This window comes from Pseudomonas sp. PDM25, assembly GCF_019219045.1.
Lineage (GTDB): Bacteria > Pseudomonadota > Gammaproteobacteria > Pseudomonadales > Pseudomonadaceae > Aquipseudomonas.
The window spans coordinates 285190-630066 of the sequence record NZ_JAHUWL010000002.1 but is presented as its reverse complement, the minus strand read 5'-3'; the positions used below and the strand labels follow the sequence as shown (position 1 = coordinate 630066).

The 344877-nt window shown below is 58.9% G+C and carries 340 protein-coding genes and 3 pseudogenes (1 of these 343 only partly in view); 178 read left to right on the top strand and 165 right to left on the bottom strand.

Annotated elements, in window-relative coordinates:
• The 3 genes from gcvP to lipA all read left to right on the top strand — a co-directional run.
• On the top strand, positions 1–1909 hold a 1909-nt coding region (gene gcvP / locus KW848_RS05515), incomplete at its 5' end, for an aminomethyl-transferring glycine dehydrogenase (protein ID WP_218536256.1).
• A gap of 141 nt (positions 1910–2050) precedes the next feature.
• Positions 2051–3307 carry a serine hydroxymethyltransferase gene (gene glyA / locus KW848_RS05510; protein WP_192410748.1) on the top strand — a complete coding sequence of 419 codons (1257 nt, stop codon included), beginning with the start codon at positions 2051–2053 and terminating at the stop codon, positions 3305–3307.
• Positions 3308–3459: 152 nt separating this feature from the next.
• On the top strand, positions 3460–4443 hold the full coding sequence (gene lipA, locus KW848_RS05505; protein ID WP_192410747.1) for a lipoyl synthase: 984 nt from the start codon (positions 3460–3462) through the stop codon (positions 4441–4443).
• Here the strand turns inward: lipA and KW848_RS05500 are convergent.
• Positions 4431–5312, bottom strand: coding sequence for a LysR family transcriptional regulator (locus KW848_RS05500; RefSeq protein WP_192410763.1), 882 nt, complete (start codon positions 5310–5312; stop codon positions 4431–4433). The genes lipA and KW848_RS05500 overlap by 13 nt on opposite strands.
• Before the next feature lie 102 nt (positions 5313–5414).
• Between KW848_RS05500 and KW848_RS05495 the strand changes: the two genes are divergently transcribed.
• The 3 genes from KW848_RS05495 (at position 5415) to KW848_RS05485 (ending at position 7981) form a co-directional block, all read left to right on the top strand.
• A complete protein-coding gene (locus KW848_RS05495; protein ID WP_218536255.1) occupies positions 5415–6485 on the top strand; it encodes an alkene reductase in 1071 nt (356 codons plus the stop codon).
• A 10-nt stretch (positions 6486–6495) separates the two neighbouring features.
• Complete coding sequence (locus KW848_RS05490; protein WP_218536254.1) at positions 6496–7332, top strand: pirin family protein; 837 nt, start codon at positions 6496–6498, stop codon at positions 7330–7332.
• A 64-nt stretch (positions 7333–7396) separates the two neighbouring features.
• Positions 7397–7981, top strand: coding sequence for an isochorismatase family protein (locus tag KW848_RS05485; RefSeq protein ID WP_218536253.1), 585 nt, complete (start codon positions 7397–7399; stop codon positions 7979–7981).
• A gap of 116 nt (positions 7982–8097) precedes the next feature.
• Here KW848_RS05485 and KW848_RS05480 read toward each other — a convergent pair whose 3' ends face one another.
• Positions 8098–8607 (bottom strand): helix-turn-helix domain-containing protein, encoded by a 510-nt coding sequence (locus KW848_RS05480; protein ID WP_218536252.1) that lies wholly within the window; start codon positions 8605–8607, stop codon positions 8098–8100.
• Positions 8608–8707: 100 nt separating this feature from the next.
• Between KW848_RS05480 and KW848_RS05475 the strand changes: the two genes are divergently transcribed.
• Positions 8708–9337, top strand: a complete 630-nt coding sequence (locus KW848_RS05475; protein WP_218536251.1) for an isochorismatase family cysteine hydrolase — start codon at positions 8708–8710, stop codon at positions 9335–9337.
• Positions 9338–9342: 5 nt separating this feature from the next.
• The gene (locus KW848_RS05470; RefSeq protein WP_218536250.1) at positions 9343–10908 is read left to right on the top strand and encodes an aldehyde dehydrogenase (NADP(+)); all 1566 of its coding nucleotides are present in this window, start codon (positions 9343–9345) and stop codon (positions 10906–10908) included.
• Between the two features lie 81 nt (positions 10909–10989).
• On the opposite strand, the gene KW848_RS05465 is transcribed toward KW848_RS05470, so the two are convergent.
• From KW848_RS05465 to KW848_RS05455, 3 genes are all read right to left on the bottom strand, one after another.
• Positions 10990–11370: a RidA family protein gene (locus KW848_RS05465; protein WP_192410740.1), complete on the bottom strand. Its 381-nt coding sequence runs from the start codon at positions 11368–11370 to the stop codon at positions 10990–10992.
• A 141-nt stretch (positions 11371–11511) separates the two neighbouring features.
• Entirely contained in the window at positions 11512–11970 is a 459-nt protein-coding gene (locus KW848_RS05460) for a metallophosphoesterase family protein (protein WP_218536249.1), read from the bottom strand.
• 33 nt (positions 11971–12003) lie between these two features.
• Positions 12004–12396 (bottom strand): GFA family protein, encoded by a 393-nt coding sequence (locus KW848_RS05455; RefSeq protein ID WP_218536248.1) that lies wholly within the window; start codon positions 12394–12396, stop codon positions 12004–12006.
• A gap of 124 nt (positions 12397–12520) precedes the next feature.
• Between KW848_RS05455 and KW848_RS05450 the strand changes: the two genes are divergently transcribed.
• The 5 genes from KW848_RS05450 (at position 12521) to KW848_RS05430 (ending at position 17400) form a co-directional block, all read left to right on the top strand.
• Entirely contained in the window at positions 12521–12922 is a 402-nt protein-coding gene (locus KW848_RS05450) for a hypothetical protein (protein WP_033053149.1), read from the top strand.
• 231 nt (positions 12923–13153) lie between these two features.
• Positions 13154–13435, top strand: coding sequence for a DUF3303 domain-containing protein (locus tag KW848_RS05445; RefSeq protein WP_111448738.1), 282 nt, complete (start codon positions 13154–13156; stop codon positions 13433–13435).
• Positions 13436–13725: 290 nt separating this feature from the next.
• The gene (locus KW848_RS05440; RefSeq protein WP_218536247.1) at positions 13726–15339 is read left to right on the top strand and encodes an arylsulfatase; all 1614 of its coding nucleotides are present in this window, start codon (positions 13726–13728) and stop codon (positions 15337–15339) included.
• A 69-nt stretch (positions 15340–15408) separates the two neighbouring features.
• The gene (locus KW848_RS05435) at positions 15409–16677 is read left to right on the top strand and encodes an OmpP1/FadL family transporter (protein ID WP_218536246.1); all 1269 of its coding nucleotides are present in this window, start codon (positions 15409–15411) and stop codon (positions 16675–16677) included.
• Positions 16678–16725: 48 nt separating this feature from the next.
• The gene (locus KW848_RS05430) at positions 16726–17400 is read left to right on the top strand and encodes a DUF3313 domain-containing protein (protein ID WP_218536245.1); all 675 of its coding nucleotides are present in this window, start codon (positions 16726–16728) and stop codon (positions 17398–17400) included.
• 86 nt (positions 17401–17486) lie between these two features.
• Here KW848_RS05430 and ligD read toward each other — a convergent pair whose 3' ends face one another.
• Positions 17487–20078, bottom strand: a complete 2592-nt coding sequence (ligD, locus tag KW848_RS05425) for a DNA ligase D (RefSeq protein ID WP_218536244.1) — start codon at positions 20076–20078, stop codon at positions 17487–17489.
• Positions 20075–21070, bottom strand: coding sequence for a class I SAM-dependent methyltransferase (locus tag KW848_RS05420; RefSeq protein ID WP_192410735.1), 996 nt, complete (start codon positions 21068–21070; stop codon positions 20075–20077). Before KW848_RS05420 ends, ligD begins: the two co-directional genes overlap by 4 nt.
• A 316-nt stretch (positions 21071–21386) precedes the next feature.
• On the opposite strand from KW848_RS05420, the gene KW848_RS05415 reads away from it, so the two are divergent.
• Complete coding sequence (locus KW848_RS05415) at positions 21387–21839, top strand: cupin domain-containing protein (protein WP_218536243.1); 453 nt, start codon at positions 21387–21389, stop codon at positions 21837–21839.
• 110 nt (positions 21840–21949) lie between these two features.
• On the opposite strand, the gene KW848_RS05410 is transcribed toward KW848_RS05415, so the two are convergent.
• A complete protein-coding gene (locus tag KW848_RS05410) occupies positions 21950–22675 on the bottom strand; it encodes a tellurite resistance TerB family protein (protein ID WP_218536242.1) in 726 nt (241 codons plus the stop codon).
• Positions 22676–22823: 148 nt separating this feature from the next.
• Between KW848_RS05410 and KW848_RS05405 the strand changes: the two genes are divergently transcribed.
• The 4 genes from KW848_RS05405 (at position 22824) to KW848_RS05390 (ending at position 25638) form a co-directional block, all read left to right on the top strand.
• Positions 22824–23249 carry an N-acetyltransferase gene (locus tag KW848_RS05405; RefSeq protein ID WP_111448743.1) on the top strand — a complete coding sequence of 142 codons (426 nt, stop codon included), beginning with the start codon at positions 22824–22826 and terminating at the stop codon, positions 23247–23249.
• A gap of 247 nt (positions 23250–23496) precedes the next feature.
• On the top strand, positions 23497–24213 hold the full coding sequence (gene pcsA / locus KW848_RS05400) for a phosphatidylcholine synthase (RefSeq protein ID WP_111448744.1): 717 nt from the start codon (positions 23497–23499) through the stop codon (positions 24211–24213).
• Positions 24214–24229: 16 nt separating this feature from the next.
• Positions 24230–24616 carry a DUF488 domain-containing protein gene (locus tag KW848_RS05395; protein ID WP_218536241.1) on the top strand — a complete coding sequence of 129 codons (387 nt, stop codon included), beginning with the start codon at positions 24230–24232 and terminating at the stop codon, positions 24614–24616.
• A 254-nt stretch (positions 24617–24870) separates the two neighbouring features.
• On the top strand, positions 24871–25638 hold the full coding sequence (locus tag KW848_RS05390; RefSeq protein WP_218536240.1) for a metallophosphoesterase: 768 nt from the start codon (positions 24871–24873) through the stop codon (positions 25636–25638).
• Here the strand turns inward: KW848_RS05390 and KW848_RS05385 are convergent.
• The 4 genes from KW848_RS05385 to KW848_RS05370 all read right to left on the bottom strand — a co-directional run bounded on the left by KW848_RS05385 (position 25612) and on the right by KW848_RS05370 (position 29107).
• Positions 25612–26487 carry an alpha/beta fold hydrolase gene (locus tag KW848_RS05385; protein ID WP_218536239.1) on the bottom strand — a complete coding sequence of 292 codons (876 nt, stop codon included), beginning with the start codon at positions 26485–26487 and terminating at the stop codon, positions 25612–25614. The two genes, KW848_RS05390 and KW848_RS05385, sit on opposite strands and share 27 nt — an antisense overlap.
• Positions 26488–26936: 449 nt before the next feature.
• The gene (locus tag KW848_RS05380) at positions 26937–27950 is read right to left on the bottom strand and encodes a GlxA family transcriptional regulator (protein ID WP_218536238.1); all 1014 of its coding nucleotides are present in this window, start codon (positions 27948–27950) and stop codon (positions 26937–26939) included.
• 102 nt (positions 27951–28052) lie between these two features.
• Complete coding sequence (gene map / locus KW848_RS05375; RefSeq protein ID WP_218536237.1) at positions 28053–28844, bottom strand: type I methionyl aminopeptidase; 792 nt, start codon at positions 28842–28844, stop codon at positions 28053–28055.
• Positions 28841–29107 carry a ParD-like family protein gene (locus tag KW848_RS05370; RefSeq protein WP_218536236.1) on the bottom strand — a complete coding sequence of 89 codons (267 nt, stop codon included), beginning with the start codon at positions 29105–29107 and terminating at the stop codon, positions 28841–28843. The genes map and KW848_RS05370 overlap by 4 nt, the downstream gene beginning before the upstream one ends.
• 299 nt (positions 29108–29406) lie before the next feature.
• Here KW848_RS05370 and KW848_RS05365 point away from each other — a divergent pair, with 299 nt between their 5' ends.
• Both KW848_RS05365 and KW848_RS05360 read left to right on the top strand, forming a co-directional pair.
• Positions 29407–31086, top strand: a complete 1680-nt coding sequence (locus KW848_RS05365) for a thiamine pyrophosphate-binding protein (RefSeq protein ID WP_218536235.1) — start codon at positions 29407–29409, stop codon at positions 31084–31086.
• Between the two features lie 121 nt (positions 31087–31207).
• Positions 31208–32425 (top strand): DUF3422 domain-containing protein, encoded by a 1218-nt coding sequence (locus tag KW848_RS05360; protein ID WP_218536272.1) that lies wholly within the window; start codon positions 31208–31210, stop codon positions 32423–32425.
• Between the two features lie 47 nt (positions 32426–32472).
• On the opposite strand, the gene KW848_RS05355 is transcribed toward KW848_RS05360, so the two are convergent.
• Complete coding sequence (locus KW848_RS05355) at positions 32473–32703, bottom strand: hypothetical protein (protein ID WP_192410725.1); 231 nt, start codon at positions 32701–32703, stop codon at positions 32473–32475.
• A gap of 196 nt (positions 32704–32899) precedes the next feature.
• Between KW848_RS05355 and KW848_RS05350 the strand changes: the two genes are divergently transcribed.
• The 3 genes from KW848_RS05350 (at position 32900) to KW848_RS05340 (ending at position 34843) form a co-directional block, all read left to right on the top strand.
• Positions 32900–33094 (top strand): hypothetical protein, encoded by a 195-nt coding sequence (locus tag KW848_RS05350; RefSeq protein ID WP_111448755.1) that lies wholly within the window; start codon positions 32900–32902, stop codon positions 33092–33094.
• A gap of 180 nt (positions 33095–33274) precedes the next feature.
• On the top strand, positions 33275–33715 hold the full coding sequence (locus KW848_RS05345; protein WP_218536234.1) for a hypothetical protein: 441 nt from the start codon (positions 33275–33277) through the stop codon (positions 33713–33715).
• A 201-nt stretch (positions 33716–33916) separates the two neighbouring features.
• On the top strand, positions 33917–34843 hold the full coding sequence (locus KW848_RS05340) for a universal stress protein (protein WP_192410723.1): 927 nt from the start codon (positions 33917–33919) through the stop codon (positions 34841–34843).
• A gap of 135 nt (positions 34844–34978) precedes the next feature.
• Here the strand turns inward: KW848_RS05340 and KW848_RS05335 are convergent, their stop codons facing one another.
• Both KW848_RS05335 and KW848_RS05330 read right to left on the bottom strand, forming a co-directional pair.
• Positions 34979–35791, bottom strand: coding sequence for a class I SAM-dependent methyltransferase (locus tag KW848_RS05335; protein ID WP_111448758.1), 813 nt, complete (start codon positions 35789–35791; stop codon positions 34979–34981).
• A gap of 50 nt (positions 35792–35841) precedes the next feature.
• Complete coding sequence (locus KW848_RS05330) at positions 35842–36111, bottom strand: DUF4242 domain-containing protein (protein ID WP_008156937.1); 270 nt, start codon at positions 36109–36111, stop codon at positions 35842–35844.
• A 193-nt stretch (positions 36112–36304) separates the two neighbouring features.
• Between KW848_RS05330 and KW848_RS05325 the strand changes: the two genes are divergently transcribed.
• Positions 36305–37297: an AraC family transcriptional regulator gene (locus tag KW848_RS05325; RefSeq protein WP_192410721.1), complete on the top strand. Its 993-nt coding sequence runs from the start codon at positions 36305–36307 to the stop codon at positions 37295–37297.
• Between the two features lie 9 nt (positions 37298–37306).
• Here the strand turns inward: KW848_RS05325 and KW848_RS05320 are convergent, their stop codons facing one another.
• The 3 genes from KW848_RS05320 to KW848_RS05310 all read right to left on the bottom strand — a co-directional run bounded on the left by KW848_RS05320 (position 37307) and on the right by KW848_RS05310 (position 39214).
• Entirely contained in the window at positions 37307–38518 is a 1212-nt protein-coding gene (locus KW848_RS05320) for a cytochrome c biogenesis protein DipZ (RefSeq protein ID WP_218536233.1), read from the bottom strand.
• 171 nt (positions 38519–38689) lie between these two features.
• A complete protein-coding gene (locus KW848_RS05315) occupies positions 38690–38902 on the bottom strand; it encodes a hypothetical protein (RefSeq protein WP_218536232.1) in 213 nt (70 codons plus the stop codon).
• A 48-nt stretch (positions 38903–38950) separates the two neighbouring features.
• Positions 38951–39214, bottom strand: a complete 264-nt coding sequence (locus KW848_RS05310) for a DUF2790 domain-containing protein (protein ID WP_111448762.1) — start codon at positions 39212–39214, stop codon at positions 38951–38953.
• 305 nt (positions 39215–39519) lie between these two features.
• On the opposite strand from KW848_RS05310, the gene KW848_RS05305 reads away from it, so the two are divergent.
• Positions 39520–40260 (top strand): response regulator, encoded by a 741-nt coding sequence (locus tag KW848_RS05305; RefSeq protein ID WP_218536231.1) that lies wholly within the window; start codon positions 39520–39522, stop codon positions 40258–40260.
• On the top strand, positions 40257–41564 hold the full coding sequence (locus KW848_RS05300) for a HAMP domain-containing sensor histidine kinase (protein WP_192410718.1): 1308 nt from the start codon (positions 40257–40259) through the stop codon (positions 41562–41564). The genes KW848_RS05305 and KW848_RS05300 overlap by 4 nt, the downstream gene beginning before the upstream one ends.
• A 124-nt stretch (positions 41565–41688) precedes the next feature.
• On the opposite strand, the gene KW848_RS05295 is transcribed toward KW848_RS05300, so the two are convergent.
• The 3 genes from KW848_RS05295 to KW848_RS05285 are packed head-to-tail and all read right to left on the bottom strand — an operon-like array spanning position 41689 to position 43943.
• On the bottom strand, positions 41689–42099 hold the full coding sequence (locus KW848_RS05295; RefSeq protein WP_218536229.1) for an SRPBCC family protein: 411 nt from the start codon (positions 42097–42099) through the stop codon (positions 41689–41691).
• 27 nt (positions 42100–42126) lie between these two features.
• A complete protein-coding gene (locus tag KW848_RS05290; RefSeq protein ID WP_218536227.1) occupies positions 42127–42924 on the bottom strand; it encodes an SDR family NAD(P)-dependent oxidoreductase in 798 nt (265 codons plus the stop codon).
• A 2-nt stretch (positions 42925–42926) separates the two neighbouring features.
• Complete coding sequence (locus tag KW848_RS05285; RefSeq protein WP_218536225.1) at positions 42927–43943, bottom strand: aldo/keto reductase; 1017 nt, start codon at positions 43941–43943, stop codon at positions 42927–42929.
• Positions 43944–44061: 118 nt separating this feature from the next.
• On the opposite strand from KW848_RS05285, the gene KW848_RS05280 reads away from it, so the two are divergent.
• Positions 44062–44958 carry a LysR substrate-binding domain-containing protein gene (locus KW848_RS05280; RefSeq protein WP_218536222.1) on the top strand — a complete coding sequence of 299 codons (897 nt, stop codon included), beginning with the start codon at positions 44062–44064 and terminating at the stop codon, positions 44956–44958.
• A 132-nt stretch (positions 44959–45090) separates the two neighbouring features.
• Here the strand turns inward: KW848_RS05280 and KW848_RS05275 are convergent, their stop codons facing one another.
• Positions 45091–45291 carry a hypothetical protein gene (locus KW848_RS05275; RefSeq protein WP_218536219.1) on the bottom strand — a complete coding sequence of 67 codons (201 nt, stop codon included), beginning with the start codon at positions 45289–45291 and terminating at the stop codon, positions 45091–45093.
• 382 nt (positions 45292–45673) lie between these two features.
• Here KW848_RS05275 and KW848_RS05270 point away from each other — a divergent pair, with 382 nt between their 5' ends.
• Complete coding sequence (locus KW848_RS05270; RefSeq protein ID WP_218536218.1) at positions 45674–46594, top strand: LysR substrate-binding domain-containing protein; 921 nt, start codon at positions 45674–45676, stop codon at positions 46592–46594.
• Here KW848_RS05270 and KW848_RS05265 read toward each other — a convergent pair.
• The 4 genes from KW848_RS05265 to KW848_RS05250 all read right to left on the bottom strand — a co-directional run bounded on the left by KW848_RS05265 (position 46515) and on the right by KW848_RS05250 (position 50771).
• A complete protein-coding gene (locus KW848_RS05265; RefSeq protein WP_134098780.1) occupies positions 46515–47111 on the bottom strand; it encodes a DinB family protein in 597 nt (198 codons plus the stop codon). The genes KW848_RS05270 and KW848_RS05265 overlap by 80 nt on opposite strands.
• A gap of 78 nt (positions 47112–47189) precedes the next feature.
• On the bottom strand, positions 47190–48314 hold the full coding sequence (locus tag KW848_RS05260; RefSeq protein ID WP_218536215.1) for an NAD(P)/FAD-dependent oxidoreductase: 1125 nt from the start codon (positions 48312–48314) through the stop codon (positions 47190–47192).
• A 16-nt stretch (positions 48315–48330) separates the two neighbouring features.
• Positions 48331–49644, bottom strand: coding sequence for an MFS transporter (locus KW848_RS05255; protein WP_218536212.1), 1314 nt, complete (start codon positions 49642–49644; stop codon positions 48331–48333).
• Between the two features lie 338 nt (positions 49645–49982).
• Complete coding sequence (locus tag KW848_RS05250; RefSeq protein ID WP_192410706.1) at positions 49983–50771, bottom strand: SDR family oxidoreductase; 789 nt, start codon at positions 50769–50771, stop codon at positions 49983–49985.
• 398 nt (positions 50772–51169) lie between these two features.
• Here KW848_RS05250 and KW848_RS05245 point away from each other — a divergent pair, with 398 nt between their 5' ends.
• The 3 genes from KW848_RS05245 to KW848_RS05235 all read left to right on the top strand — a co-directional run bounded on the left by KW848_RS05245 (position 51170) and on the right by KW848_RS05235 (position 53796).
• Positions 51170–52336, top strand: a complete 1167-nt coding sequence (locus tag KW848_RS05245; RefSeq protein WP_192410705.1) for an iron-containing alcohol dehydrogenase — start codon at positions 51170–51172, stop codon at positions 52334–52336.
• A gap of 13 nt (positions 52337–52349) precedes the next feature.
• Positions 52350–52664 (top strand): NIPSNAP family protein, encoded by a 315-nt coding sequence (locus KW848_RS05240; protein WP_046055817.1) that lies wholly within the window; start codon positions 52350–52352, stop codon positions 52662–52664.
• Between the two features lie 148 nt (positions 52665–52812).
• On the top strand, positions 52813–53796 hold the full coding sequence (locus KW848_RS05235) for a cyclase family protein (RefSeq protein ID WP_218536210.1): 984 nt from the start codon (positions 52813–52815) through the stop codon (positions 53794–53796).
• Here KW848_RS05235 and KW848_RS05230 read toward each other — a convergent pair.
• Positions 53789–54718 (bottom strand): LysR family transcriptional regulator, encoded by a 930-nt coding sequence (locus KW848_RS05230; RefSeq protein ID WP_192410703.1) that lies wholly within the window; start codon positions 54716–54718, stop codon positions 53789–53791. The genes KW848_RS05235 and KW848_RS05230 overlap by 8 nt on opposite strands.
• Between KW848_RS05230 and KW848_RS05225 the strand changes: the two genes are divergently transcribed.
• A complete protein-coding gene (locus tag KW848_RS05225) occupies positions 54717–55082 on the top strand; it encodes a hypothetical protein (protein ID WP_218536208.1) in 366 nt (121 codons plus the stop codon). The two genes, KW848_RS05230 and KW848_RS05225, sit on opposite strands and share 2 nt — an antisense overlap.
• A gap of 15 nt (positions 55083–55097) precedes the next feature.
• On the opposite strand, the gene KW848_RS05220 is transcribed toward KW848_RS05225, so the two are convergent.
• Together KW848_RS05220 and KW848_RS05215 are read right to left on the bottom strand one after the other, a co-directional pair.
• On the bottom strand, positions 55098–56438 hold the full coding sequence (locus KW848_RS05220) for a sorbosone dehydrogenase family protein (protein ID WP_218536205.1): 1341 nt from the start codon (positions 56436–56438) through the stop codon (positions 55098–55100).
• A 184-nt stretch (positions 56439–56622) separates the two neighbouring features.
• Positions 56623–57546, bottom strand: coding sequence for a LysR family transcriptional regulator (locus KW848_RS05215; RefSeq protein WP_111448777.1), 924 nt, complete (start codon positions 57544–57546; stop codon positions 56623–56625).
• A gap of 175 nt (positions 57547–57721) precedes the next feature.
• Between KW848_RS05215 and KW848_RS05210 the strand changes: the two genes are divergently transcribed.
• The 13 genes from KW848_RS05210 (at position 57722) to KW848_RS05150 (ending at position 71445) form a co-directional block, all read left to right on the top strand.
• Complete coding sequence (locus KW848_RS05210) at positions 57722–58861, top strand: iron-containing alcohol dehydrogenase (RefSeq protein ID WP_218536203.1); 1140 nt, start codon at positions 57722–57724, stop codon at positions 58859–58861.
• A gap of 75 nt (positions 58862–58936) precedes the next feature.
• On the top strand, positions 58937–59716 hold the full coding sequence (locus KW848_RS05205) for an enoyl-CoA hydratase-related protein (RefSeq protein ID WP_218536201.1): 780 nt from the start codon (positions 58937–58939) through the stop codon (positions 59714–59716).
• 1 nt (position 59717) lies between these two features.
• The gene (locus tag KW848_RS05200) at positions 59718–60923 is read left to right on the top strand and encodes a CaiB/BaiF CoA-transferase family protein (protein ID WP_218536198.1); all 1206 of its coding nucleotides are present in this window, start codon (positions 59718–59720) and stop codon (positions 60921–60923) included.
• A 175-nt stretch (positions 60924–61098) separates the two neighbouring features.
• The gene (locus KW848_RS05195; RefSeq protein WP_111448781.1) at positions 61099–62142 is read left to right on the top strand and encodes a TRAP transporter substrate-binding protein; all 1044 of its coding nucleotides are present in this window, start codon (positions 61099–61101) and stop codon (positions 62140–62142) included.
• 15 nt (positions 62143–62157) lie between these two features.
• Entirely contained in the window at positions 62158–64056 is a 1899-nt protein-coding gene (locus KW848_RS05190; RefSeq protein WP_218536196.1) for a TRAP transporter large permease subunit, read from the top strand.
• A 22-nt stretch (positions 64057–64078) separates the two neighbouring features.
• A complete protein-coding gene (locus tag KW848_RS05185) occupies positions 64079–64537 on the top strand; it encodes a thioesterase family protein (RefSeq protein WP_218536193.1) in 459 nt (152 codons plus the stop codon).
• Between the two features lie 15 nt (positions 64538–64552).
• Positions 64553–65512, top strand: coding sequence for an amidohydrolase (locus KW848_RS05180; RefSeq protein ID WP_218536191.1), 960 nt, complete (start codon positions 64553–64555; stop codon positions 65510–65512).
• Positions 65505–66464, top strand: coding sequence for an amidohydrolase (locus KW848_RS05175; protein WP_218536189.1), 960 nt, complete (start codon positions 65505–65507; stop codon positions 66462–66464). Before KW848_RS05180 ends, KW848_RS05175 begins: the two co-directional genes overlap by 8 nt.
• Positions 66465–66495: 31 nt before the next feature.
• Positions 66496–68073, top strand: coding sequence for an aldehyde dehydrogenase (NADP(+)) (locus KW848_RS05170; protein ID WP_218536187.1), 1578 nt, complete (start codon positions 66496–66498; stop codon positions 68071–68073).
• Positions 68074–68191: 118 nt separating this feature from the next.
• Positions 68192–68764, top strand: a complete 573-nt coding sequence (locus KW848_RS05165) for a PPC domain-containing DNA-binding protein (RefSeq protein ID WP_192410695.1) — start codon at positions 68192–68194, stop codon at positions 68762–68764.
• 103 nt (positions 68765–68867) lie between these two features.
• Complete coding sequence (locus KW848_RS05160) at positions 68868–70175, top strand: OprD family porin (RefSeq protein ID WP_218536184.1); 1308 nt, start codon at positions 68868–68870, stop codon at positions 70173–70175.
• 526 nt (positions 70176–70701) lie between these two features.
• Positions 70702–71007 (top strand): hypothetical protein, encoded by a 306-nt coding sequence (locus KW848_RS31715; protein WP_309140066.1) that lies wholly within the window; start codon positions 70702–70704, stop codon positions 71005–71007.
• A 120-nt stretch (positions 71008–71127) separates the two neighbouring features.
• Positions 71128–71445 (top strand): DUF2388 domain-containing protein, encoded by a 318-nt coding sequence (locus tag KW848_RS05150; protein ID WP_111449117.1) that lies wholly within the window; start codon positions 71128–71130, stop codon positions 71443–71445.
• Positions 71446–71497: 52 nt separating this feature from the next.
• Here KW848_RS05150 and KW848_RS05145 read toward each other — a convergent pair whose 3' ends face one another.
• Positions 71498–72430: a pyridoxal-phosphate dependent enzyme gene (locus KW848_RS05145; RefSeq protein ID WP_218536182.1), complete on the bottom strand. Its 933-nt coding sequence runs from the start codon at positions 72428–72430 to the stop codon at positions 71498–71500.
• Between the two features lie 67 nt (positions 72431–72497).
• Positions 72498–73289 carry an SDR family oxidoreductase gene (locus KW848_RS05140; protein WP_218536180.1) on the bottom strand — a complete coding sequence of 264 codons (792 nt, stop codon included), beginning with the start codon at positions 73287–73289 and terminating at the stop codon, positions 72498–72500.
• Positions 73290–73412: 123 nt separating this feature from the next.
• Here KW848_RS05140 and KW848_RS05135 point away from each other — a divergent pair, with 123 nt between their 5' ends.
• Positions 73413–74360, top strand: a complete 948-nt coding sequence (locus tag KW848_RS05135; protein ID WP_218536178.1) for a GlxA family transcriptional regulator — start codon at positions 73413–73415, stop codon at positions 74358–74360.
• 45 nt (positions 74361–74405) lie between these two features.
• The gene (locus tag KW848_RS05130) at positions 74406–75065 is read left to right on the top strand and encodes an isoprenylcysteine carboxylmethyltransferase family protein (RefSeq protein WP_218536175.1); all 660 of its coding nucleotides are present in this window, start codon (positions 74406–74408) and stop codon (positions 75063–75065) included.
• A 105-nt stretch (positions 75066–75170) separates the two neighbouring features.
• Here KW848_RS05130 and KW848_RS05125 read toward each other — a convergent pair whose 3' ends face one another.
• From KW848_RS05125 to KW848_RS05100, 6 genes are all read right to left on the bottom strand, one after another.
• Entirely contained in the window at positions 75171–75839 is a 669-nt protein-coding gene (locus tag KW848_RS05125; RefSeq protein ID WP_218536173.1) for an HAD-IA family hydrolase, read from the bottom strand.
• Positions 75840–75951: 112 nt separating this feature from the next.
• Complete coding sequence (locus KW848_RS05120) at positions 75952–76164, bottom strand: DUF1059 domain-containing protein (protein ID WP_192410688.1); 213 nt, start codon at positions 76162–76164, stop codon at positions 75952–75954.
• Between the two features lie 164 nt (positions 76165–76328).
• Entirely contained in the window at positions 76329–76736 is a 408-nt protein-coding gene (locus KW848_RS05115; protein ID WP_218536171.1) for a response regulator, read from the bottom strand.
• Positions 76737–76918: 182 nt separating this feature from the next.
• Entirely contained in the window at positions 76919–77215 is a 297-nt protein-coding gene (locus KW848_RS05110; RefSeq protein ID WP_111448802.1) for a pentapeptide MXKDX repeat protein, read from the bottom strand.
• Between the two features lie 71 nt (positions 77216–77286).
• The gene (locus tag KW848_RS05105; protein WP_218536169.1) at positions 77287–78072 is read right to left on the bottom strand and encodes a molybdopterin-dependent oxidoreductase; all 786 of its coding nucleotides are present in this window, start codon (positions 78070–78072) and stop codon (positions 77287–77289) included.
• A complete protein-coding gene (locus tag KW848_RS05100) occupies positions 78069–78689 on the bottom strand; it encodes a cytochrome b/b6 domain-containing protein (RefSeq protein ID WP_218536167.1) in 621 nt (206 codons plus the stop codon). The genes KW848_RS05105 and KW848_RS05100 overlap by 4 nt, the downstream gene beginning before the upstream one ends.
• A 296-nt stretch (positions 78690–78985) precedes the next feature.
• On the opposite strand from KW848_RS05100, the gene KW848_RS05095 reads away from it, so the two are divergent.
• Positions 78986–79921: a class I SAM-dependent methyltransferase gene (locus KW848_RS05095; protein ID WP_218536164.1), complete on the top strand. Its 936-nt coding sequence runs from the start codon at positions 78986–78988 to the stop codon at positions 79919–79921.
• Between the two features lie 131 nt (positions 79922–80052).
• On the opposite strand, the gene KW848_RS05090 is transcribed toward KW848_RS05095, so the two are convergent.
• On the bottom strand, positions 80053–80826 hold the full coding sequence (locus KW848_RS05090; RefSeq protein ID WP_218536162.1) for a helix-turn-helix transcriptional regulator: 774 nt from the start codon (positions 80824–80826) through the stop codon (positions 80053–80055).
• Between the two features lie 111 nt (positions 80827–80937).
• Here KW848_RS05090 and KW848_RS05085 point away from each other — a divergent pair, with 111 nt between their 5' ends.
• The gene (locus KW848_RS05085) at positions 80938–82041 is read left to right on the top strand and encodes an extracellular solute-binding protein (RefSeq protein ID WP_134098844.1); all 1104 of its coding nucleotides are present in this window, start codon (positions 80938–80940) and stop codon (positions 82039–82041) included.
• Positions 82042–82213: 172 nt separating this feature from the next.
• Positions 82214–83344, top strand: coding sequence for a P1 family peptidase (locus KW848_RS05080; RefSeq protein ID WP_192410682.1), 1131 nt, complete (start codon positions 82214–82216; stop codon positions 83342–83344).
• 392 nt (positions 83345–83736) lie between these two features.
• Here the strand turns inward: KW848_RS05080 and KW848_RS05075 are convergent, their stop codons facing one another.
• Both KW848_RS05075 and KW848_RS05070 read right to left on the bottom strand, forming a co-directional pair.
• Positions 83737–84426, bottom strand: a complete 690-nt coding sequence (locus KW848_RS05075) for a GNAT family N-acetyltransferase (RefSeq protein ID WP_218536159.1) — start codon at positions 84424–84426, stop codon at positions 83737–83739.
• An 84-nt stretch (positions 84427–84510) separates the two neighbouring features.
• Positions 84511–85080: a YceI family protein gene (locus KW848_RS05070; RefSeq protein WP_218536155.1), complete on the bottom strand. Its 570-nt coding sequence runs from the start codon at positions 85078–85080 to the stop codon at positions 84511–84513.
• Between the two features lie 206 nt (positions 85081–85286).
• Between KW848_RS05070 and KW848_RS05065 the strand changes: the two genes are divergently transcribed.
• Entirely contained in the window at positions 85287–86042 is a 756-nt protein-coding gene (locus KW848_RS05065) for an SDR family oxidoreductase (protein ID WP_218536152.1), read from the top strand.
• Position 86043: 1 nt separating this feature from the next.
• Here KW848_RS05065 and KW848_RS05060 read toward each other — a convergent pair whose 3' ends face one another.
• The 3 genes from KW848_RS05060 to KW848_RS05050 all read right to left on the bottom strand — a co-directional run bounded on the left by KW848_RS05060 (position 86044) and on the right by KW848_RS05050 (position 88850).
• The gene (locus KW848_RS05060; protein WP_218536149.1) at positions 86044–86727 is read right to left on the bottom strand and encodes a phosphoribosyltransferase; all 684 of its coding nucleotides are present in this window, start codon (positions 86725–86727) and stop codon (positions 86044–86046) included.
• Between the two features lie 123 nt (positions 86728–86850).
• On the bottom strand, positions 86851–88194 hold the full coding sequence (locus tag KW848_RS05055) for a HAMP domain-containing sensor histidine kinase (protein WP_218536146.1): 1344 nt from the start codon (positions 88192–88194) through the stop codon (positions 86851–86853).
• Positions 88191–88850, bottom strand: coding sequence for a response regulator transcription factor (locus KW848_RS05050; RefSeq protein WP_218536144.1), 660 nt, complete (start codon positions 88848–88850; stop codon positions 88191–88193). The genes KW848_RS05055 and KW848_RS05050 overlap by 4 nt, the downstream gene beginning before the upstream one ends.
• Positions 88851–88982: 132 nt before the next feature.
• On the opposite strand from KW848_RS05050, the gene KW848_RS05045 reads away from it, so the two are divergent.
• The 5 genes from KW848_RS05045 to KW848_RS05025 all read left to right on the top strand — a co-directional run bounded on the left by KW848_RS05045 (position 88983) and on the right by KW848_RS05025 (position 93801).
• Complete coding sequence (locus KW848_RS05045) at positions 88983–89306, top strand: PepSY domain-containing protein (protein ID WP_218536142.1); 324 nt, start codon at positions 88983–88985, stop codon at positions 89304–89306.
• A gap of 92 nt (positions 89307–89398) precedes the next feature.
• The gene (locus KW848_RS05040) at positions 89399–89869 is read left to right on the top strand and encodes a DUF2271 domain-containing protein (RefSeq protein ID WP_218536140.1); all 471 of its coding nucleotides are present in this window, start codon (positions 89399–89401) and stop codon (positions 89867–89869) included.
• 25 nt (positions 89870–89894) lie between these two features.
• Positions 89895–92075, top strand: a complete 2181-nt coding sequence (locus KW848_RS05035; protein ID WP_218536138.1) for a PepSY domain-containing protein — start codon at positions 89895–89897, stop codon at positions 92073–92075.
• A complete protein-coding gene (locus KW848_RS05030; RefSeq protein WP_309140065.1) occupies positions 92059–93030 on the top strand; it encodes an FAD:protein FMN transferase in 972 nt (323 codons plus the stop codon). Before KW848_RS05035 ends, KW848_RS05030 begins: the two co-directional genes overlap by 17 nt.
• A 69-nt stretch (positions 93031–93099) precedes the next feature.
• Entirely contained in the window at positions 93100–93801 is a 702-nt protein-coding gene (locus KW848_RS05025; protein WP_218536136.1) for a VIT family protein, read from the top strand.
• 37 nt (positions 93802–93838) lie between these two features.
• On the opposite strand, the gene KW848_RS05020 is transcribed toward KW848_RS05025, so the two are convergent.
• Together KW848_RS05020 and KW848_RS05015 are read right to left on the bottom strand one after the other, a co-directional pair.
• Positions 93839–95197 (bottom strand): MATE family efflux transporter, encoded by a 1359-nt coding sequence (locus KW848_RS05020; RefSeq protein ID WP_111448820.1) that lies wholly within the window; start codon positions 95195–95197, stop codon positions 93839–93841.
• Between the two features lie 187 nt (positions 95198–95384).
• Positions 95385–95705 carry a hypothetical protein gene (locus KW848_RS05015; protein ID WP_218536133.1) on the bottom strand — a complete coding sequence of 107 codons (321 nt, stop codon included), beginning with the start codon at positions 95703–95705 and terminating at the stop codon, positions 95385–95387.
• Between the two features lie 321 nt (positions 95706–96026).
• Here KW848_RS05015 and KW848_RS05010 point away from each other — a divergent pair, with 321 nt between their 5' ends.
• The 4 genes from KW848_RS05010 to KW848_RS04995 all read left to right on the top strand — a co-directional run bounded on the left by KW848_RS05010 (position 96027) and on the right by KW848_RS04995 (position 98795).
• Positions 96027–96293, top strand: a complete 267-nt coding sequence (locus tag KW848_RS05010) for a hypothetical protein (protein ID WP_218536131.1) — start codon at positions 96027–96029, stop codon at positions 96291–96293.
• A 187-nt stretch (positions 96294–96480) separates the two neighbouring features.
• Positions 96481–96969, top strand: coding sequence for a hypothetical protein (locus KW848_RS05005; RefSeq protein ID WP_218536129.1), 489 nt, complete (start codon positions 96481–96483; stop codon positions 96967–96969).
• Between the two features lie 457 nt (positions 96970–97426).
• Positions 97427–97699, top strand: a complete 273-nt coding sequence (locus KW848_RS05000; protein WP_134098894.1) for a hypothetical protein — start codon at positions 97427–97429, stop codon at positions 97697–97699.
• 664 nt (positions 97700–98363) lie between these two features.
• Positions 98364–98795: a hypothetical protein gene (locus KW848_RS04995; RefSeq protein WP_309140064.1), complete on the top strand. Its 432-nt coding sequence runs from the start codon at positions 98364–98366 to the stop codon at positions 98793–98795.
• A 45-nt stretch (positions 98796–98840) separates the two neighbouring features.
• On the opposite strand, the gene KW848_RS04990 is transcribed toward KW848_RS04995, so the two are convergent.
• Together KW848_RS04990 and KW848_RS04985 are read right to left on the bottom strand one after the other, a co-directional pair.
• Entirely contained in the window at positions 98841–99539 is a 699-nt protein-coding gene (locus tag KW848_RS04990; RefSeq protein WP_218536127.1) for an ion channel, read from the bottom strand.
• Between the two features lie 144 nt (positions 99540–99683).
• Complete coding sequence (locus KW848_RS04985) at positions 99684–100538, bottom strand: LysR substrate-binding domain-containing protein (RefSeq protein ID WP_218536125.1); 855 nt, start codon at positions 100536–100538, stop codon at positions 99684–99686.
• Positions 100539–100640: 102 nt separating this feature from the next.
• Here KW848_RS04985 and KW848_RS04980 point away from each other — a divergent pair, with 102 nt between their 5' ends.
• On the top strand, positions 100641–101321 hold the full coding sequence (locus KW848_RS04980; RefSeq protein WP_218536123.1) for an FMN-dependent NADH-azoreductase: 681 nt from the start codon (positions 100641–100643) through the stop codon (positions 101319–101321).
• An 83-nt stretch (positions 101322–101404) separates the two neighbouring features.
• Here KW848_RS04980 and KW848_RS04975 read toward each other — a convergent pair whose 3' ends face one another.
• From KW848_RS04975 to KW848_RS04960, 4 genes are all read right to left on the bottom strand, one after another.
• A complete protein-coding gene (locus KW848_RS04975; RefSeq protein ID WP_111448831.1) occupies positions 101405–101749 on the bottom strand; it encodes a cupin domain-containing protein in 345 nt (114 codons plus the stop codon).
• 180 nt (positions 101750–101929) lie between these two features.
• The gene (locus KW848_RS04970; RefSeq protein WP_218536121.1) at positions 101930–102703 is read right to left on the bottom strand and encodes a nuclease-related domain-containing protein; all 774 of its coding nucleotides are present in this window, start codon (positions 102701–102703) and stop codon (positions 101930–101932) included.
• A gap of 103 nt (positions 102704–102806) precedes the next feature.
• Positions 102807–103385, bottom strand: coding sequence for a hypothetical protein (locus tag KW848_RS04965; RefSeq protein ID WP_218536119.1), 579 nt, complete (start codon positions 103383–103385; stop codon positions 102807–102809).
• A 203-nt stretch (positions 103386–103588) separates the two neighbouring features.
• Positions 103589–104158, bottom strand: a complete 570-nt coding sequence (locus KW848_RS04960) for a DJ-1/PfpI family protein (protein ID WP_218536116.1) — start codon at positions 104156–104158, stop codon at positions 103589–103591.
• Positions 104159–104173: 15 nt separating this feature from the next.
• Between KW848_RS04960 and sseB the strand changes: the two genes are divergently transcribed.
• From sseB to KW848_RS04945, 3 genes are all read left to right on the top strand, one after another.
• Positions 104174–105262, top strand: a complete 1089-nt coding sequence (sseB, locus tag KW848_RS04955; RefSeq protein WP_256365027.1) for an enhanced serine sensitivity protein SseB — start codon at positions 104174–104176, stop codon at positions 105260–105262.
• Complete coding sequence (locus KW848_RS04950; RefSeq protein WP_218536114.1) at positions 105259–105867, top strand: hypothetical protein; 609 nt, start codon at positions 105259–105261, stop codon at positions 105865–105867. The genes sseB and KW848_RS04950 overlap by 4 nt, the downstream gene beginning before the upstream one ends.
• Before the next feature lie 64 nt (positions 105868–105931).
• The gene (locus KW848_RS04945; RefSeq protein WP_218536112.1) at positions 105932–106231 is read left to right on the top strand and encodes a hypothetical protein; all 300 of its coding nucleotides are present in this window, start codon (positions 105932–105934) and stop codon (positions 106229–106231) included.
• Positions 106232–106297: 66 nt separating this feature from the next.
• On the opposite strand, the gene KW848_RS04940 is transcribed toward KW848_RS04945, so the two are convergent.
• Positions 106298–107218 carry a LysR family transcriptional regulator gene (locus tag KW848_RS04940; protein ID WP_185019909.1) on the bottom strand — a complete coding sequence of 307 codons (921 nt, stop codon included), beginning with the start codon at positions 107216–107218 and terminating at the stop codon, positions 106298–106300.
• A gap of 505 nt (positions 107219–107723) precedes the next feature.
• Here KW848_RS04940 and KW848_RS04935 point away from each other — a divergent pair.
• From KW848_RS04935 to KW848_RS04910, 6 genes are all read left to right on the top strand, one after another.
• Entirely contained in the window at positions 107724–108119 is a 396-nt protein-coding gene (locus tag KW848_RS04935) for a nuclear transport factor 2 family protein (RefSeq protein ID WP_218536110.1), read from the top strand.
• Positions 108120–108170: 51 nt separating this feature from the next.
• A complete protein-coding gene (locus tag KW848_RS04930) occupies positions 108171–108638 on the top strand; it encodes a nuclear transport factor 2 family protein (protein ID WP_218536108.1) in 468 nt (155 codons plus the stop codon).
• 436 nt (positions 108639–109074) lie between these two features.
• Positions 109075–109350, top strand: a complete 276-nt coding sequence (locus tag KW848_RS04925) for a metal/formaldehyde-sensitive transcriptional repressor (RefSeq protein WP_069900955.1) — start codon at positions 109075–109077, stop codon at positions 109348–109350.
• Positions 109351–109373: 23 nt separating this feature from the next.
• Positions 109374–110291, top strand: a complete 918-nt coding sequence (gene dmeF, locus KW848_RS04920) for a CDF family Co(II)/Ni(II) efflux transporter DmeF (protein WP_218536106.1) — start codon at positions 109374–109376, stop codon at positions 110289–110291.
• A gap of 53 nt (positions 110292–110344) precedes the next feature.
• Positions 110345–110527 (top strand): DUF1289 domain-containing protein, encoded by a 183-nt coding sequence (locus KW848_RS04915; RefSeq protein WP_081757405.1) that lies wholly within the window; start codon positions 110345–110347, stop codon positions 110525–110527.
• A 137-nt stretch (positions 110528–110664) separates the two neighbouring features.
• Positions 110665–112524 (top strand): ABC transporter ATP-binding protein, encoded by a 1860-nt coding sequence (locus tag KW848_RS04910; RefSeq protein ID WP_218536103.1) that lies wholly within the window; start codon positions 110665–110667, stop codon positions 112522–112524.
• Positions 112525–112597: 73 nt separating this feature from the next.
• On the opposite strand, the gene KW848_RS04905 is transcribed toward KW848_RS04910, so the two are convergent.
• The 6 genes from KW848_RS04905 to KW848_RS04880 form a co-directional block, all read right to left on the bottom strand.
• Positions 112598–113929: an LLM class flavin-dependent oxidoreductase gene (locus KW848_RS04905; protein WP_218536101.1), complete on the bottom strand. Its 1332-nt coding sequence runs from the start codon at positions 113927–113929 to the stop codon at positions 112598–112600.
• Positions 113930–113993: 64 nt separating this feature from the next.
• Positions 113994–114758: an ABC transporter ATP-binding protein gene (locus KW848_RS04900; protein ID WP_192410648.1), complete on the bottom strand. Its 765-nt coding sequence runs from the start codon at positions 114756–114758 to the stop codon at positions 113994–113996.
• Between the two features lie 25 nt (positions 114759–114783).
• The gene (locus tag KW848_RS04895; RefSeq protein WP_218536098.1) at positions 114784–115569 is read right to left on the bottom strand and encodes an ABC transporter permease; all 786 of its coding nucleotides are present in this window, start codon (positions 115567–115569) and stop codon (positions 114784–114786) included.
• A complete protein-coding gene (locus KW848_RS04890) occupies positions 115566–116471 on the bottom strand; it encodes an ABC transporter permease (RefSeq protein ID WP_218536096.1) in 906 nt (301 codons plus the stop codon). The genes KW848_RS04895 and KW848_RS04890 overlap by 4 nt, the downstream gene beginning before the upstream one ends.
• 4 nt (positions 116472–116475) lie before the next feature.
• Complete coding sequence (locus tag KW848_RS04885) at positions 116476–117582, bottom strand: ABC transporter substrate-binding protein (RefSeq protein WP_218536093.1); 1107 nt, start codon at positions 117580–117582, stop codon at positions 116476–116478.
• 35 nt (positions 117583–117617) lie between these two features.
• Positions 117618–118529: a TauD/TfdA family dioxygenase gene (locus KW848_RS04880; RefSeq protein ID WP_218536090.1), complete on the bottom strand. Its 912-nt coding sequence runs from the start codon at positions 118527–118529 to the stop codon at positions 117618–117620.
• 239 nt (positions 118530–118768) lie between these two features.
• On the opposite strand from KW848_RS04880, the gene KW848_RS04875 reads away from it, so the two are divergent.
• On the top strand, positions 118769–119662 hold the full coding sequence (locus KW848_RS04875; protein WP_218536087.1) for a LysR family transcriptional regulator: 894 nt from the start codon (positions 118769–118771) through the stop codon (positions 119660–119662).
• On the opposite strand, the gene KW848_RS04870 is transcribed toward KW848_RS04875, so the two are convergent.
• The 3 genes from KW848_RS04870 to KW848_RS04860 form a co-directional block, all read right to left on the bottom strand.
• Positions 119650–120825, bottom strand: coding sequence for a carboxymuconolactone decarboxylase family protein (locus KW848_RS04870; protein ID WP_192410642.1), 1176 nt, complete (start codon positions 120823–120825; stop codon positions 119650–119652). The genes KW848_RS04875 and KW848_RS04870 overlap by 13 nt on opposite strands.
• 19 nt (positions 120826–120844) lie before the next feature.
• Entirely contained in the window at positions 120845–121900 is a 1056-nt protein-coding gene (locus KW848_RS04865; RefSeq protein WP_218536085.1) for an alpha/beta hydrolase, read from the bottom strand.
• Between the two features lie 61 nt (positions 121901–121961).
• Entirely contained in the window at positions 121962–123056 is a 1095-nt protein-coding gene (locus KW848_RS04860; RefSeq protein ID WP_192410640.1) for an alpha/beta fold hydrolase, read from the bottom strand.
• 433 nt (positions 123057–123489) lie between these two features.
• Here KW848_RS04860 and KW848_RS04855 point away from each other — a divergent pair, with 433 nt between their 5' ends.
• Positions 123490–124503, top strand: coding sequence for an acyltransferase (locus KW848_RS04855; RefSeq protein WP_218536082.1), 1014 nt, complete (start codon positions 123490–123492; stop codon positions 124501–124503).
• A 38-nt stretch (positions 124504–124541) separates the two neighbouring features.
• Here the strand turns inward: KW848_RS04855 and KW848_RS04850 are convergent, their stop codons facing one another.
• Entirely contained in the window at positions 124542–125831 is a 1290-nt protein-coding gene (locus KW848_RS04850; protein ID WP_218536080.1) for an FAD-binding oxidoreductase, read from the bottom strand.
• 189 nt (positions 125832–126020) lie between these two features.
• Here KW848_RS04850 and KW848_RS04845 point away from each other — a divergent pair, with 189 nt between their 5' ends.
• Complete coding sequence (locus KW848_RS04845) at positions 126021–126965, top strand: chromate resistance protein ChrB domain-containing protein (protein WP_218536077.1); 945 nt, start codon at positions 126021–126023, stop codon at positions 126963–126965.
• Positions 126958–128316: a chromate efflux transporter gene (chrA, locus tag KW848_RS04840; protein WP_218536074.1), complete on the top strand. Its 1359-nt coding sequence runs from the start codon at positions 126958–126960 to the stop codon at positions 128314–128316. The genes KW848_RS04845 and chrA overlap by 8 nt, the downstream gene beginning before the upstream one ends.
• 417 nt (positions 128317–128733) lie before the next feature.
• Here the strand turns inward: chrA and KW848_RS04835 are convergent, their stop codons facing one another.
• Entirely contained in the window at positions 128734–129273 is a 540-nt protein-coding gene (locus tag KW848_RS04835; RefSeq protein WP_218536268.1) for a hypothetical protein, read from the bottom strand.
• A gap of 84 nt (positions 129274–129357) precedes the next feature.
• Positions 129358–129550 (bottom strand): annotated as a pseudogene (locus KW848_RS31710) (transcriptional regulator); the annotation flags it as partial.
• A 5-nt stretch (positions 129551–129555) separates the two neighbouring features.
• Between KW848_RS31710 and KW848_RS04830 the strand changes: the two are divergent.
• The gene (locus KW848_RS04830) at positions 129556–129723 is read left to right on the top strand and encodes a nitrilase-related carbon-nitrogen hydrolase (protein WP_223527716.1); all 168 of its coding nucleotides are present in this window, start codon (positions 129556–129558) and stop codon (positions 129721–129723) included.
• A 165-nt stretch (positions 129724–129888) separates the two neighbouring features.
• On the opposite strand, the gene KW848_RS04825 is transcribed toward KW848_RS04830, so the two are convergent.
• Positions 129889–130350 carry an anti-virulence regulator CigR family protein gene (locus tag KW848_RS04825; protein WP_192410636.1) on the bottom strand — a complete coding sequence of 154 codons (462 nt, stop codon included), beginning with the start codon at positions 130348–130350 and terminating at the stop codon, positions 129889–129891.
• A 614-nt stretch (positions 130351–130964) separates the two neighbouring features.
• Between KW848_RS04825 and KW848_RS04820 the strand changes: the two genes are divergently transcribed.
• The 3 genes from KW848_RS04820 (at position 130965) to KW848_RS04810 (ending at position 133186) form a co-directional block, all read left to right on the top strand.
• Complete coding sequence (locus KW848_RS04820) at positions 130965–131774, top strand: glycosyltransferase (RefSeq protein WP_218536072.1); 810 nt, start codon at positions 130965–130967, stop codon at positions 131772–131774.
• A gap of 83 nt (positions 131775–131857) precedes the next feature.
• Complete coding sequence (locus KW848_RS04815; RefSeq protein ID WP_218536267.1) at positions 131858–132661, top strand: 2OG-Fe(II) oxygenase; 804 nt, start codon at positions 131858–131860, stop codon at positions 132659–132661.
• A gap of 39 nt (positions 132662–132700) precedes the next feature.
• The gene (locus KW848_RS04810; RefSeq protein ID WP_218536070.1) at positions 132701–133186 is read left to right on the top strand and encodes a GNAT family N-acetyltransferase; all 486 of its coding nucleotides are present in this window, start codon (positions 132701–132703) and stop codon (positions 133184–133186) included.
• Between the two features lie 22 nt (positions 133187–133208).
• Here KW848_RS04810 and KW848_RS04805 read toward each other — a convergent pair whose 3' ends face one another.
• Entirely contained in the window at positions 133209–133517 is a 309-nt protein-coding gene (locus KW848_RS04805; protein ID WP_192410756.1) for a panthothenate synthetase, read from the bottom strand.
• Between the two features lie 291 nt (positions 133518–133808).
• Here KW848_RS04805 and KW848_RS04800 point away from each other — a divergent pair, with 291 nt between their 5' ends.
• Genes KW848_RS04800 through phnE form a run of 4 tightly spaced genes read left to right on the top strand, consistent with a single transcriptional unit; the run spans position 133809 to position 137039 of the window.
• Positions 133809–134660 carry a putative selenate ABC transporter substrate-binding protein gene (locus tag KW848_RS04800; protein ID WP_111448854.1) on the top strand — a complete coding sequence of 284 codons (852 nt, stop codon included), beginning with the start codon at positions 133809–133811 and terminating at the stop codon, positions 134658–134660.
• On the top strand, positions 134657–135454 hold the full coding sequence (locus tag KW848_RS04795; protein WP_111448855.1) for a phosphonate ABC transporter ATP-binding protein: 798 nt from the start codon (positions 134657–134659) through the stop codon (positions 135452–135454). The genes KW848_RS04800 and KW848_RS04795 overlap by 4 nt, the downstream gene beginning before the upstream one ends.
• A complete protein-coding gene (locus KW848_RS04790) occupies positions 135448–136275 on the top strand; it encodes an ABC transporter permease (protein ID WP_218536066.1) in 828 nt (275 codons plus the stop codon). The genes KW848_RS04795 and KW848_RS04790 overlap by 7 nt, the downstream gene beginning before the upstream one ends.
• Positions 136272–137039 (top strand): phosphonate ABC transporter, permease protein PhnE, encoded by a 768-nt coding sequence (phnE, locus tag KW848_RS04785; RefSeq protein ID WP_218536064.1) that lies wholly within the window; start codon positions 136272–136274, stop codon positions 137037–137039. The genes KW848_RS04790 and phnE overlap by 4 nt, the downstream gene beginning before the upstream one ends.
• Positions 137040–137042: 3 nt before the next feature.
• Here phnE and KW848_RS04780 read toward each other — a convergent pair whose 3' ends face one another.
• From KW848_RS04780 to KW848_RS04765, 4 genes are read right to left on the bottom strand one after another with little or no spacing between them, the layout of a single operon-like run.
• Positions 137043–138167, bottom strand: coding sequence for an agmatine/peptidylarginine deiminase (locus tag KW848_RS04780; protein ID WP_218536062.1), 1125 nt, complete (start codon positions 138165–138167; stop codon positions 137043–137045).
• Between the two features lie 29 nt (positions 138168–138196).
• The gene (locus KW848_RS04775) at positions 138197–139300 is read right to left on the bottom strand and encodes an extracellular solute-binding protein (RefSeq protein ID WP_218536061.1); all 1104 of its coding nucleotides are present in this window, start codon (positions 139298–139300) and stop codon (positions 138197–138199) included.
• Position 139301: 1 nt separating this feature from the next.
• The gene (gene aguB / locus KW848_RS04770; RefSeq protein ID WP_218536058.1) at positions 139302–140210 is read right to left on the bottom strand and encodes an N-carbamoylputrescine amidase; all 909 of its coding nucleotides are present in this window, start codon (positions 140208–140210) and stop codon (positions 139302–139304) included.
• Between the two features lie 19 nt (positions 140211–140229).
• The gene (locus KW848_RS04765; protein WP_218536056.1) at positions 140230–141267 is read right to left on the bottom strand and encodes an agmatine/peptidylarginine deiminase; all 1038 of its coding nucleotides are present in this window, start codon (positions 141265–141267) and stop codon (positions 140230–140232) included.
• Between the two features lie 147 nt (positions 141268–141414).
• Between KW848_RS04765 and KW848_RS04760 the strand changes: the two genes are divergently transcribed.
• Entirely contained in the window at positions 141415–142269 is an 855-nt protein-coding gene (locus tag KW848_RS04760; RefSeq protein ID WP_218536052.1) for a LysR substrate-binding domain-containing protein, read from the top strand.
• Between the two features lie 8 nt (positions 142270–142277).
• Here KW848_RS04760 and KW848_RS04755 read toward each other — a convergent pair whose 3' ends face one another.
• From KW848_RS04755 to KW848_RS04740, 4 genes are all read right to left on the bottom strand, one after another.
• Positions 142278–143873 carry an MFS transporter gene (locus tag KW848_RS04755; protein WP_218536050.1) on the bottom strand — a complete coding sequence of 532 codons (1596 nt, stop codon included), beginning with the start codon at positions 143871–143873 and terminating at the stop codon, positions 142278–142280.
• Positions 143870–144967, bottom strand: coding sequence for an HlyD family secretion protein (locus tag KW848_RS04750; RefSeq protein ID WP_218536047.1), 1098 nt, complete (start codon positions 144965–144967; stop codon positions 143870–143872). Before KW848_RS04750 ends, KW848_RS04755 begins: the two co-directional genes overlap by 4 nt.
• A 95-nt stretch (positions 144968–145062) precedes the next feature.
• Positions 145063–145476: a cupin domain-containing protein gene (locus tag KW848_RS04745; protein WP_218536045.1), complete on the bottom strand. Its 414-nt coding sequence runs from the start codon at positions 145474–145476 to the stop codon at positions 145063–145065.
• A 45-nt stretch (positions 145477–145521) separates the two neighbouring features.
• Entirely contained in the window at positions 145522–146274 is a 753-nt protein-coding gene (locus tag KW848_RS04740; RefSeq protein ID WP_218536043.1) for an SDR family oxidoreductase, read from the bottom strand.
• Positions 146275–146532: 258 nt separating this feature from the next.
• On the opposite strand from KW848_RS04740, the gene KW848_RS04735 reads away from it, so the two are divergent.
• On the top strand, positions 146533–148131 hold the full coding sequence (locus tag KW848_RS04735) for a winged helix-turn-helix domain-containing protein (protein ID WP_218536041.1): 1599 nt from the start codon (positions 146533–146535) through the stop codon (positions 148129–148131).
• Between the two features lie 63 nt (positions 148132–148194).
• Positions 148195–148689, top strand: coding sequence for a PaaI family thioesterase (locus tag KW848_RS04730; protein ID WP_218536039.1), 495 nt, complete (start codon positions 148195–148197; stop codon positions 148687–148689).
• Positions 148690–148781: 92 nt separating this feature from the next.
• Here KW848_RS04730 and KW848_RS04725 read toward each other — a convergent pair whose 3' ends face one another.
• From KW848_RS04725 to KW848_RS04715, 3 genes are all read right to left on the bottom strand, one after another.
• Complete coding sequence (locus KW848_RS04725; protein WP_218536038.1) at positions 148782–149402, bottom strand: NADPH-dependent F420 reductase; 621 nt, start codon at positions 149400–149402, stop codon at positions 148782–148784.
• 190 nt (positions 149403–149592) lie between these two features.
• Positions 149593–150531: an SDR family oxidoreductase gene (locus KW848_RS04720; protein WP_218536035.1), complete on the bottom strand. Its 939-nt coding sequence runs from the start codon at positions 150529–150531 to the stop codon at positions 149593–149595.
• 52 nt (positions 150532–150583) lie between these two features.
• Positions 150584–150739 carry a hypothetical protein gene (locus KW848_RS04715; RefSeq protein ID WP_223527741.1) on the bottom strand — a complete coding sequence of 52 codons (156 nt, stop codon included), beginning with the start codon at positions 150737–150739 and terminating at the stop codon, positions 150584–150586.
• Between the two features lie 94 nt (positions 150740–150833).
• Here KW848_RS04715 and KW848_RS04710 point away from each other — a divergent pair, with 94 nt between their 5' ends.
• The gene (locus KW848_RS04710) at positions 150834–151286 is read left to right on the top strand and encodes a helix-turn-helix domain-containing protein (RefSeq protein ID WP_218536033.1); all 453 of its coding nucleotides are present in this window, start codon (positions 150834–150836) and stop codon (positions 151284–151286) included.
• A 224-nt stretch (positions 151287–151510) separates the two neighbouring features.
• On the opposite strand, the gene KW848_RS04705 is transcribed toward KW848_RS04710, so the two are convergent.
• Together KW848_RS04705 and KW848_RS04700 are read right to left on the bottom strand one after the other, a co-directional pair.
• A complete protein-coding gene (locus KW848_RS04705) occupies positions 151511–152110 on the bottom strand; it encodes an NADPH-dependent F420 reductase (protein WP_218536031.1) in 600 nt (199 codons plus the stop codon).
• A 70-nt stretch (positions 152111–152180) separates the two neighbouring features.
• Complete coding sequence (locus KW848_RS04700) at positions 152181–152915, bottom strand: SDR family NAD(P)-dependent oxidoreductase (protein WP_218536029.1); 735 nt, start codon at positions 152913–152915, stop codon at positions 152181–152183.
• A 112-nt stretch (positions 152916–153027) separates the two neighbouring features.
• Between KW848_RS04700 and KW848_RS04695 the strand changes: the two genes are divergently transcribed.
• Both KW848_RS04695 and KW848_RS04690 read left to right on the top strand, forming a co-directional pair.
• Entirely contained in the window at positions 153028–153390 is a 363-nt protein-coding gene (locus KW848_RS04695; protein WP_218536027.1) for a helix-turn-helix domain-containing protein, read from the top strand.
• Positions 153391–154035: 645 nt separating this feature from the next.
• Positions 154036–154515 carry a GNAT family N-acetyltransferase gene (locus tag KW848_RS04690; RefSeq protein WP_051018071.1) on the top strand — a complete coding sequence of 160 codons (480 nt, stop codon included), beginning with the start codon at positions 154036–154038 and terminating at the stop codon, positions 154513–154515.
• Positions 154516–154825: 310 nt separating this feature from the next.
• Here KW848_RS04690 and KW848_RS04685 read toward each other — a convergent pair whose 3' ends face one another.
• Both KW848_RS04685 and KW848_RS04680 read right to left on the bottom strand, forming a co-directional pair.
• Complete coding sequence (locus KW848_RS04685) at positions 154826–155512, bottom strand: glutathione S-transferase family protein (RefSeq protein ID WP_309140063.1); 687 nt, start codon at positions 155510–155512, stop codon at positions 154826–154828.
• Between the two features lie 69 nt (positions 155513–155581).
• The gene (locus KW848_RS04680; protein WP_111448873.1) at positions 155582–156328 is read right to left on the bottom strand and encodes an SDR family oxidoreductase; all 747 of its coding nucleotides are present in this window, start codon (positions 156326–156328) and stop codon (positions 155582–155584) included.
• 134 nt (positions 156329–156462) lie between these two features.
• On the opposite strand from KW848_RS04680, the gene KW848_RS04675 reads away from it, so the two are divergent.
• Complete coding sequence (locus KW848_RS04675) at positions 156463–157350, top strand: LysR family transcriptional regulator (protein ID WP_165933967.1); 888 nt, start codon at positions 156463–156465, stop codon at positions 157348–157350.
• A 188-nt stretch (positions 157351–157538) separates the two neighbouring features.
• On the opposite strand, the gene KW848_RS04670 is transcribed toward KW848_RS04675, so the two are convergent.
• From KW848_RS04670 to KW848_RS04660, 3 genes are read right to left on the bottom strand one after another with little or no spacing between them, the layout of a single operon-like run.
• Positions 157539–158081: a histidine phosphatase family protein gene (locus KW848_RS04670; RefSeq protein ID WP_218536025.1), complete on the bottom strand. Its 543-nt coding sequence runs from the start codon at positions 158079–158081 to the stop codon at positions 157539–157541.
• A gap of 17 nt (positions 158082–158098) precedes the next feature.
• Positions 158099–159187, bottom strand: coding sequence for an SDR family oxidoreductase (locus KW848_RS04665; RefSeq protein ID WP_218536022.1), 1089 nt, complete (start codon positions 159185–159187; stop codon positions 158099–158101).
• A 3-nt stretch (positions 159188–159190) separates the two neighbouring features.
• Positions 159191–159610: an ester cyclase gene (locus KW848_RS04660; protein WP_218536020.1), complete on the bottom strand. Its 420-nt coding sequence runs from the start codon at positions 159608–159610 to the stop codon at positions 159191–159193.
• A 117-nt stretch (positions 159611–159727) separates the two neighbouring features.
• On the opposite strand from KW848_RS04660, the gene KW848_RS04655 reads away from it, so the two are divergent.
• The 5 genes and pseudogenes from KW848_RS04655 to KW848_RS04635 all read left to right on the top strand — a co-directional run bounded on the left by KW848_RS04655 (position 159728) and on the right by KW848_RS04635 (position 164722).
• Positions 159728–160651, top strand: coding sequence for a LysR family transcriptional regulator (locus KW848_RS04655; RefSeq protein WP_218536018.1), 924 nt, complete (start codon positions 159728–159730; stop codon positions 160649–160651).
• Positions 160652–161291: 640 nt separating this feature from the next.
• A pseudogene (locus tag KW848_RS04650) lies at positions 161292–161534 on the top strand (hypothetical protein); the annotation flags it as partial.
• Positions 161535–161690: 156 nt separating this feature from the next.
• Positions 161691–162263 carry a chorismate mutase gene (locus KW848_RS04645; protein WP_218536016.1) on the top strand — a complete coding sequence of 191 codons (573 nt, stop codon included), beginning with the start codon at positions 161691–161693 and terminating at the stop codon, positions 162261–162263.
• Positions 162264–162414: 151 nt separating this feature from the next.
• Complete coding sequence (locus tag KW848_RS04640) at positions 162415–162843, top strand: nuclear transport factor 2 family protein (protein ID WP_218536014.1); 429 nt, start codon at positions 162415–162417, stop codon at positions 162841–162843.
• A 163-nt stretch (positions 162844–163006) separates the two neighbouring features.
• A complete protein-coding gene (locus KW848_RS04635) occupies positions 163007–164722 on the top strand; it encodes an amidase (protein WP_218536013.1) in 1716 nt (571 codons plus the stop codon).
• Between the two features lie 66 nt (positions 164723–164788).
• Here the strand turns inward: KW848_RS04635 and KW848_RS04630 are convergent, their stop codons facing one another.
• Positions 164789–165178, bottom strand: a complete 390-nt coding sequence (locus KW848_RS04630; protein ID WP_218536011.1) for a cytochrome c family protein — start codon at positions 165176–165178, stop codon at positions 164789–164791.
• A gap of 38 nt (positions 165179–165216) precedes the next feature.
• Positions 165217–166182 (bottom strand): GlxA family transcriptional regulator, encoded by a 966-nt coding sequence (locus KW848_RS04625; protein WP_218536009.1) that lies wholly within the window; start codon positions 166180–166182, stop codon positions 165217–165219.
• Between the two features lie 105 nt (positions 166183–166287).
• Between KW848_RS04625 and KW848_RS04620 the strand changes: the two genes are divergently transcribed.
• On the top strand, positions 166288–166857 hold the full coding sequence (locus tag KW848_RS04620; protein WP_111448884.1) for an acyl-CoA thioesterase: 570 nt from the start codon (positions 166288–166290) through the stop codon (positions 166855–166857).
• A 209-nt stretch (positions 166858–167066) separates the two neighbouring features.
• Positions 167067–167204, top strand: coding sequence for a hypothetical protein (locus KW848_RS04615; RefSeq protein ID WP_192410764.1), 138 nt, complete (start codon positions 167067–167069; stop codon positions 167202–167204).
• Here the strand turns inward: KW848_RS04615 and KW848_RS04610 are convergent.
• Positions 167188–168462, bottom strand: a complete 1275-nt coding sequence (locus KW848_RS04610; RefSeq protein ID WP_218536006.1) for a glucarate dehydratase family protein — start codon at positions 168460–168462, stop codon at positions 167188–167190. The genes KW848_RS04615 and KW848_RS04610 overlap by 17 nt on opposite strands.
• Entirely contained in the window at positions 168459–169823 is a 1365-nt protein-coding gene (locus tag KW848_RS04605) for an MFS transporter (protein ID WP_218536004.1), read from the bottom strand. The genes KW848_RS04610 and KW848_RS04605 overlap by 4 nt, the downstream gene beginning before the upstream one ends.
• A gap of 106 nt (positions 169824–169929) precedes the next feature.
• Between KW848_RS04605 and KW848_RS04600 the strand changes: the two genes are divergently transcribed.
• Positions 169930–170832, top strand: coding sequence for a LysR substrate-binding domain-containing protein (locus tag KW848_RS04600; protein WP_111448887.1), 903 nt, complete (start codon positions 169930–169932; stop codon positions 170830–170832).
• A 445-nt stretch (positions 170833–171277) separates the two neighbouring features.
• On the opposite strand, the gene KW848_RS04595 is transcribed toward KW848_RS04600, so the two are convergent.
• Entirely contained in the window at positions 171278–171613 is a 336-nt protein-coding gene (locus KW848_RS04595) for a hypothetical protein (RefSeq protein ID WP_074878077.1), read from the bottom strand.
• 328 nt (positions 171614–171941) lie between these two features.
• Here KW848_RS04595 and KW848_RS04590 point away from each other — a divergent pair, with 328 nt between their 5' ends.
• On the top strand, positions 171942–172502 hold the full coding sequence (locus KW848_RS04590; RefSeq protein ID WP_111448888.1) for a YSC84-related protein: 561 nt from the start codon (positions 171942–171944) through the stop codon (positions 172500–172502).
• 378 nt (positions 172503–172880) lie between these two features.
• On the opposite strand, the gene KW848_RS04585 is transcribed toward KW848_RS04590, so the two are convergent.
• The 3 genes from KW848_RS04585 to KW848_RS04575 form a co-directional block, all read right to left on the bottom strand.
• Positions 172881–173378 carry an RES family NAD+ phosphorylase gene (locus KW848_RS04585; protein WP_218536002.1) on the bottom strand — a complete coding sequence of 166 codons (498 nt, stop codon included), beginning with the start codon at positions 173376–173378 and terminating at the stop codon, positions 172881–172883.
• Positions 173378–173953: an antitoxin Xre/MbcA/ParS toxin-binding domain-containing protein gene (locus KW848_RS04580; RefSeq protein WP_218535999.1), complete on the bottom strand. Its 576-nt coding sequence runs from the start codon at positions 173951–173953 to the stop codon at positions 173378–173380. The genes KW848_RS04585 and KW848_RS04580 overlap by 1 nt, the downstream gene beginning before the upstream one ends.
• Positions 173954–174247: 294 nt before the next feature.
• Positions 174248–174607, bottom strand: a complete 360-nt coding sequence (locus KW848_RS04575) for a DUF6124 family protein (RefSeq protein ID WP_150656226.1) — start codon at positions 174605–174607, stop codon at positions 174248–174250.
• A 515-nt stretch (positions 174608–175122) separates the two neighbouring features.
• Between KW848_RS04575 and KW848_RS04570 the strand changes: the two genes are divergently transcribed.
• Complete coding sequence (locus tag KW848_RS04570) at positions 175123–175983, top strand: phosphotransferase (protein ID WP_218535996.1); 861 nt, start codon at positions 175123–175125, stop codon at positions 175981–175983.
• A gap of 15 nt (positions 175984–175998) precedes the next feature.
• Here the strand turns inward: KW848_RS04570 and KW848_RS04565 are convergent, their stop codons facing one another.
• The 6 genes and pseudogenes from KW848_RS04565 to KW848_RS04545 form a co-directional block, all read right to left on the bottom strand.
• Positions 175999–176457 (bottom strand): N-acetyltransferase, encoded by a 459-nt coding sequence (locus KW848_RS04565; protein ID WP_218535994.1) that lies wholly within the window; start codon positions 176455–176457, stop codon positions 175999–176001.
• 89 nt (positions 176458–176546) lie between these two features.
• Positions 176547–176636: pseudogene (locus KW848_RS31705) on the bottom strand (hypothetical protein); the annotation flags it as partial.
• 23 nt (positions 176637–176659) lie between these two features.
• Positions 176660–177400 (bottom strand): TorF family putative porin, encoded by a 741-nt coding sequence (locus tag KW848_RS04560; RefSeq protein ID WP_218535992.1) that lies wholly within the window; start codon positions 177398–177400, stop codon positions 176660–176662.
• A 110-nt stretch (positions 177401–177510) separates the two neighbouring features.
• Positions 177511–179253 carry an amidohydrolase gene (locus tag KW848_RS04555; RefSeq protein ID WP_218535990.1) on the bottom strand — a complete coding sequence of 581 codons (1743 nt, stop codon included), beginning with the start codon at positions 179251–179253 and terminating at the stop codon, positions 177511–177513.
• A 17-nt stretch (positions 179254–179270) separates the two neighbouring features.
• Positions 179271–181139, bottom strand: a complete 1869-nt coding sequence (locus KW848_RS04550; RefSeq protein ID WP_218535987.1) for an amidohydrolase — start codon at positions 181137–181139, stop codon at positions 179271–179273.
• Between the two features lie 342 nt (positions 181140–181481).
• Positions 181482–182501 carry a helix-turn-helix transcriptional regulator gene (locus KW848_RS04545; RefSeq protein WP_192410601.1) on the bottom strand — a complete coding sequence of 340 codons (1020 nt, stop codon included), beginning with the start codon at positions 182499–182501 and terminating at the stop codon, positions 181482–181484.
• Between the two features lie 238 nt (positions 182502–182739).
• Here KW848_RS04545 and KW848_RS04540 point away from each other — a divergent pair, with 238 nt between their 5' ends.
• From KW848_RS04540 to KW848_RS04520, 5 genes are all read left to right on the top strand, one after another.
• Complete coding sequence (locus KW848_RS04540) at positions 182740–183039, top strand: hypothetical protein (RefSeq protein ID WP_218535985.1); 300 nt, start codon at positions 182740–182742, stop codon at positions 183037–183039.
• Positions 183040–183252: 213 nt separating this feature from the next.
• Positions 183253–183600 (top strand): metalloregulator ArsR/SmtB family transcription factor, encoded by a 348-nt coding sequence (locus KW848_RS04535; protein ID WP_111448898.1) that lies wholly within the window; start codon positions 183253–183255, stop codon positions 183598–183600.
• 56 nt (positions 183601–183656) lie between these two features.
• Positions 183657–184127: an arsenate reductase ArsC gene (locus KW848_RS04530; RefSeq protein WP_095129038.1), complete on the top strand. Its 471-nt coding sequence runs from the start codon at positions 183657–183659 to the stop codon at positions 184125–184127.
• 11 nt (positions 184128–184138) lie between these two features.
• The gene (gene arsH / locus KW848_RS04525) at positions 184139–184831 is read left to right on the top strand and encodes an arsenical resistance protein ArsH (RefSeq protein ID WP_218535982.1); all 693 of its coding nucleotides are present in this window, start codon (positions 184139–184141) and stop codon (positions 184829–184831) included.
• Positions 184832–184978: 147 nt separating this feature from the next.
• Complete coding sequence (locus KW848_RS04520; protein WP_218535980.1) at positions 184979–185650, top strand: bifunctional 2-polyprenyl-6-hydroxyphenol methylase/3-demethylubiquinol 3-O-methyltransferase UbiG; 672 nt, start codon at positions 184979–184981, stop codon at positions 185648–185650.
• 15 nt (positions 185651–185665) lie between these two features.
• Here the strand turns inward: KW848_RS04520 and KW848_RS04515 are convergent, their stop codons facing one another.
• Both KW848_RS04515 and KW848_RS04510 read right to left on the bottom strand, forming a co-directional pair.
• A complete protein-coding gene (locus KW848_RS04515) occupies positions 185666–186244 on the bottom strand; it encodes a DUF4157 domain-containing protein (protein WP_218535978.1) in 579 nt (192 codons plus the stop codon).
• Between the two features lie 261 nt (positions 186245–186505).
• On the bottom strand, positions 186506–188788 hold the full coding sequence (locus KW848_RS04510; RefSeq protein WP_218535976.1) for a heavy metal translocating P-type ATPase: 2283 nt from the start codon (positions 188786–188788) through the stop codon (positions 186506–186508).
• Positions 188789–189069: 281 nt separating this feature from the next.
• On the opposite strand from KW848_RS04510, the gene arcD reads away from it, so the two are divergent.
• Positions 189070–190560, top strand: a complete 1491-nt coding sequence (arcD, locus tag KW848_RS04505; RefSeq protein ID WP_218535974.1) for an arginine-ornithine antiporter — start codon at positions 189070–189072, stop codon at positions 190558–190560.
• Positions 190561–190648: 88 nt separating this feature from the next.
• Positions 190649–191191, top strand: coding sequence for an Hsp20/alpha crystallin family protein (locus KW848_RS04500; protein WP_192410593.1), 543 nt, complete (start codon positions 190649–190651; stop codon positions 191189–191191).
• A 122-nt stretch (positions 191192–191313) separates the two neighbouring features.
• On the opposite strand, the gene KW848_RS04495 is transcribed toward KW848_RS04500, so the two are convergent.
• Positions 191314–191973, bottom strand: a complete 660-nt coding sequence (locus KW848_RS04495; RefSeq protein ID WP_192410592.1) for a c-type cytochrome — start codon at positions 191971–191973, stop codon at positions 191314–191316.
• A 410-nt stretch (positions 191974–192383) separates the two neighbouring features.
• On the opposite strand from KW848_RS04495, the gene KW848_RS04490 reads away from it, so the two are divergent.
• Positions 192384–193751 carry an erythromycin esterase family protein gene (locus tag KW848_RS04490; RefSeq protein ID WP_218535972.1) on the top strand — a complete coding sequence of 456 codons (1368 nt, stop codon included), beginning with the start codon at positions 192384–192386 and terminating at the stop codon, positions 193749–193751.
• A 16-nt stretch (positions 193752–193767) separates the two neighbouring features.
• Here the strand turns inward: KW848_RS04490 and KW848_RS04485 are convergent, their stop codons facing one another.
• From KW848_RS04485 to groL, 4 genes are all read right to left on the bottom strand, one after another.
• Positions 193768–194424, bottom strand: a complete 657-nt coding sequence (locus KW848_RS04485; protein WP_218535970.1) for a dienelactone hydrolase family protein — start codon at positions 194422–194424, stop codon at positions 193768–193770.
• Positions 194417–195124 (bottom strand): phosphoribosyltransferase, encoded by a 708-nt coding sequence (locus KW848_RS04480; RefSeq protein WP_218535968.1) that lies wholly within the window; start codon positions 195122–195124, stop codon positions 194417–194419. Before KW848_RS04480 ends, KW848_RS04485 begins: the two co-directional genes overlap by 8 nt.
• Before the next feature lie 58 nt (positions 195125–195182).
• Positions 195183–196064: a universal stress protein gene (locus KW848_RS04475; RefSeq protein WP_218535966.1), complete on the bottom strand. Its 882-nt coding sequence runs from the start codon at positions 196062–196064 to the stop codon at positions 195183–195185.
• A 353-nt stretch (positions 196065–196417) separates the two neighbouring features.
• Positions 196418–198034: a chaperonin GroEL gene (gene groL / locus KW848_RS04470; protein ID WP_218535963.1), complete on the bottom strand. Its 1617-nt coding sequence runs from the start codon at positions 198032–198034 to the stop codon at positions 196418–196420.
• A gap of 580 nt (positions 198035–198614) precedes the next feature.
• On the opposite strand from groL, the gene KW848_RS04465 reads away from it, so the two are divergent.
• Positions 198615–198848, top strand: coding sequence for a hypothetical protein (locus tag KW848_RS04465; protein WP_111448910.1), 234 nt, complete (start codon positions 198615–198617; stop codon positions 198846–198848).
• 290 nt (positions 198849–199138) lie between these two features.
• On the opposite strand, the gene KW848_RS04460 is transcribed toward KW848_RS04465, so the two are convergent.
• The 3 genes from KW848_RS04460 to KW848_RS04450 form a co-directional block, all read right to left on the bottom strand.
• Positions 199139–200500, bottom strand: coding sequence for an MBL fold metallo-hydrolase RNA specificity domain-containing protein (locus KW848_RS04460; RefSeq protein WP_256365025.1), 1362 nt, complete (start codon positions 200498–200500; stop codon positions 199139–199141).
• Positions 200501–200599: 99 nt separating this feature from the next.
• On the bottom strand, positions 200600–201520 hold the full coding sequence (locus KW848_RS04455; protein ID WP_218536265.1) for a universal stress protein: 921 nt from the start codon (positions 201518–201520) through the stop codon (positions 200600–200602).
• 78 nt (positions 201521–201598) lie between these two features.
• Entirely contained in the window at positions 201599–201853 is a 255-nt protein-coding gene (locus KW848_RS04450; protein WP_192410586.1) for an Lpp/OprI family alanine-zipper lipoprotein, read from the bottom strand.
• A 234-nt stretch (positions 201854–202087) separates the two neighbouring features.
• Here KW848_RS04450 and KW848_RS04445 point away from each other — a divergent pair, with 234 nt between their 5' ends.
• The 3 genes from KW848_RS04445 to KW848_RS04435 all read left to right on the top strand — a co-directional run bounded on the left by KW848_RS04445 (position 202088) and on the right by KW848_RS04435 (position 205132).
• Entirely contained in the window at positions 202088–202735 is a 648-nt protein-coding gene (locus KW848_RS04445; RefSeq protein WP_111448912.1) for a BON domain-containing protein, read from the top strand.
• Positions 202736–202798: 63 nt separating this feature from the next.
• On the top strand, positions 202799–204640 hold the full coding sequence (ftsH, locus tag KW848_RS04440) for an ATP-dependent zinc metalloprotease FtsH (RefSeq protein ID WP_218535959.1): 1842 nt from the start codon (positions 202799–202801) through the stop codon (positions 204638–204640).
• 66 nt (positions 204641–204706) lie between these two features.
• On the top strand, positions 204707–205132 hold the full coding sequence (locus KW848_RS04435) for a potassium channel family protein (RefSeq protein WP_111448914.1): 426 nt from the start codon (positions 204707–204709) through the stop codon (positions 205130–205132).
• Between the two features lie 74 nt (positions 205133–205206).
• Here KW848_RS04435 and KW848_RS04430 read toward each other — a convergent pair whose 3' ends face one another.
• Together KW848_RS04430 and KW848_RS04425 are read right to left on the bottom strand one after the other, a co-directional pair.
• Positions 205207–206091, bottom strand: a complete 885-nt coding sequence (locus KW848_RS04430; RefSeq protein WP_218535957.1) for a universal stress protein — start codon at positions 206089–206091, stop codon at positions 205207–205209.
• 51 nt (positions 206092–206142) lie between these two features.
• Positions 206143–208518 (bottom strand): phosphoketolase, encoded by a 2376-nt coding sequence (locus KW848_RS04425; RefSeq protein ID WP_218535954.1) that lies wholly within the window; start codon positions 208516–208518, stop codon positions 206143–206145.
• Between the two features lie 251 nt (positions 208519–208769).
• Between KW848_RS04425 and fnr the strand changes: the two genes are divergently transcribed.
• Both fnr and KW848_RS04415 read left to right on the top strand, forming a co-directional pair.
• Positions 208770–209513, top strand: a complete 744-nt coding sequence (fnr, locus tag KW848_RS04420; RefSeq protein WP_192410581.1) for a fumarate/nitrate reduction transcriptional regulator Fnr — start codon at positions 208770–208772, stop codon at positions 209511–209513.
• Between the two features lie 24 nt (positions 209514–209537).
• Positions 209538–210521: a zinc-dependent alcohol dehydrogenase family protein gene (locus KW848_RS04415; RefSeq protein WP_192410580.1), complete on the top strand. Its 984-nt coding sequence runs from the start codon at positions 209538–209540 to the stop codon at positions 210519–210521.
• Here KW848_RS04415 and KW848_RS04410 read toward each other — a convergent pair.
• Positions 210511–211422 (bottom strand): universal stress protein, encoded by a 912-nt coding sequence (locus tag KW848_RS04410; protein WP_218535952.1) that lies wholly within the window; start codon positions 211420–211422, stop codon positions 210511–210513. The genes KW848_RS04415 and KW848_RS04410 overlap by 11 nt on opposite strands.
• Before the next feature lie 222 nt (positions 211423–211644).
• Between KW848_RS04410 and KW848_RS04405 the strand changes: the two genes are divergently transcribed.
• The gene (locus KW848_RS04405) at positions 211645–212208 is read left to right on the top strand and encodes a GNAT family N-acetyltransferase (RefSeq protein WP_218535950.1); all 564 of its coding nucleotides are present in this window, start codon (positions 211645–211647) and stop codon (positions 212206–212208) included.
• Positions 212209–212263: 55 nt separating this feature from the next.
• Here the strand turns inward: KW848_RS04405 and KW848_RS04400 are convergent, their stop codons facing one another.
• A complete protein-coding gene (locus KW848_RS04400; RefSeq protein WP_218535948.1) occupies positions 212264–213187 on the bottom strand; it encodes a universal stress protein in 924 nt (307 codons plus the stop codon).
• A 249-nt stretch (positions 213188–213436) separates the two neighbouring features.
• Here KW848_RS04400 and KW848_RS04395 point away from each other — a divergent pair, with 249 nt between their 5' ends.
• Positions 213437–214363, top strand: a complete 927-nt coding sequence (locus KW848_RS04395) for a universal stress protein (RefSeq protein ID WP_111448922.1) — start codon at positions 213437–213439, stop codon at positions 214361–214363.
• A gap of 383 nt (positions 214364–214746) precedes the next feature.
• Here KW848_RS04395 and yiaY read toward each other — a convergent pair whose 3' ends face one another.
• Positions 214747–215895 (bottom strand): L-threonine dehydrogenase, encoded by a 1149-nt coding sequence (gene yiaY / locus KW848_RS04390; protein WP_046046748.1) that lies wholly within the window; start codon positions 215893–215895, stop codon positions 214747–214749.
• A 614-nt stretch (positions 215896–216509) separates the two neighbouring features.
• Between yiaY and KW848_RS04385 the strand changes: the two genes are divergently transcribed.
• From KW848_RS04385 to KW848_RS04365, 5 genes are all read left to right on the top strand, one after another.
• Positions 216510–218546: a bifunctional DedA family/phosphatase PAP2 family protein gene (locus tag KW848_RS04385; RefSeq protein WP_256365024.1), complete on the top strand. Its 2037-nt coding sequence runs from the start codon at positions 216510–216512 to the stop codon at positions 218544–218546.
• A 357-nt stretch (positions 218547–218903) separates the two neighbouring features.
• Complete coding sequence (locus KW848_RS04380; RefSeq protein WP_218535946.1) at positions 218904–219239, top strand: cytochrome c; 336 nt, start codon at positions 218904–218906, stop codon at positions 219237–219239.
• A 677-nt stretch (positions 219240–219916) separates the two neighbouring features.
• A complete protein-coding gene (locus KW848_RS04375; protein WP_218535944.1) occupies positions 219917–220810 on the top strand; it encodes a transporter substrate-binding domain-containing protein in 894 nt (297 codons plus the stop codon).
• A 609-nt stretch (positions 220811–221419) separates the two neighbouring features.
• Positions 221420–222346, top strand: a complete 927-nt coding sequence (locus KW848_RS04370) for a transporter (RefSeq protein WP_256365023.1) — start codon at positions 221420–221422, stop codon at positions 222344–222346.
• A gap of 462 nt (positions 222347–222808) precedes the next feature.
• On the top strand, positions 222809–223942 hold the full coding sequence (locus KW848_RS04365) for an aminotransferase class V-fold PLP-dependent enzyme (RefSeq protein ID WP_218535938.1): 1134 nt from the start codon (positions 222809–222811) through the stop codon (positions 223940–223942).
• 229 nt (positions 223943–224171) lie between these two features.
• On the opposite strand, the gene KW848_RS04360 is transcribed toward KW848_RS04365, so the two are convergent.
• Together KW848_RS04360 and KW848_RS04355 are read right to left on the bottom strand one after the other, a co-directional pair.
• Positions 224172–224921, bottom strand: coding sequence for a tetratricopeptide repeat protein (locus tag KW848_RS04360; RefSeq protein ID WP_218536264.1), 750 nt, complete (start codon positions 224919–224921; stop codon positions 224172–224174).
• Between the two features lie 145 nt (positions 224922–225066).
• The gene (locus KW848_RS04355) at positions 225067–226023 is read right to left on the bottom strand and encodes an AraC family transcriptional regulator (RefSeq protein WP_218535937.1); all 957 of its coding nucleotides are present in this window, start codon (positions 226021–226023) and stop codon (positions 225067–225069) included.
• Between the two features lie 198 nt (positions 226024–226221).
• Here KW848_RS04355 and KW848_RS04350 point away from each other — a divergent pair, with 198 nt between their 5' ends.
• Positions 226222–227175, top strand: coding sequence for a hypothetical protein (locus tag KW848_RS04350; protein ID WP_218535935.1), 954 nt, complete (start codon positions 226222–226224; stop codon positions 227173–227175).
• Positions 227176–227253: 78 nt separating this feature from the next.
• Positions 227254–227676, top strand: coding sequence for an MAPEG family protein (locus tag KW848_RS04345; RefSeq protein ID WP_111448931.1), 423 nt, complete (start codon positions 227254–227256; stop codon positions 227674–227676).
• Positions 227677–227809: 133 nt separating this feature from the next.
• Here the strand turns inward: KW848_RS04345 and KW848_RS04340 are convergent, their stop codons facing one another.
• Positions 227810–228268, bottom strand: coding sequence for a helix-turn-helix domain-containing protein (locus KW848_RS04340; protein ID WP_111448932.1), 459 nt, complete (start codon positions 228266–228268; stop codon positions 227810–227812).
• 134 nt (positions 228269–228402) lie between these two features.
• On the opposite strand from KW848_RS04340, the gene KW848_RS04335 reads away from it, so the two are divergent.
• The 4 genes from KW848_RS04335 (at position 228403) to KW848_RS04325 (ending at position 232008) form a co-directional block, all read left to right on the top strand.
• The gene (locus KW848_RS04335) at positions 228403–229686 is read left to right on the top strand and encodes an MFS transporter (RefSeq protein ID WP_192410565.1); all 1284 of its coding nucleotides are present in this window, start codon (positions 228403–228405) and stop codon (positions 229684–229686) included.
• Positions 229683–230579, top strand: a complete 897-nt coding sequence (locus KW848_RS04330) for an EamA family transporter (RefSeq protein ID WP_218535933.1) — start codon at positions 229683–229685, stop codon at positions 230577–230579. Before KW848_RS04335 ends, KW848_RS04330 begins: the two co-directional genes overlap by 4 nt.
• Positions 230580–230814: 235 nt before the next feature.
• The gene (locus tag KW848_RS31695) at positions 230815–231210 is read left to right on the top strand and encodes a hypothetical protein (RefSeq protein ID WP_225607569.1); all 396 of its coding nucleotides are present in this window, start codon (positions 230815–230817) and stop codon (positions 231208–231210) included.
• Between the two features lie 57 nt (positions 231211–231267).
• On the top strand, positions 231268–232008 hold the full coding sequence (locus tag KW848_RS04325) for a Mut7-C RNAse domain-containing protein (RefSeq protein ID WP_192410563.1): 741 nt from the start codon (positions 231268–231270) through the stop codon (positions 232006–232008).
• 59 nt (positions 232009–232067) lie between these two features.
• Here KW848_RS04325 and KW848_RS04320 read toward each other — a convergent pair whose 3' ends face one another.
• Both KW848_RS04320 and KW848_RS04315 read right to left on the bottom strand, forming a co-directional pair.
• On the bottom strand, positions 232068–232763 hold the full coding sequence (locus KW848_RS04320) for a tRNA (adenine(22)-N(1))-methyltransferase TrmK (RefSeq protein WP_305729590.1): 696 nt from the start codon (positions 232761–232763) through the stop codon (positions 232068–232070).
• Between the two features lie 216 nt (positions 232764–232979).
• Positions 232980–233321 carry a hypothetical protein gene (locus KW848_RS04315; protein WP_218535929.1) on the bottom strand — a complete coding sequence of 114 codons (342 nt, stop codon included), beginning with the start codon at positions 233319–233321 and terminating at the stop codon, positions 232980–232982.
• 167 nt (positions 233322–233488) lie between these two features.
• On the opposite strand from KW848_RS04315, the gene KW848_RS04310 reads away from it, so the two are divergent.
• Positions 233489–233725 carry a hypothetical protein gene (locus tag KW848_RS04310; protein ID WP_008154805.1) on the top strand — a complete coding sequence of 79 codons (237 nt, stop codon included), beginning with the start codon at positions 233489–233491 and terminating at the stop codon, positions 233723–233725.
• Here the strand turns inward: KW848_RS04310 and KW848_RS04305 are convergent.
• The 3 genes from KW848_RS04305 to ggt form a co-directional block, all read right to left on the bottom strand.
• Positions 233722–236619 carry an EAL domain-containing protein gene (locus tag KW848_RS04305; protein ID WP_218535927.1) on the bottom strand — a complete coding sequence of 966 codons (2898 nt, stop codon included), beginning with the start codon at positions 236617–236619 and terminating at the stop codon, positions 233722–233724. The genes KW848_RS04310 and KW848_RS04305 overlap by 4 nt on opposite strands.
• Positions 236620–236800: 181 nt before the next feature.
• Positions 236801–237334, bottom strand: coding sequence for a cysteine hydrolase family protein (locus KW848_RS04300; protein WP_218535924.1), 534 nt, complete (start codon positions 237332–237334; stop codon positions 236801–236803).
• Positions 237335–237448: 114 nt separating this feature from the next.
• Positions 237449–239176 (bottom strand): gamma-glutamyltransferase, encoded by a 1728-nt coding sequence (gene ggt / locus KW848_RS04295; protein WP_218535922.1) that lies wholly within the window; start codon positions 239174–239176, stop codon positions 237449–237451.
• 150 nt (positions 239177–239326) lie between these two features.
• Between ggt and KW848_RS04290 the strand changes: the two genes are divergently transcribed.
• Entirely contained in the window at positions 239327–239842 is a 516-nt protein-coding gene (locus KW848_RS04290) for a methylated-DNA--[protein]-cysteine S-methyltransferase (protein WP_218535921.1), read from the top strand.
• A 33-nt stretch (positions 239843–239875) separates the two neighbouring features.
• On the opposite strand, the gene KW848_RS04285 is transcribed toward KW848_RS04290, so the two are convergent.
• Positions 239876–240466, bottom strand: coding sequence for an NUDIX domain-containing protein (locus KW848_RS04285; protein ID WP_111448943.1), 591 nt, complete (start codon positions 240464–240466; stop codon positions 239876–239878).
• A 62-nt stretch (positions 240467–240528) separates the two neighbouring features.
• Complete coding sequence (locus KW848_RS04280) at positions 240529–240966, bottom strand: hemerythrin domain-containing protein (RefSeq protein ID WP_111448944.1); 438 nt, start codon at positions 240964–240966, stop codon at positions 240529–240531.
• Between the two features lie 150 nt (positions 240967–241116).
• Here KW848_RS04280 and KW848_RS04275 point away from each other — a divergent pair, with 150 nt between their 5' ends.
• On the top strand, positions 241117–241548 hold the full coding sequence (locus tag KW848_RS04275; RefSeq protein WP_218535918.1) for a GNAT family N-acetyltransferase: 432 nt from the start codon (positions 241117–241119) through the stop codon (positions 241546–241548).
• Positions 241549–241705: 157 nt separating this feature from the next.
• On the opposite strand, the gene KW848_RS04270 is transcribed toward KW848_RS04275, so the two are convergent.
• Complete coding sequence (locus tag KW848_RS04270) at positions 241706–242056, bottom strand: hypothetical protein (RefSeq protein ID WP_008154821.1); 351 nt, start codon at positions 242054–242056, stop codon at positions 241706–241708.
• Between the two features lie 161 nt (positions 242057–242217).
• On the opposite strand from KW848_RS04270, the gene KW848_RS04265 reads away from it, so the two are divergent.
• The 9 genes from KW848_RS04265 to KW848_RS04225 all read left to right on the top strand — a co-directional run bounded on the left by KW848_RS04265 (position 242218) and on the right by KW848_RS04225 (position 247229).
• Entirely contained in the window at positions 242218–242466 is a 249-nt protein-coding gene (locus tag KW848_RS04265; RefSeq protein WP_008154823.1) for a hypothetical protein, read from the top strand.
• 20 nt (positions 242467–242486) lie between these two features.
• Positions 242487–242816, top strand: a complete 330-nt coding sequence (locus KW848_RS04260; protein ID WP_218535915.1) for a DUF6388 family protein — start codon at positions 242487–242489, stop codon at positions 242814–242816.
• A gap of 35 nt (positions 242817–242851) precedes the next feature.
• Positions 242852–243556, top strand: a complete 705-nt coding sequence (locus KW848_RS04255) for a YoaK family protein (protein ID WP_192410555.1) — start codon at positions 242852–242854, stop codon at positions 243554–243556.
• Positions 243557–243751: 195 nt separating this feature from the next.
• A complete protein-coding gene (gene tusD, locus KW848_RS04250; RefSeq protein ID WP_218536263.1) occupies positions 243752–244144 on the top strand; it encodes a sulfurtransferase complex subunit TusD in 393 nt (130 codons plus the stop codon).
• A 1-nt stretch (position 244145) separates the two neighbouring features.
• Positions 244146–244508, top strand: a complete 363-nt coding sequence (gene tusC / locus KW848_RS04245; RefSeq protein ID WP_111448948.1) for a sulfurtransferase complex subunit TusC — start codon at positions 244146–244148, stop codon at positions 244506–244508.
• On the top strand, positions 244508–244801 hold the full coding sequence (gene tusB, locus KW848_RS04240) for a sulfurtransferase complex subunit TusB (protein ID WP_056743895.1): 294 nt from the start codon (positions 244508–244510) through the stop codon (positions 244799–244801). Before tusC ends, tusB begins: the two co-directional genes overlap by 1 nt.
• Entirely contained in the window at positions 244798–245133 is a 336-nt protein-coding gene (locus KW848_RS04235) for a TusE/DsrC/DsvC family sulfur relay protein (RefSeq protein WP_111448950.1), read from the top strand. Before tusB ends, KW848_RS04235 begins: the two co-directional genes overlap by 4 nt.
• Positions 245130–246131 carry a glycosyl transferase family protein gene (locus tag KW848_RS04230; RefSeq protein WP_218535912.1) on the top strand — a complete coding sequence of 334 codons (1002 nt, stop codon included), beginning with the start codon at positions 245130–245132 and terminating at the stop codon, positions 246129–246131. The genes KW848_RS04235 and KW848_RS04230 overlap by 4 nt, the downstream gene beginning before the upstream one ends.
• Positions 246132–246221: 90 nt before the next feature.
• Entirely contained in the window at positions 246222–247229 is a 1008-nt protein-coding gene (locus KW848_RS04225; protein ID WP_218535910.1) for a glutathione S-transferase family protein, read from the top strand.
• 121 nt (positions 247230–247350) lie between these two features.
• Here the strand turns inward: KW848_RS04225 and cysG are convergent, their stop codons facing one another.
• From cysG to KW848_RS04190, 7 genes are all read right to left on the bottom strand, one after another.
• Positions 247351–248745, bottom strand: a complete 1395-nt coding sequence (cysG, locus tag KW848_RS04220; RefSeq protein ID WP_192410550.1) for a siroheme synthase CysG — start codon at positions 248743–248745, stop codon at positions 247351–247353.
• On the bottom strand, positions 248746–250026 hold the full coding sequence (gene serS / locus KW848_RS04215; RefSeq protein WP_008154844.1) for a serine--tRNA ligase: 1281 nt from the start codon (positions 250024–250026) through the stop codon (positions 248746–248748).
• Between the two features lie 15 nt (positions 250027–250041).
• Positions 250042–250416, bottom strand: coding sequence for a fluoride efflux transporter CrcB (gene crcB / locus KW848_RS04210; RefSeq protein WP_192410549.1), 375 nt, complete (start codon positions 250414–250416; stop codon positions 250042–250044).
• Positions 250416–251738, bottom strand: a complete 1323-nt coding sequence (locus tag KW848_RS04205; RefSeq protein WP_111448954.1) for a replication-associated recombination protein A — start codon at positions 251736–251738, stop codon at positions 250416–250418. Before KW848_RS04205 ends, crcB begins: the two co-directional genes overlap by 1 nt.
• Positions 251739–251902: 164 nt before the next feature.
• Entirely contained in the window at positions 251903–252526 is a 624-nt protein-coding gene (gene lolA / locus KW848_RS04200) for an outer membrane lipoprotein chaperone LolA (RefSeq protein ID WP_008154853.1), read from the bottom strand.
• 65 nt (positions 252527–252591) lie between these two features.
• Complete coding sequence (locus KW848_RS04195; protein WP_111448955.1) at positions 252592–254994, bottom strand: DNA translocase FtsK; 2403 nt, start codon at positions 254992–254994, stop codon at positions 252592–252594.
• Positions 254991–255263, bottom strand: coding sequence for a hypothetical protein (locus KW848_RS04190; protein ID WP_132834031.1), 273 nt, complete (start codon positions 255261–255263; stop codon positions 254991–254993). The genes KW848_RS04195 and KW848_RS04190 overlap by 4 nt, the downstream gene beginning before the upstream one ends.
• 38 nt (positions 255264–255301) lie before the next feature.
• Between KW848_RS04190 and trxB the strand changes: the two genes are divergently transcribed.
• From trxB to infA, 4 genes are all read left to right on the top strand, one after another.
• Positions 255302–256261 carry a thioredoxin-disulfide reductase gene (gene trxB, locus KW848_RS04185; protein WP_218535907.1) on the top strand — a complete coding sequence of 320 codons (960 nt, stop codon included), beginning with the start codon at positions 255302–255304 and terminating at the stop codon, positions 256259–256261.
• A gap of 64 nt (positions 256262–256325) precedes the next feature.
• Complete coding sequence (gene aat, locus KW848_RS04180; protein WP_076027908.1) at positions 256326–257006, top strand: leucyl/phenylalanyl-tRNA--protein transferase; 681 nt, start codon at positions 256326–256328, stop codon at positions 257004–257006.
• Positions 257007–257062: 56 nt separating this feature from the next.
• The gene (locus KW848_RS04175) at positions 257063–257770 is read left to right on the top strand and encodes an arginyltransferase (protein WP_111448957.1); all 708 of its coding nucleotides are present in this window, start codon (positions 257063–257065) and stop codon (positions 257768–257770) included.
• Positions 257771–257881: 111 nt separating this feature from the next.
• Positions 257882–258100, top strand: coding sequence for a translation initiation factor IF-1 (gene infA / locus KW848_RS04170; RefSeq protein ID WP_002553999.1), 219 nt, complete (start codon positions 257882–257884; stop codon positions 258098–258100).
• A 145-nt stretch (positions 258101–258245) separates the two neighbouring features.
• Here the strand turns inward: infA and clpA are convergent, their stop codons facing one another.
• On the bottom strand, positions 258246–260516 hold the full coding sequence (clpA, locus tag KW848_RS04165; protein WP_008146900.1) for an ATP-dependent Clp protease ATP-binding subunit ClpA: 2271 nt from the start codon (positions 260514–260516) through the stop codon (positions 258246–258248).
• A gap of 30 nt (positions 260517–260546) precedes the next feature.
• Positions 260547–260909 (bottom strand): ATP-dependent Clp protease adapter ClpS, encoded by a 363-nt coding sequence (gene clpS / locus KW848_RS04160; RefSeq protein ID WP_027925124.1) that lies wholly within the window; start codon positions 260907–260909, stop codon positions 260547–260549.
• Positions 260910–261134: 225 nt separating this feature from the next.
• Here clpS and KW848_RS04155 point away from each other — a divergent pair, with 225 nt between their 5' ends.
• Positions 261135–261416 (top strand): cold shock domain-containing protein, encoded by a 282-nt coding sequence (locus tag KW848_RS04155; RefSeq protein WP_111449128.1) that lies wholly within the window; start codon positions 261135–261137, stop codon positions 261414–261416.
• A gap of 61 nt (positions 261417–261477) precedes the next feature.
• Here KW848_RS04155 and icd read toward each other — a convergent pair whose 3' ends face one another.
• Positions 261478–262734 (bottom strand): NADP-dependent isocitrate dehydrogenase, encoded by a 1257-nt coding sequence (icd, locus tag KW848_RS04150; RefSeq protein WP_218535904.1) that lies wholly within the window; start codon positions 262732–262734, stop codon positions 261478–261480.
• 496 nt (positions 262735–263230) lie between these two features.
• Here icd and KW848_RS04145 point away from each other — a divergent pair, with 496 nt between their 5' ends.
• The 9 genes from KW848_RS04145 (at position 263231) to aceA (ending at position 273942) form a co-directional block, all read left to right on the top strand.
• Positions 263231–265456, top strand: coding sequence for an NADP-dependent isocitrate dehydrogenase (locus KW848_RS04145; RefSeq protein ID WP_218535902.1), 2226 nt, complete (start codon positions 263231–263233; stop codon positions 265454–265456).
• 197 nt (positions 265457–265653) lie between these two features.
• A complete protein-coding gene (locus tag KW848_RS04140) occupies positions 265654–266100 on the top strand; it encodes an NUDIX hydrolase (RefSeq protein ID WP_218535899.1) in 447 nt (148 codons plus the stop codon).
• A 59-nt stretch (positions 266101–266159) separates the two neighbouring features.
• Positions 266160–267305: a tRNA 2-thiouridine(34) synthase MnmA gene (gene mnmA, locus KW848_RS04135; RefSeq protein ID WP_218535897.1), complete on the top strand. Its 1146-nt coding sequence runs from the start codon at positions 266160–266162 to the stop codon at positions 267303–267305.
• Positions 267302–267925 (top strand): high frequency lysogenization protein HflD, encoded by a 624-nt coding sequence (hflD, locus tag KW848_RS04130; protein WP_008146025.1) that lies wholly within the window; start codon positions 267302–267304, stop codon positions 267923–267925. The genes mnmA and hflD overlap by 4 nt, the downstream gene beginning before the upstream one ends.
• Before the next feature lie 126 nt (positions 267926–268051).
• Positions 268052–269422 (top strand): adenylosuccinate lyase, encoded by a 1371-nt coding sequence (gene purB / locus KW848_RS04125; RefSeq protein ID WP_074878189.1) that lies wholly within the window; start codon positions 268052–268054, stop codon positions 269420–269422.
• 86 nt (positions 269423–269508) lie between these two features.
• Positions 269509–270678: a cupin domain-containing protein gene (locus KW848_RS04120; RefSeq protein ID WP_218535894.1), complete on the top strand. Its 1170-nt coding sequence runs from the start codon at positions 269509–269511 to the stop codon at positions 270676–270678.
• Positions 270671–271096 carry a GNAT family N-acetyltransferase gene (locus KW848_RS04115; protein ID WP_111448963.1) on the top strand — a complete coding sequence of 142 codons (426 nt, stop codon included), beginning with the start codon at positions 270671–270673 and terminating at the stop codon, positions 271094–271096. Before KW848_RS04120 ends, KW848_RS04115 begins: the two co-directional genes overlap by 8 nt.
• 261 nt (positions 271097–271357) lie before the next feature.
• Complete coding sequence (locus tag KW848_RS04110) at positions 271358–272119, top strand: secretin N-terminal domain-containing protein (RefSeq protein ID WP_218535891.1); 762 nt, start codon at positions 271358–271360, stop codon at positions 272117–272119.
• Positions 272120–272616: 497 nt separating this feature from the next.
• The gene (gene aceA / locus KW848_RS04105) at positions 272617–273942 is read left to right on the top strand and encodes an isocitrate lyase (protein ID WP_053121621.1); all 1326 of its coding nucleotides are present in this window, start codon (positions 272617–272619) and stop codon (positions 273940–273942) included.
• Between the two features lie 237 nt (positions 273943–274179).
• On the opposite strand, the gene leuS is transcribed toward aceA, so the two are convergent.
• From leuS to KW848_RS04060, 9 genes are all read right to left on the bottom strand, one after another.
• On the bottom strand, positions 274180–276768 hold the full coding sequence (gene leuS / locus KW848_RS04100; protein WP_218535889.1) for a leucine--tRNA ligase: 2589 nt from the start codon (positions 276766–276768) through the stop codon (positions 274180–274182).
• Positions 276769–276829: 61 nt separating this feature from the next.
• On the bottom strand, positions 276830–278038 hold the full coding sequence (locus KW848_RS04095; RefSeq protein ID WP_309140062.1) for an MFS transporter: 1209 nt from the start codon (positions 278036–278038) through the stop codon (positions 276830–276832).
• Positions 278038–279141 carry a histidinol-phosphate transaminase gene (locus tag KW848_RS04090; RefSeq protein ID WP_218535887.1) on the bottom strand — a complete coding sequence of 368 codons (1104 nt, stop codon included), beginning with the start codon at positions 279139–279141 and terminating at the stop codon, positions 278038–278040. The genes KW848_RS04095 and KW848_RS04090 overlap by 1 nt, the downstream gene beginning before the upstream one ends.
• Complete coding sequence (locus KW848_RS04085; RefSeq protein ID WP_218535885.1) at positions 279138–279881, bottom strand: class II aldolase/adducin family protein; 744 nt, start codon at positions 279879–279881, stop codon at positions 279138–279140. Before KW848_RS04085 ends, KW848_RS04090 begins: the two co-directional genes overlap by 4 nt.
• The gene (locus KW848_RS04080; protein WP_218535883.1) at positions 279874–280851 is read right to left on the bottom strand and encodes a C-terminal binding protein; all 978 of its coding nucleotides are present in this window, start codon (positions 280849–280851) and stop codon (positions 279874–279876) included. The genes KW848_RS04085 and KW848_RS04080 overlap by 8 nt, the downstream gene beginning before the upstream one ends.
• Before the next feature lie 63 nt (positions 280852–280914).
• The gene (locus KW848_RS04075) at positions 280915–281904 is read right to left on the bottom strand and encodes an ornithine cyclodeaminase family protein (protein ID WP_218535881.1); all 990 of its coding nucleotides are present in this window, start codon (positions 281902–281904) and stop codon (positions 280915–280917) included.
• A gap of 81 nt (positions 281905–281985) precedes the next feature.
• Positions 281986–282510, bottom strand: coding sequence for a MaoC family dehydratase (locus KW848_RS04070; protein ID WP_218535878.1), 525 nt, complete (start codon positions 282508–282510; stop codon positions 281986–281988).
• 10 nt (positions 282511–282520) lie between these two features.
• Entirely contained in the window at positions 282521–283351 is an 831-nt protein-coding gene (locus tag KW848_RS04065; protein ID WP_223527894.1) for a CoA ester lyase, read from the bottom strand.
• 6 nt (positions 283352–283357) lie between these two features.
• A complete protein-coding gene (locus KW848_RS04060; RefSeq protein ID WP_218535875.1) occupies positions 283358–284596 on the bottom strand; it encodes an aminotransferase class I/II-fold pyridoxal phosphate-dependent enzyme in 1239 nt (412 codons plus the stop codon).
• 287 nt (positions 284597–284883) lie between these two features.
• On the opposite strand from KW848_RS04060, the gene KW848_RS04055 reads away from it, so the two are divergent.
• The 15 genes from KW848_RS04055 to KW848_RS03985 all read left to right on the top strand — a co-directional run bounded on the left by KW848_RS04055 (position 284884) and on the right by KW848_RS03985 (position 302832).
• Positions 284884–285645 (top strand): SDR family NAD(P)-dependent oxidoreductase, encoded by a 762-nt coding sequence (locus KW848_RS04055; protein WP_218535872.1) that lies wholly within the window; start codon positions 284884–284886, stop codon positions 285643–285645.
• A 513-nt stretch (positions 285646–286158) separates the two neighbouring features.
• Positions 286159–286572, top strand: a complete 414-nt coding sequence (locus KW848_RS04050; RefSeq protein WP_008146033.1) for an NADH-quinone oxidoreductase subunit A — start codon at positions 286159–286161, stop codon at positions 286570–286572.
• A 10-nt stretch (positions 286573–286582) separates the two neighbouring features.
• Positions 286583–287257, top strand: a complete 675-nt coding sequence (locus KW848_RS04045) for an NADH-quinone oxidoreductase subunit B family protein (protein ID WP_008146035.1) — start codon at positions 286583–286585, stop codon at positions 287255–287257.
• Positions 287258–287329: 72 nt separating this feature from the next.
• The gene (gene nuoC, locus KW848_RS04040) at positions 287330–289114 is read left to right on the top strand and encodes an NADH-quinone oxidoreductase subunit C/D (RefSeq protein WP_008146037.1); all 1785 of its coding nucleotides are present in this window, start codon (positions 287330–287332) and stop codon (positions 289112–289114) included.
• 2 nt (positions 289115–289116) lie between these two features.
• A complete protein-coding gene (gene nuoE, locus KW848_RS04035) occupies positions 289117–289614 on the top strand; it encodes an NADH-quinone oxidoreductase subunit NuoE (RefSeq protein ID WP_007970445.1) in 498 nt (165 codons plus the stop codon).
• Entirely contained in the window at positions 289611–290966 is a 1356-nt protein-coding gene (gene nuoF, locus KW848_RS04030) for an NADH-quinone oxidoreductase subunit NuoF (protein ID WP_008146041.1), read from the top strand. The genes nuoE and nuoF overlap by 4 nt, the downstream gene beginning before the upstream one ends.
• A 137-nt stretch (positions 290967–291103) precedes the next feature.
• The gene (gene nuoG, locus KW848_RS04025) at positions 291104–293818 is read left to right on the top strand and encodes an NADH-quinone oxidoreductase subunit NuoG (RefSeq protein WP_218535870.1); all 2715 of its coding nucleotides are present in this window, start codon (positions 291104–291106) and stop codon (positions 293816–293818) included.
• A complete protein-coding gene (nuoH, locus tag KW848_RS04020) occupies positions 293815–294822 on the top strand; it encodes an NADH-quinone oxidoreductase subunit NuoH (protein WP_008146046.1) in 1008 nt (335 codons plus the stop codon). Before nuoG ends, nuoH begins: the two co-directional genes overlap by 4 nt.
• Before the next feature lie 12 nt (positions 294823–294834).
• Complete coding sequence (nuoI, locus tag KW848_RS04015) at positions 294835–295380, top strand: NADH-quinone oxidoreductase subunit NuoI (protein ID WP_007905075.1); 546 nt, start codon at positions 294835–294837, stop codon at positions 295378–295380.
• A 9-nt stretch (positions 295381–295389) separates the two neighbouring features.
• Complete coding sequence (gene nuoJ / locus KW848_RS04010) at positions 295390–295893, top strand: NADH-quinone oxidoreductase subunit J (RefSeq protein WP_008146049.1); 504 nt, start codon at positions 295390–295392, stop codon at positions 295891–295893.
• A 2-nt stretch (positions 295894–295895) separates the two neighbouring features.
• Positions 295896–296204 (top strand): NADH-quinone oxidoreductase subunit NuoK, encoded by a 309-nt coding sequence (nuoK, locus tag KW848_RS04005; RefSeq protein WP_007946416.1) that lies wholly within the window; start codon positions 295896–295898, stop codon positions 296202–296204.
• Positions 296201–298054, top strand: a complete 1854-nt coding sequence (gene nuoL, locus KW848_RS04000; protein WP_218535867.1) for an NADH-quinone oxidoreductase subunit L — start codon at positions 296201–296203, stop codon at positions 298052–298054. The genes nuoK and nuoL overlap by 4 nt, the downstream gene beginning before the upstream one ends.
• Before the next feature lie 40 nt (positions 298055–298094).
• Entirely contained in the window at positions 298095–299627 is a 1533-nt protein-coding gene (gene nuoM / locus KW848_RS03995; protein ID WP_111448969.1) for an NADH-quinone oxidoreductase subunit M, read from the top strand.
• Positions 299628–299634: 7 nt separating this feature from the next.
• The gene (nuoN, locus tag KW848_RS03990; RefSeq protein WP_033057078.1) at positions 299635–301098 is read left to right on the top strand and encodes an NADH-quinone oxidoreductase subunit NuoN; all 1464 of its coding nucleotides are present in this window, start codon (positions 299635–299637) and stop codon (positions 301096–301098) included.
• A 408-nt stretch (positions 301099–301506) separates the two neighbouring features.
• Entirely contained in the window at positions 301507–302832 is a 1326-nt protein-coding gene (locus KW848_RS03985; RefSeq protein WP_218535864.1) for an OprD family porin, read from the top strand.
• A gap of 173 nt (positions 302833–303005) precedes the next feature.
• On the opposite strand, the gene KW848_RS03980 is transcribed toward KW848_RS03985, so the two are convergent.
• From KW848_RS03980 to KW848_RS03960, 5 genes are all read right to left on the bottom strand, one after another.
• Positions 303006–303338 (bottom strand): DUF2790 domain-containing protein, encoded by a 333-nt coding sequence (locus tag KW848_RS03980; RefSeq protein WP_218535862.1) that lies wholly within the window; start codon positions 303336–303338, stop codon positions 303006–303008.
• A 79-nt stretch (positions 303339–303417) separates the two neighbouring features.
• Positions 303418–303618, bottom strand: coding sequence for a co-regulatory protein PtrA N-terminal domain-containing protein (locus tag KW848_RS03975; RefSeq protein ID WP_218535860.1), 201 nt, complete (start codon positions 303616–303618; stop codon positions 303418–303420).
• A gap of 201 nt (positions 303619–303819) precedes the next feature.
• Positions 303820–306972 carry a CusA/CzcA family heavy metal efflux RND transporter gene (locus KW848_RS03970; protein ID WP_218535858.1) on the bottom strand — a complete coding sequence of 1051 codons (3153 nt, stop codon included), beginning with the start codon at positions 306970–306972 and terminating at the stop codon, positions 303820–303822.
• A 65-nt stretch (positions 306973–307037) separates the two neighbouring features.
• Complete coding sequence (locus KW848_RS03965; RefSeq protein WP_218535855.1) at positions 307038–308237, bottom strand: efflux RND transporter periplasmic adaptor subunit; 1200 nt, start codon at positions 308235–308237, stop codon at positions 307038–307040.
• A gap of 49 nt (positions 308238–308286) precedes the next feature.
• Complete coding sequence (locus KW848_RS03960) at positions 308287–309558, bottom strand: TolC family protein (protein ID WP_218535853.1); 1272 nt, start codon at positions 309556–309558, stop codon at positions 308287–308289.
• A 462-nt stretch (positions 309559–310020) separates the two neighbouring features.
• Between KW848_RS03960 and KW848_RS03955 the strand changes: the two genes are divergently transcribed.
• From KW848_RS03955 to KW848_RS03935, 6 genes are all read left to right on the top strand, one after another.
• Positions 310021–310695 (top strand): heavy metal response regulator transcription factor, encoded by a 675-nt coding sequence (locus KW848_RS03955; protein ID WP_074880806.1) that lies wholly within the window; start codon positions 310021–310023, stop codon positions 310693–310695.
• Entirely contained in the window at positions 310692–312101 is a 1410-nt protein-coding gene (locus KW848_RS03950; protein WP_218535850.1) for a heavy metal sensor histidine kinase, read from the top strand. The genes KW848_RS03955 and KW848_RS03950 overlap by 4 nt, the downstream gene beginning before the upstream one ends.
• Positions 312102–312729: 628 nt before the next feature.
• On the top strand, positions 312730–312858 hold the full coding sequence (locus KW848_RS31690; protein ID WP_256365022.1) for a hypothetical protein: 129 nt from the start codon (positions 312730–312732) through the stop codon (positions 312856–312858).
• A 43-nt stretch (positions 312859–312901) separates the two neighbouring features.
• On the top strand, positions 312902–314137 hold the full coding sequence (locus KW848_RS03945; protein WP_218535849.1) for a YcaO-like family protein: 1236 nt from the start codon (positions 312902–312904) through the stop codon (positions 314135–314137).
• Entirely contained in the window at positions 314134–315093 is a 960-nt protein-coding gene (locus KW848_RS03940) for a trans-aconitate 2-methyltransferase (RefSeq protein WP_218535846.1), read from the top strand. Before KW848_RS03945 ends, KW848_RS03940 begins: the two co-directional genes overlap by 4 nt.
• Positions 315093–315968, top strand: coding sequence for an alpha/beta fold hydrolase (locus tag KW848_RS03935; protein WP_218535844.1), 876 nt, complete (start codon positions 315093–315095; stop codon positions 315966–315968). Before KW848_RS03940 ends, KW848_RS03935 begins: the two co-directional genes overlap by 1 nt.
• A 45-nt stretch (positions 315969–316013) precedes the next feature.
• Here KW848_RS03935 and KW848_RS03930 read toward each other — a convergent pair whose 3' ends face one another.
• From KW848_RS03930 to KW848_RS03905, 6 genes are read right to left on the bottom strand one after another with little or no spacing between them, the layout of a single operon-like run.
• The gene (locus KW848_RS03930) at positions 316014–317756 is read right to left on the bottom strand and encodes an ABC transporter substrate-binding protein (protein WP_218535842.1); all 1743 of its coding nucleotides are present in this window, start codon (positions 317754–317756) and stop codon (positions 316014–316016) included.
• 47 nt (positions 317757–317803) lie between these two features.
• Positions 317804–318076: a DUF2160 domain-containing protein gene (locus KW848_RS03925; protein WP_218535840.1), complete on the bottom strand. Its 273-nt coding sequence runs from the start codon at positions 318074–318076 to the stop codon at positions 317804–317806.
• A 10-nt stretch (positions 318077–318086) separates the two neighbouring features.
• Entirely contained in the window at positions 318087–318887 is an 801-nt protein-coding gene (locus KW848_RS03920) for a carbohydrate ABC transporter permease (RefSeq protein ID WP_111448972.1), read from the bottom strand.
• Positions 318888–318895: 8 nt separating this feature from the next.
• Positions 318896–319762 carry a carbohydrate ABC transporter permease gene (locus KW848_RS03915; protein ID WP_111448973.1) on the bottom strand — a complete coding sequence of 289 codons (867 nt, stop codon included), beginning with the start codon at positions 319760–319762 and terminating at the stop codon, positions 318896–318898.
• A gap of 2 nt (positions 319763–319764) precedes the next feature.
• Positions 319765–320856, bottom strand: coding sequence for an ABC transporter ATP-binding protein (locus KW848_RS03910; protein ID WP_218535838.1), 1092 nt, complete (start codon positions 320854–320856; stop codon positions 319765–319767).
• Entirely contained in the window at positions 320856–321950 is a 1095-nt protein-coding gene (locus KW848_RS03905) for an ABC transporter ATP-binding protein (RefSeq protein ID WP_192410536.1), read from the bottom strand. Before KW848_RS03905 ends, KW848_RS03910 begins: the two co-directional genes overlap by 1 nt.
• Positions 321951–322287: 337 nt before the next feature.
• On the opposite strand from KW848_RS03905, the gene KW848_RS03900 reads away from it, so the two are divergent.
• A complete protein-coding gene (locus tag KW848_RS03900; protein ID WP_218535835.1) occupies positions 322288–324135 on the top strand; it encodes a sigma-54-dependent Fis family transcriptional regulator in 1848 nt (615 codons plus the stop codon).
• 217 nt (positions 324136–324352) lie between these two features.
• Here the strand turns inward: KW848_RS03900 and cysS are convergent, their stop codons facing one another.
• Positions 324353–325735, bottom strand: a complete 1383-nt coding sequence (gene cysS / locus KW848_RS03895; protein WP_218535832.1) for a cysteine--tRNA ligase — start codon at positions 325733–325735, stop codon at positions 324353–324355.
• 39 nt (positions 325736–325774) lie between these two features.
• Positions 325775–327472 carry a glutamine--tRNA ligase/YqeY domain fusion protein gene (locus KW848_RS03890; RefSeq protein ID WP_134099155.1) on the bottom strand — a complete coding sequence of 566 codons (1698 nt, stop codon included), beginning with the start codon at positions 327470–327472 and terminating at the stop codon, positions 325775–325777.
• A gap of 260 nt (positions 327473–327732) precedes the next feature.
• Here KW848_RS03890 and KW848_RS03885 point away from each other — a divergent pair, with 260 nt between their 5' ends.
• The gene (locus KW848_RS03885; RefSeq protein ID WP_218535829.1) at positions 327733–328236 is read left to right on the top strand and encodes a peptidylprolyl isomerase; all 504 of its coding nucleotides are present in this window, start codon (positions 327733–327735) and stop codon (positions 328234–328236) included.
• Positions 328233–328985 (top strand): UDP-2,3-diacylglucosamine diphosphatase, encoded by a 753-nt coding sequence (gene lpxH, locus KW848_RS03880; protein ID WP_218535827.1) that lies wholly within the window; start codon positions 328233–328235, stop codon positions 328983–328985. The genes KW848_RS03885 and lpxH overlap by 4 nt, the downstream gene beginning before the upstream one ends.
• Positions 328986–329112: 127 nt before the next feature.
• Here lpxH and KW848_RS03875 read toward each other — a convergent pair whose 3' ends face one another.
• From KW848_RS03875 to KW848_RS03845, 7 genes are all read right to left on the bottom strand, one after another.
• Complete coding sequence (locus tag KW848_RS03875; protein ID WP_218535824.1) at positions 329113–330642, bottom strand: DHA2 family efflux MFS transporter permease subunit; 1530 nt, start codon at positions 330640–330642, stop codon at positions 329113–329115.
• Between the two features lie 318 nt (positions 330643–330960).
• On the bottom strand, positions 330961–332163 hold the full coding sequence (locus KW848_RS03870) for an efflux RND transporter periplasmic adaptor subunit (RefSeq protein ID WP_134099159.1): 1203 nt from the start codon (positions 332161–332163) through the stop codon (positions 330961–330963).
• 15 nt (positions 332164–332178) lie between these two features.
• Entirely contained in the window at positions 332179–333648 is a 1470-nt protein-coding gene (locus KW848_RS03865) for an efflux transporter outer membrane subunit (protein WP_218535822.1), read from the bottom strand.
• On the bottom strand, positions 333645–334118 hold the full coding sequence (locus KW848_RS03860; protein WP_033057114.1) for a MarR family winged helix-turn-helix transcriptional regulator: 474 nt from the start codon (positions 334116–334118) through the stop codon (positions 333645–333647). The genes KW848_RS03865 and KW848_RS03860 overlap by 4 nt, the downstream gene beginning before the upstream one ends.
• 256 nt (positions 334119–334374) lie before the next feature.
• The gene (locus KW848_RS03855) at positions 334375–338049 is read right to left on the bottom strand and encodes a translocation/assembly module TamB domain-containing protein (protein ID WP_218535820.1); all 3675 of its coding nucleotides are present in this window, start codon (positions 338047–338049) and stop codon (positions 334375–334377) included.
• The gene (locus KW848_RS03850) at positions 338046–339773 is read right to left on the bottom strand and encodes an autotransporter assembly complex family protein (RefSeq protein WP_218535818.1); all 1728 of its coding nucleotides are present in this window, start codon (positions 339771–339773) and stop codon (positions 338046–338048) included. The genes KW848_RS03855 and KW848_RS03850 overlap by 4 nt, the downstream gene beginning before the upstream one ends.
• Positions 339774–339838: 65 nt before the next feature.
• Positions 339839–340489, bottom strand: coding sequence for an N-acetyltransferase (locus KW848_RS03845; RefSeq protein ID WP_218535816.1), 651 nt, complete (start codon positions 340487–340489; stop codon positions 339839–339841).
• Positions 340490–340821: 332 nt separating this feature from the next.
• Here KW848_RS03845 and xthA point away from each other — a divergent pair, with 332 nt between their 5' ends.
• Together xthA and KW848_RS03835 are read left to right on the top strand one after the other, a co-directional pair.
• Positions 340822–341634, top strand: coding sequence for an exodeoxyribonuclease III (gene xthA, locus KW848_RS03840; protein ID WP_218535812.1), 813 nt, complete (start codon positions 340822–340824; stop codon positions 341632–341634).
• Positions 341635–341824: 190 nt separating this feature from the next.
• Positions 341825–343165, top strand: a complete 1341-nt coding sequence (locus tag KW848_RS03835; RefSeq protein WP_218535810.1) for a substrate-binding domain-containing protein — start codon at positions 341825–341827, stop codon at positions 343163–343165.
• A 258-nt stretch (positions 343166–343423) separates the two neighbouring features.
• Here KW848_RS03835 and KW848_RS03830 read toward each other — a convergent pair whose 3' ends face one another.
• Positions 343424–343942 carry an ankyrin repeat domain-containing protein gene (locus tag KW848_RS03830; RefSeq protein WP_056740408.1) on the bottom strand — a complete coding sequence of 173 codons (519 nt, stop codon included), beginning with the start codon at positions 343940–343942 and terminating at the stop codon, positions 343424–343426.
• Between the two features lie 111 nt (positions 343943–344053).
• On the bottom strand, positions 344054–344877 hold the 3' end of the coding sequence (locus KW848_RS03825) for a long-chain-acyl-CoA synthetase (protein WP_218535807.1). It continues 1015 nt past the right edge of the window; the window shows 824 of its 1839 coding nt (coding positions 1016–1839); its start codon lies beyond the right edge, outside the window — the gene reads right to left on this strand; its stop codon occupies positions 344054–344056.

Below are 344877 nucleotides of genomic sequence, written 5' to 3'. Positions count from 1 at the left end.
GACCCGCGAGCAACACATCCGCCGCGAGAAGGCCACCAGCAACATCTGCACCGCACAAGTGCTGCTGGCCAACATCGCCAGCATGTACGCCGTGTACCACGGTCCGAAAGGCCTGACGCAGATCGCCCTGCGTATTCATCACCTGACCGCGATCCTTGCCAAAGGCTTGAGCGCATTGGGCCTGACCGTCGAGCAAGCCAACTTCTTCGACACCCTGACGCTCAAGACCGGCGCGCAAACTGCTGCTTTGCATGACAAGGCTCGCGCCCAACAGATCAACCTGCGGGTCATCGATGGCGAGCGTCTGGGCCTGTCGCTGGACGAAACCACTTCGCCAGCCGACGTGGAAACCCTGTGGAGCGTGCTGGCCGACGGCAAGGCGCTGCCAGACTTCGCCGCCCTCGCCGCCTCGGTACAAAGCACCCTCCCGGCCGCGCTGGTTCGCCAATCGCCGATCCTCAACCACCCGGTGTTCAACCGTTATCACTCGGAAACCGAGCTGATGCGCTACCTGCGCAAGCTCGCCGACAAGGACCTGGCGCTGGACCGCACCATGATCCCGCTGGGCTCCTGCACCATGAAACTCAACGCTGCCAGCGAAATGATCCCGGTGACCTGGGCCGAGTTCGGCGCCCTGCACCCGTTCGCTCCGGCCGAACAAAGCGCTGGCTATCAGCAGCTGACCGACGAGCTGGAAGCGATGCTCTGCGCCGCCACCGGTTACGACGCGATCTCGCTGCAACCGAACGCCGGTTCCCAAGGTGAATACGCCGGCCTGCTGGCGATCCGCGCCTATCACCAGAGCCGTGGCGAAGACCGTCGCGACATCTGCCTGATCCCCTCGTCTGCCCACGGCACCAACCCGGCCACCGCCAACATGGCTGGCATGCGTGTGGTGGTCACCGCCTGCGATGCCCGCGGCAACGTCGACATCGAAGACCTGCGGGCCAAGGCCATCGAGCACCGCGAACACCTCGCCGCGCTGATGATCACCTACCCGTCGACCCACGGCGTGTTCGAAGAAGGCATCCGCGAAATCTGCGGCATCATTCACGACCACGGCGGCCAGGTGTACATCGACGGCGCCAACATGAATGCAATGGTCGGCCTCTGCGCGCCGGGCAAGTTCGGCGGCGACGTGTCGCACCTGAACCTGCACAAAACCTTCTGCATCCCGCACGGCGGTGGCGGCCCGGGCGTTGGTCCGATTGGCGTCAAGTCGCACCTGACGCCGTTCCTGCCGGGTCACGGCACCATGGAGCGTAAAGAGGGCGCGGTCTGCGCCGCACCGTTCGGCAGCGCGAGCATTTTGCCGATCACCTGGATGTACATTCGGATGATGGGCGGCGCCGGTCTCAAGCGCGCCTCGCAACTGGCGATCCTCAATGCCAACTACATTTCCCGTCGCCTCGAAGAGCACTACCCGGTGCTCTACACCGGCAGCAACGGCCTGGTGGCGCACGAATGCATCCTCGACCTGCGTCCGCTGAAAGACAGCAGCGGCATCAGCGTCGATGACGTCGCCAAGCGTCTGATCGACTTCGGCTTCCACGCCCCGACCATGTCGTTCCCGGTGGCCGGCACGCTGATGATCGAGCCGACCGAAAGCGAATCCAAAGAAGAACTGGACCGCTTCTGCGACGCCATGATCCGCATCCGCGAAGAAATCCGCGCAGTGGAAAACGGCACCCTGGACAAGGACGACAACCCGCTGAAAAACGCCCCGCACACCGCGGCGGAAATCGTCGGCGAGTGGACGCATCCGTATAGCCGTGAGCAGGCGGTTTACCCACTCGAAACCTTGATCGACGCCAAATATTGGCCGCCCGTAGGTCGGGTCGACAACGTGTTCGGCGATCGCAACCTGATCTGCGCCTGCCCGTCGATCGCCGACTACCAGGACGCCTAAAAACAACACCCCCCTGTAGGAGCAAAGCTTGCTCGCGATAGCCGTTACACGGTCTATCTGATGAACCGCGTCATCGTTCATCGCGAGCAAGCTTTGCTCCTACAGGTCAGCCAATCCAGAGAACAAAAAGAGGACTCCACCATGTTCAGCAAGCACGACCAGATCAAAGGCTACGACGACGAACTGCTGGCAGCGATGAACGCTGAAGACGCACGCCAAGAACACCACATCGAGCTGATCGCTTCGGAAAACTACACCAGCCAACGGGTGATGGAAGCGCAAGGCAGCGGCCTGACCAACAAGTACGCCGAAGGCTATCCGGGCAAGCGCTATTACGGCGGCTGCGAACACGTCGATGTGGTCGAACAATTGGCCATCGACCGCGCCAAACAGCTGTTCGGCGCCGATTACGCCAACGTCCAGCCGCACTCCGGCAGCCAAGCCAACGCAGCGGTCTATCTGGCGTTGCTGCAAGCTGGCGATACCGTGTTGGGCATGAGCCTGGCCCACGGCGGTCACTTGACCCACGGCGCCAAAGTCAGTTTCTCCGGCAAGTTGTATAACGCCGTTCAGTACGGCATCGACACCGCGACCGGGCTGATCGATTACGACGAAGTCGAACGCCTGGCCGTCGAGCACCAGCCGAAAATGATCATCGCCGGCTTCTCTGCTTACTCGAAAACCCTGGACTTCCCACGTTTCCGGGCGATTGCCGACAAGGTCGGCGCTTATCTGTTTGTCGATATGGCCCACGTTGCCGGGCTGGTAGCGACCGGTCTGTACCCGAACCCGATTCCCTTTGCCGATGTCGTCACTACCACGACCCACAAGACCCTGCGCGGTCCGCGTGGCGGCCTGATCCTGGCCAAGGCCAATCCGGAACTGGAGAAAAAACTCAACGCTGCGGTGTTCCCCGGCGGTCAGGGTGGCCCGTTGATGCACGTGATCGCGGCCAAGGCTGTGTGCTTCAAAGAAGCGCTGGAGCCAGCCTTCAAGACCTATCAGGCGCAAGTGATCCGCAACGCTCAGGCGATGGCAAAAGTCTTTATTGATCGAGGCTACGACGTGGTGTCGGGCGGTACCGACAACCATCTGTTCCTGGTCAGCCTGATTCGTCAGGGCCTGACCGGCAAAGACGCCGACGCCGCCCTCGGTCGTGCCGGTATCACCGTGAACAAGAACGCCGTACCGAACGATCCGCAATCGCCGTTCGTGACCTCGGGCCTGCGCATCGGCACGCCGGCGATCACCAGCCGTGGTTTCAAGGAAACCCAGAGCATCGAGCTGGCGGGCTGGATCTGCGACATCCTCGATCACCTCGGCGATGCCGATGTCGAGGCCCACGTCGCCAGCCAGGCTGCCGCGATGTGCAGTGATTTCCCGGTCTACCGCGACTGATTGCTCGACACTATCCCTGTGGGAGTGAGCCTGCTCGCGATTGGGGAGTGACAGTCGACATCAATGTTGAATGTTTAACCGCTATCGCGAGCAATCTCCCACAGGTTCCGATGCGATCTCGCCTCCCCCACTCGAACAGAAGAACACTACACATGAGCGTACTTGTGGAATCGACCGGCAAAGTGCCGGTAAAAATGGAAGTCGGGGTCAAACTGCGCGGTGCGGAAAAGGTCGCGCGGATTCCGGTGAAGATCATCCCGACCGATGAGTTCCCACGCAAACCCGACTGGATTCGCGTGCGCATACCGATCTCCCCCGAGGTCGACCGGATCAAACAGCTGCTGCGCAAACACAAGCTGCACAGCGTCTGTGAAGAAGCTTCCTGCCCGAACCTCGGCGAGTGTTTTTCCGGAGGCACGGCGACTTTCATGATCATGGGTGACATCTGCACCCGCCGTTGCCCGTTCTGCGATGTCGGCCACGGCCGGCCGAAACCGCTGGATGCCGACGAGCCGATGAACCTCGCCGTGGCCATCGCCGACCTGCGCCTCAAGTACGTGGTGATCACCTCGGTGGACCGCGACGACTTGCGCGACGGCGGCGCCCAGCATTTCGTCGATTGCCTGCGCGAAATCCGCACGCTGTCGCCGGGCGTGCAACTGGAAACCCTGGTGCCGGATTACCGTGGCCGCATGGACCTCGCCCTGGCGATCACCGCCACTGAACCACCCGATGTGTTCAACCATAATCTGGAGACCGTCCCGCGCCTGTACAAAGCCGCGCGGCCGGGTTCGGATTTCGAGTGGTCACTGGATTTGCTGCAGAAATTCAAGCTAATGGTCCCGCATGTACCGACCAAATCCGGCCTGATGCTGGGCCTTGGCGAGACCGACGAGGAAGTCATCGAAGTCATGCAGCGCATGCGTGAGCACGATGTCGACATGCTCACCCTCGGCCAATACCTGCAACCGTCGCGCAGCCACTTGCCGGTCCAGCGTTTCGTGCACCCGGACGTGTTCGCCTGGTTCGCCGAGGAAGGTACGCGGATGGGCTTCAAGAACGTTGCCTCCGGTCCGCTGGTGCGCTCGTCCTACCATGCTGACCAACAAGTTCAGGGGCAACGTCAGGCATTTTGAAGTTGCTCACGCAGGAACTCGATGAAGCGCTGGGTTTTCGCCGGCAGCAACCGCGTCTCGGTGAGGGCATACACCGAGATCGGCGAAGCGTGCCACTGCGGCAAGACCTGGCGTAGTGTGCCATTGGCAACGTCTTGTGCAGCGATGCCTTCCCCCAGTAATGCGATACCCAGATCCAGCGTCGCCAGGCGTCGAATCATGCCCACGCTGTTGAGTTCGAATCGCCCGCCCACCTCAACCTCTACGTCCTCATCACCGCTGGAGAGTATCCAGCGGTCAGCCCGCGTTCCACGCAGTCGCAGGCATTCGTGGTTCGTCAGATCCGTGGGATGAACAGGGTCACCGGCCAGTTCGAGATAACGGGGTGAGGCGTAAAGACCGCGGCGCAAACTGGCGAGCTTGCGGGCGATCAGGTTCGAATTGGCCGGCTCGCCCATGCGAATGACCACATCGACCGGCTCACTCACCAGATCGACCTGACGCGGGGTCAGATCAAAGTCGAAGCTGATGCCGGGATAAAGCCGCGCAAACTGCGCAATCAGCGGCGCCAGGTAAATATTGGCGAAATCCACCGGTAGCGAAGCCCGCAATACACCGGTGGGCCGAGCAAGCATTTCGCCCAACTGCTCGTGCGCGAGCCGGGCCTCCTCGACGATCCGTTTGCAGCGATCAAAGTAAATCTGCCCCGCCTCGGTCAGCTCGATCTTGCGGGTTGTGCGATGCAGAAGCCTTAGGCCGATTTCTTTCTCGAGGCCACTGATCCGGCGCGACAGTGTTGAGTTCGGCATGCCCAAGGCTTCGGCCGCCCGGCGGAAACTGCGCGCCTTCACAACCTCGACGAACAGCGCCATGTCGTTGAGAAACTCCAAGGTCATTGCTCCATCAGTGGAATAGTCATTTCAATTTTACCCGGTTTATCCCGGATTCGGATTGATCAATGATAGCCACATCGATTACTGAGGAGCACCGCAATGAATTCTCTTTTTTCCCAAGTCCAGATCAGTCGCTACACCCTGTCCAACCGCATGGTCATGGCCCCGATGACACGTTCGCGTTCCGATGAGGCCGGCGTGCCCAGCGAACTGGTTGCGACTTACTACGCACAGCGTGCCAGCGCCGGCCTGATCATCAGTGAAGGTGTGTTCCCCGTTGCGATGGGCAAGGGCTATGTCCGCACCCCAGGCATTGAAACCGCCGAGCAGGTCGCCGCCTGGAAGCACGTCACCGAGGCGGTGCATGCTCGCGGCGGACGGATCTTCATGCAGTTGATGCACTGCGGACGCATTTCCCATCCTTCGCTGCTGCCCAATGGCGCCCAGCCACAGGCGCCCTCCGCGATCAAACCCGCCGGCCAAACCTGGACCGCCACGGGCCTTCAGGACTTTGTCACGCCACAGGCGCTGAGCGTGGTTGAAATTGCCGCGGTTATCGAGGGCTACCGCCAAGCGGCGCGTCTGGCCATCGAAGCCGGTTTCGACGGTGTCGAGGTGCACGCCGCATCGGGGTATCTGCCTGAACAGTTTCTCTCTACGGGCAGCAATCAGCGCACCGATGAGTACGGTGGATCGGTTGAAAACCGTGTTCGTTTTGTACTGGACGTGCTGTCCGCCATCTCGACGGAAATCGGTGGTGATCGAGTGGGTCTCAAGCTCTCGCCTGAGATGAACTTCAACGACATTCTCGATGCCAACCCACAAGAAACCTACACCTGGCTGGTCGAACAGCTGCACGGGCTGAATCTCGCCTATCTGCACGTGGCCCTGTTCGGCGCCAGCGTCGACTACCACGCGTTGCTGCGCCCACTGTTCGATGGCCGCTACCTGATCGGTGGCGGACTCGATCAGCGCTCCGCCGAAACCCTGATAGCCGAGGGCCGGGCCGATGCTGCCGTGTTTGGCAGCGCCTTCCTCGCCAACCCCGACCTGCCTGAACGCTTTCGTACAGGCGCCGAGCTTAATGCTCCGGACAAGGACACGTTCTACGCTCCGGGCGCGCAAGGGTATATCGATTATCCGGCCATGAGCCCGGCACAGAGCGCCTGAGGAGATTGCCATGACGACCGTCGCACGTTTGCAGCGCATGAATCACGGCAGTCAGTTCCGGGCCTTCAGTCTGCGTGGAAATCAGTTCGCCAAGCCTATCGACCCCTTCCTCGCGGTCGATCATGCCTGGATCAGCGGGCCGACGTTTCCACCGCACCCGCATGCCGGTTTCTCGGCCGTGTCCTATCTGTTTCTTGATTCCGAAACCGGGATTGATAACCGCGACGCGCTGGGCAACCGCAACCTGATTCAACCCGGTGGGCTGCATTGGACGGCGGCGGGTAAAGGGGTGGTGCACGAGGAGGTGCCGGCCGAGCCGGGCAAGACCGTGCACATGCTGCAAATCTTCATCAACTTGCCGCAGGAGCGCCAAGCGGACGCTCCGTTTGCACTCAGCCTCGAAGCCCAGGATGTGCCCGTGGTGCGGTTGCCAGGGGTCAAGGTGCGCGTACCACTGGGCCGTTTCGCCCAGATGTCGTCGCCCTTGTCGGTACCCACCGAAGTGACCGTGCTGGACATCTCGCTCGAGGACGGCGCTGAAGTCAGCGTCCCGATCCCCGAAGGTCACGTGGCGTTCGTGATGCCGATTGACGGCGAAGTGTGGGTCGACGGCCTCCCCTTCAACCTCATCGAACTCACGCTGCCGGTGAATCTCCCACTGCGTGACGATCGCGCAGTCAGGTTGAGCGCCCCCCAGGGCAACGCCAAAGCCGTACTGTTTTCTGGCGTCCCGTTGAATCAACCCGTGTATTGGCAAGGACCGCTGGCGCTTGCCTCTCAGCCCGCGCTGGCCGAAGCCATTGATGGCTACCAGCGCGGGGCGTTCGGAACGCTGCAACCTCGTTGAATGATCGAAACAGTCCCATACTCTGGGGCGTCAGTGCCCCGACTTTACTGCCAGGAGAATCATCATGACGTACGAAAAATTCAGTGCCGACAATGCCGCCCTGCTGTTGATTGATCACCAGGTGGGGACGATGGGGTGGGTGAAATCCATTCCGTTCGAAGAGCTCAAACGCAACGCGTTGATGCTGGCCAAGGCGGCGAGCATTCTGAAACTTCCGGTGGTCCTGACCTCCAGCATGGAGGAGCACGCTCAGGGGCCTCTGCTGAGCGAACTGGAACAGATCCTGCCCGCCGAGTTCGCTTCCCGCATCCAACGTCTGGGGATCGTCAACGCCATGGACGATGAACACTTCGCCGCGGCCGTCAAAGCGACGGGCCGGAAAAAGCTCATCATTGCCGGTGTCACCAACGACGTCTGCACGGTCTACCCGGCGCTGAGTCTGGTGCGTGACGGGTATGACGTTCAGGTGGTGGCCGATGGAGGTGGCTCACCGACCGTCATGGCCGATGACATCGCCCTGCGCCGGATGGATAAGGGCGGCGTGACGCTGACCACCACCAACCAGCTGATTGCAGAACTCGCCGGCAGCTGGGCGACGCCGCAAGGGAGTCAGTTGGTGCAAGTGCTGATGACGGCGCTTCAAGGCTAGTAACTGTGTGTGCGATTGGCAGAATGGCGCTGGGCTGTTCTGCCGCTCTTCGATTGGCGCAACACCGCTCGCAGTCAACCTGATCAAGGCGTTGAGCGTTGGTGAACCGCGCGTCCTTACGACTGGATTCGATTCCCCTTGAAAGCCTCACGCCGTGCGTTTCGTTCTTCGATGTAGGCGGCGCTCGGCTCGCTGATCAGCTCTTCACGGCGCAAGAGTTCGCCACAATGTTCGCAAAGCGGCCCTAGCCCGGCGGGTTGGCCACAGGTTTTGTGGGTATAAACGACCGCCAACTCCTCCTCCGGCAACTTGCACCAGGTTTCACCCCAGGCTCGTAGCGCAAGGACGACCGAATAGAAGGCCTGCCCTTTCGGGGTGAGGTGATATTCGTAGCGTGGCGGCCGCTCGTTGTAAGGACGGCGTGCGACGAGTCCGTCAGCCTCCATACTCTTCAGGCGTGCGGCGATCATTTGCGGAGTTCCTCCGGTCTGCGCCTGGATCTCGTCGAATCGATGGCTCCCCATGAACAACTCACGCAGGACCAGTACGGTCCAGCGGTCACCCACGACCGCCTCAGCCCGCGCAATCGGGCACAGGGTTTGCGCAGCACTTGTGTTTACCGACATAAGGACTTGCCTCTTTTGCAGTTGCTATGATTATCATATCTAAAGCGTGCCTGGGCAAGCCCTCGGCGCGAGTCATCCAAAATCCCTGGAGAAAACCGCCATGTCCAAAGCCATTTATCCCCTTAACAGAACCGCGTACCTGCTGGTCGATCCTTACAATGATTTCCTGTCGGAAGGCGGAAAGGTCTACCCCTTGATCGAGCCGATTGCCGAGCAAGTCGGCCTGCTCGACAATCTGCGTGCCCTCGACCGCGCCGTGCGTGCACTCGATATTCCGGTGGTCATCGTACCGCACCGCCGTTGGGAGCAAGGCGACTACGAAGGCTGGGATCATCCAAGCCCTACCCAGTGCAAGGTCATGCACATGCATCACTTCGCACGCGGAGAATGGGGCGGCGAATGGCACCCCGATTTCGCGCCAAAGGATGGCGACATCGTCGTTCAGGAACATTGGGGCTCGAGCGGCTTTGCCAATACCGACCTTGATTTTCGCCTCAAACAGAAAGGCATCACGCACGTGATCATCGTTGGCCTGCTGGCGAATACCTGCATCGAGGCAACCGCGCGCTACGCCGTGGAACTCGGTTACCACGTCACACTGGTGCGTGATGCGACCGCTGCCTTCAAGCCGGAAATGATGCATGCCGCGCATGAACTCAACGGTCCCACGTTTGCCCACGCCATTGTGGCGACGAACGAGCTGATCGCGTCCCTGGCGCAGCAGGGGTGACACACATGAAATTGACTGGACACCTCATTATCGGCGCAAACGAAGTCCCGGCCACTGAAGGGACGATGAAGGCGCTCAACCCCGCAACCAACCAGTTGATCGAGCCGGATTTCGCAATCGGTGGCGTGGCGGAAGTCGACCAGGCGGCGACGCTCGCCGACGAAGCATTCGACCATTACAGCCATACCTCGCTTACCCGGCGCGCGGCGTTCCTGGAAAGCATTGCCGACAATCTCGACGCTGTCCGTCATGAGCTTGCCGCACGGGCCGCGCTCGAAACCGGCCTGCCTGAGGCTCAGCTTGAGGGCGAAGCGGCAAAAGCCGCCACCCAGTTTCGCCAATTCGCGGAGGTCGTACGCAAAGGACGCTTCCTCCAGTTGGCCATCGATCCGGCGCAGCCTCATCGTCAACCCCGCCCACGCATGGATCATCGACTTCAGAAAATGGCGATCGGCCCGGTGGCTATTTTCGGTGCGAGCAATTTTCCCATTTCGTATTCGGTCGCAGGAGGCGACACCGCTTCGGCGCTGGCAGCCGGTGCGACCGTCATCGTGAAGGCGCATAACGCCCATCCAGGCGCATCAGAAATTCAGGCGCGTGCCATCCGCAAGGCGGTGCAAGAGAATGGACTGCCAGAGGGGGTTTTCTCGATGGTACGTGGCAGCGGCAACACGATTGGCGAAGCCTTGGTCGATCATCCGTTGATCAAGGCCGTGACGTTCACCGGCTCGGAGCATGGCGGCATGGCGCTGTACCGGCGTGCGCAGCAACGCCCTGATCCCATTCCCGTGTTCACCGAGATGACCAGCGTCAACCCCACGTTCATCCTGCCCCATGCACTGGCCGCACGTGGAGCGCAAATCGGTGATGGCTTTATCGAACGCATGCTGGTCAATGTGGGGCAAGCCTGCCTCAGGCCTGCCCTCCTCTTCGCCATTAAAGGGGCTGGCTATGAAGCGCTGCGCGACGCCATGGTCAAGCGCGTCACCGAAGCATCGGCGCGCACCATGCTGACGCCGGGGATTCATGCGTCCTACTCGAGCGGCCTCGCGGCAATGGAGAGCGTTGGTGCAAATCGTGTCGCCGAAGGCTCGCCAGCCAACGCTGATTTTGATGGCCAGTCGGTGTTGCATGAGGTCGACGGCCAACGTTTCCTGACCAAAACGGTACTTTCGCAAGAAGTATTCGGTCCTTCAGCACTGCTGGTGAACGTCGAGGATGAGGATGAACTGCTCGCCGTCGCTCGCTCGCTCAAGGGCCAGCTCAGCGCCGCCATGCATCTCGATGAGCGCGACATGCCACTGGCTCATCGCATGCTGCCGGTCCTGGAGCGGCGCACCGGGCGAATCGTGGTCAACGCCTTCGCGCATCCTCAGGAGGTGTCTTTCGCCACCATCCACGGTGGACCGTTTCCGGCCACGTCGGACAGCCGCTTCACCTCGGTGGGTATGACGTCGATTGAACGCTTTTTGCGCCCGGTGTCCTACCAGGGTTTTCCTGATGCGCTATTGCCTGAGTCATTGCGCGAGTTTGATCCCTTGGGGCTGCCTCGCCTCGTCGACGGTCAATAAAAGCCATCCTTGAAGCAGTCTTCGCCAACCCGCCCGGTGGCGCCCGCTCGTTGAGCGGGACCGCCGGATAAGTTCGCGGACTCAGCCCTTGGCCGCCATCGCGGTGACTTCCACGCGCATGCCCTCAACCGCCAGGGAGGCCACGCCAACGGCAGCCCGAACCGGCCAGGGCTTGGCGAAGAAGCGCTGGTAGACCTCGTTGAAGGCGGCGCGGTCGGCCATGTCGGTAAGGTAGATGGTCAGGTGCAGAACCCGGTCCATGGAACTGCCGGCGTGCTCCAGCGCAACCTTGAGCGCCTGCAGGGTGCATTCGCTTTGCAGGGCGATGTCACCCAATTCCAGACTGCCATCGGCGCGGGTGGGGATCTGAGTGGAGACCAGCAAGCCGCCGAAACCGGCGACATCGGAGGAGATGGATTGCGGATCGGGGTCGGGGAGAAAGGTGATGTCGTGGTTTGCCATGGGTGTCTCTTGTTAGAGGGGGTAAAGGGGCTGTCGAGTATATAGCGGCTGGAAAACCCAGTGTGGAGCGCCCCGTTTGATAGCGATGTCTTCAGGCTTGAGACACCAATGCTTGTGTAGCCAAAACACGCCAGGGAAAGCTCATTCCAGTAACGAGACCAGGCGCGGCTTAATTGAGGTCGCAAACACCTCAAGCAGAGCCAGCGTCACCGGCAACTTGAAGCGCCGGCGTCCCGCGCTGCCGGGATTGAGGTGTAGCCGTTCGCCGCGCCATTCTATGCGGGGCTTGTGCGAATGGCCGGTGATCACCAGCTTGATGCCGGCATCAAGTACGGCTGGGAGATCGGCTATGTCATGTACCAGCAAGGTCTGCCATCCGTTCAGGTCGAAACATAGGCTGTCGGCGAGATTTTCCGCCCAGGGGGCGTCCAGGTCATTGTTGCCGCGGACCACGTGCAGCGGGGCTATTGACGCCAGTTGATCGAGAATTTCGGGATTGCCGATGTCGCCCGCATGAATAATCCGTTCACAACCCTGCAGTGCAGCAAGGGCTTCGGCGCGGAGCAAGCCATGGGTATCGGAAATCACGCCCACTTTCATGCAACGCTCCAGACCCGGTTCATGCATCGGCACCTATTCCTCAAAGCGACCCGTGGCATCACGATCGCGCTCGTATCGATTTGTCAGCGGAAACGGCGGCAACCAGGACTCGCGACGCACGATCCAGCTTTCGTAGGTTGGCATCAGTTGGTCTGGGGCATCCAGGGATCCCAGGTTCACTTCGATTTCGTCGTCGGTGCGGGCAAAAACGGACGAGCCGCAGCGGGGACAGAAAAACCGTCCGGCGTAGTCGCGTGTTTCACCTTCGATCGTCACCGCACTTTGAGGGAATATCGCGGATGCATGAAAAAGCGCCCCATGATGCTTGCGGCAGTCGAGACAGTGACAAAGGCCGACCCGATACGGGAGTCCCGACGCCTCAATCCGGACGTTGCCGCACAGGCAACCCCCCGTAAATCGCTGCATGCTGCGTCTCCTCTGAAATCAAGCAGTCGGAACGTGATGAAGCCTATACCCAGCGTGCCCCGTTCGCCAGAAGGGCAAAAACCCTATGGGCAAACCGGATTGGAGCACTCTATGATTGAACCCCATGACCACCACGCCTGCGATCCGCCAACCCTGCCCGCCCGGCGCCTGCGACTGCGGGCGTGACCCGCTGCTGGAAACACCGGGGGCGGACGTGCGCATCCTGTTTCTGACCCGTTCGGAGGAAAAGCGCCTGATCGAACGCTTGGAAAACCTCCAGAGCCTGAGTGATCTGGAACGTCTGCAACAGCGGATGTATGAGCAGTTGGGCATCCGCGTCGACATCGCCCCCGGTTTCAACGAAGTACGCACCATGCGCGGTATCGGTATCAACCTTGGCGAACAACCGGGGCTGTGCCGCAAAACCCGTCAGTCGATCCCGGCCGCGATTCGTCGCGCACTGGAGAAGCGCCCGGAGATTGCTTACGCGCTGCTCAACGCCAACGACCTGTTGCGCGATGCCTGAAATCTGCCCCATGACCATCGTCCTCCAGGCGCCTGCGATATTCATTGCCATGCAACGAAACAGGATCAGCGGTCATACGCGGAGTCTTGGCCGCTGCTATGCCTTCTCATGGGAGCAGTGGTTTCAAGCCAGTCAGGGATGAAGCTGGACACTCAAGCGTGACCGTGGTCCCGGCACCCGCCAGGTGTGCGCGAAGAGCAACAGGTGCCAATCCGTAGCAGGAGGTGGCCGATGTTATTCATAGTCAGTTGGTCTATCAGTTCGGCAAATCGTAACAGCGCGATCGAGCGTTTCCTCAAGACCGGGGGGGCTCCACCCGCTGGTGTCAAAATGCTGGGACGCTGGCACGCCATCGGTGGTGCGTCCGGTTTTGGCGTGGCAGAGGCCGGTGATCCGGCAGCCATTCAGAAGTGGGTGCTGGAATGGAGCGACCTCATGACCATGGAAGTCCAGGCGGCACTGACCGATGAACAGATAGCGCCGCTGCTGGCGGCCGCTGTCGGCAAGCAATAGTCGTTGGGGCGGCGAGCCCGGCTCGCCGCCTCATGCCCTCCCGCGATTCGAACAACACATTCCCTATGATCGATCCAGGCACGGATTGAGGACTTCGCCTGGTTGAAATGTCAGCGATCATCTGAATCCACGACCCCGCTGTATAGCCCATGAAACAGAGGCCTGCGGCCGAAAAACCAATTACTGGAAATATCACAATTCTTACCTACGCTCTTCGCGGGGGATCCAACATTTCCTGGGCGGTCGGGGGCTCGTCTCAGAGTACCAACGCTAGTGCGAAGGAGCTCGATATGAACCGGACAAAGCTATCCTCAATATTCGCCGTCCCCTTGTTTCTGTCTGCAATGGTTCTCCCCGGCATCACTCAAGCTGCCGACAAAAGCCCCAACATTGTCGTCATCATGGGCGACGATATTGGCTGGTCCAACATCGGTGTCTACAACCAGGGCATGATGGCCGGTCGAACCCCCAACCTCGACCAGCTCGCGGCTGAAGGCATGCGTTTCACCGACTACTACGCCGAGGCCAGTTGTACCGCCGGGCGCGCCAACTTCATTACCGGCGAACTGCCGATCCGTACCGGGATGACGACTGTCGGGCAGGCCGGTTCTCCCATTGGTATTCCCGCCGAAGCCGTCACCATCGCCACCGCACTCAAGTCCATGGGCTACGCCACCGGCCAGTTCGGCAAGAACCACTTGGGCGACTTGAACGAATTCCTGCCGACCGTGCATGGTTTCGACGAGTTCTTCGGCTATCTCTATCACCTCGACGCCATGGAAGACCCGGCGCACCCCAACTATCCGCAAGATCTTCTGCCCACCGTCGGCCCACGGAACATGGTTCACAGCTGGGCCACCACAACTGACGATACGACCGTGATGCCGCGCTGGGGCAAGGTCGGCAAACAAAAAATCGAAGACGCCGGCACCCTCTATCCGGAGCGGATGAAAACCGTCGATGACGAGATTCGCGACAAGGCCCTCGCCTTCATCGACAAGGCCAGGCAGGACAACAAACCGTTCTTTCTCTGGCTCAACCCGACCCGCATGCACATCGTCACTCACCTTTCCGACAAGTACGAAGCCATGCGCAATGCGCAAAATGGCTGGTCGGAACAGGAAGCCGGCATGGCGCAGATCGACGACATCGTCGGCGACGTGATGGCCAAGCTGAAAAAAGACGGCATGGATGACAACACCATCGTGATTTTCACCACGGACAACGGCGCTGAAAACTTTACCTGGCCGGATGGCGGCACCACGCCGTTTGCCATGGGTAAAGGCACGGTGATGGAAGGTGGTTTCCGGGCCCCGGCGATCATTCGCTGGCCGGGCAAGGTACCTGCCAACCAGGTGGCCAACGGCATCATGTCAGGCATGGACTGGTTCCCGACCCTGGTCGCGGCGGCGGGCAACCCGAACATCAGCGCAGAATTGCTCAAGGGCAAACAACTGGGCGATACCACTTACAAAGTGCACCTCGACGGCTACGACCAGACACCGATGATTACCGGCAAAGGTCCGTCCAATCGCCATGAAATTTTCTATTTTGGCGAAAGCACGCTAGGCGCGATCCGTATCGATGACTTCAAGTACCGCTTCATTGACCAGCCCGGTGGCTGGCTGGGGGCAAAAACCACGCTGGACATGCCAATCCTGACCAACCTGCGCCTCGACCCATTCGAACGCGCCGGGTGGCCGGAAAACATGGCGGCCAATGGCTCGCTGGAGTATTTCGAATGGTTCAAATTCCAGTTCTGGCGCTTCGTGTTTGTGCAGCAACAGGTGGTCAAACTGGCTGAAACAGCGGTTGAGTTCCCGCCCATGCAAAAAGGCGCGAGCTTCAACCTCGAAGCAGTCAAAGCCAAGATCGAAGCGGCCCGGGCGGCCATGGGCAAGTAAGCAGTTGAATTCGCGGGTGGCCAGCGCTCGGCACCCGCGTTCATGACGGACATGTGCTGAGGTGACCCCATGCAGATAAAAACATCCGCCCTGCCCGCCATCACCCTGTGTGCCCTGTGCAGTCAGCACGCTTACGCTGGCGGCATCATGCTCTATGAAATCGGCACCGATAACGCCGGTCTGGCCAACGCCGGCGCCGCGGCCCGTGCTCAAGGTCCCTCGACCATCGCCAGTAACCCGGCGGGCATGAGTTATCTGCCCGGCACACAGATCACCGGTGGTTTGCAGATTCTCTACGGAGACCTGAGCTTCGATCGCGACTCAAACACCAATGGCACCGGCACTGGCAGTGGTAACGCCCTCGACCCGATTCCCAGTGGCAGCTTCTTCGTCAGCCACCAATTCGACGACCACTGGAGCATTGGCTTCGGCCAGTACGCTGACTTTGGCCTGGCGGTCAATTACGACAACGACTGGTCCGGGCGCTACTTCGCACAAAACGCCAGCCTCGCCGGTTTGTCTTTCGTGCCCAGCGTGGCTTATCGCTTTAACGAGCAATGGTCGGTGGGCGTTGGCGTGAAAGCCATGTACGGCATGTTGCAAGCGCAAACCGCGATCGACCGTTCGCCTTTCGGCTTCACCGACCGCAGCGACGGCCAATTCAAATACAAGGACCAGGATTGGGGTTTCGGCGCGAATGTGGGGGTCATCTATGCCCCGCAACCCGGCACCCGCATCGGCCTGGCCTACACCAGCAAGGTCGATCTGGAGTTCGAGAATGGGCTGGACGTCAAAGGCGACGGGCCCGCTCTGAATCGTCTGGACGGCCTGAACACCCAACTCGACATGACCGTGCCCCAAACTGCAACGCTGAGCCTGTTCCAGCAACTCGACCCGCAATGGGCCCTGCTGGCCTCGGTCAACTGGCAAGACTGGTCAGAGTTTGGCGACATCGCGGTGCAAGTCGACACCACCGCGTTTGGCGCTCAATCGACGACGATCGACGCCCATTTCAAAGACACCTGGCAACTGGCGCTCGGCGCGCAGTATCAGGCCACGCCGCAACTGTTGTGGAACGTCGGTGTGGCGTATGACAGCAGCGCCGTTTCGGATGCAAACCGAACTTTTACCGTGCCAATGGGAGAATCCTGGCGCATTGCGGCCGGAGCCACCTATGCTCTGAACAAGGTCACCGACATCAATGTCAGCTGGGCCATGGTTTGGTTGGGCGATATGCCGGTGGACCAGACCAAGTCCACGTCGGGTATTCGAACTTCCGGTCAGTTCGACAATGCCTGGATTCAAGCCGTGACCGGCAATATGACCTGGCGTTTCTGATGCCCTGCTACCGAAAAAAATGACTTAACCCATGGAGCAAACACCACTATGAACCTGTCCCGAAAACTGTTTATTGGCGCTGCGCTGACCACTCTGCTGCTCGGCGGTTGCACCTCGAAAGTCACCGAGCGTGAGCAGTATTCCGGCTTCCTGTCCAACTACAACAACTTGCAGGAGGTCACCACCACCAGCGGCGAAACCGCCATGCGCTGGGTGAGCCCGTCCTGGAATCCAAATGCCTATAACACCGTGGCGTTCAATAAGCTGGAGCTTTACCCGGCGCCCAAGCCCACTGAGCGGGTTAACAAGCAAACCCTGGACGAGTTGCAGAGCTACATGACCAGTAAGGCCAAAGGTGTGCTGGGGCAGAAATATCGGGTGGTATCGAGCGCAAAATCAGCGCCAGCCGGTTCAAAAACCTTGATCATGCGCGCGGCGATCACCGGGGTGACTGCCGAAAACGAAGGCATGAAGTGGTATGAAGTGGTGCCGGTTGCCGCCGTCGTGGGGGGTGTTTCCGCTGCCAGTGGTCACCGCGATCAGGACACTACCCTGTTCATCGAGGCCGAGTTCATCGACGCCAGCACCAACCAGACCGTGGCCAAAGTCGTGCGCAAAGTCTTTGGTACCACACTGGAAAACGCCAGCCAGAAGATCACCACCAAGGATTTCAAAGTGGCGATCGACAAGCTGACCAGTGACCTGCAGGCATTTATCAAATAGCTCGTTGCAGGAGCACGGCTTGCCGGCGATGGCGCCCTTGAGAACGCCATCGCCGGCAAGCCGTGCTCCTGCAAGGGCGTACATGGCTATTTTTTCATCCCGACCCGCCGCCGCATCTCGGCGGTGATCGACTGCCGGGTTTTCTTCAAATCCTTCCACGGCTCGTCGCCGACTTCGGCCAAGCGCTCATGCAGGGTGTGGATGTTCCACTGATTGCCGCCCTTGAGCTCGGCCACCTCCTCGCGAAAGATCGGTACCGACACCGGCAGCCCTTCACGGGTGCGCACGGCGTAGGCGCAGATGGTCGTGGCACCGAGGCCGTTGCGCAGGTAATCGATGAAGATCCGCCCGACCCGGTTCTTCGGTCCCGACACGGCGGAAAAACGCTCCGGCAGCAATTTGGCCATGTGGCTGACAATCGCGTGGCTGAAGTCTTTCACCTCATCCCAACCCAGCTTGCGAGTCAGTGGCACCACCAGGTGAATCCCCTTGCCGCCGCTGGTCTTGAGAAACGCCTTGAGCCCCAGTTCGTCGAGTACCGAGAGGGTCAGCTGGGTGGCTTCGACCATGCTTTTCCAGGGCAGCGCCGGGTCGGGGTCGAGGTCAAGGACGAAGCGATCGGGTTTGTCGAGGTTGTCCGAGGTGGCGTTCCAGGTGTGCAACTCGACGGTACTCATCTGCACGGCGCCGATCAGGGCCTCGGCGTTGTTGATGATCATCACCGGTTGGCCGGTGAGTGCCTTGTCCAGGGTGGTAATCCCCGGAATGGCCAGGCGCTCGGCGTTCTTCTGGAAAAACAGTTCGCCGGCGATGCCGTCCGGGGCACGCACCAGCGCCACGGGCCGGTCCTTGAGCTCGGGCAAAATCCATTCGGCGACGCTGGCGTAATACTCCGCCAGTTGCACTTTGGTGGTGCCGCTGCTGGCGTCGATCACCCGGTCCGGGTGAGTGATGCGCACCTTGCCCTCGCCCAGGCCGATTTGTGAGGGCGCGGGCGCGGCTTTCTTTTTGGCAGAAGTGGAAGGTTTTTCGGCAGTGGTTTTTCTCGCGGCTGAAGTCTTCACGGCTTTCGGACGCTCCTCGGTAATGTCTTCGGCAGGCTTGTCGTCACGCAGGCCATGGAACACCGCATGACGGACTGAACCTTCTTTGGTCATTTCGGCAAAAGCGACCTCCGCCAGCAGCGTGGGCTTGAGCCAGTGCACACCCTTGGCGTCAAAACCGCTCGGCGGGTTGACCACTGAACTCTTTTTGCTCTGCAACGGTTTCAGTTGCTCGTAAATGCGCTTGAGCGTCGTCTCGTTGAACCCGGTGCCGACCTTGCCCGCGTAACGCAACTCGCCGCTGTCGCGGTCATGCAGTCCCAGCAGCAGCGCACCGAAGGCATTGCGCGAGCCTTTCGGGTCGGTGAAACCGACGACCACAAATTCCTGCCGATGCTTGCACTTGAGCTTGATCCAGTCGCTGCTGCGCCGCGACACGTAAGGCGTGCCCAGACGCTTGCCGATCAGCCCTTCCATCTGCATTTGGCAGGCGCTGTTGAGCAGCGCTTCCGGTTCTTCGCTAAAGGCATCGGAGAAGCGCAGCAGCGGATCTTTGTTGGGGTTGAGCACAGTCGACAGCGCGACCCTTCGCTCCTCGACCGGCACCTCGCGCAGGTCCACACCGTTGAGGTAAGGCATGTCGAACAGGTAGTAGACGATGTTGCCGCTGCGCCCCGAGTCGAAGGCGTTTTGCAAGGCTTGAAAGTCCGGCACGCCCTGCTCGTCGGCGACCACCATTTCCCCGTCGAGCCAGGCGGATTCGAGACCCAGCGCCGCCAACGCCTCGGCTTGTCTGGGCAGTTTGTGGGTCCAGTCGTGGCCGTTGCGGGTGAACAGTTTGACCTCGTCGTGGTCGATGCGGGCCATGATCCGATAGCCATCGAACTTGATCTCATAGCTCCACTCGCCGCCCGGGGCCTTTTCGACCAGCGTCGCCAGTTCCGGTTTGAGCAGCTCCGGCAGTTTGGCTTTGCGGGCGCCCGTCAATGGCGCCGATTTTTCCTCGCGCGCCGGGGCGGCGGGTTTTTTGACGGCTTTGGGTTTGGCAGCGGTCTTCGGCTTTTTGGCAACGATGGTCCGGTCACTGAGCACGCTGTCGGGCTCGGCGGCGACCACGTCGTAATCGCTTTCGGGTTTGGCCGCGCCGTCCTGATGCTTGATCAGAAACCATTGCTCCTGCTTGCCTGGCAGGTGCGTGCGCACCAGGTTCCACAGGCCGCCAAGCTTCTCGCCCTTTAGCTCGAATTTGAGCTTGCCCTTGGCGTACGCCTCGGCCGGATCGTCCTGAGGAATCCACACCCCACGGTCCCAGACGATCACGTCGCCGGCACCATAATGCCCCTCGGGAATGCGGCCCTCGAAGGTGGCGTAATCCATCGGATGGTCCTCGACATGGACCGCCAGGCGCTTGACCTTGGGGTCCAGTGACGGGCCTTTGGGCACCGCCCAGCTTTTCAGCGCGCCATCGAGTTCCAGGCGAAAGTCGTAATGCAGGCGCGAGGCGTCGTGCTTCTGGATGCAGAACTGCAAGGCATGGTCTTTCGCGGTTTTTTTGCCCGAACGTTTACCGGCAGCCGGTTCAGCGGTCGCCGAGAAATCGCGCATGCGATTGTAATCGTCCAGGCTTCTGGTCATGGCGCACCTGCTGACGAGCTCACGGTGCCCCCGATGCCGGGGCCGATACGCGTGACAATCAGGGCAACGACGGCAATGCGTTCCACCCGCTGATAGCCAGGGGTCAACAGTTCTTCACCGAACACATCGGGGTCGATTTCGTGGTAGGTCCAGCCAAACATCGGCGATTCCAGACGCGGCGTCACCGCATCCAGAAACGGGTCGAGACCATCGATCATCGCCACACCGGTGTACAGCACCAGCGAACCACCGGGGGCCAACCGATACAGGGCCTGCTCGACAATGCGCAACGACAATTGCGCGCCGAGCGCCCCGCCGCCATGTCGGTAAGCACGCTCGGCCGGGTCGGCCATGTAGGGCGGATTGGCGACGATCAGGTCGAATTGGCCGTCGACGTCTTGCAGCACGTCGCTGGCTTCGATGCTGACGTTAGCCACCTCGGCGAGGGCGACGTTAACCGCCGTCATGCGTAACGCCAACGGGTTGATGTCCACCGCCAGGACTTCCGCTTCCCGGCGTGCGCGGGCAATCACAATCGCCCCGACGCCCGCGCCGCAACCGATGTCCACGGCGCGCCTGATCGGCGCGAAGCTCTGTTGCAGATGGGCGTGAATCAACTGAGCAAAACGGTAGGTGTCGGGGCCGAAAAACACCGCGTCAGCGGCATCAGTGGGGTAACCCGAATGCACGAACAACAGGTCATCGAGGCTTGACCAGCGCACATGACTTTTCAGTCGACCATTGCATTCATCGAGGACGCCTGCCTGTTGCAACTGCCGCTGCTCATCCACCGACAACAGACCGGGCTCAAACGGCCGCGACCAGCCGAAGACTTCACGCAGGGTCCGGGCGCTTTGCCCGAAGGAGCGATCATTGACCCGCTGATGGGTCAGCGGCGTTGGCGTGATGAAACGGTAACCGTCGGCCTGCAAGCGGCGCCCCAGCTGCAACAAGGCCAGATCGGCGGCGCCAAGGTGTTCTTCCTGATTCATGGAGGGCTCCCTATCGAAAACGGATTTGAGTTCGATGAACCGTCGCGTGGCCATCAGGCCAGCGGGGTGGGCGTGCCGATGGGCGGACAACCACGGAATCAAGACCTGCATTTGCTCGTCGGCAGCAAGCCCTTTAAGTGTAGCGTGCAGGCTTATCCGCTGAATCAGCACGTCTCTACATCAGCAGAGCGACACCCCCGGAAGAAAATTCCATCGGCGTTGAAATCGCCCGGACAGACGGGCTTGTGGCGCGGCCCCGGCGCCAGATCAAGTGAATATACTCAGCGGGTATGGACTCATCCTTCGGAGAGCAATCATGCGAACGATTCATGTCATCGAGACCGGAAAAAAACCCGACCCGGTCAATGTCGTGGGTGAGACCATCACCATTCTTGCAGGTGGAGATCTGAGCAAACCTTTTGAAATGCATATCCAGGAAGGCGTGCAAGGCGGCGGGCCACCCGCGCATTTTCATCCTTGGGACGAAGCGTTCTACGTCATTGACGGGCAGGTGGAAGTGACGATTGCGGGCAAGGCCACCACTGTTCTCCCCGGGGGTTATGTGCATATTCCCGGTGGGACTATTCATGCTTACAAGAACATCAGTGCGACGGCGAAGATGATCGGCGTGGTGTCTGATCCCCGCGGTGGTCAGTTCTTTGCCGCGCTGGATCAGCTCAAAGTGCCGCAGGATTTACCGCAGATACTGGCAATCGCCGAGAGCTTCGGCGTTACGTTTCTGCTGCCGAAAGCCCCTGCCCCCCTGTAAGGGCCAGCACTCTCGTTGATCGTTCCCACGCTCTGCGTGGGAATGCCTCTCGGGACGCTCCGCGTTCCTTTCACAATGCCTGCGTCACACCCGGCCTATCAGGGCTGCATTCAGGCCACGCCACCTTTGGCCTGTTGCTCCAGATGCACTTGCAGGTCCGGATCGATATTCAGCGCCGCCGCCAGTTCATCCAGATAGCTACGTTCGGCGTCCTGCTGATCGTCCACCAGCATCACACTGGCCAGGTACATCTCCGCCGCCATGCCGGAATCCGTGGCCGACTGCGCCACATCGGCGGCGTCCAGCGGCCGCGCGACTTCGTCATCCAGCCATTGCTGGAGCTCTGGGTCATCCGTATGGCGGCCGATTTCGCTGCTGATCATCTGCTTCTCGGCGTCATCAATCCGGCCATCGGCCTTCGCCGCCGCAATCAATGCACGGAGGATCGCATGGCTGTGGTCCTCGACTTCCGGGCCGGACAACAAGTCGACAGTGCGCGGTGCCTGTTGCGGCGCCGAGGCCTGGCTGCGTTGCCAGGCTTGATAGGCCTGGAATGCCATCATTCCGAGCGAAGCCAGCGCCGCGTAGTTCGTGCCGCCACCCGAGCGGGTCTGGGTCGAACCGCCCATGGTTGCGCCACCGCCCAGCAGACCACCGAGCAAACCACCCAGGCCACCGCCCCCGACGCTTGAACCGGCGCCACCGCCCAACAGGCCGCCGAGCAATCCACCGAGACCGCCGAGACCACCTTGGGCCGACGCGTCACCGCCCCGCTGTTGCGACATTGAGCCTTGGCCGACCCTGAGTAATTGTTCGAGCAGATCGCTGGTGTTCATGACGATGTCCTCATCGGTTGGAGTGATCCAGTCAGGCAACGATAGTCCTCGCCGGCAAATGCGCCATCACCGTTTGGCTGACCCTGATGACCATCGGCTGCGAGTGTTCTACCCTCGCTAACCCGAAGCCCACAGGATCACCGAACACATGGACCGCCATCTGATTGTCGTCAGCGACGTCATCGAACCTGAAGTCGAGCACGTACTCAGCGCCGGGCTGAGTGCCTTCAATGATCAGATGACCGGCATCAACGACCGCCAGTCGCTGGCAGTCACGGTCCGCAATCCGGATACCCATCAGGTGCTGGGCGGTATTACCGGCCGTACGTCGCTCGGTCTGCTGTTTCTCGACTTGTTCTATTTGCCCGAGTCACTGCGCGGCTCAGGGCTCGGTTCTCGACTGCTCAACGCGTACGAGGAAGAAGGCCGGCGTCGCGGATGCCGCTCGGCGGTGCTCTATACCCTCAGTTTCCAGGCCCCGCAGTTCTATGAAAAACACGGCTGGCAGCGCTTCGGCGAAGTGCCCTGCGACCCGCCAGGCACGAGTCGGGTATTCATGAGCAAGGCGCTGTGAATGAGCCTGTCTGCAGCCGATCAATCCGCTGATCACTGCACTTGAGTAAAACGTATCGCCCTGCGCCGATGTTTCATTTAATACCCCCGGATTTATCCGGGTCATTTTTTTGCGGCCCAGCTAAGATTTACAGAGGGTGAACCTTATCCCCGGATTCCCGGTCGATACATGCAACCTGACTTGGTTTGCCGACACCCCCATTGAAGGGGTGATAACAGGCTTGCTTCACTTTCTGGAGAACGCCCCCGTGATATCGACCCTACACATCGCCAGGCTAAAAGCATGGGGCGCCCATGGTTTTACCGCCACCGGCGTGGTCACTGCCTTCCTCGCGACCCTTGCACTGCTGGAAAACCAGGCCACAAACTGCCTGCTGTGGCTGGGCGTCGCCCTGATCGTCGATGGGCTGGATGGCGCGTTGGCACGCAAGGTCAATGTCCAGTCGGTACTGCCAAGTTTCGATGGCTCGATCCTCGATCTGGTCATCGACTACCTGACGTACGTGTTTATCCCCGCGCTGTTCATTTATCGTTACATCCCCTTGCCGGACTACACGCTGCTGCTGTCCGTGTCGCTGATTCTGGTCTCGTCGCTGTTTTGCTTCTGCAACGTCAACATGAAGAGCAAAGACAACTACTTCCAGGGCTTCCCCGCCGCGTGGAACGTGGTAGCCCTGTGCCTGTACATCATCGCCCCGTCGCCGTGGATCACTTTGCTCACCATCATCGGCCTGGCGCTGTTGACCGTGACCCGGATGAAGTTCCTCCACCCGTTTCGCGTGCGCAAGTTCATGCCGATCAACATCGCCGTGACGGCCATCTGGCTGCTGTGCAGCTTGTCGCTGGTGGTCAACCATCCGGTGATCAACCCGATGGTGATGGGGCTTTGGCTGCTGATGTCGGCTTACTTCCTGGGGATCTGCATCTGGCGCACGGCGCTGGAGTGGTTCGAAAACTCGCGGTAATAAAGGAAGGCAGAGCATGCCCATCCATATCGTGCGCCTCGGCTCTCCGCGCGCTGCCAATGAAGGCCTGCGCCTGGGCACGGTGCGTCGCCCGCCGCGGGGCGTGCCGAAAGCCGAGTTTGCCCGTCGGGATTTTTATGACGTGTGGCAGCCGCTGCTGTCTCCCAGCGCCGAGCTGGTCGCAGAAGCCAAAGCGGCAGAAGACGACAAGGCGTGGGAAGCCTTCAAGCGCAAGTTCAAAACCGAAATGAACCACCCGGCGCCCAGCCAATTGCTCGATTTGTTGGCGGCGTTGTCCCACCAGACGTCACTGGCCATTGGCTGTTATTGCGAAGAGGAAGCGCATTGCCATCGGTCGGTATTGCGGGAGTTGTTAAAGGCGCGAGGTGCGCAGATCAAATAGAAGCTGCCGTCGTTGAGCTGCTCTCCCCTCCAGATCTACTCTTCAATCAACCTGCAACCCCACCTTGACGTTGCTCATGGATACCAGCGTCTCGAACCGCCAGCACCAGCACAAAGTCCCACTCCCCGGCCACGTAGTAACACTTCGGTTCTGCAACGCCAGCACCTCTGGCTGCAACGAAAAGAAGGTGTGGCAGGAGGTTATCAACTTGTCAGTAGAATGGGCTGACATTCAAAGCAGGTAGGAGTCGATCCATGCGCATCGCCTTGCTGTCAGACATCCACTTGTCCGTCAACGCGTTACCTTTTCCCGATGTGGATGCCGACATTGTCGTTCTCGCCGGAGACATCGCTCGTCCGGTTGCGGCCATTGAGTGGGCCAAATCGTGCCCTCTTCCGGTGGTGTACGTGGCAGGGAATCACGAGTTTTATGGCAGTGACCTGATTTCTACCTACGAACACTTGAACAGGTTGTCGCAAGGGACACAGATCCACGTATTGGAACGCTCGGAGTATCTCCACAACGGCGTGCGGTTTTTGGGTTGCACCCTGTGGTCTGACTATCGTCTTTTCGATTCTGCAGAGGATCGGGCACAGGGCGTCGATCTGGCGACGAAGCTCATGCGGGACTTCACCCACATAAAAATCTCGCCCGATTTTCCAGACCTGTTCAGCCCGGCAGTTTCCCAACTGGTTTTTTTGCAGACAGTCGCCTGGCTGGAAGACTGCTTCACCCGCGACAGAACGACGCCCACGGTGGTGGTTTCGCATTTCGCACCGACACGGTTGAGCATAAGCCCGCTGTTTGAGAATTCGCCGATTAACGCGAGTTTTGTTTCAGACCTCGAAGACCGGATCAACGTCTGGCAACCGGCGCTTTGGCTACATGGCCATACCCATGGGAGCTTTGACTACGCGGTGGGCAAAACCCGGGTCATTTGCAATGCCCGGGGTTATGCAAAAAACGGCGTTAATGAAAACCCGGAATTCAATGGCTCATACGTAATTGACCTGGATATCTGAGGCAACACGGCCCTGCTTCCTGCAAGCCGGATCCAGAAAACCGAGCAAGGCCTGGCGGGTGTCATGCAAGGCCGCCGGGTGTTCCATATCGAGGAAATGCCCGGTGTTCTTGATGGTATGGAAACAGGACTGAGGGGCATGATCGGCAAAAATCCGGGCGTCTTCTACCGAGGTGTACTCATCCCATTCGCCGTTGACAAACAGCAGCGGGATTTCGATCGCATTGGCACAGGCGACATAGCAATGGGTGTCTTGGGTCAGCACCTCATTGACGTGAAAATGCATCTGCCGGTACTCGTGCTCGGCCAGGCTGCTGACATGACGGTCATTAAAGCGTTTGAACAGCGATGGCAGGTGCTTGCCGATCGTGCTGTTGATCAAGCGACTGACATTGAGACGGTCACACGCCTGGAGATGGTTCAGGCCGCGCTCCAGGTAATCGCGCATCGGCGCATTGACCCGTGCGGCGAATGAACTGATCACCGCTTTCTCGATTCGTCGCGGCTGCTGGGCCAGCGCCAACAAGGTAGCCGCACCGCCCCAGGAAAAGGACAGTACATGGTGTACACAAAAGTGTTCGATCAATTCCAGCAGAATCGCTGCCTCGTCTTCCTTTCGGATCGGTTGGCCGTGGAGGTTGTGTTGCTTCGACTGACCGGCGTAGGGCTGGTCGTAGAGGACCACATTGAATCGTGGTTGCAGGTAACGCACCGTTTGAGCAAAGGATGCTGTTGTTGCCAATGAGCCGTTGACCAGAATGATGGTCTTGTTAGCGGCGCTGTTGAGATAGTGCTCGGTATAAACCTTGTACTTCCCGCAGATCTCGACGATGGCAGTTTTCGGCATCATGTTACTTTTCCTTGTACCAATTTGAACTAAGCGCACAGCATGACGGTGCCCGGATGGCCTCCGTGACCACCTAGTCACGGTTTGACCATTGGTTCAGAGTTAAGCAGGGATTTCCCCGTCTGCAAGAACCCGGACGAGTTAGTTCGGATGCCGTCGCGCCGGGACGGCACAAAAAAAAACCGATGCCCCTAAAGGCCTCGGCTGTTTTTTCGGTCTGTTTTCGAAAGGCAGTTGATCACCTCCGGCCGCCATCAATCGCTGGACGGTCGATTGCACAACGTCAGGTGGTATTGCCGTTTGAGTTGACGTTGCGCAATAGCACGGCAGTGGTCAACGAGCGCCGAAAGATTCAGCCCATCGGTTGCCGGTGAGAGGTTTGAGGGCTACTTGCGCTGTCGTTCTTCATACCACTGCATGAGCGCTTCGGCGCTTACCGGTCGGCAGCATTGCTACTTGACCAGTCGCTTTTCCTTGGAAGGCCTGTAGCCGAAGTACGAGCTGTAACACTTGCTGAAATGGCTGGGCGATACAAAGCCACAAGCCACCAATACGTCCACCTGGGACAGTTCGGTGTGCTGGAGCAGCCGACGCGCTTCGGTGATCCGCAATTCCATGTAATAGCGTTGCGGCGTTGTGCCCAGTTGCTCCTTGAACAAGCGCTCGAGTTGTCGACGCGAACGGCCGGCGTAAACCGCCAACTGCTCCAGTTCCAGAGGCTCTTCGAGGTTGGCATCCATCAGCTTCACCACTTCGCGTAATGGCGCGCTCACACAGATATTTTCAGTCGGTTTTATCCGCCGATAACGCGACTCCTCGAAAGCCAGGATGTCTTCAATCCCCTCGACGAGGGCTTTGTCGTGCAAGCTTTTGATCCAATCCAGCGCCATGTGGAACGCCCCCGAGGGACTCGAGGCCGTGAGCCGGTCTCGATCGATGACGTAGGGCTCACTGGTGACATGCGTCGCCTTGGAGATTTCCGCGAGCGCGGGGCGATGTTCGGGGTGAATCGCACAACGATATCCGTCCAGCAAGCCTGCCCTTCCCAGGAACCATGCGCCATTCCACAACCCGGCCAGAATGACGCCCTGGTCCGATGCAGCCCTCAACAGGGAGATGAGTTCATCCGTCGCTTTGAGTTCTGTCCTGTAGCCGCCGCAAATGACCAGAAGGTCCAGGTCCTGGATCGTTGAGCCAACGAAACGGCTATCCGGGCGAATGACCAGGCCCAGGTCACTGATGACTTCCTCATCGGTCAAGCCGAACGTTCGGGAAGAGAACAACCCGGGTCGCAGAAGATTCGCGGTGACTATCGTATCCAGTGCTTGCGTGAATGCGGGCAGCGAGAAATGCTCAAGCAGCAGAAACCCTGCCCTGACCACCTGAGTCTTCTCGTTGGGGTTCTCATTCAGATAGCGGAGATTTTTCCCCTTCATGCCTCCGCTGAATTGACGTCGCTCGATCAATGTTCGGCCTGCTCGGTTACGTTACCCAACAGGTCGTCGGGTGCGTTGATAAACCTCAATGCTAACTGTAGAGGTTTCAAAACCACTAGCGCCATTTTGCGCCTAAACGATGGCGGGATACCCATCGACACTATCGGGCCAACGGGTCAGCACCTCGAAGCCGTCGTCAGTGACCGCGACCATATGTTCCCACTGAGCCGAGAGTGAGTGATCCTTGGTGACCACGGTCCAGCCATCGGCCAGGGTTTTCACATGGCGTTTGCCAGCATTCAACATGGGTTCAATGGTGAAGATCATGCCGGCTTTCAGTTTCAGGCCCTGGCCTGGGAAGCCGTAGTGAAGGACCTGCGGCTCATCGTGATAAATCTTGCCGATACCGTGACCGCAGTATTCGCGCACGACGCTGAACCCGTCTCTTTCGGCCACCTTCTGAATGGCATGGCCAATGTCACCCAGCGTCGCGCCTGGGCGGACGACGCGAATACCGGCGCACATCGCTTCATAGGTCGTCTCTGCCAGACGTCGGGCCTCCGGGCCGGGCTCACCCACGAAGTACATGCGGCTGGTGTCGCCGTACCAACCGTCCTTGATCACGGCAATGTCGATATTGACGATGTCGCCATCCTTGAGCGGTGTGGCCGAAGGAATGCCATGGCAGACCACTTGGTTGACCGAGGCACACACGGTTTTCGGGAAGCCGTGATAGCCGACATTGCCCGGAATGGCTTTCTGCACATTGACGATGTAGTCGTGACAGAGCCGGTCAAGTTCGTCGGTGGTGACCCCCGCTTTGACATGCGGAGCAATCATGGCCAGGACCTCGGCGGCCAGCGCGCCCGCAGCGCGAGACATGGCTATTTCTGCCGGGGCATTGAGCTTTACATTGGCCTTCATGGCTTGGCTCCTGATGCGGCATCAACCTGGGCGCTTTGCGAACAATCGGCGAGTGCACACAGCTGTTTTACATCGAGGCCGCCCGCCTGTTCGGCACGAATCAGCACGCGACAGAGGTCGCTGTGGTCCAGGTTTGGATGCAACTCCGCAAGCATCCCGATGCGCATCCAGTGCTCGGCTTGTGCGTTGATCGAGCGACTCAACGCATCGCTGGCGACGCGCAGATTCTCGTGCATGGCTTCTGAAATTTTTACGATACCCACTGCTCAATCCAATATGAAATGTATATGGACCGTATATTAATCGGTAGTTATGTGAAATTGCAATTTCACGATTTACAGCCATGACTGAAGCATAAAAAGTCACTGGGTGACTTGAAGCCCGACTTCAATAGCTGAGGGAATGAAGTGCTGAGCAATCATCGTTTGTACCCCTTCTCGATGATGCTCAGAATTCGTGGCGCAGACGTTGGCCGTTGTTCTTCCGATTGATCGAGTCAGTACCTGTCAGAAAGAGCGCGATTCACCCTTTCACACCGCACCATTCGACTCAGGAGATAACAATGAATAAAACCATTTCTCGTCGTAGCGGAGGTCAGATTTTGGTGGATGCCTTACGCATCCATGGCGTCAAAAAAGCTTTTTGTGTTCCGGGAGAAAGCTACCTCGCGGTGCTCGATGCATTGCATGACGTGCAAGAAGAAATCGATCTGGTGGTGTGCCGCCAGGAAGGTGGGGCGGCCTATATGGCCGAAGCCTACGGCAAGCTCACTGGAGAGCCAGGCATTTGCTTCGTGACCCGAGGCCCGGGTGCAACGAACGCTTCGGTTGGCGTTCACACGGCGTTCCAGGATTCATCGCCGATGATTCTGTTCATTGGCCAGGTCGCTCGCGATCAGCAGTATCGCGAAGCCTTTCAGGAAGTTGATTTTCGCCAGATGTTTGGCCCCTTGGCGAAATGGGTCGTGCAAATAGACGACACCCGCAGACTCCCCGAACTGATCAGCCAGGCGTTCCACCGAGCGGTCAATGGCAGGCCTGGGCCTGTAGTGGTCGCATTGCCGGAAGATATGCTGACCGAAATGGCGGAAGTCAGTGACGCCGGGCCTTTCAAACGCGTATTGATGACCCCCGCTGCCGAGCAAATGGCCGCCATGCAGCAACTGCTTGAGCAATCAGAGCGACCATTGATGGTGCTGGGTGGCAGTGGCTGGGACACCGAGTCAGTGCACGACATCCGGCTTTTTGCTGAACAGCAAAACATCCCGGTTGCGGCCTCCTTTCGCTGCCAGGACCTGTTCGACAACCGACACCCGAACTATGTCGGCGATCTTGGTTTCGCCGCGTCAGCGCAACTGTCCTCAGCGGTAAAAAACGCCGACCTGCTGCTGGTCGTGGGCTCCAGAATGGGTGAGGTTTCAACGGGCGGCTATGCGGCCCTGGACATCCCGGTACCGAAGCAAACCTTGATCCATGTTCATCAAGGCATCGAGGAGCTGGGGCGGGTTTACCAACCTGCGTTAGCAATCAACAGCAGCATGTCGACCTTTGCCCAGTCAGCCGCAAAGCTTCCAGCGGTGACCAGCCCGGTAAAGAGTGAATGGACGCGCACCCTCAACAAAAGCTACCGCGAAAATCTGCAACACTCGCCCTCCCCTGGCGATGTGCAAATGGCCGAAATCATTGAGTGGTTGAATTGCAGACTTCCAGACGATGCGATCCTGACCAATGGCGCCGGAAACTATGCCGTCTGGCTTCAACGCTTCTATCAGTTCCGCCAATACCGCACTCAGTTAGGCCCTACCAATGGTTCCATGGGCTACGGCGTTCCTGCGGCGGTAGCCGCCAAACTGACGTGCCCGGATCGAGTGGTGGTGTCGTTTTCCGGGGATGGCTGCTTCTTGATGAACGGTCAGGAGATAGCGACCGCAGCGCAATATGGCGCCCATGTGATTTTCGTTGTGATCAACAACGGAATGTACGGAACCATCAGAATGCACCAGGAACGCAACTACCCTGGACGCGTGTCAGGCACTGAATTGCACAACCCGGATTTCGCCGCACTGGCCCAAGCCTATGGACTGCATGGCGAGGTGGTCAGCGCCACGTCGGAATTTGCCCCGGCGTTTGAACGCTGCCTGGGTATGTCCCGGCCATCCTTGATTGAGGTCAGGGTCGACCCTGAAGCATTAACCCCACGGCTTAGCCTGACTCAGATCAGAGAGCAATCAAGCAAGAAGTAACCCGTTTCTTCCATTTTGGGCGCCTGACTCACGATTACAAGGCGCCTTTTTTGAGCTTGTGACTCATCAGTTCATCGACCTGTCCCACCTACAACAGCAGTCGATCAATGGCCTGAACAGCATGCATCCGCAACGACAAACCCTGCACAATGAACTGCACGCGCGTCCGTCGCTGTATTTCGACGAACCGGCCCATGTGTTTCATCTGGCCTTCCTTGGCGGGGCGCCGGAGTGCAATGCGCTGCTGGAGCGCTGCTGCCCTGCTCCGATCGATCCTCATGCCGCCCAGGGCATCACCCAACTCGATGGCCATGCCCTGAAATGGGAACGCCACGCCGAGTTTTTCACCCTGACCCTGGTGGTCACTTCATCCTGCGATGACCTGTCCTGGACATCGCTGCCCGAGGTGCTGGCGCAAAAGGTCGAAGCGCATTTGCCGCAGCTGATCAACTCGGTGCAGATCGTCGTGCGTGGCGAAGCCGGCCTGGACCTCGCCGGCTACGGTTTCAAGGACCCGTGCGGTTCCTGCGTGGGCGGTGGCGATGCGGTGGTCTGGAGCGATTTCCGTCTCAGCGAGGAGGGCAACAACCACATCCTGTTCATCAACCGGCGCCTCAACGCTTACCGCCAAGGGCGGATGATCCGTCGTCTGCTGGAAATCGAGACCTACCGCATGATGGCCTCGCTGTCGTTGACCATGGCCAAGACCTTGAGCGCGCAACTCGATATCTTTGACAAGACCTTGGTCACCCTCTCCGAGCGTAACGCCGACGCCGACAGCGGCAACGCGAAAGCCCTGCTGGCGGACATCTCCAACCTGTCAGCCCAAGTGGTCAGCAGTACCGCGAAAACCCGCCACCGCTTCAGTGCCACCCAGGCCTATGCCCAACTCGTGTACGAGCGCCTGGGCGAATTGCGGGAAAGTCACGTCGGCGATTGCCAGCGGCTCGGGGTGTTCATCGAACGCCGTTTCAAACCCACCGTCAGGTACTGCACCGCCACCGAACAACGCCTGGAGCACCTGGCGAAAAGCGTGGCCAATCTGGGCGACCTGTTGCAAGCCCGGGTTCAGGTGGAAATGGAAGAACAGAACTCGGAAATTCTCAAAAGCCTGAACGCCCGCGCCGACGCTCAGATCAAGATCCAGCGCGCCGTGGAAGGTCTGTCGATTATCGCCATTACTTACTACCTGCTGAACCTGCTCAAGCTTGGCTACTCAGGGTTGCACCTGCTCGGCGCCGAGGTGGCCCCGCGAGAGGCGATGCTGGCGATGACGCCCCTCGCGATCGCGATCCTTGCGCTGATTATTTTCCGCATCAAGAAAGTCAAAGAGCACTGATACGGTGAATCGCCGGGGGGAGTTGTCGTGTTTTCGTCCAGCCGTCCTTAGTCGGCGCCCGAAGTAATTAACGGAGTGACGACGTCAGTGCTTGAAGGAGAGACATTAAGAAAGGCATTCCAGATCTCGTAAGCATCGTGATGCCGTTTGGTCGCCTCTTCCCATTCTGGTCCTGAAACACATTTGGAAGAGACCAGCGTCATCATGCCCATCGTTGCGGCGTCCAGTTCGATCAGGAAAGCGTGAGACTGGATTCTGAAATCTTCGACCGATGGCATTACGTGTTCCCCCGGCGGATTACACCGCCATTAAGTAGCGACTGCTCCTCGGACGGTGGAGTACCAACCGGCGGGAAAATTCAGGCAGTCTGACCGCCGGTAGGTTTCATGGCTCAAGCTGATCGACACCGACAAAAAATCTCGAACTCAAGCCACAGCGTTGAATCCAATGTTCAGGTCAATGGAGGTCAGCGACATGAACAACGATGACAGTGTTAACGACGTCGAACCAGAAGCAACGTCAAACGCCCCGCCCACCGATACGTCTGGCAAGCCCGTCAACGTCGATCAGACCAATACGCCCTCTCCAACTCGAACCAAAGAGCTGGAAGCTGAGGAACTCCGTCGGAAAATAGCGGAGATAGAACGCAAAGTGGCAGACGGCAACTAGCGGGACGCCGAGGGCTGTGAGGCTACAATCTTGAAGACACGCCGCTCCTTCACTACTGTAATTTGCATTGACATTGGACCGGGCTTGGCCGGGTTCCGGTGCTACGCTTTCAATTCCTCGAATAGAGAACGAAGCGATGTCCACCGCCCCCTCAATCCCCAGACTTTCACGACTGTAGCCATGAAACGGATCCTGATCGGTGGTATGACCGTAGCGATTATCGGCACGATGACCTATGGTTTTTTCCAATGGAAAATCGTCGAAAGCCAAAAACACGATTTGCTGTGCGGGCAGGCCAAGCAGACGCTCAAAGGCGTGGAAATCCGGGCGCGGGCGTTGGCTGCCGGACTGTCCGTAGAAGCCTATGGCAAGGCTGAAGAAGACGAAGTGGCAACCCTCATTGGTGCACTCGACGCCGCCAAGAGCGACGCGGAGGTCGATTCGGTCATAGAGGCTCACGCTGCCACCATAGAAGCACAGGATGCGGCTATTGACGCTCAGGTGGATACCCGAGGCGATCAGACATTCCTCGAGCAACGACTGGTGAAACAGCGGATACCGGTCGACGTTAAACAAGAACTGCAACGCGCCGCAAAGGCCGTTAGTGTCATGTGCAGTTAGTGTTCATTCAATAGTGCCCTCCCCCACGGCCCCAAGTAATCGTTCTGGATATCCTCGCGCCCGGTCAACGCATCCGGCACCAGCACGAACCTCAGCCAGCACCCGGTTTACGGACGGAAGGTTGATCATGGTCAATACTTAGAGCCTGGATGTACGTCGCACGAGCCGCACGTCGGGCGGCTAATCCACGGGAGGTTCGTCATGTCTGGTCAATCCCGCTTCATGCTGGTTGCATCACCGCTGATGGAGCACAGCCCCGCTTTCGACAGGGCCGCTGCACTGGCCAAGGCCGAAGACGCGGCGCTGCACATCGTCGCCTTCGATTACCTTGAAGGCCTGGCGACCGCCAGTCTGGTCAACGAAAAAGCCCTGGAACAGATGCGCGTGGGCTACGTCGAGCGCCACCGCCAATGGCTTGAGGAACAGGCCCGCCCCTTGCGCAAGATCGGGGTCCATGTCACCACCGAAGTGGCCTGGGTCGAACGCCCGTTGGAGGAAATCCTGATTCACCTCAAAGAGCAGCCGATGGATGTGCTGATCAAGGCGCTGGAGCACGAATCACTGCTGTCGCGGCTGATGTTTACCCCGCTCGATGTGCACTTGTTGCGCGAATGCCCGGTGCCGCTGCATTTCGTCAGCCACGCCGTGCACGCCTTGCCGAAAAAGATCGTCGCGGCGGTCGACCCCTTTCATCGCGATGACCATTACAAAACCTTCAACGACCGGATCCTCCACGAGGCGGCGAAACTGGCGAGCGCCTGTAATGCCGAGCTCGATCTGGTCTACGCCTATGACCTTTCATCCATCAGCGCCGACGAGTTCGGCTTCGACAACGGTTCGGCGTTCTTCTCGTCGGGCAAGGCCAGGACCGTATTCGATTACCAGGAAGATGCCTTCAACGACCTGGCCGAGCGCAATGGCATCGCGCCGGAGCAGCGACACATGATCATGGGCAACCCGGCCAAGGTCCTCACCCGCTATGTCGATGCCTATGACATTGACGTGATTGTCATGGGCCGGATCGGTCATCGCGGCATGGGCCGGCTGATCGGCAGTACGGTGGAGCATCTGCTGTACAAAATGCCGTGCAGCGTTTGGGTGGTGTACACCGAGCGGCTGGATGAATAACTGCCCTACTGGACACCACATAACCCTGTGGGAGCGGGCTTGCTCGCGAAGGCGGAGTGTCAGGCAACATCATTGTCGACTGACACTCCGCCTTCGCGAGCAAGCCCGCTCCCACATTAGATTTGTGTTGCCAGGTCAACGCCGGGTGATCACCACCTCCAGGTATTCACTCGGCACCACCAGCGATTTTTCTCCTGCTCTGTTCATGCGGTTGATCAGTTCGGTCAGGTCGTTTTCCAGCGCTTGGGCGCCTTCAGGAGGCAGCGCTGCGAAGGCTTTGTGGACCGGGCCGTACCAGGTGCGGAACGTGTCGATAAAATGCTCGGCCGAGCGGTAACGGAAGTTGAAGGTCTTGCGCGCCACCTGGAGGAGAAAGTCACGTTCGTCGAACTGCGTGTTCAGCCAGGCTTCGGTGCCCCACTGCGAAGGCGGTTGAGCGCCCGGCGGTGGCGGCAGGTGGCGGCCGAGGGTCTTGAACATCTGGCCGACAAACCCTTCGGGCGTCCAGTTGGCGAGGCCAATCCGCCCTCCTGGGCGACAAACCCGCGCCAGTTCCGCCGCCGCCTTGGGCTGATCCGGGGTAAACATCACACCGAAGGTCGAAAGCACGGCATCGAAGCTGGCATCCTCGAACGGCAAGGCTTCAGCGTCAGCCACTTGAAACATCACGTCCAGGCGTTCTGCCCTGGCCCGGTCTTCGCCGCGTTCCAGCAGCGCGGCCACATAGTCGGTCGACGTGACATGGCAACCACGGCGCGCGGCAGCGAGCGTCGCGTTACCGTTGCCGGCGGCCACGTCGAGCACGCGTTCATCGCAAAGCAGGTCGCAGGCCTCGGCCAGTTGCTCGCCGACGATCTGCAAGGTGGTGCCGATCACCGCATAGTCGCCGCTGGCCCAAGAGGCCATCTGACGGTTTTTCAAGGCAGTAAGATCAATGGGTGTACTCATGGATTCTTTCTCTGGCGGAGTTGGATCACTGAGCAGGAACCGGCGGACGCTTACTCCGCCGTCGTGGGATCGATAATGCTCATGACCTGGGACACGCTGTTGGCAGGGAAACCACCCTGCCTGGCGTGTTCCCGGATGAGCTCCGCGTTCGGCGCGATGTACACGCAGTAGAGCTTGTCACCGGTGACGTAACTCTGAAGCCACTGCACCTCTGGCAGATCGCGCAACACCTTGCACGATTTTTGCGAGACGGCTTTCAAATCCCTTTCTGACAGTGTTCCAGCACCTGGAATCTCGCGTTCTATAACGAACTTAGGCATGGCAACCTCTCATTCTTGTTATTGATGACAGGGTCGGCTGACCCTGTGTGCCAACTATCGCGCCGAGCAACGCTGGCGTCCTGTCCGATCGTCGGCTAACCCTGCCCGATCGTCCGGAGATTTCACGCTGTGCGGCGACAGGCTCACAATCAAGCTCACCACCCAAAGCAGCCGCCCACACGGGAAAGCCACCATGGACGCCCTGTCTCAGACGCTGCGCGTCGTCCGTCTGGTCGGCGCGATTTTCATCAATGCCAGGTTCACTGCCCCCTGGTGCTACCAATCGCCGAGCGCCGACACGGCGGCGCCGTTTCTGGAACCCGGCGCCGAACGCGTGGTGATCTTCCACTTGATCACCGAAGGCGAGTGTTATGTCGAACTGGGTGATGATCCGCCGCTCCTGCTGACGGCCGGCGATGTGGTGGTTTTCCCGCAGGGAGATGCCCATCGCATGAGCTCACAACCTGGGCTCGCGCCGGCCACCGGTGCACGGCTGGACGTGGTGCTGGCACGCCGTCCACGGCAATTGAGCTATGGCGGTGGCGGCGCGGTAACGCGGTTGGTGTGCGGCTATCTGGCCTGCGATACCCGTCTGGCCGGCATGTTGCTGACCGGGTTACCCGCGGTGGTCCGGGTCAATGTGCGCGGCTCGAATGCCGGTATCTGGCTGGAATCGTCGGTCCGTTATGCGCTGGCCGAAGCGCGCTCGCCCCGCCCCGGCGGCGAAGGTGTGCTGGCGAAACTGGCCGAGGTGTTGTTCATCGAGGTGCTGCGCCTGTACATGCACGAACAGGGCGAAGGTCGTACCGGTTGGCTGGCGGGTGTGGGCGACCGGATCGTTGGCGCCGCCCTCAACGCGTTGCACAAAAAACCGTGTCACGCCTGGACGCTGGATGAACTGGCGCGTACTGCCGGCACGTCAAGATCGGTGTTGGCGGAGCGCTTCCAGCAACTGGTGGGGAGTTCGCCGATGCAGTACCTGACGCAATGGCGGATGTTGCTGGCGGCCAACCTGTTACGCAGCAGTAACAGCTCGTTGATGCGGATTGCCGAAGAGGTGGGCTACCAGACCGACACGGCGTTCAGTCGGGCCTTTCGCCGAGAGTATGGAGCGCCACCGGCGGCGTGGCGGCGCAGTCAGGAGAAAAAACCAATGGCCCACGGCGCGCAGCCTGTGAGCCATTGATTTGAAGGTTTATGCGGCGGGAGCTTTAGCCTCTTCCAGCAACTGCTGAATCACTTTCTCCTGAGTCTCGTAGCGGCCTTCACCAAAGTGGGTGTAACGCACCTGCCCCTTGGCGTCGATCAGGTAGTGAGCCGGCCAGTACTGGTTGTCGAAATTGCGCCAGATCGCGTAGTTGTTGTCGATGGCCACCGGGTAGGTGATGCCGAGCTTTTTCACCTGATCCTTGACGTTGTCGATGATGCGCTCGAAACCGTATTCAGGGGTGTGGACGCCGATCACCACCAGGCCATCCTTCTCGTATTTCTTCGCCCAGTCCTTCACGTAGGGCAAGGTGTGCTGGCAGTTGATGCAGTCGTAGGTCCAGAAATCCACCAGCACCACTTTGCCTTTCAGGGACTCGTTGGTCAGGGCTGGCGAGTTAAGCCATTGCACTGCGCCGGCAATTGACGGCATGGCGCCTTGGGCATTGTCCATGGACGAGTCTGCGCTGACCTTGCTGACCAAGTAATCGACGACTTTCGGTACGGTTTCCAATAGCCCTTTCTCGATGCTGCTGACGCCTTCGGATGAAGTGCCGGCCAGCAGTGTTTTGTCGGCCCCGGTGGAAATCACCGCCGCAGCCGCCAGCACCGCAACACCCGTACCACGACGCAGCCAACCGGTGACCGGAATCGATGCTTTCAGGCGATTGACCAGGCCGCGACCGGCGAAGATCAAAGTGCCCAGGGACAATGCGCTGCCCAGGCCGTACGCCACCAGTAACAGGCTGGTTTGAGCGTTTGCGCCTTGCAGCATGGCGCCCGTAAGGATGACCCCGAGGATCGGTCCGGCGCACGGTGCCCAGAGCAGGCCGGTGGCAACGCCGATCATGATCGAACTCAACGGGCCGGACATTTTGCGGGTGTCCGGATCGAGACGGTTGCCCAGCGCCACGAAGGGACGGGCCAGCCAGTCACCGACACGGGCGGAAATCAGCGACAGGGCGAACAGCACCATCACGATCAGTGCGACGTGACGGCCGGTGTTGTTGGCGTGTATTACCCACTCGCTGCTGACCACGGCCAGGCTGGAAATCAGGGCGAAGGTCAGGACCATGCCGCCGAGGGTGAGCGGGATCGAGGATCGTGTGCGTTTAACACCGGCGAACAGGAACGGCACGACCGGGAGGATGCAAGGGCTGAGGACGGTCAATATGCCGCCCAGGAAAGCGATGAGAAACATGGATGTCACCTTGAAAATGTAGAGGACGACTCACCACACATCCCCTGTGGGAGCGGGCTTGCTCGCGAAGAGGTCAGCACATTCAACATTCATGTCGACTGACACTCCGCTTTCGCGAGCAAGCCCGCTCCCACACTGGATCGGTGGTGTTCACAGATCAGTGTTCTGGCCTCAGGCCGTCTGGTTTTCCAGCTGTTGGCCCTGCGGCGTGCGGCTCGAACCATCCTCTGCCAGAAAAACGCTCCCGCCCTTCTGCGCCACCGGCGTCAGCTGAAAGCAAGTAGCGCTGCCACAGATTTTCTGTTCAACAGCAGCGTTGGCATGGGCAGCGGCGCCAGCCGCGGAGAAGGCAATGGCAGTCAAATAGCGGGTAACGTTGTTCATGATGGGCTTCCTGTTTCAAATGGAATGGGCCATGGGTCAGCGCAGGACTCAGTTGTCCGAGTTGCAGGCATCAGCCAATTTGCGATAGTCCAGAACCTGGGTTTTGTTATGGGAATCCAGGTAAGTCAGCTGGGCATCCACCACCCCACAGGAAGGCGAGGCGTCCTGTTTCAGCGACACCACTTTCTTGATGTCCAGGTGCGTGCCGTAGGTGTAGGTTTTAGCGGAAACATCGGCTTCGGCGCGGGCCGACAAGGTGCAGATGTTCAGGGCGGCAAACAGGCAAGCGGCGTAGACGGCTTTGGTGTTCATGGTGGTTTCCTCAAGGCTTCGATAGGTCAATCGTTTAGTGGGCCGAGGCGGTTTGATTTGCCTCGATGGAACCTATTAGAAGCCCGCGAGGTATCCCGACTGTGTCGGGAACAGGCGCGGGTAAATCGGTACGTATCAGAACCGGGCCGGGATACAGAGCGATACAAATGCCCTGAAAATGGGTGTTTTTGCGTCCACGTGTATCCACCGGCAGGCCAGATACACTGCAATACAAAGGACTGCGGGCGAGCGGGCCAAGGCTCGATAGACTGCGCGACATCCCCCATCTACAGAGGCCTGGCCAAATGGAACACGTCGATCACATTCTCATCGTGGACGATGACCGCGAGATCCGGGAACTGGTAGGCAACTACCTCAAGAAAAACGGCCTGCGCACCACCGTCGTCGCGGATGGACGGCAAATGCGCACCTTCCTGGAATCCACGCCGGTGGACCTGATCGTGCTCGACATCATGATGCCGGGCGACGATGGCCTGACGCTGTGCCGTGAGTTGCGCGCCGGCAAACACAAGGCCACGCCGGTGCTGATGCTCACCGCGCGCAACGATGAAACCGACCGCATCATCGGCCTGGAAATGGGCGCCGACGATTACCTGGTCAAGCCATTCGCCGCCCGTGAACTGCTCGCCCGAATCAACGCCGTATTGCGCCGCACGCGAATGCTGCCGCCCAACCTGGTGGTCACCGAAAGCGGTCGCTTGCTGGCCTTCGGCCGCTGGCGCCTGGACACCTCGGCCCGGCACCTGCTCGATGAGGACGGCACGATGATCGCGCTCAGTGGCGCGGAATATCGGTTGCTGCGGGTGTTCCTCGATCACCCTCAGCGGGTACTCAATCGCGATCAATTGCTGAACCTGACCCAAGGCCGTGATGCCGACCTGTTCGACCGCTCCATCGACTTGCTGGTCAGCCGCTTGCGCCAGCGCTTGCTGGACGATGCCCGCGAACCGGCCTACATCAAAACCGTGCGCAGCGAAGGCTATGTGTTTTCGCTGCCGGTGGAAGTCCTCGGGGCGCCCTCATGAACCTCTCGATGCACTGGCCTCGCACGCTCGCCTCGCGGCTGTCGCTGATCTTCCTGATCGGCTTGATTCTCGCGCAGGTGCTGTCTTTCGGCGCGCAGTACTACGAGCGCTACCAAAGCACGAAGAACACCATGCTGGGCAATCTGGAAACCGACGTCTCGACCTCCATCGCCATCCTCGACCGCTTGCCGGCCGAAGAACGCATGAGCTGGCTGCAACAACTGGATCGACGCAACTACCGCTATTTGTTGAACGAAGGCTCGCCGGGCGTGCCCATGAGCGATTCACCGATGGCGATGACGTCGATCAAAGAGGCCATCGGCAAGGATTACCCGATGACGATGACCGACATCCCCGGGCCGGAAAAACATTATCAGGTCCACCTGAAACTGGCGGACGGCAGCCCGGTGACCATCGACATTCGGCCCTCGATGGTGCCGTTGTCGCCGTGGCTGCCCATCGTGTTGCTGGGGCAACTGGCACTGATGCTCATCTGCACCTGGCTGGCCGTGAGAATCGCCATCCGCCCTCTCACCCGCCTGGCTCAGGCGGTGGAGACCCTGGACCCCAACACCCACGCGGTGCACCTGGACGAAAAAGGCCCGACCGAAGTCGCGCATGCCGCCAAAGCGTTCAATTCGATGCAGGCGCGCATCGCCGCTTACCTCAAGGAACGCATGCAACTGCTGGCGGCGATTTCCCACGATCTGCAAACCCCGATCACCCGCATGAAACTGCGCGCCGAATTCATGGACGACTCCGCCGAGAAAGACAAACTCTGGAATGACCTTGGCGAGATAGAACACCTGGTGCGAGAAGGCGTGGCCTATGCCCGCAGCGTTCATGGCGCCACCGAAGAAAGTCGCCGCACCAATCTGGATTCGTTCCTCGACAGCCTGGTGTTCGACTATCAGGACATGGGCAAAGACGTGCAGCTGGGCGGTAAAAGCGACGCGGTGATCAACACCCGGCCGCACGCCTTGCGGCGGGTGCTGGTGAACCTGACGGACAACGCGCTGAAGTTCGCCGGCGCCGCCGAGTTATGGGTGGAAGCGAAGGCTGACGGCAGTTTGTCGGTGAAGGTGATGGACCGCGGGCCAGGGATTGCCGAGGAGGAATTGGCCCAGGTGATGGAACCGTTTTATCGCGTGGAGAATTCGCGTAACCGCAGTACCGGCGGGACCGGTTTGGGGTTGGCGATTGCGCAGCAGCTGGCGCTGGCGATCGGGGGATCGTTGACGTTGAGTAATCGTGAAGGGGGGGGGTTGTGCGCGGAGCTTAAATTGCCGGCTCAGGCTCAGTAGCTGATCGTTCCCACGCTCTGCGTGGGAATGCAGCCCGGGACGCTCCGCGTCCCTTTCGAGAGCTGGAACGCGGAGCGTCCCTAGAGGCATTCCCACGCAGAGCGTGGGAACGATCAGTTCAGGGTCAGGCTGGGTAGTTGGCGCGCAGGGCTTCGAGGCCGCCCTGGTAAATCCCGGCAAACAAATCCTCAACCTCTTTATTGCTCACACCGACAGGCGTAAACCGCCCGGACCACGTCACCCGCGCGCCCTGCCCCTGCGCTTCAACACTGATAGTCGCCAGATAGTCAGTCGCCGGAAACGGTGCCTGCAAAATCGAATAGCTGTAAGTCTTCCCGGCGTTATCAAACGCCTCCAACCGTTCAACCACCACTGCCCCGTCCGCCGTTTGCAGGCTACGCACCCGGCCGCCTTCACTCAGCTCGCTTTTGGGAATAAACGGCAGCCAGTCCGGCAACGAATTAAAGCCGCCAATCAATTGCCAAACCTGGTCGGTGGTCGCCGGGATGTCGATGAATGCTGATGCTGTAGCCATGAAATAGTCTCTCTCAATCAATAAGGTTCAGATCGCCATGCTGTCGACGACGCCGCCGTCGACCCGTAAAGCTGCGCCAGTAGTGGCCGAAGACAGCGGCGAGGCGATATAAACCACCAGATTCGCGACCTCCTCGACATCCGCCACGCGCTGGATGATCGAGGTCGGCCGAGCCTTGCGCACGAAGGCGTCGGCTTCTTCCCGAACGCTGCGCCCCGATTTGTCAGTGGCGTCCTTGAGCATCTGCTCCAGGCCATCGGTCAACGTCGGGCCAGGCAGGATGGCATTAACCGTCACCCCAGTGCCCGCCAGCCGTTTGGCCAAACCATGGGACACCGCCAGGTTGGCGCTTTTGGTCACGCCGTAGTTGAGCATGTCGGCCGGTGTTGCGACCCCGGATTCCGAGGACAGGAAGATCACCCGACCCCAGCCCTGCTTGACCATGTCCGGCACGTAATGGCGGGACAGGCGCACGCCAGAGATTACGTTGACCTCATAAAAACGCGTCCACTCGCTGTCCGGCGTGTCGAAGAAATCCACGTCGTTGAAGATCCCGAGGTTGTTCACCAGGATGTCCGCCCGTGGTTCGGCGGCGAACAACAACTCGGCACCTTCGGCCGTGCCGAGGTCTGCGGTCAGGCCACGCAACTGCGCGTCCGGCACGCTCTGGCGAATGCTTGCCAGCGCCTGTTCGACCTTGGCCGTCTCGCGGCCGATCACCACCACCGTGGCGCCGGATTCGGCCAGCGCCTTGCTGATGCCCAGGCCAATGCCGGCGGTGCTGCCGCTGACAATGGCGAGTTTTCCACTCAGATCGATTTTCATGCTCAACCTCCAATGATCGGCAATGGCGCACGTTCGGACACCAGTTTCGCCTCGCGCATCGCCTGCCAGAAAGCAGCGGGAATGACGGCCGACATCGCGGCAACGTCTTCAGCAATCCGGTCGGGACGGCTGGAGCCTGGAATCACTGCCGCCACGGCCGGGTTAGCCAGGGAGAATTGCAACGCAGCGGCCTTGATGTCGACACCATGGGCGGCAGCAATTCGCTTGATCTGCTCGACTTTATTGATGATCGCCGGGCTGGCTTTCTGGTATTCGAAGTGTGTACCACCGGCCAGAATGCCCGAGCTGTAAGGACCACCGACCACGATCTCGACGTTCTGCGCCAGCGCGGCGTCCATCAAGCGTTGCAATGCACGGTCGTGGTCGAGCAGCGTGTAGCGACCGGCCAGCAGAAAGCCGTCCGGCTGGGCTTCGGTCAGATCCAGGGTCAGCTCGCACGGCTCAACCTTGTTCACGCCCAGGCCCCAGCCCTTGATCACGCCTTCTTCGCGCAAGCGGGTCAGCACCTTGAAGGCGCCGGTGCGGGCCTGGTTGAAGTATTCCAGCCATTGATCGCCGTAGAAGTCCTGGGCGATGTCATGCACCCAGACGATGTCCAGACGATCGGTTTGCAGGCGCTTGAGGCTGTCTTCGATGGAACGCATCGTGGCGTCGGCGCTGTAGTCGTTGACGATCTTGTTCGGGCGGCCGTGTTCGAATACTCCGCTTTTTTCGCCCAAGTCACGGGCCGCGGCGTCTTCGACTTCATCGAGAATCACTCGGCCGACTTTGCTGCTCAGCACATAGTCGTCGCGGTTGTACTGGGCCAACGCGGCGCCCAGACGAATTTCCGACAGGCCCGAACCGTAAAACGGCGCGGTGTCGAAGTAACGCACGCCGGCATCCCAGGCAGCGTGGACGGTGGCCATCGCCTCTTCTTCAGGAATGGCGCGGAACATGTTGCCCAATGGGGCGGTGCCGAAACCGAGGGCGCCGGGCAGTTTGTCTTTCAAGCTCATGGGTTTTTCCTCTTGAGTGTCAGGGGTCAGCAGAGGTGACCGTTGAGCAGATCCTAGATTGCGATGATCGGACCGTCCAAGACATAATGTGCAGCACTTGAGTCCCTATAGGTCTGACATGATCGACATCCGCCAATTGCGCTACTTCGTCGCCGTCGCCGAAGAAGAACACGTCGGTCGCGCCGCCGAACGCCTGCACATTTCCCAATCGCCTTTGAGCCGGCAGATCGCCCAGCTTGAAGAGCGCCTGGGGCTGACCCTGTTCGAACGCAGCCAGCAACGCATTCGCCTGACCCGTGATGGCCAGACGTTCCTGGCCGAAACCCGCGCCCTGCTGACCCACGCCAATCGCCTGGAATCCCTGGGCAAGCGCCTCGGTCGCGGCGAAGAAGGCGGCTTGTGCATCGGCTACATCGAAAACGCTATGCACGCCGGCGTCTTGCCCAATGCCTTGCGGGTGCTGCGGGTTGACCGGCCGAACGTGCACGTCGCGCTGTATAACCTCAATTCCGCCGAACAACTCGAAGGCCTGCGTCAGCGTAGTCTGGATATCGCCCTGGTCAGCGAACCGCCCGTCGCCGACGATCCAGATCTGCTGGGTTTTCAGGTGCTGGACGATCCGATGCTACTGGCCCTGCCCGAACATCATCCGTTGGCTAACCACACCACACTGACCCCGGCAGACCTGGCCGATCAGGAATGGATCGGCGTGCAACCGCGCCAGGACGCCGCCAGCCGCGACGACTTCGTCAGCGCCTGCATCCGCGCCGGTTTCACCCCGGACATTCGCATGGAAGCCACTGAACCTTTCACCGCGTTGGGATTGGTGGCGTCGGGGCTGGGCATCGCCATGATCCAGAAAGGCCTGAGCCGCAACGCACCACCCGGCGTGGTGCTGCGGGAAGTGCCATGGATTTCCTTCACCACGCCGCTGTGGGCCGCGTGGCACCGGATCAACTTGCGGCCGCTGGTGGAAACGTTCAGGAAAGTGCTGACCGAATCCGGCCCGGCATGATCGTTCCCACGCGCAGCAAAGGAATGCAACCGGGACGCTCCGCGTCCCTTTTGCGAGCTGGAACGCGGAGCGTCCCTTGATGCATTCCCACGCGGGAGCGTGGAAATGATCGAGCATGGGGCGGGGCTGATTTCACTTTTTCTTTACACAATCGGCATGGTCCTTATCGGCCCCGTAGCAATCCAGCGCAAGTGGTTTGCCTAGACTTTCAATATTCTGCTGGCCAATAAACTCCAATCCTTTTTTTGCATAGTTTTCGCCTGCAATTGCCGCTCCGCTTAACGAGGTGACGGCCAATACACTTGCAAAGCACCATATTTTCAGTGTGTTCATCAAAGTATTCCTTTTGTTGTCGTAAGGATGAAGCGAGTGCTCGCGGCACCGCCGAGCTCATCACACACGAACGGGAAGCAGGTTCGATACTGTCAGATGTAACAGTGGCGATGAACGGTCCTCAACAAGGGAACGAATAAGGGCGTGCACTTTTTCGCAGGCCGCGTGGGGAGCACACAAAACCCTGTGGCGAGGGGGCTTGCCCCCGTTGGGTCGCGCAGCGGCCCCAAAACCTGCAACCGCGTTCATTCAGGTAAACCGAGTGCACAGGATTCACGACTGCTCCGCAGCCGAACGGGGCGGTGCGACGTTTTGCTAACCCCCCTCGCCACAGGTTTGGTGCTTTACTGAAAAAACCCCGAAATCCTGCGAGTAAACCCGCATGAACCGCAACGACCTGCGTCGCGTCGACATGAACCTGTTGGTGATTTTCGAAACCCTGATGTTCGAAAAGAACCTGACCCGGGCCGGGGAGAAGCTGTTTCTCGGTCAGCCCGCCGTCAGTGCCTCACTGGCCAAGTTGCGCGATCTGTTCGACGACCCGCTGCTGGTGCGTAACGGTCGGGTGCTGGAGCCGACCCAGCGCGCATTGGCGATCCTCAAGGAATTGCAGCCGGCGATGGACACCATCTCCGGCGCGGTCAGCCGGGCCAAGGATTTCGACCCGTCCACCAGCCGCGATGTGTTTCGCATCGGCCTGTCCGACGACGCCGAGTTCGGCCTGTTTCCTCCGTTGCTCAAGCAAATACGCGAAGAGGCGCAGAACGTTGTGGTGGTGGTGCGGCGGGTGAATTTTCTGCTGATGTCGTCGATGCTCTCCAGCGGGGAGATTTCCGTCGGGATCAGCTACACCACGGAGCTGCCAGCCAACGCCAAGCGCAAGAAGTTGCGCGACCTGAGCGTGAAGATCCTGCGCGGCGACAATCGCCCCGGCACCCTGACCCTGGATGAATACTGCGAACGTCCGCATGCGCTGGTGTCGTTTTCCGGGGATTTGACCGGTGCCATCGACAACGACCTCGCACGTATCGGCCGCTCACGCCGGGTGGTGCTGGCGGTGCCGCAGTTCGCCGGCCTGCGCGCCTTGCTGGCCGGCACCGATATGCTGGCCACGGTGCCGGACTACGCGGCGTGCGCGCTGATTGAAGGCAGCAGTCAGCTGCGGGCCGACGACCCGCCGTTTGACATCGTCCTCTCCGAACTGTCCATGGTCTGGAACGGGGTCAACGATAACGATCCGGCAGAACGTTGGTTGCGCTCGCGAATAGCCCAACACATGTCGGCGCCGCTGCCGGGGCATTAATCGATTGGAAAGCAGCGGGGTCGGTCTCGCGCAGGTATACCGGCAGGTCAGTGACCGGTGGCATGACCGGGATCTCGAAATACATCTGGATCACCCAGCCGCGGTGATAACTGGCGTGGTTGACCACATGCATCAGTATCGCGCCGGCGCTCATGATGCCGCTTTCCCCCGAGACAAAGCTGAACTCGACGGGTTTATCCAGTGAGGCATCGGTCTGCCGTTCGCTCCAGTCGCAATACCAGTGATCGATGTCCTTTTGCGCCAGGCGCAGCTCGGCGAGTTCGGGGTGCAGCAGATCGTGTGAAGTTTTAAAGCCGTGCCCTCGGCCTTCGAGGTGGGCTCGCCAGATGCAGTCCACCACGTAGATGTGGTTCAGGGTGCCGATCATGTTCTTGAACACCGACACGCGCTCTTTATTGACCTCACCCGGTGGCAGTGCGGCCAGGCTGTCAAAGAGGCGTTGATTGGCCCAGCGTTTGTAATCGGCAAGCATGCGGGCAGTGCGTACGTTAATCATCGCAGGTCTCCCATTGTGATGGGCGCACTGCCAAGCATAGCCCCCACGGCGAGCGGCATTGCAAACGCTGATTACCGGTCACTTCGCGACCTGCGAATGCGGGGGCAGATGGTCCACCACCCGATCGGCCAACGCCAGGCAACTGGTCAACCCCGGTGACTCGATTCCGAACAGGTTCACCAGCCCCGGCACACCATGCCCGGCCGGGCCACTGATGACAAAGTCGGCCGTCGGCTCGGCCGGCCCGGTGATTTTCGGGCGGATTCCGCTGTAAGCCGGTTGCAGGCTGTTATCGGGCAATCCCGGCCAGTAGCGCCGGATCGCCTCGTAGAAGCCATCGGCTCGGCGTGGATCCACACGATAATCGACCTGATCGACCCATTCGACGTCCGGCCCGAAGCGCGCCTGGCCGCCCAGATCCAGCGTCATGTGCACACCCAGCCCCGCACTTTCCGGGGCCGGATACACCAGATGCCGGAACGGCGCCCGACCGCTGAAACTGAAATAGCTGCCCTTGCATAGCCGGGCAGTTGGAACGTGCTGCGACGGCAAGCCTTCAATCCGGCTCGCCACCTCAGGCGCAAACAATCCGGCGCAATTGATCAACTCACGGCAGCTCAAGGTCATCGGTTGGGCACCGCCCATCTGCAGTTCGAAACCTTGCTCGGTGCAACGGGCCGACGCCAGCGGCGTATGAAAAACCAGCGACGTGCCGCTGGCCTCGGCATCTGCCTGAAGCGCCAGCATCAGGGCATGGGAATCGACGATCCCGGTGGACGGCGACCAGAGCGCAGCGACGCAGGACACTGCCGGTTCAAGTTCCCGCGCCTGGTCGGCGTCCAGCCATTGCAAGTCATCGACGCCGTTGCTGTGGCCCTGCGCCAACAACTTCCGCAAGGCCGCGCACTGACCGTCATCGGTGGCGACGATCAGCTTGCCCAGGCGCCGATAATCGACGCCGCGCTCATCGCAAAAGGCGTAAAGGCGTTGCTTGCCCTCCACGCACACTTGCGCCTTGAGGCTGCCGCTCGGGTAGTAAATGCCGGCGTGGATCACTTCCGAATTGCGCGAGCTGATGCCCACGCCAATGCCCTCGCCCGCCTCGACCAGGATCACGTCCCGCCCGCTGCGGGCCAGGGCTCTGGCGACCGCCAGCCCGACCACTCCGGCCCCGACCACCACGCATTCGATATCGACGCTCACCTACCCTCCGCTCCTTTCACGCCAGCCCTCGTTCCCGATAATCGATCAGGCTGGAGAATATCGCCAGCAGCATGGCCATGACCACGAAGAAGATCAGCACCAGGAAGTACGACCCGGTGAACTGCACGATCAGCCCGATCAGGATCGGCACGATCACCCCGGCCATGTTCCCGCAGAAGTTCATGGTGCCGGCCAATACGCCGGTTTTCGAGGTGCCGCCGAGGATCGACGGAATGCACCAGTACATGCCGCACCAGCGAATGAAAAACATCGCCACGCAGAGCAAGCCGATCGCTTTGCTGGCCTCGCTCGCATACGCCACCGCCAGCATGCACAGGGCCGCCACCAGCGCCGAACCGCTGAACATGCTGCGCATCACCAGATTGGGCGAAGCGCCGCTGGACTTCCATTTATCCCCCAGATAACCGCCAACCAGCTCGCCGACAAAACCGCACATGAAGATCAGGAACGTCGCCCCGCCCATGCTTGAAATGTTCAGGCCGTGGGTCTGATGCAGGTAGCTCGGCATCCAGGTCAACAAACCGTAGAACACACTGAGGATGCAGCAATAACCGGCGAACATCGCCAGCACCGAACGATCCTTGAGCAGCTCCTTGAAAGGAACACTGGTGACCGCGCCGGGTTGGCTGACTTTGATATTGCCCTCGGTGATGTGCGCCAGTTCCGCAGCATTCACCCCGGGGTGTTCGCGGGGATGGTTGCGAATGTATTTCCAGGCCAGCACGCCGGCGAGCATGGTGCCGATGCCGGCGATCACGAAGGCGATACGCCAGGAGTCGAACCAGCCGATCAGGCCGGCAATGATGATCGCGCCGAAGGCACTGCCCAGCGGTGCACCGCCATCGACCAGCACCGCGCCGCGTCCGCGTTCGTTAGGGGTCAGCCAGGCGCCGTTGAGCTTGGCCCCGGCGGGCATGATCGGCGACTCGGCAATGCCCAGGCCCATGCGGGTGATCAGCAGCATGATCCAGTTGTGCGCGCCAGCGGCCAGGGCCTGAAAGGCGCCCCAGGCGACGGTCGCAATGACGATCACACGGCGGGTCTGGAAACGATCCAGCAGCATGCCGCCAGGAATCTGCATCAACGCGTAGGACCAGAAAAACGCGCTGAGCATCAAGCCTTCCAGCGCCGGCGGAATCTGGAACTCACTGGAAATCAGCGGCAAGGCCACCGACAACGAAGCACGGTCGATGTAGTTGATCGCGGTCAGCAGCAACATGATGAGGAAGATCCGCCAGCGCACGCTGGTCGGGCGCTCGGTGGCAGACGCAGCGGTCAGCCGCAGGGTTTCGGCACTCGGAATGTTCATGAGGGGCGCTCTTATTGTTGTGGATGCAAGCGACCCAATACCTGTCAGCCAAGGTTCTGAACACCGCAATCCCTGTGGGAGCGAACTGTGGTGAGGGGATTTATCCCCGTTGGGTCGCGAAGCGGCCCCCGCGTCCGTTCAGACAGACCGGTTTGTCCGGATTGACGACTGCTTCGCAGCCGAACGGGGATAAATCCCCTCACCACAGTTCGCTCCCACAGGTTCTGCGTCTTGGCTGACTGACATTGGGCAAGCCACCTCACTCTAATCACGCACCCGACAGCTGAATAATGAGGGGATCTGATTGGGGGATCACCGAATGTCATCCCCCCAAAAAATCAGAACGTACCGGGGTAACTACCACCGTCCAGCAACAGGTTTTGCCCGGTGAGGAAACCGGCGTGGGCGCTGCAGATGAACGCGCAGTAGGCGCCGAACTCGTCAGGCTGCCCAAAACGCTGGGCCGGCACGTGCTGGCGGCGCTGCTCGCTGATGCTCTCGACCGTGGTGCTGTTGGCTTCGGCGGCGGCACTGAGGGTTTTGTGCAGGCGCTCAGTCTCGAACGGGCCTGGCAGCAGATTGTTAATGGTCACGTTGTGCCCGGCCAGACGCGACTGACGCGCGAGCCCGGCGATGAAACCGGTCAGCCCGCTGCGGGCGCCGTTGGACAGGCCCAGCACATCGATCGGCGCCTTCACCGCACCAGAGGTGATGTTGACGATGCGCCCGAACCCGCGCTCGGCCATGCCATCGACGCAGGCCTTGATCAGCTCGATGGGCGTGAGCATGTTGGCGTCCAGCGCTTTCAACCAGTCTTCGCGCTGCCAGTCCCGGAAGTCACCGGGCGGCGGACCGCCAGCGTTATTGACCAGGATGTCCACCTGCGGACACGCCGCCAACACCTGCTCACGCACCGCAGGCGTGCTGATATCCCCAGCCACCGTGCGCACTTCGATGCTCGGTGCCAGGTTGCGCAATTCTTCGGCCGCGGCCTGCAAGGTTTCATTGCCACGAGCGTTGATCACCAGATTGACGCCCTCCTTCGCCAAGGCTCGCGCACAGGCCAGGCCCAGCCCTTTGCTTGCGGCGCAGACGATGGCCCAGCGACCCGAAATAGCCAAATCCATGATGGTGCTCCTGTTGGTTGTGAGTTGAGGAAGACTGCGTGCGTTTAGGGTGAGGACGTGGTGTTTCTGGACGTCGCACCAGGCTTCGGAACCAGCCCTCACCCTAGCCCTCTCCCGGGGGGAGAGAGGACTGATCGCGGTGTTTGTCCGGAATATTGCGACCTGAGATATCAAGTCGAACTCGCGGTTTGAAAAGCATGGAGATCGGCTCCCTTTCCCCCTCTCCCCCGTGGGGAGAGGGATGGGCGGGCGGCGTTCCGATGAGGGGTGGATCTTGAAGCCGGCACACCCCTTCCGACAAGTGATGACAAACAGTGATCCCCAGATCAGACCTTTTCATTATCAGCCGCCACCCGCGCTTATTACTGTCTCCAGACCAATAAGAACCGGAGACACACATGAACCCGTTCCAGTTTTACTTCCCCACGACCCTGAAAAGCGGCAACGGCCTGGTGCGTCAGGCCGGTGCGCTGCTCAAGCCGCATGTTCGAAAAAAACTGCTGGTGGTCACCGACGAAGGGCTGATGGCGTCGGGCGTGATGGAAGGTTTTTTCGCCTCGTTGGCCGACAGTGACATTCACTACGAAGTGTTCTCCGGCGTAGAACCCAACCCCACCACCGACGTGCTGGAACGCGCCGTGGCGTTCCTGAAAAACCACGACTGCGATTCGGTAATCGGCGTCGGGGGCGGCAGCAGCATCGACACCGCCAAAGGTGTGGCGGCCATGGCCACCAACCCCGGCAACATCCTCGACTACGAAGGCTACGACAAACTGCTGCACCCGCCTCTGCCGGTCTTTGCCATTCCAACCACCTCCGGCACCGGCAGCGAATGCACGGCCTCCACCGTCTTCACCAACACCAAAACCCTGTTCAAGACCGTGATCATCAGCCCGGCGCTGTTTCCGAAACTGGCAATTCTCGACGCCGAACTGACGCTCAAACTGCCGCCATCGATCACCGCGGCCACGGGCATGGACGCGTTGACCCACGCCATCGAGTCCTACGTGTCGAAGCAGGCCAACCCGGTCAGCCAGGCCCTGGCGCTGCAAGCGATCAAGATGATCTGCACCCACCTGCCGAAAGCGTTTTTCTGCGGCTCCGACCTGCACGCACGGGAACAGATGCTGCTCGGTTCGTTCCTCGCCGGCGTCGCGTTCGCTCAATCGAAACTGGGCAACGTACACGCGATCTCCCACACCTTCGGCGGCGTGTTCAACATTCCCCATGGCATCGCCAACGCGACGCTGCTGCCCTACGTCATCGAATACAACCTGGCGGCCTGCCCAGAGCTGTTTCGTGAAATCGCCATGGCCATGGGCGAGAACGTCGATGGCCTGAGCGTTGCCCGCGCCGGGTACAAAGTGGTGGAACACGTGGTGGCGTTGAACAAGGCCATCGGCATTCCCGACAACATCAAGGACCTGGGCGTGAACCTCGACTACATGCCGCAAATGGTCAGCGACTCGATGCGCAGCGGCAACGTGCTGGTCAATCCACGCCTGACCACCGCCGCCGACATCGAACGAATCATCAGCAACGCCTGGCACGGCATTCACTCCTGAAGAGACGACACCCATGTTTTACGAAATGCGCACCTACACGATTCAAATCGGAAAAATGCAGACCTACCTCAAGCACTTCGAGGAAACCGGCCTGCCGGTGATCTCCCGCTACACCACGTTGGTGGGCTGGTGGTACACCGAAATCGGCGAGCTGAATCAGGTCATCCACATCTGGGCCTACGAGAGTCTCGATGACCGGATCAAGAAGCGCGCGGCGCTGTATCAAGACCCGGACTGGCTTGAAGGCTTCGTGCCGAAGGCGTTCCCGATGCTGGAAAAGATGGAATCGAAACTGCTGATCGCAGCCGACTTCTCCCCGATCAAATAATCCCCAGCCGACACCGTCCTCTGTAGGAGCAAGGCTTGCCCACGATGGCGGAGTGTCAGTCGACATCATCGTTGCTGACTCACCGCCATCGCGGGCAAGCCTTGCTCCCACAGGGGTGGTTGCGGCTGCCAAACCCAAGGACAACCTCATGTGCGACCACAATCCCAATAACACCGCCGCTGACCGTTCCCCCGATATCAAAGCCTTGCTCGAAGGCCTGCCGACCAACTGGGGCAAATGGGGGCCGGACGATGAGGTCGGCGCCCTGAATTACCTTCAAAGTGCAGAAATCCTTCGGGGTATCGCCTCGGTCCGCCAGGGCAAGACCTTCACCCTGCAAGTGCAGATCGGCCACCCCAAAGGCGAACCATTGTGGCCCGGCCGACGTCCGTCGATGCGGGTCAACGTGCTGGACAAGGGCCATTTCCTGGCCGGCAAGAGCCACTTCGACGGCCATGTGGAATACGCCGACGACGTGATCTTCATGCACCTGCAAGGCTCGACCCAATACGACGCCCTCGGCCACGTCTGGCACGACAACAAACTGTGGAATGGCTACGACGCCATGAGCACCATCGGCAGCATGGACAAGGCCAGCATCCTGCCGATTGCCGAGCGCGGGATTGTCGGGCGTGCGGTACTGATCGACATGGCCCGCTATCGCGGCAAGTCAGTGCTGGACAAGGGCGAAACCTTCAATCACCTGGACCTGCTGGCCGCAGCCAAAGCCCAGGGCATCGAGATCCAGAAGCGCGACATCCTGATCATCCGCACGGGTTGGATCGGCTCGTTCTATGAGCGCGAGCCGGAGGAGTTCTACAAGGACTTCGCCGAGCCGGGCCTGACCTTCAGCCGCGAGCTGGTGGAGTGGTTTCACCAGATGGAAATCCCCAACCTGGTGACCGACACCATGGCCAACGAAGTAGCTGTCGACCCCGTCTCAGGCGTGCTGATTCCGCTGCACAATGCCTTGATGCGCAACCTCGGCGTGACCTTCACCGAAGTGGCGATGCTTGATGCTCTGGCAAGTGATTGCGCTGAAGACGGCCAGTGGCAGTTTCTCTATACCGCGGCGCCGTTGAAGGTCGTTGGCGGCACGGGTGCACCGGTCAATCCGATCGTGATCAAGTAATCAGGTCCTGCTGCAACTCGTTGATCAGCAAGGTCGCCGCCGGGGAAAGATCGGCGCCGGCCCGGCTGATCACGCCGTAAGGCTCGATCAATGCACGCATCGACACGGGCAGTTTCACCAGCAAATCGTGTTGTTCGCAGAACCTGGCCACTTCCACCGGGATCACCGCTAACAAGGTCGGATCCTGTTGCACCAATAAAATGGTGGCAAAAATCGACGAGGTTTCCAGCGGATACCGGGGAGTTCCCAGCCCTGCCTCATTCAACTCACGTTCCAGGGTCTGACGCATCGGCATGTCCTTGGGATAAACCACCCAGCGGTACTCGCTCAACTGCGACAGCTGCAAAGACTCGGCGCTGGCCAGTGGATGGTCCTTGCTGGCGACCACCGCCAAGGGTTCTTCACTCAGTTCGATGAAGTCATAGGCATCCGAACGCTGGCCGACGCTGGTGCGACAAATCGCCAAGTCCAGCCGCCCCTGATCCAGCAACCCGAGCAACGTGGCGCTGGTGTTTTCCACCAGTTCCACCGACAGCTCCGGCTGCTTGAGGCGCAACTCGGTCAGGGCACGGGTCAGCAACGGCACCGCCCCCATGATCACCCCCACCGAGAGCCGCCCGCCCTGGCCTTGCATGATGCTGAGCATTTCTTCGCGAAGGTGCTCGACATCGCTGTAGATCAGCCGCGCATAACGAATCATGCAACGGCCCATTTCGTTGGCCACCAGGCCTTTGGGCTGGCGTTCGAACAGCGGCATGCCGAGCAACGATTCAACTTCACCCAACGCCTTGGTGGCGCCGGACTGGGAAATCGAAATCTTCTCGGCAGCCTTGTGCAACGAGCCGCGCTCATCCAGTGCGATCAGCAAACGCAGTTGTTTGAGGCGCAAGCGTGCAGCGATGCTGCAAAGGGAAGGAACCATGTCCGTGTGTTCTCGATTCAAGGAACGTTGTTTTTCAGCGAATGGCGACCGGGTTGATGTTGACCTGGGTCGAGCCCTTGTACAGCGGCTGGCCCAGCACGAACATGAATTATTTTTCAGTGTCTGCGGCCTGGGCGGCGCTGAAGGTGAAGAGCAAGGTGTTGTAGCCGCTTATGACGTAACACCGAGTGTCTTTAAACAGTCGTCGGTAAACATGTTTTTGCACTGCGCCAGATCCGACGCCATCGCGAGCAGGCTCACTCCCACAGGGACCGGTGTCGGCCACAAATCTTGTGAACAACATAAAACCAATGTGGGAGTGAGCCTGCTCGCGATGACGGTCGCTCATCCAGCATCCATCTAACTGGCCTACCCATCTCTAGGGCTTGGCGATTGCGATACGCCAGACCTTGTTCCCGACATCATCGGCCACCAACAACGCGCCGCTCTGGTCAAGCGTGACGCCCACCGGGCGCCCTTGGGCTTCGCCATCGGCATTGAGGAAATCAGTCAGGAAGTCCACCGGCAGCCCCGAGGGTTTGCCATCGCTGAAGGGAATGAACACCACTTTGTAACCGGCCTGGGGGTTACGGTTCCAAGAGCCGTGTTCACCGACAAAAACCCCATTGGCGAAATTGGCGGGCATGCCTCGGGCATCAGAAAACGTCAGGCCTAACGGTGCAACGTGCGTGCCCAACGCATAATCCGGCGCGATGGCCTTGGCCACCCGGTCCGGACGCGGCGGCTCGACACGGGTGTCGACATGGGCGCCGTAATAGCTCCACGGCCAACCGTAGAACGCACCGTCCTGCACCGACGTCAGGTAATCCGGCACCAGGTCGCTGCCGATTTCGTCGCGCTCGTTGACCACCGTCCACAATTGGCTCGAACCGGGCTTCCAGGCCAGTCCGTTGGGGTTGCGCAGGCCGCTGGCAAACAGACGTTTGCTGCCGCTTTTAACGTCTACCTCCCAAATCGCCGCGCGCCCTTCTTCCGCGTCGAGGCCGTTCTCGCCGACGTTACTGTTGGAACCCACCGTGACGTACAGCTTGGTCCCTTCAGGGTTGGCGATGACATTCTTGGTCCAGTGGTGATTAATGCCTGCGGGCAGATCGGTCACTTTCACCGGCGTCGCATTCACCTCGGTCTGACCCGCGTTGTACGGCACCTTGACCAGTGCATCGGCATTGGCAATAAACAATTCATTGCCCACCAACGCCATGCCAAATGGCGAGGCGAGGCCAGTCATGAAGACCTTCCGCACCTCCGCGTGGCCATCACCGTCGGCATCGCGCAACAAGGTAATGCGATTGGCGCTGGGTGCATCAGCGCCGATACGGCCCATCACAACACCCATGACGGTGCGTTTTGCCCAGGCGATCGGCCCGGTGCCACCGTCAGTCGCGCCTTCCGGCATCGGCGGGTGGTTGCTCTCGGCAACCAGGACATCGCCGTTGGGCAGCGTGTACACCCAGCGCGGGTGATCGAGGTTTTCGGCCAGCGCGGTCACTTTGAAACCGGCAGGCGCCTTGGGCATGTCATTACCGGCCCAGCCGATCGCTTTGGACACTTTTAACGTGGGGATCAACGAGGTGGTGGGTTCAGGCAATTGCGGGGACGGACCGACGCTGGCCTGAGGCGGCAATTTGGACGACTCGCCACACGCGGTGAGCAGCACAGCAGTGGTCATCAAGAGCGCAAGTCGGTTGGACACATTCATTGTTCTAACCTCGCAACGGCCATCCGTGGGCCAATTATTGGGCAGGCAAAATCCCGCGAAGTATCCCGGCGCGGGCCCGTTTCAAACACCGCGCCTGTCGCAAATCAAATTTGCCTGAAACGCACGAATGCGCGCCTCCAAAGCCGGGCACTATCGCAAGCGCCTGTTTCAACCGGCCCCGAGCTCAAACGGGGTTCAACAACGCCTCTCGCAGCAGCCTGGCCGCCGGCGAGTCCGGCACGCCTTTGCGCGAAACCAGTTCATACGGTTCGCTGCGCGAGGTGATGGGCAGCGGCAGCGTGGTGGTGAAACCGTAGCCGGAGCAGAACTTCGCCACGTCGGTCGACACCAACGCGACGAGGGTCGGGTTTTCCTGAAGCAGCGACAAGGTGGCAAACGCCGATGTGGTTTCCAGCAGGTGCACCGGGAAACGCAGGTCAGCCTCGTGAAACTCGCGCTCCAGCAGCAAACGCATCGGCATGTTGGCGCGATAGACCACCCAGCGGTAATCCACCAGGTCTTTCAGCGACAGCTGCCGGGCATAGGCGAACGGATGCTGGGTGCTGGCGATCACCGCCAGGGTTTCTTCGACGAAGGTGGCGCTCTCATACAAGTAGGGCGTGGTGCTGATGGTCGTGCGACAGATCGCGAGATCCAGGCGCCCGGCGTCCAGTTGGCTGAGCAGTGCGGCGCTGGTGTCCTCGACGATCTCGATGGACAGCTTCGGGTGGTCGGCAATCACCCGGCTGATCGCGGTGGTCAGCAGCGGGACGGCGCCCATGATGGTGCCGACGGACACACGTCCGCCCTCGCCGCTCATGATGCCGATGATCTCCTCGCGCAGATGGGCGAGGTCGGTCTGGATCAAGCGTGCGTAACGAATGACCGAGCGTCCGGCATCGTTCGGTTCAAGCCCGCGGTTAGTACGGGTGAACAGCGAAGTGCCGAAGGTGGTTTCAATTTCTTGCAGGGCTTTACTGGCGCCGGGCTGGGTCAGCGCGACCTGTTTGGCCGCGCCCAGCAAGGAGCCGTGTTCATCAAGGGCTATCAACAAGCGCAGCTGCTTGATGTGCAGGCGGGACATGATCGAATTGAGTGAGGGCGTCATCAGGGTTAACTAAAAGTTATAGAGGTATCGAAAGTTGTCAGTATCGAGGCTCGCCACGACGGCCCTATAGTCCACCCCACAACCAGGCAATGCAATGGGTTTGACCAGATAGCGAAAGCCTTCCTGCCGCAGACCGATTGCAACAATAACAATCCTGTATAACTTGTGGTGAATCATGTCCCTCATCAATTACGTCACCAAGATCCAGTTCGGCTACGACAGCCTGCAGCATCTGGCCGCCGAAGCCGAGCGCGCGGGCATTACCCGGCCACTGATTGTCACCGACATCGGCGTGCGCAATGCCGGCATCGTCGACAAGGTCATCGCGGCCCTCGGCGCCAGCCTTCCTCCTTCAATTTTCGACGCCACCCCGTCCAACCCCAACGAACACGCGGTACGTGAAGCCGTGGCGCAATACCACCTCGACGAGTGCAACGGCATCATCGCGGTCGGCGGTGGTTCTTCTATCGATCTGGCCAAAGGCGTCGCTGTCTGCGCCACGCACGACGGCCCCCTGCACAGCTTTGCGGTGATCGAAGGCGGGCTGGATCGCATCACCTCTGCCACCGCGCCGCTGATCGCCGTTCCCACCACGGCGGGCACTGGCAGCGAAGTCGGCCGAGGCGCCATCCTGATCCTCGACGATGGTCGCAAGGTGGGCGTAATCTCACCTTATGTGGTGCCTCGCGTGGCCATCTGCGACCCGGAACTGACCCTGGGCCTGCCACCGATGCTGACCGCCGCCACCGGCATGGACGCGATCGCTCATTGCATCGAGACGTTCATGGCGCCGGCCTTCAACCCCGCGGCAGATGGCATCGCCCTCGACGGCCTGTGGCGTGCCTGGGAACACATCGAGCGCGCCACCGCCGAACCCGATGATCGCGAAGCGCGAATGAACATGATGAGCGCGTCGATGCAAGGCGCACTCGCCTTTCAGAAGGGATTGGGCTGCGTGCACAGCCTGTCCCACGCCTTGGGCGGCATCAATCCGAAGCTGCACCACGGCACCTTGAACGCCATCTTTCTGCCAGCGGTCGTGGACTTCAACGCCAACGCCCCGACCGTTCGCGACGAACGCAAGCTCGAACGCCTGCGCCATGCCATGGGCCTTGAGGCCGGCGCCAATATCGGCACAGCCATCGAGGACATGACCCGCCGCCTGGGCCTGCCGACCCGCCTGAGCGAAATCGGCGTCGATGAAAGCCTGTTCGCCGGCATCGTCGAAGGCGCCTTGCACGATCACAGCCACAAGACCAACCCCCGCGAAGCATCGTCCGCGGACTACCTGTCGATGCTTGCGCAGTCTTTGTAAACCACCGCTATCCAACAACAATAAATCAGGAGGCAGCCGCAGCGTCGAACGTGATTCGACGCCAGCGGAACAATCATGAAGCCCACCGTCCTTATCGACCGGCAAGACAGCCTTGCCACCGTCACCCTCAGCCACCCTGGGAAAATGAACGCCCTGACCTTATCCATGTGGCAGGACCTGGGTGATGTCATGACCGAATTGTCCGCCGACGCCAGCGTGCGCTGCGTCGTGTTGCGCGGTGCCGGCGAACAAGCCTTTGCCGCTGGCGCCGATGTCAGCGAGTTTCCGACCGTACGCGCCAACGCCGCACAGGCCCGGGTCTATGCCGAGATCACCTCGGCGGCCATGCGTGCCGTCGTGGACTGCCCGCACCCGGTGATCGCGATGATCCATGGCGTGTGTGTCGGCGGCGGCCTGGAAATCGCCGCACTCTGCGACCTGCGTATCTGCGGCACCTCCAGTCGTTTCGGCGCACCGGTCGGCAAGCTGGGGCTGGTCATGTCCTATGACGAAATGGCCGGTCTGGTGGCGCTGGCCGGACGCTCGACCACCCTGGAGATTCTTCTTGAAGGCCGCATTCTCGACGCCCATGACGCCTACGTAAAAAACCTCGTGACCCGCGTCGTACCCGATGCCGAGGTCGAGTCCGAAACCCTCGCCACCGCCAGGCGCATCGTCAACGGAGCGCCCCTCGTCGCCCGCTGGCATCGCCAGGCCGCACGCCAGCTTGAGGCCGGCGTTGCCCCCAGCGTCGAGCAGATTGACGCGAGTTACTTCTGCTACGACACCGAAGATTTTCAGATCGGTCTGAACGCTTTCATCGAGAAAGCCAAACCACAATTCAAGGGGAAATAACATGGGACCGCTGACAGGAATGCGCGTGGTAGAACTGGCTCACATCATGTCCGGCCCGGTGTGCGGAATGATGCTGGCCGACATGGGCGCCGACGTGGTGAAGGTCGAGAAAGTCCCGGGCGGTGATGATTCGCGCCGCTTCTCGCCGATCATGGCCAGCGGTGAATCGGCTTCGTTCATGGTGGTGAACCGCAACAAGCGCGGCATTGGCCTGAACCTGAAAACCGAGGGCGGGCGCGACGTGTTGCGCCGCCTGTTGATGAACGCCGATGTGGTCACGGAAAACTTCCGTGCCGGCACCATGGAGAAATTCGGCCTGGGCTATGAAACGCTGAAAACCCTCAATCCAGGGCTGATCTACTGCGCGATCTCCGGCTACGGCCGCAGCGGGCCGTTCGGCGAGAAAGGCGGTTTCGACCTGATTGCCCAGGGCATGAGCGGCATGATGAGCATGACCGGTGAAGCCGGGCGCGAGCCGGTCAAGGCCGGTTCGCCAGTGGCTGACATCAACTCCGGCATCCTCGCCGCCCTCGGCATCTGCGCCGCTTACGCTGCCAAACAGAAAACCGGCCTCGGCCAGATGGTCGATACCTCGCTGTTCGAAGCCGGTCTGCAACAGATGTACTGGCCGGCGGCGGCGTATTTCGCCGATGGCACCATCCTGCCGAAGATGGGTTCGGCCAACTCCACCAGCGCGCCGTATCAGGTGTTCCGCACCGCAGACGGCTGGATCAACATTGGCGCCGCCAACCAGGCCAACTACGAACGGCTGGTCGAGGCGCTCGCCGTGCCACAACTCAAAGCCGACCCACGATTCGCCAGCAATGCGTTGCGCATGGAGCACCGCCTGGCCCTGGTGGAAATCCTCAACGAAGTCCTGGTCGCGCGCACCACGGATGAATGGATGGTGCTGTTCGACAGCCTCGGCCTGCCTGCCGGGCCGGTACTCGATATCGCCGCGGCACTGGCTCATCCGCAAACCGAAGCACGCGGCATGATCGTCGAGACTCAACACCCGACCGAAGGCCGGGTTCGCGGCATGGGCCTGCCGATTCACTTCTCCGACATGGACAACGCCGCACCGCCGGCCAGCCGGCATGCCCCGCTGCTCGGTGAACACACCCGCGAAGTGCTGAAAGAAAGCGGCTACGCGGAAGATGAAATCGACGAACTGATTCGAACCCAGGCCGTGGTGGCACTGGCATAACGCAAAAAAACTGTGGGAGCGGGCTTGCTCGCGAAGGCGGTGGCACAGACAAAAACTATGTTGCCTGACACACCGCTTTCGCGAGCAAGTCGAATCGTCGCACCGCCGCTCCCACAGGGAACAGTGTCAATTCGCTGTTTTTTAGAACAACTACAAAAACAATAAGGTGAACATCATGAGCCGTATCTTGACCGAAGCTGTCAGCCGTCGATCATTCCTGGTATCTGCCGGCGTCACCGTCGGCGGTGCATTCGCCGCCAACCTGCTGCCCTCCAGCGTCTTCGCCGCGACCAAACCCATCGTGTTGCGCTACACCAGCAGCCTGCCCGACACCCATCCCCTGAACATCCAGATGAAGGCGGCTTCACTGGCCATCAAGGCCGAAACCAACGGCGCCGTGGACCTGCAGGTGTACGCCAACGGCGCCATGGGCGGCGATACCGACATGCTGTCCCAGGTGCGTGCCGGGGCCATCGATTTCATTCCATTGCCAGGCGCGATTCTCTCCACACTGGTGCCGGCCATGTCGATCGAAAGCATGCCGTTCGCGTTCAAGGACTACGACAGTGTCTGGGCCGCGCTGGACGGCAAGCTGGGCGAATACGTACGCGCCAAGACCGAGAAGGTCGGCCTGATCCCGATGGAGAAAGTCTGGAACAACGGCTTCCGCCAGATCACCAGTTCGACGCGGCCGATCTACACGCCGCAAGACCTGGCCGGTTTCAAACTGCGGGTGCTGGTCAGCCCGTTGTGGACCTCCATGTTCAGCGCCCTGGGCGCCTCCCCTACCGGCATCAGCATCAACGAGACCTACTCGGCATTGCAGACCAAAGTGGTCGACGGCCAGGAAAACCCGCTGGTGGTGGTCGAAGCCGCGCGCTTCTATGAAGTGCAGAAATACTGCTCCATGACCGACCACATCTGGGGCGGCTTCTGGATCGTCGCCTCGGGCAAGACCTTCCCCAAACTGCCGGCGGACGTGCAGGAAATCGTTTCCCGGCAAATCAACGCCGCCGCGCTGGTTCAGCGTCAACAGGTGATCGATCTCAACTCCAGCCTGGAACCGTCCCTGACCGCCCATGGCATCACCTTCAACAAAGTCGACCGTTCATTGTTCCGCACTGAGTTGCAGTCCAAAGGCTTCTACACCCAATGGAAAGAAAAGTACGGCAATGAAGCCTGGAGCTTATTGGAGCAGTACGCGGGTCAACTGTCCTAAGCCGGAGACAAGGTCATGAAAAACCAAATACCAATGACGGATGTTTCTCCCGCTGAAGGACTCAGCACGCGCCCCACCACGTTTCGTCTCGGTCACGCCTTGGACACCGGGCTGCGCTGGCTGACCGAGGGCAGCGCGGCGTTGCTGGTGGTGGTCGAAGTCACGCTGCTGTTTTGCAATGTGTTCTCGCGCTACGTGCTCAACCAACCCATCGTCTGGGGCGACGAACTGGCCTCGCTGCTGTTTCTCTGGCTGGCGATGCTCGGTTCCGTGGTGGCGATGCGTCGAGGCGAGCACATGCGGCTGACCTCGTTCATCGGGCGGCTGCCGCTGGAAAAACGCGCCTTTGTCGACACCTTGGGTGCGGTGATTGTCATCGCGTTCATTGGGTTGCTGTTCACCCCGGCCTGGGAATACGTCAGCGACGAGTGGATCATCACCACCGCCGCCCTTGAAATCCCCAACGCCTTTCGCGTGTCTGCCATCGCGGTCGGTCTGAGCCTGATGCTGATGACCTGTGTCGCGCGTCTGCTGACCAGCGCCCGGTTGATCGACTTCTCCGTGTCGGTGGCGATGCTGGCTTCCCTGGCCGCACTGTTGTGGGTGGCTGAAGGCTGGATGTTGCTGATGGGTAACTGGAACCTGATCATTTTCTTCATGATCGGTGTGATGGCGATGATCGTGATCGGCGTGCCGATCATGGTGGCGTTCGGCCTGGCCACGGTGGCTTATCTGTCGACCATGACCGGCACGCCCTTGACCCTGGTGGTGGGCCGGATGGACGAAGGCATGGCGAGCCTGATCTTGCTGGCCATTCCGTTGTTTGTGTTTTTGGGGGCGCTGATCGAGGCCATGGGCATGGCCCGCGCGATGATCCGCTTCCTCTGCTCGTTGATCGGCCATGTCCGTGGCGGCCTGTCATATGTGTTGATCGGGGCCATCTACCTGATCTCCGGCATTTCCGGCTCCAAGGCTGCCGACATGGCGGCCATCGCGCCGGCGCTGTTTCCGGAAATGAAGAAACGCGGTGAGGATGAAAACGAACTGGTGGCGATGCTCAACGCGTCCGGGGCGATGTCGGAAACCATTCCGCCGAGCCTGGTATTGATCACCATCGGTTCGGTGACCGGCGTGTCGATTTCCGCCCTGTTCACCGGTGGTTTCATGCCGGCGGTGGTGGGTGCCATCGCCATGGCGGCGATGATCTGGTGGAAAAACCGCAAAGGCGAAGCCTCCACCGGTAAACGCGCCTCAGGCAAGGAAATCGGCCACTCGCTGCTGGTGGCATTACCGGCACTGGCCCTGCCCTTCGTGATCCGCACCGCGGTGGTTGAAGGGGTCGCGACCGCCACCGAAGTCGCCGCCATAGGCGTGGCCTACACCTTTGTCGTCGGGTTGCTGTGCTACCGCTGCTTTGACTGGCGCCGGCTGTATCCGATCCTGGTCAGCACCGCGTCATTGTCCGGCGCGATCCTGATCATCATCGGCAGCGCCACCGCCATGGCCTGGGCGTTGACCCAGTCGGGCTTCTCGCACCAGTTGGCGCAGGTGATGTCGACGGTGCCGGGTGGCGCGATGGGCTTCCTGATCATCTCCGCCGTGGCGTTCATCCTCCTGGGCAGTTTTCTGGAAGGCATCCCGGCCATCGTGCTGTTCGGACCGCTGCTGTTTCCGATTGCCAAGACCATGGGCATCAACGACGTGCATTACGCCATGGTCGCGATCTTCGCCATGGGCCTGGGTTTGTTCGCACCACCGTTTGGCGTGGGTTTCTACGCCGCCTGCGCCATCGCCAAGGTCGACCCCAGCGGCGCCATGCGTCGGGTCTGGCCGTATCTCGGCGCACTCGTTGTCGCCCTGGGCGTGCTGATCGCCGTGCCCTGGATTTCCATCGGTTTCCTGCCCAACGCCTGAATCACTTTTTACGAGGTTTCTCATGAATTTCTCCACACTCGAAGCCGGCACCGCCACCGAACGCCGACTGGTCATCGACAAGCAACGCACCATCTCGTTTCTGGGCGAGGACTTGCGCATCTACGCCACGCCCCGGTTGGTGGATGACATCGAACAGACCTGCCTTGATTACCTGCTCACCTTCCTCGATGAGGGCGAAAACACCGTCGGTGCGGCCGTCGACATCCGCCACGTCGGGGCCACGCTGCTCGGCATGTCGGTCAGCATCGTCGCCACGGTGACCCGGATCGAGGGTCGCAGCATCACCTTCAACGTCGAAGTGCGCGATGACGTCGAACTGGTGGCCACGGCGGCGCATACCCGGGTGGTGGTGAACATCGCCAAACTGCGCAGCCGCGTTCAGGCCAAGGCCGAAGCGGCCGCCGCAGGAGACGTCGAAGACGGCGTGCTCAGCCCTTCCCAATTCGCCGCGTCGCGCTGAACAATGGACGACGTCATGATCACGCTGCACGAACGCAATGGCTTGCCCAACCTTGCGGCCGAGGATGCGCTACCGATTGTCGATGCTCACCACCACTTGTGGGACCTGGGCAACGGTCGATATCCCTGGCTGCAGGACGACTATCACGAGGATTTTTTCCTCGGCGACTATCACAGCCTGTGCCGTGATTTCTTGCCGGAAAACTTTCTCGCCCTGACCGAAAGACAACGGTTGGTGGGAACGGTGCATGTCGAGGCCGAACGTGCTCGCGATGAGCAAGTCGCCGAGACACGCTGGCTGGAACAGGTGAATGCCCGTTACGGCTTCCCGAATGCCATCGTTGCCCACGCCTGGTTCGACCGTGAGGACAGCGCGGACATTCTCGCTGCTCAGGCCGCCAGGCCGCTGGTGAAAGGCATACGCTCCAAACCGGTGACCTCGGCATCGCCTGACGTGTCGATTGCCGGCGCCAAGGGCACCATGCAGGACCCGAAATGGCTGGAAGGCTTTTCGCGTCTGGCTGAGCACGGTCTGTCGTGGGACCTGCGCGTGCCGCCGTGGCACCTGGTCGAGGCCGCCGAAGTGGCGGCGATGTTTCCGCAGATCCAGATCGCCCTCAATCACACCGGTTTCGCCTGGGATCGCAGCCCGCAGGGCATGACCCGCTGGCGCAAGGGCCTGGAAGCGCTGGCCTTGCAGCCCAATGTGCACATCAAGCTGTCGGAGTTCGGGCTGAAAGACTCGCCGTGGAACTACGACGACAACCGGATCGTGGTGCTGACCGCATTGGAGATCTTCGGTCCCGAGCGCTGCATGTTCGCCAGCAATTTCCCGGTCGCCGGATTGCGCGCGTCCTACGACACGATTGCCGATGGCGTGGCCGCGATGCTCGCGCCACGGGGGCGTGCCGTGCAGGAAGCGGTGTTCGCCGGCAATGCACAACGCTTTTATCGTCTGGAGGAACAGCATGGATAACTCCTCCGTGATCGACTGGCGCGCAAGCTTTCTGGCCAGCGGCGAGGATGCAGACTTGCCCATCGTCGACGCTCATCAACATTATTTCGACATCGAAAAACATTACTACCCGTGGCTGAACGACCGCCCGTTGCGCCCCTTTCGTTATGGCGATTACTCATCGATCTGCCGCAACTTTCTGCCTGAGGACTATCGCCGGCTGACGAGCAACCATCGCATCGTGCAGACCGTCGTTATAGAGGGTGAATGGGACCCTGCGACGCCCGCCGACGAGGTGAGGTTTGTCGAATTACTGGCACAAAACGAACCGACCCTGGCGGCGATGGTGGCGCAGGTTTGGCTTGATCGTGAAGACGCATCGGACCTCTTGCGCCTGTACGGCGATCATCCGTTGGTACGCGGCGTGCGCCACAAACCGGCGGTCACCAGCCTTGAAGCCTGGCGCGAAGATTTCGTCGCGCCCGGCTCTATGCGTGACCCTCGTTGGCGCGAGGGCTATGCGCAACTGGCTGAAAACGGTCTGCATTTCGAGTTGCAGGCGCCCTGGTGGCATCTGGCGGAAGCGGCCGAGCTGGCCAGGGACTTTCCCGACGTGACCATCGTGGTCAATCACACGGCGCTGCCGGCGGATCGTTCGGAAGCAGGGTTGGCGGGCTGGCGTGAAAACCTCGCGTTGCTGGCACGGGAGCCGAACGTGGCCCTGAAGATTTCCGGCATTTGCATCCCCGGCAAGGCCTGGCCCGTCGAGTCGAACCGCGTGGTGGTGAACGACGCGATTTCGATTGTCGATGTCAGTCGCTGTGCGTTTGCCAGCAATTACCCGGTCGACGGCGTCGTGAACGGCATGAGCGAGATCTTCGACGGCTTCAAAACGATTGTCAGCGACCGCTCCCTGACGGATCGGCTCGCCCTGTTTCATGACAACGCCCGACGCATTTACCGGCTCACTTGACCCTCATTTGAACAGCCCTTCAGGAGTTCCCATGTTTGAAGTTTCAGGCCACAACTACATCGCTGGCGCTCGTTCGGCTAAAGGCTCGAGCACCTTGCAAAGCCACGACGCCAGTACCGGCGAAGCACTGCCGTATCGCTTCCATCAGGTGACCGTGGATGAAGTGAATGCGGCCGCAGAAGCGGCGGCCACGGCTTACCCGATCTTTCGCAATCTTTCATCCGCCCGACGCGCTCAGTTTTTGGAGGCGATTGCCACTGAGCTTGAGGCGCTGGACGACTCGTTCATTTCCCTGGTGTGCCGGGAAACTGCCCTGCCCGCCGGCCGTATTCAAGGTGAGCGGGCACGCACCAGCGGCCAGATGCGCCTGTTCGCCACGATGCTGCGGCGTGGCGATTTCTACGGCGCCCGCATCGATCGTGCGCTACCCGACCGTCAACCGTTGCCCCGCCCTGACCTGCGCCAGTACCGCACCGGGCTCGGTCCGGTCGCCGTGTTCGGTGCCAGCAACTTCCCACTGGCCTTCTCGACCGCTGGCGGCGACACCGCCTCTGCCCTCGCCGCGGGCTGCCCGGTGGTGTTCAAAGCCCACAGCGGTCACATGGCAACCGCCGATTACGTCGCCGATGCGATCACTCGCGCGGCCAGAAAAACCGGAATGCCTGATGGCGTGTTCAGCATGCTCTACGGCAGCGTCGGTGAAGCATTGGTCAAGCATCCGGCGATTCAGGCGGTGGGGTTCACCGGGTCATTGCGTGGCGGTCGGGCCTTGTGTGACATGGCGGCGGCCCGTCCTCAACCGATTCCGGTGTTCGCCGAGATGAGCAGCATCAACCCGGTCTTGTTGATGCCAGAAGCACTCAAGGCGCGCGGTGACAAGATCGCTGCCGAGCTGAGCGCTTCCGTGGTGTTGGGTGCGGGTCAGTTCTGCACCAATCCCGGTTTGGTTTTGGGCATTCGTTCGCCAGAGTTCACTGCCTTCCTCGAACGTTTTGCCGGTTTGATGGGGGAGCAATCGGCGCAAACGATGCTCAATGTCGGCGCGCTGAAAAGCTATTGCCACGGTCTGGACAATCTTCACGCACACCCCGGCATGACGCACCTGGCCGGCGCCGCACAACAGGGCAATCAGGCGCAGCCGCAAGTGTTCAAGGCCGATGTCAGCCTGCTGATTCATGGTGATGAGTTGCTTCAGGAAGAGGTCTTCGGCCCGACCACCATTGTGGTGGAGGTCGCCGATCACGCCGAATTGCTCCAGGCACTGCACGGTTTGCGCGGCCAGTTGACCGCCACGCTGATCGTCGAAGATTCGGATCTCAGCACCTTGAACGAAGTGCTGGCCCTGCTGGAACAGAAAGTCGGGCGCGTGCTGTTCAACGGTTATCCAACCGGCGTGGAAGTCTGCGATGCCATGGTTCATGGCGGACCGTACCCGGCCACTTCGGATGCTCGCGGAACATCGGTCGGAACGTTGGCGATTGATCGTTTCCTGCGTCCCGTTTGTTATCAGAACTGCCCCGACAGCTTGCTACCGGACGCCCTGAAGAACGCCAACCCGCTGGGCATTGCCCGACTGGTTGACGGTGTCAGCAGCCGTGATGCGCTGTAAGTCACCGAACTAACACCCACCGTTAATAACAACTCCGTCGCCTATCGAAAAATAGGCGCCGGACACGCTCGCCTCCAAAAACGCTGTAACCCACAACAACAAAAACAGAGGAAGTCTCATGCACGTTCAACTTCACCCGAAACATCGCTTTTGCAAATTGATGCTGGCCGTGACCGCCGCCGTGATGATCAACACCGCAGGCGCTCAACTGGCCGTTGCCGAAACCACTCCCGCCGCGACGACAGCCCCTATGCAATGTGTCACTGAAGCCACACCGCGCTACACCAAAACCCCCACCGGTTACCTCATGGTGCTGCGCATGGGCGACAACGCGTTCAAGGAACTGACCAAACTGGCCATCGCTGAAAAAATCCCCAGCGCCTCCATCAGCGGCATCGGCTTCGGTAACGTGAAGTTCGGCTTCTGGAACAAGGACAAAAAAGACTTCGACGCCAAGACCTTGAACAGTGTCGAGATGGCCAGCGTCACCGGCTCGGTGGCCTGGAAGAACGACCAGCCTTCGATTCATATGCACGGCGTCGCCGGTGACGCCACGTTTCAAGCGTACGGCGGCCACATCCTCGACTTCGAAGTCACCACCGGTTCGATGGAAATCACTGTGATCGTGCACCAGCGTCGTCTGGAACGCGGGATTGACCCGTGCATCGGCGCCAACGTGTTGGGTATTTAAGCCAGGCGAATAACGCTCCCGCAGGCATCGAACGTTGCCGGCACCCGCTACTGCGGGAGCCTCCCTCCCAAATTCAAACTACAAAAATAAAGGGGCGATTCAGATGAGCAAGAAGAAAACGGCGGTGACGTTTGCATTGAGTGCCATTGCACTCAGCACCCAGGCGCACGCCGACTTCCTGAGTGACAGCAAAGCGACACTGGGGATGAGAAATTTCTACTTCAATAACGACAACCGCGACGGCACCGCCGCGCCTTCGAAAACCGAAGAGTGGGCGCAGGGTTTCATGCTCGATTACAAGTCGGGCTACACCGATGGCACGGTTGGTTTTGGTGTCGATGCACTGGGCCTGATGGGGATTACGCTGGACAGCGGCAAGGGACGGCACGTCGGCAGCTCGATGATTCCTTCAGAGAGTGATAACCGCGCTGTCGATGAATGGAGCCGGTTGGGGTTGACCGGTAAAGTCAAAGTCTCGAAAACCGAACTGCGCCTGGGCACGCTGATGCCCAAACTTCCAATCCTCGTCTCCAACGATGGCCGTCTGCTGCCGCAGACCTTCGAAGGTGGCCAGATCACGTCAGGCGAGTTCAAGGACTTGACCCTCACGGGAGGCCGAATCGAACACGCAACAGGACGGGGCTCAAGCGATCAAACGGGGTTGGCCGCCACGGGCGGCACCCGCGAAAGCAACGCGTTCGACTTCGCCGGCGGCGACTGGAAAATCACCAAGGACCTGACCGCCCAGTATTACTACGCCAACCTCGACAACTACTACACCCAGCAGTTTTTCGGCCTGATCCACACACTGGCGATCGCGGAAGGTCAATCGCTGAAAACCGACTTGCGCTACTTCAAGACCGATTCATCCGGTAAAAACAGCTCAGGCACTTCAGGCTACAGAATCAGCGGCTACACCCAAGGCAATGATGGCGAGATCGACAATCGAACCTGGAGCGCCGCGTTGATTTACACGGCGGGTGGCCATGGCCTCACAGCGGGCTATCAAAGCGTTTCCAGCGGCAGCAACTTCACGCAGCTCAATCAGGGCGGCCTGGCCAACAAGGGGGCCGGCGGCTCCAGCGTTTACCTGTACACCGACCGTCTGATTCAAACCTTTACTCGTGCGGGGGAACGCACAGCCTTCGGTCAATACGCCTATGACTTTGCCGCCATGGGGGTGCCCGGACTGAAAGCGTCGGTCATGTACCTCAGCGGCGACGATATCAAGACCACCTCAGGCGATACCCAGAAGGAATGGGAGCGGGACATTGCGCTGGACTACGTGATTCAGTCCGGTTCGCTTAAAGGTGTCGGGGTCGGATGGCGTAACGGCAAGTCCAACAGCGAGGCGTCCCGTGACCAGGACCAGAATCGCTTGATCGTGAGCTACAGCATCCCGCTGCTATAGGAGCAAAGCTTGCTCCGGGCGGCGATCCGACGATGGCGTCGGCACACTCAACATCAAGGTGACTGACATACCGCCTTCGCGAGCAAGCCCGCTCCCACATTTGGACCTCCGGTGGCCGCAGAATGTGTGATCAACTCAATTCCCTGTGGGAGTGAGCCTGCTCGCGATGGCGTCGGCACACGCAATATCAAGGTGACTGACCCACCGCAATCGCGAGCAGGCTCACTCCCACATTGAATCTCGGGTGGCCGCAGGATTTGTGATCAATTTAATTCCCTGTGGGAGCGGGCTTGCTCGCGAAAGCGTCGGCACACGCAATATCAAGGTGACTGACATACCGCCTTCGCGAGCAAGCCCGCTCCCACATTTGGACCTCCGGTGGCCGCAGAATGTGTGATCAACTCAATTCCCTGTGGGAGCGGGCTTGCTCGCGAAAGCGTCGGCACATTCGACATCAAGGTGACTGACATACCGCTATCGCGAGCAGGCTCACTCCCACATTGGTCCTCTGGTGAACGTCGGATGTGTGATCAACTTAATTCCCTGTGGGAGCGAGCGCGGTTATCACATTGAATTCGACTTGCAAGACACCTTGCTCAACCGCCCCTGCTGCCCGGTGGAGCTCGGTTCGTTCAACGACCCGGCCAATCCAAAGCGTTTCGAGTATCTGGAACGTCACGTGCGCCGCGTCATGGGCCTGACAGACCCGGTCGCGCGCAAATGGCTCGGCTTCCGCCCTTCCCTGCTCGCTCCGGCCCGCGCTTGCGGCGAAGCCAAGCTCGCTGATCCGGCGTTATTGGTGGAGATCATCGTGTGTGCAGCGAGGGACTGAGTTTTTTTAGAGGCAGGCATTGGACTGATCACGCATCGATAGGGAACTCCTGACGACCGCCACGCATCCTAGACTATGAGGTACTTCCTTTTTTGCTTCATGCTTTCCGAGGACACCGTCATGCGCCGTCTGATTATCATCTCTTCCCTTTTGCTGTGTTTACCCTTCGGCTCCGCTATGGCCAAAGTGGATGCGGGCGATGTCGCCACGTCAGCCGGGGTTTCCGCATCGCTGTACTCGACCTTCAAGGACCACAAACTCATGATTCCGGCCCGGGATGACGCCTCCAGCTTCGTCGCCAGTGGCGGCGCGATTCGTGGTGTTTATCTGGAGTCGTACTTAAAGCAGATTCGTCAGGAACATCCCGGCCTCAACGCCAGCGACGAAGACCTGGCCAGAGCAATCCTCGTCCAGGAAGGCGTAGCTGCAGGTCAATAAAGGCTGAAAAAGTAGCGGTGGGGCTCGCAGCACCCGGATAGCGTTTGCAGCCCTACCTTGCTTCAGCACTCGTGGATAGTCGCGCCCAACCCGCCACCAGTTGCGCGCTGATGCTCACGCCGCCGCACACCACAATCACCACATCATGGGCCTCGGCAATCGCCGGATGGTCCAGGTAGCCAATCGCCAACGAAACGCCGCACGCCGGTTCGACCAACTGACGCAGGTCGTTGGCATAACGCACCACACCCATGATCGCCTCGTCGTCGCTGAGCACGACACATTCATGCGGGAAATCGAGGATGTGCTGCACCGGCCAAGCGGCTACCTGAGCAGCGCCAAGCGAAGTGGCAACGGTGTCGATCCGCGGCAGTCTGACCGGATGCCCGGCAGCGATCGCGGCGGCAAAAGATGCCGCCCCCTGGGTTTCGCAAGCAATGATCCGGCAGTCCATGCGGTCATGGCGAATCAACCCGGTAAGAATGCCCGCCAGCAAACCACCACCCCCTACCGACGTCACCACGGCATCGACCTGAGGACAATCTTCGAGGATTTCATCGACCATCGTGCTGTGCCCTTCCCACAGCACCGGGTGATCGAAGGCTGGCACGTATTCGGTGTCCGCGCCCTGCGCGAGTTCTTTGGCCCGTAGATTGGCTTCGTCCCAGACCTTGCCATGGATGATCACCTCGGCACCGGTTTTCCTGATCCGTGCGCGGGTGGTTTCCGGCGTGGTGTTCGGCACCACAATGCAGGCTTTCAACCCCAGGCTGGCGGCAGCCACGGCGGTGGCGAACCCGGCATTACCGCCGGAAGGACAGACGACTTTGCGTTTGCCCTGCGCCTTTGCCTGACTGCACAAAAGACCCATGCCGCGCAATTTGAACGAACCGCTGGGTTGCAGGTTTTCCAGCTTGAGCCAGATCCGCCGGGCCGGCGTCGACAGGCCCGGGTGCAGAATCAGCGGCGTTCTGATGTGAAGCATGGGGGTGCTCCTCAAGGGTGAACGGTCCTTATCCAAGCTTAGTTCACCCTGCCCGGAGGCTACCGATTCAGCGATAACGCGGTGCGGCCGTGGAGTTGCCGAACAGGCCTGAAAGCGTCTGGCGCCGGGCTTCGTAGGCGTCCCACTGGTCGCCTTGGTGCAGGCCCGGAATGGTCACCACTTCGCCTTGCGCCAGGCCCGTCAGCGCGGCATCGACCATGTCCTGGGCAGACATCACGATCTCTTGCGGCAGGTTTTCCACCGGGTTGCCGGCCTCGCTCCAGAAGTCGGTGGCGGTGGCGCCGGGCAAGACGGCCTGGATCCGAATGCCTTTGTCGGCCAGCTCGCGGTGCATCGATTGGCTCAGGCCGAGGACAAACGCCTTGGTCCCGCCATACACGCCATTGAGAATTTCCGGGGCGATGGCCACGATCGAGGAGATATTGATCACCGTCCCGGTGCCGCGAGCGACGAAGCCTGGCACCACAGCGTAAGCCAGGCGCATCAACGCGGTCACGTTGAGGGTGATCATGTCTTCCATGTCATCCACCAGGCTGCCGAGCAGCGGCATGACAGCGCCGACCCCGGCGTTGTTGACCAACAGGGTGATACTGGCGTCAGAGCGTAGAATTTCTTCGACCCGCCGCACGTCGGCCTTGTCTTTCAAATCGGCGGTGACCACTTCCACGGCGCGACCGGTTTCGTTACTCAGGTGGTTGGCCAGGGCGTTCAGTTTCGCCTGGCTGCGGGCGACCAGAATCAGGTCGTAACCTTGCCGGGCGAGACGGTCGGCATACACCGCGCCGATGCCCGAAGAAGCGCCAGTGATCAGAGCAGTACCTTTGGATGAGAGAGCCATGTCGATTTCCTTCGCAGTGAGGCGATAAGGTCGCCGGGTGTGAACCGTTATAAAGGGTCTAACGCTCGTCTCAAATGACGTTTAAAGTACGTTTTTCGGACATGACCTTTTGAGGACATCTCGATGACTTCCGTGGCGTTTGTAGTATTTGAAGGGTTCCAGTCCATGGCGCTGGCGGCCATGCCGGTGTTCGAGTACGCCAACTTCAGCGCTGGCGAAGCGCTTTATGACGTCAGCGTACTGTCCGAAGACGGCCGCACATTGCGCGCTTCCGGTGGGCTGAGCGTCGGCACCGAGGCCTTTGGTGAGCGGGTGTTCGACACGGTGATCGTGGTGGGTGGCGATGCCATCCTCGAGCAGGCACCCGAGGGCGTGCTGACTTACCTGCGCGACAGCGTTAAAACCGCACGGCGCACGGCGTCGATTTGCTCCGGGGCGTTCGTCCTGGCCCAGGCGGGATTGCTCGACGGACGGCGCGCCACCACCCATTGGGCTTATGCTCGGGAGCTGCAAGCGCGATTTCCGTCGATCAAAGTCGAAGAAGACCGCATCTACGTCGTCGACGGTTCGATCTGGACTTCTGCCGGGATGACCGCCGGCATCGACCTGGCGCTGGCCATGGTGGAAAAGGATTACGGCGCCGCACTGGCCCGTTCCGTGGCGCAGAAACTGGTGATGTACCACCGCCGCGCGGGCGGCCAGTCGCAGCACTCGGCGCTGCTGGAACTGGAAGCGAAATCCGACCGTATTCAAACCGTCCTTGGCTATGCGCGAGAACACCTCACCGAGACGTTGTCGGTGGAGCAACTGGCAGACGTCGCACGCCTCAGCCCTCGGCAGTTCAGCCGGGCCTTCCGGGCAGAAACCGGCCAATCACCGGCCAAAGCCATCGAGAACCTGCGCCTGGAAACGGCACGGCAGATGCTGGAACGCGGGCGACTGACCCTCGATCAGATCGCCGAAGAGTCGGGTTTCAGCGACTGCCGCCGCATGCGCGAAGCCTTCCTTCGGGCGTTCGGACAGCCGCCGCAGGTGATTCGGCGTAATGCCAGGGCCGGGTTGAACGCGTGAGGGGCGCCGGGCCTCTAAACTGAACAGAATCAGCATGAGGTGCTTATGAAAATCTCGGCCAAACTGGCGTTTTTCGCCATTGTTTCCACCCTCGCCTACCTTGGGCTCGCGGTGTGGGGACTTGGCCGGTTCTCGGCGTTTTTCTCTCATGCACCGTTGCTGGTCATTGTGTTGGCCACGCTGGTGATGGCCATCGCGTCCTTGTTCACTGAGGTCAACCTGAGTTCCGGCGAACGTGAAGACCGGGCCAATCGTTGGGTGCTGCCGGCGTTCGGGGTGATCGGTTTATTGAGCGGGTTCCTGCCGGCCTACACCGACCGGATCGATTTCTGGACCTTTGGTGGCGAAGGTGTGCGCTGGCTCGGCGCATTACTGTTCATCATCGGCGGCACGTTGCGCCTGTGGCCGGTATTTGTGCTGGGCAAGCGTTTCAGTGGGCTGGTGGCGATTCAGCCGGGGCATACGCTGGTCACCGACGGGATTTATCGCACCTTGCGCAACCCCAGTTATCTGGGGCTGATGATCACTGCCGTGGGCTGGGCGCTGGCCTTTCGCTCTGGCGTTGGCCTGTTGCTGGCCGCGCTGACGCTGATCCCGCTGATCGCCCGCATTCACGCCGAAGAAGCGCTGTTGAGGACGCAGTTCGGCAGTGAATACGAGGCTTACTGCGCCCGCAGTTGGCGGTTGATTCCCGGGGTTTACTGAAACAACACAACCCTAATGTGGGAGCGGGCTTGCTCGCGAATGCGGTGTGTCATTCGCCATCGATGTGCCTGACACACCGCATTCGCGAGCAAGCCCGCTCCCACATTAGATTGTGTGTAGGCGGATTTGGTCGTCGTGATCCACATGGGCGACGACCGACTCATAGCTGGCAATCGTGGCATGCGGAGTCTGGAGCGGATGGTCGTGGGTTGCGGTCACCACGATCAGGCCTGCACCCGCTGCCTCAGCGGCGAGAATTCCCACGGTGGCGTCTTCGAAAATCAGGCAATCGGCCGGTTCAACGCCCAAGCGCTTGGCCGCCAGTCGATAGCCCGCCGGATCAGGCTTTCCGGCACTGACGTCTTCGGCAGTGACCATCACCGAAGGCTCTGGAATACCCGCCGCCGCCATCCGCCGCAACGCCAATGCCTTCGGCGCCGAGGTGACGATCGCCCACTGGTTGGCGGGCAGCGACTTCAGGAAACTCGCCGCGCCAGGCACTTCGATGATCCCCTCGACATCCTCGATTTCCGCCTCGGTGATGAACGTCGCTTCAGCTTCGGCATCCACCCCGGGCAAGGCCAGACGATTGATGGTGTCGATGGCGCGAACGCCATGGATGGTGGGCAGAAATGAATCGACATCGACGCCGTGGCGCAAGGCCCAGGTCGCCCAGATCCGTTCGGCAGCGGCGATGGAGTTGAGGACGGTGCCGTCCATATCAAACAGAAAAGCGCGATACGGGGTGTTGAAGACAGATTCTTGAGCAGACAAGGGGGAGCTTCCTCTCGCAAGTGCCAGGCGGGTTCGCCGAACAATGTAGCATTTGCGAGGAGCTGCCGAACGCGGCTCGAGCCTTCGGCAACTCCTGCAGAGGATGTCCTTGCTAAGCGGAACGCGGTGCTTCAACAGGCGGGGTGCCGTCGTGAAACATCGTTTTCAGTTGAGCACGCAGTTCCGGTGAGTCGGTGTGCTTGTGAACACTGACCGCATGCTGTGCGGCGGCCTCGAGCAGTTCGTTTTCAGAGTCTGCGGACAGTGCGACCGAGCATTTGGCATCACTTGGAAACTCGCGGCAGTCGATGTATTTACGCGCCATGATCTTCTCCTCCCTACGACGAAAGGCAGGCCGCGGCCTGCGTGAACGATCACTCGACGCGCACCCCAGACATCAAACACGATTGCAGGTCGCACCGAGTGTGCCGACTCTTGAAGTATAGGCCCGCCACAACGCGCATCGTCACAGGCTGTAGTGGTTTAGTTCTACAGGGTACTTTTTGACTTCAAGGCACCTTCCACACAGTCCAGCAACTGCCCGAGCGCCCACGGTTTCTTGATGAATGCCACCGAATGCCTGACCCCGGAGCTTTCCGGCGTTTCAAAACCGGACATGATCATGATCGGTTTTTCGGGCCAGCGGTCGCCAAACAGATTGGCCAGGTCCGCGCCGTTGAGTTTGCCTGGCATGGTGATGTCCGTGAGCAACAAACCCACCTGTTGTGCATGCAATTCCAGATATTCCGATGCAGCGTCTGCGCTCACATGCGGTTCAACCACAAACCCTTCCTCCTGAAGAATTTCGCAGAGAAACTCCAGGATCAACGGGTCGTCCTCAACCACAAGAATCAACCCGCCAGTGAGATGTTCGCCCGCCGCCGATATTGGTCTCATGACTGTGTCACTCCCTGATTGTCAAAATGATTTCGCGGGCTCAAATCCGCTACCTATCAGGTATGAGCAGCGGACTTCGCGGAAATTCATTTTTGATACAACCGGGCGATGAATCAGGCGCCTATACAGCGCTGTATAGGCGCCTGCAAACCAGGGTGCGGCCTTGCAGGAGGGGATTTTGATCAGTACGACGGCGCGTCTTTTTTCATGGTGTCCTTGGACATCGCGTCCTTCTTCATTCCATCCTTGCTCATGGCGTCCTTGGACATGGTGTCTTTCTTCATCGCGTCCTTACTCATGGAGTCCTTGGACATGGCGTCCTTTTTCATCGTGTCTTTCTGCATGGCGTCTTTGGACATTGAATCCTTGCTCATGCTGTCGTTGCTCATGCCGTTAGTGGTTGTTGCATCGGCGGCAAACACGCTGGCGGCACCAAACGCCAGGCACATGGACAGTACGGTGGTCGCTAACTTTTTCATGATGGAACTCCTTGAAGCACAGGTTGCGAATGAGCGCAGCGGGCGCTGCGCAGTGAAGTGGCCAGGCGCCATCAGCTGCCACCGAACCAGTTGTAGCCCTGGTCTTCCCAGTAGCCACCCGGATAGGTGTTGGTGACGAAAAGCGCCTGAATATGTTTGGGATTCTTGTAGCCCAGCTTGGTAGGCATGCGCAGCTTCATCGGGAAGCCGTACTGGCGAGGCAGCACCGCGCCGTCATAGGTCAGCGTCAACAAGGTTTGCGAATGCAGTGCGGTGGCCATGTCGATGCTGGTGTAGTAGTCGTCTGCGCATTTGAAGCCGACATATTTGGCATCCGTGTCGGCACCGACTCGCTTCAGGAAGTCGCTGAACCGCACGCCGCCCCACCGCCCGATCGCGCTCCAGCCTTCGACGCAGATGTGTCGGGTAATCTGCTCGGTCTGGGCCATGGCGCGCAGTTCTTCCAGGCGCCAGCTGCGCTTGTCGGCGACCATGCCGGTCACTTCCAGTCGATAACTCTCTTCCTCCACCGTCGGCGCCTCGTCGATGCCATAGAAGGCATTGAACGGAAATGGCCGGGTGATCATTGACTCGGGATAAGTCGGTGCCAGGGCGTTGGGATTGAACAGCCAGCCCTGCACCCGATCGTTGAAGCGGGACATGGAGGACAACGCGGTTTCGACGCTCTCGTTGTCGGTAAGGTTGCAGCCGGACAACATGGCCACGCCGCCGAGGGTCAGGCCACGCAACAGGAACGAGCGTCGTGAGCGGTCCTCGATCTGCGGGGCGAGAATCTTTCTGGCGTCTGTCAGGATGGACGACTCGTCCAGCCCTGAGCCTTGAATGCGCTTTTTCATACGACCTCCTTGCGACCGACAATCATGGCCCACAACGTTTTGGGAACCAGCGCGACCATCACCAGGTGAACCGCGACAAAGGCCACCAACAGCGACATCGCGATGAAGTGCACGTGCCGCGCGCCTTCGTAACCGCCCAGCAGTTCACGCAACAGTGGAAACTGGACGGACTTCCACAACACCAGCCCGGAAATCACCAGCAGCGTGATGTCGACCATCACGAACAGGTACGCCACCCGTTGCACCTGGTTGTAATGACTCAGATCGGCATGCCCCAATCGGCCCCGCAATGCCGCCCACAGGTCATGCAGGACACCTTTAGGCGAAACCGGGAAAAAGCGCCGTTTCAGACGACCACTGACGAGGTTGATGATCAGGTAGACAAGGCCATTGATGACCAGGAACCACATCGCCGCGAAATGCCATTGCAATGCGCCGCCGAGCCAGCCACCCAAGGTGATCGTTTTGGGAAAGCTGAAATCGTACAGCGGGGAAGCGTTATAGATTCGCCAACCGCTGGTCACCATGACCAGCACCGCCAGGGCGTTCAGCCAATGGGTCAGCCGTAGCCAGCGGGGATGGCTGCTGACTGTGGGTGAAGCAGGTAACTGCGACATGATGGGCTCCCGGCGGTTGATCGTTGGAGCCGATTATGCAAGCCGACAGATCGCCAAATCCTCACGTAAAGTTAAATTAAACGTGATAACTCCCCCCCAATAACCTGTGGGAGTGAGCCGGCTCCGGGCGGCGTTCCGACGATGGCGGTAGATCAGTCAATATAAATGTTGAATGTAATGCCGCCATCGTCGGAACGCCGCCCGGAGCCGGCTCACTCCCACAGTTTTGTTGCGTGGTCCACCCTTGGCTCAATTGTGTTTAAAATGCCGTCCCCTCAAATTGTCGACCGTACCCGATGAACGCTGAAGCCCTCTCCACGCTGCATGACCATCTGCTGACGGCCCTGGCCACTGCCCCCGCCGAAACCCGCCGGCTGTTCCACGGCCGTGGCCGGTGCTGGCCGGGGCTGGAGCAATTGACCGTCGACTGGTTGCAGGGCGTGGTGCTGGTGTCGCTGTTCAAGGAACCTGAAGCGTCGCAGCTGGAAGCGTTGAAACACAAGCTGATGGACCTCATGCAATCGCCGGCGTGGACGCAATCCGGCGCGCATACGCTCTTGCTGCAACATCGCTACCTGCTGCAAAGCACCACCGAGTGGCTGTTGGGGGACGCGATCGACGAGATGACGATCACCGAGGGTGGCCTGCATTACCGGGTGGACCTGGGCCGCAAACAGAACACCGGCCTGTTCCTCGACATGCGTTACGGCCGCGATTGGGTGCGGGCCAACGCCCAGGGCAAGCGCGTGCTGAATCTGTTCGCCTACACCTGCGGGTTCTCGGTAGCGGCCATCGAAGGGGGGGCGACGCACGTGGTCAATCTGGACATGTCCAGCCCGGCCCTGAGCCGTGGTCGCGACAATCACCGGCTCAACGGCCACGACCTGAGCAAGGTGACGTTCCTCGGTCATGACCTGTTCAAATCCTGGGGCAAGGTGATCGGCAAGGGCCCTTACGACCTGGTGATCATCGACCCGCCGTCGTTTCAGAAAGGCAGTTTTCTGCTGACCAAGGACTACCAGCGCGTGCTGCGCCGACTGCCGGAATTGCTCAGCCCTCAGGGCACGGTGCTGGCGTGCATGAACGATCCGGCGTTTGGCGCGGACTTCCTCATCGACGGCGTCACCCGCGAAGCCCCGAGCCTGCGGTTCGAGCAACGGCTGGACAATCCGCCGGAATTTCCCGATGCCGATGTTGAATGCGGGTTGAAGGCGTTGGTGTTTCGGCAGTAAGTCCGAGTCGTCCCCTTCGCGAGCAAGCCCGCTCCCACACTGGTTCTGTGTCGTTCACAAATCCCCTGTGGGAGCGGGCTTGCTCGCGAAGAGGGCCTGAAAACCGATCAATCTCTCTCAGATGTACCCAGTCAACGCGGCTGCAACACCAACGCAAACAACTCACCATGCCCATTCACATTGAGCTTGTGATAGAGATTGCGCCGGTGCACCTTCACCGTCTCCGGGGAAATGCCCATCTGCTGGGCGATGGCCTTGCTTGAGAAGCCCTGAAGAATCAGGCGCGCCGTTTCGATTTCCCGCACTGACAGGCGCGCGTCGAAACGATCCAGCAGGGTCGCCAGATCCCCGGCCACCGCCTCGGTGGCCGGTCCTTCCGGGGGCATCAATTGCAGGTGACGGCGCATCGCCGCCAGCACCCAATCGCGCACGCAAAGCAGGCGGCCCTGTTCCTCAAGCGTGAATCGCGTCGAGCGTCCCAACGACAAACCGAGCACGGCACCCTCGACGTTGACCATGAACTGCAACTCGTCGCCGCCCACCACGCTGCGGAAGTAGCTCAGGTAATACTCGCTCTGCTGGAACTGATCGGGGGCCACCGATTCGAGACTGCGCAAGCCGTCGGCGATGCCGGCACAAGCGGCCTGATAAAACGGATCGAGCAGGTACATGCCGGCGCTGTAGTCCGCCAGTTCTTCATGCTCGGCAGCACCGCCCTTTGAGTCGAAATCGATCAGCAGGCGCGGCACCCGCCCGGCCCGCATTACCGCAACCAACGCGTTGTCCATCGGCACCAGCAGCCGCAGCGTGTCGACCAGCGCACGCCAGAACCCGTCCTGCCCCAAGGCACCAAATACCCGCGCCAGCCCCTGGTGCACCGGTAACTCTTTCAACAACGCGTCCACGCCCTACCCCTTTCGAGTAACCCATGATGGGAATGGGTGAGTCCACTCCCGGCCGATACGCTGCAAGCACCTGATCATCACCGGCCTGCAGCAGGCCAGGAGTGCCGCATCATGAGTCGTCACCGCTCGTATATCAATCTTGGACTGGGCGCCTGTCTGTCGGTCTCGCTATCGGCGGTTGCCGCCGACGGCCCGACGGTTCACGTCTACAACTGGTATGACTACATAGGTCCCACGACCCTGCAGGATTTCAAGCGTGACACCGGGATCGCACCGGTCTACGACACCTTCGACAGCGCCGAAGTGCTGGAGGGCAAATTGCTCACCAGCCGCAGCGGATACGACGTGGTGGTGGCCAGCAACTTCAGCTTGCCGACCCTGATCAAGGCCGGCGCCCTTGCACCTCTACCCCACGCTCAGATGCCCGACTTCAAAAACATGGACGCTGACCTGCTGGCGAAACTGGCCCACAACGATCCGGGCAACCAGTACGCCGTGCCGTATCTGTGGGGCACCAACGGCATCGGCTACAACATCGACAAGGTCCGCGCCGCGCTGGGCGACAAGGCGCCGGTGGATTCCTGGGACCTGGTGTTCAACGAAGCGAACCTGGCCAAGCTCGGTCAGTGTGGTGTGGCCATGCTCGACTCGCCGGCCGAGATGCTGCCGGTCGCCCTGCACTACCTCGGTCTGCCACCCAACAGCACCAACCCCGAAGACTACAAAAAGGCCGAGGCTCTGCTGCTCAAGCTGCGCCCGCACATTGCCTACTTCAACTCGTCCAAGTTCATCAGCGACCTGGCCAACGGCAACATCTGCGTGGCGGTGGGTTGGTCCGGCGCGATGCTGGAAGCCAAGAACACTGCCGAGCAGGCGAACAACGGCGTGAAGATCGCCTACAGCTTGCCGAAGGAAGGCGCGCCGGTGTGGTTCGACACCCTGGTATTGCTCAAGGACGCACCGCACCCGGAACAGGGTTTGGCTTTCATCGACTACCTGATGCGCCCTGAAGTCATCGCGCCGGTCAGTGATCACCTCTCCTACCCCAACGGCAACCGCAGCGCGACGCCACTGGTGGCCGAAGCGACCCGCAACAATCCGGCCGTGTATCCGTCCGCCGAAGCCATGGCCACGTTATTCACCCTTCAGCCTCTGCCGCCCGCCACCGAGCGCGTACGCACACGGATCTGGAGCAAAGTCAAAAACGGCCAGTAACTCCAGATACCCGTCAGCCAAACGCAATCCAATGTGGGAGCGAGCCTGCTCGCGAAGGCGGAGTGTCAGTCGACCTCATCTTGCCTGATACACCGCTTTCGCGAGCAAGCCCGCTCCCACAGGTTTCGCGCCCAACCTGGCCCACTTTTTCTGCCATGAGATGAGAGAAACGATGAAACCACGTGCCCGCGACCTGAACATCCAGTTCGGCCAACTGCAACCCGGTCCGCTCAACGCCATCACCGATGTGCCCGGCGTACGGGTCGGCCATAGCAATGTGCGAGGACGCACGGCGAACGGCCGCGACATCCTGACCGGCGTCACAGTGATCGAACCGCGTGCCGGTTCCACCAGCCTGCAACCGTGCTTTGCCGGCGTCCATGTGCTCAATGGCAACGGTGATGCGACCGGCCTTGAGTGGATTCGCGAAGCAGGCCTTTTGACCAGCCCGATCGCCTTCACCAACACCCACAGCCTGGGTGTGGTGCGCGATGCGCTGGTGACGCTGGATCGCCAGAACCAGCCCGATGACGGGCGACTCTACTGGAACATGCCAGTGGTGCTGGAAACCTTTGACGGTCTGCTCAACGACATCAACGGTTTCCATGTGAAGCCAGAACATGTGGACGAAGCCCTGCGCACGGCGGTGGGTGGTCCGGTGATCGAAGGCGCCGTCGGCGGCGGCAGCGGCATGATCTGCCACGAATTCAAGGGCGGAATCGGCACCGCTTCGCGGCGTCTGAACAGTGCTCAGGGCGGCTGGACCGTCGGCGCCATCGTCCAGGCCAACCATGGCATCCGCAACGAACTGCGCGTCGACGGCTACCCGGTCGGGCGTTACATGGAAAAGGCCGACTCGCCGTTCCTCAAGGCGTCCTTGCCGCATCCGGGCATGGGCTCGATTGTCGTCTGCCTGGCCACCGATGCGCCGTTGCTGCCGCACCAGTGCACGCGCCTCGCGCAGCGCGCCAGCCTCGGCCTGGCCCGCACCGGCGGCGGCAATGAAGACCACAGCGGAGACATCTTCATCGCCTTCGCCACCGGCAACCAGCACGTGCCGCCGGCCGCTTACGAGAGCAAGCGTGCGCCGACCACCGACAACCTGAGCATGGTCAACAACGACCACATCAGCGAGTTGTTCCTGGCCGCCACCGAAGCGGTGGAGGAAGCGATCATCAATGCCTTGCTGGCCTCCGACACCGCCGAGGGCAATGGCCATGCGGTGCCGGGGCTGGACGCCGGGACGCTGCTCAACGCCTTGCGTCGGGCCGGGTGGCCAGGGGATTCGACTAGCGGTACTTGAGCGCCAACCCCCAACTTTCTACGATGATTCTACGCAGCCGCTTGTTGACTCAAGCCGTTGCGTAAGTGGTGAGTGAAATGAACCCCTACCAAGCTCACCACTTGTTTCATGCGCATCTTGAGCCTCGAGGGCTCTACTTCCTCCCCATCAAAGAGCTTTGAGGCTCTTTTTTATCTGCACGATTTCCAGACAAGAAAAAGCCCGGCATTTGGCCGGGCTTTGCGCTATCTAAAAGACAACAAAAATCCCCTGTGGGAGCTAATGCTGTTCACTTAAGACATTCTTCAGTTGAGCTAGAGCCTGTGGGAGCGGGCTTGCTCGCGAAGGCGGCGGGCCAGTCGATATTGATGTTGAATGATCAAACGCCTTCGCGAGCAAGCCCGCTCCCACAGTTAACCGAGTTCACCCAGTCGCTCCCGGACAAACTCATTTGCCTTGCGCGTCATCTGGTCCAGATGCCGGTCACGCTGTTTCTCCGCATCGAGCATGGCCCGCTTGCCGTGTTTTTGCAGCAGGTACGTATGAATCTGCCGCACCTCGAGCGAGCTGTAGATCGGCGCCACGTCCAGCACGGCCATCAAGCCGTCGGTGCCGTGATCGCGGGTGTTCATCAGCACTTGAGTCGCGCGCACGCCCACCACCTGAAACCCCATGGCCTCAAAATACGGAACCTTGGCCACCGCGCACGTCAGTTCGGCATGCGGGTAGCGGCCGACCATTTCCTGCAGCATCCGCCGGGCAATACCTTGGCGCCGATGGCTGGCACTCACCGCCATGTACGCGACACCGCATGCATCGGGATCGTCCTTGACCGGCAGGTACAGCAGGAAGCCGATGACCTTCTCGGGGTCGTCTTCGTCGGTCGCGACGAGCAACTCCACCGCAATCCCTTTCGCCCCGTTCAACGCCTCCAGATAGAGGTGAACCTCGTAGCCGATCGCGTACTGGTACACGTTGTACAACAGGTTGCTCGGCCCGATAGCGACCATGCTGATGTCGGTCAGGTAATCGACCACCATCTGCAGGATCTGGCTATTGATGTGCTCGGGGCACGGGGTTTTGAAATGGGTGATCTGGGGCATTCGTGGCTCGGACTCTGGGGCGGACGTGAAGAGAGTGTTCGCGGGCGTGCCTATCATAACCGACGCCACGCACGCTTGGCCGAGTTACCGCTGCGGCGCAACCATCCGAAACCGGATATTGATCTTGTCGGAGACAACACCGTCGGCCCATTCGCCTTCACCGATTTTGAAGTCGCTGCGTTTGAGCGTTAACTGGCCATCGAAAATCCCGATGGCGTTCTCGGCCTTCAAGAGTACCGGCACCTCCACTTCATGGGTGATACCCCTGAGCGTGAGTTTGCCGGTGATCGAGTAACGGTTGTTGCCCAGCACTTTCACGCCGGTCGATTCAAACGTCGCCACTGGATACGTTGCCGTGTCGAACCAGGCTGGTTTTTGCAGTTCGCTGTTGGCGTCGCTGCTTCCGGCGTCGATGCTGTCGAGCTGGATGGTGAGCGCGGCCCGGCCTGCCGACGGGTGCGCCGTGTCGAAATCAAGCGTGGCCTCGAACTTGTGGAACGTACCGTACACCCGCGAAGAGAACTGTTTATACGTGAAGGAAATCGTACTGGCGGTTTCATTGACCCGCGTGTATTCGACCGCCTGGACACAAGGCAACGCGCCGAATGCAAGGGCGGCCACCAGCACGGCGCAGGTCGGGAATCGGTGTTTCATGGGACTCTCCGGTCGGGCTCCCGTCATGAGCTGAGGTGCCGCACACGTGAGCCAGCGATAGGTGGACTAAAGCAAAAAAACGCCGTTAATTCCACCTGCCCCTCAGACTTCCGACCACCTGTCGGCCCACGCCAATGGCCGCCCCGATAGGACCGCTGCCAGGGTGTTTAATGACAGTCCCAACACACCGCATCGGGAGACCGGCCATGAAATTCGTCGTCATCGGAGGAAGCGGGCTGATCGGCAGCAAAGTCTGCAAGAACCTACAGGATCTGGGGCATGAAGTCATATCAGCGTCACCGAGTTCCGGCATCAACATCATCTCCGGCGAAGGCCTGGCGGACGCGCTCAAGGGCGCCGACGTGGTGGTCGACGTGGCCAACTCCCCTTCATTCGAGGATCACGCGGCGCTGCACTTCTTTGAGACTGCCGGGCATAACCTGTTCGCTGCCGAGAAGCTAGCCGGCACCAAACACCATGTTGCCCTGTCCGTCGTGGGCACCGAACGGATGCTCGACAGTGGTTACTTCCGGGCCAAAATGGCCCAGGAAAAACTCATCAAGGCCTCGGGTGTTCCCTACACCATCCTGCGAGCCACGCAGTTCTTCGAATTCATTGGTGCCATTGCTTACTCGGGTCGCGAGGACGGCAACACCATCCATTTATCCTCCGCCGCCCTGCAACCGGTGGCCTCGGTCGATGTCGCCGCCGCACTGACGGCTATCGCTCAAAAGGCGCCGATCAATCAGACCGTGGAAGTGGCAGGTCCCGATCGCCGCCCCATCGTCGAGTTCGTGAGTGAGTACCTGAAACACACCAACGACCCGCGCGAAGCCGTCCCGGATGACACGGTTCCTTACTTCGGCGCCCCGATCAATGACAAGTCCCTCACGCCCGGCGATAACCCTATTGTTGGAGCGACCCGGTTTGAAGACTGGCTAGAGATCGCGCATCCCTCTTGAGTCACCAGTGCTGAGCGGCGCTGGACTCTCGCTGCCACGCCCGCTGCAACAGCTTGATGACCTCGGCATCCGAGGTCTGGGTAAAGTCCATGTACCAACGGCTGATCGACATCAGCCAGTCGGGAATGATCGGGCATATCAGCTCATCCACCTCACTGCGCAGCGCTTCCGCCGTCTCAATCGGCGCCACCGGCACGGCGACGACGATGCGAGACGGCGCTTGCGCACGCACCGCGTGGATCGCCGCCAGCATCGAGGCGCCTGTCGCCAGGCCGTCGTCGATCAGGATCACCACCTGACCCTTGAGTTGCACAGGCGCGCGTGCTCCCCGGTAAACCTTCTCGCGGCGTAACAGCTCCCGGGTTTCCCGTGCGACCACGTCATCGAACGCGGCCGGGTCAATCGGGTGAACCCGCAGCGCGTGTTCATTGAGGATTTGGATGCCGCCGCTGGCGATGGCGCCCATGGCGAACTCTTGATGAGACGGAACGCCCAGCTTGCGCACCAGCATCAGGTCCAGACGAACGTCCAGTGCAGCGGCCACTTCATAAGCGACCGGCACACCGCCACGGGGCAAGGCGAGGATGATGACATCGGGGCGATGCGCGTACTTGAGCAGCGGTTCCACCAGACGTCGCCCGGCAGCGGCTCGGTCCTGCAGGAGGGTGGGCGATGAGGGGCTCATTTGAAAACCTCCTCAGGCGATCACGCCTGTCGGTTCGCATCACACGGTCACTCATGGATTGTCGATCTGACGGTGGCTGACATCAAGCTTGGCCATAACGCTCCTGCCCTTTATCAAGTGCCCTCAGCCTTCGACATTCGCCGCGAGCGCAAACCAGATGCAGACTTCGAATCCATCCGTTCGACCTGTCGCCGGCGAGAGCAGCCGTATTCTCGCGTTGACACCCTGCACAATGGTTTTGGCAATCGCCAACCCCAACCCTGACCCGCTGGTTTCACTGTTACCCCGCACAAAGCGCTCGGTAAGGCGCCGCAACACCGGCTCTGGCACCGCCGGGCCACCATTGACCACCCGCAGCATCGCTTGGTCGGTGAGGCTGACTTCGACCGGTTGATCCGCCGCGCCGTACTTGAGCGCGTTCTCGATCAAGTTGCGCAACAGGATGGCGAAAGCGTCCGGATCAATCGCCGAATACACACTGGCCTGGGTTGGCAGGTGCAACTCGATCCGGTGCCCACTGTTGTGGTTCCATTCATCGACCACATGGGCCAGCAACGGAATGAGGTCCTGAGGCGTTTCGGACAACAGCCCCCCACCCTCGGCCTTGGCCAGTTGCATGAGTTTTTCCGAGAGCCGCGTCAGTTCGCGCAACGAGTTTTCGATTTTAGCCGCCCGTAATCGCAACGGGCCTTCGGGCGCTTCGTGATGCAAACGCTGGACCTGCGCCAAGGTCGCGGCCAGTGGCGTGCGCAGTTCATGGGCGCTGTTGGCCGTAAAGCTGCGCTCGGCCTCCAAAGCCTTGCGCAAGCGCTCCAGCAGATGATTGACCGCCTCGGCCAGCGGGCCGATTTCAGCTGGCAATCGCGCCACGTTGATCGGCGACAGGTCACCCACGCCGCGCGCCTCCACGGCACGACGATAGGCCAATACACTGCGCAGGCTGAGGCGTACAAACATCCAGGTGCCAAACAGGCTGATGGGAATCAGCGCCAGCAATGGCAACAACAAGGCAAGCAACGCTTCCCGCGCGGCTTCACGGCGATGTTTCAGAGGTTCGGCAATTTCGATGAACACCGTCTCACGCAGCGCACTGGCGCCGTACAGACGGTATTTTTTAGTGGTTGAAAAGCCTTCGACCGGTTGTTTGTTGAAGATCTTCGGGTTGGCGTCGTGGGACTGCATCAGGATCTCGCCCTTGGCATCACGCACCAGATACGTCAGGTATTCATTGTGCATTTTCAGGGTGGCGACATGCTGCGCTTCACGGGGGGTTTCCCGGTTGCTGATTTCCAGCACAGCCAAGGGCAAGATGCGCTGCGCAGTCTCTTCCAGCGCACTGTCGAAGGCCTCGTTCAATTCATGTTGCACCACCAGCCAGGCGCCGACGGTCGCCGCCAGCCAAAGCAGGGTCGTGCCCAACGTCAACCCCAGGCCGAGACGTTTTTGCAGGCTTGACGGCGGCTTCATGCGGACATCAACCGATAGCCCATGCCGCGCACGGTTTCAATCAGGTCGCGCCCGAGTTTTTTACGCAGACGGCTGATATAGACCTCGATGGTATTGCTCTCGATTTCGGCACCGAAGGCATACAACCGTTCTTCCAGCTGCGACTTGGACAGCAACGCGCTGGGGCGCTGCACAAACGCCTCGAACAGCGCCCACTCCCGCGCGGTGAGATCCACCGTCGCACCGGCCCGCTGCACCGTACGGGCACTCATGTCGATCTGCAAATCACCGAGCTTGATCTGCGGATTGGGATTGCCGCTATAACGCCGAGCCACCGCCGCCACACGAGCCGAGAGCTCAAACAGGTCGAACGGTTTGACCAGGTAGTCGTCGGCGCCGGCATTGAGGCCAGCGATACGATCGGAAATCTGATCCTGGGCCGTCAGGATAATCACCGGGGTCACGTCCCCTGCCGAGCGTTGCTGACGCAAAAAATCCAGCCCACGACCGTCCGGGAGCATCAGGTCCAGCAGGATCAGGTCGTAAGGCGTGGTGCGCACGCTATTGCGCGCATGGTCCAGGCGCTGCACCCAATCGACTGCGTGGCCGTCATCGGCGATCTGTTCGCGCACCGCCTCCCCCAACCCTTGTGCGTCCTCGATCAATAAAACCCGCATCTGGCACCTCCTGTGATGGTTGTCGTGCAGCACCTTAAACGCCTTACCTGACATGAATCTGAAGATTCAGCTGGTTGTCAGGAATGCACCTTAGGGTATGCCACAGACGCCGACCTCGGCAGGAGACAGATCATGAAATCAGGTTTTATTGCCAATGCCGCGCTGTTGAGTCTGCTGCTCAGCGGTTACGCCCTGGCCGATGACGACTGCAGCGACCCGGTGAGCGACTGGCAACCGCGCGAAACCTTGCGTCAGCAGGTAGAGCGGCAGTACGGCTGGAGCGTGCAGCGGATCAAGGTCGACGACGGTTGTTACGAGCTCAAGGGGTTGGACCGCAAAGGCAATGCCATCGAAGCCAGCTATTCACCGGCATCGCTGCGCCTGCACACACTCGAGATCCATTTCCGGGAAGACGGCGATGCCAGGGACTACCTCGGCACTCCGCTCAGCGAATGACGCCTCACCTGTCGATGAGTTTTTCCTGCGCTTCAGGTTGCTGTCAGCAAGCAGGTCCAGGCTCTCGACCTAACGATCAAAAGGACACCGCCATGAAAAAGATCATCGCAGCAACCTGCCTCGTCGGCGCCATTGCCCTGCCGGGGCTGGCCCAGGCCCGTGAAGTGACCTTGACCACACAGCTCAAGGACTACAGCGGCAATGATGCCTACCTGGCGATCTACGTCACCGACGCCAATGGCCAATACCAGAAAACCCTCTGGGTGGCCGGCAAGAAGGCCAAATATTACAAGCACCTGGGCGACTGGGCCCGTGGCAGCGGGATGAACCCGAGCGAGTTTGACGGGGTCAGCGGCGCCAGTGTCGGCAGTGGGCGCACGCTCAAAGTCAGCGTCGAACTGGCAGACACCCTGATTGATGCCGGGTATCAGATCCGCATCGACAGCGCCGTCGAGGACAAACGTGACGCCCGCGCCGATGTCAGCGTGCCCCTGACGTCCAAGGGCGCAGGCAAGCCGGCGACCGGCAGTACCTACGTCGACGCCTTTACTTACGATCTGTAGCACCCGCCATTACTGGAGGCTGAACATGCTTCGTCAGTTCCATTCCCTACCTGGCCTGATCGCCGCCCTGTTGGTCATGTTGTTGGCCATCAGCGGCGCGATCCTGTCTGTCGACCCGGCCCTGGAACGCCTGCACAGCACGTCCACTCCCGCCGGACAACTCAACGTCGGCCAACTGGCCGGGCGCGTTGCCAACCACTTCCCGGGCGTGGAGCAGATCCAGCGCTCAGCGTCCGGCACGGTGATCGTCTACTACAACCAGAACGGCCAGGCCGGGGCGCAAAAGGTCGACCCGCTGACCGGCCAAGGCCTCGCACCTTACGAGCCCTCCGCGTTCTCACGTTGGGTGAAAGAGCTGCACCGCTCGATGTTCCTTGGCACGCCAGGCCATGGAGTGTCGGGTGTCGGCGCGCTGCTCATGCTGATGCTGTCGGTGTCCGGCGCGCTATTGCTGGCCCGGCGCCTGGGCGGCTGGCGCAAGCTGCTGCGACCACTGCGGGGTACCTTCAGCCAGCGCTGGCATGCTGAAGTCGGGCGACTGGCCTTGCTTGGGCTGCTGCTGTCGGCATTGAGCGGGCTTTACATGTCCGCCACCACTTTTGGTTTTATCGCCGACGGCAGTCAAAGTGAACCCGCCTTCCCCGCCCACGTCAGCGCCGGCCCGGCCTTGCCGGTGGCGCAGCTGCAAGCGTTGCAGGCCACCGACCTGAACGACCTGCGCGAACTGGTCTACCCCAGCCCTAATAATGCGCAAGACGTGTTTTCCCTGCGCACGGCCCAGGGCGACGGCTACGTGGATCAGGCCAGCGGCGCGTTGCTGTCCTATCAAGCCCACGACTCGATGCACAACCTCTACGAATTGATCTATCAGCTGCACACCGGCGAAGGCCTCTGGTGGCTGGGCCTGCCGCTGGGGCTCTGCGCCCTTTGCGTGCCATTGATGAGCGTGACCGGCATCCTGTTGTGGTGGCGCCGCCGCAAGGCTGGCCCGAACATCCGCCACAACAGCCCTGCCCACTCAGCCGACAGCGTGATTCTGGTGGGTAGCGAAAACAACAGCACCTGGGGTTTCGCCAAAACCTTGCACGACGCCTTGCACCAGAGTGGTCATAAGGTGCATAGCGCGGCGATGAATGAATGGGTCGGCGATTACCGCAATGCCCAACGGGTGTTCATCCTCACCGCGACCCACGGTGACGGCGATGCGCCGGCCTCGGCTTCGCAGTTCCTGGCGCGGCTGGGCAAAACCGGCCTCAAGCCCGGCCTGCCCTTTGCAGTGCTGGGCCTGGGCGACCGCCAGTTTGCGCAGTTCTGTCAGTACGCCCATCAGGTGCAGGACGCACTGTTGCAGGCCGGTGGCTCGCCGTTACTGGGCCTCGAAACCATCAACCGCCAGTCCTCTCAGGAATTTGCGCGCTGGGGCCACGCGTTGGGCGAAGTGTTGGGGCAGGACCTGACGCTGGTTCACACCCCGCAGCAGCCGCGTACCCATCAATTGCAGCTGACAGAGCGGATTGCCTATGGCGAACAGGTGAATGCGCCGACCCACATACTGCGCTTCAAAGCCGACGGCGAGTTGCCGGGCTTTCTGGCCGGTGACCTGGTCGGGATTCTGCCCCCGGGCAGCCCGATCCCGCGTTTCTACTCGCTGGCCAGCGGTTCGCAGGACGGCGTGCTGGAGATCTGCGTGCGTAAACACAACGGCGGCATGTGCTCGGAATTCCTTCATGGCCTGGACATCGGCGCGCAGATCGACGCCTTTATCCAGCCCAACCCGCAATTTCGTCCGGCATCGGGCACGCACCCGGTGATCCTGATCGGCGCCGGTACCGGCATCGGTCCCTTGGCCGGTTTTATCCGCAACAACAAGGCCCGACACCCGATGCACTTGTATTGGGGCGGACGCAACCCGGCCTCGGATTTCCTCTATGAACCGGAGCTCAACCAATACCTGTCGGACCGACGCCTCACAGCACTGCGCGCCGCCTTCTCTCAGGTTCAGGACCGCAGCTACGTACAAGACCGGCTGATCAGCGATGCCCTGGCCTTGCGCCGACTGATTGAAAAAGGTGCCCAGGTGCTGGTGTGTGGCAGCCGCGAAATGGCCAAAGGCGTGATGCAGGCCCTCGATGAAGTGTTGGCACCTCTCAACCTGAGTGTGCTGACGCTCAAAGCACAAGGACGCTACCGTGAAGACGTCTACTGACTTGCAGCGCTATAGCCTGAACGGCGAAACCATGGGCACCCGCTACACCGCCCTGTTTTATGCCGGGGCCGGGATCGATACCGACGACATTGGCCATCGCCTGGCGCGCGCCGTGGCCCGGGTGGACCAGCAAATGTCCACCTGGAAACCCGACTCGGACCTCAACCGCCTCAACGCCGCCCCCGAACAGGAATGGGTGGCCGTGCCCAAGGAACTGGCCACGGTGCTGGCTGCGGCGCTGCGTGTCAGTCAGCAATCCGGCGGCGCCTTCGACATCGCTGTCGGTGATCTGGTTAACGCTTGGGGGTTCGGCCCCGGGGAGCAGACGGTCACCGAGCAAACGTTCGGCACGATTGCGCCGCGCGCCCGGCTGTCAGCCAGCGCCGCGTTGGTGGTTGACCCGCAACGCAATCAGGTGCGCAAGCGCATGCCGCTGAACCTTGATTTGAGTGGCATCGCCAAAGGGTTTGGCGTGGATGAACTGGCGCGTTGCCTGGAGGGTTTGGGCATTGCCCGCTACCTGGTCGGTATCGATGGCGAGATGCGCGCCCGGGGCGTCAAACCTGACGGCCAATGCTGGGTCGTGGCCCTGGAAAAGCCCAACCGGGGCGTGCGTGAAGTCATGGGCGTGATGGAACTTGGCGATGCCGCTATCGCGACCTCCGGGGACTATCGACATTGGGTGGACGTGGCCGGTCAGTCCTATGCTCATACCATGAACCCGGCCACCGGCGCGCCGCTGTGCAACCCGCTCGCCGCCGTCACCGTGGTGGCGGCCTCGTGCATGCTCGCCGATGCCTGGGCCACGGCGCTGATGGTCCTGGGCGAAACCGAGGGCCCACGCCTGGCTCAGGAACGCGGGATGGACGCGTTATTCGTGCTGCGCGAGGGTGAACAGTTCAAAGAAATATCCATTGTCGGCGGTCAGTTGCAGGCGCAGATTGAAACCCGCTGACGCCGATTGCCGGACCGCTCGAAACCCGTCCGATTTAAACCGTCCAATGACAGGGAGTCCCGTTAAACAATGAAATTCATGCACAGGCACACCGAGGCACACCGAAGCGATCGTATCGGCTGGCTGCGCGCCGCCGTCCTGGGCGCCAACGACGGGATTGTCTCTACCGCCAGCCTGCTGATCGGCGTCGCGGCCGCCAACGCCAGCCACGCCACGTTGCTGGTTACCGGTATGGCAGGGCTGATGGCCGGTGCCATGTCCATGGCCGCAGGCGAGTACATTTCCGTACACTCCCAGGCCGACACCGAGCGCGCCGATCTGTCCCGCGAACGGGCAGAACTGGCGAGCGACCCGAAAGCCGAACACATCGAACTGGCCAACATCTACATGCATCGCGGCGTATCACCCGAACTGGCGCATCAAGTGGCCGATCAATTGATGGCCCATGACGCATTAGGCTCTCACGCCCGGGACGAGCTGGGCATCAGCGCTACCCTCACCGCCAAACCCTTGCAGGCCGCCCTGGCCTCCGCCGCCAGTTTCGTGGTGGGTGCCGCGTTGCCTCTGGCGGTGACGTTTGTCGCGCCGGAGCACAGCGTGGTGCCCTGGATATCGGGCATGTCATTAGTGTTTCTCGGGACGTTGGGCGCCATTGCCGCCAAGGCAGGCGGGGCCAAGGTCCTGACCGGCGCCTGGCGGGTGACATTCTGGGGGGCTCTGGCCATGGGGATTACGGCACTGGTGGGGCACGTGTTTGGCGCAGTGGTCTAGCGGGGGCTCCCGCAAAAACAAAGGGGCGCCCGTGCCCCTAGACCAACCGCTCGATCTTCTGATGCTGCCAGACCATTTTGTAATACGCCGTTTGCAACACCAGCATCCCCAGATACGCCACCGGAAACGCCATCCACACACCCTGCAAACCGAACTGCCCGTCCAGCACATACGCCACCGGCAATTGCACCCCGACCACACAAAAAATCGAAATCGCCATCGGCACCAGCACCGAGCCGCTGGCACGCATGATGCCGCCGACAATCGCCTGGAAGCCGAACACCAACAGACTCCACAGCATGATGTGCAACAAATGCTCCGCCTTCGCCCGGGTGGAATCATCCGTGAGGAACAACCCCAGCAACCAGTGCGACAACAGATAACCCAACACCACCAACCCACCGGTCAGGCACACATTGATCAACAGCCCCGTGCGCAGGATCGGCCCCATGCGCTCAAGCCGCCCTGCCCCAATCGCCTGAGCACCGAGGATCGACGCCGTGATCGCAATCGACAGCGCCGGGAACTGCACGTAATTGACGATCTGCGTCACCGCCCCATACGCCGCCGTCGCCTGCGAACCGTGCTGATTCACCAGCGCCAGAATCACCAACTCCGACACCGACAACACCACCATCTGCAACCCGGTCGGCAACCCGATACGCAACACCTTGCCGAGAATCACCAGGTCCAGCCGCATCGCCGCAAACATCTCCCGATCCGGCGCCAACGGATGCCCCTTGCGAATCAACCGCCACGCCAGCCACCCCATCGCCGACAAATTACCCGCCAACCCCGCATACGCCGCACTCTGAATCCCCATCATCGGCAACCCGAACCACCCCCGAATCAACGCCGGCGTCAGCGCCAACCCGATACACGTCGACACCACCAACGCAATCAGCGGCGACACCGTATCGCTCACCCCGCGCAGCAGTTGAGTGAACAGCACGTAGACCAGCAGCGACGGCATGATCCACATCATCACGTGGGCGTAGGACACGGCGTCGTCGATAACGTCGGCCGGTGTGCCCAAACCCTGCAACGCGGGCCTTGCGAATACGCTGCCGAGTACTGCCGCTGTCAGGCCGATCATTGCGCCTAACAACAAGGTTGTGCCGGCGATGGTTTTCACCAGATGCGGCTCGCGCGCCCCCCAAGCCTGGCCGATGAGCACGCCAGCACCCGCGCCGAGGCCGATGACCAGGGCGATGAAGAAGAAGACGATGGGGAACATGCCGGACACGGCAGCCAGGGCTTGGGTGCCTAGCATTTGGCCGATGTAGATGCTGTTGATGGTGCCCGACATGGATTGGAGGAAATTGGAGAGGACCATGGGGGCGAGGAAAAGGAGGTAGGTTTTCCAGAGGGGGTGTTGGGTGGCGGGGGTTTGCATTGAGGGTCCGTCTCGGGGTGGGCTCGTATTTTGGAAATTCTACGCTAGGGGACTGGGCACCATCCGATTCGATTTTGCAGGCTTGGGTAGCGTGAGTAATGTCTGTTTTCGGCCAAAAGCGGTCAGTCCTGAATACACATCTCTGCTGAACCAACTGACAGCTAATTCCCTTTTCAGGGGGACCGCATCACCCTGTCATCAATGCCAGCGCTTTGTGTAATTCTTGTCGGGCGAGAGGAAAATCCTCGAGCGTCATCCTGACGCTCAGCGTTTCGCGAGCTTTGGTCACCGCTGCAGACCCCAGGATCACAATGGCTCGTATGGCTGCCCAACGAGTAAAATGGTTCTCGGGGTCTGAAACCAGTGAAAGTATCTTTTCAAAGTCCGCATCGTCGGAGGTGTGCTCTGCTAACAACCTAGCAATACCGAAGATATCAATTGGGTATGCAACTTGATGTACGCCCAGATACATCGCCCTGTCGATCAATTCGTCAAAAGAAGAGTCCATGGTGCCTCGTAAGGTAAACAAAAATCCCCACGCACCTGAATCTACTTACAACCTGTCAGATTCCACTAGCGGCGCGACGGTGTTCTCCCAGCTTATCCAACCGATCAGCCAGTGTCTGCTATCAATGAACCATCGGCACAATTTTAGGTTTAGCGGGTGACGTGCCTGTCAATCAATGCGATTCAAATGACTGCTATGGGTCGATTTCCGTCGGTCGTGACAGGCAGAGATCGGCCAGAAGCGGGCATTCGATTTCGCTATTCACCAATCTCCCGAGCGTGCGAAATTACCAGCCCTTCAATTTCTCTCAAAGGCTGGCTCATGACCTCCACCCTGGCAGTCTCGGATATTGGTCCATGGAGTGGGGATGCCCCCACAGGACTCATTCAGCGTTGCAGGGAGGCATGGGACACACCTCTAGAGAGTTTGAATGATCTTATGGTCGCTACTTTTTTGAATCAGAACATCGCGACCAAACACCTGCTCATCGAGGCGAAGCGCCGCATGAAAGACCAGGAACGAGATGAATCGGAGTACTTCGAGGGCCAGCTTCTCGAAGCTATCGAGCGTTTGCAATCCGGGGAGTAATTCATCCCGACGGTTTGTTGCGTTCGACACGGACTATCTATGTTTGGTCGCTTTCTGTCTCACGCGAATAGCAGAGAACGGCCAAAAGCAGTGGCAAGTGGATGGCATGAACCTGCTACGCTGAGTCCTCGCAGGAGAGTGAGCTTGCCTTCACCCATAAGCATGTCAGTAGTCAGGTACAGTCACCATGCATCATATAATCGGCTTATATACCTCGAAAAAAACAGAGCGTTTATGGCCGCTAGACCCAGAAGACCGAATTGTTTTCAGATCTGACTGCTTTCATGCGTTTGGATATTTTTCCCTTATAGCACCTGCTTTTGAACGATATGCACAAAGAGATGCACGGATAAGCATTACATCAATGAATGTAATGTTCCGCTTGAGAACTGACGATCTAGCTGACGCATTGGCAATTTTGAACGATCTCGAAACACAGCTCTATCAGCAACCAACAAGTTGGCAGGAGCATCTCGGTGAAATCCAACACCCAAGGCAAGAAAAACGGCCAATCAAACCGCTGTTATTCAGACGTCGAGCCGTTCGGATTGTCCAAAGGTTGCGAGCGTTAATACTTAAAGCTCAAGCCGGGGATAAATGTTTGGTATATGGAAATGGTGTTTGCTACCGCGCACTGTGCGGCATAAAAATGCCGCCCGGCACCGTGTACTCCTAGAGCCGAATCTACGGCTAAAGCGTTCGCTTCGCTCGCCGGGGACGGGATAAACCCCATCCGATAATCAAACGAAAGGATCCAGCCGAGTGGCTGCTTCTGGCCGATAGCAGTCGCTCACGGAAGGGGCGTCACGGTCCTAGGACCACCATAAAAATTCCTACACAAACCTCGGAATCTCTCACCTTTTCCGCCGTTATGATGAGGCCTATAGTCCATCTCGTCGCCCAACATGGCGATTCAGGTTTGGCGACCTGATCGGTCGGAATGCAAAAGCGTTGTGCTTTAATGCAGGCGCTTTTGTATACCCGCAAAGCTGTCTTTATGGCAGCTGTGCGCGGGAGACTTTCGGGTCTGCCGGTTTTCCGATCCCGGTTCGCCAACCTGCGTACAGCTGTCACCCATTCGTTTGGCGACGATTGAGGGACAGTCAACCTTTGCCTTGATCGGAGTTTCACCTATGGAAAGATACATGCCCCTCACCGGAATCGACCTGATCCCGGCCTCCCTGCTCATCGACACCCAAGCCCCACTCGACGTCCTGCAAGCCATGGCCGATTACCGCATCCGCACGGTCACGCAGGTGCTGGAAAACATCGCCTACCGCGGCGAACTCGGTTGCGACACTGTGGTGCTGTCGGACTTCTCCAAACTGCTGGCTATTCCGTTACGCGACGGCTGTGACTTGATGGACGTGATCGGCCGACGCTTGCGAGCGCAGGTGAAGGAGTAAGTAAAAACGGGCGCCTCAAGGGGCGCCCGTTTTTTTGTAGTTGAGGTCTGTGCGTAAACGTGGCTGACGGATCCCTTCGTGAACCCATTGACCGAAGCCACTTCACAAAAATATGTGAAAAAAAATGTGAAGATAATTTTGTTTTAAGCGCCTACAAAACCTCTGTAGGCCAGGAAATTAGCGCCTCTTCATCAAGTCAGTATGTGAAATAAAATGTGAAGACTTTCATACGGTATAACCGCTATGTGCGATGGATTAAATGAGAACGGGCGCCATCAAGGCGCCCGTTTTTTTGTGTCCATGATCAAAGTGGTTCACCCGCATCCAACCGACCGCTGACCTTCCCTCAGGAAGACAAAGACCGCGTACCCGAGACGTTCAAGCAGGCCCTTGAAATGACAATCAAGCCCTCCGCTTAGAGCAATACTCCAAATTAAGCCGAGTGACCGCCGCCACAATCACCTGATCCGCGTCAGGCGAAGTGAACAGCCGACATTGCGCCTCCGGCAAATCCGGCAACCCTTGCTCTCCCCCAACAACCGCCGAGATAAAAGGTGACTAGGATAAAAGGTGTCAGATCGATTTAAAGCGTTTTTGGCGAATGGCGTGATGAAGCAAAGCAGTATGTCGCTCTGATGCATTCGCCCTTTTTCAGGAGGGAAAAATGATGCGAAGGATTATCGCAACGGGGGCGCTCTTGCTGGCCTTGGGCGGGTGCGCAACGTCACCTATGCGGGTTTCTGAAGCGCGGCCAGTGCCGGCCAGTGAGATGTACGCGATCAAAAGCCAGGGTACGCAAGATCCGGGACGCCTGACCATTTTCCGTGATGACGGGTTTGACGGTGCGGGATGTGATGTCGTGTTCTACATCGATGGTCAGCGCGCAGCCAAGATAGGTCCCGGTCAAAAGGCATCTTTCGTTTTGCCTGCCGGGAAAGTGAATCTCGGTGCCGGGCTCGCCGAGTCTGGATTATGTGCGGGTGTCGCGATCAAAACTGTTGTGGCCAACATCAGGCCAAGGAAAGAAGTGATTTATCGAATCAACTGGGATACGCAGGGTTTCAATTTAGACCCCTACGTTGAGTATGGACGTTGAGCCCTGGCAGACTAATGCCCGCAGATGGCTCAGGCAAAACAAGAGTCACTTGGTCTGATTCGATGGATAAAGACCGGCAAGCCGCGCGATCACAACACCCACGTAAAAGACGCCTGAAAATTCTTCGACCATCACCAGGGAGCGGGCGTGGTTGGTCAACGGGAGAACATCACCGTAACCGGTGGTCGTGAGTGTCGTAAGGCTAAAATAGATCAGTTTGAAGAAAGTGCCGGGCTGTCCGAAGTCGAGGTGGTTAGGGCCGAATGAGCCAGCGCTGGATATCTCGAGCAAGGCAAAGACGAAGGACCAAACAAAGGCCAGCATGATGTAACCCGCAAGCGCGCCATGCAGCTTGTCGGCGGTAATTGGCCCGCGCATGAGAATATAGCGAAGCACTCCGCTAAACGAGACAGCAAGAGACGCCACATAGGACATCCCGGCAAGTTCAAGAATCGCGATGCTCTCAGCCCACAATGCCGTCCATTGAAGGCCAACCCCAAGCAACGCCAGACCCAGTTTCAGGATGAACCCCCGCCGAGTCTGCCTGGTGGCGAAAGCGCCCACCAGCAGCACGATTGAAAACAGAATGCCCAGCAACGTACGAGAAAACAGACCTTCCTCAAGAAAGGGAAACAGGAGGATCAATCCTAGTAAGAGCAGCAATAGATAGGTGCAGGGCCCTCGCCCTATTACCATCTGCGCTAAATCCTCTTCAGATTCGGCTTTATCTTGCGGATTGGCCATACCGGATTCCCAGAGATTGAAATAGCGCTCGAGACCTAACGTCGCACGGTTGAGATCTGACCTGGCGTTAGAGGCGTCGGCAGTGAAATTCTAGTCGCGAATGCAGGTGAGAGGAGACCTTCAAGCAGACCCTTGAAACGACAATCAAGCCCTGCGCTTAGAGCAGTACTCCACAATCAGCTGAGTGACCGCTGCCACAATCGCCTGATCCGCATCAGGCGAGCTGAACAGCCGACATTGCGCATCCGGCAAATCCGGCAACCCTTGTTCTACCCCAACAACCGCCAATCCTTGCCCCAACTGACTGAGTGGCATGGGCGCTACCGCGAAGCCTGCCAGGGCCGCCGCCCGCAACCCGGCGGTGCTGCTGCACAACATCGCTGTGCGTTGGGCGATTCCCGCCTGCGCCAGCCTTGTCAGCGCGACCTCGCGATAAGGGCACGGCTCGGGGAACAGGGCCAGCGGCAACGGCGTGGGTAACCGGACGACGGGTTGCGCCGACCAGGCCCACACCAGCGGTTCTTGCCATAGCAACAGCCCCGCTTCGCTGGTTTCGCACAGCGAACCGATGACCACTTCCAGATGCCCTTGCTTCATCAGCGCCAGCAACGTACCCGGAATGTTCACCTGCACCTCGATCTTCATCCCGGGGTACTGCGCTGCGAAATCCTGAACCGTGCGCAGCAATCGAGACTCGACAAAATCCTCGGACACGCCGATCCGCAACCGCCCGTGAAACGGCGTACGTGTCAGGTCGGTCCAGGCATCACGGTTCAGCGCGAGGATCGTGCGCGCATAGGAGACCAGGCGCTCGCCATCGGCCGTCAGTTGCTGGGAACGGGTGGTGCGCGTCAACAGGGGTTTACCAATCTGTTCTTCCAATCGCCGCACATGGCCACTGACCGCCGACTGAGTCAGGTGCAACTTTTGGGCGGCACGACTGAAGCCGTCTTCATCGACGACGGTGACAAATGTCTTGAGCAGCAGTGCATCGAACATAGTTTTATACGTGATAAATCGAGTATGAATTTACGATTTATATTTCAAATTCAACTATGTTGCAATGCTCACACCTGCCCTCCCCATCATTCAAGGTGTGCCATGACGACTCTTCTTCATATTCAGTGTTCTCCACGCAAGCAGCGTTCGGCTTCCCTTGAAGTCGCCCGCAGTTTCATTGCGCGTTATCAAGCCAACACCCCGGACACCGAAATTATCACCCTCGACCTCTGGAACATGGCGCTGCCGGAATTCGATGAGCTGGCCATGGAGGCCAAATACGCCGGGCTCAATGGCACGCCGTTGACCCCCGCACAACAAGACGCCTGGAACACGCTAAAAGCGTTGGCCAGTCACCTGCACCGCGCGGATGTACTCGTGATGTCCGTACCGCTGTGGAATTTCAGCATTCCCTACAAACTCAAGCACTTCATCGACCTGATTTCGCAGAAAGACATCCTGTTCAGCGTTGACCCTGAACGCGGTCTGGAAGGCATGCTGCACAACACGCTCGCCGTGGTGATGTACGCCCGCGGCCTGGATTTTTCGGCGCAGTCGAGCACACCGGCGGAGCGCTTCGACTTCCAGAAGCCTTACGTGGAAGCCTGGCTAAAATTTATCGGCGTCACGGATGTGTATTCGGTGATTGTGGAGAAAACCATCCTGGGGGAAGACGTTGATCGGCGCGCGCGTGAGGACGCGACTCAGCAGGCCACGCGCCTGGCAGACAGTGTGTCGCTGACGCTTCAGGCGCCCCGGTTGCACATCGATTCCGCACGATAGGCTGCGGACCACGAGTTCTGCGTCAATGGAGTGCAATAGCCTGATGCAGCAGGGGCGCCTGGTTCGGCCGGTGACGGAGGAGCTTACGCTTGCCGGACAATATCAACCGAGATCTCCACCGCCGCAATCGTGCCTCTGTTCTCAAGCCAGTGCGTGGTGTTCCTGTCCTCGGGCCAGCCCACTCCCGGCCCATAATCTGTGGCGACTCCGTTTCGATGGTCGGTGATCGTTCCTTGCAGAATGTAGACGGTGCCGGGTCTGTCGATATGGTTGTGAACCGGCCCGAAGACGCCGCCGGGCTCGATGGTCACCCTGCGCATTCTGAGTTGGCGCCCTGCCATACCCTCGATCTCGGGACCTAGGTCAATCGTTGCAAGTAACGTCACCGTAACGCCCTTCGTCTCAGGTGCCGCCTGTTCGTTGCTCATCGCACGCTCCCCTCTGTAGGTACAAGGCCTAACTAGAAGTAGAGACCCTAAAAGGGGTGATCAGGCGGGAGGCGACAAAGGGTCGATACGGGCCATTTGTGAGTGGCCGCTTTTGCCGGGGAACGGATGACCCGTCAGTTGCTTTCATTCGCGGCTTCACTGGACGAAGTGCCTGGAGGACTAATCAAAATCCTGTTTCGCTCGACATTTGGGGTAGGCGCTGCAGCCCCAGAATCGCTCTCCTGCTCTATCGCCTGTCTTACGGATACGAATTTCGAAAGCGCTTCCACAACGCGGGCAACGGCGTTTCGCGAAAGGGTCGTTTCTCTGTTTCAGGCGTTGTACATGCTCGTAGTGGGTAGCGAGCGTACTGTCCCTCTTCCCGCTCTCCAGCGCCTTCACCATTACACTCACCTGCGCTTCGTTAAACACAGGCTGCTGAAAGGACTTGATATAGCGGATGCAGCTGACGCCTTGAGTGACATTGTCCGGCATGACGGTCTTGAAGCTGCCGCCGCCGACGAAGGCGATTACAGAATGAATGTGCTCGGGCGGAACGCTGAGCAGCGCTTCTAGCGCCTTCAAGTGCTTGTAATTCTGCCGCAGCGGGTTCTGGAACCTGAAGCGATGCCGGAAGATCTGCTGTGTCCACTGGGCATGGCGCTCACCTCCAAAGATCCAGCCTCGCATGTTTTTGGTCTCCAGCACGAAAATGCCAAAAGGCGACAGGAACACATGATCAATCTGGGTAGTGCCATCGGGCGTATCCAGTGTGACGTTGTGCAACCGGCGGTAGACCTGGCCGTCCAACCCATAGTGGGCGAAGGTCCGCACCAGCAGCTCACCGAACCAGCCCTTGAACCAGGGGGTCTTGATGATGATGACTACGACCAACAATGGCAGCAGCCACTTCAGTAAGTCGAACAGTGGCTGGAGCATCACAAAAATATTCATCGCTCTCCTTTGCGTGGCGAAGGTATGTCAGGACGCCAGGCTACGCCTTCACCCTTTTGTTCCTTTCTAGCTTAGGCGAGGTAACTGGCGCCTGTTTTCGGCCTTAAGCATTGGGGCTCTGCACAAGCAAAGCCATTTTAGCTCGTGCCTCATCCATGGCTCTGGCCCAGCATTGCAGAGTTAGGCAATGCTTATTGATGGTTTCGTAGCTTTCCTCAAGGAAACCATCCGCCGCCTGGCAGCCTGATTCAGACCAGAGATCGAAATGCTCAATGAAGTGGTGGACTAGCTTATTGCGCAGGTCGACCAGTTCCTTGATGGCGACCTTCGTTGCCTCATAGTGCTCGGCTGGCATTTCCAACTGGTGTCGATAGCTGAGCCAGATCAGGTCACCGGCATCGGCTTGCGTCTGTGATTCTTCATTTTGGGGCGACTGGGTCAGAAAGCTTTCGGTCAGCATCCCGACCAACGCGCCCATGGTCTTTTTCTGGGCTCGTGCGATCTTCTGCTCACGGATGATCGGCAGCCGATCCGCGGGACCGCTCAACTCGCCATGCGCGACTATGGCTTTCAGCTGTCGTTCGTATTGTTGCAAGCGCAAAAGGCAGCGTCCGAGCTTGCGCTGCACTATAGGTTGAAGGTCAGGTACACCATCCGAGGGGATGGTAGTGATTTCACTCATGAACAACGACTCAGGCGTAAGTGGTAGAGCTGGAGCGATTCACTGCAATACGATTGCCCTGCGAGGAGAGCTTGCAACGCGTAAATCGGACGCTTTTCAAGCTCAGTGTAGTTGAGCCAATCCGCCAAGACTTTTTCAACAGAACGGCCATGAGCGGCCACTCGAACACATCACCTGATCGGCTGTTTTGTAGGACGAAGCGGTCACCGATGTTCCGCAGCCAACATTGACCTGAACTGAGAAATGATTTCCGAAGATAGCCCGGCACCTTCGAACACTGCGCAGGTGAAACTAACGGGTGCAGGGCCTGGAGCAGTGATGATGCGGTCTGCAACCACAGCTACCGGACTGTTTCGATAAAGCGTGCCCCCTTCATAACCTACGGCATTCTGTTTTAAGAAATCAGCGCTGTTTGAAGTATGAGGAACCGTGTCGAGAAGCCCGGCCCTGGCAAGTGCCAGCGTTCCCCCACAGATACCGGCAATTGTCGCTCCACTTGAACGACTGGCATGAAGAAAATCTCGCATATCCGGTGCTTCTGCACGTTCCCAGACCGTTCCTCCAATGATGACAACAACGTCCGGTTTCCAGTCCAGACATTGCTGCAAACTGCTATCAACCGTTACTGCCAATCCACCCTGCGAGCGGAACAGCCCCGTAGCAGAAGCGAAAAATCTGACATCGATCCCGTAAAACGGGGACGCAGTTCCAGCAATGAAAGCATATTCCCAGTCCGCAAAACCGGGTGTCAGTATCAATCCCACACGTGCCATCAGTCAGAATCCTCCATGAATGCCAATAACATATGGCGACAACAAACAGACATCAAGGCTGCTTCGGGTCGTTTGCTGCACCTTATGACAGGCAGCAATCGGCCAGAAGCAGCCCTTCGAGGCGAACCGCATTTGGCTCTTCATTCCACCACTGATATGGACGAGCTCTCCTTGGAAACCGTTCAGGGTGACTCTCCGTATGCTTCAGATTTATTAGCCTCCTGTTCTTCCTGTTTTCACAGTTGCGTGAAAAACTGCGCGCTCTTTGCCGCTCACTTTTTGTCTGTTTTGATGGAACTGCCGATGGACATCATGGATACCAAGCAAGAAAACACCCTCGAAAAATCACTCAGGCTGGCGGCGGATGAACCGGCCCATCGACCTGACTTTTTCAAGACTCTGTTGAATTCCACTATCTACGTCCTTGGCACTGCCGGCGCTGGCGAAGGTCAAATCAACCTCGAGGCTGGTAGCAACATCAGCATCGCGCATTGGCAAAAGCCCGACGGCTCCGCTGTCATCCCGTTTTTTTTTTCGTTGCAAACACTACAAAGATCCATGGATAGCGAAGAGTCCTACATAGAGATCTCGGCCAGATCGCTGTTTGAAATCACACTGGGCACCCCTCTTTTCCTCAATCCAAAGTCTCCTTACGGGAAAGAGTTTTTCCCGGAGGAAGTGCGCCATCTGCTCTCCGACGAGATCGGCCAAAAGCCAGTGCAGCGCATGGTCGAAAAAGACACCAAAGTGCTGCTCGGACAGCCGTCGCAATATCCGTCGAAGATGGTCAATTCGCTCACACAATTACTCGCCAAACATCGCAACGTAAAGCGTGCGTTTCTGGCGTTGATGCATGACGTATCGTCTGATCAAAAGCCTCATCTGATCATTGGTATTGAAGCGGGCGGAGATATTGAACTGGTCATGCGCGAAGCCGGTAACGTTGCCGGGGATACCGCTCCGGATGGCGAACCCGTTGACCTCTATCGCGTTCACGAAGGGGAATCAGGCCTTAGCGATTACTTCCTAAAGCAAACAGCACCCTTCTATGAACGGAAGTCGGCAGGCTGGCTGCGTTCATTGTTTGGCTTTGGCAAAGCGTGACAGAGATCAACGCCGTGCTAACCGCAGAGCAGGCCTGCGAAATCGTGCTTGGCCTGTTTGACGGCGTCATGAGAGATGGCAAACCTGAGCATTTTGTCATTCAGTCATGTGAGCTTTCCGCCAACGGTGATTATTGGGTTATTCGCAGTAACAGTGAGGATTACGTCGTCCACGGAATGACGGAGTTCTGCTACGTTGGTGTTAACGCGCACTTGATCAACGTCATTACGGGCGAGCGTGAGACGGTCGTCAGTTGCATGAGTGTCGATGAGTATCTGCAAGACAAATACGACCTGGAGGCAGCGTCGGGCAACCAGTATGTACTGACCCCGGCAATTGACCGAGGCGACAAACCGGCGCTGGTCAATTTGCGTCGAAAACTGCAGTGCACCTACCCGCAAACCCTTGCGTTGCTGACGGACATACAACGACTTTGGCTCACAGGTAAACGCAGGCTTCTTGAAGACGCGCAGCGACTGCTTCTCGAACAAGGCATAACCACCCAAATCGAGTTAGTGCTTGATGCCGGCGACGCAGTCGCCATCGGCGTCGAAACCTGGCACATCGAAGCGGTGTTGAGGGCTGTGCGCGAGAGGTTGTGCTGAGCCGACACCAAGGAGCAGTCATATAAAATGCCGTAACCCACCATCAATAGATGCGGCCGACGCCATGCCCCAGCCCACAAGTCACCTATTTGCTTATGTAAGGAAAATCAGCAATTTCCGGCCTGACGTTACCGCTATCGTGCTTTTCGGCCTGAAGGCCGAAGACAATGGCCTGGTGTATCTGGAGATACGCTTTAAGGACTACGGAAAACTCAAAATTGAAGGCGACCACTTGATGCTTGGATTGGATGAGGCACTAGAAAGCGCCGAGTTCGAGTACGGTATTTTGCCAAATGATTGGCGAGTAATGAGCGAGGCGGAAATTCAGCGAATCCCATTCTTTGTCGGTGGAACATGCGTTTAGTGATTTGACCGCTTTGGGTCGTTATCAGCCGGTCGCGACAGACTGAAATCGACCCTTAGCTGCCACTCACTTAAGGCTGCCATCATCGTTTCGTTGGGCCAAGCGCTGGTAGATAAACTCCACTGCTAGTCGGATTTTCGGGATCAGATAGCGGGATTGCAGGTAAAGCATGTAGATCCCGACCTCGGTCCGCGAGATCCCAACCGGCTGACTAAGGTCTACAGTGACCAATTCCCCCCGCTGCAGGTATTCGCGCAAGCTCCACTCAGGCAACAGCACCATCCCACGGTGCTTGCATGCCATGGCAGTCAAAGAGGCTACGTCATTGCTAATGAATGTTGGAACAATCCGAGGGGTTATCCAGTTCTTGCCATCAAAACCAAGCCATTTGAGGACACTCTTTGAGCCACGATACATGAGTGCCGAGTGGCCTTTTAAGTCTTCTACCGTCCTTGGCGTGCCACGAGTTGCCAAGTAGGTTGTAGAGGCAGCGAGGATGAAGATATTCGGGTCGAGTCGACGCGCTACCACCCGATTCTCTGGTTCAGAACCGGCTCGGAGAGCAATGTCGTATTTATCGCCACCGAGATCCTGTAGTTCGTCACTTAAATCCACGTCAAGGAGGACGTCTGGATAAATGTCGCTGAAATCCTGAAGCACAGGCAGCAGCTTCATCCGCCCGTAGCTTGGCGTACAACTGATGCGTAGCGTACCGCTGGGCCGGCTTGCTTGATCTTTCAAAAGCTCTTCGGCGGCAGCCAGCTGTGCCATCCCTGAACGAACCTGTGCCAGATACGTTTCTCCCACTTCGGTGAGGCTGACGCTTCGAGTCGTGCGATGGAGGAGCACCGCCCCGACAGAATTTTCAAGCTCCGCGATTCGCCGGGATATTGAGGAGGCTGGCACATCGAAAGCTCTGCCCGCTTCGGTGAAGCTTAAGGTATCAGCAACCTTGATGAAGTATTTGAGTGCGCGCAATTTGTCCATCAGTACGACCCTTTCCATCATTGTCTTTTCGACAAAATAGTTTTCTGATTATATCTATTTAAGGACTGCGCATGTTGCCTTAGCCTAGGAATCTCAAACGAGGTCAACCAGCAATGTGGGAAGTTACAAACCCGCTACATCTGGGCGGCCCAAACCGATAGCCAGCTTCCCTGACTATCCTTTTGGGTTTAGCAAAGGCAATGCCGGGGAAGAGCTCACTCTGGGGGCCGTGACGCCGAGCGTGGCGGGCGTCACTTGGTTACGGGGCGTCCTACCCCAAAAGGGGGACGAGCCCAAGTTGCTGCGCGACGTACAAGTTCCGTTGGATGAGATGTTAAACGGAGATTGTCTCAACGCGCTTACGAGCAGAGTAGCCCTTAGATAGTGGCGCGATAAGGGAAATACCACCTTTCAGTCGGGCCGCACTGAGCGCTCGGCTCAAGAATGCAAAACTATTTGATTGTTTATATTTTATATCCATTGAAATCATAGAGAAGGGCAAGCAATGAACCACGAAGAGCAGAATAAGCATTTCGTATTGGAAGCGTTTGAGACGCTGTTCAACAAGCGCGACTATACCGCAGCAGAACGCTTCTGGTCGCCCGACTACATCCAGCACAGTGCCTACATCGCACCAGGTCGTGAGGGCCTTTTTGAACTGGTTAAGGCAGCGCCCGCTGAGTTTCGCTACGAAAATGCACTGGCTGTGGCGTCGGGCGATTATGTAGTGCTTCATGGCCGTTTTTCAGGATTCGGCGCGCCAGTAAACTGGATTGTTGTCGACATAGTGCGGATCGAAAACGGCCAGCTCGCTGAGCATTGGGACGTAATTCAGGACGAAGCCACGCGCGACGGATCCAAGAGCGGACTACCCATGTTCGGTGATAGTTTTCCGAACTGATTCAATAGCGCCGTCCTACGCGCGCTCACTAATTTATCGAGTAAGTTTGCTATGACAGATGCAAAGACCCTACTGTTGGATTTACTTGCCGCAGCTCCTGATGGTAAGAAATGTGCCAAGCTGTTCGCTGAAGACGGAGTGCTGGAACTTCCATTCCTGCATTCGCTTGGTATCCCAAGCCGTCATCAGGGGCGGGAAGCCATCGCAAAATTTTACGATTTTGTCGGCGGCACCCTTTACCCTGGCTTCGGGTTCAAACCCGAAAACATCACTGTACTGATAGATACGGGGAATCAGGTGTACGCCGAGTATTTGACAGATGCTCGCGCGGCGGCCACTGGGCGTCTGATCCATCACCTGTTCGCGGGACGACTTGTCGCCGAGAACGGCAAAATCAAGCTGCTTCGCGAGTCCCTAAATACGGTGGCGGCCGCGCAGGCCCTTAACACCAATGGTGTTGCCGACCTAGCTTCGCCTGAAGCTGAGATTTTCTCGGTTCCGCCGGGATATAAAAGCTAGGTTGCCGGGGTAATCGGGGCTGTGATTTTCTTATTATCGAAGCCCCAGAGTCCCTAACGCTATTCCGATTTTTGACCCAGGTTGTGGTCGATCTGGGGTAACCCCCTGCCATTCACAAATGCTTTGCTCCTTCCTTGCTTGCATGGCGATTTTCTCCACAGATTTGGGTGCCATACAGTTTGCACTCTCATGGCTGGGGTGTTGGGTATGGGTTGATTACTACCTATTACAACTGGCCCTAGTGAGTCGATGTCGGCCAATCATAACAGGCAGTAATCTGCCAGGAGCGGACATTCCAGCTCCTCTGGCGTTACCCCTCACAATTGAAGCCTCTCTTTCCTGCCAAGGGTCGTAGATGATCTCTCCGCCTTCCAACCTTGCATAGGTATAGGGGGTATGCCTATTATGCGCAACACATAGGTAGGGGGGGTATCCCATGGGTCATATCGCAGCAAATAAAGACGATCTTCTCAAACGCGTAAAACGTATCGCCGGACAAATCCAGGCCGTTGAACGGGCATTGGAATCGGATCTCGATTGCGCCAAAACACTGCACCTTGTTGCCGCCACTCGTGGGGCTATCAACGGCTTGATGGAGGAAATCATCGAAGAGCATGCCCGGGAGCATGTTGCGAACCCTGCGCTCAGCGAAGAAGAGCGTAACAAAGGCGTCGAAGAGCTTCTTGAAGCCATTCGCCGTTACTCCAAGTGAACGCGTCCAGGGACACACTCAGGATGAGCAGCACCATCAACCACCACTCACATGACCATGTGTTCCTTGGCTCAGCGCACGACGAAAATGCCAAGCGTACGCTTTGGGTTGTGGCACTGACCGTTGTGATGATGATTGGCGAGATCACCGCCGGCTATATAACTGGCTCGATGGCGTTACTGGCCGATGGCTTTCATATGGCGACCCATGCCGGCGCATTGGGCATCGCGGCGGCCGCCTACGGATACGCAAAACGTCATGCTTTCAGCCAGCGCTACAGTTTCGGTACCGGAAAGGTTGGAGACTTGGGCGGGTTCGCCTCGGCGCTGATTCTCGGTATGGTCTCCCTGGGGATTGGCGTTGAGTCTGTCATGCGCCTCTTGCAGCCGACGGAAGTTCAGTTCGGCACCGCTACGCTCATCGCGATTGCCGGTTTGGTCGTCAACATTGTCAGCGCCCTTCTGCTGGGTCACGGGCACAGTCATGGGCACGATCATGATGATCATGGCCATGCCCATCACGGGAACGACAACAACCTGAAATCGGCCTACGTCCACATCGTCGCGGACGCGCTGACTTCGGTTCTGGCCATTGCTGCGCTGCTCGCCGGCCGGTATCTGGGTTGGGTTTGGCTGGACCCGGTCATGGGCATCGTCGGCGCCATCGTTATCGCGCGTTGGGCATGGACCTTGATGGGGGTTACAGCAGGTGTATTGCTGGATCAGACCGATGCGCACGTTGCCGAGGAAATCCGCGAACTGGTCGAGAAACTGGGGGATGCCACCATCACGGACTTGCACGTCTGGCGTGTTGGACCGCAAGCGCATGCAGCCATCGTCAGCGTCCTGGGTGAGGCCACTGCTAGCGCCGACAGCATTCGTGAACGTCTCAAACCGGTTCACGAAGTCAGTCATCTGACGGTCGAGTTTCGACTGGCATGATTGCGCGCCTCAATCGCCTGACTCAATCACGTGTGGGCCAAAGGTAACTGACAATGGCTAAAGAAATCGAAAATCCCTGCATCTCCGTTTGCCAGCTGAGTGGTGATCTGTGTGTGAGTTGCGGACGAAGCAAGGAAGACATCAGAAAGTGGAAACGCATGAAGCGGCCTGAAAAAATGGCCGCTGTGCAAAGGGCGAATGTGCGCTTGAAAGGACTGAAGAAAACACACGGATAATCACTCGCCCTGGCTGACCGCTTCGGGTCAAGAACGGCGCTCCGAGAGCGCCCCTCTTGGCCCCGCCAACCCACATAACCCTCAAAGCAACGTTTAAATGGCAGACTCTCCTTCACTTGATCGTTTCGGAGACCACCATGCTTCGCGCATTTGAACAAAGACTCGACCCCTTCCCGCCCGACGAAGTCCCTCCACCACCCGAAGGCCTGGCTCGGTTCCTTTGGGCGTGCACACGGGGCGCCCGCGGCTATATTCTCGCGTTTGCGCTGCTCAGTGCCGCTGTGTCGATCTACGAAGCCTGGCTGTTTTCTTTCCTTGGTCAGGTCGTGGATCTGCTCTCGACCTGGCAAGCCGGTGGTGATGCGGCGGCGCAGGAAAGTCGCGTGTTGTGGGGCATGGGCATCGTCATGGTGGCGAGCATCGGGCTGGTGGCGTTGCGTACCATGGTGCAGCACCAGATATTGGCGATTAATCTGCCGTTGCGGCTGCGTTGGGACTTCCACCGCCTGATGCTGCGGCAAAGCCTTTCGTTCTTTTCCGATGAGTTCTCCGGCCGGGTCACCACCAAGGTGATGCAGACTGCGCTGGCCGTGCGCGACGTGCTGTTCACCCTTATCGAGATCGCACCCGGCATCGGGGTGTATTTCATCGCGATCATCGCGCTGGCCGGCGGCTTCGCACTGAAACTGATGCTGCCTTTCATTGCCTGGATCGTGTTGTTCGGGCTGGCCATGCTGTACTTCGTGCCCCGCTTGGGGAAGGTCGGACAGGAACAGGCCCATGCGCGTTCCTCGATGACCGGACGTATCTCTGACGCCTACACCAACATCACGACAGTGAAACTGTTCTCCCATTCCAATCGTGAAGCGCACTTCGCGCGCGCGGCCATGGAGGATTTCAAGCGGACCGGTTATCGCCAGATGCGCCTGGTCAGCCAATTCGAGATCGTTAACCAGGCGTTGGTGGTGGCGCTGATCATGGCAGCCGGCGGTTATGCACTTTGGCTGTGGCACCTGGGCGAAGTCGGCACCGGCGCCGTGGCGGCGATTACCGCCATGGCGTTGCGTATCAACGGCATGTCGCACTGGATCATGTGGCAAATGACTTCGCTGTTCGAGAGCATCGGCACCGTGCAGGATGGCATGACAACCCTGACCCGCGGCCCCAAGGTGCAGGATGCGCCGAACGCAGGCGTGCTGGTGACCTCCGGCGGCGCGGTAACCTTCGACAATGTGAGCTTCAACTACAGTGGCGAACGCCAGGTGCTCGATGGCTTGAGCCTGAACATTCGCCCGGGCGAAAAAATCGGCCTGGTCGGCCGCTCCGGCGCGGGCAAATCCACGCTCATCAACTTGCTGCTGCGCTTCTATGATGTCGACAGTGGGCAGATTCGCATTGACGGGCAAGACATTGCGCACGTGACACAAGACAGTCTGCGTAGCGCCATCGGCATGGTCACCCAGGATACTTCCCTGCTGCACCGCTCCATTCGCGACAACATCGCCTACGGCCGACCCGATGCAAGCGACGCACAAATCCGCAGTGCCGCGGCCAATGCCCAGGCCGATGAGTTCATCAGCCAACTGAGCGACCGGCAAGGTCACACCGGCTACGACACCTTGGTGGGCGAGCGCGGCATCAAGCTGTCGGGCGGCCAGCGCCAGCGCGTCGCGATTGCCCGGGTGATGCTCAAGAACGCCCCGATCCTGCTACTTGACGAGGCTACCAGCGCGCTGGATTCGGAAGTCGAAGTGGCCATTCAGGAAAGCCTCGATGAAATGATGAAGGGCAAAACCGTCATCGCCATCGCCCATCGGCTGTCCACGATTGCGGCGATGGATCGACTGATTGTCATGGATGACGGACGCATCATCGAACAGGGCACCCACACCGAATTGCTCGCCAGGAACGGCCTCTATGCGCGGCTGTGGCACCATCAGAGTGGCGGGTTCCTGGGTGAGGACCTGGGGGTGACCGAGGTTATGGATCAGGAATGAGCGTGACCGGCCCAGGATGATCTGCAAGCGGCGGCTTTGAGTCCGGTTGCAGCCAGGCCGATCTGCCCCTCGATCAGGCGGACTTCAGGGAAAAACGCGAAGCCGGGCGATTCAAGCCGTAATGCTCGCGCAGCGTACTGCCCGAGTATTCACTGCGGAACAGGCCACGCTTTCGCAGTATCGGCAGCACTTCATCGAGGAACACTTCAAAGCCTTCGGGGAATGCTGGCGGCATCACGTTGAAACCATCGGCGGCACCACTGCGGAACCACTGCTCGATCAAGTCTGCAATCTGCACCGGCGTACCGACCGGCACCCAATGCCCACGAGCACCCGCCAGGCGATTGATCAGTTGGCGCAGCGTCGGTTTCTCGCGGTCGACAATGTCGATGATCAATTTGAAACGGCTTGACTGGCTTTCGCTGCTGTCGAAGTTGATCAGGTGGCGCGGGAACGGCGCATCCAGATCGTGCCCGGTCAGGTCGACGCCCAACAGACGGCGTAGCTGACCTAACGAGATGTGCGGCAGCACCAGTTCGTTGAGCTCGTCGAACTTGCGCTGGGCTTCGGCTTCGGTGCTACCGATGTAGGGGCTGATGCCCGGGAGAATTTTCAGCTGGCGAGGATCGCGCCCCGCCGCCTTCGCCCGGGCACGGATATCGTTGGCGAATTCTGTCGCACTTTGCAGGGTCTGGTGCGCGGTGAAAATCGCTTCGGCATGCCTGGAGGCGAAATCACGGCCATCTTCAGAAGACCCAGCCTGCACCTGCACCGGCCGCCCCTGTGGTGAGCGCGGAGAGTTGAACGGGCCCTTTACTTTGTAGTGGGTACCGACGTGGTTGATCGCATGCACCTTGTCACTATCGGCAAACACCCCGGCTGTCTTGTCCAGCACCAGCGCATCGTCCTCCCAGCTGTCCCACAGGTCACCGACCACCTGCACGAATTCTTCGGCCTGAGCGTAGCGGTCAGAGGCCGAGGGATGTTTGTCCAGACCAAAATTGGCGGCTGCTGCGGCCATGGAAGTGGTCACGATGTTCCAGCCGGCGCGACCCTTGCTGAGGTGGTCCAGCGCACTGAATGAGCGGGCCAGATTGTAGGGTTCGCTGTAGGTCGTGCTGGCGGTGGCGATCAGGCCTATGCGTTGGGTCACTGCGGCAATCGCGGCCAGCCAGGTGATGGGGTCGAAACGAATGCGCAAACCCTCATGCCCGCTTTCAGCCAGTGACGGCGAATCGGCGAAGAAAATCGCATCGAGTTTCTCGCGTTCAGCGCGCAGTGCCAGTTGCTGGTAATAGCCGATATCCATGGACAATTCCGGCACCGACTGCGGGTGACGCCAGGCCGCTTCGTGATGGCCGTTCGGATAGATGAATAGGTTGAGGCTGAGCTGGCGTTCGGACATTTCCCGTTCCCTGAAAAAATTGAGTGTGAACATCAAGTCTGCGCGCGACGTCAGGCGCGGAGTCTCAGTGCAGCTCGGCAAAATCGCTCAGCACATCGTCGCGCAGGGCAATGAAGCGGCTGTCACTGCGGTTGCGTGAACGCGGCAGATCGATGTCGAGGATGCGCCGGATGCGGCCGGGGTTGGGCTGCATTACCACCACGCGGTCACCCAGGAATACCGCCTCATCAACATCGTGGGTGACCAGGATCATGGTGATTTTTTCCTTGAGCCAGATGTTTTGCAGCTCGCCCTGCAGCCGCGCACGGGTCAAGGCATCGAGGGCCCCGAGCGGTTCATCCAGTAGCAGCACACTCGGACGATTGACCAACCCGCGCGCTATGGCCACGCGTTGTGCCATGCCGCCGGATAGCTGATGAGGGTAGGCATCGATAAAGTCTTGCAAGCCGACCAGTTCAATGTGCTCGCGCACGGTGTCGCGTTTCTGCCCCGCGCTCTGGGGTGAGTTCTTGAGGCCGACAGCGACGTTCTGCTCCACATTGAGCCAGGGGAACAAGCGGTGATCCTGAAATACGATGCCACGTTCCAGGCCAGTGCCTTCGATGGGTTTGCCATCCAGCAGGATGCGCCCGTCGTATTCTTCGTCCAGTCCAAGAATCAGTCGCAACAGCGTGGATTTGCCGCAGCCGCTGGCACCGACGATGCTGATGAACTCCCCCGGAGCGATGTCGAGGTGGATGTTGTCGAGTACTTGTAATTGAGTCGAACTGCCCGGTCGGGAAGCGAAACGCTTGCTGATGTTTTCCAGGGTCAGGCTGTTGTTGAGCATGTTGCAATCCTTTTGAAAGTGCCAATCAACGAGGAGCGATGCCGTACAGGCGCTGCATTCGCCGCTCAAGTGTCCGGGCCAATGCGTTGAGGCCCCAGCCCACCAGGCCGATCACCACCATTCCAAATAACACCAGGTCCATCATGAAATGTTCGCTGCCATCAATCAGCGTGTTACCGATCCCCTCCCCCGATACCAGCAGGTATTCGGCACCGATGGTCGCCAGCCAGGAGTAGACCAGCGCCAGGTAAATCCCGGTGAAAATCGACGGCAAGGCGGCGGGAAGCATGACCCCGACGATGGTTTGCCAACGGGTGAAGCGGTATACCCGCGCCACTTCCAACAGGTTGGGTGGGACATTGTGTAAACCGTCGCAGGTATTCACCACCACCGGCACCAGCGCTGCCAGTGACAGGAACACGACCTTGGCCACATCGCCCAGGCCGAACCACACCGAGATCAACGGGATCCAGGCGAACAGAGAGATTTGTTTGAAGGTATTGAAACTCGGACCGACAAGACGCTGGAAATACCGCGACAGGCCCAACAGGCAACCCAATACCAGGCCGAGCGTGGTACCGATAAAAAAGCCACTGAGGTTACGCGCCAGGCTGGCAGAAATGGCCCGCCAGAATTTGCCCGAGGCAATTTGATCCCAGGCCGTGGTGGCGACTTTTTCCGGCGAAACGAGCAAGCCCGATTGGCTCCAGCCCTGGCTCGAAGCCAGCCACCACACGGCAATGGCGGCAATGGGCAAGACCCATCCTCGATATCGACGGCTGCGGCTACCGACCAACATGATCGCACTCATGACAGTCGCCCCCCGGCCGTTGGCCGACCACGACTCAAGCGTTGTTCCAGGTAGTCGAAACCGCGGTCTATCAACAGGCCGAGCGCACCGACCACCACAACGGCCGCCATCACCAGGTCCAGTTGAAACAGCTGGCGCCCATAGACAATCAGGTAACCCAGCCCCTCACTCGATGCCACCAACTCAACCACGACCAGCGATAACCAGGCTTTGGTGAAACCCAGACGCAAACCCGTGAATAGCGTCGGAATAGCCGCCGGCAAGACGATGGCGGTGACGCTTTGCCGACGACTGAAGCCGTAGGCCCGGCCGACCTCCAACAGCCCTTTGGGCGCCTGGTGGAAAGCCTGCAACGTACACAGCGTGATCGGCACCATGGCCGCCTTGGCAATCAGCACATACTTGAGCGTCTCGCCGATGCCGAACAGCAGCAAGGCAAACGGCAACCAGCCCAGTACCGGTATTTGCACCAACGCGTTGAAGGTGGGTAACAGATAATCCTCTACCGTTCTGGACAGTCCCATGGCCAAGCCCAGCGCTATGCCGACGAATGCACCCAACGCAAATCCGACGACCACCCGTTGCAAGCTGGCGGAGGCGTTCAGCCACAGGTCACCGGAGGTGACCAGGTCTGACAAGGTTTGATAAACGTAGGCTGGCGGTGGCAGCACCTGCTCTGAAAGCCAACCGCGTTCCACCCCCAAGTACCATAAGCCGAACAACACCAGCGGCAGCAGCCAGGGCAAGGCTTTATCACCCAGATTGAAGGACCAGGCTGACGTGCGCTGCACCTCTACCTTGCGTGCTGAACGGGCCGGTGACGGTGGCAAGCGTTTGACGTTGTCGCTCGGTAATGCCGGCGTCGCGTACGGCTCTAATCTGACGGTCTGTGCCCTGGCCATTTGCCTAGCTCCCTTGCTTGGTCGCGGCCGCTACTGCATTGCCAGCCGGCTGCTTGCCATCCGGGCCATAGGGCGTCCAGTAGGTTTCAAGCCCCTTGGTTTTCAGGGATTTTTGCAAGTAGCTCGTCTCGAACCAGCCATCGATGCTGACGGGGCGACGGATGAGTTTTTCTTCCTTGGCCTGGTCCGCCACAGCCTGATAGCGACCAAGCAAAAAGTTGTCGACCAGAGGAGAGGCTTTGTCCCTGAGGCTTACGCCGGTGAAGTCGGCGCGGAGTGATTCTGCGGGTTCATTACTCTTGGCCCATTCAGTGAAGACAGCCTCACGATGGCTGTCATCCGAAGTCCATTTCGCCGCATCCACCAGCGTATCGACAACCTTTTGCACGTTGTCCGGATGTTCTTTCTCATAGGCCCCCCGAACCACCAGTGCAGTCTGCCGGGTGTAGCGCACATCCTGAGTCGGATTGTCATAAACGATGTCGATCAGTCCTTGATCGCGAAGCTTGAACAATTCGCGGCCGCCGAAGGCGGCATCGACGCCATTGGATACCAATGCGGCCTGAGTGCTTCCGGTATCGAGGTTGATGACCTTGATATCGCGCTCGGTCAGACCATGCGCCGCCAAAAGATTGATCGTCACCAGATGGCCGTTGGTTCCACGAAAGACCGCCACCTTTTTACCTTTCAGGTCTTCGATGCTTTTGACCTCAGAGCCCTTGGGAACGGCCAGGTAAAGGTTGGCACGTACACCCAGTGCGGCCAGCAGTTTGGTGTCCAGCCCATTGGAACGCCCGACGACTGCGGGCAGATCGCCCTGGTAGGCGAAATCAAGTTGCTGGTTCGACAAGGCTTCGTTTACCGCGGGGCCAGCCCCCTTGAAAAAGAACCATTGCACTTCGGTACCGGTACCTGCGAAGGCCTTTTCCAGCAATTGCTGATTGCGCACGATGCCCAAGGTCGAGCCACTGAACGTGACCGGGTCACCGCCGCCGGCCGTCGCTACACCAATGCGCAATACATCGGCCTGCGCCAAGGGAATTGCAAGAAGCGCAGCCAAAGCTGCAGCGATGCGGCCTTTGTGAAACAGGGGGATGCCTTTGAGTTCCATATAGAAACCTTCCTTGTGTCGATGAGACTCGTTTGTTACGCAGCGAGGTGTTTTTTATCGGCTTCGGTTTTCGGCGAGCGGGTCTCCGGGCTTGGCTTGAGCGCTTGGCTCAAGCGACCGTCAACGCCAACCGGCACATCACCGTCGATGGTGGTTCGGCGCACGATTCGTTGGGCATCGCCATAGTCGTTAATCGCGATGTGCTGCGTGGCGCGGTTGTCCCAGATCACCACGTCGCCCTCCTGCCAGCGCCAGCGCACGGTGTTGTCGACATGGGTAATACGGTCGTGGAACAAGCGAATAAGTTGTTTCGAATCGCTATGGCTGACGCCCTGAATCTGTTTGACAAAGTGTCCCAACAACAAACTTCTTTCGCCCGACTCTGGATGCACTCGCACCAAAGGGTGTTCGGTCTCATAGACTTCGGCGGTGAACTGTTCGCGATAACGTTTGATGCCCGACTCGTCCGTATTACGGGGCGCCGCGTAGTCATATACGTTGGTGTGCAACGCACGCAAACTGTCTGCCAGTTGTTTTAATGGCTCGGGCAAGTCGCTGTAAGCCGCTGCGGTATTGGCCCACACCGTGTCACCGCCATACGGTGGAATAACCACACCGCGCAAAATGGAAATCTTCGGATAATTAGCAACAAAGGTCACATCGGTGTGCCAGGAATTGGCTCGGGTTTCCTTGGCGTCCAGGTGCAGGATGGCGGCACTTTGCTCGGCGGAACGTACGGTTGGATGCGGTACCTGATCACCGAAACGCCGGGTAAAAGCTTCGTGCTCGGCGTCATCCAGATGTTGGTCGCGAAAGAACAGCACTTTATATTTCAGCAGCGCCTGGTTAATAACTTCGAATTGCTCAGCGCTGATGTTTCCACCCAATTTCACCCCTTCCAGTTGCGCACCGATTCGACCAGCAATGGGTTTGATTTGAATTGTCATCGAGCCACTTCCTGTCTCACGAGTTGTTGTGGGACCAATCATAAAGACATAAAAGCAGCTGTGACTAATCACCATTTATTCTAAAGATAGAAGATCGAGCCTATAACTAAGCCACTATAAAAATGAGTTAACAGATATAAGCGACCGGTTATTAGCTCATAACTTTTTATGTTGTGTTGCATCGACCATCTATCGCGCAGATGGCATAATCGCAGACGGTTTATTACAGGGGCGTATAAATGACCGTCGAAAGCTACGACCAACTCGCGATCTTCTCGGCCGTGGCCCAAGAGCGTAGTTTCACCCGCGCGGCGGCCAGGCTCGGCATGTCTCAACCGGCCTTGAGCCGGGCCATGCGCCAGCTGGAGGAGCGATTGGGGGTCAGGTTGCTTGCTCGCACCACTCGAAGTGTCTCCCCCACCGAAGCTGGCGAACATCTGCTGCGGGTTATCGCCCCCCGGTTTGAAGAAATCGACAGTGAACTGGCGTTGCTCAGCGAGTTCCGCGACAAACCGGCCGGCAAATTACGCATCACGGCAGGTGAGCACTCGGCGATCACGTTGTTGCATCCGGTGCTGGCGAAGCTGCTGCCCGATAATCCCGATCTGAATATCGAAATCATCGTCGACTATGGCCTTACCGACATCGTGGCGGAGGGTTTCGACGCCGGCGTACGGCTGGGCCAGCAAGTGGCCAAGGACATGATCGCCATGCGCATCGGCCCTGACATGCGCATGGCGGTGGTGGGCTCCCCGGCTTATTTCTCCCGATATCCAAGGCCGGTCATCCCGAGTGATCTCATGGTGCACAACTGCATCACCCTGCGTATGCCGACTTACGGCGGCCTGTTCCTCTGGGAGTTCGAAAAAGACGGGCAAGAGCTGAAAGTGCGGGTCGAAGGCCAACTGGTATTCAACAACATCGCCATGCGACTGGAGGCGGCCCTTCAGGGACTGGGACTGGCCTATATGCCGGAGGACCTGGTCCTGGAGCATGTAGCGCAAGGTCGGTTGGTTCACGTGCTCAAAGACTGGTGCGAACCCTTCTCTGGCTACCACCTCTATTATCCGAGCCGGCGCCAGAGTTCACCGGCCTTCACCTTGCTGCGCGAAGCCCTGCGCTATTTGGGTTGATCAGCCTGGACGCGATCCAGCGCTTCACCGGCACGCTTGGCCGCAGCGGCATCACCTTGCTCAGCCAGCAGCTGAACCAGCTGACGTAACTGCGCTGCCGTCAGGCCGACCCGCAGGCTGGCAGCCATGTGCGAGCGCAGTTGCGACTCGACACCGGGAGTGACGGCCAAAGCAGCGACGGTGGCCAGCTCACGACTTTGCCAGTCCAGGTTATCGCGCTCGAAGATGTCGCCGAACAGATGCGCCTGCAAGTACTGGTTGATGACCGGAACGAAGTCGAACAACGGGCCCTGGACCGGCGCACCGGCGATTCGCGTCTGATTGGCTTTGCCCGCCGCCAGGAGTTCATCGCCGACAGGAATGACCCGACCGGGCTCACGCCCCGGATCGTCCTGAATGCCACGTTGCTTGCGTGCCTCGACCACGTTCATCAGCTCGCCAAGCGCATTGAGACTGCGTGGAAAACCGCTGTAGGCGTAGAGTTGCACCAGAATTTCCTTCGCCTCGCTGACCGTCAGGCCCGCATCCAGCCCCTGATTCAACGCGGCATTGAGCCCGGACATGTTGCTCGTGGCCATGGCGGCGGCCATCAACGGGATGGCCTGTTGCTTGGCGGACAGCGTCTCGGACACCGGTTGGCTCGCAGGCTCGGCTTTCGGTGCCACCGAACCTTGGGCGTTGTATTGCTCGTCGGTCACTTTCTCCAGCCATTGCACACTCTTGCCATCCACCGACCCCGTCACGGCGAGGTGCGTCATGGCGCTCGCCGGAGCGGCGCCATGCCAGTGCTTGACGCCCGGAGGACAGACGATGACGTCGCCGGGGTGGATTTCCTGCATCGGCTTGCCCCATTCCTGGACCCGCCCCACACCAGAAGTCACTACCAATCGCTGTCCTGCGGGGTGGGTATGCCAGGCCGAGCGAGCGCCCGGTTCGAAACTGACATAAGCGCCGGAAGCATTAATCTCGTCCGTGACGGGAAACAAAGGATCGACGCGGACTCGCCCGGTGAAATAGTCCGCAGGTCCCGCAACCGCAGCCTGAGTGCCCGCCCGGCTGATCTGCTGCTCGGTCCGGCGGGATTCACTGGCATTGTCTGCACCGGCGGCGTCGGCGAAGGGGGCCGCGGCACACACCGCGATGCCTATCAAAGTGTTCTTCATGAGGACGTATCCCTTCAAGTCAGAGCGTTCTGGCGTAAAACGCGGTCAACTGGTCCATGGCGACGTCCACATACGCAGGCACCCAGTAGGTTTCGATATGGGTCGCGCCATCGATGGTGAACAGTGTTTTGTCCTGGGTGCCGGTGGCTTTGGCATAGGCTTGTTGCGACATGTACAGGCTGTCGGCCTTGCTGCCAGCGATCATCAGCAATGGCTGGTCGATCAGCTCGATCTGATCCGTGGCATCGAAGCTCATCAGGTCCATCAAGCTGCTCTGGGTATAACGGAAAGTCGAGTTAGGGTGAGCGTGGGTCTTGCCGTAGTACTCGAAGCCCTGTCGATACAGATCAAACGGCAGCTTGGCGATCTGTTCATCAGTCAGCCTGGCATCACCGACGTAGAGGACTTCTCCCCCCGCCGCTTCCTGGGCCCGGGCCGCCGACGCTTGCTGCAAGCGTTCCTGAATCGTCGACAGCTGCGAATCCTGGTAGCCATTACGGCGAACCAACCCAGAGTTGAACATGCTCAAGGTCGCAATTGACTGGAAGCGCTTGTCGGTTTGCGCCGCCGCCAATGAATAACCGCCACCGCCGCAAATACCGAGCAAGCCCAGGCGCTTGCTGTCGACGCCGGGATAGCGGGCAATGAAATCAGCCATGCCATGGATGTCTTCAATGCGATGCGTCGGTTTGTCCACATTGCGCGGCTCACCCCCACTGGCCCCTTGATACGCCGCATCCGCAGTGATCGTGATGTAGCCCTGATCCGCCAGACGCTGGGCATACAGGCCCGCGACCTGTTCCTTCACCCCACCATTGGGGTGCGCCACGACGACGACCGGGTATTTTTTCGCCGCATCATAGTTCGCCGGGGTGTATACGTTGGCGGCAATGTCCAGACCGTTGAGTTTGTAGGTGACCGGGTGGATGTTGACCTTGCCCGGTTCGTTCTTGGTCAGCGCGCCACCGTAGGTCAACGTGAATGGGTTCTGCTTGTAGTCCGCCGCCTCGGCTTCGACGCCCGACATTCCGATCATGGCAGCCATCAACGTGGCCTTCAGCGTAGTTCGCATCATTAGGCATACTCCTGACATTTCAAGTGTGTGAGAGGGCTGGCCGATATCGCCGCGCTCCTGGTCAATCCAGATTTTTTTCAGCGAGAAACTGCGAAACCAGATCAGCGATCTCGACGTTGTTCATGTCCGAAAAAGGAAAGTGACTATTGCCCTTGATACCGATCTCCGGCAGGTGTACGAGCCTGACGTCACCGCCATGGCGATTCACCGTATCGCGCCACAGGCGCGCCATCTCGAGCCGCGCGCGCCAGCTGTCCTGGGCCGGCAACCGAACCGGTTGGTCGGGGATGTTGTCGCCGTAGAAAATAACGATGGGGATGTTGGTCAGTGCTTTGAACTGTTCCGCCGATACGGCCTGACCCGAGAGCGTGTCGAACGCGCTGGCAATCGGTGCGGGCACCTCACCCTCTGGAAACACGAAGCTGCTGCCCGGCTCGAATGCCACGATGGCTCGCACGTTACGGCTCTTGATCGCCGTCAGCCAACCGGGGCCGCCGCCCTGAGAATGTGTGAACAAGATGGCCGGCCCGGTCTTTTCCAATAGCGCGGAAACGCCATTGGAGACGACCTCAATGTCGTAAGGCCCGGTGTTGGGCGTCATCGACCGAAAGAACTGCTCAAGGGCTGCCGGCCCACGAGGAAACTGGCTGTCCTTGAAACTTTCGGGCCACAGGCCGATGCGGAATTGGTTGAACCACAGCTGCTCGTCCGGCACCGGTTTGATCGTCGTTTCAACCAGGCTGCGTCCCGCATCGCCACGGCGCGGCTGGTCGATCAGGTACGTGGAGAATCCTCGCCGCAGGAAAATGTTCTGGAACCCTTCACGGCCATCGGCCGTTGTCTCCCAGGACTTCGCGGACTGCCCCGCGCCATGCAGCATGAGAATCGGCAGCGGACGAGCGTCGACGGGAACCTGATAGAACGCATACACATGGTCGCCATGATAGGTCTGGCCATCAGGCATCAACGGTTTGTAGGGGTCGAAGGTTCCCGGTTGGGTGATCAATCCACCGCCGGCGATGAGGCTGCCCTGATCCTTGATGATCAGCGGGGCGTGATCGTCAGCGCTGACCAACGCACTGGCACCCAGTGCGAAACAAAGGCTGCCGGCCTTTGCAGCAGCGGGCATGTTTTGGCGGATGAATTTCTGAATCATGGCTTGCTCTCGATTTGATTTCGCCGAGAAGCAAATTACCTTTCAACGATTAATCGATAAACCGCGCTAATCACATAGCACTAATACCAAATTCACATAAGTACGATGCCTGTCCTTGGTAACAGACAACAATCGGTCAAAAACCGCCGATCAGGGTATGTACCAAAAAGACGGCGATTCAATTAGCGCTATCAAGCAACGTCAAACAAGCAACGTCAAAAATCCAGTCAATTAGCGAACTCCTCACGCCTGGAATTTTTTCATGGCACGAAGTGTAAAGTGCAAAAGGTGTCCTAGACTACACACTTAAATGGTCTGATTTCATAAATGCTGCACCGCTGTAACTACTGGGTTTTTATATGAATTCAGACATTTCAGACGCAGTACTGCCTTTATAGAATGCCCCCTATCGACCCAAGAGCGGGATGCCAATATGAATAGTAGTTCCGTAGCGGGCTCTCGATACAGCGTACTTGATGGATGGCGCGGCATAAGCATCTTGCTTGTCCTGGCGTGCCATCTGCTACCACTTAGCCCAAAGGCCTGGCAATTTAATGCCGCCGCAGGCGTTATGGGAATGGCTATATTTTTTACGCTATCAGGTTTCCTGATAACAAATTTTCTGCTCAACAACAGCAGTGTCGTTGATTTTTTAATCCGCAGAATCTTTCGGATTGTGCCGCTCGCCTGGTTGTACATGCTCATTGCGTTACCTGTCATGAACAGCACTTCGGATGTCTACATCGCAAACTTCCTGTTCGTTGCCAACTGGCCGCCCATGTGGCTTGGCAGTGTAAACGGCCACCTATGGAGTTTGTGCCTGGAGGTCCAGTTTTATTTCGCCATCGCTTTGCTGGTCGTTCTGATGAGAAACAAGTGGGTATTGATGATTCCTGCTCTCTGCATCGCCGTCACGATGTACCGGGTCATGAATGAAGTGCATGTCGCAATCAACACTTATTACCGCATTGATGAAATACTTTCCGGATGCATACTGGCACTGATATACAACAACAGACTGGGCAACATCCGTGACAAACTTCCGACACAAACATGGATCACGCAACTATTTTTATTACTCCTGTTTGTCTTGTCCTGTCATCCCGACGCGGGCTTCATGAATTATTTCCGCCCCTATCTTGCCGCAGCAATGGTGGGGAGTACGTTACTCAATAGTCAGACACGCGCTGCCCAGCTTCTGAATAATCGCGCTCTATTTTATATCGCCACTATTTCGTACGCTCTCTATGTAGTTCATCCGTTGCTAATAGATACTTGGCTGGGTAGCGGAGACACCGTCATAAAATATTTGAAGCGCCCTTTATTGTTCGCCACCATTTTTATCACCGCGCATATCTCGACCTTCTATTATGAAAAATGGTGGATTGCTTTTGGTAAGAAACTTTCCAAGAAAGTCGCTAGCCAACCTGTTACATCGGCCGGTTAAATCCACCGTCGATTGCCGGCCTTCACGATAGGCTGCCGTTACTTGTTAAGGCGCAGAGCGTCGAAAGCATCTCGCGCCTGGCAGGCGGTATAGGTCATTTGCGCGGCGACCAGACCGGCCAGACCAAAAGTACGGGTCAACCCGAACTTGGCGAAACCTTCGGGAATCGGAATGGACTTGGCGATTGCGTCAGCCAGAACCTCGCCCGCCACCGTCGTGGGCGCCATGCCATGACCACCAAAACCAACGGCGTGCCAGACGCCAGCATCATCTTGGCCAATCTGGGCCATTTGATGCCGGCCATAACTCATCAACCCACCCCAGGAATACTGGATTTTCACACCTTCCAGCTGGGGATAGACGGTTAAAAGATCTGTTTTGAGCAGACTGGCGATCGCTTCCGGGCTTCGATTGAGCACCGAAATCCGCCCTCCCCACAGTAGCCTGCTGTCGCGAAGCGGTCGGTAGTAATCGAAAGCGAACCGCGTGTCGTAAACGGCTGATTCACAGTCAATAACATCTTTCAAACGGGCCCCGAGCGGTTCGGTTGCAACGACATAGGTGGCAATGGGTAGCACAGCACGTTCAACCGGGCGATAAACGCCGCGCGCGTATCCGCCACAGGAAAAAATGACATGCTCGGCATGCACTTCCCCGCCTTCGGTGTTCACAACATATTTCTTTCCACGCCTCTCGATGTTCAGGGCGGATGATTGCTCATGGATACGCACACCGAATTCAGCCACCGTGCGAGCAATGCCGTACACGTACTTGAGAGGGTGAAAGTGGAAAGCGTTGCGCTCCAACAGGCCGCCGAAATAGCGCTCCGTCTTGAGTAGCTCTTTCAACTGGCCTGGCGGCAGGTATTCCCAGTCAACCCCATAGACATCGCTCATCAATTTTCGCGGTGTTTCAAGTCTTGACGGGTCGTTGAACCAATTAGCCAGAATCACCCCCTGGTCAACCAGGTCACAATCGATACCGTATTGTTTGACACGATTACGGATCAACTCAACGGCATCAAGCGTCAACCGGTAAAGGCGCTGCGCCTCTTCAACGCCAAGGGTGGCGAGAAGGTCAGCGTTTCCCAGGCTGTAGCCTCCGAAGACGAAGCCGCCATTACGCCCCGAAGCACCATGACCGAGGCGATGAGATTCCAGAACAACGACGTCGTTGATACCACGCTCCGCCAACCCGAGTGCGGTCGACAGGCCTGCCAGGCCACCACCGAGGATGCACACTTTAGTATCGACACGACCCGATTGGGCGGGATAGGGGGTGATGTCGGCCGTGGTTTCATAATAGGTTTGCTGGTAATCAGTGCTCATAAATTCATGTGGCCTCGACGGCGTTTTTATTCAATCGCCTGGTTGCAATAGAAAGTCCTGGACGTAGGGCACAAGTCACCGCCCCCTTGCACCGATAGAAACGGAGCGTAGACGCAGAAAGGATGGCTTTCCAACCGCCAAAAACACCGTTAATGTAATAACTACTACAAAATAAATAGCACTCTCTACATGAAAAACTGGCTGACACTGATTCTCGCTTTACCCACCGCGAATGCCACCGAACGCATGCGAGCCTGGCGTGCTCTGAAAGCCTCAGGTGCGGCGGTTTTGCGCGATGGTGCCTATCTGTTGCCTGATACCGGTGTCTGTCGTGAAGCGCTGGCGTCTGTCGAACGCGACATCCTTTCTATCAATGGCACTGTTTACATCCTGCCTGTGGTCGATCCGCAGGGTGAGCGCTTTGTCGAGTTGTTCGACCGTAGCGATGACTACAGCAAGCTACGCGCAGAGATTGAAGCGTGCCGTGGGCAGCTCAATCCTGAAAACGCGTTGGCCATCACCAAACACATTCGCAAGCTGCGCAAAAACTACGATCAACTCTCCAACATCGATTATTTTCCAGGCAAGCCCAAGGAGCAGTTTGATTCAGCGTTGCAGGAGCTTGAGACGGCTGCCAGCAGAGCGTTGTCTGCGGATGAACCCCATAGCCGCGACGAGCCGATAACGGCACTCAACCGTGGCGACTATCAACGTCGTGTCTGGGCAACACGCAAGCGTCCGTGGGTTGACCGTCTGGCTTGTGCCTGGTTGATCAGGCGCTTCATTGATCCTCAAGCCCGGATCCTCTGGCTGAATACTCCACATGACTGTCCGGCAGACGCGCTGGGCTTTGACTTTGATGATGCGACCTTCAGTCATGTCGGCAATCGCGTGACCTTCGAAACCCTGCAAGCCAGTTTTGAGCTTCAAGAACCCGGCCTGAACCGCATCGCGGCCTTGGTGCACTACCTCGATGTCGGCGGCATTCAGCCTTTGGAGGCGGCCGGCATCGAGCGCGTGCTGGCAGGACTACGCGAAACCATTCCCCATGACGACCACTTGCTGGCTGCTGCGAGCGCCATCTTCGACGGCCTGCTCGCCGAGTTTGTGAAAGAGGAACAACCCAATGAGTAAGGTTTTGCCATCAACGGTTGAAGGGGATCTATCGAGGCCGGAGGCCGTCAGCTTGCGTGAAGCACTCTGGTTCTGGTTGAAGCTCGGCTTCATCAGTTTCGGCGGGCCCGCAGGACAGATTTCGATCATGCATCAGGAACTGGTAGAACGTCGGCGCTGGATCTCCGAACGACGCTTTCTCCATGCGCTCAACTATTGCATGTTGCTGCCTGGGCCAGAGGCTCAGCAATTGGCGACTTACATCGGCTGGCTGATGCATCGGACCTGGGGCGCAGTGATCGCCGGCGTGCTGTTTGTGCTGCCCTCACTGTTCATCCTGATCGCTTTATCGTGGATGTACATCGCGTTCGGCGAAGTGCCCGTGGTGGCTGGCCTCTTCTATGGGATCAAGCCCGCCGTGACGGCCATCGTGGTGCAGGCGGCACATAGAATCGGCTCTCGGGCGCTGAAGAATAATTGGCTGTGGGCGATAGCAGCCGCTTCATTTGCCGCGATCTTCGCGTTCAATGTTCCTTTCCCGCTGATCGTATTGGGGGCAGCGTTAATCGGCTATGTCGGAGGGCGTCTGGCACCTGAAAAGTTCAGAACCGGGGGCCATGGCGCTGCCAAAAAGTCCTACGGCCCAGCCTTGATCGATGACGACACTCCATCCCCGGAACATGCCAGGTTCAGCGGGTTCAAGTTGGCATCGCTCGCCCTGATTGGCGCCGTGCTCTGGGCTTTGCCGATGGGTATTTTGATTGTCCTCTTTGGTTGGGAAGGCACCCTGACCCAGATGGGCTGGTTCTTTACCAAGGCCGCGTTGCTGACTTTTGGCGGGGCCTATGCAGTCCTCCCGTATGTCTATCAAGGTGCGGTCGGTCACTATGGCTGGCTTACTCCGACCCAGATGATCGACGGTTTGGCACTGGGGGAAACCACACCAGGCCCGCTGATCATGGTGGTGGCCTTCGTCGGATTTGTTGGAGCGTACGTCTCACAAGTGTTCGGCGCCGATCATGTATTTCTGGCCGGCGCTGTCGCAGCCACCCTGGTGACATGGTTCACTTTCCTGCCCTCGTTCCTGTTCATCCTTGCCGGGGGCCCACTGGTGGAATCGACTCACAACGAACTCAAATTCACGGCACCGCTTACCGCAATCACAGCGGCGGTGGTTGGAGTGATCCTCAATCTGGCATGTTTCTTCGGCTATCACGTGCTGTGGCCGCAAGGCTTCAGCGGCAACCTCGACTGGCCTTCTGCACTGATCGCCATTTTGGCGGCAATTGCCTTGTTCCGCTTCAAACGGGGCGTCATACAGGTGCTGATGGCTTGCGCGCTTGTCGGCCTGGCGGTGCATCTGCTGCGCTAGAGAGGTTGTGATCGGCCGACGCTTGCGGGCGCCGGCGGTGAAATAAACGAAAACGGGCGCCTTGTCGGGCGCCCGTTTTGTTTTGGGGTTCGTGCTGCAAGGCTTGGTCGCTTGCAGCCTGTTCACCCACTGCCGAACGATGCAGGCCATCGCAGCAAGCAGCTAAGCTTTATCAGGAAGCCTTCGCGAAACCCGGAAAAGTCAGGAGGCAAACAATGAGCAAACAACCTCAACCCCGGAGCCGCTCCAACCCCCAACCCAGATCTCGCCCGGTAGTGCCTGCCCTGCCGAGTAAGACAGGCACCCCGTCCGGGGGCTTGCGCGGTAGCTACCCACGAAGAAGTCCAATTGAGCTCAAGCGTGCGGCTGGCTGTGCAGCTGAGTCTGTTGTACTTCCCTATCAGCCGTTATGACTGATCAGTGCGACTTTTTCGATACCGATGTCCCGGCTTTGCTCAACCCTTTCGTGTTGTGATCGCCAGGCGTCGTGGCCGAGATTGCACTGGCTTTGGTCACACCGTGAGTATCTTTGGAATGGGCAATGCCTGAAGTCGCTTGGCCATGACCGCGATCACTATTACGATCATTGCCGTAGTGGTTTCCGCTTACACCATGGTCGCGAACAGCCTTGCCGGCATGATCGCTGCTCAGGCCATCGCCGCGGCCGTTACTGTTAGCACCGCCGGAGTGATCTGAACCGCTGTGACCGCTGCCTATGCCGCCGCCGTGGCCGCCGCCGTTACCACCTCCGTTGCCTCCCCCATTACCACCACCGTTACCGCCACCGCCACCGCCACCGCCACCGCCACCACCACCACCACCACCACCACCACCACCACCACCATCTTTCGCATAGGCGGAGTTCATGATGGACAGGTCAGCAGGGAGTAATGGGGCGGCTGCCAGCATCAGGGCGCAGGTCATTACAGCAATGAGACTCTTATTTTTTAAAAGCATGATGGCTTCCATAGGGTTGATATCGCGATTGTTATGACGCTTTAAGCCCCAGACAGTTCAAGTCCTGCGACCGACGGATGTAACGCGTTCGGGATCGTCGCGGCACAGGTCTGCCACGCCCTGTTCAACCACGAGCCACCCTGCTTGCTCGCCGGGTCGAGCGGAACTTGAAGTGGATGACCACCGGCCGAGAGGGAAATGTCTCGATGCTCACGAATCGGCGCACGTCCCACATGAGCAGGCCTGCGTCGAGTTCGTCATCGCGAAGGCGACTGCCGCGAAGTGTGCGAGGCCGCCAGAGCTCACGCCGTGACGATTGTGTGCGGCATCAATGAATGCGACCGGCAAAAAGGAGGCGGCACGCTCTACAACAGCGTAGTCGTTATCGGGCCGAACGGCGAAATGCTCAACCGCCACCGCAAGCTGATGAAGCCAATCCCAAGCGCATGATGCATGGATGGATTACCCAAGTTGAAGGATGTCCCCAACGAATTAGGCGGATCGGGCATCAGCATGGATGAATAGCGCCGGTTGCCACCTGTTCGGCGGCAACTCGGCAATTTCATGGGCAGCCGTTTCAGAACAGCCTTCAAATGGGCATATGGATCATGCCCATTAATCAAAAGCACCGTTGAGCACTTCATAGATGAGCCCGGTTGCCAGCGCGACCAATATCAAGTCGGTGCCAACTTGCTGCCATTCATACCCATCATAATGAGGCAGCCTGCCGATCAACCGACCGTCCAGTTTTTTGGCAATCCCGGGGGGAAGCGGCTTGCCTCGCGCGAGGTTCTTTTGGATGCCGGGGGGCAATGCAGGGCCGGGGCTCCAGTAGTCCCGATACCCGCCAATAACCCCAAGAACGCTTGCGTGATTGATGCTTGGGCCATTCTCCCAATCGCCGCCCCCGGAGTTTTTACCTTTGCCTCCCTGGTTGCCATGAACCTGGCTGTTTTGCGGATGCCCCTTGCCGTTTCCCTGGCCCTTTCCATTACCAGGATCGGCCAATGCAGTCACTGAACCGGAAACCAGCGCAAGGCATGTAATAGCTGCAATCAACGAGCGAGATTTGAGCATGAGTCGTTCCTTCAATGGCGGGACATCTCTCTGCAATTTAGACGCTATCGACGATGTGGGTTCCATTTCTTCACATCGACACCCAAGCACTACTGCGCGTCACTTCAGCATTATTTGCCTCTATTTCTGACATTGTTTCCCGTGTTCACCGTCGAACACGGGAGGCGTGATGGCAAACAGCTACTCTCTTCACGGATTCTCATGTAGGCCCCGACGTGCCGGAATAACCTGGTTTTTCCGGCTCAATTACATCGAGTAAAAGTGAATGCCTTTGCCCCCTCGTTTTCTTGCCCACTACCGCAAGGCCGACCGAATCATGCTGGGTGCCAGCAATGGCTGTACTTAGCCAGGCTGCGTGTACGGGAGATAGCTGGCGGGGGAACGTGTAACAAATTAAGTCACGAACGTTTACCTACAGCGCAGATCCTTATACGATGAAGTCCGCATATACTGCTCTCCATCAGGCAGAGTAAACCATGGTTGTATTTGACAAATCGGGCTTAACAAATTGTGTTTTTATGGTCAAGCAAATCTTGTGCAGACACCTTAGCGAAAGCTGTAGGCATGTTCAATTATCCCTACAATAAAATGCAATATCATTGGGCGTCTGAACGATGAATAACACTAACTTTCTGGCTGACGACTCTAAAACTTTCAGCATAGTTATTGTCAATTACAAAACACCAGAAATCACCAAGATATGCTTGGACTTATTGCACCAGCATGTGGCCAGCCACAACATCCCAGTATGGGTAGTTGACAACTACTCCGCCGATGAAAGCACTGAGTATTTACGTACGCTTGACTGGATCAATTTAATCGAACGTTCTGTTTCCGAACCAGAACCCGGGCATGTCGCGCATGGCAAAGCACTTGACCTGGTTTTGGAGCGAGTTGAAACTGATTATTTATTTCTAATGCACACCGATACATTTGTTTTCGATAAAAATGTTTTTCCGATGATGCTGAATAAATGCTTAAAAAACCAAAAAGTCGTAGCCGTCGGCTGTGTTGAGCAATTAAACCGCGGCACCACGAGAACGCTTTGGCGCTTTAGCTCACGCCTGTTCAAACACCATTTCAGGCACCTGAAAATCTCCATGGGATTACGTTCCAAAGAACCAAAACCGTACAGAGAAGTCTACTTGAAAAGTTTCTGTACATTGTGGAACTGCAAACTTATCAAACAGCACAACATGCATTTTTCGATGGATGATCGCGTGCCAGGCTACACCCTCCAGGACCGCATGACCGAACTTGGCTATGTCGTTGAAATGTTATCCCCGCGAAAAATCTTCAGTTATCTGGATCACATCCAGGCCGGCACAGTCGCCGCGGCTGGCGGCTATGAAAAAACTCATAGACGAACCAAAATGTACAACGACATCCTTAAGCGCCTGAAAAAAGAAGACAGCAAAAGTTAAGCGATGAAGAGACACAACGAGCAGTGCGCTGGACGCTGTTTGAAGTCACTCAAACGTCTTTATATCAAGTTATTGGAGCGGTAATGGCACCCAACACTCAAGCACTACCCATGACCCTCTCCCCGGAGCTTGATTTCGACCAGAACGCCGCCAGCGCCTTGGGTTCGTCATTGGCCAGTGGCTATGTTCAGGCGACGCCATTTCCGCACATCGTCATCGATAATTTCCTGGATGAAGCGCTGATTGCAAGTATCTGCTCGCACTTCCCAACTGAACCCACCAACAACGAAATGCTGTATGAGCGCGGCTATAAAGGTCAACTAAAACGTCAAATCAGCCCCAACGAATGCACCCCCTATTTGAAGACTATCTTCAATGCCTTCAACTCAGCCCCCATGCTGCAGTTTCTTGAGAAGCTCACAGGTATTGAAGGCTTGATACCCGACCCCTACTTTACTGGTGGCGGCCTGCATGAAACGAAAAGTGGTGGCTTCCTGGGGGTACACTCGGACTTCAGACTCAACAAAAAGCTTAATGTTGAACGCCGACTGAATATCATCATTTATCTAAATGAAGACTGGCGAGAGGAATACGGCGGCAACCTTGAACTTTGGGATGTCGGGATGAAGACCTGCCTTAAAAAAGTCCTGCCCATTTACAATCGCTGTGTCATTTTCAACACAGACAAAGACAGCAATCATGGGCATCCAGAGCCTTTAACAACTCCAGAGCACATCACCCGTAGGTCCATTGCGCTTTACTACTACACCGCAGGAACCATGGTGATCGATCCTGCACAAAGAAATAAAACCCACTACAAACCAAGGCCCAAAGATCGTTTAAGCCTAAAGTACTACCTGGCTAAACTGATCAAGAAAAAAAACTAGACTACGAAAGCAGCCATTGCGCGCCATTCAGGGAAGATCATGGACATTCGATTGACGGAAGCCAAAGACTGGATGTTTTTGAAGCAAGTCCGTCTCGCTGCGCTGTTGGACACGCCGACAGCGTTTGGTGTGAGTTACCAAGAGGCCGCTCAATACAGTGACGAGCAGTGGAATGAACGCGCCTCGTCAGCGGCCGGACCGGAATTCTGGCTGGCCATCAAGGACAGCAAACCGGTGGGAATGATCGGTGCCGGGGTCAGTCAAGCGAATCGCTACAACCTGATCGGAATGTGGGTAGAACCCGCTTCACGGGGTTCTGGCGTGGCAGCTCAGCTTGTAGAGGCGGTAAAATCTCGCGCGATCGGCAAAGGGCATGATCGCGTTTTTCTGGATGTCTCCCCGGACAATGCAAGAGCCTCCCACTTCTACCTAAAGCAGGGTTTCTCTTTCATCGACGAATGGGAACCTTTGGCCAGTCATCCGCATATCAGGGTTCAGACCATGCTGTGGACTGTACGGAACTGATTAATCAGACGTGGCTGACCTCTCAGCACGCCCACGTTTGCCCGAGCGTCTCCAGACCGGACTTTTGCAGATCCTGTGGGCTCATCACAATACGGAACTTGCAGGTGGCGTTGAAGTTGAGAAAAAAGGGCTCTGCCAATGCGGGGATGTCGGAGGGGTCTTGTACGTCGACCACAAAAATCCCACCACGCTTGCCATCTTGCTCGGTAAAGTACGCCGCCTCCGGTTTGATGCTGGCCAGGATGCGTTCAACAACCTCACCCACCTTCCCGGCTTTTACAAGGGTATTGAAGGGTTCATTAGGGCACTCGACCATCAGTAACATCCTCATCATTCAATCCTCTGTTCAACGTGCAACGCTGCAGTGTCATAGAAGAATAGCCAAGCGTGAGCCAGCCCTCGTGCCGGGTTACGAGTGGTCATGAAACATAGCGATTTCGGGCTGCTAAAAGCACTAAACCACGTATCATCCTGGCCGGATCGACTTCAGGCTTGTCGCACTGACAAGTGGGCCAAAGCGGTCAATTACGCTCCATTTCGTCTACCCTCACAACGCGCCATGCAGCAACCAGCTTGCGCTTGGCGGATCGACATTTTTGCCTTAATGCACCGGAGAATTTTCATGCTCAACCGTACCCTGGCATTGGCTGTCGGCGTGACGCTGTCTTTTTGTACCCTGTTGGCGCAGGCCGCCGACACCCTGAAAGTCAGTGCTATTCCCGATGAAGCCCCGACCGAACTGCTGCGCAAGTTCAAGCCGCTGGGCGCCTACCTGGAACAACAATTGGGCATGAAGGTCGAGTTCGTTCCCGTGAGCGACTATCCGGCCGTGGTCGAGGCGCTGGCCACCGACCGAATCGATATGGCTTGGCTGGGCGGCTTCACGTTCGTGCAGGCGCGCCTGAAAACCGGCAATGCCATTCCGCTTGTACAGCGCGAACAGGACGCCCAGTTCACCAGCAAATTCATCACCGCCGACCCGGCCGTCAAGTCCCTCGCCGATCTCAAGGGCAAGACCTTCGCCTTCGGCTCGGTATCCTCCACGTCGGGCAGTCTCATGCCGCGCTATTTCATGCTGAAGGACGGCATCAAGCCGGAAACCTACTTCAGTCGCGTGGGCTACTCCGGCGCGCATGACGCCACTGTCGCCTGGGTCCAGGCCGGCAAGGTCGACGCCGGGGTATTGAACGCCAGCGTGTGGGAAAAACTGGTCGCTGCCGGCAAGGTCGACACCACCAAGGTCAGAGTGTTTGAGACCACCCCGGCCTACTTCGACTACAACTGGACCGTGCGCGGGACCCTCGACCCGGCACTGGCAGCCAAGATCAAGGCAGCCTTCCTGGCGCTCGATCCGGCGAACCCGAAGGACAAGGAGATTCTGGATCTGCAGGCCGCCAGCCGATTCATCGAAACCAAACCCGAGAACTACAAGGGCATCGAGGAAGCCGCACGCGCTGCCGACCTGCTCAAATGACGTTGCATCTGACCCAGGTCAACCTTACCCACGCCAACGGCGTCCAGGCGTTGCGTGGGGTGGACTTGCACATCGGTGCCAGCGAACAGGTCGCCATCATCGGTCCGTCCGGCGCGGGCAAGTCGAGCCTGCTCAACCTGCTGGCCACCGCCCTGCGCCCGGACAACGGTGAGCTGCAGGTGCTCGGCGAGCGCGCCTGGCAGCTGTCTGCCCGTCAGCGTCAGCGTCTTCGCGCGCGCATCGGCCTGATCCATCAAGCGCCCCCGCTGCCACCGCGCCAGCGCGTGGTCACTGCGGTTCTGGCTGGAAAGCTGGGTCAGTGGGGACTGGGCAAAAGCCTGCTGAACTTGCTGCGTCCGGTGGATGTTCCGGGCGCACGTGCGGCGCTGGCCAGGCTGGATCTCAGCGACAAGTTGTTCGCGCATTGTCAGCAACTGTCTGGTGGACAGCTACAGCGTGTGGGCATTGCCCGCGTGTTGTATCAAGCGCCCGAGGTGTTGCTGGCCGATGAGCCGGTCTCGGCCATGGACCCGGTGTTGGCCGAGCACACGCTGTCGGTACTCTGCCGCCATGCCCGGAAGCACAACGTCACCCTGGTCGCCAGCCTGCATGCGGTGGAGCTGGCCCTGGCGCACTTTTCGCGCATCATCGGCTTGCGTGATGGACAGATCCTGTTCGACCTTGCGGCCAGCGAAGTCGACCGCGAGTTGCTCGATAAGCTTTACGCCAACGAGCAGCTGCAATCCCCACCGATTACTCCGGCGCCCTTGAGTGTGCAGATCCCCCGATGCTGACCCGTGATACCCGAGATCCGGCCACCCGGCCCCGCCTGCTGCTCACCTTGCTGGCCCTTGCTTTGCTGTGGCCAGGCATCCACTTCAGCGAGCTGGACCTCAGTGTGCTGGTGGCGAGTGACAGCCAGAGCGAGATGGGCCGGTTTGTCTCAGCCTTCTGGCCACCGGCCCATGGCGAGGAATTCATTGAGCTGTTAGTGCAAGCCACCTTGCAGACCCTGGCCATCGCCACGGCCGGCATGGCCCTGGCGTTGCTGTTGGCCATCCCCGCCAGCCTGCTGGCCAGTCGGGCTCTGTCGTTGTCTGCTGCCTCCCGCGCCGGCCACCCGAGTTATTGGGGCCAACTGCTGCGGTGGCCGGTCCGCGGTTTACTGATCTTCCTGCGCAGCGTGCCGGAAATCGTCTGGGCGCTTTTGTTCGTGCGCGCCGTCGGCCTCGGCCCGACGGCCGGGGTGCTGGCCATTGCCATTACCTACAGCGGCATGTTGGGCAAGGTCTACGCGGAAATTTTCGAGTCGATCGACCAGCGTCCGGCTCACGCATTGCTGCAGGCTGGCAGCGGTCGGCTCGCCGCCTTTTTCTACGGGATCCTGCCCAATGTCGCTGCCGAGCTGCTGTCGTACACGGTGTACCGCTGGGAATGCGCAATCCGCGCCTCGGTGGTGATGGGCTTCGTCGGTGCCGGCGGTCTGGGCCAGCAAATGGATTTGTCGTTGCGCATGTTCGCCGGCGGTGAAGTGGCCAGTTTGTTACTGACATTTCTCGTACTGGTACTGCTCGCCGATCAACTCAGCCGTCTGCTGCGCTGGAGGCTGGCATGAATCGCCTGATCAACCTGGTGCTGCTCCTGTGTATCGGCGCAGCGGTGGTCGCCTCATTCATCTATTTGGGCATCGACCTCGGCGAGCTCGGTGGCAGCAGTAACCTGAAGCAGATGGGCGCTTATGCGCAGCGTTTTCTCAGCCCGGACCTGAGCGCGAGCCATCTGCAAGCCATCGGCCACGGTGCCTTGGAAACCATCGCCATGTCCGCCCTTGGCACCCTGCTTGCGGCGGTATTCGGTCTGCTGTTGGCATTGCCCGCGGCCGGGCGCTTCGGCTGGCCTCTGCAAAGCGCGTCGCGCCTTGTGCTCAACGCCTTGCGTGCGGTTCCGGAACTGGTGTGGGCTGCGCTGATGGTCCTGGCCGCCGGGTTAGGCCCCAATGCCGGCACCCTGGCCCTGGCCTTGCACACCACCGGCGTACTCGGTCGGCTGTTCGCCGAAGCGCTGGAAAACACCCCACCCGAACCGGCCGAAGCCATCCGCCTACAGGGCGGCAATGCCGTATCGGCGTTCTGCTACGGATCACTGCCCAACCTGTTGCCACAACTATTGGCCTACATCCTGTACCGCTGGGAAAACAATATCCGCATGGCCAGTGTGCTCGGCTTCGTCGGCGCCGGTGGTTTGGGGCAAATGCTCTATGTCAGCCTCAGCCTGTTCCAGGAAGCTCAAGCCAGCACGGTCATTCTGGCGATGCTGTTGCTGGTATTAGCCGTCGACACCTTGAGCAGCTGGAGCCGTCAACGCTGGGTCAAGGCCTGACGGCTATGCCAACGGTTGGTGACTGGTCACACAGTGGATACCGCCGCCACCGGCAGAGATCGCGTCGATGTTGAGCTGCACTACTTCACGGTCCGGGTAGAGTTCGGACAGCAAATCAAAGGCTTTGGAGTCTGCCGCCCTGTCACCAAACTCGGGCGCAATGACCGCCCCGTTGATCACGAAATAGTTGATGTAGCCAGCGGCAAAGTCCGGGTTGTTGCGGCTGAACTTGCTCTTTCGTGGGTTGAGCGGTGGCGACACGGTATGCACCTGCAGCTTGCGGCCATCGGCATCCGTGGCATTTTTTAGAATGTCCAAATGGGCCCGCGTGACGCTGTAATCGTATGACTGGGGGTCGTTGTCGAGGTTGGCGATCACCACGCCTGGCTTGACGAAACGGGCGTAGAAATCGACGTGGGCATCTGTGATGTCCTTACCTTTGATCCCCGGCAGCCAGATGATCTTGCGCAAACCCAAGCGCGCTTTCAGCTCTTGCTCGATCTCGGCCTTGCTCCAATCGGGGTTGCGGTTGGCATTGATCCAGCTGCTTTCGGTCATGATCCCCGTGCCGTGACCATCCACTTCGATACCACCGCCCTCGCCCACCAACTCGCTGCGGATATGACGGGCATCCACGGTGCTCGCAACCAGAGCGGCCAGTTGCGCATCGTCGCCGTGCTGCTGTTTGTTGCCCCAGCCGTTGAAGTTGAAATCCACGGCGCCGAGCCCGCCTTGCCCATCAATGACGAAGTTGGCGCCGGTATCGCGCATCCAGATGTCGTCGAGTTCGCTGGCGACGTAGGTGATGTTTTCCGTGCCGCAGTGTTCTTCGGCCAGCCCCCGTTCACGCTCACGACAGAACACGGTCACCGGTTCATATCGCGCGAGAGTGCGAGCGATCAGGCCAATGGCGGCTTGTACGTCGGGGGTGAAATCCTCCCAGATCGCTTCCTGTGCGCCAAAGGCGATGAAGGCCCGCTGATGCTTATCGCCCTCATCCGGCATACGCCAACTGCCGGGGGTAGCCGCTTGCACGCACAGCGGTGTCAGGCCAAGCCCGATAGACGCTGCCGCGCCCAAACCGGCGACGACCGATACCTGTTTGATGAACTCACGACGCGTCGACATCTGTTGATCCCTGGAATGTGTGCCTGAAGTCATTTTGCGGTGGCCGTCTTGAACTTGGTCCAGGTGCGCATGCGCGCCCGCATATCGGGCTGAGGAATGTCCTTGCCCGGAATCAACCGTGCGTAAGTGGCCTCATCGAGGTAAATATCCGGGTTGTTGCGCATGGTCTCATCGACGCTCGCACGTGCCTTGGCATTGGAGGTGGGGTAGCCGGTGAAGTTACTGATGGCGGCCATGTTGTCCGGGCGCATGACGAAGTTGATGAATGCATAGGCGTACTCCGGATGTCTGGCGTCGACCGGAATCGCCATGGTGTCCATCCACACCGTGGTGCCTTCACGGGGGATGCGGTACTGGAACATGGCGTGCTTGCCGGCGGAATCCGCCGTCCGTTGCGCCTGTGTCATGTCGCCGCTGTAACCGAGCGACAGGCACAGGTTGCCATTCACCAGATCGGTGACCGGCTGCGACTGGAACTTGCGGATGTACGGCCGAAGCTTCAGCAGCAGATCACTCGCTGCGGCCAGGTCTTCGGGTTTGGCGCTGCGTGGCTCGCGGCCCAGATAGTTGAGCACCACCGCCAGCACTTCGTCCGGCGAATCGATCATCGAAATGCCGCAGTCGGCAAATTTGCCAGCCAGTTCCGGTTTGAACAACATGTCGAGACTGTTGACCGGAGCATCCGGCACACGCTGTTTGACCTGCTCGGCATTGTAGGTCAGGCCGATGGTGCCCCAGGTGTAAGGGACGGTGGCCTGGCGCGAATACTCGTAGTGCGTTCGCAGCTTCTGCAAGCCGGGTTCGATGTCATCCAGGGCCGTGAGTTTTGAATGATCCAGCGGTTGCAGGCTGCCGGCGCGCATCAAGCGTTCGGCAACGGTGTCGCCCGGGAAGATCAGGTCATAACCGCTGCCCCCAGCGAGCATTTTGGCTTCCAGCGTTTCACTGCCATCCATGACGTCGTAGATCACTTTGATCCCGGTTTCGGCGGTGAATTTGGCCAGCGTGTCCTCGGCAAAATAGTCGGCCCAGTTGTACAGCCTGAGGGTTTTTTCTTCCGCATGCAGCGCCGGCAAGGCACAGCCCAGCGCCAGGCCCAAGGTGCCGCTCAACAGCTTTTTGATCGTGTGCATATCAAACCTCTTGAGTCTTCCAGCGTGCGTGGGTGTGGCGACCGTCCTGAGTCAACAGCGCGCCGTACATGTCCGGACGGCGATCGCGGTAAATGCCCCAGCTCAAGCGCTCTTCACGCATGGCGGCGAGGTCCAGGCTTTGCACCAGCACGCCGGTGCTGTCGCGGTCGGCTTCGGCGAGCAACTTGCCCTTGTGATTGCAGATAAACGACGAGCCGTAGAAGCTCATCTGCAAGGTCGGATCAGTGGTCGCCGCCTCTCGGCCGACGCGATTGGCCGCCACCACCGGCAGCAGGTTGGCGGCGGCGTGGCCGCGCATGGTCATCTGCCAGTGATCACGGGAATCCAGCGTCGCGCAGCCAGGCTCAGAACCGATGGCGGTGGGAAACAGCAAGACTTCAGCGCCCATCAACGCCAGGCAGCGCGCAGTCTCGGGGAACCACTGATCCCAGCAGATCCCCACCCCCAGGCGCCCGAACGCCGTGTCCCAGACACGAAAACCGGTATCGCCGGGGCTGAAGTATTCCTTCTCCTGATAGCCGATGGCGTTGGGAATGTGGGTCTTGCGATACACACCCAGCAGGCGCCCGTCGGCATCGGCCACGCTCAAGGAATTGAAGTAGGCATTGCCGGCCTTCTCGAACCAGCTCAGCGGCAGCACGACCCCCAACTCTTTGGCCAATGCGGCAAAGCGCTTGAGCACAGGGCTGTATCGATATTCTGCAGCCAGCTCCAGGTGCTTGTGGCTTTGCTCGATGCAGAAATACGGCGTGGCAAACAGCTCCTGCAACAGGATGACCTGGGCGCCTTTGGCCGCGGCCTCGCGCACTAATTGCTCGGCCTGATCGAGGTTTTCTTTCAAGTCCCAGGTGCAAGGCATCTGGGTGGTGGCGATGGTCAGAAGCGTCATGGCATCAACCCTCCACCGGCTAGGCGGGCTGCTGCTGGGTGATGCAATGCACACCGCCACCGCCATGGGCCAGGTGATTGATCCGCACCGGCACCACTTCGCGCCCGGGGAACGCCTGAGCCAACACTTCGGCCGCAACGTTGTCGGCATCAATGCCGTAGGCCGGCATGATGATGGCGCCGTTGGCGATGTAGAAATTGGTGTAGGAGGCGCAGAACACTTCAGCTTCGGTGTCCACGGCATCGCTGGCTTCATACAATTCGATCAGCTCGAACTTCCGACCTTGCGCATCGGTGGCCAGCTCCAGGGCACGACGGTTTTCCCGGGCCACTTCGGCATACACCGATTGCCGGTCGTGGGTGGCGTCCACCAGCAACACGCCAGGGTGGGCGAATGCGCACACGCCATCGACATGGCCGTCAGTCATGTCGCCGGTCACGTAGTCCGGATCGCCGGGCAGCCAGATCGTTTTTTTCACACCCAGCAGACGCGTGAAGATTTCCTCCATCTCCGCCTTGTTCATGCCCGGGTTGCGATTGGGGTTGAGCAACACCGACTCGGTGGTGATCAACGTGCCCTCGCCGTCCACATGGATGGCCCCGCCTTCATTGCTCAGTGCGGTACCAAAACACGCCACACCCAAATGATTGAGTGCGCGACGAGCCAGGCTTTCGTCCAGATCATGAGCCGACTTGCCGCCCCACGCATTGAAGCGCCAGCTCACCCCGGCCAGGCCTTGTTGCGGATGGCAGACGAAGCTCGGACCGGAATCCCGGCACCAGCTGTCGTTCACCGCCAGCTCGATCAATTCGATGTTCGGCCCGCATAACGCTTTGGCACTGGCGACAGCAGAAGGGTCGACGACCAGTTTTACCGGTTCGAAACGGGCGATGGCGTTGGCCACACGAGCGAAGTCCTCTTGCACTTGCGGCAATGTCACGCCCCAGCCGGACTCCCAGAGTGCCGTGTTGTGTGGCCAGACCATCCAGGTGGCGGCGTGCCTGACCCACTCGGCCGGCATCATCCAACCGCTGTTTCGAATTTCATTCTGCTGCATGACATGCTGCATGATAAAAAGCCCTTTTAGTTAAGCCATTGTGTTCAACAAAACTGCTTGGGTGTTCCTGGCATGCATGCTACGGCCGTAAAATCAGGCAAACAAACGATGGATTTAGCGGACAAATGATTAGAGGAACTTATCAATATGCTCAAACACTGGCCGCCACTCAGCACCCTTCGCGGCTTTGAAGCCGCTGCCCGGCTGGGCAGTTTCCACAAGGCGGCCGCCGAGTTGCACCTCACCCAATCGGCGATCAGTCAGCAGATCCGCAGCCTTGAGGCGTACCTCGAACAACCCTTGTTCTTTCGCAATGGACGCAGCGTCAGCCTGACCGATGCCGGGCACGACCTGCTCAGCACCACCCAGGCGTTGCTGCAACAACTGGCCGTCGGCATTCGCCGTTTGGGGCAGTACCAGAAACCCAACCAACTGGTCCTCAACACCACCCCGGCATTCGCACGTCACTGGCTGCTGCCACGCTTGGGGGATTTTCGCCGCGAGCACCCGGACGTTGATCTGTGGATTTTCAGTACCGATGAAGTCCCGGACATGACCACCCAAACCATCGACCTCGCCGTGCGCGATGACATCAGTTCCCAGGCCGAGTGCAGCTTCAAGGTGCTGCACGCCGACCGCCTCTACCCGGCGTGTCACCCGAGCCTGTTGGCATTGCCACAGGAACAGCGCACCACCCTGCATGGCGAGCGGGAAATGGATTGGAGTCACTGGGCGGTGGAGGCTGGCATCGATGTCGGCCAGAAAGATCAGGGGCTGAATTTCTCCGACCCCGGCCTGCTGCTGGACGCCGCGTGCGCGGGGCTCGGTATTGCCCTGGTCAGCCAGTTACTGAGTCGGCAGGCGCGTACCCAAGGATTGTTGCAACCCTTGGTGGAGCAAACCATTCGCGGCCCGAACTGGGCCATGCTGACCCATCGTGACAGTGAGAATAATGCGCTGGCACGAATCTTCAGCGAGTGGCTGCTGGGTAACCTGGACTGAGTGAAACCTCACGCTACGGTTCGCGCTGCGGGTACTTTCGCGTATTTCGAGAGACCGATCTTGATGCCAACCAGGATGGGCGCGGCGACTACAAAAAGCAGGGCAACAGCGATGAACGCGGTGTCGAAGGCAATCACAGTCGCCTGACCTGACACGACCCGGCCCAGGAGGCTCACCGCTGCCCGGCCGGCGGCCCCTGCATCCATCCCTTTCACCGACAGCATGGCTGTCGTGGTCGTCAGCCGTTCGATGACCGCAGTTCCTCCCAGGGGAACGTTGGCGCCGAGGACCACGTCATTGGCGAAGACGTTATGGTCGATCAATGTCTGGAGTCCTGCGACGCCCATCAGACCACCCAACTGGCGCCCCGTATTGAACAGGCCAATACCGAAGGCAAGATTTCGGCTGTTGAGGTCGCTGAAAGCGATCAGCGTGATCGATAGAAACAGGAAGCCAAGGCCTAGACCGCGCAACAGGATGGCGGCCATCATGTCGTCCGTGCCGCTTTCGCTGGTCGAACCGGACAGCATCCACATCGCACCCATGATCATCAGGATTCCAAAGGGCACTGTGGCGACCGGCGGAACGCGGCGGACCTGCATGAGATAAGCCGATATGAGCAGCCCGCCGATAAAAAACCCGCCACTGGGCAACAGCAGCAGGCCAGCGTCGGTAGGCGTGAACGCGAGGACCGACAGGGCGAACGCCGGGATCAGGAACGCGCTGCCGAACAAGGCGGCGCCGGCAACAAAACTGACGATAAAAGCGAAGCAAAAATCGCTCGACTTGAACAGGGTGAAGTCGAACAGACCTTGGCCTTTGGCCAACACTTGATGGCCGAGAAATCCCAGTAGCGCAGCTGTGCCAAGCACGCTCAGCCAGAGGATGCGTGGCTCTTCGAACCAGTCCCATCGGCTGCCCTGGCTGAGAACGTAAGTGAAGCAGAACAGCGTGGCAGCGATCAGCGCGAAGCCGACCCAGTCAAATGGACGGTGCCGGACCTTGGCTGGCATCGGGCCGTCTGCGATCAGCAGAAATCCGCTCGCCGCCAAAGCCACCGGAACAACGCTGAAGAAAATCCATACCCAGGACTGGCTATCAATCAACCACCCTTGAAGGGCCGGGGCGAGCGTCGCGGACGCGACAACGGCGCCCATGGCAAACAGGGCTTGAAGGATGGGTTGGCGAGATCGCGCAAAGGAGCGAAATATGATCGCCTGCCCCCCGACCAGCAGGGTGCCGCCAGCGAAACCTTGAATAACACGAAGCGCGATCAGCAGGTCCAGCCGAGCCGTGATGGCGGCAATGCCGCATGCCATGCCCATGGCCAGGGTTGAGCCGATGATCACATGACGTGGATTAAAACGCTTCAGCAGCCAAGGCGCGGTCATGAACCCGATCAGCTTGAGCGCGGTGTAGCCGATATCCAGCCAGGCGAATTCATCAGGCGTTGCATAGGTGTCGCCGATGATGTCGCCGCGTCCGAGCGACAGAACGGTGCTGGCGATCGCCTCCGTCAGCGTGGCAAGCACGATGCCGATCATGAGCAATACACCGGTCATAACGCTGGTGTTGCACCGCGTAGCGCTGGCATCCGCGTTCATGATCCCTCCCCGTGCGCAACTTCGACGCGGGCGGACAGGCCCGGCACGATGCGGCCCGGCAACGGGTTGTGGACAAGCCGGATCTTCACCGGAACGCGCTGCACGACACGCACAAAGTTGCCGGTCGCGTTGTCGGTGGGGAGCAGACTGAACGCCGACCCGCTACCCGGTGCAAAGCTGTCGACCACGCCTTCCAGTGCCCCGCTGGGGTAGCCGTCGACCGTGATGCGCACGCGCTGACCGGGGCGGATTTGTTCGAGCTGTGTTTCCTTGAAATTCGCCACAACCCATACGTCGTTGACCGGCACGATATCGAGCAAGGCAACGCCCGTCGTAACGAAGCGGCCGATGCGAACCTGACGGTTACCGACCACGCCATCAACCGGCGCGCGTACCACGGTGCTGTCGAGATCGATCTGGGCGAGATCGCGTGCGGCCTGCGCCTGCGTCACCGCAGCAACGGCAGCTTCGCGCTCCGCTACGAGGACGGCGATGCGTTGCTGTTGCGCCTCGACCGTTGCGGAAGCGCCGGATACCGTCGCCTCGGCTCTCAATCGCGCCGCATCGCTTTCATCGACGAGGGCTTGGCTGACCGCGTTGCTGAGAATCAGTTTGCGGCTGCGATCATTGGTTTTGTTCGCCAGATTCATCTCGGCCACGCCCGAGCGTTTCTGGGCTTCGGCCTGGCGAATCAGGGCACGCTGAAGCTGGGTTTCTGCATCGACATGGGTCAGGCGCGCCTGGGCAGCGCTGACGTTGGCCACGGCTTGCGCCAGCCGTGCGCGATAGTCCCGGTCATCGATACGGAACAGGACGTCACCGGCCCGGACGGTTTGGTTGTCCTCGACCTCGACCGCAGTGACATAACCGGCAACCTTTGCCGCGAGCGAGGTGACATCGCCGCGCACATAAGCGTTATCGGTGGAGGTCGCACCGCTCGAAAGCACTATGGCCCATCCGCCAGCCAGGACCACCACGGCACCGATGCACAGCAGGATGCCGATCTTCTTTCTCTTGCTTTGCCGTGCCACCACGACAGGGATCTCGGCGCTTGCGCCGGTGGCAATGGCGGCCTTGTCCTGAAGCGCGTTCATGTTGTCTTTTCCTGTTCAATGCCTGGGACTACAGCAGCCACGGGCGGCAGTGACCTGCCGCCCGGCTGTCGAGCATTCATGAGCGCGTGATTGGCTCACTTTTTGATCGGTGTCACGAGCGTCGTTTCATCGCTGTCGAGGACGAACACGGCCAACAGGCGTGCGGATTGGGTGTCGCTGGCGTTGGCGCTGACTTCGTGCACGGAGCCCGGCTCCTCTACGAAGTTTTCGCCGACCTTGTAGATCTTTTCCGGCTGGCCTTTGACTTTGATGCGAAACGAGCCCTCCAGGACCGTTGCATAGATGAAGGCCGTTTTCGGATGGGTGTGGGACGGCGACGCGGCGCCCGGCCCGTACTCGACGACGACGCCCTTCATGCTCTTGCCAGGGATGTTGGGAATGGGACGGTCAAACACGACCGTCACCTTGCCGGGGGGCGGCTCAGCGGCCGACACTGCGCTGATCGACAGCACTGCAAAGGCAGCGGCCAAGAGGTATCGGGCAAACATGACAAATCTCCTTCGTGGGTGTGTGTGTTGTGACGACGAGCCCCGTTACCCGGCCGTCGACTGACCGAGCCAGTCTTTGAAGCGGATCGCGCCCAGGCGCGCGTTCTTGCCGGCGGTCAGCGATTGATCGTCGAGCACATCGCCGAAGTAGCGCGCGTTCACGTCCGGCACGACCTTACGGTTGTCCTGGTTTACCCGCAGAAAGCGCCTGGCCAGATCGTCGAGGGGCATGGCTTCAGGACCTGCGACTTCGACCGTGCCATTGACCGGCGCTGCCAACGCGACATCGGTCAGCGCTGCCACCACGTCGACGGCCGCTATCGGCTGGATCAGCGCTGGCGAAACGCGAATCTCCTCGCCAACGGCGAACGACTGGACAATGCCGCCGACAAACTCGAAGAACTGCGTGGCACGCAGGAGGGTGTAAGGAATGCCGGACGCCTTGATAAGGTTTTCCTGCGCGACCTTGGCCCGAAAATAGCCGTTCTCGGGAAGCCGTTCGCTACCGACGATCGACAGGGCAACGTGATGACGAACACCGGCCGCAGCTTCCGCAGCCAACAGGTTACGGCTCGACGTTTCGAAGAAATCGAGGACGGCCTGGTCTTCCCACGACGGCGCGTTCGCCACGTCGACGACCACCTCAGCGCCATCCATTGCTTGGGCCAGGCCCTCGCGGGTGATGCTGTTCACGCCCGTACTGGGGGAGGCGGCGAGTACGTCATGGCCTCGCTCGCGGAGGTTCTGCACAAGTTTCGATCCAATGAGGCCGGTGCCTCCGATGACGACGATCTTCATGGGGTCTCTCCCTACGCTTCTCGACAGCAACCATTGCTGTCGATGTAGAAAGAGAGTGCCTGCGCGCGTGAGGGAAGTCCTTGTGCCGGCCTTGAGTTTGTCTTCAGGCAAGCTTGGTTTTTCGTCCAGGGAACAGGCAGGCGACGGGAATCCCCTGCGGACGGTGCAGCGGACCAAACGCTGCCGTATTATCGACACCTCGTACTAATCGCCAGCTCGGACACGGAGTCGAGGGCGCTCGACCAGGGGATATCCGCCTTGCCATTCGTGTTTGAAGACTACGTGCTCGATCAGGAGCGCCGGGAACTGACCTTGCGCGGTCAAGTCGTGGCCGTCGGGCCACAGGCCTTCGATCTATTGCTGCAGCTCGTCAACAACCGCGATCGCGTCGTCAGCAAGGACGACCTGCTCAAGGCAGTGTGGAACGGTCGGATCGTCTCGGAATCGACGATCACCAGCCACATCAATGCGGTACGCAAGGCCATCGGCGATAGCGGCGAGGAACAGCGACTGGTGCGCACAGTCGCTCGCAAGGGCTACCGCTTTGTAGGCGAGATCAAGGTCGACGAGATCGACGGAGCACAACAGCCTGACGGGCCTGGCACCAGCGAAGTTGCGCCCGTGGACCCGAAGCAAACACCGCCCTCCTCGCTTGTCCTCCCGGACAAACCCTCCATTACCGTCCTGCCCTTCCACAACCTGAGCGGCGACCCGGAGCAGGAGTATTTCGCCGACGGCATGGTCGAGGACATCATCGCCGCCCTGTCGCGAATCCGCTGGCTGTTCGTCATCGCCCGCAATTCGAGTTTCACCTACAAGGGCCGTGCGGTGGACGTCAAAGGCGTCGGCCAGGAACTCGGCGTGCGCTACGTGCTGGAAGGCAGCGTGCGCAAGTCCGGGAACAAGGTACGCATCACCGGGCAGCTCATCGACGCAACAAACGGGACGCACATCTGGGCGGAGCGCTTTGAAGGCCAGCTCGACGACATCTTTGAACTGCAGGATCAAATCGCCGAAAGCGTCGTCGGCGCCATCTCGCCGCAGCTGGAACGGGCGGAAATCGAGCGCGCCAAGCGCAAACCGACGGAAAGCCTGGACGCCTACGACTATTACCTGCGCGGCATGGCGAAACTGCACAGCGGCACCCGGGAAGCCGTCGATATAGCACTGCCGTTGTTCTACAAGGCCATCGAGCTCGACCCGGAATTTGCATCGGCCTATGGCATGGCAGCCTGGTGTCACTTCTGGCGCAAGTTAAATGGCTGGATGAGTGATCGGACTCGAGAGATCGCCGAAGGCATACGGCTTGCGCGGCTGGCGGTGTCGCTCGGCCGAGATGATGCCGTGGCGCTGACGCGAGGCGGACATGCGCTGGCCCATCTTGCCGGCGATGTCGATGGCGGCATTGCCCTGCTCGACAGGGCACGCCTGCTCAATCCCAACCTCGCTCCCGCCTGGTACCTGGGCGGTGTCCTGCGTGCACTGCGCGGTGAAACAGACGAAGCGATCGAGCATTTGAGCCATGCCGTTCGCTTGAGTCCGCTGGATCCGGAAATGTTCAGGATGCAGGTGGGAATGGCGCTCGCGTATTTCTTCGCCGGGCGCTTCGACGTCGCTTCGGCCTGGGCGGAGAAAGCGCTGGGGAACCTGCCCTCCCTCCTGCCCTCGGTTGCCCTGATGGCGGCCAGTCATGCGTTCACCGGGCAAATGGACAAAGCGAAGCAGGCGATACAGCGCCTGCACGAGCTGGAACCCTCGTTGCACGTCTCCAATCTGAAGGACTGGCTGCCCATCCAACGGCCCGAGGATCTCGCGCGGCTCGCGGAGGGACTGCGGCTGGCCGGCTTGCCCGAGTGACCGCGTCCGATTGCAGCGTTAAGATCCGACGGTTTGGTTCACATTTCTGAGGATGACCACGGTATGTCCAGGCTCGACACCTCCCTGCAAGACACCGCCGCACCTGAAGGCGTTTGTTACGGCTGCGGCAGCAGCAATCCCCACGGGCTTCACATCAAGAGCGTCTGGCATGAAGACGGCGTGCATGTCATGGCCGAACACGTGCCCGATGCCAAGTATTGCGGCTGGCCGGATCTGGTTTACGGCGGGCTGATAGCGATGCTGGTTGACTGCCATTCAAACTGGACGGCGATGGCTTACCACTACCGTACGGAACACCGCGAAGTCGGAAGCCTGCCGCGCATCAATTGCGTCACTGGCAACCTTGGCATCAAGTTCATCAAACCGACACCGATGGGTGTACCGCTGACCCTGCGTGCGAAAGTCGAGGGCGAGGTTGGACGCAAAACTCGCGTTATCTGCGAGGTTTATGCGGGGGATGTGCTGACGGCTATTGGAGACTCTGTTTTTGTTCGTGTGGATACTGAGCAACTGGCTGCGGTTGCTCATGGTCGGTAGGTTGCTTCCGTCCAGACACCGCCCATCGGCGGTTGCACGTTCATAGAAATCTCTTCAGATCGCGACGTAATGGACCTGACGGTATCGGGGATTCAGCCGATATCGACGTTCAAGGCGATGTCCCAAGTGCCGGCGCCGTTTTTCGCCAGGCCGATCATCATCAGGCCGAGCGCCTCGAGCGTCTGGGCCATGTGCAGGCCGCCGACATCCAACGGGCGCAGCCCGAGACTCTCGATGAACGTCGAGACGCGCGCCTTGGCCTCTGGATCGTCGGCGGCGATGAACGCGTCGAGGCGCCCACCCTTAGCAAGGACGTGGCCGAAGAGGGTGTTGAATGCTTTCACGATATGCGCGCTGGCGGGGGCGATCTTGGCGATCTCCTGCGCACCAGAACTGCCGGCGGGAGAGACGAGGCCCGTGAGGTCCGGGGAGGCCGTGTTGGTGATGTCGATGATCACCTTGCCGTCGAGCGCGTCCCCGTAATCGGCCACCACCGACGCCGCACCGGTGTACGGCACGGCGAGGATGACGATGTCGCCGGCCGGAGTGGCCCCGTACGTCCCGGTGGTCGCTCCGGCTGCGAGCTTGTCGGCCAGTGCCTGCGCCTTGGCGGGGTCGCGGCTGACCACCTCAACGGTGTATCCAGCTTTGGCGGTACGACCGGCGATCGCCGCGGCCATGCCTCCTGAACCGATGATGCTGATAGTGCTCATGTGCTGTTTCCTCGTGAATTGGAGTATTGCTCGTTGTCTCAACGGCATCCCACGATTGATATCCCGTGTGCGCCGAGCTGCGTGCGTCATTCCTCATGCTATCCCCGGGTCGACAGCATCGTTACCCGAACGGATCACGCATCGCGACATGCTGTCCGCCGGGCCCGTTGCGCCCGGCGCCCTCCTCAACTCAGGCGGCCGGGAAGTAGTGGCCGTTGTCCAGGTCCTCGAACAGGCCGGGCTGAACAGGCTCCCAACCGAGGGTCTGGCGGGTGATCAGGTTGGACGCCGGGAGGTCCAGCGTGACCAGATTCGCGAGGAACCCAAAGTATCCCGGCAGCATCAGGACGTCCGCGGGAATACTCACGGCCGGCACGCCCAGACGGCTGCCAATGGCCTCGGCGATCTCACGGAACCGGATGCCCTCACTCTCGACCCCGTGCCAATATTTGCCAGCCTCACCCTTCTCCAGCGCCAGGCGGAACAAGATGGCGAGGTCACGGGCGTGCACGGCCGGCCACAGGTTCGCGCCTGCTCCCGGGTAACCGATCACGCCCTTTTCCTTCGCCAGCCCGATCAACAATGGAAGGAAGGCGACGTCGGTCGTGCTGTGCGCGATCGTAGGAATCCGCACGATCGATGACCGCACGCCGCGTTCTGCGAGGCCGATCACGGTGGTTTCGACGACGTTGCGAACCCGCAAGGTCCCCTTGTACGCATCGCCGCCGGGAAGTGACGGGTCTTCCTCGGTGGCTGGTCGGCCCAGGTTTTCCCAACCCGGCGCGCCGATGCTCCCCGACACGACCAGCGGCTTGCCGCTTCCAGCCAGCGCTTCGCCGTACGCAAGCATGATCTGGAGTTCCGCAGCGGCCACGGCGTCGATCCCGCCAGTGGGAAGCAGGTCTTGCCGGTGCGCAACGTGGATAACGCCGTCTGACTCCGACGCTGCCGCCTTAAGCCCCTCGAGGTCGGAAATATCCCCGCGACGCACCTTGGCGCCGAGTGCGGTCAGCGCAGCTGCGGACTTGTCGGACCGGGCCAGGCCGGTGACCTCGTGGCCGGCGGCGATGAGCTCGGGGATGATGTACGAACCGATATGGCCGGTTCCGCCAGTGACTAAAACGTGCATGTTATGACTCCATAGGCGTGATGTGATGCGAGAAATGGTGATACGGGAACGCTCAGCCGAGATGGCTGACGCCGATCGAGAAGTTGGTGTGCTTGACGAAGTGTGCAATGAGGCCCAGCGAAAGCAGGCAGGCATGATCCAGCGTTCGCGCCTTGAGCAGCGGCCCGGTGTCCATCGGGCACAGTCCGAGGCGATCCGGCGAACTCATTCAACGTACGATCCATGCTGGTCGCTTTACTTGCAAAAAGCAAGTGATCAACTGAGTTTTACTTGCGACATGCAAGCGATGCTAAGATCTCGCCATGAAAACACCATCTAAAGAAGACGTTCGGTCCCATTGCGCGGTGAACTACGGCGTGGAGATTTTCGGCGACCGATGGTCGCTCTTGATCATTCGCGACATCGTTTTTGTGGGTAAGAAGACGTATGGCCAGTTCCTGAAATCGGAAGAGGGAATCGCGACCAATGTTCTTGCTTCCCGACTGGCCTTTCTTGAGGCGCAAGGGATTCTCTCGAAAGCGCCCAGCCCCGATGACAGGCGCAAGGACTTTTACACGTTGACCGAGAAGGGCCTGGACCTCATTCCGATTGTGATCAGCATTGTGCTCTGGAGCGCAAAGCATGATTCGAAGTCGTACGTGCGGCGCCGCGAGGAGTTTGTTGCTCGATTAAGTCAAAACCCCATGCAGGTGAGTGAAGAAGTGAAGGCGCTGGTCCGCAATGGCGGGTGCATCTTTCCTGAGAGCGGGGGATGAACAAGGCGACAAACGCGCCCTGTCACGGCGCACAAATCAGATGCACACACCACCGCCTGCAGGACGCTTGAGAGAGGACAAGCCTCTGCATCAGCGCAGCCAAGGCAACGTCGAGTGGCGCCAGGCCCAAGATCAATGCATCAACCTTTTTGTGGGCCGTCTCGGTACTTAGCGCCTGGCGTTCGCGACCATCCTTGAGGCCCGCGCCAGTGCTTGCGTGTCCATCAGTCGAACTTGACCAAGTCCTTGAAGATCAGTTGACCCCAACTATTTCCACGCGCCTGCACAAGCAGTCCACCTTCCGAAAGCCCGCCCAGTTTGATCGGCGAAAAACCGAGATTTTCTGCAAGCGCACCCATCTCCGTTGCGGCGCCGTCATCGTCGCTCGCCAGGAACACGACTCTCCTGCCACCCTGTACAGCCGGATCCTGGCCAAGGACGGCGGCGCCCAAATGGTTGAAGCCTTTGACCAGTCGTGCACCAGTAAAGGCCTGCGCGACGACCCTGGAAGAAGGCTCTCCTCCCAGTTCCTCAGGGGACACGCCGTAGGCATTGGTCACGTCGATGATGGTCTTTCCCTTCCAGGTCGGCAGCACCTTCGCGACATCAAGGTGCGACTCGAAACGGACAGCCAGAAAGACGATGTCCGCCTTGACCGCGTCCGCCAGTTTCTTGGGAATAATCTGGGGGCCGATGGCGGCCGCGGCGGATGCAAAGCTTTGCGGGTCGCGCGTGGTTGCGACGGATACTTCGATGCCATTGCGGGCAAACGCCTTGGCCAGGGCCTGGCCGATATTGCCGAAGCCGATAATTGCGTAGCTCATATATTCTCCTGAGGTTTACCGAGTTCTACGGCGCTCCGAATAATCCAATGGAGCGCCTGGGCGCAGGGCGTCAGAGTTGCGCAAGACCGCCGTCAACGGCGACTTCGCTGGCGGTCATGAAGCTACTGTCCGGCGACGCGAGAAAGGCGGCCACGGCCCCGATCTCCGCCGGATCAGCCATGCGCTGAAGCGGGGTCATCGCGGCGTAGGCCTTCTGGCCCTCCTCGCCCAGCGCTTCCTTCGCGAGTTCGGTCGCCGTCGCCCCGGGCGACAGCACGTTTACCCGGATGCCCGTGCCTTTCAGGTCCTCCGCCCAGGTCCGCGCAAGGTTGCGCACTGCCGCCTTACTCGCGCTGTAGGCGCTCATTCCCGGGGCGCCCGTGGTGCCGGCGCTCGACCCGGTCAGGATGATCGAACCGCCCTGCCCCATCAGCGGCAGCGCCTTCTGGACTGTGAAGATCGTCCCCTTCACGTTGGTGTCGAAGGTTTCGTCAATGTGCTCGGCGGTGAGCTTGCCGAGCGCAAGCTGACTTCCCGCCCCGGCATTGGCGAAGACGATGTCGAGGGTTCCGCGCTCGGCCTTCACCGCCGCGTAAAGTCGGTCGAGGTCTGCCAGATCGGAGACAGAGCCCTTCACCGCGCGGGCATTGGGCCCGAGTTCGGCTACAGCGGCATCGAGCGCTTCCTGCCGGCGACCGAAGATGAAGACGAAGGCGCCCTCCTCGATGAAGCGTTTTGCGGCGGCGCGGCCGATGCCTGTAGCGCCACCGGTAATGACAGCGGTCTTTCCATTCAGTCGGGTCATGTCGTGCATCCTTCGTTGGAGTTGTACCCAAGCAGGGAATTGCTTGCTTGAGACGAGGATGCATCGCTGATAACCTAAGGACAAGTATGCACCTTTTGGTAAGTATCAAAAAATGACGACGACTTCTGAAATCTGTGACACCGGTTGCGGGCTCAACGCCACGCTGCGCATCATCTCGGGCAAGTGGAAACCGCTGGTCTTGTTTTTCCTGCGCGGCAGCCCGAAGCGCTACGGCGAACTCAAGCGTTTGATCCCGGGCGTCAGCGACAAAGTGCTGATCCAGCAATTGAAGGATCTGGAAGCCGATCACGTGCTGACGCGGACCGACTACAAGGAAGTGCCACCTCGCGTGGACTACGCGCTGACCCCGCTCGGTCGCAGCCTGGCTGAAGCGATTGTGCCGCTGTGCACCTGGGGAACCGAGAACGCGGCGGAAATGGCAAGCATCTTCGCCAAGCGGGACGCTTTGCCCTAGCAGAATGCTGAAGAATCGCTGAGTTGGACGACTGCGCATTCGTGGGTGGGCGGCAGGTCGAATTCCTCCGGGTCAGACCTTCAGGATGCGCGGTTTGGGCGCTCTGGCCATGTTTGGGTTGAAGCGATAGCCGAAGGTTTGCTTCTGGCCGTTTTCTGCCCTTCGCAACAGACTGCAATCGGCCAGAAGCAGTCACTCGAACGAGGTTTTTACCCGACCGGTAGGAGGCATTAAAGACAGCTATGATACTTTCCAAAGGCGACTTCATAAAACTAACCCACGTCGATTCTACGAAGGCTGTGTATGTTGATTGGATAAATGCTCGTGATGCGGCGCCTGGGGATATCGCAGTCGTCAAAGAAACTTTTAGTACGGAGTCCGGACTCATCATCCGTCTATTGTGCGAGCCCCGGTCGGGCTTTCAAGAATGGTGCACCACATTTTATGAAGCCGATTTGACCTACGAACTGTTGCTCGTAAAACCAATTCACGATGACTGAGCTTGAAAGTCCGCTTCGGGTTATGGATTCCTGCCTCTCGCGAAAGGCAGGAGTCTGCCAGGAGCGGACGTACGCGACACGAGCTTGGTTGCCCCTTAATCTTTCTTGTGAGAGGTTGAGGGACGCTGATTCATCAAGGAAGATCATGGACATTCGATCGACAGAAACAGAGGATTGGATGCTACTAAAGCAAGTCCGACTCGCCGCGCTTTTGGACACGCCAACGGCATTTGGTGTCAGTTATCAAACTGCTGCCGCATACACTGATGAACAGTGGAAAGTTAGAGCCTCATCAACCGGAACAGTATTTTGGCTGGCACTCGACAAAGGTAGACCTGTCGGAATGATCGGTGCCGCAGTCAATAGTGCACATCGCTTTAACTTGATAGGAATGTGGGTTGATCCTGCTGCCCGGGGCTCAGGAGTAGCAACTCAGTTGGTAGAAGTTGTGAAAGCTCGCGCTACCGCGGAAGGCTTTGATCGCGTTTTTCTCGACGTATCGCCCGACAATGCGAGAGCCTCGAACTTCTATCTCAAGCAAGGTTTTATTTTCATGGATGAATGGGAGCCGTTAGAAAGTCATCCGTATATTACGGTTCAGACGATGCTCTGGATCGGAAGCTGATTCACGAGTTCGCTCTTAGCCGGATGTCCCTTAGAGGTCGGCTCCTGCCCGTCACAACGGAAAGAAACCGGCCAATTTCTATCGACGCTGACCGGCTGCTTTGGGTCGTTTTCTGCCCTTCGCAACAGACTGAAATCGGCCAAAAGCGGACATGGAGCGCCAACGAAAGCTCAGCATCACTATCCGTTGTATAGGCACTTTCCTGAAGAATAGGAAAGCGGGCCTCCTGCAAATTCGCAAAGGTGACCCAGCTCCACGATCGCACCAGGCTAAGTCCCGCCATACGAGACACTGGACTGATATTTATGACTCATCTGACTAAAATGGCCTTCACCTCCAGCAGATGTTTGCGTAACCGGTCTGCATAATCCTCGGCGACAGCAGCCTGAACGCTAGCGCGATTGGCCAGTGCATGACGCCACTCTGCAATGCGAACAAGTCCATCGAACAATGGATGACCTGGTTCGAACCCTAGTATGTCGAAGTAGCGGAAAACTGGAGCAACGGCTATATCCACCATGCTGAGCTTCGCACCAGCGAAGTAATTACCGTCCGATTTTTCAAGTTCGAATCGCTCTAGTTTGCCTCTCAACGCTGCTGATTTGCTAAGCGCTGTCTGCTGATCCGCTGCATTCAAATATCCCCACGCATCCGCGAGCATGGCAGTGGCGAATTCGATCCAGGCACGGTGTTGAGCACGGGTGATTGCATATTCCGGGTGCAAAGCAGGCTCCGGATACACCTGTTCGATGTATTCACAGATAGCCACGCTCTCGAAAAGTACGGTCGCTTCCTCATCGCCTTTTTGCACCATTAGAAGCGGGACTTTGCCCGTTGGCGACATGACCCGAAACCAGTTGGGCCTGTCCTTCAAATCCACATCAATGCGCTGAAATGGAACCTGCTTTTCGAGGAGTAAAATTGCCACTCGCTGAACAAACGGACAAAGCCCGTGGCTAACAAGCGTGAGCCGTGATTGCGACATTTGAATACCCACTGTTATTTCGACAACTCCCGCTTCCGGGTAGGAAGCGGGATGTACAGACTCGAAGGCGTGCCTATCTCGTTAAAGCGAGCGACCACCATCAACAATAATTTCTGTTCCCAACGTCCAACGAGACTCGTCCGACGCGAGGTACAGCACCGCCTTAGCTACTTCTTCAGGCGTGCCAAAACGGCCAAATGGGATAGTCGCAGCAATATCTTTGTTGACCTGCTCGCGGTAGGCATCGGGAATACCCGCCTTGTCGTACAGCGGCGTGTCGATCGGCCCAGGGCTGACCGCATTTACTCGAACACCACGCGGTAGAAGCTCGCTAGAGAGCGTTTTCGACATGTTCAGAAAGGCAGCCTTTGTTGCGGCATAAATGGATGAACGCGCGGCGCCCAGGTGCGCACTGATCGAGGTGTTAAGAACCACCGATGCAGGGTTGGAGAAGACCGGCAGCAGTGCTTGCAGGAGGAAGTAAGGGCCTTTGACATTGATGTCAAAGGAGCGGTCAAACATCTCCTCGTTCCAGTCTTCGATTGGCTTCCAGACGGATACGCCAGCATTGAGGAAGGCAACGTCGAGCTGCCCGTAATGGGACTGAACAGCCTGCGCCAGCTCCTTCTGGGCTGCGACACTAGCTGAGTCGGCTCGCAGCACCAGGACTTCGCTACCTAAAATAGCTTGAGCATTTGCCATGGACTCAGGATTAACACCTGTGACGATCACGCGTGCGCCTTCGGCGAGAAATTGCTTGGCGGTTTCCAGACCGATGCCGCTTGTACCGCCAGTGATGAGGGTACGCTTGCCTTGTAAACGAGACATGTAAATTTTCTCTCTTTTGGGGCGGCCAGCCGGACGACTGACCTTCTGAGAGCAACTATGTATTCATGCCAGCACGCTGATAAGATGGGCAAATAGAATAGATCTCATGCAAAATCTGCATGAAAAGGGGCGTGATGGACCGGTTGTTACTGATGAGCTGTTTTGTACGCGCTGTCGAGACAGGTAGTTTTTCTGCTGCGGGACGTGATCTAGGACTAGGGCAACCGAGCGTCAGTCGTTACGTCGCTGCTCTTGAAGACCATTTGCAAACCAGGCTGCTTCACCGATCCACACGAAAGCTGATGCTCACGCCCGAGGGTGAACGGTACTACGCAGATGCGCGGCGTATTCTGGACTCAGTGGAACAGTCAGAGTCCTCACTGAGAGGGAACGTAGCGCCGTCTGGATTACTGCGCGTCGCTTGCCCGACCGCATTGGCTCACACCTTCATCGTACCGCACGTCGCGAGCTTTCTAGGGCGCTATCCCGAACTGTCGCTCGATCTTCAAATCAATGATCGCTACGTCAATTTAGTCGACGAGGGGGCAGAACTCGCGATTCGTATTGGGCACCTGGAGGACAGTGCAATGCGAGCCCGGCCACTAGCGTGGTTCGAGCGTGTGTGCGTTGCCAGCCGTGCGTACCTAGAGAAACGTGGCTCTCCCTCTTCGCCTGATGACCTGAAGGAACACGACTGCCTCATTTATACCCTCCTATCCACTGGAACCAACTGGCGGTTTAAGGATACTGATGTCCCGATCTCCGGACGACTGCGTGTCAACTCGCCTGAGGCGATACGTGAGTACGTCAATGCAGGATTGGGAATCGCGCAAGGGCCTCAATGGCTTTATGAGGAAGGGCTGAGAAGTGGCAATCTTCAATTGCTGCTTAACGAATACGTGGCGCCACCCGTCCCGATCCAAATCGTATACTTAGCGAATCGGCTGCTGCCCCAGCGAGCCATCGTTTTCATGGATTTTATGGCGGATGTTTTTGCTGCATTCCATGAGCGCCCTGAATAGCCTCCTGGCCCACGGCCAGGGGCGAGCGGAGAACCATCAGCATGGCGGCCCCTTGGGCGAAAATCGCTGCACGCTCACCATTCTTGCTCGTCAACGGGGCTTTAAGTAGTCACACCGGACTGCGGTCTTTACAAATGAACGACCAACCTGAACTTTCCCTTCGTTAATCTCCACGCCAGATGGCACTTTTAAACACCGCTATATTGATACACCGTCGCACTCCAATACTGGCTGCCGTTACGTTTTTGGCGAACCCATCCATCGGCCATCAGTTGTTTGGCGATCATTCGATTCATAAAGCCATGACCGAGCAGCAGAACCGGTCCTTCGTTGGCAAGGGACTGAAGTCGTCGAGCTGCCGTGCTGGCGCGCATCCTCGCAGTTCCGGCGGATTCGACGCTACGTGAGTAACCGCACAACCATAAGACTCGAAGGATAAATGCCCAGGTAAACGACGATAGCCGTGGCAGTTTCCAGTGACCATAAGGCAGTTGCGCTTCACAGAAAAGCGCGTCGACAAGGGCGGGCTTCAGGCCAAGAGCCTGGACGGAGGTCAGCGCACGAGGCGCGCTGCTTGAGACAATCACCTTGGCGGTTGCGGCGAGCTGCATGCTGGCATCCGGCACGGGTTGGTTGGTAATTTCGGACCGGTTGTATTGCTCGATCCAGTCTTTCATATCGAGCGCTGACATTTTGGCGGTTGCGACCAGTTTTGGCTGGCCGTGACGCATCAGGATTATTTCCCTACTCACTGTATGTTTACGTCCTTGTTCGTGTGTGCGGTCAATGTGGAAGGAGTGCGGTTCCGGGAACTTAAGGTGTGACTCTCAAACCAATCGTGATCGCGGTACCACGCCACCGTGTCGGTGATTGTCAGCTCTAGTGGCCGGAAACTCAGGCCAAGCTCCTGTTCACTCTTGCTGTGGTTGAAACAGGTGCGGTCCTTCTCTCGTACCAACAGGCGCAACGTGGCCATGCTCAGCAGAATGGGCTTGCTGGTAATACGCGCATACATCTCCTGCACAGCCGCCAACGTGTATAGAAAAGGGAGCGGTAGTTGTCGAACGGGGGTCTTGACGCCCGCTATACGTCCAAGCATAGGCACCAGCTCACGCATTGTCATATGCCGGCCCGCCGCGAGATAGCGCTCACCTCGCCGCCCATGTTTGGCTGCGGCAATCTGCGCCAATGCCACATCGCGGGCATCGACAACGGAGAAACTACCGGGGATCAGTCCGGGCAGTTTGCCGAGCACAACATCGTTAACCAACTGTCCCGAGGAGGTAGGGCCCAAGTCGGCTGGGCCCCACATCCAGCCAGGCAGGACCATGCAGGCATGCATCTCAGGATGGACCTCCAGGAACGACAAGACGGCACGGTCGGCGAGAATCTTGCTACGGTAGTAGTCATCCGCATCGGCATCAGCCCGCAGACATGTCTCATCGATGGACGTGCCAGGTGCGCCGTCGAGCACAGCAATGGAAGACGTATGGATGAACCGTCGTATACCGGCGCGGTAGGCCTGGTTTAGCAGGCGCCGCGTACCAGACACATTAATCTTTTCGAGTTCCTTCCAGTGGCTGCCGCCCTTGTAGTTGTCGCGAAAAAACGCCGCGGTGTGAAACACCGTATCGCAGCCTTGCAGCGACGCTGCGAATGCGTCGACATCGGCCATGTCCCCAACGACCAGTTCCACACCCGGCAAATTGTTGAACTGCTGTTCACCTTTGGCTCTTGAACGGACCAGGGCTTTGACCGCGTAGCCACGAGCGACCAATTCACGCACCAGGTTGTTGCCCAACAAGCCGGTTGCGCCAGTAACGAATGCGCTGTGCATGGCTCAACCCTCCGCTGGATAGGCTAACGGCATCAGCACCGCACTGTCGAAGAAGGCCTCTTCACGGATGGCCAGCCCGTCTCTGAAGGTGAAGTGTGCGGCGTAGTACGCGGTAATATGGCGTCCATGAGGTGGAATCACCCGGCCTGGCAGCACCAAGGGTGCGGCGAATGTGCCGGTCAGGAAGGCAGTCAGCGCCAAACGATCGTTACCGACGGCGAATGGGCTGAAAATCACGTGGGCATCGGGGAGCGCTTCGAGCAATGCGATCTCTCGTTTGCGCATGGCTTCACGACCGGTTTGTATCCCCATGCTGTCGAGGTAGGTGAAGTCTTCGCAAACCAGCGCAAGCATCGCCTCCACATCACGGCGATTGAAGGCACTGGCGGCGCGTTCCGCATAGTCGTTGGGGCCAATAGTCATACAGTCCATTCCATTCGTCTTCGAGGGCTTGTAGATATACCGTTGAGGCCTCTCCCGAAAAACAGCGACTACTGCATAATGGATTTGCACATATGCAGACCAGGGAGGATATGACGCATGGCGTTGCAAGCAAATTGGGACGATCTTCGTCTGTTGTTGGCAGTCTCGCGGCGTGGCAGCTTTCTTCAAGCTGGCCAGATGCTGGGTATTGCGGCGTCTACTGTGTCCCGCCGGTTGACCCAACTTGAGAGCGCCCTGGGCGAGCTACTCGTCGAGCGGGGCGTTGAAGGATGCTGGTTGACCTCGCGCGGCCAATCCCTCGTGGAAGTTGCCCTAGCGGCGGAGGCGGGCTTGAGGCGTCAAACCGTTACTGACATGTCCGGGCTACACACGGAGTTATTTGGCAGTGTCCTGGTCAGTGCAGGAGAGGGATTTTCGTCTTGCGTGCTGGAGGCTGCGAGTCGCTTCACCTCTCTTCACCCGCGTTGCTCGGTGGAGTTGATGGCAACAGCCGACTTTCACAAGATTGTCCGCGGTGTGGCAGACATTGCTGTACGCACAGCTCATCTAGGCGAACCGTCGCTGATTTATCGACCAATAGGCAGGCTCGCTTACGGTGTCTTCGCCGATGCAGGTTATCTGAAACGGTATCCAGGGGTGACTCCGGCCACTGCGGTTAATATTGCCTTGCTTCCTCCGCTGGACATGTTGCCGCAAATGCGTGCGGCAAAGGCCGCGGGTCTGGAACGCGCGCAGATCAGCGTGAATTCGTTCGCGGTTCAACTCGAATCGGTGAGGCGAGGAATGGGTGTGGCAGTACTGCCCCGTATTCTGGCGAAGGACCTGATCGAGCTGTTCCCGGATCTCCAACTTCCAGATATGGAAGTCTATCTGGTGACCCGGCCTCAGGCATTGAAACAGGCTCACATTAAATGTTTTTTTGCCATCCTGGAGCAGGTGCTGCTCGAAGCCCTTTCCATAGAAAATGTGGAAGGTTGCCTCTTGGGGGGGCGACCTGAAATGGGTGCATGGGGGCGCTAGACAAAAACAGAAATCGGGATGAGGGTGTGAGTTTTTTATGAGCGCGAACCACGTCGTAGCGAGATGTGACCAGGCACGGACACCCACAGTGTTCGTGCCGTTGGCCAATGCGGGGTTATGACGCCTTAAGCAACGCTGCGTATTCAACAGCATTGGTTTCGTGCGAACGTGGCGCTACCCCAGTGAGAGTATGTGCGTCGTCGGTTGCGGCAGCTGTCCAGTTTGATCGACAGCTCTACTACCCTGACAACCATGCCAGATCGCCTCACTCACCTGCTGGGTTCCTGGCTGCTGGAGGACATAGGAAGTTAGTAACCTAACGTCGGGCTTAGTTAAACGTGGTGAATGTAGTGTTGGGGAGCGGCTGACCGCTTCTGGCCGAGGCTGTGTAAAAACGTTTTTCAGCGCGACAGGTACTCAAAACCGGACTGGAAATCGCGCTTCTACGCAAACCCCTGGAGAGCCTCGACAGTTCAAGAGGTCCAGCATACCCCCGCTGTTCTGGCTGAGCGCTAGAACCGACGACAAGAGGATCATTGCCGGCGTCGATAGTCACCATCACCTCAATGAAGTTCTCATAAAAAATCCGCGGCGTAACATCAGCTCCAGACCCAACAACTACACCCCGGAGCACACCATCATGAAACGCCAAATCTTCCTCAGCATCGCTTTCTCGGTTTTTGCAGTTAACGCTTTCGCCGCTACCTCTGTTCACCCGGTTGTCGCTGAAGGCGGCTCGGATCGTCTGATTGAAAGTCGTGTGGCAGAAGGTGGTTCCGACCGTCTGATCGAGAATCGCGTTACTGAAGGTGGCTCCGATCGTCTGATCGAGAATCGCGTCGCTGAAGGTGGTTCCGACCGTCTGATCGAAAACCGCGCGGCATAAATGGATAGCTTTACCGAAGCACTCAACGAAGAGCCCGGCCTGACAAGCCGGGCTTTTTCGTGCACAAAATAAATCGATCCCTGCTTAATACCTCCGCCGCACCTGTGATACATAACACCCGATTGTGAGTCCCGTTCCCGATGAGGTTTGCCGATGCCCCGCTCCCCACATTTACCGCAACTGCTGATCTGCGCCGTCCTCGGTTTACTCGCCAGCAGCGCACAGGCCGGTGCGCCCTCCCCGGCGCCCGATAGCTTGCAACCGCTGCTGGTGACGTTGAACGAGCGCCTGAGCATTGCTGATCTTGTGGCGCTGACCAAGTGGGACAGTGGCAAACCGATCCAGGACAGTGCTCGGGAAGCGCAGGTCATCGCCAACGCCAGGAAGCTGGCCGTCGAGCGCAAACTGAACCCGGACGAAGTAGCCGAATTGATCGCCGCACAGATTGAAGCCAACAAGCTGGTGCAGTACGGGCTGGTGGCCCAATGGCGAGCGGCTGGCAAGGCGCCTGACACGCCACGGCCGGACCTCGCCAATCAAATCCGGCCACAGCTCGATGAGCTGCAAAACCGCCTGTTGCAGCAATACGCCGCCTTCGCGCCCTATCGCAAAGACCCGCAATGCGCGGACTGGCTAGCCAAAGAACGATCCCGCCTGGTCAAGGACGGTCTGCATGGTCAGGCACTGATACGCGCCACCGGGGAGCTGTGTGTCGCTGGTCAGTGACTGAGCAGCTTTAAAGCGGTCTCTAAAAAGAAGCCCAGCCTGATCAGCCGGGCTTCTTCTTTTTTGTGAGCTACTTTTAGTGCATCCGCAGGGTCGCAAGTCGGCCTTGGCGGCACTCTTGAATGTCTCACGGCCAACCATCGGAGCTGAAATGTCTGAACTGAAACTGCACCCCAAAGCCGCAGAATCCCTGAACCAGTGGCACGACATGATCAGCAAGGGTGACTTGAGTGACTTGCCCGGTTTGCTGGACCCACAGGCGATTTTCCGCTCCCCGATGGCTCACACGCCTTACCCGGGTGCAGCCGTGGTATCGATGATTCTCAACACGGTCATCGAGGTATTTGAGGATTTTGTCTACCACCGGGAACTGTCGACCGCAGACGGGTTGAGCGTCGTCCTGGAGTTCAGCGCCAACGTCAGCGGAAAAGCGTTAAAGGGCATCGACATGATCCGGTTCAACGAACAAGGAAAAATCGTTGAGTTTGAGGTGATGGTCCGTCCCTTGAGTGGCCTGCAAGCCTTGGGCGAGCAAATGGGGCAACGCCTTGGCGCTTACCTGGCGGCCAGCAAAGCCTGAAGACGTTGCATCGCCTTGGACGATGCCTCTGTTCCCCGCTTGGTGTTAAATAGAGCGCGAAAAGCAGCGCAACGAGAACACCGATGAACACCCATTTTGAGATTAGTGATGTCCCTGAGCCCAACATTCATCGCGTCGCCCATCAGCAGACGGTGGTAACAGCATGATCGAGGTCACCGAAGTTTCCATTGCCGAACTGCGGGCTGCGCTCGAATCGGGCCAAACCACTGCGGTTGAGCTGGTGCAGGCCTATCTCGCCAGGATCGATGCCTACGACGGACCCGACACGCCCACCGCCCTCAACGCGGTAGTGGTTCGAAACCCCGAGGCGCTGAACGAGGCGCAGGCGTCCGATGCCCGTCGGGCCAAGGGCGAGACGCTGGGTCCGCTCGATGGCATTCCCTATACGGCCAAGGACAGTTACCTGGTGAAGGGGCTCACCGCCGCCTCCGGCAGTCCCGCCTTCGCCAACCTGATTGCCTATCGCGATGCGTTCACGATTGAACGGCTTCGCGCTGCCGGCGCGATTTGCCTGGGCAAAACCAACATGCCGCCGATGGCAAACGGCGGCATGCAGCGCGGGGTCTATGGTCGTGCGGAAAGCCCGTACAACGCTGACTATCTCACCGCCCCCTTCGCCTCGGGCTCATCGAACGGCGCCGGTACGGCAACGGCCGCCAGCTTCGCGGCATTTGGTCTTGCGGAAGAAACCTGGTCAAGTGGACGCGGCCCTGCATCGAACAATGGTCTGTGTGCCTATACACCTTCGCGCGGGGTCATTTCGGTGCGCGGCAACTGGCCGTTGACGCCGACGATGGACGTTGTGGTGCCGTTTGCCAGAACCATGGCCGACCTGCTCGAGGTCCTTGATGTAGTGGTGGCGGATGATCCCGACACCCGTGGCGATCTGTGGCGGATGCAACCCTGGGTGCCGATTCCAAGTGTCGCCTCGGTGCGCCCCGCTTCCTATGCCGAGTTGGCCGTGAAGTCCGATGCACTGGCAGGAAAGCGCTTCGGCGTGCCGCGCATGTACATCAACGCGGATCCCGAAGCGGGTACCAGCGATGCGCCTGGCATTGGCGGTCCGACGGGGCAGCGAATCATCACCCGCCCATCCGTGATCGGGCTCTGGGAAGAGGCTCGCAAAGCACTCGAAGCCGCTGGCGCCGAAGTCATCGAAGTCGATTTCCCACTGGTCTCCAATTGCGAAGGTGATCGCCCGGGCGCGCCGACCGTATTTACGCGGGGCCTGGTGTCCAAAGAGTTCCTGCATCATGAATTGTGGGACCTGTCGGCCTGGGCGTTCGATGACTTTCTGCGGGCCAATGGCGATCCCAAGTTGAACCGCCTGGCCGATGTCGACGGACCGCTGATTTTCCCCCACGACCCGGGTACGCTCCCCAACCGGGAGGACGAACTTGCCGCAGGCATGGACGAGTACGTGAAGATGGCCGAACGCGGCATTACCCCGTGGGACCAGATCACCACGCTGCCTGACGGACTGCGCGGACTTGAACAGACGCGTCGGATCGATCTTGAGATCTGGATGGATCGGTTGAGGCTCGATGCGGTGCTGTTCCCGACGGTGGCCGACGTGGGGCCGGCGAATGCCGATGTCGATCCCAAGTCTGCGGATATCGCGTGGAGCAATGGCATCTGGGTCGCCAACGGCAACCTCGCTATCCGGCACCTGGGCGTTCCCACGGTCACAGTGCCGATGGGTGTCATGCCGGACATCGGCATGCCCGTCGGGCTGACATTTGCCGGTCGTGCCTATGACGATTCGACGCTGCTGCGCCTGGCTTCGGCGTTCGAGTCGATCGGCACGAAACGATTGATCCCGCCTCGCACCCCTCCCTTGCCGGTTGGTAAACAATAGAACGGCCGGGATTGGCGTGTTACACGCGCCAATCCCGTCCACTGGTTGACCGTCGTCCCCCGGGATTCATTGCCGCTGAAACGTCTGAAGGTACGCCAACAGGTTTTCGATCTTTTCCGGGTCGCTGAGGCCCCAGAAAATCATGCGGGTGCCGGGCACCACTTTTTTTGGCGCTTCGAGGTACGCGGTCAGCGTTTCGCGGGTCCAGACAATGCCGGCTGATTTCATCGCATCAGAGTATTGGTAATCCATGGTGCTGCCCGAAGGGCGTCCAAAAATGCCATTGAGCTGCGGCCCGAATGAACCGCGCGCTGACTCCCCGACCTGATGGCAGCCACCGCATATCCGCTTGAACAGTGTTGCACCCGCCTCAGCATCGCCGGCCGCGTGTGCGTGTGCGCTGAACAACCCTGCATTGAGCATCAGGGCGAAGGTGAGTACGGCGGTTTTCTGCATGTCCTGCTCCCAATCATCTGTGGCTTGGCGCCAGCGAATCAACTCGCACCCGCTTGAAACTTCTTCCTGTAAGCCGCCGGCAGCAAACCCACTCGCTGGCGGAACAGTCTACGGAACGAATTGCCATCTTCGTAGCCCACGGCGTAAGTGATGCTGTCGAGTGTCATGCGGGTGGATTCAAGCAGCTGCTTGGCCTTCTCCAGACGCAGGGTTTGCAGGTAGGTAATGGGCGTGTAACCGGTGGCCTCCTTGAAACGCCTTTTGAAGTTCCTGACGCCGAACCCGAATCGCTGGGCGACGTCATCAATCAACAGCGGCTGTTCGAAGTGTTCCTCCAGCCAGTGTTGAACCCGCAGGATGTCGCCATCCCCATGGTTCTTCGGCAATGACCACATCACGTACACCGATTGCTCGCTACGCACAGCGTCGACCAACAAGTATTTGCCGCACTTTTGCGCCAGTTCCAGTGAAGCGAACCGGCGCACGAGGTGCAGTAAAAGATCCATGGAGGCACTCGCGCCCCCGCAAGTGATCACGCGATTGTCCTCGCAGAGGATCTGCGTCTCCTCCAGACAGACCTCGGCATACCGACGACGAAACAGGTCGGCAAAAGCCCAGTGCGTGGTGGCACGAATGCCCTCCAGCAAGCCCGTTTCGGCCAGCAGGAATGCCGCCGTGCACATCGACGCCACCACGGCACCCTGCGCATGCTGTTGACGCAGCCATGGTCCATACGCTGAAAAGGCCGGCAAGGCGTCCTTCAGGGTGAAGAGGAATCCGGGGATCAGCACCAGATCGGTTCGCGGGATCTCGGCGGTGGACAGGTCCACGCGCAACGCCTGCCCTCCCCACGCAGCGACATCGTCGCCATCAAGCGAGGCGATGACCACTTCAAAAGGCGCGCCGGCCGTGTCGGCGAACAGGTTGGCGGCGCTGAGTACTTCCAGGGCCATCGTGGCGCTGGCGGCGGAACATTGATCCGCCAGTAAAAGCGTGACGTGCATAAATGATCCTATTGCGCTTTTCGCATGAAAAAAGTCATTTGCGCACCTACCTTACCCGATCCTTCCGCCCTAAAGTGCACCGGTCATTCAATCATCGGCGTACTTATGAATCTCTGGTTCCGACTTTTCCTCATGCTGTTTCGTCGTCCGTGGCGCAAGCCGGTTGACGCCTTGGCCACCACCGTCGTCCACATGCGCGTCTGGCCACTTGATCTCGACCTCAACCGGCACGTTACCAATGGCCGCTATTTCACCCTGGCCGATATAGGACGCATGGACTACGTGTTGCGCAGCGGTGCATTCCGGGTGGCGTTGCGCAATAAGGCCGTGCCGATCGTTGGGGACACCTGGGGCAAGTTTCGTCGTGAGCTGAAACTGTTCGAAGCATTCGAGATTCACACCAGGATGCTCGGCTGGGACAACAAGTGGAGCTTTATGGAGCACCGCTTCGTGAGCAAGGGACGCGTGGTCGGCGTCGTGGTGATGCGGGGTCTGTTCCGCTCTGCCAAAGGCACGGTTGCACCCGGCGAGTACGCCCGGGAGCTGGGATTGGCAGAACAGTCGCCGCCAATGCCGACGTGGCTGACAGACTGGTCGCAAAGCTGCAACGACATGAGCCGTGAGCTTCGAGAAGAAGAAGGTCAGCCTGCCCGACGCCCGCAGACCGTCGCGTAATGCTGTTCACTTAAGACATTCTTCAGTCGAGCTAGAACCTGTGGTGAGGGGATTTATCGGAATGCCGCACCACCCCGTTCGGCTGCGAAGCAGTCGTAATCCAGACAACTTAGTCTGTCTGAAAAGACGCTGGGGCCGCTTCGCAGCCCAACGGGGCGGTGCGACGTTTCGCTAAATCCCCTCGCCACAAATGTGGACGCCGCGCTTAAGTGAACAGTATTACGGACAGTCGCGAAGGCGCGCTCGAGCGTTGGCAACGTTACGGCACCGATCCGGTCAGTTTGCTCAGCACCTGGGAGCTGGCGCAGATCGAGCGTTTGCTGACGGAACTCAAAACCGCGGTTTGACCGCCTTCCACTCCGGCTTGTAACGCTGCATCTGTTTCACGTCGTCGCGCTGACGAATGCCGCAAGACAGGTACTGGTCGTGCAGCTTGCCCAGTTGATCGTGATCCAGCTCCAGGCCCAACCCGGGCGCGCGGGTGATCTTCACGCAGCCATCGACGATGGGGATTTTGCCGCCCTTGATCACTTCTTCATCCGGTTCCTGCCACGGGTAATGCGTGTCGCAGGCGTAATCCAGATTGGGCACCGCGGCGGCGACATGCGCCATCGCCATCAGGCTGATGCCCAAGTGCGAGTTGGAATGCATGGATACGCCAAGGCCAAAGGTGTCGCACATTTTCGCCAGCGCCTGGGTGTCGCGCAGACCGCCCCAGTAGTGGTGGTCGGCGAGGACGATCTGCACGCTGTTCAACGCGACACTGCGGCGGAACTCATCGAAGTCGGTAACCACCATGTTGGTTGCCAGCGGCAGACCGGTGCGCTTGTGCAGTTGGGACATGCCGTCGAGGCCCGGCGTCGGGTCTTCGTAATATTGCAGGTCATCGCCCAGCAGTTCAGCCATGCGAATCGAAGTTTCCAGCGACCAGTTGCCGTTCGGATCAATGCGTAACGGGTAACCGGGGAACGCCTTTTTCAGCGCCTTGATGCACGACACTTCGTGCTCCGGTGGCAGCGTGCCGGCCTTGAGCTTGATGCTCTTGAAACCGTTGGCCTCGATCATGCGCCGCGCCTGGGCGACGATCTGTTCTTCGTTTAGCGCTTCGCCCCAACTGTCGGGTTTGTAGGGTGAGTCGACGTGCTGGGCGTACTTGAAGAACAGGTAGGCGCTGAACGGAATCTCGTCGCGAATCGCACCGCCCAGCAAGTCCACCAACGGCACGTTCAACGAGTGCGCCTGCAAATCCAGGAACGCCACTTCGAACGCCGAATACGCATTGCTCACCGCTTTGCTGGCATGGGAGCCCGGCGCCAGTTCCGCACCGGCAATGCTCGCCGGTTTGTTCGCCGCCACCGTGGCCTGCACGATGCGGCGCAGTTGATTGAGGTTGAACGGATCGAGGCCGATCAGTTGATCTTGCAGTTGCTGCTGGATCAACAGCGCCGGGGCGTCGCCGTAGCTTTCACCCAGGCCAATGTAGCCGTTGTCGCTTTCAATCTCGATGATCGAGCGCAGCGCAAAAGGTTCGTGGATACCACTGGCATTGAGCAGCGGCGGATCACGGAAGGCGATTGGGGTGACGGTGACTCGTTTGATTTTCAAGAGGCTGCTCCCTTTGAACCTGAACTCAAGGCTTGCTGACTGATGGATTTTTCAGGCGTTGCGACGTCGCCACGCGGTGCCGTGCGGGCGAAAAAGATCACCACGGCCGCGACCAGTGACGTGGCCGCCAAACCGTAGAGGCCACCTTCGATGGAGCCGGTTTTTTGCTCCAGGAAACCGAACGCTGTCGGGGCAACGAAACCGCCGAGGTTGCCGATGGAGTTGATCAAGGCGATCACCGCGGCGGCGATGCGAGCGTCCAGATAGCCTTGCGGAATCGGCCAGAACAATGCCGAGGCGGCCTTGAAACCAATGGCGGCAAAACAGATGGCGACGAAGGCAAAGATCGGCCCGCCAGTGGTGGACATGAACATGCCGAACGCGGCGATCACCAGGGTCAACGCCACCCAGGCTTGCTGGTGTTTCCATTTGCTGGCCATGGCGGCGAAGCCATACATCGCGATGATCGAAATGATCCACGGAATCGAGTTGAACAGGCCCACCTGAAAGTCGCCGAGGTTGCCCATTTTCTTGATCATGCTCGGCAGCCAGAACGTGGCGCCGTAGATGGTCAGGGCGATGGAAAAGTAGATGAAGCAGAACAGCGCGATCTGCTTGTCGGCCAGCAGCTTGAACATCGACGGCTTGACCGTCTGTGTGGCTTCGCGGGCCTGTTGTTCCAGGGCGATGGCGTCAACCAGTGCGTCCTTTTCTTCGGCACTCAGCCATTTCGCCTCGCGCGGATGGGATTGCAGCCAGAACCAGACAAATCCACAGAGCACGATCGAGGCAAAGCCTTCAATCAGGAACATCCACTGCCAGCCATGCAGGCTGAAACCGCTGACATTCAACAGCGCGCCAGAGACGGGACCGGAGATCACCGAAGCAATGGCCGAACCGCTGAGGAAAATCGCCATGGCCTTGCCGCGCTCGGTCGACGGCAGCCATTGGGTGAAGTAGTAAATGATGCCGGGAAAGAACCCCGCTTCGGCTGCACCGAGAACAAAGCGCAGGACATAGAAGCTGGTTTCACCGCGCACAAACGCCATCGCCATTGCCGCCGCGCCCCAGGTGAACATGATGCGCGTCAGCCAGGCGCGAGCGCCGTAGCGTTGCAGCAGCATGTTGGAGGGGACTTCGAAGATCGCGTAACCGATAAAGAACAACCCTGCACCCAGGCCGTAGGCGGCTGCGCCGATGCCGAGGTCGGTTTCCATGTGGCTGCGCACGAAGCCGATGTTGACCCGGTCGATGTAGTTGACGATGAACATCACCACGAACAGCGGCAGCACATGGCGCTTCACCTTGGCCGCAGCGCGGGCGAGTAAATTCGGGTCCGGCGGACTCTGGACGGTATTCAAGGGGCAACTCCCAATCATTGTTTTTTTAGGGACAGGCCGATGATGGACGCAGGTATTGATCCCGTCTAATCTAACTTGGCATTCGATTGATACCTGGATTAGATCAATGTTCGAACTGACTCAACTGCGCTGTTTCACCACGGTGGCGACCGAACTGAATTTCCGCCGTGCCGCCGAACGGTTGAACATGACCCAACCGCCGCTCAGTCGACAGATTCAACTGCTGGAACATCACCTGGGTGTCGAACTGTTCACCCGCACCACCCGCAGCGTCGCCCTGACCGCCGCCGGCCGCGCCTTCTTCATCGAAGCGCAGAACCTGCTGGAGCGCGCCCAGCAAGCCGCCGTCACCGCCCGCCGTTTTGCCGAGGGCGACATCGGCTCGGTCAACATCAGTTTCGTTGGCAGCGCGGTGTATGAATTCCTGCCCAAGGTCATCGCTGAAGCGCGGCTCAAACAGCCGCATGTGAAAATCGACCTGATGGAGATGAACACCTACCAGCAGCATGAAGCGCTGCGTGCGCGGCGTATCGACTTGGGCATCGTTCGCGCGCCGTTGCTGGAGCCGGGATACGCCACCGAATGCCTGGTGCGTGAACCGTTTGTATTGGCGGTGCCGAGCAGTCATCGGCTGGCGAGCGCCGAAACCGTGTCGGTCAAAGACCTCGATGCGCAGCCTTTCCTGATGTACTCCCACGCCGCCTACCCGCCGTTCAACGAACTGCTGACCGGCATGCTCCGCTCTGCCCGCGTCGCTCCGGAATACGTGCAATGGCTCGGTTCATCATTGACCATCCTGGCCTTGGTCAACGCCGGCATGGGCCTGGCCCTGGTGCCTCGCTGCGCCACCAGTGTGGTGTTCAAGAACGTGGTATTTCGCGATATCGATTTGGGCGAAGGTGTGCAGAGCGAGCTGCATTTGATCTGGCGCGAGAACAATGACAACCCGGCATTTGCGATGTTGCTGGAGGGCATTCGAAGGGCTGTGCGAGAGGGATGGGGCGTTTGAGTTTGTCCGGTAGGATCTGCCCATCAAGTGAAGTGGTCGGGAAGGAACCGAGTGGCGCAAAACGCCAGCGTGACGCAAGGCCACTGACCGCGCGACTTACGCAATTCTTGTAGCAGCAGGCTTCGCCAGCTGCTACAGATTTGAGCGTCGCGATTATCCAAACTCCAGCAACGAAAAAGCCCGGCTAAACCGTAATGCTGTTCACTTAAGCCCCAGCCCAACATTTGTGGCGAGGGGATTTAGCGAAACGTCGCACCGCCCCGTTCGGCTGCGAAGCAGTCGTAAATCCGCGAGACTCAGTCTGCTTGAATGGACGCTGGGGGCCGCTTCGCGACCCAACGGGGATAAATCCCCTCGCCACAGGTTTCTCCGATTCAAGACTCTCTTAAGTGAACAGCATGCGGCCAAACCGGGCTTTTTCGCGTCAACAGGCAGAGCTCTGCGCTTACTGAACGTTCTTCAGCTTGACCACATCACCAGAGATTTTAGTGGTGTAGCCGGTCAGGACCCACGCCCAGAACCAGTTTTCCTGCACCTGGGTGTTGATCATCGCGTCACCGCCCTTGGCTTTGATCGCCGCGTTCTGAGCGCGAACAAAACGGTTGTTCTGCTGGATCGGGATCACGCCGAACAGCAGCAGGCCAGTGGCGCTCGCTTCGCTGTGGCCCAAGACGGTGTATTGGCTGCTTTCATAATGCTGGGTGTTCATCGGCGTGCCGGTGCAACCCGCCAGAACCAGACCGAACAGGGCAACGGCGACAACTTTACTGAGGTACTTCACTGAAAAACTCCATGAGATGTTGCCCGGGATCCATCTCTCGGGCGGCGCACACTTTAACGGATATGATGGCTAATTGATATCGCATCCGAGCACGGGCAACTATCGGCCAAAAGCAGCTTCAGACGACGAACCCGGCCGTTGCACAGTGGTCAAACCAACTGACGGCATCGCTGCGGATCAAAGGCCTTGGGCCTGGTTCATTCAAAAGCGAAGCTTTGTAATTCACACACATCAGGGTGCGCCGGATAACGTTCAGTAGGTTCGGATCCTGTCTGGTGCAGGCGCTGACTGCTGCTCCCATCCCCTGCTCCCTTACCGGAGTACGAAAATGACTCAGTCAATGCGCTTCTTCCTCTCAATCTTCCTCGCGACAGCATCGTTAGCATCAGCGAGCCTCCTCAACTATGCAGGTGCGGCAACCGCCGAGGACCTGAATGCCGACTCCAAGCAAGCGTTGCAAACGCTTTACAAGGCCTCACCCGTTGCCAAAGACATTTCGCAGAAAGCCAAAGCAGTGCTGGTCTTCCCGAAAATCATCAAGGCCGGCCTGGTGTTTGGTGGCAGCTATGGCGAAGGCGTGCTGATGAAGGGTTCGCAAGTAGAGAATTATTACAACTCCGTAACCGGGTCCTGGGGACTGCAGGCAGGCGCCCAGTCGTATGGCTATGCGGTGTTCCTGATGACCGACAAAGCCGTGGACTATCTACGTAAAACCAAGGGTTGGGAAGTCGGCGTAGGGCCCACCGTTGTATTGGTTGATGAAGGGGTGGCGAAGAATCTGTCCAGCACGACAGTGAAGCACGATGCCTACGCGTTCATTTTCGACCAGCAGGGGTTAATGGCCGGGATCAGCATTGAAGGAACCAAGATTTCCCTGATCAAGCGCTGAAAGCCTGCCCTTCAAGGGGGTGAGGTGAATCTTCTAACCAGATTAAAGGTGCAGTACCTTGTGTTTGTAACACCCACGTTTCGCAATCCATTCAGGTTGAGAGGTGGAACTCATGAACAACATCATCTACATCGTCGGGGCAGTTGTGATTGTCTTGGTGATCCTGTCGTTTCTCGGGCTTACATAGAATCGATAACCGTCTCGTATTGGCAAGGCTGTGCCCCGCATCGCGAGGCACAGCCTGCTCGCGCCTGACCTGTTTGGCCTTTGGAAACTCAACCGTTTGCGCCGTGCTCCACAGGGCATTGGGGATGTAGCGATAGTTGATCCGGCGACTTGGCGACTTGGCGGACACAGGTCCAGAGGGCAGGATCGTATTCAGGGCAAAGGCTTATTAAGCCGCCCATCAAGGGCAAAAGGTTCTTGCAGCACCAACTCGTACAACCCACTAGCCATTTGCGGGTTCATCAACAAATTCCAGCTATGCCGCGAGACACTGGATGGGACCAGCACAAAAGGATGCTGACTCAACAGCTCAGCGCCGAACTGTTGCTGGCTGCGACTTGGGGTACCCGGTACCAGCCAATTAGGGTTGGCAATGCTATCGGGCTGCACCACATAAATCCTGGACGGGTCCAGCACCCGGGCCTGCGTAAGACAATGGGGCTTGCAATCCAGCGCATCGAAATCTTTATGCACCGCGACCTCAAGGATGGCCGTAGAGGCGTCCAGCGCTGCATAAACCGTGGCCATACCTTTAGGGTTCCAGCGCCCACCCACCTTTTCAGCCCCCACGCCCAAATGCCAGGTGGGAGCATATTCAGCAGGATCAAGGCGCCAAAAATGAATCTCACTGCTCAAAGGGTCTTTAGCCATCAATAGACCCCATACTCAATACGCGTCAGAAAGTCAGTCACCAACTCATACCCGACCGAATTTGAAATCAGGTCGATCGGTACCTCACCATCCAGGCCCCGTGCAGGTTTGACCATCCACTGCTCGGCGAGCTCACGCGAACCCAGCACATCCGTTGCCTTTTCCAACACCTCGGCATAGTTGAGCGCTCGCGTGCTTTGCTCCGCGGTCAAAGCCTCATTGGGCGTTTTCAGTCGCCGCGCGAGCGTACGATCAGACGCGCCAACGATTTTCGACAACACGCCGCATTGCTTATACACCGTGCTGTTTTCGATCATATCCAGCACCGACTGCAGCGGGAAACCGTGTTTAACGGCCCTGTAAATCTCCATACGATCATCGCTGGTTTTTCCAGAAAGCAAGACCGCAACCATCGGTGGCACGCGACTCGAACCCGGCGTTGTCACCATCGCCGTATGCTCGCCATGACTTAAGACGGTGACTGCAGCCTTAGGGGCGCGTGGCTTGACCTTGCCTTTTTGGCTGGCATCTTTAACAACCTCATCGACTACAACATCTTTCTTCTTGGCGCTCATGGCAGCCTCCGCCGCTCTGTCATCTGGCATCAACTATAGTGCCAAATGGCAGAAAGACCTAATCCAACAACGCTTGCCTAAAACACACCGCTGTAGGAGCAAAGCTTGCTCGCGATGAACGATGACGCGGTATCCCAGGCCTGACACAAAACCCAATCACCGGCTAGCAGCGGCAACAAACACCGAGAAACCTGTGGCGAGGGAGCTTGCTCCCGCTGGGCCGCGCAGCGGCCCCCAAAAGGGAACAACTGCCCAACCCAACGTCAGTTACCCACTCACCACAGCAGACCGCACTTACGCAGGCGGTTCAATTTTATCCAGCAATCGGTTTGCCGTGATTTCAGCCACCATGACGCTGTTGGAAATGCCCAACAGGGAATAGCGCGAGCAACCCTCCAGGAGGTCCACCAACTCGTGGACCATCACATCAATCGAGGCCAGGGTTTCGACCAGAAAAACCGTCAGGGTTTCGGTCGTGGCCTCTGGGTCCACGGAAAACAGGGTGCTGCAGGTTCGCGGGGTGGCTTTGATGTCGGCAATCGACGGGAAGTGGTAATCGAGAGCCCGCTCGGCAGCTTCGTTGAGTTTTTTTGAATCGGGTTCGTATGGGGAGACCGGATCGGTGTCCGGCGGATTGGGTGTGACCTTGAACATGGTAAATCCTCGTTTACTGGTGGAGCTGCCACGTTCGTTTCCAAGCGAAGGGGTGGCAGCTGTACGCAGGTTGGAAAACCAGGGTAAACGAGCCCGGCAGACCTAAAAGGTCTCCCACGCACAGCCGCCATAACGGAATGCACATAGTGCGAAAAATTACGTTATGAAGAGGTGCTTTCGTGTCGTTTACCCGTCGAGTTTCCAAGCCCGACCGCTGAATGATCAGCGACACGGAAACGATAAAACCAAGGCCCACGACACACAAGCCGGCGGATTCTGGCGCAGCCGTAGGCAACGGCGCAAGGTCTTGTGGCTTTCAGGAAGTAACCTTGAACGCACTTAAACACGCATCCTGTGGCGATGTTTAAAACATCTGACACACGCTTGAAGTCAGGCCCCGCGATAAAAAATCAACCCTGTAAGTAAGGCTCTGCAGCGTCCTGCCGATAACGACAAAGCGTCGCGCTCGATTGCCGGCGTTTTATGGACCGCAAAGCATTTACCAGGGACTTTACATGCGTCACCTCAGACACCTTACTTCGCCTCTGAATCAGCAAAAGATTGCCGACGTCACGTTCCATTTCGATCCGTCTGATCAGAACGAACTGGTGACGGTGCTTCAGCGTTTTTTTGCCGCACCGGATCAACATGCCTTGCTGGATATTCCCGAGGAAACCCGCAGCGTGTTCCTGCTCGAAGGTGAGCGCAAATGGGTGTTGAAACACAATCGCCTGACCCACTGGAAAAAGCAGCTGCAGAACTTCCTGGGCCTCAAGCGTGTGTTCGGGTTGCATGACCTGACCAACGAGTTCATCAACCTGTCGGTTGTGTCCGCCAAGTCAGAATCGTCGCCCAGAGTGGCTGCATTCGGCCACGTCGGCCGTTTTCCGTTTCTCAAGGAAGAGTATTTGCTGGTCAGTTTTTTCGACAATCATTGCAGCGTCGATGAACGGATGATCGCCCAACCCGAACAGGCGCAAACGCTGCTATCGGACATTTTCCAACTGTTCGGGCAGACGCTGGTCGAGGGGTTTGTGCACATGGACCCGCACCCCAAGAACATTCTGATTGGCCCCGATGGCAGGTTGCGCCTGATCGATTTCGAATGCTGCGCGCATTCGGTGCTGGATCACGACTTCAGCCTGGGGTTTCTGCTGGGTTACTTCTATCGCTTCTGGTTCAACAGGTTCATATCGGTTGAACACTACAACGCGTGCTGTGAACGCTACCTGAAGCATCAGCACCCAGGGTTGAACCGTGAAGTTTTCCAGGCGGTGTATGAACGTTTTCGCGACCGTGATGTTTCCCGGAGCACCCGTTACCGCATCCTCACGAGCCCCAAGGCCCACGCTGCATTCCTGCGCGAGTTGAGGTAACCGGCAGCGGTTGGCTCAGCCTTGTTTCAAATCGAGGCAGTAGGTGTAGTAACCCGTATCGCGCACATAGCCCAGGGATTCATACAACCGTTGCGCGCCGACATTGTCCGTGGCTGTTTCCAGCACCATGCCTTTGGCGCCGGTCAACAATGCAAAGGCTCGCGCCGTGTTCATCAGCAACGTGCCTACGCCCTGCCCTCGGGCGGCAGGTGCTGTGAAGAGGTCGCCGAGCAGCCAGGTGCGGTGCGCGTCGATGGAGGAGAACGTCGGGAACAACTGGACGAAACCCAGCGCTTCGCCGCTGGGAGCCTGGGCGAAGAAAATCGCGGATTCATCCCGGGCAATGCGCTCGGCGATGAAGTCGCGAGACTGCGGCAGGTTCGACGGCTGGCCGTAGAAGCCTCGATAGGCATCGAACAGGCTGGCGATTTTATCGAGGTGGGATGCGTCGGCGCGCAGGGCCTGGATGTCCATGTTGATCGTTTCCTTGCGGATTGAATGGATGAGCGGGAAAAGGGAAATGTAGATCAAAAGATCGCAGCCTGCGGCAGCGCCTACAAGGGCGACGAGGTCTTGCTCGGCAGGTAGCGTGAGTAGTCCACCACATAAGGGCCAAAAGCGATCTGCCAGGAAGCGGACAATGTTCCTGTTAACTCACTGGCAGGGCTTTTAACGCTTAGAACGCCTTGCTGGCGCTGGCAACCACCGTGGCGGAGCACAAATCACCATAGCCGTACCAGCTCGTGCATTCGCTTTTCGACAGGTTGGTATCAATGTAGCTAAGGCCCCAGGTCACACCCACGAAGTCACGGGTCAACTTGGCTTCCCACTCGGTGTAGGCGTTACGGCTGTCGCCGTTGGCGGACCAGAAAGCCGGGTCTTTGACATCGTTGCGACCTACGCGCAGGTCCAGGCCGATATCGGCCGGCAATGCGATTTTGTAGCTGAGGTAGGTGTAAAGGGTGTCCTGATCCTCGCCAAACAAGTTCGGCGTATCGTTTGAGTAGTTGGCGCCGAGCTTCACGCCATATACGTCAAGGATGGCGTAGACCTCGCTCATGTTGAATTGGCCTTCCTTTGGATAGTCGTACTTGATGTACCCCAGGTCGAGGCTGATGGCCTCGGTCGCCTGCCAGTAGTAGCCCGCGTAATACTCGAGTTCCTGCCGGGTCTTGAACTCGCCGCCGAAATCGACGTTCGAGGTCCAGGCGCCCACGTACAGGCCGCTGCTGTGCACCAGCGTGGCGCCGGCCTGAGCCGCCGGGTCACCCAGGGTTTGCGAAATGCCACGGGAGCGGTAATCGCTGAAGACTCCCAGGGTCATGTCCAGATTGAAGTCATCGTTGAGTGTCAGTGCCTGGCTGGTCAGGGGTGCCAATACAAGTGTGGCAAGGGTCAAAACTGAGCGTGCGTTCATACAAGTCTCTTATTGTTATGGAGGTGCGGGTTATTTCAGGCATGGCGATGCCGAGCCCCTCGTCATGCGAGGAGCCAGGCGTCTGTTGCGGGGTGCGGGTGAGCGGAGGGTCAGGACGCGGGCGCGTACACCTCTTTGCCGGCGAAGAAGGTTTTCAGGACCTTGGTGTCGAACAGTTCGTCGTCGCTGACCTTGAAGACATCGCGGTCGAGGATGATCAGGTCGGCCTGTTTGCCGGGGGTCAGCGAACCAATCTGCTGCTCCAGGCGCAGGGCTTTCGCGGCATTGAGCGTGTAGGCGTAGAACATGGTCTGGCGATCGATGCTTTCCTTGGCATTCAACACGCCCAGCGGCCCTTTGCGCGTGCTGGCCTGAGCGATGGCGTTCCATGGATTGGGGCTGGACACCGGCCAGTCACTGCCCCCGGCGATGACCGCACCGGCGTTATGCAGGGACCTGGCGGGATACTGATATCCGTAAGCAAACGCGCTGATATAGGGTTTGACGAGCTCGACGGTGTAACTCTCGCCGGTGGCCCACAGCAATTGCATGGAGGCGATCACGCCAAGTTGCTTGAAGCGCGCAAACTCTTTGGGGTTGACCAGTTGCAGGTGGCTGATGCTATGGGCCACCGGTGTCGGGTTGAGTTTGCGCGCGTAGGCAAAACCATTGAGCGACTCACGCACTGCACGGTCGCCGACCGCATGCATGTGCACAATCCAGTCGCGCTTCTCCGCTGCCACCACCAACTCACCGAAGTGCGCGGGGTCGATCAGCAGTTGACCGTTTTTATGGCTGTTCTTGAAAGGAACGATCACCGCGGCGGTCTGCCCCGGAAACTCCAGAACGCCATCGGCGAATACCTTGATCCCAGGAAAACTCAGGTTAGGCACACCCTCGAATTTCTTCATCACCTTGGCCAGTACTTCCAGGTCGGCCGGCCGACTTTTCGGGTTGGTCAACAGCAGCGCGGCGACGTGGGCATTGAGCTCACCCTTCTCTGCCAGTTCGCGGTAAAGCGGCAGCACGCCGTAACTCTGCTCGGTTGCCTTGAAATCGAACAGCGAATCGCCGCTGCCGGCATTCGCCGCCGCGTCCATCCAGGCGGTGACGCCGTATTGATTGTTGACCTTCACCGCCTCGCGGGCGGCTTTCAACATGATCTCGTCGCTGGGCGCGGGGATCTGGCTGCGTATCAGGTCCCAGCGCGACTCGGCAAAATAGCCGTTAGGAGTGAAGTCCGCGTCATGACCCACATAGCTGCGATCCTGTTCCGAGAGGCCTTTTACCAGCGCCGCGTCGATCTTCAGGCGCTTGAGCATGGCGTTGTTGGCCCAGCCGGTGTGCCCGTCGATCCCGCTGAGGACCACCGGTTGATCCGCCCAGCGTCCTTGATTGAAGCGCTGGCCCAGCTCCCGGCTCTTGTCCCAATACGCCGAACTGACCCCGGCGATGCTGATCACATCACCGGCCCGCGCAATGCCCGCCTGATCCTGTTCGATGATCCACTGTTCAAGCTCCGGTAACGGTTTGACTTCATCCAGCAGGTTGGCGCCCATGCTGTCCAAGGCTGCAACCACCGGGTGACTGTGGGTATCAATCATTCCCGGCATCAGCACCTTGCCCGCCAGATCGATCCGTTGCGTGTGGGTGTCGGCCAGGGCGTTGATTTCGGCATTACTGCCCACTTTGAGGATCTTGCCGTCTTGCACGGCCACTGCCTGGACCAGTCCCTGACCGGGCTCGGCGGTGAAGACCTTGCCGTTGAACAACACAAGGTCAGCGGCGGCCATGGCCTGCACCGAAGAAAAAGCCAGGGCTGCGGCCAACAGGTTTGGAATAAATCGCTGCATCGGAACACTCTCTTTTTTTATTGGGCTGGGCGGGCGGCAGATGCCTGGGACAACGCCTTCGGATCAAAGCCAACGAACGGCGCCTTGGCCCACACGACCCGGCCGCCCACGACCGTCAGCAGCACGTTATTGCGGGCCAACGCCTCCTCGGGCACCTGCATGAAGTTCTTGTCCAGAACGATCAGGTCCGCAAACTTGCCCACCTCGACCGAACCGACGACAGCGTCCAGTTTCAGTTGCTCGGCAGCGTTGATGGTGATGGTGCGCAGCACTTCAGTGCGCGACAGCGCCGGGTCGGCATTCAGCCTGCCCGCATACTTGGGCCCGTAGCTGTGCGGGTTCAGCGGATCGCCTGAGCGGGTGACACCGATCTTCAGCGCCAGGAACTCGTCGAGCGGGTCGACCGGCCAGTCGCTGCCATACGCAACGCGGCCGCCGGCACGGGCGATGCTGCCCGATGGCTCCATGCGGGCAAATCGCGCTGCCCCTAAATGTTCGTTGGTGCCGTCGACCGTGGACGGTGCCTGCTGGGCCCACTGGAAGGACATGTTGGCGGTCACGTCGAGCGCTTTGAAACGCGCATAGTCGGCAGGGTCCACCGACTCGTTGTGAGTAATGGCTGGGCGGAAGCCATTGCCGGGCAGTTGCTGGCGCACGTATTCGATGCCGTTCAGTGAGTCACGCACCGCGCGGTCTCCGGTGGCGTGAAGGTGCGGATCGAGTCCAGCCTGAACGGCCTTCAGCAGCAGCGGCTTGAGCACTTGCGGCGGGAAGTAAAGCTCGCCGGTGTTCTTGCCGGGCGTCCACTTCGGCGCCGTATCGGTGCCGGCGTTGCGCAGGTACGGCGTCAACATGGCACCCGTGTCCGCCGGCGCGTTGATGATGCCGTCCATGAACAATTTGACGTGGCGCATGCTCACACCCGGCGCCGGTTTCGCTTCACCCTGGTCGTAGGTGGCGGCCAGTGCCTTGGCCTCGGCGATGGTTTTGTCCGGGTCGGCAGCGGCGGCGGCCGGGTCGAGTTTGATCGCCAACAACGCCCGGGCCGTCAGCTCACCCGACTGCTGCAGAGTCGTAAACGCTTTGCCGTTTTCCGGTCCCGACAAGGCATCGAAGAAACTGGTGATGCCTTGCTGGCGCATGGCGTCGAGCGCCGCGCGGGTCTGATTGAGTTTCTCGGCGTCGGTGGCGGGCGGCACCACGGCGGCCATGGCCTCGGCGGCTCCGTCTTCACAGATGCCGTTCGGGTTGCCGGCGCTGTCGCGCATGTACTTGCCATCACCGGGATTGGCCGTGTGCTTGTTGATGCCGGCGACCGCCAGGCCGCGAGAGTTGGTCAGCACCGTATGGAAGTCGGTGGAACGGACTTGAATTGGGCGATTGGTCTTGAGCGCGTCCAGTGTCGACTTGTCGGCGTCGCCGTCCAGTCCGGTCATGCCAATGCGGTCCCAGCTGCCCACTTCGAGCCAGACATCGGGGCCTTTGCCCTTGTCGGCGTCCAGGCACGCCTGAATGGTTTCCTGGAAAACCTTGCGGGTCATCGTCTGGTATTTCAGGTCGCACAAGGTCATGGCGCGGCCGCCATCCCCCGGATGCATGTGCGCATCAACGAAGCCCGGCATCAGCATGCGCCCCGCCAGATCGATCAGCTGTGTCTGCGTGCCGATGTACGAGGCAACCCCGGCATCGCTGCCGACATAAACAATCTTCCCGCCCGTGACGGCGATCGCCTGTTGCACGGAATTCTTGCCGTCGACGGTGTAGACATAGCCGTTGCGCATGACCATGTCGGCGCCTGTCGAAGCGTGTGTCTGACACCCCACCAGCGCCACACTGGAAAATGCCGTTGTCGCGGCAACGGCGATAAATAGCCTGGAAAATTTCAACTGCCTCACCTCTATTTTTATAGTTTTGGAAGTGGCCCGAACGGACGGTCGCAAGCCCCTGATATGCAGGGCATACCCTATAGAGCGCGGCGGTCGGATGGACCTCCACAAATGAGGAGGGGTAAGGCAAATACCGGTCAGCGAAGCAGCAACACATACTTTGTAGCAGCTGCCTTGTGGTGAGGGGATTTATCCCCGTTCGGCTGCGAAGCAGTCGTAAAACCATATGGCGCGGTGTATCAAGAAAATCGCATCCATCGGATTGACGACTGCTTCGCAGCCGAACGGGGATGAATCCCCTCGCCACAGGGCATTTGCCACAAGGTATGTGTTGTGCGCGGCTTAATGACGACGTGCAGTTTGCGCAGGCGAGGTCGATGAGCGCAGGACAGAACCCAGCTCCACTTTGCTCTTCACGCCGAGCTGCAAATAGCAGTTGCGCAGATAGGTGCGCACTGTGGCCGGACTCAGTGCAAGGATTTTGGCAATTTCCTTATAGGAATGGCCGGCGGCGAACAGCATCGCCGCCGTGCGCTCGCGTGGCGCCAACACCACTCCGCGCGCCTGCATTTCGAGTGACAGAATGACGTGCTCGGCGTTGGGGCTAAGCGTCATCGCAGTACGACCCAGGCGAATCACGCAGGGCGCCTTTTGCAGTTGTGCGATGACATCAACGGGAAGCATTGAACCGCTCCACCCAGGCAATTCGCGCTGAATCGCGGCGCACAGACTTGCGCCCACATACAGCAGACTGCCGTCCATCCGGGCGACCCCGAAGTCACTCGCCCCGTTGCCCGTGTCGCAGCGGATCATGTCCTGCACCTGAAAGCGCCACAACTGCAACAGATGGTCGCAGAACGCCGAAAACAATCCGTCCTCGCTGTCATTGAAAGCCTGTGCATGAAGGCCTCGGTAGAGACAAACGAAGAACACTAAGCCGCTTTCAGGGAGCTCGAACGTGATGCACATCAGGTGGTAGAGATCGTGCCGCCGTGCGAAGTCGTTCACCTCCTCGCAGGGATCGGTGAACCCACTGTCACGCACCACTTCCCCGGGTTGACTCAAGGTCTCCTGGGAAAATCGGTCGCTGACCGCCACTTTGTGCCATTCGACGGCAAACGACTCAGGCAGATTGATCCGCCCGTGCATCCAGCTTTGAGGAGTACTGGCGTCTGACGTCGACATCTCGCCCCACCATGCCGAAGCGAAGGGCACCAGTTGGCGGAAGGCCTGCAAGCCGTCGGCGATGAATTGGGAGGCGCCGCGATCTCGAGCAAGCCGCCCCAGGTGCAACACGCAACGATTGAACGCCTTTAGCGTTGCCAGCGACGTGTTGGCGCCGACCTCATCACCCTCCTCCATTGTTTTTATCCTGTTTACTACATGGCGTATTTTTTCGACGATGCCATAGGCGCGGTTATGGCGTCCAGCGAGTGAACGGATCACCCCTCACTGTCGTACGGTTTACTCCGGCTGTCAGCAAGATGACTCAAAAACGCTAATTGCGCTAAACCGACCCTAGGGCCGGCACAACACCATCTAATCTGAATAGAGTACGACCACAAACAAGCCTCTAGCCTCTTGATACAGGGGAGTTGGGATGACCGGAAAAACAGCACACCGATGCTCGTCATGGATCCTGCCCTCCCTGCTCGCCATCAACCTGGCGCTGACAGCGGGATGTTCAGGCAAAGCGACGACGGCTCGCTATTCGGTCTCAAGCCTGGGCGACAGCTGCTATGCAAAAGCACTTCCCACCGTCGGCGAGGGCGGCCTGGCCTGGGGCTCCACCTTGAACATGGCTCGCAAAAAATCCGTGGATAATTGCATACGCTACGCCGGGCGATCCGGTGGCACGCCGGATACCTGCAAAGTGGTGTTGGCGGAATGCAAAAATTAATAGAGCCGCAGAACCTGTGGGAGTCTGCTCGCGATAGCGGTCTTACATTCAACACATACATTGTCTGCCAGTCCGCCATCGTCGGATCGCCGCCCGGAGACAAGCTCGCTCCCACAAGGACAGGTCGTCTTCCTGACGTCGATCTGATTGGGTTTGCTCAATACATATGGATAGCCGTATATTCGGACAACCACATGTATTGAAGACGCTTCCATGCTGAACCCTGCCGCCGTATTCAAATGCCTGTCCGACGAAACTCGCACGCGGGCCACCTTGCTGATCACCCGTGAGGGAGAGTTATGCGTCTGCGAACTGGTCTGCGCCCTGAACGACAGTCAGCCGAAAATCTCCCGCCACCTCGCGCAGCTCCGGGCATGTGGCCTGCTGCTGGACCGCCGTCAGGGTCAGTGGGTGTATTACCGGCTCAACCCCGAACTGCCCAAGTGGGTTCGCACCATTCTTGAGACAACCCTGGAAGCCAACGCCGACTGGCTTGAGGAAAACAGCGCCCGACTCGAAGCGATGGGCGACCGCCCCCTCAACACTGCCGCCTGCTGCTGATCCACCACTTTATCTACCCTGGCCTTGCGCCTGCCCGCCTGAAAAGAGGAGTCGCCATGCGCGTTCTGTTCATGTGTACCGCCAATAGCTGTCGCAGCATTCTGTCCGAAGCGATGTTCAATCATCTCGCCCCGCAAGGCTTCCAGGCGATCAGCGCCGGCAGCTTCCCCAAAGGACAGGTGCTGCCGCGCAGCCTGACCACGTTGCAAGAGGCCGGGATTGCGATCGACGGGTTAAGCAGCAAAGGTAACGACGCCTTCGAGGCCAACCCGCCGGACATTGTCATCACCGTCTGCGACAAGGCCGCCGGTGAGGCGTGCCCGGTCTATTTCGGGCCGGCGTTGAAAGCCCATTGGGGATTGGAGGATCCATCAGAGGTGAAGGGGGACGAAACGGTCGCCGCCGCTGCATTCCACTCGACGCTTGCGCGCATCGAAACACGCTGCCGGGCGTTCCTCGCCCTGCCCTTCGCCCAACTTGATCGCGATGCACTGAAGCGCGAACTCGACCGCATCAGCACACTGTAACGGGAGCCCTCATGACCCACTCACTGCCTAATCTCGACGCCTCATTGATTCAGCCCATTGCCGGTGACGACGACCAACACAAACCACGAATCCTGTTGCTGTACGGGTCGACCCGCGCACGGTCATTCAGTCGGCTGCTGGTCGAAGAAGCCGCCCGTCTGCTCGAACACTTCGGTGCACAGACGCGGATCTTCAATCCATCGGGACTACCGCTACCGGATGACGCCCCCAGCGATCACCCGAAAGTTCAGGAATTGCTTGAGCTGATGCAATGGTCTGAAGGACAGGTCTGGTGTTCACCCGAGCGCCACGGCGCCATGTCTGCCGTATTCAAGGCCCAGATTGACTGGGTGCCGCTGGCCCTGGGCGCCGTTCGCCCGACCCAAGGGAAAACCCTCGCCGTCATGCAGGTCAGCGGCGGTTCCCAATCCTTTAACGTGGTGAATCAGCTTCGCGTGCTGGGACGCTGGATGCGGATGTTCACGATCCCTAATCAATCTTCCGTGCCGAAGGCTTTTCTGGAGTTTGACGAAGGCAACCGCATGAAACCGTCCGCGCTGTATGACCGGGTGGTAGACGTCATGGAAGAACTGGTGAAGTTCACGTTGTTGCTGCGCGAACGCCCGGATCTGGTTGACCGCTATTCCGAACGCAAGGAGTCGGCGGAAGTACTGACTCAGCGTGTTAATCAACGCTCGATTTGAATTCTGCGTCGTCCGAAGCCTCTACTACAGCCTGGGCTTTCTGACGCTGGCTGCCCGATATGAGCGGAGTAAAAGGCTGGTAAGGATTTTTCGATCCACCCGCACGTGTCCTATCCTTTTATCCAACCCACAACGCCGGTCACCGACATGCCCACCCCCGAATCCACCCTCCTCGACAGCTGGCACCACAACGCCCAGTCCTGGATCGACGCCATCCGCACCGGCGCCATCGAAAGCCGCCTCAAGGTCACCGACCAGGCCATCCTGCTGGCGGTGTTGGGCCGTCAGCCCGAGCACGTGCTCGACCTGGGCTGCGGCGAGGGCTGGCTGTTGCGCGCGCTGGCTGAACGGGGCATCAAAGCGGTCGGTGTGGATGGCGATGCGACGCTGGTCGAGGCGGCGCGGGCGGCGGGCTCTTCGCCGGTGCATGTGGCGAGCTATGAAGCATTGGTGGAAGCGAAGGTGGAGATCGGCCGCGACTACGACCTGATCTGCGCCAACTTCGCCCTGCTGCACCAGGACATCATCCCTCTGCTCACGGCCATGAACGCCCTGCTCGCCCCTGGCGGCGCGCTGGTGATCCAGACGCTGCATCCATGGACCGCAGCGGCGGGCGACTATCAGGATGGCTGGCGGGAAGAGACCTTTGCCGGGTTCAAGGGCCAGTGGCAAACCATGCCGTGGTACTTTCGCACCTTGTCCAGTTGGCTCAATGCGCTGGACATGGCCGGTTTTCAGCTGGCCGCCCTGCAGGAGCCGCAGCACCCGCAAAGTCCTGTGCCGCAGTCATTGCTGCTGGTGGCCGAGCAGCGGGGGTAAGTGCAATCGATCTCTTCAGTAATTCCCTTCCCGCCCCCACCGCCTGACCTCAGCCTGTATGGCATAGGCCGGCGCCTCCACAGCATTGAAATCCTGTGTATAGCGCTGGGCAAATACTTCTACCCCCCATTCCTGATACTGCTGCACATGCTTTAGTTCGTGAGCCCAAAGCGCAATGTCCTGCTCTGCAGTTTGAGCGTCCCGGAAGAGGATGATGTCGATCAGCGTCACGGCACCGACATCGGGGTTTTGCAGCATGGCCGTGGCGGCGTTGAATTGGCCGTTGTCGCTCACTTTGTAGCGCGCAGCATCGAGGACGCTGGGGTCGTACCAGCGCAGCAGTCGCTCCCGGATGTGCGGCGGAATGGGTTGGATGCCGGTGCCGGCTGCGTCAGCGCGGGCTTGGGTCAGCCACATCGCCAGGGCCGGGGCAGCGATCTGGTAGAGGTCATCAGGCACCCGGCCTGGCAGGCAGATGCAGCCGTCCAGGCACACTTGTGTCTCGCCGGCCGGGCAGGCGTTGGTCTGGGCTGGCACTTCAAGCGTCAGGCAAAGAACAAACAGCGCCACCAGGCGCGTGATGATGAACGGCATTGGGCGCTCCAGGGACGGACGCAGCGCGAACAGTGGGTCCCGATTGATCGACGATCCGCATGGCTTTAGCGTAGTCCCAAACCAAGCGCCCCCAAAATGCACGATTCAAGACCATCGTGGCACGCCCGTGCTCGTGCGCCAGTCAGAATCCAGCTGACGGACAATCGCTTCGACGTCTTCGAGGTATGGAGAAGCGATACAACGCTTATCACGCTCATCGGTATTACTCATTTCATCCCCCTTTTTGCCGGACTTGAATTTCTAGCGCCAATCCAGATAACGAAACAGTTCCTCCTCCTGATCAAAGTGCAGTCGCACGAGGGTATCCAGACGAATCAGCTGATGCTGAATCTCATCAGCAGATGCCGTTGCGGGGTCGGAACTGAAGTCGCTACTCATGCGCGCCAGTAAATGGATAAGACGAAAAATCTCCCGGTGAGCATGGCTCATAGCCGACATCGGGTCCTCGCCCGGCATGCTTCGCGTCAGCAGCGGGTACAGTGTGTTTTCATCTTCGTGTTCATGCTGCGCCAGTGATGTTTGCAGCTTGTCGACCAGTTCCTGCAAGTCGGTCTGTGCTTGCGCAAGTGGGCGCTGGGCAAAGTCGCTGGCCAGTTGGTGCAGATCGCTCAATACGGTGGAGAGTTGCTGGTGTTCGTCCTGCAGGCGATCGATATGCTCTGCGGCAAGCTTTCGTTTTTTCTGCCCCCACAACGGCCCCAGAGCCCGCAACGCGTTAAGGATAATCACCACGTCGATGCCCTCCTGCACCACGGCGCCAATCAGCGGCGGCAAGTAACCGATGGCCGCCACCGCCATGGCCAGCAACGACATCCCCATGCCGACCAACACACCCTGGCGAGCGATGTAGTGGGTGCGTCGGGCAATGTCCAGCGCCTCGACCAGACGGTCCAGACGATCCACCAACAGCACAACTCCAGCGGCTTGTGCAGAAGCAGTGGCACCGCTGGCCCCCATGGCCACGCCGACATTCGCCGCCGCCAGCGCGGGGGCGTCGTTAATGCCATCGCCGACCATCAATGTGCTCGTGCGCAGGCAACCTTGCTGTACAGCACGCACTTTATCCTCAGGGGTCAACCCGGCACGCAGCTCGTCAATCCCGGCAGACAGCGCAATCATCTCGGCGGTTTCCAGGCGATCGCCTGTGAGCATGACGATCTTTTCGATGCCCCTATTGCGCAGTCGACGCAGAGTCTGTGGAGTTTCGCGCCGAACCTTGTCCGAGAAAACCAGCAGGCCCGCGAGTTTGCCATCCACGTCAATGAAGCTTCCACTGCACGCCAGGTAATCCATGTGGCGCAGCATGGCGGCGGCCCAGTCAGTTTCAGGGGTGTCTTTGTGAGCAAAAGACAACGTGCCGAAACGCACCTGCACGCCATCGACCTGCCCACAAAGTCCAGAGCCTGGGTTTTCTTCTACGTCCTGTGGGACGCTGAGAGGCAATTGACGCTGATGCGCCGCTTCAACAATTGCCTGGGAGACAGGATGCGTCGAGGCCTGCGCGAGTGAAGCCGCCAGGCCAAGCAAATATTGCGGATCGGCCAGCCCATTCACCTCAACCGACTGCAGACGGGCGTGGCCGCTGGTCAGCGTGCCGGTCTTGTCGAGGAACACCTGCTTGACTCCGGCCAACGCTTCCAGGGTCACGCCGTCCTTGATCAGGATCCCGCGCCGCGCGGCTCTCGAAATACCCGACATGAAGGAGATCGGTACCGCCAGAATCAAAGGACAAGGTGTGGCCACCACCAGAACCGCCAGCGCTCGCAAAGGATCACCACTCAAATGCCAAGCGAATCCGGCAAGCAACAACGTCAATGGGATGAAGAACAATGCATAGCGGTCGGCCAGGCGCACGAAAGGTGCGCGCGAACGACGTGCCTCCTCGGCCAGCCGCACGATGCCGGCATAGGTACTCTGCGCGGCCGTTCGCGTAGCGATTAGCAGGATGGGCGCACCGACATTGGAAACGCCGCTGGGCAGTTGCTCGCCCTCTCGACGGGTGACGGGCAACGACTCACCGCTGAGCGCCGATTCGTCGAGAATGGCCGCAGGACTCAGCAGGCGACCATCGACCGGTATCACCTCTCCCAACCGCACCAGCAATGTTTGATTTAGCTGGACCTGCTCAATGGGGATCTGGCGCAAGCCGCCCTCCTCCTGCAGCCAGGCAAAACGTGGCGCCCGGTCGATGAGCGCACGAAGCTCGCGGTCGGCGCGTTGCTTGGTGAAAAACTCCAGGGTGCGTCCGGTCGCCAGCATCAAGGCAATCACCGCCGCCACCAGTGTCTGCTCAAAGACCAGGGCGGCAGTGATCGACAGCAGCGCGATCAGGTCGACACCGGCCTCGCGCCGGGCCAGGCGCCTGACGATTTCAACGAGCAGTACTGCGGACATCACCAGACTTCCCGCGGCCCAGCACCTCGAGGCCCAATCAGGTGCTTGCGCAACATACGCAATGCCGCCGGCCAGCAGCGTCAGTGCGGTGAGCAGCAACAGAACGGGGTCCAGCCACTTACTGAGCATCGAAGTGAGTTCCTTAAAAAAGCGATTTGCAGGCCTCGCCGTACAAACATCTGTCGCTCATCGAAGTAGAGCTTAGGACTCGAATGTCTTTTGTGTCCGCCGGGGGCCGCAATTGAGGCGTTGGACACAACGCAGGTCATGGCTGTGCCCGGACAAACCCGGTGTTTGCCTTCTTTCTGATCTAAATCAATCAGGCGTTGGACGGACATGTAGAAATTAGAGTCAGCATTCGCACCATCGCCTTCGATGAGTGCAGAAACTTTCGTTTCGTGGAGGCTCCCATGGCTACGCACCTGCAAGGCACCCAGCCGGTCATCCCGCCGACTGCCCACCCACTTGCAGGCAGTTTGCGAAAGGTGGAACCCAAACGCTTGTCCTTGAGCCTGCTGATTGCCCTGGTGGTCGGTTCGATGATTGGCAGCGGCATTTTCAGCCTGCCGCAAAACATGGCGGCCAGCGCGGGTGCCGGGGCGATCCTGATTGGTTGGCTGATCACCGGCGTCGGCATGCTGTCGCTGGCACTGGTCTATCAGACCTTGTCCAACCGCCAACCAGCACTGGATAACGGGGTGTTTGCCTATGCACGCGCCTTGGGTGGCGAATTCCTCGGGTTCAATTCAGCCTGGGGCTACTGGATCAGCGCCTGGATCGGCAACGTCAGCTACCTGGTGATTTTGTTCGCGGCCCTGAGTTATTTCTTCCCGCTGTTCGGTGAAGGCAATAACAAAGCAGCGATTGCCGGCGCGTCCGTGGTGTTGTGGTCGTTGCACTGGATGATCCTCAGAGGGATGCGCACCGCGGCCCGGGCCAACGCGTTGACCACGGTAGCCAAGATCGTACCGTTGCTGCTGTTTATCGGTCTGGTGATCGCGGCCTTCCAGCGTGAAACCTTCACTGTCGATTTCTGGGGCTCGCCCGCGCTGGGCAGCACCCTCGATCAAGTCAAAAGCACCATGCTGGTCACCGTTTGGGTGTTCATCGGGATCGAAGGCGCCAACGTGTTCTCCGCCCGCGCCGCAGAACGCGCCAATGTCGGCCGCGCCACGGTCATCGGCTTTGTCATCACCCTGTTGCTGTTGATTGCAGTGTCGTTGCTCTCGCTGGGCATTCTCAGACAACCTGAACTGGCCGCCCTGAAAAACCCTTCGATGGCCGGCGTGCTTCAGGCTGCCGCCGGGCCGTGGGGCGCGGTGCTGATCAGCATCGGCTTGATCATTTCGGTGGGTGGCGCCCTGCTCGCCTGGACGCTGCTGGCGGCGGAATCGGTGTTCACACCGGCCAAGGAAAAGGTCATGCCGGGATCGCTTGCTGTGGAAAACACCCAAGGTGTACCGGCCAATGCGCTGTGGATCACCAACGGCTGCATTCAACTGTTCCTGTTACTGACGTTGTATTCGAGCGCCAGTTACCTCGCGCTGATTTCCCTGGCCACCTCAATGATTCTGCTGCCGTACCTGTTCAGCGGTCTGTATGCGCTGAAACTGACCTGGCAGGGCCAGACCTATGCCGGCCACCGCGCCCTGCAACTACGCGATATGGCCATCGCCTCGGTCGCCACGCTGTATTGCCTGTGGCTGCTGTATGCCGCCGGGCCTAAATACATGTTGCTCAGCGCTTTGCTCTACGCCCCCGGTTCATTGATTTACCTGGTCACTATGAAGACTCGTCAGGGGCAACCGCTCAGCGGCCCCGAGACGGGACTGTTGATCATCATCTGGGTGGCGGCGGCCTTCGCCGGCTGGATGTTGTGGTCCGGGACACTGTCCTTGTAGGGGCCAGTGTGGCGTGTTTGTTCTGTCGTGGTGGGCCGCCAAACGGGTGTTTGCGATCCATCTCTATTACCCAAGAGGAGGAATCAAAATGAGCAACAGCGAAAAAAAAGTGCCGGTTCATAGCGACGACAAAGCCAGTCAGCATCCAGTGGTAACAGACCTCTGGCGCCCCTTGGAAAAACTTCGGCAACAGGTCGATCACCTGTTCGAAGACTTCAATCGCGGCTCAGGGCTGTCGCCATTCGGTCGCGGGCTGTTCGATGTCGAGCCGCTCTGGCGTCGGGAACTGATCGCTCACAGCCTGCCTGCCGTGGACATCACCGAGAAAGACAAAAGCTTCGAAATCACTGCCGAACTGCCCGGTATGGATCAGAAAAACATTGAGATCAAACTGTCCAACGGCAGCCTGATCATCAAAGGCGAAAAGAAAGAGGACAAGGAAGAAAAAAGGAAGGGTTATCACCTCAGCGAGCGTCACTACGGTTCCTTCGAGCGGGTGTTCAACCTGCCCAAAGGGGTCGATGCCGATAAGATCGACGCGAGTTTCAGCAAAGGCGTGCTGAGCATCTCGCTGCCGAAAAAGCCCGAAGCCATGAAAGCGGATAAGGTCGTGCCGATCAAAGGCGAGTGAACCCCAGACCGCCCTGCCCCTTGCCGGGAAACCGGCGGGGGCTTTTTTTTCATTGAATCAGCCGATCTTGCGACCTTGTCATTGGTTTCAGTTCAAGCTCATTACAGTCACCTCGGAGACCACTATTTTTTGGCCCCGAGTGTCGCCATGTAATGAGCGACAGATTCGGCATCCGCATCAGACAGTGCGTGAGCAATCTGCTTCGTCAGGTCACCCCGGGGACGCTGGTTGGCTTGTTGAAAAACCTTGATCTGGCGAATCATATAATCGGCATGTTGACCCGCCAGGCGGGGAATCTCGCCACTGCCCTGACCGTCAGCACCATGGCACGAACTGCACTGCGCGATGCCCGCACCAGGCGAGCCCTGGCGAAAGATCAATTCACCGCGGGCATCAGGCGTGTCGGCATCCGCCTTCATGGGGCTCTGACTTGAAAAATAGTCGGCCAGCTCGGCAATCTGGGTCTCTGTCAGATGGGTAAAACCCCACATGTACTGAGTCCCGGCTTTATCGTTGCGTGCATGGCTCTTGAAGTCAGCCAGCTGCAACTTCAGGTACTCTTTTTGCTGCCCGGCCAACTTGGGAAACGTTGGCGAGATGGATTCCCCTGTCAGCCCATGGCATTGGGCGCAAACCTGGTCCGCCATGGCGATACCGGACATGGGCGACGTTGTTTGCGATGTCTCTTCGCTCGTACGGGTACAGCCCATGAGCGCTGCTACGCAGAGGGCAAGAGTAAGATGTGATCGGTTGAAAGAACTCTTCATGCCAAATGCTTCCATGATCTACGCCCCTGTGTTCAGCGGATCAATACGCGTCCTTCACTTACCGTTCAATGCCCTGCCCTGATGACCGCCCTAGGCTGGAGCCTAGCTAGACGCAGACCATTTACAAGGTCAAAGGAAAATGAGCCTTCCAAGCCTGCATTCGGAATAACGCCCATCGCGTCAGGTCATATTCAGCAGCCAACGAATACTGGATCCCGGTACCTACGCTTAAGGCATCGCGCTCTTTATTGACGAATCTCAATTGTTCGTCTGGTTCAAGGTGTAGGAATAATCAAACAGGTGACGAAGCAACACAAAGGCTTGCGCTTAAACACAATGTGTCGAGCCCCTGCCGATTGATTTCGGGCGGTTGAGCGCAAGCGCAATACCGCTGGCGGTAACCCACCCTTATGGGGATGACGGTCATGAACACACCCTCCCAAGACATGCTGGATAAACTGTATGGCTCACCTCGGCACATTGACCAGGCCGCCATCGCACCTCTTCTGCGCCAATACGCTGAGCCTCTGCCGGCGCTGGATTCATCCGCGTTTGGTGAAATGTTCGATCGCTACGCGGATGCGCGCGTGGTGATGATCGGTGAGGCCAGTCATGGCACCAGTGATTTTTATCGAACCCGGGCGGCGATTACCCAAAGGCTGATCGAGCGGCACGGGTTCAATATCGTGGCGGTTGAAGCAGACTGGCCGGACGCCGGCCACGTCGACCAGTACGTCCGGGGGTTGGCGCATTCCGCGTGGAAGCGCCACATTTTCAGCCGGTTCCCGACCTGGATGTGGCGCAACAGCGAGGTAAAGGCTTTCACCCACTGGCTGCATCAGTACAATCACCAGCACGCCGCTGACCGTCGCGTTGAGTTTCGCGGCCTGGATGTCTATAGCTTGCGCAACTCCATTCATGAAGTGCTGGCCTATTTGGACCGGGTCGACCCGCCTCTGGCCCATGAAGCCCGGCGGCGCTATGGCTGCTTGACCCCGTGGCAGGATGATCCCGCGCTGTATGGCCACTTCGTCGAACGTGGCGGTGTGATGCCCTGTGAACAAGCGGTGATCGAACAGCTCAACGCCATGCTGGCCGAACAACTGGCGGGGCTCATCCAGAACGACGAGGCGTTCTTCAATGCGGCGCAAAACGCCCGCGTGGTGCAGGCGGCGGAGCAGTATTACCGGGCGATTTATCGAGGGTCCACCGCCTCGTGGAACCTGCGTGACCGGCACATGTTCGACACACTACGGGCCCTCCTTGAGCACCGGGGCCCGCAAGCCAAAGCTGTGGTCTGGGCGCACAATTCTCATATCGGCAACGCGGCCGCCACGGAAATGGGCTGGAAGGGCCAATTCAACATCGGTCAGCTGTGCCGCAGCGCCTATGGACGCGATGTCGTTCTGATCGGTATGAGCACCGACCGTGGCCAGGTGGCTGCGGCCGATGACTGGGACGGTGACATGCTGATCAAGGACATCCGGCCCTCTCGCCCGGACAGTTGGGAGCATCAGTTCCTCAAGGCGGGTGTGCCGGCGTCATTGACCGACTGGCGAGACCCAACGCGCAAAGAGTTGCGCCGGGTGTTGTCCAAACCGTTGCTGGAACGGGCCATCGGGGTGATTTACCGCCCCAAAACCGAGCGTGGCAGTCACTACTTCGAAGCGATGCTGGCCGAACAGTTCGATGCCATGATCTGGATTGAACAGACCCAACCCGTAACAGCACTGGCGCTGCCGAAAAGCCAGAAACTCGAACCGGAAGACGAAACCTATCCGTTTGGCGTGTGAGGCCGATCAAGCGTTTTCAGTCGGGGCCGTGCAGATGCTTCTCGAACCAGTCGCCAGCGAGTCTGGCGACTTCCTCAAGGGCCCCCGGTTCTTCAAAAAGATGGGTAGCGCCCGCCACGATCTCCAGATGCTGCTCACACCGCAAGGCATGACAGCTTTGGTCATTCAGTTCGAGTACCACCGGGTCCTGGGCGCCAACGATCTGCAGAGTGGGCGCCCTCACCTGCGACAATGCCGCACCCGCCAGGTCGGTACGCCCTCCTCGGCTAACCACCGCATGCACCACCTCCGGGCGCACGGCCGCCGCCAACAACGCCGCCGCCGCACCGGTGCTGGCGCCGAACAGACCGATTCGTAGCGAGTGCAATTCCACGTCGCGACCGACCCAGTCGATGACCTCCACCAGTCGCCTGGCGAGCAAGGCGATATCGAAACGTAGCTCCCGGGTGAGGTTGTCCAGGCGTTGCTCTGGCTCCGTGAGCAGGTCGAACAGCAGCGACGCCAGCCCCCTGCTGGCCAGCGACTCTGCAACATACTGATTGCGCGGGCTTGTATGACCACTGCCGCTGCCATGCACGAAGACCACCAGAGCGCTGGCGTTGGTCGGCAGACGCAAATCGGCTGATAACTCAACGTCCCTCAGGTCCAGCTGTCGATATTGCGACTCAGTCATCGACGTTCCCCTGAGTCGAGGCGCTGGTGGCAGACTCTCGCTGCCAGGCCCGCATTAACAAATCTATGACCTCTTCGTCTGAAGTCTGGGGAAATCTCAAGTACCAATAACCGATCGACATCATCCACTCGGGAATCAGCGGGCAGATCACCTCGTTGACTTCACTGCGCAGTGCCTCCACCGTTTCCAGCGGCGCAACCGGCACGGCGACGACGATGCGAGACGGTGCTTGTATTCGCACGGCGTGGATTGCCGCCATCATCGAGGCCCCGGTTGCCAGGCCATCGTCGATCAGGATCACCACCTGATCCTTCAGTCGCACGGGGGGGCGGGTTCCGCGGTACACCTGCTCACGACGCAACAGCTCCTGTGTTTCGCGCGCGAGCACGGCATCGAACGCGGCCGGGGTAATGGGGTGCGCCCGCAAGGCGTCTTCATTAATGATTTGTATACCGCCACTGGCAATGGCGCCCATGGCGAACTCCGGCTGGGACGGAACGCCCAGCTTTCGGACCAGCATCAGGTCCAGGCGCACGTCCAGGGCCTTGGCCACTTCATAGGCGACCGGAACGCCGCCACGGGGCAAGGCGAGGACGATGACATCGGGTCGATGGGCGTATTTGAGCAACGGTTCCACCAGACGTCGACCGGCTTCTGCCCGGTCCTCCAATGTGGTTTGCAATGAGGGGCTTTGACTCATGAAAAACCTCCTCAGGCAATGACGCCTGTCGTTTCGTTACAACATGGCCTTGTCCGTTCTAGACCGCCAGAACACTACAAGGCACCTGGTACAGAATATGTTCGGTCGTACTGCCCAGCAGCTTCTCCAGGCCGTGGTACTGGACTCTGCCCATCACGATCACATCCACCTGCTGCTCGTTGGCAAAATCGCTCAACGCCGAGACCGGGTGTCCGAGAACGAAATGCCGGCGGTCAGAGGGTACGCCGTACAGACCGGCCAGTTTGATGAACGATTGTTCCTCGGTTGTGCGCAACTCTTTGGTGATGTCTGAAAGCGCGAGACCACCCATGTCCGCCAGATACACCCCCGAAAGATCGCAGGCATACAGCAGGTGCAACTCGGCATCACACTGCAACGCCAGGTTGGTGGCTTGTTGAATGATCCGCTCATTCAGTTCGCTGTTTGCAGGCTCGGTGTCCGAAACGTCAACCGCCGCCACGACCTTGCGTGGCAAGGCATGACCGCCGCCCACCAGATAGACCGGTATCGGGCAGTGGCGCAGCAAGTGCCAGTCCAGCGGGGTGAAAAACGCGCGCTTGAGCGCTGATTCTTGCTGGATTTCCTTAATCAACAGGTCGGGCTGCAGTTCCTTGACGTGATCCAGGATGTCTTGCTCCATGTCATCAGCCCAAGCCACCTCGGTGGTCACCTCGATCCCTCTGCCACGCAGAAGTTTGGACTGGTCCTCCAGCCAATCGCGATGGTCCTGCAGGTAACGCGCCCGAGCCTTTTCCCGGTCGCCTTCTTCGAGCAGCGACAACAGTTTCAACGCAGGAATCAACGTCGCAATATGCAAACGTGCACCGCTGGCCTTGGCGAGCGCTGCTGCATGGTCGATTGCCGGAGAATGGCGCAGGGCCAGGTGGATGATGAGTAACAACTGTTGATACTGGCTCATGGTCTGACTCCAGGCAGAGGGCTTCAACGCCTGCCGTTGGCCTCGTAGGGCTCAGCCGGTGCGTCCACGCCGGACCAAGCACCAGCGTTGATTCAGGTTGCTCCTCTGGAAAGTGCCTGACGTTGATAAATATCAACTACCGGCGTGAGCCCCCGTAAGAGGAGCAGCCTTTCATTCCACCGTACTTGATCACTATCAATCGGAGCGGGCCTTCCCTTCTTCACACTGCCGAAAAGTCCGCCGATGGCGTGGAGGCGAGAGTGAACAACCTGCACGGCGAAAACCCGCTGCTCAGTCACCTGGCGTTGATCGAGACGTCCTCGTATACGTGAGCGTTACCCCTTTCACAGCCATCACTCAGGGAACGGTGGCTGGCCAGGTGATTCCTTTTCCGGAATATCAGTCATGGTCGCCTCGGTCAGCAGCAAGATACTGGCGACTGAAACAGCATTTTCGAGGGCAATACGCACCACCTTGGTCGGATCAATGATGCCGGCTTCATACATGTCGACATAGCAATTGGCGGACGCATCGAAGCCAATGTTCCCAGGTTCCGCAAGCATGCGTGCAACCACGACGCCGGCATCCACTGCCGAATTTTCAGCGATGAGTCTGGCCGGCGCTTCCAGCGCCCGGCGAAGAATCTGCAAGCCTGTCCTGGCATCACCCTCATAGCGGGCCTCTTCGGCGGCGATAATCGGGACGGCCTTGAGCAGCGCAAGACCACCCCCCGGAACAATGCCTTCGGCGATCGCCGCCCGGGTCGCTGAGATAGCATCATCCAGTGCATCCTTGCGCGCCTTCATTTCGGCTTCGGAAGGCGCTCCGACCCGGATCACCGCGACACCACCAGACAGCCTGGCCAGTCGTTCCTGAAGCTTTTCACGGTCGTAGTCGCTGGTGGTGCTGTCTATTTGCGCACGGATCTGCTGCAAACGCGCCTCAATGGCCTCGTGTGTACCGGCGCCCCCGATCAGCGCTGTGCTGTCTTTTTGCACCACGACTCGATGTGCACGTCCCAACTGGTTCAGTTCCACCTGTTCGAGGGTGACGCCCAGTTCGTTGGAAACCACCGTTGCCCCGGTCAGAACGGCCATGTCCTGAAGCATTTCCTTGCGCCGATCCCCAAAGCCTGGCGCCTTGATTGCCACCGCTCGCAGAACACCTCTTATCTGGTTGACGACCAGCGTGGTCAACGCCTCACCTTCGATGTCGTCTGCGATCAACACCAGCGGTTGCCCGCTTTTGGCAACGAGTTCGAGCAAGGGCAGTAAGTCTTTGAGTGCACCGATCTTATGGTCACAGAGCAACAAGTAGGCGTCATCGAGTTCGACCTGCATCTTCTCGGCATCGGTGACGAAATAGGGTGAGACATAACCCCGGTCAAACCGCATGCCTTCCATGACTTCGACCACTGTTTCGGTGGTCTTGGACTCCTCGACACTGACGACGCCTTCAACGCCGACCTTTTCCAGGGCGTCTGCCACCAGCTGACCGATGACAGCATCGTTATGCGCCGACAGCGTGGCGACCTGGGCCTTTTCCTTGGGCGTGCTGACCGGGCGCGACTGGGCGGCGAGGGATTCCACGACCAACAACAGCCCACGATCCAGGCCGCGCTTGAGGTCGATCGCACTGGCACCCGCAACGACGTTGCGGATGCCATCGGCCAGGATTGCATGGGCCAGCACCGTTGACGTACTGGTCCCGTCCCCTACCGCATCGCCTGTGCGCTCGGCCGCCTGACGCAGCATTTGTGCACCCAGGTTTTCCTCGGGGTCGAGCAGGTCAATGCGTTTGGCGATCGTGACGCCATCATTGCAGACCGTCGGATTGCCCCACTTATTCTGGATCAATACCGATTTTGATTTCGGCCCCAGCGTCACGCGCACGGCATCCGCCAACTGTGTGGCGCCACTCAGGATTTTCTCGCGAGCTGCAGCACGAAACACGATTTTAGTGTGAGCCATCAGGGTGCTCTCCTGGCCAGTTTTACAACAAGTACGTTTTTTCAGCTTCTATGAACTGGCCCGTGCGACGTTGACTTTTATCAACAAACTCACAACGCCACCGCGCCCCAAATCGCCCAAAGAATGCGCGCACCCTCGGGATGACCGACTGTCAGTTCACGTCCCGGAATTGACAAAGATCAATTCGCGCAGCAAGAAACCGAGTCCAAATGACGGTGTGTGTTCAGCAGGCTGAAAGGAGAAGGGATCTGTTTTTCGGTCACGGTTTCACGGTTATAGGTGAGTTTTTTTCCCATTTGATGCGCGAGAAAAAAAGCCATGGACAAGTTTCAGCAAAGTCAAAAAAGCAAGCTGTTCAAAACATCCACTCATGATCCGTATTGCTTGCAGCGGGTTGAGGGGTCAGCCATCTGCCCGCAGTGTGACGCGGTCTATCAAGCCGGGAACCGGGCTTGGAAACACCCTGAAAAACGACTGGACACGTGACGAATAGAACCGGGCGCGGTTGTCTCAATATGGAAAGTTGAGGGGGACCAGGACACCCAGCTCACCTTCTTGTGCTTCCAGAAGGAGTACGACCATGGTCATCAATGAATCAGCCATGCCGCATTCAGCCAACCTTGAATCGAGCAGCCGCAGCAGGGCGTTGTTTTTTGAAGCCGACCGTTTGAACGATCAAGCCTACGCACTGTTGAACGAGCCCGTTTCGACGCAAACCATCCATAAGTTTTCTGACGCGAAAAAACGGGCGGATGAAAAATACCGACAAGCCTGGCAGGAATGGTTGCACACCAGGGACAAGAACAACCGATGACAGCACGTGAATGCTTGTGCCACGCCCTCCCCATCATCCAGAGACAGGCGTGAGGGATCTGCGATGGCGCTTCGAACGCTGACGACGGTAGAAAATACGCTACACACATTCAGCTGACACCATGTACACCAGGCTGATCGTCAACACCGCAAAGTGGCGGCCATCGGCTCATTGGCCGACATTGAAGGCCTCGTCAACGGCGCCGCTGGCACTCAGGTCAGTACAGCCGAGGAAGGTATCCGTTTTCACTCACCTCAAGACGGCTTCCATCCCCGCTCGCCAGGACCGGTTTACTGGGTCAGCTCAACACTGTCGCGATACTCCGGCACCGAGACCGACCACCCCAGCTCCAGGCTGATACGTCGACGCAGCACATCCGAGGCATTGGGTTCGCCGTGCACCACGTAGGTGTGTTTCGGCGGCTGCTTGAACCCGCGCAGCCATTGCATGATTTCATCGGCGTCGGCGTGCGCGGACAGGGTTTCCATCGGCACCACCTCGGCCCTGATCGGCACATCCTTGCCGTGAATGCGCACCGAAGGCGCGCCTGCGACAATTTGCGCGCCACGGGTACCGCCGGCCTGGAAACCAGGTACGAGTAACGTATTGATCGGGTTGGGGGCCAGCGCCTTGAGGTGGTGGATCACACGCCCCCCCGTGGCCATGCCGCTGGCAGCGATAATCACCGCCGGGGTGCGCTGCTGATCCAGCTTGATCGAATCTGCGGTGGTGCGCACGAACTGCGCGATGTGACACATGCCTTCGCATTCTTCGGGGGACAAACGGTGCTCGCTGCGAAAACGCTGGTACAAACTTGTGACGTCGGTGGCCATCGGGCTGTTGAGATAGATCGGCACATCGGGAATCGCGTGTCGTTGTTTCAGCCGATACAGGTGGTACATCAACAGTTGGGCGCGCCCTACTGCGAACGACGGAACCAAGGTGATGCCATGACGCAGCGTGGTGCGGGTGATGACTTCAGCCAATTGCGCCTCCGGCGACTCGACTGGATGCTTGCGATCACCATAGGTCGATTCCACGAGCAGATAATCAGCCTGCTCGACGGTTTCTGGAGCGAACATCAATGGATCATCCGGCCGCCCCAGATCCCCTGAACAGACCAGTGTGATGCCATCGGCGATCACCTCCACCGTCGCTGCACCCAAAATATGCCCGGCACAACGAAGCTGGATGGTCATGCCTGGGACAATTTCGACCTTGTGGTGCAACTCCACGGGCCGTAACAGTTTCAGTGCCCGCTCGGCATCTTGCTCGGTATAAAGCGGCAACGCCGGGTTGTGCCGGGAGAAACCATGCCGATTGGCGAACTCGGCGGCCTCTTCCTGCAAGCGGCCGCTGTCCAATAGCAGGATCCTCGCCAGTTCACAGGTGGCGGGCGTGGCATACACTGGCCCACGGTAACCGCTGCGCACCAAGACGGGCAGGTAGCCGCTGTGATCCAGATGGGCATGGGTCAGGACGATAGCGTCGAGGTTCTCAACCGGAAGCTGGAACGGGTCCCAGTTATGCAACCGCAGTTGTTTATAGCCCTGGAACAGGCCGCAATCGATCAGTACGTGTTGGTCGCGGTGTTCCAGCAGGTATTTGCTACCGGTGACCGTGCCTGCTGCACCGAGAAATGTCATTCGCATGGCCGCCTCCTTGAACATTCATGGGAGCGCTATTGATCGCTCCTTTTGGCGCAAGAGCCGTTGATTTTTATCAACAGCGGGTGCGACCGGGTCGTCGTTTTAGTCAAGCCAGGGCAATGGCTTGACGATCGTCAAGCTGCACGGGGCCCTGTTCAGTACGCTCTCGGCAGTACTGCCGATCAACCTGTCGATCCCGTGGTGATAGACCGTACCCAGCACCACCATGTCGAATGCATTCTGTTGGGCGAAAAGTCCGATCACCTTGTGGGGAATGCCGGTCAGTAGATGCTGGCATTTTTTTTCAATGCCATAGCGTTCGACAAGTACCTCAAAAGCTTCCTCCTGGGCATCGTTGACCGCGTCTCTCAAACTGTTATCCAGACTCGGTGTCGGCACACTCCTCGTCGCGTCGCCCATCACCGACCAGTTGTTGACATTCAACACGTGCAAGGCGGCGTCACAGGAGGCCGCCAACGTTGAGGCGAGGTCGAGAATCCGGTCATTGAGCCCTTGGGTCAGTTCCTCCAGATGGGACAGATCGATGGTCGCGAGAATTTTCAACGGTTTGGGATTTTTGGCTTCAGTAACCAGATGCAAGGGGGCCGGACAGTTGCGCAGCAACAGCCAGTCCAGAGGACGATGGAATGCGCGATCGAGTGCCGGTACGTGCTGGGTGTCTTTGATCACCAGATCCGCATGGAAGTCATTGACGTACTCAAGGATATTCGCCGGGGTGGACTTGGCCCAGACGACCTCGGTGGTTACCGGCAACCCGATGCATCGTTGAAACCGGGCTTGTTGCTCCAGCCAGTGTCGATGCACCTGCAAGTAGCCCTCCCGTGCCTGAGCCATCGCATCGTGATCAAACAGCCCGGCCACCGCCAGCGCCTGCACATAGTCGAACGCGACGATGTGCAACAAGGCTCCGGTGGCACAGGCCAGTGCATGCGCCCGGTCAAACGCCGGGGTGCGGGTCATGTCGGTGGGGGCAATCAATAGGATACGTTTAAGTTTCAACATCATAGACCTCGTCCTTGGAACGCGTTACCTGGCGGACTGCAAACCCGACTTCCTGTCAGGAATTCGTACAATCGCTCGTTACTTGCGAGTCGCCTTATTGGTCATCCGACTGGCGCGCACCTTCTCTTCATCGGCCGTGCGTAGCGCCTGACTGGCCGTTGCCTGCGCCTGTTCCGCCTTCATGTAGGCCTCATCGGCCCTGAGCCTCGCCGTTGCGGCATTGTTTTCGGCGGCCTCCAATCGGGCGTCGAATTCCTGAGTGCGCTGATGACTGCAACCGGCAGTCGCTGCCAACAGAACGCTCAGCAATACAAAGGGCAAGCGCTTATTCATGACTTTTTCCTCTTGGTCTATCTCAACTGGAAAAGCTTCAGATCGTTGCCCCAAGTATCTGACTCCATCACCTGCACACTCTGATTTTTGTCAACTAATGGCCCGCTGGCGATTAATGAAGAACTCACTGAAGCCTTGTTGATTTAACTCAATGTCTTGGCGCCGTTCGGGCGTAAAAAAAACCAACCGGGCGCGTGCGACCCATCAATTGCGCATCAAACAGAGGACACCGTCATGAGCGACTTGAGTCTGCGTAAGACCATTTTGGAAGAGCTTGAATTCAAGCCTGAAATCGACGCTGCCCACATTGGCGTTGCCGTGGACAATGGCGTTGTCACCCTCTCCGGTCACGTCAACAGCTATGCACAGAAAGTCAGTGCAGAGCGCGCGGTAAAAGGCATCAAAGGGGTGCGCGCGGTGGCCGAAGAAATCCAGGTCAGGCTGGAGAAAGGGGCCGGCACAGCGGACGACACCATCGCGAGCCGCGCCTTGAACATCATCAAATGGAGTGCCGACGTTCCCGACGGTGAGATTAAAGTTATCGTGCAGAACGGGCGGATCACCCTTGAAGGCGAAGTGGACTGGCAGTACCAGAAAGAAGCCGCCGAGCGCGCTGTGCGCAAGTTGTCCGGCGTGGTCTGTGTGGACAATCGACTCACCCTCGTCCCCCGAGTGGATGTGGTCGATATCCAGCATCGCATTGAAGAAGCCCTCAAGCGCAACGCCGAAGTCGACGCCAAGGAGATTCACGTCAGGGTCGATGGGGATGTGGTGAGGCTGGAAGGCAAAGTTCATTTGTGGCGCGAGCGCCGAATAGCGGAACGGGCGGCCTGGTCGGTGCCCGGGGTGAGGGAGGTGGAGGACCGTTTGCTGCTTGCTTGAGCCGATCACCCGGGAACCTGCGATCTGCCTGTTCGACCCATGCCTCCTTTCTGAGCGAAGGTCATGAAAAAAAATCACCAATGGAACCTGTCTTACTTCGCGATCGCGTTTGTCGTGCTCACCCTCGTTCAATTTCTGTTTATTGATCGTCGTGTCGTGCAGAGCATTCCATACAGTCAGTTTCTGCAATTGCTGAACGAGCAAAAGGTCAGCGATTTACGGGTCGAGAAGGATCAGATCAGCGGCAAACTGCAGGAACCCATTGACGGGCACAACCTGTTCTCCACCGTGCGGGTCGATCCGGCGCTGGCGACGGATCTCGCGCAATCGGGTGTCGGCTTTACCGGGGTTAACGAAAACACCTTTTTGAATGGACTGCTGGGCTGGCTGCTGCCGTTTTTCCTGATCATGGTGATCTGGCATTTTCTGTTTCGCGCCATGGCGGAAAAACAAGGCATAGGCGGGTTGATGAACATCGGCAAGTCTCGGGCCAAGGTGTTCGTCCAGCGCGATACCGGGGTGACCTTCGCCGATGTCGCGGGTATCGATGAAGCCAAGGCCGAATTGGTAGAAATCGTCTCTTTTCTCAAGGACAAGGCCAAATACGCACGCTTGGGGGCGCACATTCCCAAGGGCACGTTGTTGGTCGGTCCGCCGGGAACCGGCAAAACCCTGGTGGCCAAAGCCATCGCGGGTGAAGCCGGTGTGCCGTTTTTCTCGATCTCTGGATCGGAATTTGTCGAAATGTTCGTTGGCGTGGGTGCCGCCCGTGTGCACGACTTGTTCGAGCAAGCGCGGCAGGCGGCGCCCTGCATCATCTTCATCGACGAACTGGATGCGCTGGGCAAAATGCGAGGCGTTGGCACATTTGGCGGCAATGACGAAAAGGAGCAAACCCTCAACCAGTTACTGGCAGAACTGGACGGATTCGATCCCCGTGAGGGCGTTGTATTACTGGCCGCGACCAATCGGCCAGAGATCCTGGACCCGGCGCTGCTGCGAGCCGGCCGGATCGACCGTCAGGTGCTGATTGATCGCCCGGACCGTAAAGGCCGGCAAGCGATCCTCAAGGTCCATCTTCAAAAAATCACTGTGGAGCCGGGGCTGGATGGCGAACGTATTGCCGACATCACCACGGGCTTCACGGGCGCTGATCTGGCAAACCTGGTCAACGAAGCGGCAATCGTGGCCACTCGTCGTGGCGCCGAAGCGGTCAGCCTGAATGACTTCACGGCGGCAGTGGAACGTATCATCGCGGGGGTTGAACGCAAGAGCAGCGTGCTACACCCCGACGAGCGCCAGGTGGTGGCGTATCACGAAATGGGGCATGCCTTGGCCGCCAGTAGTCTGCCCGCCATGGACCCCGTCCATAAAGTCTCAATTGTGCCCCGCTCCATTGGCTCTCTGGGCTATACGCTGCAGCGACCGACCGAAGATCACTTCCTCATCAGTTGCCAAATGCTCAAGGACCGGATCGTGGTGCTGATGGCCGGACGCGCCGCCGAATACCTTGCTTATGGCCAGATTTCTACCGGGGCTGCCGATGACCTGGCCCGCGCCACTGATATCGCCCGACAATTGATCACCCGGTTTGGCATGAGTACCGAACTCGGACAGTCGGTGCTGGAGCGGCAAAGCGCGACCTATCTGGGCGAACGTATGCAGGGCGTTGGCGAGAAAGACTATTCGGAACAAACGGCCAGGGAAGTTGACCTGGGTATTCGTGCCCTGCTCGATGAAGCCTTTGGGCGGGCAAAGGCCCTGCTCGCCAGTCGCCGGGGAGATCTGGACGCTGGTGCACACCTGTTGGTGGAGAAAGAAACCCTGACGCCCGAAGAGTTTCCACCGCTCATGCCGATCAAACCCGCCCCGCTATCCACCCCACTGACCGTGACGCCACCCTGAGGAGCGTGTCTTGTTGTCACCCCTTAGTGCGGAACACCGCGCATCCGCTACCGCCGGAGGTTCGCCATGCTGGCAGTCACCTTGATCAACACACTGGTGGTCATCATCGCCGTGGTGATCCACTACGAATGCCTGTTACGTCTGAACGATTGGCTGCCGCGACTCAAGCTTTGGAGCCGTTTCAGGATTGTCGTCGGGGTATTCGGCGCCCTGCTGGCCCACGCGTTAGAGGTCTGGTGCTTCGCGCTGGTCTATTACCTGATGGTGCGCTCCGGCGAATGGGGCGGCCTGACAGGCAACTTCGATGGTTCGCTGCTGGACTGCGTCTATTTTTCCTTCACGACCTACACGACGATCGGTTTCGGCGATATTTCACCCGTGGGTAATCTCAAGTACCTGACCGGCCTGGAAGCGCTGACTGGTCTAGTGCTCATAACCTGGACGGCCTCGTTTCTATTTCTCGAAATGCAGAAATACTGGAAGAGCAAATAGCACGCGCAGGCATCGGACGCTCTCTGCCAGATCCGCCTGGCGGTCTGGCATAAACGGCCTGAGTCTCTTCAGACTCAGACCGCCAGGACGCTGCAAGGCACCTGATACAAAATATGCTCGGTTGTGCTGCCCAGAAGCTTGTCCACTCCATGGGACTGGACTTTGCCCATCACAATCACATCCACTTGATGATCGTGGGCGAACTCGCTCAGCGCCGTGACGGGGTTTCCTAAAATGAAATGTCGATGATCAGAGGCCACACCATACCGGCCGGCCAACTTGAGGAAAGACTTCTCCAGGTCTCGGCGCAGCGCTTTGGTGAGGTCAGCCAGCGTCAGCCCTCCCATGTCCGCCAGAAAGGCGGCGGAAATGTCGCAGGCGTACAGCAAATGCAACTCGGCATTACATTGCATGGCCAAGGCGGTAGCTTGCTGGATAATCCGCTCGTTCAACTCGTTGTCTGGCGCTTCGGTGTCCGACACTTCGACCGCCGCCACAATTTTACGCGGCAACACGAAGCCGCTTCCGCTCACCAGATAAACCGGTACCGGACAGTGGCGCAACAAATGCCAATCCAGCGGGGTGAAGAACGCGCGTTTGAGCGCTGATTCATGCTGAACTTCCTTGATCAAAAGATCGGGTTGCATTTCCAAGACGTGATCAAGAATGTCCTGCCGCAGGTCATCAGCCCAATCCACCTCTGCGGTCACGTCCAGCCCCCTGCCACGCAGATTAGTTGTCTGAGCGCTCAGCCAATCGCGATGGTCCTGCAGGTAACGCTCCCGAGCCTTTTCCCGTTCGCCCTGTTCGAGCAGCGACAACATTTTCAACGAAGGAATCCAGGCAGCAATGTGCAAACTCGCGCCGCTGGCCTTGGCCAGAGCGGCAGCATGGTTGATTGCCTGGGAATGGCGCAGGGCAGGGTTGATGATCAGTAACAACCGCTGATACTGGCTCATGATCTGTCTCCAGTCAGGTGGGTATTCGGCGCCGTGCGGCCCTGTCGGACCTCAGCGACCCGCCACTGGCGTCCATTGCCAGTTCAGTACTTCAGGCATGTCCTGCCCGTGCTCAATGAGGTAAAGCTTGTGTTTCTCCATGGTCGACCAATAGCGCGACCGTGCGGTTTGCAGCTGATCGTGCAACCGGGGCACGCGCTCGATGACGTCCAGCGCCAATTGATAGCGATCCAGGTTGTTGATCACCGCCATGTCGAACGGTGTTGTGGTCGCGCCCTCCTCCTTGAAGCCACGGACGTGGAAATTCTCGTGATTGTTGCGTTTGTACAACAGTCGGTGGATCAGCGCAGGGTAGCCATGGAAGGCGAAGATCACCGGTTTGTCGACGGTAAACAATTCATCGAACGCACTGTCCGGCAAACCATGGGGATGCTGGTAAGAGGGCTGCAGCACCATCAAGTCCATGACATTGACCACCCTCACCCGCAGATCCGGCACGTACTCACGCAACAGGGTCACGGCGGCCAGGGTTTCCAGGGTCGGGACGTCACCGGCGCAGGCCATGACCACGTCCGGGTCTTGATCATCCTGGCACGCCCAGTCCCATCGACCGATGCCCGTCTGGCAATGACCGATGGCGGCATCGATATCCAGCCACTGCCATTCCGGTTGCTTGCCGGCGACGATGACATTGATGTAGTTGCGGCTGCGCAAGCAGTGATCGGCGACCGATAGCAGGCAATTGGCATCGGGCGGCAGGTAGATCCGCACCACGTCCGATTTTTTATTCGCCACCAGATCGATGAACCCCGGGTCCTGGTGGGAGAAACCGTTATGGTCCTGGCGCCAGACATGGGACGTCAGCAAATAATTGAGCGAAGCAACGGGTTTTCGCCACGGCACCTCGGCAGCGGTTTTCAGCCATTTAGCATGCTGATTGACCATCGAATCGACGATATGAATGAACGCCTCGTAACAGGACAGCAAACCATGGCGGCCTGTCAGCAAATAGCCTTCGAGCCAACCCTCGCACACCTGTTCGCTGAGGATTTCCATCACTCGGCCATCGGCTGCCAGGTTGAGATCATCGGGCTCCAGCGGTTCCATCCATGCCTTGGCGCTGACCTCATAGACTGCATCCAGTCGGTTTGAAGCGGTTTCATCCGGGCCGAACAGACGAAAGTTGCTGGCACCCAGACTGTTTTTCATCACGTCGCGCAAAAACGTACCCAACACCCGTGTGGCCTCGGCGCGCAGGCTGCCAGGCACCTCGAGTTTCACCGCATAGTCGGCAAATCGCGGCAGGCCCAGCGGCTGCAATAACAACCCTCCGTTAGCGTGGGGATTGGCGCTCATGCGCCGGTGCCCGGTGGGGGCCAACGCGGCGATCTCTGGCAGCAAGGCGCCATTGGCATCAAACAGTTCGTCGGGACGATAGCTTTTGAGCCATTCCTCCAATTGCCGCAGATGAATCGGCTGCTGGAAATCGGCCAGCGGCACTTGATGCGCGCGACAGGTGCCTTCGACGCGATGGCCATCGACGAATTTCGGGCCGGTCCAGCCTTTGGGCGTGCGCAATATCAGCATTGGCCAAAGCGGCCGTTCTGGCGCTCCGGACTGCCGAGACTGGCGCGCTTCGCGCTGAATCTCGCGGATTTTCAGCACCATCGTATCCAGCGTCCGGGCCAGGGCCTGGTGCACCTGCGCCGGATCATCGCCTTCAACAAAATACGGATCGTAACCATAGCCATACATCAGCGCTGACAGTTCATCCTCACTGATTCTGGACAGCACCGTGGGGTTGGCGATTTTGTAGCCGTTGAGGTGCAGGATCGGCAATACCGCCCCGTCACGCGCCGGGTTGAGGAATTTGTTGGAATGCCAACTGGCGGCCAGCGTACCGGTTTCGGCCTCGCCATCACCGATCACGCAGGCGACGATCAGGTCAGGGTTATCAAACGCGGCCCCGTAGGCATGGGCCAGGCTATAGCCCAGTTCGCCGCCTTCATGGATCGAGCCCGGAATCTGCGCCGAGACATGGCTGGAGATCCCGTATGGCCAGGAAAACTGCCGAAACAGGCGAACCAGACCGTTGGTGTTGCGTTCCACCGATGGACAAAATTCGGTATAGGTGCCTTCCAGGTAGGTCTGCGCGACAACCGCTGGCCCACCATGACCGGGTCCGGCGACGAAGAGCATGTTCAAGTCGTACTGGTTGATCAGTCGATTGAGGTGCGTGTAGATCAGGTTAAGCCCCGGCGTCGTGCCCCAATGACCCAGCAACCGCGGTTTGATGTGCGCCAGGGTTAGCGGTTGCTTCAGCAGCGGGTTGTCCTTGAGGTAAATCTGCCCGACGGCCAGATAATTGGAGGCCCGCCAATAGGCATCCAGCCCTTCCAGTTGCTCATCACTCAGAAAATCGCTCATGAAGTTCTCCCCAACGGTCCGACCTACCGATAGTCATTCGTGGATTCTGGGAGTCTGAAACGCTCGAGACTTGATTTACATCAAGTCTCACCGCCGGCGATCAAGTTGAATGGCGTGGGACGCTATGAACATCGACCCACAGGATGCGGGTTTTCCCCGTTCGTCGATTACCCCGGCAAACGCCCGAATGAGGTGCGCACCCCAAAGCCCCCCATCTATGCTTAGACCATCCCTAGATGGCGTCCCCTCTCATGCCTGAAACTCGCCCACTTCAAGTTCATTACCTCAAGGCCGCGTGCTCCAACTGCAGCGTGTTGGAGTTGTGCCTGCCGATTGGCTTGAGCGGCGCGGAAGTCGAGCGACTGGATACGCTGATCGTGCAGCGCTTCAAGGTTAAAAAGGGGGCCGCGTTGTACCGCACAGGTGATCCATTGCGCTCGCTGTACGCCGTGCGTATCGGCTCGTTCAAAACCAGTGTGCTCTCGGTGGATGGTCGTGAACAGGTCACGGGTTTTCACATACCCGGCGAGATGCTCGGTCTGGACGCCATCAGCGCCGATGAGCATGCCTGCAATGCGTTTGCCCTTGAGGACAGCGAAGTCTGCCCCATCCACTTTGCGCAACTGGAGAAACTCGCGCAAAGCCTGCCGTCGCTGCAACACAACCTTAACAGGCTCCTGAGCCGTGAAATCGTGCGTGATCACAGCATGTTGATGCTTATGGGCAACATGAACTCGGATGAGCGGCTGGCGGCTTTTCTGCTGAACCTGTCGCAACGTTTCAGTATCCGTGGCTATTCCTCCAAGGAATTCGTGCTGAAAATGCGTCGTGAAGAAATCGGCTCCTACCTGGGGCTGCGACTGGAAACCATCTGCCGTGGTATTGCGCACCTGCGGGATCAGGGACTGGTAGAAATATCGGGCCGAGACGTCAAAATCCAGAACATGGAAGGGCTCAAGCAACTGGTCGCGGGCTGTCATCGCTCCCCACGCTGACACCCGCACGTCTGGAGAATCCTCATGCGTGCCATGGTTCTGCATATTCCCGGCCAGCCGTTGCAACGGGAAGAGCGCCCCATCCCGACACCCGGCCCATACCAACTGCTAATCAAAGTCCTGGCTTGCGGCGTGTGCCGCACCGACCTGCACCTGGTGGACGGTGAATTACCACAAGCGGTACTGCCGCGGGTGCCGGGACATGAAATCATCGGTGAAGTCACCGCAGTGGGCGCCGAAGTTACACCCGACTGGATCGGCCAGCGGGTGGGCGTTCCCTGGCTTGGCTGGACCTGCGGCCAGTGCCTGTTCTGCCGCTCGGGCCGGGAGAATCTGTGTGATCAAGCGCAGTTCACCGGTTGTCATCTGGACGGTGGTTACGCCGAATACACCGTTGCCGACAGGCGTTTCTGTTTCCCTATTCCCGAGGTGCTCTCGGACATTCAAGCGGCACCGCTGCTGTGTGCCGGGCTGATCGGCTTTCGGGCCCTGCAAATGGCCAAAGGCGCACGCCACCTGGGCCTTTATGGTTTCGGGGCAGCGGCACATTTGGCCATTCAGGTGGCGCGCGGTCGAGGGCAGCAGGTGTATGCCTTCACCCGACCGGATGACAACGAAGGTCAGGCCTATGCCCGATCACTGGGCGCCCAATGGGCCGGCCCTTCGGATCAGCCTCCGCCACACCTGCTCGATGCCAGCCTGATTTTCGCCCCCGTAGGCGCGCTGGTGCCGGCGGCGCTGGCCGTCACAGTCAAGGGCGGCTGTGTGATTTGCGCCGGTATTCATATGAGCGATATCCCCGCTTTTCCTTACCGCCTGCTGTGGGGCGAGCGCAGCGTCCGTTCGGTGGCCAACCTGACCCGCGAAGACGGCACGAGGTTTTTTGAAGAGTTGCAGCGCACTCCCGTGCACTGCGACATCACCCGTTTTGCTCTGGACGACGCCAATCAGGCACTGGCGTACTTGAGGGCAGGTCGGTTCAATGGCGCGATCGTGCTCACTCCCTGATGCGCGACCTGACCGCCAGAATACTGCCCGGCACCGAATACAGCGCCCGTTCGGTATTGCTGCCGATCAAGCGGTCGATCCCCACCCGGTGCACCGTGCCCATCACCACCACATCGGCCAGGTATTGCTCGACAAACTCACTGATCACCGGCACCGGCAGGCCCATGACGAAATGCCGACGCTCCGGTGGAACGCCGTAACGATCGGCCAGGGTGACGAAGGCCAGATGCAGGGATTCACGCAGCTCCTCAACGTAGTCCACGCTCCAGCCACCGCCGACCAGCGGCGCATCGCCATTGAAGGCTGGCGACAAGTCATAGGCGTAAAGCAGGTGCAGCGGCGCGTCGCATTGCAAGGCCAGTGCGTTGGCGGTCTGAATGATCGTGTCGTTCAGGCCACTGATCTGGGTTGAGGGGTCGAACGGGTCCACCGCGGCGACGACCCGGTGCGGCAAACCGTAACGGGCCTGATTGACCAGGTGCACGGGGATCGGGCATTCGCGCAGCAAGTGGCAATCGAGCGGAGTGATGAACACCCGCTTGAGCGCTGGCTCCAGGGTGACATCCTTGATCAGCAGGTCGGGCTTGAGGTCTTCGACCGCGTTCAATATATCCAGCAGCGGATGGGTCGTGAACACGGCTTTGACCGTCACCTCCAGCCCCAGGGCACTGAGTCGCTCGAGCTCTTCGGCCTCCCAGCGGCGATAGCGGCGCAGATAGCGCTGATACCCTGCGTCGTCGATTTTCTCTTCCCACACATGCACGATCGGCGCGGGTTCGACAAAAGCACGCACCTCCAGCACGGCGCCACTCGCCTTGGCCAGCGCGACGGCACGCAGCATGGCTGGGGACTGATGCAGGGTTTGGTCGGCGATCAGCAACAAACGTTGATATTGACCCATCACACACCTCAGCTCGACACCGGTCATTAAGCGCCGGAGGTTCCAAGATGCGCTCGTTGCCCCCTCCCCCAGGTTGATTTACATCAAACACGCGTAAATGAATGCCACGTTACGTCTCTCTGATCCAGATCAGATTGTGACGCCGGCGGCAGCGTAGAAAGGAACGAACCGCGGAATTTGTCACCGCGCGCCAATCTTTCAAACCGGATGGAGGACCACCCCATGCTCACTGTCAAAGACCACAATGATCGGGCCGCTGCCGCCTACGCCGCGGTGACCGGACAATACTGGATTGAAGCGCTCAAGGATGGTCGTCACGTGCTGATCCGGCCGCTGGCGGAAAAAGACCGCGAGCGTGAATACGCTTTTATCAAACGGCTGTCACCCGAGTCCCGGCACATGCGTTTTCTTGCGCAAATCAACGAGCCCGGCGCCGCCATGCTCAATCAGTTGATGGACACCGACAACAAACAGCGCATGGCCTACATCGCGCTGGTCCACGAAAACGGCCAGTTGATCGAGATCGGCGTCAGCCGCTACGCCGCCACAGCCGAGCATGAATGTGAATGCGCCGTAACGGTCGCCGATGAATGGAAGCACCTGGGGCTTGGCACGTTACTGATGGAGCATCTGATCAAGTCCGCCCGCAAGAACGGTTTTCGTCAGATGTATTCGGTGGACGCCTCCAGCAACGCGCAGATGCGCGACCTGGCCAAGGCCTTGGGTTTCGAGAGGCATAATGATCCTGATGACAGCCGTCAGGTCATTCATCGTCTTTACCTGTAAAAAAATCGCCCCGCGATGTTCCGGCCAACGGTTCATTGCGGGGCGATTCAAGCGCTCAGGATTGCAGCATCTTGCCCGGTTTTATCGCCAGCACACTGCATGGCGCCCGATGCAGGAGTTGTTCGGCGGTGGTCCCCAGTAGCTTGTTCAACCCCTTGTGCTGCACCGTCCCCATTACGATGACATCGGTGCGGTGGTCGGTGGCGAAATCACAAATACTCGACACTGGTGCGCCCTCGATGAAGTGCCGACATTCCGGTGGCACGCCGTGACGCTCTGCCAGGGCCGCAAATGCCTCGGCCTGAGCCACGCCCAACGCTTCATAAACCCCGACGGCCAGCGGCAGCGCACCGAATCCCATGTCCTGCGCATACACGGCCGTCCAGTCAAAGGCATGCAGCAGTTCCAGCCGGGCATCGCACTGTTCAGCCAGCTTGGTCGCAGCGTCGATAATCTGGTCGTTGAACACATGGTCCTGGTCTTCGCTGCGCAACACATCGACGATGGCCAGCACGTTGCGGGGGCGTGGGTTGAGGGCATTGGTCACCAGATGCACCGGCACCGGACAATCGCGCAGCAACTGCCAGTCCAGCGGCGTAAAAAACACCCGTTTCAATGCCGATTCTTCCTGGGCATCCTTGACGATCAGCGCCAGCGGCATCTCGTTGACGAAGTGCAGGATTTCCTCATAAGGATGTTGTACCCACACCACCTCACTGGTGACCTCGACCCCGTGTTTGTTCATCAGGCCGGCTTGCTCCGCGAGCCATTGCCGATGGGTTTGCAAATACCCGTCCCGGGCCAGGCTGATTTGTTCAGGGGCGAACAGGCCAGCCACCGCCAGGGCCTGCAAATAATCGAACGCCACAATGTGCAACGGCAGTTGCATGGCGAGCGCCAACGCGGCGGCGCGGTCGAACGCGGGCGTGCGGGTCATGGCTGGGGGGGCTATTAACAGTAAACGCTGAGTCTGCGACATGGGGCACCTCGGCACGCGGCCATCTGGATGAAGTGAACAGGCATCCAGATTGAGCGTTCCTGCCTGGGACGACTTGATCTTTATCAGGAACTAACCGCATGTCGGACGGTTTTTTCCGTTCCCCGCCTGTTTGACAAAAATCAATCCTGCCTCCCCGGCCAGCGGCAGGATGAGCCTAAGGTTTCACTGCCCAAACGCACCGTTGCCATTGAGCGCAAGCGTTTCTGGATTACCCACGGGAGATTTGTCATGTCTGAGCAATTACGTTTGATGCTGGTCGTCTCGCCCTTGATGGAAAACAGCCCCGCGTTCGACCGGGCCGCAGCGTTGGCCAAGGCTTCGGGTGCGGCACTGCATATTGTGGCGTTCGACTACCTGGAAGGGCTGGCAACGGCCGGCATGGTCAACGAACAAGCGCTGGAGCAGATGCGACTCGGGTATGTCGAGCGCCATCGCCAATGGCTGGAAGAGCAGGCCCGTCCCTTACGCAAAATCGGAGTGCACGTCACCACTGAAGTGATCTGGGTGGAAAGACCCTTGCAGGAAATCCTCATTCACCTCAAAGAACAGCCGATGACCGCACTGATCAAGGCACTCGAATACGAATCGCTGCTATCACGCCTGATGTTCACGCCCCTCGATATCCATTTACTTCGCGAATGCCCCGTGCCTTTGCATTTTGTCAGTCACGTGCGGCACCCCCTGCCACGCAAGATTGTCGCCGCAGTTGACCCTTTCCATCGCGATAACCAATACGAAGGTTTCAACGACCGGATTCTGCGCGAGGCCGCAAAACTGGCGAGCGCCTGTAACGCGACGCTGGATGTGATCTATGCCCATGACCTGTCTTCCATCAGCACCGACGAATTCGGCTTCGACAACGCCTCTGCATTCTTTTCCTCAGGTACCGCCAAGACGCTGTTCGATGCACAAAGCGATGCCTTCCGCGAGCTGGCCGAGCGCAATGGTATTCCTCCGGAGAACCAGCACATGATCATGGGCAATCCGGCCAAGGTTCTCTCCAGTTACGCGGATGCCTATGACATCGACGTCATCGTCATGGGCCGGGTCGGCCATCGGGGCATTGGTCGATTGGTCGGCAGTACGGTGGAACACCTGCTGTACAAAATGCCGTGCAGCGTATGGGTGATTTCACCGGAAGAACTGGCTGAGTGAAAGAAGCCCACGAATCAGAAAGAGCGAGATACGGCGCCGCAAACGGATGGTTGAGCATCCCTTAGGGACGCTCAACCAATGGATGGGTGCGAGGTATTTTCTGACGCGAAAGCTGGCCGGGTTAAGTTCAACCGAAGGCGTAATGCTGTTCACTTAAGCGCGCTCTTGGATCGTGCGTACCTCTGTGGCGAGCGAGCTTGCTCGCGCTGGGCTGCGTAGCGGCCCCAAAAATCTGACAATCATTGCCGATTTTTGTGAGAGCTACGCACTCAAGCGCGAGCAAGCTCGCTCGCCACAGGTTTCTCCGATTCCAGACTCTCTTAAGTGAACAGCATTGAACCGAAGGCGGGGCTTTTGATCGGGCTGGAGCCACTTCATATCGGTTACATCGCGGTATGGAAAATCTGCTCGATCTCGTCCTGATTGGCAGGACGCGGATTGGTAAAGCCGCAGGCATCCTTCATGGCATTGGTTGCCAGGATCGGGATGTCATCGGCCTTGGCACCCAGTTCGGCGAGGCCGCTCGGAATACCGACATCCGAAGACAGTTTACGGATGGCGGTGATGGCCGCGGCGGCGCCTTTTTCCGCATCCAGATGCTGGGTGTCGACACCCATTGCGTTGGCGATGTCTTTAAACCGGGCCGGGCATACGCTGGCGTTGAAGCTGGCGACATGGGGCAGCAGGATCGCATTACAGACGCCGTGAGGCAGGTCGTAGAAACCACCCAGTTGGTGCGCCATGGCGTGGACATAGCCCAGCGAAGCATTGTTGAAGGCCATGCCGGCAAGAAATTGCGCGTAAGCCATATTTTCCCGGGCGGTCATGTCGTCCCCCTGGGCAACGGCAGTGCGCAGGTTGGCCGAGATCAATTCCACGGCCTTGAGTGCGCAGGCATCAGTGATCGGCGTTGCCGCAGTCGACACGTAAGCTTCGATAGCGTGGGTCAGCGCGTCCATGCCGGTGGCGGCGGTCAGGCCTTTGGGCATGCCTGCCATCAGCGAAGGATCGTTGACCGACAACAGTGGGGTGACGTTACGGTCGACGATGGCCATTTTCACGTGCCGGACTTCGTCGGTAATGATGCAGAAACGGGTCATTTCACTCGCCGTGCCAGCGGTGGTATTGATCGCGATCAACGGCATCTGTGGCTTGGCGGATTGATCCACGCCTTCGTAATCACTGATGTGCCCGCCGTTGGTGGCGCACAGGGCAATGCCCTTGGCGCAGTCATGGGGTGAACCGCCGCCCAGGGAAATAATGAAATCACAGTCGCTGCGCCCCAGCAGCTCAAGACCTTTCTCGACATTGCTGACCGTCGGATTCGGCTTGGCGCCATCAAACAAGGTGGAGTTGATGTCCTGCTGGGCCAGAAGGCTGGCGACCTTGGCGGCCACGCCGGCTTTGGCCAGGCCTGCATCAGTGACGATCAAGGCTTTACGAAAACCATATTTGCGGATGGCGAGCATCGCTTCGTCGAGACTGCCAATGCCCATCATGTTCACGGATGGAATGAAGAAAGTGCTGCTCATGATAAATCCTCTTTTACTCTGGAAACCCGGAAATCAGGTGAGGTCTTCTACTCATAACGCAGGCTGTGAGGCGGGTCTGATTGTCGTCATTGACGAGTTCAGCGGGAGACGTGCTGCATCAAGTGTTCAGGCGAACAGTGTTTTAAGATGCAGAGGTGGATGGGCCATCGCAGCCGGTATCTTTTGATCATGGGATTGAGCCTAAACCTGTGACGCCAGACTGGAATGGTCCTTTAGCTTTCATTGGCACCTCCTTTAGTACTGGGAGGTCATGCGCACCGCCAAGTCCGGTGCGAGATCTGTGGGAGCCGGGCGTGCCCCAATGTCAGTCAGTTAAGGATATCCAGGTGAACTTCACACCTGTGGCGAGGAAGCTTGCTCCCGCTGGAGTGCGCAGCGGCGTTTCTTGGCTTTGCGAGATTGGGTAGATGACTTGGTCGGACGCATGCGGATCAATCGACAGGCTGAAATCGGCCAAAAGCAGCCGGTGGACGGAGCGATAGCAAATGAATAGCTATGCTTAGTTTGTTGCGGAAACTGATTGTGCAGTCGGGAATTGCAGACACGCGCGTCGATCGCCTCATCACTGATGTTTTATAGGCAGCCCGCGAAATATGACGTCCTTGATCTCATCGATCATCGAGTTCCTGACGGCGTACCCGCATGTCGCCTATCTGGCGGTGTTTCTCCTGGCACTTTCCGAGTCAATCCCGATCATCGGTGTCGTCGTTCCCGGCACCGCTGTGATCCTCGCGCTCAGCACCCTGGTCCCGAGCGGCATATTATTGCTCTGGCCGTTGCTGATCGCCGCCACGTCAGGCGCGATCGCGGGTGATGGTCTTTCGTTCTGGCTTGGGCACCGATACCACCGCGAGATTCTTGGTCTCTGGCCGCTGAACCGGCACCCCAAACTGATTCAGCGCAGCGAAGCCTTTTTCACCCGTCATGGCGACAAAAGTGTCTTTCTCGCGCGCTTCACACCGGGCGTCCGCGCCTTTGTTCCGCTCCTTGCCGGCACGCTGGGGATGGCGGTCAGTCGGTTCTATGCCGTCAATTTCGCGTCGGCACTCGCCTGGGCTCCGTCGCATATACTGCCCGGTGTGCTCATCGGCGCAACTTTCAGCATTCTCGGTGCGGCTGCAAAACCACTCGCGATCCTGCTGGTCGCTCTAGTCGCGGTGGGCTGGGTGGTCCTGCATATCGTGCGCTGGACGCTGCGTCGCGGCATACCCTACCTCATCGTCGCAGTGCAGCGGTTGCGGAGTTGGGCCGGCACCCACGACACCTGGCTGAGCCGCAGTCTCACTAGCTTCCTCGATCCTTCACGGCCCGAAGCACGGGCTCTTGCACTGCCGACAGTCCTGCTCGTCGGTGCCGCCTGGCTTTTCTTCGGCGTCCTTGAGGACGTCATAAACGGTGACCCGTTGCTGCTTGCAGATAGCGCGATATACCGCGCGCTCCAGGATCTTCGCACAACACCAGGCGATGCGGTGATGATTGCCATCACAGAACTCGGCGACACCAAGGTCGTGGTGGCGGTCACGATTGTTGTCTTGCTGTGGCTCATGTGGAAACGCGCCTGGCGTACAGCAGCCTATTGGCTGGTTGCAATCGCCGGCGCTTCGGCGCTCAACATTGTCATCAAATTAGCGTTGTATCGAACTCGCCCCGGAGAGCTTCTCTATTCCGGGTGGAGTGCCTTTTCCTTCCCCAGCGGCCATAGCACGATCAATGTCGTGCTATACGGTTTCCTCGCCTTTCTCATTGCGCGTGATATCCGCCCGGCACGGCGCCTCGCACTCGCTCTTGGCGCAGCCACCCTGATATTTCTGATTGCATTTTCGCGCCTCTACCTCGGTGCGCATTGGCTTTCCGACGTGCTCGGGGGACTGGCATTCGGGTCCGCGTGGCTGGCGCTACTCAGCCTGTTCTACCTGCGGCGGCAGGCCGAGCGCATTGGGTCAGGGGGGCTGCTCGCCCTCGGATGTGCGGCACTTATCCTTGCCGGCGGCTTCAATATCTATCGCAGCCATGCGACGGACAGCGGTCGTTATGTCGTCAAGGTGGGGACGTTGACCATGGCCGCCGCCGATTGGTGGGCGTCGGATTGGCAGCAGCTGCCGGTGCGGCGTATCGATCTCACTGGCGAGACGAATGAGCCACTGACGTTCCAGTGGGCCGGTGGCCTGCAGGACTTGCAAGATGTCCTGCAGCGCAACGGATGGCGCAACTCGGCGGCCTGGACACTGTTGAATACCCTGAATTGGCTGACCGCCCAAGCTGCCCCTTCCGATCTTCCGGTCATTCCGCTTTTCGCCAGTGGTCGCCTTCCCAGTCTGACTCTCGTTCGACCGCATAGCGCTGACGCACCTAACGGTTCGCGGCTGGTGCTTCGATTGTGGGTCGTCGATTTCGAGCTCACAAACGGGCGAACTATGCCGCTGTGGATTGGCTCGGTTGTCGAGGAGCGTTTCTATCATCCCCTATCCCTTGTCACCTTGACGTCAACACAGCCCGATGCGAATGCACCGCGGAGAATGCTAGCGGCCGTACTTGACGGTGGGCGGCTCCTTTCTCGGACCGAAGGAACGGCAGATGCGGACTGGGATGGGCAGGTCCTGTTAGCTCGCCACGGTGAAAAACAGAAATGAATGACCGTCCAGGGTCAAATGCTGCCCTTCCTGACAGGCACTTAACGGCCATGAGAAGACATTCAACGGTGTTAGGAAATACGGGGCGATTCACCTGCTAGCATTGAGTGCTTGGACATTATAAAAGGGCTGATTATGCAGATGATTAAAATAGATGTGTCTGGTTTCATTAGACCACTACACTTACCGCAGTCCAGCGGCAGATCAAGCTATCCAGCACCCATGAGAAAGCAGTCCGGCCCAGCGTCGGGATTCGCTACCTGAAGTCCTCTCGCCCATCGTCATTCGCCTCCTACTACACTCTCACTTAGCGCCCCTAAGCAGCTCACGTCATCGTCGGGTCGCCAGGAGCCTAAAATGAAATGCGCATTTCTGACGTTCATAGCCCTACTCACCTGCTCATCGGCAATGGCATCACCGCCAGATGGAGAAAACCTTTTTCAAGATAACTGCATTGTTTGTCATGGGCCTCGAGGCACGGGAGGATCGGCACCTAAGCTGGCCGGAGATGCCAGTGAGTGGAAATCAAAAGTATTTGAGCGAGCCGTGCTTAGCGGTATCGACGACCAAGGAAAGCCTCTGAAGGCACCAATGCCGCATTGGGCTAGCGATAGCTTCAAATCTGACAGCGGTGTAAAGCCAAGCAAACTTGAAATTGATGCAATTCAGAAATATCTGCATCAGCAAAAGTAGTGTGTTTGCTTCGACCGAATGTTTTCGTTTTGGCGACATGCTTTTCACGCAGTGCTCACAGAATGGAGCGCAGATTACCCCTGCTCCTTTGAAGAATTCCCATTTGGCCCGCCCGCATGCGGGCCATTTTTTTTGGCTGCTACGCTTTCCAACGCCCGTAGTTCTCAACTTTCGACGTATTCAGTGCGTTTTCACACAGCCTGGGTCGATAGCAGCCCTTTTTGACAGGCAGGAATCGACCCAAAGCTGCCCTTCGTGAAAGACAGAAAACGGCCAAAAGCTGAAGTAGCCTGTTTGGGGGGCAGACATTCAAGATCTAGCCTAACCCGGCGCTACGCGGCTTTTTAGTCCGGCGCCCATATCGATCAATACGTTAAGACCCGGGCTTTAGATGCGTCTAAGTGTCAGCGAAACATCTTCCCTCGTTTCCGCGACCCCAAATACTCCAACGGTAGCGTGGCGTCTTAAGCGCAAGAGCCAGCGATCCGTCGCGATGGAATTTGTGCAACTTCGCACATTACTCGGTTTTCTGATCTGGCTCAAAGTATCTACCGTCCCTGGGCGTAGTGTTTGCAATAACGTTTCGTAAACACGCCGGAAATGGGGTGCTCATCCTTCACGTTTTTCAGTGTGTTTTTGAGATGTTTTTGCCTTTTTCATACTTCAAAGGGTGTCCGATGAAAACCTCATATTTCGTAGCAACGACAATCCTCGCCGCAGGCTTGTCTGCCGTTGCATCTCCTGCCAACTCGCAGACACTCGAAAAAGTTGCCGATAATAACAAAATCACCGTGTCTTACCGGGAGGCATCGGTACCTTTCAGCTACTTGATCAGTCCTACCGAAGCCGTGGGTTTCTCAGTCGATTTAACCGATGCCATCGTTGATGATATGCGCAGGAAGCTCGACAAACCGAACTTAGAAGTGGCTTACATTCCTGTGTCTTCGCAAACCCGCATTCCGTTGCTTGTCAACGGCACATACGATCTGGAGTGCGGTTCGACCACCAACAACGCTGCGCGTGGCAAGGACGTGGCTTTTGCAATTAGCCATTTCTACACCGGCACGCGCCTGTTGACCAAGAAGACCTCAGGCATAAAGAACTACGCCGATCTCGCAAAAAAGACTGTCGCCAGCACGGTCGGCAGCACGAACGAGAAGGTCCTCCGCCAATACAGTACCGACAACAATTTAGATGTACAGGTCGTCTTGGGTAAAGACTATGACGACTCCTTGGCGCTGGTTGAAAATGATCGTGCCGTAGCGTTTGCCATGGACGATATCCTGCTTTATGGCCTCATGGCGAACTCCAAAAATCCCGGTTCGCTCGAAGTCGTGGGTGATGCGCTGCAAGTCGAACCCTATGGCTGCATGCTTCGCAAAGATGATCCCGAGTTCAAGCAATTGGTCGATGGCACCATAACCCGTCTCATGGAGTCGGGCGAATTCGCAAGGCTATACACCAAGTGGTTTGAATCACCGATTCCTCCAAAAGGAATGAATCTGAATATGCCGATGAGCGAGCAGCTCAAAGCCAATCTCAAGGCGCGCAGTGACAAACCAGTGCTGTAAAGCTTAACGAGTAACTGAGCAAATGACATATAGAAGAAAAAGAACTCCGCCAGGAGGTATGGATCACGATTGATTACTCCGCCGGAGTACGTACATGGATTGCCTGATATGTGGAAACAAGCTTGCTCGTATTGCGTCTTCTGGCGTCTGGACGGAGTTTCATTGTCCTGAGTGTGGTTCCGGTCGCGTAACCATGGAGCTTCTTAGCTTAATGATGCTGATGCGAGCTCGGTTTGATGTGTCGCTGAGCCGAAAATGGCTTGCAGAACAACGGAAGTTCGACCCGCTCCCTATTATGCAAACCTCAGATCTCCCATTTTTGACAATCCACTGACTTACTGACTCATTCACTGAGTGCTGTTGGCCGTATTCCGCTTGTGACCAAGGCCGCTGTCGGCCATGAGCGGACATTGACCTGGGACTGCTACCGGCCAGAGCAGTCATTCGTGTTGGCGTTCAATAACGATGCTTTTATCTATGACGCCGCAAAACCGAATAGATTTATCCAGCTGGCGAGACGCTCATTTTCACTATGAGTGCCAAACGAATGCAGATGAGCTACTACAATCCTTAGAACTCCGGGGCCTGACAGAAAGCGAACGAATGTGGATGAAACACAAACTCTACCTCGTCTGGCTGATTCGGTTCGCATCCGCTTCGCTCATCATCGTAACCTGCGGTGCAGGCGCAGAAGATCTCGAACCAAGGTCCTACGCCAATACGCCGGTCGGTATCAATTTCCTGCTCATGGGCTATAGCGATCTGCATGGCAACGTAACGGCCAACCCCTCAATCCCGCTTCAGGACGCCAAGCTCAACATCAAGACGGTCGTGTTTGCCTTTGCCAGGTCCCTGGACGTCTGGGGCCGCTCCGGGAAGTTCGATATTGTCGTGCCTGAGGCAAAATTGACCGGCTCCGCCCTGTTCAACGGTGAACTCAAGGAGCGTAATGTGACCGGGTTAATCGATCCGAGATTCCGCTTCTCGGTCAACCTGTATGGCGCCCCGGCGCTGTCCCTGGCTGAATTCCCCGGCTATCAACAGGATGTGATTATCGGCACCAGCCTGGCGATCACGCCCCCCCTCGGGCAGTACGACGAGAACAAGCTGGTAAATCTGGGTAACAATCGCTGGTCATTCAAACCCGAGCTCGGGATTTCCAAGCGCCTGGGGCCAGTGACCCTGGAATTATCCGGCGCGGGCACCTTTTACACCGACAATAATGAGTTCCTCGGCAACCACACACTCTCCCAGGACCCGATTTACCAGGTACAGGGGCATCTAATCTATGCCTTTAACAATGGAGTTTGGGTTGCGCTGGATACGACCTACTTCACTGGCGGAAGTAGTTCAGTCGATGGAGTCGGTAATCACGACTACCAGGAAAACACACGTTACGGATGCACTCTGACGCTGCCATTGGACCGAAACCATTCACTAAAGCTGAGTGCGAGTAATGGCGGACATACCCGCACGGGCAGCGAATACGACTCCATTGGAATAGTCTGGCAGTATCGCTTCGGCGGCGGGTTGTGAAACTTGGGACTTACTTTAAATACCCTTCATTGATCCGAGCTTTCCCAACGTCATAAGTCGTTGACGGCAGGGGTAGCCACCCAGCCGGCCTCCAAGCCTCCGGGCAGCATTTGCCCAACTTCTTCTCCAACCTCCGAGTCAATCAGCTTGTTTAGCTTGGCGTTCATGGTCATGAGGAGGTCGGCGTTATTTGTCGGATCCAGCGCGAGGATTAGCTCGGTAGCATTACCGAATGTGGCATTGAGTAGCCCACCCACGCTCTCGCCCAGATGTGCGGCCAATTGCTTGGTGGCGCATCCAAGCCAGCCTGCCAGCGGCAAGATGGCGAGCGCACGTCAAGTAACCGACCTGATGATGCCAGCCACTCGACAGAAGTCGAAAATCAATCCCGAGCAATCTTGTCATTTGCCAAGGCTTAGGGCAGGGTCGATACCACTGAGTCTCTGTCAAAGGAGTCACCCCATGTCAAAGCTATATCCCAGTATCGATCCCGAAGGGCTGCTCGAGTACTCAGTGGTCTACACCGACCGCTCGCTCAACCACATGTCGCAGTCATTTCAAGACGTGATGAAGAACATTTCCAGGACCCTGAAACAGGTCTACAACGCCCAGGCTGTTGCGGTGGTCCCGGGCAGCGGCACTTTCGGCATGGAAGCGGTGGCGCGACAGTTTGCCACCGACCAGCAATGCCTGGTGATACGCAACGGCTGGTTCAGTTATCGCTGGAGCCAGATCCTTGAGATGGGCAACATCCCGGCGGCCACCACGGTGCTGAAAGCCCGACCGGTCGACACGGGTCGCCAGGCTGCCTACGCCCCACCCCCTCTGGACGAAGTGCTGGCAGCCATTCAGGCGCAGAAGCCGCAGATTGTCTTCGCTCCCCACGTTGAAACCTCATCAGGGATTATCCTGCCCGACGAGTACCTGCGGGCCGTCGGCGACGCCGTGCATGCGGTAGGTGGCCTGTTCGTGCTGGACTGCATCGCCTCAGGCACGCTTTGGGTTGATATGCACAAATGCGCAGTCGACCTGCTGATCAGCGCACCGCAGAAAGGCTGGAGCGCCTCCCCTTGCTGCGCTCTTGTGATGCTCAGCTCTTCGGCCCTCGAGCGCATCGAACAGACGCATAGCAGCAGCTTCGCCTGCGACCTGAAAAAGTGGCTTCAGATCATGCAGGCCTACGAACAGGGCGGACATGCCTACCATGCGACCATGCCCAGCGATGCCCTCGCGCGATTCAACGAAGTGATGAAAGAGACGCAAGCCTACGGTTTCGACAAGGTCCGCGGCGAACAACAGGCTCTGGGCGATCGGGTGCGCGCAATGTTGACCGGCAAAGGCATCAAAAGCGTGGCCGCCGCCGGCTTTCAGGCCCCTGGCGTGGTGGTGAGCTACACCGATGATGCCGACATCAAGAGCGGTAAGAAATTTGCCAACCACGGCCTGCAGATCGCCGCCGGAGTGCCGTTGCAATGCGACGAGCCGGCCGACTTCCAGACCTTCCGCATCGGTCTGTTCGGACTCGAAAAGCTGCACAATATCGAGCGCACGGTCAGCACCCTCGAACAGGCACTGGACGAGGTGATGGTTAACTAAGCCCTCATCTTGCCCGCAGCACGTGCGCCCTTCAGCGCTATCAGAAAAGGTTTCCAACGAAGCCTTTCACGGGGCGGATGATTGGCGGCTGTATGACTTGGATCGACCCAAAGCTGACGATGGCGACAGGCAGAAATCGATCAGATAGCGACCACGCCCCCTGACTACCCCATCCCAGTCCTCCCTCAACGTGGAGCACAAAAAACCGGCCAAAAGGACACTCAGAAACTCAACCGTGCACCAGGTAAGCTCCTGACGGAACCCGATATCGCAGCTTCTTGCATTTGCCGGGTTTGGGCTGATGCCCGGGCGGGCGATCAGGAAACCAGATTCGGCATTTCCCCGGAGGCGGCCAATGGCCGCGGGGAATCTCAACCTCATCGTACGCAGGCCGCTCTGGCTCGACGAAAGCCACTGGCAATTCTCCTTCGGGCCCTGGCCCGCCAGCCGTCGGTGAATCCGATACCCTTTCCGCCTGTGCGCTAGCGAAGTTGCCAGCGTCGGCTTGTTCAGCAGCGGCCATTTCTGCCTCGCGGCGCTTTTGGACCTCCTCTTTGAGCCCCTCCTGGACTGCGACCAGGTCCTCTTTGGCGTTGGGTGAAGTACTTGAAGCCTTGGCCTGCTGCGCCGCCTGGATCAATTGGAAGTTGCGGTTGCGTAACTCGACGTTGCGACCAACCCGCATGTTCGAGCGCGCCGCCAACGTTTCAGCCTGCTCGTACTGCCCCTGCTGAAGACGCAATACACCAAGGTAATGCAGCGTCGCGGGATTGTTCGGCTGGATATGCAGGGCACGTTCCAGCGTGGCAGCGGCTTGGTCCAACTGGCCATTTTCATACTGCCCAGAGGCGGTTTCGATTAGCGTGGTTGATGCGCTGTTACTTTGCGAGGGCGCCTTTCGCTCGGCAGCAACCGAGCAAAGCGACACGACGGCGCAGAACGCCAGGATAAGACCCGGCAGAAAACTCTTGGTTGGCATCAAGGGGCGGACTCGGCGGATCTAGGACGGCACTGCCGCAAAGCAGGCCACCAGCGCTGCTCGGCGTCGCCGATACAGGGCCCCTGTTGACCTGGCCATTACCCCGAAGTTCCCGCTGCATCGGGCACATCGGCACCGGACCTTCTCATGCGGATTGTCTGCGCCAGGTGCCGGGTGATGTGCCGAACTGGCGTTTAAATGCGCGGCTGAACGCTGCTTCGGATTCGTAGCCCACTGCAAAGCCGATTTGCGCCACATTCCCGCGACCTTCGCGCAGGTGTTGAGCCGCCACGTGCATACGCCAAAGCGTCAGGTATTGCATCGGTGGCTGTCCGACCAATGTCGTGAATCGCTCCGCGAATACCGAGCGCGACATGCCCACTTCAAGCGCCAGGGCTTCTGCCGTCCAGCCCTCGGTTGGACGAGCATGGAGCAGCGCCAATGCGCGCCCGATATGCGGATCTCGCAAACCCGCCAGCCACCCGCGCCGTTCAGTGGGGAGGTTCGCGACATACTGACTGACGGCTTCGACGAACAGCAACTCGGATAGCTTGGCGATGACCGTTGCCGAGCCGACGCGCCCCGCCGCGATCTCACTGACAGCGAAACGGAATGAGCTTTCAATCCAGGCCCCCGAAGCCGTCGTGCGGACATCTAGCTTCAATAAAGATGGCAGCGACGAAAGCAACGGACTGAACGGTGTTTCAGAGCCGAGGAATCCGCACAATAACTGTGTGGTCTCGCCGCCCCCGCCGTACTTGATTCGTGAGATGCCGCCGACTTCCGGCGGCTGAATAACTTCGCGCGCCGACATGGGCGCAATGCTTAGATCACTGCCAAAAGTATGAACGTCATTGCGAGGCAACAGAATGAGTTCGCCTGCCCGCACGTCGAGGGTGGCGCCATCGTCGATTCGCAACTGCATGTGCCCGGCCGCGACAAAATGCGACGCAATGACATGTCGAGGTGCCGCCAGGAACGGTTTGCAATCGTCTGCAGAGATTCTTCCGCTGATGCACCAGGGCGCAGTGAGCTCCGCCTCGAGGAAGACCCCTCCAGACAGCCGAATCACACGCAAGACATCAGAAAGCGCATCCAACAATTGCCAGCCCTCCTTTCCGGAGTCCGGAGCATGTAATCAGGCGCACTGGTCATTCGCCGCCTGAACTGCGAGGCCTAGATTAGCACCAACGTGGACTCAGTGATCGAGACGCTCCCCAGACACTTCACCAATGGTCATTGCCCCCGCGTTAACCGTAATTGGCCCATTCCAACTCGACCACGCAAGCCGGAGATCAATATGAACACCGCAGCTACCCTACCCCGCTCAGATTCAGGCAACGCCAATCGTTATGCTCAAATCGTCAGATCATCGAAGAAAGCGGAATGGCAGATCGATCGCGATTTGCTACAGGACCGTAGCTTCGACTTCTCGCGAAAATTCTTGCCCGACGGACTATCGCGGATAGACCGCCTGACCTTTCTCACCGCGGACGAGGCGCGCCTGCTCAGCCAGATTCAGGGCCGAACCTATGCGTATATCTTTGGCCTGGTCGAGCGTTTTATCAGTGCCAAAATGCTCGATCAAGGCCGGGCCCATGTGTTTGACGATCAGCTCGCACTCGAAGCGCTGGTGCGCTTTTCCAACGACGAGATCAAGCATCAGGAGCTGTTCCGGCGTATTGAAACGATGATTAGTACGCACTTGTCGTCGGGATATCGTCAGGTTGCCGATCCAAACGATGTGGCGCGCGCGGTACTGGCGGCCAGCACCTGGTCGGTGCTGGCGCTGACCTGCCATATCGAGCTGTTTGTTCAGACGCACTACGTGCAAAGCATCGCCCCCCGCGAGGAGTTGTGCCCACTCTTCAAGGATGTCTTCAAATTTCACTGGAAGGATGAAAGCCGGCACGTCGTACTCGATGAACTGGAGTGGGAGGCGGAGCACGCGAAACTGTCCCCGGCCGACCGCGACCAGGCAGTGACCGATCTGATTGCGCTGGTGGCCGCCGTCGACGCCATCCTGCAGGCACAATCGGCATCCGATGCCGACTACTTCATTCGAATTGCTTCGCGATCGTTCAGTGTCGATGAGACAGCGCAAATCAACACCTGCGTGCTGAGCGCCTACCGCTGGCAATACATCATCTCGGGTGTGCAGCATCCACACTTTGGCCGGCTGCTTACGCGCATGACAACACCTGCACAGATGTCCAGGATTCAGACCGCACTGGCACCCATCATGAGCAATTGATCGACAGGGGGCGACCGACCGCGCGTCGGTCGCACGACGCTGGGATGACGTACTGAAAATGATTGATTGAGGATGGCCATGACGATTCCGATGTGGATGCTGCTTGGATTTGCAACCTGGACTTTACTGTTGTTGATGGCAACCGTCGGGGTGTATCGCTGGGTCAGAATCTTGTTCTCGAGTGTTCCGATTGCTTCCTTCCGAAGCGATCAGCTCGAAGGCGAGGATTGGTATCGCCGCGGGACACGAGCACACGCGAACTGTGTGGAGAATCTGCCTGTCTTTGGCGTCATCGTGTTGGTGATTTCAGCCCTGGGTGTCGACGGCCTTGCGGTGAACTACTTGTCCATCATCGTTCTGATCGCTCGTGTGTGCCAGTCGCTGGTTCACGTATCCCATGTGCAAACCGATACGTTCGTGGCGGTTCGATTTACCTTCTTTTGCGTGCAGTTGGTCTGTTTTCTCGCACTCATTGTGATAGCCGCTTGTTACGGCGCCTGAATACTCAAATAGAGGGATGAATTCAGGCCTGGTCCTGCCAATCAACATTTCGTTCGGACGCGCCCCTGGCAAGTCAGAGGTTAGATTCGATCCAGACTATCTTCGGCGCGACCGGTTGAAAACGGCTGTCGATTCACGCCCCGCCGGCAACAAGTCTCACTCTGTGGCAGTCAGACGGTCCAAGTTTTTGACCGCTTGATGAGCGAACATCGATTGGCATCAGAGACTGTCCGGATTCGTTGTCCAACAGCACAGAACGTGTCTCTTGCGGCTTGAACAGGAAGCGTTCGCCCCACTGTCTCATACTGACCACAACCGGAAAGATCTCCCGTCCTTTGTCCGTTAGGACGTACTCCTTGTAGGCGCTTCCATCCGACGCCGGTCGAACGTCGAATACACCGACTTCAACCAACGTTTTTAGTCGCGATGCCAGAATATTTTTGGCCACGCCCAAGCTCTTTTGAAACTCGCTGAATCGGCGAATGTCGTCAAATGCGTCGCGGATAATCATGAGCGACCAGCGATCCCCAATTGCCTCCAGTGTTCTTGCTACCGGGCATTCGCTGCTTTGCGGTGAAGCGCCTTTGACCATCGTATTTACCTTTTGAATAAGGGTGCCAAGTCTGTCGATAAATCTGGATCAATGTGGTTGCAAATTGAAACCTGGCTCAGCAATAATTAAAACCAGTTCTTAATTGAAACCAGTTTAACGCCATGGAGGCGTGCATGACAGCAGATGCAGACTCAACCACCGAACGTTTCTCCAGGCGGCCTTCGGGATTGCCGCATACGGATATCGGAGAAAGCAGCAGGATCGACCGGTCTCCGGGGCTTTCTTCCTCGCTCACGTTATTGTTTTCCGTCACCTGCGCACTTGCAGTAGCCAACGTTTATTTTGCCCAACCCTTGCTCGCCTCAATGGCTGAGAGCCTGGGCGTCACCTCAGGATTGATCGGGGTCGTGGTGACGGCCACTCAGGTTGGATACGCGCTGGGGTTGCTGTTCATCGTACCGCTGGGCGATATGGTCAACCGTAAACGGCTGATTTTGACTCAAGTGACGCTGTCTGCAATTGCGCTGGCGGCAGTCGGCGCATCACAGCAATGGCTGGCCCTGCTGGGAGCCATGAGCATGATGGGCTTACTGGCAGTGGTCGTTCAGGTGCTTGTGGCATATGCCGCCGTGTTGGCAACGCCATCACAACGTGGACAGGCAGTGGGAACCGTAACCAGCGGAGTTGTCCTGGGCATTCTTCTGGCGCGGTTTACCTCTGGGCTGATCGCAGATCTAGCGGGCTGGCGCGCCGTTTATTTCGTTTCATCAGGATTGATGCTGACCATCGCGGCGGTGCTCTGGAAATTGCTTCCTGCCGCAGTGTCGCCGCGCAATCAACACGCCTACCAAGCTCTCATCCGGTCGTTCTTCAAGCTGTTCATGACCGAGCCGGTTTTGCGTATCAGGGGCCTGTTGGCCTTACTGATCTTTGCCGCTTTTTCCGTGCTATGGACATCCATGGTGCTGCCGTTGAGCGCTCCGCCGCTGTCGCTTTCACACACTGCCATCGGCATGTTCGGCTTGGCTGGCGTCGCCGGTGCCCTTGCTGCCAGAAGAGCCGGTCGCTGGGCCGATCAAGGTTTGGGACAAAGAGTCACCGGCATTTCGCTGGGGCTCCTGACGCTTTCCTGGTTGCCCATCACTTTTGCCGAGACGTCCCTGATAGCACTGCTCTGCGGAGTGGTCTTGCTCGACTTCGCGGTGCAAGCAGTACACGTCACCAACCAGAGCCTCATTTTTGCTGCTCGACCCGACGCCCAAAGTCGCATGGTCGGCGCATACATGTGCTTCTACTCGGTCGGTAGCGCGCTGGGGGCGGCAGCCGCGACCCAGGTTTATGCGCTCTGGGGCTGGATGGCAGTAAGCCTGCTGGGCGCCTTGATCAGCGCTACAGCTTTGGCGCTGTGGGTTCTCACAAGACATTTCTCAACGACCATTCAAGGAAGATCAGTATGAAAGCCGGACACCTGCTACTCGCAATCTTGATTACTGCCATATGGGGCGTGAATTTCTCGGTTATCAAACTGGGCCTCACCACCGTTGACCCGCTCATTCTTGCTGGCATTCGCTTCACGCTTTGCGCACTTCCAGCGATCTTTTTCATTCCGAAACCTGATGTGCAGTGGCGCTACATCATTGGTTACGGTCTGGTCTTCGGTATCGGACTTTGGGGCATCGTTAACCTTGGCATCAAGTCTGGTCTTTCAGCAGGCATCGCTTCGCTGGTGCTTCAGTTCAGCGCGTTTTTCACCATCCTGCTGGGCTCATGGGTATTCAAGGAAGCGATTTCCCGCTACCAACTTGCAGGCATAGGTATCGCCTCCTGTGGCTTGTTGAGCATCATCTCAATTGTTGATGGGACAGTAACGACGGCCGGGCTGATCCTGGTGCTGCTGGGAGCGGTCGCCTGGAGTGTGGCCAACGTGATCAACAAAAAAGCCAAGACCACCCAGGTCTTCGCTTTCCTGGTGTGGTCCAGCGCGTTTTCGCCCATCCCTCTTTTCGCGCTTGATTACGCTGTTAACGGCTCGACGGGTTACAGCGCATTGGTGAATCAACTCGACTACCGCGCCGTCCTGTCGATCCTGTTCCAGGTATACCCCAATACACTGTTCGGCTACTGGGTGTGGAATTCACTTCTGAAACGATATCCAGTGTCTACCGTCGCGCCATTGTCGTTATTGGTGCCGGTATTCGGCCTGCTCGGTTCAGTCATGATTTTTAATGAGACCCTGTCACTTAACAAAATCGTTGCAGTCGTTTTCATCGTGTCGGGTCTTGGCGTCGGCTTATACGGACAGCGCGTCCTCAGTACGTTGTTCAAGCGATCTGGCCGATGCCCATCGTGATGTAACAGCACGGGCTGGAGACCTTCTGAACACTGCAGAAGGGACATCGAGATAACAAACCTCTAAGGGTGCCGAATACTGAAGCCATTGGCTATTTAAGCAGCGGCTCCCTAGAACTTTTCCCTATTAATCTGTCTATGTGGATAGGCACATTCGTTCGGTAAGCGCGAACCCGCAGGCTTCGCGCAGCCAGATGGCCACACGTCCAATTGTCAATCAGAGGTTGCCTTCTCTCATGAAATTCCATGACCCACGGATGGTGCTCTTCGCCCTGTTCGCGTTCGCGGCAGTTGGCTCGGCATCAGCAACACAGATGAAGACCTCAACCCCTGTTTTCCCAACTGAAGTCGCAGCCGTTCAGGCTCCTGTCCAGGCCGCCGGCAACCCTTGGCCGACCTTGGCCAGTATGGCCGGAAAGCAGCCAGGGTCGTTGCTTGCCCATGACGACCGATACTGGCATGACGGCCGCTGGCACAATCGCAGAGACGATTGGCGCCGAGACGACTGGCGCAGAGATAATTGGCGTAGAGAGCAAGCCCGCCGAGAAGCTGAACGTCGCGATTGGGAGCGCCACCAGGATCGGGCCATGCGGCACCGCTACGAGGACGATCACCGCTACTATCGTCGCTAGTGCGAAGCCACGGGAATCCAGACTCGCTCATCCCGCCGCCCTGCCATACTGTTCAACATGACTCGTGCAACCTTCCGCTTCTACGAGGAGCTCAACGATTTCCTGCCGGCCGAACGGCGGCGGCAGTCCTTCACCTGCGAGTGCGCGCGAGGGGCGACGGTCAAGCACATGATCGAGGCGCTCGGGATCCCGCACACGGAGGTCGAGCTGGTGCTGCTCAACGGCGAGTCGGTGGGCCTGGAGCGGATGATCTTCGACGGTGACCGGCTGGCGGTGTATCCCAAGTTCGAAGCGCTGGACATCAGCCCGCTGCTCAAGGTTCGTGCGCAACCTTTACGGGTGCTGCGCTTCGTCGCTGATGCGCACCTGGGCGGGCTGGCCAGCCTGCTGCGCATGAGCGGCTTCGACACCCTCTACGACAATGGCTTCGAGGATGGCGAGATCGCCGAGATCGCTGCGCAGCAAGGACGCATCGTGCTGACCCGCGACCGCGAACTGCTCAAGCGGCGGATCATCAGCCACGGCTGTTACGTGCATGCCCTGAAACCGTCGCTGCAGCTGCGCGAATTGTACGAACGCCTCGACCTGGCGCGTAGCGCGCGGCCATTCAGCCTGTGCCTTCATTGCAACCTGCCGCTGCACGAGATCAGCCCGGAACTGGCCCGGTTGCAGGTGCCGCCACGCGTGGGCGCCCTCTATTCGCACTTCCTGCGCTGCGACGCCTGCCAACGGATTTACTGGGAGGGTTCGCACTGGCGCGGCATGTGTGCCCTGCTGGCACCTCTGCTGAACCGATAACCGAGCGCATCGGATCGGACCGGCTGCGGGAAAAGCGCCTCACAAACCCTGGACCTGGCTCAAGCCAGCAGATCGGTGATCCACCGGGCCTGCCGGGCGATCTCTTGCACTTTCTCCTCGGGCACGGCCTGCCGCGCATGGGCGAATTGGGTCAGGGTCTTCTGCTTCGCGCGCAGGATGCGCTGCCACTTGATCAGGAACGCCGGGCTGCGTGCCTGCATCTGCAGCGGGCCGAAGTAAAGTTCCTCGGCGGTGTACATCACCGGCCCGGCACGCTCGGCGACGATGATTTCGTAGTCGAAGCGATTTTCCCGCAGCAGTTCCTCGCAGAGGATGCGGTAGCCATTCTCCATCAGCCATTGGCGCAGTGGCTGCTCGCCGCCGTTGGGCTGCAGAATCAGGCGTTCCTGGCCGCTCAGGCGCGCCTTGCCGTTGTCGAGGATGTCGCGGATCGTCTCGCCGCCCATGCCGCAGATGCTGATCGCGGTGATCCCGTCTCCCGGCTCGATCGCCGCCAGGCCACTGGCCAGGCGCACGCTGATCCGCTGGTCCAGGCCGTTCTCGCGCACGGTTCGTTCGGCCGAGTGGAACGGCGTCAAGGCCACCTCGCCGGCCACCGCCGCCGCGATGGCGCCACGGCGCATCAACGCCACCGGCAGGTAGCCGTGATCCGAGCCGATATCGGCCAGGCGCGCATCTGCGGGCACATGCGCCGCCACGCGCTCCAGGCGCTGGGACAATGTCTGTTCGTTCAACTGCAGTTCCTTTTCACCACGAACGTCCGGCACCGTTGGCCAGATCGGGACGCGATTCTGTCGAGCAACGCCGTGCATTTCAAATTTATATGACCAGGGCCATGACTCGCATCAGCCAGCACAAAAAAAGCCCCGCCACCGAAAGCGGTGCGGGGCAAAAAATTGGTTGGTTGCGGCCAACCAAAGGAGCTCGATGAAAAGCGTCTACGGGCGGAGTCAGATGCAATCCTGTGCGGCGCGCTCAAAACTCGAAGGCAGGAAGTTCGACGCCAGCAAATGCCGCTCGTAGATGAACACCTTGCCGCCGCTCCCGGCCTTGTAGGCTTCCAGCACGTTGTCCGCCGAGACTTTGCTCGGCACCACGATCCGGTAGCTGCGCTGGGTCTGCGAGACAGTCGGGTTCAACGCTTTGCCCTGCAACTTCGGTACGACGCAGTCGGCGAATTGCGCAGGGGTCTTGTTGGTCTGCAAGGTCAGGGTCGGATCGTTCGGCGCGGAGGCACAACCGGCGAGCAACAAAGAGGCAAACGCTATGACGGGCGCGAATAAAGGACGCATCGGTCTCATCCCGAGAGTAAAGTTCGATGGAGGCGATTTTCCGCCGATTGCCGACAAAGAAGAACTTGCGTTTCGTAATGGTCACTATTACTTCTAGCGATAGTTGCGCGCCGTGTAGACGGATTCACACTCAATCACGACTGGAAATAATTAATGAGGATCTCTCCTTGAGAACTTTTGACCTGATCCGCGACGCCGTTTTGCCCGACTTCCGTGAGCGGGTGGCCGAGTACCTGATCCAGTACGAAACCGTACTGTTGTGCGAAAACGCACCCGACCCGGAGCTTGCGCGGGCCACTGCCAATCAGTTGCGGGGGTATCTGCGAGGATTGAACACCACACGGGTGTTGGGCATGGCGGATTGGGAGGAGCTGGATCGGCGAGTGGTTAATACGTGGCTTTAGCGCCCGACCAGCGAAGTTTCCAACAACGCCTCCAAACCCATCGGCTTGGCAAAATAATAACCCTGGGCCTGCCCTGCACCCATCTCGCGCAGCAAGACCAGTGTCGCTTCATCCTCGACCCCTTCGGCCACCACACTGAGGTCCAGCGATTCGGCCATCCGCACAATCGCCCGGACAATGGCGCGACTGCGTGGACTGGTGGTCAGTTCGAGGATGAACGACTTGTCGATCTTCAAGCCGCTGAAGCGGTATTGATGCACATAGCTCAGGGATGAAAATCCTGCACCGAAGTCATCGAGCACCACCGACATGCCGTTATCGGCCAATTGCTGCATGGTCAGTCGGGCAATGGCTGGCTCAGCCACCAGCGCACCTTCGGTCAACTCCAGGCAGATCCGTGATGGCGCGACCCGGTGTCGGGCCAACAGTGCGAGCACATCGTCGGCGAAGTCCGGACGCGCCATGCTGTAACTGGAGCAATTGACGTGCACCGCAGGCCAATTGGCGTGTTGGGGCTGTGCAAGGATCACTGCAATGCTGTTGAGCATGTACAGGTCCAGTCGACCGATCAGACGCAAACCTTCGACATCCGGCAAAAACTCGCCCGGCGCGATCACCCGGCCGCCCGGTTGATGCCAGCGGATCAGCGCTTCAAGGGCCAACAGTTCGCCGCTTTCGACGCTGACAATCGGCTGGAAATACGGCAGCAGTTCGTCGGTACGTTTGAGCGCGTTGCGCAATGCCCCTTCCCGCTCAACCTGGTCCGAGACCTCACGGCGCACTTCCTGATTGAACACCGCGTAGCTGTCACGCCCGGCACTCTTGACCCGGTACATCGCCGCATCGGCGTCGCGCAGCAAGTCGGCTGGTTCGTGATGGAACTGACTGTCGGCGCTGACAATACCGATACTGCAGGACGAAAACACTTCATGACCATTGATGGAAAACGGCAGGTCGAACGCCACCAGGATCCGTTCGGCGATTTCGATCACCACGTCCAGCGGCGCCTCGGGGACGAGCACTGAAAACTCATCGCCGCCCAGGCGCGCCAGCATGTCGGTGTCGCGCAGACACCCGCGTAAACGGTGGGCGGCCTGCATCAGCAGCAGGTCGCCAAAATGATGGCCGAGGCTGTCGTTCACCATTTTGAAACGGTCGAGGTCGATGAACATCACCGCCAGGTGCCCGCCTTCGCTGCCGAACCGCGACCAGGCCAGATTGAGGCGCTGTTGCAGGTAGGTACGATTCGGTAGCCCGGTCAGCGCATCGTGGGAGTTTTCGTGTTGCAACTTGGCATTGGCGTGATCGAGCTCGCGAGTGCGGTTCTGCACCCGGGCTTCCAGCATGAGGTTGGCAGCATGGATCGCTTCGGCGGCGGTGCGTCGCGACAACGCGGTGTCGATGTGCCGCGACACGAACGTCAGCAGTTCCTGGTCCCGCAGGGTATAGCGCACCTGCGAGGTATAACTTTGCACCGCCAGCACGCCACGCACCACATCGCCATCGAACAATGGAATGCCCAGCCAGGAATAGGCTTTGACAGACTCATGGGCCATTGCGATTTCACCGTGCGCAGCCAATCGGTCAGCTTCGCCTGCATCAATCAGGCAAGGTCGGCGCTGACGGATAACGTACTCGGTCAAGCCCCGGCGCCCACGCCGCGCCTCCGGGCAGGTTGTCTGCCGTTCATCGACGTAATACGGAAAGGTCACTTCACTGGTCGCGTCGTCGAACAGTGCAATGTAGAAGTTCCGCGCGAACAGCAGATCACCGACGATGCCATGCAACGTTTGAAACAACTCAGCCATGTCGCCAGGCTGGCTCGACAGTTCAGCGATCTGGAACAGCGCGCTCTGCAGATGTTCGGCGCGCTGTCGTTCTGCCACTTCCTGCCTCAATGCATCGTTGACGGCTGAAAGCTCCAGGGTGCGACGCATCACCGTCTCTTCCAGATCCTCGCGGTGCAGAATCCGGTCCAGCGCCATGGCCACGTGGCGGGCCACCACCAGAAACAACGCGCGGTCTTCAGCGCTGTAAGTACGAGAAACGTCGTAGACCTGCATCGCAAGCATGCCAAACACGTCATCCGAGGCATTTTTCAACGGTGCGCCCATCCAGAACTCGGGACGATCACCCACGCAGTAGAAACGATTCTCGGCCTGAGCCGCGAGAATGCCGGCGGCGTCGATCAGCAACGGCTGGCCACTGGTCAATACCTGGCCGGTCAACGACAAGTGCGAAGGGTCAAGGTATTCGTAGTGCTGGGACTCCACGGCATCAACGTCGATGATGTCGACGTAATACGGGTAGTCAATCTTGCCACTGTGCGGGTCATACAGCGCGAGATAGAAGTTCTCGGCGTCGATCAGGCTAGCCAGCAGCTGGTGAACCCCCACCAGAAACACTGACCGGTCGCGGGTCGAACTGGCCAGGTAGGTAATTTCATACAGCACACGCTGAGTAATCTGCGCACGGGCCAGAGTATTGGTCTGTACCTCAATGCCCAGGCGCTGGGCAAACTCGGCGAGCGCCGGCTCCGCGGCATCGTTGGCTGGCGCGAGTAGCCAACCCAGCACCGTTTCGCCTCTGCCGGTCGGCCAGCGCTGCAGGTGCCGGGTCAGGCAAAAGGCTTCAAATTCTTCATTCGCAACGATTGACGGCCACTGCACCCTCGGGTCGCCCTGCCCGACCAAATGCATTTGTTCGCCGGCGCGGTAAACCACCCACGCGGTGGTATGGGCCCAATTACGCGCTGAATCCAGTAAATGTTCGAGGGTGTTCTCGTTACCAGCGCAGGCCATTGCGACCGTATCCCACTTCCCGTCTGGTTGAGATGCGACAACGTCGCAATCGTTCGATTGCCGCGGGGAGTGTGTCAATGGACAAAAACTCATCAGCGCTCCCAGAGCCAGAACTGGCGATACTCACCTACTGAACGCAAACAATGTGCCAGTGATCCTCCCGTTTAAAGCGTATAGAGGTTTTTTTCAATAGTTTTATTCGCTAAGTGCCAACAAGGGACGGACAACGAGTGACTCGCTACTTGTTGTCCTGGTCGCTGATCGCCGTGCAGTTTCAGACGCGGATTTCACTGGTCGGGATAACGTCGATCCGCGCCACGGGTCCCGTCAAGTGCGCCAGGTCTGCGTTGTGCTCGGTGATGATGTCTTCGGCAGCGAGGTTGCCGTTGTCGACAGTGGAATGCGCGTCGGCGGCGAGCACGACGTCATAGCCCAGCTTCAGGGCCTGGCGGACAGTGGCGTTGACGCAATAGTCGGTTTGCAGCCCGCAGATGATCAGGCGGTCGACGCCCAAATCCTGCAATTGGGCTTGCAAGTGGGTCCGGTAGAACGAGTCTCGATTGGTTTTTCGCACGCGAAGGTCTTGCGCCGACGTCTTCAGGCTTTCGGCCAGTTGCCAGCCTTCGGAACCGTATTGCAGCTGGTCGCCCTGTTCTTCGTGCTGGATGAGGATGACCGGGATGCCTGCTTCGCGAGCCCTGGCACTGAGGCCGTTGATGTTCTCGATAACGCGCTTGATCTCAAAACATTCGTATTCGCCAGTGCACAAGGCACGCTGGACATCGATGATCAGCAGTGCGGTAGCCATGAGCTTCCTTCCTTGATAGGTCGGTGAATCGGCAACGGATATCGAATCCGTTCCCCTTTTAACGTCTAGGGATCGGGGGCCACCCTCAAGAAATTGGGTGGCCTCGGATCTGCCTCAATAACCGAGCGACAACCCGGTGTTTCGACGTGGATCGTTCGCACCATAGAAGCGGTTTTTGCCCACCGGTTTGCCTTCCAGCGAAGGCGCGCCGACCAGAATCGCCGCCACATGGTTGGCGTCCTGTGGCCCGGCAAACTTGTGCCCCCAACTTTCGAGCATCTTCACCGTATCAGGGCTGGTAGTGAAGGTCTCAAGGTTGGTCTCTTCCGGCAACCACTGCTGGTGGAAACGCGGTGCATCGACCGCTTCCTGGATGTTCATCCCGTAGTCGATCACGTTGAGCATAGTCAGTAAGGTCGCGGTGATGATGCGACTGCCGCCGGGAGTGCCGACGACCATCACCACTTTGCCGTCCTTGGTGACGATGGTCGGGCTCATGGACGACAGCGGTGCCTTGCCGGGAGCGATGGCGTTGGCTTCCCCTTGCACCAGACCGTACATGTTCGGCACGCCGATTTTCGAGGTGAAGTCATCCATTTCGTCGTTGAGGATGACCCCGGTTTTGCTGGCCATGACGCCGGCGCCGAACCAGTCGTTCAAGGTGTAGGTCACCGAGACCGCGTTGCCCCATTTATCGACGATGGAGTAATGGGTGGTGTTGCTGCCTTCGTGTGGCGCTACGCCGGGTTTGAGCTCACGGGACACACCGGCTTTTTGCGGATCGATGGCGGTGCGGATTTTGGTGGCGTAGTTTTTATCCAGCAGATGGGCGATCGGGTTCTTCACGAAATCCGGGTCGCCCAGGTAACTGTTGCGGTCTACGTAGGCGTGACGCATCGCTTCGATCTGGTAGTGCATGCCCTGGGCCGAGTGATAGCCCAGGTCTTTCATCGGATAGCCTTCGAGAATGTTCATGATCTCGCAAATCACCACGCCGCCAGAGCTGGGCGGCGGTGCCGAGACCACATGGTAGCCGCGGTAATCGCATTCAATCGGGGCCAGTTCGCGGGTCTTGTATTTGTCGAGGTCGGCCTGAGTGATGATGCCTTTGTTGGCCTGACTGGAGGTAACGATGGCATCGGCCACCCAGCCTTTATAGAAGCCGTCGGCGCCGTTCTCGGAGATTTCCCGCAGGGTCTTGCCGAGGTCTTTTTGCACCAGTTTCTGACCGACTTGCATCGGCTCGCCGTTGCTCAGGAAGATCGCACCGGAATCCTTGATATCCTTCTTGAACACGTCAGTGGCGTATTCCAGCAATTCGACATCGCCCTGCTCCAGCACAAAACCGTCTTCGGCGAGCTTGATGGCCGGGGCGATCACTTCCTTGCGCGGTTTGGTGCCGTACTTCTTCAGCGCCAGTTCCATGCCCGACACGTTGCCCGGCACGCCAACGGCCAGATGCCCACGGGTGCTCAGGTCAGGGACGACGTTGCCCTCCTTGTCGAGGTACATGTTTGCAGTAGCGGCCAGCGGGGCTTTTTCGCGGAAGTCGAGGAAGGTCTTGCGCCCGTCCGCCAACTGAATGGTCATGAAACCGCCGCCACCCAGGTTGCCCGCCGCGGGATAAACCACCGCCAGCGCATAACCGACCGCTACCGCGGCGTCGACGGCGTTGCCGCCATTCTTGAGCACATCGACGCCCACGTGACTGGCCAGATGCTGGGCGGTAACAACCATGCCGTTTTCGGCCGCGACCGGCGCCACGGAGGCCGCGTAAGCACTGAGGCAGCTGAGCGCCAATGAGGTCGCAATCAGCGATTTGGCAAAAGGTTCGAACTTCATGAGTCGGTCTCTTTTTGTTTTTAGGCTCTGTACAAAAACAGAGGGAAGGCTTCAAGAGCAGAGGCAAGTATGGCTGGGATTGCGTATTGCGCCTCCCCGTCGAGGCAGTATGCTTGGCCTCTGCTCAGCACCTTTACGGAGTCCACCGGCATGAGTTACACCTTCATCACTCTCGCATCTCCGGTGGGCGAGTTGAAGCTGGTCGCGAATGGCTCACGACTGGCAGCCATCCTCTGGGAAAACGACAAGCCCGGCCGGGTGCGGCTTGGGCCGATGAGTGAGGCGCCGGATAATCCGATCCTGATGCGCACCGCTCAGCAGCTGCGGGAATACTTTGCGGGCAGGCGCAATCGTTTCGACCTGGATCTGGATTTTGCCGGGACGGAATTTCAGAAGAAGGTCTGGGCAGCGCTGCTGACCATTCCGTTTGGCGAGACCCGCAGCTATAGCGAAATAGCCCGGCAGATCGGCAACCCCAGTGCGGTTCGGGCAGTGGGCGCCGCGAATGGCAAGAACCCGATTTCGATTGTTGCGCCGTGTCATCGGGTGATTGGCGCTTCGGGGAAACTCACCGGATTCGCCGGTGGGCTTGAGGCGAAGGAGCAGCTGCTGACGCTGGAAGGATGCGAATGGTCAGGGGCCGGCAGGACAGGCGATTTGTTCTGACGTGACGAGCCCCCTCGCCACAGGGGACACAGCTTAAGCGGTGAAGATGTTTTTCATCGCCGCATACTGCAGCAACATGATGGTCTTCGCATCGCAGATTTCCCCGCGATAAAACGCCTCAAGCGCGTCGTCGAATTTCCATTCCAGCACTTCCAGCTCCTCCGTCTCCTCCTCCAGTCCGCCGCCCTCGCTGACCTTGGAAGCGGCATCGTACTCAGCGATGAAGAAGTGCAGCTTTTCGGTCACCGAGCCGGGGCTCATGTAGGCCTCAAACACCTTGTGCACATGGTGCACGCGATAACCGGTTTCTTCCTCGGCTTCTTCGCGGATGCGTTCTTCAGGCGCCGCACCTTCGAGCAGCCCCGCCGCCACTTCGATCAGCAACCCATCGTGGCCATTGACGAACACCGGCAATCGGAATTGCCGGGTCAACACCACGGTTTTCTTTTCGCGGTTGAACAGCAGGATCGCCGCGCCGTTGCCACGGTCGTAGACCTCGCGGGTCTGGCGTTGCCATTCGCCGTTGTTGCGCAGGTAATCGAAGGTGATTTTCTTGAGCAGGTACCAGTCGTGGGACAACACCTGAGACTCGATGAGGTTGACCCGCTCGGCTGTGTTCGACATGGCAATGCATCCCTTTTTTTCGTCAGAAGGCGCACATCTTAGGCGAAAACGAAAGCCTGGCGCTAAGACAGCTGAGCCTTGTATTCCTTCTCATACTGACCCGCCAGCGTCTCTTTCTGTTTGTCGTCGAGTAACTTGCCGGCCATCTGGAAGAACTTCTGCTCTTCCTCTTCCAGGTGGTGATTGACCTTCTCGGCGAGCTTCTTCGCGGCGACCAGCCAGGCCGGGCTGGACATCTCGGTCTCGTCCAGTTCTTCCATCATTTCGTCCATCTCGTGATGTTCTGAAATGGCATGACGGCTGAGGTCGACGCCGTTATCGAACTCCATCAGCGGGATGTAGAAATGCCGCTCTTCAGCGGTTGCGTGGGCCTGAAGTTCGGACTTGAGCTGCTTGTAAGCCTCGACCCGCTCGGGAGTGTCGCCGCTGGTCTGAATCAGTGCATCGGCGTAGGTGCGTTGGCGGTCATGGCTTTCGCGCAAGGCTTCGAAAATATTCACGGATTGTCCTCATAGGCCGCGTTCAGGAATGACGCTGTTTAGGCTAGACATCTGCGCGATAACGACGGTTCCACTTGTTCTCGGGGGATGGAACCAGGCTCGCGATCGAGATAGGCTGCCATTTCACCGCCATGCCATAAGGATATAGCCATGCCCCTGCGAATCGAGTTGTCGCAAAACCCCACGAATGAAGACCGCGAAGCGATCCTCACGCCGTTGCGCGCCTATAACGCCTCGCAGGCGGGAGAGGCGAACTCGCAGCCGATTGCCTTGCTGGTGCGCGATGACAACGACGAAATCCTCGGCGGGCTCTATGGCAGGTTCTTTTACCGATGGTTATTCATCGAGTTGCTGTCGGTGCCTGAACAGGCACGGGGAAAGGGCATGGGCACGCAGCTGATGCAGATGGCCGAAGACCTGGCACGGGAAAAGGAATGCATCGGAATCTGGCTCGACACCTTCGACTTCCAGGCGCCGGAGTTCTACAGGAAGCTCGGCTACAGCGAGCTAGGCCAGATCGCCGACTACCCGCCAGGTCACAAGCGCTTCTTTTTCCAGAAGCGCCTGATGAACAACACCTGACCCGGCGGGAGCAAACCCCATTTTCATAATCAACACAGAACAACTGTGGGAGCGGGCTTGCTCGCGAAGGCGGTGTGTCAGTCAACAGAGATGTTGAATGTACCGGCCTCTTCGCGAGCAAGCCCGCTCCCACTGGGGGATGCGTCAATCCAAAGAATCAGAGGCAGGTCGCCAACGCCGCCAGTCGGCGCTTGGCCACAAAGTCGTCATGCTGCGCGTAATAATTCAGCACGGTAGCGGAAGCGTCAGTCTTCACGTCCACAAAGGACTCCGCCGAGCGCGTGTAAACGGTAGTGCCGCCCTTCTCGCCAGGCTGCAAATACGCGCCAGCATCGACACCGAACACCGCCTCATCCTGCCAGGAAAACTGCACACACTGGGCGACGACTTTTTCCGGTTTGTCCGACGTCAGGGTTTTGTACGGGGTTCCAGTGCGGGCGTCGTTCATCGCCGAGCCCGCGCATCCCGCCAGCAACGTTACGGCCAGCGCCACCATCAGAATTCGCATTGCGTTCGCTCATCAAGAAAAAGCGGACTGTATCACCGCGGCACGGCGTATCGTTCTGCTTTACTTCATTTATACCGCGACACCGAGTGACGATTCGCGCACCCTGTCGCGCCATTAACACTGCATCGCCCGTTTTTCCGGGCTCATTTTCTGGAAAGGTCATGACACCCAACGCCGAATACTACAAACCGACCGCTGAATATGCCGACAAACTGATCAGCCAGATCGGTCAGACGCCGTCCTGGATTGCCAAGCGAATTGGCGTTACCGACAAGCGGATTCGTTACATCCTCGACGGCGAAAGAACCGTCAAAGGTGAAACCACGCCAATTCAAATGACGTACCCCGAGCAGTTTGCCCTCGAGTGCCTGGCAGCAGCGGCCAAGGCCAGCAAGAAGCAGTCTTCGTAATCCAGCCTCAAGGAGCGACCATGGCGGCAACCGAACAACAACACGAGCAAGCGCTGAAGAAGTTTCTCGATGAGCGCCCTGAACTGCGCGTCGAACTCGACAACCTCAACCCGCTGTTGGCTCAGGCCAAGGGCGAGACCGCTGCGCAGTACCGCGACGAACGCTTGCATGAAGCCTTCGAAGCCGAGGCCGAGCGCCTGGGATTGTTTGCCTGGGAGCTGACGCTGCAACTGACCGCAGCGACGTCCGAGGACTATCAGACACAGCGCCTGGAAGTGCACAAGGAAGTGGCCGAGATGGCCGGTATGGACTGGCTGGAGTATTGCGAGTTATATGGATTGAGTAAGTGACCCTTTCGGTCGCTGCCTGAGGACGACCTTCGCTGATGTTGCCATCCCTCTCAACTGACCGCGCCAGCCCGGGCCATCTGCATACCCGCAAATGGCGCGGTCGCATCGGTATGTCGCTGGTGGCCAGCCTCTCGGTGCTCGCCGGCATGACCGACGCCATCGGCTTCATGGCCAGCGGCGACTTCGTCTCGTTCATGAGCGGCAACACCACCCGCCTCGCCGTCGCTATCAGCGACGGCGACCTGGGCCTGACCTTGCGCCTGATGATCCTCGTCGGCACCTTCGTCGTCGGCAACGCCTTGGGGATTGTCGTCAGCCGCCTCGGCGGCCGTCGGGCGCTGCCCTTGCTGCTGTGCATCGCCACGCTGCTCTGCGGCGCTGCTGCCTGGCCCTACGACGAACAATTGCCAGCGCTACTGGCGACGATCATCGCCATGGGCATGCTCAATGCCGCCGTGGAAGAAGTGAACGGCCTGCCGGTCGGCCTGACCTACGTCACCGGCGCCCTGTCGCGCTTCGGCCGTGGTCTGGGGCGCTGGATGCTCGGCGAACGGCGCAACGGTTGGCGCGTGCAATTGATTCCCTGGACCGGGATGTTTGCCGGCGCGGTACTCGGCGCCTTGCTGGAACATCACTTGGGGCTCAGGGCCTTGTTTGTCAGCGGCCTGCTGGCCGGCGTGGTCGGGTTGATGTCGCTGAAAATCCCTCAGCGCTGGCAGTTGGGCTACATGCCGCGCTGAATTGGTGGTGTCTGTCAGGCCACCTTCGCGAGCAAGCCCGCTCCCACATTTGACCGAGTTCTAACTGAAGAGCACGGTCAAATGTGGGAGCGGGCTTGCTCGCGAAGGGGGCGACTCGGTCCCAAGGGAAAACCCATTTAGCCGCCCCGGCGATAAAGCTTTATCATGGCCGCAGTTTTGCTGATCGAGTCCGTCATGAAGTTCGCCATCGCGCTGTTTTCCGCTGCCCATGCGCCCTCCTCGCGCCGCGCCCTGCTGTTTGCTCAGGCTGCGCTGGCCGGTGGGCATGAGATTGTCCGGCTGTTTTTCTATCAGGACGGCGTCTACAACGCCTCCGGCAGCGTAATCACGCCGCAGGATGAACAGGATTTGCCCAAGCAATGGCGCAACTTCGTCACCGAGCATCAACTGGACGGTGTCGTGTGTATCGCAGCCGCCCTGCGTCGTGGCGTGTTGAACGAAGAAGAAGCCGGGCGCTATCAGCGTCAAGCGGTGGCGGTGGGCGCGCCGTGGGAATTGTCTGGCCTGGGCCAGCTGCATGACGCGGTGCAGGACGCCGACCGACTGATCTGTTTCGGAGGCGCGTGAAATGGCTAAATCCTTGCTGATTATCAGCCGTCAGGCGCCCTGGTCCGGGCCGAGTGCGCGGGAAGCGCTGGATATCGTGCTGGCCGGTGGTGCCTTTGATCTGCCGATCGGCCTGCTGTTTCTCGATGACGGGGTGTTCCAGCTCGCCGCGAAACAGGACGCCAAGGCCCTCCAGCAGAAGGACCTGAGCGCCAACCTGCAAGCCTTGCCGATGTTCGGTGTCGACGAGCTGTTTGTCTGTGGCGACAGCGTTGCGGAACGGGGTCTGAACCCGGCCGGCTTGTCGCTGGAAGAAGCGCAGGTGCTGGCCGCTCACGAAATCACCGCACTTATTGACCGTTACGACCAGGTGATCACCCTCTGATGTCGACTTTGCATGTGTTGTCTCATTCCCCGTTCGGCGACGATCGCCTGACCAGTTGTCTGCGCTTGATGGGCGCTGACGATGCGCTGCTGCTGACTGGCGACGCGGTTTATGCGTTGCAACCCGGCACCGCGCCGTTCAATGCGCTGAACGCCCGCCACCTGAAACTGTTCGTACTGGCCGAAGACGCCCAGGCTCGCGCGCTGGAGATTCCTGACACGGCCAAGGCTATCGATTACCCGGCCTTCGTCGAGCTGTCGATTCACTACGACAAGGTCAACAGTTGGCTATGAAATCCCTGACGGTCGGCGCACGCGCCATCGAGTTGGACAAGGACGGCTTCCTGGTCGAACTGAGCGACTGGTCCTGCGAAGTGGCCAGCGCCCTGGCCGCCGCCGAAGACATCGAGTTGAGCCCCGAACACTGGGAAATCCTCGAACTGCTGCGCAGCTTCTACGCCGAATTCCAGCTGTCGCCGGCCACCCGTCCGCTGATCAAGTACACAGCAATGAAGCTGGGCCCGGACAAGGGCAACAGCCTGCACCTGAACCGACTGTTCAAAGGCACCCCTGCCAAACTCGCCGCGAAACTGGCGGGCCTGCCCAAACCGACGAATTGCTTATGACCGACTACCCAGCGCTGACCCTCGAAACACCCGCCGAACATCCGTTCGCCCAGTTCGTGCGCATTCTCGGCAAGGGCAAACGCGGCGCCCGCGACTTGACCCGCGAAGAAGCCCGCGAAGCCATGGGCATGGTGCTCGACCACAAGGTCGAGGACACCCAGCTCGGCGCGTTCCTGATGCTGTTGCGGCACAAGGAAGAAAGCGCTGAGGAAATGGCGGGCTTTACCGAAGCGTTGCGTGAACGGTTGAATCCGCCGGCACTGGCCGTCGATCTGGACTGGCCGACGTATGCCGGCAAGAAACGCCATCTGCCTTGGTACCTGTTGGCCGCCAAGTGTCTGGCGCAGAACGGTGTGCGGATTTTCATGCATGGCGGCGGCGCACACACGGCCGGTCGGCTGTACAGCGAGCAACTGCTGGATGAGTTGAAGATTCCGTTGTGCCGCGACTGGCAGCAGGTCGGCCACGCACTGGATAACGGCGGTCTGGCCTTCATGCCGCTGGTGGATTGGGCACCGCAGCTGCAACGAATGATCGACCTGCGCAACACCTTGGGCCTGCGCTCGCCGATCCATTCCCTGACGCGGATTCTCAACCCGTTGAGTGCCCGCTGTGGCCTGCAAAGCATTTTCCACCCCGGTTACCAGGCGGTGCATCGCGATGCCAGCGGTTTACTCGGCGATACCGCGATCGTGGTGAAAGGCGACGGCGGCGAAATCGAGATCAACCCGGACGCCGACAGTCACTTGTACGGCACCACTGGCGGCGAAAGCTGGGACGAGGAATGGCCGCAGTTGTCGGCACAACGCCACGTCAAACCGGCCACCCTCGATCCCGAGCATCTCAAAGCCGTGTGGCGTGGCGACGTGGTCGACAGCTATCCGCAAATGGCGCTGATCTCGACCATGGCCCTGGCCTTGCGCGGCCTGGGTCAAACCCGCGAACACGCCTTCGAAACCGCCCAGCAGTATTGGGATGCGCGGGACAAATCGATTTAACCGATCATAAGCGCCCAACCTTTGCGCTTTTTTATCGAACCTATGCGAATAGACTCTTCTCCAACGCTTATTGGTTGAGGAGTCTTGAACATGGGTTTGTTAGTTGAAGGTCGCTGGCATGACCAGTGGTACGAAAGCGGCAAGGACGGTACGTTCCAGCGTGAACAAGCGCAGCGTCGCAACTGGCTGACCGCCGACGGCAAACCTGGCCCGACCGGTGTTGGTGGCTTTGCGGCCGAGGCCGGTCGTTATCACCTCTACGTGTCCCTCGCCTGTCCATGGGCTCACCGCACGCTGATCCTGCGCAAACTCAAAGGCCTCGAAAGCCTCATCGACGTCTCGGTGGTCAGTTGGTTGATGCTGGAAAACGGCTGGACCTTCGACCAGAACCTCGGATCGACCGGGGACAAGCTCGATCATTTCAATTTCATGCATCAGCGCTACACCGCCGATACCGCCGACTACACCGGCCGCGTCACCGTGCCGGTGCTTTGGGACAAACAGCAGAATCGCATCGTCAACAATGAATCGGCGGAGATCATCCGCATGTTCAATGGCGCCTTCGATGATTTGACGGGTAATGACCTGGATTTCTACCCGGCGCCGTTGCGGGGCGAGATCGACGCGCTGAACGAACGGATTTATCCGGCGGTGAACAATGGCGTGTATCGCGCAGGGTTTGCTACGGCGCAGAAGGCTTATGAAGAGGCGTTCGATGATGTGTTTAACGAACTGGATCGCCTGGAACAGCTGTTGGGCGCCAATCGCTACCTGACCGGCGAATACCTGACTGAAGCTGATATTCGGCTGTTCACCACGTTGATTCGCTTTGACGCGGTGTATCACGGGCACTTCAAGTGCAACCTGCGGCGGATTGCCGATTATCCGAATCTGTCGAACTGGCTGCGGGAGATTTATCAGTGGCCGGGGATTGCCGAGACGGTGGATTTCGAGCACATCAAGAATCACTACTACGGCAGCCACAAGACCATCAATCCGACGGGGATCGTGCCTAAAGGGCCGGCGCAAGATTTCACAGCGCCGCATGATCGCGAGCGGTTGAGCGGGAAAGGGGTTTGGCGCAGAGCCGAGGTCTGATCTGAAGTATGCGGTGGTTTTGAGGGCCCCTTCGCGAGCAAGCCCGCTCCCACATTTGATTTGTGTCGTTCACAAATCCTCTGTGGGAGCGGGCTTGCTCGCGAAGGGGGCGACGCGGTTTTTAGACTTGCGCCTGAGCGCCCTCGAACCACGCCAGTTTCTCGCGTAATTGCACCACTTCCCCAACGATCACCAGCGTCGGCGCATGCACTTCATGCTCCGCCACCAGACTTGGCAAATCGGCCAAGGTGCCGGTAAACACCCGCTGATTGACCGTGGTGCCCTGCTGGATCAACGCCGCTGGCGTATCCGCCGCGCGACCATGCTTGATCAACTGCTCGCAGATGATCGGCAAACCCACCAACCCCATGTAAAACACCAGGGTTTGCGCCGGCGCGACCAGGTCGGCCCAGGGCAAATCGGTGGAGCCGTCCTTCAGGTGCCCGGTGACAAAACGCACAGACTGCGCGTAATCACGGTGAGTCAGCGGAATCCCGGCATACGCCGCGCAACCGCTGGCCGCGGTGATACCCGGCACCACCTGGAACGGAATGCCATGGGCCGCCAGTTCTTCGATCTCTTCACCGCCGCGACCGAAGATGAACGGATCACCGCCCTTCAATCGCACGACTCGCTTGCCTTGCTTGGCCAAATCCACCAATTGCTGGTTGATCTGATCCTGAGGCACGGCGTGATCGGCGCGACGCTTGCCGACGTAAACCCGCTCGGCATCGCGACGGCACAAATCCAGAATCGCCGGCGCCACCAGGCGGTCATACAGCACCACATCGGCTTGCTGCATCAGACGCAAGGCACGGAAGGTCAGCAGGTCGGGATCACCCGGGCCGGCGCCCACCAAATAGACTTCGCCCGTTGCATTCGGTGCTTCACCGGCAATTTTCGCCAGCATCAAGCGCTCGGCTTCGGCGCCCTGCCCGGCCAGTTGTCGGTCGGCAATCGGGCCCTGGAACACATCTTCCCAGAACGCCCGACGCTGCTGCACATCCGGGAACAGGTGTTTGACCTGGCTGCGAAAACGCGCGGCCAGGCCGGCCAATTGACCGTAGGTGGAAGGAATCCAGGTTTCCAGTTTGGCGCGGATCAACCGCGCCAGCACCGGCGCGTCGCCGCCGCTGGAGACCGCTACGATCAAAGGAGAACGGTCGACGATCGCCGGGAAGATCACGCTGCACAAGGCTGGCGCGTCCACCACATTGACCGGCACGCAACGCCGATGGGCATCGGCGGAGACTTGCGCGTTCAGCGGTTCGTCGTCGGTGGCGGCGATGATCAGCCCGCAACCGTCCAGGTCCGACTCAACGTAGCCTCGCACCAGACACTCGCCACCGCTGCCGGCAACCAGTTCGCGCAATTGCGGTTCGATTTCAGGTGCGACCACCCGCAGCAGCGCACCGGCTTCGGCCAGCAGGCGGGATTTGCGCAAGGCAATCTCCCCCCCGCCGACGACCAAGACACGACTGCCGCGAAGGTTATGGAACAGCGGCAGATAGTCCATTTAGCCGATGACCTCAAGGCCACCCATGTACGGTTTCAGCACGTCCGGCACACGGATCGAACCGTCGGCCTGCTGGTAGTTTTCCAGCACCGCCACCAGCGTACGACCGACCGCCAGGCCGGAACCGTTCAGGGTGTGAACCAGTTCAGGCTTGCCGGTTTCCGGGTTGCGGAAACGCGCTTGCATACGGCGGGCCTGGAAATCACCGCAGTTGGAGCACGACGAAATCTCGCGGTATTTGTCCTGGCTCGGGATCCACACTTCCAGGTCGTAAGTCTTGACCGCGCTGAAGCCCATGTCGCCGGTGCACAGCGCAATAGTGCGATAAGGCAGTTCGAGCAATTGCAGGACTTTTTCGGCGTTGGCCGTCAGGCCTTCCAGCGCTTCCATCGAGGTCGACGGCTCAACGATCTGGACCATTTCAACTTTGTCGAACTGGTGCTGGCGGATCATCCCGCGCGTATCGCGACCCGACGCACCGGCTTCACTGCGAAAGCATGGCGTGTGGGCGACGAACTTGATCGGCAGCAGTTTCGAATCGACGATTTCGCCAGCGACGATGTTGGTCAGCGACACTTCGGCGGTCGGAATCAGGTACAGATCGGCTTCGCCTTCGCGAGCAATCTTGAACAGGTCTTCTTCGAACTTCGGCAGCTGACCCGTGCCTTGCAACGCCGGCGCTTGAACCAGATAAGGCGTGTAGGCCTCTTCGTAACCGTGTTCGCTGGTGTGCAGGTTGATCATGAACTGCGCCAGGGCGCGGTGCATGCGAGCAATCGGGCCGCGCAACAGAGCGAAACGGGCGCCGGACAGCTTGGCGGCGGTTTCGAAGTCCAGCCAGCCGAATTTCTCGCCCAGGGCGACGTGGTCCTGAACCGGGAAATCGAACGCGGTCGGGGTGCCCCAGCGGCGCACTTCGACGTTGCCGTCTTCGTCATCACCGATCGGCACGGATTCGTGCGGCAGGTTCGGGATGCCGAGCAGGATCGAATCCAGATCGGTCTGGATCGCGTCCAGCTCGACTTTACCGGCGCTCAATTCGTTCGCCATGCGCTCGACGTCGGCCATCAGCGGCGCGATGTCTTCGCCGCGCTGCTTGGCCTGGCCGATGGATTTGGAGCGCGCATTACGGTCAGCCTGCAGTGCTTCGGTGCGGGTCTGGACGGTCTTGCGCTGTTCTTCCAGCGCTTCGATGCGCGCGACATCCAGCGTGTAGCCACGGGATGCCAGGCGGTCCGCTACGTCCTGAAGGTTGCTACGTAACAGTTTGGAATCGAGCATGTCGGTCTCTCGTTATCAAAGTTTGGTCAAGGACAGGCCAGCCCAGGTAGCGAGCAGTCCGCCGAATACGCTGATGGCAGCATAGACAAAAGCCAGCGGTATTTGCCCGGTTTCCAGCAGACGCACCGTATCCAGTGAAAAAGATGAAAAAGTCGTCAGCCCCCCGAGGAAGCCGACCATCAACCCGGCGCGCACCTCAAACGGCACCTCCGGGCGTATTAAAAACAGACCGTATAGAACGCCGATCAGCAAACAGCCGACGATATTAACGGCCAGCGTCGCGGTATAGAAGTGCCGCGGCCAATTAGCGTTGATCCAGTTACCCGTGGCAAAGCGCAAAAGCGTTCCGGCGATACCGCCCACAGAAACGGCAACGATCAATGGAATCACTATTTTCTCCGCTGCCGGGGGCTTAGACGGTCAAGTTGCGCGAGGTGATTGAGCTTCTCGCCGATCTTCAGCTCCAGGCCACGCGGCACCGGCTGATAGAACGGTTGTGGCTCGAGTTCTTCCGGGAAATAGTCTTCGCCAGCGGCGTAAGCGTCCGGCTCATCGTGGGCGTAACGGTATTCGTCGCCATAACCCAGTTGCTTCATCAGCTTGGTCGGCGCGTTGCGCAGGTGCAGCGGCACTTCCAGCGAACCGTGTTCGGTGGCGCTGCGCATGGCAGCTTTGAAACCCATGTACACCGCGTTGCTTTTCGGCGCGCAAGCCAGATAGGTGATGGCCTGGGCGACCGCCAACTCGCCTTCGGGACTGCCGAGGCGCTCCTGCACTTCCCACGCCGCCAGACACAGGCTCAGGGCGCGGGGATCGGCGTTGCCGATGTCTTCGCTGGCCATGCGCACCACGCGCCGGGCCAGGTACAGCGGATCGCAACCGCCGTCGATCATTCGGGCGAACCAGTACAGTGCACCGTCGGGATTGGAGCCGCGCACGGATTTATGCAGCGCGGAAATCTGGTCGTAAAACGCTTCGCCGCCCTTGTCGAAACGTCGACGGGTATCACCGAGCAGGCTTTGCAGCAGGTCGACGCCGATCTCGCTGTTGTCTTCAGCCAGGTCCGAGGCGTTTTCCAGCAGGTTGAGCAGACGCCGGCCATCGCCATCGGCGGCCGACAGCAGCATCTGGAAGCCTTCATCGCTGAGAGTCAATTGCCGCTTGCCCAGGCCACGCTCTTCAGTCAGCGCGCGATGCACCAGTTTGCGCAGGGCCGCTTCGTCGAGGCTTTTGAGCACGTAGACGCGGGCTCGGGAGAGCAGCGCGTTGTTGAGTTCGAAGGAGGGATTTTCAGTGGTTGCGCCAATGAAAATCAGCGTGCCGTCTTCAACGTACGGCAGGAACGCGTCCTGCTGAGACTTGTTGAAGCGATGCACTTCATCGACGAACAAGATAGTCCGCCGGCCGTACTGCCCGGCCTGCTGCTTGGCGATTTCCACCGCCTGACGGATTTCCTTCACGCCGGCCAGTACCGCCGAAACCGTTTCGAAGTGCGCATCCGAGACTTCCGCCAGCAGCCGCGCCAGGGTGGTCTTGCCCACACCCGGAGGGCCCCAGAAAATCATCGAGTGCAAGGCACCCTGCTCCAGCGCTTCGCGCAAAGGCTTGCCGCGAGCGAGCAGGTGTTCCTGACCGACGTACTCGTCCAGATTGGCCGCACGCAAACGGGCGGCCAAGGGCTGAGCTATCGGGGCACTGCGAAACAGGTCCATCACTACTTATGAAACCTCACTGGTTCCTGATGCCGATCAATTGAGTATTGAACACATCGGTTCCTGTGGGAGCGGGCTTGCTCGCGAATGCGGTGTGCCAGACAACATTGATGGTGACTGACACGCCCTCTTCGCGAGCAAGCCCGCTCCCACAGTAGGGCGGGTTATTCCTGGATCACATCGGCACCCTTGGGGATGTCGAACTTGAACTTGGACGCCGGAATCGGCTCGTTGGCTTTCACGCCGGTGAACAGGATGTTGGTGCGCTGACCGACGCTGTCGATCATCTGCATGTCATTGACCAGGCCATTGCGGAACGAGAGGCGCAGGCTGTCGAACAGGGTGTCCTTGGTTTTCGGCTTCAAGGTGAAGTCGATCACGCCACCGGCTTCCTTGGCGCTGATGTCGAAGCTCTGGCTGATCTTGGACACGTCACCGGACAGCAGCAACGCCGGGGTCTGGGTCAGGCGCTGATCGAGGTTCTTGATGGTGGCCTGCTCAAGGTCCGGATCCCACAACGTTACCTTCTTGCCGTCGGAGACCATCGTTTGTTCGGCCGGCGCATTGGTGTGCCAGTAAAACAAGCCAGGACGCTGCAAGGACATTTCACCCGCGGTTTCCTGCAATTGGGTGCCGCTGCCGTCGAGGGTCAACTGGGAGAACCGCGCGGTCAGGGTCTGGGATTTTTCCAGCAATTGGGTCAGACGCGCCACGTCCTTGTCATCGGCGTGGGCCGAGAGCGTGGTCAAAGCCAAAACCGGCAGCAACAGCATGCGGATAAGACGCATGGGAGTCCTCATAACATTCGTGGGGGTGCGATGGCGCGTCATTACGCCACCGCGTTTCAATCAATTCAGTCGCGTACCGGGCCCGGAGCCAGGACTTCACGCGAACCGTTGGTGTTCATGGACGTCACGACCCCGGCCATCTCCATGGCTTCGATCATGCGCGCGGCGCGGTTGTAGCCAATTTTCAGCTTGCGTTGAACCGCAGAGATGGACGCTCGACGGCTTTCCAGTACGAACTGCACCGCTTCGTCGTAGAGCGCGTCGGATTCACTGTCGTCGTCGCCACTGCTGCCGCCTTCAAAGCCACTACCGGGCTCTTCGACACCGGCGAGAATCTCGTCGTTGTATTCCGGTGCGCCGCGCAGTTTCCAGGCCTCAACCACCCGGTGAACCTCGTCATCGGAGACAAAAGCACCGTGAACACGGATCGGCAGGCTGGTGCCCGGCGGCATGTAGAGCATGTCACCGTGGCCCAACAGTTGTTCGGCGCCGCCCTGGTCGATGATGGTGCGCGAATCGATCTTGCTCGAAACCTGGAACGCCATACGGGTCGGAATGTTGGCCTTGATCAGACCGGTGATCACGTCAACCGACGGACGCTGGGTCGCGAGGATCAAGTGGATACCGGCGGCACGGGCCTTCTGGGCGATACGGGCGATCAGTTCTTCAACCTTCTTGCCGACGATCATCATCATGTCGGCGAATTCGTCCACCACCACAACGATGGTCGGCAGCTTGGTCAACAGCGGCGCTTCGTCGTGAATGCTTTCGCGCTTGTACAACGGATCGGTCAATGGCGTACCGGCGTCCTGGGCTTCCTTGACCTTGGCGTTGAAGCCCGACAGGTTACGCACGCCCATCTTCGCCATCAGCTTGTAGCGACGTTCCATCTCGGCCACGCTCCAGCGCAGGGCGTTGGCGGCGTCCTTCATGTCGGTCACGACCGGGCACAACAGGTGCGGAATGCCTTCGTAGATCGACAGCTCAAGCATTTTCGGGTCGATCATGATCAGCTTGGCGTCTTCCGGGCCGGACTTGAACAGGATCGACAGGATCATCGCGTTCACGCCCACCGATTTACCGGAACCGGTCGTACCGGCTACCAGCAAGTGAGGCATTTTCGCCAGGTCGGTGATGACCGGCTTGCCGCCGATGTCGTGGCCCAGAGCCAAAGTAACCGGCGACTTGAAGTTGTCGTACTCGGGGGTCGACAGCACTTCGGAGAAGCGCACGATCTGGCGGTCTTCGTTAGGAATCTCGATACCGACGGTGGTCTTGCCCGGAATCACTTCCACCACGCGCACGCTGGTCACGGCCAGGGAACGTGCCAGGTCTTTCGCCAGGTTGGAGATGCGACTGACCTTGACGCCGGCCGCTGGCTGGATTTCGTAACGGGTAATCACCGGGCCCGGGTGAATCGAATCCACCGACACTTCGACGCCGAATTCCTTGAGCTTGATTTCCAGCAAATGGCCGACCGCCGCCAGGGATTCAGGCGAGTAATTGAGTTGTTTCTTTTCTGCCGGGTCGAGAATCGAGATCGGCGGCAAGGTGCCTTCGACGGCGCTGTCGACGAACAACGGCGCCTGTTTCTCTTTTTCCACCCGTTTGCTGGGCGCCGCTGGCTTGGGTGGCGCAGGGGCAATCACCGGCGGCACCTGCTTCTCGCGGTCCGACATGTGTTTGCTCAGGGCCTGCTCACGTTCGATCAGGCGTTCCTTGACCTTGGCTTGCTCACGCTTGTCCGTGACGGTCGGCGCGACCACGTTATGCACGCGATCATCGACTTCACGCAACTGCGCAACCAGTTGTTTACGCTCGACACGGGCCGCCCACCAGCGATTGGCTGCGCCCTGGAACAATTCGAACAGGTCGAGGGTGATTTTGCCGGTGAGGTCCATCACTTTGAACCACGAGAGGTCGGTGAACACCGTCAGGCCAAACAGGAACAGCGCGATGAACACCAGCGTACTGCCCTGGATGTTCAGGGCATTCCTGGCCAGATCACCGAGGCTTTCGCCCAAAGCGCCGCCAGCGCCAGCCGGCAGACCGGTCGCGGCGTGGAAATGGATATGGGCCAGGGCCGCGCCCGACAGCACCAGAAACACCAGGCCGATCAGGCGCCAGGAGAACAGCCAGCCGCTCCACTCCCACTGCTCGTGGCGTTGACGGAAGATTTGATAGGCCTTGATCGCCAGCAACAACGGGAAGATATAGGCGAAGTAACCCAACACCATGAACAGGATATCGGCGCTGTAGGAGCCGACCGGCCCGCCGAAGTTCTGCACATCGTCGATCTTGCTGTTATGGCTCCAGCCCGGATCGTCCTTGCCGTAGGTCAACAAGGCCATCATCAGGAACAGGCACAAGCCCCCGATGGCGATCAATGCACCTTCCTTGAGCCGGTAGTGCAATTGCTGGCGCCAGAGCGGAACGACTGTTTTTGGTGCTGCGGTGGATTTCTTCAAAACGCTTCTTTTCCTGCGCCTATGGCGCGTCCATCTGTTGAATGACTATAAAAAACTGCCCAATCCAGGCAGGCAAAAAAGTTAACAGGCGCAACTGGGACTACTTTTAACACTACACCCCGGTTTTTATAAACACGGCGCGCAACGCTTATTTTATTACAAACGCTGTTACAGGCAGGCATTGTACGGGTTTGTTCGTTCGATGCCATGCTTGAAACCCAAGGTGTAGCATAGCCAACAGCACATGACGCGCGTTTCAATTTGAGCATGCATTCTCTTTTGTGACAAAGGCTTATGAGGTGTTTTTATGAGCGAAGCGAAGCATTCCCGCCTGATCATTCTGGGTTCCGGCCCCGCCGGTTACAGCGCTGCCGTTTATGCCGCCCGCGCCAACCTCAACCCCGTTGTGATTACCGGCATACAGGCAGGTGGCCAGCTCACCACCACCGTCGAAGTCGACAACTGGCCCGGTGATGTCGAAGGCCTCACCGGCCCGGTGCTGATGGAACGCATGCAACAACACGCAGAGCGTTTTCACACAGAGATCGTCTACGACCACATCCACACTGCCAAGTTGCAAGAGCGCCCGTTCGAACTCATCGGCGACAGCGGTACTTACACCTGTGATGCGCTGATTATCGCCACCGGCGCCTCGGCGCAATACCTGGGGCTGCCATCGGAAGAGACATTTGCCGGCAAAGGCGTGTCGGCCTGCGCGACGTGCGACGGTTTCTTCTACCGCAATCAGGTGGTCGCCGTCGTTGGCGGCGGCAACACGGCAGTTGAAGAAGCGCTGTACCTGTCAAACATCGCCAAGGAAGTTCACCTGATTCACCGCCGCGACAAGTTGCGCTCGGAGAAGATTCTTCAGGACAAACTCTTCGAAAAAGCCACCAAAGGCAATATCCGCCTGCACTGGAACCAGAATCTGGATGAAGTGCTGGGTGATGCCAGCGGTGTGACCGGCGCCCGCCTGCGGGACAGCCACACTGACGAAACCAGTGAATTGCCGCTGACCGGCGTGTTCATCGCTATTGGCCACAAGCCCAACACCGACCTGTTCGAAGGCCAGCTGAAAATGCGTAACGGCTACCTGCTGGTCAAGGGCGGCAGCGAAGGCGATGCTACCAGCACCGAAATCCCGGGCGTATTTGCCGCCGGGGACGTGGCCGATCACGTTTATCGCCAGGCCGTCACGTCTGCCGGGGCCGGTTGCATGGCCGCGCTGGACGCCGAGAAGTATCTCGACGACATTCCAGTCATTTGACGGCACACTTCACGGTGGGCCCACCCGCCCACCATCGCCCTCCCCTTCTGCAAGCCCGGATGCCATGCTGACTTGGTTACAACGCAACACCCTGACCTTCCCGCCCCTGGAAAAAGCCATGCGCGATCCCAACGGGCTGTTGGCTGCGGGCGGGGATCTGTCCGCCGATCGTCTGATTCAGGCCTATCGCCACGGCTGTTTTCCGTGGTTCTCGGAAGGCCAGCCGATTCTCTGGTGGTCGCCGGATCCGCGCACCGTACTGTTTCCCGACGAACTGCATGTCTCGCGCAGCCTGAACAAATTGCTGCGCCAGCAACGCTATCAAGTGACCTTTGATCAGGATTTTGCCGCGGTCATCCGCGCTTGCGCCGCGCCTCGGGATTACGCCGATGGCACCTGGATCACAGAAGCCATGCAGAACGCCTACCTCGAGCTGCACAGGCGTGGCTACGCCCATTCGGTGGAAGTCTGGGACCAGGGTGAACTGGTCGGCGGGCTCTACGGCCTGGCGATGGGTCAGCTGTTTTTCGGCGAGTCCATGTTCAGCCGCGCCGACAACGCCTCGAAATATGGCTTTGCCACGCTGGTCCGACATCTGAAAGACTCAGGCTTTGTGCTGATCGACTGCCAGATGCCGACCGACCATCTGCACAGCCTCGGCGCCCGAGCGATTCCCCGCCGCGAGTTTGCCGACTACCTTGCGCAGCATCTGGACCAACCCAGCCGCGCAACCTGGGTTTGCTGAGCGACTTTTGCGCGCGTGGCTTACACTTAATTCAAAGCTTATCCCGAGGGTTGATCATGACCGAGTTGGCGCGTTTGAAGTTTTATGCCACTCAGCCCCACTCTTGCAGTTATCTGCCCGAGGAGCAGGCCACGACCTTGTTCCTCGACCCTAGTCAGCCCATGGATGTGCATGTCTATGCAGACCTGTCTGAAATGGGTTTCCGTCGTAGCGGCGATCATCTTTACCGGCCTCATTGCCAGAATTGCAATGCGTGCGTACCGGCGCGTATCCCTGTGGCGCAATTTTCGCCCAACCGCCAGCAGAAACGCATCTTCAAACGCAACGTCGACCTGCAGGTGCGCCCTGCCAGGCCGCAATTCAGCGAAGAGTATTTCGACCTTTATCAGCGGTATATCGAACAGCGTCACGCCGATGGCGATATGTACCCGCCGAGTCGCGATCAGTTTGCGACGTTCCTGGTACGTGACCTGCCGTTTTCCCGATTCTACGAATTCCGCCTCGAAGGGCGACTGGTGGCGGTGGCCGTCACCGACTTGCTGCCGAACGGTCTGTCGGCCGTTTACACCTTCTACGAGCCCGCTGAAGAACGCCGCAGCCTGGGGCGCTATGCGATCCTCTGGCAAATCGCCGAGGCTCAGCGTCTGGGACTGGAGGCCGTCTATCTGGGCTATTGGATCAAAAACTGCAAAAAGATGAGTTACAAGACTCAATATCGCCCTATCGAACTGCTGATTAATCAGCGCTGGGTCATCCTGAACTAGAGCAAGCCGTAAACCCCTTGGCTTAAACCCCATTTTTCGGGCACAATGCACGCCGCTTTTGCCTGGCGCAGTTGCACCGGGCCATTCATTGGACACCGAGGGCTTTACTGCATGTCGAAAGAAGACAGCTTCGAAATGGAAGGCACTGTCGTCGACACCCTGCCCAACACCATGTTTCGTGTGGAGTTGGAAAATGGGCACGTCGTAACCGCGCATATCTCCGGCAAGATGCGCAAGAATTACATCCGTATTCTTACCGGCGACAAAGTGCGCGTCGAGCTGACGCCCTATGACTTGAGCAAAGGGCGCATCACTTACCGCGCTCGCTAATCAAGTCAATACAAAACGCCCGGTTTATGCCGGGCGTTTTTGTTTGCGGATTTTGATGCCCCCTCCAATCCCACAGGGGTTTGAGGCACATCCAGCAGACAGCAAAAAGGCGCCTTTCGGCGCCTTTTGCTTTCTTGCGAAACTGTCAGGCCATTTCAGCCGTGGTCTCGAAGTCGAAGGTCAGCTCGCCGTCCTTGAGATCGATGTGAACCACACCACCATGGTCGGCCAGTTCGCCAAAGAGGATCTCTTCCGCCAGCGGACGCTTGATCTTGTCCTGAATCAAACGCGCCATTGGTCGAGCACCCATCGCCGAGTCGTAGCCGCCTGCTGCCAGCCAGCTGCGCGCCGCGTCCGTCACTTCCAGCTGCACGCGCTTGTCTTCCAGCTGCGCCTGAAGCTCGGTAAGGAACTTGTCCACCACGCTTTTGATGACCTCATGACTGAGGCGACCAAACTGGATAATGGTGTCCAGACGGTTACGGAACTCTGGCGTGAAGCTCTTCTTGATCACTTCCATCGCATCGGACGAGTGGTCCTGATGGGTGAAACCGATCGAAGCACGAGCTGCCGTTTCGGCACCGGCGTTGGTCGTCATGATGACGATCACGTTACGGAAGTCCGCCTTGCGCCCGTTGTTATCGGTCAGCGTACCGTGGTCCATGACCTGCAGCAGCAGGTTGAAGACTTCCGGATGCGCCTTCTCGATCTCATCGAGCAACAGCACGCAGTGAGGCTGCTTGGTGATGGCTTCGGTCAGCAGGCCACCCTGATCGAACCCGACATAGCCTGGAGGCGCACCGATCAGACGCGAAACGGTGTGGCGCTCCATGTACTCGGACATGTCGAAACGAACCAGTTCGATGCCCAACGCCTTGGCCAGCTGACGTGCCGCTTCGGTTTTACCGACACCGGTAGGCCCTGCGAACAGGAACGAACCGACTGGCTTGTCAGGAGACTTGAGGCCGGCACGGGACAGTTTGATCGCGGTCGACAGCGAGTCGATTGCGGCATCCTGACCAAATACTGTCAGCTTCAGGTCACGCTCAAGGTTACGCAGCAGCTCTTTGTCGGAGCTGGTGACGTGCTTAGGCGGAATCCGCGCGATTTTCGCGACGATGTCCTCGACTTGAGGTACTTCGATGCGTTTCACGCGTTTCTCGATTGGCTGCAGACGCTGGTAGGCGCCCGCCTCGTCGATAACGTCGATGGCTTTGTCCGGCATGTGCCGGTCATTGATGTAGCGCGAGGCCAGTTCAGCAGCGGCGCGCAGGGCTTCATCGCTGTATTCGATGTTGTGGTGCGCTTCGAAACGACCTTTCAGGCCGCGCAGGATGCCAATGGTGTCTTCCACCGAAGGTTCCGACACATCGACCTTCTGGAAGCGCCGGGCCAGAGCACGGTCCTTCTCGAAAATCCCGCGGAATTCCTGGAACGTGGTCGAACCGATGCAACGGATATCACCCGACGACAGCAGCGGCTTGAGCAGGTTCGAGGCATCCATGACCCCACCGGACGCGGCACCCGCACCAATGATGGTGTGGATTTCGTCGATGAACAGGATCGCCTGCGGACGTTTTTTCAGCTCATTGAGCAACGCCTTGAAGCGTTTCTCGAAATCGCCGCGGTATTTGGTCCCGGCCAGCAAGGCCCCCAGATCGAGGGAATACACCACGCTGTTGGCCAGCAGGTCTGGTACCTGGTTGTCGACAATGCGCTTGGCCAGGCCTTCGGCAATCGCGGTTTTACCCACGCCCGCCTCGCCCACCAGCAACGGATTGTTTTTGCGACGACGCGCCAGGATCTGCGCGACGCGCTCAACCTCCAGCTCACGGCCTACCAATGGATCGATTCGACCCTGGCGCGCGAGTTCGTTGAGGTTGCTGGCATAAGCATCCAGAGGATTGCCTGAAGAAGAAGACTCACCGCCCTCGTCGTCCTGCATATCTTGCTCACCTTCAGAGTGATCGCCATGCCCCGGCACTTTGGAAATGCCGTGTGCGATGTAGTTGACGACATCAATGCGCGCAACGCTCTGCTGTTTCAGCAGGAACACTGCCTGACTCTCTTGCTCACTGAAGATCGCGACCAGTACGTTGGCGCCAGTCACTTCGCGTTTGCCCGAGCTCTGTACGTGAAAGACAGCACGTTGCAGAACACGCTGGAAGCCCAGGGTTGGCTGGGTCTCACGATCCTCGTCATGAACGGGGATCAATGGCGTGGTGGAGTCGATGAACTCCTGCAGGTCGTGCTTGAGTTTGTCGAGGTTTGCGCCGCAGGCACGCAAAACGGTGGCGGCAGCCTCATTGTCCAATAGGGCCAGCAGGAGGTGCTCGACGGTCATGAATTCATGACGCTTCGAACGGGCCTCCTTGAAGGCAAGATTGAGGGTGACTTCGAGCTCGCGGTTTAACATAGCTTCACCTCATACCCAAGTGGTCGGCGATTAACCGTCCTTCTCGATTTCACAGAGTAGCGGATGCTGGCTTTCCCTGGCGTACTGGTTGACCTGCATGGCCTTAGTCTCGGCGATGTCACGGGTAAACACTCCACATACTGCCCGTCCTTCTGTGTGGACGGCCAGCATGACCTTGGTCGCCAGCTCGCGATTCAGGTTAAAAAACACCTCGAGCACTTCGACGACGAAATCCATCGGTGTGTAGTCATCATTGAACAAAACCACCTTGTACATCGGCGGCGCCTGTAAAGCAGGCTTTGCCTCCTGAACAGCAATGCCTGCGGAATCGTCGTCGTGTGAATCAGGGTGATCCTGATTGAATGTTAGTCGAATCTGGCTGATTGCATGCATGGAAAGAAAGGTTCGTCAGTTGTGCAAATACAGTGGTGGGGGCGGCTATGGACGATTTCAACTCCGACTGCCCGGTCACCTTGACTATCGGGAAAACGGTGTTACAACCAATAGAGCCCACAGTGGGTAAAAAAGGTCCGCGGAGTCAATCTTATTTCCAGGAAATGACTGCGGATGAACTGGATGATACTCCAGTGATGGAGTCTGTTGCAGAGGGATATGGGTATGTCAGTCGGCAAGGTGAAATGGTTCAACAATGCCAAGGGGTTCGGTTTCATTAACACCGATGCCAGAGAAGGTCGTGACGAAGACGGTCATCTTATTGATTTCTTTGCGCACTACTCGGCCATTGAGATGAACGGGTACAAGACTCTCAAGGCTGGGCAAGCTGTAAATTTCGAGATTGTTCAGGGCCCCAAAGGGTTGCATGCCGTGAAGATTATGTCCGTCACGACCGAGAACGAGCAGGCCGCCCCTGCCATCCAGCAAGAAACTGTATCGAGTTAATACAACCCGCCATCCAGTCATAAAAAAACCGCCAGAAGGCGGTTTTTTTATACCTATTCGCTTACATATGCGAAATCAGCGCATCACCAAACGCGGACGAAGACAGCAGTTTCGCGCCTTCCATCAAACGGTGGAAGTCATAGGTCACGGTCTTGGCGGAAATCGCGCCGTTGGTGCCCTTGATGATCAGATCAGCCGCTTCGGTCCAGCCCATGTGACGCAGCATCATCTCTGCGGACAGGATCAGGGAACCCGGGTTGACCTGGTCCTTGCCAGCGTACTTCGGCGCAGTACCGTGGGTCGCTTCGAACATCGCAATGGTGTCAGACAGGTTGGCACCCGGTGCGATACCGATACCGCCCACTTCCGCCGCCAGGGCATCGGAGAGGTAGTCGCCGTTCAGGTTCAGGGTCGCGATCACATCGTATTCGGCCGGGCGCAGCAGGATCTGCTGGAGCATGGCGTCGGCGATAGCATCTTTGACGATAACGTTCTTGCCGGTTTTCGGGTTTTTGAACTGCATCCACGGACCGCCGTCGAGCAGGGTCGCGCCGAACTCTTCAGCCGCCACTTCGTAGGCCCACTCCTTGAAGGCACCTTCGGTGAACTTCATGATGTTGCCTTTGTGCACGATGGTCAGCGAGTCGCGGTCGTTGTCGACCACATACTGCAGCGCTTTTCGCGCCAGACGCTTGGTGCCTTGCAGGGAAACCGGCTTGATGCCGATACCGCAGTTTTCGTCGAAACGGATCTTGGTGACGCCCATTTCATCTTTAAGGAACTTGATGACTTTGGTCGCTTCCGGCGAACCGGCTTTCCACTCGATACCCGCGTAGATGTCTTCCGAGTTCTCACGGAAGATCGTCATGTCGACGTCGCCTGGCTTCTTGACCGGGCTAGGCACGCCTTCGAACCAGCGCACAGGGCGCAGGCAGACATAAAGGTCGAGTTGCTGACGCAGGGCCACGTTCAGGGAACGGATGCCGCCACCGACCGGGGTGGTCAGAGGGCCCTTGATGGAAACCACGTAATCTCTAACTGCGTCCAGGGTTTCCTGGGGTAGCCAGGTGTCCTGATCGTAAACCTGAGTCGCTTTCTCCCCGGCATAGACTTCCATCCAGGAAATTTTGCGCTCGCCGCCGTAAGCCTTCTTAACAGCAGCATCGACAACCTTGATCATGACCGGGCTGATATCAACGCCAATACCGTCACCTTCGATGAAGGGGATGATCGGGTTGTTAGGAACATTGAGAGAATGGTCCGCGTTGACGGTGATTTTGTCGCCGACTGCTGGAACCTGAATCTTCTTGTATCCCATGCTGAACTCCATTGTTTGGATTGAACATCTGGCTTCGTTCGAGCGTACCCCAGTTAAATCGGCACGCAAACCCTCTGTTCCAACCATCTGCCGCAAAGCTACACAGTTCGCGACGTACAAGCCTGAAAGCAAAGGGAAAAGCGCCAAACTCAAGCACGGTGCAAGACTCTACGCCCCACTCGCCCCTGCGACCTTTAGACCAATGGACGACAATCGTTGCATATGAACCATCGGCAGATTGCCAGCTTCCTATGTATAATGCCGCCCGCTGACCACAGAGTCACGACGGCCGATCTCTCTACTACGAGACTTTGAGCCCGAAAAAGCAGGGCTGTTACCGCAGTCCACCCGCTTGACGCTCGACTGATGCACCCAACATCACCGCGAAGAAATCTCGACATTCGGCTCATGGATGACTTTGAACGAACGCGCTTACCCGGCGCCCCTCGAGTTTTTCTGCGCACGCTTTAGCAAAGAAGAGAGAGTTAATCCGAATATGCCCACCCGCTCGAAGATCATCTATACCTTCACCGACGAAGCTCCCGCCCTCGCCACCTATTCACTGTTGCCTATCGTAGAGGCCTTCACCGCCTCCGCTGATATCGCCGTGGAAACCCGCGATATCTCTCTTGCAGGGCGCATCCTGGCCAGCTTCCCCGAGCAACTGGGTGACAAAGCCGTAGCCGACCACCTCGCCGAACTGGGCGACCTGGCCGTTACGCCTGAAGCCAACATCATCAAGTTGCCGAACATCAGCGCCTCGGTTCCGCAACTGCAAGCCGCGATCAAGGAACTGCAAGCCCAGGGCTTCGCACTGCCTGACTACCCGGAAACCGTGAGCAGCGACGCCGACAAGCTCGCCAAGTCGCGCTACGACAAGATCAAGGGCAGCGCCGTAAACCCGGTTCTGCGCGAAGGCAACTCCGATCGTCGTGCACCGCTGTCGGTCAAGAACTACGCTCGCAAGCACCCGCACAAAATGGGCGCCTGGGCTGCGGACTCCAAGTCCCACGTCGCGCACATGAGCACCGGCGATTTCTACGGCAGCGAGAAAGCTGCCCTGATCGACGCCGCTGACGCCGTCAAAATCGAACTGATCGCTCAAGACGGCACCACCACCGTCCTGAAAGAAAAAACCACCGTGCAAGCCGGTGAGATCCTCGATTGCGCGGTACTGAGCAAAAACGCGCTGCGCAGCTTCATCGCCGCCGAGATCGAAGACGCCAAAGCCAAAGGCGTGCTGCTGTCGGTTCACCTCAAAGCCACCATGATGAAGGTCTCCGACCCGATCATGTTTGGCCAGATCGTTGCCGAGTTCTATAAAGACGCACTGGCCAAGCACGCTGACGTGCTGGCGCAGATCGGCTTCAACCTGAACAACGGCATCGGCGACCTGTACGCTCGCATCAAAGCCCTGCCGGCCGAGCAACAAGCGCAGATCGAAGCGGACATTCAGGCGGTCTACGCCGCTCGTCCGTCGTTGGCCATGGTCAACTCCGACAAAGGCATCACCAACCTGCACGTGCCGAGCGACGTGATCGTCGACGCCTCGATGCCGGCGATGATCCGTGACTCCGGCAAAATGTGGGGCACTGACGGTCAACTGCACGACACCAAGGCTGTGATTCCGGATCGCTGCTACGCCACCATCTACCAGGCGGTGATCGAAGACTGCAAGCTGCACGGCGCTTTCGATCCGACCACCATGGGCAGCGTGCCAAACGTTGGCCTGATGGCGAAAAAAGCCGAAGAGTACGGCTCGCACGACAAGACTTTCCAGATCAAGGCCAACGGCGTGGTTCGGGTTTCCGATGGCGCTGGCCGCACCCTGCTGGAGCAGTCGGTTGAAGCCGGCGACATCTTCCGCATGTGCCAGACCAAAGACGCGCCGATCCAGGACTGGGTCAAACTGGCCGTCAACCGTGCTCGCGCAAGCGCCACTCCAGCGATTTTCTGGCTGGACCCAATGCGCGCCCACGACGGCGTAGTGATCGAGAAAGTTCAGGCTTACCTGAAGGATCACGACACGTCCGGCCTGGACATTCGCATCATGTCGCCAGTCGACGCGATGGCCTTCACCCTGGGCCGCACCCGCGAAGGCAAGGACACCATCTCCGTGACCGGCAACGTACTGCGCGACTACCTGACTGACCTGTTCCCGATCATGGAACTGGGCACCAGCGCCAAGATGCTGTCGATCGTTCCGCTGATGAACGGCGGTGGTCTGTTCGAAACCGGCGCCGGCGGTTCGGCACCGAAGCATGTTCAACAACTTTTGGAAGAAAACTTCCTGCGCTGGGATTCCCTGGGTGAGTTCCTGGCCCTGGCCGCTTCCCTTGAGCACCTGGGTGTTACCTACAACAACCCTAAAGCGCTGGTGTTGGCCAAGACCCTGGATCAGGCCACCGGCCAGTTCCTGGACAACAACAAGTCGCCATCGCGCAAAGTCGGCAACATCGACAACCGCGGCAGCCACTTCTACCTGGCGCTGTACTGGGCTCAAGCCCTGGCTGCCCAGACCGAAGACACAGCACTGCAAGCGCAGTTCGGCGAACTGGCCAAGACCCTGAGCGAGAACGAAGCAACCATCGTTGCCGAACTCAACGCCGTTCAGGGCAAGCCAGTGGACATCGGCGGTTACTACCACGCCAATGCCGAGCTGATCAGCAAGGCCATGCGCCCGAGCAACACCTTCAACGCCGCGATCGCTGCGCTGGTTTAAGGTTGTAAGGGAACACCACAAACCCCGGCCTCGTGCCGGGGTTTGTGTTTTTGAAGACAACGCAAAACCTGTGGGAGCTGGCCTGCCAGCGATAGCGATTTATCATCCAACATTGATGGTGACTGACTCACCGCAATCGCTGGCGGGCCAGCTCCCACAGTAATAGTGTTGCAACTATTGAAATTTGAGGAATCCTCATGGAGTGGAACCCCCACATCACCGTCGCGACCATCGTCGAAGACAACGGCCGCTTCCTGATGGTCGAAGAATCCAAAGGCGGACGAACGGTGCTCAACCAGCCCGCCGGCCATCTGGACCCGGACGAAACCCTGATCGAAGCCGCCGTGCGTGAAACCCTCGAAGAAACCGGCTGGGACGTCGAGCCGACTGGCGTGGTGGGTATTTACCTCTACACCGCCCCGAGCAACGGCGTGACCTATCAGCGGGTCTGCTTCACCGCAAAACCGCTCAAACATCACCCCGACTATCAGCTGGACGACGGCATCGTCGGCGCAAAATGGCTGACGCGTGACGAACTCATGGCACAGCGCGCAAACTGGCGCAGTGAGCTGATCATCCGCTGTATTGATGATTATCTGGACGGCAAACTCTTCGGCCTCGAACTGATCCGCCCTTCTCTTTAGCCTTGCGGGCTTCGGCCTGTTAGAATCGCGTCCTTTTTAAAGACACTCATTGAATCCCTATGCGTGATCCAGCCCCTTCTGACACACAAAAGAAGCGCGTCATTGTCGGCATGTCCGGCGGCGTGGACTCTTCCGTTTCCGCTCTCCTGCTGATCGAGCAGGGTTATGAGGTGGAAGGCCTGTTCATGAAGAACTGGGAAGAAGACGATGGAACGGAATACTGTACCGCCATGGATGACCTGGCGGACGCTCAGGCCGTGTGCGACAAGATTGGCATCAAGCTGCACACCGCCAACTTCGCCGCCGAGTACTGGGACAACGTATTCGAGCACTTCCTGGCCGAATACAAGGCCGGTCGCACGCCGAACCCGGACATCCTGTGTAACCGTGAGATCAAGTTCAAGGCGTTCCTCGACTACGCCATGATGCTCGGCGCCGACCTGATCGCCACCGGTCACTACGTGCGACGCCGCGACATCGATGGCCGTACCGAGCTGCTCAAGGGCCTGGACCCGAACAAGGACCAGAGCTACTTCCTGCACGCCGTCGGTGGTGAACAGATCGCCAAGACCCTGTTCCCGGTCGGCGAGCTGGAAAAACCCGAAGTGCGCGCGATTGCCGAGAAACACGAACTCGCCACCGCGAAGAAAAAGGACTCCACCGGAATCTGCTTTATCGGCGAGCGCCGCTTCAGCGACTTCCTCAAGCAATACCTGCCGGCCCAACCCGGCGAGATCAAGACCACCGAAGGTGAAGTTATCGGCCGTCATCACGGCTTGATGTATCACACCATCGGCCAGCGTCAGGGCCTGGGCATTGGCGGCTTGAAAGACGCCAGTGACGAGCCGTGGTACGTGCTGATCAAGGACCTGGAACACAACGAGCTGATCGTTGGCCAGGGCAATGACCATCCGTATCTGTTCTCCCGCGCCCTGCTCGCCTCGGACATCTATTGGGTCAACCCGATCGACTTGAGCGAACCGCGCCGGTTGACCGCCAAAGTCCGCTATCGCCAAAGCGACCAGCCCTGCACGCTGGAAAGAACCGCCAACGGCTACCGCGCGACCTTCGATGACCCGCAACGCGCGGTCACCCCAGGCCAGTCCGTGGTGTTCTACGACGGTGAAATCTGCCTCGGCGGCGGCGTGATCGAAGTCGCGGAGCCGTGGACCAGCAAAGGCACTCCTCAAGGCGAGCAGCAATGAGCCCGACTCAGGAGCAACTGACGGCACTGGGCGGCGTGTTCCTCGCCGCCGTGCTGGTCGACAAGATCGCCAAGACCGGCCAGACCGCCGAAGCCGGCCTGACATGCATGCTCGGCAGCCTGCTGATTCGCGACCCCAAGGACACCCTGGAAGTGTACGGCGGCGACGACATCAATCTGCGTGAAGGTTACCGCGCATTGATCGGCGCCCTGGAACGCGACCCAAGCACCCTTCAGCGCGAGCCGCTGCGCTATGCGCTGGCAATGCTCGGCCTGGAGCGTCAGCTGGCCAAGCGCAACGACATGCTCGACGAGATCGGCAAGCGTTTGCCGCAGATTCAATCCCAGGTCGAGCACTTCGGCCCGGCGCACGAAAACGTCATTGCAGCGTGCGGTGCGCTGTACCAGGACACCCTGAGCACCTTGCGCCAACGCATTCAGGTCCACGGCGACATGCGCAACCTGCAGCAACCGAGCAACGCTTCGAAAATCCGCGCCCTGTTGCTGGCCGGGATTCGATCGGCGCGCCTGTGGCGGCAGTTGGGCGGTCATCGCTGGCAGCTGGTGATCAGCCGTCGCAAGTTGCTCAAAGAGCTTTACCCGCTGATGCGCAGCAGCTGAACCGCGCCCGCAAGACCCTTGGTAATTTGTAACGCGTAAGACGCTGGTCAGTTGGCAACGGACCTGCGGATTTTTTCATGTATGATACGCGCCCCATTTCGTTGCCCGACTGTCCGAGAACACCCCATGCAGCTTTCTTCGCTCACTGCGGTTTCCCCTGTTGACGGCCGCTACGCCGGCAAAACCCAGGCCCTGCGCCCAATTTTCAGCGAATACGGCCTGATCCGTGCTCGCGTTCTGGTTGAAGTGCGCTGGCTCCAGCGCCTGGCCGCTCACCCTGGCATTAGCGAAGTGCCGGCGTTCTCCGCCGAAGCCAACGCTGTGCTGAACACCCTGGCGGAAAACTTCGCTCTGGAGCACGCCGAGCGTGTCAAAGAGATCGAGCGCACCACCAACCACGACGTAAAAGCCATTGAGTACCTGCTCAAAGAGCAAGCGGCCAAGCTGCCGGAACTGGCCAAGGTCAGCGAATTCATCCACTTTGCCTGCACCAGCGAGGACATCAACAACCTGTCCCACGCCCTGATGCTGCGCGAAGGCCGTGATGACGTGATGCTGCCGCTGATGCGCCAGACTGCCGAAGCCATCCGCGAACTGGCCATCCGTTTCGCTGACGTGCCGATGCTGTCGCGCACCCACGGTCAACCGGCTTCGCCGACCACCCTGGGCAAAGAGCTGGCGAACGTGGTTTACCGTCTGGAGCGTCAAATCGCTCAGGTCGCGGCTGTTCCGCTGCTGGGCAAGATCAACGGCGCTGTCGGCAACTACAACGCCCACCTGTCGGCCTACCCTGAGATCGACTGGGAAGAGAACGCCCGCGCCTTCATCGAAGACGAGCTGGGTCTGGGCTTCAACCCTTACACCACGCAGATCGAACCGCACGACTACATTGCCGAACTGTTCGACGCGATCGCGCGCTTCAACACCATCCTGATCGACTTCGACCGCGACATCTGGGGCTACATCTCCCTGGGTTATTTCAAACAGCGCACCATCGCTGGCGAAATCGGCTCGTCGACCATGCCGCACAAGGTCAACCCGATCGACTTCGAAAACTCCGAAGGCAACCTGGGTATCGCCAACGCACTGTTCCAGCACCTGGCGAGCAAGCTGCCGATCTCCCGCTGGCAGCGCGACCTGACCGACTCCACCGTATTGCGCAACCTCGGTGTCGGCTTCGCCCACAGCGTGATCGCGTACGAAGCCAGCCTCAAAGGCATCAGCAAACTCGAGCTCAACGCTCAGAAGATTGCTGCCGATCTGGACGCGTGCTGGGAAGTATTGGCCGAGCCAATCCAGACCGTGATGCGTCGCTACAACATCGAAAACCCGTACGAAAAACTGAAAGAGTTGACCCGTGGCAAGGGCATCAGCCCTGAAGCACTGCAAACTTTCATCGACGGCCTGGACATGCCAGCCGCGGCCAAGGCCGAGCTGAAATTGCTCACCCCGGCGAACTACATCGGTAACGCTGTAGAGCAAGCCAAACGCATCTGATCGACCGCTTTACCCTTTTGAGACGCCCGGCAGCGCCGGGCGTTTTTATTCCCGTCTGAAAAGTGCTTTTTTTCAATAGGTTACACATGAATCCTGATATTCCTCTTCAACTTCTGGGTGGCATCACGGCGCGCGAATTCCTGCGTGACTACTGGCAGAAAAAACCGCTGCTGATCCGCCAGGCGATCCCTGATTTCGAAAGCCCGATCGACCCGGACGAACTGGCCGGCCTGGCGCTGGAAGAAGAAGTTGAATCGCGCCTGGTAATCGAACACGGTGAGCGTCCTTGGGAAATGCGTCGCGGCCCGTTCGCCGAAGACGAATTCAGCAAGTTGCCGGAAACCGAATGGACCCTGCTGGTGCAAGCGGTCGACCAATTCGTGCCGGAAGTCAGCGAGCTGCTGGAAAACTTTCGCTTCCTGCCGAGCTGGCGCGTCGACGACGTGATGATCAGCTTCGCCGCCCCGGGTGGCAGCGTCGGTCCGCATTTCGATAACTACGATGTGTTCCTGCTGCAAGGTCACGGCAAGCGCAACTGGAAGATCGGCCAGATGTGCGACTCCGAGAGCAAACTGCTGCCACACGCAGACCTGCGCATCCTCGCCGACTTCGAAGCCACCGATGAGTGGGTTCTGGAGCCGGGCGACATGCTCTACCTGCCGCCGCGTCTGGCCCATTGCGGCGTAGCAGTGGATGACTGCATGACCTACTCGGTCGGCTTCCGCGCCCCGAGCGCCTCTGAAGTGCTGACTCACTTCACCGACTTCCTCAGCCAGTTCCTGACCGATGAAGAGCGCTACACCGATGCCGACGCCCTGCCGGCGGTCGATCCACACCAGATTCAGCACGACGCCCTTGATCGCCTGAAAGCTTTGCTGGCCGAGCACATGAGCGACGAGCGCCTGCTGCTGACCTGGTTCGGCCAGTACATGACCGAGCCGCGCTACCCGGAACTGATCGTCGGCCCGGAAGAAGTCGAAGAAGAAGACTTTCTCGCCAGCCTGGAACAAGGGGCTGTGCTGATCCGTAACCCGAGCGCGCGCATGGCCTGGTCCGAAGTCGATGACGACCTGCTGCTGTTCGCCAGCGGCCAGAGCCGTTACCTGCCGGGCAAACTGCGCGAGCTGCTGAAGTTGATCTGCGCTGCCGACGCCCTGCACACCGATAACCTCGGCGACTGGCTTAGCGACGAAGACGGCCGCGGCCTGCTGTGCGAGCTGGTCAAGCAAGGCAGCTTGGGGTTTGCTGATGAATAAAATCCACGTTCGTGTCGCAGACTGGCAGAAGGACATCGCCGAGATCCGGCGCATTCGTGAGACGGTGTTCATCGCCGAGCAATCCGTTCCGCCTGAGCTGGAATGGGATGCTGATGACGCAACGGCGGTGCATTTCCTGGCCTTCGAAGGCGACTTTCCGATTGGCACCGCCCGCCTGCTGCCCGACGGCCACGTCGGCCGGGTGTCGGTGCTGAAAGACTGGCGCGGCTTGAAAGTCGGCGATGCGCTGATGCAAGCGGTGATCGGTGAAGCCGAGAAGCGCGGACTGAAGCAGCAGATGCTGAGCGCGCAGGTACAAGCCACGGCGTTCTATGAGCGCCTGGGCTTCAGCCTGGTCAGTGAGGAATTCCTGGAAGCAGGCATTCCGCATGTGGACATGGTGCGGCACTCCGTTTGAGACCCTGTGGTGAGGGGATTTATCCCCGTTCGGCTGCGAAGCAGCCGTCAAACCATTGCATGCGGAAAACCTGATACACCGTGGTTATTTTGGGGCCGCTTCGCGACCCAACGGGGATAAATCCCCTCGCCACAGAGAACACCACAAAACGCCCCGCCATCAACCGATGCCGGGGCGTTTTGCTGTCTACGATTCAACTTGCCCCACGCCGGGCCGACAAACTGGCAATATCAACACTTCAAGATGTCGGAGATAACGGATATGTCCCTACGCACCCTGCTCACCACGCTGCTGCTGACCTGCAGTTTTTCGGTCATGGCCGCCACCGAGATCGTGCCTTTGAACTACCACACCAGTGCCGACATGCTGCCGATGGCCCAGGGTTTCATCGGCAAGGAAGGCCAGGTCAGCGCCTATGGCAACCAACTGATCGTCAATGCCGATCAGCGCAAGATCGACGAACTTAAAGCCCTGATTGCGCAACTCGACACCCAACCCAAGCGCCTGCTGATCACTGTCGACACCAACGAAAACAACTTCCAGGGCGATCAGGGTTACTCGGTAAATGGCGCCAAACCGAGCCAGACTCGCATCATCAATCGCAGTACCGACAGCCGTGACGGCGGGATTCAGCAGATCCAGGCCAGCGAAGGGGCGCCGGCACTGATCCAGGTCGGCCAGAGCGTTCCGCTCACCAGCACACAGACCGATTCCTACGGCGATCTGCGAAGCCAGACCGAATACCGCAACGTCACACAGGGTTTCTACGTCACCGCCAGCGTTACCGGCGACATCGTTCACCTCGCAATCAGCACCAATCGTGACCGTATGAGCCAGGAACGTCCCGATGTAGTGAATGTGCAAAGTACCGACACAACTGTCACGGGACGACTGGGTGAATGGATCACCCTGGCCGGCGTAAACCGCCAGACTCAGGCCGACAAACAGGACCAGACCCGCAGCTACTCGACTCAGGGCCGAGATGACATGACCCTGCGGGTGAAAGTCGATACTTTGGACTAAACCACCGAAAACTGACTGATTAGTCGTATTAGACCAAAGATGTAGTGCCATAAAAAAAGCACTACAAAACGTTTGACGATACAAAAAAGCAAAGGCATGATGGCCTCGCTCCCGCTAATCAGGGGCCCTGGCAAGGGCCTTCGAGGCGCCGTTCGCACCTACCCCGCGAGCCGCTTCGTGTCTGTACCGCCCACAAGGTGTGTTTGACGAGGTTGCCGACTGGAACGAAGTTGTCCCGAGGGACGGAAGCGTAATTAGGTAACCCGGCTCCACACTGAAGTTCGTACCAAGGCCCACGACGCCCGAATGCGCTCGACAGTTCGCCCTTACCTGCTCACTTCCCCTCGAGCCCATCGTTCATCCCGTCGCCACCCCCGCCGAATCCGACTTGACCACCTAAGCTTCTGGTCAGCGAGCAGCCTTTTACGCCCCTCTAATTGCGTACTTGGCAGGAGCAGGAATTTTCCACCCAGACCTATGCGACGAGGTTTATCTCCATGGCACTGACACGCGAACAGCAAATTGCAGCCCTCGAAAAAGATTGGGCTGAAAACCCACGCTGGAAAGGCGTGACACGCGCTTACTCCGCTGCTGACGTCGTCCGCCTGCGTGGCTCGGTTCAACCTGAGCACACCTTTGCAAAATTGGGCGCCGAGAAGCTGTGGAACCTGGTAACCCAGGGCGCCAAACCGTCCTTCCGTCCTGAGAAAGATTTCGTCAACTGCATGGGCGCCCTGACCGGCGGCCAGGCTGTACAACAAGTTAAAGCCGGTATCCAGGCGATCTACCTGTCGGGCTGGCAAGTCGCTGCGGACAACAACTCCGCCGAATCGATGTACCCGGATCAGTCGCTGTACCCGGTGGATTCGGTTCCAACCGTGGTCAAGCGCATCAACAACTCGTTCCGTCGTGCTGACCAGATCCAGTGGAAAGCCGGTAAAGGTCCGGGCGACGAAGGCTACATCGACTACTTCGCTCCAATCGTGGCGGACGCTGAAGCCGGTTTCGGCGGCGTACTGAACGCTTACGAGCTGATGAAAAGCATGATCGAAGCAGGCGCTGCCGGCGTTCACTTCGAAGACCAACTGGCTTCCGTGAAAAAATGCGGCCACATGGGCGGCAAGGTACTGGTTCCTACCCAGGAAGCTGTACAGAAGCTGACCGCTGCCCGTCTGGCGGCTGACGTTGCCGGTACTCCGACCATCATTCTGGCTCGTACCGACGCTAACGCGGCTGACCTGCTGACTTCCGATTGCGACCCGTACGACCAGCCATTCGTGACTGGCGAACGTACTCAGGAAGGCTTCTACAAAGTGCGCGCCGGTCTCGACCAGGCCATCGCTCGCGGCCTGGCTTACGCTCCGTACGCCGACCTGATCTGGTGCGAAACCGCCAAGCCGGATCTGGACGAGGCTCGTCGCTTCGCTGAAGCGATCAAAAAGGAATACCCGGACCAACTGCTGTCGTACAACTGCTCGCCTTCCTTCAACTGGAAGAAAAACCTGGACGACGCGACCATCGCCAAGTTCCAGCGCGAATTGTCTGCCATGGGTTACAAGCACCAGTTCATCACCCTGGCCGGCATTCACAACATGTGGCACAGCATGTTCAACCTGGCGCACGACTACGCCCGTAACGACATGACTGCCTACGTGAAGCTGCAAGAGCAAGAGTTCGCTGACGCCGCCAAGGGTTACACCTTCGTGGCTCACCAGCAGGAAGTGGGCACCGGCTACTTCGACGACATGACCACTGTGATTCAAGGTGGCACGTCTTCGGTAACCGCGCTGACCGGTTCGACTGAAGAAGAACAGTTCCACTGATCCGATTCGCCTGAGCAAACGGCCGTTGCGGACCGAATAGAAAGCTAACTGCAACGCCGCACATCTGACGCCCCGACTGGTTCGGGGCGTTTTTTTGCGCGTGATTTAACCAACAACGCAAAACCTTGTGGGAGCGGGCTTGCTTGCGAAAGCGGTCCAACATTCAGCATCTATGGTGACCCAGGGTGGTACCTCCTCGGTAACCGCGCTTTGTTTCCTGTGCGCCAGCTCGAAAGTTCAGACGATGAAGTTCACCAGGCGGTTGGGCACCACAATCATCCTGCCCGCCCCTTTCAAGTGGTTGCGCAGCCCTGCGTCGGATGACGCCCTGCACCGAATGGCGTCATGCTCGGCATCAGCCTCGATCATAATGTGCCCGCGCAACTTGCCATTTATCTGCACCATCATTTTTACTTCGTCCTGTTCCAAGGCTTCGCTGTCCGGCATGGGCCACGAACTGTCGTAAATATCGCCTTCGAACCCACCCCCCGTCCAAAGGACCTGAGTGATGTGCGGCGTCACAGGGTGCAGAACCTGCAACAGGATCGCCATGCCTTCGCGGGCCACTTGTGGGCCGGCACCCCTGCCCCCCTCCAGCACCTTGAGCATCTTCATCGCACCCGAAACGACCGTGTTGTATTGCAGCCGTTCGTAATCGTTGTTGATCTGCTGCAGCAAACGATGCATCTCAAAGCGCACGCGTTTCGATTCAGCAATGTCTCCAACCCGATCATCTGCACAGCGCCGAGCCTGATCGTCGTGGAAGAAGCTCCAGAGCCGGCGCAGAAAGCGATAGGCACCTTCAACGCCGCTATCGCTCCAGATCGTGCTCTGATCAGGAGGACCTGCAAAGATTGTGAAAAGTCGGGCGGTGTCAGCGCCGAACTTGTTAATGATGTCTTTCGGCTCGACGACGTTATTCTTCGACTTGGACATTTTTTCCACGCCACCGATGATGACGGGTAAACCGTCCTCAAGCGCCGTAGCCCTCAGAGGACGGCTTTTTTCGTCATACTCGACCACCACCTGCGCGGGGTAAAACCACTGCAGGCTACCGTCATCGGCTTTTCGGTAATAGCTTTCACGCAATAGCATGCCTTGGGTAAACAGGTTCTTGAACGGCTCGCTGAAATCCACCAGCCCTTCGTCACGCATTGCTCGTGTCCAGAACCTCGCATAGAGCAAATGCAACACCGCATGCTCGATACCGCCGATGTATTGATCGATTGGCAACCAGTAACGACTGCCGGGCCCCACCATCGAGGTATCGCTATCAGGATCGCAATAACGCATGAAATACCAGCTCGAATCGACGAAGGTATCCATGGTGTCTGTTTCCCTCTGCGCTGCCGCTCCGCAGCGTGGGCAATCCACATCGCGAAACGACTTATGCGCCAGCAACGGGTTGCCGCTGCCATCCGGCACGCAATCAGTAGGCAATACGACCGGCAAGTCCGAATAAGGCACCGGCACGTCACCACATTGCTCACACTGGATGACAGGAATCGGCGTCCCCCAGTAACGCTGCCGTGAGATCCCCCAGTCGCGCAGGCGCCAAGTCGTAGTCTTCTCACCCATTCGGCGACCAATCAGCGCAGCGGTTATCGCCTGGGCCGCCTCTGTAACAGTGAGGCCATCGTAGACACCAGAGTTGATGAGATGCCCCTCTCGACAAGTGTAATTGTCGGACCAGAACGTCGGGTCGAATACGTGATCACTCCGGGCAATGACTTGGCGGACGGCCAAGCCATATTGATTGGCAAATTCGAAGTCACGCTCATCGTGCGCAGGCACCCCCATCAGGGCTCCGTCACCATACTCGCCAAGCACATAATTGGTTATCCACAGCTCAACAGGCTCACCGGTCAGCGGATGCTCCACATGCAAGCCACAGGGGACGCCCAACTTACTCTGGCTGCTGGATGGGCCGGAATTCGCCGTTTGTCGACAGGTGTGCACCTGCGGCTCCAGCCCAGGGTTGAGCTCCAGGGCATGTTTGGCCAGTGCATGTTCAGGGGATACAGCACAGAAGGTTACCCCCATGAGCGTATCGATACGGGTGGTAAATACCCAGAGCTTGCCTTCGTCGATCACTTGTCCAGCAGCGTCCTGGATTCGGTGGGCAAAAGCCAAACGTACCCCTGCGACCTTCCCTATCCAGTTCCGCTGCATGGTGCGGACCCTGTCCGGCCAACCATCCAGAGCGTCGATTGCCGAGAGCAATTCCTCGGCATACTGGGTTATACGCAGGTAGTAACCTGGAATCTGCCGCCTCTCGACGAGAGCCCCCGAACGCCAACCTCGACCGTCGATTACCTGTTCATTGGCCAGCACCGTTTGATCGACAGGGTCCCAATTGACTATCTGGGTCTTCTTGTAGGCCACACCCTTTTCCAGCAATTTGAGGAAAAACCACTGACTCCACTTGTAGTATTCAGGGTCGCAAGTGGCAATCTCCCGAGACCAGTCGAAGGCAAGCCCCAAAGGCAGCATTTGCGACTTCATGTCCGCGATATTCAATAGTGTCCACTGCGCTGGCGAAACACCCGACTTCATAGCCGCGTTCTCCGCGGGCAAGCCAAAGGCATCCCACCCCATAGGCATCAGGACATTGAATCCTTTCATGCGCATATGGCGAGCCAGCATGTCGTTGATCGTATAGTTGCGTACATGCCCCATGTGCAACTTTCCCGATGGATAGGGAAGCATCGAGCAGGCATGGAATTTAGGCCGGCAAGCATCTTCAACCGCCCTGAATACATCATTTTCAAGCCATTGGGCCTGAGCCGTACGTTCAACAGAGGCCGCGTCATACTGTGCTCGCATAGAAGCTCCTTAACTGTGCTGGAGCTGAGCGACAAGACTCGATCAACCCACAATTCCTTTGTTAGTTCCTGTCCCGCGATGTGACGCGGGGCAATGCAATTGTCCTGTGGCCGACCCAAAAACAGATGCCTCCAAATACGATGCCCAGCCCCCCATAGAGGCTCCAGCTCAACTGGAAACCAACACCAGCGATCAGCAAGGCTCCCAGCCCCACGGACACCATCCTCGCCCCCGCCAGCACGACCGGAACAAGAGAAAAGAGCGTAGGTTGCGTTTGCAATGGCGTTTTTTGCGAGATAAGCGCGGTGACGTAGGTAACGCTGAGAATCTCACCCAGCGTCCAGAAGAAAACAAACAACAGAATCAGTACCGTATGTTCGAACAAGGCATAGGCGCCAAAACCGACACTGTAGAAAATAGCGGCAAAAGCCAAATTGGTGAGCGGCTCGAAACGCGACGTCAACGCAATCAGTGACTGCGTCAACAGGATCACCAGCAGCGCATTGACGATTCCTACCGCACCGAACAGGCTGGCAGCCTTCCCCGCCGTTACCACATCAAGCCACAAAGGCAGATGGTACTCACGCTGCGCATCCAGCACCGCCAACGCAAAGAACATGACACCCGCGACAATTACGATATGCGGTATACCAGCCATTATGCCAATTGAAGTATCCCTTGTTGCAGGCGTGCTGCCGTGGCTTTCCGGCAGTGACAGACAGGCACTTGAAAACAGGCACAACACACTGGTGACCAGCGCAAAAAGCATTAGATAGACGCTATCGAGAGCCAGTAAATATCCGCCAATGACAAACAGCAGAGCCCCTCCCAGATTGCTGGCCAGATGCAAATAGCCAAAAGAGGCGACGCGGTTACTATCGTTAGCCGTCAAGGACGTCAAGATACTGAACACAGGTGTGACCAGCCCCGCGCAGAACATGAACAGCAAAACCATGGCAATGGATGCGACCGGCGCGCTGAACAAAATCCCGCACAGCAAGCATACAAATGAACAAAAAGAAGAGCAGACCAGCAGCGTCCTGAACGCATAGCGTCCGACCAACACTCCTCCCAACAAGTTACCCACCAGGAAAAACGCCGACATCAGTGTAATCACCAACGCCACCCCGGAACTATCGAGCCGGTAATGACGCTGGAAAAACAAAGCGGCAAAGGGACCCAAGGCATTCGCCATGACGAACAGCAATCGGAGCAGCACGATATTGCGCATCCCGGTGCCCAAGCCGGTCATTATCAGCAATGGCTTCACTACTGAACTGCTTCCGTCACATCACTCCTGCTGCCCTCATTGCCGCTTCCCTGCATTATCGCCATCAGGAATGCTTTGAGATCCGAAGACGCCGGCACGACCACACGCAGAATGTTTTCAAGTAACCCGAAACTGTGGGGATATTGGGAACAGTCGCTTACGCGAATGTTTGCCTGAGCGAACGCCTTGGCCAAACGGCCGTCGCTATGGTCTTCCAATAGCAGAAAGTTCGTTTCGCTATCGAAAACGACGATTCCGTGAACCCGGCAGAACTCGATTATCTCGTTTTTGACATGCGCTAGCTCATGATGGGCTTGCTCTAGTGCTTTACGGTTATTCAAACAGAACAGGGCAGCTTTCACCGCTACGTGGTTGACGTCCCAAGGCCCTCGCACCTTCAACAATTCGCGAATTGACTCCGGATGCGTGACGACATAACCCAAACGCAATCCGGCAAGGCCGAAATACTTGGAGAATGAACGAATGACGAACAGTTGCCTGACTGTGCTGAACGCATCCAGGCAGGTCTGCTGCAAATATTCAAAGTAGCTCTCGTCAACAATGACTGGCTTGTTCAGCCTCACACAAGCCTCGACCAGAACCTTCAATTGTTCAGTGTCGATTCGCGCGCCCAGCGGATTATTGGGATTGCATAGAATCAGCCCCTGGCTCGTCTGCAAGGCTTCCAGGATTGCCTTGGTCGGGAGAATGAAGCGCTGCGCTTGCTTCTCGAATCCCACAATCACTGGCTCCACACCATTCACACTAAGCATCTGGTAATAGAAGGAAAAGACCGGAGAAGGAATGACCACCCGATCCCCTGGCGAAAACAGCAGGCGCACCACCAAGTCGATTGCCTGATCCGCACCATTGGCCAGCAACAAGCTGTCGGTCGAAACCTTGCAGTAGTTTGCCAGCTCGGCCAGCAGAGGCTGATAGTTCGGGTAGGTAAACAGATCCCGGGCCTGTAACTCGGTGGCAATGAATCTCACCAGGAAATCGTTTAAAAACTGATTTTCGTTTAAATCCAGCAACACCGACGAGAGGTCGCGTTCTGGCACCTTCCATAACCCGGAACGCTTGATATGCTCATGAACCTTCATCTGTGCACACCCCCGTAGATCACCTCCTCACCCAACTCGTACATGTGCCTCACCTGGTCGTCGTTTGCGTACACGACTGGCTTACCCGTGGCGGCCGACAAACACTGGCTGGTGATCAGCCGACTGATTTCCGCAGTGAATGCCACAGCACGATGAAACGCCTCAGACAGGTCACGGCCGAAACTGGTGATGCCATGACCGGGCATGACAATACAGTTGGTGTCCTGCGCGCAACGTCCGATGGCGCTGACGTCCAGTTCGATGTTCACACCTTCGCGAAGAATGCACGGTGGCTTGCCCATCACCAGCGCGGTGTCATTGGACACATACGCCATCTCACGCCATTGCATGACAGCAAAAAAAGAAATGACTTCATTGGGATGAAGATGCACGGTGGCGTTAACGTCAGAGCGACACCGCATGATTTCCCGGTGCATTTGATGTCCTGCGCTAGGGCGAAAACGACCATGCAGCAGTTCATTGGACTGCATATCCAGCACAGCCAGATGCTCAAGACCGCACTCTTCCAGCGACACGCCTCGGTGCTTGGTGTAGATCACTTCTCGCCGCCAGTACGGGCAATGGTTGCGTATCGCAATATTACCCAAGGTATTGACCAGTAATTGCCGCGCCGCCAGCCGCTGACCGTATTGAAGAATGCTGTTGCCGATCACCTGGTCGAACCATGCCGGCAATCCAGGCTTCGAAGTCTCAGGGCCTGCAAGTTTCAACTCAGGCATATCCCTTCGCCTCCATCCGTGCGCAGTCAGGATTGACGACGGTATCCACCCTTTCTCCTCGCAGCAAACTCAACATCGTTCCCAAAGCACTGGCCTTCAACTGACCCAGCGATCGCTCGCTGTAAAACGCCGCATGGGGTGTCAGCAATACACGTTCATGATCGATTAACGCCTGTGGGGGAGTCGGCTCTTCCTGCAGCACGTCCAGGAATGCCATGGACACAAGCCCAGACTGCAAGGCCCGCAGCAGCGCGTCGGTATCGACAATTGCGCCCCGCGCGGTATTGACCAGAGTCACACCCCGCTTGATGCGTGAAAAACACCGGTCGTTCAGCAGGTGTCGGGTATCGGGGGTGAGGGGCAGATGCAGCGATATGACATCTGCCTTGGCGAGCAAAGACTCCAGTGACCCGCCCTCTGCAATGCCCTCGACACAGACCTCAACGCAAGGATCGTAATAGCAGATCTGATAGCCCATCGCAGACGCCCTGCGCGCCAATGCCTGCCCCGTTGCCCCATAGCCGATCAGCCCCAGAACCGTGTCGCGGCACGCTTTGACTTCACCGCAATGCGCTCTCCAACTCCAACCGCCTAGCCTGGTATGCGCGGCGTAATCGAGTAGCTTTCGCTGGGCTGACAAGATGAGGGCCATGGCGTGCTCCGCCACTTCCTCTACTCCCACCGAACCGATATTTGAGAGCAGGATGCCCTTCGCGCTCAACGCCTCGACATCCACATCATCAAGACCGATGGTCGCCTTCACCAACGCACGGCAACGATGCATTTTGGCGACTAATGGCTCATCGATGACGACCGAATGAAAGGCAATAATGCCGTCGGCCCGGGCCAGTTGCTCATCCGATGGATTGGACGTCACTTCAACGGCATACGGCTGTTGCTCTGGCCCTGAGGAGTACTCCCCCGGGTCGATATAATTCACTCGCAGTGAATCGATCATCAGAATATTCATGAATGCTCCTCTTTCCCTGTCGGCAACATTGATTGCTGTTTCAAACGTCCCGTTTAACTACCCTCAAGTACTTAGATAGTCGCAGCTCATGCCGATGTGCTTTTCCTTGGCCAAGGCATAGATGCAGGAAGCAGTCACCATATCCTGACTGGCATGCCCGGCACTGCGGAAGTAACTCAGACCACGCTTCAGCATTGCCGGCGGAGAATGATCGGCAACCAATGCACTCATCTCACGGATGTCCTTTTCGCCGATCATCGATAACGCTAAAGCCTGCGCAATTTCTCCCGACTCACATCGAGCGCAACCCAGATGGTCAACATGAACCTGAGCATCAGCCAATATTGCAGGGTCGATCTCACACGCCAGCAGCGAACTGCCGCCAATGGCGTTTATATGGGCCGATGGCTTGAGTTGGTGCGCCATAATCAGCGGTTGCGCACTATCATGGGACGTTGTCGTGCAGACGATGTCAGCATCGGCCAGCGCCTCATCCATACTTCGGACCGCAGTGATCGGCAGCGACAGTTCTTTGGAAAGGCGTTCGGCCAAAGCGACACTTTGGTTAAAACGGCGCGAAAACACCTTGATCCACCCCAACTCCCTGACGGCGGCCATTGCCCTTATATGCGCCGCGGCTTGGGCACCGGCACCGATGACGGCCAAATTAAGCCGCTCAAGCGGGCAAAGCTTGTCCGTCGCCAAGGCACTCATGGCACTGGTACGGATGGCGGTAAGGGTAGCGCCGTCGAGTATCGCCAGTAATTGCCCGGTTTCGACATCCATCAACAAAACCGCGCCATTGACTGACGACAACCCCCGCGCTGCGTTGCCTGGATGAAATGACGACACCTTGATCCCCAGTGTCTGGCTCTCGGGTATAAATGCCGGCATGAACAGCGAGAAAGCTTTTTGTCGCTCATGAGTAATGATCAAACGTTGCGGGACCACCGGGGTCGCCAACGCAAACCCTCTATGAGCCTCCTCCAGTGCCTGGACAAGCCTTGGAAAATTGATACAACGTCCAATGTCTTCACTGTTCAAAAGCAGCATGGCAATTCCTTATTCCATTGATGCTGTTCGAAGGGACCTGTCAGCCTGGTCCGCGAGCAGAAACCTCTGAATGGCGATGCCTTATCCGACGGGGTAGTCCTGCGAAGCACCTTCCTTGGGAACTAGAAATGTGCGCAAGTAAGTGATCACCGGTGTTCCACCCTGCTTGCGCCCAATGACCTTGATGGTGACGATGCCTTGCCCTTGACGCGATCGGGATTCGCGCTTGGAAACGACCTCACTCTCGGCGTACAAGGTGTCACCCACATAGACTGGGTTCGGCAATCGAATCTCGTCCCAGCCCAGATTTGCGATCGCGCGGGCACTCATGGTTGCCACCGTCATTCCGCTGACAATGGACAGTGTCACCGAACTGTTGACCAACAACTTTTTGAATTCGGTTTGCTGTGCATAAGCAAGATCGATATGCGCAGGGTGGTTATTCATATTTATTAATGACTGCCAGATATTATCCAACTCCGTTACGGTACGGCCGGGTCGGTGCTCGAAGATGTCACCCACCACAAACTGTTCGTAGTGCAGGCCATAAGACTCGCGGTATCGATTTTCACCGATCCGCTCGTGGGCCAGAATCATCGGTTCCATTGCCTTCTCCTCACCGACCCAACTCTTGAGCGCGCTGGATCAATTTTCTTGCTTGTTTTACAAACGGAGGCCCCACCATCAGGTTCTTCAATCTCGTAATTTTTTCGCCGCTGTTTTCCGAAGCCTGCACGACTGCCAATGCATGCTCATATTCAGCGACGGACGGAGTGAAGACTTCATTGATAGTGGATATTTGCTTTGGATGAATGGCCGTCTTGCCACTGAAACCCAACTCCCGGACATCACGGCACTCTTGAAGAAGTCCCGTCTCATCATCGAGTTTGAAGTAGGCGGTGTCGAACACAGGGATCCTCGCCGCACTGCCAGCCGAGACGATGCTCGCCCGTGCATGCAGCATATTGGCCCAACCTCCGATGGTGACACCCAGGCTGGCCGCATAGTCGGCGGAGCCGAAGATCAGTCCGTCAGCACTGGACGCGATGGTGTGAATATCACGTAGACAGGCTGGCGTCTCAACCGTAACCAGTATCTTTGGGCTCTCTCCGTCGCGGCTCAAATTGGCCCGAACAATATCTATTTCAGCCGCCGCCTCGGTCATCGCCATGACGATGAACTCGGGACGCTGCTCAAGCGACTGCACCAGCAGCAGATCGAGCAACCCCTGATTATCGCGCAGAGGATTAATTCGCAGCGCCGTGCGCTGCGAGACAGGGGCACGGTAGAACTGCTCGACACACAAACGTGCCTGAACCTTCTGAGGGAGTGGAACACCATCCTCCAGGTCAATCACCATTACATCACTCAGGTTATTCTTAGCGTATTGCTCGGGGTGCAAAGCGGAGCAATACAGTAAGCTTCTTGGTGTGGGATTGATCATCATGGCCTCTCAATACCGGGCTGGTTTCAAGTTCAGACGAGCCCTTTCGATCTCCGCCTTAACTGCGGAGCAGAATCCCAGAACATCGCTTTGGGACATGTCTGCACGCATCATCACGCGCAAACCGGATTTGTTCCTGGCCACAATCGGGAAGAAGACTGCTGAAGTGTAATACCCACGCTTGAATACCCCCTCGGAAACGCCGATCGCCATATCCGGACTGTCCAATGGAATAACCCGAATCGGCAAACCCGATCCCGCGTGTTCCGTCACAAACATGCTGTCGAACAGACGAATATTGGAACTGAGCTTTTCCTGCAAAACGGCCAGTTCACTGGTCTTGTGAATATCCAGGGAAGCCATGGCCGCGCCTACAGTGGCGGGATTTACATATTGCGAGTAGGACATCGGTCCGCCAAAACGGCGAAAAACCTCCTGATAATTGGCCTTTTCCGACATAAATATACCGCCACCATTGGCGCCAAAAGCCTTGGCCAATGAATAAACCAACAGGGTTCGTGGATTAAGCTCAGGCATGAAAGTACGAATATAGCCCTCACCCCGCTCGCCATAGGCACTTAATGAATGAGAGTCATCGAAGTAGAGAAACATCCCATACTTGTCCTGCAACGCCAACAACCGCTCAATAGGCGCACTCCCTCCCATACTGTAAGCACCGTCAGCAACATACGCGACCAAAGGATGGCGCTTGCACATATCTTCAATAAAGTCGACATCATTATGATTACAAGTGACAACCTGCGTTTCATCACCACAGATGGCCTTGACCTGATTCAGTGCAAAGTGCGCATGCTTATCAAAAATCAAAACGGGACGTTGGCCATCTGTAAACATACCGGCTGCCAGCAGGGGCAGAGACGCGACGATGCCCGCACTGCAGGAAGTCGCTGTGAATGCTCGACAATTAAAATGTGCCGATAAGGCGTCTTCAAGTTCATCGAGTTCTTTCAACCTTATTCTGATACGTGAGGTAGGCAAATTCACGGTACCGCAACTCAACACATAATCTGCGGCACGTCGCGCCAGACGCTGATCGACCTCGAGACCCAAATATGAACAAGAGCACATATTCATGAACAAATGACCATTCTGGTCCTGCATACGCCCCTGCTGAGCGTGCTTGATACTCAAATCGGTCAGCCCCGAATTTTGCGCAAGCGCCCAGGATGGATTACCAATCTCTACGGACCTGGCCGTATTTATATACTTGTTTTTTTGTTCAGTCATACACGACCTCTCTCTATAGACTTAAGAGCTAGACCCATACTGATTTCAATGCCACCTATCCAGCCACCGAATTTACCTAACGGCAGCCTACGATCAATCTCATAAAATCAATGTTCACCAACGCTTAGGAAAGTTCGCACATTGGTAGATGAATGATCCGTAGGACCTTTCTGAAAAATTACTTCACGCCAGCAAAAAGTGAAGCACCTTCTATATTCAAGTATTACGTCACATTCATACTTTGCGCATGCGACCAGCAAACTCTCACCACGGAGTATTAACCCATCATGAATGGAAGACTCAAAGGGAAGCGAGCGCTTATAACAGGCGCATCGGCTGGTATTGGAAGAGCTATTGCCGAAGCTTTCATTGTCCAGGGCGCCGATGTTTTCATTACCGCCCGCACTGATGAAGCTGGGGCTCGTGCAGTCATTGCATTAGCTGAACACTTTGGCCAACAGGCCGGTTTCACCCTTATGGATGCTGCAAGCACTAGCACTGATGCACTCTTCGAAGAAGCGCAAGCAGCCATTGGCCCCGTGGATATACTCGTCAATAACCCGGCATTCATAACCCGTACTCCATTTCTGGAGCTGAGCGAAGAAGAATACGAACAAACCCTTGCGGTCAACCTCCGCTTTCCATTCTTCATGGCTCAACGCTTTGCAAGAGAGTGCATCGCTCGCAAACAGGGCGGCAGCATCATTAACATCTCATCGGTCAGTGCCTTCAAGGCGGTCAGCCGAATGTCAGCTTATCAGGCGAGCAAAGCAGCGCTGTCCATGCTTACACGAAGCTGCGCCGTAGAACTGGCACCCTATGGCATCAGAGTCAACACGATTTCACCTGGGCTGACCGCGACCAGTGGTAACGCCAATCAGTGGCGGGATTCCCCAGAGGTATGGCAGAACAGAAAAAAGGAGATTCCCATGCAGCGCGCTGGCATGCCTGCAGATATGGCAGGCGCTGCCATCCTGCTCGCATCTGATGAGTCATCCTGGATGACCGGTGCCGATCTGGTAATCGACGGGGGTCACAGCTGCATTTAGAGAACCCGGAAAGTCGCGGCAGTCTTACGCATTGCGTGCCTATTGGCGTTTTCCATGAACGCCACCTACCCCGGCTCCCACGGGGAATGCGACAAGCGCAAAACTGTGCGAAAAACCTTGATCCAGAGCATTTTCTCGACCAGGAAAAGAAGGTAAAACGACCCCGCCCACTACTTGCAGTAACGTGCATATAAGGCAACTTTCCGACGCTCACCGGGTTAAACAGTTTAAAAACCGCCGCAAACAATATTGATTATCATTTAGCGAGCGCTATGTTCGTTACATTTCCTACAAAACAATATTGATGAAATGCCGGCTAATGCCCGAACGGCATGGGCTACAGGGTTTTGGAGGTGCGCTATGTCCTTATTCCTGTAAATAATTTCGCTATAGGAATTTTACTTGCACGGTGTTGTGCCATAAAATCAGCGCGATTGATTGCTGCGACATATCGTCACTGCTTTGTTTCTTTTCAAGCTCAGAGACCTTTGCTCTCTGTTAAGGATTACCAGCATGCCCGAAGCGACAGGACTCATGGCCCACAACTGGGGCTTTGCCATTTTCCTTCTGGGCGTCGTCGGCCTTTGTGCCTTCATGCTCGGCGTCTCCAGCCTCCTCGGGTCAAAAGCCTGGGGCCGCAGCAAAAACGAACCGTTCGAATCCGGCATGCTGCCTACAGGTGGCGCCCGTTTGCGGCTCTCAGCAAAATTCTATCTGGTCGCGATGCTCTTCGTGATCTTCGATATCGAAGCCCTTTTTCTCTTTGCCTGGTCTGTGTCCGTCCGCGAAAGCGGCTGGACCGGATTCGTCGAAGCTCTCGTTTTCATAGCAATTCTGTTGGCAGGTCTTGTCTACCTATTTCGAGTGGGCGCCCTTGACTGGGCTCCGGCAGCTCGTCTGAAGCGGCAAGCGAAGCTGAAACAATGAGGCTTTGGCAATGCAATACAATCTCACCAGGATCGACCCCGATGCTCCTAACGAGCAGTATCCGATTGGCGAACGGGAAACCGTTTCCGATCCGTTAGAAGATCAAGTCCACAAAAACATCTTCATGGGCAAGCTCGAAGACGTGCTTAACGGCACGATCAACTGGGGGCGCAAGAACTCCCTGTGGCCGTACAACTTCGGTCTTTCGTGCTGCTACGTGGAAATGACCACCGCCTTCACGGCGCCCCACGACATCGCTCGCTTTGGCGCCGAGGTTATCCGGGCATCGCCGCGTCAGGCGGATTTCATGGTTATCGCCGGTACCTGCTTCATCAAGATGGCGCCGATCATTCAGCGTCTCTACGAGCAAATGCTCGAACCTAAATGGGTTATCTCCATGGGTTCGTGCGCCAACTCCGGTGGCATGTACGACATCTACTCTGTCGTTCAAGGGGTGGACAAGTTCCTGCCCGTGGACGTCTACGTGCCTGGCTGCCCGCCCCGCCCAGAAGCTTTTCTGCAAGGCTTGATGCTCTTGCAAGAGTCGATTGGACAGGAGCGTCGTCCGCTTTCCTGGGTCGTCGGCGATCAAGGCGTGTACCGCGCCGAGATGCCTTCGCAAAAGGAACAGCGCCGCGAACAGCGAATCGCAGTCACCAACCTGCGCAGCCCCGACGAAGTCTGATCCAGACCTGCTTCTTTTATAGAACGAGAACCTGGCTTCATTCTTTACGTTGACCGAAAGCGATAAATAACCATGACTACAGGCAGTGCTCTGTACATCCCGCCTTATAAGGCAGACGACCAGGATGTGGTCGTTGAACTGAACAACCGTTTTGGCCCCGAGGCGTTCACCGCCCAGCCTACCCGCACCGGCATGCCGGTGCTTTGGGTTGCCCGTGCCAAACTCGTCGAAGTCCTGACCTTCCTGCGCAACCTGCCCAAGCCGTACGTCATGCTCTATGACCTGCACGGCGTGGACGAGCGTCTGCGCACCAAGCGTCAAGGGCTGCCAAGCGGCGCCGACTTCACAGTGTTCTATCACTTGATGTCGATCGAACGTAATAGTGACGTAATGATCAAGGTCGCCTTGTCCGAGAGCGACCTCAGCGTGCCGACCGTGACCGGCATCTGGCCGAACGCCAACTGGTACGAGCGTGAAGTGTGGGACATGTACGGCATCAACTTTGCCGGTCACCCGCACCTGACCCGCATCATGATGCCGCCGACCTGGGAAGGTCACCCGCTGCGCAAGGACTTCCCGGCCCGTGCCACCGAGTTCGACCCGTTCAGCCTGACCCTGGCCAAGCAACAGCTTGAGGAAGAAGCCGCGCGCTTCAAGCCTGAAGACTGGGGCATGAAGCGTTCCGGTGCGAACGAGGACTACATGTTCCTCAACCTCGGTCCTAACCACCCTTCCGCGCACGGTGCGTTCCGCATCATCCTGCAGCTGGACGGTGAAGAGATCGTCGACTGCGTTCCGGACGTCGGTTACCACCACCGTGGTGCCGAGAAGATGGCCGAGCGTCAGTCCTGGCACAGTTTCATTCCGTACACCGACCGTATCGACTACCTCGGCGGCGTGATGAACAACCTGCCGTACGTGCTCTCGGTCGAGAAGCTGGCCGGCATCAAGGTGCCCGAGAAGGTCGACGTCATCCGCATCATGATGGCCGAGTTCTTCCGGATCACCAGCCACCTGCTGTTCCTGGGGACTTACATCCAGGACGTCGGCGCCATGACCCCGGTGTTCTTCACGTTCACCGACCGTCAGAAGGCGTACACGGTGATCGAAGCCATTACCGGCTTCCGTCTGCACCCGGCCTGGTACCGCATCGGTGGTGTCGCTCACGACCTGCCGCGCGGCTGGGAAAAACTGGTGAAAGATTTCATCGAGTGGATGCCAAAGCGTCTGGACGAGTACCAAAAAGCCGCACTGGACAACAGCATCCTGCGTGGCCGGACCATCGGCGTCGCCGCCTACAACACCAAGGAAGCCCTGGAATGGGGCGTCACCGGTTCCGGCCTGCGTTCGACCGGTTGCGACTTCGACCTGCGTAAAGCTCGCCCGTACTCCGGTTACGAGAACTTCGAATTCGAAGTGCCGCTGGCGGCCAATGGCGATGCCTACGACCGTTGCATCGTGCGTGTCGAAGAAATGCGCCAGAGCCTGAAGATCATCGAGCAGTGCATGCGCAACATGCCGGAAGGCCCGTACAAGGCGGATCACCCGCTGACCACGCCGCCACCGAAAGAGCGCACCCTGCAGCACATCGAGACCCTGATCACGCACTTCCTGCAAGTTTCGTGGGGCCCGGTCATGCCGGCCAACGAATCCTTCCAGATGATCGAAGCGACCAAGGGCATCAACAGTTATTACCTGACGAGCGATGGCGGCACCATGAGCTACCGCACCCGGATTCGCACCCCAAGCTTCCCGCACCTGCAGCAGATCCCTTCGGTGATCAAAGGCAGCATGGTCGCAGACTTGATCGCGTACCTGGGTAGTATCGATTTCGTTATGGCCGACGTGGACCGCTAAGCATGAACAGCACGCTTATCCAGACAGACCGTTTCGCCCTGAGCGAAACCGAGCGCTCGGCCATCGAGCACGAGCTGCATCACTACGAAGACCCGCGCGCGGCGTCGATCGAAGCCCTGAAGATCGTCCAGAAGGAACGTGGCTGGGTGCCTGATGGCGCGCTTTACGCCATCGGCGAGATCCTCGGCATCCCGGCCAGCGACGTTGAAGGGGTGGCGACGTTCTATAGCCAGATCTTCCGTCAGCCGGTCGGCCGTCACATCATTCGCGTTTGCGACAGCATGGTCTGCTACATCGGTGGTCACGAATCCGTGGTCAGCGAAATCCAGAGCAAGCTGGGCATCGGCCTGGGTCAGACCACCGCCGACGGTCGTTTCACCCTGCTGCCGGTCTGCTGCCTCGGCAACTGCGACAAGGCGCCGGCGTTGATGATCGACGACGACACTTTCGGTGATGTGCAGCCTGCCGGCGTTGCCAAATTGCTCGAGGGCTACGTATGACCCTGACTTCCTTCGGTCCAGCCAACCGCATCAAGCGGTCGGCCGAGACTCACCCGCTCACCTGGCGTCTGCGTGACGACGGTGAAGCTGTCTGGCTCGACGAGTACCAGGCCAAGAACGGTTACGCGGCTGCGCGCAAAGCCTTCGCCGACATGGCTCAGGACGACATCGTCCAGACCGTGAAGGACTCCGGCCTTAAAGGTCGCGGCGGTGCAGGCTTCCCCACTGGCGTTAAGTGGGGCCTGATGCCCAAGGACGAATCCATCAACATCCGCTACCTGCTGTGCAACGCGGACGAGATGGAACCGAACACCTGGAAAGACCGCATGCTGATGGAGCAACTGCCCCATCTGCTGATCGAAGGCATGCTGATCAGTGCTCGCGCGCTGAAAACCTACCGTGGCTACATCTTCCTGCGTGGCGAATACACCACCGCCGCCAAGCACCTGAACCGTGCCGTGGAAGAAGCCAAGGCAGCGGGCCTGCTGGGTAAAAACATTCTGGGCAGCGGCTTCGATTTCGAGCTGTTCGTCCACACCGGCGCCGGGCGTTACATCTGCGGTGAAGAAACCGCACTGATCAACTCCCTCGAAGGCCGCCGCGCCAACCCTCGCTCCAAGCCGCCCTTCCCTGCCGCCGTGGGCGTGTGGGGCAAGCCGACTTGCGTGAACAACGTTGAAACCCTGTGCAACGTGCCGGCGATCATTGCCGACGGCGTGGACTGGTACAAATCGTTGGCGCGCGAAGGCAGTGAAGACATGGGCACCAAGCTCATGGGCTTCTCCGGCAAGGTCAAGAACCCGGGCCTGTGGGAACTGCCATTCGGCGTTACCGGTCGCGAGTTGTTCGAAGACTACGCCGGCGGCATGCGCGACGGTTACAAGCTCAAGTGCTGGCAGCCTGGCGGCGCCGGTACCGGTTTCCTGTTGCCGGAACACCTGGACGCACAAATGTACGCCGGCGGCATCGCCAAAGTGGGCACCCGTATGGGTACCGGCCTGGCCATGGCGGTGGACGACAGCGTCAACATGGTTTCCCTGCTGCGCAACATGGAAGAGTTCTTCTCCCGCGAATCCTGCGGCTTCTGCACCCCGTGCCGTGACGGTTTGCCGTGGAGCGTCAAGCTTCTGCGCGCGATCGAGAACGGTGAGGGGCAAGCCGGCGATATCGAGACCCTGCTGGGTCTGGTCGGTTTCCTCGGCCCAGGCAAGACCTTCTGTGCTCACGCACCGGGCGCCGTGGAGCCGTTGGGCAGCGCAATCAAATACTTCCGCCATGAGTTCGAAGCCGGCATCGCGCCTACCAGCGCCGTCGTCCCGCCTCTGGCAAGGCCGATCGTAGTCGGCGCGTAAACGCTTAAAGAAGCGAAGGGTCCGTGCCCTTCGCTTTGTCGTGTGATGACGCCTTGAACGGCTGTGTTGATTCACGCGAATAACAAGATTCCATTAGCCACGCCCGCTGACACCGGGCCAACGAAGAACTTTGAACCATGGCCACTATCCACGTAGACGGCAAAGAGCTCGAAGTCGATGGGGCAGACAACCTGTTACAGGCATGTCTGTCGCTAGGCCTCGATATCCCTTATTTCTGCTGGCACCCAGCCCTTGGCAGCGTTGGCGCTTGCCGCCAGTGCGCGGTCAAGCAGTACACCGACGAAAACGACAAGCGTGGTCGGATCGTCATGTCGTGCATGACGCCAGCTACCGACGGCAGCTGGATCTCCATCGACGACGAAGAAGCGAAAGTGTTTCGCGCCAGCGTCGTTGAATGGCTGATGACCAACCACCCTCACGACTGCCCGGTCTGTGAAGAAGGCGGTCACTGCCACCTGCAAGACATGACGGTGATGACCGGCCACAACGAGCGCCGTTATCGCTTCACCAAGCGTACTCACCAGAACCAGCAACTGGGCCCGTTCATTTCCCACGAAATGAACCGCTGCATCGCTTGCTACCGCTGCGTGCGCTTCTACAAGGACTACGCCGGCGGCACCGACCTCGGTGTGTTCGGCGCCCACGACAACGTGTACTTCGGTCGCGTTGAAGACGGCACCCTGGAAAGCGAGTTCTCCGGCAACCTCACCGAGGTCTGCCCGACCGGTGTGTTCACCGACAAGACTCACTCCGAGCGCTACAACCGCAAGTGGGACATGCAGTTCTCGCCGAGCATCTGCCATGGCTGCTCCAGCGGTTGCAACATCTCCCCGGGCGAGCGTTACGGTGAACTGCGTCGTATCGAAAACCGTTTCAACGGTTCGGTAAACCAGTACTTCCTGTGCGACCGTGGCCGTTTCGGCTATGGCTACGTCAACCGCAAGGATCGCCCGCGTCAGGCATTGCTGGCCAACGGCGCCAAGCTGACCCTCGACGAAGCGCTGGATAAAGCCGCCGACCTGCTGCGCGGTCGCAACATCGTCGGTATCGGTTCGCCCCGTGCCAGCCTCGAAAGCAACTACGCGTTGCGCGAACTGGTCGGCGCCGAGCACTTCTATTCCGGTATCGAAGCCGGCGAGCTGGAACGCATTCGTCTGGTCATGCAGGTGCTCAAAGACAGCCCACTGCCGATCCCGAACATGCGCGACATCGAAGACCACGACGCGATCTTCGTCCTCGGCGAAGACCTGACCCAGACTGCTGCGCGCATGGCCCTGTCCCTGCGTCAATCGGTCAAAGGCAAAGCCGAAGACATGGCCGACGCGATGCGCGTTCAGCCGTGGCTCGACGCCGCTGTGAAGAACATCGGTCAGAACGCGCTGAACCCGCTGTTCATCGCCAGCCTGGCTGAAACCAAGCTCGACGACATCGCCGAAGAATGCGTACACGCTGCACCAGACGACCTGGCCCGCATCGGTTTCGCCGTGGCTCACGCCCTCGACGCCAGCGCGCCTGCCGTTGAAGGCCTGGACGCTGAAGCTCTTGAGCTGGCCAAGCGCATTGCCGACGCCCTGCTCGCCGCCAAGCGCCCACTGATCATTGCCGGCACCTCGTTGGGTTCCAAGGCGCTGATCGAAGCGGCGGCAAACATCGCCAAAGCCCTGAAGCTGCGCGAGAAGAACGGTTCCATCAGCCTGATCGTGCCAGAGGCCAACAGCCTCGGCCTGGCCATGCTCGGTGGCGACTCGCTCGATGCAGCGCTGCAAGCGGTGATCGACGGCAAGGCTGACGCCATCGTCGTGCTGGAAAACGATCTGTACACCCGTACCGACAAAACCCGTGTCGATGCTGCCCTGAATGCTGCGAAAGTGCTGATCGTGGCGGACCATCAGAAGACTGCCACCAGCGATCGCGCGCACCTGGTTCTGCCAGCCGCCAGCTTCGCTGAAGGCGACGGTACACTGGTCAGCCAGGAAGGTCGCGCCCAGCGCTTCTTTCAGGTCTTCGACCCGACTTACCTCGACGCAAGCATCATGGTTCACGAAGGCTGGCGCTGGCTGCATGCCCTGCGCGCCACCCTGTTGAACCAGCCGATCGACTGGACCCAACTGGACCACGTCACCGCTGCCTGTGCCGCAAGCACTCCGCAACTGGCCGGCATCGTCAGCGCTGCACCGTCCGCCGCGTTCCGCATCAAAGGCCTGAAACTGGCTCGCGAACCGCTGCGTTACTCCGGTCGTACCGCCATGCGCGCCGACATCAGCGTGCACGAACCGCGTACTTCCCAGGATAACGACACCGCGTTCTCGTTCTCCATGGAAGGTTACTCGGGCTCGGTCGAACCGCGTCAGCAAGTGCCATTCGCCTGGTCTCCGGGCTGGAACTCGCCGCAAGCCTGGAACAAGTTCCAGGACGAAGTCGGTGGTCACATCCGCGCTGGCGACCCAGGCACCCGCCTGATCGAAAGCACCGGTGACTCGCTGAACTGGTTCGCCAGTGTTCCGCGCGCGTTCAACCCGGCGCCGGGCACCTGGCAGGTCGTGCCGTTCTTCCACCTGTTCGGCAGCGAAGAGAACTCTTCCAAAGCCGCACCGGTTCAGGAACGCATCCCCGCCGCTTACGTGTCGCTGGCCAAATCCGAAGCCGACCGTCTGGGTGTCAATGACGGCGCCCTGCTGAGCTTGAGCGTGGCTGGCCAGACCCTGCGTCTGCCGCTGCGCATCAACGAAGAGCTGGGTGCCGGTCTGGTCGCATTGCCGGCCGGTTTCGCCGGCATTCCGCCAGCGATCTTTGGCAAATCCGTTGACGGTCTGCAGGAGGCAGCTCAATGACCTGGTTCACGCCTGAAGTGATTGACGTGATCATCGCGGTCCTCAAGGCCATCGTGATTCTGCTCGCCGTCGTGGTGTGCGGCGCGCTGCTGAGCTGGGTCGAGCGACGTTTGCTCGCCCTCTGGCAGGACCGTTACGGTCCGAACCGCGTCGGCCCGTTCGGCGCGTTCCAGATCGCAGCCGACATGATCAAGATGTTCTTCAAGGAAGACTGGACCCCGCCGTTCGCCGACAAGGTGATCTTCACCTTGGCGCCGGTCGTGGCCATGAGCGCCTTGCTGATAGCCTTCGCGATCATCCCGATCACCCCGACCTGGGGTGTGGCGGACATCAACATCGGCATCCTGTTCTTCTTTGCCATGGCCGGTCTGTCGGTCTACGCGGTGCTGTTCGCCGGCTGGTCGAGTAACAACAAGTTCGCCCTGTTGGGCAGCTTGCGGGCCTCGGCACAAACCGTGTCGTACGAAGTGTTCATGGGCCTGTCGCTGATGGGCATCGTGATCCAGGTCGGCTCGTTCAACATGCGCGACATCGTTGAATACCAGGCGCAGAACCTGTGGTTCGTCATTCCGCAGATCTTCGGTTTCCTGACTTTCTTCATTGCTGGCGTCGCCGTGACTCACCGTCACCCGTTCGACCAGCCGGAAGCGGAGCAGGAACTGGCCGACGGTTACCACATTGAATACGCCGGCATGAAATGGGGCATGTTCTTCGTCGGTGAGTACATCGGCATCGTGTTGATTTCGGCGCTGCTGGTGACGTTGTTCTTCGGTGGCTGGCACGGTCCGTTCGGCATTCTGCCGCAGATCCCGTTCATCTGGTTCGCACTGAAAACCGCGTTCTTCATCATGTTCTTCATCCTGCTGCGCGCCTCGATTCCGCGCCCACGGTATGACCAAGTGATGGATTTCAGCTGGAAGTTCTGCCTGCCGCTGACCCTCGTCAACATGCTGGTGACCGCTGCGATCGTGTTGCTCAACACGCCCGCCGTCGCGGCTCAGTGAGGATAGAGAATCATGAAGTACATATTTGACATCGTGCATGGCTTCTTCACCCAGCTTCGCAGCCTGGTGATGATCTTCGGCCACGCCTTCCGCAAGCGCGACACGCTGCAATACCCGGAAGAGGCGGTGTACCTGCCGCCGCGCTTCCGTGGCCGTATCGTGCTGACCCGCGACCCTGATGGCGAAGAGCGCTGTGTAGCCTGCAACCTGTGCGCCGTGGCATGCCCGGTCGGTTGCATCTCGCTGCAGAAAGCTGAAACCGAAGACGGTCGCTGGTACCCGGACTTCTTCCGCATCAACTTCTCGCGCTGCATTTTCTGCGGCCTCTGCGAGGAAGCCTGCCCGACCACCGCAATCCAGCTGACACCGGATTTCGAGATGGCCGAGTTCAAACGTCAGGACCTGGTGTACGAGAAAGAAGATCTTTTGATCTCCGGCCCCGGCAAAAACCCTGATTACAACTTCTATCGTGTTGCAGGTATGGCGATTGCCGGGAAGCCGAAAGGCTCCGCGCAGAATGAAGCCCAGCCGATCAACGTGAAGAGCTTGCTGCCTTAAGGAAGAAAGATGGAATTCGCTTTCTATTTCGCATCGGGTATCGCGGTTGTGTCCACGCTTCGCGTGATCACCAACACCAACCCTGTGCACGCCCTGCTCTACCTGATCATTTCGCTGATCGCCGTGGCGATGACGTTTTTCGCCCTCGGCGCACCGTTTGCCGGTGTGCTGGAAGTGATCGCCTACGCTGGCGCCATCATGGTGCTGTTCGTGTTCGTGGTGATGATGCTGAACCTGGGCCCGGCCTCGGTTCAGCAAGAGCGCGTCTGGCTCAAGCCCGGTATCTGGCTCGGCCCGGTCGCGCTCGGCACCCTGCTGCTGGTTGAACTGCTGTACGTGCTGTTCAGCCACGACAGCGGCCAGGCCATCGGCCACACCACCGTAGACGCCAAGGCCGTGGGCATCAGCCTGTTCGGTCCTTATCTGCTGGTGGTCGAACTCGCCTCGATGCTGCTGCTCGCCGCAGCGGTCACGGCGTTCCACTTGGGCCGCAACGAAGCCAAGGAGCAATGACGATGCCTGCTATCCCTATGGAGCATGGTCTGGCGGTCGCCGGCATCCTGTTCTGCCTCGGTCTGGTCGGCCTGATGGTCCGGCGCAACATTCTTTTCGTGCTGATGAGCCTGGAGGTCATGATGAATGCCTCCGCACTGGCCTTCATCGTTGCCGGTAGCCGCTGGGCGCAGCCGGATGGACAGATCATGTTCATCCTGGTGATCAGCCTGGCAGCCGCCGAGGCCAGTATTGGCCTGGCGATTCTGTTGCAGCTGTATCGCCGCTTCCACACTCTCGATATCGACGCTGCCAGCGAGATGCGCGGATGAATCTTCTCTATCTGACTTTCGTATTCCCTCTCATAGGTTTCCTGCTGCTGGCGTTCTCACGCGGCCGCCTCTCGGAAAACCTGTCGGCGCTGATCGGCGTCGGTTCCATCGGCTTGTCGGCCATCGTCACGGCTTATGTGATCTGGCAATTCAACGTCGCGCCACCTGAAGGTGGTCACTACACCATGGTGTTGTGGCAGTGGATGGCGGTGGAAGGCTTTACGCCTAACTTCGCGCTGTACCTGGATGGTCTGTCCCTGACCATGCTCGGTGTGGTGGTCGGCGTCGGCTTCCTGATCCACTTGTTCGCGTCCTGGTACATGCGCGGTGAAGCCGGTTACTCGCGCTTCTTCGCCTACACCAACCTGTTTATCGCCAGCATGCTGTTCCTGGTCCTGGGCGATAACCTGTTGTTCCTGTACTTCGGTTGGGAAGGCGTGGGCCTGTGCTCGTACCTGTTGATCGGTTTCTACTACAGCAACCGCAACAACGGTAACGCGGCACTCAAAGCCTTTATCGTCACCCGGATCGGCGACGTGTTCATGGCCATCGGCCTGTTCATCCTGTTCGCGCAACTGGGCACGCTGAACATCCAGGAACTGCTGGTGCTGGCGCCACAGAAATTCCAGGCCGGCGACTTCTGGATGGTCATGGCGACCCTGATGCTGCTGGGCGGCGCTGTCGGTAAATCGGCGCAACTGCCGCTGCAAACCTGGCTGGCGGACGCGATGGCCGGTCCTACTCCGGTTTCGGCACTGATCCACGCCGCAACCATGGTGACCGCCGGTGTCTACCTGATCGCCCGTACTCACGGCCTGTTTGCCCTGGCGCCGGATATCCTGCACCTGGTTGGCGTTGTCGGCGGTGTGACCCTGGTACTCGCCGGTTTTGCCGCACTGGTCCAGACCGACATCAAACGCATCCTCGCCTACTCGACCATGAGCCAGATCGGCTACATGTTCCTGGCATTGGGCGTCGGTGCCTGGGATGGCGCGATCTTCCACCTGATGACCCACGCCTTCTTCAAGGCGCTGCTGTTCCTTGCGTCCGGCTCGGTGATCGTTGCCTGCCACCACGAGCAGAACATCTTCAAGATGGGCGGCCTGTGGAAGAAACTGCCACTGGCCTACGCCAGCTTCATCGTCGGTGGTGCCGCTCTGGCAGCCCTGCCACTGGTGACCGCAGGCTTCTACTCCAAGGACGAAATCCTCTGGGAAGCGTTCGCCAGCGGCAACCACGGTCTGCTGTACGCCGGTCTGGTCGGTGCGTTCATGACTTCGCTGTACACCTTCCGCCTGATCTTCATCGCGTTCCACGGTGAAGTGAAGACCGAAGCGCACGCCGGTCACGGCATCGCTCATTGGCTGCCACTGTCGGTGCTGATCGTATTGTCTACCGCCATTGGCGCGATGATCGTTCCACCGCTGCACGGTGTGCTGCCGGAAAGCGTCGGCCATGCCGGCGGCGAAGCCAAGCACAGTCTGGAAATCGCCTCGGGCGCCATCGCCCTGTCCGGTATCCTGCTGGCCGCGCTGCTGTTCCTCGGCAAGCGTCGTTTCGTCACTGCAATCGCCAACAGCGGCATCGGCCGCTTCCTTTCGGCCTGGTGGTTCGCTGCCTGGGGCTTCGACTGGATCTACGACAAACTGTTCGTCAAGCCATACCTTGCGCTCAGCCACGCACTGCGCAAAGACCCGCTCGACCAGACCATCGGTCTGATCCCGCGTATGGCCAAAGGCGGTCACACCGCCCTGAGCCGTACCGAAACCGGTCAACTGCGTTGGTACGCGGCATCGATGGCAGCCGGCTCCGTGCTGGTCATCGGCGCCATCGTGCTGGTAGCGGTCTGAATATGAACCTTGCGAACTTGCGAAAGGAATTGAGCCCGTCATGATTCTGCCTTGGCTAATCCTGATCCCCTTCATCGGCGGCCTGCTGTGCTGGATGGGTGAGCGCTTCGGCGCTACCCTCCCCCGCTGGATTGCGCTGTTGACCATGACCCTGGAACTCGCGCTCGGCCTCTGGCTGTGGGCCCACGGTAATTATTCATTTGCTCCGGCGCCTGGCGCCGATCCGACCTGGGCGCTTGAGTTCAAGCACATCTGGATCGAGCGCTTCGGCATCAGCGTGCACCTGGCCCTCGACGGTCTGTCGCTGTTGATGATCCTGCTGACCGGTCTGCTGGGTATCCTCTCGGTACTCTGCTCGTGGAAAGAGATCCAGCGTCACGTTGGCTTCTTCCACTTGAACCTGATGTGGATCCTGGGCGGTGTCGTCGGCGTGTTCCTCGCCCTCGACCTGTTCATGTTCTTCTTCTTCTGGGAAATGATGCTGGTGCCGATGTACTTCCTCATCGCGCTCTGGGGTCACAGTTCTTCGGACGGCAAGAAAACCCGGATCTACGCGGCGACCAAGTTCTTCATCTTCACTCAGGCGTCCGGCCTGATCATGTTGGTGGCGATCCTGGGTCTGGTCCTGGTCAACTTCAACGACACCGGCGTGATTACCTTCAACTACGCCGACCTGTTGAAAACCAAGATGTCGCTGACCACCGAGTACATCCTGATGCTCGGCTTCTTCATTGCCTTCGCGGTGAAGCTGCCAGTGGTGCCGTTCCACTCCTGGTTGCCTGACGCTCACGCCCAGGCGCCGACAGCGGGTTCGGTCGACCTGGCCGGTATCTTGCTGAAAACCGCTGCTTACGGTCTGCTGCGTTTCGCCCTGCCGCTGTTCCCGAATGCCTCGGCCGAGTTCGCGCCGATCGCCATGACCCTGGGTCTGGTGGGGATCTTCTACGGTGCGTTCCTGGCCTTCGCCCAAACCGACATCAAGCGTCTGATCGCTTACTCTTCCGTTTCCCACATGGGCTTCGTGTTGATCGGCATCTACTCCGGCAGCCAACTGGCGCTGCAGGGCGCGGTGATGCAGATGCTGGCTCACGGTCTGTCGGCCGCGGCACTCTTTATCCTCAGTGGTCAACTGTACGAGCGCACTCACACCCGTGACATGCGTGAGATGGGCGGCCTGTGGTCGAAGATCGCTTACCTGCCGGCCGTCAGCCTGTTCTTCGCTGCCGCGTCCCTGGGCTTGCCGGCGACCGGTAACTTTGTGGGTGAGTTCCTGATCCTGATCGGCACGTTCCCGAGCGCTCCACTGATCACTATCCTCGCGACGTCCGGTCTGGTGTTCGGGTCGGTCTACTCGCTGATCATGATCCACCGTGCCTACTTCGGCCCGTCCAAATCGGACGCGGTGCTGCATGGCATGGATGGTCGCGAACTGATCATGGTGGTCGGTCTGGCTGCGTTGCTGATTTTCATCGGCGTGTACCCGCAACCGTTCCTCGATACCTCTGCTGCGACGATGCATGGCGTGCAGCAATGGCTCGGCACCGCCTTCACTCAACTCGCTTCGGCCCGGTAAGAGCGCTATGGAATTCACGACTCAACACTTTATTGCGCTTGCGCCGTTGTTGATCACCAGCGCCACGATCATCGTGGTGATGCTGGCAATCGCCTGGCGCCGCAACCACTCGCAGACCTTCCTGATTTCCGTGGCGGGTCTGAACCTGGCGTTGCTGTCGATCCTGCCAGCCCTGAAAGTCGCGCCTCTGGCCGTGACTCCATTGCTGCAAATCGACACCTTCGCTTGCTTGTACATGGCGCTGATCCTGGTCGCCACCCTCGCTTGTGTGACCCTCGCCCACGCCTACCTCGGCGATGGCGGTTCGGGTTACCCGGGCAACCGTGAAGAACTTTACCTGCTGATCCTGATGGCCGCCGCCGGTGGCCTGGTACTGGTCAGCGCGCAGCACCTGGCCGGGTTGTTCATCGGTCTGGAACTGCTTTCGGTGCCGGTCTACGGTTTGGTGGCTTACGCCTTCTTCAACAAGCGTTCGCTGGAAGCCGGTATCAAGTACATGGTGCTGTCGGCGGCTGGTTCCGCGTTCCTGTTGTTCGGTATGGCCCTGCTCTACGCCGACTCCGGCAGCCTGAGCTTCGTCGGCATCGGCCAGGCCCTCGCGGCCACCGGCCTGCCAAGCTCGCTGGCGCAACTGGGTCTGGGCATGATGCTGATCGGTCTGGCGTTCAAGCTGTCGCTGGTACCGTTCCACCTCTGGACCCCGGACGTTTACGAAGGTGCTCCGGCACCGGTGGCTGCGTTCCTGGCCACCGCTTCGAAAGTGGCTGTGTTTGCGGTAATGGTGCGGCTGTTCCAGATCTCGCCGGCTGCAAGCAGCGGTGTCCTGAGCGACGTGCTGACCATCATCGCCATCGCGTCGATCCTGTTCGGTAACCTGCTGGCACTGACCCAGAGCAACCTCAAGCGTCTGCTGGGTTACTCGTCCATCGCTCACTTCGGGTACCTGCTGATCGCCCTGGTGGCGAGCAAGGGTCTGGCCGTGGAAGCCATCGGCGTGTACCTGGTCACCTACGTGATCACCAGCCTCGGCGCGTTCGGCGTGATCACCCTGATGTCCTCGCCGTACAACGGCCGCGACGCGGATGCCCTGTACGAATACCGCGGCCTGTTCTGGCGCCGTCCGTACCTGACCGCCGTCCTGACCGTGATGATGCTGTCCCTGGCCGGCATCCCGCTTACCGCGGGCTTCATCGGCAAGTTCTACATCATCGCTACCGGCGTCGAGTCGCACCAATGGTGGCTGGTCGGTTCCCTGGTACTGGGCAGCGCCATTGGCGTTTTCTACTACCTGCGCGTCATGGTCACCCTGTACCTGATCGAGCCGAACCTGCGTCGCCACGATGCGCAACTGCACTGGGAACAACGTGCAGGCGGCGTGATGCTGCTGGCGATCGCCGCACTGGCGTTCTTCCTCGGTCTGTATCCGCAACCGTTGCTGGTGCTGGTTCAGCAGGCAGGGTTGGCGGGTTGATCGCTTGAGCGACACTCGGTAGAAAACAGAAACGGCACCTTCGGGTGCCGTTTCTGCGTTCAGGCCTTCACAGTTTCTTCACCATATGTGGGAGCGAGCCTGCTCGCGATGGCGTCGGCATGTTCAACATCGTCATTGCCTGACATTGCGCTATCGCGAGCAGGCTCACTCCTACAGGTTGTGTGCCGTTCGCTAATTCTGTGGCCCCCCCCCCCGGATCACTGTGGGGTGCACCCGCAGGGCTTGGCGTTCCACCCACATGACGAAATTGTAATTCCCCCATCACCTTGGCGTTATCCGCAGCTTGCAACGATGTCACCCGGCGACCATGCCGGCGGGCCTTCTCCGCCGAACAATAAAACCCACGCCGAAGCACGTTCCCGTTCTGCCGAACCCAAGGAGTGATTGATGGTTAACAATTCAAAAATGTCGATGGCCGCTTTAGCAGTTGTGGTCGGCTCCGGGCCGTCCATGGTGTTTGCAGAAGACAAGCCCGAGGGCTTTATCGAAGGCAGCAGCCTGACGGTGCTCAACCGTAACTTCTACTTCAACCGTGATCACCGCAACGGCCAGTCCAGCCCCACCGGCAATGGTTATTCCGAGGCTTGGGCCCACGCGGTGATCAGCAAGTTCGAATCCGGGTTTACCCAAGGCACCGTCGGCGTCGGTGTCGATGCGTTTGCGATGATCGGCTTGAAGCTCGACACCGGTGACGGGCGCAACGGTGGCCGTAGTTCGTTCGATGTGCTGCCAGTCAACAGTGATGGCGAGGCGCGGGATGAGTACACCAAGATGGGTGGCGCCGCCAAAGTGCGAGCCTTCGATACGGTGGTCAAGGTCGGTGACGTGTTCCCGGCCAACCCGGTGGTGGCGGCCGGTGACTCGCGCTTGCTGCCGGAGAGCTTTCGCGGCGTGACGGCGACCAACACCAGCATCGAAGGCCTGTCGATTCAGGGCGGTCGGTTGCATGCGATGAGCCAACCCGTGTCCAGCGACATGCGCGAGAACTTCGCCACGTTTTATGCCGGCCCGGTCAATTCGCCGTGGATCGCTTACGGCGGCGGCGACTATGTACTGAACAAGAACCTCAGTTTCAGCCTGTACTCCAGCCGCCTCAAGGATGCCTGGAATCAGTACTACGCCGGCACGGCCTGGACCTATCCGCTATCGGAAGACCTGTCGCTGTTTGGCGGCCTGAACTATTACAAGGCGGTCGACGAAGGCAAACAATTGCTCGGCAAGTTCGACAACAACATCTGGAGCGGCCGGGTCGGCGTGAAACTCGGCGCGCACTCCGTCGCTCTTTCGCACCAGCGCAACAACGGCAATGACGACTTCGACTACCTGCGTCAATCCGACTCGATCTTCCTCGACAACTCCATCCAGTACAGCGACTTCAACTCGCCCAAGGAACGTTCGTGGATGGTGCGCTACGACCTCGACATGACCACTTACGGTGTGCCGGGGCTATCGTTCATGACTCGTTACGCCCGAGGCACCGACGCCGATTACTCCAACGCCAACGCCGTGTACATGCGCCGCGATGCTGACGGCAATCCGCTGACCGACCAGAAGCGCTGGGAGCGTGATGTCGAAGTCAAATACGTGGTGCAGAGCGGTTCGATGAAAGACCTGTCGCTGCGTTTGCGCCAGGCCACGACTCGCGCCACGGCGTTTGAATCGGATCTGGATGAAGTGCGGGTGATTGTCGAGTACCCGTTGGCGATTCTCTGATTGAGCGGTTGCTACACATTCACCTTTAGAAGCTCCTTGCTCCTTTGGTAAGAGGTGAATCTTTGGCGTCCTTCGGGGCGCCTTTTTTATGTGCGCCTGAATAAAACCCATAGGAGCTGCCGAATATTCGGTAGCTCCTATGGGGGAATCCGGTCCTGGCCATCAAGACGGTGTCAGCCGCCGCGATTGCGGCAATCCCCCGCCACCGTGTATTTGATGGTGTTGAGCTGGCCCTTGGAGTCTTCATAGGTCATGGCCGTGGGGACTACGGCGCAGGCAGCTGGCGGGCGCACAACGCTCACCACTTTCACCACGTCCAGCTTCATTCCGTATACGTAGTCCTTGACCACCGGCGCCGGTTTGCCCTGGTTGGCCGCGTACTGCTCCATGGCTTTGGTATTGGCACTCAGCGCCCGCTCGAACGTCCGGTCACCACCCCCCTCGGCGAACACATTCAGGGACATCGTCAGCACGCTGGCGAACGTCATTAACTTAAGCACTTTCATATCCATTTCCTTCCAATCCTGGCTCATAAAAAAACCCGGCATCGAGACTCGATGACGGGCTTGTTCAAGTGCGATGCGCTTACAAGTCTTTGGTGTTGCCGTCTTTCTTTTCATTGACGACGACGGGGTCGCGAGCTTGTTCCTTGGCGACGAACAGCTCTACAGAGCGGTCATTGGCGGTCATCATTTTTTCGAAGGTCCGATCACCGCCGCCTTCGGCCAAGACCAGAGAAGACATCGCCAACGCTGCTGCAAAGGCACTGATTTGTACGAATTTCATGTTTGATTCCTCGTTTAAGTAGCTGACGGGATCAAGGTAACAATCCGAACCTTTCCTAACGGTGGCGCGCAAATTACATATCCGTTATGTGCCAAAAAACTGTGGGGGCGAGCCTGCTCGCGAAAGCGGTGGGTCAGTCAACATCAGTGTCGGCTGACAGATTTGCTATCGCTAGCAGGCTAGCTCCCACAGGGGGATTACCTATTTGGTCGGGATTTGGTCTTCGTCCCGGCGATGGGCGAGCTGATACAGCGCCGGCAAGATCAGCAGCGTCAGGAGGGTCGAGGACAGGATCCCGCCAATCACCACCGTCGCCAATGGTCGCTGCACTTCCGCGCCAGTACCGGTCGCCAGCGCCATCGGAATAAAGCCCAGGGACGCCACCAGCGCCGTCATCAACACCGGGCGCAGACGTGTCAGCGCGCCTACGTTGATCGCATCAGACAGCGAACGCCCCTCCTCCCGCAGGTTGCGGATGAACGCAATCATCACCAGCCCGTTGAGCACCGCTACCCCCGACAGCGCGATGAAGCCCACGCCTGCCGAGATCGACAGCGGAATGTCGCGCAACCACAGCGCCATGACCCCGCCGGTCAACGCAAACGGAATCCCGGTGAACACCAGCAAGCCGTCCTTGAGGTTGTTGAACATCATGAACAGCAACCCGAACACCAGCAGCAAGGCCACCGGCACCACGATCTGCAGACGCTTGGCCGCCGATTGCAGTTGCTCGAACTGCCCGCCCCAACTTATCCAGTAACCCGCAGGCACCTGCACCTCTCGCTCGATTACCTCGCCCGCGTCTTCGACGAACGAACCGATATCGCGCCCGCGCACGTTGGCGCTGACGATCACCAAGCGCTTGCCATTTTCGCGGCTGACCTGATTCGGCCCCAGCACCAGATCAAGGCTGGCGACTTCTTTCAAGGCAATAAAACCAATCTGATCAGCCGCGCCATTGAGCAGTGCTGGCACCGGAATCAACAGCGCCGACAGACCTTCGATGTCCTTGCGCATGGCATCGGACAACCGCACCACCATGTCGAAACGCCGGTCGCCTTCATACAACGTGCCGGCCTGACGCCCACCCACCGCGACGGCAATGGTGTCCTGCACATCGCCGACGTTGAGCCCGTAACGCGCCGCCTTGTCGCGGTCGATGTTGATGGTCAGTACCGGCAGGCCGGTGGTTTGTTCGACTTTGACCTCAGAGGCGCCATTGATCTTCTGCAGGGCGGCGGCAATCTTCGCCGCGGTGGCGTTGAGCACGGCCATGTCATCGCCGAACACCTTGACCGCGACGTCGCTGCGCACGCCGGAGATCAGTTCGTTGAAGCGCAACTGAATCGGCTGCGACAGTTCATAGTTGCTGCCCGGCAACGTCGCGGCGGCCTGTTGCAGTTCCGCCATCAGGGTTTCGCGGGACTTGCCCGGGTCCGCCCATTGCTCTTTTGGCTTGAGCATCACGTAGCTGTCGGAGATGTTCGGCGGCATCGGGTCGGAGGCGATTTCCGCAGTGCCTGTGCGGGCGAACACGCGCTCGACTTCCGGTACTTTGCCCAGGATCAGGGTTTCCAGACGCTGCTGCATGTCCACCGATTGCGTGAGGCTGGTGCCCGGCACGCGCAAGGCTTGCAGGGCAAAATCGCCCTCGCTGAGGCTCGGCACGAACTCGCTGCCCATGCGGCTGGTCAGCACGCCACTGAGCACAATCACGCCCAACGCCGCGCCCACCGCCATGGCGCGATGGCTCATCACCCACGCCAGCGCCGGCGCATACGCCCGACGCGCACCGCGCATCACCATGCCCTCTTCTTCCTTGACCTTGCCGGTGACGAACAGCGCAATCGCGGCAGGAACAAAGGTCACCGACAGCAGCATGGCGCCGAGCAAGGCGATGACCACAGTGAACGCCATCGGATGGAACATTTTTCCTTCGACGCCGCTCAGGGCAAAGATCGGCAGGTACACGACCATGATGATCAACTGGCCGAAAATCAGCGGTCGCCGAGCCTCTTTGGCCGCCGCAAACACTTCACGCAAACGCTCGGAGCGGGTCAGCAAACGCCCGTGATGCTGCTGTGCATGGGCCAGCCGTCGCAGGGTGTTTTCGACGATCACCACCGCGCCGTCGACGATGATGCCGAAGTCGAGGGCGCCCAGGCTCATCAGGTTGGCGCTGACCCTGTTGCTGTACATGCCGGTGAAGGTGAACAGCATCGACAGCGGAATCACCATCGCGGTAATCAGTGCCGCGCGGATGTTGCCGAGGAACAGGAACAGAATCGCGATCACCAGAATTGCGCCTTCGATCAGGTTCTTTTTTACCGTGGCAATGGCCTTGTCCACCAGGTGCGTGCGGTCGTACACCGGCACCGCGATCACGCCTTTGGGCAGCGAACGGTTGATCTGTTCCAGCTTGCTGGCGACGGCCTGGGACACGGTGCGGCTGTTTTCGCCGATCAGCATGAACACCGTGCCGAGCACCACTTCACGGCCGTTTTCCGTGGCCGCGCCGCTGCGCAGTTCGCGGCCGATGTCCACGGTGGCGACGTTCTTCACCCGGATCGGCGTGCCATCAACGTTGGCCATGACGATATTGGCAATGTCCTCGATGCTCGCCACCTGTCCCGGCGCCCGAATCAGCAACTGCTCGCCGCTGCGCTCAATGTACCCGGCGCCGACGTTGGCGTTGTTGCGCTCAAGCGCCGTGATCAGGTCGGTGAGGGTCAACTTGTAGGCTGCCAGCCGTTTCGGATCGGGGGCGATCTGGTATTCCTTGGCAAAGCCGCCGATGGTGTTGATCTCGGCCACACCAGGGACGTTGCGCAGTTGCGGCTTGATGATCCAGTCCTGAATCACCCGCAAATCCGTCGGCGTGTACGCGCTTCCATCGTCCTTGAGCGCGCCTTCCCTGGCTTCCACGGTCCACAGGAATATTTCGCCGAGGCCGGTGGAAATCGGCCCCATCACCGCGTTGGTGCCGTCGGGCAATTGCTCCTTGGCGATCTGTAACCGCTCGTTGACCAATTGCCGGGCGAAGAACAGGTCGGTGCCGTCCTTGAAAATCACCGTAACCTGCGACAGCCCCGAACGCGACAGCGAACGGGTCTGCTCCAGCGCCGGCAGACCGGCCATGGCGGTTTCAATCGGGAAGGTGATGCGCTGCTCGGTTTCCAGCGGCGAGAACCCGGCGGCACCGGTGTTGATTTGCACCTGGACGTTGGTGATGTCGGGCACGGCGTCGATCGGCAGTTTTTGATAACTGGCGATCCCGAGGCCGGCCATGAGCAGAACGGCGAGCAGCACGATGATGCGCTGCTCGATGGCAAACTGGATCAGGCGTTCGAACATGAGAACCTTCTCGTCGATGGGGCGAATCGATGGGCGTCTTTAGTGGGAGTCTTCAATGAGCTTCTTCAATGAGAGTGCTCGGCCGAGGCCTTGCCCAGTTCCGATTTGAGAACGAAGCTGCCGGCCGCAGCGACTTGCGCACCGGCCTCCAGCCCCTGCGTAACTTCCACCTGCCCCGCTGCGCGACTGCCCAGCTCCACGGCCCGCGCCTCGAAGCCGCCGTCGGTGCGCACGAACACCGTGGGTTTGTCCTCGACGGTCTGGATCGCAGTTTCCGGCACCGCCACGTTGGCCTGACGGCTGTCGGTGGCGACCCGTGCGGTGACGAACAATCCGGGACGCCACGAACCTTGAGGGTTTTCCAAGGTGACGCGAACGGTGGCGGTGCGGGTCTGTTCGCCGAGTAAACTGCCGACGTAAGCCACCGTGCCGGCGACTTGCGCATTGAGTTCCGGGGCGCTGACGGTGACCGCTTTGCCCACTTGCACCTTGTTCAGATCCTTGGGCGAAACGCCGAAGGTCACCCACACTCGCGACAAGTCCGAGAGCGTGAACGCCGCCGTGGTTTCGTCGACCACCTCCCCCGGCGTCAGGTGCTTTTCCACCACCACGCCGTCGAACGGCGCGCGCAGTTCATAACGATTGCCGCCGGTGGCAACCACGCTGCCACTGAGTACGCTGATCTTTTGCCGGGCGTTGTTCACGGCGATTTCAGCTTCTTGCAGCGCCTGGCGCGCTTGCAACACATCCTGCTCGGCGGAAATCCTGTCCTGCCACAACTGCTTCTCGCGCTCGTAAGTGGTGCGCGCCAAGGCCAGGCGCCGTTGCGCCGCAGCCTGTTCGCTGCGCTGATCGGAGATCTGCTGACTGGCGATCACCGCCAGCAGCTGGCCCTTCTTCACCCACTGCCCGAGATTGACCGACACCGACTCGACGACCCCAGGCACCCGCGGTACGACGTGGGCGGTGCGGTCTTCGTCGAAGCGCACTTCGCCGGGGAACGACAAACCGAGGCTGATGCTTTGCGCCCGTGCTTGGGCCAGTTGAATGCCCGCCGCCGCGATCTGCTCGGCACTCAACGTCAGATGCCCCTCTTCGCCTTCGGTATGTTCGCCTTCGGCTGCAGCGCCTTTTTCGGCATGGTCCGCATGCTCCGCCGCTTCATCGGCGTGGGCCTCGATGGACCCGTTACCCGCCCACATTGAGCCAATACCAATGCCCAGCGCCAACGTCGCCACCGCGACAACGATCAGTTTTTTATCCATGGAAACTCCTCTGCGCCATGCCATCGCGCAGTGATCTGAAAGGTGAAATTCAAGGGCTGACGGCGAGTGCGCCGAGGTCGCCGAAAATGCGTTCGATGCGCACCCGCGCGTCCGTCGCCTCGGCAACGGCCTGGAGGTATTGAGTACGGGCGCTGATCAGGGTGCGCTGGGCGTCGAGCACGTCGAGGAAACCGAACTTGCCCATTTCGAAGCCGCGCGTGGCGCTGTCCACTGCACGTTGTGCGGAGGGCAGGATGGTCTGGTTGAACGCCTGGACTTCGCCGTTGGCGGTCTGCCATTGCTCAAGGGTGGTCTGGATTTCGCTGCGCAAGCGCAGCTCGGTGGCGTTGCGCAAATCCCGCGCCTGATCGGTACGCCGCGCCGCCGCCAGCACGTTGCCCTGATTGCGGTTGAACAGCGGAATCGGCATCGATAGCCCGACCACGTTGACCCGCTCGCGCTCCAGTTCGCTGTACTGACTGCCGATGCTCACGGTCAGGTCGGGAATCCGTTGCGCCTTCTCCAGTCCCAACGATGCCTCGCGTTGATCGATCTGCAACGTGGCCAGCCGCAGCTCGGCGGTCTCGTTCAGGCGCTCCAGCAAGCGGGTCGGTGGCGGCACGGCGGGCATGCTTTGCGTGGCCGTCTGCACGGTGGTCGAGGTCGGTATCGGTGCGCCCATGACCTGCGCCAGTTGCTGATAGGCGTTGGCCTGATCGCGTTCGGCGCGGCTCAGTTCCAGTCGCACTTCGGAGCGTTGCACTTGCGCTCGTGTGCCTTCGACCGGCGACGACTTGCCCGCCTCGATCCGCCCCAGCGCCACGCGCAATCCGTGCTCGGCCAGTTGCAGCGACTGGCGAGACAACTGCAAGCGTTGCTGTGCAGTCTGGGCGCTGGTGAACGCCTGAATCACATCGGCGCGCAAGGCGTTACGCTTGCGCTGCAGTTCGATCCCGGCGGCGTCCTGGGCGCGGCTGGCGACATCGATCCGCGCGCCGCGCTTGCCGCCCAGTTCAATCGGCTGGCTGAGCATCACTGTGGTGGTGCGTGAATCGCGGCGGGTGTCCTCGGCTTCCCACGACACTTCGGGGTTGGGGATCAGACCGGCCTGCTGGCGGTCCCCCTCGGCGATGCCGATTTCCCATTGCGCCGCTGCCAGATCCGGGTTGCGGGCGAATGCGGTTTGCAGGGCCTGATCGAGGGTCAGGGTCGATGCATTGGCAAAAGGCGCGCCGACCAGCAACAAACCGCCGCTGACCATGACCACCCACGCCGTTTTTTTCAGGCGTGACCGCGCCGTCAGTTCTCTTAAACCGGGCAATGGAGTACTTCCTTTAATCAAGAATCTTCGATGCCGCCACGGTAGGGTTTTGAACTTATCGACAAGGTGACTGAAACATTACAAATCCGTTATCCACGGTTGCACCAAGTTGTTTTGCTTTAGCATGCAAAGTGCAAATACCTAACTAGCAATACATAGAAACAAATGATGTACCGTCATCCGCCGAACAGCACTTGTCTCAATCCAGCGCTCATGAGGCAGATGGATTTGTTCCCGCCTGCTGCGACAGGCTGTCGCAGACTGCGGTTTTAAAGCCTCAACACCGAGTAATCGGTTGACTCTGTAGTCACTACAGCCTTTACCGTGCACGCCTGCAAACGGAGAAAGTACTGTAGAAAATTAGTGAGTCGTTATTCAAACCCGTCCGGAAGCCCTTACAAAAACAACAACTTTCCCGGCCACCTTAATTAAATATTCATTCAATGAAAGTGGTGATTGATCATGCGAATCCTTGTCGTCGAGGACGAGCTTAAAGCTGCCGAATACTTACATCAGGGACTGACGGAAAGTGGTTATATCGTTGACCACGCCGCCAACGGCGCCGATGGATTGCATCTGGCGCAACAACAGGTTTATGACCTGATCATTCTGGATGTGAATCTGCCGGAACTGGACGGCTGGGGCGTGCTGGAACAACTGCGTCGCACCCACTCCACGCGGGTGATGATGCTCACCGCGCGCGGTCGCCTGGCTGACAAGATTCGTGGCCTCGATCTGGGCGCCGACGATTATCTGCTCAAGCCGTTCGAGTTTCCGGAATTGCTGGCACGGGTGCGCTCTCTGATGCGTCGCAGCGAGAACATCCCGGTGCCGCAGGTACTGAAAGTCGCCGACCTGGAACTCGACCCTGGCCGTCATCGTGCGTTTCGTGGCGAACAGCGTATCGACCTGACCACCAAGGAGTTCGCCCTGCTGCATCTGTTGATGCGCCAGTCCGGCGAAGTGCTGACCCGTACCCAGATCATTTCCCTGGTGTGGGACATGAACTTCGACTGCGACACCAACGTGGTCGAAGTGTCGATCAGGCGTTTGCGGGCGAAGATCGATGACCCGTTCGACAACAAATTGATCCACACCCTGCGCGGTGTCGGCTACGTGCTGGAGTCGCGGGAATGAAGCCGGCCAGCCTGTCGATGCGGCTGGGGCTGACGGTCAGTATTCTCGGCGCGCTGCTCGTGGTGTTCCTGGCGATCCTGGCGTATTTCGCCCTGACCCATGAGCTGAACGAGTTATCCAGGGACAGTCTGGAAAAGAAGATGGAGCAGGTTGAACACAGCCTGTCGCTGTACACCGATCCCGGCGAAATCAGGGCGAAACCGCACATCCTGCTTGATCAGGTCATGGGCCATGACAACCTCACGCTAACCATTTACGACCGCAACAACCTGCGCACGCAACTGCTCAAATCCGGCACCGGCATGGCCGATCCGCGACTTGAATTGAAGGCGGTGCGGGCCGTCAGCGACGAGTTGGCCTACACCACCAACACCGACGCCAAGGGGGCGAAATTCCTCACGGCGTCCAGGCTGATCAGCCTCAAGGACGGCACCCGCGTCCCGGTGCTGTTGTCGATGGACAACGCCCACGATGAGGCCTTGCTCAGCGCCTACCTGCGCTCGACCCTGATTGCCTTGCCGTTGCTGCTGATCTTTATCGGACTGAGTGCCTGGGGCGCGGTGCAGCGCGGTCTGGCGCCGATGCGTGAATTTCGCAAAGTGGCGGCGATGGTCTCGACCCAGGATCTGGATCATCGGCTGTCGGTGGTGAACATGCCCCAGGAGCTGAGCGAACTGGCGCAGGGCATCAACTTTATGCTGCATCGCCTCGATGCCGGTGTGCAGCAGCTGTCGCAGTTCTCTGATGATTTGGCGCATGAGTTGCGTACGCCGATCAACAATTTGATGGGCAAGGCGCAGGTGACGTTGTCCCGCGAACGCAGCGTGGATGAGTACAAGGATGTGCTGGTTTGCTGCACTGAAGAGCTGGAGCGCGTGGCGCGGATTGTCTCGGACATGCTGTTTCTGGCACAGGTCAGTCATCCGTCGGCGCTCGCGCCGTTCGAGTCGGTTGCCCTGGAAGAAGAAGCCTGGAAACTCGCCGAGATGTTTTCCCTGTCGGCGCAGGACAAGCAGATCCATCTGAACGTGGTCGGCAGTGCGCGGGTGATGGGTGACCGGTTGATGATTCAACGGGCGATCTCGAATTTGCTGTCCAACGCGCTGCGCCACTGCCCGGTCGGGAAAACCGTGACGCTTCTGATCGAGCGCGGCGCGACCCAGGTTTCGTTGCTGGTCAGCAACCCTGGCGCGGGGATTGAGGCACAGCATCTGCCGCACCTGTTTGATCGGTTCTACCGGGTCGACAGCAGCCGCTCGCGTTCACAGGGCAGCACCGGGCTGGGGTTGGCGATTGTGCGGTCGATCATGAGCCTGCATCAGGGGGTGGCCGAGGTGAAGAGCTTGCCGGGGGCGATGACGGTGTTTCGGTTGGGATTTCCTGCGGTTGAGGGGGTGGCGCGCTGAGGTGTCCGGCTCCAGGCCTCCAATGTCCGGGCCGGCCCCTTCGCGAGCAAGCCCGGCTCCCACAGTGATTGGGGGTGGCCACAGAATCTGTAGACATCACTGGAACCTGTGTGGGCTTGCTCGCGATCGCAATGGAACAGGCGCCAAAGAAAACGGCACCTGATCAGACGGTGTGAAACCACCTTCAGTGCGTTTTCACACCGTCTGTTCGGGTGCCGTTTTGCATTTGTGGGTCCGAACGCAGATTCGGCGGTAAAAAGCCGCTGACTCAACACGCCGTTTTGTTTGAAACGTCTTTGTGCGTTATAGGCAAAGTCGTTGCGCACAGCATCCAAAGGATCACAAATCGCAGTCACCACGATTTAACCCCCCCATGCAGCTGAAATTTCAGACAAATGCGTACGCCAAAATCGTTGGGCGAGTATGTTTTTAAATACTGTCCTATTCAGCGACCACCCATTAATCACGAAAAAATCGTCAATCCGACAAATGATGTGTACGTATTTCATCCACCCTTGAAAAGCCACATTGAAACTTCCAGTCATTTTTGACCGATCCAACATCTGACTTATACATTTACTCCGTGCTCGATAAGGCACATCAAACTTCTAACAAAGAGAGTTCAATCATGGGTTACATGAGTAGCTGGAACGCCAACAAAGTTATCGATCTTGAACAACAGGAAGCCCCTACGGAAGAGCAAATCGAAGAACTGCAACTGACTGAGGCCGAGCAGGCCGAACTGGAAGCTGTATAAAAAACGGGGGGCCACGGCCCCCCGTTTCTCAAGGGAACGGACAATGAACAGGTTCACAAATGCTGAACGAGAGCTCAGCCTGGAGCAGGCAGAGCAGAGGATTGGTGCCGAACTGGATGGCCTGGGACTCAGCGTCGACACCCGCACACTTGGCCGGCAGATCGTCGCTGTGCACGTTTCTGTCAGCGCCACCGATCCACATCGTACCGCCAGAGGATCGGGTAAAGGTTACCCACAACACGCCCGTGTCGGTGCGCTTTATGAAACGCTGGAACATTATTTAAGTGACTCGTTCAACACTTCCGATATTCACTATATAGCCCCGCGGTATTTTTCCGAAACGCCACTATTTGCCGACGACACTGTCCTTGCACATATCGTCAAACAACCCAATGCCTTAACAGGCTGCCGAACGTATACCAGCGTTTTAAATAACACTACATTTTCTTATCCGGTCGCCCTGAGCACTCCCGGCTATTCACGGCAGGCGCCGGATCAAGACACAACGAACTATGGCGCACTGCAGCGTTATGCCAGCAATAGTGGAACGGCTATTGGCGCAAGTTATAACGAGGCGGTTTTGCATGCAGCCAATGAATGCATAGAGCGTGATGCACTTTCGTTGTTTCTACTGAAACACTTTTACTACGAAGTCCACCCGCCCTTGCGCCGCATCGCGCGCCTGTCCGCTCAAGACGCTCTGGGTCGGCTATGGCTGGACGCCGAAACGGAGATCGGCGCCGAGATTGTCCTTGTCGACATCAGCACTGAATTTCTTGCACGAACCTTTTTGGCCTTTTCAACCGCTGCTTGCGCCCAGCCACGAGTCTTCGGCACCGGTTGCTCGATCAGTGCCAGACACGGCGCGTGGCGAGCGCTGACCGAGCTGGTGCAGTTGCATCACTCGGCCTCGGAACCTGAGTTCAGGGACTATTTGAACAACGCCCAACGTCATTTGACTAAATTCCCTCGCCTATTACGCTGCCTGCGATTCGATCTGTATCCACTGTTGAACCTGTGCGAGCAGCAAACGGTGAACTTGCCCGTCGCCTACGATGAGCGGTCATTGGCCGAGCAAATCGACTCGCTGGCCGAAGACCTGCACCGGCATGGGCGCACGCTGGGCATTGCACAGCTTCATCAGACCGAACTCGGGACCACGCTAGTCAATGTCGTCATTCCGGGGCTGGAGCGTTTTTTCGTTGTTTCCAGCGGCAATGTGGTGATCCCGCAGGCTCGGGGGCAGCGCCTGGAAAACAGGCTGGGAGTGCCGGCATGAACCTTCGATTCGATACGAACGCCCCCCTTCGAGAACAACGGCTGGCTGACACCTTCGTCCATTCCCTTGCCCCCCCGGGCGAACTCAATCGCTACATCGAACCCTTGGGGCCAGGACTGCACCATCTCTTCGTTTTGCGTATCAATGAGCGCGACTGGGTAGGCCGAAAAGTCCTGCAATATACCGAGCCTGACGGCTGGCACATCAACAGCCTGCTAAGGCCCTGGATGTTGCTCGGCCCACTGGCTCAACTGCATTGGGGTAATGAAGGTGCAGTGATCACTTTTCGAGGGGTTACTCCGCAAGAAAAGGAAACGGCTTTCCACATTGCGCAGACTCAGCCGGACAGCGAAGTCTATTTCCCGTTTGCTGCCACTGATGACACCGGGCAGGAGTTTGTATGCCCGCCCGAATACTGGCAGTGCACTGAGTCGCTCGTCTCGCAACTGGATGCCGACGAAAGTCACTTTCGCCAGCATTGTGCTGCCTTGCTCAAAACGATATCGAGCGCTGGCACAGTGATCCATGATCCGGCGTGCTCGACTGGTGAGTTCATTGCGCACCTGGCCCGCGAGCTCCCGGATCGTCGTTGTCTGGGCTCTGATCGATCAGTTTCGATGATCGAGCACGCAAAATTTCGTCATGGCACCTCATCCGCCGAGTTTTACCTGGCCGACGCCCGCAACGTCGCCTCAACCGGCGTTAAATGTGATGTGCTGATACTGCGCTTTCTCAATGCCGAAGTGATGACTCGCACCGACGCGCAGCAAACATTGCACGATATGGCACCGTGTGTGAACCCGGGTGGCACCCTTATCATTTTCGGCCATACGCCCGTATTGATCGCTGTTCCCTACATGGCCCAGGTATTGAAACTGGAGCTGGTTTCCAGCGTAGCGGCCCGCCCTGGACACAAGGAATTGTTTCAGTTCTATCGGCTGAGGGCTCCCCTCTGATGGCTGCCTTCCTGAACAAAAGCTACTACCCAACCGGCGACGGCCACCATCTTTACTGGGAGCGGCACGGTACACCGGGCAGCGAACCGATATTTTTCCTGCACGGTGGCCCGGGTGGTCGCTGTACTTCCCATCACCTTGAGTTCTTTGATCTGCGATGTTTCGACATCATTGTGTTCGACCAGCGTGGCTGCGGGCGCTCCCGCCCTCTCGGCGAGCTGCGACACAACAACACCGGGCTATCCGTTGAAGACATCGATGCCCTGCGTCGGCATTTTGGTTTCGACAAAATCAGCTTGTTGGGCGTTTCATGGGGAAGCTGGCTGGCCATTCAATACCAGCAGCGCTATCCCGAGGCCGTTCTGAAAACCACACTGGTCTCGGTGTTTGTGCCGTTCTCGGCGAATGTCAGTGCCTACGATAAAACCTTGAGCGAACGCTTATCTGAAATAACCAATGGCTCCAGTGGCGCCAGTGCGCGAGGTATCTACCAGATATTGAGCCATGGTTGCGAGGTACAACAGCGTCAGGCAGCCATCCATTGGCTGCAGACCATTTTGCAATTGAATGGGCAATCAATGCGCCTGTGCGCACTCGAAGACTTCGTCAATGAAGAAGCCGTGCGCGCCATCCGGCTGGAGTTGCATTACCACGTTAATCATTACTACTTCACACGAGCGGACGAGAGTCTTTCGCTCGACGCCAATACCCTGGTGATACAAGGCATCAGGGACACCTTCGGCATGTCCAGTGTGCGTTGGCTTCGTCAGCGCCAGAACATTCGTTGTCGTCTGCTCCACGCCGGACACAACGCCTTCGACCTCCCGATACTGAAGGCCGTGCAACAGTCACTGAAACGTAAAAGTGACCGTTAACAAAAACGGCACCCGAAGGTGCCGTCCAACACGGCTAATGGTCTGTTACTTACGCGCCGACTCCCACGATTTCAGCAGTTCGTTGTAGCTCACGGTTTCACCTTTAGGCTTCTCGTTCGCCAGTTTTGGCTTCGGTGCACCCGGTTGATCCAACCAGTACTGCGCGTCGCGCTCGGGGTTCATTTTCGGGGCGCAGGTGGCTTGCGCCTTCGAGCGTTCCAGACGGGTCATGATCGCGTCTTGATCCTTGGCCAGACCATCGAGCGCCTGTTGCGGGGTTTTATCGCCACTGGCGGCTTCGGCGATATGGCTCCACCACAGTTGTGCCAGACGCGGATAGTCCGGCACGTTGGTCCCGGTCGGGGTCCATTGCACGCGGGCCGGGCTGCGATAGAACTCGACCAGACCACCGAGTTTCGGTGCCAGGTCGGTCATGGCTTGCGAGTTGATGTCCGACTCGCGGATCGGCGTCAGGCCGACGATGGTTTTCTTCAGGGATACGGTTTTCGAAGTCACGAACTGCGCATACAGCCAGGCCGCGAGTTTTTGCTTCTCAGGCGTGGACTTCATGAACGTCCAGGAACCCACGTCTTGATACCCCAGTTTCATGCCCTGCTCCCAGTATGGCCCGCGCGGCGATGGCGCCATGCGCCATTTCGGCGTGCCATCGGCATTCACCACTGGCAAACCCGGCTTGGTCATGTCGGCGGTGAACGCGGTGTACCAGAAGATCTGCTGGGCGATGTTGCCCTGGGACGGTACCGGACCGGATTCGGAGAAGGTCATGCCTGCCGCTTCCGGTGGCGCGTACTTCTTCAGCCAGTCGACGTATTTGGTGGTGGCAAACACCGCGGCCGGGCCGTTGGTATCGCCGCCACGGGTCACGCTGGAACCCACCGGATGGCAGTCTTCGACACGAATGCCCCACTCGTCCACCGGCAAACCGTTGGGCAAACCCTTGTCGCCGCCACCGGCCATTGAGAACCAGGCATCGGTGAAGCGCCAGCCCAGGGACGGATCTTTCTTGCCATAGTCCATGTGCCCGTAGATGCGCTTGCCGTCGATTTCCTTGACGTCTTCGCTGAAGAATTTGGCGATGTCTTCATAGGCCGACCAGTTCACTGGCACGCCCAATTCGTAGCCGTATTTTTCCTTGAACTTGGCTTTCAGCTCCGGCCGCTCGAACCAGTCGGCGCGGAACCAGTAGAGGTTGGCGAACTGCTGATCAGGCAATTGGTAGATCTTGCCGTCGGGCGCTGTCGTGAAGGAAATGCCGATGAAGTCCTTGATGTCCAGGGTTGGCGAGGTATACGCCTTGCCTTCGTTGGCCATCAGGTCGGTGATCGATTCGGTCTTGCCGTAGCGAAAGTGCGTACCGATCAGGTCCGAGTCGTTGACCCAGCCGTCATAGATGCTCTTGTCCGACTGCATCACGGTCTGCAGCTTTTCCACCACGTCGCCTTCTTGCAGCAGATCGTGGGTCACCTTGATCCCGGTGATCTCGGTAAAGGCCTTGGCCAGCACCTTGGACTCGTATTCGTGAGTGGTCAGGGTTTCGGAGACGACTTTGATGTCCATCCCGCGAAACGGCTCGGCCGCCTTGATGAACCACTTCAGCTCTTCGAGCTGTTGGGCTTCGGTCAGGGTGGACGGTTTGAATTCGCTGCCAATCCATTTCTTGGCGGCGTCTTCATAGGCATCGGCCCAGGCTGCAGCACTCAGCCCGCTGAGTGCCAGCATGGCTGCCAATGAAACGCTATGTCGCAGCTTATTGTTTTTGTCGAACATAGAGACCTCCTTTTAGGGTTTCGGAGCAACTTTGCCGAGCGATTCGACTAGCCCCAACGCATCACAGCCAACAGCCACACCAGGGACAACGCGAACGCAACCCAGATGCTCCAGTCGGTGACGCCGATTACCAGCAAATGCAGGTAGGCGCTGCCGAGAAGACCGATAAACAACCGATCGCCACGGGTGGTGGCAATCGGCAACAAACCACGGCGAAGAATGCTCGGCGAACGCAGTTCCCAGGTCGTCATGCCCACCAGGATCAGGGCAATGACGGTGAAGAATGCCGCCGTAGGGCCGGTCCAACTCATCCATTCCATCATCAGCTCCTCAGACCCGGCCCAGGGCAAAGCCCTTGGCCACGTGGTTGCGAACAAACCAGATCACCAACATGCCTGGCAGGATAGTCAACACCCCCGCCGCCGCCAGCACGCCCCAGTCGATGCCGGATGCCGAGACTGTGCGCGTCATCACCGCCGCAATCGGTTTGGCGTTGACCGACGTCAGCGTCCGTGCCAGCAGCAGTTCGACCCAGGAAAACATGAAGCAGAAAAACGCCGTCACGCCGATCCCGGAACCAATCAGCGGAACGAAAATCTTCACGAAGAACTTGGGAAAACTGTAGCCGTCGATGTAGGCGGTTTCGTCGATCTCCTTCGGCACGCCAGACATGAAGCCCTCAAGAATCCACACCGCCAACGGCACGTTAAACAGGCAGTGAGCCAGTGCCACCGCGATGTGGGTGTCGAACAAACCAATCGAGGAATACAACTGGAAGAACGGCAGCAAAAACACCGCCGGCGGCGCCATGCGATTGGTCAAGAGCCAGAAGAACAGGTGCTTGTCACCGAGGAACCGATAGCGCGAGAACGCATACGCGGCCGGCAATGCCACGCTCAGCGAAATCACCGTGTTCAGGCTCACGTAGTACAGCGAGTTGAGGTAACCGGTGTACCAGCTCGGGTCGGTGAAGATCACCTTGTAGTTGGCGAAGGTGAAATCCTGGGGAAACAGCGTCAGACCGCCGAGGATTTCGTTGTTGCTCTTGAAGGACATGTTCAGCAACCAGTAGATCGGCACCAGCAGGAACAGGATGTAGATCAGCAGTGGAATCAGCTTTCTCTTGCTCATGGCGGGCCTCACCGATTGGCGTCAGAGTGAGTCATGGCGGTGTAGAACAGCCACGACACCAACAGGATGATCAGGAAGTACACCAGCGAGAAAGCCGCCGCCGGGCCGAGGTCGAATTGCCCTACGGCCATTTGGGTCAAGGTCTGACTCAAGAAGGTCGTGGCATTGCCCGGACCACCACCGGTCAGCACGAACGGCTCGGTGTAGATCATGAAACTGTCCATGAACCGCAGCATCACCGCGATCAGCAATACGCTCTTGAGCTTGGGCAACTGGATGTGTCGGAACACCGCCCAGGCCGAGGCCCGATCAATCCGTGCCGCCTGGTAATACACGTCCGGAATCGCCCGCAGCCCCGAGAAACACAACAGCGCCACCAACGATGTCCAGTGCCAGACGTCCATCACCAGCACCGTGACCCAGGCGTCCATGGTGTTGGCCGCATAGTTGTAGCTGATGCCCATGGCATTGAGGCTCGACCCCAGCAGGCCGATGTCCGCCCGACCGAAGATCTGCCAGATCGTCCCCACCACGTTCCACGGAATCAGCAACGGTATCGCCAGGATGATCAGCACCAGCGATGACCAGCGGCCCTTGATCGGCATGGTCAGGGCGATGGCGATGCCCAGCGGGATTTCGATCAGCAGCACACAGCCGGAGTAAATGAACTGACGCAGCAATGAGTCATGCAGGCGCGGATCGAGCAGCACTTGCTTGTACCAGTCGGCGCCGACGAAGTAGCGGCTGGACTGGTCGAAAATGTCCTGCACCGAGTAGTTGACCACCGTCATCATCGGGACCACCGCACTGAACGCCACCAGCAAAAACACCGGCAACACCAGCCACCAGGCCTTGTTGTTCTGCACCTTGTTCATGGCTACGTCTCCAAGAGATATTCGTCGGCATACACCATCAACCATTGAGCCGGGAAGCTGATGTAGGCGGTTCCCTCAGGCACTGGCTTGTCTTCGGCCAGGCGCACTTTCAAAGGCGCGCCGTCGAGGTTCAGGGTCATGATCTTGTAGGTGCCAAGGTCTTCGACGTGTACGACCTGTGCCTGCATCGCCTCATCAAACGGCTCATCCCACACGTGCACGAACTCTGGACGGATGCCGACCTTCAGGGTTTTCCACTCGGACTCGGCAACGCGTTTCTGTTGAGCATCGGAAAGCGGCAAATGAGTCGAGGCAAAACCGACACCGCCTGGCTGCGGCTGAACCTCGATCAGGTTCATTCCCGGACTGCCGATGAAATAGCCGACAAAGGTGTGGCTCGGCCGCTCGAACAGTTCTCGCGGCGTACCGAATTGCACAATCTGCCCGCCATACATCACCGCGATCTTGTCGGCGAAGGTCGAGGCTTCGAGCTGATCGTGGGTGACGTAGACCATGGTGATGTTGAATTGCTCGTGGATCTGTTTGAGCTTGCGTCGCAATTTCCACTTCAGGTGCGGGTCGATCACGGTCAGCGGTTCATCGAACAGGATCGCCGACACGTCATCGCGCACCAGCCCACGGCCCATGGAGACTTTCTGTTTTTCATCGGCGGTGAGGTTGCGCGCCTTCTTGCTCAGCAGCGCCTGGAGGTCAAGGACTTCGGCGATTTCCTGCACCTTGCTATGAATTTTCGCCTCGCCCATGCCCTGATTACGCAGCGGGAAGGCCAGGTTATCGAACACCGTCATGGTGTCGTAGACCACCGGAAACTGGAAAACCTGGGCGATGTTGCGCTTCTCCGGGGTCAGCTCGTTGACCACTTTGCTGTCGAACAGCACCTGGCCCTGGGACGGGCTGAGCAATCCGGAAATGATGTTGAGCAAGGTCGACTTGCCGCAGCCCGAAGGCCCGAGCAAGGCATAGGCACCGCCCTGCTCCCAGACGTGGTCCATCTCGCGAATCGCATAATCCTCGGGCCCGGTCGGCGTACGGGTGTAACTGTGGGCAAGGTGCTGCAAACGGATTTCGGCCATCAGGCAACCCTCGCGATACGGCGACCGGGCGCCTGGACCAGCCGCCCCTGCGTATCGAAGACAAACAGTTTATGGGTCGGGATATAGATCCGAATCGGCGCATCGACGTCGTATTCGTGAACGCCGGGCAAGTGCAGCACCAACAGGAAATGCTCGTTGCGCACGTGCAGGAAGGTTTCCGACCCACTGATCTCAGCCACCTCGACGGTCACCGCCAGCTCCAGGTCATCATCGTTGCTTGGCACCAACGAAATATGGCTGGGCCGAACGCCAAAGCGGAACTCACCCTCACCCACCGGCCGCAGATCGACGTTGAGCGGGAAGTGTACGAAATTGGCGAAGCTGACTTCGTTGCCGGCGATACGCCCCGGCATCAGGTTGATCGGTGGCTCGGAGAACAGCTCCGCGGCCAGCACGGTTTGCGGCTGGTGATAAACCTCGGAAGACTTGCCGCTCTGAATCACCCGGCCTTCGTGAAGAATCGTGGTGGTGCCGCCCAGCGCCAGGGCTTCGTTGGGTTCGGTGGTGGCGTAGATGGCGATGGTGTGGCGAGCCTTGAACAGTTCGCGCATTTCCTGACGCAGTTCTTCGCGCAGCTTGTAGTCGAGGTTCACCAGCGGTTCGTCGAACAGAATCAGCTCGGCGTCCTTGACCAGCGCCCGGGCCATCGCCGTGCGCTGTTGCTGACCGCCGGAGAGTTCAAGCGGATGGCGCTGGAGAAATTTCTCGATGCGCAACATCTTCGCGGTTTCCAGCACTTTGCTCTGGATCAGCTCATTGGAAACGCCGCCCTGGCGCAAGGGCGAGGCGATGTTCTCGAACACCGTCATGGTCGGGTAGTTAATGAATTGCTGATAGACCATCGACACATTGCGCAAACGCACCGGGCGCTGGGTGACGTCGACGCCGTTCATCAGGATGCGGCCGCTGTCGGGCTTGTCCAGACCGGCCATCAGGCGCATGAGACTGGTTTTGCCGGACAGCGTGCGCCCGAGCAAAACGTTGAAGGATCCGGCTTCGAAATTAAGGCACGCATCGTCGATCCAGGTCTGGCCCTCGACGGTGCGGCTGACGTGCTCCAGGGTTAATGACATGGCTCGGCCTTTTTATTATTGGAGTCAAGCGACCGGAGCTACAGAGCGACATTCGTGCCAGAAATTGCAAGCCGTTGATCCGGCTTGAGAATCCTGCAAATGGAAGAAAAACCGCGTTCGTTGCTGAACAGAAATGAACAACCGCGACTGAACAATTGAACAATCCGGTGGTTGACAATGAACAATAGTGAACAACACTCTGTGGGAGCGGGCTTGCTCGCGAATGCGGACTGTCAGACACATTATTGGTGTTTGACCCACCGCATTCGCGAGCAAGCCCGCTCCCACATGGAATCTCATAACAACAATAAAAAGCATTATTCAGAGGCTGAATGCCATGGCCGCACCCGCCCTGCCGCTCTCCCACGACGCCATCATTCAGGACTCCTGGTCCCGATGCCGCGCGTTCGGCCTCAATCATCAGAGCGCCCCGGCGTTCGATCAGCTGCCGGCCGAGGGCATTGCGCAACTGCTGGAGAGCCAGCACTCACTGGTGCAAACCACTCACCAGGAAGTCCTGCCGTATTACGAGAACATCCTCAGCAACTCCAACTGCCTGATCATGCTCGCCGACAATCAGGGCCAGGTACTGACGTCCTGGGGCACCCAGCGTTTCATCGAGCCGAGCCTGACCCGCGGTTTCAGCGCTGGCGCCAGTTGGATGGAGCGTTGCAGCGGCACCAATGCGATCGGCACCGCGCTGGCCTGCGAGCAGGCGGTGCACATCGAGCACGATGAACATTTCCTCAAGGCCAACCGTTTCATGACCGGTTCCGCCGCACCGATTTTCGATGCCGAACGCAAGGTCATCGCGGTGCTGGATGTGTCCAGCGATAGCTACCTGCCGCCGTCGCACACGCTTGGCATGGTCAAGATGATGAGTCAGACCGTGGAAAACCGGCTGATCCTCAACCTGTTCCATGGCCAACATTTCCAGCTGACCTTCAACACCGGGCTGAATAACCTCGACAGCCAATGGGCCGGGCTGCTGATCTTCGATGAAACCGGCCAGGTGCTGTCGGCCAACCGCAGGGCTGACAATCTGCTGGGCATCAGTCTGTCGCGGGTCAGTGTCGAAAGCCTGTTCAAGGTCTCGCTGCTGGAGTTGTTGAACCAGCCGGACGGCCTGCCGTTTGCCTTGCAAACCTCGGGGCGCAACCGCTTTCAGTGCCTGTTGAAGCGGCCGAAACAGGCAGTGATTCAGGCGCGGCAATTTTCTGAAACAAAGAGCACTGAACTCACGGCGCCAGCAACCGCAGCGATCAGCCTCAATACACTGCATTTCGGTGACAGCCGCGTGGAAAAAGCCGTGCGCCAGGCCGAGCGGTTGCTGGAAAAAGACATTCCGCTGTTGATCCACGGCGAAACCGGGGTCGGCAAGGAAGTCTTCGTCAAAGCCCTGCATCAGGCCAGTTCGCGCAACAAACAACCGTTCATTGCCGTCAACTGTGCAGCCATCCCCGCCGAACTGGTGGAGTCCGAACTGTTTGGTTACGAGAAAGGCGCGTTTACCGGCGCCAACCAGAAAGGCAGCATCGGTCTGATCCGCAAGGCCGACAAAGGCACCCTGTTCCTCGATGAAATCGGCGATATGCCGTTGCCGACTCAGGCTCGACTGCTGCGAGTGTTGCAGGAGCGTTGCGTGCAACCGGTGGGCAGCAGCGAGCTGTTCCAGGTGGATATACGGATTATTTCGGCGACCAACCGCTCGCTGCGCGAACAGGTGCAGTTGGGGCGGTTTCGTGAGGATTTGTATTACCGGATTGGTGGTTTGACCCTGGAACTGCCGCCATTAAGAGAACGCAGTGATAAAGAGGCCTTGTTCAAACGTCTGTGGGAACAGCACCGCGAACCATCGCAGTGGGCCGGGCTGAGCCGAGAGGTGATGGAGTTGTTCAGCCGTCATCCGTGGCCGGGGAATTTGCGCCAGGTCAGCAGCGTGATGCAGGTGGCGCTGGCCATGGCCGAGGAACAACCGGTGCGACCGGAGCATTTGCCGGATGATTTTTTTGTCGATCTGGAGATGGAGCCGGTGGATTCGCCGGAGCCGTTGGCGGTGGATTTGAATGATGCCGAGGAATTGAATCGGCAGTTGCAGGCGGCTGGGGGGAATATTTCGCATCTGGCTCGGCGCCTTGGGGTTAGCCGTAATACCCTTTACAAGCGATTGCGCCAGACGGAATGACAAGTGAGCTGCACTGGCAGTGTTTCAGCTTAAGACCTTCGCGAGCAAGCCCGCTCCCACAGGGGATTTGTGTCGCACGCAAAATTGAAATCCACCTCTGACCACTGTGGGAGCGGGCTTGCTCGCGAAGGCGCCAGCCCTGTCACCGCAGCACTTGCGCTCTGCGCATAAACAAAAACCCGCACAAGGCGGGTTTTGTTTGTAGCAAACGCAGCAATCAGTCAGCCAGACGCCAGGTCGTGCCGCCCTTGCCGTCTTCCAGCACCACGCCCATCGCGGTGAGCTGGTCGCGGATACGGTCGGATTCGGCCCAGTCTTTACCAGCACGTGCTGCCAGACGCGCAGCAATCAGCGCATCAACTTCAGCCGCATCCACCCGCCCTTCAGCGCCGGCCTGCAAGAAGTCATCCGCCTCAAGCTGCAACACGCCCAGCACACTCGCCAACTCCTTCAAACGAGCCGCCAGACCGGCCGCCGCATTGAGATCGCTCTCACGCAGACGGTTGATCTCGCGAACCATCTCAAACAGTACGGCACAGGCTTCCGGCGTGCCGAAGTCGTCGTTCATCACCTGGGTGAAACGCTCGACAAAGGCTTCGCCACCGGCCGGTGCCACGCTCGGCAGGCCTTTCAACGCGTGGTAGAAACGCTCGAGTGCGCCCTTGGCGTCCTTGAGGTTGTCTTCCGAGTAGTTGATCGCGCTGCGGTAGTGGCTCGACACCAGCAGGTAACGCACGACTTCCGGGTGGTACTTTTCCAGCACGTCGCGAATGGTGAAGAAGTTGTTCAAGGACTTGGACATCTTCTCGCCATTGATGCGAATCATGCCGCAATGCATCCACGCGTTGGCGTAGGTCTTGCCGGTGGCCGCTTCGCTCTGGGCGATTTCGTTTTCGTGGTGCGGGAACTCGAGGTCGCTGCCGCCGCCATGAATATCGAACGTCTCACCGAGGCAGCAGGTGGACATCACCGAGCACTCGATGTGCCAGCCCGGACGACCGTCGCCCCAAGGCGATGGCCAGCTCGGTTCGCCCGGCTTGGCGCCCTTCCACAGTACGAAGTCCAGCGGGTCCTGTTTCGACTCGTCGACTTCGATCCGCGCGCCGATGCGCAGGTCTTCGATTTTCTTGCGCGACAGCTTGCCGTAGCCCATGAACTTGGCGACGCGGTAATACACGTCGCCATTGCCCGGGGCGTAGGCGTAACCCTTGTCGATCAGGGTCTGGATCATCGCGTGCATGCCGGGGATATGCCCGGTGGCGCGCGGTTCCATGTCCGGCTTCTGGATGTTCAGGCGCGCTTCGTCTTCGTGCATCGCCGCGATCATGCGCTCGGTCAACGCTTCGAACGACTCGCCGTTCTCGTTGGCCCGATTGATGATCTTGTCGTCAATGTCGGTGATATTGCGCACATAAGTCAGGTCGTAGCCGCTGAACCGCAACCAGCGGGTCACCAGGTCGAACGCGACCATGCTGCGGCCGTGGCCCAGGTGGCAATAGTCGTACACGGTCATCCCGCAGACGTACATGCGCACCTTGTTGCCATCCAGCGGCTTGAAGACTTCTTTGCTCTTGGTGAGCGTGTTGTAGATCGTAAGCACTTTATGTTGCCTATTTATCAAGGCCGGTCAGGCCTGTAATCACTGGCCCCACGAATCACGCAAGGTCACGGTACGGTTGAATACCGGAGCACCTGGTTTCGAGTCCTTGATATCCGCGACGAAGTAACCTTCGCGCTCGAACTGGAAACGGTCTTCCGGCTGTGCATTGCCCAGCGAGGGTTCAGCACGACAACCGGTGAGGACTTGCAGCGAATCAGGGTTGATGTTGTCCAGGAAACTGGCGCTGTCTTCGGCCTTCTCAGGGTTGGCCGAACGGAACAGGCGATCGTACAGACGCACTTCGCATTCGACGCTGGCCGCAGCCGGCACCCAGTGAACCACGCCTTTGACCTTGCGGCCTTCAGGGTTTTTGCCCAATGTTTCCGGGTCGTAGGAGCAACGCAGTTCGACGATGTTGCCATCGGCGTCCTTGATCGCTTCGTCGGCACGGATCACGTAGCTGCCGCGCAGACGCACTTCGCCGGCCGGTTCCAGGCGTTTGTAGCCTTTTGGCGGCTCTTCCATGAAGTCTTCACGGTCGATGTAGATCTCACGGGCGAACGGCAGAACGCGCACGCCCATGTCTTCTTTCGGGTGGCACGCCAATTCGAGGTTCTCGACCTGGCCTTCCGGGTAGTTGGTGATCACGACTTTCAGCGGACGCAGCACGCACATGGCACGCGGGGCGCTGTGGTCGAGGTCGTCACGGATGCTGAATTCGAGCATGCCGAAGTCGACCACGCCGTCGGAACGGTTGGTGCCGATCATTTCGCAGAAGTTGCGGATCGATTTCGGCGTGTAACCACGGCGGCGGAAGCCGGACAGCGTGGACATGCGCGGATCGTCCCAGCCATGAACGTGCTTTTCATCGACCAGTTGCTTGAGCTTGCGCTTGCTGGTGATGGTGTAGTTCAGGTTCAGACGGCTGAATTCGTACTGACGCGGTTGCGCCGGCACGGGCAGGTTCTCGAGGAACCACTCGTACAGCGGACGATGGCTTTCGAACTCCAGGGTGCAGATCGAGTGGGTGATGCCTTCAATGGCGTCCGACTGACCGTGGGTGAAGTCGTAGTTCGGGTAGATGCACCACTTGTCGCCAGTCTGGTGGTGATGCGCGTGACGGATGCGATACATGATCGGGTCGCGCAGGTTCATGTTCGGCGAGGCCATGTCGATCTTGGCCCGCAGTACGCGTGCGCCGTCCTTGAATTCGCCAGCCTTCATGCGGGCGAACCAGTCCAGGTTCTCTTCCACGGAACGATCACGGAACGGGCTGTTCTTGCCCGGTTCGGTCAGCGTGCCGCGATATTCCTTGGCCTGTTCAGGGCTCAGGTCATCGACGTAGGCCTTGCCGGCCTTGATCAGTTCAACGGCCCAATCGTGCAACTGGTCGAAATACTGCGAGGCGTAGCGCACTTCACCGGACCATTCGAAGCCCAGCCACTTGACGTCGCTTTCGATCGCGTCGATGTATTCCTGGTCTTCCTTGGCCGGGTTGGTGTCGTCGAAACGCAGGTGCGTGACGCCGCCAAATTCCTGGGCCAGGCCGAAGTTCACGCAAATCGACTTGGCGTGACCGATGTGCAGGTAGCCGTTGGGCTCAGGCGGGAAACGGGTGACGATCTGCGTGTGCTTACCCGAGTCCAGGTCCGCCTGGATGATCGGGCGCAGGAAATTGACCGGCACGGCAGGGCCGGTCTTGGAATTCGAGGTAGGGTCGACAGTGGGCTTGCTCATAGGATCCTTGAACGTACAAGTGCGCGGCCAGTTGGCCAAATCAAAGCGGCGGTTAAAACAAAGGGGCTTATCATAGCCGATGCCGTCAAGCCGCTGACAGCGCAGGGCAAAAAACGGCTGCATTTAATCGGATGCAAATGAAAAACAGCCTCGAAATTCGCGCCCGGCACGCTAAACTGCGCACCTTGGCCGAATTTGGCCGGACCGGTTGAGGGCTTCAACGCCCCGAAACCCACGAATTATTTGAATGAGTACCGATCATGACCCAAGTCAAACTGACCACCAACCATGGCGACATCGTCCTGGAACTGAACGCTGAGAAAGCCCCGATCACCGTGGCCAACTTCATCGAGTACGTCAAAGCCGGTCACTACGAAAACACCGTTTTCCACCGCGTCATCGGTAACTTCATGATCCAGGGCGGCGGTTTCGAGCCAGGCATGAAAGAAAAGAAAGACAAGCGCCCAAGCATCCAGAACGAAGCCGACAACGGCCTGCCGAACGTGAAGTACAGTGTTGCCATGGCCCGCACCATGGAGCCGCATTCGGCTTCCGCCCAGTTCTTCATCAACGTCGCTGACAACAGCTTCCTGAACCACAGCGCCAAGACCACTCAGGGCTGGGGTTACGCCGTGTTCGCCAAGGTCGTTGAAGGCACCGACGTGGTCGACAAGATCAAAGGTGTTTCCACCACCATGAAGTCCGGCCACCAGGACGTACCCGCAGAAGACGTGATCATCGAGAAAGCCGAGATCATTGAGTGATACTGCTGATTTCAGACTTGCATCTGGAAGAGGAGCGCCCGGACATCAGCCGGGCGTTTCTGGATTTGCTCGCCGGACGCGCCCGCTCGGCGAGTGCGTTGTACATCCTGGGCGACTTTTTCGAGGCGTGGATTGGCGACGATGCCATGACGCCGTTCCAGCGTTCCATCTGCCAGGCCCTGCGCGAACTCAGCGACAGCGGCACGGCCATTTTTCTGATGCACGGCAATCGCGACTTCATGCTCGGCCAGGCCTTCTGTAAACAGGCCGGCTGCACATTGCTGAAAGACCCGAGTGTCGTGCAGTTTTACGGCGAGCCGGTGCTTTTGATGCACGGCGACAGCCTCTGCACCCGCGACGAGGCTTATATGAAGCTGCGTCGCTATCTGCGTAATCCGGTCACCCTGTTCATCCTGCGGCACTTGCCGTTGCGGACTCGCCATAAACTGGCGCGCAAGCTGCGCAGTGAAAGCCGTGCGCAGACGCGGATGAAGGCCAATGACATTGTTGATGTCACGCCCGAAGAAGTGCCGCGGATCATGCAGGCCTATGGCGTGAAGACCTTGATCCATGGGCACACCCATCGCCCGGCCATCCACAAATTGCAGATTGGCGAACAGGCGGCCAAGCGGATTGTGTTGGGGGATTGGGACCGTCAGGGGTGGGCGTTGCAGGTGGATGAGCAAGGGTTTGCGCTGGCGCCGTTCGACTTCGCCCCGCCGCCACAACTGGCTGCCCCCACAAACTAACAGCCGAACACAAACCCCTTGTGGGAGCGGGCTTGCTCGCGAAGGTGGATTAGCATTCAACATCTTAGTTGACTGTTACACCGCATTCGCGAGCAAGCCCGCTCCCACATTGGTTCTTCACCTGACTCTAGTGGCCGGAGGCAGCCGGCCCCGCCTTCGCCGCAAACGGCGGTTTCGCCAGCCACACCAGCACAATCAAGCCCATGAACGCCCACCCCAGCAACGTGAAGTAATCCACGGTGGAGAGCATGTACGCCTGACTGGTCAGCACATGATCCAGCTGCGCATACGCCGGGTTGCTCGCCCCGCCCAGGCTGTTCAACGCCTCACGGGTAGCCGGCTCATAGGTGCTGATGCTTTCACTCATATAGGCGTGGTGCTGATCGGCCCGGCGAATCCAGATCCAGGTCGTCAGCGAGGCCGCAAAACTACCGCCCAAGGTCCGCAGGAAAGTCGCCAGGCCTGCGCCGTCGGCGATCTGGCTCGGAGGCAGGTCCGACATCAGAATGCTCAAGGTCGGCATGAAGAACAGCGCCACGCCAATCCCCATGAACAGCTGCACCAGGGCGATGTGCTGGAAGTCCACTTCGTTGGTAAACCCGGCACGCATGAAGCAGCTCAGGCCGATCGCCAGGAACGCCAGGCCGGCCAGCAGCCGCAGGTCGAACTTGTGCGCGTACTTGCCGACAAACGGCGACATCAGCACCGGCAGAATCCCGATCGGCGCCACCGCCAGTCCCGCCCAGGTCGCCGTGTAACCCATCTGGGTTTGTAGCCATTGCGGCAGGATCAGGTTGATCCCGAAAAACCCGGCGTAACCCAACACCAGCACAATCGTGCCGATGCGGAAGTTGCGGTAAGCGAACAGCCGCAGGTTGACCACCGGGTGCTTGTCGGTCATTTCCCAGATCACGAACACCGCCAGCGCTATCACTGAAATAGCCGCGCCGATGAGGATGAAGTTCGACTCGAACCAATCCAGGTCGTTACCCTTGTCGAGAATCACCTGCAAGGCGCCGACGCCAATGATCAGCGTGATCAAACCGACGTAATCCATCGGCTGATAACTGGTTTCCACCGGCCGTGCCTTAAGTTGCGAGCGCACCACCATCACCGCGAAAACACCGATCGGCACGTTGATAAAAAAGATCCACGGCCAGCTATAGCTGTCGGTAATCCAGCCGCCGAGGATGGGGCCGGCAATCGGCGCCACCACCGTCACCATCGCCAGCAACGCCAGGGCCATGCCGCGCCTGGCCGGCGGATAGACGGCAATCAGCAGCGTTTGCGTCATCGGATACAGCGGACCTGCCACCAGACCTTGAAGCACCCGAAAGCCAATCAGCTCCGGCATCGAGGTCGAGATACCGCACAGAAACGAAGCCAGCACGAACAGAATCGTCGCCCAGAGAAACAGCTTCACCTCGCCGAAGCGCCGGCTGAGCCAACCGGTCAACGGCAGCGCGATGGCGTTGCTCACGGCGAACGAGGTAATCACCCACGTGCCCTGCTCCGAACTCACGCCCAGGTTGCCGGAAATCGTCGGCAGCGCCACGTTGGCGATGGTGGTGTCGAGCACTTGCATGAAGGTCGCCAGCGACAGGCCAATGGTGCTGAGCAGCAGACTGGGCGGCGTGAAAGACGCGTTATTGCTCATTGCGAATCCTTTGAAACCTGATTGGCGCTGCGCCTGTTACAGACGCAGCTGACCTTGTGGGAGTGAGCCTTTGTGGCGAGGGCGCTTTTGTGGCGAGGGGATTTAGCGAAACGTCGCACCGCCCCGTTGGGTCGCGAAGCGGCCCTGAACCTGTGACTGCGGTATCTCAGAAAAACCGCATTCACCGGTTTGCGACTGCTTCGCAGCCGAACGGGGTGGTGCGGCATTCCGATAAATCCCTTCGCCACAAAAGCTCCCTCACCAAAGAGGCTCCCTCACCACAAAGGCTCACTCTCACAGGGTCGGTGTGATGACTGATCAGCGTTGAGCGGTTTTGCTGACCGCAGCGCTGTTGTCGTGGATCAACTGAGTGATCATCGCGTCGGCCTCGGCCAACTGACGGTCATACACATTGGTGCTGAACGAGGCCTTTTGCGGCGGCTGTTGCGCGAGCACCGGGCCGCTCTGGTCACGCAGGTTCACATCGACCTGAGTCGACAGGCCGACCCGCAACGGGTGCTTGGCCAGTTCTTCGGCGTTGATGTGAATCCGCACCGGCACCCGCTGGACGATCTTGATCCAGTTACCGGTGGCGTTCTGCGCCGGTAGCAAGGCAAACGCGCTACCGGTGCCGGCGCCGAGGCTGTCGATGGTGCCGCTGAACTTCACGTCACTGCCGTACAGGTCGGCTTCGATGTCTACGGGCTGACCGATGCGCATGTCACGCAGCTGGGTTTCCTTGAAGTTGGCGTCGATCCACAGCTGATCCAGCGGAATCACCGCCATCAAGGCGGTGCCCGGCTGGACGCGTTGGCCCAGTTGTACCGAGCGCTTGGCCACGTAACCGGTCACCGGCGCGATCAAGGTGCTGCGGGAGTTGTTCAAGTAAGCCTGACGCAATTGCGCGGCAGCGGACATCACGTCCGGGTGCGACGACACCACCGTGTCATCGACCAGCGCGCTGGTGGTTTTCAGTTGCTGTTTGGCGTTGGCCAGGGCGTTTTGCGCCGAGGTCAGGTCATCGCGAGCGTGGGACAGTTCTTCCTGGGAAATCGCCCCGCCAGCAGCGAGGTTTTTCCGGCGATTGAAGTTGTCCTGAGCCTTTTGCACTTCGGCCTGCTGCGCATTGACCTGGGCTTTCATGCCGTCGACGTTGCTGTACAGGCCGCGAACCTGACGCACAGTGCGGGCCAGATTGGCCTGGGCACTTTGCAGACCGACTTCGGCGTCGTTCGGGTCGAAGTTGATCAGCACCTGGCCTTCATGAACCAGGTCGCCATCGTCGGCACCGATGCTGACCACGGTGCCGGTGACCAACGGAGTGATTTCCACCACGTTGCCGTTCACATAGGCGTCGTCGGTGCTTTCGTTCCAGCGCCCGTAGAATTCGTGATAACCCCAGACGCCGATACCGGCGAGGATCACCACGATTGCGAGCACTACCAGCATGACTTTGCGTTTGCGCGGGTTGCTGGTGTCTTGTGCGTTGTCAGGGGTTGGTGTCGTTTCGGCAGTGGCCATGACAAATACCTCGAATTAGTTGTGCTGCGTAGCTGGGGCTGCGTTGGCTGCGGTCAGGGTCTTGCCCTGGAAGCCGCCGCCCAGCGCCTGCATCAATTGGATCGACAGGTCGATCTGCTCGGCATTCAGGTTGGCCAGCTGACGCTGGGCCTGGAGCAGTTGCTGCTCGATGCTGAGCACGTCCAGGTAATTCCCGATGCCGGAACCGTAGCGCTGGACCACCGTGTTGTATGAATCCTGGGCAATGTCGGTGGCGCGCTGCTGTGTCCCGATCTGCCGGCCGATATCGCGCAACTGGTTGATGGTGTCGCTGACATCGCCCAGGGCTTTCACCAGGCTTTTGTTGTACTGCGCCACGGCGAGGTCGTAATCGGCGTCGCGGGAATCGAGGTCGGCGCGCAGGCGGCCGCCGTCGAAAATCGGCACCGAGATCGTTGGCGCAATGTTGAAGAAGCGACTGGCCGAACCGAACATCGCATCGCCCAGCAACGACTCGGCACCGGCCGCGGCGCTCAGGTTGAGGTTGGGGTAGAAGCGGGTTTTGCCGGCGTCGATGTTCTTGCTCGCCGCCTCGACCCGCCAACGCGCAGCCACCAGGTCCGGACGACGACCGAGCAACTCAGCCGGCAGCACCGACGGCAACGCCACGGCGCTGGCCTGGAGGATTTTCGGCCGGGCGATTTCATTGCCGCGATCCGGGCCTTTGCCGAGCAAGACGGCCAAAGCGATTTTCGCGCTTTGCAGGCGTTTTTCGGCGTCGATCAAGCTGGCTTCGGACGTGGCTTCCAGGCTTTCGGTTTGCTGGAACTGGTATTGGCTGTCGATCCCCGAGCTCAGGCGACGCTGGCTCAGGTCGAGCATTTGTTTGGTGCGTTTGAGGTCTTCACTGGCCAGGTCGTAGACGATATGCGCCTGACCCAGATCGCTGTAGGCGCGAGCGACGTCGGCGGACAACGTCAGCTGAGCGGCCTGTTGATCGACTTCGGCAGCACGGGCCTGACCCAATGCGGCTTCCCAGGCATCACGCTGACCGCCCCAGAGGTCGAAGTTGTAATTGAAACTGGCGCTGAGGTTGCGCACGGTGGAGTACGTGCCGCCCTGCCCGCTCGGGTCCTGATCCCGGGCCAGACGCGAACGGCTGACACCAGCGCTGGCATCAAGAGTCGGCATGCGCGCGGCATCCGCTGCATAAGCGGCGGCGCTGGCCTGGTGGGCACGGGCGTCGGCAATTTGCATGTCGGGGCTGTCGTGCAGGGCTTCGCGGATCAAGCCGTCGAGCTGTGGGTCGCCGAGGCTTTTCCACCAATCGCTTTTCGGCCAGGCCGCGGGCGACAGAGTCACCCCGCTGAGGGATTGCCCGGCCTTGAGGGTTTTCGCATCCAGGCTTTTGCCTTCGGTGGTCAGGCCGCTGTAGCTGGCGCAACCGGCCAGGGTCATGGCCGCCAGCACCAGGCTCAGGCCGGTACGCAGGGTTTTACTGCTCATTTGTCACCTACCCGCAGCAGGGTGATCGAGTCACCGGCTGCCACCAGAATTTTCTTGAGGATCTGTTCCAGGGTTTTCAATTCCTCTGGGGTGATCGCGCCAGCCAGTTCATTCATGGCGTCGGCACCGATCTCCGGCAGGCGATCAGTCAACTGCTGGCCTTGTTCGGTCAACACCAACTGAACCTGACGGCGATCCGCCTCGGAGCGTTGGCGGGCGAGGAAGCCTTTCTGTTCCAGACGATCGAGCATGCGGGTCATCGATCCGCTGTCCAGCGACAGGTGACGGCACAGCTCGGCCGGGGTATCGACGCCGAACTGGGCCATGATGATCAGCACTTTGAACTGCGCGGCGGTGATGCCGTGAGGTTCCATGTGCGTGTCGATGATCCGGTCCTTGAGCAGCGCAGCGCGCCCGAGCAGGAGGCCGAGATGACACGTGTGGAATTCGTCTGGGGTGAAATGCTTCATCTGACCACCGATTAGCTGCCTAGGCAGAGAATGTATGTCGAGATGTTACTGCCTAGGCAGCGAATGTCAACGTAATAGTTAGGCTGCTTGCTATTTAGTTGATAAATGGCGCAGGAAAGTTGCTTCGGATCGATGATCGCAGCGCGCCCTTCGCGAGCAAGCCCGCTCCCACATTTGATCTGCGGCGTAACACAAATCCAATGTGGGAGCGGGCTTGCTCGCGAAGGCAGCGACTCGGTTTTAGAGATGGCGAGGCTTAGAAATCCCGCTTGTAGAAGATGTCCAGCGAACTGGCCACGCCGCCCGCCGCTTCGAGGTAGACCTTCTTGCTCAGCTTGTAACGCAAGGCGATGGTGTTGGCCGGCTCGAACACGCCAACCCCATAACGCAGGCTGAGCTTCTCGGAGATATTGCCGCTGGCGACCACGCTGGTGGCGTTGCCGCTACCCTCGGTATCGAGCTGGAAATCCTGAATCCCCAGGTTTTTCGCCAAGCCGCTGGTCACCCCCGAACTGCCCATCAACCCCAACCCGAGCGCGGCCTGGGCGAGCATGTTGTTGTCTTCACCGTTACTGGCCAACGGACGCCCCAGCACCAGATAGGACAAGGCCTGCTCCTGGCTCATCGCCGGCTCGGAGAAGATCTGTGTGGTCGGCTGCTCCGCGCTGCCGCTCAGGCGAATGCCGGCGATCACGTCGTCGGTCTGGCGAATCGCTTCGATGTCCAGATACGGCTGATCGATTGGGCCGGCAAACAGCAAACGCGCCCGGCGCACGGTCAACCGCTGACCGTAGGCACGATAACGCCCATCGTTGAGCCAGAGCTCGCCGCGGGTATCCATGTTGTCGCCGATGTGCACATGACCTTGCAGGTTGGCGGTCAGGCCAAACCCGGCGAAGCTGAGTTTGTCCTGCCCGACCACCACATCGATGTCCATCGCCATGGCCATCGGGGGTTTGCCCTCTTCGGTCTGCTGGCCGACGATCACCGTGTCATCGGACACCTTGACCGTCGATGGCGGCAACTCGCGCACGGTGATCTCGCCTTTTGGCACCAGCACCTTGCCGACGATCGCCAGTTTGTCGTCCTTCATCGAAATCTTCAGGTCCGGCGCCACTTCCAGCTTGGCGTAGGGCTCGACGGTGACGGGCAATTGCGTGCCTTTGAGCGCCAGATCCACCACCAATGCCTGACCCCAGGCGATGTTGCCGCTCAAAGTGCCCTGCCCGGTCTTGCCGCTTTTCCAGCCGCCATTCAATTGCACATTTTCACCAGAAATCACGGCTTGAAGTTGCAGCGCTTCGAGGTCCATTGGCAGTTCAGGCCCGGAAATCTCGCCGTCGCTGAGCAGCAGATTGCCGTTGACCTGCGGCGCCAGCAGCGTACCGGCGAGCGTGCCGCTGCCATTCAAGCGTCCGGTCAGTTTCTCGACCATCGGCACGAATGGCCGCGCCACCGACAGATCCAGACCACTCAGGCGGAACGAGCCGGTCAGTGGTTTGTCCTTCGGCAACGGATTGATCTGCGCCTGGAGCATCAGCTCACCGAGCTTGCCGCCGACAAAATTGAGGTCAGTGTCGATGCGCTTGGGCGTGAGTTTGCTGTTGAGTTTCAGGGTCTGGTACGGGAAGTCCAGCCACTGGTCCTTTTCCTTGATGCGCAACGTGCCGCCGCTGGCATCGACGCTGATCTGGCCGTTCGGGCCGCTGGCCGGCAGGTCCAGTTGCAGGTCGGCGTTGAGCCGGCCCTTCCAGGCGAAATCCTTGGGCAACCACTGCGCCAGGCTGTCGATCGGGAACTGTTTGAGGTGATAACGCAGCTTCGGCTCAGGCATCAGGCGCTGATCCTCGCCGCACAGGCTGGCCGGGCCGGACGTCCAGCAATGGGCGCCGAAGTTGATCTTGCCGTCCGCCAGCCGTTCAAGCTTCGCCGGACCTTGCAGTTTCCAGTCTTGGCCGCCGGCCTGGATATCGCCGCTGGCCAGGCGCCCACGCCAATTGCCTTGGTCCAGATTGCCGTCGAGGCCGAGGGCGAGTTTCAGCTTCGGCCCTTGCAGGTCGAGGGTGAGTTTCTGGTTTTTGATATCGCCCTGGCCGCTGGCGGTCAGCGTGCCCAGCGACGTTTCACCGGCCTGAATGCCGCTGCCCTTGAGGTCGATTTTCGCCCGTTGCGCACTGTCGAGGGTGGCGTCCAGATTCAGGCTTTGCAGGCGATTGTCTTCGAAGGCCAGTTGCGTGCCTTGCAGTCCGAGCTTGCCTTGCGGGGCCTTGAGTGTCCCGGCGACATCGACGCGACCATTGAGCTGGCCGCGCAGTTGCGGCCACAGCTGGGCCAGGCGCGGCAGCTTGATATCGATCTGGCCGGCGAGCTTCTGTTGCAGGCTGCCCTTGCCGTTGATGCTGTTGTCGCCAAGGCGAATTTGCAATGCGCTGAGGTTCCATTGCTCGCCACCGCCATCGGCTTTGGCCTGGATTACTGCCGGTTGGCCGCGCAGTTTGCCTTTCAAGTCGAGATCAGCAGTCAGGCTGAGTTTTTCATTCTTCATCTCGCCCTTGCTGCGCAACGGTCCGGCCAGGGTTCCCGGCAACTCCGCGACCCAGTACGCCGGGTTGATCGCCGACAGGTCCAGCGCCGTGTCCCAGGCAATGCCGTCGGCGAATTGCAGGTTCAGGTGCCCTTCGGCCTTGCCCTGCCCGGCTTCGAGTTGAATTTGTTGCAGGTAGATCTTCGTCAGGTCGCCGCTGAACGGGCTGGTCAGGCTGAACGCCCCGGCCGGGCCGTCGAGTGCGGCTTTGAAGCTGCCCAGGTATTTACCGTCGGTGTAGGAGACTTCACCGTTGAAACTGCGCAACGCCACTTCGGGCTCGTCGATCAGTGGATAGAGGCTGTGCCACGGGAAATCCAGCCAGTCGATCTTGGCATCGGCGCTCAGGCCTTTGCTCCAGTCGAGGTTGCCGGTGAGTTTCAGGCGTTGCTTGTCGTTGGCCGTGAGGTCCAACCCGGCGATCTGTGCGCCATTGGCATCGACCTTGCCTTGCAGCAATAACGCGACGGGGCCTTTTTCCCCAGGCAACGTGGCTTTGCCGAGCAACTGGTAACCGTTTTTCAGGTTGCCATCGCCCGTGAGTTCCAGTTGGTTGAGTTGCAGGGTGTCCGGCAGATCGGCACCAGGCTTGAAGCCGTCAGCGGTGATCCGCACTTTGGCCGGCAGGTTTTCCACCAGCGGTTGCAGTTCGCCGGTCAATTGTCCGTTCAGGTAACCGCTGCTGTCGGCTTTCAGGTTCAGGGTTTTCAGCAGATCGCCGTCGACCTTCAGGGCCAGCGCCCAAGGCCCGGTGCCGGGAGCTGGCAGGGTCAGTTTGCCTTCGGCCGTGAGCGGCCAGTTACCGCTGGGTTGCAGCAGACCTGAAAGATTCAGGTTCAGGTCATCCCTTTGCAAATGAACGGAATCGATCTGCAAACCGTTGGCTGTCCAATGCGCCGCCAGTTGCAGGCCCTTGAGTTCTTCGCTGCCGTTAAACAGCAGGCTGCCGACCTGGACATCGCCCAGCTCGATGGTCAAGGGCAACTTCAGATCCGGGAGACTGATCGGCCCGCTGCTTTCTTCTTCTGTGCCTGGCGGGAATTGCAGGCTGACCTGATCGGCTTTCAATTGCTCGATGCACAGGGTCATGCGCGTCAGGCACAGCGGCGACCAGGCGAAAATCACCTTGTCCAGCTCAACCCGACTGCTGTCCTGCTGCCACAGCACATGGTTGGCACTCCACTGCCCGCCCAATCGGCCCTGGAAGTTCTCGACGGTCAAACCCGGCACAAAGCCGAGCGCCCAACGACTGCCCGCCGCCGTGCCCAGCATTGTGGCCACGGTCAAAACGACCAGCATCAGCAGCGCCAGAATCGCCAACAGCGTTATCTTCAAACCACGATTCACAGCTCAGGCCCCATGGAAAAGTGCAGTCGAATGCCGCCCTCGTCGTCCATCGCATGGGCCAGGTCGAGGCGTATCGGCCCCACCGGCGAGACCCAGCGCACGCCGATACCGACGCCGGTCTTGAGGTTCGGCAGTTCGAGGGTATTGAAGGAGTTGCCCTGATCGATGAAGGTCGCGACCCGCCATTTTTCGGCGATGGAATATTGATACTCGACGCTGCCGGCGATCATGTAGCGGCCACCGATGCGGTCGCCCTCGGAGTTTTCCGGGGACAGGCTCTGATAGTCGTAACCGCGCACGCTCTGATCGCCACCGGCGAAGAAGCGCAGCGACGGCGGCACCGATTTGTAGCCGTTGGTGGCGCTGCCGCCGACCTGTACCCGCCCGAGGAAGCGGTGCTTGTCGAAAACCGTGGTCAAGCCTTTCACCAACGCGGTGCCGTAAATCAGGTTGGTGTCGGAACCCAAACCTTCCTTGGCCACTTTGGTCTCGAATCCCAGGCGATAACCGTTGTGCGGGTCGATGCGGTTATCACTTTTAAGGTAGGAATAGCTGACGCCCGGCATCAGCAACGTGCTGAGCCCCGAGTCGTCGCCGAGCCTGTATTCCTCGCGCTGCCACTTGAGCGATACCACTCGCTGCCAACCGCTGGGCAGCTTGCTGTGCCACTCGGGGCCGAGGGTCAGCAGTTTGCTGAGGGAGTCCTTGTCGGCAATTTCTTCATTCTGATAGCCACCGGCGAACCGCAGCTTGTCGGTCAGCGGTGGGTCCAGGGGAATGTCGTAGAACACACCGACGTTCTGCCTAGGCGCCGAAACTTCGGTCTCCCAGCCATAGCTGTGCCCCTGAGGGTTGACCCAGTGCCGGGTCCAGTTGGCCTTGATCCGTGGGCCGACGTCGGTGGAAAAACCCAGCCCGAGGCCCATGGTCCGTGGTTTGCGGGTTTCGAGTTTGACGTCCACCGGGATCACGTCGTTCTTGGACGCCGTCGGCGCCGCATCCACCCGCACGCTTTCGAAATAGCCGCTCGATTGCATGGCCTGATTGAGTTCGGCGATCAGTTCGGAGTCATAAGGCACGCCGGCCTTGAACGGCACCATGCGTTGCAGCAGGTCTTCGTCGAACGGCGTGTCACCTTCGAAACTGACCTTGCCCAGTGAATAGCGCGGGCCGCTGTTGTAGATCAGTTCGATGTCGGCGACGCCGGCTCGCGGGTCGACCAACAATTTCTGGCTGCTGAAATAACCACTGAAAAAGCCATAGCGCGAAGCCTGATTCTGAATCAAGCGTTTGGCGTCTTCGTAATGGCCATGGTTGAGCACTGCGCCGGTTTTCAGCGCATTGCTTTTGGGTACACGGAATGATTTGAGGGAGGCGGCCGGGCCGTCGATGCGAATAGTGACATTGCGCAAATGCACCGGCTCGCCGGGATCGATGTTCAGCACCAGGCGCGGCGTCTTGCCGCCCTTCACATCCGAGTCGATCTGCGGCTGGTAATAACCCAAGGCCTGGGCGGCCTTGCGCGCCTGTTCTTCGGCGCCACGACTGAAGCGCAGCAAGGCTTCTTCGTCTCGATCGCCGAGGCTGCCGATATAGCCCTCTATATTGGCTTTCAGTTCATCGTTGGACGGTTTGATCCGCACATCCAATTCACTTTGCGCCAGCGCCGCGCAGCTGGTAATCAGCATCAGCACACCGCTGGTAATTCTTCCTGGAAACTTCATAGGCGCGGATGCTATCACGAGCTTGGGAGCGTGATAGAGCCTGGCGTGCGGTGAAAGTTCTACCTTTATCCCGTTGCTGTTTGTAACACCTGCGGATTGGCGTGGAAAAACACGTGTTCGCGAATCGGTCCTACGGCGACCTCACCAATTTCCTCATAGCCCTGGCGCTTATAGAACTCCAGATAACGAGGATTCCCGGTATCGAGGATGACGCCCTCGGAATGCTCATCCACCGCGCACCAGTTATGCACCGCTTGCAGCAACTGTTCGCCAAAGTGTTTGCCCTGGAATTGCGGATGAACCCCCAGCAATGGCAGCAGGTGCACCGAATCGGACGGCACGCAAGCCATCACGGCATCGTGATACTCGAGATAGCGTCGGGTGCAGCGGAACCCGGTGCTGAGCACCATGCGCAGACGCCAGGCCCAACTCTCGGTGATGCCCAGGCGACGTTGCGGCGGCGCGATCAGCGCGATGCCGATCAACCGGTCGTTGACCAGCAGGCCGATGGCCGGCAAGTCCTGAAGAAAGTGTTGCTTGACCAGTTCGCGCACGGTGGCCCGGACCCGTTGCTCATAACCGGGACGCTCCGCTTCGAACAGGTAGCCGAACGTCGGCTCATGCCGGTAAGCCTGGTACAACAGCGAACGTGCTTCGCGGGAATAGCCGCTGTCGAGCATGTGAATATCGGCGATGACGGTCGAGGTTTCGGGCATAACGGTAGATCTCCCCGGGGCACAGCTCAAAATGGCGGTGCTCTTATTGGTACGAGCCTGTGGGTGGTAATACAGTTCCCCCAACAGGTATAGACCAAGGCTGGTTCTTCATCGACTGGACTGGCCTCTTCGCGGGCAAGCCACGCTCCCACAGGTTTTTTGGCGTACACAAAATTTTTGTTCGCTGGAGAACCCTGTGGGAGCGGGCTTGCCCGCGAAGAGGTCCTCACTGCCAATATAGATCTGACAGAACACAGTGAATCCCCTCACCCCAACACTGGCCCCATTCCTACATGTCAGCTAGCATCGCCCTTTTGCCAGGACTGCCGACCATGAAGATCGTCTCCTTCAACATCAACGGGCTGCGCGCTCGCCCTCATCAGCTGGCGGCGCTGATCGAAAAGCATCAGCCCGATGTGATCGGACTGCAGGAAACCAAGGTTCACGACGACCAGTTCCCGCTGGCCGAGGTTCAGGCGCTGGGCTATCACGTGTATTTCCACGGTCAAAAAGGTCACTACGGCGTGGCCCTGCTCTCGCGTCAGGAACCCATCGCGCTGCACAAAGGTTTCGTCACCGATGAAGAAGATGCTCAGCGCCGCTTCATCTGGGGCACGTTCGCCGATGCCAATGGCGTGCCGGTGACCATCATGAACGGCTATTTCCCACAGGGCGAAAGCCGCGATCACCCCACCAAGTTCCCGGCCAAGGAACGCTTTTACAGCGATCTGCAACAATTGCTGGAAAGCCAGTTCAGCAACGATCAGCCGCTGGTGGTGATGGGCGACGTGAACATTTCCCCAGAAGACTGCGACATCGGTATCGGCCCGGACAACATGAAACGCTGGCTGAAAACCGGCAAATGCAGCTTCCTGCCGGAAGAACGCGAGTGGATGGCCCGCTTGAAGAACTGGGGCCTGGTGGACAGCTTCCGCCACTTGAACCCGGAGGTGGCCGACCGTTTCAGCTGGTTCGACTACCGTAGCCGCGGTTTTGAGGATGAGCCCAAGCGTGGGCTGCGGATTGACTTGATCATGGCGTCCCACGGGTTGTTGCCACGGGTCAAGGATGCAGGTGTGGATTACGAATTGCGCGGGATGGAAAAGCCGTCGGATCACGCGCCGATCTGGCTTGAATTGAGCTGATCTCTGCCTTTCGACATAGCTCACCTGTGGGAGCGGGCTTGCTCGCGAAGGCGTCGTGTCAGTCAACATCAATGTTGAATGATAAACCGCCTTCGCGAGCAAGCCCGCTCCCACATTGAGCAACTGTCATCTTTCAGAAACCTTACTGACTTATTCTCCCGGCACTTCCTTTGGCTTGTAAGGTGCTGGCATGACGCTGCGCGTGTTGTTCCTGTTGATGCTGTGTGCCAGGCTGCCGCTGGCGGCGTCGGCTGGCGCGTTGCCGACCCCCGAGGCTGCCCCGGTGCTGCGCATCCAGGGTTCCAACACCATCGGCGCGGCATTGGGCCCGGCGCTGGTTGAGGGGTTGATGCGCGAACAGGGCCTGCTGAAGATTCACAGCGAAGCCCCGGACACAGCCAACGAGCTGCGCGTCATCGGCGAAACCGTTCAGGGCCGCCGGGTCGCGGTGGACATTGCGGCCCACGGTTCCAGCACCGGTTTCACCGCCCTGAAAACCGCCACCGCCGACCTCGCCGCCTCCTCGCGCCCGATCAAGGACAGCGAACGGGCAGACCTTGCACGCTTGGGCGACTTTAAAAGCGTCGGCGCCGAGCAGGTCATCGCCATCGATGGCCTGGCGATCATTCTTCATCCGCAAAATCCATTGCATGAACTGAACACCGAACAATTGGCGCGAATCTTCAGCGGCGAGGCAAAAACCTGGGAAGAACTCGGCGGCAGCGGTGGGACGATTCATCTCTATGCGCGGGATGACCAATCGGGCACCTACGACACGTTCAAGGAATTGGTCCTCAGCCGTCGTGGGAAAACCCTGAGCAGCGCTGCGAAACGGTTCGAATCCAGCGAGCAATTGTCCGACGCGGTCAGCCTGGACCCGCAAGGTATTGGCTTCATCGGCCTGCCTTACGTGCGTCAGGCCAAAGCCGTGGCGATTGCCGATGGCCAATCCCAAGCCATGCTGCCGCTCAACAGCCTGATTGCCACGGAAGACTATCCGCTGTCCCGTCGGCTGTTCTTTTACCTGCCGCCCAACGGGAAAAATCCCTGGGCCGACGCATTGGTGGCGTTCGCCCAAAGCAGCACGGGCCAGGCGATTGTCGCGGCCAATGGTTTTATCGCCCAGACCGTCCAGGCCATGACGGTCACGCCGAATGCATTGATGCCGGAGGGTTATCAGGCGCTCAGCCGTCACGCCCAGCGCCTGACTGTGAATTTCCGTTTCGAAGAAGGCAGTGCGACGCTGGACAACAAGGCCCGGCAGGACCTGTCGCGGGTGCTCGACTATATAAAGCAGCGTGACAAGACCAATCGCCAGGTGACGCTGGTGGGGTTTGGCGACGCCAAAAGTGATCCGGCGCGGGCCGATCTGCTGTCGAAACTGCGCGCCATGGCGGTGCGGCGAGAACTGGTGAAAAGCGGCGTGGTGTTTCGCGAGATTCGTGGTTTTGGCGCCGAGATGCCGGTGGCGGCCAATAGCGCGGATGAGGGGCGAATCAAGAATCGGCGGGTTGAGGTTTGGGTGTATTGAGACCCGCCCGATTCAGGCCGACCACACTTTTGTCAGTGGATTTACCAGTGTGCAGGGGGATTATCTGTGACTGGGGGATTTATCTGTGGCGAGGGGATTTATCCCCGTTGGGTGGCGCAGCCACCCCATTCCAGTCACCGATGCTTCTCAGGAAGACAACGTCAACCGGATTGACGACTGCTTCGCAGCCGAACGGGGTGGTGCGGCATTCCGATATATCCCCTCACCACAGGTTTTTAGTTGCCTCAGGATTTGCAATCAGCCAAGCAGTTTCTGCAACTGCGCCGTGGTGTCCACCGCGCCCATGGTCTTGGCGGCATCCAGCGCAGAAACGCCATTGGCGTCCTTGGCTTTCGGGTCGGCGCCTTTGCTGATCAGGTAGTCGACGATTTCCACGCGATTGAACATCGCCGCCATCATCAGCGCAGTGCGACCGTCGAAGGACGAACCTTCCACTTGCGCGCCGCCTTCAACCAGTGCCTTGACCACGGCCAGATCACCCTTGAACGCCGCGCCGGCAATCGGGCTCTGGCCATTGTCGTTGCGGATTTCCGGGTCGGCCTTGTGCTCGAGCAGGACTTTTACCGTCTCCACGTGGCCGTGGTAAGCGGCCAGCATCAGCAAGGTGTCACCCTTGTGGTTACGCAGGTTCGGCGGCAGGCCCTTGGTCAACAGCGCGGCCATCATGGCCGCATCGCCCTCACGCGCTTTGTTGAATACCTGTTCGGCAAATTCAGCGGCTTCTTCGGGGGACATCTGGCGGCTTTGGTCTGACATTGGGCACTCCACGTTCTGTTATTCGCAAAGCCGACAGTTTCCCGAGCAGCCCCGAGGCTGTCACTTCTTTTTTCTCATGGACAGCCATAGCCACATTCAATAACGCTGCATTCAATAACGAAAAGCGCCGCCGTGAATATCCGCCAGCAACTGCGCAGTGACCTGCACGTAAGTCTGGGTCCCTGGCAGCCAGGCATAGATCGGATCGTCGCCGGTTTTGCCGGGGTCGAAGGCTTCGTTCTTAAGCCGGGTCTTCTGATATTTGAAGGTGCCCGTGGTCTCCATTTTTACCTTCACCCGCAGGAACAACGGCACCGCATAGGCGGGCATTTGCTCACGGGCGAACGCCAGCAGCTCACTGAAATCCAGGGTCGCCAGGGACTCGGCTGGCGTAATCGCCGCCATCCCCGCACGCCCGTTGGTGTTGCGGATTTCCACGCCGTAGGCCACGGCTTCGGAAATATTCGGGTGTTGCAAAAGGATGTTCTCGACCTCGGTGGTCGAGACGTTTTCGCCCTTCCAGCGGTAGGTATCGCCCAAACGGTCAACAAACTGCGCGTGACCGAAACCGATGTTGCGCAGCAGGTCACCGGTATTGAAATAACGGTCGCCCTTCTCGAACACGTCGTGCAGCACAACCTTTTCGGTCTTCTGCGGATCGGTGTAGCCATCCAGCGGTGCCTTGTCGTCGATCTTCGCCAGCAACAGCCCCTGCTCGCCTTTGGCGACTTTGCGCATGAAGCCCTTGGCATCCCGAATCGGCGCGCCGCTGTCGTGGTCGTACGCCGCCAACTCCCATGACATCAGGGAAAACCCGACGGTGTTATCAAAGTTGAGGATGTTGGTGAAGCCGATGTTGCCGTCGCTGGCGGCGTACAGCTCACAGATATGATTCACCCCGAATCGCGTCTTGAACTCGCCCCACGCGCCGGGGC

Excerpts from the sequence above, each read along its gene's own strand:
- glyA (WP_192410748.1), top strand. The coding sequence starts at position 2,051 with ATGTTCAGCAAGCACGACCAGATCAAAGGCTACGACGACGAACTGCTG.
- lipA (WP_192410747.1), top strand. The coding sequence starts at position 3,460 with ATGAGCGTACTTGTGGAATCGACCGGCAAAGTGCCGGTAAAAATGGAA.
- KW848_RS05495 (WP_218536255.1), top strand. The coding sequence starts at position 5,415 with ATGAATTCTCTTTTTTCCCAAGTCCAGATCAGTCGCTACACCCTGTCC.
- KW848_RS05490 (WP_218536254.1), top strand. The coding sequence starts at position 6,496 with ATGACGACCGTCGCACGTTTGCAGCGCATGAATCACGGCAGTCAGTTC.
- KW848_RS05485 (WP_218536253.1), top strand. The coding sequence starts at position 7,397 with ATGACGTACGAAAAATTCAGTGCCGACAATGCCGCCCTGCTGTTGATT.
- KW848_RS05480 (WP_218536252.1), bottom strand. The coding sequence starts at position 8,607 with ATGTCGGTAAACACAAGTGCTGCGCAAACCCTGTGCCCGATTGCGCGG.
- KW848_RS05475 (WP_218536251.1), top strand. The coding sequence starts at position 8,708 with ATGTCCAAAGCCATTTATCCCCTTAACAGAACCGCGTACCTGCTGGTC.
- KW848_RS05470 (WP_218536250.1), top strand. The coding sequence starts at position 9,343 with ATGAAATTGACTGGACACCTCATTATCGGCGCAAACGAAGTCCCGGCC.
- KW848_RS05465 (WP_192410740.1), bottom strand. The coding sequence starts at position 11,370 with ATGGCAAACCACGACATCACCTTTCTCCCCGACCCCGATCCGCAATCC.
- KW848_RS05460 (WP_218536249.1), bottom strand. The coding sequence starts at position 11,970 with ATGAAAGTGGGCGTGATTTCCGATACCCATGGCTTGCTCCGCGCCGAA.
- KW848_RS05455 (WP_218536248.1), bottom strand. The coding sequence starts at position 12,396 with ATGCAGCGATTTACGGGGGGTTGCCTGTGCGGCAACGTCCGGATTGAG.
- KW848_RS05450 (WP_033053149.1), top strand. The coding sequence starts at position 12,521 with ATGACCACCACGCCTGCGATCCGCCAACCCTGCCCGCCCGGCGCCTGC.
- KW848_RS05445 (WP_111448738.1), top strand. The coding sequence starts at position 13,154 with ATGTTATTCATAGTCAGTTGGTCTATCAGTTCGGCAAATCGTAACAGC.
- KW848_RS05440 (WP_218536247.1), top strand. The coding sequence starts at position 13,726 with ATGAACCGGACAAAGCTATCCTCAATATTCGCCGTCCCCTTGTTTCTG.
- KW848_RS05435 (WP_218536246.1), top strand. The coding sequence starts at position 15,409 with ATGCAGATAAAAACATCCGCCCTGCCCGCCATCACCCTGTGTGCCCTG.
- KW848_RS05430 (WP_218536245.1), top strand. The coding sequence starts at position 16,726 with ATGAACCTGTCCCGAAAACTGTTTATTGGCGCTGCGCTGACCACTCTG.
- ligD (WP_218536244.1), bottom strand. The coding sequence starts at position 20,078 with ATGACCAGAAGCCTGGACGATTACAATCGCATGCGCGATTTCTCGGCG.
- KW848_RS05420 (WP_192410735.1), bottom strand. The coding sequence starts at position 21,070 with ATGAATCAGGAAGAACACCTTGGCGCCGCCGATCTGGCCTTGTTGCAG.
- KW848_RS05415 (WP_218536243.1), top strand. The coding sequence starts at position 21,387 with ATGCGAACGATTCATGTCATCGAGACCGGAAAAAAACCCGACCCGGTC.
- KW848_RS05410 (WP_218536242.1), bottom strand. The coding sequence starts at position 22,675 with ATGAACACCAGCGATCTGCTCGAACAATTACTCAGGGTCGGCCAAGGC.
- KW848_RS05405 (WP_111448743.1), top strand. The coding sequence starts at position 22,824 with ATGGACCGCCATCTGATTGTCGTCAGCGACGTCATCGAACCTGAAGTC.
- KW848_RS05395 (WP_218536241.1), top strand. The coding sequence starts at position 24,230 with ATGCCCATCCATATCGTGCGCCTCGGCTCTCCGCGCGCTGCCAATGAA.
- KW848_RS05390 (WP_218536240.1), top strand. The coding sequence starts at position 24,871 with ATGCGCATCGCCTTGCTGTCAGACATCCACTTGTCCGTCAACGCGTTA.
- KW848_RS05385 (WP_218536239.1), bottom strand. The coding sequence starts at position 26,487 with ATGATGCCGAAAACTGCCATCGTCGAGATCTGCGGGAAGTACAAGGTT.
- map (WP_218536237.1), bottom strand. The coding sequence starts at position 28,844 with ATGAAGGCCAATGTAAAGCTCAATGCCCCGGCAGAAATAGCCATGTCT.
- KW848_RS05365 (WP_218536235.1), top strand. The coding sequence starts at position 29,407 with ATGAATAAAACCATTTCTCGTCGTAGCGGAGGTCAGATTTTGGTGGAT.
- KW848_RS05360 (WP_218536272.1), top strand. The coding sequence starts at position 31,208 with ATGCATCCGCAACGACAAACCCTGCACAATGAACTGCACGCGCGTCCG.
- KW848_RS05355 (WP_192410725.1), bottom strand. The coding sequence starts at position 32,703 with ATGCCATCGGTCGAAGATTTCAGAATCCAGTCTCACGCTTTCCTGATC.
- KW848_RS05350 (WP_111448755.1), top strand. The coding sequence starts at position 32,900 with ATGAACAACGATGACAGTGTTAACGACGTCGAACCAGAAGCAACGTCA.
- KW848_RS05345 (WP_218536234.1), top strand. The coding sequence starts at position 33,275 with ATGAAACGGATCCTGATCGGTGGTATGACCGTAGCGATTATCGGCACG.
- KW848_RS05340 (WP_192410723.1), top strand. The coding sequence starts at position 33,917 with ATGTCTGGTCAATCCCGCTTCATGCTGGTTGCATCACCGCTGATGGAG.
- KW848_RS05335 (WP_111448758.1), bottom strand. The coding sequence starts at position 35,791 with ATGAGTACACCCATTGATCTTACTGCCTTGAAAAACCGTCAGATGGCC.
- KW848_RS05330 (WP_008156937.1), bottom strand. The coding sequence starts at position 36,111 with ATGCCTAAGTTCGTTATAGAACGCGAGATTCCAGGTGCTGGAACACTG.
- KW848_RS05325 (WP_192410721.1), top strand. The coding sequence starts at position 36,305 with ATGGACGCCCTGTCTCAGACGCTGCGCGTCGTCCGTCTGGTCGGCGCG.
- KW848_RS05320 (WP_218536233.1), bottom strand. The coding sequence starts at position 38,518 with ATGTTTCTCATCGCTTTCCTGGGCGGCATATTGACCGTCCTCAGCCCT.
- KW848_RS05315 (WP_218536232.1), bottom strand. The coding sequence starts at position 38,902 with ATGAACAACGTTACCCGCTATTTGACTGCCATTGCCTTCTCCGCGGCT.
- KW848_RS05310 (WP_111448762.1), bottom strand. The coding sequence starts at position 39,214 with ATGAACACCAAAGCCGTCTACGCCGCTTGCCTGTTTGCCGCCCTGAAC.
- KW848_RS05305 (WP_218536231.1), top strand. The coding sequence starts at position 39,520 with ATGGAACACGTCGATCACATTCTCATCGTGGACGATGACCGCGAGATC.
- KW848_RS05300 (WP_192410718.1), top strand. The coding sequence starts at position 40,257 with ATGAACCTCTCGATGCACTGGCCTCGCACGCTCGCCTCGCGGCTGTCG.
- KW848_RS05295 (WP_218536229.1), bottom strand. The coding sequence starts at position 42,099 with ATGGCTACAGCATCAGCATTCATCGACATCCCGGCGACCACCGACCAG.
- KW848_RS05290 (WP_218536227.1), bottom strand. The coding sequence starts at position 42,924 with ATGAAAATCGATCTGAGTGGAAAACTCGCCATTGTCAGCGGCAGCACC.
- KW848_RS05285 (WP_218536225.1), bottom strand. The coding sequence starts at position 43,943 with ATGAGCTTGAAAGACAAACTGCCCGGCGCCCTCGGTTTCGGCACCGCC.
- KW848_RS05280 (WP_218536222.1), top strand. The coding sequence starts at position 44,062 with ATGATCGACATCCGCCAATTGCGCTACTTCGTCGCCGTCGCCGAAGAA.
- KW848_RS05275 (WP_218536219.1), bottom strand. The coding sequence starts at position 45,291 with ATGAACACACTGAAAATATGGTGCTTTGCAAGTGTATTGGCCGTCACC.
- KW848_RS05270 (WP_218536218.1), top strand. The coding sequence starts at position 45,674 with ATGAACCGCAACGACCTGCGTCGCGTCGACATGAACCTGTTGGTGATT.
- KW848_RS05265 (WP_134098780.1), bottom strand. The coding sequence starts at position 47,111 with ATGATTAACGTACGCACTGCCCGCATGCTTGCCGATTACAAACGCTGG.
- KW848_RS05255 (WP_218536212.1), bottom strand. The coding sequence starts at position 49,644 with ATGAACATTCCGAGTGCCGAAACCCTGCGGCTGACCGCTGCGTCTGCC.
- KW848_RS05250 (WP_192410706.1), bottom strand. The coding sequence starts at position 50,771 with ATGGATTTGGCTATTTCGGGTCGCTGGGCCATCGTCTGCGCCGCAAGC.
- KW848_RS05245 (WP_192410705.1), top strand. The coding sequence starts at position 51,170 with ATGAACCCGTTCCAGTTTTACTTCCCCACGACCCTGAAAAGCGGCAAC.
- KW848_RS05240 (WP_046055817.1), top strand. The coding sequence starts at position 52,350 with ATGTTTTACGAAATGCGCACCTACACGATTCAAATCGGAAAAATGCAG.
- KW848_RS05235 (WP_218536210.1), top strand. The coding sequence starts at position 52,813 with ATGTGCGACCACAATCCCAATAACACCGCCGCTGACCGTTCCCCCGAT.
- KW848_RS05225 (WP_218536208.1), top strand. The coding sequence starts at position 54,717 with ATGTCCGTGTGTTCTCGATTCAAGGAACGTTGTTTTTCAGCGAATGGC.
- KW848_RS05230 (WP_192410703.1), bottom strand. The coding sequence starts at position 54,718 with ATGGTTCCTTCCCTTTGCAGCATCGCTGCACGCTTGCGCCTCAAACAA.
- KW848_RS05220 (WP_218536205.1), bottom strand. The coding sequence starts at position 56,438 with ATGAATGTGTCCAACCGACTTGCGCTCTTGATGACCACTGCTGTGCTG.
- KW848_RS05215 (WP_111448777.1), bottom strand. The coding sequence starts at position 57,546 with ATGACGCCCTCACTCAATTCGATCATGTCCCGCCTGCACATCAAGCAG.
- KW848_RS05210 (WP_218536203.1), top strand. The coding sequence starts at position 57,722 with ATGTCCCTCATCAATTACGTCACCAAGATCCAGTTCGGCTACGACAGC.
- KW848_RS05205 (WP_218536201.1), top strand. The coding sequence starts at position 58,937 with ATGAAGCCCACCGTCCTTATCGACCGGCAAGACAGCCTTGCCACCGTC.
- KW848_RS05200 (WP_218536198.1), top strand. The coding sequence starts at position 59,718 with ATGGGACCGCTGACAGGAATGCGCGTGGTAGAACTGGCTCACATCATG.
- KW848_RS05195 (WP_111448781.1), top strand. The coding sequence starts at position 61,099 with ATGAGCCGTATCTTGACCGAAGCTGTCAGCCGTCGATCATTCCTGGTA.
- KW848_RS05190 (WP_218536196.1), top strand. The coding sequence starts at position 62,158 with ATGAAAAACCAAATACCAATGACGGATGTTTCTCCCGCTGAAGGACTC.
- KW848_RS05185 (WP_218536193.1), top strand. The coding sequence starts at position 64,079 with ATGAATTTCTCCACACTCGAAGCCGGCACCGCCACCGAACGCCGACTG.
- KW848_RS05180 (WP_218536191.1), top strand. The coding sequence starts at position 64,553 with ATGATCACGCTGCACGAACGCAATGGCTTGCCCAACCTTGCGGCCGAG.
- KW848_RS05175 (WP_218536189.1), top strand. The coding sequence starts at position 65,505 with ATGGATAACTCCTCCGTGATCGACTGGCGCGCAAGCTTTCTGGCCAGC.
- KW848_RS05170 (WP_218536187.1), top strand. The coding sequence starts at position 66,496 with ATGTTTGAAGTTTCAGGCCACAACTACATCGCTGGCGCTCGTTCGGCT.
- KW848_RS05165 (WP_192410695.1), top strand. The coding sequence starts at position 68,192 with ATGCACGTTCAACTTCACCCGAAACATCGCTTTTGCAAATTGATGCTG.
- KW848_RS05160 (WP_218536184.1), top strand. The coding sequence starts at position 68,868 with ATGAGCAAGAAGAAAACGGCGGTGACGTTTGCATTGAGTGCCATTGCA.
- KW848_RS05150 (WP_111449117.1), top strand. The coding sequence starts at position 71,128 with ATGCGCCGTCTGATTATCATCTCTTCCCTTTTGCTGTGTTTACCCTTC.
- KW848_RS05145 (WP_218536182.1), bottom strand. The coding sequence starts at position 72,430 with ATGCTTCACATCAGAACGCCGCTGATTCTGCACCCGGGCCTGTCGACG.
- KW848_RS05140 (WP_218536180.1), bottom strand. The coding sequence starts at position 73,289 with ATGGCTCTCTCATCCAAAGGTACTGCTCTGATCACTGGCGCTTCTTCG.
- KW848_RS05135 (WP_218536178.1), top strand. The coding sequence starts at position 73,413 with ATGACTTCCGTGGCGTTTGTAGTATTTGAAGGGTTCCAGTCCATGGCG.
- KW848_RS05130 (WP_218536175.1), top strand. The coding sequence starts at position 74,406 with ATGAAAATCTCGGCCAAACTGGCGTTTTTCGCCATTGTTTCCACCCTC.
- KW848_RS05120 (WP_192410688.1), bottom strand. The coding sequence starts at position 76,164 with ATGGCGCGTAAATACATCGACTGCCGCGAGTTTCCAAGTGATGCCAAA.
- KW848_RS05115 (WP_218536171.1), bottom strand. The coding sequence starts at position 76,736 with ATGAGACCAATATCGGCGGCGGGCGAACATCTCACTGGCGGGTTGATT.
- KW848_RS05110 (WP_111448802.1), bottom strand. The coding sequence starts at position 77,215 with ATGAAAAAGTTAGCGACCACCGTACTGTCCATGTGCCTGGCGTTTGGT.
- KW848_RS05105 (WP_218536169.1), bottom strand. The coding sequence starts at position 78,072 with ATGAAAAAGCGCATTCAAGGCTCAGGGCTGGACGAGTCGTCCATCCTG.
- KW848_RS05100 (WP_218536167.1), bottom strand. The coding sequence starts at position 78,689 with ATGTCGCAGTTACCTGCTTCACCCACAGTCAGCAGCCATCCCCGCTGG.
- KW848_RS05095 (WP_218536164.1), top strand. The coding sequence starts at position 78,986 with ATGAACGCTGAAGCCCTCTCCACGCTGCATGACCATCTGCTGACGGCC.
- KW848_RS05085 (WP_134098844.1), top strand. The coding sequence starts at position 80,938 with ATGAGTCGTCACCGCTCGTATATCAATCTTGGACTGGGCGCCTGTCTG.
- KW848_RS05080 (WP_192410682.1), top strand. The coding sequence starts at position 82,214 with ATGAAACCACGTGCCCGCGACCTGAACATCCAGTTCGGCCAACTGCAA.
- KW848_RS05075 (WP_218536159.1), bottom strand. The coding sequence starts at position 84,426 with ATGCCCCAGATCACCCATTTCAAAACCCCGTGCCCCGAGCACATCAAT.
- KW848_RS05070 (WP_218536155.1), bottom strand. The coding sequence starts at position 85,080 with ATGAAACACCGATTCCCGACCTGCGCCGTGCTGGTGGCCGCCCTTGCA.
- KW848_RS05065 (WP_218536152.1), top strand. The coding sequence starts at position 85,287 with ATGAAATTCGTCGTCATCGGAGGAAGCGGGCTGATCGGCAGCAAAGTC.
- KW848_RS05060 (WP_218536149.1), bottom strand. The coding sequence starts at position 86,727 with ATGAGCCCCTCATCGCCCACCCTCCTGCAGGACCGAGCCGCTGCCGGG.
- KW848_RS05055 (WP_218536146.1), bottom strand. The coding sequence starts at position 88,194 with ATGAAGCCGCCGTCAAGCCTGCAAAAACGTCTCGGCCTGGGGTTGACG.
- KW848_RS05050 (WP_218536144.1), bottom strand. The coding sequence starts at position 88,850 with ATGCGGGTTTTATTGATCGAGGACGCACAAGGGTTGGGGGAGGCGGTG.
- KW848_RS05045 (WP_218536142.1), top strand. The coding sequence starts at position 88,983 with ATGAAATCAGGTTTTATTGCCAATGCCGCGCTGTTGAGTCTGCTGCTC.
- KW848_RS05040 (WP_218536140.1), top strand. The coding sequence starts at position 89,399 with ATGAAAAAGATCATCGCAGCAACCTGCCTCGTCGGCGCCATTGCCCTG.
- KW848_RS05035 (WP_218536138.1), top strand. The coding sequence starts at position 89,895 with ATGCTTCGTCAGTTCCATTCCCTACCTGGCCTGATCGCCGCCCTGTTG.
- KW848_RS05025 (WP_218536136.1), top strand. The coding sequence starts at position 93,100 with ATGAAATTCATGCACAGGCACACCGAGGCACACCGAAGCGATCGTATC.
- KW848_RS05020 (WP_111448820.1), bottom strand. The coding sequence starts at position 95,197 with ATGCAAACCCCCGCCACCCAACACCCCCTCTGGAAAACCTACCTCCTT.
- KW848_RS05015 (WP_218536133.1), bottom strand. The coding sequence starts at position 95,705 with ATGGACTCTTCTTTTGACGAATTGATCGACAGGGCGATGTATCTGGGC.
- KW848_RS05010 (WP_218536131.1), top strand. The coding sequence starts at position 96,027 with ATGACCTCCACCCTGGCAGTCTCGGATATTGGTCCATGGAGTGGGGAT.
- KW848_RS05005 (WP_218536129.1), top strand. The coding sequence starts at position 96,481 with ATGCATCATATAATCGGCTTATATACCTCGAAAAAAACAGAGCGTTTA.
- KW848_RS05000 (WP_134098894.1), top strand. The coding sequence starts at position 97,427 with ATGGAAAGATACATGCCCCTCACCGGAATCGACCTGATCCCGGCCTCC.
- KW848_RS04995 (WP_309140064.1), top strand. The coding sequence starts at position 98,364 with ATGATGCGAAGGATTATCGCAACGGGGGCGCTCTTGCTGGCCTTGGGC.
- KW848_RS04990 (WP_218536127.1), bottom strand. The coding sequence starts at position 99,539 with ATGGCCAATCCGCAAGATAAAGCCGAATCTGAAGAGGATTTAGCGCAG.
- KW848_RS04985 (WP_218536125.1), bottom strand. The coding sequence starts at position 100,538 with ATGTTCGATGCACTGCTGCTCAAGACATTTGTCACCGTCGTCGATGAA.
- KW848_RS04980 (WP_218536123.1), top strand. The coding sequence starts at position 100,641 with ATGACGACTCTTCTTCATATTCAGTGTTCTCCACGCAAGCAGCGTTCG.
- KW848_RS04975 (WP_111448831.1), bottom strand. The coding sequence starts at position 101,749 with ATGAGCAACGAACAGGCGGCACCTGAGACGAAGGGCGTTACGGTGACG.
- KW848_RS04970 (WP_218536121.1), bottom strand. The coding sequence starts at position 102,703 with ATGAATATTTTTGTGATGCTCCAGCCACTGTTCGACTTACTGAAGTGG.
- KW848_RS04965 (WP_218536119.1), bottom strand. The coding sequence starts at position 103,385 with ATGAGTGAAATCACTACCATCCCCTCGGATGGTGTACCTGACCTTCAA.
- KW848_RS04960 (WP_218536116.1), bottom strand. The coding sequence starts at position 104,158 with ATGGCACGTGTGGGATTGATACTGACACCCGGTTTTGCGGACTGGGAA.
- sseB (WP_256365027.1), top strand. The coding sequence starts at position 104,174 with ATGAATGCCAATAACATATGGCGACAACAAACAGACATCAAGGCTGCT.
- KW848_RS04945 (WP_218536112.1), top strand. The coding sequence starts at position 105,932 with ATGCCCCAGCCCACAAGTCACCTATTTGCTTATGTAAGGAAAATCAGC.
- KW848_RS04940 (WP_185019909.1), bottom strand. The coding sequence starts at position 107,218 with ATGGACAAATTGCGCGCACTCAAATACTTCATCAAGGTTGCTGATACC.
- KW848_RS04935 (WP_218536110.1), top strand. The coding sequence starts at position 107,724 with ATGAACCACGAAGAGCAGAATAAGCATTTCGTATTGGAAGCGTTTGAG.
- KW848_RS04930 (WP_218536108.1), top strand. The coding sequence starts at position 108,171 with ATGACAGATGCAAAGACCCTACTGTTGGATTTACTTGCCGCAGCTCCT.
- KW848_RS04925 (WP_069900955.1), top strand. The coding sequence starts at position 109,075 with ATGGGTCATATCGCAGCAAATAAAGACGATCTTCTCAAACGCGTAAAA.
- dmeF (WP_218536106.1), top strand. The coding sequence starts at position 109,374 with ATGAGCAGCACCATCAACCACCACTCACATGACCATGTGTTCCTTGGC.
- KW848_RS04915 (WP_081757405.1), top strand. The coding sequence starts at position 110,345 with ATGGCTAAAGAAATCGAAAATCCCTGCATCTCCGTTTGCCAGCTGAGT.
- KW848_RS04910 (WP_218536103.1), top strand. The coding sequence starts at position 110,665 with ATGCTTCGCGCATTTGAACAAAGACTCGACCCCTTCCCGCCCGACGAA.
- KW848_RS04905 (WP_218536101.1), bottom strand. The coding sequence starts at position 113,929 with ATGTCCGAACGCCAGCTCAGCCTCAACCTATTCATCTATCCGAACGGC.
- KW848_RS04900 (WP_192410648.1), bottom strand. The coding sequence starts at position 114,758 with ATGCTCAACAACAGCCTGACCCTGGAAAACATCAGCAAGCGTTTCGCT.
- KW848_RS04895 (WP_218536098.1), bottom strand. The coding sequence starts at position 115,569 with ATGAGTGCGATCATGTTGGTCGGTAGCCGCAGCCGTCGATATCGAGGA.
- KW848_RS04890 (WP_218536096.1), bottom strand. The coding sequence starts at position 116,471 with ATGGCCAGGGCACAGACCGTCAGATTAGAGCCGTACGCGACGCCGGCA.
- KW848_RS04885 (WP_218536093.1), bottom strand. The coding sequence starts at position 117,582 with ATGGAACTCAAAGGCATCCCCCTGTTTCACAAAGGCCGCATCGCTGCA.
- KW848_RS04880 (WP_218536090.1), bottom strand. The coding sequence starts at position 118,529 with ATGACAATTCAAATCAAACCCATTGCTGGTCGAATCGGTGCGCAACTG.
- KW848_RS04875 (WP_218536087.1), top strand. The coding sequence starts at position 118,769 with ATGACCGTCGAAAGCTACGACCAACTCGCGATCTTCTCGGCCGTGGCC.
- KW848_RS04870 (WP_192410642.1), bottom strand. The coding sequence starts at position 120,825 with ATGAAGAACACTTTGATAGGCATCGCGGTGTGTGCCGCGGCCCCCTTC.
- KW848_RS04865 (WP_218536085.1), bottom strand. The coding sequence starts at position 121,900 with ATGATGCGAACTACGCTGAAGGCCACGTTGATGGCTGCCATGATCGGA.
- KW848_RS04860 (WP_192410640.1), bottom strand. The coding sequence starts at position 123,056 with ATGATTCAGAAATTCATCCGCCAAAACATGCCCGCTGCTGCAAAGGCC.
- KW848_RS04855 (WP_218536082.1), top strand. The coding sequence starts at position 123,490 with ATGAATAGTAGTTCCGTAGCGGGCTCTCGATACAGCGTACTTGATGGA.
- KW848_RS04850 (WP_218536080.1), bottom strand. The coding sequence starts at position 125,831 with ATGAGCACTGATTACCAGCAAACCTATTATGAAACCACGGCCGACATC.
- KW848_RS04845 (WP_218536077.1), top strand. The coding sequence starts at position 126,021 with ATGAAAAACTGGCTGACACTGATTCTCGCTTTACCCACCGCGAATGCC.
- chrA (WP_218536074.1), top strand. The coding sequence starts at position 126,958 with ATGAGTAAGGTTTTGCCATCAACGGTTGAAGGGGATCTATCGAGGCCG.
- KW848_RS04835 (WP_218536268.1), bottom strand. The coding sequence starts at position 129,273 with ATGCTTTTAAAAAATAAGAGTCTCATTGCTGTAATGACCTGCGCCCTG.
- KW848_RS04825 (WP_192410636.1), bottom strand. The coding sequence starts at position 130,350 with ATGCTCAAATCTCGCTCGTTGATTGCAGCTATTACATGCCTTGCGCTG.
- KW848_RS04820 (WP_218536072.1), top strand. The coding sequence starts at position 130,965 with ATGAATAACACTAACTTTCTGGCTGACGACTCTAAAACTTTCAGCATA.
- KW848_RS04815 (WP_218536267.1), top strand. The coding sequence starts at position 131,858 with ATGGCACCCAACACTCAAGCACTACCCATGACCCTCTCCCCGGAGCTT.
- KW848_RS04810 (WP_218536070.1), top strand. The coding sequence starts at position 132,701 with ATGGACATTCGATTGACGGAAGCCAAAGACTGGATGTTTTTGAAGCAA.
- KW848_RS04805 (WP_192410756.1), bottom strand. The coding sequence starts at position 133,517 with ATGAGGATGTTACTGATGGTCGAGTGCCCTAATGAACCCTTCAATACC.
- KW848_RS04800 (WP_111448854.1), top strand. The coding sequence starts at position 133,809 with ATGCTCAACCGTACCCTGGCATTGGCTGTCGGCGTGACGCTGTCTTTT.
- KW848_RS04795 (WP_111448855.1), top strand. The coding sequence starts at position 134,657 with ATGACGTTGCATCTGACCCAGGTCAACCTTACCCACGCCAACGGCGTC.
- KW848_RS04790 (WP_218536066.1), top strand. The coding sequence starts at position 135,448 with ATGCTGACCCGTGATACCCGAGATCCGGCCACCCGGCCCCGCCTGCTG.
- phnE (WP_218536064.1), top strand. The coding sequence starts at position 136,272 with ATGAATCGCCTGATCAACCTGGTGCTGCTCCTGTGTATCGGCGCAGCG.
- KW848_RS04780 (WP_218536062.1), bottom strand. The coding sequence starts at position 138,167 with ATGTCGACGCGTCGTGAGTTCATCAAACAGGTATCGGTCGTCGCCGGT.
- KW848_RS04775 (WP_218536061.1), bottom strand. The coding sequence starts at position 139,300 with ATGCACACGATCAAAAAGCTGTTGAGCGGCACCTTGGGCCTGGCGCTG.
- aguB (WP_218536058.1), bottom strand. The coding sequence starts at position 140,210 with ATGACGCTTCTGACCATCGCCACCACCCAGATGCCTTGCACCTGGGAC.
- KW848_RS04765 (WP_218536056.1), bottom strand. The coding sequence starts at position 141,267 with ATGCAGCAGAATGAAATTCGAAACAGCGGTTGGATGATGCCGGCCGAG.
- KW848_RS04760 (WP_218536052.1), top strand. The coding sequence starts at position 141,415 with ATGCTCAAACACTGGCCGCCACTCAGCACCCTTCGCGGCTTTGAAGCC.
- KW848_RS04755 (WP_218536050.1), bottom strand. The coding sequence starts at position 143,873 with ATGAACGCGGATGCCAGCGCTACGCGGTGCAACACCAGCGTTATGACC.
- KW848_RS04750 (WP_218536047.1), bottom strand. The coding sequence starts at position 144,967 with ATGAACGCGCTTCAGGACAAGGCCGCCATTGCCACCGGCGCAAGCGCC.
- KW848_RS04745 (WP_218536045.1), bottom strand. The coding sequence starts at position 145,476 with ATGTTTGCCCGATACCTCTTGGCCGCTGCCTTTGCAGTGCTGTCGATC.
- KW848_RS04740 (WP_218536043.1), bottom strand. The coding sequence starts at position 146,274 with ATGAAGATCGTCGTCATCGGAGGCACCGGCCTCATTGGATCGAAACTT.
- KW848_RS04730 (WP_218536039.1), top strand. The coding sequence starts at position 148,195 with ATGTCCAGGCTCGACACCTCCCTGCAAGACACCGCCGCACCTGAAGGC.
- KW848_RS04725 (WP_218536038.1), bottom strand. The coding sequence starts at position 149,402 with ATGAGCACTATCAGCATCATCGGTTCAGGAGGCATGGCCGCGGCGATC.
- KW848_RS04720 (WP_218536035.1), bottom strand. The coding sequence starts at position 150,531 with ATGCACGTTTTAGTCACTGGCGGAACCGGCCATATCGGTTCGTACATC.
- KW848_RS04715 (WP_223527741.1), bottom strand. The coding sequence starts at position 150,739 with ATGAGTTCGCCGGATCGCCTCGGACTGTGCCCGATGGACACCGGGCCG.
- KW848_RS04710 (WP_218536033.1), top strand. The coding sequence starts at position 150,834 with ATGAAAACACCATCTAAAGAAGACGTTCGGTCCCATTGCGCGGTGAAC.
- KW848_RS04705 (WP_218536031.1), bottom strand. The coding sequence starts at position 152,110 with ATGAGCTACGCAATTATCGGCTTCGGCAATATCGGCCAGGCCCTGGCC.
- KW848_RS04700 (WP_218536029.1), bottom strand. The coding sequence starts at position 152,915 with ATGACCCGACTGAATGGAAAGACCGCTGTCATTACCGGTGGCGCTACA.
- KW848_RS04695 (WP_218536027.1), top strand. The coding sequence starts at position 153,028 with ATGACGACGACTTCTGAAATCTGTGACACCGGTTGCGGGCTCAACGCC.
- KW848_RS04690 (WP_051018071.1), top strand. The coding sequence starts at position 154,036 with ATGGACATTCGATCGACAGAAACAGAGGATTGGATGCTACTAAAGCAA.
- KW848_RS04680 (WP_111448873.1), bottom strand. The coding sequence starts at position 156,328 with ATGTCTCGTTTACAAGGCAAGCGTACCCTCATCACTGGCGGTACAAGC.
- KW848_RS04675 (WP_165933967.1), top strand. The coding sequence starts at position 156,463 with ATGGACCGGTTGTTACTGATGAGCTGTTTTGTACGCGCTGTCGAGACA.
- KW848_RS04670 (WP_218536025.1), bottom strand. The coding sequence starts at position 158,081 with ATGCGTCACGGCCAGCCAAAACTGGTCGCAACCGCCAAAATGTCAGCG.
- KW848_RS04665 (WP_218536022.1), bottom strand. The coding sequence starts at position 159,187 with ATGCACAGCGCATTCGTTACTGGCGCAACCGGCTTGTTGGGCAACAAC.
- KW848_RS04660 (WP_218536020.1), bottom strand. The coding sequence starts at position 159,610 with ATGACTATTGGCCCCAACGACTATGCGGAACGCGCCGCCAGTGCCTTC.
- KW848_RS04655 (WP_218536018.1), top strand. The coding sequence starts at position 159,728 with ATGGCGTTGCAAGCAAATTGGGACGATCTTCGTCTGTTGTTGGCAGTC.
- KW848_RS04645 (WP_218536016.1), top strand. The coding sequence starts at position 161,691 with ATGCCCCGCTCCCCACATTTACCGCAACTGCTGATCTGCGCCGTCCTC.
- KW848_RS04640 (WP_218536014.1), top strand. The coding sequence starts at position 162,415 with ATGTCTGAACTGAAACTGCACCCCAAAGCCGCAGAATCCCTGAACCAG.
- KW848_RS04635 (WP_218536013.1), top strand. The coding sequence starts at position 163,007 with ATGATCGAGGTCACCGAAGTTTCCATTGCCGAACTGCGGGCTGCGCTC.
- KW848_RS04630 (WP_218536011.1), bottom strand. The coding sequence starts at position 165,178 with ATGCAGAAAACCGCCGTACTCACCTTCGCCCTGATGCTCAATGCAGGG.
- KW848_RS04625 (WP_218536009.1), bottom strand. The coding sequence starts at position 166,182 with ATGCACGTCACGCTTTTACTGGCGGATCAATGTTCCGCCGCCAGCGCC.
- KW848_RS04620 (WP_111448884.1), top strand. The coding sequence starts at position 166,288 with ATGAATCTCTGGTTCCGACTTTTCCTCATGCTGTTTCGTCGTCCGTGG.
- KW848_RS04600 (WP_111448887.1), top strand. The coding sequence starts at position 169,930 with ATGTTCGAACTGACTCAACTGCGCTGTTTCACCACGGTGGCGACCGAA.
- KW848_RS04590 (WP_111448888.1), top strand. The coding sequence starts at position 171,942 with ATGACTCAGTCAATGCGCTTCTTCCTCTCAATCTTCCTCGCGACAGCA.
- KW848_RS04585 (WP_218536002.1), bottom strand. The coding sequence starts at position 173,378 with ATGGCTAAAGACCCTTTGAGCAGTGAGATTCATTTTTGGCGCCTTGAT.
- KW848_RS04580 (WP_218535999.1), bottom strand. The coding sequence starts at position 173,953 with ATGAGCGCCAAGAAGAAAGATGTTGTAGTCGATGAGGTTGTTAAAGAT.
- KW848_RS04575 (WP_150656226.1), bottom strand. The coding sequence starts at position 174,607 with ATGTTCAAGGTCACACCCAATCCGCCGGACACCGATCCGGTCTCCCCA.
- KW848_RS04570 (WP_218535996.1), top strand. The coding sequence starts at position 175,123 with ATGCGTCACCTCAGACACCTTACTTCGCCTCTGAATCAGCAAAAGATT.
- KW848_RS04565 (WP_218535994.1), bottom strand. The coding sequence starts at position 176,457 with ATGGACATCCAGGCCCTGCGCGCCGACGCATCCCACCTCGATAAAATC.
- KW848_RS04560 (WP_218535992.1), bottom strand. The coding sequence starts at position 177,400 with ATGAACGCACGCTCAGTTTTGACCCTTGCCACACTTGTATTGGCACCC.
- KW848_RS04555 (WP_218535990.1), bottom strand. The coding sequence starts at position 179,253 with ATGCAGCGATTTATTCCAAACCTGTTGGCCGCAGCCCTGGCTTTTTCT.
- KW848_RS04545 (WP_192410601.1), bottom strand. The coding sequence starts at position 182,501 with ATGGAGGAGGGTGATGAGGTCGGCGCCAACACGTCGCTGGCAACGCTA.
- KW848_RS04540 (WP_218535985.1), top strand. The coding sequence starts at position 182,740 with ATGACCGGAAAAACAGCACACCGATGCTCGTCATGGATCCTGCCCTCC.
- KW848_RS04535 (WP_111448898.1), top strand. The coding sequence starts at position 183,253 with ATGCTGAACCCTGCCGCCGTATTCAAATGCCTGTCCGACGAAACTCGC.
- KW848_RS04530 (WP_095129038.1), top strand. The coding sequence starts at position 183,657 with ATGCGCGTTCTGTTCATGTGTACCGCCAATAGCTGTCGCAGCATTCTG.
- arsH (WP_218535982.1), top strand. The coding sequence starts at position 184,139 with ATGACCCACTCACTGCCTAATCTCGACGCCTCATTGATTCAGCCCATT.
- KW848_RS04520 (WP_218535980.1), top strand. The coding sequence starts at position 184,979 with ATGCCCACCCCCGAATCCACCCTCCTCGACAGCTGGCACCACAACGCC.
- KW848_RS04515 (WP_218535978.1), bottom strand. The coding sequence starts at position 186,244 with ATGCCGTTCATCATCACGCGCCTGGTGGCGCTGTTTGTTCTTTGCCTG.
- KW848_RS04510 (WP_218535976.1), bottom strand. The coding sequence starts at position 188,788 with ATGCTCAGTAAGTGGCTGGACCCCGTTCTGTTGCTGCTCACCGCACTG.
- arcD (WP_218535974.1), top strand. The coding sequence starts at position 189,070 with ATGGCTACGCACCTGCAAGGCACCCAGCCGGTCATCCCGCCGACTGCC.
- KW848_RS04500 (WP_192410593.1), top strand. The coding sequence starts at position 190,649 with ATGAGCAACAGCGAAAAAAAAGTGCCGGTTCATAGCGACGACAAAGCC.
- KW848_RS04495 (WP_192410592.1), bottom strand. The coding sequence starts at position 191,973 with ATGGAAGCATTTGGCATGAAGAGTTCTTTCAACCGATCACATCTTACT.
- KW848_RS04490 (WP_218535972.1), top strand. The coding sequence starts at position 192,384 with ATGAACACACCCTCCCAAGACATGCTGGATAAACTGTATGGCTCACCT.
- KW848_RS04485 (WP_218535970.1), bottom strand. The coding sequence starts at position 194,424 with ATGACTGAGTCGCAATATCGACAGCTGGACCTGAGGGACGTTGAGTTA.
- KW848_RS04480 (WP_218535968.1), bottom strand. The coding sequence starts at position 195,124 with ATGAGTCAAAGCCCCTCATTGCAAACCACATTGGAGGACCGGGCAGAA.
- KW848_RS04475 (WP_218535966.1), bottom strand. The coding sequence starts at position 196,064 with ATGAGCCAGTATCAACAGTTGTTACTCATCATCCACCTGGCCCTGCGC.
- groL (WP_218535963.1), bottom strand. The coding sequence starts at position 198,034 with ATGGCTCACACTAAAATCGTGTTTCGTGCTGCAGCTCGCGAGAAAATC.
- KW848_RS04465 (WP_111448910.1), top strand. The coding sequence starts at position 198,615 with ATGGTCATCAATGAATCAGCCATGCCGCATTCAGCCAACCTTGAATCG.
- KW848_RS04460 (WP_256365025.1), bottom strand. The coding sequence starts at position 200,500 with ATGCGAATGACATTTCTCGGTGCAGCAGGCACGGTCACCGGTAGCAAA.
- KW848_RS04455 (WP_218536265.1), bottom strand. The coding sequence starts at position 201,520 with ATGTTGAAACTTAAACGTATCCTATTGATTGCCCCCACCGACATGACC.
- KW848_RS04450 (WP_192410586.1), bottom strand. The coding sequence starts at position 201,853 with ATGAATAAGCGCTTGCCCTTTGTATTGCTGAGCGTTCTGTTGGCAGCG.
- KW848_RS04445 (WP_111448912.1), top strand. The coding sequence starts at position 202,088 with ATGAGCGACTTGAGTCTGCGTAAGACCATTTTGGAAGAGCTTGAATTC.
- ftsH (WP_218535959.1), top strand. The coding sequence starts at position 202,799 with ATGAAAAAAAATCACCAATGGAACCTGTCTTACTTCGCGATCGCGTTT.
- KW848_RS04435 (WP_111448914.1), top strand. The coding sequence starts at position 204,707 with ATGCTGGCAGTCACCTTGATCAACACACTGGTGGTCATCATCGCCGTG.
- KW848_RS04430 (WP_218535957.1), bottom strand. The coding sequence starts at position 206,091 with ATGAGCCAGTATCAGCGGTTGTTACTGATCATCAACCCTGCCCTGCGC.
- KW848_RS04425 (WP_218535954.1), bottom strand. The coding sequence starts at position 208,518 with ATGAGCGATTTTCTGAGTGATGAGCAACTGGAAGGGCTGGATGCCTAT.
- fnr (WP_192410581.1), top strand. The coding sequence starts at position 208,770 with ATGCCTGAAACTCGCCCACTTCAAGTTCATTACCTCAAGGCCGCGTGC.
- KW848_RS04415 (WP_192410580.1), top strand. The coding sequence starts at position 209,538 with ATGCGTGCCATGGTTCTGCATATTCCCGGCCAGCCGTTGCAACGGGAA.
- KW848_RS04410 (WP_218535952.1), bottom strand. The coding sequence starts at position 211,422 with ATGGGTCAATATCAACGTTTGTTGCTGATCGCCGACCAAACCCTGCAT.
- KW848_RS04405 (WP_218535950.1), top strand. The coding sequence starts at position 211,645 with ATGCTCACTGTCAAAGACCACAATGATCGGGCCGCTGCCGCCTACGCC.
- KW848_RS04400 (WP_218535948.1), bottom strand. The coding sequence starts at position 213,187 with ATGTCGCAGACTCAGCGTTTACTGTTAATAGCCCCCCCAGCCATGACC.
- KW848_RS04395 (WP_111448922.1), top strand. The coding sequence starts at position 213,437 with ATGTCTGAGCAATTACGTTTGATGCTGGTCGTCTCGCCCTTGATGGAA.
- yiaY (WP_046046748.1), bottom strand. The coding sequence starts at position 215,895 with ATGAGCAGCACTTTCTTCATTCCATCCGTGAACATGATGGGCATTGGC.
- KW848_RS04385 (WP_256365024.1), top strand. The coding sequence starts at position 216,510 with ATGACGTCCTTGATCTCATCGATCATCGAGTTCCTGACGGCGTACCCG.
- KW848_RS04380 (WP_218535946.1), top strand. The coding sequence starts at position 218,904 with ATGAAATGCGCATTTCTGACGTTCATAGCCCTACTCACCTGCTCATCG.
- KW848_RS04375 (WP_218535944.1), top strand. The coding sequence starts at position 219,917 with ATGAAAACCTCATATTTCGTAGCAACGACAATCCTCGCCGCAGGCTTG.
- KW848_RS04370 (WP_256365023.1), top strand. The coding sequence starts at position 221,420 with ATGAAACACAAACTCTACCTCGTCTGGCTGATTCGGTTCGCATCCGCT.
- KW848_RS04365 (WP_218535938.1), top strand. The coding sequence starts at position 222,809 with ATGTCAAAGCTATATCCCAGTATCGATCCCGAAGGGCTGCTCGAGTAC.
- KW848_RS04360 (WP_218536264.1), bottom strand. The coding sequence starts at position 224,921 with ATGCCAACCAAGAGTTTTCTGCCGGGTCTTATCCTGGCGTTCTGCGCC.
- KW848_RS04350 (WP_218535935.1), top strand. The coding sequence starts at position 226,222 with ATGAACACCGCAGCTACCCTACCCCGCTCAGATTCAGGCAACGCCAAT.
- KW848_RS04345 (WP_111448931.1), top strand. The coding sequence starts at position 227,254 with ATGACGATTCCGATGTGGATGCTGCTTGGATTTGCAACCTGGACTTTA.
- KW848_RS04340 (WP_111448932.1), bottom strand. The coding sequence starts at position 228,268 with ATGGTCAAAGGCGCTTCACCGCAAAGCAGCGAATGCCCGGTAGCAAGA.
- KW848_RS04335 (WP_192410565.1), top strand. The coding sequence starts at position 228,403 with ATGACAGCAGATGCAGACTCAACCACCGAACGTTTCTCCAGGCGGCCT.
- KW848_RS04330 (WP_218535933.1), top strand. The coding sequence starts at position 229,683 with ATGAAAGCCGGACACCTGCTACTCGCAATCTTGATTACTGCCATATGG.
- KW848_RS31695 (WP_225607569.1), top strand. The coding sequence starts at position 230,815 with ATGAAATTCCATGACCCACGGATGGTGCTCTTCGCCCTGTTCGCGTTC.
- KW848_RS04325 (WP_192410563.1), top strand. The coding sequence starts at position 231,268 with ATGACTCGTGCAACCTTCCGCTTCTACGAGGAGCTCAACGATTTCCTG.
- KW848_RS04315 (WP_218535929.1), bottom strand. The coding sequence starts at position 233,321 with ATGCGTCCTTTATTCGCGCCCGTCATAGCGTTTGCCTCTTTGTTGCTC.
- KW848_RS04305 (WP_218535927.1), bottom strand. The coding sequence starts at position 236,619 with ATGAGTTTTTGTCCATTGACACACTCCCCGCGGCAATCGAACGATTGC.
- KW848_RS04300 (WP_218535924.1), bottom strand. The coding sequence starts at position 237,334 with ATGGCTACCGCACTGCTGATCATCGATGTCCAGCGTGCCTTGTGCACT.
- ggt (WP_218535922.1), bottom strand. The coding sequence starts at position 239,176 with ATGAAGTTCGAACCTTTTGCCAAATCGCTGATTGCGACCTCATTGGCG.
- KW848_RS04290 (WP_218535921.1), top strand. The coding sequence starts at position 239,327 with ATGAGTTACACCTTCATCACTCTCGCATCTCCGGTGGGCGAGTTGAAG.
- KW848_RS04285 (WP_111448943.1), bottom strand. The coding sequence starts at position 240,466 with ATGTCGAACACAGCCGAGCGGGTCAACCTCATCGAGTCTCAGGTGTTG.
- KW848_RS04275 (WP_218535918.1), top strand. The coding sequence starts at position 241,117 with ATGCCCCTGCGAATCGAGTTGTCGCAAAACCCCACGAATGAAGACCGC.
- KW848_RS04270 (WP_008154821.1), bottom strand. The coding sequence starts at position 242,056 with ATGCGAATTCTGATGGTGGCGCTGGCCGTAACGTTGCTGGCGGGATGC.
- KW848_RS04265 (WP_008154823.1), top strand. The coding sequence starts at position 242,218 with ATGACACCCAACGCCGAATACTACAAACCGACCGCTGAATATGCCGAC.
- KW848_RS04260 (WP_218535915.1), top strand. The coding sequence starts at position 242,487 with ATGGCGGCAACCGAACAACAACACGAGCAAGCGCTGAAGAAGTTTCTC.
- KW848_RS04255 (WP_192410555.1), top strand. The coding sequence starts at position 242,852 with ATGTTGCCATCCCTCTCAACTGACCGCGCCAGCCCGGGCCATCTGCAT.
- tusD (WP_218536263.1), top strand. The coding sequence starts at position 243,752 with ATGAAGTTCGCCATCGCGCTGTTTTCCGCTGCCCATGCGCCCTCCTCG.
- tusC (WP_111448948.1), top strand. The coding sequence starts at position 244,146 with ATGGCTAAATCCTTGCTGATTATCAGCCGTCAGGCGCCCTGGTCCGGG.
- tusB (WP_056743895.1), top strand. The coding sequence starts at position 244,508 with ATGTCGACTTTGCATGTGTTGTCTCATTCCCCGTTCGGCGACGATCGC.
- KW848_RS04235 (WP_111448950.1), top strand. The coding sequence starts at position 244,798 with ATGAAATCCCTGACGGTCGGCGCACGCGCCATCGAGTTGGACAAGGAC.
- KW848_RS04230 (WP_218535912.1), top strand. The coding sequence starts at position 245,130 with ATGACCGACTACCCAGCGCTGACCCTCGAAACACCCGCCGAACATCCG.
- KW848_RS04225 (WP_218535910.1), top strand. The coding sequence starts at position 246,222 with ATGGGTTTGTTAGTTGAAGGTCGCTGGCATGACCAGTGGTACGAAAGC.
- cysG (WP_192410550.1), bottom strand. The coding sequence starts at position 248,745 with ATGGACTATCTGCCGCTGTTCCATAACCTTCGCGGCAGTCGTGTCTTG.
- serS (WP_008154844.1), bottom strand. The coding sequence starts at position 250,026 with ATGCTCGATTCCAAACTGTTACGTAGCAACCTTCAGGACGTAGCGGAC.
- KW848_RS04205 (WP_111448954.1), bottom strand. The coding sequence starts at position 251,738 with ATGGACCTGTTTCGCAGTGCCCCGATAGCTCAGCCCTTGGCCGCCCGT.
- lolA (WP_008154853.1), bottom strand. The coding sequence starts at position 252,526 with ATGCGTCTTATCCGCATGCTGTTGCTGCCGGTTTTGGCTTTGACCACG.
- KW848_RS04190 (WP_132834031.1), bottom strand. The coding sequence starts at position 255,263 with ATGCTCAAATTGAAACGCGCGTCATGTGCTGTTGGCTATGCTACACCT.
- trxB (WP_218535907.1), top strand. The coding sequence starts at position 255,302 with ATGAGCGAAGCGAAGCATTCCCGCCTGATCATTCTGGGTTCCGGCCCC.
- aat (WP_076027908.1), top strand. The coding sequence starts at position 256,326 with ATGCTGACTTGGTTACAACGCAACACCCTGACCTTCCCGCCCCTGGAA.
- KW848_RS04175 (WP_111448957.1), top strand. The coding sequence starts at position 257,063 with ATGACCGAGTTGGCGCGTTTGAAGTTTTATGCCACTCAGCCCCACTCT.
- infA (WP_002553999.1), top strand. The coding sequence starts at position 257,882 with ATGTCGAAAGAAGACAGCTTCGAAATGGAAGGCACTGTCGTCGACACC.
- clpA (WP_008146900.1), bottom strand. The coding sequence starts at position 260,516 with ATGTTAAACCGCGAGCTCGAAGTCACCCTCAATCTTGCCTTCAAGGAG.
- clpS (WP_027925124.1), bottom strand. The coding sequence starts at position 260,909 with ATGCATGCAATCAGCCAGATTCGACTAACATTCAATCAGGATCACCCT.
- KW848_RS04155 (WP_111449128.1), top strand. The coding sequence starts at position 261,135 with ATGTCAGTCGGCAAGGTGAAATGGTTCAACAATGCCAAGGGGTTCGGT.
- icd (WP_218535904.1), bottom strand. The coding sequence starts at position 262,734 with ATGGGATACAAGAAGATTCAGGTTCCAGCAGTCGGCGACAAAATCACC.
- KW848_RS04145 (WP_218535902.1), top strand. The coding sequence starts at position 263,231 with ATGCCCACCCGCTCGAAGATCATCTATACCTTCACCGACGAAGCTCCC.
- KW848_RS04140 (WP_218535899.1), top strand. The coding sequence starts at position 265,654 with ATGGAGTGGAACCCCCACATCACCGTCGCGACCATCGTCGAAGACAAC.
- mnmA (WP_218535897.1), top strand. The coding sequence starts at position 266,160 with ATGCGTGATCCAGCCCCTTCTGACACACAAAAGAAGCGCGTCATTGTC.
- hflD (WP_008146025.1), top strand. The coding sequence starts at position 267,302 with ATGAGCCCGACTCAGGAGCAACTGACGGCACTGGGCGGCGTGTTCCTC.
- purB (WP_074878189.1), top strand. The coding sequence starts at position 268,052 with ATGCAGCTTTCTTCGCTCACTGCGGTTTCCCCTGTTGACGGCCGCTAC.
- KW848_RS04120 (WP_218535894.1), top strand. The coding sequence starts at position 269,509 with ATGAATCCTGATATTCCTCTTCAACTTCTGGGTGGCATCACGGCGCGC.
- KW848_RS04115 (WP_111448963.1), top strand. The coding sequence starts at position 270,671 with ATGAATAAAATCCACGTTCGTGTCGCAGACTGGCAGAAGGACATCGCC.
- KW848_RS04110 (WP_218535891.1), top strand. The coding sequence starts at position 271,358 with ATGTCCCTACGCACCCTGCTCACCACGCTGCTGCTGACCTGCAGTTTT.
- aceA (WP_053121621.1), top strand. The coding sequence starts at position 272,617 with ATGGCACTGACACGCGAACAGCAAATTGCAGCCCTCGAAAAAGATTGG.
- leuS (WP_218535889.1), bottom strand. The coding sequence starts at position 276,768 with ATGCGAGCACAGTATGACGCGGCCTCTGTTGAACGTACGGCTCAGGCC.
- KW848_RS04090 (WP_218535887.1), bottom strand. The coding sequence starts at position 279,141 with ATGAAGGTTCATGAGCATATCAAGCGTTCCGGGTTATGGAAGGTGCCA.
- KW848_RS04085 (WP_218535885.1), bottom strand. The coding sequence starts at position 279,881 with ATGCCTGAGTTGAAACTTGCAGGCCCTGAGACTTCGAAGCCTGGATTG.
- KW848_RS04080 (WP_218535883.1), bottom strand. The coding sequence starts at position 280,851 with ATGAATATTCTGATGATCGATTCACTGCGAGTGAATTATATCGACCCG.
- KW848_RS04075 (WP_218535881.1), bottom strand. The coding sequence starts at position 281,904 with ATGCTGCTTTTGAACAGTGAAGACATTGGACGTTGTATCAATTTTCCA.
- KW848_RS04070 (WP_218535878.1), bottom strand. The coding sequence starts at position 282,510 with ATGGAACCGATGATTCTGGCCCACGAGCGGATCGGTGAAAATCGATAC.
- KW848_RS04065 (WP_223527894.1), bottom strand. The coding sequence starts at position 283,351 with ATGATGATCAATCCCACACCAAGAAGCTTACTGTATTGCTCCGCTTTG.
- KW848_RS04060 (WP_218535875.1), bottom strand. The coding sequence starts at position 284,596 with ATGACTGAACAAAAAAACAAGTATATAAATACGGCCAGGTCCGTAGAG.
- KW848_RS04055 (WP_218535872.1), top strand. The coding sequence starts at position 284,884 with ATGAATGGAAGACTCAAAGGGAAGCGAGCGCTTATAACAGGCGCATCG.
- KW848_RS04050 (WP_008146033.1), top strand. The coding sequence starts at position 286,159 with ATGCCCGAAGCGACAGGACTCATGGCCCACAACTGGGGCTTTGCCATT.
- KW848_RS04045 (WP_008146035.1), top strand. The coding sequence starts at position 286,583 with ATGCAATACAATCTCACCAGGATCGACCCCGATGCTCCTAACGAGCAG.
- nuoC (WP_008146037.1), top strand. The coding sequence starts at position 287,330 with ATGACTACAGGCAGTGCTCTGTACATCCCGCCTTATAAGGCAGACGAC.
- nuoE (WP_007970445.1), top strand. The coding sequence starts at position 289,117 with ATGAACAGCACGCTTATCCAGACAGACCGTTTCGCCCTGAGCGAAACC.
- nuoF (WP_008146041.1), top strand. The coding sequence starts at position 289,611 with ATGACCCTGACTTCCTTCGGTCCAGCCAACCGCATCAAGCGGTCGGCC.
- nuoG (WP_218535870.1), top strand. The coding sequence starts at position 291,104 with ATGGCCACTATCCACGTAGACGGCAAAGAGCTCGAAGTCGATGGGGCA.
- nuoH (WP_008146046.1), top strand. The coding sequence starts at position 293,815 with ATGACCTGGTTCACGCCTGAAGTGATTGACGTGATCATCGCGGTCCTC.
- nuoI (WP_007905075.1), top strand. The coding sequence starts at position 294,835 with ATGAAGTACATATTTGACATCGTGCATGGCTTCTTCACCCAGCTTCGC.
- nuoJ (WP_008146049.1), top strand. The coding sequence starts at position 295,390 with ATGGAATTCGCTTTCTATTTCGCATCGGGTATCGCGGTTGTGTCCACG.
- nuoK (WP_007946416.1), top strand. The coding sequence starts at position 295,896 with ATGCCTGCTATCCCTATGGAGCATGGTCTGGCGGTCGCCGGCATCCTG.
- nuoL (WP_218535867.1), top strand. The coding sequence starts at position 296,201 with ATGAATCTTCTCTATCTGACTTTCGTATTCCCTCTCATAGGTTTCCTG.
- nuoM (WP_111448969.1), top strand. The coding sequence starts at position 298,095 with ATGATTCTGCCTTGGCTAATCCTGATCCCCTTCATCGGCGGCCTGCTG.
- nuoN (WP_033057078.1), top strand. The coding sequence starts at position 299,635 with ATGGAATTCACGACTCAACACTTTATTGCGCTTGCGCCGTTGTTGATC.
- KW848_RS03985 (WP_218535864.1), top strand. The coding sequence starts at position 301,507 with ATGGTTAACAATTCAAAAATGTCGATGGCCGCTTTAGCAGTTGTGGTC.
- KW848_RS03980 (WP_218535862.1), bottom strand. The coding sequence starts at position 303,338 with ATGAAAGTGCTTAAGTTAATGACGTTCGCCAGCGTGCTGACGATGTCC.
- KW848_RS03975 (WP_218535860.1), bottom strand. The coding sequence starts at position 303,618 with ATGAAATTCGTACAAATCAGTGCCTTTGCAGCAGCGTTGGCGATGTCT.
- KW848_RS03970 (WP_218535858.1), bottom strand. The coding sequence starts at position 306,972 with ATGTTCGAACGCCTGATCCAGTTTGCCATCGAGCAGCGCATCATCGTG.
- KW848_RS03965 (WP_218535855.1), bottom strand. The coding sequence starts at position 308,237 with ATGGATAAAAAACTGATCGTTGTCGCGGTGGCGACGTTGGCGCTGGGC.
- KW848_RS03955 (WP_074880806.1), top strand. The coding sequence starts at position 310,021 with ATGCGAATCCTTGTCGTCGAGGACGAGCTTAAAGCTGCCGAATACTTA.
- KW848_RS03950 (WP_218535850.1), top strand. The coding sequence starts at position 310,692 with ATGAAGCCGGCCAGCCTGTCGATGCGGCTGGGGCTGACGGTCAGTATT.
- KW848_RS31690 (WP_256365022.1), top strand. The coding sequence starts at position 312,730 with ATGGGTTACATGAGTAGCTGGAACGCCAACAAAGTTATCGATCTTGAA.
- KW848_RS03945 (WP_218535849.1), top strand. The coding sequence starts at position 312,902 with ATGAACAGGTTCACAAATGCTGAACGAGAGCTCAGCCTGGAGCAGGCA.
- KW848_RS03940 (WP_218535846.1), top strand. The coding sequence starts at position 314,134 with ATGAACCTTCGATTCGATACGAACGCCCCCCTTCGAGAACAACGGCTG.
- KW848_RS03935 (WP_218535844.1), top strand. The coding sequence starts at position 315,093 with ATGGCTGCCTTCCTGAACAAAAGCTACTACCCAACCGGCGACGGCCAC.
- KW848_RS03930 (WP_218535842.1), bottom strand. The coding sequence starts at position 317,756 with ATGTTCGACAAAAACAATAAGCTGCGACATAGCGTTTCATTGGCAGCC.
- KW848_RS03925 (WP_218535840.1), bottom strand. The coding sequence starts at position 318,076 with ATGGAATGGATGAGTTGGACCGGCCCTACGGCGGCATTCTTCACCGTC.
- KW848_RS03920 (WP_111448972.1), bottom strand. The coding sequence starts at position 318,887 with ATGAGCAAGAGAAAGCTGATTCCACTGCTGATCTACATCCTGTTCCTG.
- KW848_RS03915 (WP_111448973.1), bottom strand. The coding sequence starts at position 319,762 with ATGAACAAGGTGCAGAACAACAAGGCCTGGTGGCTGGTGTTGCCGGTG.
- KW848_RS03910 (WP_218535838.1), bottom strand. The coding sequence starts at position 320,856 with ATGGCCGAAATCCGTTTGCAGCACCTTGCCCACAGTTACACCCGTACG.
- KW848_RS03905 (WP_192410536.1), bottom strand. The coding sequence starts at position 321,950 with ATGTCATTAACCCTGGAGCACGTCAGCCGCACCGTCGAGGGCCAGACC.
- KW848_RS03900 (WP_218535835.1), top strand. The coding sequence starts at position 322,288 with ATGGCCGCACCCGCCCTGCCGCTCTCCCACGACGCCATCATTCAGGAC.
- KW848_RS03890 (WP_134099155.1), bottom strand. The coding sequence starts at position 327,472 with ATGAGCAAGCCCACTGTCGACCCTACCTCGAATTCCAAGACCGGCCCT.
- KW848_RS03885 (WP_218535829.1), top strand. The coding sequence starts at position 327,733 with ATGACCCAAGTCAAACTGACCACCAACCATGGCGACATCGTCCTGGAA.
- KW848_RS03875 (WP_218535824.1), bottom strand. The coding sequence starts at position 330,642 with ATGAGCAATAACGCGTCTTTCACGCCGCCCAGTCTGCTGCTCAGCACC.
- KW848_RS03870 (WP_134099159.1), bottom strand. The coding sequence starts at position 332,163 with ATGGCCACTGCCGAAACGACACCAACCCCTGACAACGCACAAGACACC.
- KW848_RS03865 (WP_218535822.1), bottom strand. The coding sequence starts at position 333,648 with ATGAGCAGTAAAACCCTGCGTACCGGCCTGAGCCTGGTGCTGGCGGCC.
- KW848_RS03860 (WP_033057114.1), bottom strand. The coding sequence starts at position 334,118 with ATGAAGCATTTCACCCCAGACGAATTCCACACGTGTCATCTCGGCCTC.
- KW848_RS03850 (WP_218535818.1), bottom strand. The coding sequence starts at position 339,773 with ATGAAGTTTCCAGGAAGAATTACCAGCGGTGTGCTGATGCTGATTACC.
- KW848_RS03845 (WP_218535816.1), bottom strand. The coding sequence starts at position 340,489 with ATGCCCGAAACCTCGACCGTCATCGCCGATATTCACATGCTCGACAGC.
- xthA (WP_218535812.1), top strand. The coding sequence starts at position 340,822 with ATGAAGATCGTCTCCTTCAACATCAACGGGCTGCGCGCTCGCCCTCAT.
- KW848_RS03835 (WP_218535810.1), top strand. The coding sequence starts at position 341,825 with ATGACGCTGCGCGTGTTGTTCCTGTTGATGCTGTGTGCCAGGCTGCCG.
- KW848_RS03830 (WP_056740408.1), bottom strand. The coding sequence starts at position 343,942 with ATGTCAGACCAAAGCCGCCAGATGTCCCCCGAAGAAGCCGCTGAATTT.